At 69.7% G+C, this 422,348-nt stretch carries 394 protein-coding genes, 2 tRNA genes, 1 other RNA gene, 3 pseudogenes and 2 riboswitches (1 of these 402 cut by a window edge); of the genes and pseudogenes, 153 read left to right on the top strand and 247 right to left on the bottom strand.

Annotated elements, in window-relative coordinates; translation table 11 throughout:
• Nucleotides 1-403 precede the first annotated feature (403 nt).
• The 30 genes from BLU02_RS17270 to BLU02_RS17135 form a co-directional block, all read right to left on the bottom strand.
• Complete coding sequence (locus BLU02_RS17270; protein ID WP_157547079.1) at nt 404-814, bottom strand: helix-turn-helix domain-containing protein; 411 nt, start codon at nt 812-814, stop codon at nt 404-406.
• Entirely contained in the window at nt 811-1,266 is a 456-nt protein-coding gene (locus BLU02_RS17265) for a helix-turn-helix domain-containing protein (RefSeq protein WP_083371067.1), read from the bottom strand. Before BLU02_RS17265 ends, BLU02_RS17270 begins: the two co-directional genes overlap by 4 nt.
• Nucleotides 1,267-1,327: 61 nt before the next feature.
• Nucleotides 1,328-2,845, bottom strand: coding sequence for a DNA methyltransferase (locus tag BLU02_RS17260; protein WP_060921035.1), 1,518 nt, complete (start codon nt 2,843-2,845; stop codon nt 1,328-1,330).
• Complete coding sequence (locus BLU02_RS17520; protein WP_157546936.1) at nt 2,842-3,009, bottom strand: hypothetical protein; 168 nt, start codon at nt 3,007-3,009, stop codon at nt 2,842-2,844. The genes BLU02_RS17260 and BLU02_RS17520 overlap by 4 nt, the downstream gene beginning before the upstream one ends.
• The gene (locus BLU02_RS17700) at nt 3,006-3,569 is read right to left on the bottom strand and encodes an ASCH domain-containing protein (protein ID WP_060921036.1); all 564 of its coding nucleotides are present in this window, start codon (nt 3,567-3,569) and stop codon (nt 3,006-3,008) included. The genes BLU02_RS17520 and BLU02_RS17700 overlap by 4 nt, the downstream gene beginning before the upstream one ends.
• Entirely contained in the window at nt 3,566-4,009 is a 444-nt protein-coding gene (locus BLU02_RS17250) for a hypothetical protein (protein ID WP_060921037.1), read from the bottom strand. Before BLU02_RS17250 ends, BLU02_RS17700 begins: the two co-directional genes overlap by 4 nt.
• Nucleotides 4,006-4,458, bottom strand: coding sequence for a hypothetical protein (locus BLU02_RS17245; RefSeq protein WP_060921038.1), 453 nt, complete (start codon nt 4,456-4,458; stop codon nt 4,006-4,008). Before BLU02_RS17245 ends, BLU02_RS17250 begins: the two co-directional genes overlap by 4 nt.
• Complete coding sequence (locus tag BLU02_RS17240; protein WP_060921039.1) at nt 4,455-4,685, bottom strand: hypothetical protein; 231 nt, start codon at nt 4,683-4,685, stop codon at nt 4,455-4,457. Before BLU02_RS17240 ends, BLU02_RS17245 begins: the two co-directional genes overlap by 4 nt.
• A gap of 14 nt (nt 4,686-4,699) precedes the next feature.
• Nucleotides 4,700-5,944 (bottom strand): AAA family ATPase, encoded by a 1,245-nt coding sequence (locus BLU02_RS17235; RefSeq protein WP_060921040.1) that lies wholly within the window; start codon nt 5,942-5,944, stop codon nt 4,700-4,702.
• Complete coding sequence (locus BLU02_RS17230) at nt 5,944-6,324, bottom strand: hypothetical protein (protein ID WP_157546934.1); 381 nt, start codon at nt 6,322-6,324, stop codon at nt 5,944-5,946. Before BLU02_RS17230 ends, BLU02_RS17235 begins: the two co-directional genes overlap by 1 nt.
• Before the next feature lie 2 nt (nt 6,325-6,326).
• Nucleotides 6,327-6,545 (bottom strand): hypothetical protein, encoded by a 219-nt coding sequence (locus BLU02_RS17225; RefSeq protein ID WP_060921042.1) that lies wholly within the window; start codon nt 6,543-6,545, stop codon nt 6,327-6,329.
• Nucleotides 6,542-6,862 carry a hypothetical protein gene (locus BLU02_RS17220; protein ID WP_060921043.1) on the bottom strand — a complete coding sequence of 107 codons (321 nt, stop codon included), beginning with the start codon at nt 6,860-6,862 and terminating at the stop codon, nt 6,542-6,544. The genes BLU02_RS17225 and BLU02_RS17220 overlap by 4 nt, the downstream gene beginning before the upstream one ends.
• Complete coding sequence (locus BLU02_RS17215; RefSeq protein ID WP_060921044.1) at nt 6,859-7,620, bottom strand: helix-turn-helix domain-containing protein; 762 nt, start codon at nt 7,618-7,620, stop codon at nt 6,859-6,861. Before BLU02_RS17215 ends, BLU02_RS17220 begins: the two co-directional genes overlap by 4 nt.
• Nucleotides 7,617-8,024, bottom strand: coding sequence for a hypothetical protein (locus BLU02_RS17510; protein ID WP_060921045.1), 408 nt, complete (start codon nt 8,022-8,024; stop codon nt 7,617-7,619). The genes BLU02_RS17215 and BLU02_RS17510 overlap by 4 nt, the downstream gene beginning before the upstream one ends.
• Complete coding sequence (locus BLU02_RS17205) at nt 8,024-8,308, bottom strand: hypothetical protein (RefSeq protein ID WP_060921046.1); 285 nt, start codon at nt 8,306-8,308, stop codon at nt 8,024-8,026. Before BLU02_RS17205 ends, BLU02_RS17510 begins: the two co-directional genes overlap by 1 nt.
• A complete protein-coding gene (locus BLU02_RS17200) occupies nt 8,305-8,784 on the bottom strand; it encodes a hypothetical protein (RefSeq protein WP_060921047.1) in 480 nt (159 codons plus the stop codon). The genes BLU02_RS17205 and BLU02_RS17200 overlap by 4 nt, the downstream gene beginning before the upstream one ends.
• A complete protein-coding gene (locus BLU02_RS17195; RefSeq protein ID WP_060921048.1) occupies nt 8,781-9,062 on the bottom strand; it encodes a hypothetical protein in 282 nt (93 codons plus the stop codon). Before BLU02_RS17195 ends, BLU02_RS17200 begins: the two co-directional genes overlap by 4 nt.
• Before the next feature lie 8 nt (nt 9,063-9,070).
• Nucleotides 9,071-9,376, bottom strand: a complete 306-nt coding sequence (locus BLU02_RS17190) for a hypothetical protein (protein WP_060921049.1) — start codon at nt 9,374-9,376, stop codon at nt 9,071-9,073.
• On the bottom strand, nt 9,373-10,416 hold the full coding sequence (gene bet, locus BLU02_RS17185; RefSeq protein WP_060921050.1) for a phage recombination protein Bet: 1,044 nt from the start codon (nt 10,414-10,416) through the stop codon (nt 9,373-9,375). Before bet ends, BLU02_RS17190 begins: the two co-directional genes overlap by 4 nt.
• Nucleotides 10,413-11,303 carry a PD-(D/E)XK nuclease-like domain-containing protein gene (locus BLU02_RS17180; RefSeq protein WP_060921051.1) on the bottom strand — a complete coding sequence of 297 codons (891 nt, stop codon included), beginning with the start codon at nt 11,301-11,303 and terminating at the stop codon, nt 10,413-10,415. Before BLU02_RS17180 ends, bet begins: the two co-directional genes overlap by 4 nt.
• Entirely contained in the window at nt 11,303-11,530 is a 228-nt protein-coding gene (locus BLU02_RS17175; RefSeq protein WP_060921052.1) for a hypothetical protein, read from the bottom strand. Before BLU02_RS17175 ends, BLU02_RS17180 begins: the two co-directional genes overlap by 1 nt.
• Nucleotides 11,530-11,832 carry a hypothetical protein gene (locus BLU02_RS17170; RefSeq protein ID WP_060921053.1) on the bottom strand — a complete coding sequence of 101 codons (303 nt, stop codon included), beginning with the start codon at nt 11,830-11,832 and terminating at the stop codon, nt 11,530-11,532. Before BLU02_RS17170 ends, BLU02_RS17175 begins: the two co-directional genes overlap by 1 nt.
• Nucleotides 11,829-12,143 (bottom strand): hypothetical protein, encoded by a 315-nt coding sequence (locus BLU02_RS17165; protein ID WP_083370838.1) that lies wholly within the window; start codon nt 12,141-12,143, stop codon nt 11,829-11,831. Before BLU02_RS17165 ends, BLU02_RS17170 begins: the two co-directional genes overlap by 4 nt.
• Nucleotides 12,144-12,168: 25 nt before the next feature.
• A complete protein-coding gene (locus BLU02_RS17160; RefSeq protein WP_060921055.1) occupies nt 12,169-12,699 on the bottom strand; it encodes an HNH endonuclease signature motif containing protein in 531 nt (176 codons plus the stop codon).
• Nucleotides 12,696-13,277 carry a hypothetical protein gene (locus BLU02_RS17155; protein ID WP_060921056.1) on the bottom strand — a complete coding sequence of 194 codons (582 nt, stop codon included), beginning with the start codon at nt 13,275-13,277 and terminating at the stop codon, nt 12,696-12,698. Before BLU02_RS17155 ends, BLU02_RS17160 begins: the two co-directional genes overlap by 4 nt.
• Complete coding sequence (locus BLU02_RS17150) at nt 13,274-13,465, bottom strand: hypothetical protein (RefSeq protein WP_060921057.1); 192 nt, start codon at nt 13,463-13,465, stop codon at nt 13,274-13,276. Before BLU02_RS17150 ends, BLU02_RS17155 begins: the two co-directional genes overlap by 4 nt.
• Nucleotides 13,462-14,007, bottom strand: coding sequence for a hypothetical protein (locus BLU02_RS17145; RefSeq protein ID WP_157546932.1), 546 nt, complete (start codon nt 14,005-14,007; stop codon nt 13,462-13,464). Before BLU02_RS17145 ends, BLU02_RS17150 begins: the two co-directional genes overlap by 4 nt.
• A 32-nt stretch (nt 14,008-14,039) precedes the next feature.
• Nucleotides 14,040-14,198, bottom strand: coding sequence for a hypothetical protein (locus tag BLU02_RS17505; protein WP_157546930.1), 159 nt, complete (start codon nt 14,196-14,198; stop codon nt 14,040-14,042).
• Nucleotides 14,199-14,305: 107 nt separating this feature from the next.
• Nucleotides 14,306-14,545 (bottom strand): helix-turn-helix transcriptional regulator, encoded by a 240-nt coding sequence (locus BLU02_RS17140; RefSeq protein WP_060921059.1) that lies wholly within the window; start codon nt 14,543-14,545, stop codon nt 14,306-14,308.
• Nucleotides 14,542-14,811 carry a helix-turn-helix domain-containing protein gene (locus BLU02_RS17135; protein WP_060921060.1) on the bottom strand — a complete coding sequence of 90 codons (270 nt, stop codon included), beginning with the start codon at nt 14,809-14,811 and terminating at the stop codon, nt 14,542-14,544. Before BLU02_RS17135 ends, BLU02_RS17140 begins: the two co-directional genes overlap by 4 nt.
• A gap of 100 nt (nt 14,812-14,911) precedes the next feature.
• Between BLU02_RS17135 and BLU02_RS17130 the strand changes: the two genes are divergently transcribed.
• From BLU02_RS17130 to BLU02_RS17120, 3 genes are read left to right on the top strand one after another with little or no spacing between them, the layout of a single operon-like run.
• Entirely contained in the window at nt 14,912-15,346 is a 435-nt protein-coding gene (locus tag BLU02_RS17130) for a hypothetical protein (RefSeq protein ID WP_231919608.1), read from the top strand.
• Nucleotides 15,343-15,801: an ImmA/IrrE family metallo-endopeptidase gene (locus BLU02_RS17125; RefSeq protein ID WP_060921062.1), complete on the top strand. Its 459-nt coding sequence runs from the start codon at nt 15,343-15,345 to the stop codon at nt 15,799-15,801. Before BLU02_RS17130 ends, BLU02_RS17125 begins: the two co-directional genes overlap by 4 nt.
• Before the next feature lie 2 nt (nt 15,802-15,803).
• A complete protein-coding gene (locus tag BLU02_RS17120; protein WP_082749916.1) occupies nt 15,804-16,982 on the top strand; it encodes a site-specific integrase in 1,179 nt (392 codons plus the stop codon).
• 120 nt (nt 16,983-17,102) lie between these two features.
• Here BLU02_RS17120 and ssrA read toward each other — a convergent pair.
• Nucleotides 17,103-17,472: a transfer-messenger RNA gene (ssrA, locus tag BLU02_RS17115) on the bottom strand.
• Nucleotides 17,473-17,612: 140 nt separating this feature from the next.
• Between ssrA and BLU02_RS17110 the strand changes: the two genes are divergently transcribed.
• Nucleotides 17,613-18,275, top strand: a complete 663-nt coding sequence (locus BLU02_RS17110; protein WP_060921063.1) for an SIMPL domain-containing protein — start codon at nt 17,613-17,615, stop codon at nt 18,273-18,275.
• Nucleotides 18,276-18,285: 10 nt separating this feature from the next.
• On the opposite strand, the gene hflX is transcribed toward BLU02_RS17110, so the two are convergent.
• Nucleotides 18,286-19,797 (bottom strand): GTPase HflX, encoded by a 1,512-nt coding sequence (gene hflX, locus BLU02_RS17105; protein WP_060921064.1) that lies wholly within the window; start codon nt 19,795-19,797, stop codon nt 18,286-18,288.
• Nucleotides 19,798-19,863: 66 nt separating this feature from the next.
• Between hflX and BLU02_RS17100 the strand changes: the two genes are divergently transcribed.
• A complete protein-coding gene (locus BLU02_RS17100; protein ID WP_060921065.1) occupies nt 19,864-20,505 on the top strand; it encodes a class I SAM-dependent methyltransferase in 642 nt (213 codons plus the stop codon).
• A gap of 18 nt (nt 20,506-20,523) precedes the next feature.
• On the opposite strand, the gene dapF is transcribed toward BLU02_RS17100, so the two are convergent.
• From dapF to dapA, 13 genes are all read right to left on the bottom strand, one after another.
• The gene (gene dapF, locus BLU02_RS17095; RefSeq protein ID WP_060921066.1) at nt 20,524-21,396 is read right to left on the bottom strand and encodes a diaminopimelate epimerase; all 873 of its coding nucleotides are present in this window, start codon (nt 21,394-21,396) and stop codon (nt 20,524-20,526) included.
• Between the two features lie 9 nt (nt 21,397-21,405).
• The gene (locus BLU02_RS17090; RefSeq protein ID WP_060921067.1) at nt 21,406-21,954 is read right to left on the bottom strand and encodes a dihydrofolate reductase family protein; all 549 of its coding nucleotides are present in this window, start codon (nt 21,952-21,954) and stop codon (nt 21,406-21,408) included.
• Nucleotides 21,955-21,988: 34 nt separating this feature from the next.
• Nucleotides 21,989-22,900, bottom strand: coding sequence for a tRNA (adenosine(37)-N6)-dimethylallyltransferase MiaA (gene miaA / locus BLU02_RS17085; RefSeq protein ID WP_060921068.1), 912 nt, complete (start codon nt 22,898-22,900; stop codon nt 21,989-21,991).
• Entirely contained in the window at nt 22,897-24,441 is a 1,545-nt protein-coding gene (gene miaB, locus BLU02_RS17080) for a tRNA (N6-isopentenyl adenosine(37)-C2)-methylthiotransferase MiaB (protein WP_060921069.1), read from the bottom strand. The genes miaA and miaB overlap by 4 nt, the downstream gene beginning before the upstream one ends.
• Nucleotides 24,442-24,490: 49 nt before the next feature.
• Nucleotides 24,491-24,964, bottom strand: a complete 474-nt coding sequence (locus tag BLU02_RS17830) for a regulatory protein RecX (protein WP_231919607.1) — start codon at nt 24,962-24,964, stop codon at nt 24,491-24,493.
• Between the two features lie 389 nt (nt 24,965-25,353).
• Nucleotides 25,354-26,400 carry a recombinase RecA gene (gene recA / locus BLU02_RS17070; protein ID WP_060921071.1) on the bottom strand — a complete coding sequence of 349 codons (1,047 nt, stop codon included), beginning with the start codon at nt 26,398-26,400 and terminating at the stop codon, nt 25,354-25,356.
• Nucleotides 26,401-26,660: 260 nt separating this feature from the next.
• Nucleotides 26,661-26,885 (bottom strand): DUF3046 domain-containing protein, encoded by a 225-nt coding sequence (locus BLU02_RS17065; RefSeq protein WP_060921072.1) that lies wholly within the window; start codon nt 26,883-26,885, stop codon nt 26,661-26,663.
• An 18-nt stretch (nt 26,886-26,903) separates the two neighbouring features.
• Nucleotides 26,904-27,212 (bottom strand): helix-turn-helix domain-containing protein, encoded by a 309-nt coding sequence (locus tag BLU02_RS17060; protein ID WP_025103227.1) that lies wholly within the window; start codon nt 27,210-27,212, stop codon nt 26,904-26,906.
• 141 nt (nt 27,213-27,353) lie between these two features.
• Nucleotides 27,354-27,842, bottom strand: coding sequence for a CinA family protein (locus BLU02_RS17055; RefSeq protein WP_060921073.1), 489 nt, complete (start codon nt 27,840-27,842; stop codon nt 27,354-27,356).
• Nucleotides 27,839-28,414, bottom strand: coding sequence for a CDP-diacylglycerol--glycerol-3-phosphate 3-phosphatidyltransferase (gene pgsA / locus BLU02_RS17050; protein ID WP_060921074.1), 576 nt, complete (start codon nt 28,412-28,414; stop codon nt 27,839-27,841). The genes BLU02_RS17055 and pgsA overlap by 4 nt, the downstream gene beginning before the upstream one ends.
• The gene (locus tag BLU02_RS17045) at nt 28,414-31,128 is read right to left on the bottom strand and encodes an FtsK/SpoIIIE family DNA translocase (protein ID WP_060921075.1); all 2,715 of its coding nucleotides are present in this window, start codon (nt 31,126-31,128) and stop codon (nt 28,414-28,416) included. Before BLU02_RS17045 ends, pgsA begins: the two co-directional genes overlap by 1 nt.
• A 91-nt stretch (nt 31,129-31,219) precedes the next feature.
• On the bottom strand, nt 31,220-32,896 hold the full coding sequence (locus BLU02_RS17040; RefSeq protein ID WP_060921076.1) for a ribonuclease J: 1,677 nt from the start codon (nt 32,894-32,896) through the stop codon (nt 31,220-31,222).
• A 53-nt stretch (nt 32,897-32,949) separates the two neighbouring features.
• Nucleotides 32,950-33,927, bottom strand: a complete 978-nt coding sequence (gene dapA, locus BLU02_RS17035) for a 4-hydroxy-tetrahydrodipicolinate synthase (protein WP_025103222.1) — start codon at nt 33,925-33,927, stop codon at nt 32,950-32,952.
• Nucleotides 33,928-34,006: 79 nt separating this feature from the next.
• Between dapA and BLU02_RS17030 the strand changes: the two genes are divergently transcribed.
• A complete protein-coding gene (locus BLU02_RS17030; RefSeq protein WP_060921077.1) occupies nt 34,007-34,546 on the top strand; it encodes an NUDIX domain-containing protein in 540 nt (179 codons plus the stop codon).
• A gap of 9 nt (nt 34,547-34,555) precedes the next feature.
• Here the strand turns inward: BLU02_RS17030 and BLU02_RS17025 are convergent, their stop codons facing one another.
• The 3 genes from BLU02_RS17025 to BLU02_RS17015 are packed head-to-tail and all read right to left on the bottom strand — an operon-like array spanning nt 34,556 to nt 36,599.
• On the bottom strand, nt 34,556-35,317 hold the full coding sequence (locus BLU02_RS17025; protein WP_060921078.1) for an SDR family NAD(P)-dependent oxidoreductase: 762 nt from the start codon (nt 35,315-35,317) through the stop codon (nt 34,556-34,558).
• Nucleotides 35,317-35,793, bottom strand: coding sequence for a dihydrofolate reductase (locus BLU02_RS17020; RefSeq protein WP_060921079.1), 477 nt, complete (start codon nt 35,791-35,793; stop codon nt 35,317-35,319). Before BLU02_RS17020 ends, BLU02_RS17025 begins: the two co-directional genes overlap by 1 nt.
• Nucleotides 35,790-36,599: a thymidylate synthase gene (locus BLU02_RS17015; RefSeq protein ID WP_060921080.1), complete on the bottom strand. Its 810-nt coding sequence runs from the start codon at nt 36,597-36,599 to the stop codon at nt 35,790-35,792. The genes BLU02_RS17020 and BLU02_RS17015 overlap by 4 nt, the downstream gene beginning before the upstream one ends.
• A 113-nt stretch (nt 36,600-36,712) precedes the next feature.
• Between BLU02_RS17015 and BLU02_RS17010 the strand changes: the two genes are divergently transcribed.
• The 3 genes from BLU02_RS17010 (at nt 36,713) to BLU02_RS17000 (ending at nt 38,229) form a co-directional block, all read left to right on the top strand.
• A complete protein-coding gene (locus tag BLU02_RS17010) occupies nt 36,713-37,147 on the top strand; it encodes a TlpA family protein disulfide reductase (RefSeq protein WP_060921081.1) in 435 nt (144 codons plus the stop codon).
• Complete coding sequence (locus BLU02_RS17005; protein WP_060921082.1) at nt 37,147-37,719, top strand: DUF4395 domain-containing protein; 573 nt, start codon at nt 37,147-37,149, stop codon at nt 37,717-37,719. The genes BLU02_RS17010 and BLU02_RS17005 overlap by 1 nt, the downstream gene beginning before the upstream one ends.
• 84 nt (nt 37,720-37,803) lie before the next feature.
• Nucleotides 37,804-38,229: an OsmC family peroxiredoxin gene (locus tag BLU02_RS17000; protein WP_060921083.1), complete on the top strand. Its 426-nt coding sequence runs from the start codon at nt 37,804-37,806 to the stop codon at nt 38,227-38,229.
• A 12-nt stretch (nt 38,230-38,241) separates the two neighbouring features.
• On the opposite strand, the gene BLU02_RS16995 is transcribed toward BLU02_RS17000, so the two are convergent.
• The 5 genes from BLU02_RS16995 to BLU02_RS16975 form a co-directional block, all read right to left on the bottom strand.
• Nucleotides 38,242-38,676 carry a tetratricopeptide repeat protein gene (locus BLU02_RS16995; RefSeq protein WP_082749918.1) on the bottom strand — a complete coding sequence of 145 codons (435 nt, stop codon included), beginning with the start codon at nt 38,674-38,676 and terminating at the stop codon, nt 38,242-38,244.
• A complete protein-coding gene (gene dapB, locus BLU02_RS16990) occupies nt 38,676-39,416 on the bottom strand; it encodes a 4-hydroxy-tetrahydrodipicolinate reductase (RefSeq protein ID WP_060921085.1) in 741 nt (246 codons plus the stop codon). Before dapB ends, BLU02_RS16995 begins: the two co-directional genes overlap by 1 nt.
• Before the next feature lie 55 nt (nt 39,417-39,471).
• Nucleotides 39,472-40,074, bottom strand: a complete 603-nt coding sequence (locus BLU02_RS16985) for a histidine phosphatase family protein (RefSeq protein WP_025103212.1) — start codon at nt 40,072-40,074, stop codon at nt 39,472-39,474.
• A 73-nt stretch (nt 40,075-40,147) separates the two neighbouring features.
• A complete protein-coding gene (locus BLU02_RS16980) occupies nt 40,148-41,176 on the bottom strand; it encodes an aldo/keto reductase (RefSeq protein WP_060921086.1) in 1,029 nt (342 codons plus the stop codon).
• A 213-nt stretch (nt 41,177-41,389) separates the two neighbouring features.
• Nucleotides 41,390-43,663, bottom strand: coding sequence for a polyribonucleotide nucleotidyltransferase (locus tag BLU02_RS16975; protein WP_060921087.1), 2,274 nt, complete (start codon nt 43,661-43,663; stop codon nt 41,390-41,392).
• A gap of 359 nt (nt 43,664-44,022) precedes the next feature.
• Here BLU02_RS16975 and BLU02_RS16970 point away from each other — a divergent pair, with 359 nt between their 5' ends.
• The gene (locus BLU02_RS16970) at nt 44,023-45,333 is read left to right on the top strand and encodes a UDP-glucose dehydrogenase family protein (RefSeq protein ID WP_060921088.1); all 1,311 of its coding nucleotides are present in this window, start codon (nt 44,023-44,025) and stop codon (nt 45,331-45,333) included.
• Between the two features lie 11 nt (nt 45,334-45,344).
• On the opposite strand, the gene BLU02_RS16965 is transcribed toward BLU02_RS16970, so the two are convergent.
• Nucleotides 45,345-47,285, bottom strand: coding sequence for a GDSL-type esterase/lipase family protein (locus tag BLU02_RS16965; protein WP_083371095.1), 1,941 nt, complete (start codon nt 47,283-47,285; stop codon nt 45,345-45,347).
• 140 nt (nt 47,286-47,425) lie between these two features.
• Between BLU02_RS16965 and BLU02_RS16960 the strand changes: the two genes are divergently transcribed.
• A complete protein-coding gene (locus tag BLU02_RS16960) occupies nt 47,426-48,010 on the top strand; it encodes a DedA family protein (RefSeq protein WP_157547078.1) in 585 nt (194 codons plus the stop codon).
• A gap of 39 nt (nt 48,011-48,049) precedes the next feature.
• Nucleotides 48,050-48,229, top strand: a complete 180-nt coding sequence (locus BLU02_RS16955; protein WP_025103207.1) for a DUF5302 domain-containing protein — start codon at nt 48,050-48,052, stop codon at nt 48,227-48,229.
• Between the two features lie 109 nt (nt 48,230-48,338).
• Here BLU02_RS16955 and BLU02_RS16950 read toward each other — a convergent pair whose 3' ends face one another.
• Nucleotides 48,339-48,983, bottom strand: a complete 645-nt coding sequence (locus BLU02_RS16950; protein WP_025103206.1) for an FMN reductase — start codon at nt 48,981-48,983, stop codon at nt 48,339-48,341.
• A gap of 1 nt (nt 48,984) precedes the next feature.
• On the bottom strand, nt 48,985-50,211 hold the full coding sequence (locus BLU02_RS16945; protein ID WP_025103205.1) for an LLM class flavin-dependent oxidoreductase: 1,227 nt from the start codon (nt 50,209-50,211) through the stop codon (nt 48,985-48,987).
• A 111-nt stretch (nt 50,212-50,322) separates the two neighbouring features.
• On the opposite strand from BLU02_RS16945, the gene BLU02_RS16940 reads away from it, so the two are divergent.
• Together BLU02_RS16940 and BLU02_RS16935 are read left to right on the top strand one after the other, a co-directional pair.
• Nucleotides 50,323-51,453, top strand: coding sequence for an acyltransferase family protein (locus BLU02_RS16940; protein WP_060923353.1), 1,131 nt, complete (start codon nt 50,323-50,325; stop codon nt 51,451-51,453).
• Nucleotides 51,450-52,334, top strand: a complete 885-nt coding sequence (locus tag BLU02_RS16935) for a serine hydrolase domain-containing protein (RefSeq protein WP_060923352.1) — start codon at nt 51,450-51,452, stop codon at nt 52,332-52,334. The genes BLU02_RS16940 and BLU02_RS16935 overlap by 4 nt, the downstream gene beginning before the upstream one ends.
• 4 nt (nt 52,335-52,338) lie before the next feature.
• On the opposite strand, the gene efeB is transcribed toward BLU02_RS16935, so the two are convergent.
• The 3 genes from efeB to efeU all read right to left on the bottom strand — a co-directional run bounded on the left by efeB (nt 52,339) and on the right by efeU (nt 55,836).
• Complete coding sequence (efeB, locus tag BLU02_RS16930) at nt 52,339-53,601, bottom strand: iron uptake transporter deferrochelatase/peroxidase subunit (RefSeq protein ID WP_167627869.1); 1,263 nt, start codon at nt 53,599-53,601, stop codon at nt 52,339-52,341.
• Nucleotides 53,602-53,668: 67 nt separating this feature from the next.
• Entirely contained in the window at nt 53,669-54,901 is a 1,233-nt protein-coding gene (efeO, locus tag BLU02_RS16925; RefSeq protein WP_060923360.1) for an iron uptake system protein EfeO, read from the bottom strand.
• The gene (gene efeU / locus BLU02_RS16920) at nt 54,898-55,836 is read right to left on the bottom strand and encodes an iron uptake transporter permease EfeU (RefSeq protein ID WP_060923361.1); all 939 of its coding nucleotides are present in this window, start codon (nt 55,834-55,836) and stop codon (nt 54,898-54,900) included. The genes efeO and efeU overlap by 4 nt, the downstream gene beginning before the upstream one ends.
• Nucleotides 55,837-55,986: 150 nt before the next feature.
• Between efeU and BLU02_RS16915 the strand changes: the two genes are divergently transcribed.
• On the top strand, nt 55,987-56,991 hold the full coding sequence (locus BLU02_RS16915) for an isopenicillin N synthase family dioxygenase (protein WP_060923362.1): 1,005 nt from the start codon (nt 55,987-55,989) through the stop codon (nt 56,989-56,991).
• A gap of 105 nt (nt 56,992-57,096) precedes the next feature.
• Here BLU02_RS16915 and rpsO read toward each other — a convergent pair whose 3' ends face one another.
• Nucleotides 57,097-57,366 (bottom strand): 30S ribosomal protein S15, encoded by a 270-nt coding sequence (rpsO, locus tag BLU02_RS16910; RefSeq protein ID WP_017203073.1) that lies wholly within the window; start codon nt 57,364-57,366, stop codon nt 57,097-57,099.
• 185 nt (nt 57,367-57,551) lie between these two features.
• On the opposite strand from rpsO, the gene BLU02_RS16905 reads away from it, so the two are divergent.
• On the top strand, nt 57,552-58,847 hold the full coding sequence (locus tag BLU02_RS16905; protein WP_060923363.1) for an MFS transporter: 1,296 nt from the start codon (nt 57,552-57,554) through the stop codon (nt 58,845-58,847).
• A gap of 31 nt (nt 58,848-58,878) precedes the next feature.
• On the opposite strand, the gene BLU02_RS16900 is transcribed toward BLU02_RS16905, so the two are convergent.
• The 3 genes from BLU02_RS16900 to BLU02_RS16890 all read right to left on the bottom strand — a co-directional run bounded on the left by BLU02_RS16900 (nt 58,879) and on the right by BLU02_RS16890 (nt 61,485).
• Nucleotides 58,879-59,433 carry a YceI family protein gene (locus BLU02_RS16900; protein ID WP_025103197.1) on the bottom strand — a complete coding sequence of 185 codons (555 nt, stop codon included), beginning with the start codon at nt 59,431-59,433 and terminating at the stop codon, nt 58,879-58,881.
• Between the two features lie 177 nt (nt 59,434-59,610).
• Nucleotides 59,611-59,979 (bottom strand): FKBP-type peptidyl-prolyl cis-trans isomerase, encoded by a 369-nt coding sequence (locus BLU02_RS16895; RefSeq protein ID WP_025103196.1) that lies wholly within the window; start codon nt 59,977-59,979, stop codon nt 59,611-59,613.
• Nucleotides 59,980-60,192: 213 nt separating this feature from the next.
• On the bottom strand, nt 60,193-61,485 hold the full coding sequence (locus BLU02_RS16890; protein WP_083371065.1) for a PrsW family intramembrane metalloprotease: 1,293 nt from the start codon (nt 61,483-61,485) through the stop codon (nt 60,193-60,195).
• Between the two features lie 89 nt (nt 61,486-61,574).
• Here BLU02_RS16890 and BLU02_RS16885 point away from each other — a divergent pair, with 89 nt between their 5' ends.
• Nucleotides 61,575-62,444, top strand: coding sequence for a fumarylacetoacetate hydrolase family protein (locus tag BLU02_RS16885; RefSeq protein WP_060922642.1), 870 nt, complete (start codon nt 61,575-61,577; stop codon nt 62,442-62,444).
• 63 nt (nt 62,445-62,507) lie between these two features.
• Here the strand turns inward: BLU02_RS16885 and BLU02_RS16880 are convergent, their stop codons facing one another.
• Genes BLU02_RS16880 through BLU02_RS16865 form a run of 4 tightly spaced genes read right to left on the bottom strand, consistent with a single transcriptional unit; the run spans nt 62,508 to nt 66,697 of the window.
• Nucleotides 62,508-63,968, bottom strand: coding sequence for an aspartate ammonia-lyase (locus tag BLU02_RS16880; protein ID WP_025103193.1), 1,461 nt, complete (start codon nt 63,966-63,968; stop codon nt 62,508-62,510).
• A 51-nt stretch (nt 63,969-64,019) separates the two neighbouring features.
• Entirely contained in the window at nt 64,020-64,949 is a 930-nt protein-coding gene (locus BLU02_RS16875; protein ID WP_060922643.1) for a phosphodiesterase, read from the bottom strand.
• A gap of 51 nt (nt 64,950-65,000) precedes the next feature.
• Entirely contained in the window at nt 65,001-65,336 is a 336-nt protein-coding gene (locus BLU02_RS16870; protein WP_025103191.1) for a hypothetical protein, read from the bottom strand.
• Nucleotides 65,333-66,697 (bottom strand): inorganic phosphate transporter, encoded by a 1,365-nt coding sequence (locus BLU02_RS16865; protein WP_060922644.1) that lies wholly within the window; start codon nt 66,695-66,697, stop codon nt 65,333-65,335. The genes BLU02_RS16870 and BLU02_RS16865 overlap by 4 nt, the downstream gene beginning before the upstream one ends.
• A gap of 154 nt (nt 66,698-66,851) precedes the next feature.
• On the opposite strand from BLU02_RS16865, the gene BLU02_RS16860 reads away from it, so the two are divergent.
• Both BLU02_RS16860 and BLU02_RS16855 read left to right on the top strand, forming a co-directional pair.
• A complete protein-coding gene (locus BLU02_RS16860) occupies nt 66,852-68,945 on the top strand; it encodes a S9 family peptidase (RefSeq protein ID WP_060922645.1) in 2,094 nt (697 codons plus the stop codon).
• Nucleotides 68,946-69,122: 177 nt separating this feature from the next.
• Complete coding sequence (locus tag BLU02_RS16855) at nt 69,123-69,983, top strand: DUF559 domain-containing protein (protein ID WP_060922646.1); 861 nt, start codon at nt 69,123-69,125, stop codon at nt 69,981-69,983.
• Nucleotides 69,984-70,181: 198 nt separating this feature from the next.
• Here BLU02_RS16855 and BLU02_RS16850 read toward each other — a convergent pair whose 3' ends face one another.
• The 6 genes from BLU02_RS16850 to truB form a co-directional block, all read right to left on the bottom strand.
• On the bottom strand, nt 70,182-71,210 hold the full coding sequence (locus tag BLU02_RS16850) for a 6-phosphofructokinase (protein WP_025103187.1): 1,029 nt from the start codon (nt 71,208-71,210) through the stop codon (nt 70,182-70,184).
• A gap of 204 nt (nt 71,211-71,414) precedes the next feature.
• Entirely contained in the window at nt 71,415-73,559 is a 2,145-nt protein-coding gene (locus BLU02_RS16845; protein WP_060922647.1) for a DEAD/DEAH box helicase, read from the bottom strand.
• A 201-nt stretch (nt 73,560-73,760) separates the two neighbouring features.
• Nucleotides 73,761-74,711, bottom strand: a complete 951-nt coding sequence (locus BLU02_RS16840; RefSeq protein ID WP_060922648.1) for a bifunctional riboflavin kinase/FAD synthetase — start codon at nt 74,709-74,711, stop codon at nt 73,761-73,763.
• Nucleotides 74,708-75,145, bottom strand: coding sequence for a hypothetical protein (locus BLU02_RS16835; RefSeq protein WP_231919606.1), 438 nt, complete (start codon nt 75,143-75,145; stop codon nt 74,708-74,710). The genes BLU02_RS16840 and BLU02_RS16835 overlap by 4 nt, the downstream gene beginning before the upstream one ends.
• Before the next feature lie 55 nt (nt 75,146-75,200).
• A complete protein-coding gene (locus BLU02_RS16830) occupies nt 75,201-75,569 on the bottom strand; it encodes a hypothetical protein (protein ID WP_060922650.1) in 369 nt (122 codons plus the stop codon).
• Entirely contained in the window at nt 75,566-76,459 is an 894-nt protein-coding gene (truB, locus tag BLU02_RS16825) for a tRNA pseudouridine(55) synthase TruB (RefSeq protein WP_060922651.1), read from the bottom strand. The genes BLU02_RS16830 and truB overlap by 4 nt, the downstream gene beginning before the upstream one ends.
• 52 nt (nt 76,460-76,511) lie before the next feature.
• On the opposite strand from truB, the gene BLU02_RS16820 reads away from it, so the two are divergent.
• Complete coding sequence (locus BLU02_RS16820) at nt 76,512-77,408, top strand: iron-sulfur binding domain-containing protein (protein ID WP_231919605.1); 897 nt, start codon at nt 76,512-76,514, stop codon at nt 77,406-77,408.
• Nucleotides 77,409-77,415: 7 nt separating this feature from the next.
• Here the strand turns inward: BLU02_RS16820 and BLU02_RS16815 are convergent, their stop codons facing one another.
• The 7 genes from BLU02_RS16815 to BLU02_RS16785 all read right to left on the bottom strand — a co-directional run bounded on the left by BLU02_RS16815 (nt 77,416) and on the right by BLU02_RS16785 (nt 85,506).
• The gene (locus tag BLU02_RS16815; RefSeq protein ID WP_060922652.1) at nt 77,416-78,888 is read right to left on the bottom strand and encodes a helix-turn-helix domain-containing protein; all 1,473 of its coding nucleotides are present in this window, start codon (nt 78,886-78,888) and stop codon (nt 77,416-77,418) included.
• A gap of 75 nt (nt 78,889-78,963) precedes the next feature.
• Nucleotides 78,964-79,593 carry a hypothetical protein gene (locus BLU02_RS16810; protein ID WP_083371064.1) on the bottom strand — a complete coding sequence of 210 codons (630 nt, stop codon included), beginning with the start codon at nt 79,591-79,593 and terminating at the stop codon, nt 78,964-78,966.
• 38 nt (nt 79,594-79,631) lie between these two features.
• Complete coding sequence (rbfA, locus tag BLU02_RS16805; RefSeq protein WP_060923633.1) at nt 79,632-80,057, bottom strand: 30S ribosome-binding factor RbfA; 426 nt, start codon at nt 80,055-80,057, stop codon at nt 79,632-79,634.
• Between the two features lie 105 nt (nt 80,058-80,162).
• A complete protein-coding gene (gene infB / locus BLU02_RS16800; protein ID WP_083371063.1) occupies nt 80,163-82,898 on the bottom strand; it encodes a translation initiation factor IF-2 in 2,736 nt (911 codons plus the stop codon).
• Nucleotides 82,899-82,992: 94 nt separating this feature from the next.
• Complete coding sequence (locus tag BLU02_RS16795) at nt 82,993-83,247, bottom strand: YlxR family protein (protein ID WP_082750046.1); 255 nt, start codon at nt 83,245-83,247, stop codon at nt 82,993-82,995.
• A gap of 62 nt (nt 83,248-83,309) precedes the next feature.
• On the bottom strand, nt 83,310-84,293 hold the full coding sequence (gene nusA / locus BLU02_RS16790; RefSeq protein WP_025103177.1) for a transcription termination factor NusA: 984 nt from the start codon (nt 84,291-84,293) through the stop codon (nt 83,310-83,312).
• A 172-nt stretch (nt 84,294-84,465) separates the two neighbouring features.
• Complete coding sequence (locus tag BLU02_RS16785; protein WP_060922122.1) at nt 84,466-85,506, bottom strand: LOG family protein; 1,041 nt, start codon at nt 85,504-85,506, stop codon at nt 84,466-84,468.
• Nucleotides 85,507-85,640: 134 nt separating this feature from the next.
• Here BLU02_RS16785 and BLU02_RS16780 point away from each other — a divergent pair, with 134 nt between their 5' ends.
• Complete coding sequence (locus BLU02_RS16780) at nt 85,641-86,144, top strand: pyridoxamine 5'-phosphate oxidase family protein (RefSeq protein ID WP_060922121.1); 504 nt, start codon at nt 85,641-85,643, stop codon at nt 86,142-86,144.
• An 18-nt stretch (nt 86,145-86,162) separates the two neighbouring features.
• Here BLU02_RS16780 and BLU02_RS16775 read toward each other — a convergent pair whose 3' ends face one another.
• Both BLU02_RS16775 and BLU02_RS16770 read right to left on the bottom strand, forming a co-directional pair.
• Entirely contained in the window at nt 86,163-87,923 is a 1,761-nt protein-coding gene (locus tag BLU02_RS16775) for a proline--tRNA ligase (RefSeq protein ID WP_060922120.1), read from the bottom strand.
• 39 nt (nt 87,924-87,962) lie between these two features.
• Nucleotides 87,963-88,733, bottom strand: coding sequence for an isocitrate lyase/PEP mutase family protein (locus BLU02_RS16770; RefSeq protein WP_060922119.1), 771 nt, complete (start codon nt 88,731-88,733; stop codon nt 87,963-87,965).
• 78 nt (nt 88,734-88,811) lie between these two features.
• Between BLU02_RS16770 and BLU02_RS16765 the strand changes: the two genes are divergently transcribed.
• Together BLU02_RS16765 and BLU02_RS16760 are read left to right on the top strand one after the other, a co-directional pair.
• Nucleotides 88,812-90,227 (top strand): RNB domain-containing ribonuclease, encoded by a 1,416-nt coding sequence (locus tag BLU02_RS16765; RefSeq protein WP_060922118.1) that lies wholly within the window; start codon nt 88,812-88,814, stop codon nt 90,225-90,227.
• A gap of 98 nt (nt 90,228-90,325) precedes the next feature.
• Nucleotides 90,326-91,018, top strand: a complete 693-nt coding sequence (locus BLU02_RS16760; protein ID WP_060922117.1) for a nucleotidyltransferase domain-containing protein — start codon at nt 90,326-90,328, stop codon at nt 91,016-91,018.
• 90 nt (nt 91,019-91,108) lie between these two features.
• On the opposite strand, the gene BLU02_RS16755 is transcribed toward BLU02_RS16760, so the two are convergent.
• The 3 genes from BLU02_RS16755 to ispG are packed head-to-tail and all read right to left on the bottom strand — an operon-like array spanning nt 91,109 to nt 93,497.
• Complete coding sequence (locus BLU02_RS16755; protein WP_060922116.1) at nt 91,109-91,975, bottom strand: alanyl-tRNA editing protein; 867 nt, start codon at nt 91,973-91,975, stop codon at nt 91,109-91,111.
• A gap of 45 nt (nt 91,976-92,020) precedes the next feature.
• Nucleotides 92,021-92,353, bottom strand: a complete 333-nt coding sequence (locus BLU02_RS16750; protein ID WP_060922115.1) for a nuclear transport factor 2 family protein — start codon at nt 92,351-92,353, stop codon at nt 92,021-92,023.
• A 13-nt stretch (nt 92,354-92,366) separates the two neighbouring features.
• Entirely contained in the window at nt 92,367-93,497 is a 1,131-nt protein-coding gene (gene ispG, locus BLU02_RS16745) for a flavodoxin-dependent (E)-4-hydroxy-3-methylbut-2-enyl-diphosphate synthase (protein ID WP_025103167.1), read from the bottom strand.
• An 81-nt stretch (nt 93,498-93,578) separates the two neighbouring features.
• Here ispG and BLU02_RS16740 point away from each other — a divergent pair, with 81 nt between their 5' ends.
• Both BLU02_RS16740 and BLU02_RS16735 read left to right on the top strand, forming a co-directional pair.
• Complete coding sequence (locus tag BLU02_RS16740; RefSeq protein ID WP_060922114.1) at nt 93,579-94,205, top strand: pyroglutamyl-peptidase I; 627 nt, start codon at nt 93,579-93,581, stop codon at nt 94,203-94,205.
• Nucleotides 94,206-94,377: 172 nt separating this feature from the next.
• Nucleotides 94,378-96,261 (top strand): chorismate-binding protein, encoded by a 1,884-nt coding sequence (locus BLU02_RS16735; protein ID WP_060922113.1) that lies wholly within the window; start codon nt 94,378-94,380, stop codon nt 96,259-96,261.
• A gap of 18 nt (nt 96,262-96,279) precedes the next feature.
• On the opposite strand, the gene BLU02_RS16730 is transcribed toward BLU02_RS16735, so the two are convergent.
• Complete coding sequence (locus BLU02_RS16730; protein WP_105949623.1) at nt 96,280-97,593, bottom strand: M50 family metallopeptidase; 1,314 nt, start codon at nt 97,591-97,593, stop codon at nt 96,280-96,282.
• A 66-nt stretch (nt 97,594-97,659) separates the two neighbouring features.
• Here BLU02_RS16730 and BLU02_RS16725 point away from each other — a divergent pair, with 66 nt between their 5' ends.
• The 3 genes from BLU02_RS16725 (at nt 97,660) to BLU02_RS16715 (ending at nt 100,719) form a co-directional block, all read left to right on the top strand.
• Nucleotides 97,660-98,244, top strand: a complete 585-nt coding sequence (locus BLU02_RS16725) for a hypothetical protein (RefSeq protein ID WP_060922112.1) — start codon at nt 97,660-97,662, stop codon at nt 98,242-98,244.
• A gap of 92 nt (nt 98,245-98,336) precedes the next feature.
• Nucleotides 98,337-99,011 carry a YcnI family copper-binding membrane protein gene (locus tag BLU02_RS16720; RefSeq protein ID WP_060922111.1) on the top strand — a complete coding sequence of 225 codons (675 nt, stop codon included), beginning with the start codon at nt 98,337-98,339 and terminating at the stop codon, nt 99,009-99,011.
• 91 nt (nt 99,012-99,102) lie between these two features.
• On the top strand, nt 99,103-100,719 hold the full coding sequence (locus tag BLU02_RS16715) for a Mur ligase family protein (RefSeq protein ID WP_060922124.1): 1,617 nt from the start codon (nt 99,103-99,105) through the stop codon (nt 100,717-100,719).
• Between the two features lie 12 nt (nt 100,720-100,731).
• Here the strand turns inward: BLU02_RS16715 and dxr are convergent, their stop codons facing one another.
• On the bottom strand, nt 100,732-101,814 hold the full coding sequence (gene dxr / locus BLU02_RS16710) for a 1-deoxy-D-xylulose-5-phosphate reductoisomerase (RefSeq protein ID WP_060922110.1): 1,083 nt from the start codon (nt 101,812-101,814) through the stop codon (nt 100,732-100,734).
• A gap of 43 nt (nt 101,815-101,857) precedes the next feature.
• On the bottom strand, nt 101,858-102,820 hold the full coding sequence (locus BLU02_RS16705) for an FKBP-type peptidyl-prolyl cis-trans isomerase (RefSeq protein ID WP_060922109.1): 963 nt from the start codon (nt 102,818-102,820) through the stop codon (nt 101,858-101,860).
• A 124-nt stretch (nt 102,821-102,944) separates the two neighbouring features.
• Here BLU02_RS16705 and BLU02_RS16700 point away from each other — a divergent pair, with 124 nt between their 5' ends.
• Nucleotides 102,945-103,724: a lysophospholipid acyltransferase family protein gene (locus BLU02_RS16700; RefSeq protein WP_060922108.1), complete on the top strand. Its 780-nt coding sequence runs from the start codon at nt 102,945-102,947 to the stop codon at nt 103,722-103,724.
• A 9-nt stretch (nt 103,725-103,733) separates the two neighbouring features.
• On the opposite strand, the gene BLU02_RS16695 is transcribed toward BLU02_RS16700, so the two are convergent.
• Complete coding sequence (locus tag BLU02_RS16695) at nt 103,734-104,231, bottom strand: OsmC family protein (protein ID WP_060922123.1); 498 nt, start codon at nt 104,229-104,231, stop codon at nt 103,734-103,736.
• Nucleotides 104,232-104,312: 81 nt separating this feature from the next.
• Here BLU02_RS16695 and BLU02_RS16690 point away from each other — a divergent pair, with 81 nt between their 5' ends.
• Entirely contained in the window at nt 104,313-105,308 is a 996-nt protein-coding gene (locus BLU02_RS16690; protein ID WP_082750045.1) for an asparaginase, read from the top strand.
• A gap of 1,505 nt (nt 105,309-106,813) precedes the next feature.
• On the opposite strand, the pseudogene BLU02_RS17825 reads toward BLU02_RS16690, so the two are convergent.
• From BLU02_RS17825 to prmC, 16 genes and pseudogenes are all read right to left on the bottom strand, one after another.
• Nucleotides 106,814-107,968, bottom strand: a pseudogene (locus BLU02_RS17825) (FtsK/SpoIIIE domain-containing protein); the annotation flags it as partial.
• Between the two features lie 216 nt (nt 107,969-108,184).
• Complete coding sequence (locus tag BLU02_RS16680) at nt 108,185-108,982, bottom strand: PP2C family protein-serine/threonine phosphatase (RefSeq protein ID WP_060922105.1); 798 nt, start codon at nt 108,980-108,982, stop codon at nt 108,185-108,187.
• A 243-nt stretch (nt 108,983-109,225) separates the two neighbouring features.
• Nucleotides 109,226-110,035, bottom strand: coding sequence for a DUF4794 domain-containing protein (locus tag BLU02_RS16675; protein WP_083371062.1), 810 nt, complete (start codon nt 110,033-110,035; stop codon nt 109,226-109,228).
• Between the two features lie 139 nt (nt 110,036-110,174).
• Nucleotides 110,175-110,921, bottom strand: a complete 747-nt coding sequence (locus tag BLU02_RS16670; protein ID WP_060922503.1) for a YaaA family protein — start codon at nt 110,919-110,921, stop codon at nt 110,175-110,177.
• A 76-nt stretch (nt 110,922-110,997) separates the two neighbouring features.
• Nucleotides 110,998-111,258, bottom strand: coding sequence for a F0F1 ATP synthase subunit epsilon (locus BLU02_RS16665; protein WP_025103153.1), 261 nt, complete (start codon nt 111,256-111,258; stop codon nt 110,998-111,000).
• 2 nt (nt 111,259-111,260) lie between these two features.
• Nucleotides 111,261-112,715 (bottom strand): F0F1 ATP synthase subunit beta, encoded by a 1,455-nt coding sequence (atpD, locus tag BLU02_RS16660; RefSeq protein WP_025103152.1) that lies wholly within the window; start codon nt 112,713-112,715, stop codon nt 111,261-111,263.
• Nucleotides 112,716-112,741: 26 nt separating this feature from the next.
• A complete protein-coding gene (locus BLU02_RS16655; protein WP_025103151.1) occupies nt 112,742-113,638 on the bottom strand; it encodes a F0F1 ATP synthase subunit gamma in 897 nt (298 codons plus the stop codon).
• A gap of 19 nt (nt 113,639-113,657) precedes the next feature.
• Nucleotides 113,658-115,298, bottom strand: a complete 1,641-nt coding sequence (gene atpA / locus BLU02_RS16650) for a F0F1 ATP synthase subunit alpha (RefSeq protein ID WP_060922504.1) — start codon at nt 115,296-115,298, stop codon at nt 113,658-113,660.
• Between the two features lie 47 nt (nt 115,299-115,345).
• A complete protein-coding gene (locus BLU02_RS16645) occupies nt 115,346-116,137 on the bottom strand; it encodes a F0F1 ATP synthase subunit delta (RefSeq protein WP_060922505.1) in 792 nt (263 codons plus the stop codon).
• On the bottom strand, nt 116,137-116,715 hold the full coding sequence (locus tag BLU02_RS16640; protein WP_060922506.1) for a F0F1 ATP synthase subunit B: 579 nt from the start codon (nt 116,713-116,715) through the stop codon (nt 116,137-116,139). Before BLU02_RS16640 ends, BLU02_RS16645 begins: the two co-directional genes overlap by 1 nt.
• Before the next feature lie 27 nt (nt 116,716-116,742).
• Nucleotides 116,743-116,979: an ATP synthase F0 subunit C gene (atpE, locus tag BLU02_RS16635; RefSeq protein ID WP_025103147.1), complete on the bottom strand. Its 237-nt coding sequence runs from the start codon at nt 116,977-116,979 to the stop codon at nt 116,743-116,745.
• Between the two features lie 43 nt (nt 116,980-117,022).
• A complete protein-coding gene (gene atpB, locus BLU02_RS16630) occupies nt 117,023-117,811 on the bottom strand; it encodes a F0F1 ATP synthase subunit A (protein ID WP_036292497.1) in 789 nt (262 codons plus the stop codon).
• Nucleotides 117,812-117,955: 144 nt separating this feature from the next.
• Complete coding sequence (locus BLU02_RS16625; protein ID WP_060922507.1) at nt 117,956-118,474, bottom strand: Cg1360 family ATP-synthase-associated protein; 519 nt, start codon at nt 118,472-118,474, stop codon at nt 117,956-117,958.
• The gene (locus tag BLU02_RS16620) at nt 118,471-119,643 is read right to left on the bottom strand and encodes an MraY family glycosyltransferase (protein WP_060922508.1); all 1,173 of its coding nucleotides are present in this window, start codon (nt 119,641-119,643) and stop codon (nt 118,471-118,473) included. The genes BLU02_RS16625 and BLU02_RS16620 overlap by 4 nt, the downstream gene beginning before the upstream one ends.
• Nucleotides 119,640-120,335, bottom strand: coding sequence for an L-threonylcarbamoyladenylate synthase (locus BLU02_RS16615; RefSeq protein ID WP_060922509.1), 696 nt, complete (start codon nt 120,333-120,335; stop codon nt 119,640-119,642). Before BLU02_RS16615 ends, BLU02_RS16620 begins: the two co-directional genes overlap by 4 nt.
• A 52-nt stretch (nt 120,336-120,387) precedes the next feature.
• On the bottom strand, nt 120,388-121,248 hold the full coding sequence (gene prmC, locus BLU02_RS16610) for a peptide chain release factor N(5)-glutamine methyltransferase (RefSeq protein ID WP_060922510.1): 861 nt from the start codon (nt 121,246-121,248) through the stop codon (nt 120,388-120,390).
• Nucleotides 121,249-121,345: 97 nt separating this feature from the next.
• Between prmC and cysK the strand changes: the two genes are divergently transcribed.
• A complete protein-coding gene (gene cysK, locus BLU02_RS16605) occupies nt 121,346-122,284 on the top strand; it encodes a cysteine synthase A (RefSeq protein ID WP_060922511.1) in 939 nt (312 codons plus the stop codon).
• An 8-nt stretch (nt 122,285-122,292) separates the two neighbouring features.
• The gene (gene epsC, locus BLU02_RS16600) at nt 122,293-122,862 is read left to right on the top strand and encodes a serine O-acetyltransferase EpsC (protein WP_060922512.1); all 570 of its coding nucleotides are present in this window, start codon (nt 122,293-122,295) and stop codon (nt 122,860-122,862) included.
• Between the two features lie 28 nt (nt 122,863-122,890).
• Here epsC and BLU02_RS16595 read toward each other — a convergent pair whose 3' ends face one another.
• A complete protein-coding gene (locus tag BLU02_RS16595) occupies nt 122,891-124,438 on the bottom strand; it encodes a CitMHS family transporter (RefSeq protein ID WP_060922513.1) in 1,548 nt (515 codons plus the stop codon).
• Between the two features lie 149 nt (nt 124,439-124,587).
• On the opposite strand from BLU02_RS16595, the gene BLU02_RS16590 reads away from it, so the two are divergent.
• Nucleotides 124,588-126,234: a sensor histidine kinase gene (locus BLU02_RS16590; RefSeq protein ID WP_060922514.1), complete on the top strand. Its 1,647-nt coding sequence runs from the start codon at nt 124,588-124,590 to the stop codon at nt 126,232-126,234.
• Nucleotides 126,231-126,884 (top strand): response regulator, encoded by a 654-nt coding sequence (locus tag BLU02_RS16585; RefSeq protein ID WP_060922515.1) that lies wholly within the window; start codon nt 126,231-126,233, stop codon nt 126,882-126,884. Before BLU02_RS16590 ends, BLU02_RS16585 begins: the two co-directional genes overlap by 4 nt.
• Before the next feature lie 18 nt (nt 126,885-126,902).
• Here BLU02_RS16585 and prfA read toward each other — a convergent pair whose 3' ends face one another.
• The 5 genes from prfA to lysA form a co-directional block, all read right to left on the bottom strand.
• The gene (gene prfA, locus BLU02_RS16580) at nt 126,903-127,982 is read right to left on the bottom strand and encodes a peptide chain release factor 1 (protein WP_060922516.1); all 1,080 of its coding nucleotides are present in this window, start codon (nt 127,980-127,982) and stop codon (nt 126,903-126,905) included.
• Between the two features lie 8 nt (nt 127,983-127,990).
• Nucleotides 127,991-129,943 (bottom strand): transcription termination factor Rho, encoded by a 1,953-nt coding sequence (gene rho / locus BLU02_RS16575; protein ID WP_083371061.1) that lies wholly within the window; start codon nt 129,941-129,943, stop codon nt 127,991-127,993.
• A gap of 164 nt (nt 129,944-130,107) precedes the next feature.
• The gene (gene thrB / locus BLU02_RS16570) at nt 130,108-131,073 is read right to left on the bottom strand and encodes a homoserine kinase (protein WP_231919694.1); all 966 of its coding nucleotides are present in this window, start codon (nt 131,071-131,073) and stop codon (nt 130,108-130,110) included.
• Nucleotides 131,074-131,078: 5 nt separating this feature from the next.
• Nucleotides 131,079-132,383, bottom strand: a complete 1,305-nt coding sequence (locus BLU02_RS16565) for a homoserine dehydrogenase (protein WP_060922236.1) — start codon at nt 132,381-132,383, stop codon at nt 131,079-131,081.
• 21 nt (nt 132,384-132,404) lie between these two features.
• A complete protein-coding gene (gene lysA / locus BLU02_RS16560) occupies nt 132,405-133,823 on the bottom strand; it encodes a diaminopimelate decarboxylase (protein ID WP_231919604.1) in 1,419 nt (472 codons plus the stop codon).
• Between the two features lie 146 nt (nt 133,824-133,969).
• On the opposite strand from lysA, the gene BLU02_RS16555 reads away from it, so the two are divergent.
• The 4 genes from BLU02_RS16555 to BLU02_RS16540 are packed head-to-tail and all read left to right on the top strand — an operon-like array spanning nt 133,970 to nt 137,295.
• The gene (locus tag BLU02_RS16555) at nt 133,970-135,043 is read left to right on the top strand and encodes a YihY/virulence factor BrkB family protein (protein WP_174521429.1); all 1,074 of its coding nucleotides are present in this window, start codon (nt 133,970-133,972) and stop codon (nt 135,041-135,043) included.
• Nucleotides 135,044-135,094: 51 nt separating this feature from the next.
• On the top strand, nt 135,095-135,985 hold the full coding sequence (locus BLU02_RS16550; protein ID WP_060922234.1) for an alpha/beta fold hydrolase: 891 nt from the start codon (nt 135,095-135,097) through the stop codon (nt 135,983-135,985).
• Nucleotides 135,978-136,559, top strand: coding sequence for a TetR/AcrR family transcriptional regulator (locus BLU02_RS16545; RefSeq protein ID WP_060922233.1), 582 nt, complete (start codon nt 135,978-135,980; stop codon nt 136,557-136,559). Before BLU02_RS16550 ends, BLU02_RS16545 begins: the two co-directional genes overlap by 8 nt.
• Before the next feature lies 1 nt (nt 136,560).
• On the top strand, nt 136,561-137,295 hold the full coding sequence (locus tag BLU02_RS16540; RefSeq protein ID WP_060922232.1) for an alpha/beta fold hydrolase: 735 nt from the start codon (nt 136,561-136,563) through the stop codon (nt 137,293-137,295).
• A 12-nt stretch (nt 137,296-137,307) separates the two neighbouring features.
• Here the strand turns inward: BLU02_RS16540 and BLU02_RS16535 are convergent, their stop codons facing one another.
• Together BLU02_RS16535 and argS are read right to left on the bottom strand one after the other, a co-directional pair.
• Nucleotides 137,308-138,156 (bottom strand): LmeA family phospholipid-binding protein, encoded by an 849-nt coding sequence (locus BLU02_RS16535; protein WP_060922231.1) that lies wholly within the window; start codon nt 138,154-138,156, stop codon nt 137,308-137,310.
• 8 nt (nt 138,157-138,164) lie between these two features.
• Nucleotides 138,165-139,829 (bottom strand): arginine--tRNA ligase, encoded by a 1,665-nt coding sequence (gene argS, locus BLU02_RS16530; protein ID WP_060922230.1) that lies wholly within the window; start codon nt 139,827-139,829, stop codon nt 138,165-138,167.
• 93 nt (nt 139,830-139,922) lie between these two features.
• On the opposite strand from argS, the gene BLU02_RS16525 reads away from it, so the two are divergent.
• Together BLU02_RS16525 and BLU02_RS16520 are read left to right on the top strand one after the other, a co-directional pair.
• Entirely contained in the window at nt 139,923-140,732 is an 810-nt protein-coding gene (locus tag BLU02_RS16525) for an SGNH/GDSL hydrolase family protein (RefSeq protein ID WP_082750056.1), read from the top strand.
• 16 nt (nt 140,733-140,748) lie between these two features.
• A tRNA-Arg gene (locus tag BLU02_RS16520) sits at nt 140,749-140,821 on the top strand.
• 236 nt (nt 140,822-141,057) lie between these two features.
• Here the strand turns inward: BLU02_RS16520 and BLU02_RS16515 are convergent.
• From BLU02_RS16515 to BLU02_RS16505, 3 genes are all read right to left on the bottom strand, one after another.
• Nucleotides 141,058-142,905 carry a hypothetical protein gene (locus BLU02_RS16515; RefSeq protein ID WP_157547077.1) on the bottom strand — a complete coding sequence of 616 codons (1,848 nt, stop codon included), beginning with the start codon at nt 142,903-142,905 and terminating at the stop codon, nt 141,058-141,060.
• The gene (locus BLU02_RS16510; RefSeq protein ID WP_157547076.1) at nt 142,902-143,867 is read right to left on the bottom strand and encodes a site-specific integrase; all 966 of its coding nucleotides are present in this window, start codon (nt 143,865-143,867) and stop codon (nt 142,902-142,904) included. The genes BLU02_RS16515 and BLU02_RS16510 overlap by 4 nt, the downstream gene beginning before the upstream one ends.
• Before the next feature lie 415 nt (nt 143,868-144,282).
• Nucleotides 144,283-145,242 carry a hypothetical protein gene (locus BLU02_RS16505; RefSeq protein ID WP_157547075.1) on the bottom strand — a complete coding sequence of 320 codons (960 nt, stop codon included), beginning with the start codon at nt 145,240-145,242 and terminating at the stop codon, nt 144,283-144,285.
• A gap of 42 nt (nt 145,243-145,284) precedes the next feature.
• On the opposite strand from BLU02_RS16505, the gene BLU02_RS17945 reads away from it, so the two are divergent.
• Nucleotides 145,285-145,713: a helicase associated domain-containing protein gene (locus tag BLU02_RS17945; RefSeq protein WP_082750055.1), complete on the top strand. Its 429-nt coding sequence runs from the start codon at nt 145,285-145,287 to the stop codon at nt 145,711-145,713.
• Nucleotides 145,714-145,931: 218 nt separating this feature from the next.
• Here BLU02_RS17945 and BLU02_RS16495 read toward each other — a convergent pair whose 3' ends face one another.
• Complete coding sequence (locus BLU02_RS16495) at nt 145,932-147,449, bottom strand: hypothetical protein (protein ID WP_157547074.1); 1,518 nt, start codon at nt 147,447-147,449, stop codon at nt 145,932-145,934.
• A gap of 535 nt (nt 147,450-147,984) precedes the next feature.
• On the opposite strand from BLU02_RS16495, the gene trxB reads away from it, so the two are divergent.
• Genes trxB through BLU02_RS16470 form a run of 5 tightly spaced genes read left to right on the top strand, consistent with a single transcriptional unit; the run spans nt 147,985 to nt 151,805 of the window.
• Complete coding sequence (gene trxB, locus BLU02_RS16490; RefSeq protein WP_060922224.1) at nt 147,985-148,962, top strand: thioredoxin-disulfide reductase; 978 nt, start codon at nt 147,985-147,987, stop codon at nt 148,960-148,962.
• Nucleotides 148,959-149,285 carry a thioredoxin gene (gene trxA / locus BLU02_RS16485; RefSeq protein WP_060922223.1) on the top strand — a complete coding sequence of 109 codons (327 nt, stop codon included), beginning with the start codon at nt 148,959-148,961 and terminating at the stop codon, nt 149,283-149,285. Before trxB ends, trxA begins: the two co-directional genes overlap by 4 nt.
• On the top strand, nt 149,282-150,379 hold the full coding sequence (arsB, locus tag BLU02_RS16480; RefSeq protein ID WP_060922222.1) for an ACR3 family arsenite efflux transporter: 1,098 nt from the start codon (nt 149,282-149,284) through the stop codon (nt 150,377-150,379). Before trxA ends, arsB begins: the two co-directional genes overlap by 4 nt.
• Complete coding sequence (locus BLU02_RS16475; RefSeq protein WP_060922221.1) at nt 150,376-151,374, top strand: metalloregulator ArsR/SmtB family transcription factor; 999 nt, start codon at nt 150,376-150,378, stop codon at nt 151,372-151,374. The genes arsB and BLU02_RS16475 overlap by 4 nt, the downstream gene beginning before the upstream one ends.
• A 23-nt stretch (nt 151,375-151,397) precedes the next feature.
• A complete protein-coding gene (locus tag BLU02_RS16470) occupies nt 151,398-151,805 on the top strand; it encodes an arsenate reductase ArsC (RefSeq protein WP_060922220.1) in 408 nt (135 codons plus the stop codon).
• A 295-nt stretch (nt 151,806-152,100) separates the two neighbouring features.
• On the opposite strand, the gene BLU02_RS16465 is transcribed toward BLU02_RS16470, so the two are convergent.
• A complete protein-coding gene (locus BLU02_RS16465) occupies nt 152,101-153,564 on the bottom strand; it encodes a SulP family inorganic anion transporter (protein ID WP_082750054.1) in 1,464 nt (487 codons plus the stop codon).
• Nucleotides 153,565-153,791: 227 nt separating this feature from the next.
• On the opposite strand from BLU02_RS16465, the gene BLU02_RS16460 reads away from it, so the two are divergent.
• On the top strand, nt 153,792-154,163 hold the full coding sequence (locus BLU02_RS16460; protein WP_060922218.1) for a MerR family transcriptional regulator: 372 nt from the start codon (nt 153,792-153,794) through the stop codon (nt 154,161-154,163).
• A 251-nt stretch (nt 154,164-154,414) separates the two neighbouring features.
• Here the strand turns inward: BLU02_RS16460 and BLU02_RS16455 are convergent.
• Nucleotides 154,415-155,604, bottom strand: a protein-coding gene (locus BLU02_RS16455) for an IS3 family transposase (protein WP_157547066.1) whose coding sequence is annotated in 2 segments (ribosomal slippage) — nt 154,415-155,323 and nt 155,326-155,604 — 1,188 coding nt in all. Because the reading frame shifts where the segments join, the coding sequence is not laid out codon by codon here.
• A 929-nt stretch (nt 155,605-156,533) separates the two neighbouring features.
• Here BLU02_RS16455 and BLU02_RS16450 point away from each other — a divergent pair.
• From BLU02_RS16450 to BLU02_RS17500, 7 genes and pseudogenes are all read left to right on the top strand, one after another.
• Nucleotides 156,534-156,809: pseudogene (locus BLU02_RS16450) on the top strand (IS3 family transposase); the annotation flags it as partial.
• Nucleotides 156,810-157,113: 304 nt separating this feature from the next.
• A complete protein-coding gene (locus BLU02_RS16445; RefSeq protein WP_060921609.1) occupies nt 157,114-159,066 on the top strand; it encodes a type I restriction-modification system subunit M in 1,953 nt (650 codons plus the stop codon).
• Between the two features lie 33 nt (nt 159,067-159,099).
• A complete protein-coding gene (locus BLU02_RS16440; RefSeq protein ID WP_082749984.1) occupies nt 159,100-160,362 on the top strand; it encodes a restriction endonuclease subunit S in 1,263 nt (420 codons plus the stop codon).
• Nucleotides 160,363-160,418: 56 nt separating this feature from the next.
• Nucleotides 160,419-163,505, top strand: coding sequence for a type I restriction endonuclease subunit R (locus BLU02_RS16435; protein ID WP_060921611.1), 3,087 nt, complete (start codon nt 160,419-160,421; stop codon nt 163,503-163,505).
• A 273-nt stretch (nt 163,506-163,778) separates the two neighbouring features.
• Complete coding sequence (locus BLU02_RS16430) at nt 163,779-164,630, top strand: metallophosphoesterase family protein (RefSeq protein ID WP_231919603.1); 852 nt, start codon at nt 163,779-163,781, stop codon at nt 164,628-164,630.
• 195 nt (nt 164,631-164,825) lie between these two features.
• The gene (locus tag BLU02_RS16425) at nt 164,826-165,011 is read left to right on the top strand and encodes a hypothetical protein (RefSeq protein ID WP_060921612.1); all 186 of its coding nucleotides are present in this window, start codon (nt 164,826-164,828) and stop codon (nt 165,009-165,011) included.
• A 126-nt stretch (nt 165,012-165,137) separates the two neighbouring features.
• Nucleotides 165,138-165,626, top strand: coding sequence for a hypothetical protein (locus BLU02_RS17500; protein ID WP_157547072.1), 489 nt, complete (start codon nt 165,138-165,140; stop codon nt 165,624-165,626).
• 219 nt (nt 165,627-165,845) lie between these two features.
• On the opposite strand, the gene BLU02_RS16420 is transcribed toward BLU02_RS17500, so the two are convergent.
• Both BLU02_RS16420 and BLU02_RS17645 read right to left on the bottom strand, forming a co-directional pair.
• On the bottom strand, nt 165,846-169,388 hold the full coding sequence (locus BLU02_RS16420) for an SIR2 family protein (protein ID WP_060921613.1): 3,543 nt from the start codon (nt 169,386-169,388) through the stop codon (nt 165,846-165,848).
• Between the two features lie 25 nt (nt 169,389-169,413).
• On the bottom strand, nt 169,414-169,917 hold the full coding sequence (locus tag BLU02_RS17645; RefSeq protein ID WP_167627862.1) for a hypothetical protein: 504 nt from the start codon (nt 169,915-169,917) through the stop codon (nt 169,414-169,416).
• 310 nt (nt 169,918-170,227) lie between these two features.
• On the opposite strand from BLU02_RS17645, the gene BLU02_RS17695 reads away from it, so the two are divergent.
• The 6 genes from BLU02_RS17695 to BLU02_RS16395 all read left to right on the top strand — a co-directional run bounded on the left by BLU02_RS17695 (nt 170,228) and on the right by BLU02_RS16395 (nt 175,152).
• Nucleotides 170,228-170,407, top strand: coding sequence for a hypothetical protein (locus BLU02_RS17695; protein WP_174521420.1), 180 nt, complete (start codon nt 170,228-170,230; stop codon nt 170,405-170,407).
• Nucleotides 170,408-170,421: 14 nt separating this feature from the next.
• The gene (locus BLU02_RS16410; RefSeq protein ID WP_157547071.1) at nt 170,422-171,042 is read left to right on the top strand and encodes a DDE-type integrase/transposase/recombinase; all 621 of its coding nucleotides are present in this window, start codon (nt 170,422-170,424) and stop codon (nt 171,040-171,042) included.
• A gap of 770 nt (nt 171,043-171,812) precedes the next feature.
• Nucleotides 171,813-171,986 carry a hypothetical protein gene (locus BLU02_RS17640; protein WP_167627861.1) on the top strand — a complete coding sequence of 58 codons (174 nt, stop codon included), beginning with the start codon at nt 171,813-171,815 and terminating at the stop codon, nt 171,984-171,986.
• 61 nt (nt 171,987-172,047) lie between these two features.
• Nucleotides 172,048-173,334, top strand: a complete 1,287-nt coding sequence (nhaA, locus tag BLU02_RS16405) for a Na+/H+ antiporter NhaA (RefSeq protein WP_060921615.1) — start codon at nt 172,048-172,050, stop codon at nt 173,332-173,334.
• Between the two features lie 100 nt (nt 173,335-173,434).
• Nucleotides 173,435-174,583 (top strand): zinc-dependent alcohol dehydrogenase, encoded by a 1,149-nt coding sequence (locus BLU02_RS16400; protein ID WP_060921616.1) that lies wholly within the window; start codon nt 173,435-173,437, stop codon nt 174,581-174,583.
• Nucleotides 174,584-174,585: 2 nt separating this feature from the next.
• On the top strand, nt 174,586-175,152 hold the full coding sequence (locus BLU02_RS16395) for a hypothetical protein (RefSeq protein WP_060921617.1): 567 nt from the start codon (nt 174,586-174,588) through the stop codon (nt 175,150-175,152).
• A gap of 30 nt (nt 175,153-175,182) precedes the next feature.
• Here BLU02_RS16395 and BLU02_RS16390 read toward each other — a convergent pair whose 3' ends face one another.
• The 4 genes from BLU02_RS16390 to BLU02_RS16375 all read right to left on the bottom strand — a co-directional run bounded on the left by BLU02_RS16390 (nt 175,183) and on the right by BLU02_RS16375 (nt 180,150).
• Nucleotides 175,183-177,336 (bottom strand): heavy metal translocating P-type ATPase, encoded by a 2,154-nt coding sequence (locus BLU02_RS16390; protein WP_060921618.1) that lies wholly within the window; start codon nt 177,334-177,336, stop codon nt 175,183-175,185.
• A gap of 65 nt (nt 177,337-177,401) precedes the next feature.
• Nucleotides 177,402-177,662 (bottom strand): YHS domain-containing protein, encoded by a 261-nt coding sequence (locus BLU02_RS16385; protein ID WP_025103119.1) that lies wholly within the window; start codon nt 177,660-177,662, stop codon nt 177,402-177,404.
• Between the two features lie 23 nt (nt 177,663-177,685).
• Nucleotides 177,686-179,941, bottom strand: a complete 2,256-nt coding sequence (locus tag BLU02_RS16380; RefSeq protein WP_060921619.1) for a heavy metal translocating P-type ATPase — start codon at nt 179,939-179,941, stop codon at nt 177,686-177,688.
• Entirely contained in the window at nt 179,941-180,150 is a 210-nt protein-coding gene (locus BLU02_RS16375) for a heavy-metal-associated domain-containing protein (RefSeq protein ID WP_060921631.1), read from the bottom strand. Before BLU02_RS16375 ends, BLU02_RS16380 begins: the two co-directional genes overlap by 1 nt.
• 156 nt (nt 180,151-180,306) lie before the next feature.
• Between BLU02_RS16375 and BLU02_RS16370 the strand changes: the two genes are divergently transcribed.
• Complete coding sequence (locus BLU02_RS16370; protein WP_060921620.1) at nt 180,307-181,239, top strand: HAD family hydrolase; 933 nt, start codon at nt 180,307-180,309, stop codon at nt 181,237-181,239.
• Between the two features lie 19 nt (nt 181,240-181,258).
• Here BLU02_RS16370 and BLU02_RS16365 read toward each other — a convergent pair whose 3' ends face one another.
• From BLU02_RS16365 to BLU02_RS16345, 5 genes are all read right to left on the bottom strand, one after another.
• Complete coding sequence (locus BLU02_RS16365) at nt 181,259-182,143, bottom strand: formylglycine-generating enzyme family protein (RefSeq protein WP_370670651.1); 885 nt, start codon at nt 182,141-182,143, stop codon at nt 181,259-181,261.
• Between the two features lie 43 nt (nt 182,144-182,186).
• A complete protein-coding gene (locus BLU02_RS16360; protein WP_060921622.1) occupies nt 182,187-184,520 on the bottom strand; it encodes an arylsulfatase in 2,334 nt (777 codons plus the stop codon).
• Between the two features lie 80 nt (nt 184,521-184,600).
• Nucleotides 184,601-185,947, bottom strand: coding sequence for a hypothetical protein (locus tag BLU02_RS16355; RefSeq protein ID WP_060921623.1), 1,347 nt, complete (start codon nt 185,945-185,947; stop codon nt 184,601-184,603).
• Between the two features lie 28 nt (nt 185,948-185,975).
• A complete protein-coding gene (locus BLU02_RS16350; protein ID WP_060921624.1) occupies nt 185,976-186,326 on the bottom strand; it encodes an SHOCT domain-containing protein in 351 nt (116 codons plus the stop codon).
• A 1-nt stretch (nt 186,327) separates the two neighbouring features.
• Entirely contained in the window at nt 186,328-186,777 is a 450-nt protein-coding gene (locus BLU02_RS16345) for a DUF6325 family protein (RefSeq protein ID WP_231919602.1), read from the bottom strand.
• Between the two features lie 126 nt (nt 186,778-186,903).
• Here BLU02_RS16345 and BLU02_RS16340 point away from each other — a divergent pair, with 126 nt between their 5' ends.
• Nucleotides 186,904-187,332: a DUF6325 family protein gene (locus BLU02_RS16340; protein ID WP_157547070.1), complete on the top strand. Its 429-nt coding sequence runs from the start codon at nt 186,904-186,906 to the stop codon at nt 187,330-187,332.
• 13 nt (nt 187,333-187,345) lie between these two features.
• On the opposite strand, the gene BLU02_RS16335 is transcribed toward BLU02_RS16340, so the two are convergent.
• Together BLU02_RS16335 and BLU02_RS16330 are read right to left on the bottom strand one after the other, a co-directional pair.
• Nucleotides 187,346-189,853 carry a winged helix-turn-helix domain-containing protein gene (locus BLU02_RS16335; protein ID WP_231919601.1) on the bottom strand — a complete coding sequence of 836 codons (2,508 nt, stop codon included), beginning with the start codon at nt 189,851-189,853 and terminating at the stop codon, nt 187,346-187,348.
• Between the two features lie 118 nt (nt 189,854-189,971).
• On the bottom strand, nt 189,972-190,595 hold the full coding sequence (locus tag BLU02_RS16330) for a hypothetical protein (protein WP_060921626.1): 624 nt from the start codon (nt 190,593-190,595) through the stop codon (nt 189,972-189,974).
• Nucleotides 190,596-190,725: 130 nt separating this feature from the next.
• Here BLU02_RS16330 and BLU02_RS16325 point away from each other — a divergent pair, with 130 nt between their 5' ends.
• The 4 genes from BLU02_RS16325 to BLU02_RS16310 all read left to right on the top strand — a co-directional run bounded on the left by BLU02_RS16325 (nt 190,726) and on the right by BLU02_RS16310 (nt 196,789).
• Entirely contained in the window at nt 190,726-191,853 is a 1,128-nt protein-coding gene (locus tag BLU02_RS16325) for an AI-2E family transporter (RefSeq protein WP_082749987.1), read from the top strand.
• A gap of 120 nt (nt 191,854-191,973) precedes the next feature.
• Complete coding sequence (locus BLU02_RS16320) at nt 191,974-193,653, top strand: SulP family inorganic anion transporter (RefSeq protein ID WP_060921627.1); 1,680 nt, start codon at nt 191,974-191,976, stop codon at nt 193,651-193,653.
• The gene (locus tag BLU02_RS16315) at nt 193,654-194,325 is read left to right on the top strand and encodes a GAP family protein (protein WP_060921628.1); all 672 of its coding nucleotides are present in this window, start codon (nt 193,654-193,656) and stop codon (nt 194,323-194,325) included.
• Nucleotides 194,326-194,446: 121 nt separating this feature from the next.
• Nucleotides 194,447-196,789, top strand: coding sequence for an arylsulfatase (locus tag BLU02_RS16310; protein WP_060921629.1), 2,343 nt, complete (start codon nt 194,447-194,449; stop codon nt 196,787-196,789).
• 22 nt (nt 196,790-196,811) lie between these two features.
• On the opposite strand, the gene BLU02_RS16305 is transcribed toward BLU02_RS16310, so the two are convergent.
• The 4 genes from BLU02_RS16305 to BLU02_RS16290 form a co-directional block, all read right to left on the bottom strand.
• A complete protein-coding gene (locus tag BLU02_RS16305; protein ID WP_083371059.1) occupies nt 196,812-197,705 on the bottom strand; it encodes a helix-turn-helix domain-containing protein in 894 nt (297 codons plus the stop codon).
• Nucleotides 197,706-197,741: 36 nt separating this feature from the next.
• Nucleotides 197,742-199,490 (bottom strand): winged helix-turn-helix domain-containing protein, encoded by a 1,749-nt coding sequence (locus tag BLU02_RS16300; RefSeq protein ID WP_082750136.1) that lies wholly within the window; start codon nt 199,488-199,490, stop codon nt 197,742-197,744.
• The gene (locus BLU02_RS16295; RefSeq protein WP_060923045.1) at nt 199,487-200,467 is read right to left on the bottom strand and encodes an FUSC family protein; all 981 of its coding nucleotides are present in this window, start codon (nt 200,465-200,467) and stop codon (nt 199,487-199,489) included. The genes BLU02_RS16300 and BLU02_RS16295 overlap by 4 nt, the downstream gene beginning before the upstream one ends.
• A 126-nt stretch (nt 200,468-200,593) precedes the next feature.
• On the bottom strand, nt 200,594-202,243 hold the full coding sequence (locus BLU02_RS16290) for a SulP family inorganic anion transporter (RefSeq protein ID WP_060923044.1): 1,650 nt from the start codon (nt 202,241-202,243) through the stop codon (nt 200,594-200,596).
• A gap of 180 nt (nt 202,244-202,423) precedes the next feature.
• On the opposite strand from BLU02_RS16290, the gene BLU02_RS16285 reads away from it, so the two are divergent.
• The 3 genes from BLU02_RS16285 to BLU02_RS16275 are packed head-to-tail and all read left to right on the top strand — an operon-like array spanning nt 202,424 to nt 204,128.
• Nucleotides 202,424-202,810: an SHOCT domain-containing protein gene (locus BLU02_RS16285; protein ID WP_025103101.1), complete on the top strand. Its 387-nt coding sequence runs from the start codon at nt 202,424-202,426 to the stop codon at nt 202,808-202,810.
• Nucleotides 202,811-202,849: 39 nt separating this feature from the next.
• Entirely contained in the window at nt 202,850-203,683 is an 834-nt protein-coding gene (locus BLU02_RS16280) for a mechanosensitive ion channel family protein (protein ID WP_060923043.1), read from the top strand.
• Nucleotides 203,684-203,726: 43 nt separating this feature from the next.
• Nucleotides 203,727-204,128 (top strand): RidA family protein, encoded by a 402-nt coding sequence (locus BLU02_RS16275; protein WP_060923047.1) that lies wholly within the window; start codon nt 203,727-203,729, stop codon nt 204,126-204,128.
• Nucleotide 204,129: 1 nt separating this feature from the next.
• Here the strand turns inward: BLU02_RS16275 and BLU02_RS17940 are convergent, their stop codons facing one another.
• The 5 genes and pseudogenes from BLU02_RS17940 to BLU02_RS16255 form a co-directional block, all read right to left on the bottom strand.
• Entirely contained in the window at nt 204,130-204,552 is a 423-nt protein-coding gene (locus tag BLU02_RS17940) for a DinB/UmuC family translesion DNA polymerase (protein WP_370670662.1), read from the bottom strand.
• Between the two features lie 14 nt (nt 204,553-204,566).
• Nucleotides 204,567-205,178, bottom strand: a pseudogene (locus tag BLU02_RS17935) (DNA polymerase IV); the annotation flags it as partial.
• 66 nt (nt 205,179-205,244) lie between these two features.
• Complete coding sequence (locus BLU02_RS16265) at nt 205,245-206,096, bottom strand: CPBP family intramembrane glutamic endopeptidase (protein ID WP_060923042.1); 852 nt, start codon at nt 206,094-206,096, stop codon at nt 205,245-205,247.
• Nucleotides 206,093-206,818 (bottom strand): tRNA (guanosine(46)-N7)-methyltransferase TrmB, encoded by a 726-nt coding sequence (gene trmB, locus BLU02_RS16260; protein WP_060923041.1) that lies wholly within the window; start codon nt 206,816-206,818, stop codon nt 206,093-206,095. The genes BLU02_RS16265 and trmB overlap by 4 nt, the downstream gene beginning before the upstream one ends.
• A 41-nt stretch (nt 206,819-206,859) precedes the next feature.
• Entirely contained in the window at nt 206,860-207,699 is an 840-nt protein-coding gene (locus tag BLU02_RS16255) for a DUF3097 domain-containing protein (RefSeq protein ID WP_060923040.1), read from the bottom strand.
• Nucleotides 207,700-207,821: 122 nt separating this feature from the next.
• Here BLU02_RS16255 and BLU02_RS16250 point away from each other — a divergent pair, with 122 nt between their 5' ends.
• The 4 genes from BLU02_RS16250 (at nt 207,822) to BLU02_RS16235 (ending at nt 211,962) form a co-directional block, all read left to right on the top strand.
• Complete coding sequence (locus BLU02_RS16250) at nt 207,822-209,852, top strand: TPM domain-containing protein (RefSeq protein WP_083371058.1); 2,031 nt, start codon at nt 207,822-207,824, stop codon at nt 209,850-209,852.
• Between the two features lie 59 nt (nt 209,853-209,911).
• Nucleotides 209,912-210,655 carry a PspA/IM30 family protein gene (locus BLU02_RS16245; RefSeq protein WP_025103092.1) on the top strand — a complete coding sequence of 248 codons (744 nt, stop codon included), beginning with the start codon at nt 209,912-209,914 and terminating at the stop codon, nt 210,653-210,655.
• Between the two features lie 63 nt (nt 210,656-210,718).
• Nucleotides 210,719-211,522: an arginase family protein gene (locus tag BLU02_RS16240; RefSeq protein WP_060922978.1), complete on the top strand. Its 804-nt coding sequence runs from the start codon at nt 210,719-210,721 to the stop codon at nt 211,520-211,522.
• Nucleotides 211,519-211,962, top strand: coding sequence for a hypothetical protein (locus BLU02_RS16235; RefSeq protein WP_060922979.1), 444 nt, complete (start codon nt 211,519-211,521; stop codon nt 211,960-211,962). The genes BLU02_RS16240 and BLU02_RS16235 overlap by 4 nt, the downstream gene beginning before the upstream one ends.
• A gap of 1 nt (nt 211,963) precedes the next feature.
• On the opposite strand, the gene BLU02_RS16230 is transcribed toward BLU02_RS16235, so the two are convergent.
• From BLU02_RS16230 to BLU02_RS16220, 3 genes are read right to left on the bottom strand one after another with little or no spacing between them, the layout of a single operon-like run.
• Nucleotides 211,964-212,434, bottom strand: a complete 471-nt coding sequence (locus BLU02_RS16230) for an SIP domain-containing protein (protein WP_060922980.1) — start codon at nt 212,432-212,434, stop codon at nt 211,964-211,966.
• Between the two features lie 33 nt (nt 212,435-212,467).
• Nucleotides 212,468-213,202, bottom strand: coding sequence for a tyrosine-protein phosphatase (locus BLU02_RS16225; RefSeq protein ID WP_060922981.1), 735 nt, complete (start codon nt 213,200-213,202; stop codon nt 212,468-212,470).
• Complete coding sequence (locus BLU02_RS16220) at nt 213,199-213,675, bottom strand: carboxymuconolactone decarboxylase family protein (RefSeq protein WP_060922982.1); 477 nt, start codon at nt 213,673-213,675, stop codon at nt 213,199-213,201. Before BLU02_RS16220 ends, BLU02_RS16225 begins: the two co-directional genes overlap by 4 nt.
• Nucleotides 213,676-213,852: 177 nt before the next feature.
• Here BLU02_RS16220 and BLU02_RS16215 point away from each other — a divergent pair, with 177 nt between their 5' ends.
• The 6 genes from BLU02_RS16215 (at nt 213,853) to BLU02_RS16190 (ending at nt 219,786) form a co-directional block, all read left to right on the top strand.
• Nucleotides 213,853-214,770: an alpha/beta fold hydrolase gene (locus BLU02_RS16215; RefSeq protein ID WP_060922983.1), complete on the top strand. Its 918-nt coding sequence runs from the start codon at nt 213,853-213,855 to the stop codon at nt 214,768-214,770.
• A gap of 92 nt (nt 214,771-214,862) precedes the next feature.
• Nucleotides 214,863-216,380 (top strand): ABC transporter substrate-binding protein, encoded by a 1,518-nt coding sequence (locus BLU02_RS16210; RefSeq protein ID WP_060922984.1) that lies wholly within the window; start codon nt 214,863-214,865, stop codon nt 216,378-216,380.
• A gap of 16 nt (nt 216,381-216,396) precedes the next feature.
• Nucleotides 216,397-217,347, top strand: coding sequence for an ABC transporter permease (locus tag BLU02_RS16205; RefSeq protein WP_060922985.1), 951 nt, complete (start codon nt 216,397-216,399; stop codon nt 217,345-217,347).
• Nucleotides 217,344-218,213 (top strand): ABC transporter permease, encoded by an 870-nt coding sequence (locus BLU02_RS16200; RefSeq protein ID WP_060922986.1) that lies wholly within the window; start codon nt 217,344-217,346, stop codon nt 218,211-218,213. Before BLU02_RS16205 ends, BLU02_RS16200 begins: the two co-directional genes overlap by 4 nt.
• Nucleotides 218,210-219,001: an ATP-binding cassette domain-containing protein gene (locus BLU02_RS16195; RefSeq protein ID WP_060922987.1), complete on the top strand. Its 792-nt coding sequence runs from the start codon at nt 218,210-218,212 to the stop codon at nt 218,999-219,001. The genes BLU02_RS16200 and BLU02_RS16195 overlap by 4 nt, the downstream gene beginning before the upstream one ends.
• Nucleotides 218,998-219,786: an ABC transporter ATP-binding protein gene (locus BLU02_RS16190; protein WP_082750133.1), complete on the top strand. Its 789-nt coding sequence runs from the start codon at nt 218,998-219,000 to the stop codon at nt 219,784-219,786. Before BLU02_RS16195 ends, BLU02_RS16190 begins: the two co-directional genes overlap by 4 nt.
• An 87-nt stretch (nt 219,787-219,873) precedes the next feature.
• Here BLU02_RS16190 and BLU02_RS16185 read toward each other — a convergent pair whose 3' ends face one another.
• Genes BLU02_RS16185 through BLU02_RS16175 form a run of 3 tightly spaced genes read right to left on the bottom strand, consistent with a single transcriptional unit; the run spans nt 219,874 to nt 221,991 of the window.
• Nucleotides 219,874-220,488: a GNAT family N-acetyltransferase gene (locus BLU02_RS16185; protein ID WP_060922988.1), complete on the bottom strand. Its 615-nt coding sequence runs from the start codon at nt 220,486-220,488 to the stop codon at nt 219,874-219,876.
• A 4-nt stretch (nt 220,489-220,492) separates the two neighbouring features.
• On the bottom strand, nt 220,493-221,212 hold the full coding sequence (locus BLU02_RS16180; RefSeq protein WP_025103079.1) for a uracil-DNA glycosylase: 720 nt from the start codon (nt 221,210-221,212) through the stop codon (nt 220,493-220,495).
• Nucleotides 221,209-221,991, bottom strand: a complete 783-nt coding sequence (locus BLU02_RS16175) for an SDR family oxidoreductase (RefSeq protein ID WP_174521450.1) — start codon at nt 221,989-221,991, stop codon at nt 221,209-221,211. The genes BLU02_RS16180 and BLU02_RS16175 overlap by 4 nt, the downstream gene beginning before the upstream one ends.
• A gap of 160 nt (nt 221,992-222,151) precedes the next feature.
• Here BLU02_RS16175 and BLU02_RS16170 point away from each other — a divergent pair, with 160 nt between their 5' ends.
• Together BLU02_RS16170 and metX are read left to right on the top strand one after the other, a co-directional pair.
• Nucleotides 222,152-223,474 carry a bifunctional o-acetylhomoserine/o-acetylserine sulfhydrylase gene (locus BLU02_RS16170; RefSeq protein WP_025103077.1) on the top strand — a complete coding sequence of 441 codons (1,323 nt, stop codon included), beginning with the start codon at nt 222,152-222,154 and terminating at the stop codon, nt 223,472-223,474.
• A 104-nt stretch (nt 223,475-223,578) separates the two neighbouring features.
• On the top strand, nt 223,579-224,784 hold the full coding sequence (gene metX / locus BLU02_RS16165) for a homoserine O-acetyltransferase MetX (RefSeq protein ID WP_083371057.1): 1,206 nt from the start codon (nt 223,579-223,581) through the stop codon (nt 224,782-224,784).
• Between the two features lie 6 nt (nt 224,785-224,790).
• Here metX and BLU02_RS16160 read toward each other — a convergent pair whose 3' ends face one another.
• The 5 genes from BLU02_RS16160 to BLU02_RS16140 are packed head-to-tail and all read right to left on the bottom strand — an operon-like array spanning nt 224,791 to nt 229,044.
• Complete coding sequence (locus BLU02_RS16160; protein WP_060923548.1) at nt 224,791-225,396, bottom strand: NUDIX domain-containing protein; 606 nt, start codon at nt 225,394-225,396, stop codon at nt 224,791-224,793.
• 9 nt (nt 225,397-225,405) lie between these two features.
• On the bottom strand, nt 225,406-226,635 hold the full coding sequence (locus BLU02_RS16155) for an MFS transporter (protein ID WP_025103074.1): 1,230 nt from the start codon (nt 226,633-226,635) through the stop codon (nt 225,406-225,408).
• A gap of 9 nt (nt 226,636-226,644) precedes the next feature.
• Complete coding sequence (locus BLU02_RS16150; protein ID WP_060923549.1) at nt 226,645-226,977, bottom strand: thiamine-binding protein; 333 nt, start codon at nt 226,975-226,977, stop codon at nt 226,645-226,647.
• 4 nt (nt 226,978-226,981) lie between these two features.
• Nucleotides 226,982-228,220 carry a DUF2029 domain-containing protein gene (locus BLU02_RS16145; protein ID WP_060923550.1) on the bottom strand — a complete coding sequence of 413 codons (1,239 nt, stop codon included), beginning with the start codon at nt 228,218-228,220 and terminating at the stop codon, nt 226,982-226,984.
• Nucleotides 228,217-229,044: an NAD(P)H-hydrate dehydratase gene (locus tag BLU02_RS16140; RefSeq protein WP_083371056.1), complete on the bottom strand. Its 828-nt coding sequence runs from the start codon at nt 229,042-229,044 to the stop codon at nt 228,217-228,219. The genes BLU02_RS16145 and BLU02_RS16140 overlap by 4 nt, the downstream gene beginning before the upstream one ends.
• A gap of 56 nt (nt 229,045-229,100) precedes the next feature.
• Here BLU02_RS16140 and BLU02_RS16135 point away from each other — a divergent pair, with 56 nt between their 5' ends.
• Nucleotides 229,101-230,168, top strand: a complete 1,068-nt coding sequence (locus BLU02_RS16135) for an NADH:flavin oxidoreductase/NADH oxidase (RefSeq protein ID WP_083371055.1) — start codon at nt 229,101-229,103, stop codon at nt 230,166-230,168.
• A 59-nt stretch (nt 230,169-230,227) separates the two neighbouring features.
• Here BLU02_RS16135 and BLU02_RS16130 read toward each other — a convergent pair whose 3' ends face one another.
• The 3 genes from BLU02_RS16130 to guaB1 all read right to left on the bottom strand — a co-directional run bounded on the left by BLU02_RS16130 (nt 230,228) and on the right by guaB1 (nt 234,173).
• Entirely contained in the window at nt 230,228-231,289 is a 1,062-nt protein-coding gene (locus BLU02_RS16130; RefSeq protein ID WP_025103069.1) for a hemolysin family protein, read from the bottom strand.
• Nucleotides 231,286-232,605: a hemolysin family protein gene (locus tag BLU02_RS16125; RefSeq protein WP_060923227.1), complete on the bottom strand. Its 1,320-nt coding sequence runs from the start codon at nt 232,603-232,605 to the stop codon at nt 231,286-231,288. Before BLU02_RS16125 ends, BLU02_RS16130 begins: the two co-directional genes overlap by 4 nt.
• A 113-nt stretch (nt 232,606-232,718) precedes the next feature.
• Nucleotides 232,719-234,173, bottom strand: coding sequence for a GMP reductase (gene guaB1 / locus BLU02_RS16120; RefSeq protein WP_060923228.1), 1,455 nt, complete (start codon nt 234,171-234,173; stop codon nt 232,719-232,721).
• A gap of 161 nt (nt 234,174-234,334) precedes the next feature.
• On the opposite strand from guaB1, the gene BLU02_RS16115 reads away from it, so the two are divergent.
• Entirely contained in the window at nt 234,335-238,012 is a 3,678-nt protein-coding gene (locus tag BLU02_RS16115) for a multifunctional oxoglutarate decarboxylase/oxoglutarate dehydrogenase thiamine pyrophosphate-binding subunit/dihydrolipoyllysine-residue succinyltransferase subunit (protein WP_060923229.1), read from the top strand.
• A gap of 63 nt (nt 238,013-238,075) precedes the next feature.
• On the opposite strand, the gene BLU02_RS16110 is transcribed toward BLU02_RS16115, so the two are convergent.
• Genes BLU02_RS16110 through BLU02_RS16100 form a run of 3 tightly spaced genes read right to left on the bottom strand, consistent with a single transcriptional unit; the run spans nt 238,076 to nt 240,330 of the window.
• Nucleotides 238,076-239,377: a GNAT family N-acetyltransferase gene (locus BLU02_RS16110; protein ID WP_083371054.1), complete on the bottom strand. Its 1,302-nt coding sequence runs from the start codon at nt 239,375-239,377 to the stop codon at nt 238,076-238,078.
• A 48-nt stretch (nt 239,378-239,425) separates the two neighbouring features.
• Nucleotides 239,426-239,671, bottom strand: coding sequence for a zf-HC2 domain-containing protein (locus tag BLU02_RS16105; protein ID WP_025103064.1), 246 nt, complete (start codon nt 239,669-239,671; stop codon nt 239,426-239,428).
• Entirely contained in the window at nt 239,668-240,330 is a 663-nt protein-coding gene (locus tag BLU02_RS16100; protein WP_025103063.1) for a sigma-70 family RNA polymerase sigma factor, read from the bottom strand. The genes BLU02_RS16105 and BLU02_RS16100 overlap by 4 nt, the downstream gene beginning before the upstream one ends.
• A gap of 66 nt (nt 240,331-240,396) precedes the next feature.
• Between BLU02_RS16100 and aroA the strand changes: the two genes are divergently transcribed.
• From aroA to bcp, 3 genes are read left to right on the top strand one after another with little or no spacing between them, the layout of a single operon-like run.
• Nucleotides 240,397-241,713, top strand: coding sequence for a 3-phosphoshikimate 1-carboxyvinyltransferase (gene aroA, locus BLU02_RS16095; RefSeq protein ID WP_060923174.1), 1,317 nt, complete (start codon nt 240,397-240,399; stop codon nt 241,711-241,713).
• A gap of 3 nt (nt 241,714-241,716) precedes the next feature.
• On the top strand, nt 241,717-242,787 hold the full coding sequence (rsgA, locus tag BLU02_RS16090; protein WP_060923175.1) for a ribosome small subunit-dependent GTPase A: 1,071 nt from the start codon (nt 241,717-241,719) through the stop codon (nt 242,785-242,787).
• Nucleotides 242,788-242,796: 9 nt separating this feature from the next.
• On the top strand, nt 242,797-243,270 hold the full coding sequence (bcp, locus tag BLU02_RS16085; protein ID WP_060923176.1) for a thioredoxin-dependent thiol peroxidase: 474 nt from the start codon (nt 242,797-242,799) through the stop codon (nt 243,268-243,270).
• A gap of 15 nt (nt 243,271-243,285) precedes the next feature.
• Here bcp and BLU02_RS16080 read toward each other — a convergent pair whose 3' ends face one another.
• Nucleotides 243,286-243,672 carry a hypothetical protein gene (locus BLU02_RS16080; RefSeq protein WP_060923177.1) on the bottom strand — a complete coding sequence of 129 codons (387 nt, stop codon included), beginning with the start codon at nt 243,670-243,672 and terminating at the stop codon, nt 243,286-243,288.
• Nucleotides 243,673-243,902: 230 nt separating this feature from the next.
• Here BLU02_RS16080 and BLU02_RS16075 point away from each other — a divergent pair, with 230 nt between their 5' ends.
• Nucleotides 243,903-244,151: a WhiB family transcriptional regulator gene (locus BLU02_RS16075; protein ID WP_017203224.1), complete on the top strand. Its 249-nt coding sequence runs from the start codon at nt 243,903-243,905 to the stop codon at nt 244,149-244,151.
• 60 nt (nt 244,152-244,211) lie between these two features.
• Here the strand turns inward: BLU02_RS16075 and BLU02_RS16070 are convergent, their stop codons facing one another.
• Together BLU02_RS16070 and BLU02_RS16065 are read right to left on the bottom strand one after the other, a co-directional pair.
• On the bottom strand, nt 244,212-245,696 hold the full coding sequence (locus tag BLU02_RS16070) for a sensor histidine kinase (RefSeq protein ID WP_060923178.1): 1,485 nt from the start codon (nt 245,694-245,696) through the stop codon (nt 244,212-244,214).
• A gap of 24 nt (nt 245,697-245,720) precedes the next feature.
• Nucleotides 245,721-246,107, bottom strand: coding sequence for an Rv3235 family protein (locus BLU02_RS16065; protein WP_060923179.1), 387 nt, complete (start codon nt 246,105-246,107; stop codon nt 245,721-245,723).
• Between the two features lie 185 nt (nt 246,108-246,292).
• Between BLU02_RS16065 and BLU02_RS16060 the strand changes: the two genes are divergently transcribed.
• The gene (locus BLU02_RS16060; protein WP_060923180.1) at nt 246,293-246,904 is read left to right on the top strand and encodes a hypothetical protein; all 612 of its coding nucleotides are present in this window, start codon (nt 246,293-246,295) and stop codon (nt 246,902-246,904) included.
• 3 nt (nt 246,905-246,907) lie between these two features.
• Here the strand turns inward: BLU02_RS16060 and BLU02_RS16055 are convergent, their stop codons facing one another.
• Nucleotides 246,908-247,186 carry a helix-turn-helix domain-containing protein gene (locus tag BLU02_RS16055; protein WP_060923181.1) on the bottom strand — a complete coding sequence of 93 codons (279 nt, stop codon included), beginning with the start codon at nt 247,184-247,186 and terminating at the stop codon, nt 246,908-246,910.
• Nucleotides 247,187-247,284: 98 nt separating this feature from the next.
• Between BLU02_RS16055 and BLU02_RS16050 the strand changes: the two genes are divergently transcribed.
• Nucleotides 247,285-247,905 carry an SAF domain-containing protein gene (locus BLU02_RS16050; protein WP_060923182.1) on the top strand — a complete coding sequence of 207 codons (621 nt, stop codon included), beginning with the start codon at nt 247,285-247,287 and terminating at the stop codon, nt 247,903-247,905.
• Nucleotides 247,902-249,185, top strand: coding sequence for a CpaE/TadZ family protein (locus BLU02_RS16045; RefSeq protein ID WP_157547068.1), 1,284 nt, complete (start codon nt 247,902-247,904; stop codon nt 249,183-249,185). Before BLU02_RS16050 ends, BLU02_RS16045 begins: the two co-directional genes overlap by 4 nt.
• Here the strand turns inward: BLU02_RS16045 and BLU02_RS16040 are convergent.
• Both BLU02_RS16040 and secA read right to left on the bottom strand, forming a co-directional pair.
• The gene (locus BLU02_RS16040) at nt 249,076-250,302 is read right to left on the bottom strand and encodes a pyridoxal phosphate-dependent aminotransferase (protein ID WP_060923649.1); all 1,227 of its coding nucleotides are present in this window, start codon (nt 250,300-250,302) and stop codon (nt 249,076-249,078) included. The two genes, BLU02_RS16045 and BLU02_RS16040, sit on opposite strands and share 110 nt — an antisense overlap.
• Nucleotides 250,303-250,370: 68 nt before the next feature.
• Nucleotides 250,371-253,175: a preprotein translocase subunit SecA gene (secA, locus tag BLU02_RS16035; RefSeq protein WP_083371093.1), complete on the bottom strand. Its 2,805-nt coding sequence runs from the start codon at nt 253,173-253,175 to the stop codon at nt 250,371-250,373.
• A 189-nt stretch (nt 253,176-253,364) separates the two neighbouring features.
• Here secA and BLU02_RS16030 point away from each other — a divergent pair, with 189 nt between their 5' ends.
• On the top strand, nt 253,365-253,997 hold the full coding sequence (locus BLU02_RS16030; RefSeq protein WP_083371053.1) for a PadR family transcriptional regulator: 633 nt from the start codon (nt 253,365-253,367) through the stop codon (nt 253,995-253,997).
• Nucleotides 253,998-254,077: 80 nt separating this feature from the next.
• Nucleotides 254,078-255,403, top strand: coding sequence for a coiled-coil domain-containing protein (locus BLU02_RS16025; protein WP_060923275.1), 1,326 nt, complete (start codon nt 254,078-254,080; stop codon nt 255,401-255,403).
• A gap of 64 nt (nt 255,404-255,467) precedes the next feature.
• On the opposite strand, the gene hpf is transcribed toward BLU02_RS16025, so the two are convergent.
• From hpf to mtrA, 5 genes are all read right to left on the bottom strand, one after another.
• Nucleotides 255,468-256,124, bottom strand: coding sequence for a ribosome hibernation-promoting factor, HPF/YfiA family (hpf, locus tag BLU02_RS16020; RefSeq protein WP_025103048.1), 657 nt, complete (start codon nt 256,122-256,124; stop codon nt 255,468-255,470).
• 131 nt (nt 256,125-256,255) lie between these two features.
• Complete coding sequence (locus tag BLU02_RS16015; protein ID WP_060923276.1) at nt 256,256-256,903, bottom strand: ComF family protein; 648 nt, start codon at nt 256,901-256,903, stop codon at nt 256,256-256,258.
• 91 nt (nt 256,904-256,994) lie between these two features.
• Entirely contained in the window at nt 256,995-258,713 is a 1,719-nt protein-coding gene (locus tag BLU02_RS16010) for an LpqB family beta-propeller domain-containing protein (protein WP_060923277.1), read from the bottom strand.
• Complete coding sequence (gene mtrB, locus BLU02_RS16005; RefSeq protein ID WP_060923278.1) at nt 258,710-260,389, bottom strand: MtrAB system histidine kinase MtrB; 1,680 nt, start codon at nt 260,387-260,389, stop codon at nt 258,710-258,712. Before mtrB ends, BLU02_RS16010 begins: the two co-directional genes overlap by 4 nt.
• A 7-nt stretch (nt 260,390-260,396) precedes the next feature.
• Nucleotides 260,397-261,077 (bottom strand): MtrAB system response regulator MtrA, encoded by a 681-nt coding sequence (gene mtrA / locus BLU02_RS16000; protein WP_025103044.1) that lies wholly within the window; start codon nt 261,075-261,077, stop codon nt 260,397-260,399.
• 95 nt (nt 261,078-261,172) lie between these two features.
• Here mtrA and BLU02_RS15995 point away from each other — a divergent pair, with 95 nt between their 5' ends.
• The 5 genes from BLU02_RS15995 to BLU02_RS15975 all read left to right on the top strand — a co-directional run bounded on the left by BLU02_RS15995 (nt 261,173) and on the right by BLU02_RS15975 (nt 266,667).
• Nucleotides 261,173-262,519, top strand: a complete 1,347-nt coding sequence (locus BLU02_RS15995) for a glycerophosphoryl diester phosphodiesterase membrane domain-containing protein (RefSeq protein WP_083371092.1) — start codon at nt 261,173-261,175, stop codon at nt 262,517-262,519.
• Complete coding sequence (locus BLU02_RS15990; RefSeq protein WP_082749998.1) at nt 262,486-263,157, top strand: DUF4129 domain-containing protein; 672 nt, start codon at nt 262,486-262,488, stop codon at nt 263,155-263,157. Before BLU02_RS15995 ends, BLU02_RS15990 begins: the two co-directional genes overlap by 34 nt.
• Nucleotides 263,154-264,338 carry a DUF4350 domain-containing protein gene (locus BLU02_RS15985; protein ID WP_060921724.1) on the top strand — a complete coding sequence of 395 codons (1,185 nt, stop codon included), beginning with the start codon at nt 263,154-263,156 and terminating at the stop codon, nt 264,336-264,338. Before BLU02_RS15990 ends, BLU02_RS15985 begins: the two co-directional genes overlap by 4 nt.
• Before the next feature lie 97 nt (nt 264,339-264,435).
• On the top strand, nt 264,436-265,359 hold the full coding sequence (locus BLU02_RS15980; RefSeq protein WP_231919692.1) for an AAA family ATPase: 924 nt from the start codon (nt 264,436-264,438) through the stop codon (nt 265,357-265,359).
• Nucleotides 265,360-266,667, top strand: coding sequence for a DUF58 domain-containing protein (locus BLU02_RS15975; RefSeq protein ID WP_060921726.1), 1,308 nt, complete (start codon nt 265,360-265,362; stop codon nt 266,665-266,667). It abuts the gene before it with no gap.
• Between the two features lie 16 nt (nt 266,668-266,683).
• Here BLU02_RS15975 and BLU02_RS15970 read toward each other — a convergent pair whose 3' ends face one another.
• Nucleotides 266,684-267,676: a stage II sporulation protein M gene (locus tag BLU02_RS15970; protein WP_060921727.1), complete on the bottom strand. Its 993-nt coding sequence runs from the start codon at nt 267,674-267,676 to the stop codon at nt 266,684-266,686.
• 16 nt (nt 267,677-267,692) lie between these two features.
• Between BLU02_RS15970 and BLU02_RS15965 the strand changes: the two genes are divergently transcribed.
• Nucleotides 267,693-268,502, top strand: coding sequence for an RDD family protein (locus BLU02_RS15965; RefSeq protein ID WP_060921728.1), 810 nt, complete (start codon nt 267,693-267,695; stop codon nt 268,500-268,502).
• A gap of 29 nt (nt 268,503-268,531) precedes the next feature.
• Here BLU02_RS15965 and BLU02_RS15960 read toward each other — a convergent pair whose 3' ends face one another.
• The gene (locus BLU02_RS15960; protein WP_025103036.1) at nt 268,532-268,738 is read right to left on the bottom strand and encodes a DUF3499 family protein; all 207 of its coding nucleotides are present in this window, start codon (nt 268,736-268,738) and stop codon (nt 268,532-268,534) included.
• Nucleotides 268,739-268,816: 78 nt separating this feature from the next.
• Between BLU02_RS15960 and BLU02_RS15955 the strand changes: the two genes are divergently transcribed.
• Nucleotides 268,817-269,242, top strand: a complete 426-nt coding sequence (locus tag BLU02_RS15955) for a hypothetical protein (RefSeq protein ID WP_231919600.1) — start codon at nt 268,817-268,819, stop codon at nt 269,240-269,242.
• A 9-nt stretch (nt 269,243-269,251) separates the two neighbouring features.
• Here BLU02_RS15955 and BLU02_RS15950 read toward each other — a convergent pair whose 3' ends face one another.
• The 4 genes from BLU02_RS15950 to manA form a co-directional block, all read right to left on the bottom strand.
• The gene (locus tag BLU02_RS15950) at nt 269,252-270,634 is read right to left on the bottom strand and encodes a DUF5719 family protein (protein WP_060921729.1); all 1,383 of its coding nucleotides are present in this window, start codon (nt 270,632-270,634) and stop codon (nt 269,252-269,254) included.
• Nucleotides 270,631-273,663, bottom strand: coding sequence for a glycosyltransferase (locus tag BLU02_RS15945; protein WP_082750000.1), 3,033 nt, complete (start codon nt 273,661-273,663; stop codon nt 270,631-270,633). Before BLU02_RS15945 ends, BLU02_RS15950 begins: the two co-directional genes overlap by 4 nt.
• An 82-nt stretch (nt 273,664-273,745) precedes the next feature.
• Entirely contained in the window at nt 273,746-274,063 is a 318-nt protein-coding gene (locus tag BLU02_RS15940; RefSeq protein ID WP_060921730.1) for a WhiB family transcriptional regulator, read from the bottom strand.
• A 161-nt stretch (nt 274,064-274,224) separates the two neighbouring features.
• Nucleotides 274,225-275,352, bottom strand: coding sequence for a mannose-6-phosphate isomerase, class I (manA, locus tag BLU02_RS15935; protein WP_060921731.1), 1,128 nt, complete (start codon nt 275,350-275,352; stop codon nt 274,225-274,227).
• 68 nt (nt 275,353-275,420) lie between these two features.
• On the opposite strand from manA, the gene BLU02_RS15930 reads away from it, so the two are divergent.
• Both BLU02_RS15930 and BLU02_RS15925 read left to right on the top strand, forming a co-directional pair.
• A complete protein-coding gene (locus BLU02_RS15930; RefSeq protein ID WP_060921732.1) occupies nt 275,421-276,836 on the top strand; it encodes an O-antigen ligase family protein in 1,416 nt (471 codons plus the stop codon).
• On the top strand, nt 276,833-278,131 hold the full coding sequence (locus BLU02_RS15925; protein WP_231919599.1) for an O-antigen ligase family protein: 1,299 nt from the start codon (nt 276,833-276,835) through the stop codon (nt 278,129-278,131). The genes BLU02_RS15930 and BLU02_RS15925 overlap by 4 nt, the downstream gene beginning before the upstream one ends.
• A 10-nt stretch (nt 278,132-278,141) precedes the next feature.
• Here the strand turns inward: BLU02_RS15925 and galE are convergent, their stop codons facing one another.
• A complete protein-coding gene (gene galE, locus BLU02_RS15920) occupies nt 278,142-279,131 on the bottom strand; it encodes a UDP-glucose 4-epimerase GalE (protein WP_060921733.1) in 990 nt (329 codons plus the stop codon).
• Between the two features lie 146 nt (nt 279,132-279,277).
• Here galE and BLU02_RS15915 point away from each other — a divergent pair, with 146 nt between their 5' ends.
• The 3 genes from BLU02_RS15915 to BLU02_RS15905 are packed head-to-tail and all read left to right on the top strand — an operon-like array spanning nt 279,278 to nt 282,706.
• Nucleotides 279,278-281,188 carry a glycosyltransferase gene (locus tag BLU02_RS15915; protein WP_060921734.1) on the top strand — a complete coding sequence of 637 codons (1,911 nt, stop codon included), beginning with the start codon at nt 279,278-279,280 and terminating at the stop codon, nt 281,186-281,188.
• Complete coding sequence (locus tag BLU02_RS15910) at nt 281,185-282,147, top strand: glycosyltransferase (protein ID WP_060921735.1); 963 nt, start codon at nt 281,185-281,187, stop codon at nt 282,145-282,147. The genes BLU02_RS15915 and BLU02_RS15910 overlap by 4 nt, the downstream gene beginning before the upstream one ends.
• Before the next feature lies 1 nt (nt 282,148).
• Complete coding sequence (locus BLU02_RS15905; RefSeq protein WP_060921736.1) at nt 282,149-282,706, top strand: hypothetical protein; 558 nt, start codon at nt 282,149-282,151, stop codon at nt 282,704-282,706.
• A gap of 25 nt (nt 282,707-282,731) precedes the next feature.
• Here the strand turns inward: BLU02_RS15905 and BLU02_RS15900 are convergent, their stop codons facing one another.
• From BLU02_RS15900 to BLU02_RS15870, 7 genes are all read right to left on the bottom strand, one after another.
• Nucleotides 282,732-283,466, bottom strand: coding sequence for an ABC transporter ATP-binding protein (locus BLU02_RS15900; protein WP_060921737.1), 735 nt, complete (start codon nt 283,464-283,466; stop codon nt 282,732-282,734).
• On the bottom strand, nt 283,466-284,284 hold the full coding sequence (locus BLU02_RS15895; protein WP_060921738.1) for an ABC transporter permease: 819 nt from the start codon (nt 284,282-284,284) through the stop codon (nt 283,466-283,468). The genes BLU02_RS15900 and BLU02_RS15895 overlap by 1 nt, the downstream gene beginning before the upstream one ends.
• Before the next feature lie 10 nt (nt 284,285-284,294).
• Nucleotides 284,295-285,431, bottom strand: coding sequence for a UDP-galactopyranose mutase (gene glf / locus BLU02_RS15890; protein ID WP_060921751.1), 1,137 nt, complete (start codon nt 285,429-285,431; stop codon nt 284,295-284,297).
• Entirely contained in the window at nt 285,431-286,726 is a 1,296-nt protein-coding gene (locus BLU02_RS15885) for a nucleotide sugar dehydrogenase (protein WP_060921739.1), read from the bottom strand. Before BLU02_RS15885 ends, glf begins: the two co-directional genes overlap by 1 nt.
• 61 nt (nt 286,727-286,787) lie before the next feature.
• Nucleotides 286,788-288,836, bottom strand: a complete 2,049-nt coding sequence (locus tag BLU02_RS15880; protein ID WP_060921740.1) for an acyltransferase family protein — start codon at nt 288,834-288,836, stop codon at nt 286,788-286,790.
• Nucleotides 288,833-289,915 (bottom strand): non-hydrolyzing UDP-N-acetylglucosamine 2-epimerase, encoded by a 1,083-nt coding sequence (gene wecB, locus BLU02_RS15875; protein WP_060921741.1) that lies wholly within the window; start codon nt 289,913-289,915, stop codon nt 288,833-288,835. Before wecB ends, BLU02_RS15880 begins: the two co-directional genes overlap by 4 nt.
• Before the next feature lie 57 nt (nt 289,916-289,972).
• Nucleotides 289,973-291,151: a glycosyltransferase family protein gene (locus BLU02_RS15870; RefSeq protein ID WP_060921742.1), complete on the bottom strand. Its 1,179-nt coding sequence runs from the start codon at nt 291,149-291,151 to the stop codon at nt 289,973-289,975.
• A gap of 203 nt (nt 291,152-291,354) precedes the next feature.
• Here BLU02_RS15870 and BLU02_RS15865 point away from each other — a divergent pair, with 203 nt between their 5' ends.
• Genes BLU02_RS15865 through BLU02_RS15850 form a run of 4 tightly spaced genes read left to right on the top strand, consistent with a single transcriptional unit; the run spans nt 291,355 to nt 296,551 of the window.
• Nucleotides 291,355-293,163, top strand: coding sequence for an ABC transporter ATP-binding protein (locus BLU02_RS15865; RefSeq protein ID WP_060921743.1), 1,809 nt, complete (start codon nt 291,355-291,357; stop codon nt 293,161-293,163).
• Nucleotides 293,160-294,302: a glycosyltransferase gene (locus BLU02_RS15860; RefSeq protein ID WP_060921744.1), complete on the top strand. Its 1,143-nt coding sequence runs from the start codon at nt 293,160-293,162 to the stop codon at nt 294,300-294,302. Before BLU02_RS15865 ends, BLU02_RS15860 begins: the two co-directional genes overlap by 4 nt.
• A 12-nt stretch (nt 294,303-294,314) precedes the next feature.
• Complete coding sequence (locus BLU02_RS15855; RefSeq protein ID WP_083371052.1) at nt 294,315-295,424, top strand: glycosyltransferase family protein; 1,110 nt, start codon at nt 294,315-294,317, stop codon at nt 295,422-295,424.
• The gene (locus tag BLU02_RS15850) at nt 295,421-296,551 is read left to right on the top strand and encodes a glycosyltransferase family 4 protein (protein WP_060921746.1); all 1,131 of its coding nucleotides are present in this window, start codon (nt 295,421-295,423) and stop codon (nt 296,549-296,551) included. The genes BLU02_RS15855 and BLU02_RS15850 overlap by 4 nt, the downstream gene beginning before the upstream one ends.
• A gap of 52 nt (nt 296,552-296,603) precedes the next feature.
• On the opposite strand, the gene BLU02_RS15845 is transcribed toward BLU02_RS15850, so the two are convergent.
• The 4 genes from BLU02_RS15845 to BLU02_RS15830 are packed head-to-tail and all read right to left on the bottom strand — an operon-like array spanning nt 296,604 to nt 300,518.
• The gene (locus BLU02_RS15845) at nt 296,604-297,590 is read right to left on the bottom strand and encodes a Gfo/Idh/MocA family protein (protein ID WP_060921747.1); all 987 of its coding nucleotides are present in this window, start codon (nt 297,588-297,590) and stop codon (nt 296,604-296,606) included.
• Nucleotides 297,590-298,687 (bottom strand): DegT/DnrJ/EryC1/StrS family aminotransferase, encoded by a 1,098-nt coding sequence (locus BLU02_RS15840; RefSeq protein ID WP_060921748.1) that lies wholly within the window; start codon nt 298,685-298,687, stop codon nt 297,590-297,592. Before BLU02_RS15840 ends, BLU02_RS15845 begins: the two co-directional genes overlap by 1 nt.
• Nucleotides 298,684-299,295 carry an acyltransferase gene (locus tag BLU02_RS15835; protein ID WP_231919598.1) on the bottom strand — a complete coding sequence of 204 codons (612 nt, stop codon included), beginning with the start codon at nt 299,293-299,295 and terminating at the stop codon, nt 298,684-298,686. The genes BLU02_RS15840 and BLU02_RS15835 overlap by 4 nt, the downstream gene beginning before the upstream one ends.
• Nucleotides 299,296-299,339: 44 nt before the next feature.
• The gene (locus BLU02_RS15830; RefSeq protein ID WP_060923402.1) at nt 299,340-300,518 is read right to left on the bottom strand and encodes a glycosyltransferase family 4 protein; all 1,179 of its coding nucleotides are present in this window, start codon (nt 300,516-300,518) and stop codon (nt 299,340-299,342) included.
• 57 nt (nt 300,519-300,575) lie between these two features.
• Here BLU02_RS15830 and BLU02_RS15825 point away from each other — a divergent pair, with 57 nt between their 5' ends.
• Together BLU02_RS15825 and BLU02_RS15820 are read left to right on the top strand one after the other, a co-directional pair.
• Complete coding sequence (locus tag BLU02_RS15825) at nt 300,576-301,274, top strand: glycosyltransferase family 2 protein (protein ID WP_060923403.1); 699 nt, start codon at nt 300,576-300,578, stop codon at nt 301,272-301,274.
• 2 nt (nt 301,275-301,276) lie between these two features.
• Nucleotides 301,277-301,630: a DUF2304 domain-containing protein gene (locus tag BLU02_RS15820; RefSeq protein WP_060923404.1), complete on the top strand. Its 354-nt coding sequence runs from the start codon at nt 301,277-301,279 to the stop codon at nt 301,628-301,630.
• On the opposite strand, the gene BLU02_RS15815 is transcribed toward BLU02_RS15820, so the two are convergent.
• The 5 genes from BLU02_RS15815 to BLU02_RS15795 all read right to left on the bottom strand — a co-directional run bounded on the left by BLU02_RS15815 (nt 301,614) and on the right by BLU02_RS15795 (nt 309,255).
• Nucleotides 301,614-303,503, bottom strand: a complete 1,890-nt coding sequence (locus tag BLU02_RS15815; RefSeq protein ID WP_060923405.1) for a DUF6541 family protein — start codon at nt 303,501-303,503, stop codon at nt 301,614-301,616. The genes BLU02_RS15820 and BLU02_RS15815 overlap by 17 nt on opposite strands.
• Nucleotides 303,500-304,237, bottom strand: coding sequence for an ABC transporter ATP-binding protein (locus BLU02_RS15810; protein WP_060923406.1), 738 nt, complete (start codon nt 304,235-304,237; stop codon nt 303,500-303,502). The genes BLU02_RS15815 and BLU02_RS15810 overlap by 4 nt, the downstream gene beginning before the upstream one ends.
• The gene (locus tag BLU02_RS15805) at nt 304,234-305,139 is read right to left on the bottom strand and encodes an ABC transporter permease (protein WP_231919597.1); all 906 of its coding nucleotides are present in this window, start codon (nt 305,137-305,139) and stop codon (nt 304,234-304,236) included. The genes BLU02_RS15810 and BLU02_RS15805 overlap by 4 nt, the downstream gene beginning before the upstream one ends.
• A gap of 85 nt (nt 305,140-305,224) precedes the next feature.
• Nucleotides 305,225-308,080, bottom strand: a complete 2,856-nt coding sequence (locus BLU02_RS15800) for an LGFP repeat-containing protein (RefSeq protein ID WP_083371050.1) — start codon at nt 308,078-308,080, stop codon at nt 305,225-305,227.
• 101 nt (nt 308,081-308,181) lie between these two features.
• The gene (locus BLU02_RS15795) at nt 308,182-309,255 is read right to left on the bottom strand and encodes a glycosyltransferase (RefSeq protein ID WP_060922791.1); all 1,074 of its coding nucleotides are present in this window, start codon (nt 309,253-309,255) and stop codon (nt 308,182-308,184) included.
• Nucleotides 309,256-309,377: 122 nt separating this feature from the next.
• On the opposite strand from BLU02_RS15795, the gene BLU02_RS15790 reads away from it, so the two are divergent.
• Entirely contained in the window at nt 309,378-311,141 is a 1,764-nt protein-coding gene (locus BLU02_RS15790; RefSeq protein ID WP_060922790.1) for a DUF4012 domain-containing protein, read from the top strand.
• A gap of 142 nt (nt 311,142-311,283) precedes the next feature.
• Nucleotides 311,284-311,850: an LAVTG motif-containing sortase-dependent surface protein gene (locus BLU02_RS15785; RefSeq protein WP_060922789.1), complete on the top strand. Its 567-nt coding sequence runs from the start codon at nt 311,284-311,286 to the stop codon at nt 311,848-311,850.
• A 176-nt stretch (nt 311,851-312,026) separates the two neighbouring features.
• Here the strand turns inward: BLU02_RS15785 and BLU02_RS15780 are convergent, their stop codons facing one another.
• From BLU02_RS15780 to BLU02_RS15755, 6 genes are all read right to left on the bottom strand, one after another.
• Complete coding sequence (locus BLU02_RS15780) at nt 312,027-313,481, bottom strand: LCP family protein (RefSeq protein WP_060922788.1); 1,455 nt, start codon at nt 313,479-313,481, stop codon at nt 312,027-312,029.
• Complete coding sequence (gene purE / locus BLU02_RS15775) at nt 313,478-313,945, bottom strand: 5-(carboxyamino)imidazole ribonucleotide mutase (RefSeq protein ID WP_060922793.1); 468 nt, start codon at nt 313,943-313,945, stop codon at nt 313,478-313,480. Before purE ends, BLU02_RS15780 begins: the two co-directional genes overlap by 4 nt.
• Nucleotides 313,946-314,070: 125 nt before the next feature.
• On the bottom strand, nt 314,071-315,195 hold the full coding sequence (locus tag BLU02_RS15770) for a 5-(carboxyamino)imidazole ribonucleotide synthase (RefSeq protein WP_060922787.1): 1,125 nt from the start codon (nt 315,193-315,195) through the stop codon (nt 314,071-314,073).
• A 95-nt stretch (nt 315,196-315,290) separates the two neighbouring features.
• Entirely contained in the window at nt 315,291-315,803 is a 513-nt protein-coding gene (locus tag BLU02_RS15765) for a PH domain-containing protein (RefSeq protein ID WP_082750105.1), read from the bottom strand.
• A 94-nt stretch (nt 315,804-315,897) separates the two neighbouring features.
• Nucleotides 315,898-316,668 (bottom strand): biotin--[acetyl-CoA-carboxylase] ligase, encoded by a 771-nt coding sequence (locus BLU02_RS15760; protein WP_060922785.1) that lies wholly within the window; start codon nt 316,666-316,668, stop codon nt 315,898-315,900.
• Nucleotides 316,665-317,948: a CDP-glycerol glycerophosphotransferase family protein gene (locus BLU02_RS15755; RefSeq protein WP_060922784.1), complete on the bottom strand. Its 1,284-nt coding sequence runs from the start codon at nt 317,946-317,948 to the stop codon at nt 316,665-316,667. The genes BLU02_RS15760 and BLU02_RS15755 overlap by 4 nt, the downstream gene beginning before the upstream one ends.
• A gap of 147 nt (nt 317,949-318,095) precedes the next feature.
• Here BLU02_RS15755 and BLU02_RS15750 point away from each other — a divergent pair, with 147 nt between their 5' ends.
• Nucleotides 318,096-319,121, top strand: coding sequence for a glycosyltransferase (locus tag BLU02_RS15750; RefSeq protein ID WP_060922792.1), 1,026 nt, complete (start codon nt 318,096-318,098; stop codon nt 319,119-319,121).
• A 10-nt stretch (nt 319,122-319,131) separates the two neighbouring features.
• On the opposite strand, the gene BLU02_RS15745 is transcribed toward BLU02_RS15750, so the two are convergent.
• The 3 genes from BLU02_RS15745 to BLU02_RS15735 are packed head-to-tail and all read right to left on the bottom strand — an operon-like array spanning nt 319,132 to nt 323,424.
• A complete protein-coding gene (locus tag BLU02_RS15745) occupies nt 319,132-320,568 on the bottom strand; it encodes a CDP-glycerol glycerophosphotransferase family protein (RefSeq protein WP_060922783.1) in 1,437 nt (478 codons plus the stop codon).
• Nucleotides 320,565-321,818, bottom strand: coding sequence for a CDP-glycerol glycerophosphotransferase family protein (locus BLU02_RS15740; RefSeq protein ID WP_060922782.1), 1,254 nt, complete (start codon nt 321,816-321,818; stop codon nt 320,565-320,567). The genes BLU02_RS15745 and BLU02_RS15740 overlap by 4 nt, the downstream gene beginning before the upstream one ends.
• Nucleotides 321,819-321,864: 46 nt before the next feature.
• Complete coding sequence (locus BLU02_RS15735) at nt 321,865-323,424, bottom strand: trypsin-like peptidase domain-containing protein (protein WP_083371049.1); 1,560 nt, start codon at nt 323,422-323,424, stop codon at nt 321,865-321,867.
• Between the two features lie 95 nt (nt 323,425-323,519).
• On the opposite strand from BLU02_RS15735, the gene BLU02_RS15730 reads away from it, so the two are divergent.
• Complete coding sequence (locus BLU02_RS15730) at nt 323,520-324,722, top strand: aminotransferase class I/II-fold pyridoxal phosphate-dependent enzyme (protein WP_060922963.1); 1,203 nt, start codon at nt 323,520-323,522, stop codon at nt 324,720-324,722.
• 10 nt (nt 324,723-324,732) lie between these two features.
• Here the strand turns inward: BLU02_RS15730 and BLU02_RS15725 are convergent, their stop codons facing one another.
• Nucleotides 324,733-325,542 (bottom strand): carbon-nitrogen hydrolase family protein, encoded by an 810-nt coding sequence (locus tag BLU02_RS15725; protein ID WP_060922962.1) that lies wholly within the window; start codon nt 325,540-325,542, stop codon nt 324,733-324,735.
• A 78-nt stretch (nt 325,543-325,620) separates the two neighbouring features.
• Between BLU02_RS15725 and BLU02_RS15720 the strand changes: the two genes are divergently transcribed.
• Both BLU02_RS15720 and BLU02_RS15715 read left to right on the top strand, forming a co-directional pair.
• Nucleotides 325,621-325,694: transfer RNA gene (locus BLU02_RS15720), tRNA-Met, on the top strand.
• Nucleotides 325,695-325,781: 87 nt separating this feature from the next.
• Nucleotides 325,782-326,657: an aminoglycoside phosphotransferase family protein gene (locus BLU02_RS15715; RefSeq protein ID WP_060922961.1), complete on the top strand. Its 876-nt coding sequence runs from the start codon at nt 325,782-325,784 to the stop codon at nt 326,655-326,657.
• 15 nt (nt 326,658-326,672) lie between these two features.
• Here BLU02_RS15715 and BLU02_RS15710 read toward each other — a convergent pair whose 3' ends face one another.
• From BLU02_RS15710 to BLU02_RS15700, 3 genes are all read right to left on the bottom strand, one after another.
• A complete protein-coding gene (locus tag BLU02_RS15710; RefSeq protein ID WP_060922960.1) occupies nt 326,673-327,515 on the bottom strand; it encodes a universal stress protein in 843 nt (280 codons plus the stop codon).
• Nucleotides 327,516-327,835: 320 nt separating this feature from the next.
• A complete protein-coding gene (locus tag BLU02_RS15705) occupies nt 327,836-330,742 on the bottom strand; it encodes a UPF0182 family membrane protein (protein ID WP_060922959.1) in 2,907 nt (968 codons plus the stop codon).
• A gap of 74 nt (nt 330,743-330,816) precedes the next feature.
• Nucleotides 330,817-331,908, bottom strand: coding sequence for a YlbL family protein (locus BLU02_RS15700; protein ID WP_082750132.1), 1,092 nt, complete (start codon nt 331,906-331,908; stop codon nt 330,817-330,819).
• 118 nt (nt 331,909-332,026) lie between these two features.
• Between BLU02_RS15700 and BLU02_RS15695 the strand changes: the two genes are divergently transcribed.
• Nucleotides 332,027-333,436, top strand: coding sequence for a zinc-dependent metalloprotease (locus tag BLU02_RS15695; RefSeq protein WP_060922958.1), 1,410 nt, complete (start codon nt 332,027-332,029; stop codon nt 333,434-333,436).
• Nucleotides 333,437-334,262: 826 nt separating this feature from the next.
• On the opposite strand, the gene BLU02_RS15685 is transcribed toward BLU02_RS15695, so the two are convergent.
• Both BLU02_RS15685 and nudC read right to left on the bottom strand, forming a co-directional pair.
• Nucleotides 334,263-335,984: an ATP-dependent helicase gene (locus BLU02_RS15685; protein WP_060922956.1), complete on the bottom strand. Its 1,722-nt coding sequence runs from the start codon at nt 335,982-335,984 to the stop codon at nt 334,263-334,265.
• Nucleotides 335,981-336,862 carry an NAD(+) diphosphatase gene (gene nudC, locus BLU02_RS15680; RefSeq protein ID WP_060922955.1) on the bottom strand — a complete coding sequence of 294 codons (882 nt, stop codon included), beginning with the start codon at nt 336,860-336,862 and terminating at the stop codon, nt 335,981-335,983. The genes BLU02_RS15685 and nudC overlap by 4 nt, the downstream gene beginning before the upstream one ends.
• A 64-nt stretch (nt 336,863-336,926) precedes the next feature.
• On the opposite strand from nudC, the gene BLU02_RS15675 reads away from it, so the two are divergent.
• Nucleotides 336,927-338,276, top strand: a complete 1,350-nt coding sequence (locus BLU02_RS15675; protein ID WP_231919596.1) for a protein kinase family protein — start codon at nt 336,927-336,929, stop codon at nt 338,274-338,276.
• Here BLU02_RS15675 and BLU02_RS15670 read toward each other — a convergent pair.
• Nucleotides 338,222-341,704 (bottom strand): ATP-dependent helicase, encoded by a 3,483-nt coding sequence (locus BLU02_RS15670; protein WP_060923152.1) that lies wholly within the window; start codon nt 341,702-341,704, stop codon nt 338,222-338,224. The two genes, BLU02_RS15675 and BLU02_RS15670, sit on opposite strands and share 55 nt — an antisense overlap.
• Nucleotides 341,701-344,910, bottom strand: a complete 3,210-nt coding sequence (locus BLU02_RS15665; protein ID WP_060923153.1) for an ATP-dependent helicase — start codon at nt 344,908-344,910, stop codon at nt 341,701-341,703. The genes BLU02_RS15670 and BLU02_RS15665 overlap by 4 nt, the downstream gene beginning before the upstream one ends.
• Before the next feature lie 150 nt (nt 344,911-345,060).
• Between BLU02_RS15665 and BLU02_RS15660 the strand changes: the two genes are divergently transcribed.
• Together BLU02_RS15660 and BLU02_RS15655 are read left to right on the top strand one after the other, a co-directional pair.
• Nucleotides 345,061-345,285, top strand: coding sequence for a DUF3107 domain-containing protein (locus BLU02_RS15660; protein ID WP_060923154.1), 225 nt, complete (start codon nt 345,061-345,063; stop codon nt 345,283-345,285).
• A 7-nt stretch (nt 345,286-345,292) separates the two neighbouring features.
• On the top strand, nt 345,293-345,580 hold the full coding sequence (locus BLU02_RS15655; RefSeq protein ID WP_060923155.1) for a hypothetical protein: 288 nt from the start codon (nt 345,293-345,295) through the stop codon (nt 345,578-345,580).
• Nucleotide 345,581: 1 nt separating this feature from the next.
• Here the strand turns inward: BLU02_RS15655 and BLU02_RS15650 are convergent, their stop codons facing one another.
• Nucleotides 345,582-346,295: a ferritin-like fold-containing protein gene (locus tag BLU02_RS15650; protein ID WP_060923156.1), complete on the bottom strand. Its 714-nt coding sequence runs from the start codon at nt 346,293-346,295 to the stop codon at nt 345,582-345,584.
• Nucleotides 346,296-346,488: 193 nt separating this feature from the next.
• On the opposite strand from BLU02_RS15650, the gene BLU02_RS15645 reads away from it, so the two are divergent.
• Nucleotides 346,489-348,009, top strand: a complete 1,521-nt coding sequence (locus tag BLU02_RS15645) for a DEAD/DEAH box helicase (RefSeq protein ID WP_083371047.1) — start codon at nt 346,489-346,491, stop codon at nt 348,007-348,009.
• 9 nt (nt 348,010-348,018) lie between these two features.
• Here BLU02_RS15645 and BLU02_RS15640 read toward each other — a convergent pair whose 3' ends face one another.
• Together BLU02_RS15640 and BLU02_RS15635 are read right to left on the bottom strand one after the other, a co-directional pair.
• Nucleotides 348,019-348,924 carry a DUF817 domain-containing protein gene (locus BLU02_RS15640; RefSeq protein ID WP_060923608.1) on the bottom strand — a complete coding sequence of 302 codons (906 nt, stop codon included), beginning with the start codon at nt 348,922-348,924 and terminating at the stop codon, nt 348,019-348,021.
• Between the two features lie 62 nt (nt 348,925-348,986).
• A complete protein-coding gene (locus BLU02_RS15635; protein ID WP_060923607.1) occupies nt 348,987-349,850 on the bottom strand; it encodes a PHP domain-containing protein in 864 nt (287 codons plus the stop codon).
• 114 nt (nt 349,851-349,964) lie between these two features.
• Between BLU02_RS15635 and BLU02_RS15630 the strand changes: the two genes are divergently transcribed.
• Nucleotides 349,965-350,987, top strand: coding sequence for an endonuclease/exonuclease/phosphatase family protein (locus BLU02_RS15630; protein WP_060923606.1), 1,023 nt, complete (start codon nt 349,965-349,967; stop codon nt 350,985-350,987).
• A 36-nt stretch (nt 350,988-351,023) separates the two neighbouring features.
• Nucleotides 351,024-352,445: an aminopeptidase P family protein gene (locus BLU02_RS15625; RefSeq protein WP_083371046.1), complete on the top strand. Its 1,422-nt coding sequence runs from the start codon at nt 351,024-351,026 to the stop codon at nt 352,443-352,445.
• Nucleotides 352,446-352,705: 260 nt separating this feature from the next.
• Here the strand turns inward: BLU02_RS15625 and BLU02_RS15620 are convergent, their stop codons facing one another.
• Both BLU02_RS15620 and BLU02_RS15615 read right to left on the bottom strand, forming a co-directional pair.
• Nucleotides 352,706-353,383: an alpha/beta hydrolase family protein gene (locus tag BLU02_RS15620; RefSeq protein WP_144880857.1), complete on the bottom strand. Its 678-nt coding sequence runs from the start codon at nt 353,381-353,383 to the stop codon at nt 352,706-352,708.
• Nucleotides 353,380-354,072 carry a YflT domain-containing protein gene (locus BLU02_RS15615; RefSeq protein WP_060923131.1) on the bottom strand — a complete coding sequence of 231 codons (693 nt, stop codon included), beginning with the start codon at nt 354,070-354,072 and terminating at the stop codon, nt 353,380-353,382. Before BLU02_RS15615 ends, BLU02_RS15620 begins: the two co-directional genes overlap by 4 nt.
• A gap of 87 nt (nt 354,073-354,159) precedes the next feature.
• Here BLU02_RS15615 and BLU02_RS15610 point away from each other — a divergent pair, with 87 nt between their 5' ends.
• The 4 genes from BLU02_RS15610 to BLU02_RS15595 are packed head-to-tail and all read left to right on the top strand — an operon-like array spanning nt 354,160 to nt 357,584.
• Entirely contained in the window at nt 354,160-355,428 is a 1,269-nt protein-coding gene (locus BLU02_RS15610) for a magnesium transporter MgtE N-terminal domain-containing protein (RefSeq protein ID WP_060923132.1), read from the top strand.
• Nucleotides 355,428-355,949, top strand: a complete 522-nt coding sequence (locus BLU02_RS15605) for a DUF1003 domain-containing protein (RefSeq protein ID WP_060923133.1) — start codon at nt 355,428-355,430, stop codon at nt 355,947-355,949. Before BLU02_RS15610 ends, BLU02_RS15605 begins: the two co-directional genes overlap by 1 nt.
• Nucleotides 355,946-357,067 carry an Mrp/NBP35 family ATP-binding protein gene (locus BLU02_RS15600; RefSeq protein ID WP_060923134.1) on the top strand — a complete coding sequence of 374 codons (1,122 nt, stop codon included), beginning with the start codon at nt 355,946-355,948 and terminating at the stop codon, nt 357,065-357,067. The genes BLU02_RS15605 and BLU02_RS15600 overlap by 4 nt, the downstream gene beginning before the upstream one ends.
• 22 nt (nt 357,068-357,089) lie before the next feature.
• Complete coding sequence (locus BLU02_RS15595; protein WP_060923135.1) at nt 357,090-357,584, top strand: YcxB family protein; 495 nt, start codon at nt 357,090-357,092, stop codon at nt 357,582-357,584.
• A gap of 9 nt (nt 357,585-357,593) precedes the next feature.
• Here the strand turns inward: BLU02_RS15595 and BLU02_RS15590 are convergent, their stop codons facing one another.
• Complete coding sequence (locus BLU02_RS15590) at nt 357,594-357,968, bottom strand: twin-arginine translocase TatA/TatE family subunit (RefSeq protein ID WP_060923136.1); 375 nt, start codon at nt 357,966-357,968, stop codon at nt 357,594-357,596.
• A gap of 90 nt (nt 357,969-358,058) precedes the next feature.
• On the opposite strand from BLU02_RS15590, the gene BLU02_RS15585 reads away from it, so the two are divergent.
• The gene (locus tag BLU02_RS15585) at nt 358,059-358,697 is read left to right on the top strand and encodes an O-methyltransferase (RefSeq protein WP_060923137.1); all 639 of its coding nucleotides are present in this window, start codon (nt 358,059-358,061) and stop codon (nt 358,695-358,697) included.
• 81 nt (nt 358,698-358,778) lie between these two features.
• On the opposite strand, the gene BLU02_RS15580 is transcribed toward BLU02_RS15585, so the two are convergent.
• The 3 genes from BLU02_RS15580 to dapE all read right to left on the bottom strand — a co-directional run bounded on the left by BLU02_RS15580 (nt 358,779) and on the right by dapE (nt 361,318).
• A complete protein-coding gene (locus tag BLU02_RS15580) occupies nt 358,779-358,952 on the bottom strand; it encodes a DUF3117 domain-containing protein (protein ID WP_071328210.1) in 174 nt (57 codons plus the stop codon).
• A gap of 93 nt (nt 358,953-359,045) precedes the next feature.
• Nucleotides 359,046-360,263 (bottom strand): hypothetical protein, encoded by a 1,218-nt coding sequence (locus BLU02_RS15575; RefSeq protein WP_060923138.1) that lies wholly within the window; start codon nt 360,261-360,263, stop codon nt 359,046-359,048.
• Nucleotides 360,245-361,318, bottom strand: coding sequence for a succinyl-diaminopimelate desuccinylase (gene dapE, locus BLU02_RS15570; protein WP_060923139.1), 1,074 nt, complete (start codon nt 361,316-361,318; stop codon nt 360,245-360,247). The genes BLU02_RS15575 and dapE overlap by 19 nt, the downstream gene beginning before the upstream one ends.
• Before the next feature lie 66 nt (nt 361,319-361,384).
• Between dapE and dapD the strand changes: the two genes are divergently transcribed.
• Together dapD and BLU02_RS15560 are read left to right on the top strand one after the other, a co-directional pair.
• Nucleotides 361,385-362,338 (top strand): 2,3,4,5-tetrahydropyridine-2,6-dicarboxylate N-succinyltransferase, encoded by a 954-nt coding sequence (gene dapD / locus BLU02_RS15565; protein WP_060923140.1) that lies wholly within the window; start codon nt 361,385-361,387, stop codon nt 362,336-362,338.
• Between the two features lie 237 nt (nt 362,339-362,575).
• Nucleotides 362,576-363,943, top strand: coding sequence for a DEAD/DEAH box helicase (locus BLU02_RS15560; RefSeq protein WP_083371045.1), 1,368 nt, complete (start codon nt 362,576-362,578; stop codon nt 363,941-363,943).
• An 80-nt stretch (nt 363,944-364,023) separates the two neighbouring features.
• On the opposite strand, the gene BLU02_RS15555 is transcribed toward BLU02_RS15560, so the two are convergent.
• The 6 genes from BLU02_RS15555 to BLU02_RS15530 form a co-directional block, all read right to left on the bottom strand.
• A complete protein-coding gene (locus tag BLU02_RS15555) occupies nt 364,024-365,313 on the bottom strand; it encodes a citrate synthase (protein WP_060923631.1) in 1,290 nt (429 codons plus the stop codon).
• 190 nt (nt 365,314-365,503) lie between these two features.
• Nucleotides 365,504-366,616: a succinyldiaminopimelate transaminase gene (gene dapC, locus BLU02_RS15550; protein ID WP_060923630.1), complete on the bottom strand. Its 1,113-nt coding sequence runs from the start codon at nt 366,614-366,616 to the stop codon at nt 365,504-365,506.
• A gap of 9 nt (nt 366,617-366,625) precedes the next feature.
• Nucleotides 366,626-366,946, bottom strand: a complete 321-nt coding sequence (gene fdxA, locus BLU02_RS15545; protein WP_017203330.1) for a ferredoxin — start codon at nt 366,944-366,946, stop codon at nt 366,626-366,628.
• 9 nt (nt 366,947-366,955) lie between these two features.
• On the bottom strand, nt 366,956-367,366 hold the full coding sequence (locus BLU02_RS15540; RefSeq protein WP_060922743.1) for a hypothetical protein: 411 nt from the start codon (nt 367,364-367,366) through the stop codon (nt 366,956-366,958).
• A gap of 40 nt (nt 367,367-367,406) precedes the next feature.
• On the bottom strand, nt 367,407-367,721 hold the full coding sequence (locus tag BLU02_RS15535) for an AzlD domain-containing protein (protein ID WP_060922742.1): 315 nt from the start codon (nt 367,719-367,721) through the stop codon (nt 367,407-367,409).
• On the bottom strand, nt 367,718-368,428 hold the full coding sequence (locus BLU02_RS15530) for an AzlC family ABC transporter permease (RefSeq protein WP_060922747.1): 711 nt from the start codon (nt 368,426-368,428) through the stop codon (nt 367,718-367,720). The genes BLU02_RS15535 and BLU02_RS15530 overlap by 4 nt, the downstream gene beginning before the upstream one ends.
• 96 nt (nt 368,429-368,524) lie before the next feature.
• On the opposite strand from BLU02_RS15530, the gene BLU02_RS15525 reads away from it, so the two are divergent.
• Nucleotides 368,525-369,073, top strand: a complete 549-nt coding sequence (locus BLU02_RS15525; protein ID WP_060922741.1) for a helix-turn-helix domain-containing protein — start codon at nt 368,525-368,527, stop codon at nt 369,071-369,073.
• A gap of 3 nt (nt 369,074-369,076) precedes the next feature.
• On the opposite strand, the gene BLU02_RS15520 is transcribed toward BLU02_RS15525, so the two are convergent.
• The 4 genes from BLU02_RS15520 to typA form a co-directional block, all read right to left on the bottom strand.
• A complete protein-coding gene (locus tag BLU02_RS15520) occupies nt 369,077-370,702 on the bottom strand; it encodes an MFS transporter (protein WP_060922740.1) in 1,626 nt (541 codons plus the stop codon).
• Nucleotides 370,699-371,751 carry a glutaminase A gene (glsA, locus tag BLU02_RS15515; protein WP_144880850.1) on the bottom strand — a complete coding sequence of 351 codons (1,053 nt, stop codon included), beginning with the start codon at nt 371,749-371,751 and terminating at the stop codon, nt 370,699-370,701. The genes BLU02_RS15520 and glsA overlap by 4 nt, the downstream gene beginning before the upstream one ends.
• Nucleotides 371,752-371,856: 105 nt before the next feature.
• Nucleotides 371,857-372,741, bottom strand: a complete 885-nt coding sequence (locus tag BLU02_RS15510; RefSeq protein ID WP_060922739.1) for an aggregation-promoting factor C-terminal-like domain-containing protein — start codon at nt 372,739-372,741, stop codon at nt 371,857-371,859.
• A 186-nt stretch (nt 372,742-372,927) separates the two neighbouring features.
• Complete coding sequence (gene typA / locus BLU02_RS15505) at nt 372,928-374,841, bottom strand: translational GTPase TypA (protein WP_025102945.1); 1,914 nt, start codon at nt 374,839-374,841, stop codon at nt 372,928-372,930.
• Nucleotides 374,842-374,969: 128 nt separating this feature from the next.
• On the opposite strand from typA, the gene BLU02_RS15500 reads away from it, so the two are divergent.
• The gene (locus tag BLU02_RS15500) at nt 374,970-375,776 is read left to right on the top strand and encodes a CPBP family intramembrane glutamic endopeptidase (protein ID WP_082750097.1); all 807 of its coding nucleotides are present in this window, start codon (nt 374,970-374,972) and stop codon (nt 375,774-375,776) included.
• A 7-nt stretch (nt 375,777-375,783) separates the two neighbouring features.
• On the opposite strand, the gene BLU02_RS15495 is transcribed toward BLU02_RS15500, so the two are convergent.
• From BLU02_RS15495 to BLU02_RS15435, 13 genes are all read right to left on the bottom strand, one after another.
• On the bottom strand, nt 375,784-376,350 hold the full coding sequence (locus BLU02_RS15495; protein ID WP_060922744.1) for a PH domain-containing protein: 567 nt from the start codon (nt 376,348-376,350) through the stop codon (nt 375,784-375,786).
• A 1-nt stretch (nt 376,351) separates the two neighbouring features.
• On the bottom strand, nt 376,352-378,025 hold the full coding sequence (locus tag BLU02_RS15490; RefSeq protein WP_060922738.1) for a dipeptide ABC transporter ATP-binding protein: 1,674 nt from the start codon (nt 378,023-378,025) through the stop codon (nt 376,352-376,354).
• Nucleotides 378,022-378,966, bottom strand: a complete 945-nt coding sequence (locus BLU02_RS15485) for an ABC transporter permease (protein WP_060922737.1) — start codon at nt 378,964-378,966, stop codon at nt 378,022-378,024. The genes BLU02_RS15490 and BLU02_RS15485 overlap by 4 nt, the downstream gene beginning before the upstream one ends.
• Complete coding sequence (locus tag BLU02_RS15480) at nt 378,959-379,885, bottom strand: ABC transporter permease (protein WP_060922736.1); 927 nt, start codon at nt 379,883-379,885, stop codon at nt 378,959-378,961. The genes BLU02_RS15485 and BLU02_RS15480 overlap by 8 nt, the downstream gene beginning before the upstream one ends.
• Nucleotides 379,886-379,986: 101 nt before the next feature.
• Nucleotides 379,987-381,621 carry a peptide ABC transporter substrate-binding protein gene (locus BLU02_RS15475; protein WP_060922735.1) on the bottom strand — a complete coding sequence of 545 codons (1,635 nt, stop codon included), beginning with the start codon at nt 381,619-381,621 and terminating at the stop codon, nt 379,987-379,989.
• A gap of 215 nt (nt 381,622-381,836) precedes the next feature.
• Nucleotides 381,837-384,677 (bottom strand): aminomethyl-transferring glycine dehydrogenase, encoded by a 2,841-nt coding sequence (gene gcvP, locus BLU02_RS15470; protein WP_231919691.1) that lies wholly within the window; start codon nt 384,675-384,677, stop codon nt 381,837-381,839.
• A 61-nt stretch (nt 384,678-384,738) separates the two neighbouring features.
• Entirely contained in the window at nt 384,739-385,116 is a 378-nt protein-coding gene (gene gcvH / locus BLU02_RS15465) for a glycine cleavage system protein GcvH (protein WP_060923660.1), read from the bottom strand.
• Nucleotides 385,113-386,228 (bottom strand): glycine cleavage system aminomethyltransferase GcvT, encoded by a 1,116-nt coding sequence (gene gcvT / locus BLU02_RS15460; RefSeq protein WP_083371043.1) that lies wholly within the window; start codon nt 386,226-386,228, stop codon nt 385,113-385,115. Before gcvT ends, gcvH begins: the two co-directional genes overlap by 4 nt.
• 51 nt (nt 386,229-386,279) lie before the next feature.
• Nucleotides 386,280-386,376, bottom strand: a riboswitch (glycine riboswitch).
• Between the two features lies 1 nt (nt 386,377).
• Nucleotides 386,378-386,472, bottom strand: a riboswitch (glycine riboswitch).
• Nucleotides 386,473-386,521: 49 nt separating this feature from the next.
• Complete coding sequence (locus BLU02_RS15455; protein WP_060923230.1) at nt 386,522-387,379, bottom strand: ABC transporter ATP-binding protein; 858 nt, start codon at nt 387,377-387,379, stop codon at nt 386,522-386,524.
• Nucleotides 387,376-388,230: an ABC transporter ATP-binding protein gene (locus tag BLU02_RS15450; RefSeq protein WP_060923231.1), complete on the bottom strand. Its 855-nt coding sequence runs from the start codon at nt 388,228-388,230 to the stop codon at nt 387,376-387,378. Before BLU02_RS15450 ends, BLU02_RS15455 begins: the two co-directional genes overlap by 4 nt.
• Nucleotides 388,227-389,207: an ABC transporter permease gene (locus BLU02_RS15445; RefSeq protein ID WP_060923232.1), complete on the bottom strand. Its 981-nt coding sequence runs from the start codon at nt 389,205-389,207 to the stop codon at nt 388,227-388,229. Before BLU02_RS15445 ends, BLU02_RS15450 begins: the two co-directional genes overlap by 4 nt.
• Nucleotides 389,200-390,195 carry an ABC transporter permease gene (locus BLU02_RS15440; protein WP_060923233.1) on the bottom strand — a complete coding sequence of 332 codons (996 nt, stop codon included), beginning with the start codon at nt 390,193-390,195 and terminating at the stop codon, nt 389,200-389,202. The genes BLU02_RS15445 and BLU02_RS15440 overlap by 8 nt, the downstream gene beginning before the upstream one ends.
• 43 nt (nt 390,196-390,238) lie before the next feature.
• Nucleotides 390,239-391,936, bottom strand: a complete 1,698-nt coding sequence (locus BLU02_RS15435; RefSeq protein WP_060923234.1) for an ABC transporter substrate-binding protein — start codon at nt 391,934-391,936, stop codon at nt 390,239-390,241.
• 265 nt (nt 391,937-392,201) lie between these two features.
• On the opposite strand from BLU02_RS15435, the gene BLU02_RS15430 reads away from it, so the two are divergent.
• The 7 genes from BLU02_RS15430 to BLU02_RS15400 are packed head-to-tail and all read left to right on the top strand — an operon-like array spanning nt 392,202 to nt 399,532.
• On the top strand, nt 392,202-392,918 hold the full coding sequence (locus BLU02_RS15430; protein WP_060923235.1) for an NUDIX hydrolase: 717 nt from the start codon (nt 392,202-392,204) through the stop codon (nt 392,916-392,918).
• On the top strand, nt 392,915-394,252 hold the full coding sequence (nadA, locus tag BLU02_RS15425) for a quinolinate synthase NadA (protein WP_060923236.1): 1,338 nt from the start codon (nt 392,915-392,917) through the stop codon (nt 394,250-394,252). Before BLU02_RS15430 ends, nadA begins: the two co-directional genes overlap by 4 nt.
• Nucleotides 394,249-395,772, top strand: coding sequence for an L-aspartate oxidase (gene nadB / locus BLU02_RS15420; protein WP_083371042.1), 1,524 nt, complete (start codon nt 394,249-394,251; stop codon nt 395,770-395,772). The genes nadA and nadB overlap by 4 nt, the downstream gene beginning before the upstream one ends.
• Nucleotides 395,772-396,623, top strand: coding sequence for a carboxylating nicotinate-nucleotide diphosphorylase (gene nadC / locus BLU02_RS15415; protein ID WP_060923567.1), 852 nt, complete (start codon nt 395,772-395,774; stop codon nt 396,621-396,623). Before nadB ends, nadC begins: the two co-directional genes overlap by 1 nt.
• A gap of 5 nt (nt 396,624-396,628) precedes the next feature.
• Nucleotides 396,629-397,765, top strand: coding sequence for a cysteine desulfurase family protein (locus tag BLU02_RS15410; RefSeq protein WP_060923566.1), 1,137 nt, complete (start codon nt 396,629-396,631; stop codon nt 397,763-397,765).
• 23 nt (nt 397,766-397,788) lie between these two features.
• Nucleotides 397,789-398,736 carry a glycosyltransferase family 2 protein gene (locus BLU02_RS15405; RefSeq protein ID WP_060923565.1) on the top strand — a complete coding sequence of 316 codons (948 nt, stop codon included), beginning with the start codon at nt 397,789-397,791 and terminating at the stop codon, nt 398,734-398,736.
• A 22-nt stretch (nt 398,737-398,758) separates the two neighbouring features.
• The gene (locus BLU02_RS15400) at nt 398,759-399,532 is read left to right on the top strand and encodes an SDR family NAD(P)-dependent oxidoreductase (protein WP_060923051.1); all 774 of its coding nucleotides are present in this window, start codon (nt 398,759-398,761) and stop codon (nt 399,530-399,532) included.
• 12 nt (nt 399,533-399,544) lie between these two features.
• On the opposite strand, the gene BLU02_RS15395 is transcribed toward BLU02_RS15400, so the two are convergent.
• Nucleotides 399,545-401,620: an ABC transporter ATP-binding protein gene (locus tag BLU02_RS15395; RefSeq protein ID WP_060923052.1), complete on the bottom strand. Its 2,076-nt coding sequence runs from the start codon at nt 401,618-401,620 to the stop codon at nt 399,545-399,547.
• 165 nt (nt 401,621-401,785) lie between these two features.
• Between BLU02_RS15395 and BLU02_RS17930 the strand changes: the two genes are divergently transcribed.
• From BLU02_RS17930 to BLU02_RS15370, 5 genes are all read left to right on the top strand, one after another.
• Entirely contained in the window at nt 401,786-402,025 is a 240-nt protein-coding gene (locus BLU02_RS17930; protein ID WP_060923050.1) for a hypothetical protein, read from the top strand.
• Between the two features lie 133 nt (nt 402,026-402,158).
• Nucleotides 402,159-403,637, top strand: coding sequence for an MDR family MFS transporter (locus BLU02_RS15385; protein ID WP_045262787.1), 1,479 nt, complete (start codon nt 402,159-402,161; stop codon nt 403,635-403,637).
• Nucleotides 403,638-403,641: 4 nt separating this feature from the next.
• Nucleotides 403,642-405,054: a recombinase family protein gene (locus BLU02_RS15380; RefSeq protein ID WP_060923049.1), complete on the top strand. Its 1,413-nt coding sequence runs from the start codon at nt 403,642-403,644 to the stop codon at nt 405,052-405,054.
• Nucleotides 405,055-405,390: 336 nt separating this feature from the next.
• Nucleotides 405,391-407,811: an NB-ARC domain-containing protein gene (locus BLU02_RS15375; RefSeq protein ID WP_045262785.1), complete on the top strand. Its 2,421-nt coding sequence runs from the start codon at nt 405,391-405,393 to the stop codon at nt 407,809-407,811.
• 1,192 nt (nt 407,812-409,003) lie between these two features.
• On the top strand, nt 409,004-410,035 hold the full coding sequence (locus tag BLU02_RS15370) for a hypothetical protein (RefSeq protein WP_045262784.1): 1,032 nt from the start codon (nt 409,004-409,006) through the stop codon (nt 410,033-410,035).
• Between the two features lie 224 nt (nt 410,036-410,259).
• On the opposite strand, the gene BLU02_RS15365 is transcribed toward BLU02_RS15370, so the two are convergent.
• Nucleotides 410,260-410,823 carry a recombinase family protein gene (locus BLU02_RS15365; RefSeq protein WP_045262783.1) on the bottom strand — a complete coding sequence of 188 codons (564 nt, stop codon included), beginning with the start codon at nt 410,821-410,823 and terminating at the stop codon, nt 410,260-410,262.
• A gap of 467 nt (nt 410,824-411,290) precedes the next feature.
• Nucleotides 411,291-412,480, bottom strand: a protein-coding gene (locus BLU02_RS15360) for an IS3 family transposase (protein WP_157547066.1) whose coding sequence is annotated in 2 segments (ribosomal slippage) — nt 411,291-412,199 and nt 412,202-412,480 — 1,188 coding nt in all. Because the reading frame shifts where the segments join, the coding sequence is not laid out codon by codon here.
• Nucleotides 412,481-412,567: 87 nt separating this feature from the next.
• On the opposite strand from BLU02_RS15360, the gene BLU02_RS17485 reads away from it, so the two are divergent.
• The 3 genes from BLU02_RS17485 to BLU02_RS15350 are packed head-to-tail and all read left to right on the top strand — an operon-like array spanning nt 412,568 to nt 416,167.
• The gene (locus tag BLU02_RS17485) at nt 412,568-413,497 is read left to right on the top strand and encodes a serine/threonine protein kinase (RefSeq protein WP_157547065.1); all 930 of its coding nucleotides are present in this window, start codon (nt 412,568-412,570) and stop codon (nt 413,495-413,497) included.
• Nucleotides 413,490-414,095 (top strand): hypothetical protein, encoded by a 606-nt coding sequence (locus BLU02_RS15355; protein WP_052674578.1) that lies wholly within the window; start codon nt 413,490-413,492, stop codon nt 414,093-414,095. Before BLU02_RS17485 ends, BLU02_RS15355 begins: the two co-directional genes overlap by 8 nt.
• An 11-nt stretch (nt 414,096-414,106) precedes the next feature.
• A complete protein-coding gene (locus tag BLU02_RS15350) occupies nt 414,107-416,167 on the top strand; it encodes a hypothetical protein (RefSeq protein ID WP_156149086.1) in 2,061 nt (686 codons plus the stop codon).
• 12 nt (nt 416,168-416,179) lie between these two features.
• Here the strand turns inward: BLU02_RS15350 and BLU02_RS15345 are convergent, their stop codons facing one another.
• The gene (locus BLU02_RS15345; protein ID WP_231579208.1) at nt 416,180-416,449 is read right to left on the bottom strand and encodes a helix-turn-helix domain-containing protein; all 270 of its coding nucleotides are present in this window, start codon (nt 416,447-416,449) and stop codon (nt 416,180-416,182) included.
• A 162-nt stretch (nt 416,450-416,611) separates the two neighbouring features.
• Between BLU02_RS15345 and BLU02_RS15340 the strand changes: the two genes are divergently transcribed.
• The 4 genes from BLU02_RS15340 to BLU02_RS15325 are packed head-to-tail and all read left to right on the top strand — an operon-like array spanning nt 416,612 to nt 418,431.
• Nucleotides 416,612-417,043, top strand: coding sequence for a hypothetical protein (locus tag BLU02_RS15340; RefSeq protein ID WP_045262780.1), 432 nt, complete (start codon nt 416,612-416,614; stop codon nt 417,041-417,043).
• Nucleotides 417,040-417,855 carry a metallophosphoesterase family protein gene (locus BLU02_RS15335; protein WP_045262779.1) on the top strand — a complete coding sequence of 272 codons (816 nt, stop codon included), beginning with the start codon at nt 417,040-417,042 and terminating at the stop codon, nt 417,853-417,855. The genes BLU02_RS15340 and BLU02_RS15335 overlap by 4 nt, the downstream gene beginning before the upstream one ends.
• Nucleotides 417,848-418,054, top strand: coding sequence for an antitoxin VbhA family protein (locus tag BLU02_RS15330; RefSeq protein ID WP_045262778.1), 207 nt, complete (start codon nt 417,848-417,850; stop codon nt 418,052-418,054). Before BLU02_RS15335 ends, BLU02_RS15330 begins: the two co-directional genes overlap by 8 nt.
• Nucleotides 418,051-418,431, top strand: a complete 381-nt coding sequence (locus BLU02_RS15325; protein ID WP_045262777.1) for a hypothetical protein — start codon at nt 418,051-418,053, stop codon at nt 418,429-418,431. The genes BLU02_RS15330 and BLU02_RS15325 overlap by 4 nt, the downstream gene beginning before the upstream one ends.
• 7 nt (nt 418,432-418,438) lie before the next feature.
• On the opposite strand, the gene BLU02_RS15320 is transcribed toward BLU02_RS15325, so the two are convergent.
• Entirely contained in the window at nt 418,439-419,797 is a 1,359-nt protein-coding gene (locus tag BLU02_RS15320; protein WP_156149085.1) for a hypothetical protein, read from the bottom strand.
• Nucleotides 419,798-419,951: 154 nt separating this feature from the next.
• Here BLU02_RS15320 and BLU02_RS17480 point away from each other — a divergent pair, with 154 nt between their 5' ends.
• Nucleotides 419,952-420,890, top strand: coding sequence for a hypothetical protein (locus tag BLU02_RS17480; protein WP_045262776.1), 939 nt, complete (start codon nt 419,952-419,954; stop codon nt 420,888-420,890).
• A 16-nt stretch (nt 420,891-420,906) separates the two neighbouring features.
• On the opposite strand, the gene BLU02_RS15315 is transcribed toward BLU02_RS17480, so the two are convergent.
• Entirely contained in the window at nt 420,907-421,248 is a 342-nt protein-coding gene (locus BLU02_RS15315) for an ArsR/SmtB family transcription factor (RefSeq protein ID WP_200838702.1), read from the bottom strand.
• Nucleotides 421,249-421,371: 123 nt separating this feature from the next.
• Between BLU02_RS15315 and BLU02_RS15310 the strand changes: the two genes are divergently transcribed.
• Nucleotides 421,372-422,348 carry the 5' portion of a peptidoglycan DD-metalloendopeptidase family protein gene (locus BLU02_RS15310; protein WP_045262824.1) on the top strand. The gene runs 382 nt beyond the window's last position, so the window shows 977 of its 1,359 coding nt (coding positions 1-977); it begins with the start codon at nt 421,372-421,374; its stop codon lies off the right edge, out of view.

The following is a 422,348-nucleotide window of genomic DNA, read 5'->3' as shown; positions in this document are numbered from 1 at the left end:
CCGCGTCGACGGTGTTCCCGATGGGTGGCACCGGTCGGATCGGGCGGGAGACGACCTGCGCCGCGGCCCCGAGGTAGGTGATGAGTTCGTACCAGAGTTCGCGGGCGTCGGCTGCTGCGCCCTGTCCGATGATGCGGCCTCCGGAGCTGACCGTGTAGGCGTCGAGTGCGCGCATGTTGTCGAGGTAGCCGCCTCCGGTGATCTGGTCCTTGTCGAAGCGGGAGCCGCCGCCGACGGGATGTCGGGAAGGGTGGCGTCGACGATCGCGTCGATCAGGTCGGGGAGGATCGCGAGGTGCCACTCATGCTCGCGCACCCACTGGTCATGTGCGGCGTTGGGGTCGATGATCGTGAGCGGGTCCATCACTCGCCTCCTGCCTGTCGGCGTGCGGCCCTGTGAGCGTTCAGCATCGCTTCGGTGCATGTCGGGGTGCTCGGGCATCCGCGACCGCGGCATCCGGCCGTGTAGCCGTCAGGGGTGCCATGTGTGATGTCCGCGTCGGGGGCGAGTTCCACCCGCTCCGGCCTTGTGGTCGTGCGGGCTTGTACGGTCCGCGGGTGCGTGCCCGGTTCAGGGGAAGGTTGAGCCGGACCCGGGCCTGGTAGACCGCGGACCGGGTGGTGCCGAGCTCGTCGGCGATCTGCTGGTCCGTCATGCCCTGCCCGTGCAGCTCGACGATGCGACGCTGCCGGGCGGCACGCGGCGACTCCTCGTGTGCCCGGGCGACCTTCGGCGACAGGCGCGGGAGCTTCAGCTTCTCCCGACGGATCGTGCTGATCGTGCTGTTCGCGACACCCATGCGTTGGGCGATCACCGTGTCCGAGTAGCCCTCGGCGTGGAGGCGGGCGACCTCGGCGACGTCGACGATGATCCGGGCGGCGGGCCCTTGATGCCGAGCGCTTCCCGGGTGCGGGTGACCGACGCGATCGCGACCTTCAGCTCGGCCGCGATCTCCCGGACCGTCTTCCCCTCGCTGATGAGCCGGCGGACGTCGTCGCCGATCCGCTCCGTGAGGTTCGGCTCCGCAGCGCGCGCCTTCCTCTCGTCGCGTTCCTTCTCGGCGCGGGCGGCGGCGGCCTTCGCTTTCCGGTTCGCGGCCTTGTCGCGCTCCCGGATCGCCTCAAGCTCGGCGGTCTCCTCGGCGACGATGTCGGCGGGGTTCTCGCCGGCGTCGACGCGCTTCCGGAATCCCAGTCGCCCTGATACCGGATGTAGACGTCGGTGCAGGACACGGCCGCGCCGCAGGACACCGTGGAGCCGTGGCATCCGGCACGGTACCCGTCGACGGTGCCGTGCTCCACGGTCGCGAGGACCTCCATCGTGCGGCTCATGCCACACCCCCTTCCCAGTCGCCGAATAGCGACGTCTGCAGCGGCTTCCGCACCCTCGCGAGGATCAGCGGAAGGTGATCGGCTTCGAGCTCGATCAGCGTGCATTCCATGCCTTCGAGCAGGGCTGCCTCTCCGGTGGTGCCGGAGCCGGCGAACAGGTCGAGGACGTGGCCGCCGCGGCGTGTGACGAGGCGGACGAGCCAGCGCATCAGGTCGAGGGGCTTCACAGTCGCATGCGCGACGCCGTCGACCTCGGGCCGCTCGGTGCCCGGGGCCTTCGCGGCGTAGCGGAACGTCGGGAAGTAGCGCGACGCTCCCCCGCTGTCGCCGTACGAAACCATCTCAGTTCCCTCGGCGCGCGATTCCTTGCCTAGCGCTGCGCCGCGGTTGCCGTCGCGCGCTGCGCTCGAGGCGCGCTTCACCGCTCCGGTGCCACTGGTCAACGTGCCGGTCTGCGCGTCGAGCGCAGCGGCCTGCGACTCGTCGAGCAGCACGTTCGACGGGAACCGACCCGCTTTAGTTTCCCCCTCGTACGTCTCGGCGTCGGGATCGTCCGGGCGCCAGTTGCCGCCTTCCCTGTTGAGGGTCGCGCCCGGCTTCAGCTGCTTCACCTTGTACGCCTTTGCCTCGCTGCCAGCGGTGTGCACACGGTTTGCGTCGATGTTGATCGCTCCGGTGCCGTACGCAAGCACGTTCGCCGCGACCGTCCCGACCAGCGGCTTCCGCGCGACGATGATCGGCTCGAACGCCGGCTTGAGCGCAGTACCCCAGCCCTCCCACTGGCGCGCCACATCTGAGGTCGCGCGGGCGATTTCGCCTGAGTGGCCGAGACCGATTACTGTGCCGTCGCCGCGACGGTCCTGTGCCTGCCCGATGATCTCGCGCGCGGCCCACGCCTCCCCGGGTGCGCCCTTCCGTCCGTTCAGCCGCCATACCTCGTCGTCGAGCTCTGAGGCGCCGGGGATAAGATCCCGCAGGCGCCCCCAGTTCTCGACGGACGCGATGGCTGCTCGACCTCGAATGCGGGAAAGCCACCACCCGCCCATGTCGCTGGTGCCCATCGCTTCGTCGATCTGGCGACGGGTGACGCCCGCGGCTGCCGCGAGGTCAGCGAGCCGGGTAGTAACTGCGAGCACTTCGTCTTGGTCATTCCGCGACTTGTCGATCGCGTTTGCCACGTTCAGGGACTTGGGAAATCCGCTGCCGTACATCCAGGCGATCGAGTCGCGGATCTCGAACCCGGCATCCTCGATCGCGACGGCGATGCGGTGCCAGGTGCGGGTGCCGCCGAACGCGAGAAGATGCCCGCCGGGCTTGAGCACGCGGAAGCACTCACGCCACACGTCGACGTCGTACGCGATGCCGGACGAGTCCCACCCCTTGCCCATGAAGCCGAGCTCGTAGGGCGGGTCGGTGACGATCGAATCGAACGACGCATCCGCGAACGTCGGGAGGATGTCCTTGTTCGACCCGTGGAACAGGCGGAGGCCGGCGTCGTCGTAGTGGAGGGTCATGGTGTGGTCTCCTTGTCTGCTCGGATCGCGGCTGCGCAGTTCGGGCAGGTCACGGTGCGGAGGTCGTGGGCGAACTTGGGGGCGTCGGTGGTGCCGCAGTACGCGCGGCGGGGGTTGTCGGTGCGGGCGTGGAGGCGGTCGGCGACGGGGGTCGGGGCGCTCATGACGTCGCCGCCAGTCGCGCGACCGGCTCGAGGCCGCATCCGGGCTCGTGGCCGTAGAGTGCGCCGATCGTGCCGCCCGCGCCGCAGGTGCACCGATCGGTCTCCTCGTACAGCCAGTCCCCCGCGATGCCGAACGCGGTCCGGCGGAGGCCGAGCGCCCCGCGGTACGGGATCGGCTCGTCGAGCGCCCGCGGGTTCGCGAGCACGAGGTGATGCCCCGCGCGCTCCGCCCACTCGGAGCAGACGAACCAGTCGCCGTCGTGCTGCTGCTCGATGCATGACTCGACGGGGTGCGAGTCGACGAGGTCGACGACGCCGATGATCGCACCGGCGGGGTCGCGCCACGGCTGCGGCTCGTCGTAGACGCCGTCGTGTCGGTTCATGATGCCGGCGAGTACGTTCGACTGCCAGTCGTCGGCGTATGCCTTCGCGACGTGGATGAGGACGGGTCCGCGGTAGTCGCCCGCGATGTTCCGCGTCCGGTTCTCGACGGTCTTCCCGCCGTGGATAATCGCCCACGCCCACGGCTGACGAACCGTGAGGATCCGCGCGGCGCTCATGCTGCGCTCTCCTCGGTGGTGTCGTGGCATGAGCAGGTGCAGGGAACCTCGACGTCGGCGTCGTCGTCCCACGCCGTGTCCTGCCACCCGTGCGGGTGCTTCCCGGCGGCGCAGTCCGGCGACACCGGCGCCGAGTGGGACACGGTCGCGCCGAGCTCGACGGCGATCGTCTCGACCTGGACGTGTGCACGGTCCTTCTCCCGCTGGATCGCGACGTCGAGCGCCCCGAGCAGATCGAACGCAGGTGCCACCACTGGTCGCACAGCCTCGTTTGCGGCGCTCTCAGCGTTCCCGGCGGCCTCCACCAGCTCGGCGGCGAATGCGCGCGCCTGAGCGGGCGTGAGCCGCATTTTCCGCTTCCGCATCCGGGCGAGCACCTCGCACTCGTCGGTCCAGTCGGCGTCCGCGACGAACCGGACGTACTCCTCCTCGATCGTCATCGCTGCTCACCACCGAACGAGCAGTCGAACCACGGCTCCTGGAAGTACGCGAACCGCTTCTCGCAGACGAGGTTCACCTCGTCGCCGGCGTCCAGCGATCGGAACCGCTGATCGCCGGACCGGATGAACAGGTCGACACCGTCGACGCGGGCGATGAAGACCTGACTCATCGTGCCCTCGTCGCCGTTGAACGCTGATTCCACCTGCGTCAGTTCGCCGGTGATCCGGTACGTCTGGTAGTAGGAGACGTCGTACGGCGGGAGCATCGCCCCGAAGTAGAAGCCGCCGAGGATGAGGAGTGCGAACGGCGAGATGATCGTCGGGAGCATCCACAGCGACAGGTCGTCTCGCCAGAGCGCGAAACCCCCGACGACGGTCAGCGCCACCAGCACGACCATGAGGATCGGGATGATCCAGATCCACGGGTTGAAGAAGATCGACTCGATCATGATGCGTTGTCCTCCGTGTCGGTTGCGAGGGCGGCGCGGATGTCCGCCCGAAGCTGGTTCTGCCGCGCGAGGCGAGCCTTCGCGGTGTCGGTCTTGGCGCGTTCGCCCTTGTCGTGGTCCAGGAACGAAGCGCCCGCACGGAGCACCTCGATCTGGTTCGAGAGCCGCAGCTCTGCACGCAGGTCGTCGAGCGCGTCGACGATCCGTCGTCCCTTGTTGGTAGCCATCCCCATGTCCTTTCTCAGTACGGCAATCTCTCCCAGGGCCAGTTGTTGCCCCAGATGAGCTTTCGAGGGAAGTCCCGGCGGTCACGGTCCCCGCGCCACCGGACGAGGCTGAACGTCGGCGTCCGCCCCTCGATCTGCTTGTCCCGGCGGATGCCGAGACCGAACTCCGGCCAGCCCAGGAGCGTCGACGAGCCACGCGGACGCAGCCCCCGCTCCCCCGTGCCGTCCTTGTCGAGACCCGCGTGGACCTCGATGAGCATCGCGACGTCGCGCTCACGGATGGAGTCGAGCGCGTTCAGCACGGGCTTCGCCTCCTCCTCCTTGTTCAGCGACCCGCCCGTCATCCGGTACAGCGGCCCCATCAGCACGAGGTCCGGCTTCGACTCATCGATCCAGCGGTGGATCCGGCCGAGGTCGTTCGCGTTCGTGATGTCCATCGGCGGCACGCAGTGCAACGCGAGGTGGTCGCGGGGGTCACGCCGCCCGACCATCGCCGCGCGCTCCGTGAGCCCGCGCACCGCACGCCGCCACTGCCGCTCGCTGTTCTCGACGTCGATGACGAGGACGTTCAGCGGCGGGATGTCGCTGCCCTCGAACGGGTGCAGGCCGGCGGCGGACATCGTCGCGATCTGCCGGAGGAACGTCGACTTGCCGACGCCCTCACCCGCCGAGAGCATGAGCCTGTCCTGCCGCTCGAGCAGGCCCGGGATCGCCCAGTCGTACGCGTCGTCCTCCTCGGGAACGTCCAGCACCTCACGCAGCCACCGGACCGACATGCCACCGACGGCCATGTCGCGCAGCGTGCGGAGGTCCTGCGCCGCGCGTGCCATCGCGACCCCCGGCTCGACGCCGCCCTCCATGAGCCGGGCACCGATCAGCCGGAGCACCCGCTCCACGGACGCCTCCCTCACCTTCGACGCGTAGAACCGTGCCGCGTCGGCGGTGACCGTGCCCCACTCGGAGAGCTCCGGCAGCGAGATCCCGTGGACGCCCCACGCCGCGAGCTGGTCCCACACGGACAGGTAGTCGATGTGCGCCCCGGCGAGGTGCCACTCGACGACCCGGGTGAAGATCACACCTAGGCGGCCGTCGTGGAAGTCGCCCGCTGCGACCTCCCGCTCGAGCGCAGGGATGATGCGGGGGTGCGCGAGCATCCCACCGATCACGCCCTGCTCGAACAGGGCCAGGCCGTCGACGGCGGGTGCCGTGCCGGGAGCGTACGGGTCCTCCGGCGGGACCTCGTCGAGGAAGTCGCTCATCAATCCCTCTCCTGCCGCGCGAGTCCGCGCTGGTAAAGCGGGGTCTGCTCTGGGATCAGGCAGAGCAGACCATCGACGTACATCCACTCGGTCGCACCGCACCGGGTGCAGGTCTTGCCCACGGGGTGCCCGCGATCGGAATACGGGTCGAAGTCGTGCTCGAGGTGCTGTCCGCACTTCGTGCACTCAGCGCCTAGGCCTGTGGCCCCGTAGGTGCCGACGCGGTTCTTCCAGTCGTGGTTGCAGGAAGCGCGGGTGGCCCGCACCGTCTCGCGAAGCTTCGCAATCTCCGTGGGCTCGCTTTCAAACCGTGAAGGGTTGAACCCGAGGCGGAGGTCCCACTCGTAGACCGTGCGGGCGGCATCCTTGATCGCGTTCACTGTCACACCGCCCCGCACATGCAGGCGCCGTTGCGGGCGACCTCGGTGAAGCACTCGCCGCACACGGTCGGCGCGGCCGGGCAGGTGACGTGCTCCCACTCCGGGTCTGCACCCGCCGCGCCGACCTCCTCGTTCAGCCGGATCATCTGCCCGGGACGGATGCCGAGGTCGCAGGCGAAACACGGCCCGGGGTGCGTGGCCTCGGTGACGATGACGCTCATGACGTGATCTCTCTCTGCTCAGGGTGCAGTCGCTCGTACGCGGCGACCGCGGGATAGTCGGGCTCGATGTCGTTGCCGTACTCGTCCTGCTGTGGACCGAGCCCGGCGAGACGGATGCGCTCGACGGCGACGCGGACATGCGCCGGCGTGAGGTAGGCGGTCGACTCGCGCTGGTGGAGCTTCACGGCCTCCACGGCCGTCGCATAGTCGAGGTCGCTCACGAGCTCGTGCCACGCGATCACGGTCGAGTCGCCGATCTGCCGGTTGTCGATCACCTGGATCCGGATGAGGAGCTGGTTCGTCTCCTGGATGTTCATGCGAGCGCCCCCTGCTCACTCGCGAGAGCCGCGAGACGGGCACCGCGCTCGATGCCGTCGCGCAGACGATCGTCCGGAGTAGCGCGCCCGCTCTTCGACGCGTTCCACCGATGCGCCTTCCGCATCCAGTTCCGCCACGTCGCGAGCCAGTCGAGCTTCGACGCCTTCGCGCCCGACTCGGCCCGCCAGTAGTCCACGAACTCGCGTGTGTGAGCATCGACGTCCAGACCCGGAACCTCGGCCGCTGCCCAGGCCCTCATCTCCGCCGTCAGCACGAACGGATCCGGGATGCGGGCGGCGCGCTTGCGTGCCGCTACCTCACCGGGTTCTACCTCTCCGGGTTCTACCTCTATAAGAGGAGTGGCTTGCAGCTCCTTGCCGGTTGCAACCTCCTCCGTTGCCGGTTGCATCGCGTTCGTTGCCGGTTGCATCGAGCTACCGGCAAATGTTGCCGCCAGGTCCGGGGAGCCGTTCGGGTGGAGCGTGTACCCATCCGGGAGACGGTTCCCACGACCCCTCGTGCCGGTCGTCCGACGCAGCCGCTCGATCACGCCCAGCTTCTCGAGCTCGGCGAGCATGCTCCGCACGGTCCGCTCACTCAGCCCCGACTCCTGCGCGATCGTCGCCTGCGACGGGTGAATCCCACCCAGGCCCGACCGAGACGCCAGCGACGCGTACACCAGCACCGCATTCCGGGGAACCCGCTTCTCACGGATCATCCAGTTCGGCACGGCCGCGAAGCCCTCCGCCTTGCTCATAGCCCTGTCCCTTCTTCGACCTCGACGGCGAGCCCGCTGCGCGTCAGCAGCCACCACGTCCCGTCGTCCCTCTTGATCCGAATCCCCGCCGGCGGATTGATGCCCCGGCGGACGATGTACCCGTAGTCCTCGGCGATCGCACGGCGGGACTCGACCCACCCGTGACACCCGGTCGTCCCCGACCCGCAGAGGATCAGGCAGTTCGTGACGTCGGAGATCATGCGAGCCAGCTCGCCGTCCTTCCGACCCACCCCGCCCGCACCGCGCGGCATCCGGTGGTGCGCCGACCAGCCACGCCCGCGGTCCTCGAACCGGAGCGGGCGCCGGCAGCGGAAGCACCGCTCCCGCTCTCGTTTGAAGAACGCGTGTCGTACCGTCGCCGCGGTGAAGTCCCCGGCGCCCATCAGATCCGCTCCGTCCGGTACAGGTCCCACGACATCAGGTCGGCGTGACCGCACCCGCGGCACCGTGTCTCCCGGCCCATGTTCAGCGCGATCACCGTCTCCCAGCGGGCATAGCACCCGAGGCACATGACCGTCGTGTGCTCGCAGCACGCGAGCCCGATGAACCACGCGGCGTCCGCGTCGCACACCGTGCACTTCGCCTCGAAGTCGAGCGCCGCGAGCGTGTTCTCCTCGACCATCCCGCGCACCCACTCGTCGACGTCCGACGGTTCGTTCTCGTTCACGACAGCCCCCCGTGCCGGTAGGTGATCTCGATCTGCTTCCCGATGGACTGCAGCCGGCTCGTGTAGTCCGACAGGAGGTTCCCCACCCGGCGGGCCTTCTCGAACGCGACGACCGCCCGGTCGTACTCCTGCCGCTGCGCGACCGTCGCGATCCGCACACGCGACGCCTGCTCCCGCGCCGGGTAACCGGCTGTGTCGATCACGGCCTGCGCTCGCGCGTCCTGGTACTCGCCCGACTTCTGCCGCTTGATCTCCTCGGCCGTGGCGATGATCGCGACCATGCGCGCCGCCCACCGCGAAGCGTCGTTCAGCGCGTCGATCACCCAGTCGGGCGTCCGGATCGACGCCGAGTCGAGGGGGTGCGCGATCAGCCGCGCTTCCTCGGTGTACGCGTCGAGCGAGTCGGCGTCGATCAGGGTGCCGTCTTCCCAGACGAGGACGTCGCCCCGGCGGATGATGGCCTGCGGTTCGCTCATGATCCGAACGCCCCCACCGCGACGACGTCGACCCGCTCACCGATCACGGCCTCGTGCACGATCTCCGCGCCGCCCGCCGTCCGGGTGATGAGGTGCATCGCCGACGCCGACCGCGGACCCTCGACCCGGTGCACGACGACGTCCTGCCCGTCGAGGTGCACCGTGTCACCGGGCATCACGTTCCGCACGTCGATCCGACCGGGCACCGACTCGAGGCCCATGTCGGGCACCTGTCGCCAGTCGATCCCGAGGACCGCGCCGTGCTCGTTCCGCACCATCGGCCGGCTCACAACCCCAGCCCCTCTCGGATCTCGGCGCGCAACTGGTACTGCGCATCCCAAGACGGGACCGACGCCTCGGCACCGTCCATCAATGTCTGCGGCACGCTGAGGGCGATGAGGTTCGCGATCCGCCGCTGCTCGACGGCGCGCTCAGCGATCTCGTTCGCCTTCTGCTGCACTTCGACTAGCGCGAGGAGGCCGTGTGCGATCGCGTGCTGTGCGTGCACCCCGGCTTCCTGCAGGTCGTCCGTCTGCTCCGCCGCCTGACCGTTGTTGATCGCCGACTCCACGTGATCGATCCGCTCGCTCATGACTCCTGCTCCTCTCCGGCGGCCATGTCCGCCTCGATCTGTTCCTCACACGGGCCGCAGATGCCGCCCTCGTCGTCCGCCTGCGGAAGCCCGCAGTTCGAGCACGGCCACTCACCGACCACGTCGGCATCGACCACGCCCGGTTCCGTGCGCTCGTCTCCCGCGCTCTCCACGCCGTCGGCACCCTCCGGCGCCTCCGGCTCCACATCGGCCGCCACAGCGGCATCCGTGCGCGCCTCGGCCTCCGCAGCTCGCGCACGGCTGGCGATCGTCGAGATGCCCCGACCCTGACGGGGCTTGCTCTCCGGCACGACGACCGTCTGTCCGTCCATCTCCTCCTCCGTGTAGAGGCCAGAGAGATCCATCGGGAACGCCTTCCGCAACGCGAGCGCCTCGGCGACCTTCGCGAGCATCAGGTCAGGCATCTTCGCCCACGTCGCGCCGAGCACCTTCTTCCCGGTCTTGCGACCATCGCGCCACTCGTCGTTCTCGACCTTGTACGAATCCCACCGGGCGACCGCGGTGAGCGGCTGGTCGAAGTCCTCACGGAACACCGACACCCGGGCGGCGACCGGGTAACCCTCGCCCGTCCACACGTCCGACCAGACGAGCTCCTCGGTCCAGACGATCGACCCGTCCGCGTCACGGATGATGGACCCGTCGAGATCCCGCATCGGGGTGCGAGTCTTCGAACCGTCCGTCCACTGGGGCTGCGACTGGCCGCGATACATCCGCGAACGCTGAGCGACCAGCCGCATCCCATCGATCGAGACCTGAATCGTCCACTTCCCGCCACGCTCGATCGCGTAGATCTGCCGGGCGATCGGGTCGAGACCAGTGCGCTCGCACTGCTGCAGGAACGCGACCACCGTCGACGTCGGAGCGGGGACCGGCTTCGCGTCGCGCTTGCGGATCACCAGCCCCGCGAAGTCGAGCAGCGCCTTCTGATCCGGCGTCCACAGGTCGGTGTTCGCCGTCGTCGGGAGGACGATCGACGCCCCCGTCAGGACTGGCGTGTGCACATCGTTCGAGGTGTTCACAGCCACCCCTCCTCATCCGTCATCGCGGTCTGCCGCTCGTACCAAGCCGGCACGGGCAGGTCACGGATCTCTCCGCCGTCCTCGTCATCACCGGGCCACACGCCCTGCTCCGAGCACCACGCGAACACGTCCAGCGCCGCCCGGATCTTCGCCTCCCCACCGACCCGCCACGCCGGGTCCGCGAGCCGCACCACACGCACCTCGTGCGGGAGCTCCTTCTCGACGAAGATCAGGTTCATCGGCCCCGGGTCGTACCCGAGCACCCGGATCACCATCTGCCGGTACATCTCCGCCGACAGGTCGTAACCCAGGTCGACCACCGCGTTCGTGATCTTCCAGGCACTCACGTCCGGCGTCGTCTTCACGTCGGCGAGGACCCCCTCGCCGAGCGCGTCGAGCCGACTCCGCACCTGCACCCCGGTCGCCTCGTCCTCACCGAACAGCGACACCTCACGCCACGGCGCCGCCTCGAGCACACGCCGCGCCTTCACATTCGTCAGCACCGCGTCCGCCATCCGACGCACCGCCTGGAACTCCCGCGGCTTCAGCGGCACCTTCCCCTCGGCGCGGGCATCCTCGACCCACGCCTTCGCCTTCGCGCTCGACACCGACGCGTACTGCCCGGACAGCAGCCCCGCCGGGATCTCGACGATCGGCATCCCGACACCGAGGATCAGCTTGTGCGCCGCATGCCCAACGTCGAACTCCTTCTTCGGCGCCCGGTTCTCGGTCCGCGCGAGCCGGAAGTGCTTCGGCGACCGGAGCAGGACCTTCATCCCCGACGCCGACAGCGCCGGGTGCGCGTGGTACTCCTCCTCGTCCATGCTCGGCTCGAACCGCCCGGAGACGACCTCCGGGCGCTCGAGTACCGTCTCCGGGCCGCCCATCAGATGTGCCGCCCGTTCTCGTCGATGACGTTCCGGAACGTCGGCGGGCCGAGGATCTCGCGTTCCGTGGGCTTGCCCTCGTCGATCAGGCCGAGCAACGGCCGCGACATGTGCAGGCGATCACGCAACACCGGGAACAGGTCAAGGGCGGACGGCCGCAGCCGATCCTCCCGAGCCAGCCGCTCACGGACGACGGGCTGCGGTGCTGCGAAGTGACGAGCGCGCATCAGCTCTGCTCCTCACCGCGCGGACCGCGCACCCGCTCGATCCAGCGACGCAGCAGACCCAGACGTGCCTCGTCCGTCACCTCCGACAACTTCGGGTTCAGCCGCGGGATGCCACCGCTCGCGATGAACCGCTCGATCCGACGCGGCGACCGCGCCGTCCCGAGGTGCACGCCCTCGTCACCGTGCCGGCGGAACACCGGCGCCGTCACGAACGACCGCTCCTCGACGGGCGTACCGACCTTCTGCGCCTTCACGAACGGGATACCCGCCCGCTTCCGGTCCTTCCGGGCTCGCGTGCTCATGCCTCCACCTCCGGGATGTCGAGCGCGCCCTCAGCGGTCCGCGCCTTGTACGCCGTGTCGCGCAGCTTGGTCGCCGACGCCTCCGCCTTCTCCTCGAACAGCGGCTCGATGTGGTCGATCTGCACCACCGGGTACCGCTCGTCCGCGATCTCGTCGTGCATCACCTTCGGCACCGAGTACGTCACGATCGCCGTGACCGTGCCGCCCGCCTTCGCGAGCTCGATCAGCCGGTCCTCCGCACCGAACATGCCGTTGCGTTCCGCCTTCGGGACGCCGTTCTTGAACGACGTCGGCTTCATCTGACTGGTCATTTCCATCCCCTATCTCGTTGGTCTTTCACCACCAGAGCGCGGCGATACCGCGTCTGACGTTCTCGGCCTGCGTGACCGGCTCCAGATGGTCCGGGTTCACGCAGGAGTGGTTCCTGCACAGGTGGTCGAGCTGCAGCCCGTCCGGGATCGGACCGACGAGCAGCTCCCACGCCCAGCGGTGCGCACGCACCGGGCGACCGTCGAAGCTGAACAGCCCGTATCCCTCAGACGTCGCTCCGGTCCACTGCCAGCACAGGCCGACCTCGACCTGCACCCAGAAGCGATCCGCGGGCGTCATGTCTGCCGTCGCGCGCCGTCGTGCCGCGAACAGGGGGTCACCGTGGCGGCGCCACCGGTCCCAGTGCAGCGAGCACATGCCCCGGGCGCGTGAGTCTCGCCCGCATCCGTCGATGGAGCACGGCTTCGTCGGGTAACGGTGGTGCGGGTCCCCGTGCACTTTCACGCGCGTGTAGTGCATCTGGCAGTAGCCCTTCGCGCGATACGGCTTCTCACACCCGTCGATCGCGCAGGTCCGCACGGTGGTCACGACGCTCATCGCTCGATCACCGGCCACGCGACGTTGGAGTGCGCCGAAATCTGCTTCGCCCCGTAGGGCAGGTCGAGGCCGAGCGCGTACCCGCCGGCGGCGGCCATAGCGACCGCGTCCGCGACGTTGTCGTCCGGCACCCGGACGTCGGGGAGCATCGCCCGCACCGCCTCGGTGACCATCTGCTTCCGCTTCCTCGGGGTCGTGCCCCGCGGGATCGGCCCCACACCGCTGAGCGCCTGCCGCGTGTTCGGCGACACGACCACCACCGGACCCCGCGCGATGAGCTGCGAGACCAACAGCCACCGCAGGCCGGCACGCTCGTCGGCGAGTGCCGCATGCTTCGACCCCATCGACGGCCCCTCGACGACCGACAGGTCCAGCCGAGGCGGGACGAACGCGAGGATCTCCGTGAGCATCAGCCGCATCCGACGGAACGACGTCGCCGTCGACTCGACGTCAGGCTTCACCCCGAGGCCCCGCCACGTCTCCCACGTCGGACCCCACGCGTCGGCCGCGCCACCGAACTTCACCAGCGCGCACCCCGACGTCGTCAGCGACGGGTCGACACCGAGCACGACGGTCATGACGCCAGCCCCGACGCGAAGTAGAACCCGATGCCGCCGAGGCAGATCGCGATGAGCACGGCACCGGCCGTCACGTTCACGACGAACGACGCCCGCTGCTGCCGCACCTCGGACAGACGAACCGGGGGGTTCGCGTTCGGGATCCGCTCGGCGCGCACGGGCGCCGGGTCCACCTGCGGGGCGCTCACGCCTGCACCGCCGACCAGACACACCGCGCATCAGCGATGTCGGAGAAGTCCACGAACGCAGGACGCCCGTTGTCCTCGCCGATGACCACGAATCGCCCGCCTGTCGTCGGCATCGCCGGGACGTCCGGGAGCGAGATGTCGTTCAGCGTGAGCACCCAGATGTCGCCCGGCCGAGCGCCTGCCCAGGGCAAGGCAGGGTGGGCCTCCCAGAACGCGCACGCCGCCCAGAACGGATCGGACGCGTGCACCACGTCCTCGCGGCGGTAGAACCAGTTGTCGCCGGTCGTCTCGTCGACCACGCGCGCCCCGCCGTCGTCGCGGCCGTACACCACGAACTTGCGGTCCTCCGGCCAGCGCCACCGGCCAAGCTCTTCGTCCTTCCGTGCCGCGAAGAACTCCTCTGCGTCCGGCACCATCTCTGGGGTGAGGTACCCGTTGACGTGGTCGAACACCAACGTCCCGTCCTCACCGACCTTCACGGCCCGCCCGCTGCTCGCGAGCCATTCGGGCGCGCCAAATACTGCTGTACTCATGGGTCCCATCCCCTTTGTGTGAGTTGATTTCCGCGGCGGGACTAGCGCCGCCAGAACGCTTTCGTGAAGACGCCGGCAGCACCGAAGAAGCCGACGAGGAAGATCGATACGAGGAGCAGCAGCCCGTCCCGCTCACGGGAGACCACAAGCCACAGCGCGAACGCCACCGTCGCGAGCCACAGCAGCGCCATTCCGACCACGACCCGCGCAGATCCAGTCCGGACAGGTCGGGGCTGCTCCCCAGCAGAGCCCCGACCCGCCGATGACCCATCCCCAGGGGTCTGACCCGGGCCCCACGCCCGGGAGCTCATGACTGCTCCGTAGTGGTGTGCACGGAAGCCTCGACCCAGGCACGCACATCCGCTTCGGCGTAGACGATGACCTTGCCGTGCTCGCCCGTCGGTTTCCGGTACTTCGGCCCAAGCCCCCGCTTCCGCAGGTCGAGCAATCCCGAGACAGAGAGCCCTGGCACAAGCTCGCAAACCTGCACTGGCGAGAGGTACACATGCTCGACCTGCTTCGCCCGCAGCGCGGTGACGTTGCTCATACCGCTACCGCCAGATCATCCGCGTCGACCTCGACGACCTCGACGACCTCACCGAGCGCGAGCCCGAACGCCTGAGCGATCACGATGACGGTGCGGAGCGTCGGCTCCTCCCCCGACTTCAGCCGCTGCAGGGTAGCTCGGCTGATGCCGATCATGCGGGCGAAAGCGTCATCGCTCTTGATGCCGGAGTTCGTCTTCAGCCGGTCGAGAAGGCCCGGTCGGATCTGCGCGGTCTGAGTGACCTGCGGTTCGTTTGCCTGAGTCATGAGGCAACTATCTAACGCATGAGTCAATGTGTCAACTGGACTACTCAAATGACTTGCGCATGACGCATCCGTGCCTCATTATTGAGTCGTGAATATCGCCATGAAGTGGGTAGACGAAGTCCGCGGAGCCGACTCGATCAGAGAGGTCGCGAGGCGTTCAGGGATCAACCAGGCCACACTCAACCGCCAGATCAACCTCGACGTCCTCAGCTTCGAGTCGGTGCGCGACATCTCCCGGGCATACGATCGGGTGCTCCTGGCCGACCTGGTCGCAACCGGCCACATCGCCCAGAGCGACATCGGGACCGACGACATCGCGAACGCCCTCTACGCGGCATCGGACGCCCAGCTCGTTGCGGCCGTCGCGATGCGTCTTGGCGTCGACCTCTCGATCTTCGACAAGCCGATCACCGAGGCCTTCTCCACCGCCTCGAACATCACCCACCTGCGCCCCAATGTCACCGGCATCGACCAGGATGACGACGACCGCGCAGTCGCGCGCCCCACCGACCCCGAGCCCACGGACGAGCAATGACCCCCATCGATGCGAGACTCCTCGACTTCGCAGACGCGATCGGCGTGACCATCGAGTACCGAGAGCTGCGCCACGGCCGCGACGGCCAGTACCTACACGACCGCCGCACGATCACCCTTCGCCCAGGTATGCACTCGCGCCTCCACCGGAGCGTCCTCGCGCATGAGCTCGGTCATGCCGCATGGGGCGACGTGCCGTCGCGGTTCGGCCCCGTGAACGCGAAACAGGAGCGGCGCGCCGAAGAGTGGGCCGCTCTGCGGCTCATCGACCCCGACGAGTACCGATACCTCGAGGCAGTGAACGAGGGCCGCGCTGGCGGGATCGCACTCGACCTCGGCGTGATGAAGAGCATCGTCATCGCCTACCAGGGTTTGCTTCAGCGCATCGGGGACACGACCTACATCGACGCCCGCATGGGCACAGGTCAGTGGGCGCATCGAGTCGAGGTCGCCTGAACGTGGCCGGAACAATCGAGCCGTACGACACGAGCAACGGGCGGCGGTACATGGTGCGGTACCGGAAGCCGGACAAGACCCAGACGAAGAAGCGTGGGTTCCGCACGAAGAAGGAAGCGGAGCTGTTCCTGGCCCGAGTGACGACCGCGAAGGCCGAGGGTGACTACATCGATCCTGCGCGCGGCCGCATCACCGTGGGCGATCTCGCTCCCTCCTGGCTCCGGCGGAAGAAGTCGCTGAAGCCGTCGTCATTCAAGTCGATCGAGACGTCATGGCGCGTCCACGTCGCCCCGAAGTGGGGCGGGCGCGGCGTCACGACGATCGAGGCGACCGAGGTGGAGCACTGGATTCAGGACATGCTCGAGGGCGTCGCTGAGTCGGCCCGCGAGCGACGGACCAAGAAGGACACGCAGCCGCTGTCCGCGACCGTCATTCTGCGCGCGCTCGGCGTGCTCGGGGGCATCCTGGACGATGCCCAGCGTGACCGTCGCATAGCGAAGAACCCTGCCCGCGGCGTGACGAACCTCCCGCGAAAGGCGTCGAAGAAGGATCGGCGGTACCTCACTGACGCGCAGGTCGCGCAGCTCGCCAGCGCCGTGAAGGATCCGCAGCTCGCGGTGCTGGTCCTCGTGCTGGCGTACACCGGCATCAGGTGGGGCGAAGCGATCGGCCTCCGGGTGAAGCACGTGAACTTCCTCCGACACCGCCTCCACATCCGGGAGAACGCCGTCCAGGTGAACTCCGAGATCCACGTCGGCGAACCGAAATCCTGGGAGCGACGCACCGTGCCGTTCCCCGTGTTCCTCACCCGAGCCCTCGAGGCTCTCACGGCCGGCAAGGGCCCAGGCGACCTCGTGTTCGCGAGCGCATCGGGCTCGCACCTTCTCCGGCCGCGCACCTCGGCGACCTCCGGCTCCTGGTTCGTCGCAGCCCAGCGCACCGCCGACATCCCGCTGCTCACCTTGCATGATCTGCGGCACACCGCAGCCTCGCTCGCGATCAGTGCCGGCGCGAACGTGAAGGTCGTGCAGAAGATGCTCGGGCACAAGTCCGCCGCGATGACCCTCGACACGTACGCTGACCTGTTCGACGACGATCTCGATAGCGTCGCCGAGCTGATGCACACGCGCGGCGTTCAGACGGCGACGGCTGCTCTTGCGCGGATCGGGCTCACGGCCTGAACGAAACGTGCCCATTCCGTGCCCACGGGGCGGTTGTCCACAGGTGCCCGGAACGCGAAAAAGCCCCCGTGTTCCCATACGAGAGTAGGGAACACGGGGGCTTCTTCAGTGACAACGGCTTGGTGGAGCTGGGGGGAATCGAACCCCCGTCCAACGCTGAGTCTCCACGCCTTCTCCGGGCGCAGTCTGTGGAAGCGTTCTGCTCGGCTCCGACCTTTGTCACAGACACCTAAGTCGACGAGCCCAGCCTGGGAAGAGTCCCACGAGACGTCCAGACGCCGTCACGCAGCAAGATTCCTAGATGACGCCAGGATCCGTATCGGAATCACATACGGTCTGACGGACTATCGGGCTCGCTTAGGCAGCGAGGGCGAAGTCGTTGCGCTTGGTTTCGGCAACTATTGTTTTGCAGAGAGCGTTTACGAGATAACTCTGCATCCTCGGCCCGCTTCTCGTGGATTCACAGGCGCTGTCGAAACCGATCAGCCCCGTGGTCCTTCTCTCGAAGGAGCCGCTGTCACGCTGTGGAATTGTCAGCCTCGGACGACGAACGCCCGAGCATCACAGACTACAACGTCTGCGCCTCCGCCGCCATTCCCCGCCGCCGTGCCCGTCGCGTAGAGTCGCCCCATGAGCGATGTGACAGTCACCGTCCGCGGCGAACACGAAGCCCGCCTGGCGCCGGAACGGGCGACCGTCCGCGTCTCGGTGCGCGCCGAGGGTCCGGAGCGCGCGACCGTCGTCGATCACGTCATGCGCCTGGCCGAGCCGGTCCGCAGCAGCATCGTGGGACGCGTGGACGCCGGCTCCGCCCTCGACTGGAGCAGCACGCGGCTCTCCGTGCGCGCCGAGCGCCCCTGGAACGCCGACGGCAAACGTCTCGCCCCGGTCTACTACGCGAGCATCGACCTCACCGCGACCTTCGCCGAGGCGTCGGAACTGTCTGTCTGGATCTCCGACATCTCCGCCTGGGATGGCGTCGAGGTCGGCGGTGTCGACTGGCACCTCACCCCTGAGACCCGCGTTCGCGTGGAACGAGAGGTCGCCACGCAGGCCGTCCATGTGGCCGTGACGAGAGCCGAGGCCTACGCCGCCGCGCTCGGCCTCGCTGAGGTGACGCCCCTGGAGATCGCCGACACCGGCCTGCTGTCCTCGGCACCTGCACCCGGCGCTCCGCTGGGGAAAGCACGCGGCGCCGTCGCCTTCGCGGCCGACTCCGCGCCGGCCATGGAGTACGAGCCGCAGGACATCGTCCTCACGGCGACCGTCGAGGCGCGCTTCCTCGCTCGCTGAGCCTCTGCCGTCAGTCGCTGACGACGTAGGGCGCGAGGTCGGCCGCGAGACGCTCGGACACGTGCGCGTGCACCGCGGTCCCTGCCTCCTGGTGCTCGACGGACAGCAGCATCCCGGTCTCGTGGATCGCCGCGACGAGGTCACCGCGGTCGTACGGGATCACGGCGTGGAGCTCGACGGCCGGTTTCGGCAGCGCCTCCTCGATCGCCGCGCGGAGCTCGACGATGCCCTCGCCGGACCGTGACGAGACGAAGTGCGCCTGCGGCTCCAGGCCGCGCAGCACGAGCCGCTCGTCCTCGGGGATGAGGTCGGCCTTGTTGAAGACGACGATCTCGGGCATGTCTCGCACGCCGACATCGCCCATCACGTCGCGCACCGTCTGCAGCTGGCCGGCCGGGTCGGGGTGCGAGCCGTCGACCACATGCAGCACGACGTCCGCGTCACCGACCTCCTCCAGCGTGGAGCGGAAGGCTTCGACGAGCTGATGCGGCAGGTTCCGCACGAATCCGACCGTGTCGGTGAGCGTGTACACGCGGCCGTCTTCGGTCTCGGACCGACGGACGGTCGCATCGAGGGTCGCGAACAGCGCGTTCTCCACGAGCACGCCCGCGCTCGTCAGCGCGTTGAGCAGACTCGACTTCCCGGCGTTCGTGTATCCGGCGATGGCGACGGAGGGGATGGTGTTGCGCTTGCGTTCGGCCCGCTTCGCCTCGCGCGCGGGCGCGAAGTCGCGGATCTGCTTGCGCAGGAGCGCCATCTTCGTCCGGATGCGTCGGCGGTCGAGCTCGATCTTCGTCTCACCGGGACCGCGCGAGCCCATGCCCGCGCCTCCGGCGCCGACCTGTCCACCGGCCTGTCGGCTCATCGACTCACCCCAACCGCGCAGGCGCGGCAGCAGGTACTCGAGCTGCGCGAGCTCGACCTGAGCCTTGCCCTCTCGGCTCTTGGCGTGCTGGCTGAAGATGTCAAGGATCACGGTGGTCCGGTCGATGACCTTGACCTTCACGACGTCTTCGAGCGCACGTCGCTGGCTGGGGGCCAGCTCGGTGTCGGCGATGACGGTGTCGGCGCCGACGGCGGCGACGATGTCCTTCAGCTCCTGCGCTTTGCCGCGTCCGAGGTAGGTGGCGGCGTCCGGGTGCGGACGGCGCTGCAGCACGCCGTCGAGCACGACGGCGCCGGCGGTCTCCGCAAGGGCGGCGAGCTCCCGCAACGAGTTCTCCGCGTCCTCCTGGGCCCCTTGCGGGTACACGCCGACGAGCACGACGTTCTCGAGGCGCAGCTGACGGTACTCGACCTCGGTGACGTCTTCGAGCTCCGTCGACAGACCGCCCACACGCCGCAGCGCGTGCCGATCCTCGAGGTCCCACTGGTCGCCGTCTGCCGTCGAGTGCGCGGCCGTCGCTTCGTCCTGGAGCGCCTGCGCGGCGCCGAACATCCGCACCTCCGAGCGCTTCTCTGCGTTCGCCAGCACGCGGTCGACCGTCTGGTCGTCGGTGGAGGGTGTCTTCGTCTCCGTCATCCGTTCCTGTCTCTGGTTTCCTCGCGAGCCTTAACCTTAGCCCGCGCCGTCCGGTACGCTCACCGTATGGGGTCCGACCACTACTTCACTGCGGCCCCGGCTAGCCCCGAGAACCTGCGCAAGATCCGCGTATCCCTGGCAGGACGTGAGCTCGAAGTGACCACCGCGGGTGGTGTCTTCAGCCCGGATCGACTCGACGCCGGCACCGCAGTGCTTCTCGCCAACATGCCTCCCGTTCCTCCCGGAGGTCATCTTCTCGACCTCGGCAGCGGGTGGGGTCCCATCTCCCTGTCGATGGCGCTGGCCGCACCGCACGCGACCGTCTGGGCGGTCGATGTGAATGAGCGGGCTCTGGACCTCGTGCGTCGCAACGCCGCAGCCCTCGGCCTCACCAATGTCAACGCCGCACTGCCCGAAGATGTTCCCGCCGACGTGACCTTCCGCACGATCCGATCCAATCCCCCGATCCGGGTGGGGAAGAACGAGCTGCACGGTCTGCTGGAGAAGTGGATCCCGAGGCTCGACGAGCGCAGCGATGCGTGGCTCGTCGTCCAGCGGAACCTCGGCGCCGACTCCCTGCAGCGCTGGATCGCGGCGACCTTCCAGCCCGGTTACAGCGTCTTCCGGACGGCGACCGGCAAGGGCTACCGCATCCTCAAGGTGCGCAAGCACGGAACACCGCCGACGGAGCCCATCGACATCGTCTGAGAGGTCCGCCCCGCGGCCTCAGACCAGGTCGACCTCACCCTGATAGACGAGCTGCGCAGGCCCGGACAGTGCGACGTGCTCCCCGTCTTCGGCGGGGAACATGCGGACGCCGAGCGTGCCGCCGGGAACCTCGACCTGCCAGTTGTCGGGGGCCTGAGCGCCGGCCCAGTAGCGCACAGCGAGAGCCGTGGCGGCGACGCCCGTCCCGCAGCTCAGCGTCTCGCCGACGCCGCGCTCGAAGACGCGCATCCGCACGTGCCCGATGCCGTCGCGCACGAGGGGCTCGCCGGGCACCACGAACTCGACGTTGGCTCCCGCGGGCGGGGCCGGCTCCAGCTCGGGCGTGCGGGTGAGTTCCAGCAGTCCGAGCTCGGCGTCCGAGGCCAGCGCCACCACGACGTGCGGGTTCCCGACGTCGATACCCAGTCCCGGACGGGTGACGGTCAGCCCGTCCGCGCGCACCAGCGGGTCGTCTCCCGACAGCTTCCACGCGCCGAGGTCGACCTGATAGCCGCTCACGCTGCGTGTGACGTCACGGACGCCCGCTCTGGTGCCGATCGGAAGCGTGCTGCCGGGCTCGATCGCCGCGAGACCCGAGCGGACGAGGTAGTGGGCGAAGACGCGGATCCCGTTGCCGCACATCTCGGCCACGGAACCGTCCGCGTTGCGGTAGTCCATGAACCACTCGGCATCCGGCTCTTCCGCCAGGGCCGTTGCACCCTCCGGGATCGCGGATGAGCGCACGACGCGCAGCACGCCGTCCGCGCCGATGCCGAAGTGACGATCGCAGAGCACGGCGATCTGCTCCGCCGTCAACTCCAGCTGCCCTTCGGGGTCGGCGATGATGATGAAGTCGTTGCCGGTACCGTGCCCCTTGGTGAATGCGACCATGGGACCAGTCTAGGGAGCCGACGCCCCTGCGCCCGGCCGTGCGACGCGATAGCGCCCGCAGAGGAAGCTGCGGTTGCGGGCCACCTCGATCAGTTCCAGATCGAGTCGCCGCGGCAACAGCGGGGCGCCGCTCCCGAGGGTCACCGGTGCGTACTGCACCCAGAACTCGTCCAGCAGCCCCGCGTCGGCGAACTGCCCGGCGAGGTCTCCCCCGCCGACCACCCACAGATCCTTGCCACCCGCCGCGTCGAGCATCGCGCTGTGGACGTCGAGGATGTCGGCACTCGTCACGCGGACATCAGCCCCCTCCGGCACCGCGAGATCACGATGCGACAGCACCCACGTGGGCTGCGTGTACGTCCAGCGGCCCTCCTCATGGCGCATGACCCACTCGAACGTGGATGCCCCCATCACCAGCGCGCCGATGCTCTTCTCAAAGCCGGGGTACGCCATCGGACCGTCCATGTCGATGTCCTGGCTCAGCAGCCAGTCCAGGGAATGCTCGGCAGTGGCGATGAAGCCGTCCAGGCTGGACGCGGTGAAGTAGTGAGTGGCCATACGCGCATGCTCGCACGGGCCGCCGACATCGCGGTCAGTCCCCCAGCAGGTCGGCGACGGCCACGGGTGGCGTCACCCACTCCAGCTCCGGGTAGCGCTTGAACCACGACACCTGCCGTCGTGCGTAGCGCCGCGTGAGTGCCTGCGTCTCGGCGATCGCCTCCTCGGCGGTGGAGCGTCCGTCCAGCTGTGCGAGCGCCTGCGCGTATCCGATCGCCCGCGGGGCTGTCGTCCCACGCTCCAGACCGCGGTCCCGCAGCCCGGCGACCTCTGCCACCAGGCCGTGCTCCCACATCCGACGCACGCGCGCATCGAGACGGGCGACGAGTTCGGCCCGATCCACCTGCAGGCCGATCAGACGCGTGTGCGGGTGCCAGAGCGTCGGGGTCGCCGGGAGAGCGGCACCATGCGTCGCGCTCCCCTGCTCGATGATCTCGAGCGCGCGGATCACGCGTCTCCCGTTGCGCGGGTCCACTCGGGCCGCGGCTTCCGGATCGCGCGCACGCAACCGCTGAAGCAGGGACTCGACGCCCTCGCGATCGAGCTCCTGCTCGAGACGCTCGCGGATGGCGGGGTCTCGGGGCGGGAAGTGGAACTCGTAGACGACGCTCGACACGTAGAGTCCGGATCCACCGACGAGGATCGCGTCTCCTCCCGCCGCGTGGATCCGCTGCACGGCGTTACGCGCGAGCGGCTGATACCAGGCCACGGCGGCGTCCTGCGTCACCTCTCGCACGTCGAAGAGGTGGTGCGGAATGCCGCGACGTTCGGCGACCGACAGCTTTGCGGTACCGATGTCCATGCCGCGGTAGAGCTGCATGGCGTCGGCGTTGACGATCTCCGCCGGGTTGCCGCGACGCCGGAGCTCCCCAGCGAGATCGAGCGCCAGATCGCTCTTCCCCGTGCCGGTCGCACCGACGACGGCCCAGAGCCGAGGCGCGGTCACACTCCGACGCGGAGGGTCGGCAGGCCGAGGGAGACGGCGCGCGGAGCGCCGTCGCTCGGTGCCGGCACGGCGCACGACTCGGCCTGTCCCCGATCCCACGCATCGCCACCACGCGTCCGGCGGATGCGGAGCGGGGCACCCGTCGGATCGTCGGCGAGGAGGTGGAACGGCGCGGCGTGCGTCACCGTCACCGTGACGACATCACCCGGCCGCGGCAGCTCCGACCCGGGAGTGACCTCGAAGTGCACGAGCCGGTTGTCCTGCGCCCGCCCGGTCAGGCGACGCGTCTCCGTGTCCTTCTTGCCTTCGCCCGTGGACACGAGAACCTCGACCTCCCGGCCGACCTGCTTCTGGTTCTCCTCGAGCGAGATGCGCTCCTGGAGCGCGATCAGCCGGTCGTAGCGGGCCTGCACGACGTCCTTGGGTACCTGGTCGGGCATCGTGGCCGCCGGGGTGCCTTCGCGGATCGAGTACTGGAACGTGAAGGCTCCGGAGAAGCGCGACTGTTCGACGACGCGCATCGTGTCCTCGAAGTCCTCCTCGGTCTCGCCGGGGAAGCCGACGATGATGTCGGTCGTGATGGCCGCGTGCGGGATGCGCTCGCGGACGCGGTCCAGGATGCCCAGGAAGCGCTCGCTGCGGTAGGAGCGGCGCATCGCCTTGAGGATCCGGTCGCTCCCGGACTGCAGCGGCATGTGGAGCTGCGGCATGACGGCGGGCGTCTCCGCCATCGCGTCGATCACGTCGTCCGTGAAGGCGGCGGGATGCGGGCTCGTGAAACGGATGCGCTCGAGTCCCTCGATCTCGCCGGCGGCGCGGAGGAGCTTGCCGAACGCCTGACGATCCCCGAACTCCACCCCGTACGAGTTCACGTTCTGCCCGAGGAGCGTCACCTCGATGGCGCCGTCCTCCACCAGCAGGCGGATCTCGTTGAGGATGTCGCCCGGCCGACGGTCCTTCTCCTTGCCCCGGAGGCTCGGGACGATGCAGAAGGTGCAGGTGTTGTTGCAGCCGACGGAGATCGACACCCAGCCGCTGTGCGCCGAGTCGCGCTTGGTGGGAAGCGTCGACGGGAAGACCTCGAGGGACTCGAGGATCTCGAGTTCGGCATCGCCGTTGTGGCGCGCGCGCTCCAGGAGACCGGGCAAGGACCCCATGTTGTGTGTGCCGAACACCACGTCGACCCAGGGAGCCTTGTCGAGCACGGCCTGCTTGTCCATCTGCGCGAGGCAGCCACCGACGGCGATCTGCATCCCGGCCTTACGTCGCTTGACGGCGGCCAGATGCCCGAGAGTGCCGTAGAGCTTCCCGGCGGCGTTGTCCCGGACGGCGCAGGTGTTGATGATCACCACGTCGGCCTCGGCTCCGGCCTCGGCACGGATGTAGCCGGCGCTCTCCAGGGATCCGGACAGACGCTCGGAGTCGTGGACGTTCATCTGGCAGCCGAAGGTGCGCACTTCGTAGGATCGCTGGCGCCCGTCATCGTCGACGGCCGCCGACGACGCGCTGATGATCGTCGGTTCACTGCGGGGGATAGTCATGATGCTCCCATTGTACGAGCGTCACCGAGAGCCGATCGCGTGCGGACCGTCAGTCGGAATCCACGAACCGGACGCCGGAGACACCACCGCCGAACGAGGCTTCCCGCAGTGCCGTCTTCGCCGCGTTCATGGCGACCGATCCCCCGTACCCGCGGCGCGACAGCTGCCCGACCAACCGTCGGAGCGCCGCGTCGGGGTCGAGGCGTCCCATCGAACGCGCTTTGGTCCGGGCGAACTCCAGTGCCCGCTCCGCATCGTCGTCGGGCAGCTCGTCGAGCGCGGCGTCGATGACCTCACGAGGAATGCCCCGCTGCGCGAGCGCTCGAGACAACGCGACCCTCCCCTGGCCCTTGCGTTCGACGCCGGACGTGACGAGGAGCTCGGCGAGCACGGCGTCGTCCAGGTATCCGCGCCGTACGAAGTCGTCGATCACGTCTTCGATGGCGTCCGTCGCGAGCCCGTGTCCTCTCAACACCAGCCGGGCCTCGGAGACGGACAGCGACCGCGTGCGGAGCTTCCGCACCAACGACTCCTCCGCCGTCACTCGGACCTCCGCCGCCGAGGGGCCGTTCTCCGCGCCCTCTCCCCCTCCGGTCGATCGGGACGTATCGCCGACGGCGCGCAACGTGGTCGTCTTCCCGCCCCGGGAAGCGGCCCGCGCCGCGGCACCCCGGGCGGGGTGCCGCGCGCTGGGAGAACCGTCGTCGACCGACGGGGACCCTGCCGACGAGGGCTCGTGCCACGTCGAGCGCCAGAGTCGCGCCGCGTCCGCGGTCGGCCCCGACCCCGCAGGCGGTGCGGATGACGAGTCCTCCGCACCGCCATCGGCCGGACGCTCCGCACGCGCGGGTCCGCCGAAAAGAGGGATGATGGGGGCGATCCGCTCGGAATCGCCCCCACGCTGGTCACTCATCAGGCCGGGCGACGCTCGGCCAGCTCATCAGAACCCGGAGCCGCGGCCGGGCCGCCGATACCGAGCTTCTGCTTGATCTGACTCTCGATCGCCAAGGCGATGTCGGCGTTGTTGAGCAGGAACGTCCGCGCGTTCTCCTTGCCCTGGCCCAGCTGATCGCCGTCGTAGGTGTACCACGATCCCGACTTCTTGACGATGCCGTGCTCGACGCCGAAGTCGATCAGGCTGCCCTCGCGGGAGATGCCGACGCCGTAGAGGATGTCGAACTCCGCCTGCTTGAAGGGCGGGGCCATCTTGTTCTTGACGATCTTGACGCGGGTGCGGTTACCCACAGCGTCCGTGCCGTCCTTGAGCGTCTCGATGCGGCGGATGTCCATACGCACGGAGGCGTAGAACTTCAGCGCCTTACCACCGGCCGTGGTCTCCGGGGAGCCGAAGAACACGCCGATCTTCTCGCGCAGCTGGTTGATGAAGATCATCGTCGTGTTCGTCTGGTTCAGACCACCGGTGAGCTTCCGCAGCGCCTGCGACATGAGGCGGGCCTGGAGGCCCACGTGGGAGTCACCCATCTCGCCCTCGATCTCCGCACGCGGCACCAGGGCCGCCACCGAGTCGACGACGATGAGGTCGATGGCACCGGAGCGCACGAGCATGTCGGCGATCTCGAGAGCCTGCTCACCCGTGTCGGGCTGCGAGACGAGAAGGGCATCGATGTCGACGCCGAGCTTCGCGGCGTAGTCGGGGTCGAGCGCGTGCTCCGCGTCGATGAATGCCGCGATACCGCCGGCCCGCTGGGCGTTGGCGATGGCGTGCAGCGTCAGCGTCGTCTTACCCGAGGACTCCGGGCCGTAGATCTCGACGATGCGGCCACGCGGCAGACCTCCCACGCCGAGGGCGACGTCGAGGGCGATGGAACCGGTGGGGATGACGGCCACAGGGGCACGCTCATCGCTGCCCAGTCGCATGACCGAGCCCTTTCCGAACTGGCGGTCGATCTGGGCGAGGGCAGTCTCGAGGGACTTCTCGCGGTCGGCGGGTGATGGCATGGTGTGCTCCTTCTGCGCGTGTGCTGCCGCCTGTAGGCTGTCGCGGCTCTTCCGGCGGAAGGAACTCTCCGACAAGGCGTATGGCTTTTCAGCCTGGACCTCACGGTACGGCGGACCTCCGACATTGCGTCGAGGAGCCACGGATCGTGGGGATCAGAACCGTCTGACCACTTGTGCAGAAGACTACGCCCGGTTCGAACAGATTTTCGACAACACGCCGGTCCGGCGTGTCGGACTTCCGCACACCCGGGAAGCCGCCGTCATCGACCGCGCGGCTCCAGACGCCCCACGCCGTGGCGACGGGATTCCGGGACATCCATGTCGGCGCAGAGCGCGAGCCAGATGTCGCGCGGAGGTACGCCGGCTTCGAGAGCCTCGAGTGCCGTTCGTCCCCCCATGCCGGAGAGCACGAGGTCGTTCACCAAAGAAGAGGCTCGGGCATGGAACTCGGCGTCGACGGCGCGCAGGAACTCACTGCGTCGCATAAGGGTGCTCTCCGAGTGTCAGCGGAGCGAGAGCTCGGGCTCCACGGACGCGACCAGGTCGTCCGGAACGACGTCCGGGAAGACCTGGATGCCTTCGAGCACCGAGATGCGGTCCCCGACCTCGCGCATGATCGTGGAGATGGGGACGTCGAGTGCCTCTGCCACCGAGGCGAGGATCTCGCTCGATGCCTCCTTCTGTCCGCGCTCGACCTCACTGAGGTAACCGAGAGCGACGGATGCCTTGCTCGCGACCTGCCGGAGCGTCCGCCCCTTCTGCAGACGGAAGTCCCTCAGTACGTCGCCGATCTCCTGTCGTACAAGAATCATCGGAACCTCCTCCGCAGTTCGTGAATCGAGGTCTCCCTCGAAGAGACGGCCAGTCTAGTCCTCCTGGCTTGCACAGAATCTACCCTTGCACTCTGTGGTTTGAATGTGAGCACATCCATATCAACATGACGCGGGGGGTCGCTATTCCCGCAGCGCAGCGGCCAGCACATCGAGGACCGCCGCGACCGTCTGTGCTCGCACCGCGTCGCGGTCCCCCTCGAAGTGGAACGGTCGGGTCCGACTCACCGTCGGGGTGACCACGCCGATGTGGACGGTCCCCACGGGCTGCCCATCCGGGGAGTCCGGACCCGCGATCCCCGTGGTGGACACCCCGACATCGCCGGGGAGACCATCCACCGCGACGGCGTCGCGCACTCCGGCAGCCATCTGCCGCGCTACCTCCGGGTGCACCGGCCCGTATCGCTCCAGCAGGTCGGTGTCGACGCCGAGCAGCGTGTGCTTGACGGGCGTGGCGTAGGCGACGACGCCGCCGAGGAGCACCGCGGAGGCGCCGGGAACCGCGACGAGCGCCGCGCACACCGCACCGCCGGTGAGCGACTCCGCCACACCCAGGGTCCAGCCTCGCTCACGCAGAGCGTCCAGAGCCTCGGCCGGCGTCGTGCCGCTCATCGGCTCTGACGCGCGCCGCGCACCTGCGCGACGATGTAGTCGATCCCGCTGACGACGGTGAGCACGAGCACGATGACCATGAGGACGGTCGTCACGACCGTCCACGGGGCGAGCCCGATGAACACGTGCAGCGGCAGGAGAGCCCAGCCGAGGGCGACGCCCTGGAAGGCCGTCTTGATCTTGCCCATCCAGGCGGCTGCGACAACGTGCTCGCTCGCGACGACCAGACGATGGATGGTGATCCCCCACTCGCGGACGAGGATGATCACGACGATCCACCAGGAGACCTCGCCCAGGATCGCCAACCCGACGAATCCGGCGCCGGTGAGGAGCTTGTCCGCGATCGGGTCCCAGAGCTTGCCGAAGTCGCTGACGATGTCGTAGCGACGTGCGAGGTAGCCGTCGACCCAGTCGGTCGAGATGGCGACGATGAAGAGGACGGCAGCGATCCAGCGCACGGTGAGATCGGCGAGGCCGTACGTCCCGCCGACGAGCAGGAGGACGAAGAACACCACGGCGAGCGGGATGCGCGCCACTGTGATGGCGTTGGGGAGCTGCCGAGGGATCGCCATCAGTCGCGTCCCGTCAGGCCCCAGGCGTCTTCGTCGCCCTCCGCTTCGACGACCGGCAGGCCGTCGTACTGCGCCTCCAACGGATCCCGTTCGGCCTGCGGCACCGCCGCGGCGGCGGGCGCAGCCGGAGCCGCCGGAGCCGACGGAACGTCTTCGCCGCGGAGCTTCGCCATGACCTGCGGCAACTGCTCGGGGGTCGCGAGCACATCGCGCGCCTTCGAGCCCTCCGAGGGGCCGACGACTTCACGGGACTCGAGGAGATCCATCAGGCGTCCGGCCTTGGCGAAGCCGACCCGCAGCTTGCGCTGCAGCATCGACGTGGATCCGAACTGCGAGGAGACGATGAGCTCGGCCGCCGCGAGCAGGAGCTCGAGGTCGTCGCCGATGTCCTCGTCGACCTCCTTCTTCTTCGCCGGCTCCATCGCCTCCTGGACGTCGGCACGGTACTCGGGACGCGCCTGACGCGTGACGTGCTTGACGACCGCGTCGATCTCCTTCTCGTCGACCCACGCACCCTGCAGTCGGAACGGCTTCGACGAGCCCATGGGCGAGAAGAGCGCGTCACCCTGGCCGATGAGCTTGTCGGCGCCGGGGCTGTCGAGGATCACGCGGCTGTCGGTGACGCTCGTGACCGCGAACGCGAGACGGGACGGCACGTTCGCCTTGATGAGGCCCGTGACGACGTCGACGCTCGGGCGCTGCGTGGCGAGCACCAGGTGGATACCGGAGGCGCGAGCGAGCTGCGTGATGCGGACGATCGAGTCCTCGACGTCGCGCGGGGCGACCATCATGAGGTCCGCGAGCTCGTCGACGACGACGAGGAGGTACGGGTACGGCTTGAGAACCCGTTCGCTGCCCGGGGGCACCTCCACCTCCCCCGCACGCACGGCGCGGTTGAAGTCGTCGATGTGGCGGAAGCCGAACGACGCGAGGTCGTCGTACCGCATGTCCATCTCCTTCACGACCCATTGCAGCGCCTCGGCGGCTTTCTTCGGGTTCGTGATGATGGGAGTGATCAGGTGCGGGACACCGGCGTAGCTCGTCAGCTCGACACGCTTCGGGTCGATGAGGACCATGCGCACGTCGGACGGGCGCGCCCGCATGAGGAGGCTCGTGATCATCGAGTTCACGAAGCTGGACTTTCCGGACCCCGTCGAGCCCGCCACCAGGAGGTGCGGCATCTTCGCGAGGTTGGCGACGACGAAGTTGCCGCCGACGTCCTTGCCGACGCCGATCGTGAGCGGGTGCGTGCTCTTCTGCGCGGCCGCGGAACGCAGCACGTCGCCGAGAGCGACCGTCTCGCGGTCGGTGTTCGGGATCTCGATGCCGATCGCGCTCTTGCCGGGGATCGGCGAGAGGATGCGGACGTCGTTGGAGGCGACCGCGTAGGCGAAGTTGTTGCTGAGCTGGAGGATCTTCTCGACCTTGACGCCGTGGCCGACCTCGACCTCGTACTGCGTGACCGTCGGACCACGGGAGAACCCGGTGACCTTGGCGTCGACCTTGAACTGGTCGAGGACGCTCGTGATCTGCTCGACGATGCGGTCGTTCGCCTCGGACCGCGCGACCGAGGGCGGACCCTCGGACAGCACGCCCGGCGACGGAAGGATGTACGGGGCCACCGGCGCCTGCGGGCCGCGGTCGCCCGGGCCCTCCGTGCCGAAGCCGTCGAGTCCGGGGAGCTCCGGCATCTCGCCGGTGTCGGACTCATCGTCCAGCAGCGCGGTCGTCTGCTGCTCCGCCAGCGCGTCGGTCACCGAGCGCACGTCGCTGAGCACTTCGGTCGCCGCGTCGTACGGGTTCGCCACCGTCACGGCCTGGTCGTACGCCGGGGTGGCCTCGGTCGTGGACAACAGCGCGGTGATGTCGTCCGAGGCGAGAGTCCCCTCGTCGGGGTCTTCCTCGCGACCGGTCTTGTTGCGCCGCCACCAGGGCAGGACGTCCGGATCGTCGACCTTGTCTGCCTCGTCGACCGCGTCCGCAGCGTCCTTCGCCGGCTTCTGCGGGCGCTCGGCGTCGAACATCCACGCGTAGAGGTCTCCCAGGCGCGCACCGATGCGGTTCGGCGGGGTCTTCGTGAGGATGAGGATGCTCAGGGCGGCGAGCAGCCCGAGGATGATGTAGGCCGGGATGTCGGTCAGGTACGTCAGGGGCTGCCCCACGAGCCATCCGAGCAGACCACCCGACTCGCTCAGCGCGGGCATGCCCTGATTCGGGTGGGGGCGAGGGCCGGCGACGTGGAAGATGCCCGCCAGAGCGAGCACGAACATCCCGAAGCCGATGCCGATGCGTCCGTTGTCGTGCACGGACGACGGGTGCCGGAAGAGCCATCCCGCCAGGAAGAGCAGCAGCACCGGCATGATGAAGGCCACCCGACCGACGAAGAGCCCCACCGAGTAGGCGCTGATGTTCGCCGCGACCTCGTTGCCGATGAAGAACCACTCGTTGACGGCGCCGAGCGCCGCCAGGATCACCAGCAGGAACGGGAAGCCGTCTCTGCGGTCGTCCTTCTGCAGCGTCTCCGGCCCGAAGGCCCGGAAGAGTCCGCCGACGCCGTGCGCGAGCCCGTTCCAGGCGCGCGCGGCGACGGGCGGCTTGTCCGCCTCGTCGATGTACTTCTTCGGAGCGGGCTGCGCCTTCGGAGCCGCCTGCCGCTTGGGGCGCGACGGGGCGCTCGTCGAGGCGCGCTCGGTCTTGGTGCTGCTCCTGGCCATGCCTCCACGGTACGACCCGAGACCGACATCTCCGCGTCACCACGCGGAAATCGACGATCACGGCGCGCGAGGGCGCGCCGTGATCCGAGGGTCAGGCCTCGATGACGAGAGGGACGATCATCGGACGACGACGCAGCTTCTGGTTCACCCAGCGGCCGATCGTGCGACGCACCACCTGCGACAGCGCGTGCGTGTCGCGCACGCCGTTGCCGGACGCCTCCTTCAGGGCGGCGACGATCTTCGGAGCGACGTCGTCGAAGACCGCGTCGTCCTCGGCCACACCGCGGGCATGGATCTCCGGACCGGAGATGATGCGCCCGGTGGCGGCGTCCACCACGACGATGACCGAGATGAACCCCTCCTCACCGAGGATGCGGCGGTCCTTGAGGTCGGCGTCGGTGATCTCGCCGACGGTCGAGCCGTCGACGTAGACGAACCCGAGGTCGAGCTGCCCGGCCACCCGGGCGACTCCGTCCTTCAGGTCGATCACGGTGCCGTTGGAGGCGATGATCGTGTTCTGCTCGGGGATCCCGGTGTCCTGGGCGAGCTTGGCGTTGGCGATCAGGTGCCGGTACTCCCCGTGGACAGGGAGGACGTTCTTCGGCTTGAGGATGTTGTAGCAGTAGAGCAGCTCGCCGGCCGCGGCGTGCCCCGACACGTGCACGCGCGCGTTGGCCTTGTGCACGACGTTGGCGCCCAGCTTCGTGAGCCCGTCGATGACGCGGTAGACGGCATTCTCGTTGCCCGGGATGAGGCTCGACGCCAGGATCACGGTGTCGCCCTCGCTCACCTCGATGGCGTGGTCCATGTTGGCCATCCGGCTCAGCACGGCCATCGGCTCGCCCTGCGAACCGGTCGACATGTAGACGATCTGCTCGTCCGGGAGGTCGCGTGCCTTCTTGAAGTCGATCAGCACGCCCGCCGGCACCTTGAGGTAGCCGAGCTGCTCCGCGATCGTCATGTTGCGGACCATGCTGCGGCCGAGGAAAGCCACCCGACGTCCGTGCGCGTGCGCGGCGTGGATGACCTGCTGCACGCGGTGCACGTGGCTGGAGAAGCTCGCGACGATCACGCGCCGCGGAGCCTTGCCGATGACCTGGTCGAGGACCGGGCCGATGGAGCGCTCCGTGGGCGTGAAGCCGGGGACGTCGGCGTTGGTGGAGTCGACGAGGAAGAGATCGACGCCCTCCTCCCCCAGGCGCGAGAACGCGCGCAGATCGGTGATGCGGCCGTCCAGGGGCAACTGGTCCATCTTGAAGTCGCCGGTGGCCAGAGCCATGCCGGCGGGGGTGCGGATCGCGACCGCCAGCGCGTCCGGGATGGAGTGGTTCACCGCGACGAACTCGAGGTCGAACGGTCCGACCTTCTCCTGCTGACCTTCCTTCACGGTCAAGGTGAAGGCCTTGATGCGGTGCTCCTTCAGCTTCGCCTCGACGAGGGCGAGCGTGAGTCCGGAGCCGATCAGCGGGATGTCGCTCTTCAGCCGCAGCAGGTACGGAACGGCCCCGATGTGGTCTTCGTGCCCGTGCGTCAGCACCACGCCCACGATGTCATCGAGACGATCGCGGATCGGCTCGAAGTCGGGGAGGATCAGGTCGACACCCGGCTGGTGCTCCTCCGGGAAGAGCACCCCGCAGTCCACGATCAGGATCTTGCCCGCGTACTCGAACACGGTCATGTTGCGACCGATCTCCCCCAGGCCGCCGATCGGGATGACCCGGAGCGTCCCTTCGTCGAGAGCGGACGGTTCGGCCAGGGGAATGGACATGCTGTCTCCTCAGTCGGACACTCCACGCGTCCGTTCGTTCATGGTGACGCGGCTCAGCGCGTCGTGCCGTGCACCTTCGGCAGGGCGCCGCCCGCGGCCGCGTTGCGGTCGGGCCGGAAGTTCGAGAAGTCCGCCCCCGGCACGCCGCTGACGAGATCGAGCTCGTCCTCGATGAGGGCGGCCTCCCACTCCTCCGGGCCGACGAGGGGAAGGCGGACACGCGGGCTGGAGATGCGACCCAACCCGTGCAGGATGTACTTCGCGGCGACCGTGCCGGGGACGTGCGTCATGACGGCCCGGACCAGCGGCTCCAGTCGCTTGTGCTCGGCCGTCGCGGTGGCGAGGTCGCCCCGGTTCACCGCATCGATGATGGTCCGGTACGGAGCGGCGGCGACGTTCGCCGTCACGCCGATGAGGCCGGTCGCCCCGATCGACAGATGCGGCAGCACGTTCGCGTCGTCACCGGAGAAGTACATGAGGTCGGTCTGGTTGAGCACACGGCTCACCTCGGAGAAGTCGCCCTTGGCGTCCTTCACCGCGAGGATGTTCGGGTGCTTCGCGAGCCGGAGGATCGTCTCGTACTTGATCGGGACACCGGTCCGCCCGGGGATGTCGTACAGGATGACCGGCAGGTCGGTCGCATCGGCGACGAGCCGGAAGTGCGTGAGGATACCCGCCTGCGTCGGCTTGTTGTAGTACGGCGTGACGATCATGATGCCGTCGGCACCGGCCTTCTCGCTGGCCTTGTACAGCTCGATGGCGTGCGCGGTCTCGTTCGATCCGCCGCCGGTGATGATCTTCGCGCGGCCTGCGGAGACGGACTTGCCGACCTCGACGAGCTTGAGCTTCTCCGGGTCCGTCAGGGTCGAGGTCTCGCCGGTCGTTCCCGTCACGACGATGCCGTCCGCGCCTGCGGTGATCACGTCATCGATGTGCTTCTCGACGGCGGGCCAGTCGACTTCGCCGTCGGCCGTCATCGGAGTGACGAGCGCGACGAGAACCTGTCCGAAGGGGTTGCCCGAGTGCGTCATGCGTCCAGCGTATCGGGTCGGATGCCGCTGCCGCGGACGCGTCCGCGTGCTACTGCTCCGTCGGCCGTAAGCTCGCACGATGGGTTGGATCACGCACGCCTCGCGCACGACCTACGAGAACGCCTGGATCCGCGTGCGTGAGGACGACGTCACCGGGCCGGGCGGCCCGGGCGTCTACGGCGTGATGACGGTCAAGAACCCCGCGGTGTTCATCGTCGCGATGGACGCCGAGGACCGGGTGTGCCTGGTGACCGTCGAGCGCTACACGGTGGGACCGTCCGTCGAGGTCCCCGCCGGCGGTACCGACGGCGAGGACCCGCGTGCCGCCGCGGAACGGGAGCTCCGGGAGGAGTCCGGGTACCGTGCGCACCGGTGGGAGCACCTCGGCAGCACGCACGCGCTCGACGGCATCGCGGAGGCCACGGAGCACGTCTTCCTGGCGCGGGAGATCGAGCGCATCGACGACGCGGCCGACAGCCGCGCGGAAGAGGGCATCGACACCGTCGAGTGGGTCGCGTTCGGGGACGTCCTCCGGATGATCGCCGACGGTCGGATCACCGACGGGGAGACGATCGCCGCGATCGCTCTCGCAGGGATCCGCCTCGGTCGATTCCGCTGACCGGAAGCGTCAGACCCGGCCCCGACGCGCGACAGCCGCAGTGAGGGATCGGGGCAGCACCTTCGTCACGGCGACGACGGCCTTGTAACGCAGCGAGGGGATGGACACGGCCTTACCGCGCGCCGCGTCGCGGAGCCCCTCGCGCACGACGTCTCGGGCATCGAGCCACAGGAACGGCGGCACGCCCTCCTCGCCCACCGCGAGACCCATCCGCTCGTGGAAGGACGTGTGCGTGAAACCGGGGCAGAGCGCCGTGACGCTCACGCCGTCCGGACCGTAGGCCGCGTTCGCCCATCGGCTGAAATCGATGAGCCAGGCCTTGCAGGCGGAGTACGTCGACCGCGAGATGAAACCGGCCACCGAGGCGACGTTGATGATCCGACCGCCCCGCCCCCGCATGGTCTGCAGGGCCGCGTGCATCAGGCGCATGGAGGCCTCGACGTGCACACGCAGATGCCGCACCTCGTCCTCGATGTCGTTGTCGGCGAACTGCAGCGGCAGCCCGAACCCGGCGTTGTTCACGAGCAGGTCGATCGGGTCGTCCCGATCACGGAGCCGAGCCGCGACGAGCTCGACGCCGGCCTCCTCGGACAGATCGGCCGGGAGCACCTCGACGGCCACTCCCCACTCGCCGCGCAACTCCGCCGCGAGAGCCGAGAGCGGTTCCTCCGAGCGGGCCACGAGCACGAGGTCGGCGCGTCGACGTGCCAGCTGACGGGCGAACTCGGCGCCCAGCCCCGCGCTGGCTCCGGTGATCAGTGCGGTGGGCATCAGCGCTCGTACCTCAGGAAGCGATACCGGACGCCGGTGCGGGACGTCTGCCAGTCCCCCTCGTCCACCACGCGCCACCCGGTCTTCGGCGGAGCGAACGTGTCGCCGTCGACCGTGAGGTCGAGCTCCGTGACCTCGAGCCGGTCGGCGTCGGCGATCACCTGACGGAAGATCTCCGCACCGCCGATGATCCACACCTTCTCCTGGCCGCGCACGGCCTCGGACACCGTGGCCGCACGGCGGGCGCCCTCCGCCGTCCAGTCCTGCTGTCGGGTCACGACGATGTTGTCGCGACCGGGCAGGGGACGGAATCTCTTGGGCAGCGAGTCCCAGGTCTTGCGCCCCATGACGACCGGCGCGCCCTGGGTGGTCTCCTTGAAGTGCGCCAGGTCCTCCGGCACGTACCAGGGCATGCCGCCCTCGGCGCCGATCACGCCTCCGGCGGCCTCCGCCCAGATGAGCCCCACCCAGGTCATACCGCCACCGCCGCCCTGATCGGTGCGTGGTGCTGGTAATCCTCGACGACGAAGTCGTCGAACCGATAGTCGAAGATCGAGTCCGGCTTCCGCGCGAACCGCAGCGTCGGATACGGGTAGGCCTCTCGTGTGAGCTGCTCGCGCACCTGCTCGACGTGGTTGTCGTAGACGTGGCAGTCCCCGCCGGTCCACACGAAGTCGCCCGGCTCCAGCCCCACCTGCTGCGCGATCATCATCGTCAGCAGCGCGTAGGAGGCGATGTTGAAGGGGACGCCGAGGAACATGTCCGCGCTGCGCTGGTAGAGCTGGCAGGAGAGCTTTCCGTCGGCGACGTAGAACTGGAACAGTGCGTGGCACGGTGCGAGGGCCATGTCCGGGATGTCCGCGGGATTCCAGGCGGAGACGAGGAGGCGCCGCGAGTCGGGTGAGCGCCGGATCTGCTCGATGACCTCGGTCAGCTGATCGATGCTGCCGCCGTCGGGAGTCGGCCAGGACCGCCACTGGACGCCGTACACCGGGCCGAGGTCGCCCTCCTCGTCCGCCCACTCGTCCCAGATCGAGACGCCGTTCTCCTGCAGCCAGCGGACGTTGGAGTCGCCGCGCAGGAACCAGAGCAGCTCGTACGCGATGGACTTGAAGTGCACGCGCTTCGTGGTGATGAGGGGGAAGCCCTGCGCGAGATCGAAGCGGATCTGTCGCCCGAACACGCTCGTGGTCCCGGTCCCGGTGCGATCGCTCTTGTGCGTGCCCGTCTCGAGCACGTCGCGGAGCAGGTCTTCGTACGGAGTCGGGACAGCGGCGCTCATGGTTGTCAGGATACCCGCCCCGCTCCCGGCGGGGGCGGTGGTCGTCACGCGATCCGCACGTCACGTACCGAAACATCGCGACGCTCCCGCGGCCGCGGATCTAGCCTCGAGGGATGTCCCCCGCGCTCGCTCTCGCCGCTCTGGCCGCGCTGCTGGTGCTCGCCACCGTGGTCGGGCTCGTGCTCCGCGGGAGAGAGGGCCGCCGCCGCGACGGCGGCGACCTGCGGTTCGATCCCGCTGATGCGGAGGGCGCGGCGCTGGGGGCCACGGCGACGCTCGTGCAGTTCAGCACGGAGACATGCGCCCGCTGCCCCCAGGTGCGTCGTCTTCTCGGCTCCTATGCGTCCGCGGACGCCGGCCTCGCGCACATCGAGATCGATCTCACGCACCGCCCGGATCTCTCGGCGCGCTACCGTGTGCTGCAGACACCGACCACCTTCGTGCTCGACACCACCGGGCGCGTCAGGGCCCGGTTCGCGGGCATACCCGCTCGGGAGAGCCTGACCCACGCCGTCGCCGCCGTCTCAGACCCCGTCTGGAGCAGATGATGACCCCTCCCCCCGGAATCGATCCGCGCGGGCCCCGCTTCGCCGCCGGGATCACCGCGCTCCTGCTCGCCATCGCGACGTTCCTGGCCCTCATCGGGATCTCCACCGCGCGGACCCCCGATCGCTGGTTCGCGCTCACGGCGTCGTCGGAGTTCGCGTTCATCGGAGGAGGCGGCTGGGCGGTCTCCGCCGCGGGGCCCGTCGCGCGCGTGCTCGACCCTGGCTTCCTCCTGGCCACGCTGATCGCGCTCCTGTTCCTCTGGGGCGTCGTCTCTCCCACCACCGCGCCCTGGGGCGTCCTCTACCGCCGCCTCGTCCGTCCGCGCCTCGCGCCGCCCGCAGAGCTGGAGGATCCCCGTCCCCCGCGGTTCGCCCAGGGCGTGGGTCTCGTCGTCGTGGGACTCGGCCTCCTGCTCCACCTCGCCGGGGTGCCGTGGGCCCTTCCGATCGCCACCGCCGCGGCGTTCCTCGCCGCCTTCCTCAACGCCGTGTTCGGACTGTGCCTCGGATGCCAGCTCTACCTCCTGCTGCAGCGCGTCGGGCTCACCGGACGACCGCGCCGCGCCGCCTGACGCCGGTTCCCGAAGGCCCGGTCGCTCGGTAGGCTGGCGACCAAGCGACGCCGCTCCCCCGGTGGCGTCAGAACCGGAGGAACCATGCCCGTCACCAGTGAAGCCGCCGCCACCTGGACCGGATCGCTCACGGAGGGTTCCGGCACGGTCGCCTTCTCCTCCTCACATCTGGGGACGTTCCCGATCGACTGGAAGTCCCGCAGCGAGGGCAGCGACACGACCACGACGCCGGAGGAGCTCATCGCCGCGGCCCATGCCTCCTGCTTCAGCATGGCGCTCTCGCACGCACTCGCCGAGAACGGCACCGCACCGGAGCGCGTCGACACCAGCGCCTCGGTCACCTTCAAGCCGGGCGTCGGCATCACCGGCAGCCACCTCAACGTCAACGCGACGGTGCCGGGTCTGACCGCGGAGAAGTTCCAGGAGATCGCCGAGGGGGCGAAGACCGGATGCCCGGTGTCCCAGGCTCTCGCGGGGATCGAGATCACGCTCGAGGCGACGCTCGCCTGAGCCGCGTGGACGTCAGGCGCGGGAGAGGCTGATCGCCTGTCGGATGCTCGCCCTGGCGTCCTTGCGGCGTCCCGCCGCATCCTGCACGACGCCGAGGCGATAGCGCGCCCGCCAGTCGGTCGGCGCCGCCTCCGCCTCCGCCGTGTAGCGCGCGACGAGCGCATCGGCATCCTTGCGGGCGATGCGTCCGCTGGGCGTGAGCTCGGTCTCCACGGGCGGCATGCCGCCCTCAGCGTCGAGCAGGCGCCCCAGCCGGTCGGCGCCGAAGCCGAAGAGCATCTCGCGCACCAGCGCCCACCCGCCCACGGGTGCGAGCACGAGGAGCGTGATGCCCATCCCGATGGAGACCGGCGTCCCCACGGCGAGGAACATGACGGCGAGCCAGCCGGCCACGACGAGGTAGAGCAGGAGGGCCGCGGCCATCAGCCCGACCCCGATCCGGGACATCACGAGCGGATGCCGATGTCGAGCATGTTCTCCAGGCCCACCACGACGCCGGTGGCGGTGGCCGTATAGGGCACGGCCAGGCGGATCCCCGGCGCATACGCCAGGGCCGGGTCGGTGGTGTCATGCGTGAAGGTCAGCGACTCCCCCGGTCCGGAGAGGATCACCTCCTGCTTGGCGATCACCCCGGGACGGCGGAGCGAGTGGATGGGCACGCTGCCCACCTGCTGTCCCCGCGCGCGCTGGTCTGCATGCGGCGCACTCACCGGACCCTGGGTCGCACGCGCGGCGGCGATGAGCTCCGCCGTGCGGACGGCTGTCCCGCTGGGCGAGTCCACCTTCGTATCGCGGTGCGCCTCGACGATCTCCGCCGAGCCGAAGTAGGGCGCGGCGGCCGCCGCGAGGGCCGAGCCGAGAACGGAGCCGAGGGAGAAGTTCGGGATGAACACCGCTCCGGTGTCGGCGGCCTCGACGAGCGGACGGACGAGGGCGATCCGCTCCGCCGACCAGCCGGAGGTGGCGACGAGGACGTTCAGCCCGTGCTCCACGGCCGTGCGCACCACGTCGATGCTGACCTGCGGCGTGGAGGCGTCGATCACGAGGTCGGCGCCTGCGAGCTCCGAGAGGTCACTCGCCGACGTCAGGACGCGGCTCACCTCGAAGCCGTCCAGCTCAGCGATCACGGCGCCGATGATCGTTCCGAGCTTTCCGGTCCCGCCGACGAGGGCTACCTTCGTGGTCATACGTCCAGTCTATTTCCGGGCGTCGGCCGGGGGACGCGGCGCGCGGAGGCGTCGATCAGACCAGCAGCGCGTCCGGGATCCCCGTCCGCAGCTCCATCGGTAGATGGCCGGTGTCGTTGTGCGTGAGCAGGGTCCACGGCCGTCCCTGCTTCTGTGCGATCACCGTCAACCCGCAGTGCGACTGGTTCAGGGTCATCCAGCGCCAGTCCGGTGCGGCGAGGACCTCACGCACGAACCACGAGATCACGAAGTTGTGGGTGATGAGCACCTCGTGCACGTCGCCGGTCTTCCGCACGAGGAACTCGTTGACGGCATCCGACATCTGCGCGCGGCCCGCCTCGATCTCCGCCTCGGTCACGGAGCCGAAGAAGGGCTCGAACACCGCCGGCGTCTCCTCCGTCATCCCCGTCGGCACGCAGTCGAAGAGCAGAGCGGAGGGCTCCGGATCCACGGACGGGAGTCGGCCGGCGATCGCTCTCGCCGTCTCCGCGGCCCTCAGGAGCGGCGAGTGCCAGACGGCGTCGAGCGGGAGGCCGGACAGGCGGTCCGCGATGAGCTCCGCCTGCCGCTGACCGCGCGGGGAGAGCGGTCCGTCGGCGAGGCCGTGCTCGGCATCCTGATGTTCACCGTGTCTGACCAGATATATGTAGTGCGTCACAACTCGCTCGCTCGCCTCATCGCCAGCATCCGCCGGTCTTCCTCTTCCACCCTATGTCACGGGCGCCGCGAGCTCAGGCGCCCGCGCGGGTGAGGTCGGCGACCTGCACCCGGGACAGCGTGACCCCCGCGCCCTGCATCAGCTCGTCGACGTGGTCGGTCGCGAACGTGTTCACGATCGGCGCGGCGACCGTGCGCTGTGCGAGCAGCCATGCGATGGACACGGCCGCGACAGGCACGGCGAGCTCCGCCGCGACCTGATCCAGCGCACGCAGCACCTTGGTCCCGCGGCGGTTGAGGTGACCCCGCAGCTGCTCGCCGCGGACGCCGCGCGATGCGAGGGCCTTCGTCCGGTGACGGCCGGACAGGAATCCGTGCTCCAGAGCGTGGGACGGCGTCACGGCGAGGTTCTGCGCGCCGGCGACGAGCCGCAGGTCGCCCTCGAACGGCTGCCGGCGGACGAGGTTGTACGGCGTGTCGATCACCGTGATGCGCGGATATCCCGCCGACGCGAGGATCCGCGCCTCGACGAGCCTCTCCGGCGTGAAGCCGTACGCGCCGAGCGCCCCGATCTTCCCCGCCTCGACGAGCCACTCGACCGTGGCCAGGGTGTCCTCGAGGTTGGTCGTCGCATCCAGCGTGGCGTCCAGGTACAGCACGTCGATGCGCTCGACGCCGAGCCGGGTCAGCGACCCCTCGACGGCACGGACGAGGTTGACCGATCCCAGGCCGGGGTTGTCGGCGTGGGCTCCGATGCGCACGCTCAGGACGACGCGCTCGCGCTGGTCCCGCGACCGCAGCCACTGCCCGAGGATGTGCTCGCTCCGCCCGCCGGAGAACCCGTCCGCGGTATGGATGGCGTTGCCGCCGAACTCCACGTAGCGGTCGAGGATGCCGTGGCTCGTCTCGAGATCGACGTTCCATCCGAACTCCGCGGCGCCGAGCATGAGCGGGAACGTCTCGTACCCGGTCTCGCCGAGGGCGGCGCGGATGGACTCCCCCACGCCGGGCCCGACGATGGGGATGGGAGCGGAGGGGTGGTCCTCGTGCTCCTGCGGGGCGCGTTCAGCAGGTGTTCCTGCGCCTACGCTGAACAACCGCATACTCTCACCCCCGCCGTGATCGGCCGGAGCCGATCGACATCACTGCTTCGCTGGCACCCCCCGGTGCGTACTTCGAGGGTATGCGACGTGCGCGAACGTCCCGACCAATCCGGGGAACGGCGCGCAAACTTCCCATAACGTTTCGATCACGGCACAGACGACGGAACCCGGGCCTCTCCGACGGAGAGACCCGGGTTCCGTGTCATCCGTGTCTTACTCGGCGGCGTCCTCGGCCGGAGCCTCGTCCGCAGCGGGCGCATCGTCGAGCACGGGCTCGAGCGACAGCTTGCCGCGATCGTCGATCTTCGTGATCTTCACGAGGATCTTCTGGCCGACGGAGAGCACGTCCTCGACGTTCTCCACACGCTTGCCACCGGCGAGCTTGCGCACCTCGGTGACGTGCAGCAGACCGTCCTTGCCCGGCAGCAGCGAGATGAAGGCGCCGAAGGTGGCGATCTTCACGACGGTGCCGAGGAACTGCTCGCCGACCTCCGGGTTGGTCGGGTTGGCGATCGCGTTGACCTGGGCACGGGCGGCCTCGGCCGAGGGGCCGTCGGTCGCGCCGATGTAGACGGTGCCGTCCTCCTCGATGGAGATCTGCGCGCCGGTCTCGTCCTGGATCGCGTTGATCGTCTTGCCCTTCGGGCCGATCAGCTCGCCGATCTTGTCGACCGGGATCTGGACGCTGATGACGCGCGGCGCGGTGGGTGCCATCTCGTCGGGAGCGTCGATCGCGGCGTTCAGGACGTTGAGGATCGTCAGACGAGCGTCCTTGGCCTGGGTCAGCGCGCCCGCGAGCACCGACGACGGGATGCCGTCGAGCTTCGTGTCGAGCTGGATGGCGGTGACGAACTCGCTCGTGCCGGCGACCTTGAAGTCCATGTCGCCGAGCGCGTCCTCCGCACCCAGGATGTCGGTCAGCGCCGCGTACCGCGTCTCCCCGTTGACCTCGTCGGAGACGAGGCCCATCGCGATGCCGGCGACGGGGGCGCGCAGCGGCACACCCGCGTTGAGGAGCGAGAGGGTCGACGCGCAGACGGAGCCCATCGAGGTGGAGCCGTTGGAGCTCAGCGCCTCGGACACCTGACGGATCGCGTACGGGAACTCCTCGCGGCTCGGCAGAACCGGCACCAGTGCGCGCTCGGCGAGGAAGCCGTGCCCGATCTCGCGACGCTTCGGCGAACCCACGCGGCCGGTCTCACCGGTCGAGTAGGGCGGGAAGTTGTAGTGGTGCATGTAGCGCTTGCTGGTCGTGGGCGACAGCGAGTCGATCTGCTGCTCCATCTTGAGCATGTTCAGCGTGGTGACACCCATGATCTGGGTCTCGCCGCGCTGGAAGATCGCGGAGCCGTGCACGCGCGGGATGACCTGCACCTCGGCGTCGAGCGGACGGATGTCCGCCAGCCCGCGGCCGTCGATGCGGGTGCCCTCGGTGAGGATGCGACCACGGACGATCTTCTTCGTGACGGACTTGTACGCCGCGGAGAACTCCAGCGGGGCCGCGGCCGGGAGCGAACCCGCCTCGGTGGCCTCGATGAGCTCGGCCTTGACGCGGTCCTTGATCGCGTCGTCGGCGTTCTGGCGCTCGGTCTTGTCGGCGATCTGGTAGACGTCGCTCAGCTCGGCGAACGCGCGCTCGGACACGAAGTCGTAGACCTCGTCGCTGTACGCGGGGAAGACCGGGTAGACGCCCGGCTCCTTCGACGCGGTGGCGGCGAGCTCGGCCTGGGCCTTGACGAGCTGGGCGATGAACGGCTTCGAGGCCTCGAGGCCCTGGGCCACGATGGTCTCGTCGGGCTTGGTGGCACCGGCCTTGATCAGGTTCCAGCTGCCCTCGGTCGCCTCCGCCTCGACCATCATGATCGCGACGTCCTCGGAGCCGTCGGCCTTGGTGACCACGCGGCCGGCGACGATGAGGTCGAACACGGCCTCGGAGACCTGCTCGGCGGTCGGGAACGCGACCCACTGGTCCTCGTGCTGACCGTGACCGGGGATGAACGCGAGGCGCACACCGGCGACGGGACCCGAGAACGGCAGACCCGAGATCTGGGTGGACGCGGACGCGGCGTTGATCGCGAGGGCGTCGTAGAACTCGCCCGGCGCGATCGAGAGGACCGTGATGACGATCTGGACCTCGTTGCGCAGGCCGTCGACGAACGACGGGCGCAGCGGACGGTCGATCAGACGGCAGACCAGGATCGCCTCGGTCGAGGGACGACCCTCGCGACGGAAGAACGAGCCGGGGATCTTGCCGGCGGCGTAGGAGCGCTCCTCGACGTCGACCGTCAGCGGGAAGAAGTCGAAGCCCTCTCGCGGGTGCTTGCCCGCGCTCGTGGCCGACAGGAGCATGGTCTCGCCGTCCAGGTAGGCGGCGACGGCGCCCTGAGCCTGCTGCGCGAGGCGGCCGGTCTCGAAGCGGATGGTGCGGGTGCCGAAGCGGCCGTTGTCGAGAACGGCCTCGGTGGCGGTGATTTCAGGACCTTCCAAGAGGTCTCTCCTTCTTTGTTTAGACTCGCGAATCCGTGTGACGCGCGAGCGTGTTCAAAGGAGCGGAACGGAAGGGTTCGGGCGCGCGGGCATTCCCGCGAATCTCGCCTGCGCTGGCCACCAGTAGAAAGCCACCCGACGTGCGCCGAGGAACCCACCACAGGGGACCAGCTTCTCCGCCGATCGCTCCATGAGTCGATGTGAAATTGTCGGGTGACCGGAGTCACCCTCGACCACACTACCAGCGTGTCCGTCAAGACCCGAGGGTTCCGCGCTCGGCGCGGTCCCGACACCCGACCGTCACCCGGCGTTCACCGTGCGTGCGCCGGAGCGAGAGACGGCTCGGCTGTGCTGGGCGCATGCGGATGTCAGTGATCGGATGCGGGTATCTGGGAGCGGTGCACGCTGCGGCGATGGCCTCGCTCGGTCACGATGTCGTGGGGATCGACGTGGACGAGGGCAAGGTCGCCGACCTCACCGCGGGTGCCGCGCCCTTCTTCGAGCCTGGCCTCGCCGAGCTCCTCGAGGACGGGGTGCGGTCAGGGCGGTTGCGCTTCGCCGCTGATCCGGCGGCCGCTGCCGGGGCGGAGGTGCACTTCCTCGCGGTCGGTACCCCGCAGTCCGCCTCCGGGCCCGCGGCCGACCTCCGCTTCGTCGACGCGGCGATCGACGGGCTGCTCCCCCACCTGCGACCGGGGGCGGTTGTGGCCGGGAAGTCGACGGTCCCCGTGGGCACCGCAGCCCGTCTCGCCCGTCGGATCGCGGAGACCGGCGCGACGCTCGCCTGGAACCCCGAGTTCCTCCGGGAGGGCTGGGCCGTCCACGACACCCTCCGCCCCGACCGTCTGGTGGCCGGCGTCGAGGACACCCCGCAGGGCGCCGCCGCCGTCGACCTGCTCCGCCGCGTGTACGCCGCGGCGATCGACGCGGGCGCGCCCTTCCTCGTCACCGACCTGGCCACCGCGGAGCTCGTGAAGGGCGCCGCCAACGCGTTCCTCGCGACGAAGATCTCGTTCATCAACGCCATGGCCGAGATCGCCGAGGCGGCCGGAGCGGACGTCACCCTCCTCGCCGAAGCACTCGGACACGACCCGCGCATCGGCCGTCGCTACCTCGGCTCGGGAATCGGGTTCGGGGGCGGCTGCCTGCCCAAGGACATCCGCGCGTTCGCGGCGCGCGCCGAGGAGCTCGGACGCGGGGAGGCCGTCGGGTTCCTGCACGAGGTGGACGCCATCAACCTCCGCCGACGGGATCGGGCGGTGCGCCTCGTGGTGGATGCGCTCGGCGGCCTCGTCTTCGGGCGGAGGATCGCCGTCCTCGGTGCGGCCTTCAAGCCCTTCAGCGACGACGTCCGCGACTCTCCCGCCCTGGAGGTCGCCGTGCGGCTGCGGGGACTGGGGGCCGATGTCGTGGTGACGGATCCCGCGGCGATCGAGAACGCCCGCGAACGACATCCGCAGCTCGGGTACGCCTCGTCCAGGGACGAGGCCCTGCGGGACGCGGATGCGGTCGTCGTCGTCACGGAGTGGGACGAGTACCGCCGGGAGCTCCGTCCCCAGCACGCCGGCGGGCTCGTGCGGGGCCGCATCGTGATCGACGGGCGGAACTGTCTGGATGCCGACGCGTGGCGGGCTGCCGGCTGGACCTACCTCGGGATGGGACGACGCTGAGGCCCCGTCGGTCAGACCACGCTCGCGTCCTGCCGCACAGTGGAGCGTCCGAGGTAGACGTAGTCGTCGTGCTTGGCCCGACGCCCGTCCCCCGCCGCGCGGCCGTGGAGTCGTCGCCACACCCACGGGAGCGCGTACTGCCGCCACCAGGCCGCGCGTCCGATCGGCTCGTTCTCGTGCAACGCCGCATCCAGCGCTCCCAGCGCGTCGGCGTGCGGCACCCCGAGCACCTCCGCGACGCGATAGGCGAGCACCCGGTGGCCCCGACTGCCGAGATGCACGAGGTCCTCGCCCCAGTGCTGTCGCTCCCCCAGCGCCGGGAGCAGATCGGTGTCGATGAGGATCGCACCGGTCCGCGCCGCGACACCGGCGAGCGCCGTGGCGAAGGCGGAGAAGCGCCGCGTGTACAGCGCCGCCGCGCGACGGGCCGGCAGGAACGGCGTGACCAGGATCACGTCGGCACCGGTCGCGCGCAGCCGCCGCACCGCGGTCTCCAGACTCGCGGCGAGCGCGGGCACGTCGACGCGGTGCCTCACGAGATCGTTGGCACCCACCAGGACGGTGACCAGGTCGGGGCGGAGTTCGCGCGCCCGCTCCAGCTGCGGTCCGCACACGTCGGACACCCGCTTCGACCGGATCGCGAGGTTCGCGTAGTGGAGGCCTCCCCGCGCGGCGAGGAGCAGCGCGAGCCGGTCCGCCCACCCGCGGAGCGCCCCGTCGGGTCCGGGATCGCAGAGCCCCTCGGTCACCGAGTCGCCGAGGGCGACGATCCGTCGCCAGCGGCGCGAGGGGGCGGGCGGGGCCGGCTCCGGCCGGACGAGGCGGCGAGCGCGCAGCCGACGGTCCACGGCGTGCAGCGTCCGCGCCTCCTCGAAGTGATCCAGGAGCTGATCGCCGAGGTGCGCCCAGCTCCGGCCCTGCACCGCGCTCCAGCCCGCCTCCCCGAACGCCCGACGCCGGCGCTCGTCTCCGGCGAGATCGGTCACGCGACGGCGGAGGTCTGCGAGGTCTCCTGGTCGGTACAGCCATCCGTCGACGCCGGGTCGGACGAGATCGAGCGGGCCTCCTCTGCCTGTGGCGACCACGGGGACACCGCTCGCATGGGCCTCCTGGAGTGTCTGCCCGAAGGTCTCGCTCTCCCCCGGATGCACGAAGACGTCGAAGGAGGCCAGCGCCGCGGCGAGCGCCTCCCCGTCGAGCCGCCCGAGGAAGAGGGCGTCGGGAAGCTGCTCCTGCAACCGCTCCCGCCGGGGGCCGTCTCCGACGATGACGAGACGCGCGCCGGGGATGCCGTGCAGTGCGGCGAGATCCTCCACCTGCTTCTCGGGGGCGAGGCGTCCGACGTAGCCGATGACGATCTCGGCTCCCCACTCCGCCCGGAGCGCGTCGCTGCGCCGCGAGGGGTGGAAGAGCTCGGCGTCCACACCCCGCCCCCAGGACCGGATGCGGTCGATGCCGAGCCGACTCAGCTGCAGTGCCGACTCGGTGGACGGCGCGAGCGTGAGTGTCGCCCTCCGGTGCAGTCGGGCGATGTGGGCATGGGCGATCCCTGTCGTCACCGCGACGCGATACCTCTCCGTGTACGCGGCCACGTCGGTCTGGTATGCCGCGACCGTTCCGACACCCCCGCGTTCTGCAGCGAGCAGGCCCCGCCACCCGAGCGCGAACGGCGACGCGAGGTGGACGACGTCGGGACGGAAGCGGTGGAGCTCCGCGCCGATCCTCCGGGTGGTCGCCGCGCCCACGCGGACGTCCCGGTACCCCGGGAGCGGGACGCTGGGAATCGCCGTGACGGGCGCGCCGTGCAGCTCCGCCGGGATTCCGATCGCGGCCGGAGCGAGCACACAGGACTCATGCCCTCGGCGCTCCAGGTGACGGAGGATCTGCATCACGGATCCGGTCACACCGTTCATGTGCGGAAGGAAGGACTCGGTGACGATCGCGACTCTCACACCCTCAGGATGACGGCGATCCCCGTCCCCGCCGAGGGGAATCGGCGTCGGGCACCGGATGTTCACCGGATGCTGGATCACGGGTCACCGGCTATCCGCGCGTTGGTTCCCGTTCACCGCCCCGGGGCAGAGTGACGCCCGTGTCGACAGACCTGCTCGCTGACGTCCTCGCCAGCCCCTGGAGCCTGGCCGCGATGAGCCTGCTCGTGCTCGGTGACGCGTTCTTCGTCATCATCCCCGGGGAGATCGCCGTGACCGCCCTCGGCGCCGTGGCGGTGACCACCGGAACGCCCGCGCTCTGGATGGTGGTGCTCTGCGCTGCGGGGGCAGCGGTGCTCGGCGACGCCTGTTGCTATCTGATCGGTCGTGTCGTCGGCACCGAGCGCTGGGGCTGGATGCGAGGGCACCGCGTCCGGCAGGCCCTCGCCTGGGCACGCCATCGGCTGGACCACGGCACGGCCACGGTGCTGTTCACCGCGCGCTTCGTGCCGTTCGCCCGGCTCGCCGTCAACCTCGTGGCGGGCGCCTCCCGCATCCATCCCCCTCGCTACCTGGTACTCGTGACCCTGGCCGCGCTCGGGTGGGCGGGCTACCAGGCCGCCGTCGGAGCGATGGTCGCCGCAGTACTGCCCGGGGGCCCTCTCGTCGCCGTCCCGGTGTCGGTGGCACTCGCCGTCGCCCTGGGGCTCGGGCTCGACCGACTCACACGGAGGCGGGAGCGGTGACCCTCGCCGCCCGTCCGGCCGTGCTCTAGGCTCGGGAGCATGAGCACCGAAGAAGGCGCCGGCTCCTCCTCCGAGGACATGAAGCGCAAATTCAAGGAAGCGCTCGAGAAGAAGAACGCGCACCACCGGCAGGGCGAGGCTCACCTCGACGGCGATTCCGCCGTGCACGCGGCCCACGCCCCGCAGACGCGGCGCGAGTTCCGACGCAAGAGCGGTTGATCGCGAGGATGCGGGAGCCGGTCTCCTGCTCCCGCATCCCCCTCCGCAGACACGAACGTGCCCCGCGCCGGAAGGCACGGGGCACGTCGCTGTCAGGCCGCCGTTCGGGTCACTCTCCGGCGAGACCGCCGAGCATGTGACCGAAGGAGCGTCCCTCACCCAGGTAGGTGGCGGGGTCGTACGGGTCGACGACCGCGGCGGCATCCCGGCGCGCGACGGCCTCGGCGAGTTCCCTCGCCCCCTTCTCGACCCGCTTCGCCAGCGGCGCGACGTCGTCCCCCGCGCCGCCCCAGTCGCTCGACGCCGCGAAGACGCCCGTCGAGACGGCCTCGGCATGCAGGTAGGCGAACAGCGGTCGGATCGCGTAGTCGATCGCGAGCGAGTGCCGCGGTGTCCCCGCGTTCGCCCCGATCAGCACCGGCTTGCCGGTGAGCGCGTCCGGGTCGAGCACGTCGATGAACGACTTGAACAGCCCGGAGTAGCTCGTCGAGAAGATCGGGGTGACCGCGATCAGCGCGTCGGCCGAGACGACGGTGTTGATCGCCGTCTCGAGTGCGGGGGGCGCGAAGCCGGTGAGCATGTTGTTCGTGATGTCGTGCGCATGGTCGCGCAGCTCGATCACGTCGACGGTGGCCTCGATGTCGCGCTCCGCGAGCGCCTTCACGGTCTCCGCGGCCAGCCGGTCGGCGAGCATCCGGGTGGACGACGGGTTCGACAGCCCCGCCGAGACGACGGCGATGCGACGCGTGGTCATGTCAGGCCTCCTTCCGGCCGAGTCCGAAGGCGGCACCCGCGGGCGCCGGCGTGTCCTGGTAGGGCGAGTCCCCGGTGAGGTTGTCTCCGCGGTTCGCACCGGGGCGCGCCTGCCGCGTGGGCCCGTCGCCGTACGTCGCCTGCACGCGCGCGGCGTGGGTCGGCGCGTCGGGCACCGTGGACGGGCGGTCCTTCGCGAGCTCCTTGCGGAGCACCGGCACGACCTCGGAGCCGAGGATGTCGAGCTGCTCGAGGACCGTCTTCAACGGCAGACCCGCGTGGTCGATGAGGAACAGCTGGCGCTGGTAGTCGCCGTAGTGCTCGCGCATCGCCGCGTACCGGTCGATCACCTGCTGCGGCGATCCCACCGTCAGCGGGGTCATCTCGGTGAAGTCCTCCATGCTGGGGCCGTGACCGTAGACCGGGGCGTTGTCGAAGTACGGGCGGAACTGGTTCACCGCGTCCTGCGACTTCGCGGCCATGAACACCTGGCCGCCGAGACCGACGATCGCCTGCTCCCGCGTGCCGTGCCCGTAGTGCTCGAAGCGCTGACGGTACAGCTCGATGAGCCGCTGGTAGTGCTCCTTCGGCCAGAAGATGTTGTTCGCGAAGAAGCCGTCGCCGTAGTAGGCGGCCTGCTCCGCGATCTCCGGGGTGCGGATGGAGCCGTGCCACACGAACGGGGCGATGCCGTCGAGCGGACGGGGTGTCGAGGTGAAGCCCTGCAGCGGGGTGCGGAACTTGCCCTCCCAGTCGACGACGTCCTCACGCCACAGCTTGTGCAGCAGCGCGTAGTTCTCGATCGCGAGCGGAAGGCCCTGACGGATGTCCTGCCCGAACCACGGGTACACCGGGCCGGTGTTGCCGCGGCCCAGCATGAGGTCCATGCGGCCGTCCGAGACGTGCTGCAGCATCGCGTACTCCTCGGCGATGCGCACCGGGTCGTTCGTCGTGATCAGCGTGGTCGAGGTCGAGACGATGAGGCGTTCCGTCTGGGCGGCGAGCGCGGCGAGGAACGTCGTGGGGCTCGACGACCAGAACGGCGGGTTGTGGTGCTCGCCGATGGCGAAGACGTCGAGGCCCACCTCCTCGGCGTGCGTGGCGATGGCCAGCGTCGCCTTGATCCGCTCCTGCTCGCTGGGGGTGACTCCCGTGGTGGGGTCGCGGGTGATGTCGCTGACCGACATGATGCCGAACTGCATCGCCTGCGCGCCTGACTGCTCGCTCATGATTGCTCCGTGTTCTCCGAATCGGATGCTCGACATCCGGTTCTATTCATTTGCATGTAATTGGGTCAACGCGTGCAGGGCAACTTTATTCCCGGCCGGTAGCCTCGGAGAATGAGCACCACCGGAGTCGGGACGACGGGGCCCCACACGGGGCCGGTCGCCCGCAAACGCCGACGCGTGCCCTTCTGGGACAACGCGCGATACGCCTGCATCGTCCTCGTGGTCTTGGGTCACGCCATCCAGCGCCTCAGCTACGACTCGGACATCGCCTTCGCCTTCTATCTGGCGCTCTACGCGTTCCACATGCCGGCGTTCGCCATCATCTCGGGCTACTTCTCCAAGTCGGGCTCCCCCACCCGGACGCAGATGGCCCGCGTCATCACCGACATCATCCTGCCCTACGTCATCTTCGAGGCGCTCTGGACGCTCACGAAGTGGCTCGTGGAGGGAGAGACCACCCCGAATCCGACCCAGCCCAGCTGGACGCTCTGGTTCCTGCTCGCGCTCGGGATCTTCCGTCTCGTCCTCCCCTACCTCGCGTTGCTGCGTTGGCCGCTGCTGTGGACGATCGTGATCTCCATCGGCGCCGGCTACCTGCCGAACGTCGACAGCACGTTCTCGCTCTCCCGGACCCTGGGGCTGCTGCCGTTCTTCACCCTGGGCTGGTGGCTCCGGGAGCGGAACGTCGTCGACCGCCTCCGCCTCCTCGACGTCCGCCCGTGGTGGAGCCGCGTCCTCGCGCTCGTCGTCCTCGGCTCGGCCGGATGGGCGGCGTGGAACTGGCTGCCGCTGTGGCAGGCAGTCGACCTGCGGCACTGGCTGTTCTACGAAGACTCCTACGTCGACCTCGTCGGCGATCAGTGGTGGGCCGGCGGCATCCGCATCCTGCTCATGCTGCTGGCGGTCGTGCTGTGCGCCGCCTTCTTCGCCCTCATCCCGCGCGGCGCGTACTGGTGGACCACGTTCGGCCAGTACACGATGTACGTCTACCTCCTGCACTCCTTCGTGCTCTACCCGTTCCGCGAGAGCGGCGTGCTGCGCGACCTCGAGCCGACCTGGTTCTGGCTCCCTGCGGTCACGGCGCTGTCGGTGGTCCTCGCGCTGCTGCTCGCGACCAAGCCCGTGCGGCGGGTGTTCCGTCCGCTCGTGGAGCCGCGGCCGCGGTGGCTGTTCGCCGACCCCGAGCTCGCCTCGCGGGAAGGCCGCCGGAACGATCCGACCGGATCCCGGCGTCCGCGGTGACAGCCACCCACCCCGCATCCGAGGTCCGGGACCGGCTCGTCGCCATCGCCGACTCCCAGGGGTTCGCCGCGCACGGGCTTCACGTGCGCATCGGCGACGACACCGCGGGTCACCGCTGGACACCCGACGTCCGGGAGGACGTGCACTCGATCGCGAAGGGCGTCTGCGTGCTGGCCGCCGCGCTCGCCGCCGACGACGGACTGATCCGCCTGGACGACACCGTCGCCACCCTCCTTCCGGACCACGAACTCGGCGAGGGTGTCGCTCACATCACCCTGCGTCACCTGCTGTCGATGTCGAGCGGCATCGACCTGCCGTGGTCCGAGACGCTGATGACGGACTGGCCGGATCTGGCCCGGGAGTTCCTGCGACGGCCATCACGCGGCCGCGTGTTCCAGTACTCCAACGCGAGCACCTACACCGCCATGACCGCCCTCGCGACCCGGGTGGGCAATGTCGGCGACTACCTCTCGACCCGCCTGTTCGCCCCGCTCGGCATCGAGGACGTGGCGTGGTCCCGCTGCCCGAACGGCCGCATCGAGGCGGGGGGTGGCCTGCCGCTCCGCACCGAGGAGGTCGCGCGCCTGGGGCTGCTCATCCGCGATCGTGGCTCCTGGCAGGGACGTCGACTCGTCGCCCCGGAGTGGATCGACGCCATGCACGAGGACGGCGTCATCGCGGGCGTCAACCCGGGCTACGACCGCTACGCGCTCGCGGGCTGGCAGGGTCCGGGACGAGCGTGGCGGCTGCACGGGGCCCACGGCCAGCTGCTGCTCTTCCTCGACGACGCGGTGGTGACGGTGACCGCTCACGATCACGCCGGAGCGGATGCGTTCGCTGCGGACGCCGTCGCCGTCCTCGAAGACGTCGCCGCCGGCTGAGTGCTCAGGCGAACAGCTCCGCCCCCACGTACGAGCCCGGTCGCGCTCCCGGGGGGATGGCCCAGATGCCTGAGCCCACGTGACGGATGTACTCGTTGAGACGATCGGTCGACAGCCGGCGTTGCAGGCTGATGAACTGGGCGGGATCACGCTGGTAGGACAGGAAGAACAGCCCGGCGTCGAGTCGTCCGAGGGCGTTGTTGCCGTCGACGTAGTTGTAGCCGCGGCGCAGGATGCGGATGCCGTCGTTCTGCTCCGGATGCGCGAGCCGGACGTGACTGTTCGCATCGATCTTCGTGCCGCGGAAGTCAGGCGCCGTGAACTCGTCGCCTCCGGAGAGCGGCGCCCCGACCCCCTTGTCCCGTCCGATGATCGTGTCCTGCTCGGAGAGGCGCACCCGGTCCCAGGTCTCGATGAGCATGGCGATCTTCCGGGCGACCAGATACGAACCGCCGGCCATCCAGGACGGCTCGTCACCCTCGGCGACCCAGACGTGCTCGGCGAGCGCCGCGGTGTCGTCGGCGAGGATGTTGGCCGTGCCGTCCTTGAAGCCGAAGAGGTTCCGGGGCGTGGCCTGGCTTGCCGTCGTGCGCGAGGTCTTGCCGAATCCGAGCTGTGACCAGCGCAGGCGCGCCCGTCCGAACGCGATGCGGCTGAGGTTGCGGATCGCGTGCACGGCGACCTGGGGGTCGTCGGCACAGGCCTGGATGCACAGGTCGCCGTGCGACGCTGCGGGATCGAGGTCGTCCCCGAGGAAGGCGGGGAGGCGTTCGAGGCCGGGCGGGCGCCGCGCTGCGAGACCGTAGCGATCGCCGTCCTCGTTCTCGAACAGCCCCGGACCGAACCCGAACGTGAGGGTCAGGCCCGCGGCGGGGAGCCCCAGCGCCTCCCCCGTGTCATCCGGGGGCGCTTCGGCGGGGCCGTTCACCGCGCCGCTCGCACTCACCTCCAGCCCCTGCGTCATCCGCGCCGCGGCGTACGACCAGTCCTGCAACAGGGAGATGAGGTCGTCCCGGTCGGTGCGGGGCATCATGTCGAAGCTCGCGAAGTGCAGGTGGTCCTGCACCGGCGTCGTGACGCCGGCCTGGTGCGCGCCGAAGAACTCGTACCGCGACTCGGCGTCCTCGGCGGCGCGCGCACGCCCGAGCGCCATGCCTCCGGCCGTCCCGGCCCCCAGGCCGACGGCCAGCCCCGCGACGCCACCGCCGACGGCCAGCCCGAGCAGCCCTCGGCGGCTGAGACCACCGCCGGAGGGCTCCGACGGCAGGACCGCCGGCGCCTCCCGGGCGACGGATTCCGACTCGTTCACGTCCGTGCTCCTCCGTGTGCCGTCGTCAGTCGAGCACCGTGCCGGTGAGCTGCGAGAGCGGCTCGGCGAGCGCGTTGATGAGGTCGGTGAACTCCCGCTTGTCCGCTTCGGTCAGCTCGCCGTAGCCGACGAAACCCTTCGTGAGCGAGCCGTGCGCGGCGAGGGACTCCTCGAGGGCGGTGTATCCGGTCTCGATCTCGGAGACGAGGGCCTCGCCGTCGTCGCCCTGCGCCGCGGCGAAGTCCTGCACCAGTGAGAAGGCCATCTTGGATCCCTCGACGTTCGCGGCGAAGTCGAAGAGATCCGTGCCGGACCACCAGTCCTCCTCACCGGAGATCTTGCCGGTGGCCACCTCGTCGAGCAGTGCGATCGCGCCGTTCGAGATGCCGCCGATCCCCTGGTCGTCCAACGCGGCGGTGAAGTCGTCCGAGTGCACGTAGTCGTACAGCTCCTGCACGTCGGCCAGGAGCAGGTCGCCGTAATCGGCGCGCTCCGCGGGCGTGGACGGCGTCCAGTCCTGCCATGCCGGGGTCTCTCCGTCGGCGTTCAGCGCGTCCTTCGCCGGCACCCAGAGGTCTTTCTCGATGCGGTGGAACCCGGTCCAGTCCAGGCCCTCCGCCACCGCATCGACCTCTCGGTAGTCGATCCGCGGGTCGAGGTCTCCGAGCGCCTCGGCGACGGGCTCGATGCGCTCGTAGAACGCCCTCGTCTGGGGGAAGAGCGTGCGGGCGGTCTCGTCGTCGCCGGACTCATAGGCGGCCACGAGGTCTTCCACGGCCGGCACGAGCTGCCCGACCTGATCCTTCACGAACGCCCCGTAGAGATCGACGGCCTTCTGCTTCTGCTCGGCGTCGGGGCCGTCCACCGCCACGCGGTCTCCGGTCACCGTGAACGCCGCCCGACCGACACCGTCGCCGACCATGCCCGGCTTGCAGAGCGTGAAGTACTCGCCCGGCTGGGCGACCACCGTGAGGGTGCGGGACGCGGCCGGGGCGATGTTCTCGACTTCGCCGACGATCCGCAGTCCGTCCTCCGCCAGCAGGTAGAACTCGGAGACCTGGTCGGTGTCGTTCTTCACATCGAACGTCAGCGTCCCGCTCTTCGCGGTGGACGCGGAGACGGCGCAGTCCGTGGCGGTGGACGAGACGTCGAACGCCGCCGTCGCCTGGCTATCGCTCTTCGCGACGCAGCCGCTGAGGAGGAGGACGGCGGTACCCGCGGCGGCTGCCGCGGCGAGGACCCGGTGCGAGGTGATCATGCTGCTCCTTGCTGTGTGAGGGAGGACGTCGGGGTGGCGGCGGAGGCACCGCGCGTCGAAGGGCGTGCCGAGCGAAGGCCGCGGAGGTAGAGCCCGCCCACGACGAGGAGGTAGAGGCCCCAGGCGAGCACCTGCAGCCACGTCATGGCGGGCATGAAGCCGACCGTGGCCTGCAGGACGGAGGCCAGGGCGCCGCCGGGAGCGATCGCCGCCGACACGTCGAACGCCCAGCCGAACGGGAAGCCGGCCGCGCCCACGGCGACGGCGCCGGTGACCGGGTCGAGCGGAGCGGCGGCGGTGAACGGGCCGGGAAGCGCGCCGGCCTCCTGCAGATCCATCAGCGCGTAGGCGAGGACGCCTGCCGCGACGATCACGAGGAAGCCGCCCGTCCAGGCGAAGAAGCGCCGCAGGTCCAGGCGCAGCGCCCCGCGGGAGATGAGCCAGCCGAGCACGACGGCCACGCAGAGTCCCAGGAGCGCGCCGACGAGGGCCGAGGGGGCGTCGCCGAAGGACTGCACCATCGACCACAGCAGCAGCGTGGTCTCGATCCCCTCGCGGGCGACGGAGACGAAGCCGATCGCGATGAGCGCCCAGAGACCACCCACCGTCAGCGCGCGATCGATGCCGCCCTCCAGAGTCGCCTTCATGGTGCGGCCGGCGCGCTGCATCCAGAAGATCATCCACGTCACCATCGCCACCGCGACGAGGGACAACCCGCCGCCGATCAGCTCCTGGGCCTGGAACGTCAGTTCGTAGGCTCCGAAGGTCAGGATCGCGCCGATGCCCAGAGCGAGGGCGATCGCGAGACCGACCCCGGCCCACATCTTGGGCAGCGCGTCCCGCCGACCGAGACGGCGGAGGTAGGCGACGAGGATGCCGACGACGAGCGCGGCTTCGAGACCCTCGCGGAGTCCGATGAGGAAGGTGGCGAGCACGGGAGACACTCTCTGACTGACGACTGAGGTAAGGCATCCCTTACCACCGAGACTCTAGCACCGCGACCGGCGCCGCCCCGACACCACCGCCGGAGGTAATGGAGTGCAACAGAGCGTCCTCCGGCCACATCCCCGACATAGCCTCGGTCCATGGCTGAACTCTCGCTCCCCATCCTCGACCTGTCCCAGCTCGACGACGGCCCCGAGGCCGCGGCGCGCTTCCGCGACGACCTCCGCGCGGCCACTCACGACGTCGGCTTCTTCTACCTCGCCGGCACTGGGATCTCACCGGAACTCGAGGCGCGGCTGCACCAGGCGGCCCTCGACTTCTTCGCCCTGCCGGAGGAGGACAAGCTCGCGATCGAGAACGTCAACAGCCCGCACTTCCGCGGCTACACCCGGATCGGCGGGGAACGGACGCAGGGCAAGGTCGACTGGCGCGAGCAGATCGACATCGGCCCCGAGCGCGAGCCGGTGGACGACGGCCCCGCCTTCAACCGCCTCATCGGCCCCAACCTCTGGCCGGCCGCCCAGCCCGAGCTGAAGCAGGTCGTCACCGAGTGGCACGACGCCCTGACGGAGATCGCCCGCAAGCTCCTGCGCGCCTGGGCCCTCACTCTCGGGGCCGAGGAGACCTACTTCGACGAGACGTTCCGCGATCCGTCGACCCTGATCAAGATCGTGCGGTACCCGGGCACGAACGAGCCGGAACCGCAGCAGGGCGTCGGCGCGCACAAGGACTCCGGGGTGCTGACGCTGCTCTGGGTCGAGCCCGGCAAGGGCGGGCTCCAGGTCGAGCGTGACGGCGAGTGGGTGTCGGCTCCCCCGGTGCCCGGCGCCTTCGTCGTCAACATCGGCGAGCTGCTCGAGTACGCCACCGGCGGCTACCTCAAGGCGACGAACCATCGGGTGATCTCGCCGCGGGCGCCCGAGGAGCGCATCTCGATCCCGTTCTTCTTCAACCCCGCCCTCGACCAGCAGCTGCCGTTGCTCGAGCTCCCCGCCGACCTCGCCGCCGAGGCCACCGGAATCACCGAGGACCCGAGCAATCCGATCCACGCGACCTACGGCGAGAACGCCATGAAGTCGCGACTGCGCGCGCACCCCGACGTGGCGGCCATCCACCACCCCGATCTGGTCCGGACGCCCGCCTGACAGGCTCCGCGACGCGTCATCCCGGACATGACGAAGGCCGCCCCACACCGTGGGGCGGCCTTCTCAAGAATGTTCTGCGCGATTGAACGCTGGGTCCGTGGTGCCTTATCGGCGAAGACCAAGGCGTGCGATCAGCGAGCGGTACCGCTCGATGTCGACGCTCTGGAGGTAGCCGAGCAGACGACGGCGCTGACCCACGAGCAGGAACAGACCACGACGCGAGTGGTGGTCGTGCTTGTGCTCCTTCAGGTGCTCGGTGAGGTCCTTGATGCGCTGCGTCAGCATCGCGGCCTGCACCTCGGGGGATCCGGTGTCACCGGGGTGCGTCGCGTACTCTTCGATGATCGCCTTCTTGACGTCTGCTTCCAGTGCCATAGATTCGATCCCCTCTCTGCTTGTTGCGCGGCGCCCGACGCCTGATGCGTGAGCTCTCTTTATCCGCGGCCGATCGAACGGCAACCTGACGAGTCTACCAGCCCGAACGACCACGGCGGGACACGGGGTCCGGACCGGGGTCCACCGGTCAACTAGGCTCGGGATGTGCAGAAGAAGATCGCCCTGTGAGCTCCCGACGCGGCCATCTGATCGACCTCACCCCGCTGAAGGCGAGCCCGGCCTTCGCCCGGATGTGGATCGGCTCGACGCTCGCCGGCATCGGCGGTCAGCTCACCATCGTGACCGTGATGCTGCACGTGTTCGAACTGACCGAGAGCACGTTCGCCGTCTCGATGATCGCCGTCGCCGGCCTTCTCCCGATGATCCTCGCCGGTCTGTACGGCGGCATGCTCGCCGACGCGTTCGACCGCCGGCGGGTCGCGCTGATCGCGGCCACCGTGACGTTCGCCTCCACCGCGCTCCTCGCCGCGCTCACGTGGACGGGGACGGAGACGATCTGGTGGCTGTACGCGCTGAGCATCGTGAATTCGGCGGCGAACTCCGTCGGCATGGCCACCCGGACGGCGATCGTCCCCCGGCTCATCCCCCGCCGCATGCTCGCCGCCGCGTCCGCGCTCAACGGCGTCGCCTTCGGACTCACGGTCATGGCCGGCCCCGCGCTGGCCGGACTCCTCGTGGCCCTCACCGGGTACGGCTGGACGTACACGATCGACGTCGTGCTCATGCTGTCGATGTTCCTCGGACTGTGGACCCTCCCCGCCCTGCGCCCCGAAGGCGACACCGTGCGCCCCGGCTTCGCCTCACTCGTCGACGGCTGGCGCTTCCTCCGACGGGCGGGCAACATCCGGATGCAGTACGTCATGGACATCATCGCGATGACCTTCGGGCAGCCCCTCGTGCTCTTCCCGGCGCTGGGCACCGTGATCCTCGGCGGCGGGGCGTTCACGACCGGCATCCTCACGGCCGCGGTCGCCGTCGGCACCTTCTCCTCGAGCCTGTTCTCCGGCCGCGTGGTGCAGTACCGGTGGCACGGTCGTGGGATCGCCCGTGCCATCGAGGCCTACGGCGCCGCGATCGCCCTGTTCGGCGTCGTCCTCCTGATCGGCGCGTTCTCCGCGACGCCCGCCGGTGAGGACCGGCCGCACGTCCTGCTCATCGTCGCCGCCTGCGTGGCGCTCGCGCTCTCCGGCGCCTCGGACAACATCAGCTCGATCTATCGGAACACCATGATGCAGGCCGCGGTACCCGACGCCATGCGCGGACGCCTGCAGGGGCTCTTCGTCGTCGTGGTGACCGGCGGCCCCCGCGTCGGCGCCCTCTACGCCGGGACCCTCGCGACGCTGACGTCGCTGTGGTTCCCCCCGCTGCTCGGCGGCATCCTCGTGATCGTCCTCGTCGCCCTCCTCGCCCGTCGGCACCCGCGGTTCCGCGCCTACGACGCAGAGAACCCCGAGCCCTGACGGGCCCGGGGTTCGGAGAGGTCTGCGCGCGTCAGTCCTGCTGCAGCGCACCCTGGAGGTCGAGCGTGATCGTGACGTCCTTGCCGACGAGCACTCCGCCGGTCTCCAGCGCGGCGTTCCAGGTGAGGCCGAAGTCCTCGCGGTTGATGACGGTCTTGGCGGAGGCACCGGCCTTGTAGTTGCCCCACGGGTCGCTGCCGAAGCCGCCGAAGTCGAGCTCGAAGGTGACGGGCTTGGTGATGCCCCGGATGGTGAGGTCGCCGTCCACGAGGAAGTCGCCGCCCTCGACGCGCGCGCCGGTCGAGACGAAGTCCATGGTCGGGAAGTTCTCGGTGTCGAAGAAGTCGGCGGAGCGGAGGTGCTGGTCACGGCCCTCGTCCTTCGTGTCGACGGAGGTCACGTCGACCGAGGCCTCGACCTTGGCGTCGAGGGGGTTCTCCGGGGCCACGAGCGTCGCGCTCTTCACGCCGAAGGTGCCGCGCACCTTCGAGATCATCATGTGGCGGACGCTGAAGGTCACCTCGCTGTGGGACGGGTCCAGGACCCAGGTGCCGGGGCGGTAACCGGGGATGTCGATGCTGCTCATGGTTGCTCCTCAGGAGACGTCGGCCGCGGCGGCGGCGAAGGGATGGCACCGCGATCGTCCGCGGCACCCTTCCCACAACATACATTCACTCGCATGTATTCCCGTGACGAGCAGAAAGTCCGGAGACGTCGAAAGCGCCCCACACCACAGGGGGCGGGGCGCTTCCGAACGAGGATGTCAGCCGACGGCGACGAGATCGATGATGAAGATCAGCGTCTTGCCGGAGAGGAAGTGTCCTCCCCCGGCCGGGCCGTAGGCGAGGTGCGGCGGGATGATCAGCTCGCGGCGACCGCCGACCTTCATGCCGGGGATGCCGTCCTGCCAGCCCTGGATCAGGCCGCGAAGCGGGAACTGGATGGTCTCGCCGCGACCCCACGACGAGTCGAACTCCTCGCCGGACTCGAACTCCACGCCGGCGTAGTGGACGGTCACGGTGTCGCCGGGCTTGGCCTCGGCACCGTCACCCTCGATGATGTCGCGGATGACCAGTTCTGCGGGGGCAGGGCCGGTCGGGGCGTCGAACTCGGGCTTTGTGCGATCAGTCATGGCTCCATCCAACCCGACCGTCGCGCGCCCGGTCAACGCGACCGCACCTGCTCACAGCGAACACCTCGTCGAGCCGCCGTGGCTGCCCGTCACGGAGACCCTTGACACATCCCCGGGGCCGGGTGCACCCTGGTGGCAGATCAACTCAGCGCCCGGGAGACATGCAGGCATCGCCGCAGCACCGGGCGCTGAGTCTGTCTCCGGGCGTGCCGCTCAGTAGGCCAGTAGCGCGGCTCGTGCCGCCCTCGTCCGGATCAGCAGGGCACGCTCGTCCTCGACCGCGAGCGGGTCGCGACCGGTGATCGCCCGCTGGCGGACAGCCGCCAGCGCCGTCGCGTCCTTGATGAACTCACGCATCAGCGGCCGGCGGTCGCCGCGCAGCTGCGCCGCCCACGCCAGCCCGACCTTGCGCCCGGCGGGCGTGGCGAGCATCGTGACCTCCTCCGGCGTGAACCAGCCGGCGGCCGCGTACTCGGCCAGGCGCGCCCGCGTGAGCCGCGCCTCCTCTCGCCGCAGCGCGACGATCCCGAGGATGAAGCCGATGAACAGCGGCACCTGCAGGGTGAAGTAGAGCCCGAAGAAGTCGGCGAAGGTGGCCGAGCCGTTCCACAGGCCGTGCAGGAGGATCGCCCCGACCATGCCGAGCAGGCCCGCGCCGGCGGCCGCTCCCGCGGAAGCGTGCCGGCGAGCCACGAGGCCGATCGCGAACCCGGTCAGCGAGGTGAACATCGCGTGGGCGAACGGCGACAGCACCGCGCGCACGATGAAGGTGACGCCGAGCTGCTCTCCGCCGCCCTCGATCAGGCTGATGGCGAAGTACTGGATGTTCTCGGTGAACGCGAACCCCGCGCCGACAAGCGCCCCGTACACGACGCCGTCCACCGGACCGTCGAAGGAGCGCCGCGCGAGCAGGAAGATGAGGAAGACCCCGAGGCCCTTCCAGAACTCCTCGACGATGGGAGCCTGGACCACCGCGGAGAACTCCTCGGAGCGGATGTCGAACAGCATCGTGAGGCCGATGTCGACGAGGAGCGTGAGGCCGACCGCGGCCACGGCACCCCAGGCGATGGCGAACGCCACGAGACGCTTGGGCTCCGGCTCCCACCGGTCGATCATGCGCACCCCGAGGAAGACGATCGTGAGCGGGATCAACGCCAGGACGAGCCCGATGACCGATGCGGTCGGTCCGAGCGCCCAGCCGAAGTAGCCGATGAGCGCCAGGAGGAGGAACCCGAGGAAGCCGAACAGCCACAGCGAGATCGTCCGGCCCTTCTTGTTCGGCACCGGGAGAGCCGGCAGCGACTCCGCGGGCGACGGCGCGACGGGAGCCGGCGGCGTGTAGGGCGTCGGCTGCGCGAGGGCCGACGCATAGCCGGGCTGCTGTCCGAACGACGGCGGCAGATACGGCGACTGCGCGTACTGCGCGGCGGAGTACGCACTCGGCTGCGCGGACGGCGGCGTGTACCGGGCGGGCTGCTGGGGGTCGGACGGTCCTCCGAAGGTCATGCTCAAAGCTTATGGGGCACAAGCATCCGCGCCGGGCTCTGGGGGCTTCCTCCACCCGACCGGCCGCACGCACCCGGTAGCGTAGAACCATGCGGTTCGCTCACCTGCGCCGTCCAGACTCCTCCCAGGCGGTTCTCGCCGTGGTGGAGGACTCGGACGCCATCCTCGTCTCCGATCTCCTGTCCGACGCGCCTGCCACCCTGCAGCAGCTGATCGAGCGAGGAGACGCCGGACTCGACGAGCTCCGCGCCGCCCTGCGCGGCGGCACGGCCCCGCGCCACCCGCTGACCGGCTGGGGGTTCGCCTCCGCCGTGATCGCGCCGCCGGCCGTGCTCGCCGTCGGCCTCAACTACGCCGCGCACTCCAGCGAGCTCGGACTCAAGACCGACGCCGCACCGACCGTGTTCACGCTGTGGCCGAACTCGCTGACCGGTCACGACCAGACCACGTCCTGGCCCCGGAGTCTCAGCGAGGCCGTCGACTACGAGGCCGAGCTGGGCGTGCTCATCGGCACCCCCGCGAAGGACGTCCCGGAAGCCGATGCCCTGACGCACGTGTGGGGCTACACGGTGGTCAACGACATCACCGCGCGGAACATCCAGTTCTCCGAGGCGCAGTGGTCCCGCTGCAAGTCGTTCGACGGCTTCACCCCCACCGGGCCCTTCGCGGTGACCGCCGACGAGATCGCCGACCCGCAGGACCTCCACATCTGGACCGTCGTGGACGGACACACCGTGCAGGACGCCAGCACCGACCAGATGGTGCGCTCGGTGGCGAAGCTCATCGCCCACCTCTCCCAGTCGCTCACCCTGCTCCCCGGCACCCTGATCTCCACGGGCAGCCCCGGCGGTGCCGGCTACTCGCGCGACCCGCAGATCTTCCTCCGCGACCGCTCGACCGTCACGGTCGGCATCGACGGGATCGGCGAGCTCACGACGCACTGCCGCATCCTCGACTGACCCGGATACGCGAAGGGGACGGGAGCTTCGAGCTCCCGTCCCCTTCGCATATCCGGCCGACGCTCAGATCTGGATGAGGTCGTCCGGGGTGACGATCGGGATGGCCGCCGTGACCGCCTCCAGACCCGAGAGACGGGCGGGAGAGAGCTGCTTGGTGACCTCGTCGCGCGACATGAGTCCGGCCTCGACCACCAGGTCGGCGACGTTGCGGTTGGTCAGCAGGGCCGTCTTGGCCAGGGCGGCGGCCGCTGCGTAGCCGATGAAGGGCGTGAGCGCCGTGATGACGCCGACCGACGCGCCGACCATCGCGCCCAGACGGTCACGGTTGGCGGTGATGCCCTCGACACAGTTCACGCGCAGCGTCCACATGGCCTGACGCATCCAGGTGATCGACTGGAAGATCGAGTGCGCGATGACGGGCTCGAAGGCGTTGAGCTGGAGCTGACCGCCCTCGACGGCCATGGTCACGGTCATGTCGGCGCCGACGACCGCGAACGCCACCTGGTTCACGACCTCCGGGATCACCGGGTTGACCTTGCCCGGCATGATGCTGGAGCCGGCCTGCCGTGCGGGAAGGTTGATCTCGCCCAGGCCCGCCTGCGGACCCGACGACAGCAGGCGCAGGTCGTTGCAGATCTTCGAGAGCTTGATGGCGTTCCGCTTGAGCGACGAGGAGAACGACATGAAGGCGCCCGTGTCGCTCGTGGACTCGACGAGGTCGGTGGCCGTCTCGAGGTCGAGCCCGGTGATCTCGCGCAGGTGCTTCAGCACGGCGGGCGCGTAATCGGGGTGGGTCGTGATGCCGGTGCCGATCGCGGTCGCGCCCATGTTGATCTCGAACATGAGCGAGGCGTTCTCGGTGAGGCGGCTGTGGTCCTCGCCCAGGGTCGTGGCGAAGCCGTGGAACTCCTGGCCGAGCGTCATGGGCACGGCGTCCTGGAGCTGGGTGCGGCCGACCTTGAGGATGTCGTGGAACTCCCCCGCCTTGCCGAGGAAGGCCACGCGCAGGGCGTCCAGCTCGTCGAGCAGCGAGCGCAGCGTCAGCGAGAGGCCGATCTTGACCGCGGTCGGGTACACGTCGTTTGTGGACTGGCTGCGGTTCGTGTGGTCGATCGGAGAGAGGAAGGCGTAGTCGCCCTTCTCGCGTCCGGCCATCTCCAGCGCGATGTTGGTGATGACCTCGTTCGCGTTCATGTTCGTCGACGTGCCGGCGCCGCCCTGGATGACGCCGACCGTGAACTGGTCGTGGAACTCGCCGTCGATGACGCGCTGTGCCGCGCGGTCGATGAGGTCGGCCCGCTCGGCGTCGAGGACGCCGATCTCCTTGTTGGCCCTGGCGCTGGCCTGCTTCACCATCGCGAGGGCGATCACCAGTTCGGGATAGACCGAGATGGGGCGCTTCGTGATCGGGAAGTTCGCATCGGCGCGGGCGGTGTGGATCCCCCAGTACGCGTCGGCGGGAATCTCCATGCTCCCCAGCGAATCGGTCTCGGTGCGGGTATGGGCGGGCGCGGCAGAAGCCATGTCACATCCTCGTGGGTCGTGGCGAACGGAAAAGTGGGGGATGCGACCAGTCTACGCCGGTCCCTGCGGGGTTTTCCGGGAGAACACCTCCAGGCGCTCCTCCGGGGCCAGCGCCGCCATCCGCGCGATCCACTCCTCCGAGAAGTAGTCGTCGGTCGGCGCGTCGACCACGGGGACGACCGTGTGCGTGAGGGTCTCCGGCCGCACGTGCACGAGCTGGAACGCCTGGGCGGCGTCCATGCCGTTCACCTCCGCCGCCGGACGGGCGACGTTCATCGTGTAGCAGGTGGCGGATGCCACGCTCACCGGGACACCGGCGAACAGACCGTGTGCGGAGTAATGCAGGTGGCCGGCGAGGATGCCGCGCACGTCGGTGCCGCGGATGACGGCGGCGAGCTCGTCCTGATGACGGAGCTCGAGGATGTCGAATAGCGGCAGATGGCTGGGCAGCGGCGGGTGATGCATAGCCAGGATCGTGCCGTGCGGCGCGGGCTCCGCGAGGACGTCGGCCAGCCACGCGAGCTGCGCCGGGTCGAGGTCGCCGTGGTGCCATCCCGGGACGCTCGTGTCGAGGGCCACGAGCCGCAGCCCGTCGATATCCCAGACCCCGGTGACCGGCTCTTCGGTGGGCTCGCCGTCGAGGAGCGCTTCGCGCAGCGCCGGGCGCTCGTCGTGGTTGCCCGCGACCCAGACCACGGGAGCGCCGAGCTCGGCGGCGACCGGCTCGATCGCGGCCCGGAGCCGGCGGTACGCATCCGGCTCGCCGAGGTCGGCGAGGTCCCCGGTGATCACGATGGCGGCGGGAGCGGGATGCACGGCGCGGATCGCCTCGAGCGTCCGCGCGAACGTGCGCTCGACGTCGTACCGTCCCCCCAGCGCGGCACCGCCGGCCAGGAAGTGCGGGTCACTGACATGGATCAGGACATGGGACGCGGGGGCGTACCGGCCGAAGACCGGGGGCGTTCCGTTGAGTGCGGACATGCCCTCAGCCTACGGGCGGGCGCCGACGCTCCCCCTTGGCGCGCCGGACGCTCAGTGGCCGACGACGATGAGCAGGATGCCGGCGATGACCGCGGCCCCGCAGAGCACGAAGCAGCCGTAGGCGCCCACGAGGGCGAGGGTCTTCTGCCCTTCGGTGAGCGGGCTCTTCCTCGCTGCCTTCGCCGCCTGCTTTGCGGCCCGCTTGAGCTCCTTCTCGGAGATCACCGTGATGGCATCGGTGAACTCCGCGGGGCTGACGACGGGCGCTCGTCCGCTGCGCACGAGCAGACGCAGCCCCAGGGCGTAGAAGGTGACGATGGCAGCGGCGCCGATGAGCGCGGCAGCGAACACCTGCAGAAAGGCGATCCAGTCGATCGTGACGTTCATGCCGAGTCCCCGTTCTGCGACGCGTCGGACGAGGAGACGCTGCCGGTCTTCGCGGCCTTCGCGTCGGCCTTGGCCTTGGCCTTCTTCTTCGCCTTGTCCTTGGCTTCGGCCTTCGCCTTCTCCTTGGCCTCGGCGCGGGCCTTCGCCTCCGCCTTCGCCTGGGCGATGCGCTGCTGGCGACGCGTGGGCGGCGGTGTATCCGGGACCTCGACCGCGAGGTGGGACTCGGCGACGTCGCTCATGGCGTTGGCCGGGGTGACGGCGTTGCGCCGGGAACGCATGTACAGCCCGAGGATGATCACCACGGCGAGCACGGCATCGATGGCCACACCCCAGGGACCGAGCCAGACGACGAGCAGCGCCGCCAGGGCGCCGACCCCTCCGGCCGCGGGCAGGGTCAGCAGCCAGCCGACGCCGATGCGACCGGCCGTCCGCCAGCGGACCGTCGAGCCGCGGCGACCGAGACCCGATCCGATGACCGATCCCGAGGCCACCTGCGTGGTGGAGAGGGCGAAGCCGAGGGCGCTGGAGGCGAGGATCGTGGCCGCCGTCGAGCTCTCGGCCGCGAAGCCCTGAGCCGGCTTCACGTCGGTCAGGCCCTTGCCCAGCGTACGGATGATGCGCCAGCCGCCGAGATACGTGCCGAGGGCGATCGTGAACGCACAGGCGACGATGACCCAGAGCTCGGGCTCGTGGTGCGCACCGGACTGCCAGCCGATCGTGATCATCGCGAGGGTAATGACGCCCATCGTCTTCTGTGCGTCGTTGGTCCCGTGGGCGAGCGCGACGAGGGACGACGTGAAGATCTGACCCCAGCGGAAGCCGTCGCGCCCGTCGGGCTTGCCGTCGTAGCGCCGGGTGATCGAGTAGGCGATCTTCGTCGCGACGTACGCGATGATCCCGGCGGTGATCGGGGCGATGAGAGCGGGGAGGACGATCTTCGACAGCACGGCGCCGAAATCGATGCCGCCGAGGCCGGCGCCCACGAGCGTCGCACCGATCAGACCACCGAAGAGGGCGTGGGAGGAGCTGGACGGGAGGCCGAGCAGCCAGGTCAGCATGTTCCAGGTGATCGCGCCGATGAGTCCGGCGAAGATCAGCGAGAGGAACAACTCCGCCCCTGCGGCGATGATGGCATCCTCCTGGATGATGCCGCCGGAGATGGTCTTGGACACCTCCGTCGACAGGAAGGCGCCGACGAGGTTCAGCAGGGCGGCCAGGAGCACCGCGGTCTTGGGCTTGAGCGCTCCGGTCGCGATGGGCGTCGCCATCGCGTTCGCGGTGTCGTGAAACCCGTTCGTGAAATCGAAGAAGAGTGCCAGCGCGATGACGAGCACGACGATGAGGGCTGCGGTTTCCACCGTTCGCTTTCGGTCTTGAGGAAGAGGGAGATGTCGACGGGATCGACGTGACGAACGAAGAGTTCACCGTGGGTTTGACTTCCGTTTACCGGCCCCGGTAAATCCTGCCACCGTCCCCCGTGCCGGTCAACTCGACCTGGGATAGCGTGGGACGGTGACTGATGCCCCGATCGCCGCCCGCCGTTCCACCCTCCGCACACACCACGGCGACACGGTCGACGACCCGTACGAGTGGCTGCGAGCCAAGGACTCCCCCGAGGTCATCGCGCACCTGGAGGCGGAGAACGCGCACACCGAAGCCGAGACCGCACACCTTGCAGATCTGCGGGAGACGCTGTTCCAGGAGATCAAGGGCCGGGTCCAGGAGACCGACCTCTCCGTGCCGACGCGACGCGGAGACTGGTGGTATTACAGCCGCACCGAGGAAGGCGCGCAGTACGGCATCCACTGCCGCGCCGCCGCTCTCGAAGGCGACTGGACGCCCCCGCGGCTCGAGCCGGGGGTGCCGGTGCCCGGCGAGGTCGTCCTGCTGGACGGCAACGCCGAGGCGGAGGGGCACGAGTTCTTCTCGCTCGGCGCGTTCGACACCTCCGACGATGCGACGAAGCTGCTGTGGTCGACCGATTTCGAGGGCGACGAGCTCTACACCGTACGTGTGCGCGACCTGGAGACGGGCGTCACCCTCGACGACGAGATCCCGAACACCGGGGGCGCGTTCTTCACCCCGGACGGCACCGGGATCCTCTACACGACCCGCGACGACGCCTGGCGTCCGGACACTCTGTGGCTGCACCGGCTCGGGACCCCGGTGTCGGACGACATCACGCTGTTCCACGAGCCCGACGAGAAGTTCTGGCTCGGCGCCGGGATCACGCGCAGCCGTCGCTACCTCGTGATCGGCGTGGGGTCCAGCATCACGAGCGAGGAGTACCTCGTCGACCTCGCGGGCGACATCACCGCGGAGCCGCGCACGGTGTGGCCGCGGCGGGAGGGCGTGGAGTACTCGCTCGAGCACGCGGTCGTGGACGGCGAGGACCGCCTGCTCATCCTGCACAACGACGACGCCCTCGACTTCGAGCTCGTCTCCGTGGCGGCGGACGACCCGCAGGGCGAGCGCCGCGTCGTCGTCGCGCATCAGCCGGGACGACGACTGCTCGGGGTGGACGCGTTCCGCGACTTCGCCACGGTCGAGTACCGCAGCGAGGGCCTCGAACGGGTCGGGCTCCTCGACTACGCGACGGACGCCGTGGAGGAGCTGCGGTTCGACGAGCCCCTCTACTCGGCGGGCGTCAGCGGCAACCCCGAGTGGCACTCCCCCTTCCTGCGTCTCGGCTACACGTCGTTCGTCACCCCAGGCACGGTCTACGAGCTCGACCTCGCGACGCGGGAGCTCGTCCTCCGCAAGCAGGTGACGGTGCTCGGCGACTACGACCCCGCCGACTACGGGCAGCGGCGGGAATGGGCCACCGCGGAGGACGGCACGCGCGTGCCGATCTCCCTCGTCTGGAAGCGCTCCTTCGGAGAGCCCGGTGCGACCGCACGTCCCGTCCACCTCTACGGCTACGGCTCGTACGAGCACTCGATCGACCCCGGCTTCTCCGTCGCCCGGCTCTCGGAGCTGGACCGCGGGGTCGTCTTCGCCGTGGCGCACGTGCGCGGCGGCGGCGAGATGGGCCGGCAGTGGTACGAGGAGGGCAAGCTCCTGCACAAGCGGAACACCTTCACGGACTTCGTCGCCTGCGCCCGGCACCTCGTCGACGAGGGCACCACGACCCCGGCCCAGCTCGTCGCGGAGGGCGGCAGCGCGGGTGGTCTGCTGATGGGCGCGGTCGCCAACCTCGCCCCGGAGCTGTTCGCCGGGATCCTCGCGGCTGTGCCGTTCGTCGACGCGTTGACCACGATCCTCGACCCCTCGCTCCCCCTCACGGTGATCGAGTGGGACGAGTGGGGCGACCCGCTGCACGACCCGGAGGTGTACGCGTACATGAAGTCGTACACGCCGTACGAGAACGTGCGCGACGGCGTGGAGTACCCGCGGATCCTCGCGGTGACCTCGCTGAACGACACCCGCGTGCTCTACGTGGAGCCCGCCAAGTGGGTCGCCCGGCTGCGGGAGGCCGGCGCGGAGGACGTGCTGCTCAAGTGCGAGATGGTCGCCGGGCACGGCGGCGTGAGCGGACGGTACAACTCCTGGCGCGAGCGGGCGTTCGAGCTCGCCTGGCTCCTGGACACCCTCCACCTCGCCTGACGGCATCAGGCACTCGCGCGGCATCAGGCGCGAGTGGTTCTCGCTGCCTGAGCTCGCGAGGAGGCCTGCACTCGCGCATCCAACGACTGATCCTGCACAGGGCGAGGATTTCGCGAGCTGATTCCTCATCCCGAGAGCGGCGATGGAGAGTACGGCGCGAGCGCTCAGGGTGGAGGGGTGGGACGCACGAGGGTCGAGGGCTGGGTTCGAGAGCAGGGCGGATCGGCGCATTCGTCGCGGGTACGTGAGGCGGGTTTCACCGAGTACCAGATGCGTCGCGCGGTGCAGGAAGGCAAGCTCGAGCGTGTGCGCCGGTCGTGGCTCCTCCTCCCCGATGTCGATCCACGGCGCCGGGCGGCTGCTTCGGTCGGCGGGAGAGTCACCTGTGTGAGCGCTGCAGCTCTCGCCGGATGGTGGGATGTCGGGGCCACGGACGTACACGTCGCTCTCCCCCGTACCGCTTCTCGATTCGACCGCGGCGGCGTGGAGGTGCACTGCGCGCAGGGGCCTGTGCCCGTGAATCCGCGAGCGGCGGTCGACCCCGTCCTGGATGTCCTCTTCCAGGTCGCGCGATGTCGGCCGCCGGTCGAGGCCCGCGCGATCTGGGAGTCCGCCATCCGCCACGGAGCGGTGGAGCTGGATACGCTCGCGCGGGTGCGGTGGCGGTGCCACGCCGCTGACCGCCTCGCTCGAACCGTCCGCGGCCGGTCGGACTCCGGTCCCGAGACGGTCTTCGTCGAACGGATGCGCGCGATCGGCATCGACGTGCGACAGCAGGTGTGGGTGGACGGCCATCCGCTCGACGGTGTCATCGGCGAACGGCTCGCCATCCAGATCGACGGCTTCCGCCACCACAGCGCCGCGGGCGATCGGCGGCGAGACCTCGCAGCGGACGCGAGGCTCGCGCTCCGCGGCTACACCGTCCTGCGATTCGACTACCACCAGGTCATGGTCGACGACAGTCATGTCGAGGACACCGTCCTGGCCGCGCTCGCGCAGGGGCTCCATCGCGCAAGCCATCGGGCGACGGGTCGGTAGCAGACCCGAGCGCAAGCCCAGGCCCTCGCGCGAGAACAGGCATGGAAGACAGCACGATGCCTGAACCCGCGCGAGGGCCTGACACCGCGCGAGGCAGTGAGAACAGGCGAGCGGACGGGCACAGGCACTCGCGCGAGAACAGGCAAGAAAGACAGCAAGATGCCTGAAGCGGCGCGAGACCCTGAAGCCGGGCGGAAGTCAGCCGAAGAGGGCGGCGGCCTCGTCGTAGCGGTAGCGGGGCACGGTGTTCAGCTCACCGAGAGCATCGGCGAACGGGACGCGGACGATGTCGGTGCCCTGCATCGCGACCATCTGCCCCCAGGCGCCGTCGACGATCGCGTCCGCGGCGTGCAGGCCCAGCCGGGTCGCGAGGACGCGATCGAACGCCGACGGCGAGCCGCCGCGCTGGATGTGCCCGAGGATCGTGGCACGCGTCTCGATGCCCGTGATCCGCTCGATCTCGGGGGCGAGCAGGTCGCCGATGCCGCCGAGCCGCGGGCGGTTGAACGCATCCAAACCCTTGTCGCTGTAGGCCTCGTCCATACCGGCGAGCTTGAAGCCCTCGGAGACGACGACCAGCGGCGCGCGACCGCGATCGTGGGCGCTCGTGACCAGAGCGGTGATCTCGTCCAGCGACATCGGCACCTCGGGGATGCAGATGACGTGCGCGCCCGCGGCCATTCCGGCGTGGAGCGCGATCCAGCCGACGTGACGGCCCATGACCTCGGCGACCATGCAGCGTTGGTGGGAGTCTCCCGTGGTGCGGAGCCGGTCCATGGCGTCCGTGGCGATGTTCACGGCCGTATCGAAGCCGAACGAATAGTCCGTGGCACGGAGGTCGTTGTCGATCGTCTTCGGAACACCGAGCACCTTGATGCCGTCCTTCGCGAGGCGGTCCGCCGCGGCGAGGGTGCCTTCGCCGCCGATCGCGACGATGCCGTCGATCTTGTGCCCGTAGAGAGTCTTCGCGATGTTGTCGGCGCCTCCGCGCTCCCCCTCGTAGGGGTTGGTGCGGCTGGTGCCGAGGATGGTGCCGCCCACCTTGGACAGGCCCTTCACCTCATGCCGCGTCAGGGGCATGAAGTCGCCCTCGACGACGCCGCGCCATCCGTCGCGGATGCCGACGAACTCGAGGTCGTAGGTCGTGGTGCCCTTGAGCACGATGCCGCGGATGACCGCGTTGAGTCCGGGGCAGTCGCCGCCGCTCGTCAGGATGCCGATCTTCATGCTGCTGCCTTCGGAGGTCGAGGGATGGGGGTGCGGCGACAGTGCCTGCGATCGACACTAGCGCGCCGCCCCCTCACGTGGCCATTCGAGCGCGTCGAAAATCGGGGATCTTGACGGCTGCGGCGAGCGATCACGCCGAACTTCGCGTTCCGGCAGGATAAGGCCTCGGAATCGCCGTTAAGAACCCGTGTTCTTGACGGCGTCTCAGCGCCCGCCCAGAGCCTCGCGCAGAAGATGCGTGAGCGCCGCCAGCTGCACCGACTCGCTCCCCGTCTCCTCCGTCGCCTCGCCGTCCAGAGCGCGGGCCGCGAGGCCCTGCTTCTGGTCGATGAGCTCCGCGATCTTCGTGTCGATCGTGTGGGCGGCGATGATCCGCCACGCCGTGACCGGCTCGTCCTGCCCGATGCGGTGCACGCGGTCGATGGCCTGCGTCTGCTCGGCCGCCGTCCACGACAGCTCCGCGAGCACGACGTTCGACGCCGCCTGCAGGTTGAGCCCGACGCCGGCCGCCGTGAGCGAGCACACCGCGATGCCGACCTCGGGGTCGCCGTTGAAGTCGTCGATGGCCTGCTGCCGTGCCGTGTTCGTCTGGTCACCGCGAATGGATACCGCGCGGATGCCGGCCGAGGCGAAGTGCGCCTCCGCCTGGTCCATGACGTCGATGTGCTTCGCGAAGAACACGACCTTGCCGACCGACCGCTGCAGCTGTGCGGCGTAGTCGGCCGCGAGGAGGGCCTTCGCCTGACCGATGCGGCGCACCATGGTGAAGACGTTGTCTCCCCCGGTACCGGCGGCCTTCGACTCCTCGAGCTCGTTCTGCGCCACGAGCCGGACAATGTCGTCGTCGATCTCTCCGGGCGCGAGACCGCGGTCGCCGCGTGCCTCGATGATGCGGCGGTAGCGGGCGGCCAGACGCTCTCCCAGTTCGCGCTCGGCCTGGCGGATGCTGCGACCGAACTCGTCGTCGAGCTGCACCGGCAGATCGGCGACCAGCTTGTCGGGCAGGTCGGCGGCGACATCCTTCTTCTTGCGCCGCACGATGCCCATCGAGATCACCGCGTCGCGGGCCTCCGGGTAGAAGGCCTTGTCCGCCGGCGTGAGCCCCGTCGCGTCGAGCTTCTCCATGAGCTCCGGTCCGGGCTTCTCCCCGTTCGTCCAGCCGAGGAAACGCCAGATGGCGTCGAAGTCCTCGACGTCGTTGATGAGCGGGGTACCCGTGAGGGCGAGCATGAGCGGATCGTGCCCCGGGGTGCGCTCGCGCACCTGTGCCGCGAGCGACAGCACGTTCTGCGAACGCTGCGACGAGAGGTTCTTGATGAAGTGCGCCTCGTCGACGACCATGCCGCGCAGGCCGATCGACGCGAGCCAGGACATGTGACGGTCGAGGATCTCGTAGTTCACGATGAACACGTCGGCGAAGGCGTCGATGTCGTCGCCGTCGCCCTGGATGACCGTGGCACGACGCTGCGGCGTCCACCGCTCGACCTCGCGCGCCCAGTTCATCTTCACGACGTTGGGCACCACGACGAGCAGCGGATAGGCGCCGGCGACCGAGGCCGCGAGCACCGACTGCGCCGTCTTGCCGAGGCCCGGCTCGTCGGCGAGCAGGAAGCTGCGGTGCCCGGCGCGCACAGCCTCGAGGAAACGGGACTGGTGCACCATGACCTCGCGCCCCTTGGGCGAGATGTGGTCGAACTCCGGGGCCGGCGGAAGCTCCATCGAGGCCGCGGCACCGCCCGCGCCGGTCTCGAAGGCCTTGTACAGCGGCCCCATGAGCTCCCAGCCGTCGAGGCGGCGGCGGGGCGTGCTGGCCGGTCGCGGGGTCAGGTCGGGCGCAAGGAACGGGTTGGCGAGCTGACGGGCCTCCACCGAGGGCGGGGTGACCTGACGCTCCGCGATGGCCGCGGGCACCACGGGCGTCTGCACGGGCGCCGGGTCGGCGATGATGAGCTCCTCTGGCGGGAGCTCCGCGCCGGACTCGAGCAGCCAGTCGCGACGCATCCGCTTCGCGACGGGCGACGTGGCCTGGTCCGCTTCGAGCAGCTGGATGAGCGACGTGTCCCGTGCGGCCGTCTTCGCGAGGATCGTCGCGACGCCGTCGAGGCGCTTGAGCAGCTCGGCGCGGGCCGCGTCGGTGATCTCGGAATCGGCCTTCACGCGGGCACGCTCCTCGCGCACCAGGAAGGCGATCACCTGGAACTTCGTGCGGTTCGTGGGGCCCAGCTTGCCGCGCTGGGACTTCGCCTCGATCTCGCGCACCTTGCGCGCGAGGATCGGGATGAGCGGTGCCTCGTCGTCGCGACGGGACGTCTTCTTACGCCGCGGGGCGGCGGTTGCCGTGGTCGGCATGCTCCTCCTGAGCCTGAAGGGCTCCGGCGCCTCCGGGGAGCCGCGAGCCGTTCTCGTCGTCCGCGTGTGGCGTGAGCCAGGACCGTGCGGACTGTGGATCGGTGTTCCCTCCGGAGCACGCGATGAGTGCGGGACCGGCGGGAGCCTGATCCCATTCTATGTCATCGCGAGCACCGGCCGCGGAACCACGGCGCCGTCGTGTTACGCGGACACGTCCAGAATGGTCGCGGCCTGCGTGACATCGGCGGCCATCTGCTTCATCAGCTTCTCGATGCCCTCGAAGGCGACCATGCCGCGCAGCCGCTCGACGAACTCGACCGTCACGTCGTGACCGTAGAGATCGAGTCCGGTCTCCCCCAGCACATGCGCCTCGACCTGCCGCACGAGCACGTCATCGAAGGTGGGGTTCGTGCCCACCGAGATCGCCGACGGGTGCCGGATGCCCGTGTCGTGGTCGACGAGCCACCCCGCGTAGACGCCGTCCGCCGGCACGAACGCATCGACGATCGTGGAGAGGTTCGCGGTCGGGAAGCCGAGCTCTCGTCCGCGCTTCAGGCCGTGGACCACCACGCCGCGCACGTCGGGATATCGGCCGAGAGCGCGAGTCGCCTCCGCGACGTCACCGGCCATCAGGAGCTCGCGGATCCAGCTCGACGAGACGCGACGGCTGGACCCCGGGAGGTAGACGTCGTCGACGACCTCGACGGTGAAGCCGTACCGGGGGCCGAGCTCCCGCAATAGGTCGGGGGTGCCCGCGCCTCGGTGCCCGAAGCGGAAGTCGGCGCCCACGAGGATGGTGGACACGTGCAGCGCGCCGACGAGGATATCGGCGACGAAGTCCTCCGCACCGACGGCCGCGAGCGTCTCGTCGAAGGTCAGCACGAGCGTCGCGTCGAGCCCGAGCTCGCCCAGGAGCTCCAGCTTGCGGTCGACGGTCACGACGTTCTCGGGGCACCGGTCGGGGCGGATCACAGCGAGAGGGTTACGGTCGAACGTCACCGCGACGGCCCGGCTCCCCGACGCCGCGGCGGCCTCTTCCAGGCGACGGATGACGGCGCGGTGCCCCTCGTGCACGCCGTCGAACTTCCCGATGGCGACGGTGCTGGGACCGTAGTTCTCCGGCACCTCGTCCGGACTCCGGAACACGATCACGCGGCGACCTCGACCGGTCGCGCGGCGTCGACGGGCCGGTGCGTGCGCAGCCACCAGATGCCGAAGATCGGGAGGACCAGGGGGATGAAGAGGTAGCCGCGGCCGAACAGCGACCACACGGTCTCGTGCTGGAACAGGTCGGGCAGGACGAGGCTGAGCACGCCGACGACCAGCACACCGGTGAGCTCGAAGACGATCGCCACCCACGCGACGGTGTACCAGCCGCGACGACGCGCGAAGACGAGCGCGAGCGTCGCCAGGACGTACACGACCGCGGCGAGCGCCGAGAGGCTGTAGGCCAACGGGGCCTCGTCGAAGCGACGGACGATCTGCACGAAGCTGCGCCCGGTGGCCGCCAGCGCCATCACGGCGTAGACGATCACCAGGACACGACCGATGCCGGTCATCCGAGTGGAGGGGGCGGTGGAGCTCATAGCGCATTCCATCCTAGAGCCGGGCGAGCCGCCCTGCGTCCGCGCCGGCTGGCGCTCAGGCGACCTGGACGGTCCAGATCACCTGCATGCGCCACAGCATGATCGCGATCGCGAGGGCGGCCACACCGAGCACGACGGTGCTCCACCGGCTGCGTTCCATCAGCGCCCAGAGCACGGCGCCGATCGGAAGCAGGGCCGCCGAGACGAGGTACACCCAGAGCTCCAGCAGGTCGCCGGTGGGCGGGTTCCCCGCGAGCGGCGCGACGATGGCGACGACGATCTGCACGATCAGCAGCACCTCGACGAGAGCCAGCGCGCCGACGGAGAAGTCGCTGGGGCGACGGCCGGCGAACCCCGCGCCGAGGCAGAAGAGCCCGGCGGCGATGGCGATGACGATCTGCACGATCGTGAACCACAGGATCATCGGGAGGCCTCCGGCATGTTCATGGCGCTCTTCACATCGGCACCGCGCTTCTCGACGATCCCCACCAGGCCGCCGTCGTCTTCGATGGCGGCCGCGAGCGGGCCGTCCAGCCGCGCAGCGGCGCCCGCCACTCGCTTGCCGTGCCGCAGATCGCGTGCCTCCTCCGCCGAGACGCGGAGGACGGGGAGGACGCGGCCGGCGGCCTCCCCGGGGGTGAGCACGGGAGCGCCCTCGAGGGCGTCGATCGTCACGGCGTCGCGCACGTCGAACGGGCCGACGCGGGTGCGGCGGAGGGCGGTCAGGTGGCCGCCGACGCCGAGGGCGGCGCCCAGGTCGCGGGCCAGCGAGCGGATGTAGGTTCCGGACGAGCAGTCCACGACGACATCGAGGTCGATCGCGTGATCGTCGCGACGTCGCGCGATGACGTCGAACCGGGACACGACGACGTCTCGCGGCTGGAGGGCCACCTCCTCCCCCGCACGGACGCGGTCGTAGGCGCGGCGGCCGTCGACCTTGATCGCCGAGACCGCGCTCGGGACCTGGGAGATCGCGCCCGTCAGAGCGGCCACTCCGGCATCGATCGCCGCATCCGCGATCGCCGCGAGGGCGCTCTCATCCGCGCGGTGGAGGGTCTCGCCCTCCGCGTCATCCGTCGAGGTGACGGCACCGAGCCGGATGGTCGCCTCGTAGGTCTTGTCCGCGCCCACGATGTAGGTGAGGAGGCGGGTCGCGCCCTCGATGCCGATGACGAGCAGTCCGGTGGCCATCGGGTCGAGGGTACCGGCGTGACCGACCTTGCGGGTGCCGAAGGCCCGACGAGTGCGGGCGACGACGTCGTGACTGGTCAGCCCGCCGGGCTTGTCGACGAGGAGGATGCCGGGGGTCGCCATCCCTCCAGCCTACCGAGGCAGGGAGCGGTGCCCGCTCGCCTAGGCTGGAGGGATGGCCGCGCCCGCACCGTCTCCCGCGACGATGACGCCCCTGCTCGGCTGGTACGCCTCCGCGGCGCGCGACCTTCCCTGGCGCCGTCCGGACTTCCATGCCGCCTTCGGCGCCTGGGGCGTCCTGGTGAGCGAGTTCATGCTGCAGCAGACGCCCGTGACCCGCGTGATCCCGCACCTCGACGCGTGGCTAGCGCGCTGGCCGACACCCCTGGCGATGGCGGCCGCGTCCACTGCGGACGTCGTCCAGCAGTGGGCGAACCTCGGCTATCCGCGGCGTGCCCTGTGGCTGCACCGTGCGGCCGTCGAGGTGGTCGAGCGCCACGGCGGCGTCGTGCCGCGTGACGTCGACGCCCTCCTCGCCCTCTCCGGGATCGGCGACTACACCGCCCGTGCCGTGGCCGTGTTCGCGTACGGCGACCGTCATCCCGTCGTCGACACCAACACCCGGCGCGTGCTGGCCAGGGCGGTCGAGGGACGAGCGCAACCGGGGTCCCCGTCCCGCCGCGACCTTGCGCTCATGGCGGCGCTGCTGCCCGCGGACCCCGCAGAGGCCGCCGTCCTCAACGCCGCGGCTATGGAGCTCGGCGCGACGATCTGCACGTCCCGTGCGCCCCGATGCGAACGCTGCCCGCTGGCGGACGGGTGTGCGTGGCTCGCGGCCGGCCGACCCGACACCGGGGATGAGCGACGACGACAGGCCGCGTACGAGGGTTCGGACCGCCAGGCCCGCGGCGCCGTGCTCCGGCTCCTGCGCGCCGCCGCCCCCGCCGCAGTCCCGCTTACCGCCGTCCTCCCGGACTGGCCCGACGTGCGTCAGCGGGATCGTGCGATCGACTCCCTCATCGCCGACGGGCTCGCGGAAGCCGACGGGGAGGGCCTCTCCCTGCCGCGGTGAGCGCGCCTCAGAGGTACTGTTCGGTCCTGTGCGCGAGCACCGTCAGCTCGACGCGATTGCGGACGTCCAGCTTCGCGAACACGCGTCCCAGGTGCACCTCGACCGTCCGGACGGAGATCGACAGGCGCTCCGCGATCGCGCGGTTCCCCGTGCCTTCGACGGCGAGCATGGCCACCTCCAGTTCCCGCGGTGTCAGTCGCTGGGCCCAGGCGCTCCGGCACACGAAAAGATACGCGCCGCCCGTGACGTGCGGGTCGGTCTCCAGCCGCTGCAGACGCCGGCGGACGGCACGCCCCCACGCGCTCGCCCCGGCGGCCTCGAACAGCCTCTCGGCCTGCGCGAGGTGACTGCGGGCCGCGATCGGATCCCCGTGCAGCCCGGACCTGACCCCCAACAGCGTCTCGACACGGCCGCGGGCGAAGGGCGACCGAAGCCGTCGTGCCGCCTCTCGCAGGGTCTCCTGCTCCGTGCGCCAGGCACCGTCGCCGGACGCCGCGACGGCGTGACGCACGGCGTCGGCGAACTCCGTCTCCGGTGGGCGCACCGCCGGTGACGCCCGTCCGGCCTCGGGGACGAGCACGACCTCCTCCACCCCCGGCACCGCGAAGCGCGCCTGCGGCTCCCCGCGATCCCGCCACAGCCCGATCGCACCGGCGGCCGCCTCGAAGGAGCCGTTCAGGAACGCCTCGACAGCGCGGTCCACCAGTACGTCCATGTCTGCGGCCGGAGGCAGCACGGCGGTGAGAGCCCTGGCGATCGGACTGAAAGCGCCGAGGACCGCGAGATCGAGCCGCCGCGCCAGCACCACGCCGAGTCCCGCGAACGGGATCGCGACGGGGAGCTCGACCGCTGCCCGCCGCAGCAGCAGCCGGGCGCGACCGATGTCTCCCCGCCAGACAAGAAGCAGCACCTCGGTGACGATCCGGTAGGCCCGGCCCAGTGGGCTGTGCTCGAAACCGGGGATCATCGGATCGCGCTCCCCCACCCCGGGGAGATCCGCGGTCTGCAGCAGCCGCAGGCCCTCGTCGATGTCGCCGCCGCACGCGGCGTGCAGAGCCCCCGACACGGCGCCCAGCAGCCCGCCGGTTCCTGGCACGTCACCCGTGGCGACCTCCCCGGCGAGAAGGCCGCACAGCGACTCGACCGCGTCCCGCAGGACGCCGTCCCCGCCGACGCGCGAGGCCCCATCACGGACATCGGCGAGCCAGCGGCGACCCGCCCTGCGGTCGCCGCGCTCCGCGCACAGGATCGCCAGGAGCGCCGCGAACCGCGCCCAGGAGTCGCCGTCCCCCGTACGCAGCGGAGCGAGCCGCTGCGGATCGACGGCCGGCACCGCTCCGTACCGGAACGTGCGGGCGACGAGGAACGGTCCGAGCGCTCGCCCCCGACGGTGCTCGGCGGCACCGCAGACGAGGCTTCCCAACCATTCCTCGGCATCCGCCGCATGACCGCATGCGAGCGCCGCGCACCCGGCGAGCACTCGCGCCTCCTCGCCGATGTCGCCGGCCGCGTGCTTCGCGGCCTCGGCGGCGAGCAGCAGTACGCGTTCCTGGCGTCACTCTGCGGCAGCGGCGCGGGCACCTGCCGTCAGCACCGCTGCGGACCGTTGATCGCGGACGGCGCCCCCACGCGCGCGATGCCAGGCCGCAGCCACCCGATCTCGCCGCCGGACGGCGACCGCGGCCAGGCGCGCGTGCGTGTGCGCGACCTCAGCCGCAGAGGCGGCCGCGTGCACTCCCGTCTCCATCCGGGGGTCGGCGAACCGGACACGTCCCGCGTGGATCACCAGGTGCGGCGCGGCGCCGCTCGCCCGCACCTCCTCCACGCCGCGCCCGTCCACCGCGAGGACCGGATCGAGGTCATCCTCGAACGCCAGTGCCACGGTGAGCAACAGCAGCCGGTCCGGGGCCGACAGCATGCCGAGAGGGACGGCGTCGGCGACGGACGGCAGAGGCCACGGCAGCCGGCCGAGGCCTCGCCGCTGCTCCGGCGTGAGGCGGGCCGCCACCGCCATGACGGCCGCCGGGTCCGCCGGAAGCGCGGCGACGAGCCGCGCGGCCACGTGCGGGGCGCACGCGAGCTCCCGAGCCCGAAGCTCGTCCAGCAGCGCCTCGACGTCGCCGGGCGCGACGGACGACCCCGCAGGCGCGTTCCGAGACTCGATGTCGATCCCCCCCAGATCCACCGGTTGTCCCGCCGCGGACCTGAGGGTATCAGACGGGATCAGTCCTCGTCGTCGTCCGACCGGTAGGGGTCGGCTTCGCCGGCGTGGGTCGCGGACGAGGCCAGCTTGGCCACCTCCGCGTCGCGCTCCTGCGCCTCGCGCAGCAGAGCGGTGATGTGGTCGGCGTTCTCCGGGAGCGCGTCCGGGATGAACTCGAGCGTAGGGACGAGTCGAGTGCTGAGCTGTCGTCCGACCTCGCTGCGCAGCATGCCGGTCGCAGAGGTGAGCGCGGCACCGCTGGCGAGGCGCTCCTCTTCCGTGCCGAGCACCGTGTAGAACACGGACGCGTGCTGCAGATCGCCGCTCACGCGGACGTCGGTGATGGTCACGAAGCCCAGACGCGGGTCGCGCAGCCCCTTCTCCAAGCGCTCGGCGAGGATCACGCGGATACGATCCGCGAGTCGGGCCTGTCGTTCACCAGCCATTGTTCCTTCTCCCACCTCTGTGCATCGCGGCTCCCAGCGAACCGCGGAGGCGGCTGCCCCCTCCCCCGTCACGGGAGGAGGAGGCAGCCGCCGCAGTCGTGCGGATCAGCCGCGCGGCTTCTCCACCATCTCGGTCGTCTCGATCTCGTCGCCGACCTGGATGTCGTTGTACTTGCCGAGGCCGATACCGGCCTCGTAGTCCGTCCGCACCTCGGTGACGTCGTCCTTGAACCGGCGCAGCGACTCGATGGCCAGACCATCGGCGATGACGACGCCGTCGCGGATGACGCGGGCCTTCGCGTTCCGCGTGATCGTCCCGGACCGGACGATGACACCCGCGATGTTGCCGAACTTCGAGGAGCGGAACACCTCGCGGATCTCGGCGACACCCGACTGGACCTCTTCGTACTCCGGCTTGAGCATGCCCTTGAGCGAGCTCTCGATCTCCTCGATCGCGTTGTAGATGACGGAGTAGAAGCGGATGTCCACACCCTCACGCTGGGCGCGCTCGCGCGCCTTCGTGTCGGGGCGGACGTTGAAGCCCACGATGATCGCGTTGTCGATCGTCGCCAGGTTCACGTCGGACTCGGTGATCGCACCGACACCGCGGTGGATGATGCGCAGCTGCACCGAGTCGTCGACCTCGATCTTGAGGAGCGACTCCTCCAGCGCCTCGACGGCACCGGAGACGTCACCCTTGATGATGAGGTTGAGCGACTCGACCTTGCCCTCTTCGAGAGCACGGGTGAAGTCCTCGAGCGAGATGCGCTTGCGGGCCTTGGCCAGCTGGGCGTTGCGCTCGACGGCTTCGCGCTTCTCCGCGATCTGACGGGCCATGCGGTCTTCCTCGGTCACGATGAAGACGTCGCCGGCGCGCGGCACGGAGTTCAGACCCTGCACCTGGACCGGACGAGACGGTGCGGCCGCCTCGACGATCTCGCCGTTCTCGTCGATCATCGCGCGGACGCGGCCATAAGCGGTGCCCGCCACGATCGCATCGCCGACCCGGAGGGTTCCGGACTGGATCAGCACCGTCGCGACCGAACCGCGGCCCTTGTCGAGCTTCGCCTCGATGGCGACACCGCGAGCGGCCTTGTTCGGGTTGGCGGTCAGGTCGAGACCGGCGTCCGCCGTGAGCAGCACCGCGTCCAGGAGCTCCTGAATACCGGTGTTCGCCCTGGCCGACACGTCGACGAACATGACGTCGCCACCGTACTCCTCGGCCACCAGACCGTACTCGGTGAGCTGCTGACGCACCTTGGCCGGGTTGGCCTCAGGCTTGTCGACCTTGTTCACCGCGACCACGATCGGCACGTTCGCCGCCTGAGCGTGGTTCAGCGCCTCGACCGTCTGCGGCATGATGCCGTCGTCGGCCGCGACCACCAGGATCGCCAGGTCGGTGACCTGCGCACCACGGGCACGCATGGCGGTGAACGCCTCGTGACCGGGGGTGTCGATGAACGTGATCGCCCGCTCGATGCCCTCGTGCTCGGTCCAGACCTGGTAGGCACCGATGTGCTGGGTGATGCCGCCGGCCTCACCCTCGATGACGTTGGTCTGACGGATCGCGTCGAGAAGGCGGGTCTTACCGTGGTCCACGTGACCCATGACGGTGACCACCGGGGGACGGATCTCGAGGTCGTCCTCGCTCTCCTCCTCCAGCTCCTTCTCGAGGTCGAGACCGAAGCCCTCGAGGAGCTCCTTGTCCTCGTCCTCGGGCGAGACCATCTGGACCTTGTAGCCCAGCTCCTCACCGAGGACCTCGAACGTGGCCTCATCCAGCGACTCGGTGGCCGTGGCCATCTCGCCGAGGTTGAAGAGGATCGTGACGAGGGTGCCCGGCTGCACGGTGTAGCCGGTCAGGGACTCGATCTTGTCGGCGAAGTCCGCGATGGACGCGCCGCGACGCATGCGGATGATCTCCCCGTTGCCGCGGGTGACGTTGACGCCACCGACGACCGGGGCGCTCCGCATCTCGAACTCTTGCCGCTTCGCCCGCCGCGACTTGCGCTGCTTGCTCTTGCCGCCGCCCTTACCGAAGGCGCCTGCGGTACCACCGCCGGGACCGCGGCCACGGCCACCGCCGCCACCGGGACGGCCGGCGAAACCACCGCCGGGACGGGGACCTGCACCGGGACCGCCACCGCCGCCCGGACGACCGGGGCCGCCCGTACGCTGCTGGAACGGAGCACCGGGACGTCCACCCTGACCGCCGCGGGGTGCACCGGGTCGCGGCGAGCCGGGACGAGGGGCACCCGGGCGCGGAGCGCCGGGACGGGGCGCCTGCGGGCGCGGGATGTTCCCGGGGGTCGGCCGCTGGCCCATCCCCTGCGCCGAGGCGAAGGGGTTGTTGCCGGGACGAGGACCGGCGGGACGCTGGCCCATGCCCTGAGCGGACGAGAACGGGTTGTTGCCGGGGCGGGGCGCGCCGGGCTTCGGCGCGTTGCCGTCACCCGAGGACGGTGCGGCCGGAGCCGGAGCCGACGGCTTCGCGGGCGCCGACGGCGCCGGAGCCTTCTCCGCCGCGGGGGCGGGCGCCGGGCTCGGGGCGGGTGCGGCCGGAGCGGCAGGACCCGGCTTGGGGCCGGGCTTCGGACCGGGGGTGGGCGCCGAGGACTTCGGTGCCGGCTTCGCGGCGGGCTTCGCCGCAGCGGGCTCGGAGGCCGCCTTGAGGGACGGGTCGGCCTCGATCGCGGCACGCAGCTTGCGCGCCACCGGGGGCTCGACCGTCGAGGACGGGCTCTTCACGAACTCGCCGAGTTCCTTGAGCTTCGCAAGTGCGACCTTGCTGTCGACGCCGAGTTCGGCGGCGATCTCATGTACGCGTGGTTTACCAGCCACAATTCTCCTGTCTGGGTCGGTCTGCCCAGACAGGGCAGACCACTAGTCGCGGACGGGTCTCATTTCGAGCCGTTCACTTTGTTTCCATAGCTGTTCAGCCTTTGTTTCTTGGTGGGTGCTGTTCGAAGATCCGTGTATCCAGCTGAGTGGTCACACGCAGTGCTCTTCCGAAAGCTCGACGCCGCAGAGCGGCTTCCATGCACTCGGGTGTCGGATGCACCCACGCGCCACGCCCCGGCAGGACAGCACGCTCATCGGGGACGAGGGTGTCGTTCTGGGCAACCACCCTGAGCAGAGTGGAGCGGGGAGCACGCGTGCGGCAACCGACGCACGTTCGTACGGGTTCCATCTTACACCTGCGTTCCGTCCGTCCTCGCCGCCACCGGGCGTGGCGTCGAGGACGGACAGGGTTCAGTCGAGGACGCTGTCCGGCTGGATGTCGATCTTGGCGCCGGTGAGCTTGGCGGCCAGACGTGCGTTCTGACCCTCCTTGCCGATGGCGAGCGACAGCTGGTAGTCCGGCACGAGGGCACGGACGGCCTTGGTGCTCGCGTCGAGGACGAACGAGCTCGTGACCTTGGCGGGCGACAGCGCGTGCGCCACGAACGTGGGCAGGTCGGCGTCGTAGTCGACGATGTCGATCTTCTCCCCCGCCAGCTCCTCCGTGACGGCCCGCACACGGCGCCCCATCTCGCCGATGCACGCGCCCTTGGCGTTGATCGCCGGGTCGTTCGCCTTGACCGCGATCTTGGTCCGGTGGCCCGCCTCGCGGGCGAGCGCCACGATCTCGACGAGCCCCGCGGCGATCTCCGGCACCTCGAGCGCGAACAGCTTGCGGACGAGCCCGGGATGCGTGCGCGAGACCGTGATCTGCGGACCCTTGAGCCCCTTGGCGACGCTGGTGACGTAGACGCGCAGCCGGGACCCGTGCGTGTACTCCTCGCCGGGCACCTGCTCCTCGGGCGGGAGGATCGCCTCGACGGAGCCGAGGTCGACGTGGATCATGCGCGGGTTCGGCCCCTGCTGGATCACGCCGGCGACGATGTCGCCCTCCTTGCCCTTGAACTCCCCGAGGACGGCGTCGTCCGCGATGTCCCGGAGGCGCTGGCTGATGACCTGCTTGGCGGCGAATGCGGCGATGCGCCCGAAGTCGTCCGGCGTCGCCTCCTCTTCGCCGATGATCGCGCCCTCGTCGTCGCGGACGACCTGGAGGACGGCGACGTGGCCGGTCTTGCGGTCGAGGTGCACGCGGACACCCTCGGGCGTGGCACCGTCGGGCGAGACGTGCTTGGAGTATGCGGTCAGGATCGCCTGCTCGATGATCGAGACGAGCTCGTCGAACGGGATCGCCTTCTCCTTCTCGATCCCTCGCAGCAGACTCAGTTCGATGTCCATGACGGCCTCCCTATTCAGCTCTCGTCGCGCCCGAATGCACGCGCGACATCCGTACAACGATACCGTGTGCCGCACCCCCGGGCCATCCAGTCCTCGCGGAGACAGGCCATCGCGCGACAGCAGGCGCTCACCGCGAGAACAGCCTGATCCCGCGTGGGAGCCTGTCGCGGGGTCAGAGCTTCGGCGCGGACGGGAGCGCGTTGAGGGCGGCGATGAGCCGGAAGAGGTTGCCCACCTGACGCTGGTCCAGGTGCAAGGCGAGGCGCGGGAGGTCGAGCCGGTCGTCGTCGGCGACCTCCGGGGACCGGGGAGCCGTGCGCTCGATCCGCCCGGTCGACAGGAGTGCGGCGAAGGCGGTGTTGAGCTCCTCGATCTCGGCGTCCGTCGGCTCGGCCTTGAGCCGCAGCACGAGCGTGTCCCCCACCCACCGCAGCGAGTCGTAGTTGCGCCAGAACCCGGTGATCTCGGCGCGGGCCTCCTCGACCGAGTCGGTGATGACGACGCGATCGAAGTCCCCCGGGGAGATCACCCCCATCGGGGCGAGGTGCTCGTCGACGAAGCGCCGCATGCCCTGCCAGAATGATCCGCCCTTCTCATCGAGCAGCACGATCGGCGTCGGCTCGGCCTTCCCGGTCTGCTGCAGGGTGAGCAGCTCGAACATCTCGTCGAGCGTGCCGAACCCGCCGGGCAGGCAGATGAAGCCGCTCGACTCCTTGATGAGCATGAGCTTGCGGGTGAAGAAGTACTTCATCGCGACGACCTGATCGCTTCCCGCGACGAGGCTGTTCGCCTTCTCCTCGAAGGGGAGCCGGATGGAGACGCCGAGCGACAGCGCCGGACCCGCGCCCTCGGCCGCCGCCTGCATGATCCCGGGGCCGGCGCCCGTGACGACCATCCAGCCGTCGCTCGCGAGCGCCGCGGCGACATCCCGCGCCTGCAGGTACAGCGGGTCGTCGTGGAGGGTGCGCGCGGAGCCGAAGACGGTCACCTTCGGCACCCCGCGGAACGGAGCGAAGAGGCGGAAGGCATCGCGCATCTCGGCCAGCGCGGCGGAGGCGATCTTGAGGTCGAGGCGGTCGGTGTCGTCCTCACCGAGGAGCAGCGCCGTGCGGAGCATCCGCATCACGAGCCGACGGTCCGAGGACACCCCCGCTTCGTCCAGCACATGGTTGATCTCGTCGCTCAGAGCGGCCGGCAGCGGTTCCTCGGTCATGCCCCCAGCGTCCCACGCGGCACCCGGCCGGCGGGACGCAACGCCGAGGATCCGCACCCCCGCGCTCCGCAGCACGGGCAGGACACGGTGTCAACGCCCGTGCCCTCGGTCGGCGATGACGCCACGATGGCGACATGACAGAGATCACCGGACCCGAGGCCCTCGCCCGCATCAAAGAGCTCGTGGAGGACATCGATTTCACCATGCTCACCACCACCGACCCGGACGGGAACCTCGTCAGCCGGCCGATGTCGACCAGGCAGATGGACGACGCCGGTGCCATCTGGTTCTTCACGGCGGAGGACACGGAGAAGGTCGAGGAGGCGCGCCGTCACCACGATGTCGGTCTCGCCTACTGCGACGCCAAGGGCATGCGCTACGTGTCCGTCGCCGGCACCGCCGAGATCGTCCACGATCGCGCGAAGATGGAGGAGCTCTACTCCCCCTCCCTCGACATCTGGTTCGAGGACGGGCTGGACACCCCCGGCATCGCCCTGCTCACGGTGACCCCGGTGGTCGCCGAGTTCTGGGAACCGGCGAAGGGCAAGGTGGCGATGGCCGCCGGGGCGCTCAAGGCACTGGTGACCCGAGACACCCCGGACGACGACATCATGAACCACGGCCGCGTCACCTGCTGAGCGACCGGGGGCGCGGGGTCAGCGTGTGGCGGAGAGCCGCTCCACGGCCTCGGCGACCGAGACCGCCTCGCGCTCGCCCGTGCGACGGTCCCAGAATTCGACCTGGCCGTCGGCGGCACCGCGACCGACGATCACGATCTTCGGGACCCCGACGAGCTCGGCGTCGCCGAACTTGACCCCCGGCGACACCTTCGGACGGTCGTCGTACAGCACGTCGAGCCCAGCGGCCTCGAGCTGAACCGAGAGGTCTTCCGCGACGTCGAAGGCGACCTGGTCGCGACCGGCGGCGACGACCTGCACGTCGAACGGCGCGACCGAGGCCGGCCAGATCAGGCCCTTGTCGTCGTTGTTCAGCTCCGCGATGATCGCCAGGATCCGCGTGACGCCGATGCCGTACGACCCCATGGTGACCGTGACGAGCTTGCCGTTCTCGTTGAGGACCTTGAGGCCGAGCGCCTCCGCGTACTTCCGTCCGAGCTGGAAGACATGACCGATCTCCATGCCGCGGGCGAGCTCGACCGGACCGGAGCCGTCGGGCGCCGGGTCGCCGGCACGCACGTTCGCGATCTCCACGATGCCGTCCGCCTCGAAGTCGCGTCCGGCGACGACCGAGTGCGCGTGCTTCTGGTCGATGTTCGCACCGGTGATCCAGCTCGTGCCCTCGCTCACGCGGGGGTCGACGAGGTAGCGGATGCCGGTCGCGGACTCCTCGCCCAGCACGGCACCCGTGGGCGACCACGGACCGATGTAGCCCTTCACCAGGAGCGGGTTGTTCTCGAAGTCCTCGGCGGTGGCGGTCTCGACCTCGGCCGGCGCGAAGGCCACCTCTGCGCGCTTCTCGTCCACCTCGCGGTCGCCGGGGATGCCGACGATCACGAGCTCGCGGGTGCCGTCGAGGTGCTTCAGGGCGAGGACGACGTTCTTGAGCGTGTCGGCCGCGGTGTACTCGCCGTCGAGCTCGCGGTTGCAGTGCGCCACGAGCGTCTCGATGGTCGGCGTGTCCGGAGAGTCGAAGATCACGGGGGCGCCGTCGGCGTCGAACGGGACCGGAGCCGGGACGGGCGTGGTGAAGGCCTCGACGTTGGCCGCGTAGCCGCCGGCGCTGCGGACGAACGTGTCCTCGCCCACGGGGGTCGGGTGCAGGAACTCCTCGCTGCGCGAACCGCCCATGGCCCCCGCGTCGGCCTGCACGATCGCGTACTCGAGGCCCAGCCGCTGGAAGATGCGCTCGTACGCGTCCCGCTGCGCCTGGTAGCTCGTGTCCAGCCCCTCGTCGGAGGCGTCGAAGGAGTAGGCGTCCTTCATCGTGAACTCGCGACCGCGGAGGAGCCCGGCGCGCGGCCGGGCCTCGTCGCGGTACTTGTCCTGGATCTGGAAGATCGTCAGCGGCAGGTCCTTGTACGACGAGTACAGGTCCTTCACGAGCAGCGTGAACGCCTCCTCGTGCGTCGGCGCGAGCAGGTAGTCCCCGCCCTTGCGGTCCTGGAGGCGGAACAGCAGATCGCCGTACTCGTCCCAGCGCCCGGTGGCCTCGTACGCCTCCCGCGGCATCAGCGCGGGGAAGTGCACCTCCTGCGCACCCGCGGCGGCCATCTCCTCGCGGATGACGGTCTCGATCTTCGCCTTGACGCGCAGGCCGAGCGGCAGCCACGCGAAGATGCCCGCCGCCTGCGGTCGGATGTACCCGGCGCGGATCAGCAGCTTGTGACTGGCGACCTCGGCACCGGCAGGATCTTCGCGGAGCGTACGGAGGAAGAAGTTCGAAAGACGAGTGACCACGGCTCAAGTGTAGTGAGCCGCGGTCACCCTCCTCGTCGCTCAGTTGAGGGCCGGGAGTCCCTGCGGCACGACGCCGCCGCCGTAGAGGCTCTCAGCGAGATCCTGCAGGGCCGTGAGCGCCACTCGCTGCGGCAGCGGGCCGTAGGAGATGCGGGCCACGCCGAGCTTCTCGTACTCGGAGGCGGCGAGCGCGCCGGGGATGCCGATCACGCTGACCTTGCGCTCTCCGATGCCCTCGACGAGCTGTCGAGTGACGTTCGCGTCAAGGATGCCAGGGACGAACACCGCGGTGGCACCCGCATCGAGGAACGCACGCCCGCGCTGGATCGCGTCCGCGACGCTCTCCTCCACGGGGCGCGACCCGGCACGCACGAACGCGTCGGTGCGGGCGTTGAGGGCGAACGGCACGCCCTCGGACTCCGCAGCCTTCACGATGGCCTCGACGACGGCGACCGATTCGTCGAGCGGCTTGAGGCGGTCCTCGACGTTCGCGCCGACGACGCCGGCCGCGATCGCGAGCCGGGTGGTCTCCCCCGCGTCGCCGTAGCCGTCGTCCAGGTCGGCGGTGACGGGGACGGACACGGCCGCCGCGATCCGTCCGACCATGTCGATCATGACGTCGCGCGGGGTGTCGCCGTCGTCGTAGCCGAACGACGCCGCGATGCCGTGACCGGCGGTGGCGATCGCCTTCGTCTCCGGCAGCGCGGCGACGGCGCGTGCGGAGACGACATCCCACACGTTCACCACGCGGAGGATCTCCGGGGCGTCATAGAGTCCGACGAGGGTCTGGGCCTTGGCAGCAGTGGTCATGTCCCCACGCTAGCGGCCGGTGCGGGCACGCGGGCCGGCTGCAGCGGATCGTCCCGGTGCTCGACCTAGGCTGGCGGCATGCCCCAGCGCCGCCCGCATGTCGCCCCCTCCGCCGCCCAGACCGAGCTCGCCGCGGCGCTCTCCGCGCTGCGGGAGGCCCTGGACACGCCGACCGCGTTTCCCGCCGACGTGCTCGCGGAGGCGGAAGCAGCCTCGGCGACGACCCCGGAGCTCGATCTCACGGACATCCCGTTCGCGACCCTCGACCCGGCGGGCGCCCGTGACCTCGACCAGGCCTTCCACCTCGACCGGGACGGCGACGGCTACCGGGTGCGGTACGCCATCGCGGACGTGCCCGGGTTCGTCGTACCGGGAGGCGCCGTGCACGCGGAGGCGCGCCGGCGGGGACAGACGCTGTACGCCGCGGACGGCACGATCCCGCTGCATCCGCCGGTGCTGAGCGAGGACCGCGCCTCCCTGCTCCCCGATGTCGACCGTCCCGCTCTCGTGTGGACGTTCACGCTGGATGCCGCGGGCACCGTGACCGACTTCCGGTTGGAGCGCGCCCTCATCCGGTCCCGCGCGCAGCTCGACTACGCCTCCACGCAAGACGCCCTGGACCGGGGCGACGGCGGTCTCGCGGCCCTGCTGCCGGAGATCGGCGCCCTCCGTCTCGAGCAGGAGCGCCGCCGCGGGGGCGCCAGCCTCAACGTCCCGGACGAGGAGGTCGTGCGAACCGACGACGGCTCCTATGCGATCGAGCGCCGCAGCCCGCTGCCCGTCGAGGAGTGGAACGCGCAGCTCTCGCTCATGACCGGGATGGCGGCCGCGGCGCTCATGATCGACGCGGGCGTCGGTATCCTCCGCACGATGCCGGAACCCGACGAGGCGGCGTTCGCGGCCTTCCGCCACCAGACGGAGGCGCTCGGGCGCCCGTGGATCACGGGCACCTACGGCGAGTATCTGCGGGGGCTCGACCGCTCCGACCCGATGACCCTTCCCGTGCTGGAAGCCGCCGCGTCGCTGTTCCGCGGAGCCGGGTACCTCGTGTTCGACGGGGAGCCGCCCGCCGACGCCGTGCAGGCCGCGATCGGAGCCCCTTACGCGCACGCGACCGCGCCGCTCCGCCGGCTCGTCGACCGCTGGGTCCTCACCATCTGCCTCGCCGTCTCGACAGGGCAGCCCGTGCCGGAGTGGGTGCGTTCCTCGCTCGGAGACCTCCCCGCGCTCATGCAGGACTCCGGCCGACGGGCGTCGCAGCTGGACGCGGACACCGTGAACCGCGTCGAGGCCGCACTGCTCACTCCCCTGGTGGGACAGACGGTCGAGGCGACGGTCATCGAGCTCCGGGGCGAGCGGACTGCCGTCCAGATCGCGGAGCCTGCAGTGACGACGACCGCGCCGGTGACCCCCGACACGAGACCCGGGGACGTGGTCTCGCTGCACGTCGTGCGCGTGGACATCGCGACGGGCGAGATCGAGCTCGCTGTCTGACTCCGCCGGATCAGGCGAGGACGCCGGATCAGGCGCTTCCCGGTACGAGAGCCTGTGCCGCCGCGATCGCCTGCATCCCGGCCGGATACCCTGTCGAGATGGATCAGGCCGAGCGCATCGAGCGCTTCCTCGTGGAGCGGTATCCGCGCTCACGCATCGCGATCGTCGCCGGGAGCACCGCCCGCGGCGAGCGCACGCACACGAGCGACATCGACCTCCTGCTCATCGACGACGACCTGTTCGCCGACGACGCCCAGGTGAGCGAGGCCGCCACCTTCGAGTTCGAGGGCGAGACCTTCGAGGTGTTCGCCTACACGGCGGCAGGGTTCGAGACATGGGCGAACCGCGGCATTGCACAGCATCGGCCCGTCATCGTGCACATGCTCGTGGAGGGCGTGCCGGTGCGCTGCGGAACCGGGCTCGACGACCTGCGGGCCCGGTGGGGCGCCGTGCTCGCCGCCGGCCCCGTCCTGGAGGAGACGGAGTCGCGGATCCGGCGGTACATGATCACCGATCTCCTCGACGACCTGGGCGACGCGACGGATCCTCTCGAACAGCGCGTGGTCGCAGGCCTGCTGTTCGAGCGCATGGCGGAGCTGATGCTGCTGACTGACGGGCGGTGGATCGGATCCGGGAAATGGCTCCCCCGACGTCTGCGCGCGTGGAATCCCGAGCGCGCGGATCGGCTCAGCACTCCACTGCTCGCCGGAGACATCGCCGGGTTCGCGGCGCGAGTCGGCGAGGAACTGGAACTCGCAGGTGGTCGGGTGCAGGCGGGGTTCGTGCGCTGACCTCATCGCGGGAACAGGCAGTCACGCGACAACAGGCGACACCGGGCGCTGGCGCCTGTCCTCGCGCGAACGCCTGAGGCGGGCGAGGGCTCAGGAGGCGGGAGTCGCGGTCGTCGTCATCACGAGGAGCTGGGGGTCGGACAGCTCCAGAGCCACCGTGATGGCGGCGAACGCCGCGAGGGAACGGACATGTGTGCCGCCGCAAAGGATCACGGCCTCGCCCTGGGGGAGGTCGCAGTGCCAGCGCCGTCGGTCGACGATGGTCGGCCCGTCCACCTCGATACGGCTCGCGGCAGCCGCGGAGACCCACGCGGCGAGCTGCGCGTTGATGCGCTGCTCGCGGTCCGCCAGCGTGGCCGCGAACGTCTCCGTGTCGAAGCCCGCACGGCGCAGACTCTTACCCAGGCGGTACTCGTCGACCGCACCGTCCTCGTGGATGCGGCTGGACTGGTTCGCGCGTCCCTCGAAGTCCGGATTTCCCAACGCATCGTCCCCCGGGTCCTTGCGCCAGAGGTCGGCGACCGCGAGGTCCAGGGCGAGGGAGGCGAGGTGGCACGCGGTGTGACCGCGGCTGAGGCCGACGCGATGCTCCTCGTCGACCGAGAGCACCACGCGAGCCCCCTCTGCGAGCCACGCCGGCGCCGCGCCCTCCAGCCGGTGAGCGACCAGCCACGTCCACCCCTCGGTCCCGCGCTTGACAGGAATCTCGCTGCCCACTGCGAACTCGCCGTCGTCCGATACCGCAGCCATGAGCGCCTCGGTCACGCGGACGGATCCGCCCTCGCCGGAGATCGCGCCGGTGTCGCCTGGCTGATCGGGCCAGGTGTGATCGACGGGGTGGAACGGGGTGGCGTCGACGACGATCACCGTCCCGTCCGCGTCGTCCGCCACACGGGTCACGACGGCGTCTCCGCGGAGGGTGCCGTCCGGGAAGGTGACGATCGTGGGCGTGGTCATGGGTCTCCTCGGAAAGGGGCGGCGGAGCCGACGGGGCACCGGGTGTCAGTGGGACGGCGGGATCGTGAAGCTGACGAGCCGGTCGCCGTCGACGACGAAGATCCCCTCGGACTCGCCGTTGAAGACGCGACTGCGCCAGCCGAAGCGGATGCGCGTCGTGTCGCCGTCCGTGGCGGCCGAGAGCACGTTCATCCGCGCCCCGGCGCCGATCGCATCGCTGTCCGCCCAGCCGCGCACGCCGTCGGCACCGGTCTTCACGGTGCCCCAATCGTTCACGAAGCCGTCCGGCGTGAACGCGGCGACGAAGGCCTCGGTGTCTCCGGCGTTGATCGCGTCGATCATGGCCTGGACCGGTGCGGGCAGGAGGAAGTCGGGCATGGCGCTCCTCGGCTCAGGCGGTGACGACCTGGGCGGTGCCGAGCGGAGCGTCCGGTCCCATCTCGGCGGCGATGCGGTTCGCCTCCTCGATGAGGGTGGCGACGATGTCGGCCTCCGGGACGGTCTTGATGACCTCGCCCTTGACGAAGATCTGGCCCTTGCCGTTGCCGGATGCGACACCGAGGTCGGCCTCGCGTGCCTCACCCGGGCCGTTCACGACGCAGCCCATGACCGCGACGCGCAGCGGCACCGTCATCTCCTTGAGCCCCTCGGTGACGTCTTCCGCGAGCGTGTACACGTCGACCTGAGCCCGACCGCACGAGGGGCACGAGACGATCTCGAGCTTGCGCTCTCGGAGGTTGAGGGACTGGAGGATCTGGTGACCGACCTTGACCTCCTCGGCCGGCGGGGCGGACAGTGACACGCGGATGGTGTCGCCGATGCCCTCTCCCAGCAGGATGCCGAAGGCGGTCGCGCTCTTGATCGTGCCCTGGAAGGCCGGGCCTGCCTCGGTCACGCCGAGGTGCAACGGCCAGTCGCCCCGCTCGGCGAGCTGACGGTAGGCCTTGACCATGACGACCGGGTCGTTGTGCTTGACCGAGATCTTGAAGTCGTGGAAGTCGTGTTCCTCGAACAGCGACGCCTCCCAGACCGCGCTCTCGACGAGGGCCTCCGGCGTGGCCTTGCCGTACTTCTCGAGCAGGCGACGGTCGAGCGATCCGGCGTTCACGCCGATGCGGAGCGAGACGCCCGCGTCCTTGGCGGCCTTGGCGATCTCGCCGACCTGGTCGTCGAACTTGCGGATGTTCCCCGGGTTGACGCGCACGGCCGCGCACCCGGCGTCGATCGCCTGGAAGACGTACTTCGGCTGGAAATGGATGTCGGCGATGACCGGGATCTGGCTCTTCTTCGCGATGATGTGCAGCACATCGGCGTCGTCCTGCGAGGGAACGGCGACGCGCACGATCTCGCAGCCCGAGGCGGTGAGCTCCGCGATCTGCTGCAGCGTCCCGTTGATGTCGGTCGTCTTCGTCGTCGTCATCGACTGCACGCTGACGGGCGCATCGCCGCCGACGAGCACCTTGCCCACCTTGATCTGGCGGGACTTGCGACGCGGGGCGAGGACTTCGGGGACCTTCGGCATCCCAAGATTCACTGCTGGCACGATCCCAGCCTACGCCGCCAGGATGCAGAAGGGCTGGATGCGGACGCTTACGCTGAGGACATGGCGGTCATCCTCCTCACCGGCTTCGATCCGTTCGACGGCGCGGCCCGCAATCCCTCGACGGAGGCTGTGGAGACGGTCGCCACCGGATACGACGGCCCTCACGACCTGGTCGTCGCGACGCTGCCGGTGTCGTTCGCCCGATCGGCCGCGCTCCTGCGGGAGCGGATCGCCCAGCACTCCCCCGACGCGGTCGTGTGCACGGGTCTCGCCGGCGGAAGCGATCGGATCGCGGTCGAGCGGGTCGGGCTGAACCTGATCGACGCGCGGATCCCCGACAACGACGGCGCGCAGCCGGTGGACCAGCGCAGCGATCCGGACGGTCCGGCCGCCCGATTCGCCACCCTCCCCGTGAAGCGCCTCGTGCGCCTGCTCGCCGATGCGGGTCTCCCCGCACGCCTCTCGCTCTCCGCGGGCTCGTACGTGTGCAACCACGTGCTGTACACGGCGCTCTCCGCCGTTCCCGCGCCCGTGCCCGCCGGCTTCGTTCATCTGCCCTGGTCCCGCAGCACCGCGCCGGCCGGCGCTCCGCACCTGGACGACGAGGAGATCGCGCGCGGCGTGCGTCTGCTCGTGGATCACTGCCTCGACGACGAAGAAGCGGGAACCGGCGGCTCTCTCTGGTGACGTCACGCCGCCCGGCCGGCAGGGCGGGGTGTGGTAGTTTCGCCCCAATGATCGCGCACATCACCTGGTGGCCCGCCTCCTAGGCGGTGTGTTCGCGTTCCCTCGAATCCAGACCGCCTCCGGGGCGGTCTTTTCGTTGCGCCGAGCCGGAGCCCTCGCACAGGAGACATCGATGACCCTCTCTCGCCTCGACGAGCTCAGCGCCGATCCCACCGCGTCCTTCGTGCTGATCGCCCGGGACGGCACGGACACCGTGGAGCTGCTCACCGGCGACGTGACCGACGTCGAGCTGCTCGCCGACATCCCGCTGACCGTCGACGGAGAGCCGCGGGAGGTGTTCGCGCTCGTCCCGTATCGACAGGTCCGCGAGCGCGGCTTCGTGGCTCAGGACGACGGCGCCCCGCTGCGCTGCCTCGTCGTGGCGGAGCACCTCCACCTGCCGACCGCCGCCGTGCTCGCCGCGCTCCCCTCGTCCCCGGTCCCCCTGCGTGACGAGGGCTTCGACATCGCGGACGAGGAGTACGCCGCGATCGTGGAGACGGTGATCGCCGACGAGATCGGCCGCGGCGAGGGCGCGAACTTCGTCATCCGCCGCGACTTCACCGCGACCGTCGACACCGATGAGCGCACCGCGGCGCTCACCTGGTTCCGAGCGCTCCTCGCCCACGAGCGCGGCGCGTATTGGACGTTCGCGGTCGTCACCCCCGGTCATATCGCGGTCGGCGCGAGCCCCGAGGCGCACGTCGTGGCCCGCGGTGGCATCGTCACCATGAATCCCATCTCGGGCACGTTCCGGCATCCGGCGGGCGGCGCGACCAAGGAGACGCTCACCGGCTTCCTCACGTCGACCAAGGAGACCGAGGAGCTGTTCATGGTCGTCGACGAGGAGCTCAAGATGATGAGCGCCGTCTGCGCCGACGGCGGACGCATCACGGGTCCGCATCTGAAGGAGATGTCGCGGCTGACGCACACCGAGTACATGCTGCGCGGCCGGAGCGGGCTGGACCCGCGGGACATCCTCCGCGAGACGATGTTCGCCCCGACCGTCACCGGCTCCCCCATGCAGAACGCCTGCGCCGTGATCCGGCGGCACGAGCGCAAGCCCCGGGGCTACTACTCCGGGGTGGCCGCGCTGTTCACCCCCAACGCCGATGGCGGGCACGACCTCGACGCGCCCATCCTCATCCGCACCGTGTACCTGCAGGACGGCGCGCTGAGCGTGCCCGTCGGCGCGACCCTCGTCCGGCACTCGGACCCGCACGGCGAGGTCTCCGAGACCCACGGCAAGGCCGCGGGCGTGCTCGGCGCCATCGGCGCGATCGACCGGGATCGTGTGGCCGAGGCGCGGAGCGACGCCGACGCCCCCGGTGAGCCCCGGCGTCTCGCGGACGACCCGGACGTCGCCGCGCTGCTCTCCTCGCGCAACGCCCGCCTCGCCGAATTCTGGCTGAATCCACAGGGCGAGGACTTCACCGGTCCGTTCTCCGGCCGCTCCGCCCTCGTGGTCGACGCCGAGGACCGCTTCACGACGATGCTCGCGCATCAGCTGCGGCACCTCGGGCTCGACGTGACCATCGCCTCCTGGGACGACGTGGACGACGAGGCGGTCGAGACGGCCGATCTCGTCGTCGCCGGCCCCGGTCCGGGAGACCCCCGCGACGGCGCGAGCCCGCGCATCGCGCGGATGCGCGAGGTCGTGGCGGCCCGCCTGCAGGCGCATTCGCCGTTGCTCGCGGTCTGCCTGAGCCACCAGATCCTGGCGGACCGGATGGGGATCGCGTTGACGCCTCTCGACGCTCCGCACCAAGGGCTGCAGAAGGCCGTGCCGGTGTTCGGCGAGGACGCCTCGATCGGGTTCTACAACACCTTCACTGCGCGGGTCGACCCCGGAGTGACCACGGTGGGCACGGCCGAGGTCTCCGCCGATCCGGTGACCGGGGACGTCTACGCGCTTCGCGGCGACGGCTTCGCATCGGTGCAGGGCCACCTCGAATCGATCCTGTCCCGCGACGGCATCCGCACGCTGGAGCGTCTGGCCGCGCACGCCCTGGCCTGAGGCCGGGCTTCCGACCGCTCAGCCCAGGAGCTTGACCGGGTTGAACAGGTCGGCCACGAGCAGGAGCGCGCCCATCGCGATCAGCAGCGTCGCGACGACGACGGTCAGCGGCACGAGCTTGGTGGCGTCGACCGGCGCCGGCGGCGGCCGCCGGAAGAGCTTCGCCCACGCCCGCTTGACCCCCTCCCACAGCGCGACGACGATGTGCCCGCCGTCGAGCGGCAGCAGCGGGATGAGGTTGAAGACGAAGAGCGCGACGTTGAGCGAGCCGAGAAGGCCGAGCAGCACGGCGAACCGGTTGAGCACCGGAGCGTCCGTCGCGGCCACCTCGCCCGCGAGACGCCCGACGCCGACGACGCTCAGCGGTCCGTTCGGATCGCGTTCCCCTCCCGTCACGAGCGAGACCCCGACGTCCCACAGCCGCACCGGCAGCGTGACGATCAGCGAGCCGACCCGGGCGACGGTGTCCGCCGCCAGCTGGGGTCCGGCGGTCAGCGGCTGCTGTACGTAGCCCATCTGCGCGATCATCCCCGCGTAGCCGACCTCCTTCACGACGGGATCGCCGTCGTCGTCGAGCACCGGCTGCCCGCTCGCATCCGTGAGGGTGCGCTCCGCGGCGATGGGCGTGAGGGTCAGCGTCCGCTCGGAGCCGTCCCGGCGCACGACGAGGGCGAGGGGATCGCCCGGTGAGGCCTGGACGATGGCGGTGGCCTCGGCGAAGGTCGACACCGGCTTCCCGTCGATCGACACGAGGACGTCGCCGGGCTGCACATCGGCCGCAGCGGCCGGAGACTCCGGATCATCGGCCCCGCACTCGGTCGCCGTCGACGACGCGGGAACCACGCACTCGTTCACCGCCGCGACCGTCGTGGTGCCCTGCTGCACACCGATCCCGCTGACGAGGACGGTGAAGATGACCACGGCCAGCAGGAGATTCATGAGCGGCCCGCCGAGCATCACGATCACGCGCTTCCACACCGGCAGCTTGTAGAAGACCCGGTCCTCCGCGCCTTCCGCGATCGTCTCGTCGTTGGCTGAGCGCGCGTCCTGGATGAGCGTGCGGAACGCCCCGGATGCCGGCCCGCTGTCCTTCGATGACGGATACATGCCCGACATCGAGATGAAGCCGCCGAGGGGCAGCAGCTTGAAACCGTACTCCGTCTCGCCGATCCGCTTCGACCACAGGCGCGGCCCGAAGCCGATCATGTACTGGCCGACACGCACGCCGAAGAGCTTCGCGGGGACGAGGTGGCCGACCTCGTGCAGACCGATCGAGAGGCCGAGGCCGATCAGCATGAACACGATGCCGCCCAGATAGAGCAGGAATTCCACAGGCCAACGCTACTGCCCGCCGCCTAGGAATCCGCCCGGCTCGCGCAGCGTCGCTAGGCTGGCACGATGACGTCCCGGCAGCTGCGCTTCCTCCGCGCCGCCGCCGTGTCCGCGATCGCCACGCTCCTCGCGGCCGTCTCCCACACGCTCGCCGGCGGCGCCGCCCCGCACCCGCTGCTCATCGCCGCCGTCGCCGCGCTCTTCGTGCCCCTCTCCGCCGCCGTGGTCGGCGAGCGGTCGTCGCGCGCGCGGGTCGCGGTGGCCGTGATCCTGGCGCAGGGCGCGTTCCACCTGCTCTTCCAGCTTCTGGGCGCCCCCACCGCCGGAGACGCCCCCGGCCTCGGCGCCCACTCCCACCACCTCGACCTGAGCGCACTCGGCTCGCTGTCACCGGCCCCAGGGCCGGGAGCGCTGATGCTGTCGGCCCACCTCGTCGCCGCCCTGCTGACGACGGTGCTGCTGTGGCATGGCGAGAGCGTGCTGCGCACGATCGCCCGCTGGTTCCAGGCCGCCCTCCGACGCACGGCGACGCCCGCCTCCACGCCTCCGGCACCCCCGCGTCCGCTGCGCTCCGCTCTCCTCCCTCCGCTCGACGTCGCGACGACCGCCGTGGTCTCGCGACGCGGTCCTCCGCTGCTCGTCGGCGGCTGAGCCGTCCCTTGATCCGGCCGTCGCCGTTCGACGGCCCTTCCTTCCGGGCTGCGCTGTTCCGGCGCGCCCGCACACGAGCATCTGGAGACCCCATGTCGAACACCACCATCCGTCCCCGTCGTCCGCGCCGCACCCTTCTCGGAGCCACCGGCATCGTCGGCGGACTGGCCCTCGCCCTCGCCGTCCCCGCGATGGCCGGGGCGCACGTCAGCGTCAGCCCCGACGAGCTCGCCGCGGGCGACCACGGCGTGCTGACCTTCTCGTTCTCGCACGGCTGCGGCACCTCGCCCACCACGGCCCTGCGCATCACCATGCCGGACGGCCTCGCCTCGGTCGCCCCGACGCTCGACGGCGACTGGACCATCCAGGTCGAGCGCGGCGACGACGGTCTCGTGAGCGCCGTCACGTACACCGCCCTCACCCCTGTGCCGACCGACCTGCGCGGCGCCGTGAGCATGTCGGTGGGCCTGGACGAGGACACGCCCGAGACGCTCGCCTTCCCGGTGGTCCAGCAGTGCGTGGACGGCGCGACCGAGTGGACGCAGCTCGCCGAGAAGGGTGAGGACCCGCACGACCTCGACTCCCCCGCGCCTGTCGTGACGGTCACCGACGGCACCGCGGACGGTCACGGCACGAGCGCCGCGCCGCAGCCCGCGACGGCTGATGACGGCGACGACGCGCTGGGCATCGCCCTGGGTGCCGGCGGCCTGCTCGCTGGCGTCGCGGCGCTCGTGGTCGCGGTACTCGCCTTCCGTCGACGCGCCTGACCCGAGGTCCGCCGCGCCCGGCTCCGGCGCGCGGCGGACCGACCCGCCCGAGCCGACACCGCCGTCGTGAGAACATGGAGACGACATGTCGATGGAACAACAGCCGACCCTGCCCCCCGTGCTCCGCCCGGCGAACCCGCCCCGGCGCGAGCTGTCCGAACTCGCCTCCCTGTTCGCCCGCTCCGTGCGTGGCGACGTGGAGGGCGTCGCTCTCAGTGGCATCACCCTCGCCACGGCGGACCTGCGTCCCGGCGAGGCGTTCGTCGCGATCCGCGGCGTGAACCGCCACGGCGCGGAGTTCGCGAAGACCGCCGCCGAGAAGGGAGCGGTCGCGGTCATCACGGACCAGGCGGGTGCCGACATCGCCGCGGACGCCGGTCTCCCGATCCTCATCGTCGACGATCCCCGCGGCGTGCTCGGCGCGCTGAGCGCCTGGGTGTACGGCACGGGCGCGGAGGACCCGCTCCCCCTCCTGTTCGCGACCACCGGGACGAACGGCAAGACGAGCGTCTCGCATCTCCTCGAGGGCATCCTCGACCAGATGGGCGTCGTCACCGGGCTCTCCTCCACCGCCGAACGACACATCGCGGGTGAGGTCATCGTCTCGCGGCTCACCACCCCCGAGGCCTCCGAGATGCACGCCCTCCTCGCGCTCATGCGCGAGCGCGAGGTCGAGGCCGTCGCGGTCGAGGTCAGCGCCCAGGCCCTGTCCCGGCACCGCGTCGACGGCATCCGATTCGACGTCGCGGGGTTCACCAACCTCAGCCACGACCACCTCGACGACTACGCGGACATGGAGGAGTACTTCGAGGCGAAGCTGCCTCTCTTCCGCCCCGACCGTGCCGTGCGCGGCGTCGTCTGCCTCGACTCCTCCTCCGGCGCCCTCGTCGTCGCACGCTCCGAGATCCCCGTCGTCACCGTCGGGACACCCTCCATCGCGGCCGACGCCGATGCTGCGGCGCAGGCCGACTGGGTGGTCGTCATCGACGACGAGCGGACGACCGGCACGACGTTCACGATGACGGGACCGGCCGGCACGCTCACCACGACGGTGCCGGTGATCGGTCCGCACATGGCGGCGAACGCGGCGCTCGCGATCGTCATGCTGCTCGAAGGCGGCTATGCCTGGGATCGCATCGTCGAAGCCCTGCAGCGCGACGGCGGCATCCACGCCTATCTGCCAGGGCGCACGCAGCTCGTCTCGGGCGCGCGGGGGCCGGCCGTCTTCGTCGACTTCGGCCACTCGCCTGATGCTTTCGAGAAGACCCTGGCGGCCGTGCGACGGGTGACTCCCGGCAAGGTGCTCATGCTCTTCGGGGCCGACGGGGACCGCGACGCCAGCAAGCGCTTCGACATGGCCCGCACCGCGGTGGAAGGCAGCGACATCCTCGTCGTGACCGATCACCACCCGCGGTTCGAGGACCCGGCGTCGATCCGCGCGACGCTCGTCGAGGGCGCCCGTCGCGCCCGGCCTGGCGCCGAGATCCACGAGTACTCCCCGCCGGAGGCCGCGATCGTCGCCGCCGTCGGACTCGTCGGCGACGGCGATGCGATCCTCTGGGCCGGCCCCGGCCACCAGGACTACCGCGACATCCGCGGAGTGCGGACGCCGTACTCCGCCCGCGAGCTCTCCCGGCGTGCGTTGAAGGCGGCCGGCTGGCCGGTGCCCGAGCCGCGCTGGCCCGTGCCGTACCCGGACGCGGACTGAGCCCGCGCCGCGTCAGGTGGCGGCGATGAGCTGGTCGGCCTTCCGCCGCGCCCAGTCCTCGGCCGCCGCGAGCGATTCCACGGTCAGCGCGTCCGGAGCGTCGTGCGCGTCGACGACCCGCTGCACGGTGTCGACGATGCCGAGGAACGGCAGGCGCCCTTCGTGGAACGCGTCCACGGCCTGCTCGTTGGCGGCGTTGTAGACGGCGGGGAAGGTTCCTCCGGCACGCCCGACGGCCTTCGCGAGCGCCACCGCGGGGAAGGCGTCGTCATCGAGCGGCTCGAACGTCCACGACGTGGCGGTGGTCCAGTCCAGTGAGCGGCCCACACCACCCACCCGGTCTGGCCAGTCGAGGCCCAGCGAGATGGGCAGACGCATGTCCGGCGGAGAGGCCTGCGCGATGGTGGATCCGTCGATGAACTCCACCATGGAATGGACGATCGATTGCGGGTGCACGACGACGTCGATGTCGTCGTAGGGCACGTCGAACAGCAGGTGCGCCTCGATGACCTCGAGGCCCTTGTTGACCAGGGTGGCGGAGTTCGTCGTGACCGTGCGTCCCATGTTCCACGTCGGGTGCGCGAGCGCTTCCTGCGGCGTGACAGCGCTGAGCTCGTCGCGCGACTTCCCGCGGAAGGGCCCGCCCGAGGCCGTGACCACCAGCCGACGGATCTCGTCGTGTGTGCCGGAGCGCAGGGCCTGCGCGAGAGCGGAGTGCTCGGAGTCCACGGGCACGATCTGACCGGGGGCTGCGGCGGCCAGCACGAGATCGCCGCCGACGATCAGCGACTCCTTGTTCGCCAGGGCGAGCGTCCTCCCCTCCTCCAGCGCAGCCAGCGTCGATCCCAGACCGATCGAGCCGGTGATCGCGTTCAGCACCACATCGGCTTCGACGTCGCGGACCAACTGCTCCGCCTCCGCCGCGCCGAGAGCGGTGTGCTCCACCTGGAACTGCGCCGCCTGCTCGGCCACCATCGCCGCGTTCGACCCGGCGGCGAGACCGACGACCTCGAAGCGTCGAGGATTGGCACGGATCACATCCAGCGCCTGGGTGCCGATGGAACCGGTGGAGCCGAGGATGATGACGCGACGCATGACGCCAGCCTAGGACACGTGCCGGCGCCGTCCGGGACGGCGGCTACTGCTGCGGCTGGACCGGAGTCGTGGCGAGGATGTCGACGACGAACACGAGGCTCTCGTCCTGCAGCTCGTGCCCCTCGCTCGCGCCGTAGCCATCGGACGGCGGCATGACGACGAGAACCTGCGAACCGACCTTCTGACCCTCGAGCGCCTTCTGGAACCCGGCGACGACTCCCGTCGTCTGGAACTGCGCCGGGGCGGCGTCGCGGCTCCAGCTGGAGTCGAACTCCTCGCCGTCGGACCACTTCACGCCGAGGTACTGGACGACCACGAGGTCGCCGGACGCGACCGTCGCACCGTCGCCCTGCTTGAGGACGGAGACCTTCGTCTCGGTCGGCGCGTCGCCGTCCGGGATCGTGACGGTCGGCTTGCCGTCGTCGTCGAGCTCGACCTCGGGCATGCCGGCGGTCGGCTCGACGGGCTCACCGGTCGCGACCTCGGGGAGCCGGTCGACGGCCTCCGCGTAGACGACGATGTTGCTCTGCCCCTCACCGAGCGCGCTGCCGGGGATGGCGAGGACGACGCGGGATCCGACCGGCTCGCACTCCAGCGCGGCGACGAACAGCGACGACTGGTTCGGGTCGAGGAGCACGGGGAGCGTGCCGTCCTCGCCGCGCGCCGACGAGTCGACCACGTCGCCGCTGGCGGCATCGACGATCTGGTACTGGACGGAGACGAGGTCGTTCGCCGCGAGGTCGTCTCCCTCGCCCTCGGACACGACGGTCCGCTCGACGTTCGCGAACTCCGCATCGTCGGGAACCGTGATCTTGGCGTCGAGGCCTTCGCCGTCCACCTCGATGGCGTCCGAGGTGTCGCCGGCCTTCGCGTTCACGAGGCACTGGCTCGACCCGGAGGCATCCGGGGAGGACGTGCTCTGCGGATCGCCGTTCCCGGAGCAGCCCGCCAGCAGCAGGGTCGCCGCAGCGACGGTGGACAGGACGAGCAGCGGACGGGTGCGCACAGGAAGACCTCACGATCGCGGGCGGGAGCTTCCATCCTGCCTCATCGCCCTTTGCTCGCGCTGGGAAGCGGCGGCGCGAGTCTTCATTCCCACGTCGGCATGGATCCGGGAGTAGCCTGCTCTGATGAGCTCTGAGCAGTCCGTGGACCCCGAAACCCCCTCAGAGGACTCTCCGAAGCCCCGGCACGCCGGCTTCACCTACGCCCTGGGCCGCAGCCTCATCGCCCCGCTCGCCCGGCTCGTCTACCGGCCGCACATCGAAGGACGCGAGCACGTCCCCACCACCGGCCCGGTGATCTTCGCCAGCAACCACCTGTCGTTCATCGACTCCATCGCCATCCCGGTGGCGGCTCCGCGGCCCGTGCACTTCCTCGCCAAGTCGAGCTACTTCGAGGGCACCGGCGTGAAGGGCTGGGCGTCCAAGACGTTCTTCGAGGCGATCGGTGCGATCCCGGTCCGCCGCGGCGCCGGTCAGGCGGCTCTCGACGCCCTCGACCTGCAGCGTCAGCTCCTCGACGAGGGCCTCGCCGTCGCGCTGTACCCCGAGGGCACCCGTTCCACCGACGGCCGGCTGTACAAGGGCCGCACGGGCGTGGCGTTCCTCGCCCTGCAGACCGGCGCCCCCGTCGTTCCCGTGGGACTCATCGGCACAGACAAGGTGATGCCGGTCGGCGCCAAGATGCCCACGCTGTCCGAGCGGATCACCGTGCGCTTCGGGGAGCCCCTGGATCTGTCTCCGCACGGACCGGCGACGAGCGGCCGCGCGCGCCGACTCGCGACCGACGAGATCATGGCCGCGATCCACGCCCTCTCCGGTCAGGAGCTCGCGGGCACCTACAACGAGGCGCCGGCACAGAACACGATCGAGAAGATCAAGCAGGCGCTCCCGCACGAGCGCCGCTGAGCGGTCCGTTCAGCCGGCGGCCGTCACCGTCGCCTCGTGCCGGACGGGGAAGTTGACCGAGTTGGCGATGAAGCACCACTCGTTCGCCTGGGCGTGCGCCCGCTCGGCCGCCTCGATCATCGACGGCTCGGCGACGACGACCTCGGGTCGCAGCAGCACCTCGACGAAGGACCCGCCGCCGGCGCCGTTCTCCCGCATCACGCCGCTCGCGGTGTCGCGATAGGACACGACCACCACGCCGGCCGTCACGCACGCGTGCAGATAGGACAGCAGGTGGCACTCCGAGAGCGAGGCCAGCAGGAGGTCCTCCGGATTCCAGCGCGACGGATCGCCGCGGAAGGGCTTGTCGGACGACGCGAGCAGCTCGGGCTTCCCCTCGACCTCGATCGTGACGTCACGGCGGTAGTCGCGGTAACCGCTCGTGCCGGACCCGGTGTTGCCGGTCCAGGTGGAGGTGAGGGCGTAGCGGTGCTCGCCGAGGGGCCGGGGAGTCGTCTGCTCTGGCATGCGCCCAGTCTGCCAGGCGGCGCCGACACCCGGGCTCTGTGCTCGACGGAGGCGAGCCGCACCCGCCGGTAGAGTTGTCGGGTGCTGGAGACTCTCACCGTTCAGGATTCCGTCGAACTCGCCGTCGTGGAGCGGAGCGGCTTCATCGAGTCGCGTCATGCCGGGGCGGCTGTCGTGCTGTCGCCCGAGGGCGAGGTGGTCGCGCGGCATGGGAACGCGGAGGCGTTGATCCTCCCCCGCTCCAGCCTGAAGCCCCTGCAGGCGGTCGCCTGCCTCACGGCGGGCGCGGTGCTCGAGGGCGAGCAGCTGGCTCTGTCCACCGCCAGCCATTCCGGAACCGACCGGCACGCCGAGGTCGTGCGCAAGATGCTCACCGCCGGCGGCCTCAACGAGGACGACCTCGCGTGTCCTCCCTCGTGGCCGAGCGACTCCGCGACCCGCGACGAGATGGTGCGGGAACACGGCCAGGAGGCGCGCGTCCGGATGAACTGCTCCGGCAAGCACGCCGCCATGCTCCGCGCCTGCATCGCGACCGGCTGGCCGACCGGCGGCTACCTCGACCCGGCGCACCCGCTCCAGGCTCACATCCGCGACGTCATCGAGCGGCTGACCGGAGAGAAGATGGCCCACACCGCGATCGACGGCTGCGGCGCCCCGGTGTACGCCCTCACCCTCACGGCCCTGGCCCGTGCCATCCACCGCATCGGAACCGCTTCCGAGCGCTCCCCCTTCGCACTGCACCGCGTGGCCGGCTCCCTGGTGAAGGCGGTACGTGAGAACCCCTGGACCATCGACGGCCCCGGGCGCCCCGACACGATCGCGATCGAACGACTCGGCGTCTTCGCCAAGGGCGGCGCGGAGGGCGTCATGGTGATGGTGGCTCCGAACGGGACGACGGTCGCGCTCAAGATGCTGGACGGCGGCGCTCGCGCGTCGACCATCGTCGCCGCGACTCTGCTGGCGCGTGCCGGCGGCCTCAGCGAGGCCGACGTGACCGCGCTGGCCGATGCCCTGCCGCTCGCGGTGCTCGGTGGCGGCTCCCGCGTCGGCGTCATCCGGCCGGGCGCGGGTATCTGACCGCGCATCGACGGCACGGGACCCGTGTACCGCGGTCGGGTGGTCAGCGACGCCCCAGAGCATCGATGACCACACGCCGGGGTGCGCGGTCGCCGATCACGGACCACGCGCGTCCGGCGTCGGGTCGGGCGTACGGCGGGCGAGCGCGGATGCCGACGAGCTGACGCAGCTCGCTGGGCCGCTCCGCCCGGATGAGCACCTCCCCGTGCGACCGCACCCGCTGCCACAGCGCCCAGTGACGTTGCCAGCTCTCGGCATCGGCGACGAGCACGAGCGGCTTGCCGGTTCCTACCCGTCTCGGGACCCGCGGCCTGCACGTCCCACTCCGGGTGCGCCGAGGCCAGCGTCTCGACGACCGACGCCGCGCCCGGGGTGACAAGCGCCGTCACCTCCCCGGCCGGCGCCCAGGCCGGCACCCCCTCTCGAAGCGTGTGCACCGGCCGCACGGGCATGCGCTCGGTATCGACCCACGCGAACTGCATCTCCCGCTCCTCGAGCACTGCCCGCCCCGGCGGACGGTCGCGTCGGAAGGCCGCCAGCTCGCCACCGGCGGCGAGGTGCTCGACCCGGGTGGGCATCCGGAGCACCGCCCGTCGCGGAAGCGCATCGAACACGCGCGCCAGGGGGCCCACGGCCCGACTCGCCGCCAGCACCCAGGTGACGGCCACCTTCGACCGCACGAGGTGCTCCCAGCGCTGGACGAAGTCCTGACCGTCTTCGAGAGGCAGCGCCGCATGGAGAGCGTCGAGGTCGTCGGCGAGCACGACATCGGACGGAGCGGCGTCCCCCTCCGTCCACGCGAGGAGCTGATCGACGGCGCTCTCGAGGTCATCAGGGAACCACGTGCATTGCGAATACTGCGCGGCGATCACGCGCAGCGCTGCCGTCCTGCCGGTCCCCGGAGCGCCGAGCACGGCGATGCCGCGCTCGCGCCCCGGACGCAGGACCTCCAGCGGCTGTGCCTGGTGGTCGGGGTCGTCGGCGCGTCCGAGCACGATCAGGGGCCCCTCCTCGGTTCTCCTGTCGCCCGTCCTCGACCCGGCTCGCAGCGTCCCGAGCGGCAGGCACGTGGGGAGGGCCGGGTGCCACGGCGGTGCGGACCGGGTCGTTCCGGACCATCGCTCCTCGATGCGACGGATGTGCTCGTCATCCGCGAGCGCTGTGCGCACGGGGTGGGGCTCCTCGTCCTGGGGGCGTCGGAGCAGCGCCCGACCGCGCCCGTCCGCGCCTCCGGGCAGATCCGCCGCTCCCCCGGTCCCGATCACCGCTCGGCTGTCGGCGGCCTCCGCGACGCGGAGGCTGATCCGCAGCGGGCAGTTCGTCGCAAGAGAGTCGCGGATGACGCCGGCGGCACGCTGGGTGCCCAGGATCAGGTGCATGCCCAGCGCACGCCCCCGCGCCGCGACATCGGTGAAGACCGCCGCCAGCTCCGCGTGATCCTGCAGCAAGGCGGCGAACTCGTCGACGACGATGACCAGACGGGGCAGGTCGGTCTCGCGCACGTCCCGGGCGCCCATCGCGGCAAGGGCTGCCTCGCGACGCCGCATCTCGGCGGCGAGGCTGGCGACCCCGCGTCGCGCCTCCGTCTCGTCGAGGTCGGTGATGACACCGACCACCTGCGGCAGACCGCGCAACAGGTCGAAAGCCGTTCCTCCTTTGAAGTCCGCGAGGAGGAAGCTCACCCGGTCAGGGCCGTGTCCCGCGCAGACCGCGACGACCCAGCTGACGAGGAGCTCGCTCTTGCCCGTGCCCGTCATCCCCGTCACGATGGCATGCGGACCGTCCTCGACGATGTCGGCTCCCACGGGCGCGCCATCCCTCCCGGTGCCCAGCGCGACGTGGAGGCCCGGCCCCGCCGGCGGCTGCGGAAGGTCTCGCAGGGCTGTCGCGGTGACGGCGGGTCCCTCCCCGTCCCCCTCGCCGCACAGCTCCGCCGCGGCCGATGCCTGGGCGGACGAGAGGAACTCCACGGCGAGGTCGGCCTCGCCGTCCGCCGTCCGCAGCGTGGCCGCGCCCGGTTCCTCGATGTCGATCACCGTCGTGATGCCCTCCGGGACCTCGGCGCCGGACGGAACGGTCCAGATCACGGCATCCGCACCTGCCCCCGCCCCGCCGGCCGAACCGGAGGCGAGAGCGAGACGGAATCCGCCGCGTCGCGCCCGCTGCGCATGCGGAAGCGCTCGGAGCGCCCGGTCGCACCCCTCGTCGCCGACGAGGGACAGCACGCTCGGCGAGAAGCGCAGGCAGAGCTGGATCACGAGAGCGCGAGCTGCGGCCTGCACGAGCGGCTCCCGGCCGCGGAGACACACCCCGCGGCCGAGGGCGACGACCCACGGCGCATCCTCCAACACCGCGCAGCGGCGGCGGAAGGACTGAGCACGAGCGTCGTCACCGCCTTCGCAGCGCACCCCGCTCGCCCGGGAACCGCGTCCCACCACGAGCGAGGTGTCGTCGCCCGGTGGTCGGGCATCCCGGAACGGTCGCTCGCGGATGCAGGATGCCGCATCCGGATGACGGCGCTCCACCTGCGCCCGCTCCTGCGCGTGGCGACGATGCAACTCGGCCTCGATGTCGGCCCACGCGGTGCTCACCCTGAGCGCGTCGGCCTTCCGTTCCCGGCGGCGCCCCCGGGCCGTGTCGAGGAGAGAAGCGCCCAGCATCAAGGGACCGAGAGCCGCGAACCACAGCGCGTGCACCGCCCCCGTCGTCATCCAGAGCGCGAGGCCGGCCGCCACGGGGACGACCGCGGCGACGAGGGGAAGCGGGCGGCGGCGGAGCGGTGCCGATGCGGACGGCAGGAGCAGGGGCGAAGGGTCCATGCCCCCAGTGCATCCCGCCCCCGGCGCCGATGCGGCCTCTCCACAGGCTGCGCGGCGCTACTCCGCGGAGTCGTCGGATGGGGAGGAGGAGTCGTCGGGTTCGTCGACCTGCAGGACGATCACCGTGACGTTGTCGCGGCCCCCGTTGTCGAGTGCCGCGGCGAGCATCGCGTCGACGCTCTCGGCCGGGTCGGCGTGGGCCCGGAGGAAGTGCTGGATGCCATAGTCCGTGAGCTCTTTCGTGAGACCGTCGGAGCAGATGACGAACCGGTCTCCCGGGCGCACGTCGATGGTGATGTAGTCCGGCGCCGTGAGTTCGCTCGCGCCCACGGCACGGGTGATCACGTTGCTGTAGGGGTGTCCCTCGGCTTCTTCCGGGCTGAGCTTGCCGGCGGCGATGAGCTCCTGCACGACGGAGTGATCGGTCGTGACCTGCAGCAGCCGATCGTCGCGCAGGAGGTAGACGCGGGAATCGCCGATGTTCAGCGCCACCCAGTGCGGTTCGCCGTCGCGCTCTTCCAGGTACACACCGGTGAGCGTGGTACCCGTGCCCTCATCGGTGGTGTCGGGGTGCCCGGCGATGTCGTCCACGGCGAGAGCGAGCGCCTTCTCGATCGAAGACGGAGAGACCTCGTCGGCGTCCACCACCGCGCGCAGTCGGGTGACCGTGCTCTGACTGGCGATCTCGCCACCGGCGTGGCCACCCATGCCGTCCGCGACGATGAACAGCGGGTACTCGGCGAGCAGAGCGTCCTGATTCGTCTCCCGGCGTCGCCCCTGGTCGGTGACCCCGGCCCAGGACAGCAGTAACGGACGATGCGCAACCGTGACGGTGTGCGTCTTGGTCTCAGCCACGAACTGCCTCCGATGGACCTGCGGCGAATGGGGCGGGCGCAGGATACTCACACATCGTAGTGGAACTCGCTCTCCTGCTCCGCACCGGGGTCTCTGTGAACGGGGCGCGGGACGAAAGGAGGAGAGTGAACGGCCCTCCGGTGCGACGAGTCCATGTTTCCACGTTAGCGGCATGTCGGGGCGTGCCGGCACCACGGACGCGAAGAACCCCCGGTCCGGAGACCGGGGGCTCTTCCACCGTCGTCACGCAGGAGGCTGCGTGGGATCGTTCGGCGTGGTCGGCGGAGCCGGAGGCGCCGCAGGCGGAGCCGCCGGAGGCGCGGGAGGCGTGGTGGGCGGAGCCGCGGGCGGAGCCGGCGGAGTGGTGGGCGGCACCGGAGGGATCGGCGCTCCCGTCGCCGGAGCGGTCGGCGCGGCCGGCGGTGCGTAGCCCGGAGCGGCGGGCGGGGTGTACGGCTGCGTCGGAGGCGCGTACCCCTGCGGAGGGGTACCGTAGCCCTGCGGGGCACCGTACCCCTGGGGCGCGCCATAGCCCTGCTGCGGCGCGGCCGCGGCGGGCTGGACGGGGATGCCGTCCCAGACCCTGCGGTCGCCGAGGAATCCGTTGCCCGCCCACGGTGCCGGCTGGATGTTCGGGTTCCAGCGCGACTTGTCGAAGGCGTTGATGCCGAGCCAGACGACGGCGAGGAAGACGTAGAGGACGACCCAGACGGCGTCCTTCTGGAGCTTGAGACCCACGCGCCACGCGGCGATGGCCGAGAGCACCCCGAGGGCGAGCGAGAACAGGAAGCCGATGCCGATCCAGCTCAACAGCGCGGCACCCGCGATCCCGTAGAGGACGAGCCACGGGCTCAGGTCGCCGAGCTTGAAGAAGATCATGGAGTTGTAGACCGGCACCCAGGCGCGCCAGTTCCCCTGGACTCCGGCCTTCTGGAAGATCTTCATGTAGAAGAGCGACACCAGGACGTATCCGGCGACCGCGATCAGCAGAATGACGAAGAAGTAGGCGAAGAGCAGGCCGAGATAGCCCGCTCCGTAGTCGTCGTAACCCATGAGGCTCACATTCTCTGGTCAGGGGAGACGGCTTTCGTCCCCCACCACGAGACTCCCCGCCTCGCATTGGACATGGTAGCGGTGCGCCCAGGGGGCGGCAACGACCGCCGGAGGCGATTCGCCGGGCTCGGGGCGGGCGTCAGTCGGCGACGACCAGCTCGACCTCGCCGGGCACCGCACCGTCCCGGAGCACGACGTCATGCGCCTGGGCCCACCGCTGCAGGGCGCGAAGCGAACCCAGCCGCGGACGCTCCTCCGCCAGCGCCCGCACGAGCAGCCCCTTGCTCTTCTTGTTGAAGTGGTTCAGGGCTCTCCCCTGCTCCGTGACGACCCGCACGTACGCCGACGACACCGCGCTCGGAACCGGACCGAGCGCCGCGTAGGCCTCGCTGCGCAGATCGAGGACGAACGCCGGGGCGTCGGCCGCGATCGCCGCCGTCGTCGGATCGGCCCAGTGGCGGCGGAGCGGCGCCACTCCGGGCAGCGCCGTGCCGGCGGCGAGCCGATACGTCGGAATCCCGTCCAAGGCGGCGACGGGGCCGAACGGGGCGCTGTGGATCCACACATGGGCATCCAGCCAGCGCCGAGACGCGGTGGACAGCGACGCCGCGTCGAGGGCGTCGAACAGCACCCCGGTGTAGCGGTCCACCGCGGGCATCGTGGAGGAGGTCCGCAGGGCCCGGTTGTGCGCGACGTCTCCCCGCTGCCGCTCGCTGAGCTTGAGCACCCGCCGGGCGGCGTCCTCGTCGTCCGCGAGAGCGACGAGGGCGTCGATCACGGCATCCCGTTGGGGGGCGAGGCCGGGAAGAGCCAGCGCCGACACGTCCAGCGGCCCGCCGTCACCGCCCTCGCGCTTGGTCTCGGACGGCGGAAGCAGGATCTTCATAGCACCTCGGGGAAAAGAGACGCGTCCGCCTCGACACCCGGGCAGGGTGTCGAGGCGGACGCGATGTACAGGAGTGTCAGGAGATGAGTGCCGCGTTGCCGGCCACGATCGTCAGGACGTCGCCCTCCATGGAGAGGAATCCGTCCTGCGCGTTCGCCAGCACCTTGGCGCCATCCGTCTGGGTGATCCGGACCTGGCCCTCGGCGAGGATGGCCAGCACCGGCTCGTGACCGGACATGAAGCCGATCTCGCCCTCGACGGTCTTGGCGACCACGAGGCTCGCCTCTCCCGTCCAGACCTCCGCGTCGGCGGAGACGAGGCTGACGTGCAGCGCCATGGTCAGGCGTTCTCCTTCTGGATCTGCGCCCAGCGCTCCTCCACGTCGGAGATGCCACCGACGTTGAAGAAGGCCTGCTCGGCGACGTGGTCGAAGTCACCGCGGGTGATCGCATCGAACGACTCGATGGTCTCCTTCAGCGGCACGGTCGAGCCCTCGACGCCCGTGAACTTCTTCGCCATGTAGGTGTTCTGCGAGAGGAACTGCTGGATGCGACGTGCACGCGACACGACGATCTTGTCTTCCTCGGAGAGCTCGTCGACACCGAGGATGGCGATGATCTCCTGCAGCTCCTTGTTCTTCTGGAGGATCTGCTTGACCGTGGTGGCCACGCGGTAGTGGTCCTCGCCCAAGTAGCGGGGGTCCATGATGCGCGACGTCGAGGTCAGCGGGTCGATGGCCGGGTACAGACCCTTCGACGCGATCTCACGCGAGAGCTCGGTCGTCGCGTCGAGGTGCGCGAAGGTCGTGGCCGGAGCCGGGTCGGTGTAGTCGTCGGCCGGCACGTAGATCGCCTGCAGCGAGGTGATCGAGTGACCGCGCGTCGAGGTGATGCGCTCCTGGAGGAGGCCCATCTCGTCGGCGAGGTTCGGCTGGTACCCCACGGCGGAGGGCATGCGGCCCAGCAGCGTGGAGACCTCGGAACCGGCCTGCGTGAAGCGGAAGATGTTGTCGATGAAGAGCAGCACGTCCTGCTTCTGCACGTCACGGAAGTACTCCGCCATCGTCAGAGCCGACAGGGCGACGCGCAGACGCGTCCCCGGCGGCTCGTCCATCTGGCCGAAGACGAGGGCGGTCTTGTCGAAGACGCCCGCCTCCTCCATCTCGTGGATGAGGTCGTTGCCCTCACGGGTGCGCTCACCGACACCGGCGAACACCGACACACCACCGTGGTCCTGCGCGACGCGCTGGATCATCTCCTGGATGAGGACGGTCTTGCCGACGCCGGCACCACCGAAGAGACCGATCTTTCCACCCTGCACGTACGGGGTGAGGAGGTCGATCGACTTGATGCCCGTCTCGAACATCGTGGTCTTCGACTCGAGCTGGTCGAAGTTCGGGGCCTTGCGGTGGATGGGCCAGCGCTCCGTGACCTCGATGGTCTCACCGGGCTCGCCGTTGAGGACCTCGCCGATCACGTTGAAGACCTTGCCCTTGGTGATGTCACCGACGGGGACCGAGATGGCCTCACCGGTGTCACGCACCTCCTGACCGCGGACGATGCCGTCGGTCGGCTTCAGGGCGATGGCGCGGACCAGGTCGTCGCCGAGGTGCTGCGCGACCTCGAGCGTGATCTCGGTGGACTCCTCGCCGATCGTGATCGTCGTCTTCAGCGCGTTGTAGATGTCGGGGATCGAGTCGTGCGGGAACTCGATGTCGACAACCGGACCGTTGACGCGGGCGACGCGCCCGACGACCGCGGTCGCCGGCTGCTCAGCCGTGGCGGTGGTGGTCATTTCTTCGTCTCTTTCCTGAGGGTCTGTCAGCTCGATGCGAGAGCGTCGGCGCCACCGACGATCTCGGCGATCTGCTGGGTGATCTCGGCCTGACGCGCGTTGTTGCGCAGGCGGGTGTAGTCGGTGATGAGCTTGTCGGCGTTGTCGCTGGCCGACTTCATCGCCTTCTGCGTCGCGGCCTGCTTGGCGGCGGACGACTGCAGGAGGGCGTTGAAGACGCGGCTCTGGATGTACACCGGCAGGATCGCGTCGAGCACCGTCTCGGCGTCGGGCTCGAACTCGTACAGCGGGTAGACGGTGCTGCCCGCCTCCGAGTCGTCGGCCTCCGCGATCTCCAGCGGCAGCAGGCGCACGGACTCCGGCGACTGCGTCATCATGCTGACGAAGCGGTTGTACACGAGGTGGATCTCGTCGACGCCGCCGTCCTCTCCCCCACGGTTGAAGGCCTCGAGAAGCGTCTGCGAGATCTCCTCCGCCGTGTGGAACGAGGGGGTGTCGGTGTCGCCGGTCCACTCTGCAGCGGCCTCGATACGACGGAACTGGAAGTACCCGACGGCCTTGCGGCCCACGAGGTAGAACACCGGCTCCTTGCCCTGCTCGCGCAGGAGCTCCGCGACCTCGAGACCCTCACGGAGGATCTGCGAGTTGAAGGCTCCGGCGAGGCCGCGGTCCGACGAGAAGATCACGACCGCGGAGCGGCGGATCGTCTCGGGCTCGCGGGTGAGCGGGTGGTCGACGTTCGAGTGCGTCGCGACGGCGGACACGGCCCTCGTCACGGCCCGCGCGAAGGGGGTGGACGCCTTGACGCGTGCCATCGCCTTCTGGATGCGCGAAGCCGCGATGAGTTCCATCGCCTTCGTGATCTTCTTGGTCGTCTGAGCAGAAGAGATCTTCTGCTTGTAGACCCTGAGTTGAGCGCCCATGAATCAGTACCTCACGCGATTACGCGCGACGACCCTTGACGATCTTCTCCTGGTTGACGTCCTCGGCCTCGGCCGCAGCGTGCTCCTCGTGACCAGGGGCACCGATGGCGTGGCCCTTGCCGCCCCGGAACTCCAGGAGGAAGTTGTCGGTCTGCTTGTCGAGCTCGGCGACGGTGGCGTCGTCCAGCACGTTCGTCTCCCGAAGCGTGTCGAGCACCTTGGTGTTGCGACGCAGGTAGTCGAGCAGCTCGCGCTCGAAGCGGAGCACGTCCTCGACCTCGATCGAGTCGAGCTTGCCGTTGGTGCCGGCCCAGATCGAGACGACCTGCTCCTCCACCGGGTACGGCGAGTACTGCGGCTGCTTGAGCAGCTCGGTCAGACGGGCACCGCGCGAGAGCTGACGGCGCGACGCGGCGTCGAGGTCCGAGGCGAACATCGCGAACGCCTCGAGCGAGCGGTACTGCGCCAGCTCCAGCTTCAACGTTCCGGAGACCTTCTTGATCGACTTCACCTGGGCGTCACCACCGACACGCGACACCGAGATACCCACGTCGACCGCGGGACGCTGGTTGGCGTTGAAGAGGTCGGACTGGAGGAAGATCTGGCCGTCGGTGATCGAGATCACGTTGGTCGGGATGTACGCCGAGACGTCGTTCGCCTTGGTCTCGATGATCGGGAGACCCGTCATCGAGCCGGCACCGAGCTCGTCGGACAGCTTCGCGCACCGCTCGAGCAGACGCGAGTGCAGGTAGAAGACGTCACCAGGGTAGGCCTCGCGGCCCGGCGGGCGGCGGAGCAGCAGGGAGACGGCACGGTAGGCCTCGGCCTGCTTCGACAGGTCGTCGAAGATGATCAGGACGTGCTTGCCGCCGTACATCCAGTGCTGGCCGATGGCCGAACCGGTGTACGGAGCGAGGTACTTGAAGCCGGCGGGGTCGGACGCCGGAGCCGCCACGATGGTGGTGTACTCCAGAGCGCCGGCCTCCTCGAGCGCGCCCTTCACCGAAGCGATGGTCGAGCCCTTCTGACCGATGGCGACGTAGATGCAGCGGACCTGCTTGTTGACGTCGCCGGACTCCCAGTTGGCCTTCTGGTTGATGATCGTGTCGATCGCGATGGCCGTCTTGCCGGTCTGGCGGTCGCCGATGATGAGCTGGCGCTGGCCGCGGCCGACCGGGATCATCGCGTCGATGGCCTTGATGCCGGTCTGCATGGGCTCGTGGACCGACTTGCGCTGCATGACGCCCGGGGCCTGGAGCTCCAGCTCGCGGACACCCTCGGTCGCGATCGCGCCGAGGCCGTCGATCGGGTTGCCGAGCGGGTCGACGACGCGGCCGAGGTAGCCGTCACCGACCGGGACGGAGAGGACCTCACCCGTGCGGGTGACTTCCTGACCGGCCTCGATGCCGGTGAAGTCGCCGAGGACGACGACGCCGATCTCGTGCTCGTCGAGGTTCAGCGCGAGACCCTTGGTGCCGTCGGCGAAGGTCACGAGCTCGTTCGCCATGACGCCGGGAAGTCCCTCGACGTGAGCGATGCCGTCGGCGGCGTCGATGACGGTGCCGACCTCGGTCGCCGCGGCCCCGGTGGGCTCGTACGCGGCGGCGAAATCCTTCAGCGCGTCACGGATGACGTCGGGGCTGATCGATAGTTCTGCCATTGTCTTCCCTTTGTATCTGGGTGCGCGGTTCCCCGCGCGAAGTCGTGTTAGCCCGCGAGCTTCTGGCGAAGGTCGGCGAGTCGTGCGGAGATGCTGCCGTCGATGACGTCATCGGCGATCTGCACGCGCAGGCCTCCGACGACGGTGGGGTCGATGACGACGTTGAGGGACACCTGGCCGCCGTATCGCTGCGAGAGCGTCTGGCCGAGTCGCGTGCGCTGGGCGTCGCTGAGCTCGGTCGCGGTGTGCACCGTGGCCACGAGGCGGCCGCGCTGGCTCGAGACGATGCGCATCGCCCGGCTCAGCAGCTGCCGCACCCGGCGCTCGCGCGGCTGACGCACGAGGGACGTGACGATGAGGGCCGTCGGAGCGCTGGCGGAGGCGTCGGCGAGGAGACGCTCGACCAGGGTGGCCTTCGCGTCCTCTCCCCCGAGCCGGCTGCCGAGAGCGAGTTCGAGCTCCGGGTTCGCCGCGATCACGCGCGAGAAGCCGAAGAGCTCTCCCTCGATGTCCGCGCCGGGCTCGGCGCTGGTCGCCGCCCGGATCGCGAGCTCTTCGAGGCCGTCGATCAGCTCGGACGCGTTCGACCAGCGCTCGGCGACCGCGGTGCGCAGGATGCCCTGCGTCGCGGAGCCGTACTGCCCGAACACGGCGGACACGACGTTCTGCCGCGCCGTGGCCGGAGCCGAGGGGTCAGCCAGCGCGCCGCTCAGCTGAGACGATTCGCCCACGGCCCGCGCGGCCGCGAACAGCTCGCGCGCAGTCTCGAGGGTGATGTCCTTCGCTGCGGCAAGCGTCTGAGTGGATGCCGCGAGTGCCTGAGCGGTCGCGCTGCCCATTACGACTGCCCGCCCGGTACCTGAGCCTGTCGAAGGTCGGATGCTTCGAGATCGGCGAGGAAGCGGTCGACCACGGCGGCCGCGCGAGCGTCGTCGGAGAGCGTCTCGCCGACCACGCCGCCGGCGAGGTCGAGAGCGAGCGAGCCGACCTCGCTGCGCAGGGAGACGAGAGCCGTCTGGCGCTCGGCCTCGATCTGCGTGTGCGCGGTGGCGGTCAGACGCGCGGCCTCGCTGGCTGCGGTCTCCTTCGCCTCGGCGATGATCTTCTTGCCGTCCTCACGGGCGGCCTCACGGATCTCACCGGCCTCGGTGCGTGCCTCGGCGAGCTGCCGGGTGTACTCCTCGAGAGCCGCTTCCGCCTGCTTCTGCGCCTCATCGGCCTTGGCAATGTTGCCCTCGATGGCGGCGGACCGCTCGTCGAGCATCTTCGTCAGACGGGGAAGGGCGACCTTCCACACGACGGCGAGGATGATGAGGAACCAGAAGCCCGACCAGATGATGTCGTACCACGCGGGGATCAGCGGGTTGTTCGCCGCCTCACCCTCAGCCGCGAGGTTCGTGACAAGAGCGTTCAGCATCCTGTCTCCTTCAGAAGTCGGTGGGGATTACGGGAAGGGGATGAATCCGACGGCGATGCCGACGAACGCAAGCGCCTCGGTGAAGGCGATACCGATCCACATGAGGACCTGCAGGCGACCGGCCAGCTCGGGCTGACGGGCGACGCCCTCGATGGTCTTGCCGACCACGATGCCCACACCGATGGCCGGGCCGATGGCCGCGAGGCCGTAGCCGACCGCCGCGAGGTGGCCGTTGATTTCAGCGAGAACCGTAGTTGCGTCCACGGGTTTTTCCTTTCGTTGGGTGGGTGGGCTGTTGCCCGCCCGCTCAGTGCTCTTCTGCGACCGCGAGCTGGATGTAGACCGCGGTGAGGACGGTGAAGACGTAGGCCTGCAGGACGGCGACCAGGATCTCGAAGAGAGTGAAGGCGCCGCCGAAGGCGAGGGTTCCGATACCGAGGGCAGCCCAGCCGCCACCCGCGGTGAAGAAGAAGAACTGGGTCGCCGCGAAGCAGAGGACCAGGATCATGTGGCCGACGACGAGGTTCATCAGCAGTCGCAGGGTGAGGGTCACCGGGCGGATGATGAACGTCGAGATGAGCTCGATCGGCGTGACGATGAAGTAGACCGGCCACGGCACGCCCGACGGGAAGAGCGCGTTCTTGAAGAAGTTCTTCGGGCTCTTCTTGATACCGGCGTAGATGAACGTGACGTAGCTGACCACGGCGAGCGTGAGCGGCACCGCGATGATCGCCGTTCCCGGCATGTTCAGGAACGGGATGATGCCCGTGATGTTCATGAACAGCACCATGAAGAAGATCGTGGTGAGGATCGGCAGGAAGCGGTCGCCGTCCTTGCGGCCCAGCAGGTCGTGGGCGATGCCGCCGCGGACGAAGCCGAGGCCCATCTCGACGAGGCTCTGGAACCGGCCGGGCACGACCTTCATGCGGCGGGTGCCGAGCCAGAGGATCAGGACGACGGCGATCACCGAGAGCAACTGGATCAGGTGGATCCGGTTGACCGGGATGGGTCCGACGTGGAAGAGGATCTCCGGGAAGAACTCATCGATCGAAGGGCCGTGGAACTCGCCATCAGAGGACGCGAGTCGGGGGGTCAGGGTCGCAGCAAGATTAAACAGCGCGGGCTCCAGCTTCGGGGCACCGGTCAGAACCGGGGCGACGATGGTCGGTGTGCTACACAGCGCAAGCGCTCGCGGGCGAGCGGCGGGCACTCCTCAACACTATCAGAATCCAAGGGTGCCCTAAGACCGCGGGGCGGCGTCCGCCGGGCCGTCCGGAGCATCGTTCACCGCTCCCGGGGCGCGGTCCTCCGGTACTTCGGTGGGCAGCGTGGTGTCGCTGACGTTCGGCAGCCGCATCTGGGTGAGGACGACGACATCGATGATGAGGGACATCAGCACCCCGGCGACGATCGACAGGAAGAACACCATCGGCTCGATCCACGGCTGTCCGGCGAGCAGGATCATCACGACGACGAAGACCCCGAGCTTCAGCAGCCAGCCGCCGAGGACGATCGCGAAGAAGAGCTGCACGTAGAGCGGGTCGCCATACCACCGGTTGGCGATCAGGATGCTCAGCCCGGTGATGCCGAGGAACAGCGCGGCCAGGAGCACGCCGAGAAGGCCGCTCACGAGCCCCTCCCCCTGCGCGACCGCGAAGCCGATTCCGCCGGCGACGAGAGCCAGCACGACGGTTGCCACCGCCGACCAGACGAGCGTGCGACGCAGGATCGGGGTGCTGGAAACGGGGCTGGGACTCATCGGGGCTCCAGGGGGATCGGGTCGGGCGCAGCGCCCGCGGCGGTCTTGCGTCGGCGGGTGGGGCTCAGGGTGATGACGAGGCACGCGGCGATGCCGACGACCCCGAAGGCGACCCCGGGGAGGTACTGGCCGGGCCAGTCCTCACGGGCGCCGACGTACATCAGGAGGACGGCGAGGGAGATGACGGCCGTCCAGGCGTAGAAGATGAGGACCGCATCGCGGTCGCGGTGCCCGAGGTCGAGCATCCGGTGGTGCAGGTGCTTCCGGTCCGGGGAGAACGGCGAGCGGCCTGCGCTCATCCGACGCAGCACGGCGAGCCCGAAGTCGAGCAGCGGCAGGAGCACGACGAGCAGCGGAAGCAGGATGGGCAGGAAGGCGCCGATGAGCTGCGAGCGCCCGAGGCGCTCCGGATCCAGGGCGGACGGATCCATCTGCCCGGTGATCGCGATGGCCGAGGTCGCCATGAGCAGACCGATCACGAGCGCACCCGAGTCGCCCATGAAGAGCTTCGCCGGACTCCAGTTCAACGGCAGGAATCCGAGGCACGCGCCGATGAGGACCGCAGCGAGGAAGGTGGAGAGGTTGAAGTAGCTCGACGCGCCGGAGTCGCGCGTGAAGATGTACGAATAGGCGAAGAAGACCCCGTTGGAGATCAGGCAGACGCCGGCGACGAGGCCGTCCAGCCCGTCGATGAAGTTCACGGCGTTCATGACGATCACGATCGCGAACATCGTGATCGTGATGCTCAGCCAGCTCGACACCACGATGAGGTCGCCGAACGGCAGGGAGAGGATCTGCAGACCGCCGCCGACCGTGATGATGCCGGCGGCGAGGAACTGCGCGCCGAGCTTGATCATCCAGTCGATGTCCCAGAGATCGTCCATCACCCCGATCACGGCGATGAGGAGCGCGGCGGCGAGGATGGACCACGTGGTCTGCGGGGGCGTCCAGATGCTCTGGAAGAAGGGGTTGGCTGCCGAGACCGCGAAGGCGGCCACGATGCCGAGGAAGATCGCGACGCCGCCGAGGCGGGGTGTCGGCGTGGTGTGCACGTCGCGCTCGCGGATGCCGGGATACAGCTTGAAGCGCAGGCTCAACCGCCACACCGCCCACGTCAGCACGAAGGTGATCGCGGCGGTGACGATGATCGTGAAGAGGTACTGCTTCACGAATCCCCGTCCTGCGGCTCCGGCTCGAGCAGGTCGCCCAGGACCACGCGCAGCTGCTCCCTGGTCACGACGCCGTCCCGCAGTATCCGGACGACGCCCTCCTCGGTATCGGGGCCGCGGCGCACGAGAGAGGTCGCGTCGACGATCGTGGAGGCGACGCCGTTCCTGCTCATGCCGTCGTCCAGGTACACCGCGACGCTGTCGCCCAGCATCTTCTCCGCGTCGAGCGCGGAGATCGCCGCCGCCTTGCCGGTGAGGTTGGCGCTGGACACCGCGAGCGGTCCGGTCTCGGCCAACAGCTCGAGCACCACCCGGCCCTCGGGCATGCGGACGGCGACCGTGCCCTGGGTCTCCCCCAGATCCCACACCAGCGAGGGCTGCGCCGGCAGCACGATCGTGAGTCCCCCGGGCCAGAACGCGTCGACGAGACGCTGGACGGGCTCCGGAACAGCCTCCGCGAGGGCCGTCAGCGTCTCCTTCGTGCCGACGAGCACGGGCGGCGGCTGATTGCGGCCGCGACCCTTGGCATCCAGGAGACGCTGCACCGCGGGCGGCGAGAAGGCGTCGGCGGCGACGCCGTAGACGGTGTCGGTGGGGATGACGATGAGGTCGCCGCGGCCGATCGCCTGACGCGCATTGCGCATTCCGGCGAGCAGCTGCGCCTCGTCGCTGCAGTCGAAGATGGGGGACATGACGGTTCGATTCTACGCGGGGCGGGTTCGGGACGAGCTCGACGACTGCTGATCAGGGACGCACGGCGGTGGTGGCGCGATCGCGCAGCGTCAGATCGCGATGGGTGGCCGCGGCCCGCCAGCCGTCCGCCGCGAGCAGCTCCCGGATCGGAGCGCCCTGCAGTTCTCCGTGCTCGATCACGAGGGTTCCGCCGGATCTCAGCAGGCGCAGAGCCCTGGTGCTGAGCACCCGGACGACATCGAGCCCGTCCTCTCCGCCGTAGAGCGCGAGGGCGGGGTCGAACAGCCGGACCTCGGGGTCACGGGGGATCGCCTGTGCCGGCACGTAGGGCGGGTTCGAGATGACGACTGCTGCCGTACCGTCCAGTTCCGGGAACGCCTCCGCGAGGTCCGACAGCACGAGCGTGAGGTTCTCGACGCCCTCGACGTTGCGGCGGGCCCAGGCGTGCGCCTCCGGAGAGAGTTCTGCGGCGTAGACCCGCGCATGCGGCACCTCGGTCGCCATCGCGAGCGCGATCGCACCGCTCCCGGTGCCGAGATCGACGCCGATCGGGGAAGGATCGCCCGATCCCAGCAGAGCGTCGATCGCATACTGCACCACCGTCTCTGTCTCGGGACGCGGGACGAAGACGCCGGGACCGACCGCGAGCTCCAGGTGCCGGAACGGTGCCGTTCCCGTGAGATGCTGCAGCGGCTCCCTGCGCGCGCGGCGGGCGACGAGGGCGTCCAGCGCCGCCGCGTCGTCATCGTCGAGCCGGTCACCGCGGATCACCGCCGCCTGCACCTCTCCCCGGCGCTGTCCCCGGACGTGCCCGGCGAGCAGCTCCGCGTCGACGAGGGGGTCGGGCACGCCGGCGTCGGCGAGACGCTGCGCGGCGGCGCGCACGGCGGCGGCGAGGGAGAGGTCGGGCATGGCTCCAGCGTAGAGTGCGCAGCCGTCACAATGCCCCGTGCCCCATCGCGCTCGCCTAGGCTGGAGCGGCAGCGCACCCGCACAGGAAGGCTCCCCCATGTCCGGCATCCACCCCGACATCACCACCGCTTTCGGGAACACCCCGCTCGTCCGCCTCAACCGCGTGGCCGAGGGCCTCGGCGCCACCGTGCTCGCGAAGCTCGAGTACTACAACCCGGCGTCGAGCGTGAAGGACCGCATCGGCATCGCCATGATCAACGCGGCCGAGGCCGCCGGCGAGCTCTCCCCCGGCGGCACCATCGTGGAGTCGACGAGCGGCAACACCGGTATCGCCCTCGCCATGGTCGGCGCCGCCCGCGGCTACCGCGTCATCCTCACCATGCCCGCCTCGATGTCGAAGGAGCGCCGTGTGCTGCTCAAGGCCTTCGGCGCGGAGATCGTCCTCACCGACCCCACCAAGGGCATGAAGGGGGCCATCGAGGAGGTCAAGCGGATCGTCGACGAGACCCCCGGCGCCGTCTGGATCCGCCAGTTCGAGAACGCGGCGAACCCGCAGATCCACCGCGAGACCACGGCGCAGGAGATCCTCCGGGACACCGACGGCGCGGTCGACATCTTCATCGCCGGCGTCGGCACGGGCGGCACCGTCACCGGCACCGGGCAGGCGCTGAAGGCGGCGAAGCCCGAGGTCCAGGTCATCGCCGTGGAGCCCAAGGACTCCCCCGTCCTGACCGAGGGGCACCCCGGACCGCACAAGATCCAGGGCATCGGCCCGAACTTCGTGCCCGATGTGCTCGACCGCGACGTGCTCGACGAGATCATCACGGCGGAGTTCGAGGACTCCCTGCGCGTGGCCCGAGAGCTCGCCGCGAAGGAGGGACTGCTGGTCGGCATGTCCTCCGGCGCCGCCGTCTCGGCCGCGCTGACCGTCGCCGCGCGCCCGGAGAACGCCGGCAAGACCATCGTCGTGATCATCCCGGACACCGGCGAGCGGTACCTCTCCACCGCCCTGTTCGAGGATCTGCGCGAGGACTGAGGTCGTCGATGGGCATGATCGGGCGAATGCGCGAGGACATCGCCGCCGCGCGCCTTCGCGATCCGGCCGCGCGCAGCGCGATCGAGGTGGCTCTGCTCTACCCCGGCCTGCATGCTGTCTGGGCGCACCGCGTCTCCCACGCGCTGTGGCGGCGACGCTTCCGACTCCTCGCCCGTGCCGGGTCACAGGTGTCCCGCTGGCTGACCGGCGTCGAGATCCACCCGGGAGCCCGGATCGGCCGGCGCTTCTTCATCGACCACGGCATGGGCGTCGTGATCGGCGAGACCGCGGAGATCGGCGATGACGTGCTCATGTACCACGGTGTGACCCTCGGCGGTCGGACACGGGACGTCGGCAAGCGGCACCCCACCCTGCAGGACGGCGTCGCCGTGGGCGCGGGGGCGAAGATCCTCGGCCCCGTCACGGTCGGCGCCCGCTCGGTGGTGGGTGCCAACGCCGTGGTCACGAAGGACGCACCCGCCGACAGCGTGCTCGTGGGCGTGCCGGCGAAGCCGCGCCAGCGGAGCGCTGGTGAGGACACCAGAGCCCTGCTGACCGCCCCGGACTACTCCATCTGACGCGCCGCCCGGCGACCGGCGTTCTTCGTCACTGCGCGACGAAGAACGGGACGGCGCCGACCAGGATGCCGATCCCCAGCATCACGAGTGACACGATGACCGCGCGCCACAGCACCTTGCGGTGGTGGTCTCCGAGGTTCACCCCGGCGAGGGAGACGAGCAGCAGGATCGCGGGCACGAGCGGGCTCTGCAGGTGCACCGGCTGTCCGGTGATCGAGGCCCTGGCCATCTCGACCGGATCGATGCCGAAGTTCGCGGCGCTCTGCGCGAGCACCGGGAGGATCCCGAAGTAGAAGGCGTCGTTCGACATGAAGAACGTGAACGGGATCGACAGCACGCCCGTGATCGGAGCGAGGAAGGGGCCGAGCGCGGGCGGCAGCACGTTCGTGATCCAGGTCGCCATGGCGTCGACCATGCCGGTGCCGGAGAGGACTCCCACGAGGACGCCGGCCGCGATGACCATCGACACGACGCCGACGATGCTCGGGGCGTGCGCGACGATCTCGGCCGCCTGCTCCTTGATGCCGCGGAAGTTGACGACGAGGGCGATGCCCGCGCCGACCATGAACACGTAGGGCAACGGCAGGATGTCGATCACCAGGAGCACCATGACCGCGACGGTCAGGAGGAGGTTGAACCAGATCAGCCGCGGACGCAGGGTCGGCCGGGCCGGGTCCAGCATGGTGTCGGCCATCGCCGTGTCCGCGGGGTCGACGCTCCCGGCGGCGACCGGAGCGTGTCCGCCGGCGACGACGACGAGATTGCCGGTGCGCAGCGAGGCGCGCGCGCCCGGCTTGAGCTCGGCGCCGCGGAAGATCCGGGGCACCGAGGAGAGGACGCCGCCGTCGGCTCCGGTGAGCCTGCCGTCCGCGTCGATCCGTCCCAGGCGCCGCCGCTCCCCCAGGCCGAGGAGCCAGGCGAAGCCGAGCGTCACGACGATGCCTGCGCCCAGAGCGGGGAGCATCGGCACGAAGATCTCCGTCGGCTGCACACCGAGCGCGGTCGCGGCGCGCACGGTCGGGCCGCCCCACGGGACGATGTTGAGCGTGCCGTTCATGAGTCCGGCGACGCAGGTGAGGACGACGGGGCTCATGCCGAGGCGCAGGTAGATGGGCAGCATCGCGGAGGTCGTGATGATGAACGTCGTCGAGCCGTCGCCGTCGAGGGACACCGCGCCCGCGAGGATCGCCGTCCCGAGCACCACCTTTGCGGGGTCGTCACCGAGCACCCGCGTGATCAGCCGGATGAGAGGGTCGAAGAGTCCGACGTCGATCATGATGCCGAAGAACATGATCGCGAACATCAGCAGCGCCGCCGTGGGCGCCATGGTGCCGATCGAGTCGAGGATCATGTCGCCGAGCCCGAGCCCCGCTCCCGCGAAGAGCCCGAAGGCGGTCGGCACCAGGATCAGGGCCACCATCGGGGTGAGGCGCTTGGTCATGATCAGCGTCATGAACACGAGGACCATCGTGAAGCCGAGGATGACGAGCACGCCCTCCGGCGGCACGAAGGCCACGTCGTAGGTCGGTGCCTCCTCCTCGGCGGCAGCGATCAGCGCGGTCGATGCGTGGAACATGCGTGACTCCTTCGTCGTCGCTCCGTCATCGCTGACGGATCCTGACGAGGCTAGGGAATCCGCGGACGCGGAGCGCGGTATGCCGCATAACCGCGCCTTGTGCGCGTACCGTGACTTCTGCGCATATTGCGCGATGGGAGGAGGTGGCGATGGCCCCGCGGAGACGGGTCCGGTTCGCGACCCGCGCGCTGCTGCTCCACCTCGCGGCCGTCGCCCTGGTCGTGACGCTGTGCACGGGCGTGTACCTCGCCCTCGCGGTTCAGCAGTTGCGCGCCGAGGCGGAGTCGACCGCGCTCGGCATCGCGAGGACCCTGGCCGAGGATGCGCAGGTGCGGGCGGCGGTCGCCGCCGTCTCCGCCTCGGACGACGAGCCGGACGCGGAGGCGCTGCGCGACGGAGACCTGCAGCAGATCGCCACGGACGTCATGGCCCGCACCGGGGCCCTGTTCGTCGTCATCACGGATGATGAAGGCATCCGTCTTGCTCATCCCCTGCCGTCCCGGATCGGCGAGGTGGTGAGCACCCCCTTCGCCGCGGTGCTGGCGGGCCACGAGGTGGTCGACTGGCAGACCGGCACGCTCGGCGAGTCCGCCCGCGCGAAGGTGCCGGTGCGCGACGACTCCGGCACGCCGGTCGGCGAGATCAGCGTCGGGTTCGAGCGCGCGGGTGTGTTCGACGACCTGCCTCCCCTACTCGCCGCTCTCGGTCTCACCGCCGCCGGCGCGCTCGCCCTCGCCCTCCTGACCTTCCTCCTCCTGCGCCGCCGCTGGGAACGGTTGACCATCGGCGTGCAGCCCGAGGAGCTGGTCGCCCTCGTGCAGAATCAGACTGCGGTGCTCGACGGCGTCGGCGACGGCGTGCTCGCGGTCGATCAGGACGGTGTCGTGCGCGTGAGCAATGCGGCGGCGGACCGGCTCCTCGGGCTTCACGATCCGGTCGGCCACACCGTGGACGCGCTCCCGCTCCCGCCGGTCGTGCGGGATACCGCCACCGGGGCTCGCGACCGTGCGGAGGCCGTCGTCGGCGACCGGATGCTGTACCTCGAGTCGCGCGCGGTGCGACGCGACGGGCGCGCGCTCGGCGAGGTGCTGATCGTGCGCGACCGCACCGACCTCATCGCCCTGACCGAGCGGCTGGAAGCCGTCCGGACGATGACCTCCGCGCTGCGTGTCCAGCGCCACGAGTTCGCGAACCGCCTTCATGTGGCCGCGGGCCTCATCGACGCCGGTCGTGTCGACGACGCCAGGGCATTCCTCGACGAGCTGGTGAGCCGCGGTCCGGTGGCGTTCCCCGTCACCGGACTCGACCTCGTGCGCGACCCGTTCCTGCACGCCTTCCTCGGAGCCAAGGGCGTCGAGGCCGCCGAACGGGGCGTCGCCCTGCGGATCGGAGACGAGACTCAGCTGATCGGCACCGTCCGCCGGGCCGAGGACGTGGCGAGCGTGCTCGGCAACCTCGTCGACAACGCGGTCGTGGCCGCCGTCGCGGGCACGCGGGAGCCGCGGTGGGTGGACGTCTCCGTGCTGAGCGACGGTGACGCGCTCATCGTCACCGTGGCCGACTCCGGCGACGGTCTGCGCGAGCCCGACCCGCGGACGAGCACCGTCGAGGACGGAAGCGACGACCCGGTGCACGGGCACGGCATCGGTCTGCCGCTCGCGACGGAGATCGCTCGCCGCAGCGGAGGCGACCTCTGGATCATCGACCCCGGCGGTCCCGGCCACGGCGCGGTGTTCGCCGCCCGCCTCGGGGATGCCGTCGACCCCGCTCCGCGTGTCCCGAAGGAGGACCCATGACCGAACCGCTGCGCGCGCTCATCCTCGACGACGACTTCCGGGTGGCCGATCTGCACCGGACGATCGTGGACGACCACCCCGGGTACGCCGTGACCGGGACCGCGCGGTCCTGCGCCGAGGCACGCGACCTCGTGCGCTCGACACGCCCCGATGTCCTGCTCGCCGACGTCTATCTCCCCGACGGCGACGGCATCGGGCTCGTCCGCGAGGCCAGCGTCGACGCGATCCTCATCTCCGCCGCGGACGACGCCCCCACGGTACGACGGGCGCTGCGGACCGGCGCCGTCGGCTACCTCGTGAAGCCCTTCGAGCGCCGTGCCCTCACCGGGCTCCTCGACCGATACACCCGCTACCGCAATCTGCTCGCGGGCGATCGTGCGCTCACGCAGGAGGACGTGGACCGCGCGCTGGCGATCCTGCACGGGGGCGGCGAGCCAGTCTCCCTGTCGCGTTCGGCAACCGAGCAGCGCGTGCTCGAGGCGCTCGGGGCCGACGAGGCCTCCGCCGCGGAGGTCGCCGAACGGGTCGGCATCTCCCGCGCCACGGCGCGACGGCACCTCGCCGCTCTCGCCGCGCGGACCATCGTCGAGGTGCGGTTGCAGTACGGGTCGACCGGGCGTCCCGAGCACCGGTACGCCGCGCGCACCTGACGCCGTCGCGGCGGCCGCTCAGCCCTCGGAGCCGACGGCGGCGAGACGCGCCTCCTCGTCGGCGGCGATGGCGCTCTCGATGATGGGGTCGAGCGCACCGTCCATGACCTGATCGAGGTTGTACGCCTTGAACCCGGTGCGGTGATCCGCGATCCGGTTCTCGGGGAAGTTGTACGTGCGGATGCGCTCCGAACGGTCCATGCCGCGAATCTGCGACTTGCGTGCGTCGGAGGCCGCCGCATCGAGCTCCTCCTGCTGCTTGGCGAGCAGTCGGGCGCGCAGCACGCGCATCGCCGCCTCGCGGTTCTGCAGCTGCGACTTCTCGTTCTGCATCGACACGACGATCCCGGTGGGCACGTGCGTGATGCGGACAGCGGAGTCGGTGGTGTTCACCGACTGCCCGCCGGGTCCCGATGAGCGGAACACGTCGATCTTCAGATCGTTCTGATCGATCTGGATCTCCTCGGGCTCGTCCACCTCGGGGAACACGAGCACGCCGGTCGTCGAGGTGTGGATGCGCCCCTGCGACTCCGTCGCGGGAACCCGCTGCACGCGGTGCACGCCGCCCTCGTACTTCAGATGCGCCCAGACGCCCTGCGCGGGGTCGGACGACGAGCCCTTGATCGCGACCTGCACGTCCTTGTAGCCGCCGAGGTCGGACTCGTTGCGCTCGAGCAGCTCGGTCTTCCACCCCTTCGACGCGGCGTACTGCACGTACATGCGCAGCAGATCCGCGGCGAAGAGGGCCGACTCCGCGCCGCCCTCCCCCGCCTTGATCTCCATGATCACGTCGCGGGCGTCGTCCGGGTCGCGCGGGATGAGAAGGCGCCGCAGACGCTCCTGCGCCGCCTGCACGCCCTCTTCGAGGGCGGGGATCTCCGCGGCGAACGCTTCGTCCTCACGGGCCAGTTCCCGCGCCGCCTCGAGATCGTCGACGGCCCCCGTCCACGCCTCGTGCGCCGCGACGATGCGCGACAGTTCGGCGTACCGACGGTTGACGCGCTTGGCGCGCGCCGCGTCGGCGTGCACCGCCGGGTCGGAGAGCTCCTCCTGGACCCGGCGATGCTCGCCGATCAGAGTCTGGACGGACTCGAACACGTCGGACCTCAGCGGATGTTGTTGTCGTGCCCGTGGGCGCCCGAGGGCAGCGTCGGGATCGACTTCTGCATCTGCACGAGGAACTCCACGTTGGAGTGGGTCTCCTTGAGCTTGCCGAGCACGACCTCCAGGGCCTGCTGCGGGTCGAGGCCGGCGAGAGCGCGGCGCAGCTTCCAGGTGATCTTGACCTCGTCGGCCGAGAGCAGCATCTCCTCGCGGCGGGTGCTGGACGCGTTGACGTCCACCGCCGGGAAGATGCGCTTGTCGGCGAGCTGACGGGACAGCCGCAGCTCGCTGTTGCCGGTGCCCTTGAACTCCTCGAAGATGACCTCGTCCATCTTGGAGCCGGTCTCGACGAGCGCGGTGGCGAGGATCGTGAGGGATCCGCCGTTCTCGATGTTACGGGCGGCACCGAAGAAGCGCTTCGGCGGGTAGAGCGCGGACGCGTCGACGCCACCGGTGAGGACGCGGCCCGACGCCGGAGCGGCCAGGTTGTACGCGCGTCCGAGGCGGGTGATGGAGTCGAGGAGCACGACCACGTCGCGGCCCAGCTCGACGAGGCGCTTGGCCCGCTCGATCGCGAGCTCGGCGACCGTCGTGTGGTCTTCCGCGGGGCGGTCGAAGGTCGAGGCGATGACCTCGCCCTTCACGGTGCGCTCCATGTCGGTGACCTCTTCGGGGCGCTCGTCGACGAGCACGACCATGAGGTGGACCTCGGGGTTGTTCTGCGCGATCGCGTTGGCGATCTGCTGCAGGACGATCGTCTTGCCGGCCTTCGGCGGCGCGACGATGAGGCCGCGCTGGCCCTTGCCGATCGGCGCGACGAGGTCGATGATCCGCTGCGTGAGCTTCTCCGGAGCCGTCTCCAGGCGCAGACGCTCCTGCGGGTAGAGCGGGGTGAGCTTGCCGAACTCCACGCGGGTGGCCGCGTCGTCGACGGAGAGGCCGTTGATCGAGTCGACCTTGACCAGCGCGTTGTACTTCTGGCGGCCCTGCTGCTCGCCCTCGCGCGGCTGCTTGATGGAGCCGACGACGGCGTCGCCCTTGCGGAGGTTGTACTTCTTGACCTGGCCGAGCGAGACGTAGACGTCGCTGGGGCCGGCGAGGTAGCCGGTCGTGCGCACGAAGGCGTAGTTGTCGAGCACGTCGAGGATGCCGGCGATCGGGATGAGGACGTCGTCCTCGGTGATCTCCGTCTCGAACTCGTCGACCTGGCCGCCGCTGCGACGCTTGTTGCGCTGACGGTTGCGGCCGTTGCCGTTACCCGACTGGTCGTCGTCGGCCGGCGCGTTCTGTGCCTGCTCCTGGCCGCCGCCCTGACCACGGCCACGGTTGCGGTTGCGGTTGCGGTTGCGGCCCCGACCGCCCTGCTCCTCGCCGTTGTCCGCCTCGCCGGATGCATCCTTCGCCGGAGCGTCCGCCTCGGCCTCGTTCTTCGCGGCAGCGCTGTCGTTCTTCGACTCGCTCTTCGCCGCATCGTTCTTGGCGCGGCCGCCCTGAGCAGCGCCCGCCTCGGCGGTCTCCGCCGTGCTGTCGGCCGGTGCGGCCTCGGCCTTCTCGGTCTTCGCCTGCGGGGCCTCGGCGTCCGCCTTCTTCGTACGACGCCCGCGGGCGGACTTGGGGGCCTCGGCGGGCGCCTCGGTGGTCTCGGCAGCCGGTGCCGCTTCCGCCGGTGCGGCCTCGGCCGGAGCCTCGGCGTCCGCCTTCTTCGCCCGCGTGCGGCGCGGAGCCTTCGCCTTCGGGGCCGCCTCCGCCGCCTCGGCGGAGTCGCCGGCAGCCGCAGGGGCCTCCGCCGAACCGGACTCCTCCGCGGCCTTGGCCGCCTTGGCCGCAGCCGTGGCGGTGTTCGCCCGGCGCGGCGCGCGCTTCTTGGCCGGAGCCGACTCGGTCGCCTGCTCGGCGACGGGGGCGTCGGCGGTCGGAGCCGCCTGATCGTTCTGGGTCTCGGAGAGGTTCTCCACGAGTACTCCCTTATAGGTCATGGGAAATGAGCGTGAACGCGCACAACGGGTGCTGCGCACGATCGCACGGGCTGACGCTCGGCGTCAGCCAGCCTCGGCACTTGTGCCTCAGGGGTTCGCGTGCGGGTCTTGCAAGAGATGCAATGGGGCCAGATTCACGAATGCTACGTGGAGCCCTCCGCTCGATCCCCCACTGTACCACCACGGACGTCGACGGCGAGCAGGAGCGCCTCCCACGGGGTGTCGGTCACCCTGTTGGCCACCTCCACCGCATCCAGCCGACTGCCGGGACCGTCGGCGAGCACGAGCACGCTGGGCCCGGCACCGGAGACGACGGCCGCGAATCCCGCGGCGCGCAGCGCCTGCACGAGGCGCTGCGTCTCGGGCATGGCGCCGGCGCGGTAATCCTGGTGCAGCCGGTCCGCGGTCGCGTCCAGCAGCAGCTCCGGGCTCTGCATCAGCGCCGCGATGAGCAGCGCCGACCGGGACACGTTGAACACCGCGTCGGCCGTGGAGACGTGCGGCGGCTGCAGGGAACGGGCCTGCGAGGTGGACATCGTGTAGGCCGGGACGAGGACGAGCGGGGAGACGCCGCGGTGCACGAGGAGCTTCTTGTGCTGCGGGCCGCGCTCCCCCATCCACGCGATCGTGAGTCCGCCGAACAGTGCGGGCGCCACGTTGTCCGGGTGGCCCTCCAGCTCGGTCGCCAGACGCAGCAGATCGGTGTCGGAGATGTCGACGTCGCCGGCCAGCAGTCCCTTCGCCGCGAGCACGCCGGCGGCGACGGCCGCACCGGAGGAGCCGAGACCGCGGCCGTGCGGGACGGCGTTCTCCGCAACGATGCGCAGGCCGGGCATCGGCCGGCCGACGTCGGCGAACACGTAGGCGATCGTCCGGACGATGAGGTTGGACGCATCCTGCGGGATGTCCTCGGCGCCGGAGCCGGAGACCTCGATCTCGAGCTGCCCTGCGGGAAGCGCCGTCACCTCGAGACGGTCGTAGATGCTGAGCGCCAGGCCGAGCGTGTCGAAGCCGGGGCCCAGGTTGGCGCTCGTCGCCGGCACCGTCACCTCGACCGTGCGGCCCACGCGCGCACCGTGCTCCTCCGGGGCGGGAGCCGTGGCCGTCACCGTGGTCACTCGCCTTCCACCCGGAGGACGGACAGCACACGAGCGACGACGTCGCTGCCCGCGAGCACGTCCACCGTGTCGCTGAGGGCCTGCTCCGTCGCGCGGTGCGTGCCGATGATGAGGCGCGCGGTCGGCTCGTCCTCCCCCTCGACGGTCTGCACGACGGTCGCGACGGACACCCCGCCGTCGCTGAGGATCCCGGCGACGGTCGCCAGCACGCCGGGGGCGTCGGAGACCTCGAGGGTGATCTGGTACCGCGTCGTGACGTGGCCGATGGGCACGACGGGAAGGTTCGCCCGGGTCGACTCGCCCACGCCGACGCCGCCGGCGATATGCCGACGCGCGGCGGAGACCACGTCGCCGAGCACGGCCGAGGCCGTCTGGATGCCGCCCGCGCCGGCACCGTAGAACATGAGGGAGCCCGCCGCCTCGGCCTCGACGAAGACGGCGTTGTTGGCGCCGTGCACGGAGGCGAGAGGGTGGGCGACCGGCACGAGAGCCGGGTAGACCCGCACCGAGATGGACTCGGCGCCGTCGGCCTCGATGCGCTCGCAGACGGCGAGCAGCTTGATCACGAAGCCCGCCGCGCGGGCCTCCTCGATCATCGACGCCGTGATGGCGGTGATCCCCTCGCGGTGCACCGCATCCAGCGGCACCGCGGTGTGGAAGGCGAGGCTGGCGAGGATCGCGGCCTTCTGCGCGGCGTCGTAGCCTTCGACGTCCGCGGTGGGGTCGGCCTCCGCGTATCCGAGGCGCTGCGCGTCCGCGAGCACGTCGGCGAAGTCGGCGCCCTCGGTGTCCATCCGGTCGAGGATGTAGTTCGTGGTGCCGTTGACGATGCCCATGATCCGCACGACGCGGTCACCCGCGAGCGAGTCGCGCAGCGGACGGATGATCGGGATGGCACCCGCGGCCGCCGCCTCGTAGTACACCGAGGCGCCGACGCGATCGGCCGCCTCGAACAGCTCCGGCCCGTGGGTGGCCAACAGCGCCTTGTTGGCCGTGACCACGTCGGCTCCGGAGCCGATCGCCTGGAGGATGTTCGTGCGGGCGGGCTCGATGCCGCCGATGAGCTCGATCACGATGTCGGCGCCGAGGATGAGCGACTCGGCGTCGGTCGTGAAGAGCTCCTTCGGGAGGTCGACGTCGCGGGGCGCGTCGAGGTTGCGCACCGCGATGCCCGCCAGGTCCAGCGCGGCGCCCGCGCGGTCGGCCAGCTCGTCGCCGTGGCGGAGCAGGAGGGCCGCCACCTGGGAGCCGACGGCTCCGGCGCCCAGCAGCGCCACGCGAAGTCGTCTGTAGTCAGTCATGGATGCTCCTTCGGTGGTGGGTCATCGTGCTCCCTCAGGGGCGTGCGCCCCGTCGATGCCCGCGTCGCGGGCCAGCAGGTCGTGGACGGTCTCGCCGCGGACGATCACCCGCGAGCGCCCCTCGCGCACTGCGACGATCGGCGGCCGCGGGACGTGGTTGTAGTTGCTCGCGAGCGAGGCGCAGTAGGCGCCGGTCGCCGGGACGGCCAGCAGATCGCCCGGTGTCACGTCTCCGGGGAGGTACTCGTGGTCGACGACGATGTCGCCGGACTCGCAGTGTTTGCCGACCACTCGGCTCAGCTGAGGCTCGGCCGTCCCCGTCCGCGAGGCGAGGCGGGCGGAGTAGCTGGCGCCGTAGAGGGCCGTGCGGGCGTTGTCGCTCATCCCGCCGTCGACGCTGACGTAACGCCTGGTCGCTCCCGAGGCGACCGTGACGTCCTTCGTCGTCCCGACCTCGTAGAGGGTCACACCCGCCGTGCCGACGATCGCGCGCCCGGGCTCGAACGAGAGCGCGGGCACCGCGATGCCCCGCGCCGCGCAGCCCTCGGCGACCGCCGCCACGATGCCGTCGGCCAGCTCGTCGATCGGCGTGGGGTCGTCGACGCGGGTGTAGGCGATGCCGAAGCCGCCACCGAGGTTCAGCTGCGGCACCGGTCCGTCCTCGAGGAGGGCGGCGTGCAGTTCGAGCACGCGCGACGCGGATTCGCGGAAGCCGGCCACGCCGAAGATCTGGGAGCCGATGTGGCAGTGCAGGCCGGCGAACTCCAGCCCCGGGATCTCGCGGATGCGCGCCACGGCGACCTCGGCTTCGGCGAGCGGGAAGCCGAACTTCTGGTCCTCGTGGGCCGTGGCAAGGAAGTCGTGGGTCTCGGCGTGGACGCCGCTGATGACCCGGACCATGACGCGCTGCATGGTGTCCGTACGCGCCGTGATGGCGGCGAGGCGCTCGATCTCGATCGCGCTGTCGACGACGATCGTGCCGACGCCGAGAGCGACCGCGCGCTCCAGCTCGGCGACCGACTTGTTGTTGCCGTGGAACCCCAGCGAGGCCGGCGCGACCCCCGCGGCGAGGGCGACTTCGAGCTCACCGCCGGTGCACACGTCGACGCGGAGCCCCTCGTCGACGACCCAACGGGCGACCGTCGTGCACAGGAACGCCTTGCCGGCGTAGTACACCTGCGCGGTAGTGCCGTGCGCGGACGCGGCGCGGTCGAAAGCGTCGCGGAAGGCCCGGGCGCGGCGACGCACCTCGTCCTCGTCGAGCACGAGGAGCGGCGTGCCGTAGGTGCGGGCAAGCTCGGGCGCCGGCACTCCGGCGAGCACGAGGCTGCCGTCCTCGTCGCGCGTGGCCGACGATGGCCAGACACCCGGCGCGAGATCGTTCGGATCCTCGGGGACGACGAGCCAGTCCGGAGCGAGCGTGGCGGCAGAGTCGAGCACGGAACACCAATCGTGGGACGGATCTCGGGCGGAGGCGCACATCGAGTTGCCCCGATTCTAGGGCACCCTCTGTCCCGGCCTGGTCATGGTGACACGCCGCGTCAACCCCCTGGGGAGCGGTATCGCCCGGCTCATAGGGTGGGCACGTGGCAGACACCGACAACCGAGACTCCGAGAACCGCTCCGCAGCCCTGGCCCGCCCGGGGCTCGTCGCCCGCATCACGGGCCCGGTGATCGCCTGGGCCCTGGCTCGGCGACCGGTGAGGGCGGTGCTGCTGTACTCCGAACGACGCGGTCCGATGCTCGCCGACAGCGTGACCTATCGCGCCCTGTTCAGCGTGTTCGCGGGCGTGCTCCTCGGCTTCTCCCTCGCGGCCCTCTGGCTCTCCGGCAACCCGGAGGCCTGGCGCGCGATCATCGACGCCGTGCAGTCCGCGGTGCCCGGGCTCATCGGAGAAGGCGGCGTCATCGACACGAAGGACCTCCGGACTCCGGCGTCGTTCTCGATCGCCGGCATCATCTCCCTCGTCGCCCTGATCGGTGCCGCCCTCGGCGCCATCGGCTCGCTCCGCACGGCCATCCGGACCATCGCCGGCACGATCCAGGCGGACATCCTGTGGATCTGGGTCATCGTCCGCAACCTGCTCCTCGCCGCCGGCATCGGGATCGCGTTCGTGCTCGCCGCCGGTATCACGTTCATCGGTCAGCTCGGGGTGACCTGGATCGGCGACCTGCTCGGGGTGCCGTCGGATTCACCTCTGCTCGCCTGGACGGTCCGGATCCTGTCGCTTCTCGTGGTCTTCGTCCTCGATGCCGCCCTGATCGTCGGCGCCTTCCTCCTGCTCTCCGGCGTCCGGCCGGCCGCCCGTTCCCTGTGGAGCGGCGCCTTCCTCGGTGCCTTCGGCCTCATCGTGCTGCAGCAGCTCTCCGGACTGTTCGTGGGCGGAGCGACGAGCAATCCCCTGCTCGCCTCGTTCGCTTCCCTCCTCGCCCTCCTGATCTGGCTCCAGCTCTCCACGCAGGTCATCCTCGTCGCGTGCGCGTACATCGTCACGGCCGAAGAGGAGCGCGGCGACCGCCTGCACGAACGGTTCGGCGCGCGGACGTTCGTCCAGCGACGGCTGCAGCGCGCCGAGGTCGACGTCAAGATCGCCACGGCCGAGCTGCGCGACGCCCAGCGTGCGGCGGCCGAGGAGAACGGCACCGCCGCCACGGAGTGATGCCCTCGTTGTGACCGGAATCGATACGATGGTCACAACGAGAGGGGACGCATGTCCGCACCACGACGGCACACCGTGACCGTTCCCGGCGCGGCGGTTTCGATCCTGGAATGGTGCCCGTCCGGGGAGACACAGCCGCCCGTGCTGCTGCTGCACGGCGGCGGGGCCGACAGTGCGGAGCTCTCCTGGGGCGAGGTCGGGCCGGCGCTGGCGGCGGCCGGGCACCGCGTCTTCGCGCCGGACCACCCGGGCTTCGGACGCAGTTCACACCTCGATGCACCGCTGACGCAAGAGCGCCTGGTGCAGTATGTCGGCGACCTCGTCGATGCCCTCGGGCTGCACGCCTATGCCATCGGGGGCCTGTCGATGGGCGCGGGGATGGCGCTGGGCCATCTGCTCGATCGCCCGGACGGAGCGCACGCCGCCGCCCTCCTCGGCAGCTATGGTCTGATGCCGCGCCTGACGGACGGCGCCTTCGGACCCCTCTCCCACCTGTCGACGTTCCTGCTCCTGCGTTCGGGCCTGCTCGGTGCGATGACACGCGTCTACGCACGCGACCGCAAGGCGATGACGCGAGGCCTTCAGGATCTCGTGCGCTCCCCCGACGCCCGCACCCCTGCTCTCGTCGACGCGGTGCTCGCCGAGGCTGCGACCGGCTCCGGTCTCAAGACCTTCGGCGGCTGGCAGCGCGACCAGGTGCGGCCGCTGCGGCTCCGCACCGACTACCGTGATCGACTCGCCGAGATCCGCGTCCCCGTCCTCCTCGTGCACGGCGACCGCGACTCCGGCGTCCCGCTCCGACGGGTAGAGGCGGCCGCGGAGAGCCTGCCGGACGGGCAGCTCTTCGTGGCCCCCGGCGCCGGGCACTGGGTGCAACGGGACCGTCCCGACCTCGTGATCCCCGCCCTGCGCGAGTGGTTCGCACGAGGCTCCGATGCCTAGGCCGCTCGTCCCGGACCGCCGGGCACGCATCCTCGACGCGGCGGAGGGGATGGTCCTCGCGGAGGGGTTCGACACGATGAGCGTCGCGGCGATCGCCCGCGTGGCCGGTATCGGCAAAGGCGCCGTCTATCTGGAGTTCGCCGCGAAGCGCGACATCCTCGACGCCCTGCTCCAGCGCGGAACCGCTCGGATCACCGACGCCGTCGCCCGCACCGCAGGACCGCAGCCCTCGCTCAGCGCCCTCTACCGCGCCACGGCGGCCGCTCTGCTCGACGACGAGCTCATGACGGCAGCGTTCCTCGACGATGCGGGAGTGCTCGGCGCGCACGTCGCCACGCAACCGACCTCCCGGTACCGGACACGTCACGAGCGGGTCGTCACCGGGATCCGTGACCTCCAGCGTCAGGGCCGTATCGTGCCGGACGTGGAGCCCGAAGCCCTCGCCCTCGTGCTCTCCAGCGCCACCCTCGGACTGCTCTCCGCGGCCCGAACGCTGGGACCGCTCGACCGGGGCACGCTGAAGAGCGCCATCGACACGGTCGGCCGCATGGCCGCGAGCTTCGAGACGGAGTGACATGCATCACGAGACATCGGGTCCCCCGGGAACACCACCGCTTCTGCTCCTGCACGGCGGCGGCGTCGCCGGCTGGATGTGGGAGCCGCTGCGCACGCACCTCGATCCTGCGCGGCGGGTGATCGTCCCTGATCTTCCCGGTCACGGCCGCAGCGCGACCGAGGACTACGCGTCGCACGAGGAGACGGTGGCGGCGCTCGTCCCCCTGCTGGAGCGGGAGACGGGACCGGCCACGGTCGTCGGATTCTCCCTCGGCGCGCAGCTCGCCGTCCTGCTCGCGGCACGACGCCCGGACCTCGTCGCCGACGCCGTCGTCATCAGCGCCCAGGCGGAACCGCTGCGCGCCATCCGACCGACCCTCGCGCTGCTCCGCCTCACGGCCGGGCTCGCCAGGAACGAGCGCTTCGCCCGTCTGCAGGCGCGCGAGCTGTTCGTCCCGGACGCGCTGCTCCCCCGCTATCTGGAGACCTCCGCCGCCATCTCACGCACGACCCTGCTGCGCGCCGTCGAGGAGAACCTGCGTTTCACGCCGCCGCCCGCGTGGAGCACGCACCCCGGCTCGGCACTGGTCCTCGTCGGAGGCGACGAGAAGCCGCTCATGCGCCGTTCCGCCGCGCTGCTGAACCGTGTCCATCCCCGCAGCACCCTCGAGGTCCTTCGTGGTTACGGACACGGCATCCCCCTGCAGCGGCCGACGGAGCTCGCCGCACGGCTGCAGGAGCGCCTGCCCGATTGAAGCGGGGTCCGGTCAGCGGTCGCAGGACCCCTTCTCCTGGAGCGCCTCATCCGTGACGATCGCCCCGTCCACGTCGATGTCGATCACGGCCTGATCGTCGACGATCTCGACCCCCGTCAGCGTGAGACCGGCCGGGAGCTGGTCCGCGATGCACACCCGCCGCGGCTGCGTGATCCCGTCACCGAGGGAGCCGAGCGACGACCCGACGCTGTCGAGATCGATGTCGACGCCGCCGATGCTCGCCGCCACCGGGGTGAGTTCGAGGTCGCCCTCGACAGCCCCCGGAGTGAGGGTGACGGAGACCGGGACCGCGGTGCCGAGCACGTCGAACGAGCCTCCGAGGGTCGCGTTCGGTGCCGCGAACTCCACGGTGTCGACCGGGAGCTCCGAGTCGGCGAGCAGAGCGGTGAACTGCTCCTGGTCGATGCGGATGGTGCCGTCGGCGCCGTCGAGGTCGCCGCCCCGCAGCGGAACGCCGGTCGCCGTGACGTCAGCCGCACCGGTGATGCCCTGCAGTGTGACGGCGTCCGTCGACAGCCGCAGGGTGTCGAGACGACCGGCGAGCAGCTGTGGGAGGAGGACCCCCTCGGTCTCGACGTCCAGCTGCTGGTCGGCGGGCAGATCGAGCTGCTCGATGACGATCGAACGCACGACGCCGGGCAGCACCGCACGGGCGACGAGCTCCGCCGCGACCACGAGGGCCGCGACCACCACCACGACGATGAGGACGACCCATGGCCACCGGCGCCGCCGCGGCGCCGAGCCCTTCCGCTCGCGACCGTCCGCCGGGTCAGGGACCACGAGCGTCGGGTGCTCGTCCGAGGGCTTCGGGTACGGGAGGGTCGGGTTGTCGTCGCTCATGGCGCTCCCTACATGCGCTCGGGCGCGGAGACGCCGAGCAGGTCGAGCCCATTGCGGAAGACCTGGCCGGCGGCGTCGTTCAGCCACAGGCGCGTGCGGTGCACGTCCTCCACCGGGGCGTCGCTGAGCGGGATCACCCGGCAGTTGTCGTACCAGCGGTGGTACAGCCCGGCGAGCTCCTCCAGGTAGCGCGCGACGCGGTGTGGCTCGCGCACCTCGGCGGCGAACGCGACGATGCGCGGGAACTCCTGGAGCGCGCCCAGCAGCGCCGCCTCGGTCTCGTGCGTGAGGGTCTCCGGGGCGAAGACCGAGCGGTCGATGCCGGAGTCGGCGGCGTTGCGTGCGACGTTGTGGGTGCGGGCGTGTGCGTACTGCACGTAGAACACCGGGTTGTCGTTCGTGCGCTTCTGCAGCAGTTCCGGGTCGAGGTCGAGCGGCGAGTCGGCCGGCGAGCGCTCCAGCGAGTAGCGCAGCGCGTCCGTGCCGAGCCAGTCGAGCAGGTCGTCCATCTCGATGATGTTGCCGGCGCGCTTGCTGAGGCGGGCGCCGTTGATCGAGACCATCTGGCCGATCAGCACCTGGATGTTCTTCGCGGGGTCGTCGCCCGCCGCCCCCGCGACCGCCTTGAGACGGTGCACGTAGCCGTGGTGGTCGGCGCCGAGCAGGTAGATCTTGTCGCGGAAGCCGCGGTCGCCCTTGTTCAGGTAGTAGGCGGCGTCGGCGGCGAAGTAGGTGTACTCGCCGTTCGAGCGGCGGATGACGCGGTCCTTGTCGTCGCCGAAGTCGGTGGTGCGCACCCAGACGGCGCCGTCCTCGTCGAACACGTGGCCCTGCTCGCGCAGACGGTCGACAGCCTGGTCGATGAGGCTGGTGCCCGAGGCGTCCTTCGCGTGGAGGGTGCGCTCGGAGAACCACACGTCGAACGGCACGTTGAAGCGCTCGAGGGAGTTCTTGATCTCGGCGAGCTGGTACTCGTAGCCGAGCTCGCGGGCGACGGTGAGCTGGTCCTCCTCGGGGAGGTCGAGCAGGTCGGGACGGGCCTCGAGAACGCGACCGGCGAGCGTCGCGATGTACTCCCCCGGGTAGCCGCCCTCCGGCGTGGGCTCTCCCTTCGCCGCGGCCAGCACGGACGCGGCGAAACGGTCCATCTGCACGCCCGCGTCATTGATGTAGTACTCGCGCACCGCACGGGCGCCGCTCGCGAGGAGCAGGCGGACGATCGCGTCGCCGAGGGCCGCCCAGCGCGTGTGCGCGATGTGCAGCGGTCCGGTGGGGTTCGCCGAGACGAACTCCACGTTGACGCTCACGCCCTCCTGCGAGGAGTTCGTCCCGTAGGCGGGACCGGCGTCGACGATGACCTTCGCGAGCGCACCGGCGGCCGCCGCGTCGAGGCGGATGTTGAGGAAGCCGGGGCCCGCGACCTCCACGCTCGCGATGCCGTCCACATCGGCCAGTCCGTCGGCGATCTGCTGGGCGAGCTCGCGCGGGTTCGTGCCGAAGGGCTTGGCCAGGCGCATGGCGATGTTCGAGGCCCAGTCGCCGTGGTCGCGGTTGCGCGGGCGCTCCAGCACGATGTCGGCGGCGGAGAGGTCGAACGGCTCGCCCGGACGTCGTTCCTCGGCGATGGGGGCGAGGACGGCGAGGAGGGCGTGGGCGAGCGTTTCAGGATTCATAGATCCCCCAGTTTACGGGGGTGCGCCGGCCCGTTCCGTCGCCCCGTGTCCCGCGGAGTTTGCGATCCGTCCTCCGTGATCTACTCTCACACCATGAACGCCCCCGCCGCCCCTCGTCGACTGCGCATCGCGGGCGTCGCCGCCGCCCTCCTCGTCGCCGTCGCCGCGGGCGTGATCGGGGTCTGGCGACCGTGGGTCCCGGCGCCGTCGTCCCTCCCGGTCGGCGCCGCCGCCGGAGACGAGTCCGCCGCGGTCATCGCCCCCGCGCCGCTCGCGCTCCCCGACGAGCCGACCGTCCTCGTGTTCGGCGATTCCTGGACCTACGGTTCGGCCGCCTCCGACCCCACGCTCGGCTACGCGTACGTGCTCGCCGACCTCCTGCACGGCTCGACCATCGTCGACGGCGTCCGCGGCAGCGGCTACCTCAAGCCCGGGATCGACGGCCCCGACTTCGGCGACCGCATCGCGGCGCTGGACCCGACCCTCGATCCGGACCTCGTCATCATCCAGGGCTCCATCAACGACCGGGCGCAGGGCGCGGCCGGCTACCGCGAGGCCGTGACCGCCGCGTGGGACGCGCTGACGGCGCTGTATCCGGAGGCGGCGATCGTGGTCCTCGGTCCCGCGCCGCACGAGCTGCCGGTGGGCGCGCAGACCGCACGGATCGACCGGGATCTCGCAGCTCTCGCCTCGGCCCGCGGTTGGTGGTACATCTCCCCGATCGAGCGGGACTGGATCACCGAGGACAACTACCTCGCCGTCATCGACGTGGAAGTCGGACGCAAGCATCCGTCCACCGACGGCCACCGCTATCTCGCCGAAAGGCTCGCCGCGGCGCTCGACGAACTGCGCGCCGCGCCGGTCACGGAGGCCGGTGGGTCGGAGACCACCCCCGACGAGTGATATTGTCGATCGGTACGCCTCCGTAGCTCAGTGGATAGAGCGCCGGTTTCCGGTACCGTAGGTCGCAGGTTCGACTCCTGTCGGGGGCACGTAGGGTTGTACGCGGATCCTATGGAAACACGTACGCGGAACTCCCGAGCACGAGAAAAGCCGCCCGGTGTCGGGCGGCTTTTCTCATTGATGCTCGTCGACGGGTTCAGCCATGGCGAGTTGGACGCCCGCTGAACACAGAGAAGGCCCGAAGGCTGACGCCGGAACCGTTGACTCGGCATGCTGGCGCCGACCTTCGAGCCGGTGATCTGAGTGGATGTAGCGGATCCGCCCGCTATGTGCGGACGGGGTTTCGGTTCGCTCGACCGCGCTGGTGCGTGACGCGCTGCTGGGGAGTGCTGCGACGAGGCTTGCGCTTCTTGGAGCGGGGAGCTTCGATGCCCGCCTCGTAGTCAAGACCGTCTTCGACCTTCTGAGCGGCGAAGTCGATGATCTTGTCGAGATTCGCAGCCACGACAGTCATCGTGGCCAGGAAGTACTGCGCTGCGGAGCCGCGCAGACGACGACGGGAACCGTCCTCAAGCGCGTGGGTGCCGCCGTCCTTGAGGTAGGCGTTGAAGGACTCGACGCTGTTGCGGCCGTGGCCGTACATCTCACGCCAATCCTTGGAACCGTACTGGTACTCCTGGGCGAACTTGCCGCCCGCGTGTGCGGGGAACGTCGCGCTCGTCTTGTTGTCACAGACTTTCGCGGGACCTTCGACTGGTCGCCTGATGATGGTGAGCGGAACCGTGCCCGATGCGAGCATGGTGGGCTTGCGAGGGCAGGCAGCAGTTGGCGAGTTACCCGCTGCAGGACACATCCAGGGCGTGCGTCCCTTCGCGTCCGGCAGCTCCTTGCGGTTGAAGAGGTAAGGCGCGCGTGCCTCGACATCGCTGTGCCATTGTTCGAGCCGGCTCTTGGCGCGGGCTGCGCGCTCCGTCTTTGTGAGAGAACGATTCTTGTCATCTGCATCTTCGCCCGCCCTGTATCTCGAGCTCGCGTCGATGAGCTTCTGAGGCATGGACGCGCAGTACCAGTTGCCGTCGACCATGATGGCTCCGGCATAGCTGTCTTGATAGCCGAGGAAAGTCTTGTGATAGTCCATGACGAGCTTCGCGCCAGCCGAACGCAGGTAGTTCTGAAGATCGGCTTCTTTGGCGCCGGGGAGGTATGCGCGGTCGCCGATGACGTGGTCGAGCTGGAGACCGCGGTTCACGATGTTCTCGAACATCGCGCGAGCAGCCTTGCCCGGTCCGAATGCGGGGGCGTGGTGGCCGATGCCGACGACGATGTGCGGGATGTCCTCGGGACGCGTCGGGTCGTTGCTCGTGAGCACACCGAGCTCGAGTTCGTAGGCGTACTTCATCTTCGTGATGGAGGTCTTGCCATCATCGGAGTGGTCGTCGGTTCCGCGGGCCCAGAAGGCAGCGTCGGGTTCGATGGAGACTGTGCCTTCAGGGTCGAGGCTGGCAAGGCGACCGATGCCGATGCCTCGGGCGTGCACCCGGACGGCGGTGGCGTCGATGGTGACGGAGATCTTGTCGCTGCGCAGGCGCTTGGGCATCCACAGGTAGGTGGCGTGAAGGAGGCGGTTCATCAACTCGTCGGCGCGGTGCGCTCGTACGGAGAGCACCTCAGCCATCTCGGCACGGTCCGAGCGGACGCGATCCCACTCGTGCTTCTGCAGACGACGGTGTCTGTTGAAGATGGGGTGATAGTCGATCAGGCTCATGATGCGGTTGGTCGACCGCCGTGCGCGTTCATACCAACCGTCAGGGCTCACGCTCGCGTCGAGGGTGATGCCGAGAATCGCAGCTGTCTCAGGGGTCAACCGTTCGGTGATGATGTCGCGGAGCTTCTTCAGCTGAAGGGGCTGGTGTTCCCAAGCGAGCACCAGCCACAGAATGAGGATTCCCCGCATAGGCACGGCGGCTGGCCTGCCCCCTCGGCTGGGAGCGTGAACTTCGAGATCCCACTGAGCCAACAGCTCGGGGATGCCGACGCTGTCGATGAGCTTGGCGCATTGCTGCACCATGCCCGTCGCAACAGGCCCACGGGCCCGTGGGTTGAAGAGCATCCCCTCGAGATCAGCATTGTCATCGAGGAAGAGGTCGTTCTTCTTCGGCTTGTCCGTTCTCATCGGCCCGCACCCAGCATGCGAAGCGCCTCATAGGATGCGTCGACCGTCATAGGCCGGACGTAGCTCATGGCTCGACGGAGAGAGTCGGTGGACGTCATCCCGGACGCCGGGAGAAGAGCGGCAAGCGGTGTTCCGGCTTCGAGGTGCGCGACGAGCCACGTCATCCGCAGGCGTGCCGCGGTCGGCTTCACGTTCCCCGTCGACGCCTGCAGGACGTGTCGCATCGCGCCCTTGCGGTCGGTGGCGTTCGGTGCGACGAGAAGCGCGTCCGTTGCATTCGCGAGGACCTTCTCAAAGCATCCGCGCCAACGGTTCACGACGGGAACGACTCGTCCGTCGCGTGCGACCCGCACTGCCAGGACCCCCCTCAGGTCAAGCAGATCGCTGCCGCGGACGGCGAGGATCTCCCCGGAAGTCAGGCCGCATCCGACGCTGAGGGAGAAAATGGCCATGCAGGCGACACGCTGGTGCTCTGTGCGCTGGTATGAAGCCCAATGGTGGAAGGTCGCCAATTCGTCCTCGGAGTACGGGCGCTCCGGCTCCGATGCGGTCGATACTGCACGCTTTTCGACCGACGGCGCGATGCCGGCCAGCCGCCGGAGCATTTTGCGCTCTCGTTCGGCCATCACGCGCACGATCTCGCGTGCACGATCTTCGGTGTAAACGTCGATCACGTCGTCCGCCAGGGCTTCGTCGAGCTGCACCATTCCCGTCTGGACGACCCAGTCGCCGAAGTACGCCAGCGTCCTCTGGTGCTCATGGATCTGACGCCGACTCATCCCAGCGCACCGCTCAGCCGTGACCTTGTCGACGAACGGCTGGATGCGAGACCAGGTCGCGGATGCAAGCATGGGGTTGTACGTCGTGGGTGAAGTGGCCGTGCTGGCGTGTGGGAGGTCTGTCATGCCGACCGTGTGCGCGGCTTTTCCCATCAACCACGAGAAAGTGATGTCAAGACTCACGCTGCATCTATTCGTGACATCAAGACTCACGAATAGTGCGAGGATGGACCAGTGCCCACGAATAGTCGCGCTCCGCGGATGTACGCCCCGAACCCTGGCAAGTTCGGCCAACACGCAGCGAGGCGAAGCTGGACCCCGTTGCCACAGGAGCCGGCAGAGCGCGCCCGTAGCCGAGCCGCTCAGATTCAGGATGCCGCGGTCGGGCTCGTGCTCGCCGGGCTGAAGGCCGGCCGATACAAACGAGCCGACCTTCTCGAACGAACGGGTTGGGGCCGCGAGCGTCTGTCCCGCCTCATGAACGGGAACACTCCGGCCGGGTTGGATGACCTGATGCTTCTGCTCGATGCCGCCGGCGTGCCGTTCTCCACGGTCGCGTGGTCTTCGACAGAGGAGCAGCACAGAGAGCGGCAACGCCTCACCGACGTCCGTGACTATCTGGCGAAGGCGCAGCAGCAGGTGCAGGAAGAAATCGTTCGAATCGAGCGAGCGCGTCCAGCGACTTGACCCCGGCCACGTAGAGGAGATCCTGAACCGGAATACCGTCGCTCATCCGTCGCACGAGCCAGGTCGCCCGCATCCGCTGCGGCTTCGGACGAAGCTGGTCTCCCCGCGTGGTTCGGACGAAATCGCTGATCTTGTTCGGGTACCACCGCACGTTCGGCTGAAAGATGGGGCCATGCGTGATGTGCAATGCCGCATGGAGAGCGTCACGCCACTCCTCCTCGACGCGAACGACTCGCGCTCGGGTCCCAGGTACGTCGACCCATGACGCATCGGACGAGATGTCGGATGCCGAGACCGCGCAGAGCTCCGAGGCCGTCAATCCGGCTCCGATGCCGAGAGCCAGCAGAATCCTCGCCGGCTCTCGTCGCCTCTCCTGCTGGATTGCGGACCACACCCGGAGCTCGGCGATCTCTCGGTCCACGTATGGCGCGCTCGGCTCGGAACCGTAGAGCGGCGGCATCGCTCGCTCGGTGACTCCGAGGGCTTCCGCCACGCGCAGGAGGATCGCACGGCGACGGCCGAGTGATGCGTCGGACTTCATCGGGAGCTGTTGCACGGCCACCGCGATGACGTCTCGCCGGAAGAGGAACTCCCGCTCGAGGGGGAGCCCTGACACCACATGCGCCCACCGAACGTGCTGTTGGATTGCGGCGAGAAGGTTCTCCGGCCGATAGGACAGGCGTCGGCTCACGTCGTCGACGACGAGCGCGGCGAAGCGGCGCGCGTCCAGGTCCACTCCGTCGACCGTGTCGTCGAGTTCGAGTGGTTTCGGTGACGTCATGACTCCTCCGAGGCCTTCGCTGTGATCACGCCACGCTAGGCCGATTGCTCGCGCACACGTCGCATCAACTACGAGCAACGGCGCCAACACGGCGTGTCACTCCGGGGGAACGGGACCGCGCATGCCTAGCGCATGCACACACCACGCAAGACCTCCAGATCCAGAAGGGACCGCGGCCCCTGGTGGGCTGCCTACGAACGAGTCGCCGAGCACGCATACGCACTCGGGCGCCTCCCGCGCCTCAGCGACGGAGTCCCCGCCGACGTCGTCGGGTGGGCCGCCGGCCAGCGCCGTGCCACCATGCTCACCGCAGATCAGAAGGCCGCACTGAGGGCACTCCCGGGGTGGAGCGACAGGCCGCGCGCGGACGCGTGGGAGGAACGGGCAGAGGAACTCCGTCGCTTCATCGCAGCCGAGGGGCGGCTACCCCGTGTGAGAGGTACGCTTCCGGGCGAATCGGCGCTCGCCCACTGGGTCTCTCGCCAGCGCGTCGCTGAGGCCGACGGACGACTCTCGCCTGAACGGGTACGACTCCTGGCGTACGCGACCCGCAGCATCTGAACAGACCAGCTGACGCCGACTGCGTCCGTGAGAAACGAAGAACGGGCTGTCCGAGGTGGACAGCCCGTTCTTTATCTCTCAGCGCCTAGTTGAAGGCATCCGTTTGTTGCAGCGGGTCTGCGCCGACGGGACCGCAGCCGGGCAGAGCAGGACCCGTCGCTGAGGCCTGGGCTTGCAGGTGATTGCCCCCTCCCGGGGCGCGACCGTCCGGACCTGCATCAGAGGGGAAGGGGCGCAGTTCGGTCACGCGGCGTCTCCCGCGTGCCGTGGAAGTCCTCGATGATGCGTGCGTTCGTTCCGATGACCGTGAGCACGCTGAGAAACCCCTGCGCCGTCGCTCCCCGCACTCCTCCGCGGGTGTTCTTCCGCGCTTCCCGCAGAGAGGCGGCGTAGGACTCGAACGCTTGACGGCCCATGTTGTTCACCTTGCTCCACTGCTCGGAGTGGTAGGGGTAATGCTGCTCATTCCGCTCAGTCGAGGGGGCCGCCGGGACGTGCGGGTGGAGGCGGGCGAAGTCGGCTCGCGCATCGACCAGCGCCTTGAGCTCCTGGGACGCCTCGGAACGCTCCTTTGGGTCGGTCGTCGCCGAGAAAGCCTGTGCGAAGTTCTGACCTGCGGTCTGCAAGCGTGCTGGCAGCGCGGGCGCATACCAGGTGCCGTCGACGAGGACTCCCGTGTCGGACTTCCGCTGGGCTCCGAGCCTGGTCGCCGGATAGTCCGCGACGAGCTTCGCACCCAGGTCGGCGAGCGAGGTGCGAAACGGCGCTGGCCGGGCTGCCATATAGGCTCGGTCGACGACGACATGATCCAGTCCCGCGGGCCGGGCTGCGATGTCCTGAAGCATCTCGGCAGCGGCTGCCGCGAACCCTTCGTGCGGACGGTGCGGGTTGATGCCGATGACGATGTTCGGCACGGAGCGTGGCTGATCTGGGTCGTTGGGGATCAGCACGGCGAGCTCGTCCTCCCACCCGTACCGCGCCTGGCCATGCTCACCCGCTGTTGCACCGTACACCGCGAAGCCTGCATCGGGCTCGGCGGAAACTCGTCCCTCGGACTCGAGAGCCTCGAACCGACGACGGCTGATACCGCGGGCACCCGCCGCACGGAAGCAGCTGTCGACGACGACGCTCACCGCGGCATCCGAGTCAGCAAACCCGGCCGTCTTGTGCTGAGCTCCGAGGAGGCGGTTGGCGAACACCGCAAATCGTGCGCGACGCTCCTCGAGTTCAGCGCAGCGCTCGGCGCGGTCCTGCAGGAGACGCTCCCACTCGCGCTTCGTGAGTCGACGTCCGCGAGAGTAGGACGGATAGGCATCGATGGTGTCCGTCAGACGCCGAGTCACACGCTCAACCGCGCGCGTGACCTGCTCCGGAACGAGCGACGAGAAGCCGTCGGGGAGATCGAGCGCGCGACGCCTCCCGGGTGTCAAGTGTTCGCACAGCACAGATGTGGCGTTCGAGACCGTCAACTCCTTCTGCGCCAATCCGAGAGAGATCCACACCGCGAGCACCTGCCGGGAGGTCAGTGTCGCCGGTCGCGCCGACCTGCCGCCCCCCTTCGCCCACTCCTCGAGAAGCCTCACGACGCCCGAGGCGTCGATCAGCGCGAGTGCTTCCTCGAGCGTCGCCGTCGGAATCGGAGCCGTCGAACGGGCATAGTACGACGAGGTGCGCAGTGCGTTGCCGACGGGCATGTTCGAGTTGTTGGCGGTCATGTTGCTAGCTGAGTTGTTCATGACAGCCGTGTGCGCGGCGGACTCTCCACTTCTGCGAGCATGTGAGCCAGGGTGTCACGCACAATCAAATCGTGCACGGCGATGTCACGATGTGATGATCACCTCGGCTTCCACTGCACGGGTTTCGTGTCCGAACGGCGTTCGAGACTTCGCCACACATGTAAAGCCGACCATCCACTCCGGAGGCTTCTCTGGAGAGATCGGCGCACGCCAGCTCGCGCAGCCCGAGAAGCACGTGTTCATCGTCGAGCTCGAAACTTCATCGCCGCGCCCCGACCTTTCTGACCGTCGCCGGCTATAAGCAGGGCCTCATGTCGTCGCGCACCCGGCGGCGCGCCTGGGGGTCGGCAGCGGTGTCGGCGGCTTCGACCATTCGTGCTGCAGGTCGTGGCGAGGCCCGTCGGCGCAGCCTGACTCAAGCGCGGACAGGGCAACTTGTCGAATTGAAGTCTCCTTCTCGCGTGTCCAGGTGAAGACTCGGTGAACTGTCGCGCCCCTGATTGATCCTTGCTTTGAATGATGTCAATATAGACGCATGTCGAATCAAGAGGTTGAGTTGGTCATCATCGGGTCGGGCCCCGCGGGCTTCACCGCAGCGATCTACGCGGCCCGAGCGAACCTCGCCCCGGTGGTGATCGCCGGGACGGTGACGACCGGTGGCGCGCTGATGACGACGACCGAGGTGGAGAACTTTCCGGGGTTTGTCGACCCGGTCAACGGCCCGGAGCTGATGGAGTCGATGCGTCAGCAGGCGGAGCGGTTCGGCGCCTGCGTTCTCCTCGACGATGCGGTCCGCGCCGACCTCGATGGCCCGTTCAAGACCATCGAGACCGGCGCGGGTGAGACGTTTCGTGCGCGTGCGGTGATCCTCGCCATGGGTTCCGCGTATCGGAAGCTCGGCCTCCAGGATGAGGAGCGGCTCACCGGGCGCGGGGTGTCCTGGTGCGCCACCTGCGATGGGTTCTTTTTCCGCGAGCAGGAGATCGTCGTCGTCGGTGGCGGGGACTCGGCGATGGAGGAGGCGCTGTTCCTCACCCGTTTCGCATCGAAGGTGATGGTCGTGCACCGCCGCGGCGAGTTCCGGGCGTCGAAGATCATGGCGCAGCGCGTGCTTGACCATCCGAAGATCGAAGTCGCCTGGAACAGCGAGGTCGCACGCCTGAACGGTGCCGAGAAGCTGGAGTCTGTAACACTCCGAGACAGCGTCACCGGTGCCGAACGTGAGCTGCAGGCGACCGGGCTCTTCGTCGCCATCGGCCACGACCCCCGTTCTGAGCTCGTCACCGGAAAGGTCGACACCGACGCGGCTGGGTTCGTGCTGGTGGACCACCCATCGACTCGCACGAGCATCCCTGGTGTCTTCGCGGCCGGCGATCTCGTCGATCACACTTACCGGCAGGCGATCACCGCCGCCGGCACGGGTTGTGCCGCCGCTCAGGACGCGCAGCACTTCCTGTCGCACCTCCAGAACCAGCCATCCACTTTGACCGAGGCCGAGGAGGTCTTCGCATGAGCACGCTTACTGCTGTCACCGACGCGACATTCCGCGACGAGGTGCTGACTTCCGAGATCCCCGTCGTTGTCGACATCTGGGCCACCTGGTGCGGCCCGTGCCGTCAGGTCGCTCCGCTGCTCGAGCAGCTCGCTGTCGAGTACGACGGACGGGCGAAGATCGTCAAGGTCGATGCGGATCAGAATCCCGAAACCGTGTCCGCAGCGGGTGTCACCTCGATTCCGACCCTCGGGTTCTACCGCGACGGAACCCGCACGGACATCCTCATCGGCGCGCACCCGAAGCCCGTCATCGCCGAGAAGATCGAGGCGCTGATCTCATGACCACCGCAACCGCCGCTTCTGCTCCCGTCGCCGTCCGGCGCCTGTCTACGCTCGACAAGTGGCTGCCGCTGTGGATCGGGCTCGCCATGGTCGCCGGGCTCCTCCTCGGCCGGTTCGTTCCCGCACTGTCGGATCTCCTCACTCGTCTCGAGGTCGGCGGCATCTCCGTGCCCATCGGGCTGGGGCTGCTCGTGATGATGTACCCGGTGCTCGCAAAGGTCCGCTACGACAAGGTCGCCGCCGTCACCGGCGACAAGAAGCTCCTGATCTCCTCGCTGGTGCTGAACTGGATTGCAGGCCCGGCGGTCATGTTCGCGCTCGCGTGGATCTTCCTTCCCGATCTGCCTGAGTACCGCACCGGGTTGATCATCGTCGGCCTCGCCCGCTGCATTGCCATGGTCGTCATCTGGAACGACCTCGCCTGCGGAGACCGGGAGGCGACCGCTGTGCTCGTCGCGATCAACTCGGTCTTCCAGGTGATCGCCTTCTCGCTGCTGGGCTGGTTCTATCTCACCGTTCTGCCCGGCTGGCTGGGGTTGGACACTCAGGGGCTGGAGATCTCGGTCTGGCAGATCGCGCTGAACGTGCTGGTCTTCCTCGGCGTCCCGCTCGTCGCCGGCTTCGCCTCCCGGTGGGTCGGCGAGAAACGCCGTGGTCGCGCCTGGTACGAAGAAAAGTTCCTCCCCGTGATCGGCCCATGGGCCCTGTACGGGCTACTGTTCACCATCGTGCTGCTGTTCGCCCTCCAGGGCGAAGCCATCACGAAAAGGCCGCTCGACGTCGCACGGATCGCTCTGCCGCTTCTGGTGTACTTCGGGGTGATGTGGTTCGCCGGGCTGCTGCTCGGCAAGAGCCTGGGCCTGAACTACGCCCGCTCCACCTCGCTGGCGTTCACCGCGGCGGGGAACAACTTCGAGCTCGCCATCGCCGTCGCCATCGGCACCTTCGGCGCCGCGTCCGGTCAGGCCCTTGCCGGCGTCGTCGGCCCGCTCATCGAAGTCCCCGTCCTCGTCGGGCTCGTGTACGTATCCCTCTGGTCCGCGCGCGCCTGGTTCCACACCGATCCCTACATTGGCGAAAGGATCGCTTCGTGAACGTCACGCCCGCGGAAACTGCCGGGACCTGCAGCCCGGTCCCCACCCACGCCATCGGGCAGGAGGCGGCCGCGACGGTCGCCGCGACGCTGAAGGCACTGTCGGATCCGCTGCGCCTGCGCATGCTCTCCGCCATCGCCTCTGACCCCCGTGGCGAGTCCTGCGTCTGCGACCTCGCCGAGCTCGCCGACGTGTCGCAGCCCACGGTGTCGCACCATCTGAAGGTCCTCAAGGACGTCGACGTGCTCACCTCCGAACGGCGCGGCACCTGGGTCTGGTATCGGATCACCCCCCGCCGTCGAGGCGCGGTTACCGCCCTGCTCGACTCCTTCGCGCCGGCTACGGTGACTGAGGCGACAGGCGCGACTGAACTGGTGGAGGGAGAGACCCGCCCCGACTTCGATATCCGAATCACGCACCTCGCAGACGAACTGGCCGCAGAAGTTCCGGAGCTCGAGCCGGAGACCGTGCTCAGCATCGTCCGGGAGTCGTACACCTCGCTCGCTCGAACCGCGAAGGTCACGGGAGCACTCGTTCCGCTCACCGAACGCTTCGCCCGTCAGCGCCTCGCGGACCTCACCCGCGACCGCGACGCGTCCGTGCCACAGGTGCTGTTCGTGTGCGTCGCCAACGCCGGGCGATCCCAACTCGCCGCGGCTCTGGTCAACCAGATCGCCGGCGGCAAGGTGCTCGCACGCTCCGCCGGGTCCAGGCCCGCCGAGGTCATCCACCCCCACGTGCGCTCGATCCTCGCCGAGATCGAAGGCGATGTCGCAGGCGAACGGTTCCCGAAGCCCCTCACCGACGACGCCGTCCGTGCAGCCGACGTGGTGATCACGATGGGCTGCGGCGACGTCTGCCCAATCATCCCCGGCGTCCGTTACGACGACTGGGCAGTGGGAGACCCCGCACTCGCCTCCCGAGAAGGCGTCGAAGCTATCCGGGACGACATCGCCGCCCGCGTTCGCATTCTCGTCGACGACCTCACCCACTGACCCCACCACCCCCAGGAGCCACCATGACCAACGCCACCGCCAAGCCCTCCGTCCTCTTCGTCTGCGTCCACAACGCGGGACGCTCCCAGATGGCCGCCGGCTTTCTTCGCGATATCGCAGGCGACCGCATCGAGGTGCGCTCGGCCGGGTCGATGCCCGCCGAGCAGATCAACCCCACCGCCGTCGAGGCGATGGGCGAACTCGGGATCGACATCACCGCTGAGCAGCCCAAGGTCCTCACGACCGAGGCCGTGCAGGCCTCCGATGTCGTGATCACCATGGGCTGCGGCGACGCCTGCCCGTTCTTCCCCGGTAAGCGCTACGAGGACTGGAAGCTCGACGACCCGGCCGGGCAGGGCATCGACGCGGTCCGCCCGATCCGCGACGAGATCCGCACACGCATTGTGAAGCTCGTTGGCGAACTCGTCTGAGGATGATGCGGTGGCCGCCCGGGATAGGTGTTACCTCCGCTCGTGGGATTCCCACTCGTCCCCACGCTCATCCCGCGAGCAAGGTCTAGTAGCTGCTGCCGTATCCGATTGGTCTGCGCGACGGGCGCTGCGCGCAGTCGCAACCGCAGACGGGTGCTGACAGCTCTAAATTGACTGTAATCGCTAGTGGGGATCCGTCGCGTGGGTCCGTGACGGTGACGGTCTTCTCGACCAGTTCGCTTGCCATGGGTATCTCCTTCTTCTCCTGTGTCGGCGCGAGTGCTCGTGAAGCGGCCTAGTGGCTGTCGCCCAGCCCACCGGTGAGACGTCCGTGCAGCAAAGTGGTGGCGTCGTTCATCCCGTGCAGGGTGACGTGTTTTCCGTGGTGTTCGTACTTCGTGACGATGGCGTCGAGGGCAGCGACGGTGGATGCGTCCCAGATGTGGGAGCGGGACATGTCGATGACGATTCGTTCGGGGTCGTGGCTGTACTCGAACTGTGTGGTGAGGTCGTTGCTCGAGGCGAAGAACAGCTCTCCGTCGACCGTGTAGTACGCCGTTGCGGTGCCGCCATGCTCGGCGATGTGGCGGGTCACCGTGGTGAAATGCGCGACCCGGCGGGCGAACAGCACCATCGCGGTGATGACACCGAGGATGACGCCGACGGCGAGGTTGTGGGTGAGAACGGTTGCAATGACAGTGATGAGCATGACTGCGGTCTCGCTCTTGGGCATCCGCTTCAAGGTCGCCGGCCGGATGCTGTGCCAGTCGAAGGTGGCGAATGCGACGAGGAACATGACGGCAACCAGGGCGGCCATCGGGATCACCGCGACGACGTCGCCAAGCGCAAGGACAAGGACGAGGAGGAAGCTGCCGGCGAGGAAGGTGGAGATGCGAGTACGGGCGCCGGAGGCTTTGACGTTGATCATCGTTTGGCCGATCATCGCGCAACCGCCCATGCCACCGAACGCGCCTGACAGAATGTTCGCCGCGCCCTGGCCGAGCGCTTCACGAGTCTTCCGTGAGTGCGTGTCAGTGATGTCGTCGACCAGCTTGGCCGTCATGAGGGACTCGAGCAACCCGACGACCGCCATCGCCAGCGCGTACGGCGCGATGATCCCGAGGGTCTCGAACGTGAGCGGAACGTTCGGGATGAAGAGCTCGGGCAGGCTTCTGGGCAGCTCGCCCTGGTCGCCCACATTCGGCACACCCCAGCCGAAGACGACCACCGCCGCAGTCAGCAGGACGATTGCGACCAGTGGCGCCGGGATGACCTTCGTGATTCGCGGCATCAAGATCATGACCAGCAGGCCGGCCGCGACGAGCGGATAGACCAGCCACGGCACATCGAACAGCTGAGGCAGTTGCGCGATGAAGATCAGAATCGCCAATGCGTTCACGAAGCCGACCATCACCGACCGAGGGATGAACCGCATCAACTTCGCCACGCCGAGCACCGCGAGCACGATCTGCATGGCTCCGCCCAGCAGGACGGTGGCGATGAAGTAGTCCATCCCATATTCCCGGGCCACAGGCGCGATCACGAGCGCGATAGCCCCCGTGGCGGCGGTGATCATCGCCGGACGGCCACCCAGGAACGCGATGGCGACGGCCATCACGAACGAGGAGAACAGGCCGACGCGGGGGTCGACACCGGCGATGATCGAGAACGCAATCGCCTCTGGGATGAGCGCCAGGGCGACGACCAGGCCGGCCAGGACTTCCCGGGTCAGCAGACGCGGGCTGCGCAGAGCTTGCATGACCGTAGGCTCGATGCGGTAACGGGACGGAATGTCAGATGTGGGAGTGATGGCAGTCAAAGGAACCTTCCTTAGGATGCTCGAATCGCGAGCGTGAACGGGACGCGCGCCGGCGCGCGGGCGTCGATCAGTTCGACGCGGAAGAATAGGGGGCTGAGCGAGATCACGCTCACGCACAGACTCTAACGTAACGTGAGGTTTGCGCGCGAATCGGAAAGGCAGGGCTCGTGACCGGCGAAACAGCACTCCGCATCGGCGAAGTCGCCGAACAGACTTCCCTGTCGTTGCGGACGCTCCGGCACTACGAGGAGATTGGCCTGGTCGCACCCTCGGCACGTACCGAGGGCGGATTCCGGCTCTATAGCGAGCAAGACGTCGCCCGTCTGATGATTGTGCGACGCATGAAGCCGCTCGGGTACACGCTCGAAGAGATGCGAGCGCTACTCGACGTGGTCGACGCAATCCGCGGTGGTGCAGCCGACGCTGAGACGGTGCAGAAATTGGACAAAATCCGTGACGAAGCCCATGCACGGCGAAAGAAGCTCGCCACCCAGGTCGCGATGGCGGATGACTTCCTGGCACAACTCGAAGACATCTGACGGCGATGTAACAAGCACTGCCGCCGGAACTACAGGCGTGGTTCCGCCGCGAATATTTCCTTCTACCGGCGAGCCCGATGAGCTCATCCAGGAGTTCGTCGCTGAGGGTGGAAAGTCTGAGGGCTGATGGAAGAGTTGGTCCTGTCCTTGAAGCATCGCGCTTACCGAACGCGCAATCGCTAGGCGCTGGTGACCTTGCTTTGGTGACGGGGTCTGCCCCGAGTCTTGTTGACAGTCGGGGTTTGGGGTGATCAGGCCGCTTTCGCGTCCGTGTAGATCATCTCAAACTCGATGGGGGTGAGTTTGCCGAGGCCGCGCTGACGACGTCGACGGTTGTACTTCGTCTCGATCCAGATGACCATCGCGAGGCGGAGTTCCTCGCGGGTGTCCCAGCGTCTGGTGTTGAGGACGTTCTTCTGGAGCAGGCTGAAAAAGCTCTCCATGCTCGCGTTGTCTCCGGCCCCGTAAGACCGGCCCATGGACCCGACCAGGCCGTTGTTGCGCAACAGCCGCTGGGTGCGTTTCGCGCGGAACTGGCCGCCCCGGTCGGAGTGGCAGATCGTGCCGTGCGGGGACCGCAACGCGATCGCGTTGCGCATCGCCGCCCGTGCCAGGGACGACTTCATGCGGGTATCGATGGAGTAGCCGACGATCTTATTCGACCAGACGTCCTTGATCGCGCAGATGTAGAGCTTGCCTTCCCGGGTCGGGTGCTCCGAGATGTCCCACAGCCACACCTTGTTCGGCGCGTCGGCGACGAACTCGTGCCGCACCACACCATGCTCATCGACCACCGCGAGGAGATCATCGTGGGGTGCCGGGCCGGTGCTGCCGGGCTTGCTCCGCTTCTTGTGGTGCGACGCCTGGATCCCCGCGATCCGACACAGCCGGTGCACACGGTTCTCGCTGGCGACGATCCCGTGCTCGGTGTCGAGCTCGTCGGTGAGGAACCTGTACCCGAGGGTGATGTCACCGGCATGCAGGTCGTAGAGCACATCGATGAGGTGCGCATCGTCCCAGTCCCGCTGCGAGACCGGATCTTTGAGCCACTGGTAGTACCCCTGCCTGGATAGGCCGAGGACCCGCAACGCCACCGCGACCGGCGCCCTCACAGGAGCGCCGGCCGCAGCCATCTCGTGGACGAGCGGGAAGACTATTTTCCCGGCAGGTTCGCCTGCGACAGATAGGCCGCGGCCCGCCGCAGCACCTCGTTCTCCTGCTCCAGCAGCCGGATCCGCCGGTTCGCATCACGCAACTGCTTGCGCTCGTCCTCGGTCAGCCCGGACCGCTTGCCGTCCTCGATATCGGCCTGCTTCATCCAGTTGGCGAGGGAGCCTTCGGAGATACCGAAGTCCTTCGCGATCTGCGCCAACGGCGCCAAGCCCTTGCGGGCCACGGCCACGACATCGTCGCGGAACTCCTTGGGGTACGGCTTTGCCACAGGAACATCCTTCCAGCGAGGACGAATCCTCACAGATCAGATGTCAACCAAACTCGGGGCAGACCCACGCGCAGGCGAACTAGGCTCTGGATTCCTCGGACGAACCGAACGAGCGCAGCTCTCGCGAGCCGCGCAAGACGAACTCGTGCAAGGTTCTAGGCGTCAGCGCGACTTTCCTGCGGAGCGCCATGCATCTCGCCGCAGGCACTTTGATAGACGACCTTTCTGGTGCGCGGGTTTGGTAGAGCATCCCATCTCTGCTCGCATCAGATGCGCCCTTCTGGGACCGGCGCGAGTAGCGTGATGCTCGCGACATTGGCTGCGGGCTAGTGGTAGCAATCCCGCGCGCGCACGTACAAGCAAGCAACGGCATAGGGGCCACCTGTGAGTGATGCAGAGAGCGCGAGCGTCTGGGCAGAGATTATCGGCGACTGCTATACGGCCGAGGGATTGGCACTCGCTCTGGGGTGGGATGAGGCCAAAGTCGCGGAGGCTACGGAATCACTCCGCGTGCTCGCGTTGACGACGAGCGACGGCCGCCGGCTGTACCCACAGTTTCAGCTGCAGCATGGCCGGGTCCTCGAGGGTCTCGCAGACGTTCTCCGTGTCCTGAATACTGGTACACGCTCGACGTGGACCTGGGCACAGTGGCTGAACACCGCAACCCCCGGGCGTCGCTTTGGGCGCAACATCGATGTGCTCCGTGCGGGATGCATTGACTGTGTTCTTCGCGACGCGGAGCGGGTTGCGGCTTCGTGGCGGTTGTGACACAAATCGGAATCCATGTCCCACGGCGTTGGGGCCATTGAAGCGCCCTGGGGGTGCTGGAGGCTCCTGACCTTGGGAGCGAGGATGGAGTTATGCCGAAGGAACTGGCAAATGGACGTCGACAACGCGTCGTTACTCAGACAAGGAGAGGGCCAGGCTAGGGGGTCAAGTCCGTGCGGATGTGGGTGAAGCAGGCCAACATCGAAGACGGCGTCACTCCGGGCGTGAACTCAGCAGAAGCGCCGCGGGGGAAGGAACTTGGGCAGGAGACTCGAGAGTTGCGGCGGGCCAACGAGGTGTTGAAACGGGCAGCGTCTTTCTTCGGGCTGGAGCTCGACCGCCGCTCCCGGAGGAGTCGCGCGTCATCGAAGCGAATAAGGACGACCGGGTCGACGGCCGTCCGCTCGGGGTCGAGCTCATCTGCAGACTGCGACACGAAGCGAGTGAAGACCACCTCGACGCGATTGGGATGGCCCGCTGGCTCCGCGGTGCCCGACTCAATGACCTGAGGTGTCATGGCGACGCGGCATCTCAATTCACGTCGATTCGCTACGGCGAACGTTGCAGCCAACCACCCGATCTGCTGGTCGGAATCAAATAGCGCGAGTCTCCATCAGACCCAGGGCGCTTCATTCGGACAACCCCTGACCGAGTCCAGAGCGAACAGTCACCGACTTCTTCTGGGCAATGTCCCTCCGCCGAATAGGATCTCCCTGACGGCAACCGAGGAGTCTAGAAGTCTTGAGCAACAACCACGCCACGTTCATCTGGTCGATTGCGGACCTCCTCCGCGGGAGCTTCAAGGCCCATCAGTACGGCGACATCATCCTGCCGTTCACCGTGCTGCGGCGATTGGATGCCGTGCTTGCACCGACGAAGCAGGCCGTCTTCGCGGCGGTCGAGCAGGCGGCAGCGGACGGCATCCCCGTGCGCGCATCGTTACTGCGCAACACGGCTGGCCACGAGTACTCGTTCTGGAACGAGTCGAAGTTCGATCTGAAGACCGCGTTGGGTGACTCCGAGAACCTGGCGGCGAACCTCTCCGACTACGTCACCGGATTCTCGGAGAACGTCAAGGACATCTTCGACAAATACAAGATCTCGGACCGCATCGCCGAGCTCGACGAGCATGACCTGCTCTTCCATGTAGTGCAGCGCTTCGCAGCAGTCGATCTGTCGCCGGCGGCGGTGCCGAACGAAGAGATGGGGCACATCTTCGAGGAGTTGATCCGCAAGTTCGCGGAAGCCTCTAACGAGACCGCCGGTGAGCACTTCACTCCGCGCGACGTCATCGAGCTGATGGTCGACATCCTGCTCGCACCCGAATCCGACACACTCGCGAAGAAGAACGTTGTCCGCTCTGTCTACGACCCGACCGCTGGAACCGGCGGCATGCTGTCGGTCGCCGAGGATCACATCCGCAGCGCCAACCCGACCGCGACGCTGACGCTCGCCGGGCAGGAGATCAACCCCCAGTCGTACGCGATCTGCAAGGCCGACATGACGGTGAAGGGCCAATCGGTAGACGCAATCTTCTTCGGTGACACCCTCCTCAACGACGGCCACGCCGGCGCCACGTTCAGCTACGGCCTCTCCAATCCGCCGTTCGGTGTCGACTGGAAGAAGCAGCAGAAGGCCATCACCGAAGAGCACACCCAGCGCGGCTACGCGGGCCGATTCGGACCAGGCCTGCCGCGTGTCTCGGACGGATCCATGCTGTTCCTCATGCACCTCATCTCCAAGATGCGCTCAGCCGCAGATGGGGGTGGACGTGCCGCCATCGTTCTCAACGGCAGCCCGCTGTTCACGGGCGGGGCAGGGTCGGGAGAATCGAACATCCGCAAGTGGGTGCTCGAGCGCGATCTGCTCGAAGCGATCATCGCGCTGCCGACCGACATGTTCTACAACACCGGCATCGCCACCTACATCTGGGTGCTCTCGACCAAGAAGAGCGCCGAGCGCACGGGCCGGGTGCAACTCATCGACGGCACCAAGCTGTACCGCAAGATGCGCAAGGGCCTCGGCTCGAAGCGCAACGAGCTCGGCCCCGACGACATCGCCACGCTCGTGAAGCTCTACGAAGGCGAGCGAGATGAGCTGCGCTCGAAGACCTTCGCCAACGAAGACTTCTTCTACCGCACCATCACTGTCGAGCGCCCACTCCGGCTAAACTGGGCGCTCACACCAGACCGGCTCGCCGTGGCCCGTGAGGCGAAGACACTCGCCAAGCTCGACCTCGCTCCGCTCGGCAAGGTCATCGAGCGAACGCCAGACATCGAAGTGCCTACCTATGACCTTGCCTCATTCCGCAAGCACGTCACGACCCGCCTCGCGGATGCCGGCCTTACGCTCACCGCACCGCAGCTCAAGGCCCTCATCTCAGGGCTCTCGGAGCGCGATGAGAACGCGCCCATAGTGCTCGACGCGAAGAAGCGGCCTGAACCCGACCCCACCCTCCGCGATACCGAGAACGTGCCCTGGAACGAAGACATCCACACGTACTTCGCGCGTGAGGTGACACCCTTCGCGCCGGATGCCTGGATCGACGAAGCGAAGACGAAGGATGGATGCGAGATCCCCTTCACACGCCACTTTTATCAGTACGTACCCCCGCGCTCCCTGGCTGAGATTGACGCCGACCTCGAAGCCGTCCTGGGGCGCATCCGCTCGAGGCTCGAGGCGGTAAGAGCGTGACTGGACAAGCGCCTTACTCGGAGTACAGACCGAGTGGCGTCGAGTGGTTGGGCGAGCTTCCAGCCCACTGGGGGCCACGCCCAGATTCGTCGAGTGTCGGCAGTTGTGAACGGAGGCACCCCGCCTCCGGACGCTTTGAACTGGGGCGGCGAGATTCCCTGGGCGACGCCAGTGGACCTGAACACGGCCGACGGGAGCGTGCTTCACTCCACGCTTCGAACTATCACGGCACAGGGGCTGGCATCCGGCTCATCCCTTGTTCCGGTGGGATCGGTGATCTTGTCAACTCGCGCTCCCATCGGATATTCGGTCTTGTCCGGGTCGCCGGTAGCTTTCAATCAGGGATGCAAGGCACTCATTCCCACGCTCGCAGTTGACCCGCATTTCTTGCTGCTTGTGATGCAGGCCGCAAAGAGTGAACTTAGCCGCCGCGGTCAGGGGACGACGTTCTTGGAGTTGTCGTCGATGGCGCTTGGATCTGTCGAGATTCCACTTGTCCCCGTTTCAGAACAGCGCGAGATCGTAAGTTACCTGATTCGGGAGACGGCGGAGATCGACGCGTTCATCGCGGACCAAGAAGAGCTCATCGCGCTCCTCACCGAGCGACGCGCCGCGACCATCACTCACGCTGTGACCAAGGGCGTCGACCCCGACGCCCCCATGAACGACAGCGGAGTTGAGTGGCTCGGCGACGTTCCGCAGGACTGGGCAGTTGCTCCATTGAAGTGGCGGGCTCGGTTAGTCACAGGGGGAACACCAAAAGCCGCAAATGACTTCAGTGAAGTTTCGGGTCTCCCGTGGTTTCGCCCGGAGGATCTGGATGTTTCCGGCCGAAATTCGGTAGCGTCTCGATCTATCTCTACTGTGGGGGAAAAAGAGCTGCGATCTTTCCCTGCGAGCTCAACCCTCATTTGCACTATTGGAGCCACTCTCGGCAAAGCGGGAGCGATTGGGAGCGAGGGGTACAGCAACCAGCAGATAACCGCGGTAATTCCTCGGACTGACAACCCTCGATTCATCTATTACACTATGGTCGCGGCGCGTACCGAGATCGTTCGACTATCGGTGGGAAACACGCTGCCGATCATAAACAATGACCGGATGGGCGTCTTGCGGATCCCCATCCCGCCAAGCGATTACCAACATAGAATCGCGGATTACCTCGACCACGAGACAGCCGAGCTCGATGCGACCATCGCCGACGCGAGCGAAGCTATCGCGCTCTCGAAGGAACGGCGGGCGGCGCTCATCTCCGCGGCGGTCACCGGCAAGATCGACGCGCGCGGTCTCGTATAGCGCGCATCACGGCGACGTCTTCGACAATCCTCCCCGTGCACTGCCAGAGTGAAGGTGTGGCGATTCAGCATGAGGACGCATTCGAAACCGAGCTGTGTGAGCACTTGGCTGCTCACGGGTGGGAGTATTCAGCCAACGCCGACGGGTACGACCGTGGGCGGGCATTGTTCCCGGCGGATGTGTTCGCGTGGCTTGAAACGACGCAGCCGGAGCAGCTTGAAAAGTTGGTGAAACCAGGCGCATCCGAGACGTCGAGGGACTTGGGGCGTAAGCAGATCCTTGACCGTATCGCGGCGGCGCAGGGCAACGACACGATGAATGGCGGTGGCACGCTCAATGTGCTGAAGTCGTCGGTGGGTGTGTTGAACGCGAAGTTTTCGTTGTTCCAGGCGCGTCCGGCAACGTCACTGAATACGACAACCGTGGAGCGGTTCGCGGCCAATCGCCTCCGGGTGATGCGCCAGGTGACTTACTCTACGAAACACGCAAACCGGATCGACCTGGTTCTCTTCGTCAACGGCATCCCGGTATCGACTATCGAGCTGAAGACCGACCTCACGCAGAATCTCGCCGCGGGGCTGAAGCAGTACGCCCAGGACCGCAAGCCTGAGGGAGAGCCACTGCTCACCTTCGGCCGCGGCGCGCTCGTACATTTCGTCGTGACGAACGAAGAAGTGCACATGACGACGAAGCTGGACGGTCCGAACACGCGATTCTTGCCGTTCAACCGAGGGAAGAACAACGGAGCGGGCAACGCGGCACTGCCGGGTACGAGCCCGACCGCGTACTTCTGGGAAGAGATCCTCGAGCGGGGCACGTGGCTCGACCTCATCGGACGGTTCCTGCACTACCGGTTCACGGAGAAGACCGACCCCATCGACGGGAAGAAGACATACGACAAGGCGCTCCGCTTCCCGCGGTACCACCAGTGGCGTGCAGTGTCGAAGCTCGAGCGAGCCGTGCTCGCGGAGGGGCCCGGCCATAACTACCTGATTCAGCATTCGGCGGGGTCGGGCAAGACAGACTCAATCGCGTGGGCCGCGCATCGGATGGCGCAGTTGCATGACGCCGGCGGACACAAGGTGTTTGACGGGGTCATCGTCGTCTCCGACCGGCAGGTGCTGGATGGGCAGCTGCAGCGCGCGGTGGAGCAGCTCGAGACGACAGCAGGCGTGTTCGAACCCATCACACGGGGTGGTGACGCCTCCAAGTCGAAGCAGCTCGCTGAGGCCCTGCTGGCGGGTAAGCAGATCATCGGCGTGACCCTGCAGACCTTCCCCCACGCGCTCGACACCATCGAAAAGAACACCGGGCTCGCCGGTCGCAACTACGCGGTCATCGCCGATGAGGCGCATTCGTCGCAGAGCGGCGAGGCCGCCGCGTCCCTGAAGCAGGTCCTCACCGCCGGGGCGCTGGATTCAGGCGATGACACCGTCGACGCTGAAGACGTGCTCGCCGATGTCATGGCGCGAAAGGTCGGGATCGGAAGGATCTCGTTCCTCGCGTTCACGGCGACGCCGAAAGGAAAGACTGTCGAGCTGTTCGGTCGGGCAGACGAAGCCGGCGTGAAGCAGGCTTTCGATCTGTACTCGATGAAGCAGGCCATCGAGGAGGGGTTCATCCTCGATGTGCTGAAGAACTACCTGCCCTACGACCTCGCCTTCACACTCGCGCACAAGGACTCGGCGACCGGCGTGGATGTCGAGGTCGACACCGCGAAGGCCGGAAGTGAGGTCATGCGTTGGGTGCGGCTGCATCCGACGAACATCGCGCAGAAGGTTGCGGTCATCGTCGAACACTTCCGCACGAACGTGCGAAGCGAGCTCGGCGGGCGGGCGAAAGCGATGGTGGTCACCGGGTCGCGGAAAGAGGCGGTGCGCTACAAGCTCGCCATCGACGCATACCTGAAGGAGCACAAGCTCGATGGACAGCTCGGAGCGCTCGTCGCGTTCTCCGGCTCGGTGGTGGACGAGGCCTCAGGGCCAGACGAATTCACTGAAGCATCCCTCAACCCGGGTCTCAAGGGCCGGTCGCTGGAGGCGGCGTTCGGTGGCGACGAGTTCCAGGTGATGATTGTCGCGAACAAGTTCCAGACTGGGTTCGACCAGCCTCTGCTCGTCGGAATGTATGTCGACAAGAAGCTGTCTGGCATCACCGCGGTGCAGACACTTTCGCGGCTGAACCGTGTGATTCCGGGCAAGGAGAACACGTACGTCATCGACTTCGTCAACGACCCCGCCGAGATCCTTGCTGCCTTCCAGGTGTACTACGAAGAGGCCGAGCTGACCGAGCCGTCGGACCCGAACATCATCCACGACATGCTCGGCAAGCTGCGCAGCATGAACATCATCGACCCGCACGATGTCGATGCTGTCGTGAACGCCTGGCTCACCAAGACTCGCCATAACGCGCTGTACTCGCACATCAAGGCGTCGCGCGACGTGTTCTGGGACAGATGGAATGCCGCCGTCGATGCGTCCGATGACCTCGACAAGGCGCGTCTGGAGGAGTTCCGGGGGACGGTGTTCGCGTTCGTCCGCGCCTACGACTTCCTGTCGCAGATCATGGACTACGGTGACACCGACATCGAGAAGTGGGCGATCTTCCTGCGCGTCTACCGCCGGGTCATCGAACGCCACGATGCAGACCCCGCTGCGGTCAACACCGACGAGATCGTCCTCACGCACTACCGGCTGCGGCGACTCGATGCCCAGAACCTGGGTCTCACATCAGGGTCGGCGGGCGAGCTGTCAGGAATCACCGCGGCCGGCTCCGCACAACCGCGCGAAGCGAAGTACGGGTTGTTGCAAGACGTCATCGACAAGATCAACACCCTGTTCGCCGGCACCGACGTAGATGAAGTCAACGGGGTCAGCGCGGCCGAGACGATCCTCCGCCACGTCGTCGACAACCCGAAGATCCAAGCGGAAGCAATGGCGAACACCCCCATCGACTTCGAGACCTCGCCGACCATCGTCGCCGAACTCGAAGACGTGATGTACGCATCTGCCGCCGGCCACAGCAACGCGATGAAGGCGCTGCTGCAAAAGAGCGACTTCAGATCCATCGTCAATGTGCTTGTCGCGATGGGCCTGTACGAAAAGACCCGCGACGAGGCGGAACGCGCCGCAGCCGCCGGGTAGTGGCCGTCTCTAGGGCGGTCAGCCCGACTCAGCGCTCGCTACCTACACCTCCATCGCACCCCCGCGGTTCAATCGAACCCTTCAAGGTCGGCGAGCCCGGCGGAGGGAGGGTCGCATCAACCGCGAGCGGGTCGCAGTTGCGATTGTCGGCGATTGCTCGGCCGCACTGCCGCGTTCGCACTTGATGCGACCCTGACCCCTCGAGGGACCACGCCGAGCGGCATGGTTGACCATGTAGCAGCGGCCAACACCTCAGCGTGGAGGGGGGAACAGATGGACGGTTCGATGCGAGCGGTCGAGCACACGCCGATGATCGACCTCCCGGACGCGCGTGTAGCCGTCTGTGGAGACTGGCACGGGAACACTTGCTGGTTGCGGTCGCTTGCACCTGCCATCCGGAATATGTCACCGGACATCACGACCATCCTGCAGGTTGGTGACTGGTGGATGGATCTCGGATTCAGCGACCGGGTCTTCAAGGACGCTGGAATCGAGCGGGTGCTCGTCACGCTCGGCAATCACGAACCATGGCCACACATCAACCCGGTCTTAGACGCCTACCCTGGTGAGGCGGTTCGGGTCTCCGAGCGCACGTGGCTTCTGCCTCGGCCCTACCGGCTCCTCATCGGTGGACGACAGATTCTGTCCATGGGCGGGGCCACGTCGGTGGACAGAGCGTGGCGCAAAGCGGGCACGGAGTGGTGGCCAGACGAGGCAATCACGGAGAGGCATGTCGAATCCGCGTTGGCTGGCGGCCCAGCGGACGTCATGATCGCGCACGAAACCCCGGCGGCTACTCCTGTGCGCGCAGTGAGAGAGCTCCTGCGCACCAACCCGTTCGGTTTCCCCGCCGAGGCTCTTGTCGAGTCAGCAGCGTCCCGTGCTCGAATCACTCGAGTGTGGGACGCTGTCCGACCCGATCTTCTTCTCCATGGGCACATGCACGTCCCCGGCGGCGGAACAACGACCGACGGCCGCCGCGTGATCAGCCTCGGGCAGGACGAGCAGCGGGGACACCTGGCATTCCTTGACCTCGCGACGCTCACCATCGAAACGCCCAGCCTCCGCGAAATCCGAGACGCCAGCGCACGCGGAGACCACACTCGTCACCTGGGTTGGGGATGATCTGTCTCGCCCGCCGCGGACCGTCGTCGTGCGCATCGCACCGGCCACCAGATCCGTCGCATCCCAGCCGGGGGAGTGGGCGACTGCTGCTCAACATCGGTAGGACGGAGGGCAACGATGCCGGACTGGCTGCAATCCGAGCACTTCGAGCAATTCGGTTAGGACAATCACCTCGCATCGTCGGACGGAGCAACCGTGGAGTCTGAAGGACAGTCATCGCTTGCTGAGATCGCGACCGAGGCCCGTCGGCTGATGGAGGAGCTCGACGATGTGCCGTGGCCACAGATGAGCGCGCTCTTTTACTCGCACGCGTATGACGAACTCCGTCTCGTCCTGGAGCGAATTCTCGACGCGCTTGAACTAGAGCGGCCAGATGCTTGATGCGGCGCTCCTTCCTGAGGAGGTTCCAAGCCTTCGACCGCAGTCAAGTGGGCGCCCGATGCTCGGTACGACCAGACGGATCGACATTGACGAGCAGCCGATGCGCTCGAGAGAGAAGGAACGCGTATGTCAGAACGAGACCCGCGAGAACTCCTCGCGGCGCTGAGCTCCGCCCTCGAGCTGAAGACCAACGTGTCGGATCGCTCCACACCAGGGGTCTACATCATGCTGACCCGATCCGGCGCGGTGTACATCGCCGACATCCACGATCCAGACGCAACCCCGACGGTAACGCGATATGCCGGCGGTGCCGCCAACGCACTTCGTGACGGGCAACCTCTCCCCGGAGTCCACGGTTTCTCATTCAACGCCTGGACCGGGCTTGGTGCGCTGATCTGGTGGAAGGATCCGACCGAGTACACCGACCCGAGCCTCCCCTACGTGGGGACCACACGCTCAACATCACGCGTGCTACTGATCGCACGACTGAAGGATGCAACGACTGTAGGACAGGAGCGAGCTGTATCAATGCTCCACCAGCTGATTCGCGCGCTGCGTGACCCCGACCTTGACTATCCAGCACTCGTCGCGCGCCCATACATCGACGAGGAATGACGAGCCGGGTGAATCGGCCTGACTTCGGTTCCGTCCTCAACGAAGGGTGGAACACGATGAATCAGAGGTAATCTCCCGAGATGCGCGAGCGCGCGCTGCGGATGCTCGACGAGGCCATGCCCGAGCCCCCCCCAACCTCACGAGCACGGTCGTCACCTTCCCATGCAACAGCCGTTTGGGAGAAGGACCACGACGAACATTCGGCTGCAGTACCCGCAACTACGTCGTCCAACTCGCGGCTTGATGGATTCCCAAGCCAACGGCGACCTCAGCAAAGGCTCGCTGCACCTTTGGTGGGGTTAGTGAGCCAACGACGGCAAACAGGGAGCTGAGCTCGTGTTGAACAGACCAATCAGCAGTCGTCGTGAGCTGACCACGACGGGTGGCATCACGCACGAACTCCTCAGCGTGAGCGCGTAGTACCGGCTCGGGAATGTCCGAATACGCGCTGTCACGCGAAAGCGGGCCAGGAGCGGCCGCGCTAACGATGAGCGACTGAGGCGCAAGTTCGCCGAGGGCGAGTCCGAGGTCACCCCACGCTGTGCGTTCTTCTGGGGACTGACCCCCGCTGACGGAGTCGATACGCGACTGCCACTCGGTCTGGATCCATCCCCAAGCGGTCGGACGTCGGTCGAGCTCTAGGTCTGAGACCTCTGCCCGAAGTGCTTCAAGGAGGCGAAGAAGATCCGGCTGGTCCGTGGGCAACGAGAGTTGCTGGAGCAGTGCAGATCGGTCGATGGCCTGAGCTGAGGAGTAGATCGACGCGGCAGCTATCAGTCTCCAATACTGCTGACCGAAGTCACGCTGTGCAGCCCCGCCGTTCGCAGCGCGCCCGCGGACAAGTACCTCCCAGAATCCTGCGTCGAGAAGTGCGTCGTCGACTCGAGGGTTGTGGAGGAAGGCACTCCACATCAGCGTTGCACGGTCACCACCGGCCGTTGGGTCAAAGAGAGGGAACACCTTCGATGTGACGAAAGCGTCGTCGGCGGCGAAAAGGAAACGGAGATCAGTAGCGAGGATAGCTAGTGCAGGCCGATGGGCCGGCCCGAAGTCATTGAGGATCGAGTCGAGACTGGCTTTCTCGTCGTCGCTGAACCCGTCCCAACTGTCGCTCATTCGCCAGCGAAGGCTGATCCGATGCATCCAGTATTGGGCGTATGCTCCCGGCCATGTGTTTAGGGCCTCAGTAAGGGGGTCGGTCCACGAGCCGGTCTCATACTGTTCTGCTTCGTCGGTCCAGATCGAGTTGATGAGTTTGTCGGTCAGGGTGAGCAAGGGCTCTGGTCTACTGCCGGTTTCGCGGTTCACCAGCGAGAGGCAGAGGCGGGCGGTCGGTCGTACGAGGTCCCCGCGAGAATAGAGCGAGTCAGTTGTCGTCGCCGCGACATCCGCCTCAGTATCGTCTAGGCTCCCGTTTTCCCAGCCCTCGAGTACGGCGGCGAGGAGGTCCTGCTGATTCATGAACGGTGTAGGAACCAGCGCATCGACGAGCGGCTTACCTAGTTCGGGATGAGATCGGACCGCTGCCGTGATAACTGTGCACGTATCCGCGATGCTCGAGCCGTCGAAGTTGCGCTCACTGAAGTCGTGGTTCATCAGGGCGCGGATTGCGGCCCCGGCGCTTTCTCTTTGAGCCAGCTCAACGAAGGCGCTCGTGTCCATCGGTGGGTTACCGCCCCAGGTGCCGGACTCCATCCAGGAATCGAAATCGGCGTGGGGACGGACGCCGATCTCTGGGCGACCGGCCCGGATGTTGCTGAGTTCCGCCTCGAGCTCCTTCCAGCCGGAAACGTACCTCGAGGTCCATTCAAGTAGGTCGAACATCACGCGTTCTCGGAGACGAGCGTTGGTTTCTTCGTCCGTGTTGAACGCGGGCGGCCCTTCGAGCACAGCGGCCAGGAACTTACCTCTGGCGATTTCGTCGAGTTCGGCCGCGGTCGAGGCGACGAGCGTGAAGACTTCGTGCTTGAGATGGCGGTCGTAGACTCCACGTCCTTGCAGAAGCTCCTCGATCTTCTGGTTCGCGGTGCGGGCGTCATCTTCCCGCAACAGGTGAACGGCGAGTCGGCGAAGTAGAGCGTGTGGGCTGGAAAGCCACCTTGGTCGAATCGATGCATCTACGCGCTGTTGTATGGAGGCTGCATCGCGAAGAGTGTCTATGAGCTCGTCCTCGATGTCGCGGTGTTCGTCCTGGGCGTGCGGTTCGATGGCTGAGCGACGAAAGGACCAACTGTCGAAGTGGTTCGCATCGAACGCGTCAAGGATCTCGTAGGCATTGGAGAGGGCTTGCTCCAGTAGCTGAACTACCTGCGCAGCGACCGGGACGAGATCCGCCCGGACACGCTCCAGTAGGCGGCCCATGTCGGACTTGTCGCCAATCCACTCGATGCCGAACTTCAATCGCGTCGACTCGTCCGTGTCTTCCTCGGAGAACCATGACCGCTCTTCGGCCAGAGTAAGGCGTGCAGCGACGGCCTCGCGCACGAATGGGAGGAGCTCTGACGACGATAGGTCCTCGTGTCCGTACGTTTGAAACCAGAACTCGCGCGTTCGGTCGGCTGTGCTCATCGCGGCTGAGACGACGAGCGCCCACTGCCGCGCGAGACGCGAGTGCTCCTTCGGCATCCTGGCGCTGCGAACGCTAAGTTCGTATCGAAGGTATGGGTTGACGAGTGGTCCATGTCGGGCGAACACTCGCATTGCGAGATCGGCTCGGTCGGGTTCCATTGCGTAGTTTTCCGAGAACCATCCGGTGAGCACTCGCGCGCTGTCGGACATTTCAATGTCAGGGTCGAACAATTGTTGGAACGATGGTTGCGTCTCCGCCCAACGTAACCACTCGGGACCGGTAGCGGACTTTGCGAACGCGCGCACGCCGGACGGGACGGTGATGGCATACGCGAGGTAGTCGGCCTCGTCGGGGATCTTCGGTGGGCCGCCCCGAACGATAGAACGGACTCGTTCGTGATGATCTAGGTGGCCCATTCGCTGGAGAGTCGCCCATGCGTCCAGGGCTTCGGGCAGAGCCTTGTGGCCGTCAGCAGACGAATAACCAATCGCTTCGATCCGAAGATCGTTCCACCGCGGGTTCTCGGGCTTGTCGGTGAGCACGAATCGACGGGTATTCGGGGGGAGGCCTCGCGCCAGGTACGTAACAACCACGTCGTTGTGGCTGTAACCGATGAACAGAACAGTTCGGTTGGTGAAGAGATCCTGCACGAATCGTCTCGCCCAACCGTCGGTGAGGTAGGCGCGACCGAAGTCTGCGTCCGTCAGGACGAGGTCGTCAGTTGGGCGGGACACGGCCCCATGAAGGTGAACCACACCGCGAAAACTACGCGCGAGAGGCACCGCCGGAGCGTTGAAAGTCTCCCCCAGGACGAGGTTCTCTGCTGCTGCTGCTGCCGTGATGTGTTCGTCGTAGTTGGTCGTGACCACGGAGGCCGAGGTCGACGCGGCTAGGCAAGCAATCCCCCGGTGAGTATCGTTCGCGGAGGATGAGGGGCGCGCGATGATGTCGCGCGCGATGTCGCGCACATAGGGGAATTCATTCGACAGTCGGCCAAGGAATGCGTCGGCCGGTTCCTTGCCATCGAAGACGACGCCGACTCTCCCGGCTACTTGCCGAGCCAACTCATTGAAGTCCGGAAGATCGGACTCCCCGCCCATCGATGCGCCGGCGCCAACAAACAGCACCAGTTCGCCCGCCCGGGCTGCAGCGAGGAGCTCTTCAGGGAGCTCGACACCTGGGGTGATCTTCATGAAACCCTCGACACCTACCTCAGAGCTATTGAGTGGGTTCCGCCGGTGACGCCAAGACGCCGTCCCAGCAAGCACCTCCACCAAACTGGTACATCTCCCGAACGGCACAGTCACCATCGCCGGTGTTCGCCTCAAGGTACACGGCGAGGTCAGCCACCGCGGGGTTGTACCCGGCGTACACGCCCGGTGCGAGTGCGACGGCCTGAGGCGTCTTGATCCAGTTTGCCAGCCGGTAGTCGAGCTGCGCGGTGTCGACGACCAACGGGTAGCCGACAACAACGGGATCGCCAGACGCGTAGTAGAGCTGTTTCGTGCGAGTCGGATCGTCGGGGAAATCGTCCATTGAGTCGAGCACGCCATCGCCGTCGGTGTCCGGAGGCGGGGTGGGTCTCGGAGTCGGTGTGAGTGCCGATGTCGGTTCTACCGACGGCGACGACTCGGAGTTCGGTGCCGAGGATGAGCATCCTGTCGCGAGCAGCGCGCAAGCGACGACGGTGGCGGCCCAAGCGCCGCGTCCCCCCAGATTCATGCGGTCAGCCTAGTCGACCGATGCGGTGCTCATGGCGTCGCTTCGACTGATAACACTGGTGTGGAGTGAGTAGCCTGGCGCCAGAGACGCACACATCTATTAACTGACTCGCCCCAGCATGTCCGGAGAGCTGGGACTGCTGCACGAATAGGTGACCACTGATCTGGCTTGCCCGAGGGCCGGCCTGGAAGGATGTTGCTGTGCCCAAGCCCTACCCGTCCGTGTTCCGTGACGACGTCGTGCGCGTCGCTCAGAACCGTGAACCCGGCGTGACCATCGAGCAGATCGCGAAAGACTTCGGGTTCATCCGATGACGTTGCAGAAGTGGTTGCGTCGCGCCGACATCGACTCAGACGCCAAGCCCGGCCAGTCGCGGACCGAGGCTGCCGAGCTGCGGGAAGCGCGCAAGCGGATCCGGCTTCTCGAGCAGAAGAACGAGGTTCTCCGGCGAGCGGCGGCGTATCTGTCGCAGGCAAACCTGCCGGGATAAGGTTCTACCCGCTCGTGACAGAGCTCGCCGAAGCAGGGATCCCTGTGACGGTGACGTGCCGGGTTCTCAAGCTCTCCCGCCAGCCCTACTACCGCTGGCTGGCGACTCCCATCACCGCCAGCGAGGTCGCGGAGGCGTATCGCGCGAACGCGCTGTTCGACGCTCACCAGGACGACCCCGAGTTCGGACACCGGCTACTCGCCGGCGAGGCCCGCGACAACGGTGAGGCGATGTCGGACCGGACCGCGTGGCGGATCGCTTCCAGCAACGGCTGGTTCAGCGCATTCGGGAAACCCAAACGGGGCAAGAACCGCCGGCCCGGGCAGCCCGTTCACGGCGACCTGTGCGCCGTCGTCGACGAGCACGGCCGCACCCGGCACGTCTTCGCCGCCGATGCGCCGAACCAGCTGTGGCTCACGGACGTCACCGAGCACAAGACCGCCGAAGGCAAGCTCTACCTCTGCGCGATCAAGGACGTGTTCAGCGGCCGGATCGTCGGGTACTCAATCGACTCGCGGATGAAGTCCCGTTTGGCCGTCCAGGCGCTCGACAACGCCGTCGCCATGCGCGGCGACGTCGCCGGCTGCCTAGTCCACTCCAACTCCGCGCCCCATCCGCTGTGCGCATCATGGTGACGAGTTTGGCTCCGCCCGACCATGATGCTGGCCCGGCTCGGGGGCTTCCAGAGCTTGCGGCCCCGTAGCCGCGGTCGTTCGCTTCTTACCGCTCGACCTCTCCGGGGACGCGCCTCATCCCGCCGAGCAGGTCGCGGCGGGGCTCGCAGCGTCGTTGGTACTCGGAGTCACGTGCGGCAGCCTGCAGACGAGCTCGACTCCTAGCCGGCTACCGTCCACCGCGACTGCCTTCTTCACCGACGAACGCGACCACTTGCTGTACTGGCGGTTGAGCTCGAAGAGAGGCAGACCACTTCAGCGCGTCGGTGGCCCGACACAACTCACGGTTCTGCCCGCTCGCGCACCGGGTCGACTCAGCCGAGTTCACGTCGAGCACGAACCGTGCTGGATATTGGCCTGCATGGCCGACGTCCGCACGTACTCGACGCCATCACAGAGCTACGTCGCGACCCCGTGTACCCTCCCTGGTGACGCTGAGGTCGACGCGCAGTATTCCCACCATCCGCACCGCGGCGGCGGCCTTCTCCTCGCCTGTTCCGATTGTCCACATCTCTCGTTCTCGATAGCCTGACGTTGAACAGAGGATTACGACGCGGTCGGTGGAGGATCGGTGAGTAAGCGGACGGTCAGAACCCTTGAATTCACAGGGGAGAACGGGTTCCGCGTACAACCCACGTACAGCAAGAGGGATCGTCCAGACGGACGGTCCCTCTTCTCGTTCCCCCGGAGGTCGCTCAGCGGGCCCGCCGCCCGACCGGTAGCCTGGATCCGTGCCTTCCCTCCTCATCGCCGGTTCGACGCGCGCCCCGCGCCGTCTGTCGTCCGCGACGCCGATGACGGAGTGGATGCGCGTGGTGCTGCACCCCGGCACCAACGGGTGGACGAGCGTCTGGGGCACCCTCTCGCACGGCGAGATCGCCGGCTGCCCGCCGCCACGGGGATAGGCCGCGCCCGGACGGGTGCGGCGACATCGCGCCACCCATCCATCTGCCGTGAGGTATCCCTGTGTCTTCTTCGTCGTCCCCTGCCCGTTTCCGTCTCGCGCCGCATGAGCTCTGGCGCGGCATCCGCTCCACCGCCCGCAGCGACGTGCTCGGCGGCGGTCTCCTTCTGACCGCCACGCTCGCTGCCCTGATCCTCGCCAACTCCCCCGCCGCCCCCTGGTACGAGGCCATCAGGGACTTCCGCTTCGGGATCCCGGAGTGGCACCTCGAGCTCAGTGTCGGCGCCTGGGCCGCCGACGGTCTGCTCGCGGTGTTCTTCTTCGTCGTCGGACTGGAGCTGAAGGAGGAGTTCGTCGCCGGACGCCTCCGCGACCCGCGCCGTGCCGCGCTTCCGATCGCCGCCGCGGTGGGCGGCGTCATCGTCCCCGCCCTCTTCTTCGTCGCGATCAACGCCTCGTCGGGCGCCGAGGTCCTCCGCGGATGGGCGATCCCGACAGCCACGGACATCGCGTTCGCGATCGCGGTGCTCGCCGTCGTCGGCCGCTTCCTGCCGCCCGCCCTGCGGGTGTTCCTGCTCACGCTCGCGATCATCGACGACCTCATCGCCATCACGATCATCGCCACGTTCTACACCGAGACCATCAGCTTCCCCTGGCTGATCCTCGCGCTCTTGCCCCTCGCGGGCTTCGCACTCGCTGTGCAGAACGGCATCCGGTCCTGGTGGATCCTGCTTCCCCTCGCCCTGGCCGTCTGGGCGTTCGTGCATGCGTCCGGGGTGCACGCCACGGTCGCCGGCGTGCTGCTCGGCTTCATGGTCCCCGTGCGTCCGACGGCACGCGCGCGGGTGCGCACCGCGACGGACGCCGACGGCGCTCCGGTGTACGACGGTCTCGCCGCGCACTTCGCCGACCGCTGGGGCATCGTGGCGACCCTCGTCGCCGTGCCGGTGTTCGCGTTCTTCGCGGCCGGGGTCGAGATCGGCGGTGTGGAGGGTCTCGTCTCGGCCCTGACCGACCCGATCACGCTCGGGATCATCGTGGGCCTCGTGCTCGGGAAGCCCGTCGGCATCCTGCTCACGACCTTCCTGTTGAGTCGCGTACCGGCCCTGCGCCTCGATGAGTCGCTGCGCTGGCCGGATCTCGCGGGCATGTCCCTGCTCGCGGGCATCGGGTTCACGGTCTCGCTGCTGGTGGGCGAGCTCGCGTACGGCAGCAGCAGCGTCGCGGACGATCACGTGAAGATCGGCGTGCTCGTCGGCTCGCTCCTCGCCGCGGTCCTCGGTGGCCTCTGGCTTGCAGCCCGCAGCCGCCGGGCACGCGCGGAGATCGGGTCCCCGCCCAGGGCCTGACTTCGGCCCGCTACGCTCCCCGGCGCCATCCGTCAATGCCCTGAGTCATCCTCGAGGCGGCGCCTAGCGTCGGTCACTCCACGTAGCGAAGGAGCATCCGATGAAGGCGATGACCTACCGCGGACCGTACAAGATCCGCGTCGAGGAGAAACCTGATCCGACGATCCAACACCCCAACGACGCGATCGTCCGGGTCACGAGAGCCGCCGTGTGCGGGTCGGATCTCCACCTCTTCCACGGCATGATGCCCGATACCCGCATCGGGCACACCTTCGGTCACGAGATCGTCGGGGTGGTGGAGGAGGTCGGCGCCTCGGTGGAGAGCCTGCGGGCGGGAGACCGGGTGATGGTGCCGTTCAACATCTACTGCGGCTCGTGCTACTTCTGCCGCCGAGGCCTCTTCTCGAACTGCCACAACGTGAACCCCAACGCGACCGCGGTCGGGGGGATCTACGGCTACTCGCACACGACAGGCGGGTACGACGGCGGGCAGGCGGAGCGCGTGCGTGTGCCGTTCGCGGATGTCGGCCCGTCGGTGATCCCGGAGTGGCTCGCCTCCGAAGACGCGCTGCTGCTCACCGACGCGTTCTCCACCGGCTACTTCGGCGCGCAGCAGGCCGACATCGCCGAAGGGGACACGGTGGTCGTGTTCGGCGCCGGTCCCGTCGGCCTGGCCGCCGCCCGCTCGGCCTGGTTCCTCGGCGCAGGACGGGTCATCGTCGTCGACCACCTCGACTACCGGCTCGAGAAGGCGCGGGACTTCGCCTTCGCCGAGACGATGCACCTCCACGAAGCCGGTGACATCGTGCTCGCCCTGAAGAAGGCGACCGGCTACCTCGGCGCGGACGTGGTGATCGACGCGGTCGGCGCGGAGGCGGACGGCAGCGTCGTCCAGCATGTGACCGCCGCGAAGCTCAAGCTGCAGGGCGGTTCCCCCGTCGCGGTGAACTGGGCCATCGACAGCGCGCGCAAGGGCGGCACCGTGTCCATCCTCGGCGCGTACGGTCCTCTGGTGACCTCGGTGCGCCTCGGCGACATCATGAACAAGGGACTCACGGTGCGCGGCAACCAGGCTCCCGTGAAGAGGCAGTGGCCTCGACTGCTCGAACACATCCAGGCGGGGCACATCCGTCCCTCCGAGCTGCTGACGCATCGCTTCCCGCTGGAGCACATCGCGGAGGCCTACCACGTGTTCTCGTCCAAGCTCGACGACTGCATCAAGCCGCTCATCGTCGTCGGAGAGGAATGACCATGCCGTACGAAGGATCTCGACCCATCCCCGCACCGACCCCCGAGGAGCTGCGTGCCCGGATCCCGGGCTGGGGCGCCGACCTCGCCCCCGAGCACCGCCGCACCTGGCAGCAGCTGGAGGATGTCGGCGACACCGGCGCGCATTGGGACCTCCCCGAGCGTCAGGGCCCCGACCGCGGCCGCGAGCGCTCCATCGAGCACGGGATGCTGCCGCCCGTCTGGGGCACCGCCCAGCCGCTGCACGGCCTGTCCGGCGCCATCCGGCGCGTGGCCTACGACCGGTTCAGCGAGACGAAGAACACCCGCTGGCTGCTGCTCGTGCTGGGCGACCGGGTCGATGCGGTGACGGCGCACGCGCGCTCCCTGCTCACCCGGCGACCGGACGACCCCATCACGCAGACCGGTGTCCTCGCGGAACCGCAGCATCGTCCGCTCGCGTCGCGGTTCGGACGGGGACGGATCGATCTCCGGCACACGTGGCTCGACCCGATCATCGTCGTGGGACCCTGGGTGCTGACGGTGGTCCTGAGCGTCCGCGCTCTCCGCCGTCTCGGCCGTCGGCACTGAGCCGGGACCGAGACGGCGGCGTGGTGGCGCTCAGCGCTGCAGGATGCCCGCGGTGACGACCTCCGGACGGAGATCGAGCCGCCGGAGCAGCTGCGCGTTGAGCGCCACCACGATCGTCGACAGCGACATGAGCACCGCGCCGACCGACATCGGCAGCACGAAGCCGATCGGAGCGAGCACACCCGCGGCCAGCGGGACGGAAAGCAGGTTGTACCCTGCCGCCCACCAGAGGTTCTGCGTCATCTTGCGATACGAGGCGCGGGAGAGCTCGATCACCGACAACACGGAGCGCGGGTCGTCTCCGGCGAGGATCACCCCGGCGGAGGCGATGGCCACGTCCGTTCCGGCGCCGATCGCCAGGCCCACGTCGGCCTGAGCGAGCGCGGGGGCGTCGTTCACGCCGTCGCCCACCATCGCGACCCTGCGGCCCTCATGCTGCAGCTCCTGCACCTTCGCGGCCTTGTCCTCCGGCCGGACGCCCGCGAACACACGGTCGATGCCGAGGTCGGCCGCGACGGTGTGCGCGACGGCTTCCGCGTCGCCGGTGATCATCACGACCTGGACGCCGAGCGCGTGCAGCGCATCGACCGCATCCCGCGACTCCGGACGCACCTCGTCCGCGAGCTTGAGCGCCCCGATGACGCGGCCGTCCCGCAACACGTGCAGGATGATCGCGCCGTCCGCACGCCACCCTTCCGCGACGGGGAGCTCGTGGGCATCCTCCTCCGTGAGCAGGTGCGGGCCGCCGACGCGGATCACGGCGCCGTCCACCGTCGCGGTCACCCCCACCGCCGGCGAGGACGAGAAGTCGCGGCTCGCCGGCACGCGGAGCTCCTTGTCGCGAGCGGCCCGGACGATGGCCTTCGCCAGCGGATGCTCGCTGTCGGCCTCGGCGGCCGCGGCGAGCGCCAGCACCTCCTCCGCGGTCTCCGCACCGGCCACCGACACCTCGGAGACGACGGGCTCGCCCTTGGTCAGCGTGCCGGTCTTGTCGAACAGCACGGTGTCGACGGTGCGCATGCTCTCCAGGGCCAGCCGGTCCTTCACGAGCACGCCGCCACGGGCCGCGCGCTCGGTCGCGATCGACACGACGAGCGGGATGGCCAGGCCCAGCGCGTGCGGGCAGGCGATCACGAGCACGGTGATCGTGCGGATGACGGCGTCGTCCGGCAGGCCGACCGCGCTCCACACCACCGCGGTGATCGCGGCAGCACCGAGCGCGAACCAGAACAGCCAGCCGGCGGCCGTATCGGCCAGACGCTGTGCGCGGGACGAGGAGTTCTGCGCTTCCGTCACGAGCCGCTGGATGCCCGCGAGCGTCGTGTCGTCTCCGGTCGCGGTGATCTCCACGCGGAGGCCGGAGTCGGTGGCGACGGTCCCCGCGGTCACCGCGTCGCCGGTCGTCCGTGTGACGGTGCGGGACTCCCCCGTCACCATGGACTCGTCCATCGAGGCGCGGCCGTCGACGATCCGCCCGTCGGCAGGGATGCTCCCGCCGGGGCGCACCACCACGACATCGCCCACGCGGAGGTCCGACGGGGCCACCCGCACGACCTGATCGCCCTCGACGCGCTCGGCCTCGTCCGGCAGCAGCGCGGCCAGCGAGTCGAGGGCGGAGGTGGTCTGCGCCAGCGACCGCATCTCGATCCAGTGCCCGAGCAGCATGATCACGATGAGGAGAGCGAGCTCCCACCAGAAGTCGAGCTCATGATGCAGCAGCCCGAGACTCGCTCCCCACGACGCGACGAACGCCACGGTGATCGCGAGCCCGATGAGCAGCATCATGCCGGGCTGCCGGGCACGGATCTCGCTGACGGCGCCGGTGAGGAACGGCTTTCCTCCCCACACGTACATGACCGTGCCGAGGACCGGCGACACCCAGGCCAGACCCGGGATGTCGGGAAGCGGGTAGCCCACGATCATCGCGAACATGCCCGAGAGCAGCACGGTCGGCACGGCCAGGACGAGCATGATCCAGAACAGCCGCCGGAACTGGGCGACGTGGTCGCCGTGACCGCCGTGTCCCGCGTGGCCGCCGTGCCCGGCGTGCGCACTGTGTCCCGCGTGGTCCGTGTGGTCTCCGGGCGCGGCGTGCTCCGCGTGTCCGGTGTGATCCGCGTGCGTCCCGGTCCCCGCTCCCCCGGGGTGACCGTGCGCGGAATGGTCGTGATGCGAGGTGCTCATGTCTTCCCTCCAACGTCGATGATGCCGTGCGGGGCCGGATCTCGCGGCCCCGCACGGGTGGGGGCTCAGGCCGCCCTGGTGTACTTCGCGGGATCAGCGTCGAACGCCGGCCCGCAGCCCGCGCAGCAGAAGTAGTAGCGGGTGCCCTCGTGGTCGCGATACAGGCCCGCTGCCTCGGCGGTCGCGATCACCACGGGCGTTCCGGCCATCACCGGGCATTCGGCCATGCCCTCGGCCGGCACGGCGAGCAGGTCGGTGCGCCCTTCGGCGGAGACGCCGCTCTGGCGCGGGACGCTGCAGCAGGATCCTGCGGGGGAATCGGACATGTCGGTACTCCTCTGTCGTTCGTTCACGGGGTGTCCACCGCCCTGCTGCGGAAGGACCGCAGGCGGAGGCTGTTGCCGACGACGAAGACGCTGGAGAACGCCATCGCCGCACCGGCGAGCATGGGGTTGAGCAGACCGAGCGCCGCGAGCGGGATGGCTGCGACGTTGTAGGCGAACGCCCAGAACAGGTTGCCCTTGATCGTGCCGAGCGTGCGGCGGGACAGGCGGATCGCGTCGGCCGCGCTGCGGAGGTCGCCGCGGACGAGCGTGATGTCGCTGGCCTCGATCGCCGCGTCGGTCCCGGTCCCCATCGCCAGCCCGAGGTCCGCCTGGGCGAGGGCCGCGGCGTCGTTCACGCCGTCTCCCACCATCGCGACGACCTTTCCTTCGCCCTGGAGCCGGCGCACCACGTCGACCTTGTCCTGGGGCAGCACCTCGGCGATCACCTCGGTGATCCCCACCTCGCGGGCGATCTGCCCGGCCACCGCACGGTTGTCTCCCGTGAGCAGGACAGGCGTCAGTCCCAGCGCCCGGAGCTGCGCCACCGCCTCCGCGCTCGTGGACTTGACCGTGTCGGCGACGACGAGCACCCCGCGGGCACGACCGTCCCAGCCCACCGCGATCGCAGTCTTGCCCTGGGCCTCCGCCTCGGCCTTGACCGCAGCCAGCCCCGCGGACAGGTGCTGCGACCAGTCGGCGAGCAACGAGGCGCGTCCCACGACGACGGCGTGGCCGTCGACGATGCCCTGGACGCCCCTGCCCTCGACGTTCGCGAACTCCTCGACGCTCGGCAGGGCGCCGAGCTCCCGGGTGGCCGCGGCCGCCACTGCCTGCGCGATGGGGTGCTCGGAAGCGTCCTCGAGGGCACCGGCGAGCCGCAGCAGCTCCTCGCGCTGCACGCCGTCGTCGGTGTGCACCGCCGTCAGCGTCATGCGACCGGAGGTGACGGTGCCCGTCTTGTCGAGCACGACCGTGTCGACCTTCCGGGTCGACTCCAGCACCTCGGGCCCCTTGATGAGGATGCCCATCTGGGCACCGCGACCGGTGCCGACGAGGAGGGCGGTCGGCGTGGCCAGGCCCAGTGCGCAGGGGCACGCGATGATGAGCACCGCGACCGCGGCGGTGAAGGCGGCGGACGCCGGGAACCCGGCTGCCAGCCACACTCCCAGCGTGCCGAGGGCGATCACGATCACGATCGGCACGAAGATTCCGGAGATGCGGTCCGCGAGGCGCTGCACCTCGGCCTTCCCGGTCTGCGCCTCCTCCACGAGCCGCGCCATCTGGGCGAGCTGGGTGTCTGCGCCGATGCGGGTCGCACGCACCACCAGGCGTCCTCCGGCGTTCACCGTGGCGCCGGTGACGGCATCGCCGGGACCGACCTCCACGGGCACCGACTCGCCGGTCAGCATCGAGGCATCGACCGCGGACGTGCCGCTGACCACCACGCCGTCGGTGGCGATCTTCTCCCCCGGGCGCACGACGAACTCGTCCCCGACCCGGAGCTCGCTCGTCGGGATCCGGGTCTCGACGCCCTGCCGGAGTACCGCGACCTCCTTCGCTCCGAGCTCCAGCAGCGCCCGGAGCGCCGCACCGGCCTGCCGCTTGGAACGCTTCTCGAAGTAGCGCCCGGCGAGGATGAACGTGGTCACCCCCGCCCCGACCTCGAGGTAGATGTTCCCGGCACCGTCACTGGGTGCGACGGTGAACTCGAAGGGGTGCGTCATGCCGGGCATTCCGGCGGTACCGAAGAACAGCGCGTACAACGACCACAGCAGAGCGGCGATCGTGCCCATCGAGATGAGCGTGTCCATCGTGGCCGCACCGTGCCGGAGGTTGATCCACGCCGCCTTGTGGAACGGCCACGCCGCCCACACGATCACGGGACCCGCGAGCGCGAGCGACAGCCACTGCCAGTACGTGAACTGGAGCGCCGGGATCATCGCCATCGCGATGACCGGGACGGTGAGCACGACGGACGCGATCAGCCGGTGACGCAACGCCGTGAGCTCCGGATCCGGCTCCTCGCCGTCGGACTCCGCACCCGCGGGAGCGGGAGGCACGGGGACGACGGCGGTGTATCCGGTCTTCTCGACCTCGGCGATGAGCAGGGCGGTGTCGATGCCCGCGGGCACCGTGACGCTCGCCTTCTCGGTCGCGTAGTTCACGGTGGCGGTGACGCCGTCGAGACGATTGAGCTTCTTCTCGATCCGCATCGCGCACGACGCGCAGGTCATGCCGCCGATCTCCAGCTCCACGCTGGTCGCGGGCGGGGTGTCCATCAGGACCGGACCGCCTGGTAGCCCGCCTCGTCCACGGCGGCCAGCACGGCCGCGTCGTCGACGGGGGCGGAGCTGCGCACCACGAGCTTCCCGCTCTGTGCGCTCACATCGATACCCTCGATACCGGGGATGCGCGACACCTCGCCGCGGATCGCCATCTCGCAGTGGCCGCACGTCATTCCGGTGACCTGGTACTCGCTCGTGCTCATCATGCTTCCTTTCCTCGGGATACCCCCCTGGGGTACTCCTTCGGCACAACCCTATACCCTGCGAGGGTATTCCCGCACGCCCGGTCGCAGCGGGACTCGTCCGCTCCGGGTGAGGGACGCTCGGCATCCGACGCCACGCCTGGGAGGATCGTGGTCATGGACTCCTCACCTCTGTCTTCCTGGCGCGACACCGGCACGCGGCGCACGATCGAGGCGTTCGTCGCCGCCGTGACGGAGGGCCCCGACCCCGTCCCCGTCGACGAACGCATCGCCGTGTTCGACAACGACGGCACTCTCTGGTCGGAGAAGCCCATGCCCACCCAGCTGCACTACGTCGTCGAGCGCTGGCGCGAGGAGGCGACCCGTGACCCCTCCCTGGCCGACCGGCAGCCCTACCGCGCCGCGGTCACCGGTGACCTCGCCTGGCTCGGCACCGCGATCGACAAGCACTACGCCGGCGACGACTCCGACCTCGGCGTCATCATCCACGCGCTCCTGGGGCTGACCGACGGGGTGAGCGTGGAGGACTACGCCCGTTCGGTCACGGAGTTCTACCGCACCGCGCAGCACCCGCTCCTCGGTCGCTCTTACGCCGAATCGGTGTACCGCCCGATGGTCGAGCTGCTGCGGTATCTCGAGAGCCACGGCTTCACCTGCTACATCGTGTCGGGCGGCGAGCGCGACTTCATGCGACCGATGACCCAGGCGAACTACGGCATCCCTCCCGAGCGCGTGATCGGCTCGGCGCTCGGACTCGCCTACGACGAGAAGGATGCCAGCGTCCGCTACTCCTCCGCCCTCGCCTTCTTCGACGACGGGCCGGAGAAGCCGGTGCGGATCTGGAGTCGGATCGGCCGGCGCCCGCTCCTGGCGGCCGGCAACTCGAACGGCGACATGCCGATGCTCGACTTCGCGCACGGCGGCCCTCGGCCCGGACTCGCACTGCTGATCCATCACGACGACGCCGACCGCGACGACACGCCCTACGACACGGGAGCGGAGCAGGCCCTCCACGCAGCCGCCGACCGCGGGTACACCGTGGTGAGCGTCCGCGACGACTGGGCGTCCCTGTTCCCCGACCCCGTCTGAGTCGGGGAACTCCGGGCGGTCAGAGGGCGCAGCGGAAGCCGATGTGGGTCATGGCGGTGTCCTCCGCCTGCGCCGATCGCGCCGCGGGGCGGTAGCGGAGGCAGTACTCCGGAGCGCACAGGTGCGATCCCCCCTTGAGAACGCGGCGCGGGATGGGCGACCCGGGTTCGGAGGACAGCAGGCTCGCTCGATGCCCCGCCTCCACGCCCACGGCTCCCGGCGGCACGTGCCGGTGCGTCCAGTAGTCCGCCGTCCACTCCCACACGTTGCCGATCATGTCGTGCAGGCCGTAGCCGTTGACGGGGAACGAGGCCACCGGAGCGGTGCCGATCCACCCGTCGGCACCGTCGTTCCGGTACGGGAAGGCGCCCTGCCACGTGTCCGCCATGAGGGTGCCGCCCGGCTTTGTCTCCTCCCCCCAGGCGAAGCGGGCGCCGACGAGGCCACCGCGCGCCGCCCATTCCCACTCCGCCTCGGTGGGAAGGCGCCGGCCCGCCCACGAAGCGTAGGCGACGGCATCGGGGTACGCGACCTGCACGACCGGATGATCGAGGCGGTCGTCGATCGACGAGGCCGGTCCGAACGGCTGGCGCCACGACGCACCGGGCTCCCACCGCCACCACTGCCGCCAGTCGCGCAGGTCGACGGGGCCTCGGGTCGGCGTGAACACCATGGCGCCGGGGACGAGGTCGTCCGGATGCACGCCGGGGTAGTCGGCGGGGTCCATCGGCCGCTCGGCGATCGTGATGTAGCCGGTGTCCTCGACGAACGCGGCGTACTGGCGGTTCGTCACGGGGTGCTGATCGAGCGCGAACGCTTTCACACGCCGTTCGTGGACGGGGCCTTCCTCCGGGTAGAACTCGTCCGACCCCATGAGGAGCGTTCCGCCGGGGACCTCGATCATCGCCGTCATGCCCTCATGCTAGGCCGCCACCCCCTGCGTTCGGTCACTCGCGCGACAGCATCGCGGCCGCCTCAAGCTCCATATCGAGATACTGCTCCGTGCTCACGTCCACCGCCACGCCCAGGAGCTTGCCGCCGGTGAACGGGAACGGATTGCGGTACTGCGCGCTGACCGGGTCGGCGCTGTCCCACCCGACGCAGAGTCCGTCGCCGCAGAGCGTGAACTTCCCGACCTGCGCCCGCATCGGACCGGACGCCACCGCACGATCATCGACGTACAGCGTGGTCGTGCCTACGGACTCGCCGTGCTCCCCCGCTCCCTCGCGCACGAACTCCACACCAAGAGTGTGCGGGCCGGGAGTGAGCTCCTCCGAGGTGAACGACTGCTCCGGCGGGATGCCGAGGAAGTTGTACACGTAGACCAGTCTGTTGTCCTTGAGGAACAGCGAATGCCCGCCGAAGCGGGAACCGTGCGCGAAGATCACACCCTCGGCGCCCTCGTCGAGGACGGCATCGGCGATGATCTTGTAGGAGCGCCCTCGGACGTTCACCGCGACGCTCTCCGGCACCGCCGCGGTGCCGGGGAAGTACACATACCGTCCCCGCGGCGGCTCCGCCTGCGGACGCTCGACGTTCAGCAGGTCACGGGCCGAGCGGTCGTCGAGCGGAAGGGCGAAGTTCGCCTCCGCCTCTGTGAACCACGCAGCGATGAGCTCCTGCAGCTTCTCCGGGTGCGTCCCGGCGAGGTCGTTCGACTCGGAGCGGTCCTCGTCCACGTGGTACAGCTCCCACACGTCGTCGTCGAAGTGGCCCTTGCCGCTCAGCGGCGCGTGCACGGCCGCGGCTTTCCAGCCATCCTTCCAGATGCCCCTGGTGCCGAGCATCGAGTAGTACTGCACGCTCTTCTGCGTCGGTCCGTCCGGCGCCGCGTCGAAGGACGACTTCATCGAGACGCCGTCGAGCGGTCGCTGCGGCACCCCGCGGTACGTCTCCGGCATCGCGATGCCGATCACGTCGAGCACCGTCGCCACGACGTCCACCGAGTGGTGGTACTGGTGGCGCAGCTCGCCCTTCGCCGCGATCCCCTTCGGCCAGTGGACGACCATCGGGTCGCAGGTGCCCCCGGAGTACTGGGAGTAGCGCTTGAACATCTGGAACGGCGTGGAGAACGCGGCCGCCCACCCGGTCGGATAGTGGTTGTAGGTGTCGGCCGAGCCGAGCGTGTCGATCATCGCGAGGTTCTCGGCAAGATCGTCGGGGTACCCGTTGAAGAACTTGTTCTCGTTCACGGAGCCGTCCGGCGATCCCTCCCCCGAAGCGCCGTTGTCGGCGCAGTAGAAGATGATCGTGTTGTCCAGCTGGCCTGTCTCCTCCAGATAGTCCACGATCCGACCGACCTGCGCATCGGTGTACTCGGAGAAGCCGGCGAAGACCTCGGCCATCCGCGCGAACAGCCTCCGTTCGTCGTCGTTCAGCTCCGCCCACGGGCGCACGTAGTCGGCCGGGTTCGCCGCCTCGTCCGGCAACGGGTTGAACGGCGTCATCTGCGTGCCCTCCGGCAGCACGCCCTTCTCGATCATGCGGGCGAGCACCCACTCGCGATACGCGTCGTAACCGTCGTCGAACGCCCCCTTGTACTTGTCGATGTACTCCTGCGGCGCGTGGTGCGGGGCGTGGTTCGCGCCCGGGCAGAACCACATGTACCACGGCTTCGAGGGGTTCGAGGCCTGCTGGTTCCGGATCATCGCAAGTGCCTGGTCGGCGAGGTCCTTCGACAGGTGGTATCCCTCCTCCGGGCTGTACGGCTGCTCGATGAAGTGGTTGTCCTCCACGAGGTCGGGGTACCAGTTGTTGGTCTCACCCCCGAGGAAACCGTAGAAGCGGTCGAACCCGAGCTGCAGCGGCCACATCGAGCGGCTGCCCCCCGGCGCGATGTCCTCCTCCGGGACGTTGTGGTCTTTGCCGAGCCAGAACGTGCTGTACCCGTTCTCCTGCAGCACCTGCCCGATCGTGGCGCACTCCGCGGGGAGCCGCCCCGCGAAGCCGGGGAAGCCGTTCGTGCCCTCCATGATGACGCCGGCGCGGTTGACGTGGTGGTTGCGCCCCGTGAGCATGGTGGACCGCGTCGGGGAGCACAGCGACGTGGTGTGCCACTGCGTGTAGGTGAGACCCCCGGCGGCCAGACGATCCATCGTCGGCATCGCGATGCGGCCGCCGTACGGCGACCAGGAGGCGAGCCCGGTGTCGTCGTACAGCACCACGAGGACGTTCGGCGCGCCGTCCGGTGCCTTCCGCAGCTCGTACGGCGACCAGTCGGGACGGGAGTCGCGGACGTCCAGCGTGATCTCGCCCGAGAAGTCTGCGTTGAATTCCGACATCGTCTCTCCTTCGTTCAGGGCGCGTCCGCGCTCTCTTCGGCCCGAGTCTTCCGACCCCACGCGCATGCCGACAGCGGCCCTCACCCGCGCAGGGTGATCTCCGCGTCGTGCGCGTCCTCGACGACGGCGGCGTCCTGCTCCTCCGGCGCCGTGGCGGGGCCTGGCCGCCGCAGCAGCTCCACGAGGATCGTGAGCACGAGCACGCCGATCGCCACACCGAGGACGGCACCGAAGGTCACGGGACGCGTCGCCAGGAGGATGAGCACCCCGATCGCCATCCCGGCGATGAGGATCGCACCGCGATAGCGGTCGACCGCCCGCCCGAACCGCCCGGAGGAGATCCCCCGTGCCTCGGCTGCCTCGCGAAGCGCCCCGAACCCGCTCTCCGTGACGCCGCGCACCGTCCGGGCGCTGCGGCTCGATCCGGCGAGCCACGCCCAGAGTGCGATGAGGACCCCGACCAGAGCGAGCGCGACGATGGTGGAGCCGAGGAGCGCGGTGAGCTGATCGAAGAGGGACTCGGCCGCCGCGGCCGTCATGATCGACGGACTGACGGCGCTGACGAAGAACCCGCGTCCGATCCCCATCCCGGCGGCGAGGAGGAGGAAGACGACGGCGAACCCGGCGCTCGTCCAGAACAGCGCCCGCGGCCGGTTCACCGCGAGCAGCACTCCGAGGACGACGAGGCCGAGCACGACCCACGGCAGCCAGAAGCCCGCCGTCACCGCGATCTGATAGACCGTGCGGACCAGCACCAGCGCGTCGGTCTGCACCACCGGGATGGTGCGATCGACCACCGGGATGAGGTCGGCGACCCCGGCCCCGCGTTCGGCCAGAGCCTCCTTGACGCGTTCGACGACCGCCCCCACGTCCACCGAGAGCACCCCGTCGTCGCTGAGGTCCAGCGCGGTGCCTGGCTCGTCCTGCAGGATGGCGACGGCGCGCTCATGGGTGAAGCGCAGCGTCTCCGCCCAGATGTCGGCGAACTGCCGCGAGGACACGACCTCGTGCACGACGCCGTCGATCAGGGACGACAGGCCGGAGGCGGCCGGCGCTTCCAACAGCCCGAGGGCGGCGGTGGCGCGCGGCGGGAGGTCGAGGGCACGCAGGCCGTCGAAGAGCTCGCCGACCACCGCATCCAGGTCGACCTGCTCGTCGATGGCGGCCGTCACCTGATCGGCGACGAAGTCCTGTACGTCCGGATCCTCGGCCAGCGGGGCGAAGGTCGCGACGAACCGGTCCGCGTCGACGAGCTGCAGCCGCGCCCACGTCCCCATCGCCGCGATCGGCGCGAGGAGCACGGCGACCACGAGCGCGATCCCGGCGATGATGCTGCGGGCCGAGATCCGGCGTCGGGGGCGTCGGAGCGCCTCGTTCTCCTGCTCCAGCGCACGCAGCCGTGCCCGCAGGTCATCGATCTCGCTCATCGCGGCCTCGTCTCGATCGTCGCGACGCTCAGCTCAGCAGCTTCTGCTTCGCGGCGGCGAACTCCTCGTCCGTCAGCACCCCGGAGGCCTTCAGCGATCCGAGCTCCTGCAGCTTGGCGATCAGGTCGTCCGCCGCTGCGGGCGGCGCGGCCGGCGGGCTCGTCGGCGGCGCATACTGCGCCGCCGCGGTGCGGGCCGCATCGTCCATCTGGGCCTGTTGCTGGGCGGCCTCGTACTGCTGCTGCTCGTACTCGCTCTGTGCGCGGCGCTCCTGGTGCCGCATGGCGGCTCCCTGCACCGCGGTCGCCGTCCCGGCGACCACCGCGGTCCGCGCGGCGAGACCGATGAGCCCCGGCCGGCCGAATCTCCGCAAGGGCATGTCATTCACCTTCCTGTTCGAGGATGTCCATCACCGCGTTCACGACGGGTGCCGGAACGCGCTCGCTGCGCAGCACCTGGCCTCCCGCGGCGGCCACATCCTGGGGGAGGGTCCGCGCGAACAGGAGCTCCAGGACCACGACCGCCGCCGACCGTCCCGGCGGCACGACCTCCGCCAGGGCGCGCACGTCGTCCTCGCTCGCGAGCCCGGCGACGATCGGCTCGAGGCCGTCGAGGACGGCAGCCCCGTCGTCCTCCTCCACCTCGAGGATGTCGAGATCCCCGTCCGCCGTCCGTGTCACCAGCACGAGGTCCAGCACGCGCACCACGCCCTTCGACACCAGGTCGGTCAGTGCGCCGAACGTGGACGGATCCGGCCGATCACCGTCGAAGCCCACGAGATAGAACTCGACGGGCCCGAATCGGAACTCCTTAATGTCGCCACCCTTCATCCGCGGTCCAGAATGGCACCGCCGTCGTCGCCCGCGCGCCGGTCCTCACCCGCTTCGGGTGAGGATTCGGGCCTCCATCTCCGTGCGGCTGTCACGATCGGAGGACGCGACGAATCGAGGGTGGCCATGAGGAGCCGGGTGCTGGGAGACGTGGCGTTCATCGTGGTCGAGCTGCGCAGCGCACACCCGGGACCGCCCGTCCTGGAACCGCTGCTGCGTCAGGTCGAGGACGGCACGCTGCGCGTGCTCGACTTCCTCGTCGTGCGCCGCGATGCCGCCGAGGGGCACCGCATCACGGAGGTCGACGGGGACGACTTCTCGCTCGCCGGCCTGCCCCTGTACGCACCCGGCCTGATCTCCCTCGACGATGTCCGGCATTTCCTCCCGTGGGTGCCTCCCGGCGCCGTCGCCGCCGTCATCCTCGTCGAACAGCGCTGGGACGTCCGCTTCATCCGCGAGGTCGAGGACGCCGGGGACCGGATCCTGGCGACGCAGGCGATCCCCTCCGCGGTCGCGAACGCCGCCCTCGTCGCCACCCTCGGTGGGAGCCCCTGACGCCCGCGCCTGCTCACACGGTCGCGTGGACGGCCTCCCGCCGGGACGAGACCCCGAGCTTGCGGTAGATCGCGCGTTGATGCGTCTTCACGGTGTTCACCGAGACGCGCAGTTCCTGGGCGATCTCCGGCAGTGTGCGTGCGGTCTGCATCTGGTGGAAGACGTCGCGTTCCCGCTCCGACAGCCGATCGGTCACAGAGCCGACCGCGTCGACCGCGAGGCACCTCTCGATGAACCCCTCGAACTGCGTGCCGTGGTGCACGTGCGCCTGAAGCAGCCGGCGCACCGCGACCTCACGCGGACCGAAGAGCACGACGAGGTTCTCCGCTGACGCGACCGCGAGGGCGGCCTCGCACAGGTCATGCGCGTCCTCCTGGTGCCCCGTCGCCCTCCGGAGCGCGGCCGCGGTGATCAGCGTGGCGGCTTTGACGTACGACAGCTCGGACGCACCCCGCAGCGATCGCAGCATCTCCAGCGCCGCAGCGTGCTCCTCGGCGCGACGCAGGATCCCGGACAGGGCGACGCCCACGAGCGGCAGGTCGGTGCCGCCCGCATACTTCATCGCGATCCGCAGCGCCCGCTCCCTCCGCCCCACCGCCTCTTCGAGCAGGGCCACCGACGACTCCCGGAACGCCGGCCACGCCACCCCCTGCACGACGTCGATGGGGAGCTCCTGCACGCTGATGGCCGCTCGGCGGCAGATCCCGGGGTCTCCCGTGAGCGCGGCCGCATAGGCGCCCATCATGCGTGCATGCCCGGCCAGATCGCGGCCGGACGCGGCTTCCTCGCGTGCCGCGTCGAAGATCCGGACCGCCTCCTCCGCCTCGCCCGACCAGTACGCGACCCACCCCGCGGCGGCCACGGCGCTTCCTCGCGCGAAGGTGTTCCGCGGAGGAAGAGCCTCACGGGTGCTCTCGGCCTCGGCGAGCACGGCCGCGGCCTCCGTGAGTCGGCCGGACGTGGCGAGGCCGTAGGCGAGATGTCCGACGGCGCGGGACGTGAGCTCCCGATCACCGGCCTGCCTCGCCTCGCGCGCCGCCGCCGAGAAGTACTCGATCGCGAGGTCCGGCGATTCGCGATTGCGCAGCGCGGTCCACCCCAGCAGATGGTTGAGCGCCACCCGGCCGCCGTACATCCTGTCGTCCTCGGCATCCAGCAGCGCGCGGATCTCCGCACCGGACACCGCCACCTCGACGGACGACTCGGCGAGCAGCAGGCGGACGATGAGCAGGACGGCGGGGTCGGCCTGCCCCGGCGTGCGATCGAGGAGGGCCTCGGCCCGTCGACACAGCTCCCGGGCGACGCGATGGTCCCCGAGGACGTCGCTGGCTCCGGCCCGTACGAGCAGCAGGTGCGGATCGTCCGGGTTGTCGCGGAGGAGCGTCGTCGCCGTCCGCTCCACGTCGACGGCCGAGGAGCCGACCACGAGGCCCAGCCAGTGCCGGAGGAGGATGGCCCTGGCGCCCGCCGGATCCCCGGCGCGCCGCGCATGCGTCACGGCGGCGATCGGATCCGTGTGCTCCAGAGCACGAGCGGCACGGCGGTGCACCGTGGCGAACCGCGCCGCATCCGTCCGCGCGAGGTCGGCGCACCGACGCGCGAACGCGGGGTGCCAGCGGTAGGTCGGGCCCTCCGGGCCGTCGAACCGGTCGAGGAACAGTCCGAGCCGGACGCAGGTCTCCAGGAGGTCGGCGGCGTCGTCCCTCGCCGTCACCTGTACGGCGGTGTCGGGAGTGAGCTCCGCGCAGGCCGTCCCCTCGAGGACGAAGTCCGCGAGCGCGGGCGGCAGCGCGTCCAGGACATGCTCACGGATGTACGCGCCGAGGAAGGACGAGGCCGTCGACGCCGGGCTCGACGGCAGGGAGCCGCCGACGAGGACCAGCCGCACCGCGATGGGCCAGCCTCCGGTCTCGTCGCGCACCGCGGCCGCATCGAGCCCGCCGGGCGCCGATCGCGTCAGACTCCGGATCTCGTCCTCCGAGAACCGGAGGGTGTCCACGCCGACGAAGGCTCCCGGATGCATCAGGCGATGGCGGGACAGGGTGACCTCGATCAGGGTCGTCCCCACCAGGAGGAGCCGCAGCCCGTCCGGAGGCTGGTCGGCCAGCATCCCGAGGAGACCATCGCCCCAGGCTTCCCCGGCACGGTGGGCATCGTCGACGATGAGGTACACCGGGTGCTCGGCGTCCTGGAACGCCGCGCATATCTGCCGGTAGGCGCGCATCGGATCCTCGATGTCCCGCGGCGCGGCGAACACGCGCCCCGCACGCTCCGCCGCGAGCGCCAGCGCGTTCAGGACGCCGGCGGTCAGCAGTGCGGGGTCGTCGTCGGACGCGCTCAGCGCGAGCCAGGCGACGTCGTCGCGCGATGACGCCCAGGCAGCGACGGCGGTGGTCTTCCCATAGCCGCTGGGCGCGCTGAGGACCGTCACCCCGTCGGCATCGATGGCAGCCGCGATCGCCGCGGTCACACGTTCCCGCGGCACGACGCCGATGGGCGTGGCAGGCGGCCGGAAACGCATCGCCGGTCCCGGCCTCGTGGAACGTACGGGAGGCGACATGGCAACACGAAACCACGCGTCCGCGCGCCCTTCCAGAGCACCGGCGCGCAATCACCCGGATGAAAGTGCTCTCTCGGGGTCAGATCTTGATCGGGAAGGTGGCGAGCAGGACGACGCCGGTCACCGCGATGACGCCGCTGAGTGAGAAGAACACCGTGCGCCGCCACAGGGCGTGTTGATTCTGCGAGAGCGCGGCGAAGAACAGCACGAGCGCGAAGAGGACCGTCAGGAGGGAGTAGTCGTCGCCCCGCTGGTTGTTGCGCAGGGCGTCGGCGAAGCGCGCGTCGGCCTCGGCGGAGAGCTCCTCCGCCTCCCGTGCTCCGGGCGGGACGTACTCGTCCATCACGAACGGCCCCCGTTCGCTCCTGCCGTCCGCCACCCAGGCGTCGAAGGCGACGGCGAACTCGTCGGTGAACCGCTGTTCCACGAACTCGACGAGGTCGTCTCGCCCGTCCGCCTCGGCGAGCACCCACTCGGTGAAGAGGGTGAGGTCGTACTGACGTGCGGCCTGTGCGGTCGCCTGCGCCGATGCCGCCTGCACCCGCGCGGAGGACGCCTGGCTGAAGGCGATGGACATCTCGCCACCCCATTTCGACGCCTCGAACCCGCACCAGGCGGTGAGCACGGCCGTCACCGCCAACAGTGACACCGTGGCGATCTCGAGGAACCGATGGGGCCTGTGGGCCTCGCTCCGCGCGTCCATCCGCTCATTGTCCGGCCCCGAGGGAGCGGGCGGTCACGCGCTCACCCGGGTCGGGTGAGCCGTCCACTCATCGACAGCGGGACCGGGCGTGCCGCGGAACACGCGTGCGTTCGGCGGTTACGCTGGCGGCGTGACCTCGCTCCCGTCTGCTCCCGGCCCCGCCGGTCCCACACCGTCTCCGGCCCTGCGGACCCTGCTGATCCTGGCGGCGAGCGCGATCGTCCTCGCGGGGGTCTCGCTGGCGCGCGAGGTCTTCGGCCCCCTGGCCCTCGCGATCGTCATCGTGGTGATCTGCGAACCGATCCGCCGTCCCTTCCAGCGCCCCGGTCGCCCCGCCTGGATCGGGACGACCGCCGTGATCGTCCTCGCCTACGTGATCCTGCTGGCGATGGCGGCGCTGCTGTGGCTCGCCGGCACCCAGTTCGCCCGACTCGTCGGCGACCTCGCGTCCCAGGACGGCCTCGTGCGCGCCGCCGATCAGGTCGTCGCCTGGCTGCAGTCCCTCGGATTGGATCAGGAGGCGGCGGATGCGGCCGCCTCGATCCTCGACCCCGAGACCCTGCTCGGTGTGGCGGGGAGTCTGGGCAGCGCGGTGCTCGGCGTCGCCACCGCCCTGTTCTTCGTCTGCGCGTACATCATCTTCCTCGCCGCGGACGCTGCCCGGTATCGCACGGCTCCTGCCCTCTTCGGCGCCACGCACGGCCCCGCCCTGCAGCGCATCGCCCGGCTGCAGACGGGGGTCCGTCGCTACTACGTCGTGAACGCCGCGTTCGGTGCCGTCGTGGCGGTCGTCGACGGCCTCGCGCTGTGGTGGATGGGCGTCCCCGCCCCGGTCGTCTGGGCGATCCTCGCCTTCGTGACGAACTTCATCCCGAACATCGGGTTCGTGCTCGGTCTCATCCCGCCCGCGATCCTCGCCTTCGTCGTGGGCGGCTGGCCTCTGCTGCTCGGCGTCATCGCCGTGTACTGCGTGGTCAACGTCGTGCTCCAGGTGCTCGTCCAACCCAAGTTCGTCAGCGACGCCGTCGACCTGAGCCTCACGCTGAGCTTCTTCTCCGTCATCTTCTGGACCTTCGTGATCGGGCCGCTCGGCGCCATCCTGTCGATCCCGCTGACCCTGCTCGTGCGCGCCGTCGTGCTGGAGGGCGACCCGGGAGCGACCTGGGCGCGGTGGGTCAGCGGCGACCGCACGGCCGTCCCCGAGCCGACGCCGGAGTTGTCCGCGGCGCCGACCCGGCGTCGGTTCCGCCGACGCTGACGCCGCTTCGCCGGCACCGCACCGCGAAATCACCAGGGCGAGGTTGCCCGCCGCTCTGGTCGTCGCCGTCCGACGATGCCATCGTGAAGCCGGACACCACCGGTGACGAAGGGAGAGCGCATGCCGCGTCCGCTCGCAGGTCTGACCCGACGCACCCTCGCGACCGAGCTCACCGCGGGGGTCACCCTCCTGGCGATCGCCATCCCGCTCAACATCGGATACGCGCAGATCGCCGGGCTCCCCGCGACCGCCGGGCTGTACGCACTGATCGTCCCGACCGTCGTCTACGCGCTCGTGGTGTCGTCGCGCCAGCTGGTCGCCTCCCCCGATGCCGCCGCCGCGGCCCTCGTGGCCTCCTCCATCGGCGGTCTGGCCGTCGCCGGCAGCGCCGACTACGCCACCCTCGCCCTCGCCCAGGCGATCCTCTGCGGCGGGATGTTCCTGCTGCTCGCCGTCTTCAAGCTCGGCTTCCTGGCGAACTTCCTCTCCAAGCCGATCCTCGTCGGATTCGTCGGCGGACTGGCGCTGGACATCATGGTGAGCCAGATCGCGAAGATGCTCGGGGTGAAGATCGACTCCGGAGCCGAGTTCGTGGACAAGGTCGTCGCGCTGGTGACCGGCCTCCCCTCGCTCAACGGCTGGTCCGTGCTCCTCGCCGCCTGCTCCGTCGCGGTGCTGCTCCTCGGGCAGCGCTACCTCCGTGCCGTTCCCTGGGCGCTGGTCGTGCTCGTCGCCACGACCATCACGGTCGTCCTCACCGGCCTCGACGGGCGGGGAGTGGATGTGCTCGGCGAGGTCCCCGCCGGCCCTCCCGCGCTCACCTGGCCGATCATCGACTGGTCGCTGTGGCTCGCTCTCGTCCCCTCCGCGATCGCCCTGACCCTCGTGACCACGGCGGAGGGTCTGCTCGTGTCGCGCTCCTACGCCGAGAAGCATCGCTACCCGTTCCACGCCAACCGGGATCTGCTGGCGTTCGGCGTCGCGAACGTCGCCGCAGGCGCGCAGGGCAGCTTCGCCGTCGGGTCCTCGACCTCGCGCACCGCGGCGATGGATCAGGCGGGCTCGCGCACACAGCTCCCCGCCCTCGTGCTCGCCGTCGGGACGCTCCTGCTGCTGCTCTTCGGCACCGCGCTGCTCGCCGACATCCCCTCGCCGGCGATCGGGGCCATCGTCGGCGTCGCGATCATCCCGCTCCTCGGCATCCGCGACTTCGTGCGGTTGTGGCGCTTGGACCGGTTCGAGTTCGTCATCGGCGCGGTCTGCTTCCTCGTGACCTTGTTCGTCGGCTCGATCGCGGGGATCGTCGTAGCCTTCGTGCTGGCCCTCATCAACCTCGCCCAACGTGCCTCCCACCCCGCCATCGACGTGCTGGAGACCTCGGGCGACCCCGGCGAGTCCCTCCTGGAGGACGCTCCTACGGGCACGACCACGGCACCGGGGGTCATCGTCGTCCGGCTCGCGGCCCCGCTGTTCTTCGCGAACGGCGCCGTGTTCTCCGCTGCCGTCAAGGAGGCCGTCCGCGCCGCCGGCCCGGCCGCCGTCCAGCACGTCGTCATCGACATGGAAGCCGTCACAGACGTCGACGTCACGGGCGCTGAGGCCTTCCAGGCGCTGCGGGAGTGGCTGGACACGCAGTCGATCTCCCTCGCCTTCAGCCGCGTCCGTCCGAACACGCTCCGCCGCCTGCGGGCGCTGGACCTGCTCGACCGGGAGCCCGTGTACGCGACCAACCGCGCCGCGATCACCGACCTCGCGCCGACCGATGCCGCTTCGCCGGCTCCGAACAGGAAGGGCAGCTGAATGGGTACCGTCATCGGGGAGATCCTCCCCCTCGCCGTGGGCGTCGCGATCAGCCCCGTGCCGATCATCGCCGCGATCCTCATGCTCCTGTCCCCGAAGGCACGGGTCACGAGCGTCGGATTCCTGCTCGGCTGGATCGCCGGCATCGTCGTGGCGGTCGGCCTCTTCACCCTCCTGTCGGCGGTGCTCCCCGAGGAGGATCCGGACGCCTCCCGCCCGATCCGCGGCGTCATCCAGCTCGTCCTCGGACTCCTGCTGCTGGTGCTGGCGGTGGGTCAGTGGCGCAAGCGCCCGAAAGCGGGGCAACCGGCGGCCCTGCCGTCGTGGATGAAGGCGATCGACACGATGTCGTTCGGCACGGCGCTCGGACTGGGGTTCCTGCTGTCGGCGGTGAATCCGAAGAACCTCCTCCTGGCCGCCGGAGCCGGGGTCGACATCGGCGGCGCAGCGCTCGACGGCGGATCCACGATCCTCGTGATCGCCGTCTTCACCCTGATCGGGGCGTCGACCGTGCTCGTGCCCGTCGTCGGCTACCTCGTCGCCGCCGCACGGCTGCGCGCCCCGCTCGACGCCCTGCGCGGATGGCTCGCCGCCGAGAACGCGGTCATCATGGCCGTGCTGCTGCTCGTGATCGGCGTAGCCATGATCGGCAAGGGCATCGGCAGCTTCTGAGTGCGCCGCTGCCGCGCCACGGAGATCACCCGGATGAACGCATCGCGGGACCCGTGACCCCGGCCCTGACCCGGCAGTACTGTGCGGGGAAGGCGGTTCGGCAGAGATGAAGGAGATGGACATGGCCCGTGACTTCCAGGGCAGAATCGAACTCGACGTCCGCGATTCGGAGGCCGACTGGGAGGCGTTCCTCCCGGCGAAGCCCCGCGAGGGAGCACCCAACGTGCTGGTCGTCCTCTATGACGACACCGGCATGGCGGCCTGGTCCCCGTACGGCGGACGCATCAACATGCCGACCATGGACCGCCTGGCGCAGAACGGTCTGACGTACTCGCAGTGGCACACGACGGCGCTGTGCTCCCCCACCCGCTCGACGTTCCTCACCGGACGCAACCACCACCTCAACGGCTTCGCGACGATCTCGGAGTCATCGACCGGCTTCCCCGGCTACAACTCCCACATCCCCGACTCGAACACCACGATGGCGCACGTCCTCCGCGACGCCGGCTGGTCGACGTTCTGGGTGGGCAAGAACCACAACGTCCCGATCGACGAGTGGACGGCCGGCGCGTCCAAGAAGCACTGGCCGCTGGCGCAGGGGTACGACCGCTTCTACGGCTTCATCGGCGGGGAGACCAACAACTGGTATCCCTCCCTCGCCGAGGACAACCACTACATCGACCAGCCCTACCTCCCCGAGGACGGCTACCACCTGTCGAAGGACCTCGCCGACCAGGCGCTGTCCATGATCCGCGACGTGAAGCAGACCGAGCCGGACAAGCCCTGGTACCTGTGGTTCTGCCCCGGCGCGAACCACGCGCCGCACCACGCGCCGCAGGAGTACATCGACAAGTACAAAGGCGTGTTCGACGACGGCTACGAGGCCTACCGCGAGTGGGTCCTCGCCCGGATGATCGAGAAGGGCATCGTCCCGGAGGGCACCGAGCTCACCGCGCTCAACCCGATGCCGGAGGGCACCTTCTCCCAGACCGATGAGGTGCGTCCCTGGGACTCGCTGAACGACGAGGAGAAGGCGATGTTCTCGCGCATGGCGGAGGTCTACGCCGGCTTCAGCGAGTACACGGACGCCCAGGTCGGCCGCATCGTGGACTACCTGGAGGAGTCGGGGCAGCTCGACAACACCCTCATCATCTACTGCGCCGACAACGGCGCGTCCGGCGAGGGCAGCCCGAACGGCTCCGTCAACGAGGGCAAGATCTTCGGCGGGTACCCGGACGACGAGGCCGAGAACCTCCGCCTCGTCGACAAGCTCGGCTCCCCCGACACCTACAACCACTATCCGACCGGATGGGCGGCTGCCTTCTCGACGCCCTACAAGATGTTCAAGCGCTACACGTACCAGGGCGGCGTGTGCGACCCGCTGGTGATCCACTGGCCCGCCGGCATCAAGGCCCGCGGCGAGGTGCGTCATCAGTACCACCACTCCACCGACATCGTGCCGACGATCCTCGAGGCCTGCGGCGTCGAGTTCCCGGAGGTCTACAACGGCATCGAGCAGACGCCGCTCTCCGGCGTCTCGATGGCCTACTCGTTCGATGCGGCGCCGGAGGCGCCGACAGCGAAGGAGACGCAGTACTACGAGATGTTCGGACAGCGCGGCATCTGGCACGACGGCTGGAAGGCGGTCACGGTGCACGGTCCGGTCAGCGGCAAGGGTCACTTCGACGAGGACGAGTGGGAGCTGTACCACACGGACGTGGATCGCGCCGAGGCCGTCAACCTCGCCGCCGAGCATCCGGACAAGCTGGAGGAGCTCAAGGCCCTCTGGATGGAGGAGGCGAAGGCGAACGCGGTGCTCCCGCTGAACGATCTCCAGGTCATCGGCAATCCGAAGGACTTCGAGACGTTCGTCGCGATGGAGTTCCATCAGCCCGCGCCGCCGTCCGGCCGGTTCGTCCACTACCCGGGCACCAGCGAGGTGCCGGAGCGGTCGGCGGCGAACACCCACGGCGTCTCCTTCAAGATCGCCGCGGAGGTCGAGTTCACTCCGGAGACCGAGGGCGTCATCTTCGCGCACGGCTCCCGGTTCGGCGGACACGCCCTGGTGGTCAAGGACGGCCAGGTGCACTACGTCTACAACTTCCTCGGGATCCCGCCGGAGGACCGCATCTCGGGACCCGCCCCGACCTCCGGGAAGCACATCATCGGGGTCGAGTTCGTCAAGGAGGGCATGGGCGAGTACCGGGAGGGCGTCGGACCCGCGCGGCTCTACATCGACGAAGAGAAGGTCGACGAGAAGCAGATCCGCACGGTCCTCGGTCACTTCTCGCTCTGCGGCGAGGGCCTGACGATCGGGCGGGACAGCGCCGACCCGGTGTCGTCCCTGTACGGCTACGGGTTCGACTTCCGCGGCGGCCACATCGCACAGGTCGTGTTCGACATCGCCGACGACGCCTATCTCGACCTGGAGGCGCACCTGGCGGCGGCCATGGCCCGCGACTGACGACCGGCGGCCGCCCAGGCCCTCAGAGCAAACCGAGGGCCTGGGCGGCCGCTGTCACGCCATCGCGATCCGAGACCCCGAGCTTGCGGTAGATGTTGCGCACATGCGTCTTCACCGTGTTCGGGGAGATGTACTCCTGCTGGGCGATCTGGCGGAGCGTGGCATTGCGGCTCAAGGCGCTCAGCACGATGCGCTCACGCTGCGTCAGCTCCTCCTCCACGAGCACACCCGCGGCGGCGAGCCGCTCCCGCACCCGATCCGCGAAGTGCGTGCGGGCTCCGGCCGTCGCCCGGGCCGCGAGCAGCCGCGACACGATCGGACCCGCCTCGGCGACGCGGCGCACGTGGTCCTCCGGCTCCGCGAGGGCGAGCGCGGTAGCGAGCGCGAGCTGCGCCCGATCCGGCTCCCCGTCGTGCACGTCGAGCTCGGCCTCGACCAGCCACGCGTCGATCATCGACGCCGGGAGCATACAGGGGATGGCGCCCTCCAGCACCGGCGCCAGCGCGCCACGGGCGATACCGTCACGGCGGTCGCGCACGGCGGCGATGGCGCGGAGCACGAGCACGTCTCCCGTGTCCCCCAGCGCATCCTCCATGTCGGCGATGAACCGGTCGCGGAGCGTCGGCTCCCCCAAGCGGTCGAAGGCGTGCACCGCGAAGGGCCCCATCATGGCGTACCAGTGCGGGGGAAGCGGGAGGTCACTCCGCGGCGTCAAGGTGTCGAGAAGCCCCACGGCCGCGTCGCGGGGATCGGCGACCTGCTCGGCCGCCAACAGTGCGCGCATCCCCTGCAGGCCCCTGGCGATCGCGGTCTCCCCGCCGTCGTCGATCACCCGTGCGGCCGTCTGCAACGTCTGCACCTCCTCCAGGCTCTGCATGCCCTCGTAGGGGGCCCAGAAACGCCAGACGCGCGTCACTTCGAAGAAGGGGTTGTCCGGTTGGTCGAGCTCGTGTCAGCGGCGCTCCAGAGCGGCTCCCGCCTCGGTTGCGTCCCGGAGCCTCCCCCGGAACAGCACGCTGGTCGCGAGAACCGCCTCCGCCTGGAGCTCCGCCGCACGCGCTCCGATCGCCCTGGCGAGATCCCCGGCGAGGCGCGCCGTCGCCTCTGCCCGGTCGAGCCGTCCGCTGTAGAGTTCCGCCGTCGCAGCCTCCAGGAGCACGTAGGCATCGACCTGCTCTTCGCCGCTGAGATCGCGGAGGTCGGCACCGACGCCGTCCAGTGCCTCGGCGATCCCGCCCCGCCGGAGCGCGGTGTGCAGCTCGATCCCCTGCCGCCAGCGGCGGTCGGCGTCGGGCTCCCCCCGACCGACGGACGGGACGATCACCGCAGCCGAGGGGTCTCCGCACGACAGCTCCGCCGCTGCGATGAGCATCCGCACCGTCGGCACCACCCGCAGGATGGTCGGAAGCTCGGCCATCACCTCCCGCACCTCGTCCGCGCGGCCGTCCAGCACGAGCTGCATGCCGCAGCGCCGCAGGACTCCCGCCGTGCACGCCGTCTCCCCGCCGCGCACGGCATGCCGCAACGCGAGCAGCGGCTCATCGTGCGTCGCGAACCAGTCCGCCGCCCGGCGATGGAGCTGCTCCTCGCGGTCCGCTCCGCCCTGCCGAAGCCGGCCGAGGAGGAACTCCCGCAGCAGCGGCGGATAGTGGTAGCGGGGCGGTTCCGCGGTGTCAGGGCCGGCGAGCACGGTGAGACGGAGCAGCCGGTCGATCATGGCCGTGACCGCGCCGGCCCCTGAGAGCTCCGCGGCGAGCTCGGCGGTGAAGACCTCCGCGACCGCGGTCGCCTCCAGGAATGACCGCAGCTCGCCGTCGAGGTCTCCGAGCACCTCCTCCACGAAGTAGTCCGCGACCTCAGGCGCATCCCCCCGCAGCGGATGGGCGAGGACCGTCTGCGCCCCGGCGGCATCGAGCATCATGAGCTGCAGCCCCGTCGCCCACCCCTCGGTGCGGGAGAGCACGGAGCTGACCTCTCCCTGCGAGAGCCGGATGCCGCGGATGCGGAAGAACGCCCTGACCTCGGCCGGGTCGAACGCGAGCGCTCGGGCGTCGATCTCGAGGGCCACCCCTGCGATGCGTCGTCGCGCCAGCGGAATGGCCCTGGTCCCTCGGCCGGAGAGCACCACGTGCACGTTGCCCGGCGCGTTCTGCACGAACGTCGAGATCAGTTGCGCCGTCTCCTCGTCCTGCACGCGGTGCACGTCGTCGACGACGATGACGATGCGCCTCCTCGCTTCGGCGAGGGCTCTGGCGAGCGCCCGCGCGGCGGCCGCCGACCGCACGGACGGCACCTGTGCCAGCGCCTCCTGCAAGCCGCGATCATCGACCCTGCCCAGGGCCGCGCGGACGAGCGGCAGATCCGCCTCCCCGCGCTCCAGCGCCACCCATACGAGCTCGATGTCTGCGTGAGCGCGGAGATCCTCAGCCCATTGCGACAGCAGCCTGGTCTTCCCCGACCCTGCCGGGGCGCTCACGAGAGTGAGCGTCCACGGCCCGTCCATCGCGGCTGTCAGTCGTGAGAGCAGGCGCTCCCGACGAACCTCACCCTTCACTGCAGCAGGTGCCGCGCTCTCGCCCGTTCCCGCCGTCCACGCACTGTTCAGCACTCGAAACCCCCCGATTTCGATCTTGCTCCCCCTCGCGGGCAGTCTATTGCAAGGTGGGAGCGGTCCCGCAAGGGGAGCGCCCGTCGCGCTCATTCCGAGACGTTCGCGCGCGTCGGCCGCCGGATCGCCAGCAGCGCCGGGATCAGCGCGCCGAAGAACAGCGCCAGGGCCACGCCCAGAAGCGTCTCGAGCGTCCTCTCCAGGAAGCGCGCGGTCGGCGGCTCGGACGACGTCGACAGCAGCAACGTGAGCACGAGGAAGGTCGTGAACGCCGGCGCGACGTACCACCGGCTCTCCTGGACTGCACCGAGACAGCCCACCACGACACCGATTGCGAGCCCGATCGCCGCCCCGCTCGGAGACAGCAGGGCGAACCCCGCCGCGACCAGCGCTCCGACGAGCACCGACGCCGCCCGACCGACGCTGCGCAGGACGAGCTGGCCGCGCACCGGACGCATCACCAGCAGCACGGCGCCGGTCGCCCAGCCGACGTGCTCGACCCCGGTCGCGAAACCGATGGCGGCCGCCGTCGCGGCGGCGAGACCCAGCAGCGCCCCGTACATCAGCAAGGCTCGCCCCTTCGGCATCGATGCCGCGGCCCGCACGCCCCCCTCGTGTTCCGGCCAGAGGAGGGCGATGAGCCACGCGTACACCGAGCCGGCGACGATCGCGCCGGCCAGGAGGACTGTCGTCGTCGACAGCGGGAAGCTCAGACCGATCCCGACCATGGGCAGGACCAGGGTCAGCGCGAGCTGACCGGCGCGCTCCCGCGCGGCGAGCATGCTGGCGAGGACCGCCAGCACAGCCACGGCGAGCACGGCGAGGACCGGTACGAGCGCGAGCGTGGCACCGAGCAGGAGCCCCAGCGCGACCAGCGTCCCGAGCACGGGGATCGCCGAGCGCGCTCGTCGCCGTGCAGGAAGCCCGACGACGGCCGCCGGCAGGACCCCGATGCTCAGAGCCAGCGCGACAGCAGGATCGAACGGTGCGACCGCGATCGCGGGCACCGCGTAGAGCACGCCGAGACCGAACCGCGACCATCGCCACGTCACTCCGGCGCGTGCCGCCATGCCCGCCTCGCTCTCCGGTTCCGGCTGCGGTCGGGCCTCGTTTCCGCTGTCTCGATCGCCCCGTCGGTCTTCCGTGCCGTCAGCCTAGGCAGGCGGTGGCCGCACGTCACCGCTCATCGGCCGCGTTCACCCGGGTGAACGCGGCCGCTCCTCGCGGTCCGCCGCGGCCCGGAGCCCGGCATCGACCGCGGGGTGCACGCGTCCGGCCGCCGTCAGGGCGGAGTACCACGACGTCCGAGCCGCGACGGCCGCCGCCGCCTCCGGCACCGCCGCGAGGTGGAGCTCCACGCCGAGCTGCGCCAGCTCCCGATCGAGGGCTTCGAGGGCGTCGAGCACCGTGATGGACATCACCACCTGCTGCGGCAGTCCGAGCACGAGCGTCCGCACCGGCTCGGCCTGCGCGGCGACGGTCTGCACGATGAGCCGCTGATTGGCGAGCGCATTCGCCGTGTAGAGTCCCCGCTCGGGCTCCAGCCCGAGAGCGCTCCCCCGCCTCCCCACCACGCGGACACGGGGGATGTTAAGCTCTCGCAGCACGAGCACCAGCGTCACGACGACGCCGACAGCCACCGCGGGGAGGAGCCCCGCGGTGAGACCGATGGCCGCCACGGAGGTCGCGACCCAGAAGTCCATCCGACTGATGCGCGCCCAGCGCACGAGCTCGGGGATGTTGACGAGTCCGGCCACCGCCGTGAAGACCATCGCCGCGAGCGTCGCCTCGGGCAGCAGGCTGAGCACCGGAGCGAGGAACAACGCGACGAGGACGGCGAGCCCGACAGTGGTCAGTGTCGCCAGCTGGGAACGCGCTCCGGCACCCTGGTTGACGGCGCTCTGCGAGAACCCTCCCGCCGCGGGCATGGCCGCGAAGAAGGCACCGACCGTGTTCGCCGCGCCGGTCGCGAAGAGCTCCTGGTCGCTGTCGATCTGCGGCTCCGTCGCCTGGCGCAGGCTGCGTGCGACCGCGGCGGACTCGAGGAAGGCCATGACGGCGATCGCCAGCGCTCCCGGCACGAGCGCCGCGGCCTCGGACAGGTCCGGGATCCCCGGAACGGGAAGACCGCCGGCCACCGGGGCGATGAGGTCGACACCGAGATCATCGATCCCTCCGACCCCCACGAGCAGCATGCCGGCGGCCACGACGACGAGAGTGCCCGGGACCCGCGGAGCGAAGCGTTTGAGGAGCAGGAGTGTGGCGATGGACCCCGCCGAGAGGAGAAGCGTCGGGATGTTGACGCTGTCGAGCGCCTCGCCCACGGCGACCAGGGAGCGGATGAAGCCGTGGCCGGAGAAGTCGAAGGACTCCCCCAGGAGCTTCGGGAGCTGCCCGACGGCGACCGTCGCCCCCACCCCGATCTTCAGCCCGAGCACGGTCGCGCCGCTGATGTTCTCGACGAGGGATCCCAGCCGGCACGCCCGTGCCAACAGCAGAACCGCTCCCACCAGGAGGGTCAGCATCATGAGCGCGCCGATCGCGTCGTCTGCGCCCGCGGCGACGCCTGCCGAGACCAGCGTCGTCGCGGTGAGGGTCGCGATGGTCGATGTCGTCGAGACGCTCATCGCCCGGCTGCCACCGAGGAGGGCGTAGACGAGCATGGGGACGATGCACGTGTAGAGGCCGACCTGAACCGGGAGATTCGCAATCGTCGCGTACGCCATGGCCTGCGGAACCACGACCGCACCCGCGGAGAGGCCGGCAAGCACATCGCGTACGATCCAGCGGCGCTGGTAGCCGTCCAGAGTGCTCAGCAGCCACGGTGGTCTGTGCACTGTGCTCATGGGACTCCCTCCGCCGTCGAGGGAAGCGTACTGCCGACGCTCCGGGCGCGACCGGCCGGAGGCGTCTCACCGCGGCGAGTCACCCGGGTGAACTCCGGACGGAACCGGTGCGCGGGCGCTGCGCCCGCCGGTATGTTCCGAGCGTGCCCCGGAGACGGCGGCACCGAGAAAGGAGCAGTCATGGGATTTTGGGCATCGTTCTGGGACATCATCTGGTGGTTCCTGTGGATCTTCGCCTTCACCGCGTATCTCTTCGCCCTGTTCGCGATCATCGGGGACCTGTTCCGCGACCACAAGCTGAGCGGCTGGTGGAAGGCCGTGTGGATCTTCTTCCTGATCTTCGTGCCGTTCCTCACGGCGCTCGTGTACCTCATCGCCCGGGGCAACGGCATGGCCGAGCGCAGCAGCGCGGAAGCCCGTCGAGCGCAGGAGGCCGCGAACGCGTACATCCAGCAGGTGGCCGGCAGCAGTCCGAGCGAGGAGATCGCGAAGGCCAAGGCGCTTCTGGACGCCGGGACCATCACCCCGGACGAGTACTCCCTCATCAAGGCGAAGGCGCTGCAGTAGGCCGCGCACCGGCCCCCGCCGGCGTGAGGAGCCCACGGCATGGACCTGCAGGATCTCCTGCCCACCGACATCGACTGGTGGCAGCTGCTGCTGGCCCTGCTCGTCGCTCTCGCGACCTGGATCATCTCGCGGTTCGCACGCCGGGGCACGACAGCCCTGCTCCGGCGTGCTCCCGGCATCTCCACCGCTGTGGGGACCGCGACCGCGCAATTCGTCGGCTACGCGATCCTCCTGCTGGGCTTCGGCATCGCGCTCGCCCTGCTGGGCGCGAACGTGCAGCCCTTGCTCGCGATCGTCGTCATCCTCGGCATCGTCGCGATCCTGGTCCTCCGCGGCGTGGCCGACAACTTCGCGGCCGGTGTGCTGCTGCAGGCGCGGCAGACGGTCCGCATCGGGGACGAGATCGTCGTGGAGGCGCTGGACTCCGTGATCGCCGGGACGGTGACGGAACTCAACGCCCGCGCGGTGATCCTGCACACCGTCGACGGCCGCACCCTCCACATCCCCAACGCACGTCTGCTCTCCGATCCCGTCGTCAACGACTCCACCCGCGGAGCCCGACGCAGCGAGGTGGAGGTCAGGGTGCGACGAGACGGGACGACCGGGATCGACGGCGTGCTCGGGCCGCTCGTCGATGCGGCGAGGACGGCGGAGGGCGTGCATCGGCACGAAGGCGTGCGGGCGCTCGTGGTCAGCGTGAGCGGGGACCGGCTCATCGCGCGACTGCAGTTCTGGCACCACCCGCTGCACGGCGCCCTCGTGAGTGCCGCCGTCGTGGTCGCGGTCTTCGACGCCCTCGGCGGCCTCGGCACGACCGGCACCGTCACCAGCGTCCCGGCCCCGCCACCGCTCGTGCCGTCCGATGCCGTGTGAGACCCGGGTGCGCGATGTCGGTGCCCTCGGGCATGATCTGCGCATGGACATCACCTTCCTGCAGCCGGACGGCCTCGTCCGCAGCCCCGCATTCAGTCACGCCGCCGTCATCCCCCCGGGGGCGACCACCGTCTACATCGGAGGGCAGAACGGTGTCGACGCCTCCGGCGCCGTCGTCTCCCCCGACGTGGGGGCGCAGGCGCTTAGAGCTCTCGACAACGCCCGGGTCGCGCTGGAGTCGGCGGGGGTGACGCTCGACGACGTCGTGAGCTGGACCATCCTCATCCACCAGGATGCCGACCTGCGCGCGGCGTACGGTGCCGTGGCCGCCACCCTCGCCAGGGACGGCGCCCCGCCGCTGGTGACCGCCGCGCGGGTGGCGGGCCTCGGCGTGCCCGGAACCCTCATCGAGGTGAGCGCGATCGCCGCGACGGTCCGCGACTGAGTCAGATGCGACCGCGCACGGGGGTGCGTTCGACGCCGTCCGGTTCGTCGGGCATCGTCATCTCGGCACGGACGCCGAGCAGACGCACTTCCCGGGCGGGGTCGAGGGTCTCGCCGAGGGCGAGCGCCATCGCGACCACGTCCTCTCGATCAGCCGTGGGAGCCGGGAGCTTCCGGCCGAATGTCCTCGTCTCGAACGGGGCGTACCGCACCTTGAGATGCACCCGCATGACCGGGCGCCCCTCGGCGGCGCAGTCGTCGAACGCGTGTCCCGCGAGCTCCCGCAGCGCGTCCTCCACCGCCTCAGGCGTCGTGAGGTTCTGCTGATACGTGGTCTCCCGGCTGTGGCTCCGTGCCACCCACGGAGTGTCGTCGACGATCCGCGGCCCCAGCCCGGAGCCCAGCCCGAGATACCACCGCCCCATCTTGGGACCGAACTCCGCGACGAGGTCTCCTCGTCCGCCGCCGCGAGTTCGCGCACCGTGGCGATGCCGTGTGCCGCGAGCCGCTTCTGCACCTTCGGCCCCACGCCCCAGAGGTCACGGGTCGGCCGGTCGCCCATCACGGCGAACCAGTTGTCGGCCGTCAGCCGGAACACGCCTCGCGGCTTGCCGAACTCCGTCGCGATCTTCGCCCGCACCTTGTTGTCTCCGATACCCACCGAGCAGTGCAGACCCGTCGCCTCCTCCACCGCGCGCTGCGCGGCCCGCGCGACGCTTTCCGGGTCGTCGGTCACGACGCCGAGGAAGCACTCGTCCCACCCGATCACCTCCAGCACCACGTCGGGCAGCGTCCGCAGCGCCGCCATCACCTCGTCCGACGCCCGCTCGTACTCCGCGTGATCCACCGGCAGGAACACCGCGTCCTCCGGCGCCTTGCGCGCCGCGATCTTCAACGGCATCCCCGACCCGATGCCGAAGGCGCGCGCCTCGTACGACGCCGTCGAGACGACGGCCCGCTCGGTCGGGTCGCCGCGGCCCCCGACGATGACCGGCCGTCCGGCCAGATCCGGGCGGCGCCGCACCTCGACCGCGGCGATGAACTGATCCATGTCGACATGCAGCACCCACTCGGCCATGCATCGAGTGTGGCCGCTGACGCCGGGGAAGTCACCCCGTCAGACGAGGAAGATCGGCAGCAGCCCCGGGTTGTGGGCGTGGACGAGGACGGCGAAGACGACCGCGTCGAAGAGGAGGTGCACCGTGACGACGTAGGCCAGCGAGTGCGTCCGGAGGAAGATGAATCCCTGCAGGAGCGCGAACGGGATGGTCAGCAGCGGCCCCCATTCGCGGTACCCGAGTTCCCACAGGAAGGAGACGAAAACGACGGCCTGCAGCGCGTTCGCGAGCGCATCGGGGAAATGGCGCCGCAGCAGCGCGAAGACGGTGCAGATGAAGAACAGCTCATCCCAGATGCCGACCGCGCCGACGCCGACGAACAGCCGCGCGATGAGATCGGGCGTGTCCACCACGGGCCAGTTCTGATAGACGCCGCTGGTGATGAAGTAGAAGGGCAGGATCAGCCAGCCGAGCACCAGCACCGCGACGAGCCAGCCCCAGTGCAGCACTCCCCAGCGCTGCCCCGTCCGCCAGGGGAACCGGATCGCCCGGTCGCGGAAGGCGAACCGCGAGATCAGATACGGCACGAGCACCGCACCGCCGAGCGCGAGGGTGAAGCGCAGCATGGCCAGGTTGTCGAGCTCCGCCGCGAGCGGGATGACACTCACGATGAGCATGCCGAGCGCGATCAGCGAGAGGTCCCGCGTGAGCGATGGCCGCCGGGATCCGTCGGGCCCGGGGAGCGGCTCGCCGCGGCGCTCCACGAGCAGGGCGGCACCGACGCCCAGCGCCAGGAGCAGCCAGCCGAGCCAGGGCAGCGCCACGACGAAGAAGGCCGGGGCGGCCGCGCACACCAGCGCCGCCGGGACGAGGCGCACCCCCACGGGCGCGCTCGGAGGGGCCTGCGTCATGCACGATCCCGTCGGCGGTACACGAGATCGCGGATGTCGCGCCCCTTCGCGAGACCCTTCCGCTCGAACGCGGTCATGACCCGACCGTCGAACCGCTCGGCCCAGTCGCCCTCGAAGGCCCGCTCGAACAGGGGCTCGGCGTCCAGCACCTCCCGCATCTGGAGCGCGTAGTCCTCCCAGTCGGTCGCGAGCCGCAGGAGGCCGCCGTCGCGCAGCGCCCTGGCCGCCGTGTCACCGAATCCGGGCCGCACCAGACGACGTTTCGTGTGGCGCTTCTTGTGCCACGGATCGGGGAAGAAGATCCACACCTCGGCCGCCGCGGCCTCCGGCAGGTACGAGGAGAGCACCTCCGGCGCGTTGGCCTCCACGACGCGGAGGTTCTGTACACCCGCACGGTCGGCGTCGAGCATGGTCCGGGCGAGGCCCGCGCGGAAGACCTCGACGGCGAGGAAGTCGTCGCGCGGCCGGTTCGACGCGGCGGCGACGATGGCATGCCCCTGGCCGGAGCCGATCTCGACGAAGAGGTCCGCCTCCCGGCCGTACTCGGCGGCGACGTCGAACCGCGCCTCGGGGTGCACGGAGGTCCACGCCACCGCGCGCGGGACATCCAGCAGATAGCGCGGGGCGAGATCGGTGAAGGCGCGCTCCTGCGCCTCGGACATCCGGCCGCTCCGACGCACGAAGGACACCGGCTCGTCGCGGAAGGTACGCGGTTCGGGCATGGATCCAGGGTAGTCGCCGGCGCCGCCACCGCCGGACGCGGTCAGCCCGCGGGCTCGGTGACGAAGTCGATCAGCTCTTCCACCCGGCCCAGGAGCGCGGGCTCCAGGTCGCGGTAGGTCGTGACCTTCGACAGGATGTGCTGCCAGGCCTTGGCGGTGTCGGCCTGCGTCTCGTGCGGCCAGCCGAAGGCGCGGCAGATGCCCGTCTTCCAGTCGATGCCGCGCGGGATCTCGGGCCACGCCGCGATGCCGAGGGCCCGAGGGGTCACGCACTGCCAGACGTCGACGAACGGGTGGCCGACGATGCGGACGTGCCGGCCGTGCGGTCCGCGGGCCACCGCCTCGGCTATGCGGGACTCCTTCGACCCGGGGACGAGGTGGTCGACGAGGACGCCGTACCGCCGGCGTGCGCTCGGCGGCTCCGCCGCGAGGAGGTCGTCCAGCAGGTCCACGCCCTGGAGGTACTCGACGACGACGCCCTCGACGCGCAGGTCGGCACCCCACACCTTCTCGACGAGCTCGGCGTCGTGCCGTCCTTCGACGAGGATCCGGCTGGGCAGCGCCGTCCGCGCCCGCTGATCCGCCACCGCGAAGGAGCCGGAGGCGGTGCGGCGGGGTCCCTGCGCGGATGCCGCCGGCACCGTGAGGCGGACCGGTGCCCCGTCGATGAGGAAGCCGCCGCCGAGGGGGAACAGCCGCCGTCGCCCGACGCGGTCCTCGAGCTCCACCGCACCGCCCTGCACCTTGGTCACCGCACCGCAGAATCCGTCCGCCGCGACCTCGACCACGAGATCGACCTCCGCGGGCACCTGCGGCACCGGCTTCACGCCGCGCTCGCGCCAGCCCGTCGCCAGCACGTCCGATCCGTACCTGTCGTCCATGCCTTCCAGCGTATGTGTCTCCGCTGAGGGCGAACGCCGAGAGGCGCGCGAGTGCTGTCGCGTGTCGGACCCAGTGCATAGACTCGACACATGGGGCTCGGCTGCCGGTCGGAGGGAACACGATGACGAAACGGTGGCTGGCGCTGGGCGCTCTCGCCCTCGCGGTCGCGACGGGCGCGCTGTCCGCCTCGGCGGCGTCCGCGACCGATCCGCTCACGCTCGACTCCGGGTACGTCACCGACCAGGCCGACGTCCTCTCCCCCGTCGAGGAGGAACAGGTCGAGTCGCGCCTGCAGGAGCTCACCGACAACTCCTCCGCCGATCTCTTCGTCGTCCTCGTCGACGACTTCACCGACCCGAGCGACAGCGTCGCCTGGGCCGACCAGGTCGCGAACGACAACCGGCTCGGCCCTGATCAGTACCTCCTCGCGATCGCCGTCGAGGGGCGCAGCCTCTACATCTCCGCGGACTCCTCCGGGCCGTTGAGCGACGCGCAGCTCGCCGCCATCGAAGACGCCATCGCCCCGCTCGCCGGCGACGGCGACTGGGTCGGCGCGATCACGCTGGCCGCCGACGAGATCCAGGGGGACGGCGGTGCCGGAGCGCTCCGCGTCACGCTGATCGTCGTCGGGGTGATCGCGGCCGCCCTGCTCATCTGGCTCATCGTCGCTCTGGTCCGACGCGCACGCCGCAACGCAGCCATCCGCGAGCGGGGCGCCATGCCGGAGACCCCGGATCCCGCCGACCCGTTCTCCACGCTCACCGATGCCCAGGTCGAGCAGCAGGCCGGCGTCGCACTCGTCCGCGCCGACGACGCGATCACCTCGAGTCGGGAGGAGCTGGGATTCGCCGTGGCGCAGTACGGCGAGGGCGCGACCGCGGAGTTCTCCCGCGCCGTCGACGAGGCGAAGGCGAAGATCGCCGAGGCGTTCGATCTCCGGCAGAAGCTCGACGATGAGATCGAGGACTCCGTCCACGACCGGCGCGCCTGGCACATCCGTATCATCCGGCTGGCCGACGAGATCGACGAGATCCTCGACGACAACACCGAGGCCTTCGACGAGCTGCGCCAGCTCGAGCAGAACGCACCGCAGGAGCTGGAGCGGGTACGACGAGAGCGCGCCGATCTGACGCCGCTCCTCGCCTCGGCCGCTCCCGCCCTCGCCGCTCTCGCCGCGACCTACGACCGGGCCGCCCTGAGCACCATTGCGGACAATCCGGCACAGGCGCAGGAGCGCGCGTCCTTGGCCGATCGAGCGATCGATGCCGCGGCACAGGCACTGACGAGCGGACGCTCCGGTGAGGCGGCGTTCGCGATCCGCACGGCCGAGCAGGCGGTGGCGCAGGCGGCGCAGCTGATCCAGGCGATCACGGCGCTCGGCACCGAGCTGTCCGGCATCGAGGCGCAGGCGCAGGCGCTCGTCACCGAGCTCCAGGGCGATGTGGCTGCGGCGGCGCAACTGCCCGACCCGACCGGTGCCCTGGCGGGTGCGTCCCAGGCGGTGACCGCGCAGCTGCAGAGGGCGCAGGCCGACCTCGTCGCCACGCCACGCAACCCGCAGCGGGCCCTCGACGCCCTCACGGCGGCGAACGCGCAGATCGACGAGGCGATCGCGCACGGACACGAAGCCGTGGAGCGCGCCCGAAGGGCCCAGCAGCTCCTGGAGCAGACCCTCGCCCAGGCGGCCTCCGAGATCCGGGCTGCCCGGGAGTTCATCGAGACACGCCGCGGCACCGTGGGCTCCACCGCCCGCACGCGCCTGGCGGCCGCCGACGCCGCGTTGACCCAGGCCCTCACCCTGCGCACGTCGGATGTCGAGAACGCCCTGGCCGAGGCCCAGCGGGCGCTCGGTCTCGCGCGCGAGGCCGCATCCGCCGCACAGGCCGATCTGCGCGCGTACTCCCCCGGCGCCTACGCGGACGACGGCTGGGGCGGAGTCTTCGGCGGCTCCGGGTCCCGTTCCGGCGGCTCCGGCATCGGCGGGGACATCCTCGGCGGGATCATCGGCGGACTCCTCGCCGGCGGCGGGGGCGGCGGCTCGTCCCGGCGCAGCAGCGGCTGGCGCTCCTCGGGCGGCTTCCGCAGCTCCGGCTTCGGCGGAGGCGGGTCCCGCGGCGGCGGACGCGGACGCTCCGGAGGTCGACGCTTCTGATCCCCCGCACAGACACATACGCCAAGCTCTCGAAGACGCCCCTCTGAAAGGAACCACGCATGACCAAGCAGTCCATCTTCGGACGGATCTCCACCCTCGTCCGCGCGAACATCAATGCCCTCCTGGACTCTGCGGAGGACCCGCAGAAGATGCTCGACCAGCTCGTCCGCGACTACACCAACAGCATCGCCGACGCCGAGTCCGCCATCGCGGAGACCATCGGCAACCTGCGGCTGCTGGAGCGCGACCACGAGGAAGACGTGCAGGCGGCCAACGAATGGGGCAACAAGGCCCTCGCCGCCAGCCGCAAGGCCGACGAGATGCGCGGCGCGGGCAACACCGCCGACGCCGACAAGTTCGACAACCTCGCGAAGATCGCCCTGCAGCGCCAGATCAGCGCCGAGCGGGAGGCGACGAGCGCCGAACCGCAGATCGCGGCCCAGACGGAGATCGTCGACAAGCTCAAGAGCGGCCTGAACGGCATGAAGGACAAGCTCAACGAGCTGAAGAACAAGCGCAGCGAGCTCCTCGCCCGTGCCAAGGTCGCCGAGGCGCAGACCAAGGTGCAGGACGCGGTCAGCTCCATCAACGTGCTCGACCCCACCAGCGAGCTCGGCCGGTTCGAGGACAAGGTCCGCCGCCAGGAGGCTCTCGCCCAGGGCAAGGCGGAGCTGGCCGCGTCGAGCCTCGACGCCCAGTTCGAGAGCCTCGAGGATCTCGGCGAGCTGACCGAGGTCGAGGCGCGCCTCGCCGAGCTGAAGGCCGGCGGCACCGCGCCGCGCCAGGCGCTCGAAGGCAACTGACACCGACGCGGATGCCCGGGCGCACGCCCGGGCATCCGCGGTTCCGTCTCCGGGAGGTCTCCCATGGTGCGTTTCCTGGTCGTGCCGCAGTGGCAGGGTTCGCCCGCCGCGCGCGCGATGCTCCTCGTCGACGGCGCGTCGGCGATCGCAGGCGATCTCCCGCGTGCGGCGACGACGGTCCTCGACGTTCCGGTCGAAGCCGGCGAGGCGCTGGGCACGGGCGTCCGGCGGCTCAGCGCCCTCACACGTACGCGGGATCTCGTCGCCGGACATCTCGAAGCCGGAACCGTGCTGATCGGCGGCGACTGCAGCATCACCGTCGCCGCACTCGACACGCTCCCCGGCGGAACCGACGACCTCGCCGTGGTCTGGTGCGATGCGCACGGCGATCTGCACACGCCGGACACCTCGCCGTCCGGGGCCTTCTCCGGCATGGCGCTGCGTGCGGTCCTCGGTGAGGGAGAACCGCAGCTCGCTCTGTCCCCCGGCATCCCCCGCGATCGCGTCATCACCGTGGGTGTCCGGAACCTCGACGAGTCCGAGACCGACGAATGGGACCGCCTCCGGAATCTCGGGGTGGCCGATCTGGACGACCCCGCGGCGCTGGCCGACGCCGTGCAGGCCACGGGGGCGCAGCGGGTGTGGGTGCACATCGACGTCGACGTCCTCGACCCGGCGTCGTTCACCGGAGTCTCCGCCGCCGTGCCCTTCGGCGTGACCCCCGCGTCCCTGAGCACGGCGATCCGCGAGCTCCGGAGCCGCGTCCCCCTCGCCGGGGCGACCATCGCGGGCTTCGCCCCTCGCACGCCGGCCGACGCCGTCGACGACCTCGGCGCGATCCTGCGCCTCGTCGGAGCCGTCGCGTGAGCCCGGCACCCGACTGGGAGGCGGTCGCGGCGGAGCGCCTCGCCCGCGGACGCCGGGCGGACCGCCGCATCCCCTCCTTCCTGCTGCGCTCCCCGATCAGCCGCCTGGGCTACCTCTGGGGAACGGCCGTCGGCTGGATCTGGGGCGCGCTGTGGAGCACCGGTCCGATCGAACGGCGCGGCGGACTCTGGGTGTTCCGGGGCATGCCCCGATGGACCTTCCACCGCGGCGGCGTCTGCGTGGGCGGGTGCTTCCTCACCGGCGACGCGCGGCCCACCGACGCGGTGCTGCGCCACGAGGCCGTGCACAAGCAGCAGTGGCTGCGCTACGGCTTCCTGATGCCGGTGCTCTATCTGTTCGCGGGACGCAACCCGCTGCGGAACCGCTTCGAGATCGAAGCGGGGCTGGAAGACGGCAATTACGTGCGCCGCTCCCGCTGACTCAGCCCTCGACGGGAAGCAGTCCGAAGCGCTCCGGCACGCGGATCCGGTTCACGGCCACGCCGAGGCGGTCGGTGAGGTGCTCGACGATGTCGGCGGTGCCGAGGTAACCCCCGAGCAGCGTGACGTGCGTCTCGACCTCGTCGTCCACGAGCATCTCGTCGGCCCATGCGCAGGTGGCTCGGGCCAGGGCCTGTCCGGGCGCGCAGCCGCGACCGCTTCCCGGGGCTCCGGAGCGTGCGGAGCGGGCGAGCCAGGTGACCGTCATGCGACCGGGCGCGTGGATGACGCCGATGTCGGAGGCGTCGGGAACCTCGATGAAGATGCGACCGGACGCGCACAGCGGGAGGGTCGCGAGGAACGCCTCGAGGTCGAGCAGCGAGTGCTCGTCGGCGGTCACCAGGTGGTGTGCGCGACGGCGCGCCGCGCGGCGAGCCGCACGCGTGCCTCGGGTGTCGAGCGTGGTGTCCATGGTGATCCCATCGTACACCAAGCGAAGGCTTGCCTAACCTTCGACGACGCGTTCTTCCGTCACCGGCTCGACGAGGGCCTCGCGCAGCGCGGTGAGCTCCCTCTCGGTCATGCCGTTCGCGCGCAGGTAGCCGGCCGCCGACCCCCAGCGCTCGTCCACCTGGGCCAGCAGGCGACGCATCACCTCGGCGGGAGAGCGGGTCGCGAGATCCACCGCGTGCACCGCCTCGGGGTGCTGCGACCGCAGATACGCGGCGATGCGCCGCGACCGTTCGGCCGGCAACTGCGACTCGGTGAGGGCGTAGTCGGCGATGACGGCATCCCGATCGGCGCCGACCGCCGAGAGCGCCAACGCGACCGTCACACCCGTGCGGTCCTTGCCCACCGTGCAGTGCACCAGGGTCGGCTCCCCCGCGGCGATCACCCGGACAGCGGCGACCAGGCGCTCCCCACTCTCCTCCAGGAGATGCAGGTACAGGTCGTCGAGGCTCGTGTCGGATTCGAAGAAGGAGCGCACGGACCCGAGGAACAAAGGCAGATGAGTCGTCTCCGGGCCCTCGATCTCGCTCGGCTCCGCGGCGACCTCCTCCCCGTCGCGGAGGTCGACGATGTGGCGCACCGCAGACCTCAGGAGCGCGGCGCCGTTCGTCGTCGCGGTGGAGAGCTGACCGGAGCGCAGCAGGACGCCGGGGCGGATGCGCCCACCCTCCGCGGGGATCCCGCCGACGTCCCGGACGTTCGTGACGCCCTCGACGTCGAGGATCGTCACGCCCCCGCCTGGGAGCCGCGCGGGGGCACCGGATAGCGCCCGGCGATGACGATGCGGTTGAAGGCGTTGATCGACACGCATGCCCAGCTCAACGCGGCGTACTCCTTCTCGGTGAACACGCTCCCCACCAGGTCGTAGACCTCGTCGGAGATGCCGTCCTCCGCGATGAACGTGAAGGCTTCCGCCAGTTCGAGCGCGGCACGCTCCCGATCACTGAACACACCGCTCTCGCGCCACACCGAGATCTGGCTGATCGTGTCGACATCCAGTCCTGCGGCGACCGCCCGGTCCACGTGCACCCGCGTGCAATAGCTGCAGCCGTTCAGCTGCGAGCAGTGGATCATGACGATCTCCTCCAGGCGATCGTCGATCCCGTTCTCGGCGCAGATCGCGCCGACCGTCTTCGAGAAGGCGTCGAGGGCCTGGTAGGCCGCAGGCTCCGTCTTGGACAGGTGCACGCGCTGTTCGGTCATACCTCCATGATATTCGGCGCCGGGCGCGGGAGACGGTGCGCGACCGGCCTCACTGAAATGCAGACTGCGAACCTGCGAGCGCTGTTTCTCTGCATATCGCGCTGCCTTATCATCTTTCATCTTGTCACTTTGCTCCGACATTTCCTGTGAGGTCGAATCGGGGCGCAGAATAGCCGCGTGGCGATCGACACCAGCGAGTTCTCCTATCTTCCCGCGCAGGCCGACGCGCTCGGCGTGCCGCTTCCGACCGTGGAGCGCCTGACGCTCCCCCTCCCCGAGGGTCGCGTCGTGAGCGGGCTGCACTTCGGGTCCGAGCCGCCGCGCATCACTCTGCTGCACGGCGCCGGTCTGAACGCTCACACCTGGGACACGACGGCGCTGGCGCTGGGGCAGCCGCTCCTGGCGATCGACCTCGCCGGCCACGGCGACTCCTCCTGGCGCGACGACGCGGACTACTCCCCCCGCACCCTCGCCGCCGACGTCGTCGCCGCTCTGGACGCGTGGGTCTCCGCGCCGCAGATCCTGGTGGGACAGTCGCTCGGCGGTCTCACCGGCGCCGCCGTCGCCGCGGCGCGGCCCGACCTCGTGGCCGCTCTGATCGTCGTCGACATCACTCCCGGGATCGACGTGTCCGCCGGCCCCGCGGCGCTCCGGGAGTTCTACGCCGGGCCCACGGACTTCGCGACCCGCGACGAGCTCGTCGACAAGGCGATGGCCCTGGGGTTCGGCGGCACTCGCCCCGAGACCGAGCGCGGCGTCTTCCTCAACACCCGTGTCCGCGCGGACGGCCGCGTCGAGTGGAAGCACCACTTCGCCCACCTCGCCGCCACCGCTCTGGCCGCCCACGACCCCGGCACCGCGACGGCACCGTCGGTCCTGCATGAGACCGGCTGGGACGACCTGGCGGCGGTCACTGCGCCCGTCACGCTCGTCCGCGCCGAGCGCGGCTTCGTGAGCGCTGCCGACGCGGAGGAATTCCAGCGCCGCCTCCCGGAGGCGCGGGTCGTCGCGATGGACGCCACGCACAACGTGCAGGAGACGGCACCCCGAGACCTCGCCGCTCTCGTCGGCTCCGCGGCCGCCGCCGGAATATGACGTTCCGTTCCACGGCCGCCGCGCCGCATCCCGCCCGACCCTAGGCTCGTCCCACCGGCACACAGCACCTGCCGCACCGAGAGGAAACACCCATGTTCCGACGTCATCGACGCCTCGCGCTGATCTCCGCCCTCGCGGCCACCGCCGTGATCCTCAGCGCCTGCTCCGGCTCCGCCGACCCTGCACCGTCGGCGGGCGGCGAACCCGACCCCGACGCCACCCTGCACGTCGGTCTCGTGCTCGAGCCCACCAACCTCGACATCCGCCACACCAGCGGTGCCGCGCTGGAGCAGATCCTCATCGACAACATCTACGAGGGACTGGTCAGCCGCACGCAGGACAACGAGGTCGTGGAGCGGCTCGCCTCGGACTACGAGGTGTCGGACGATGGCCTCACCTACACCTTCACCCTCAACGACGGGATCACCTTCCACGACGGCTCGCCTCTGACGGCGGCCGACGTCGTCTCCTCCTACGAGACCGTCCGCACCGACGAGACCGTGCAGGGCAACGCGGAGTTCGCGTCCGTCTCCTCGATCTCCGCTCCGGACGACACGACCGTCGAGATCGTGCTGTCCGAGCCGAACCAGAACTTCCTCTTCGCCCTCACCGGTCCGGCCGGCCTCGTCTTCAAGAAGGGCGACACCACCGATCTGAAGACCGCGGAGAACGGCACGGGACCGTTCACCCTCACCCGCTGGAACAAGGGCAGCACGATCACCTTCGCCCGCAACGACGACTACTGGGGCGAGCCGGCCGGCGTCGCCGAGGTCGAGTTCCAGTACATCCCCGACTTCACGGCTGGCGTGAACGCGGCGCTCGCCGGCGACGTGGACGTCCTCACCGCCGTCGACCCGAACCTGGCTCCGCAGCTCGAGGACTCGGGTGACTTCAGCCTCACGACGGGCCGCACGACCGACAAGGCTACGCTCGCCTTCAACAACAAGAAGGCGCCGCTGGACGACGTCCGGGTGCGCGAGGCCCTGCGCCTGGCGATCGACCACGAGGCGCTCATCGAGGCCGTCGGCGCCGGCACGCCGTTGTACGGCCCCATCCCCGAGCTCGACCCCGGCTACGAGGACCTCTCCGACGTCATCTCCTACGACCCCGAGCGGGCCAAGGAGCTGCTCGCCGAGGCCGGCCAGGAGGACCTCGATCTCACGCTGACGATCCCGTCGTTCTACGGCACCACCGTCCCGAAGGTGCTCATCTCGGACTTCGACAAGGTGGGCGTGAACCTCGAGGTCGATTCCGTGGAGTTCCCGACCTGGCTCGAGGACGTGTACACCAACAAGGACTACGACCTCAGCTTCGTCCTGCACGTCGAGCCGCGGGACTTCGGCAACTTCGCCAACCCGGACTACTACTTCGGCTACGACAACGCCGAGGTGCAGGACCTCTACACGCAGGCGCTGGCCGAGGTCGATCCCGAGGCCTCCGCGAAGCTCCTCGCCGAGGCGGCCCGGATCGTGTCCGAGGACCACGCTGCGGACTGGCTCTACAACGGTCAGACCATCACCGCCGTGAATCCGGTGGTCAGCGGCTTCCCGGAGGACTCGATCAACTCGCGCATCAACCTCGCGGGTGTGACCGTCTCCGCCGCGAGCTGACGACGGTCGACGCTCCGTGCTGCGTTACGCGCTCGTCCGAGGAGCCCTGCTGATCGCAGGGCTCCTCGTGTCGAGCGCGCTCATCTTCCTCACCCTGCGCGTCTTCCCCGGCGACGTGGCCCAGCTCATCGCCGGCACCCAGGCCTCCCCCGCCGAGGTCGAGGCGCTGCGGGAGTCGCTGGGGCTGAACCAGCCTCTGCTCGCGCAGTACGCCGACTGGATCGGCGGCATCCTCCGCGGCGACCTGGGCACGTCGCTGCTGTCCGGCGCCTCCGTCGGCGAGGAGCTGCTGGTGAAGGCACAGGTCACGGTTCCGCTCGGGATCATGTCGCTGGTGATCGCCGTGCTCATCGCCGTGCCGTTCGGGATCCTCGCCGCCCTGCGTCGCGGCCACCGCGACGGCACGGCGCTCAGCGTGGGCGCGCAGGCTCTCGCGGCCGTCCCCGTCGTCTGGGCGGGCATGATGCTGATCGTCGTGTTCTCCGTGTGGCTCGGCTGGCTGCCGCCCCAGGGCTTCCCCCGCACCGGGTGGTCGACACCGGGCAGAGCGATCGAGGCGCTGCTGCTGCCCGCCCTCACGATCGGCATCGTCGAGGGCGCCATGCTCATGCGCTTCGTGCGCAGCGCGACCCTGCAGGCGGCCGGACAGGACTTCGTCCGCACCGCGGCCGCCAAGGGTCTGACGAAGACCCGCGCCCTCATCCAGCACGGCATCCCGGCGGTCGGGCTCTCCATCATCACGGTGCTCGGCCTCCAGGTCGCCGGGATCATCGTCGGCTCGGTCGTGATCGAGCAGCTGTTCACGCTTCCGGGCATCGGCCGCATGCTCGTGACCGACGTCGGCACCCGCGACCTCGTCAAGGTGCAGAGCGAGCTGCTCGTGCTGACCGGCTTCGTGCTGGTGGTCGGTTTCCTCGTGGATCTGCTACACCGGGCGATCGACCCTCGACAGCGGGAGGCCGCATGAGCGCTCGGTGGTTCCCTCGGCTCTGGCGGACCTCGACCGGCCGCTTCGGACTGATCGTCATCGCCATCGTCGCCCTGGCGGCCGTCGTGTCCCTCTTCTGGACGCCGTTCGACCCGCGGGCCTCGAACATCGGCGACCGCTGGCTGCCGCCGGGCTGGCCGCACCTGCTCGGTACGGACGACACCGGACGCGACATCCTGAGCCTGCTCATGGCGGGGGCGCGGACCACCGTGTTCGTGAGCGTGGGCGCCGGACTCGTGGCCACTGTGGTGGGGATCGCCCTCGCCGCCCTCGGCGCCCTGACCACCCGGCTGGCGCGGGAGACGGTCGCCGTGTTCGTCGACATCCTCATCGCCTTCCCCGTGCTGCTGATCGCGATGATGATCTCGTCGGTGTGGGGCGGATCGCTCTGGGTCGTGATCTGGGCGGTGGGGATCGGGTTCGGCGTGAACATCGCGCGGGTCACGCGGCCGGAGCTGCGTCGCGTGCAGCAGAGCGACTTCGTGCTCGCCGCGCGCGCGTCCGGCCTCACCCCCGCGCAGAGCCTCGTCCGTCACCTCCTCCCGAACGTGGCTCCGGTGTTCATCGTGCAGCTCTCGTGGTCGATGGCCGTCGCCGTCCTCGCGGAGGCCGGCCTGTCGTACCTCGGCTTCGGGGCCTCGGTCGTGGAACCGAGCTGGGGGCTGCTGCTCGCGGATCTCCAGCGCTACATCGGCGTGCACCCTCTCACCGTGATCTGGCCCGGGCTCACGATCACCCTGACCGTGCTCGCCCTCAACCTGCTCGGCGACGGGCTCCGCGAAGCCACGGACCCCACCCTGCGGCACCGTGCCGCCGAGACGCACACACCGGCGGTGGTCGCATGAGTCTGACGGTCGAGGATCTCGTCATCGAGATCGACGGACGCCGGGTGGTCGACGGCGTCTCGCTCCAGGTCCCCGACGGCACCCGGCTCGGGGTGATCGGCGAGTCCGGCTCCGGCAAGTCCCTCACGGCGCTCGCCGTGCTCGGGCTGCTGCCGGAGGGCGCGACGGCGCACGGGAGCATCCGGTGGGACGGCACTGAGCTGATCGGGATGCCGGACCGTGAGCTCGCCCGGCTGCGCGGTGACGACATCGGCATCGTGTTCCAGGAGCCCCGGACGGCGCTCAACCCGATCCGGACGGTCGGCCGCCAGATCGCGGAGTCCATCCGCATCCACGAAGGCCTGGGCAGGCGCGAGGCCCGCGAGCGGGCGATCGCGGAAGCCGCCCGCGTGCGACTCCCCGATCCGGAGACCATCGTCGACCGGTATCCGCACCAGCTCTCCGGCGGCCAGCGGCAGCGCGTCGCGATCGCCATGGCCCTCGCCTGCCGTCCGCGGCTCCTGATCGCGGACGAGCCCACGACGGCCCTCGACGTGACGATCCAGGCCGAGATCCTGTCGCTGCTGCTCGGGCTCGTCGCTGACGAGGGCATGTCGCTCCTGTTCATCACGCACGACCTCGCGGTGCTGTCCCAGGTGGCGACCGAGGGCGTGGTGCTGGAGCACGGTCGCGTCGTCGAGAGCGCACCGGTGTCGGGGCTGCTGACCGCGCCGACCTCTCCCGTCACGCAGGGGCTGCTGCGGGACGCGACCGCGACGCTGTGGCGGCCCGAGGGAGGAGCGGCATGAGCCTCATCGAAGCGCGCGGGCTGCGACGGGACTTCGTCGTGCCGAAGCGGACGGCGTTCGAGCGGAAGCGGCGGCAGACGGCGCTCCAGCCGACCGACCTCGACGTGCCCGAGGGCGCCTCCCTGGGGATCATCGGCGAGTCCGGCTCGGGGAAGTCGACACTCGTGCGACTCCTGCTGGGCCTGGACCGACCGACCGCGGGCACCGTGTCGGTCGACGGCCGGATCGTCGACGCCGGGGCCTCCGCGCGATCCCTGCACTGGTTGCGTCGGCAGACGGGTCTCGTCTTCCAGGATCCCTACGCCTCCCTCGACCCCCGGATGACCGCGGGGCAGATCGTGCGGGAGCCGTTGTGGGCCCTCGGCATCGACGGCGACCATCGGGCACGGGTGCGCGAGGTCATCGCCCGGGTCGGCCTGGACCCCGAGATGGGCGACCGCTATCCGCACGAGTTCTCCGGCGGGCAGCGGCAGCGGATCGCTCTCGCCCGTGCGCTCGTCCATCGTCCGCGGATCCTCGTGGGCGACGAGCCGCTGTCGGCGCTGGACGTCACGGTGCGCGCACAGATCCTCGAGCTGCTCGCGGAACTCCGCGTCGCGGACGAGCTCACGCTGCTGCTCGTGTCGCACGACATCGGCGTGGTGCAGAACCTCTGCGACACGGTCGTCGTCATGAAGGACGGCCGCATCGTCGAGCGCGGTCCGACGCGCGACGTGCTCCTGCACCCGACCGCGGACTACACCCGCGCCCTCCTCTCCGCGATCCCCGTCATCCCCGACGCCTGATCGCCGACCCACCCCTTTGCGGCCGCCCCGGCCCTTTGCGTGCGCTCGCAACGGGGTGGGAGGCACGCAAAGGGGTGGGGCGAGGGGTCAGCGCGGGAAGAGCGAGAGGCGACGGCGAGGGCGGGACGGGCGCAGCACGCGGCGCAGGTAGACGGTGCCGAGGTCGCGGCCGAACTTGTGGCCGACGCGCCCCATACGACCGGCCTCCACGAAGCCCAGCTTCTCGTGCAGCCGGATCGAAGCCTCCGCACCCTGGTCGCTGATGACGGCGACCATCTCCCGGAGCCCCCGCTGCTCGCACGCCGCGATCAGCGCCTGCAGAAGGGCCGACCCGAGACCCTTGCCGGCCGCGCCGGGACCGAGGTAGATCGAGTCCTCGACCGTGTACCGGTACGCGTTCTTGCCCGCCCACGGCTGCGCGAGCGCATACCCGAGGATGGCGCCGGAGGGCGACGCCGCCACGAGAAACGGCAGCCCGAGCCGCTCCAGCAGGGTGAACTTGTCCCGCCAATACGGGATGCTGCTGCGGCGCTCGTCCAGGGTGACGGCCGAATTGCTGACGAAGTGGTTGTAGATCTCCCGCACGTGCGGCAGATCGGCCGCGCGTGCCGGTCTGATGACGTAGGAGAACGTGTCCGGCGCGGTCGCCGGTCGCAGATGACGCGGGAGAACGCGGCGGCGGTCCCCCGGCTCGAACTGCATGCGCTCAGCTTAGAGAGCCGGACGCCTCGCCCTCCACCCTCCAATCCACCGGAGCACTGCCGAGTCCCTCCAGGAGCGCGTTCGCGCGGGAGAAGGGCCGGGAGCCGAAGAAGCCACGGCTCGCGGAGAGAGGGGACGGATGCGCCGAGGCGATCACGGGGGTGTCGCCGAGAAGGGGCTGGAGGTTCGCCGCGTCACGCCCCCAGAGGATCGCGACGAGCGGCTGCTCCCGGGCCACGAGGGTGCGGATCGCGAGCTCCGTCACCTGCTCCCACCCCCAACCGCGGTGGGAGGCGGCCGCTCCGGGGCGCACCGTCAGGACGCGGTTGAGCAGCAGCACGCCCTGATCGCTCCACGCGGTGAGGTCTCCGTGCGGTGCGGGCGGGAGGCCGAGGTCGGCCTCCCGCTCCTTGTAGATGTTCGTCAGGCTCCGCGGCAGCGGCCGCACATCGCGGTCCACGGCGAACGACAGCCCGATCGGGTGCCCGGGGGTCGGATAGGGGTCCTGGCCCGTGATGAGCACACGCACGTCGGCGAGTGGACGCTGGAAGGCGCGCAGCACGTTCGGCCCCGCGGGGAGATATCCGTGACCGGCCGCCTGCTCGGCGCGCAGCCGCTCCCCGAGCGCCGTGATGGTGTCCTGCACCGGGGCCAGCGCCTCCGCCCATCCCGCGTCGATCAGTCCCTCGTCGGCGAGCTCCGCGAGGGTGCGTCCTCCGCTCACTCGACGGGCCGGACCCGCAGCGGGCCTCGCGCGAGCAGGTGCTGCGCCGACTGGGCGACGGGCCGCATCGTGACGAGGTCGAGGTTCACGTGGGCGGGAGCGTCCAGAGCATAGGCGATCACGTCCGCCACGTCCTCGGCGCGAAGGGGCGCCTCGACCCCGGAGTACACGGCCTCCGCGGCGACGGCGTCGCCCCCGAGCCGGTTCAGCGTGAACTCCTCCGTGTGCACCATCCCCGGAGCGACCTCGGCCACGCGGAGCGGCTCGCCGTTCAGCTCCTGACGCAGCGCGCGGACGAGCATCGCCTCGGCCGCCTTCGCCGCGTTGTAGCCTGCGCCGCCCGGGTAGGCGGTCTGCGCGGCCGTCGAGGTCACGAACAGGAGGTCGGCGTGTCCGTCCACGTCCGCGGTGCGACGGAGCAGCGGCAGCAGTCCGGCGACGAGGCGCTGGGTCGCGAGGACGTTCGCGTCGTACATCCACTGCCAGTCGGCGAGCGCGGCGTCCTCGACGCGGTCGGTCCCCCGCGCGCCACCGGCGACCTGGACGAGGGCGTGCACGGGTCCGGTGCGCTCGAGCTCCCCGAGGAGCGCCGCCACCGCCGCGTCGTCGGTCAGGTCACAGGCGATCGTCGACGCCCCGGTCTCGGCGGACAGGGCGGCGAGCCGGTCCGCGCGGCGGGCGACGCCGACGACGTCCCACCCCCGAGACCGCAGCACCCGCACCGTCGCCTGACCGATCCCGGAACTCGCACCTGTCACCACTGCACGTCTGTTGGCCATGTCCTCCACCGTACGATGTCCGCGCGGGTTCCGCCCGTTCGCAGCCCCCTCGCCGTGTTACGTCACATTTCCCGGTCGTTGTTGACACGGCGCGATATTCCGTACTCTCGCTGCAAGGGCACCAGCCCATCCGACCTTCCGACCGTTCCAGGGGGAACACATGTCCGCACCCGAGACCTGGCGTTTCGAGACCAAGCAGATCCACTCGGGCGCCGCCCCCGACCCGGTCACCAAGGCCAGGGCGACGCCGATCTACCAGACCACGTCCTACGTGTTCGACAGTGCCGACCACGCCGCGAACCTCTTCGCGCTCGCCGAGTTCGGCAACATCTACACCCGCATCCAGAACCCGACCCAGGACGTCCTGGAGCAGCGCCTCGCCGCGCTCGAAGGGGGCACCGGCGCCCTCGTCCTCTCCAGCGGTCAGGCCGCCTCCACCTTCGCGATCCTCAACATCGCGCAGGCCGGCGACCACTTCGTCGCGTCGAGCTCGATCTACGGCGGCACGTACAACCTCTTCAAGTACACCCTCGCCAAGCTCGGCATCGAGGTCACCTTCGTCGAGAACCAGGACGACCCGGAGGAGTGGCGTCGCGCCGTCCGCCCGAACACGAAGCTGTTCTTCGCGGAGACCATCGGCAACCCGCAGATCAACGTTCTCGACATCCGCACGGTCGCCGACATCGCGCATGAGAACGGCGTCCCGCTGATCGTCGACAACACGATCGCGACCCCGTACCTCATCCGTCCGTTCGAGCACGGCGCCGACATCGTCGTCCACTCGATCACGAAGTTCCTCGGCGGCCACGGCACCACGATCGGCGGCGTCGTGATCGACGGCGGTTCGTTCGCGTGGTCGGAGAACGTCGAGAAGTTCCCCGGACTCACCGAGCCGGACCCGTCGTACCACGGCGCCAGCTACACGGCCGCGGTCGGCGACCCGCTCGCCTACATCATCAAGGCCCGGGTGCAGCTGCTCCGCGACCTCGGCTCGGCCATCGCCCCGCAGAGCGCGTGGAACCTCATCCAGGGTGTCGAGACGCTGTCGCTGCGCATCGAGCGCCACGTGCAGAACGCCCAGGAGATCGCCGAGTGGCTGGACAGCCGCGACGACGTGGCCGCGGTCAACTACTCCGGCCTGCCGTCCTCGCCCTGGTACGCCAAGGCGAACGAGTACGCCCCGAAGGGTGTCGGCGCCGTGCTGTCGTTCGAGCTCAAGGGCGGTGTCGAGGCCGGACGCGAGTTCGTCAACAGCCTCTCCCTGTTCAGCCACCTCGCCAACATCGGCGACGTGCGCTCGCTCGTCATCCACCCGGCTTCCACGACGCACGCCCAGCTCACGCCCGAGCAGCAGCTCACCGCGGGTGTGACCCCCGGCCTCGTCCGCCTGTCCGTGGGACTCGAGAACATCGAGGACCTCAAGGCCGATCTCGACCAGGCGCTCGCCGCCGCCCGCGCCGTCTCCGAGGCCGCGCGCGCCTGAGCCCCCTCTCCGCGAAGGCCCCGGACCGCACGGTCCGGGGCCTTCGTCGTTCCCGGTGTCGTAACCTGCGGGCCGGGACCGACCGGCCAGGCGAGAATGGAGACATGGACTGGCAGACGACCTCCGAGGACACGGTGCCGTCGGCACCGGTGACGGAGGCCGACGTCCGGCTGCTCCGTGCCCGGCCACCGGCCACCGGCGCCTGGCGCGACGGCGACCCCGTCGGCGGCCGCCGGTTCGCCGCGTTCGGCGCCTTCGATACGGAGAGCGGAGCCCAGCTCCCCGGCATCCGCCTCGCGTACGAGAGCTGGGGGGAGCTCAACGCCGCACGCGACAACGCCGTGCTCGTCCTGCATGCCCTCACCGGGGACAGCCACGTGCGCGGAGACGCCGGTGCCGGCCACCCGACCGCCGGCTGGTGGGAGGACGTCGTCGGCCCCGGTGCGCCGCTCGACACCGACGAGTGGTTCGTGATCGCGCCGAACATGCTCGGCGGCTGCCAGGGATCGACCGGCCCCGCGAGCATCGCGCCGGACGGCTACGAGTGGGCGTCGCGCTTCCCGTACCTGACGATCCGCGACCAGGTGGCGGCGCAGGTGCGCCTGGCCGACGCACTGGGCATCGACACCTGGGCAGCGGTGATCGGCGGCTCGATGGGTGGCATGCATGCCCTGGAATGGGCGGTTTCGCAGCCCGACCGGGTGCAGCGCCTCGCCGTGCTCTCCTCGCCCCCGGTCACCACGGCCGACCAGATCGCGCTCAACACCGTGCAGCTCGAGACCATCCGCATGGACCCGCGGTTCCAGGGCGGCGAGTACTACGACCTCGCGGACGGCGACGGCCCGCACCGCGGCCTGGCCCTCGCCCGCCGCATGGCGCTGCTGAACTACCGCAGCCCGATCGAGCTCAACCAGCGGTTCCAGCGCTCCTGGCAGTCGGACGTGTCGCCGCTCGGTCACGGCGGACGCTTCGCCGTCGAGTCCTACCTCGACTTCCACGGGAACAAGTTCACGCGCCGCTTCGACGCCAACAGCTACATCACCCTCGTCGAGGCCATGAACTCGCACGACGTCGGCCGCGGCCGCGGCGGCGTGGAGGAGGCCCTGAAGGCGGTGGCCGCGACGACCCTCGTCCTCGGCATCGACAGCGACCGCCTCTTCCCCGTCGACGGTCAGCAGCGGATCGCCCGGAGCATCCGGAACGTGCTCGACGGCGAGGCGGTGGTGCTCACGAGCGACTTCGGCCACGACGGGTTCCTCATCGAGACCGAGGCCGTCGGCACGCACCTGCGGCGCCTGCTCGACGCCTGAACCGCGTCAGGCCGGGTCGAACCGCCACGGCAGGGTGTGGGCGTGGAGGGTCCCCTGCGCCCAGCCGAACGCCCCGCCCCCGTCGCGCACCTCCGTCTGGAACAGCTCGACCGCTCCGCCGGACGCCAGCGCGGCCTCGACGTCGGTGAAGGCGGAGAGCCGGTGCAGCGTGACCCAGGTGGGCGGGAAGAGGCGCCATTCCCCCGTCGCGTGCCGCTCGAAGGCCGTGTCCGGTGACACCCAGGCGAGCTCGACGACCTCGTCGGCCGCCGGTGACGGCTCGGCATCCGGGGCGAGGGCGAGGAAGAACCAGGTGCGGATCCGCACGGGTGCCTCCGCGGGCGGGTGCCACTCCGACAGAGGCACCAGGTCGTCGACGACGAGTCCGACCTCCTCCGCGGTCTCCCGGGCGGCGGCCCGGCGTGCGTCGTCGATCTCCGCCGCGCCCGCCCGCCGATCCTCCGGCTCGACCTTCCCCCCGGGGAACACCCAGGCGTCCGCGAAGGAGCCCCGCGACGGACGGCGCAGCAGCAGCACCTCGAAGCCACCGGGGCTCGGGCGCAGCAGCACGACGGTTCCGGCGAGCGGGAGGTCGTCGTCGGGAGCGGTCACCCCGTCACTCTACGACGCGAGGACCGGCGTCTGCGCGACCCGCCGTGCCTCCACGCGGTACGACACCAGAGCGATGAGGAGTCCGGCCACCGCGAGCACCGCCCCGGTCCACGCCGGTGCCGTGAAGCCCCAGCCGATCGCGATCACGATGCCCCCGAGGAAGGCACCGAGGCTGTTGCCGATGTTCAGAGCGGAGTGGTTCATGGCCGCCGCGATGGACTGGTTGTCGCCGGCCACGTCCATCAACCGCGTCTGGATCGTCGGGCTGAGCACGGAGGAGACGAAACCGACGAGGACGACGACGAGGCTCAGGCTCACGATCCAGAACGAGAGCACCGCGAGGAGAGCGAACACGACGGCCATCGCGGCGAGGCCCAGCAGCAGCGTCCGGCGGAGGTCGATGTCCGCGAGATGACCGCCGACGAGGTTCCCGCCCGTCATGCCGAGCCCCATCAGCACGAGCACGATCGGCACGACCCAGTCCGGCGATCCGGCCACCTCCGTAACGAGCGGGGCGATGTAGCTGTAGACGGCGAAGAACCCGCCGAAGCCGATCGCCCCGACGCCGAGCGTGAACCAGACCTGACCGATGCGGAACACCCCGAGCTCCGCCCGCATCGTGCGTCCGGGGTTCCCCGGGTGCGCGGGCACGAACAGCGCGATGAAGACGGTGGCGAGCGCGAAGACGAGCGCGACGACCGCGAAGGCCGCGCGCCAGCCCCACTCCTGGCCGAGGAAGGTGCCCAGCGGCACGCCGACGACATTGGCGACCGTGAGCCCGGTGAGGATGAACGCGACGCCCTTGGCACGGTTGCCCGGCCCCATCACATCGGCGGCGACCAGCGCGCCGATGCCGAAGTAGGCGCCGTGCGGGAGCCCGGCGAGGAAGCGCGAGACCCCGACGAGCTCGAACGTCGGCAGCACCACGGTGAGCGCGTTGAAGACGGTCAGCGCGAGGGCGAGCACGATCATCACCCGATGCCGCGGATAGCGGGCGACGAAGCCGGCGATGGTCGGGGCGCCGATGACCACGCCGAGTGCGTACAGCGAGATCAACCAGCCGGCCTGGCTCAGCGCCTCCTCCTGGCTCGACGCCCAGACGGACGGGAGGAGGTCGGCGGCGATGTTCGGCAGCAGCCCCATGACGACGAACTCGGTCATGCCGATGCCGAAACTGCCGATGGCGAGGGAGAGGAGCGCCCACTTCGCCGCACCCCTCGAAGGTGTCGAGGGATTCACCGGTTCAGCTTACCGGTCGTCGGACTCCTCGATCGCCGCCTCCAGACGCTCGACCTTGGCGTCGAGCTCTCCCGTGTACCCGGGGCGGATGTCCGCCTTGAGGACGAGGGACACCCGCGATCCGTACGGCAGGACCGCCTCGGTCGCCCGCTTGACCACGTCCATCACGGTGTCCCAGTCGGGCCCCTCGATCTCGGTGAACATGCTCGTCGTGCGGTGCGGAAGCCCCGACGCGCGGACGACGCGCACCGCGGCGGCCACGGCGTCGTGCACGGACGCATCGGGGCGCTCGGCGCCGTCGGCGGGCGTGCCGCTGGGGGCGACGGAGAAGGCGATCAGCATGGGTTCACTCCTGGGTTCGGGGACGACGGACGGCGGGGACCCGCGCGAGCGCGACGGCGCTCACGGCGGCGAGGACGACGAGCAGGGCGTTGCGCATCGTGAGCAGCAGGACCGGGGCGGCTTCGGCACGCAGCAGCCCGTCATAGCTCAGCGGATACACGAGACACGTGAGGAGGCACAGCGCGAGCACGAGGGCGGCGGCGGTGCGCGCCCGGCGGCGGTCGAGCACGAGCCACAGGATCACCGGTGCGAGCAACCAGGTCTGGAACTGCGGCGAGCCGACCTTGTTCAGGGCGATGAGCACCGTCACCAGGAGCAGGGCCAGCGGCGGGAAGAGTCGCGCGAACGACGCGCCGCGGGCGGCCTTGACCCCACCGACGACGGTGACGACGGCGGCGGCGAGCACCAGGAGCGGGGTGAGGATCGTCGCGAGGGCCTCCGCGCCCGGCGCGACGATCTGGAAGGTGAGGATGTCGTAGCTGTACTCGATGCGGGCGGCCCCTGTCACGGCCATCCAGAGGAACGGGGTCGCGGCGACCGCCTCGATCTGGAGTCCCCGGCCGGTCTGCGCGGTGAGGAAGCCGAGGATCTCGGTGTCAGCGCCGAGCAGCAGGAGCACCACCACCACACCGGCCGTGACGCCCGCGGCGGCCAGGAGCATCCGCAGCCGCGCCCTCGCGGCCACGACCGCCGCGAGGAGCAGCGCACCGGGCCAGATCTTGATCCAGGCGCCGATGGTCAGCAGCGCCGCGGCGATGGTCGGGCGGGTCACCAGCCAGAGGCCGGCCACGACGGCGATCGGCACGGTGACGGCATCGATGCGGTACAGCGCGATGGGTCCGAGGAGCAGCAGCGCCGCGCACCAGAACCATGCGGCGGTGCGCCGCGCCCGCACGTGTCCGCGCCCGACGAGCACGGCGAAGGCGACGGCGTCGAGCACCGTGACCAGCAGCGCCCACCCGATGAGGTAGGCGCCCGAGACGCCGAGCAGCGGGAGGAACGGGGCGGCGAGCACGGCCGCGAGCATCATCGGCAGGAGCGCGAGCTGCGGATACACCCAGGACTCCGTGACGCCCACGATCTCCCCGCCGCTCCACGCCGCCGTCGCCCAGGGCTCGTAGACCAGCACGACGTCCCCCATGGGCTGGCTCGGGTAGACCCAGCCCAGCCCTGCGGTCAGGAGGTGGACGAGGAGGAAGGCGATCCACAGCGCGACCAGGCTCCCCCGGACCGTGGTCCTCACGACAGGAGGTCCGCGACCGCGCGGGGCAGCGCCTCCGCGACGTCGAGCGCCACGATCGGATGACCGCTCTCGCCCGCGGTCGCCGCAGCGGCGAGGCGGGCGGCGTGCCCGTGCAGCCAGACGGCCGCCGCGGCGGACTCGACGAGCGGGCTGTCCGGATTCGCGGCGATCACGGCGGCGACGATCCCCGCCAGCACGTCCCCCGTCCCGGCCGTCGCGAGCCAGCCGGTCCCCGCTTCGACGGCGATGAGCGTGCCGTCAGGTGCGGCGAGGACGGTGCGTGCGCCCTTGCGCAGCACCACGCCGTCGATCGCGGCGGACACGTCGCGGACGTCTACGAGGTCGTCGGACGCCTCGATGCGGACATGCTCGCGCAGCCGCGCGAACTCCCGGCCGTGCGGCGTGGCGACGAACGGGGCGCGGGCGCTCGGCGCCAGATCGAGCGCTCCGGCGTCGATGACCACGGGGACGTCGCCGCCGACGATATCCCGCAGCGCCTGCGCCTCCGCCACGCTCCGGTCGTCCGGATCGGTCCCGGAGCCGATCACCCAGGCGCCGATCCGCGTGCGTCCGGCATCCGGCCCGCCGACGGTCTCCGGGCGTCGGGCGAGCACCGCCGCCACCGCCGACGGCGCGCCGACGTAGCGGACGAATCCGGCACCGGTGCGCCAGGCGGCCTCGACGCCCAGCACCGCGGCGCCGGGGTAGGCGGCGGATCCGGTGCGGATGCCCACGACGCCCCGCGAGTACTTGTCATCCTCGGCGGTCGGCGCGCGGAAGAACCGCGCCGCGTCGCTGCGGGACCACTCGCGCACGTCGCTCATGACTCCACGTTAGCCCGACGGCCCTGTCCCGTCCTCGTCGGCGGTACCGTCGAACGGTGAGTCTTCTCTTCTCCCCGCTGACCATCCGGTCCACCACGTTCCGCAACCGCCTCTGGGTCTCCCCCATGTGCATGTACAGCGCCGTCGACGGCGTGGCGCAGGAGTGGCACCACACCCACCTCGCGCAGTTCGCCTCGGGCGGCGCCGGGCTCATCGTGGCCGAGGCCACGGCCGTCGTGCCGGAGGGGCGCATCTCCCCTCGCGACCTCGGGCTGTGGGACGACGCGCAGCGCGACGCCCTCGCCCCGATCGTCCGCGCGATCCACGACCGCGGGGCCGCCGCGGGCATCCAGCTCGCGCACGCCGGGCGGAAGGCCTCGACCTGGTGGCCCTGGGCCGACGAGCGCGGCTCGGTCCCCACCGCCGCGGGCGGATGGACGACAACCGCCCCGTCCGCGGTCGCCTACGAGGGGTTCGCCGCGCCGGTCGCGCTGGACGCGGACGGCATCGACCGCGTGGTCGACGGGTTCGCCGCGGCGACCCGTCGGGCGCTCGAGGCGGGCTTCGACGTCATCGAGATCCACGGAGCCCACGGCTACCTCCTGCACCAGTTCCTGTCGCCGCTGTCGAACCTCCGCGAGGACGAGTACGGCGGCTCGCTGGAGAACCGGGCCCGGCTGCTGCTGCGCGTCGTGGACGCGGTGCGCGAGGCGGCCGGCGACGACGTGCCGCTGTTCGTCCGCATCTCGGCGACGGATCACGCAGAGGGCGGGTTCACGCCCGAGGAGGCCGCGACGGTCGGCGGCTGGGCTACCGCGCGCGGCGCCGACCTCATCGACGTCTCCAGCGGCGGCCTCGTCGCGCACCAGCGCATCAGCGTCTCCCCCGGCTACCAGGTCCCGCTGGCCGAGACGGTCCGCCAGGGCGGGCGGATCCCGGTGTCGGCCGTGGGCCTCATCACCGCCGCCGCCCAGGCCGAGCAGGTGCTCGCCGACGGGGCGGCCGACGCGATCTTCGCCGGACGGGAGTGGCTGCGCGACCCGCACTTCGCGCTCCGGGCCGCGCACGAGCTGGGCGATACGGTCGCCTGGCCGCCGCAGTACGAACGCGCGCACTGGCGCTGACACCCACGACGAAGGCCGCCGGTCCCCGAGGGAGCCGGCGGCCTTCGCGTCTCCGGATGTCAGTGGCCGCGGACGCGACGGGTCGCGTCCTGCACCTCGCCGACGAGCTCCTCGAGGATGTCCTCCAGGAACAGCACGGCGGTGGTCTCCCCCCGGGCGTCGCGGACCTTGGCGAGGTGGCGACCGGCCCGGCGCATGACGGCGAGGGCGTCCTCCAGATCGGTGTCCTCCTGCACGGGCACCATGTGGTGGATGCGCTTGCCGGGGATCGGCTCGAGCACCTTGGCCTCGGCATCCGGGCCCTCCGAGGCCCGCAGGATGTCCTTGAGGTGGACGTAGCCGATCGGGACGTCCTCGTCGTCGACGATCACGTAGCGCGAGAACCCGTAGCGGGCCACCGCCTTCTCGATGTCGTCGGGCGTGGTCGTCTGCGGCAGCGTGACGAGGTCGCTCAGCGGAACGGCCACGTCGCGCGCCTTCTTGTCGGTGAACTCCACCGCGGCCGTCACCGTACCGGCGGTGTCCATGAGCACGCCCTCACGGCGCGACTGGTTGACGATGGTCGCCACCTCGTCGAGTGTGAACGTCGACGCCGCCTCGTTCTTCGGCTCCACCCGGAAGAGGCGCAGCACGCCGTTCGCCGCCGCGTTCAGCAGCCAGATCACCGGCATGAACACCTTCGACACCCACACCAGCGGCGTCGCCAGCAGCAGCACGGCCCGGTCCGGAATCGAGAACGCGAGGTTCTTCGGCACCATCTCGCCGAACACGACGTGCAGGAACGACACGATGAGCAGTGCGATCGTGAACGACACGACGTCCACCGCGCCGTCCGACCAGCCCAGCGCGTGCAGCGGCACGGCGAGCAGGTGGTGGATGGCGGGCTCGGAGACGTTCAGGATGAGCAGCGAGCAGATCGTGATGCCGAGCTGCGAGGTCGCGAGCATGAGCGTCGCGTGCTCCATGGCGTACAGCGCCGTCTTGGCCGGGCGCGAGCCACGCTCGGCCTTCGGCTCGATCTGCGAGCGCCGCGCGGAGATCACCGCGAACTCGGCGCCGACGAAGAACGCGTTCGCCGCCAGCAGGACGACGAGCCAGGCGAGGCCTCCCCAATCGCTCACAGGGACACCCCCTCGATGATGACGGCATCCGGTCTCGGGACGTAGCGCACCCGATCCACCCGGCGGCCGTCCATGCGGACGACCTGCAGCGTGCCGCTCTCCAGGGGCACCTCGTCCCCGACGACGGGCACCCGCTCGAGGACGCTCATGACGTAGCCGCCGACCGTGTCGTAGACATCACCCTCCGGCACCTCGACGCCCGCACGGCTGCGCAGCTCGTCCGGGCGCAGCTCGCCGGGGAAGGTCACCCCGTCGCGGTTGCGGATGATGCCGGCCCTCGTCCGGTCGTGCTCGTCGGACACCTCGCCGACGAGCTCCTCCACGAGGTCCTCCAGCGTCACGATGCCCGCCGTCCCGCCGTACTCGTCGACGACGACCGCGAGCTGGTAGCCGCGACCGCGGAGGTCGGAGATGAGCGCGTCGACATGGGCGGTCTCCGGCACGCGGAGCGGGTCGGTCGCGAGGGCCCCGACGGGCACCTCGGCGCGACGTTCCCGCGGCACCGAGATGGCGGCCTTGAGGTGCACGACGCCGGTGATGTCGTCGAGGTCCTCGTCGAACACCGGGAAGCGGCTGTGGCCGGTGCGCCGGGCGAGTTGGATCACGTCGTCCACGGAGTCGCCGGCGGCGATCGCGTGCATGCTCGGGCGCGCCGTCATGACGTCGGCCGCGGTGAGCCGCGAGAACGTGAGCGTGCGGTCCAGCAGCGTGGCGGTGTCGGCCTCCAGCACTCCGGCGCTCGCCGACCGTCGCACGAGCGACGACAGCTCCTCCGCGCTGCGCGCGCCGGAGAGCTCCTCCTTGGGCTCGATGCCCATGCTGCGCAGCACCCCGTTGGCGCTGCCGTTCAGCACGACCACCGCCGGCTTGAACACCGTCGTGAAGGCGATCTGGAAGGGCACGACGAGCTTCGCCGTGGCCAGGGGCAGCGCCAGCGCGAAGTTCTTCGGGACGAGCTCGCCGAGGATCATCGAGAGCACCGTCGCGACGAACATCGCCACCACGGTCGCGATGGGAGCGACGGCGGCTTCCGGGATGTTCCAGGCGACCAGCGTGGGACGCAGGAGGTTCGACAGCGCCGGCTCCATCGTGTATCCGGTCAGCAGCGTGGTCAGCGTGATGCCGAGTTGCGCGGAGGAGAGATGCGTCGAGGTGTGCCGCAGGGCGCTGATCGTCAGGGAGAGGCGGGACTCGCCTCGCGCCTGCCGCGCTTCCAGATCCGCGCGGTCGAGGTTCACGAGGGCGAACTCGCTCGCGACGAAGAGGCCGGTGCCGACCGTGAGCAGAAGCCCCACGCCCAACATGATGTAGTCCATCAGATCTTCCTCTCCGGGGAGAGAACGGGACGGTGGGGCGATGTTCGGCAACTGGGAGGGTCGTCCATAGTGCGCTCGATTCTACAGAAGCGGACTGTGGTCGCGGCAGGTGATCACCAGCTGACCGGCAGCGCCTTGCCCTCCTCGTAGCCGGCCGCCGACTGCAATCCGACGACGGCGCGCTCGTGGAACTCGGGCACGGTCGCGGCCCCGGCGTAGGTGAAGGACGACCGCACGCCCGATGTGATCATGTCGAGCAGGTCCTCGACTCCCGGGCGCAGCGGGTCGAGGTAGATCTTGGAGGAGGAGATGCCCTCGGCGAACAGCTCCTTGCGCGCCCGCTCGTAGGCGTCGAGCCGACCGAACCGCGCCTGCACGGCCTTGGTCGAGGCCATCCCCCACGACTCCTTGAACAGACGACCGTCCGTGTCGCGCTGGAGCTCGCCCGGGGCCTCGATCGTCCCGGCGAACCAGGAGCCGACCATGACGGAGGCGGCACCGGCCGCGAGCGCGAGGGCGACGTCGCGGGGGTAGCGCACCCCGCCGTCGGCCCAGACATGGGCTCCGGCCTCCGCGGCGGCCTGCGCGGTCTCCAGCACCGCGGAGAACTGGGGACGACCGACCGCCGTCATCATCCGTGTCGTGCACATCGCCCCCGGCCCGACGCCGACCTTGAGGATCGAGGCGCCCGCGTCGACGAGATCCCGCACGCCGTCCGCGGTGACGATGTTCCCCGCGACGATGGGGAGCCCGAGCCCGAGGGACGCGACCTCCTGCAGCGCCCGGAGCATGCCCTCCTGGTGGCCGTGCGCGGTGTCGACGACGAGCACGTCCACCCCGGCCGCCGCGAGCGCCTTCGCTTTCGCCCCGACGTCGCCGTTGATGCCGACCGCCGCGGCGACGGCGAGGCGCCCGTCGGCGTCCACGGCCGGCCGGTACAGCGTGGCGCGGAGGGCGCTGCGGGCGCTCAGCGTCCCGACGAGGTGGCCGTGGTGGATGACCGTGACCACTTCGACGTCCGCCTCGGTGATGACGTCGAAAGCGTGCCGTTCGGAGCCGATGTCGTCCGCGTCGATCGACGGCGTCCCCCGGTGCACGAGGTCGCCGAGCTGCGCGTCGGGCAGCGCGGTCGCGAGACGGGTGGCCGGGAGCACGCCGACGATGCGGTCGACGGGGATCGGTGCCGCACCGGAGGCGACGACGATCCCGTGGCCGGGGGCGGCGGGGAGCAGGCGGAGGGCGTCGGCGACGGTCGCCTCCGGGGGCAGCACGAGCGGCGTGTCCCAGAGCACCGGCTGCCCCTTCACGTCGCGGATCGCGGCGTCGAGCTCCTGGAGCGGGAGGTCCTGCGGCAGCACGCCCAGCGCCCCGCGGCGAGCGAGCACGGCGGCGATCCGCGGCCCGGTCACCGAGTTCATGTTCGCGGCGACGAGCGGCAGCGTCGCCGGGGTGCCGTCGTGCGGAGCGAGATCGACCTGGAGGCGACTGGTGACGGCCGAACGGCGCGGCACCAGGAAGACGTCCGAGTAGGTCAGATCGACGGTCGGCTGCGCACCTGAGAACTCCATGTCTCCACGGTACCCAGATCGGCGCGGCACGGGTCGGTCTCTTCGACGTCTCTGCGGTCGAAACAGGTTAGGCTTGGTGGTCGAGAGTGTGCGGGCCCGAGCGCATCCTGCGTCGTGCGTCCGCATCGGAGATCTTCAGCGATGAAAGAGGGCGATAGAGCGTGTCGAACCAGGTGACCGGCGTCGGTGGCGACGGGGGGTTCGGAGCCAATTCCTGGCTCGTCGAAGAGCTCTACGAGCAGTTCAAGGAGAACCGCGACTCGGTCGACAAGGAGTGGTGGCCCATTCTGGAGAAGTACCACTCCGAGACCACCGCAGCCGGAGGCGCTCCCGCCGCGACCGCGGCCCCGGCGCACCCCGTGACCGCTCCCATCCCCGTGATCGGTGCACAGCCCGTCGCCCGCACCACGGCGAAGCCGGCGGCCGCCGCGCCGATCCCCGCCCAGGCGCCGAAGCCGAAGCAGGAGTCCAAGGAGACGCAGCCGCCCTCCGAGGAGGACAAGGTCACCCCGCTGCGCGGTCTGCCGAAGACCCTCGCCGCGAACATGGACGAATCGCTCACCGTCCCCACCGCGACGAGCGTCCGCACGGTCCCGGCCAAGCTGATGATCGACAACCGCATCGTCATCAACAACCACATGGCCCGCACCCGCGGCGGCAAGGTCAGCTTCACCCACCTCATCGGCTGGGCCCTCATCCGCACCCTCGACGAGTTCCGCAGCCAGAACGTCTTCTACGCCGAGATCGATGGCAAGCCCTCCGTCGTGGCCCCGGCGCACGTCAACCTCGGCATCGCGATCGACCTGCCCAAGCCGGACGGCACCCGCGCTCTCATGGTCCCGAGCATCAAGCGTGCCGACACCATGACCTTCACCGAGTACCTCGCCGCCTATGAGGATCTCGTCACCCGCGCCCGCGCCAACAAGCTCACCGCCGCCGACTTCCAGGGCACGACGGTCTCGCTCACCAACCCGGGCGGCATCGGCACTGTGCACTCGGTCCCGCGTCTCATGAAGGGCCAGGGCTGCATCATCGGCGCCGGTGCTCTCGAGTACCCCGCGGAGTTCCAGGGCGCGAGCGACAAGACGCTCAACGAGCTGGCGATCGGCAAGACCATCACCCTCACGAGCACGTACGACCACCGCGTCATCCAGGGCGCCGGATCCGGCGAGTTCCTGAAGAAGGTGCACGAGCTGCTGATCGGCCAGCGCGGCTTCTACGACGACATCTTCGCGGCGCTGCGCATCCCGTACGCGCCGATCCGCTGGAACCCGGACATCGCGGTCGACCTCGCCGAGCGCGTGGACAAGCAGTCCCGCGTGCAGGAGCTCATCAACTCCTTCCGTGTGCGCGGCCACCTCATGGCCGACATCGACCCGCTCGAGTACCGTCAGCGTTCGCACCCGGACCTGGAGATCGAGAGCCACGGCCTGACGTTCTGGGACCTCGACCGCGAGTTCGTCACCGGCGGGTTCGGCGGGCGCCGCGTCGCCAAGCTCCGCGACATCCTCGGGGTGCTGCGCGACTCGTACTGCCGCACTCTCGGCATCGAGTACATGCACATCCAGGACCCGGAGCAGCGCCGCTGGTTCCAGGAGAAGGTCGAGGTCAAGTACCAGAAGCCCGGCCACGACGAGCAGCTGCGCGTGCTGCGCAAGCTCAACGAGGCCGAGGCCTTCGAGACCTTCCTGCAGACGAAGTTCGTCGGCCAGAAGCGCTTCTCGCTCGAGGGCGGCGAGTCGCTGATCCCGCTCCTCGACGAGATCCTCCAGGGCGCGGCCACGGCCGGGCTGGAGGGCGCCGCGATCGGCATGGCCCACCGCGGCCGCCTGAACGTGCTCACCAACATCGCCGGCAAGACGTACGGCCAGGTCTTCCGCGAGTTCGAAGGCACGCAGACGCCCGGCAACCAGCGCGGCTCGGGCGACGTGAAGTACCACCTGGGTACCGAGGGCACGTTCGTCGCCGACGACGGCTCCGCGCTGCCCGTGTACCTCGCCGCCAACCCCTCCCACCTGGAGACGGTCGACGGCGTGCTGGAGGGCATCGTCCGCGCCAAGCAGGACCGCAAGCCCATCGGCACCTTCGCCTGGCTGCCCATCCTCGTCCACGGCGACGCGGCCTTCGCCGGCCAGGGCGTCGTCGTCGAGACCCTGCAGATGTCGCAGCTGCGCGGCTACCGCACGGGCGGAACGATCCACGTGGTCGTCAACAACCAGGTCGGCTTCACCACGACGCCGAGCGACGCCCGCACCTCGGTCTACGCCACCGACGTCGCCAAGACGATCCAGGCGCCGGTCTTCCACGTGAACGGCGACGACCCCGAGGCCGTCATCCACGTCGCGCAGCTCGCGTTCGAGTACCGCGAGCGCTTCCATCGCGACGTCGTGATCGACCTCGTCTGCTACCGCCGACGCGGGCACAACGAGGGCGACGACCCCTCGATGACGCAGCCGCTGATGACCGACCTCATCCAGGCGAAGCGCTCCGTCCGCCGCCTCTACACGGAATCCCTCGTCGGTCGCGGCGACATCACCGAGGAGGAGTACGACGAGGCCAAGGCCGACTTCCAGAACCGTCTGGAGATCGCCTTCGCCGAGACGCACGCCGCCGAGACCGGCACGACCCCGATCGCCCCGGAGGAGGCCCCGCAGGTCGAGGACCAGGTCGGAGCCCCCGAGGTCACCGGTGTGCCGGCCGAGGTCATCCGCCTCATCGGCGACGCGTTCGTGAACAAGCCCGAGGGCTTCACGGTGCACCCGAAGATCCAGCAGCTGCTGGAGAAGCGCCTCGACATGAGCCGCAACGGGAACATCGACTGGGGCTTCGGCGAGCTGCTCGCCTTCGGCTCGCTCCTGGTCGAGGGCACCCCGGTGCGCCTCGCCGGCCAGGACTCGCGACGCGGGACCTTCGTGCAGCGGCACGCCGCGCTCCACGACCGTGCGAACGGCCAGGAGTGGCTGCCGCTGTCGAACCTGTCCGACGCGCAGGGCCGCTTCTTCGTCTACGACTCCCTGCTCAGCGAGTACGCCGCGCTCGGCTTCGAGTACGGCTACTCCGTGGAGGCTCCCGAGGCCCTGGTGCTGTGGGAGGCGCAGTTCGGCGACTTCGTCAACGGCGCCCAGTCGGTCATCGACGAGTACATCTCCGCCGCGGAGCAGAAGTGGGGTCAGCAGTCCAGCGTCACGCTCCTGCTCCCCCACGGCTACGAGGGCCAGGGACCGGACCACTCCTCCGCACGCATCGAGCGGTTCCTGCAGCTGTGCGCGCAGGACAACATGATCGTGGCGCGCCCGTCGACCCCGGCGTCGCACTTCCACCTGCTGCGCCGTCAGGCCTACGCCCGTCCGCGCAAGCCGCTGATCGTGTTCACGCCGAAGGCGATGCTGCGCCTGCGCGGCGCGACGAGCCCGGTGGAGGCGTTCACCGGGGGCCGCTTCGAGCCGGTCCTCGACGACGACCGGGGTCTCGACCGTTCCGCCGTGAAGCGCGTGCTCGTGCACAGCGGCAAGGTGCATTGGGACCTCCGCGCCGAGCTGGAGAAGAACCCGAACCCGGAGATCGCCCTGGTGCGTCTGGAGCAGCTCTACCCGACGCCCATCGACGCGCTGAAGAAGATCACCGACTCGTACCCGAACGCCGAGCTCGTGTGGGTGCAGGAGGAGCCGGAGAACCAGGGCGCCTGGCCGTTCCTCGCTCTGGCCTTCGCCGACGTCCCCGGCGACCGCTCCTTCCGCCCGGTCTCGCGTCCGGCGTCGGCCTCGCCGGCGACGGGCTCGTCCAAGGTGCACGCGACCGAGCAGGCCGCGCTCATCCGCGCGGCGGTCACCCTGGGCTGACCGCCTCTCTGACGACGAAGGGCGCCCCGGCTTCGGCCGGGGCGCCCTTCTCCGTTCCGCGGGTCAGTACCAGATGTCGAGGGACGGCGCCGGGAAGGCGACGAACGCACGGTCCAGTGCCTCGACGGCGTCGACCGGGCCCGTGATCCGGCCTGCTCCGTGCAGCGCGGCGACGCGGATGCTGCCGGCGTAGATCGACGAGAGCGCGGAGACGTCGAGGACGAGGTCCGCCTCGGCGCCCGGAGCGTCCTCGATGTCCGCGTGCCCCTGCGCGTCGACGCGGAGCCGCCAGGTGCCCGCGGCGAATCCCAGGGCGTCCTCGATGCGGAGCACGGTGTCCAGGGGCGCGGCGTAGGTCCGGGCCGTGAGCGCGGCGGGGACGTCCAGGACCCGAAGCCAGCCGTGGTCGTGCACCACCTGGGTGACGCCGCGCGGGTCCGCGACCAGCCACGGCAGGGCGTCGTCGAGCGGTCGGAGATCGGCGGTCACCTCGTCGACGAGGTCGTGCTGCAGCGCGAACCGCCACAGCGCAGCCGTCGCCTCCGCCGTCTCGGCGACGAGCAGGCGCACGTGCAACGCGAACCGGAACGTGCCACCGCGCTCGGTGAGGTGGAAGGCCATCACGCCGCGCACCTGACCGGACTCGTCGCGATAGCGGATGCCGCGCACCCGGTCCCGGTCGGTGTCGGTGCTCGCGAGCCCGCTGATGCCCGCCCAGCGGGCCGCCCACCCCGGCACCTGGCCGGACCGCGCGGTACGGGCGCGCTCGTGCGCCTCCGCCAGGGCCTCGGCGAGCTCCTCGCGCTCGAGGTACTCCACGCGGCCGGCCGGGACGGGGCCCGCCCAGCCGGCGCGGCGCACGTCCACGGTGAACCGCGCCACGGGGACGGCGGAGCCGAAGCCGTACCGCCCGTAGATGGTCGCCTCGGACACCGTGAGGCCCGCGACAGGGAGGCCGGCATCGACGGCGGCGCGCAGCTCGCCCTCCAGCAGGGCGCGCGCGATGCCACGGCGGCGATGCGTGCCGGCCACGGTGACCCCGCTGATCGCCCACATCCCGATCTCGCTGCCGGGGATCGTCAGCGGTGTCACCCAGGAGTCGATGGTCGCCACCGGGAAGCGGTCGGCCGGGGCATCGGGCTCGTAGACGCCGATGTTTCGCCGGCTCTTCAGGGTGCCGACACCTTCCTCGCGAGCCGCCTCCGAGGGGTCGGCACCGAGGAACCCGCGGGCCATCGCGCGCTGGAAGGCGGCCACGCGCGTGGCGTCCGTCGTATCCAAGACCCGATAGTCGAGGCCGTCCTCCGCGAGGCGGTCGACAGACGTCTGGTCAGCGGGGATCCCGCGTGCATCGATGAGGGCCATGCACACAGCCTACGGGCGGTCTCCGACGCTCCGCGCCCGGGGGGACGCTCAGTGCTGCGCGGCCTGGACCTCGCGGAGCCGGGCGAACACCTGGTCCCGCAGCTCCTCCGGAGCGGTCTCCTTGCAGGCGCGGGCGATGACCTCGGTGAGGGTCGTCGCCACCAGAGCCTCGTCCCGGCACGCCGGGCAGTTCTCCAGGTGCTCGCGGATCTCGGCGTGCTCTGTTTTACACACCTCGTTGCGGAGGTACTCCTCCAGATCCTGACGGGCCTTGTCGCAGCCGCAGTCGCTCATTTCTTGCTCCTCGGGTCAGCCGCGGCGATTCCCCGCTCCGCGGCGTAGTCGGCCAGCAGCTCCCGCAGCATCCGCCTGCCACGGTGCAGACGGCTCATCACGGTGCCGATGGGGGTCTTCATGATGTCGGCGATCTCCTGGTACGCGAAGCCCTCGACGTCGGCGAGGTACACCGCGAGCCGGAAGTCCTCCGGAACCGCCTGCAGCGCGTCCTTCACGACCGACGCCGGCATGCGGTCGATGGCCTCCGCCTCCGCCGACCGGCTGTGCGACGCCGTCGTCGACTCCGCGCCGCCGAGCTGCCAGTCCTCGAGCTCGTCGATGGTGCCCTGGAACGGCTCGCGCTGCCGTTTGCGGTAGATGTTGATGTACGTGTTGGTGAGGATGCGGTACAGCCACGCCTTGAGGTTCGTGCCCTGCGCGAAGGTCGACCACGAGCCGTAGGCCTTGACGAAGGTCTCCTGCACGAGATCGGCGGCGTCAGCGGGATTGCGCGTCATGCGCATCGCGGCGGCGTAGAGCTGGTCCATGAAGGGGAGCGCCTGCTCCTCGAACTCGCGCCGAGGGTCGCCGACGGTGGCTGCGGTTGCGGTGTCGTCCATCACCGGCCAGTCTAGGCGGCTGAGGTCGATCACCTCGCGTTCCAGCGTCGCAGGCATCCTCTTCCCTTCGCACGGGTGCCGCCTCTCACGAGGACGGCGTTGCGTTTACTAAGGTGAGAACCGATGAGCGCCAAAAGGTATTCCCCCACCCGTGTGCAGGGCGCCTACCCCGCGCCCACGATCGACGGCCCGGTGCACGCCGAGCTCACGATCCCCGGCTCCAAGTCCCTCACGAACCGCGAACTCCTCATCGCGGCGATCGCGGACGGCCCCGGCCGCCTGACCGCGCCGCTGCACTCCGACGATTCGCAGCGCATGGTGGAGGCCCTCCGCGCACTCGGCGTCGGCATCGAGGAGGTCGACGCCGGTCATGAGTTCGGTCCCGATCTCGTGATCACGCCCGGCAAGCTCCGCGGCGGCACGACGATCGACTGCGGCCAGGCCGGGACCGTCATGCGCTTCATCGCGCCGCTGGCCGGCCTCGCGGAGCAGGACGTCCACCTCACCGCGCACGAGACGGCCCTGCACCGGCCCATGGGCGGGCTCATCAGCGCCCTGCGCGACCTCGGCGTCGACATCGACGACGAGGGCACCTGGGCCCTCCCGTTCACCATCCGCGGCCACGGCCACATCCGCGGCGGTCGCGTGGAGATCGACGCGTCGGCCTCCAGCCAGTTCGTGTCCGGGCTGCTGCTCGCGGCCCCGCGCTTCGACGTCGGCCTGCACCTCGTGCACACCGGCGAGCGGCTGCCGAGCCTGCCGCACATCGACATGACCATCGAGGCGCTGAGCCGCCGCGGCATCCGCATCGAGCGTCCCGCCGTGGGCGAATGGCTGGTGGAGGCCGGAGTCCCCCGTGCCAAGGAGATCCCGATCGAGCCGGATCTCTCCAACGCCGCCCCGTTCCTCGCGGCGGCCCTCGTCGCCGGAGGCTCCGTCGCGATCACCGGCTGGCCGGCGCACTCGACCCAGCCCGGAGCGCTGCTCCCCGAGATCCTGCAGGCGGCGGGTGCGCACGTCAGCCGTCACGGCGGGGTGCTCACCGTGCGGGCAGGGTCCGGAATCCGCGGACTGGATCTCGATCTCTCCGCCGCCAGCGAGCTGACGCCGACCCTCGTCGGTCTCGCGGCCTTCGCCGACGGCCCCACGACCATCCGCGGCATCGGCCACATCCGCCTCCACGAGACCGACCGGATCGCGGCGCTCGTCGGGAACCTGCGCGCGCTCGGCGGGACCGCCGAGGAGCTCCCCGACGGCATCCGCATCGTTCCCGGCCCGCTCCGGGGCGGTACCTGGGCCGCGCACCACGATCACCGGATGGCGACGACCGGCGCGCTCATCGGCCTCCGCGTCCCCGACGTGATCATCGATGACATCGGTACCACCGCCAAGACCCTCCCGGAGTTCACCATGCTCTGGGAGCGGATGCTGCGAGGCTGACGGGTGAGCTGGCTGAACGACGCCGACGACCTCGAAGACGACTTCGAGGACTACGACGAGAGCAGCATCCGCACCCGGCCGAACCCGAAGGCCAACCGTCCCCGCACCAAGCGACGCCCCGCGCACGAGGACGCGCAGATCGGCCGCGTCCTGGGCGTCGACCGTGGCCGGTACTCCGTGCTCCTCGACGAGGACACCGCGCAGGAGCGTACGATCACCGCCGCCCGCGCGCGAGAGCTGCGGCGCACGCCGATCGTCACGGGCGACCGGGCCCGCGTCGTCGGCGACACCTCGGGCGACGAGGGCACGCTCGGCCGGATCGTGGGCATCGTCGAGCGCACCTCGCTCCTCCGCCGCAGCGCCGACGACACCGACGAGGTCGAGCGGGTGATCGTCGCGAACGCGGACCAGATGCTCGTCGTCGTGGCCGCCGCCGACCCGGAGCCGCGTGCCCGGCTCGTCGACCGCTATCTCGTCGCGGCCCTGGACGCCGGTATCCGCCCGCTCCTCGTCGTGACGAAGACCGATCTCGCCGACCCCGCCCCCTTCCTCGCGCACTTCGAGGGCCTCGACCTCCGTGTGTTCACGAGCGCACAGGACGAGATGCCGGTCGACGAGATCGGCGCCGCACTCATCGGCCACTCGACGGTGTTCGTCGGACACTCCGGTGTCGGCAAGTCGACGCTGGTGAACGCCCTGGTGCCCACCGCGGGCCGCGCCACCGGACACGTGAACCAGGTCACCGGCCGCGGGCGACACACCTCCTCCTCCACCGTCTCGCTGCGCTACGAGAGCGCCGACGGCTCCGGCTGGGTCATCGACACCCCCGGTGTCCGCTCCTTCGGCCTCGGGCACGTCGACCCCGCGAACATCCTCGCCGCCTTCACCGAGCTCGCCGTCATCGCGGAGGACTGCCCGCGCGGCTGCACCCACCTCCCCGACGCTCCCGACTGCGCCCTCATCGAGGCGGCGGACCGCGGCGAGCTGAGCGAGACCGGACGCGCTCGCCTCGACTCGCTGCAGCGCCTCCTGCAGACCTTCGCCGACAAGGCGGAGCAGCCCCCCGGACGATAAGCTGGGGCCGTGACCGAACGCCTGGAAACCGGAACCGCCGCCCCCGACTTCTCCCTGCTCGACCAGGACGGGAACACCGTCCGCCTGGCCGATCTGCGCGGCACGAAGACGGTGCTGTACTTCTACCCGGCCGCCATGACGCCGGGGTGCACGACGGAGGCCTGCGACTTCCGCGACAGCATCTCGTCGCTGCAGGGCGCCGGGTATCAGGTCGTCGGCGTCTCGCGGGACGAGCCGGCGAAGCTCGCCGCCTTCCGCGACCGCGACAGCCTCACGTTCCCGCTGCTCAGCGACCCCGACCACGCGGTGCACGAGGCGTACGGCGCCTGGGGCGAGAAGATGAACTACGGCAAGGTCGTCGAAGGCGTGATCCGCTCGACGTTCGTCCTCGACGAGGACGGCGTCGTCACGAGCGCGCAGTACAACGTGAAGGCCACGGGCCACGTCGCGCGGCTGCGCAAGCAGCTCGGCATCGACGCCTGACAGGGCGGCGCGGACTCACTCCGCTTCGCGTCGGGTCCCCTCCCGGCGCGCGCTCGCTATGAGGAGCGCGAAGCCCGCGACAGCCGGGATGCCGAGTCCGAGCACGAAGGCCCACGGGATGGGCGGCAGCGTGAGGGCGCCGAGCGCCAGGGCGATCGCGAGGACCTGGAACACCACCCCGCCCGATCGCGCCCAGGAGCGTCCGGCGCGAGTGCCGAACGCGAAGGCCGCGAGCGCGGCGGCGCCGATCAGCGTCAGGACGATGAGAGCGATGGCCGTCGGCAGCGACGCGGCGTCCCCGGCCCCGAGTCCGGCCATCTCGATCACGGCGAAGACGAGCAGGGCGACGGCTTCCACCGCCAGCACGGCGGCGGCGGCGCGGGCGATTCCCGGTGCGCGCACGGGTGTCCTCCCGGGGATCGAATGACGAGAAAACCCTTGATTTCAGGGTATTCATGTAACAGAATAGAGAAAGTCATGTGCTCCCACAGCGGCGTGGGGCGAACGTTCGCGTTCGCATCACAATCAGCGGGCATCCGCCCGTATCTCAACAGGGTAGCGGAACCCGAACCGTCGCCCGAATCGAGAGGTCGCATCGCGACATCTCATGAAATCCACACCGAGGAGCCCCCATGGACTGGCGTGACAAGGCCGCCTGCCTGACCGTCGACCCCGAACTGTTCTTCCCCGTCGGGAACACCGGCCCGGCCGTCGATCAGATCGAGAAGGCCAAGACCGTCTGCGCGACGTGCACGGTCACCGAGATCTGCCTGCAGTACGCCCTGGAGACCAGCCAGGACTCGGGCGTCTGGGGCGGCCTGTCCGAAGACGAGCGCCGCGCGCTCAAGCGTCGCGCCGCACGCGCCCGTCGCGCCTCCTGAGATTCGCGAAGCGGCCTGAGACATCGTCTCAGGCCGCTTCTGCATGTTCCGGGCAGAGCGTCAGCGCTCGAGCCAGCGCAGCGGGATGTCGATGACCACCTCGGTCCCCTCGCCCTCACTCCCCCGCCAGTCGATCGTGCCGCCGAGCTCGCCCTGGATCAGGGTGCGGATGATCTGGGTGCCCAGGCCCTGACCGATCCGGCCCTCCGGGAGCCCGTGGCCCGTGTCGCGGACCGTCACGCGGAGGTTGTCCTCGGTGCGCTTGGCGTCGATGGTCACGACACCCTCCTGCCCGGCGAGGCCGTGCTCCACCGCATTGGTCACGACCTCCGTCAGGGCCAGCGCCAACGGAGTGGCGTACTCGCTCGGGAGCACGCCGAAGTGTCCCGTCGACTGGGTGCGGGCGCGCGTGTTGGGAGCCGACGCCACTTCGGCGACGAGCTTGAGCACGCGATGGAAGACCTCGTCGAAGTCGACTTTCTGCGTCAGCCCCTGGGCGAGGGTATCGTGCACGACCGCGATCGCGTCCACACGGCGCATGGCCTGCGTGAGAGCATCCCGCGCCTCGTCGGAGTGCGTGCGTCGGGCCTGGATCCGGAGCAGAGAGGCCACGGTCTGCAGGTTGTTCTTGACGCGGTGGTGGATCTCCCGGATCGTCGCGTCCTTGGTGATGAGTTCCTGCTCCTGGTGGCGCAGCTCCGAGACGTCGCGGCAGAGCACGATGGCCCCGATGCGTGTGCCGTGATCCTTCAGGGGGATGGCGCGGAGCGAGACCGTCACGCCACGCGCCTCGATGTCCGTCCGCCAAGGCGCCCGACCGGTCACCACCACGGGCAGCGACTCGTCGACCTGCCGGGAGGGCGGCACGAGCCGGGTGGTCACCTCGGCAAGGGACTCCCCCTCCAACTCGTCGTCGAAGCCCATCCGATTGAACGCGGACAGGGCGTTGGGGCTGGCGAAGGTCGTGATGCCGTCCACGTCGATCCGGATCAGCCCGTCGGACGCCCGGGGAGCGCCACGGCGCGGTGACGTGGGGGCTGCCGGGTCCGGGAAGCTGCCGTCCGCGATCATGCGGAACAGGTCGTTGGCACACTCGTCGAAGGTGATCTGCTGACGCGACGGCGTGCGCACCTCCCCGAGGTTGGTGTGCCGTGTGACCACGCCGATCACGCGAGGAGCCTTGTCCTCACCCCGACGCTCGATGACGATCGGGACGGCGCGGACCCTGGTCGGTGTCTCCTCGAACCAGTCGGGTGAGGAGGAGTCCACGATCTCCGCCGACTCGAAGGCACCCTGCACCTGCGTGCGCCACTGCGGACGCACCCGCTCCCCGACGATGTCGCGGTAGAACAGCGTCGCCGCGCCGCTCGGTCGTGCGTGCGCGACGGCGACGAACGATCCGTCGTCCGTCTGGATCCACAGGACGATGTCGGCGGAGGCGAGGTCCGCGAGGAGCTGTCCGTCACCGGCGAGCCGGTGCAGCCACTCCACGTCGTCGTCGGTCAGAAGGCCCTGGGCCTGGGCGAGATCACTGAGGGTTGACACCTCACCAGCCTAGGCTCCCCCGCCTCAGAGGATGGCGAGCGACGTCGCGCGCCACCGGTGGTCGAGCCCTTCCAGCCGGAGGGCCACCGCGCGCGTGCGCCCCGGTCCCGCCACCACCACGACAGCCTCTACGATGCCGTCCCGCGGGTGGGTCACCCGCACAGTGCGGATGACGAAGGTGGGCCGCGACGGCGCGACACCACGAGCGCTGCGCGCACGGGCGGCGAGGTTGGCCCGGACGACCACGCTGCGGTAGGCCTCCTCGCTGAACCACCGGGCGAGCTGGTCCACCTCCCGCACCCCCGCCAAAACCTCGAGCGCGCCCTGGGTGAGGCTCCGCACGAGAAGTGCGGGGTCCGGAAGCTCATCGGCCGGGGTGGGCTGCGGTCCGAAGTACTCGGCCAGCATCATCTCGATCTCCCTTCGAAGGGGTCGGCGAGCCGTCAGTAGAACACGTTCCCGGTGCGGCACGGGCGCCACCGGCCCAGGTCTGTGGACAACCCGTAGACGACCGCAGCACGGGCCGGAAGGAGTGCGGTCTCGGCAGGGATGTGGATAACTCGGAGGAGGCGACGCCCGCCCCTACGCTCGGTCGGGTGCACTGGGAATCCCTCTTCGACGACTTGGAAGGACAGCTCGCCGCGGAGTGGGAGGCGGAACGCGCCGCCCGCGACGCCGAATCCGAGCGGCTCCGCATCGCCCGGCTCGATCTGCGCGCACGATTGCGTCATCTGTGCGACGAGCGCACCGACACGACGCTCCACCTCGCCGACGGCGCGCGTGTCCCCGTCGGGCTGCGGTCCTTGGGAGTGGACTGGCTCGCCGCCGTCTCCCGAGTGCCCCAGGGCGCGCGCGTGCCGAGCTCCATGCTGCTGATCCCGATGACGTCGGTCCTCGGGCTCACCGTCGACCATGGCTCGATGCTGAGCAGCCTCGTCGACGAGAGCCAGGGAGCGCCGACGCTCCGCGAGCGGATGTCGCTGGGTTTCGCTCTCCGCGACCTCGCGCGTCGTCGCCTCCCGGTGCACCTCCGTCTCCTCGTCGGGGACGACCTCCACGGGACCATCGATCGCGCCGCCGCCGATCACCTCGACCTCGCCGAGCACGACAGCGGCGCAGCTCGTCGGGCCGACGCCGTCCGAGGATTCAGGATGGTGCCGTACGCGGCGCTGGCGGCGATCCGGGTGCAGGGGACGGCGACGCTCTGACGCTCAGCGGTGCCGCGCCGCGGAGGAGCCCCACAGCTCGGGGAAGCTCGCGGCCTGCGACTGCCGCCACAGGGCCATCCGGCGCGCCTCCTCCGTCTGCGCGGCCAGGTACTCCTCGATGCTCGGCTCCTCGATGCGCCAGCGCGCGGGAGCGCCCAGGGGGGCACCGCGAAGATGACCGGCGTGGACGAGCGCGATGACCTCGTCCACGTCGATGCTCAGCAGCTCTGCCACCTGCGCTGGCGCGAGGAACCGGGGGGTGTGCGGGTGCGGGGGTGTCATGCCCTCATTCTGGGTGCCCACGGCGCGCGCCGTACGGGCAGGCGCGAGCCTGTGGATAACTCGACGGCCCAGAACCCCGCGTCTGTGACCATATCGCCATGGCCCCGCTCTCCCGCTCCCCTCGTCGCTTCCGCGGTGATGCCCGCTTCGCGGTGGGCATCGTGCTCGTCCTCGCATCGATCGCCGGCGTCTGGTTCGTCCTCACCTCGTCCGACCAGGCGGTCCCGGTGCTCCAGGCACGACGCACGATCGCTCGCGGGGAGGTCCTCCGTGCCGCCGATTTCGAGACGGTCGATGTGGCGCTCGGCGCGGTGTCCGACGAGTACCTCCGGCCGGATCAGCTCCCTGCGGGACAGGTCGCCGTCCGAACGCTGACGGAGGGCGAGCTGGTGCCAAGGACGGCGATGACCGCGGCCTCGGACAGTCGCACCACGACGGTCGTCGTCGAGAGCAGCGTGGGTCTCCCGGAGGACGTCGCGGCGGGAACCGAGGTGGAGATCTGGCAGGCACCGCTGCGCGAGGACGGACGCTCGTACGATGAACCCCGCATCCTCGTGGGGGACGTCGTCGTCCGCGCTGTCCTCGAGCCGGAGGGACTGCTGGCGGAGAATGCGGCGGAGCTGGAGATCGTGATCGATCGGAGCGACGTCGCTGCGGTCCTCGCCGCGGTCACCGGTGGCGCCGCGCTCTCCGTCGTCCCGGTCGGAGCCGGGTCGTGAGCGTCGTCCTCCTCGCCGTGACCCAGCCTCGAGCCGACGAGCTGGTCGCCGAACTCGAATGGGAGGGCGTCTCCGCCCTCAGCCTCCCATCCGCGTCCGCTTCCGCGATCATCGCCCGTCTGCAACCGGACGTGGAGGCTGTCGTCGCCCCCGCGACCAGGGCTGTGCTGACCCCCGAACTCCTTTCGGCGTGCGATCGCGCCGGCGTCCGCATCGTCACCCTCGGAGGCACGGACAGCCGGGCGGTCATGCGGATGGGCCTGGCCCCGCCCCTGCGCACGGATGCTCCGGGATGGGAGATCGCTGCAGCGCTCTCCACCGACGTGCGGCACCCTGTCACGGGCCCGCCGAGGGCGGCGTCCCGCCTCACGGCCATCCGGGGCTCGCACGGAGCGCCAGGACGCTCCACGATCGCCGTTCAGCTCGCCGTGGAACTCGCGCGGCGCGGGCGCCGGACGGCGCTGATCGACGCCGACACAGTGGCGCCCTCTCTGGCTCTGCTCCTCGGGATGGACGACGACGCCCCAGGGCTCGCGGCAGCCTGCCGTCGCGCCGAGGCCGGTGCGCTCGATCCGGCCGAACTGACCCGCCTGTCCGCCCGGCTCGCCGCAGGCGGCGCCGAGGTCGACGTGCTGGCGGGCCTCAACCGTCCGAGCCGCTGGCCCGAGCTCTCCGACGCGCGGATGCGGGCGACGCTGTCGGTCTGCCGGAGGTGGGCGGAAGAGACCGTGGTGGACGTCTCAGCCGCCGTCGACACGGACGAGGAGGCGATGTACGACGTGGTCGGCCCGCGGCGACACGCCGCGACCGTCGCGACGTTGAGCGAGGCGGACCGGGTCGTGGCTTTGGCCCTGGCGGACCCGCTGGGGGTCAGCCGCTTCCTGCGGGACCATGCAGAGCTGCGGCGTCTGGTCGGCCAGACGCCGGTGACGGTCGTCGTGAACCAGGTCCGTCCCGGGCCGCTCGGCCTCGACGCCCGAAGTCAGATCCGACGCACGCTGGAGCGGTTCGCCGGGCTCACCGATATCGCCTTCCTCCCGCTGGACCGCCGTGCCGTCGATGCGGCTCTCCTGCATGCCCGGCCGATCTCCGATGTCGCGCCGCGGTCGGCGCTGGTCGCCGCCGTGCGCCGGCTCGCGGCCGACCTCGACCGCTCCGTCTCCGGGGAGACTACTGCCGGTAGCTCGACAGGAAGTTCCCGAGGCGCTCGACGGCTTCGCTCAGCACTCGCGGCTCTGGCAGGGTCACGAGGCGCAGGTGATCCGGCGTCGGCCAGTTGAAGCCCGTCCCCTGCACGAGCAGGATGTGTTCGGACACCAGCAGATCGTAGACGAGCTTGGCGTCGTCGCGGATCTCGTGCACGTTCGGGTCCAGTCGGGGGAACGCGTAGAGGGCGCCCTGAGGCTTCACGCAGGACACACCGGGGATGGCCTCCAGCCCCTCCCAGGCGATGTCGCGCTGCTCGTGCAGCCGCCCGGTCGGGGCGATCAGGGCGTCGATCGACTGCACGCCGGACAGCGCCGCCTGGACGGCGTGCTGCGCCGGGACGTTCGGGCAGAGCCGGGTCGAGGCCAGCAGCGTGATGCCCTCGATGAAGCCCTTGGCGTGGTCCTGCGGACCCGTGACGACCATCCAACCGGACCGGTAGCCGGCCACGCGGTAGGTCTTGGAGAGCCCGTTGAACGTGAGGCAGAGCAGGTCGGGGGCCAGGGTCGCCGTCGGGATGTGCACCGCGTCGTCGAACAGGATGCGGTCGTAGATCTCGTCGGAGAGGATGAGGAGCTGGTGCTCGCGCGCGATCTGCACGAGGCCCTCCAGCACCTGCCGGGAGTAGACCACGCCGGTGGGGTTGTTCGGGTTGATGATCACGAGCGCCTTGGTCCGCGGCGTGATCTTCGACCGGATGTCCTCGAGGTCGGGCTGCCAGCCCGCGTCCTCGTCGCAGAGGTAATGGACGGGCGTGCCACCCGCGAGGCTGGTCATGGCCGTCCACAGCGGGTAGTCGGGCGCGGGGATGAGGACCTCGTCCCCCTCGTCCAGCAGCGCCTGCATGGTCATGGTGATGAGCTCGGAGACCCCGTTGCCGAGGTACACGTCATCGGGATCGAAACGGGGGAACCCGTCGATCTCCTCGTACCTGCTCACCACGGCACGCCGGGCGGAGATGATGCCCTTGCTGTCGCTGTACCCGTGGGCCGTGGGGAGCGCGGCGAGCATGTCGTGCACGATCTGATGCGGGGCGTCGAAGCCGAAGATCGCGGGATTGCCGGTGTTGAGCTTGAGGATCCGGTGGCCCTCTGCTTCCAATCGCGCCGCCTCGACGAGGGCGTTTCCGCGGATCTCGTACAGGACGTTCTTGAGCTTCGACGACTGGTCGAAGGTGCGCGATGGTGTCATCGATCAAGCCTACAGGGACGACAGGAGGGCCAATCCGCACGGACTGGCCCTCCTCGTCACCCGAAGGCCTACTTCTTCTTCTTGCTCTGCGCGCGCCGCTGCTCGCGGTTGCCCGCCGCCGGGGCGGCCGCCTCCGTGCGCTGCCCGAAGGCGCCGCGCGGGGCCTCCTCCGGTTCGGCCTGCTGCGGAGCCTGCGCCCGAGCCGCAGCCTGGCGCATCCGCTCGGTCGCGGCCTGCTGCACCTGCCCGCGGTCGTTGCGGACCTCGACCTCGCCGGCGTCGTTCGCCGCCGAGTACTCCAGGCGCTGCTCTCCCCCGTCGGTGGCGAGCCCCTTGGCCTCGACCTCCGCCGTCTCGGCGTCGCCGGCGCGACGGACCTCGACCTCGAGGTTGTAGAGGTAGCCGACCGACTCCTCCTTGATCTGGCCCATCATCGACTGGAACATCGCGTAGCCCTCGCGCTGGTACTCGATGAGCGGATCGCGCTGCGCCATCGCCCGGAGGCCGATGCCGTCCTTGAGGTAGTCCATCTCGTACAGGTGGTCGCGCCAGCGGCGGTCGAGCACCTGCAGGACGACGCGACGCTCGAGCTCGCGGGTCGCGGCCTCGCCCAGCGACTCCTCGCGCTTCTCGTAGGCGATCTTCGCATCCGAGAGCAGCTCGCGCGTCAGGCCCTCGGCGGTGATGCCGCCCTTGCGTCCTGCAGCCTCCGACACGACCTCGTCGATCGTGACGCTCACCGGGTACAGGGTCTTCAGCTCGGTCCAGAGGGCGTCGAAGTCCCAGCTCTCGTTGTGGCCCTCGCCGGTGTGGTCCTTCACGACGCCGCTGATCGCGTCCTCGATGAAGTGCTGCACCCGATCGGCGATGTCGTCGCCCTGGAGGATGTGGCGGCGGTCGGCATAGATCGCCTCGCGCTGACGGTTGAGGACGTCGTCGTACTTGAGGACGTTCTTGCGCATCTCGGCGTTGCGGGCCTCGACCTGCGACTGCGCGCTGCGGATCGCCCGGGACACGAGACCCGACTCGATCGGCACGTCGTCAGGGAAGTTCGTGCGGGCGAGGATCGCCTCGGCGGCGCCGGACTGGAACAGCCGCATGAGGTCGTCGGTGAGGCTCAGGTAGAAGCGGCTCTCGCCGGGGTCGCCCTGGCGACCGGACCGACCGCGCAGCTGGTTGTCGATGCGGCGCGACTCGTGGCGCTCGGTGCCGAGCACGTAGAGGCCACCGGCTTCGATGACCTTCTCGGCCTCCTCCTCGACCACCTTCTTCATGGTCTCGTAGGTCTCGTCCCACGCGACCTCGTACTCCTCCGGCGTCTCCACCGGGTCGAGTCCCTTCGCCTTGAGCTCCTGCACCGCGAGGAACTCGGCGTTTCCGCCGAGCATGATGTCGGTGCCTCGTCCGGCCATGTTCGTCGCGACCGTCACGGCGCCGAGGCGGCCGGCGCGGGCGACGATCTCCGCCTCACGGGCGTGGTTCTTCGCGTTCAGGACCTCGTGCTTGACGCCCTTCTTGGCGAGCAGGCGCGACAGGTACTCGCTCTTCTCGACGCTGGTGGTGCCGACGAGCACCGGCTGCCCGCTCGCGTGGCGCTCCGCGATGTCCTCGACGACCTGCGCGAACTTCGCGGCTTCGTTCTTGTACACCAGGTCCGGCTGGTCCTTGCGGATCATCGGCTTGTTGGTCGGGATCGGGATGACGCCGAGCTTGTACGTCGACATGAACTCGGCGGCCTCGGTCTCGGCGGTACCGGTCATGCCGGCGAGCTTGTCGTAGAGGCGGAAGTAGTTCTGCAGCGTGACGGTGGCGAGGGTCTGGTTCTCGGCCTTGACCGGCACCCCCTCCTTCGCCTCGATCGCCTGGTGGATGCCCTCGTTGTAGCGGCGTCCCACGAGGATGCGCCCGGTGTGCTCGTCGACGATCATGACCTCGTCGTTCATCACGACGTAGTCGGTGTCCTTCTTGAACAGCGCGAGCGCCTTGATCGAGTTGTTCAGGAACGAGATGAGCGGCGTGTTGGCGGACTCGTAGAGGTTGTCGATGCCGAGGTAGTCCTCGACCTTCTCGATGCCCGGCTCCAGGACGCCGACGGTGCGCTTCTTCTCGTCGACCTCGTAGTCCTCGCCGGCGACGAGCGTGCGAGCGATCTTGGCGAACTCCGCGAACCAGCGGTTCGCCTCGCCGGAGGACGGCCCGGAGATGATGAGCGGCGTGCGCGCCTCGTCGATGAGGATGGAGTCCACCTCGTCGACGATCGCGAAGAAGTGCTCGCGCTGGACGAGGTCCTCCTTGCGCCAGGCCATGTTGTCGCGGAGGTAGTCGAAGCCGAACTCGTTGTTCGTGCCGTAGGTGATGTCGGCCGCGTACTGCTCGCGGCGCACGGCGGGCGTCTGACCGGACACGATGATGCCCGTCGTCATGCCGAGGGCGCGGTAGACGCGGCCCATGAGCTCTGCCTGGTAGCTCGCGAGGAAGTCGTTCACGGTGATGACGTGCACGCCCTCGCCGGCGATCGCGTTCAGGTACGCGGGGAAGGTGGCGACGAGGGTCTTGCCCTCACCGGTCTTCATCTCGGCGATGTTCCCGAGGTGCAGGGCCGCGCCACCCATGATCTGCACGTCGTACGCGCGCATGCCGAGCGTCCGCTTGGCGGCCTCGCGCACCGCGGCGAAGGCCTCTGGCATGAGCTGGTCGAGCGTCTCGCCCTTCTCGTAGCGGGCACGCAGCTCGGCGGTCTCGTTGCGCAGCTCGTCGTCCGTGAGCTGGGAGATGTCCTCCTCGAGGGCGTTCACCGCCTTCACCACCTGGTTCAGACGGCGGATGATCCGCCCCTCACCTGCGCGCAGCAGCTTCTCAAGAGGATTCGCCACGGATGTCATCTCCCTGTCATTGGGTCATTCGCCGGCCGCCGTGAGGCGAGCGCCAGGCATACTTTGCCATGTTACCGGCCTGTGACCTCCACGTCGCCTGCATGGGTCCGCCGCGCCGCGTCCGGGAAGTTGCCCGGTATGCATATACTCGGCACTGCTTTCCATCCGCCAGCTTTCAGGAGACCGGTCATGTCCGTACGCCAGAGCCTGCTCGCCATCCTCGATCAGGGCCCCTGCTACGGCTACCAGCTGCGCCACGAGTTCGACCGCCGGACCGGATCGACCTGGCCGCTCAACGTCGGCCAGATCTACAACACCCTGGAGCGGCTCGAGCGCGACGGGCTGGTCCAGCGCGGGGAGGCCGACGAGCACGGCCACGTCTACTGGCGCATCACCGCAGCGGGCTCGGCCGAAGCGGCGCGCTGGCTCGCCGCTCCGGTGCTCCGCGCTCCGGCGACGCGCGAGGAGCTCGCCGTGAAGCTCGCGGTCGCCGCGACGTTGCCCGGAGTGGACGCCGCGACCATCCTCCGCCGCCAGCGGGACGCCTCGCAGCAGCGGCTGGAGGAGCTGCGCCGCACGCCCTCCCCCGGGCTCGCGGCGGGCAGCCCCGAGGATCTCGCGTGGTCGCTCGTCCTCGACTCGCTCGTCTGCGCCGCGGAGGCCGAACTCCGGTGGCTCGACCAGGCGGAGGCCCGACTCGCGCAACACCCCCATCCCGAGATGGCCCTGGAGCTGACCACCGAACGCCCCAAGCGAGGACGCCCCGCGAAGGCGGCGCCCTCGCCCGTCGCCGGCGGCGATCCCGTCGCCCTCCCCGCCTGAAGCACCAGCCCGCGGTGCCGGCCGTTCGCCTGGAGCGGATGCTCAGCCCGCGCACGCGCCCGGGAAACTAGGATCGGCACATGGCTGGATTTTGGGGCAGACGCAAACGCGAACAGGAAGAACTCGCCGCACAGGACGCGGACCTCGCCCGGCGTGCGGAACAGGCACTCGTCGCCGCCGACGAGCGCATCCGTACCACCTCCGACGAGCTCGTCTTCGCGGAGGCCGAGCTCGGGGAGTCCCTGACCGCCGACCTCAAGGCCGCGCTGCTGTCGGTGCGCACGCACCTGCGCGAGGCCTTCCAGCTCCACCAGCTCAACCACGACGAGATCCCGGACACCGACGAGGAGCTGCGCACGCGGAACGCGCGCATCCTGCAGCTCTGCGACTGGGCCCAGGACCTCCTCGACGAGAAGACCACCGTGCTCGCGGAGTCCGTCGCGAAGGTGCGGCGCGCGCCCGAGATCATCGCCCAGGTCCGCGCGGACGCCGAGGCGCTGAGCGCCCGCATCCCGCAGACGGACGAGACGGTGTCCCGGCTGTCCGCGCGCTACTCCGACTCCGCCATGCATCAGATCACCGCCAGTGCGGCCGAGGCGGAGCAGCTGATCCGTTTCGCCACCCACAGCGCCGACATCTCGGAGCGCCGCCGCGCCGCGAAGCAGAACGAGGAGGCGAACCTCGCGCTGGAGACGGCCACCGAGGCGACGCGTCGCGCCGCTGCCCTGCTCGACGCGGTGGAGGACTTCGAGATCGAGGCCCTGCGCGCCGAGTCGACCCTGGCCGAGGTCATCGCCGACTCCCGCAACGACCTCATCGCCGCCCGGACCGCTCCCTCCACGCCCGCCGTGGCGGAGGCCGTCGCCCGACTGCAGGCGGCCCTGGCCGCGCTCACCCCCTCGGGCCAGCCCAACGACCCGTTCGCCGAGCTCTCGCGTCTGCGCGAGGCCAACGCCGGTCTCGACGAGGCGATCGCCACGGCCCGGCATCGTGCCGAGAATCCGCTGCCGAGCATCGCGCAGGTCCAGCACGCGATCGACGACGCCGACCGCCAGCTGGGCGTCGCCCGCGGGCTCATCGCCGGGCATCGCGGATGGATCGGCGCCGATGCGCGTACCCGTCTCGCCGAGGCGGAACGACTCCGCGTCGATCTCCCGGCCCTGCTTCCGGCCGAAGAGACCCGCGAGGCGGCGCTCGCCCAGGCCCGCCGGGTCGCGCACCTCGCCGCGGAGGCCCTCCAGCTCGCGCAGCGGGACATCGACTCGTCCCGCCCGCAGGACCAGGACTGGGGCGGCGGCTGGGGCGGCGGTCCGCGCCGCGGCGGCGGGATGGGTGGCGGCGATCTCGCCTCCGGCATCCTCGGCGGGCTCGTCATCGGCAGCATCCTCGACGGCATCTTCGACTGACGCCGTCCGGTCCCCGCACGAGAACGGCCCGACCCCCGCGGGGGTCGGGCCGTTCTCGGTCGTATCAGGAGGCGAGCGCCTCGGCGGGCGGAGCCTGCGTGCTCAGAGCGATGACTCCGTAGTCCCAGCCCTTGCGGCGGTAGACCACGCTCGGGTGGTCGGTGCGCGCATCGACGAAGAGGAAGAAGTCGTGCCCGACGAGCTCCATCCGGTCGACGGCCTCCTCCACCGTCATCCACTCCGCCTCGAAGCTCTTCGTGCGGATGACGACAGGCGAGTAGTCCTCCTCCTCCTCGCTCTGCACCGGGATGCTGCCGGTCGCGACCGCGTGCAGCACCTCAGCGGAGGCGGGCTGCACGTCGATGCCCTCGAGCGAACCGCTGCCCTTCTCGAAGTGCGGGCCGCGCGGATGCTGTCGTCCGTCGACGCGCTTCTCCTTCGCGCGGCGCAGCTGCTCCGTCATCTTGTCGATCGCGAGGTCGAGCGCCACGAACTTGTCGCCGTCGACGGCCTCGGCACGGACCACCGGGCCCTTGCCGACCAGCGTCAGCTCGACCGTCTCGTCCGGGATGCGGCCGTTGCGGTAGACCCGGTGCGTGACCTTCACGTCCAGTCGTTGCGCCTTGGCGGCGAGTGTCTGGATCTTGGCGATCTTCTCTTCGACGACGGTGCGGAAGCGATCGGTGATGCCCACTCCGACGCCCACGATGCTCGTTTCCATTGCTGCCTCCTTGTCCCGGTCCACCCGGCCAAGGGCGGACCGTGGTCGCCTTGTGACACCCCACCGTAGTCCGACCCGCGCCGGATGTCACGGCCTGAGACCCTGTGTCTCCGGTGAGTCTCCGATGAACCTCATCCGGATTCGGTCGGCGACGGCGTGGCGGCGAGCGCGACGGCCCCGACGACGACGAATCCGACGGCGGTGAGGGCTCGCGTGGACTCGTCGAGCGTGGCCCCCGTCGTCACCACGTCGTCCACCAGGACCGCAGGCGCACCGTGCCCCTGTCGGCGCGCGCGCATCGCCCCGCGGACGTTGTCGGACCTCGCCGCAGCAGGCAGCTCCCGCTGATCCCGCACGCGACGGGTGACGGCGAGGACGCGTTGCGGCTCCACGCCCGCGCGCCGCACCAGGAGCTCGGGCACGCGGTAGCCGCGCCGGCGGAACGCGGCCCGCGAAGTGGGGACGGGGATCACCCACGCCCCCGGCACGAGGGCGGGCAGGAGCACAGCGGCGAGTGCGGCGCCCAGCGGCCGGGCCAGCACGGTCTGCCCCGCTCCCTTCAGCCGCCGGATGCAGGAAGCGGCCGGGCCGTCCAAGACGAGGGCGGCTCGGACCCGCAGCCCGTCCGGGGTACGCACCTCCCGCGGCACGGGAGCGAGCGCGCCCAGGCAGGAGTCGCACAGCACGGTACCGGGATGCTCGCACCCCGCGCAGCTCGCCGCGAGCAGCAACGCCCCGGTCTCCGCGGCGAGCGCGCCGATCCGTGTCGTGATCCCCATGCGGAGATCCTGCCGCCGGAAACGTGCTCGCGTGTCATCCCGTGGCAGCGGTGAGATCGATCGAGAGGGATCCCGTTCCGTGCAGGAAGGGTCATTCGCCGGCGCGTGTGGCGAGGACGGATACCTCTTCGGCGATCTCCCGCCACGCCGAACCGGCGTGCGCGAACAACTGCCCCGTGGTGTCCAGGATGCGCACGCCCGCAGGAGTCCTGGCACCGGCGATGGACGCGGCATCGCTGGGCGCGCTCTCCGCCGATGCCGGTCCGCCGACCGGCTGCACGATCAACCGGGGCGTCGTGGAGTCCGTGAGCACGGCAAGCCGATCGGGTCCCAGCCAGACGAGCCCGGTCGACGGCTCGGTGAGCTGGATGAGCTGTCGTACCTCACCGAGCTCTGTGGGCACCCCGGCGCCGTCCCGGACGATCGCCGCGACGACGACCCAGAGCTGGCCGCCGACGCGCACCACCGCCGCGACCCTGGCGCCGTCCGCGGCGACCCGGATGTCGGAGATGGCCGACGCGTTCGGCCACGCGCCGGCGACCTCGTGCCCGACGACGTCCGGGCCGACCGCGAGCAGTGCCTGTGGCGCTCCCGCGGGCACCGACCACACGTAGCCATAGGGATCGAGGGACGGCTGCACGAGACCCGGGCGCGCGTCCAGCTCGTTGCGGGCATCCTCGGTCGCCAGGTACACGTGGCCGTCGTTCAGCTGCAACGCGGCGGTCGCATCGTCCGCGGCCACGTCGATCGCCGAGATCGGCTGCGGAACGGCCTGGATCTGCGCACTGATCCCGGGGATCGACGCGATCTCGTCGCCGACGATGCGACCGAACCTGCCGTCCTTCAGCACGAGCGTCCCCGGCTCCGGCGTGGTGCCCACGACGTCGACGACCCCCGCATCGAGCGCTCGGCCGTCGACGCTGAAACGCACCTGGGTGACGTTCACCCCCGCGGCCTTCAGAGTGGCTTGCAGCTGTGTGCGCATCCGGGCCAGGGTGGTGTCGTCCAGGCTCGCCGCGGGGCGCGTCAACGCCACCTCCGCCGCCTGCCCCGTGATCAGCACCGCGTCCTGGGCCAGCTGGACGTCTGCGGGGAAAGCCGTCTGCACAGCCGGATCGAGCCACTCCGCCGGCGTGCCGCTGACGAGTGCCTGCGTGACGGTCGTCGCCGGACTCTGGCGCCGCGGGAACCATCGCATGTCCGGGACCAGCCGCGACCAGCGCGCATCGAACCATTGCAGCGAGTATCCCTCGAACACGTTCGGGAACCTGCTCTGGTCGATCACCACGCCGTCCGGTGCCTCGGTGATCCGCCACTCGCCGTCCTCGCCACGGGCGAGAGCGAACGGCACGCTCGAATCGCCGGGGGCGCCGCTGTACGCCCCGGAGTCGTCGACGCTCGCGACCAGCTCGAGCAGGACCTGGACCTCGGCCTCCTCGGCGTCTTCGACCTGGTCGTCGGCGAGGTCGGAGGTGAACGTGCGGGCTTCCGGCCCGGCGTCGATGGAAACCCCCGCCGAAGGCCGCCAGCTGCGCTGCAGCGGCGGGGCCAGGAACTCCCGGGCCGTCGCCCAGTTGTCTGAGGTGGTGATGCCGGCTTCGAGGAACCCCTCCACGATCTCTTCCGGCCCCGCCCCCGCCACGGGACCGGAGGCCACCGGGAGCACATCGACGTCGTCAGGCGACTCCCCCAGCTCCAGTCCGACGGCGACGTCTCCGCTCGTCGGCAGCCCGGCGCACGCGGGAAGCAGGAGCGCGACCAACGCCAGTGCGGCGCCAAGGACGAATCGACTCCTCATGCGCGTGCTCATGACTGATCCTTCCCGTCGAGCAGATCGGAGTACGCCTCGGCGATGGAGATCGGCTGCGTGGCATCGCCGAGTTCGGCGAGCGGCTCCTGCGGCTCCACCGGGATCGGGCTCGGACCGTCCAGCACTCCGTCGTGGCGCGGGATGGTGAGCACGAAGTGCGAGCCGACGCCGAGCTCCGACCAGACCGCCAGGGTCCCGCCGTGCAGTGTGGCGTCGCCGAGGGCGATCGACAGACCGAGCCCCGTGCCGCCGATGGTGCGCTGACGCGACGGATCGGCCCGCCAGAAACGATCGAACACCCGTTCCGCGTCCCCGGGGTCCATGCCGAGCCCGAAGTCGCGGACACCCGCCGCCACCGCGTGCTGGTTGCTGTCCACCGTGACGACGACCGGGCGTCCCTCTCCGTGCTCGATCGCGTTGCCGATGAGATTGCGCAGCACCCGCCGCACGCGGCGCGGGTCCATGTCCACCGGCGAGTAACCCCCCGGCGCCACCAGACGGACCTCCGTGCCGTGTCCTTCCGCGAGCGGCCGCATCTGCTCGATGACGTCCTCGGCGAGCTGCGCGAGACTCGTCGCCTCCAGCTCGAGCTGCACGGACCCCGCGTCGTAGCGGCTGATCTCCAGCAGGTCGGCCAGCAGCGTGTCGAACCGCTGCACCTGCGCGTGCAGGAGCTCGGCGGTGCGTGCGGTCGTGGGGTCGAACTCGTCGCGCTGGTCGTTGAGCATGTCTGCGGCGAGGCGGATCGTCGTCAGCGGGGTCCTCAGCTCGTGGGACACGTCGGACACGAAGCGCTGCTGGACCATGGACAGCTCGCCGAGCTCCTTGATCTGCGCCTCGATGCTGTCGGCCATCGCATTGAAGGAGCGGCCGAGGGTCGCGAGCTCGTCCTCACCGTGCACCTCCAGCCGCACCCCGAGATCGCCCGCCGCGAGCCGTGCGCTCGTCTCCGCTGCCTGGACGATCGGAGTGGACACCGTCCGCAGCACGATCCAGGAGATGGCCGCGACGATGGCCACCAGCCCGATCCCGGCGATCCACAGGGTGCGCTGCACGAAGACGAGGGTCTGGTCGGCGTCGGCGAGGTCGTAGGCGAAGTAGATCTCGAAGGATCCGGCCTGCGGCACCTGGAGCTGCTGCCCCACGACGATGCCCGGCACCACGCCGCCGTCCTCCGTGGGCAGGGCGACGGACTGCCAGGCCTGCCGGTCGTCGAACTCGCGAACCCTGGCCTGCAGCTCGGGGCTCAGCAGATCCGGCGTGAGCCCGGCGGTGAAGCCGTTGAGCCGGACCGCCCCCGAGCCGTCCTGGACCTTGAAGCCGGCGAGCAGGTCGGCACTCGACGTCCGGGAGAGGGTGTCGGGGATGCCGTTCCACAGATCGGTCAGAGCGGCGGGATCGTCGCCCACCTCCGCCACATCCAGGAGCGACTGCGCCTGGTCCACCGCTCGCCGTGCGTCCTCCAGCGCGACGTTCTTCCGGGACACGAAGAGGTCGTTCTGGATGACGAGCGCCATCGTCACGCACGTGATGAAGATCGCCAACGACGTGGCGACCAGGGTGATCGCGAGGGTGCGGAACCGGAGCGACCGTCGCCACAGCGCCGCCAGCACGTCCGGCCAACCGCGCCAGTCGCGGAGGACGGCGACGGCCGTGGTCGCTGTCGTCGCGGCCATGGGGTCCCTAGGTGACGCTGCCGGCGCGGTAGCCGACGCCGCGGACCGTCATGACGATCTTGGGGTTGTCCGGGTCGAGTTCCACCTTCGCCCGCAGGCGCTGCACGTGCACGTTCACGAGCCGGGTGTCGGCCTTGTAGTGGTAGCCCCAGACCTGCTCGAGGAGCATCTCCCGGGAGAACACCTGCTGCGGCTTGGAGGCGAGGGCCACGAGGAGCTGGAACTCCAGCGGTGTGAGGGCGATCGGCGTCGTCCCGCGGCGCACCTCGTGCGCGTCCACGTCGACGGTGAGGTCGCCGATCCGCAGCTGCTCGCTGGAGGCCTGCGGCGTCGGCCGCAGCCGGGTGCGGATGCGCGCCACGAGCTCCTTGGGATTGAACGGCTTGACCATGTAGTCGTCGGCCCCGACCTCGAGACCGCGCACCACGTCTGCCGTGTCGCTGCGTGCCGTCAGCATGATGATCGGCACCCCCGACTCGGCGCGGATCCGCGTGCAGATCTCGATGCCGTCCATACCGGGGAGCATCAGGTCGAGGAGCACCAGGTCGGGACGCTGCGCGCGCCACTCGTCGACGGCGCGCGCGCCGTCCGCGCAGAACACCGGCTCGAATCCCTCCGTGCGCAGCACGATGCCGATCATCTCGGCGAGCGCGGTGTCGTCGTCGACCACAAGGATGCGTGAGGTCATAACTGTTACCTTATGGCACCGAGTCCCGCCCTCCGCAGGTCTGCGCCTCAGCGCGAGGATATGACACGATGGGAGCGCACGACGGAGGGAGGCCCGTGAGCGGCCAGACGTGGACCCCAGCTCCCCGGAAGGGCATCATCCCCCTTCACCCGCTGACCTTCGGCATGCTGCTGGGCAAGGCCTTCGCGGCGCTGCGGCACAACCCGAAGGTCCTGTTCGGGTTCGCCGTCGTCATCCAGCTCATCGTGGTCATCGCCACGGCCGGGGTGATGGGCGTCGTCCTGTTCACGACGTTCTCCCGGTTGGAGACGGTCTCCCCCTCCTCCCCCGACTTCGAGGCCGTGTTCGCCGGCACGATCGCCATCAACCTCCTCGCCGGACTCCTCGTCGGGCTCGCGTCCATCGCGTTCACCGCGATCATGCAGGGCGTCGTGGCCGCCGAGGTCGGCTACGCCACGGTCGGCGTCAAGGCCACGCTGCGCATGCTGTGGCGCCGGATGGCCCCGGCGTTCTGGCGGCTCGCGGGTTTCGCTTCCCTCTCGGTGGTCGCCCTCTTCGGCGGCCTCGCGATCGTCGCGGGCGTCATCGGCGCGCTCATCGCCGGCGGCCTCGGCGGCACCCCGGAGATGATCGGCATCGTCGTGCTCGTCGTGGTCATCCTGGGCCTGGCCGCGATCCCGCTCACCGTGTGGCTGTCGACCAAGCTGCTGCTCGTCCCCTCGATCCTCGTGCTGGAGCGCGCCCGCTTCCGCGAGGCGTTCGTGCGTTCCTGGCGCCTGACCCGCGGCCGCTTCTGGGTCGCATTCGGCGTGACGTTCCTCATCAGCCTGATCATGGGCCTGGCGATGCAGGTGGTCAGCTTCCCGACCGCCATGCTCTCCTCGTTCCTCGGCACCGTCATCGCGCCGACCGGCGCCAGTGAGCCGAGCGCGGTGGTCGGGTACGTCTTCGCCCTCCTCGCCCCGCAGGTTCTCCTGCTGATCCTGCAGGCGATCGCCATCGTCGTGCAGAGCACCGGCGGCGTGCTCGTCTACCTCGACTGCCGGATGCGCTACGAGGGTCTGGACCAGGCCCTCCTCTCCCATGTCGAGCGCCGCGACCTCGGCGTCCCCGAGGAGCAGCTCGGCGATCCGTTCGCGGTCGATCCCTCGCGAGCAGTCTCCAGTGCTCCCCCGCCGCGCCAGGTGCCGGAGCACGTCATGATGACGCAGGCATACGGTGCCCCCGGATACGGCACCCCCGGATACGGCACCCCCGGGTACGGTCCCGCGGTTTACGGTCCCCCCGGGTACGCGCCGCCGCCCGCGCCCGGCGCGCAGACGGCGCCGGCCGCTCCCCCGGCTTTCGCTCCGCCGCCCCCGCCCGCACCGGCGCCTCCGGCCTCACCCCCCGCCGAGGCGGGAGGCGGATGGACGGCTCCGGGCAGCCCCCCGCAGCCATGATGCGGCGCTTCGACGACGTCTTCGTCCCGGACGGGGATGAGGCACGACGCTGGGCCGAGGAGGAGCTGTCCAACCCGCGGTACGCGGACGCCAAGCCGACCTGGTTCGATCTGCTCGCCCGCGATGTGATGCGATTCCTCACCGACCTCTTCAGCGGGGACAACGGGGCGAACGTCGGCCCGACCGCACTCGTCGTCGTCACGGTCCTCATCGCCGCGGCCCTGGTCACTGCGCTGATCGTCTGGGGACGACCCCGACGGTCGCGAGCGGTCCGCCGCCCCCAGGGAGAACTGCTCGGCGCCGCCGACGATCGCAGCGCCGCTCAGCTCCGCGCCGATGCCGAGCGCAGCGCACGCCAGCAGGACTGGGACACCGCCGTCGTGCTCCGGTATCGCGCGATCGCCCGCAACCTGCTCGAGCGCGACCTCATCGATCCGGCGCCCGGCGCGACCGCACAATCGCTCGCCCGCTCCGCGAGCGCGGTGTTCGCCGATGAGGCGGACGCCCTCCGGCACGCCGCCGCATGCTTCGACGATGTGCGCTATCTCCGGCACCCGGCCACCGAGGACGACTACCGGCACCTCGCGGCGACCGACGAGCGCCTCCGTGCCCGCCGCCCCGAGGAGGTGCCCGCGTGACGACGACCGCACCCGACCTCGCCGCCGGCGGCACCGCCGAGCGTCCGCGGCGTCGCACCGCCTCCGTCCTCGGATGGCTCCTCGTCGCGGCACTCGTGATCGCGGTCGCCCTCGCGGCCTCCCAGCTCGCGGCCAGCGGACCCGGCGCGCGCGGCACCCTCGATCCGGAGAGCCGCTCGGGAACCGGCGCTCTCGCCCTGGCCGAGATCCTGCGGGATCAGGGGGTCGAGGTGGAGGTCGTCCGCTCCCGGGCCGCAGCCGTCGCCGCTCTCGACGCGGACAGCACCCTCGTCCTGACCAACCCCTACACCCTCTCGGACGACGCGCTGGCGGATCTCCTCGCGCCGGCCGACCGTGTCGTCTTCCTCTCCACCGGGACGCACCTGCTGAGCGAGCTCGCCATCGGTGAGAACGCCTCCGGCCCGGCGTCGCCGCGATCAGCCGGGTGCGCCATGCCCGCCTTCGCCGAGGTCGGCGACATCCGCCCCGATCGGCTCTTCACCCCCGCCGACGGCGTCACCGGCTGCTTCGGCGAAGACGGCGCCGCGGCCGTCCTCGTCGACGAGAGGAACGGATACCGCGCGGTCGTCGAGGGAGTGAAGCTGTTCAGCAACGCGGCTCTCGCCGAAGACGGCAACGCCGCGCTCGCCCTCGCCCTGCTCGGGCAGACCGACCGGGTCGTCTGGTACGTGCCTTCCTTCGAAGACACCGATATCGAGACCTCCTCCCCCGACACCCTCGGCACGCTCACCCCCGAATGGGTCACGCCGGCGATCCTGCTGCTGCTCACCGCCGGCCTCGCCGTCGCAATCGCCCGAGGCCGGCGATTCGGTCCGCTCGTCGCCGAGACGCTCCCCGTCACCGTGCGTGCGTCGGAGACCATGCACGGACGCGCCCGCCTCACCGCCAGGGCCGCCGACGCCCCGCACGCCGCCGAAGCGCTCCGAGAAGGCACCCGAAGACGACTCGCGCGACGTCTCGGGCTGGCCGTGCATGCGGACGCCGACGAGATCGCCGACGCCGCCGCCGATCGCCTCCGGATCCCCCGCGGCACACTGCAGAGTCTTCTGGCGGGGCCGCCGCCCGGCGATGACGCTGCGCTCGTCGCCCTCGCCCGACGCCTGGACGAGCTGGAGAGAGCCGTGGAGACGAGCACACAGTCCCCGGGAAGCCGCTCATGAGCATCCGTCCACCCCGCATCCCTTTCACGACCGAAGCCGAGGAGACCCCGTGACCGACGAGAACAGTCCCGCCGACGACGCCGCGCTGCGGCAGGCCATGCACCGCGTCCGCACCGAGGTCGACAAAGCGGTGGTGGGCCAGGCCGGCACGGTCACCGGCCTGCTGGTGTCGCTCCTGGCCCGCGGCCACGTGCTGCTGGAAGGGGTGCCGGGGGTGGCGAAGACCCTGGTCGTGCGCTCGTTCGCACGCGCATTGGGCCTCGACACCAAGCGGGTGCAGTTCACGCCCGACCTGATGCCGGGTGACGTCACGGGGTCTCTCGTCTATGACGCCCGGACCGGGGAGTTCGACTTCCGCGCGGGACCGGTCTTCACCCACATCCTGCTGGCGGACGAGATCAACCGCACTCCGCCGAAGACCCAGGCGGCGCTCCTGGAGGCGATGGAGGAACGCCAGGTCTCGGCGGACGGCGTGAGCCGCGCGCTGCCCGATCCCTTCCTCGTCGCCGCGACGCAGAACCCGATCGAGCACGAGGGGACGTATTCGCTGCCGGAGGCCCAGCTCGACCGCTTCCTGATGAAGCTCGTGGTCGGCATGCCGGAACGCGATGCCGAGGTGGCCGTGCTCCGGCGCCATGCGCAAGGCTTCTCCCCGCGCGAACTCACGGGAGTGGAGGCGGTGATCGGCGCCGACGAGATCCGCGCCGCCCAGCGCGCCGCAGCCCGGGTGGACGTGACCGACGACGTCCTCGGCTATGTGGTCGATCTGGCCCGGGCGACCCGGCAGTCGCCATCCGTGGAGCTCGGCGCCAGCCCGCGCGCCTCGACCGGCCTCCTCGCCGCGGCGAAGGCCTGGGCGTGGCTGAACGCCTCCACCGCTGTGACACCCGACCACGTCCAGACGATGCTCGTCCCGGTGTGGCGGCATCGCCTGCAGCTCCGCCCCGACGCCCAGATGGAAGGCGTGTCCGCGGACGCCGTGCTGACGTCGGTGGTCCAGCAGACCCGGGTGCCGATCTAGGTGTTCGTCACGGGCCGTCTCGCCGTCGCCCTCGCCGTCGGCATCGTGCCGCTGGTCCTCGCCGGACTGGCGGGCTTCCCACCCTACGCCGTCCTGGGCGGGTGGATCGGTCTCTGCGTCCTCCTCGTCGCCGTCGATCTCGTCTTCGCAGGCGACCCGCGCGCGGCGACCGTCACCCGTCGTGTCCCGTCGCGCGCGCGCCTCGGCGAGTTGATCCCGGTCAGCGTGGCGGTGCAGAACCGGGGGACGCGGATGCTCGACGTCCTCCTCCGCGACGCCTGGCAGCCCACCGCGGGAGCGCCATCCGAGCGGCAGCACCTGCGCGTCCCGCCCGGCGAACGACGGCGGGTGGACATCCCCCTGCGTCCGCGGCGCCGGGGCGAGCTCGTCAGTGCCTTCGTCGCGCTCCGTTCCCGAGGGCCCCTGCGGCTCGCCGGCCGACAGGCGCAGCACCCCGTCCGCGGCGCGATCCGCGTGCTCCCCGCCTTCACCTCGCGCAAGCATCTGCCCTCCCGGTTGGCGCGCCTGCGCGAGCTCGACGGCAACACGAGCATCCAGGTCCGCGGCCAGGGCACCGAGTTCGACTCGCTGCGCGAGTACGTCCGCGGCGACGACGTGCGCTCCATCGACTGGCGGGCGACGGCGCGGGCGGGCACGACGATGCTCCGCACGTGGCGTCCCGAGCGGGACCGGCATGTGGTCCTCATCGTCGACACCGGGCGCACGGCTGCCGCCAGGGTCGGTGACGGCACGCGGCTCGATGCGGCGTTGGAGGCGGCGCTCCTGCTGTCGGCGCTCGCCGCACGGGCGGGGGATCACGTCCACCTCCTCATGCACGACAGGGTCACCCGGGCACGGGTGACCGGAGTGGACGGCGCCGCGCTCCTGCCCGCGCTCACCGATGCGATGGCTCCGGTGCACGCCCGCCTCGTCGACACGGACTGGCATGCGGCCTTCGCGGCGGTGCGCACGCTGACGACGCGGCCGTCCCTCGTCGTCGTGCTCACCGCTCAGGACGCGGCCGAGTCCGCCCGGGGCTTCCTCGGGGCCTTCCCGGACGCCTCGCGCGCGACGACGGTGCTCGTCGGGTCGGTGACCGATGACGGCATCGCCGCGCTGGCCCGCGCCCGAGGATCACGCGAGGACGTCTATCTCGCCGCCGCCGCCGAGCGCACGCTCCGGGACGCCGAGAACGTCGCGGACGCGATCCGTCGGGCCGGCGGCGAGGCCATCGCCGCGGACCCCGAAGACCTCCCGCCGCGGATCGCCGACCGCTACCTCGAGCTCAAGGCGGCGGGGCGGCTCTGACCGCGGACGCCGACCCTCACCCGGCGACGAGCCGCGGCGTGCCGGACTCGTACTCCACGAGATCACCGGTCTCGCCGCGACGAGAAGCGCGTCGGCCGATCACGAGCATGTAGATGAGGAAGACCGCGAGGGCCGCGGCACCGATGCCGATCTTGACCGGCCAGGGCAGGGCCCATCCGGTGACGAAACCCTCGACGAGTCCGGAGAGGAAGAGCGCGAACACGAGACCGAGGGCGACGGTGGCCAGCGCCCTGCCCTCCTCCGCGAGCGCCTCGCCGCGCGTGCGGTGGCCCGGGGCGACCCAGGCCCAGAACATGTGCAGACCGGCGGCCGCAGCGACGAAGATGCACGTCATCTCGAGCATGCCGTGCGGAAGGATGTACAGGATCATGAGGTCGGCCTTGTCGTGGACCGCCATGACCGCACCGGACGTGCCCAGCCCCATGGCGTTCTGCACGAGCATGTAGACGGGCCAGATGCCGGTCACCCCGAACAGCACGCACTGCATCGCGATCCAGGCGTTGTTCGTCCAGACCATGCCCATGAACACTGCTGCCGGGTTCTCGGTGTAGTACCCCGTGAAGCTCTCGTCGGCGTACTGCTGAAGGGCGTCGGGCGGCCCGAGAGTGGCGACGAGGGCGGGGTCGCTCGCGATCCAGGCCGCGGTGCCGACGGCGACGGCCACGAAGGCGAGAGCGATGACGAGGGTCGTCCACCGCAGCCGGTAGAGGGCTGCGGGCAGTTGGAGACGGAAGAACCGCGACGTCTGCGTGAGGATGCTGTCGGCAGCACCCGTGAGCCGGAGCCGCGCGCGCACGAGGATCGTGGAGAGGTAGGCGCCTTGCGGCGACTCCCCGACCGACGTCTTGAGCTCCGCGAGATCGGCCGAGGCGGCGCGGTACCGCACGATGAGCTCATCGACACCGGCGCCGTCCAGACGGGCGCGACTGAGGGTGTCCAACCGTTCCCATTCGGACCGGCGCACATCGGTGAGGGCATCGGCATCCACCTGATTTACTGTACTCATGTCCGCGCAGATCGACGTCTCCGATGAGGTGCTCTCCGGGGAGGCGGTCGCGATCGACGTCCAGCCCGTGGGGTTCCTCCTTCGGGCGGCCGGGGCCGTCATCGACATGTTGCTCGGCTATGCCGTCTTCGTCGGGTCGATCCTCCTGCGCATCTGGCTCCTCGACATCGGCGTGCTCGACCCGGCGACCGACCGCATCGCCCTCGTGGCTTCCCTCGTCATCAGCTTCGTGATCCTGCCGATCACGATGGAGGTGGCGCTGAAGGGACGGAGCCTCGGAAAACTCGCCGTCGGCGGCAGGATCGTGCGGATGGACGGCGGAGCCGCCGGATTCCGCCACGCGTTCATCCGCGCGCTGCTCGGCGTCCTCGAGATCTACCTCACCTTCGGCGGCCTCGCCGTGCTCGTCGGCGCCTTCACGGCTCGATCCCAGCGGCTGGGCGACCTCGTCGCCGGCACGTACAGCCAGCGGGTGCGCACTCCGAAGCTGGTCACGCTCGCACCGGTGCTGCCTCCGCAGCTGACGGCGTGGGCACAGGTGGCCGATGTGGCGCGCCTTCCGGACCGACTCGCCCGGCGCATCTCGCAGTTCCTCGTGAGCGCTCCCCGCATGCTCCCGGCTGCGCGGGAGCGGGTAGCCCGCGATCTGCTCACCGAGGCCGCGCCCTTCATCTCCCCCCTACCGGCTGCGCCACCCGAGCTCGTCCTGGTCGGTGTCACCGTTCTCCGGCGCGAGCGCGAACGCCGCGCGCTCGCCACCGCGGACCGGCGCGCGGAGCGCCTGACCGGTCGCCGTCTCAGCGTCTGACGGCCTCGCCGGTCAGGGGCGGTCCGCGCTCATGCGCGCAGCGCCTCGTGGCGGACGACGAGCCATCCCGCGGGGACCGAGAGCCGGTCGGCGTGCGGCGCGCAGAGGTCGTGCGCCTGCGGATCGTTCGCCGCGCCGAGCGGGCCGAGTGCGGCCATCTGGTCGCCGTAGTCATACGTGAGGGTGGCCACGGCCTCGCGCGCGCAGCCGACCTTCGAGCACAGTCGTCCGTCCATCCCCGTCAGCGTACGACTCCATCCGACCGCGGCGGCGGTGCCGCGCCGGAAGCGGCCGCTGCGCCTAGACTTTTCGACATGCCCCGTCGCCGTTCCGTCCCCGCCTCCGCCGCTCGCCGCGGTGCCAGGCACGGCCGACACGGCCGCCTCGGGCGCAGCGAGGTCGTCAAGCCTCCGCTCGCCCCTTTGGATGGGCGCATCGATCGCTTCGATCTCACCGTCGGCACCGCGGTCGAGTTCCTCCGCGGGACGTGGCCGGAGCTCCAGGACGTCCGGTTCGAGATCGGTGCGCTGCCGTCGTACGACGCCGACGGCGAGGTGCCGCGCTGGCATCTCGACCGTGAGCAGCGGAGGATCGTCCTCTTCCGCATCCCCGTCGAACGCCTTCTTCCGCCCGGTCACGACGACGCCGCGCATCGACGGATGGCGATCGAGAGCGCTGTCTTCCGCGCGGCGGCCGAGTACGTGGGCCGGGAGCCGTGGGATCTCGGCCACGACCACTGATCCGGCTCGTCAGGGGTAGACGGTGATCGACGTCTCGACGCCAGGGGACGGCGGGACCGGGAGCACGGCAACGGCGCCCGGCGCGGTCATCGCGACGGCGGCATGCACCTCACCCGATGGCCGGAGCAGGTAGGTCGTCTCCGCCGCGACATCGAGCCCTCGGGTCTCCCCCGCCGGGATGACGATCTCCTGCGGCGACCCCCCGTCGACGGACGAGAGCGCGACGGTGGTGTCCTCGTCGGACGTGTTGGCCAGCTGGAGTCGCGGAGACGGACCGGACGGCACCGCGAACGCGACCTCCGCATCGATCTCGGGGGCGGGGGTGACCCACGCGAAGTCGGAATCCGCTCCGAAGCCGTCCTGCTGACGGACTCCCGCGATGACCGGGGCGTCGGCCTCGATCTCCACGGTGTACGTCCCGGGCTCGAGGCCGCTGAGCGAGACCTGGGCCGGCTCGTCCGCGGTCAGCGGCACCGTGAACTCGTCCAGACCGGCACCGCCGCCCTCGGCGGTCACGCGGACCTGGGCGACCGCGTCCGCGCCGGGAGCAAGCAGTCGCAGCACCGTCATGTCTCCCTGGTCCCCCGTCGCGGCGAACGCCTGCACGCCTGGGAGCACGACGCGCTGCTGGGGCCCGGGCACCGCTTCCTGCTGGTCGGCCCCCACCGGGTCGAGCACCTGCATCAGCGCGGACTGCAGGACGGCGCGGACCGGGGCCCCGACCGCGCTCACCTTGACGACGGGGATGTCGTTGCCTGCGGCGATGGAGGTCAGCGGCAGCGCCGTCTGCGTGCGCGGAGGGACGATGACGGTACGACCGCCACGCGCCGATCCGTATACCGCGAGGGTCACGGTCGCGGGGACGTCGGACGCGTTGGCGAGGAGAACTACATCCTCTGCTCCGGTGCCCACCGACCCTCCGACGAGCCACGACTCCAGCCGCGGGATCCCGCAGGGCGATGCTGCGAAGCCGGCGAGGTCGTCCGCGGCGAGGGTGGACGACTCGGCTCCCGCGATGAGCGGCGCCGTGCGTCCCTCCACGGCGCCGGTGAGCACGGGCACCTCCTGTCCGTCCACCAGATCCGGGACGGCGAGCCCCGCCTGCGACGGGACACCGCTCGTGCCCCCTGCCGTGAGTTCAGGAGTCGCCGCCCGGCGCATCTCCGACGGGGCGGCCGTGTTGCGACCGAGAGCGCGGAAATCGCCCGCGCACACCAGGACGCTGTCCCCCGGGAGCGGAGTCACCTGCTGCTGTGCCGGCTCGTGCGTCACTGTCGGCCAGGGGGCGTGCACGGCGGTCGCGACGCCCAGCACACAGGCCGCGGCGACCACGACTCCGGTGACGACGCGCGCACTGGTCGCGGCGACGCGGAACGCACGGTTGCCGGTCATCGGTGGTCCTCCTCGGTGCCGGTGCTTCCTCGGCTCTCGGCGGACGCACGGTCCTCGGTCGGAGCGCCGTCCGGCACGTCGTCATGGTCTTCGTCGGTCGGGTGCGCGTCGGCGATCGGGGCGAGCGCCTCGTCGGCCAGCGCGGGCTCGTCCTGCGGATCCTCGACGGTGCCGACCGGCGGCACGTCAGCCGCGTCTGGCACGGTGTCCTCCGCATGCCGCGGGAGCACCAGCGGCTCCTCCGGCGCCCTGCCGACGATCCGCGACTGCGCCCTCGCCGCCCGACGCGACGCGCGCGTCGGGATGGACAGGAGCAGCGCGGCGAGCAGGACCAGGAGCTGCACCGTCACGACGAGCCGGGCGGTGCCCTCCTGGGTCGCGCTCAGCGATGCCGACGCCGCCGGCTCGCCCTCGAGGCGCCAGAGGACTCCTCGATCCGTCGACCCGGCCTGCACGAGGCCGGCCCGTTGGTCGATCGCGGCTACGGACGCCGTGCGCAGTGTGCGTGCGCGATCCCCCTCGCCCGGCGCCTCCGCGAGGAGGACGTAGCTGATCCCCTGCGCGAGCAGTTCCGCCGGCGCGTCGAAGTCGCGGGCGGAGATGAGGTCGACGGCGAGAGTCGCGATGTCGGTCCCCTGCGGTTCGACCGCCGTCGAGAGCATCGTGGTCTGCGAGCCCAGGGTCTCGCTGGGACCGCGCACCACGACGACAGCGAGACCGCCGTCGTTCTGGGGCGTGAGGATGAGAGTGGAGATCGGCCGGTCCCCTGCCGCCTGGGCTCGCACATAGGCGGGAAGGGTGGACTCGGGGCCGTTCGTCAGTGCGGAGCGGTCGGTGTGGAAGGCGGTGAGAGCAGGGACAGCGCACGCCACGAGGGCGAGGGCGGCCACCCCTGTGGCGGCGACGCGCAGGCGCGGCAGCGTGATCGCCGTGTCGAGCGTGATCGTCGCGGCACCCACGACGCCGATCCAGGCGAGGCTCAGACCGGTGCCGGGCCAGATCGGCACCGGGGTGCCCCCCGCGGCGGCGACGCTGATCCCGACGGCGAGAAAGGCGGTTGCCAGTCCGCTGAGCGCGACGACCAGCAGGGTGATGCCCGCCCGCCATCGAGGGGAGACGGCGGATCCCAGCGCGAGCAGCGCGAGCGGTGCGCAGAGCAGCGCCGCCCAGGTTCCGGGGACGACGCTCGCCCAGCCCGCCAGATCGTTCGTCGGGAAGCCCCCGGCGATCGCCAGGCGTCCGGCGGCGTCGGCCGACGCCTGCGGCCCCAGCCACGTCAGGCCGGGATCGGCGAGCAGACCGAGCGCGCTGCCGTGGGCGAGCTGCCAGAAGATCAGGGGAGCGAACAGCACCGCGGTGGGCAGGGGAAGCCAGAGCAGGCGGCCCGCACCTCGGAACTGCGCCGTGCCGAGCACGATCCCCAGAGCCACGACCCACAGCAGCGCGAGGGCCGGAGCCAGGACCGGTGCACAGGCGACGACCGCCGCCAGGAGCAGGGACGCACTGCCGGCCGCGCCCCAGGATCGGTGGGCGACCACCGCCGAGTGGAACAGCCACGGGAGCAGCAGGTGGACGAGCACGGCAGAAGGCCGCCCGTCCACGAGCGCGGTGAGGAAAGTCGGCGCGAGCGCCCACGCGATGCCGGCGAAGATGCGCAGTCCGGCCCGATCGGTGACCCGGGTCGCGGCGAACCATCCGCCGAGGACTGCGAGCGGCAGCGCGAGGATCCACAGCAGCACCATCGCGAAGGACGGCGCGCCAGGCCACAGCGACCCCAGGACGGCGATGATCGCAGCGAACGGGTCCGCCGGTCCGACGAGATCGACGCCGATCCCGCGCAGACCCCATGCCGCGTCCTGCCACAACGCGCCGACGGTCTCACGCAAGGGAAGGAGGCCACCGCCTCCCAGCGCCGGCCAGGCCAGGAGACTCGTGAAGGAGGCGATGCTCACCACCAGCGCGGCCAGCACCGCCCAGGCTCCGCCCCCGGAGAAGAAGCGGAGCTCGCTGACGGCACCATGCTCGCTGCCGTGCCCGTCGTCGAGCCGGCGACGCAGTTGTGCGGGGGTGACGCGCAGCGGGGCGATGCTCGCCCAGGTGGAGGATCGGAACGAACGGATCCGGGCGCGCGATCGGGCGACGGCGCCGAAACGGACCATCGCGAGGAGAGCAGCCCCCCACTCCGGGAACACGGCCTCCGGCCGCTTGCCGATGAGATGGGTGAGGGAACGCCACAGCGCGAGCGGCAGGAACGTCAGCCAGTGCAGCGGCACGGCGGCGGCAGGCGCATAGGCGAGGCGGCGATGCAGCTGGGCGAGGCGGGTGACGAAGGCACGGCGCGCCCGTCCCGCCGGGAGCGCCGCAGGGCCGTCCGGAGCGGCGGAGACCCTCGCAGCCGGAGCGAGGACGACACGGCCGCCTCCGAGTCGCGCCCGCACGCCGAGGTCGAGGCCTTCGTCCGCACCCCCGAGGGCAGGATCGGGGCGAAGCGCCTCGCGCACCTCTCCGCGAATGAGCAGGCCCCGGATGTCGGCGCCGAGGGCGTCATCCATCCGGTCGTGCTGGCCCTGGTCCAACTCCCCCGCCGCCAGCTCGACCGAGCGGCCGAACGTGGTCATGCTCACGCCCAAGGAGACGATCTCGCGCTCATTGTCGGTGGCGACGAGTTTCGGCGCGATGATCGCGGCGGACGGCGACCGCTCCAGCATGCCGGTGAGACGCTCCAGCGCACGCGGGTGCGGGGCGGTGTCCTGCGCGAGGATCCAGATCGCCGATCCGTCGAGGACGCGCGGGCGCGCCAGATCGAGGGCCTCGGCGAACGAGGTCGACGCGCGCGCCTCGATGATGCCCTCGACGGTGGCGGCGACGGCTTCGCTCTCCCGTGCGGTGGTGGCGTCGCCGCAGATGATCAGTGTGACGGCCGCGGGCGGGAGCGTCTGCGAGCGCACGGCGTCGAGCGTGCGGAGGAGCTGGGCGCGGGCGGAGGGGCCGGGGCGCGCGACGATGAGGGCATGAACTCGGGCTGGCATGACGTGGTCAGCCTATGCGGGGCGTCACGCCGGGATGCGCACCGCTCCCGGCGCGCCCGGGAAGCCGCGCCGCGAAGTCGGGTCAGCTGGCGCGACGCTTGAGCTTGCGCCGCTCGCGCTCGGAGAGACCGCCCCAGATGCCGAAGCGCTCGTCGTTGGCCAGCGCGTACTCGAGGCACTCGCCACGGACGTCGCACGCCGTGCAGATGCGCTTGGCGTCCCGCGTCGAGCCGCCCTTCTCCGGGAAGAACGCCTCGGGGTCGGTCTGCGAGCAGAGCGCATCGCTCTGCCAGGCGAGGGCGTTGTCGTCGTCCTGGTCGGACCGGCGGACCCCGGGGACACCGAGGTTGACTGGATCGACGAACCAGTTCTCCGGCACATCGGAACGGTAACCCGTCATCTCGACCTCCAACCCTTCAGAAACCGCCCCCCTGGCGGGCCGTGCTCACCTAATTACACCCGTGTCATTCGCTCGGGTCAAGTCGCGGATCGTAAAACCTCAAGCGATTCTTGAAGGTTCTTGGACGTTCCTCGGCGTGTCGCGGCCCCGGGGACGACGTCTCAGCGGCCGGGGGTCGCGACGAAGGCCTCACCCGCACCGGAGAGCGTGAGGGAGCGCTCGTCGGCGTCGGCGAACGCCGCCGTGCCGACCGGGACGGCGGTCTCCGCGCCGGACTCCGCGGTCACGTGGACGGAGCCGGCCGTGGCCAGCACCATGGTCGGGCCGGAGACGTCCAGGGTGACCGCCGCGCCATCGATCCGGACCCGTCGGAGGGCGAAGTCGGGCACGGGAACCGGGTACGTCGTCACGGCTTCGTCGCCCGTCTGCCGCAGCACCGGGACCTCGCCGGGGGTGGTGTCCAGCACGGCGAGCAGCTCGGGGACATCGATGCGCTTGGGGGTCAGACCACCGCGGAGCACGTTGTCGCTCGCCGCCATGATCTCCACGCCGAGGCCGGAAAGGTATGCGTGCAGCAGTCCGGCCCGCAGGAAGACGCCTTCGCCGCGGCGCAGTACCACGTGGTTCATGAGCAGGGCGACGACGACCCCCGGGTCGCCCGGCGAGGTCTCGGCGATCGCGGCCACGGCCCGCAGAGCCGGCTCCTCCTCCCCCGCCTCCCTGGCGGCGGCGCCGACGACGGCGGAGATGATCTCGTCGACGTGGCCCTGCGCCTGCCCTCCGAGCAGCCAGCCGATCGCGTCCCCGAGCGGGTCGCCCTCGCCCGAGAGCCGCTCCCGCAGGGCCCGCACGCCGGGGACGTCGTCGAGGGAGTCGAGAATTCGCAGGGTGTCCGCGACCGGACGCAGGCCGCTGAGCGACTCGAAGCGGTCGCTCAGGGCGACGATGAGCTCCGGCTTGTGGTTGGCGTCGCGGTAGTTCCGCCGCGGGTCGTCCAGCGGCAGCGCGCTCTCCCGCGCCCAGCCCTCCTCCGCCTGCTCCCTGGTCGGGTGCACCTGGATCGACAAGGGCCGCGCGGCGGCGAGGAGCTTCAGCAGGTACGGCAGCGAGCCCCCGGTCACCTCGTCCAGCGTCCCGCCGTCCGCGAGGTCGGCGGGATCGCCGGGGTGATCGCCGAACCACACCTCGGCCTCCGGCGCGCCCGTCGGGGTGCGGCCTTCGAGCTCGGCGAGGAGGGAGGACGATCCCCAGGCGTAGTCGCGGGGCACGTTGGTGAGGCTGCGCAGCATGCCCCCAGCGTAGAGCCCGGCGCCACGGACAGGTCGGATCCGGGCCCGTCGAGGTAGCCTGAGTCGCGATGGCCCAGTACACCAAGCACCCGGTGGCAGCCCCGCCCACCGCGCCAGAGCGCGAGTCCACGGGGCATCTCCTGCTGCGCGGATACGTCATCGCCGTCCTGTTCGTGGCCTTCGCGCATTCGGCGGTGTACAACCTCGTCGGCGAGATCGGCGCCGCGATCGTGCTCGCGCTCTTCAGCGCGGCCACCCTCGCGATCGGCGTCCCGATGCTCGCCAGGAAGCGCCCGCAGTCGTTCCGCTGGCGTCGGCTGCCGTGGGCGGCCATCGGCTACACGGCACTCGCCCTCCTCTCGGTCGCCTGGTCGCAGTGGCGCGTCCCCACCGTCGCCACGGGTGTGCTCCTGGCGGCGGTCACGGTGAACGGTCTGTTCATCGCACACGTGCTGACCTGGCACGAGATCGTGCGCGCCCTGTCGTCCGCCTTCAAATGGATCCTCGGCCTCTCCCTCGCCCTCGAGCTGTGGGTGTCGCTGGTCCTCCATGGTCCCCTGCTGCCGAACTTCGCGGACATCCCCGACGGGAAGATCGACCCCCAGTGGTACTGGGTCCGCGACAACCTCTTCGACGGCGGACGCATCCAGGGCATCCTGGGCAACGCGAACCTGCTCGGCATCGTGTCACTGTTCGCGCTGATCACCTTCGGCGTGCTCTTCGCCGCTCGAGCCCGCTGGCGGACCACGCTCGCGCTGTGGATGCTCCTCGCGGCATACTTCCTCGCCCGAACCGCGTCGGCGACCGCGCTCGTGTGCGCCGCCGCGGCCGCCGTGGTCCTCGTCGTCGCCCTGCTGATGCGTCGAGCGGGCTCGCCGACCGCACGCACCCGGATCTACGTCGTCGCGATCGGCTCCACGGTCCTCGGCGGTCTCGCCGTGTGGCTGCTGCGCGAGCCCCTGCTCGGCCTCCTCGGCCGCAGCGCCGACCTCACCGGCCGCTCCGACAAGATCTGGGCGGCGGTGCTCGAACGGGTCGGCGAGCACCCCGTCATCGGCAACGGCTTCTCCAGCCCGTGGGTGCCCACGGACCCGGCTTTCGACGGCTGGATCGTCGACCATGGGATCACCGTGTTCCACGCCCACAACATGTGGCTGGACGTGCTGCTGCAGCTCGGCATCGTCGGCCTCGTGCTGATGGCCGTGGCCTACGCCAGCCTCCTGTGGCGCTCCTGGTTCTTCGCCGTCGACCGCCCCCGGTGGGACCTCGACGCGCGGCGCCCCTACTCCCCGCTCACGCTGCTGCCCAGCCTGTTCACCATCGTGCTGCTGGTGCAGGGGCTCACCGAGTCGACACCCATCATGCTGTGGGGGTGGCTGCTCCTGGTGATGCTGTCGTTCAAGCTCAAGTCGGTGCCGCTGGTGGGCGTCGGCGAGCGGGATCTCGTCTTCGAACGCGGCGCGACGCCGCGGCGGGTGCCGTGACGGCGGCGCACCCGTTCGCCCGGCTCCTCGGTTCGGCGGAGATGGCGCGGGCGTTCACGCTGGCGGCACTGACCGCCGTGTTCGGCTCGTTCGCGATCGGACGGATGACGTCGGCCGTCACCCTCGCCACCATCATCACGGCCCTGTGCCTGCTCGGCGCCGCGATCCTCTGGGTGCGGAGAGAGGAGCTGTCCCCGCTGCGCATCGCGCCGTCCTCGCTGCTGGCCTTCCTCGCCTGGGCGCTCGTGAGCCTGGTGTGGACGACCGACCGCTCCGACACGATCCTGGGCTGGCTCTCGCTCTTCGGCTACGCATTCCTCGCGATCACCATCGGACACATCCGCGACACGCTGCAGACCGTCCGCGCGCTGGGCGACACCCTCCGCGTCCTGCTCGGCATCTCCCTCGGCGTGGAGATCCTCTCGGGCGTGCTCCTCGACCTCCCGTTCGCCTTCCTGGACATCCAGGGCAATCTCGCCTCCGGCGGCCCGGTCCAGGGGCTGTTCGGCAGCCGGAACATGCTCGGCTTCATCGCCGTGCTCGCCCTGATCACCTTCGTGATCGAGTGGCGCACCCAATCCGTGGATCCGCCTCTCGCGGTGGTCTCCGTCGCCCTCGCCGGCGGGCTGGCCTTCCTGTCGTCCTCGCCGACGGTGCTCGTGCTGGCCGTCGCCGTCGGAATCGTCACGGTCGCGCTCACGATCGTCCGCCATACCGCCCCGGCCCGTCGGAACCTCGTGCAATGGACGTTGGGCGTCCTGGTCGCCCTCGCACTCACCGTCGCGTTCGCCCTGCGTCACCAGATCATCGCGCTGCTGGACGCCGGATCCGACTTCTCCATGCGGGCCGAGCTGTGGAACATGATCCTCGACTTCGTGGCCGTCAAGCCCATCACCGGATGGGGGTGGTTCGGCGACTGGGCCCGAGGAGAGTATCCGTTCACGTTCATCAACTTCCAGCTCGACGACCGGCATCAGAGCGCACTGAACGCCTTCTTCGACGTGCTGCTGCAGCTCGGCGCGGCAGGGTTGGTGCTGTTCCTCCTGCTCGGCGGCATCGCGCTGATCCGCTCCTGGCTGGTCGCGAGCGTCCGCCGCTCCGTCGTCTACGCCTGGACGCCGATCACGCTCGTGACGCTCGCGGTGGACTCGATGTTCGAGAGCTTCACCCTCGTCGGCGCCGGGTGGTTCATGCTCGCCCTGTGCGCCCTGCGCGCCGGGCAGTCCCGCTCGTGGCGCGAGAACATCGACGCCGCGCATACCGGCGCCATCCCCACACTGCGCCCGCAGGAGTGACGGCGTGCCGTCAGCGGACGGTGGGGAGCTTCTGCGCCCAGGCGAGGGCGTCGCGGACGCCGTCGTCGACGGAGCGCTCCGCACGCCACCCCAGCACCTCGCGCGCCCGCTCCACGATCGCGAAGGCGCCGGCCTGGTCCCCGGGCCGGCGATCGGTCTCGACGACGGGCAGCGGGTCCCCGGTCACCCTCTCGAAGGCCCGTACCAGCTCGCGGACCGTGACACCGTCGCCGGTGCCCAGGTTGATCACCTGATACGGCTGCTCCGGCGTCGCGACATCGTCGAACCGGGTCACCGCCGCGACGTGCGCGAGCGCGAGGTCCCAGACGTGGATGTAGTCCCGCAGGCCCGATCCGTCGCGGGTCGCCCAGTCGGTGCCGGTGATCGTGAACGGCTCCCCCGCCGCCCGCGCCTGCATGATCTTGCCGAGCGCGTGCGACGGAGTCGGGTTCTGCAGTCCGGTCCGCAGCTGCGGGTCGGCGCCGATCGGGTTGAAGTAGCGGAGCGCGATGGCGCGGAAGTCGCCGGCCGCTGCGGCGTCGGCGAGGATCTGCTCGACCATCGCCTTGGTGGTCGCATAGGGGCTCGAGGGGGCGAGCCGCCCGCTCTCGTCGACCCCGTCCCCCGTCTCCCCCGCGTAGATCGAGGCGGAGGAGCTGAACACGATGCGCCCGATCCCGGCGTCCCGGAGGCGGCGGAGGAGCGTGATCGTCTTGCCGACGTTGCTGTCGTAGTAGCCGAGCGGATCGGCGACGGACTCGGGCACGACGATCCGGGCGGCGCAGTGCACGACGGCATCGATGTCGGGGTGGTCCGTCAGCAGCCGGTCGAGGACGGCGGCGTCGGCGATGTCGCCGACGTAGAGGTTGCGTCCCTCGCCGAAAGCCGCCAGCCCGGTGGACAGATCGTCGAGCACCACGACCTGGATCCCGGCCTCGATGCACGCCGTCGCCACGGTCGATCCGATGTAGCCGGCCCCGCCGGTGATCAGTACCTTCATCGCGGTCAGTCTAGCCAGCCACGCCGAGCGCAGGGGATCGGCTCTCCGCAGATCCGAAGGCGACCACCGGTATGCTACTCACTGCTCGTCGAGTCCCGCGCTGCCCTCCGGCAGCGGCCGCGGCATCAACAACGGAGAACCTCCCTGTGGCCCACGTCCTTCAGAACGTCGTCTTCCCGCTCGATCGCGACCCCGATCTGCTCCCGCTGTACGCGGATCCGGAAACGTGGTCGGTGATCGAGGAGGAACCGGTCCGGGTCTCCAGCCGCGCGCATCTCGGCAACATCCTGGGACGGCACCGCGCCCGGATCGTCGCCGGTCGGCGCGTCTCCCTCGGCACCTACTTCAACGCGTTCCCCGCGTCGTACTGGCAGCACTGGACGAGCGTCCGCGAGGTGCAGCTCACCGTACGGACCACGGGGCCGGCGACCATCCTCGTCTACCGCTCCAACGGCGGCGGTGTGCGCCAGCGCGTGGCCACCCGTGAGGTGACCGGCGAGGCCACGACGTCGTTCGACCTCGACCTCACCCAGTACAGCGACGGCGGGTGGATCTGGTTCGACATCGTGGCCGACGAGAAGCCCGCCGTGCTCGAGGGCGCGGAGTGGACCACCGAGCAGGCTCCCACCCGCACCGGGAAGGCCTCTCTCGGCATCACGACATACAACAAGCCCGACTACTGCGTCGAGACCCTGAGGGCACTCGCCTCCTCTCCTGATGCGCTGGAGTTCGTCGACCGCATCTTCCTCGTCGACCAGGGCACGCAGCTCGTCGCTGACCAGGACGGTTACGCCGAGGTCGCCGAGCGTCTGGGCGAGACCCTGCAGGTCATCCGCCAGGGCAACCTCGGCGGATCGGGCGGCTTCGCCCGTGCGATGCACGAGTCCCTGCAGCGCCCCGAGAGCGACTTCGTGCAGCTGCTGGACGACGACGTCCGCATCGAGCCGGAGTCGCTGCGGCGCTCCATCATCTTCGGTCAGTTCGCCACCACGCCCGTGCTCGTCGGCGGACACATGTTCGACCTCCTCGACCGCCCCAAGCTGCACGGCTGGGCGGAGGTCGTCGACGAGGGCCCCTTCATGTGGCGCAACCTCTACCAGGAGAAGATGCCGCACGACTTCGGTGTCGCCAACCTGCGCCAGTCGCCGCTGCTGCACATGCGGATGGACGCCGACTACAACGGGTGGTGGATGTGCCTCATCCCCCTCGACGCGGTCCGCAAGGTGGGACTCTCCCTCCCTGCGTTCATCAAGTGGGACGACGCGGAGTTCTGCCTCCGCGCCGGCGAGGCGGGCTTCCCGACCGTATCGATGCCCGGTGTGGCGCTCTGGCACGTCTCCTGGGTGAACAAGGACGACTCGATCGACTGGCAGGCCTACTTCCACGCCCGCAACCGGATCGTCGCCGGGCTCCTGCATTCCGGAGCACCGCGAGGCGGCCGCCTCATCGTGCACAGCCGCCGCGTGGATCTGAAGCACCTCATGATGATGCAGTACTACCCGGTGGCGCTGCGCAACCGGGCTCTGCGCGACGTGCTCTCTGGACCCGGCCACATGCGCCGCAACCTGGCCACGGCGATGCCGGCCGCGCGCGCCCTTGCCGCCGAGTACCCGGAGACGGTGATCCATCGCGACCCTGCCCGGGTGCTGCATTCCCGCCACGGCCGCCAGGTCTACAAGCGGCTGCCGAAGAACGAGTTCGACAGCCCGACCGGCTTGCGACTGCGGATCTTCACGCTGAAGACACTGCTCTCGCACTGGGTGCACCGGCCCGACCCGGCGAACGTCGCTCAGCCGGAGGTGGAGTTCGGGAAGGGCGACGCGCACTGGTGGCGCCTCCCGCTGTATGACAGCGCTCTCGTGAGCGCCGCCGACGGCTCAGGGAAGAACATCTACACGCGCGACCGCGCCAAGTACCGCCGCATGCTGCGCGAGTCCGTGCGTCTGCACGCCGAGCTGCGACGACGGTGGCCGGAGCTCCAGCGCCAGTACCGCGCCGCTCTGCCGGACCTGGTCTCCGCCGAATCCTGGCAGCAGGTCTTCGAGGAGAAGGCATGACCACCGACGCCCCTGCCTTCGATCCCTCCTCCGCCGCGATCGTCATCGTCACGTACAACCGCTCGCATCTGCTGACCGGCCTGCTCACCAGCATCACCGCGATGGACCCGAAGCCGGGCCACGTGATCGTGATCGACAACGCCTCCTCGGACGATACGACCGACGTCGTCGAGTCCTTCCGCGACGACATCGGCACCGACCTCGTCTATCGCCGTCTCGACGTCAACACCGGCGGCTCCGGCGGTTTCAGCGAGGGCATGCGCACGGCGTACGATCTCGGCGCCCAGTGGATCTGGATGATGGACGACGACGTCGAGGTGCTCCCGGACGGTCTCGCCCGGATGGGCGCCTGGGCGCCGCGATTCAAGAGCATCCAGGGACGGCGCTACGACTACGACGGCAGCGAGTTCTACTGGCAGTACCGCATCGCGGAGCGCATGGGCATCCCGATCCCGTTCGCCCCGGCAGGCTTCGACTCCTCCGGCTACAAAGAGATGAACAGCGGCTGCTTCGAGGGGATGTTCATCCACCGCTCGATCGTGCAGCAGATCGGCCTCCCCGACCCGCGCTTCTTCATCTACTGGGACGACCAGATGTACGGGTGGCTGGCCTCTCGCCTGACCACGGCGGTCATCGTCGATGAGTTCGTGCTCCGCCGCACGCGCGAGATCCGGCAGTGGGACATGGGCATCCGCCACATGAACGCCTCGAGCAATGCCTACCGCTACTACATCATGCGCAACCGTGCCTTCATCAAGCAGTACTACCGCGTGCACGGCGTCTACAACCCCGTGCTGTTCGGCCTCGGGACGACCGCGACGTTCTTCAAGGAGCTGATCCGGCTGGTCTTCGTCGAGCGCACCGTCCGCGGCACGAGCAACCTGTTCCGCGGGCTCAGGGACGGTGGCCGCATCGGTCGCGATCGCACCTGGGAGCCGATGAGCCCTCTGGAGGCCTGACATGGACGAGCCCCAGCCCGAGGTGCGGTGGGCCCCGCTTCCCCCGGCGCCCCAGCGCACCGGTCGGGTGTGGCTGATCGTCGGGCTGAGCGTCGCCGCACTGGCCGTCGTCGCGCTGGTCCTGTTCTTCGCCGTCTTCCGCGGTGGGATGCCGGGCCCAGAGGGGTCCGGGACACCGCCTGTCGGCTCATCGGAGACTCCCCCGGACGGGGCGACGCCGATGACGTCCGCACCGCCGGTCGATGACCCGACGCTCGAGGTCTTCCGGGACAAGGTGTCCGGTTGGTTGAGCGCCGTCGAGCCCGGCCTCGACATCGTCACGGGTGCGAGCACCGAGGACGCCATCCCGGTCGTCGACTCGCTGATCGACGACGCACAGCGCCTGGGCGACGCCCTGCCGCCGTCGTCCATCCAGGACTCCTGGCGCTCCGGCGTGGAGACCTACGCGCAGCAGCTCACGGCGCTGCGCTCGGCGGTCGAGGACGGCTCCGGTGTGTCAGCGGCCATCGACAGCGCGCGCGCTGCCGCGGCAGACCTGCGCGATCTCGTCGGCCTCTGACACCCCGCCGGGTCGGCGCGTCGTCTCAGACGGAGTAGTCCGCGTTGTAGCGGTCCAGGACATCCGTGATCGGGGCGTCCAGAGCGAGCGTGCCCCGGTCCAGATAAAGCCCTCTGGTGCAGAACCGGCGCAGGTCGCGCTCGTTGTGACTGACGAAGAACAGCGTGCGGCCGTCCGAGAGCAGTTCGTCGATGCGCTTGTAGCACTTCTCCCTGAAGGCCTTGTCGCCGACCGCGAGGACCTCGTCGACGAGCAGGATGGGCTCGTCGAGCTGGGAGACGACGGAGAACGCCAGACGCACCTTCATTCCGTTGGAGAGGTGCTTGTACGGCGTCTCCTCGAACCCGGCGAGCTCGGCGAACGCGATGATGTCGTCGTATCGGCGGGCGACCTCGTCCTTCGACATGCCGTGCAGTCCTGCCGTCAGCCGGACGTTCTCCCTGACCGTCAGATCGCCGACGAAACCACCGGTGATCTCGATGAGCGGGGCGACCCCGCCGTTGACGCTGACAGAGCCCTCATCGGGCAGCAGCACGCCAGCCACGAGGCGGAGCAGCGTCGACTTGCCCTGACCGTTCCGCCCGACCACGCCGATCGACTCGCCCGGTTGCACGGTGAACGAGACGTCGCGGAGCGCCCAGAACTCTCCGGGACGCGAGCGACGGGACGCTCCGGCGAACAGGTCCTTGAAGCTGCGCTGTCCGCGACGGTTGCGGCGGAAGCGCACACCGAGGCCCTGCACGTCGATCGCGGCGTCCATCACAGCTCCTTCAACACGGGGCGCTCGAGACGCCGGAACGCCCAGACGCCGAGCGCGAGGATGAGCAGGCACATCACGGCGCTGACCGTGAGCGTGAACGGGTTCCACTGGTCCGGGAAGAACGGCATGCGATACAGCATGAAGATCCCGGCGAGCGGATTGAAGGCGCCGAGCGTCTGGAAGACACCGGGCAGGTCCGTGACGTTGTAGATGATCGGGGTGGCGTAGAACATCGCCCGGAGGATGAGCGCCGTGGTGCGCTCGAGGTCCGTGTAGAGCACGCACAGCGGCGCGACCAGCAGGCCGAGGCCGACGAGCAGCACCGTCTGCATGAGGATCGCCACCGGCACCCAGAGCACGCCCCAGCCGATCTGCACCACCTGGTCGGGATGGCTCTCGAACAGGAGGTTGACCACGATGAACAGCACCAGCACCGGCAGTGAGAACAGGAACTCCATGCCCTTGCTGAGCACGATGCGGTTCACCCAGATGGAGCGCGGGATGGATGTCGAGCGGACGAGACGGGCGTCCTTCTTGAACGCCCGCGTGAAGTCCGACACGGAGCTGTTGAACCACACCCACGGCAGCAGCGCGCTGATGAGGAAGATGATGTACGGCTGCTCCCCCACGTCGCGACGGAACACCTGGGTGAACACGAACCAGTAAATCGCGCTCATCACCAGCGGGTCGAGAACAGACCACACGTAGCCGAGGAAGCTCGTCGCGTACCGGACCTTGAGGTCACGGGCCGACAGCAGCCACAGCGAATGCAGATAGCGCCGGGGCGTCCCGGGCGCCCCGACAGCAGCGTGACTCACGATTCCGAGTCTAGGAGAGAGTGTTGTTCCAGAGCGACAGCGCCGACCCGATGGCCATGTGCATGTCGAGGTACTGGTACGTGCCTAGGCGACCGCCGAAGTGGACGTCCTTCTCCCCCTTCGCGAGCTCGCGGTAGGCCAACAGGCCCTCGCGGTCGGCCGGGGTGTTCACCGGGTAGTAGGGCTCGTCGGTGCGCTCGGCGAAGCGGGAGAACTCCCGCATGATGACGGTCTTGTCGGACTCGTAGACGTCCTTGCGCTCCGGGTGGAAGTGCTTGAACTCGTGGATGCGCGTGTACGGCACGTCCATGTCCGGGTAGTTCATGACGCTCGTGCCCTGGAAGTCGCGGACGTCGAGCACCTCCTGCTCGAAGTCGAGCGTACGCCAGCTCAGCGCGCCCTCGGCATAGTCGAAGTAGCGGTCGACGGGGCCGGTGTAGACCACCGGGACCTGCCCGACGGTGGCCCTCTTGTTCAGCGCCTGGGACTCGTCGAAGTAGTCGACGTCCAGCTTCACCTCGATGTTGGGGTGGTCGGCCATGCGCTCGAGCCACGCGGTGTAGCCGTCGGTGGGCAGCCCCTCCCACGTGTCGTTGAAGTAGCGGTTGTCGTACGTGTAGCGCACCGGGAGCCGGCTGATGATGTCGCCGGAGAGCTTCTGCGGGTCGGTCTGCCACTGCTTCGCGGTGTAGTCGCGGAAGAACGCCTCGAACAGCGGGCGCCCGACAAGCGCGATGCCCTTCTCCTCGAAGTTCGTCGCGGACTTCGCATCGAACTCGCCCGCCTGCTCCTTGACGAGCGCACGGGCCTGATCCGGCGTGTACGCGGCCTGGAAGAACTGGTTGATCGTCCCGAGGTTCACCGGCATCGGGAACACGACGCCCTTGTGGGTCGTGTAGACACGGTGCACGTAGTTCGTGAACGAGGTGAAGCGGTTGACGTACTCCCACACCGTCGCGTTCGACGTGTGGAACAGGTGCGCGCCGTAGCGATGCACCTCGATCCCGGTCTCGGGTTCCGCCTCGCTGTAGGCGTTGCCGCCGATGTGCGAGCGGCGGTCGATGACTGTCACCTTGCGGCCCGCTTCCGCGGCGCGCTCGGCGATGGTGAGGCCGAAGAAACCCGACCCGACGACGAGGAGATCCATCAGGCTGCCGTCCCCACCACGAGGCGCGGCGTCCCGGACCACAGCGCGGCGTCCGTGGCCGCGCGACCGTCCACGAGGAGCTTCACTCCCGGCAGCTGGGCCGGGCTGAGCTCACGATAGTCGGCGTGGTCCGTCTGGAGGATGGCGAGATCGACCGGTCCGCCGAGGTCGTACGGCTCGAACCCGAGTCGACGCAGTTCCTCGTCGGTGTACAGCGGGTCGTGCACGACGACCTCGGCTCCGCGGGCGCGCAGCGCCTCGACGGTCGGGAACACACCGGAGAAGGCCGTCTCCTTGACGCCGCCGCGATAGGCGGCCCCGAGCACGACCGCCCGCAGACCACTCAGGTCGCCGAGGATGCCTTCCGCCTGCGCCACCAGGCGCTCCGGCATGGAGGCGTTGAGCTGGCGCGCCACCCGCACGATGTCGGCGTCGGGGTCGGTGGAGAGATACAGACGGGGGTAGACCGGGATGCAGTGTCCGCCGACGGCGATGCCCGGGCGGTGGATGTGGCTGTACGGCTGCGAGTTGCAGGCATCGATGACCTTGTAGACATCGATCCCGTGTGCAGCGGCGAACAGGCCGAACTGGTTGGCCAGGCCGATGTTCACGTCGCGATACGTGGTCTCGGCGAGCTTCGCCATCTCGGAGGCCTCGGTCGTGCCGAGGTCCCACACACCGTTCGGGCGAGGGAGATCGGGACGCTCGTCGAACTGCAGGACGGACTCGTAGAACTCGCGGGCGCGACGGTTCCCCTCGTCGGACAAGGCGCCGATGAGCTTCGGGTACTTGCGCAGGTCGGCGAAGACCCGCCCGGTGAGCACGCGCTCCGGCGAGTACGCGAGGAAGAAGTCCGTGCCCTCCGTCAGCCCGGAGCCCTCCTCGAGCATGGGCTTCCACCGGTTCCGGGTCGTCCCCACGGGCAGCGTCGTCTCGTACGACACCAGGGTGCCGGGCGTGAGGTGCTCGGCGAGCGATCGCGTCGCCGAGTCCATGTACTGGAAGTCCGGCTCCCACGTCTCGTCGTTCACGAACACGGGCGCGACGAGGACGACGGCGTCGGCTCCCGGGATCGCCTCGGCGTAATCGGTCGTGGCGCGCAGACGGCCGGAGGGGACGAGCTCCTGCAGCTTCTCCGCCAGGTGGGCCTCACCGGGGAACGGCTCCTGCCCGGCGTTGATGATGTCGACCGCCTTCTGGTTGACATCGACGCCGATCACATCGTGACCGGAGGAGGCGAACTGGACGGCGAGGGGAAGCCCGATCTTTCCGAGGGCCACGACGGCGATACGCATGACGCCTAGTCTACGGGGGCACCGGCTGGACGGGCGCCAGGAGCGGCGCACCGACCCGCCTTCAGCCCCGGGCGCCGAGTGCGGCGAGGAACGGCTCCTCGAGCGCAGGGGCGAGGTACGACACGAAGGCCGTGGTCAGATGGTTCACATCGCGGTAGACGAGCAGGTCGTCGATGATCACGGGGCACACGCTGTCGTCGCACACATAGTCGGTGAGGTCGACGTACACGCCGCCGGCCGCGCTGACGGAACGCTTCTCCGCGGCGGTGAACGCAGCGTCGAGGACCTCGTCGCGCGCGCCGTCGCACCGGGTGGTGTCCAGGACGTCCGCGGAGATGCACGTGGCGGGCGGCGACTCGAATCGCGGGGTGTCTGCGATGACGAGCACTTCGGAACCGGCGGCGCGGAGGCGTTCGACGGTCGTGCGCATGCCTGCCTCCCACTCCTGCGTGCGTGCCTGGGCGTCGGAGGCGTCGGCGAGATCGTAGTGCGCGTAGCTGGAGATCACGACCAGCGCCGGAGGGGCCTCCTCCAAGTGCTCCAGGACTGCCTCACGCCAGCGGTCGCAGGAGGTGTACGGCACGTCCTTGTCCAGCACCGTGGTGGAGACGGCGGGACACGAGGACTTCGTGTACGACGAGAGCGCGATGCCCCCGTGCTCCTCGGCGATCTCGGAGACCGCGGGGAACCACTGGGCTGCGTGGGAGTCGCCGAAGACCGCGACGGACGTCTCGCCGTCCCCGTAGGTGCAGTCCTGCACCTCCTCCTGGGACACGCTGTGATGGCAACCGTCGGCATAGAGGACGGGCAGATCCGCCGCCACGTCGGCGAGCGACGGCGTCATGTTCCGGGGCACGAAACCGGTGCCCCGGGGCGGATCCGTCGGGAAATCCGGAGCCGCGGCCACGGCCTCACCGGTGCCGACGTCGCGTGCGGCGGCCCAGTGCGCCGCTCCCGTCAGGCCTGCGGCGAGCACGAGGGTGAGGGCGAGCGTACCGAGCAGCGTGAACCGCGGGCGTCGGCGGGTGAGCCAGCCGGGTGCCCGGAGCGGCGTCTCGACGAAGCGGAAGAGCAGCCACGCGAGAGGCACTGCCAGCACGATGCCGAGGCCGATCTTCACCAGCAGGCGCAAGGGGTGTTCCTCCCCCACCGCGGACTGCGTGACGATCAGCAGCGGCCAGTGCACGAGGTACAGCGAGTACGAGATGAGACCGATGAACTGCATCGGCCTCAGAGAGAGCACCCACGTGGGGCCCCACGCCGGAGAACGGGCGCCGAAGAGGATGACGAGGGCCGTGCCGACGGTCGGCACGATCGCCGCCGTGCCGGGAAAGACTGTGGCGTCGTCGTACAGCACGGCGCTGGCCAGGACCAGGGCGATGCCGGCCCATCCGCCGACGGCGCCGAGCCAGGCCGGCACACGGAACGCGCCGTGCAGGAGGATGGCACCGACCAGTGCGCCGATCAGCAGCTCCCACGCTCGCGTGGGGAGCAGGAAGAAGGCGGCCGGTTGGTTGACGGGGGTGAGCACGATACCGGCGACGAGACTCGCGACGCCGAGCGCGGCGATCGCGGCGACGACCATCCCCGTACGCCGGCGCAACAAGACGAACAGCGCGAGCAGGATCAGCGGCCAGAAGAGGTAGAACTGCTCCTCCACTCCCAGCGACCAGTAGTGCTGATACGGCGAGGGCGAGTGGTCGGCGAGGTAGTCGGTGTTCTGGATCGCGAACCACACGTTCGGCACGTAGAGGATCGTGGCGAGGGCGTCGCGGAGCACGCGCTCCAGTGCGAGCGGCGGCACGAAGGCGATCGCGGCGATCGCGGTCAGCAGCGCCACGGTGAGCGAGGCCGGCAGGATCCGCCGGATACGACGGGCATAGAAGTCCGCGAAGCGGATGCGCCCGTGTCGTTCCAACGATTCCAGCAGGTGACTGGAGATGAGGAAGCCGGAGATGACGAAGAACACGTCGACGCCGACATACCCCCCGGTGACGACCGGGATGCCCGCATGGTAGACGAGCACCAGCCCGACCGCGATCGCCCGCAGCCCCTGCACATCGGTGCGGAAGCTGCGGCGCTCGCGCAGCACGGGGGCGGGGGCGGTCACGCGCCGTCGGTGGTCCCCGCGGCGCGGAGCAGCTCGGACACCACCCGCTCCGCCGCATGTCCGTCGCCGTACGGCGCCTCGTCGGTGTCGGCGGGACGAGGACGGGTGACCCCGGCGGCGATCTCCTCGGCGGTGTTGGCGAGGACGTTCCAGCCGAGCTGCACCGTCTCCACCCACTCCGTCTCGGTACGCACCGTCGTGCACGGGACGCCCAGCAGGAACGCCTCCTTCTGCAGCCCCCCGGAGTCGGTGACGACGCCCGCGCTGGACAGCGCGGCGGCGATGAGGTCGGGATAGGCGAGCGGCGCGTGCGCGATGAGCGTTCCCTGGGTGAGCTCGATGCCGTGCGCGGCGGCCTTGGCGACCACGCGCGGGTGCGCGAGGAGCACGACCGGCTTGTCGAGGCCCGCCAGGGAGGTGGCGACCTCGGCGAGACGGGACGGGTCGTCGGTGTTCTCGGCGCGGTGGATCGTGGCGACGTAGTACCCGCCGGCGGTGAGGCCCAGCTCTTCGAGCAGCGCGGACGGGCGTCCGGAGACCTCGTCTCGCACCTCGAAGAGGACATCGGTCATCACGTCACCGACGAGAACGGTGCGCTCGGCCAGCCCCTCGTCGGCGAGGTGGTCGACGGCCACCTGGGTCGGCGCGAGGAGGATGTCGGCGGCGTGGTCGGTCATCACACGGTTGTGCTCTTCAGGCATGCGGCGGTTGAAGCTGCGCAGACCCGCCTCGAGATGCGCGACCGGGATGTGCATCTTCACGGCACTGAGGGCGGCGGCCACGGTGGAGTTGGTGTCACCGTAGACCAGCACCCAGTCCGGGCGGTGCTCATCGAAGACGGCGTCGAGCGCCGCGAGCATCGCGCCGGTCTGCACGCCATGGGACCCGCTGCCGACGCCCAGGTGGACGTCCGGGGCGCCGATCCCGAGGTCTTCGAAGAACACATCGGACAGCATCGGGTCGTAGTGCTGACCGGTGTGCACGATGACGTGCTCGACACCGGCCGCCTTCGCGGCCTTGTGGATGGGGGCGAGCTTGACGAACTGCGGGCGGGCCCCGACGACGCTGACGATCTTCACGGGACACAAGTCTAAACGCCCCCGCTCCCCCGCCCGCACCGGGGCCCCGGGCATGACCTAGAGTGCGCCGAGGAAGCTGCGTCCTTCGGCCGCGGCGTTCAGCCGCTCTGCGGCGGCATGCGAACCGCGCTTCATCTGCTCGACGTCCGCCGCGGTGAGACCCTGCAGCGCGGAGGCGAGGTCGTCGCCCTCGTACCCGCTGGTCACCACCACCCCGTTCTGCCACTCGCGGACGATGGGCGCCATCGTCCGCCCGTCCGCGACGACGATCGCGAGGCGGCCCTGGATGGACTCGAAGAACTTGTTCGGCAGCGCGAACTCGAGGTTCTTCTCCCGAGGCCGATAGAAGATGATCTCCATATCGTATTCGTTGACTCGCTCGGCGATCTCCCGCATCGGGGCCGGCGGCACGATGTGGAGGTGGTCCCTGGCCGGGTGCGCGGCGATCTGATCGCGCAACCAGCCGTGCATGAAGGCGTTGGGCATGATCATGAACGTCATCGAGAAGCGTGGCGGGAGCGTGCGCATCGCGTCGAGGATCTCGGTGAACCCTCGGTGCATGCTGGGCATGCCGTGGAAGAGCATGCGGATCTCGCCCTCGTCCACCGGCGACGGCTCCTGCGCGACGAAAGGCGGCGCGTTCTGCACCACCGCCGGTGCGGGGAAGCCGAACTCCTCGGCGTAGAGCTCTCCGATGGGCGCGCACACGACGGTCCGGCTGGTGAACGCCGCATCTCCGATGTGCCGGCGCACCCAGCGGTAGTGCCCGGCCGTGAGCCGCCCGCCGATCGTGTCGCGGCGACGGTCGGTCCGCCGGTACTCGTGCAGATCCAGATGCAGTCTTCCGGCGAGAGCCTCGGGGGTGAAATCGCGGCGGTCGTCAACCCAAGGGGTGAACTCGTACTCGTTGAAGACGATGAGTCCGTAGCGCCCGCTCCGCACACGCGCGCGGAGCTCCTCGGGGATGCGGCTGGTCACCGTCGCACGGAATCGCGCCGGCGCCGTCAACAGGAACTGCGCGACAAGGGTTCCCCATCGCGTGGTGGTCCAGCGCGGAGCGGGTCCGAGCACGTGGTGTTCGACGACCTGGGGCGACGGATGCCCGCCGAGGCCGAGCGTCTCGACCTCCCATCCGTCCGAGATCAGCCAATCGACCTGACGGCGCACTCGCGGATCGGTCTCGATGTCGGAGTAGGACAACAGCAGCGCGCGGCCCTGACGCGGATCGGCCGTCACCGGGTCGCTCCCGCGGCACCTTCGGCGCGCACGCGGCTCACAGTCGAAACGAAAGGCATACGGCTATTCTGACAGAGGCCTGGAAGAGGCCGTGAACCCCGGAGCAGGAGATGCGCCGGGACGGAGGCGCCGCCATTCGGGTGCGGCGCCGTTCGCCGCCGGCCACACGATCACCCGGCGGGATCAGCATTGGAGGACGCCGGGTGAAGAGCCTGTGGCACACACTGGTCGCGCTTTTCGAAGTGCTGCCGCGAGGGGCGAAGCCCTTCTACACCTGGTACTCGATCTTCACCGCGGCATTGGCGATCCTCGACACCCTCGCGCTCGGGCTGATCGTCCTGTCCGTGACGCCGCTGGCCAGCGGCAAACCCATCGTCCTGCCACTGATCGGCGAGATCCCGGAAGCCGCGACCGTGTGGGTGGTCGTCGTCGTCTGCGCCCTCTTCATCCTCAAGGGCGTGCTCGCCGTGATCCTGCACTGGTTCGCCACCCGGCGCTTCGCACGGTACGAACTGGAGGTCGGTAACCGTCTGTTCCGCGCCTTCACGCGGCGCAGCTGGCAGGACCGGTCCTCCCTCAGCACCGCGGAGATCACGCGGATCGTCGACGGCTCGATGGCCAACACCAACCTCGGATTCATCCTCCCCCTCTCCCAGGTCCCCGGCAACGCGCTGACGTTCGTCTCCGTCCTCGGCGTTCTGGTCCTGTCGCAGCCGCTCACCGCGTTGATCGCTGTGGTTTACCTGTCGCTGATCTCCCTGGTGATGCTCAAGGTCGTCACCGCCCGCACCCGCCTCGCCGGCCAGCACAACCGGAAGTACGGCTATCGGGTGGCAACGGTCATGACCGAGATGATGGAGGCGCTCAAGGAGGTCACCCTCCGCGGAAAGCTCGATGAGGTGGGCGCCGAGGTCACTCGCCTCCGTCGCCGCGCGACGACCGCGCGCGCCAACATCTCCTTCCTCGGGATCGTGCCGAAGTACTCGTTCGAGGCGGCGCTGATCGGCGGCTTCCTGCTGATCGGCGGCACCAGCTTCCTGCTCGGAGGCATCGACGCGGCAGTGGTCTCCATCTCCCTCTTCGCTGCGACGGGATTCCGCATGATCCCCGCCATGAACGGAATCCAGACGAGTTTCAACGCGGCATCCGCCAATGAGGTCTACGCCAAGGACGTGATCCGCGAGCTGTCGCGCGTCGCCGACGAAGAGGCGCAGCCCACGCCGGCGGCGCGGTCCGTCGCGCGCGTCGAGGTCCCGCTGCCGGACGACCCGCGCGAGCTCCGGCTGCGCGACGTGACCTTCCGGTACCCCGGCTCCGAGCGCGCCGTCCTGCAGGACGTCTCGCTGACCGTGCCGTTCGGATCCCGCTTCGCGGTCGTCGGGCCGTCCGGAGCCGGGAAGTCGACACTCATCGACATAACGCTCGGATTGAGTCGGCCCACCGGCGGGCTGATCTCGATCGACGACGTGCCGCTCGATGACGTCCTGACGCAGTGGCGCTCTCGCGTCGGCTACGTCCCTCAGAAGGTCGCCCTCTTCGACGCCTCCATCGCCCAGAACGTCGCCCTCACGTGGACGGACGATTTCGACGAGGATCAGGTGCGGAAGGTGCTCGAACAGGCGCAGCTCGACGAGCTGCTCTCCCGCCCAGGCGGCATCCACGCCCGTATCGGCGAGCGTGGGCTCGCGATCTCGGGCGGACAGCAGCAGCGCCTGGGAATCGCACGGGCGCTCTACGCCGATCCGCTCGTCCTCGTTCTGGACGAGGCCACGAGCGCGCTCGACACGGCAACGGAGGGGAGGGTCATGGAAGCCATGCGTGCCCTCCAGGGAGAGGTGACCTTCATGACGATCGCCCACCGCCTGGCCACGATCCGTGATTACGACCAGGTGCTGTACCTCGAGAACGGCGTCGTCGGCGGCGTCGGGACCTTCGACGAGGTGGTCGCGTCGGTGGCCGACTTCGAGGTGCAGGCTCGGCTCGCCGGGCTCGCGGGCGGAGGGAACGCATGACCGCCGGCCGCCCCCGCGTCCTCGTCCTGTCGCTGTCGAAGGTGGCGTCGGATGCACGTGTACTGAAGCAGATCGCGCGTCTGTCCGAGACCGCCGACGTCGTGTCCTGCGGCTACGGCCCCGCCCCCGCCTCCAGCGTCGCCCACGTCGAGCTGGCCGAGGCCGAACCGCGGTGGGCGGTGCTGCTGCGTGCTCTGCTCATCCGTGCCCACCTCTACCGCAGCGCCTACTGGACCACGCCGGCGGTCCACCGCGCGCGACGGCTCCTCCGTCGGCAGTCGTTCGACGCCGTGCTCGCCAACGACCTCGACACCGTCGGCCTCGCACTCGCCCTGACCGCCCCGGAGCGGATCCACCTGGATCTCCACGAGTACTGGCTCGGGCTTCACGACAACAGCGCCGCCTGGCGGAAGCTGCGTCAGCCCTACTACCGGTGGCAGCTGCAGCGGTGGGCGGCTCAGATCCCGTCCGCCACCACCGTGAGCCGCACGATCGCCGATCGCTATCGCGACGAGTTCGGCATCGACGGCGGCGTGGTCCTCAACGCCACCAGGCTGCACGACCTCGCGCCGACGCCGGTGTCCCGTCCGCTGCGCCTCGTCCATTCCGGCGGGAGCCAGCCGAGTCGCCGGATCGAGAACATGATGAGGGCGGTGGCCCAGTCGACCTCCGGTGCGACGCTGGATCTCTACCTGGTCGGGCAGGGTACCGATTATTACCGGAGCCTCACGGCCCTCGCCGACGAGCTGGGCGACAGGATCCGGATCCTCCCTCCCGTGCCGTCCGCGGAGCTCATCGAGACGCTCAACGACTACGACGTCGGCATCCATGTGCTGCCACCGACGAACACCAACAACGAGCTCGCACTGCCGAACAAGTTCTTCGACTACGTGCAGGCACGGCTCGCGCTGGTCATCGGCCCGACGCCGTCGATGGTCGAGATCCTCCGACACCACGACCTGGGGATCGTGACCGCAGACTTCGAACCGGCGTCCTTGACCGCCGCGCTCGATGCACTCACCCCCGAGCAGGTCGAGGGTTTCAAGGCTCGGTCGCACGCGTCCGCAGCCGAGCTCTCCGCCGAGCCGCAGAACGACATCTGGCACCGGGCGATCCAGGCGATCGTCCCGCAGGACTGAAGGATCGAGACAGTGACCGCACGCCCCGCGATGATCTTCCATGTGCCGTTCCGGCTGAACCCGGACGCGGTGAGCGCCAGTGGCATCCGTCCGGTGCGCTTGCGCCGCGCGTTCGAGGAGATCGGGTACGACGTCCATGAGGTCTCGGGCACACACGCCGAGCGCCGCGATCGGATGCGGGAACTGCGCACCGCGATCCGCGACGGCCGACGTTTCGATTTCGTCTACTCCGAGGCCGCGACCACGCCCACCGGCCTCGGCGAACCGGTGACCCCCGCGACCAGCCTGACGCGCGACATCGCCTTCCTCCGTGCGTGCCGCCGCGCGGGCATCCCGGTCGGACTGTTCTACCGGGACATCTACTGGCAGTTCGAGGAGTACGCGAAGCGCGTCGGTCAGCCGTATGCGTCCGTCCTGCGCTGGCGGTACCGGGCTGACCTGCGCGGTTACCGCTCGGCGGTCGATCGTATCTACCTGCCCTCGATGCGCATGGCCGAGTACCTGCCGATCGCCAACCGCCCCCAGGCGGCCTCCCTCCCGCCGGCTTCGGAGGCCATCGACAGCGTCGCCCCCGCCGCCGGGCTCGGACTGTTCTACGTCGGCGGGACGAACGACTATTACCGGATGGAGCAGACCGTCCGCGGCGTCGAGGCGAGCGCAGAGGCCACCTTGACGATCTGCACGCGGGAGACGGAGTGGGCGGCCAACAAGCATCGGTACTCGGACGTCCTGGGACCGCGAACCCGCGTGGTGCACCGCTCGGGCGCCGAGCTGGAGCCGCTGTACGCGGACGCGCACATCGGCTCGCTGCTGATGGAGCCGATCGAGTACCGCGAGTTCGCCGCCCCGCTGAAGCTGTACGAGTACCTCGGACACGGGAAGCCCATCGTCGCGACCGCCGGAACCCTGGCAGGTGAGTTCGTCGAGGAGAACGGCATCGGGTGGGCGATCCCGTACACCGCCGACGCGCTCACCGCTCTCCTCGACGAGTTGTCCGCGTCGCCCGACGCACTCCGCGCCGCCACAGCGCGCGCGCAGGAGGTGCGACACCAGCACACCTGGGCGGCGCGTGCACGCACCGTCGCTGCCGACCTCGCCGGCGTCGAGGCCCCCGTCTCGTGAGCGGCACGGACCTCGGTCGCCGCCGGCGCGTCCTCGTCGTCACCCCCTGGTTCCCCACTCCCGGCGCCGAGGGCGTGGGAATCTTCAACCTTCGCGACGTGGAACTGCTGCGCCGGGAGCAGGATGTCACGGTGCTGCACCTGTGCCCGCCGGCCCAGGCCGGATCGCCGGTCGATGAGGCCGAGAGCATGCGGATCGTGCGCGTGCCCTTCTCCTTCGCGCAGCCGGCGACGTTCCCCGGTGCGGTGCGCGCGCTGAAGGCCTTGCTGCACACCCACGACGTGCTGCACACGATGGCGTTGCCCGCCTTGATCCCCGCTCGCTTCGTCCGCGTCAGGCAGCCGTGGGTCCATACCGAGCACTATTCCGCGCTCGTCACACCACCCGCGTCCGTGCGCAGCGCGGTATCTCTCCGCCTGCTGAAGACGCTCTTCGCTCGACCCACCGAGACCGTCGCCGTCAGCGCCGCGCTCGGGCGGGTGATCGACCAGCACCGTCGTCGCCCGTCGACCATCATCGGGAACGAGGTCATGACCCCGGTCGATGCCGTGACCGACCGGGCGATCCCCGCCCGGATGCGACTGGTCGCCGTGGGCGGACTCGTCGCCCGGAAGGGACCGGACATCGCCGTCAGAGCCCTGGCGCTGCTGAGGGCACGCGGGATCGACGCCGAGCTGGTGTGGGTGGGAAGCGGCCCTCTCGAGGCTGACGTGCGCGCGATAGCTGCGGAGGAGGGGGTCGGAGGCCATGTTCGCCTCGCGGGTCAGCTCTCGCCCGCCGAGCTGTCCTCGGAACTGCTCGCCGCAGACATCTTCGTCCTGCCGGTCGAGACCGAGACGTTCGGCGTGGCCATCGCGGAGGGCCTGGCCCACGGGTTGCCGGTCGTGGCCACGGGAACCGGCGGGCACGAGGAGTTCCTCCCGCGCGAAGCCTCTCGCCTGGTGCGCCCCCGCACTCCCCAAGCCGTCGCCGACGCGATCCTCGACCTCCGTGATGATCCCGAGCGGTGGAGCCGGACGCGGATCGCTGCGGACGCGGCGCGGCGATTCTCTCCCGAGGCACGGCGGGACGCCTACCGCGAGGTCTACGCGCGCGCGCTCGCCGAGAGGCCGGCAGCGCAGCGGTGAGAGGTCCGTCCGGGGCCGGCCTGCCACCCGCGCTTGCCGACCCCGCCGGACGTCAGAGGGTGCGGGACTCGGCGGTCCGCGATGACTCGAGGGCCGCCTCGACCACGGCCAGCGTCCGTAGTCCCTGCTCCATGGTGACGACGTCGGTCTGCTGCCCGAGCACGGCATCGCGGAAGGCCTCATGCTCGACGCGCAGCGGCTCGCGCTTGGCGAACGCGTAGCGCGTGACGTCTCCTTCGGAGACCCCGCGGAAGGAGGACACGGACTCCCATTCGAGGGGGATCGTGCCGTTGGCGTAGAAGGTGAGGTCGCCGGTGGAGGTGTCGGCGACGAACGCGCCCTTCTCCCCCGTGACGACCGTGACGCGCTCCTTCATCGGGCTCAGCCAGTTGACGATGTTGTTCACGATCACGCCGTTGGCCGTGCGACCCGTGATGGTGATCATGTCCTCGTGCTCGCGACCGCTCTTGAAGGCGGTCTGGGCGAACACACGCTCGTAGTCGCTCTGCACGACCCAGGCGGTGAGGTCGACGTCGTGGGAGGCGAGGTCCTTCGCCACCCCGACGTCCGCGATCCGGGAGGGGAAGGGGCCCTGTCGGCGCGTGACTACCTGGTACACGGCGCCGAGCTCGCCCGCCTCGATCCGGCGGCGCAGCTCCTGCACCGCCGGGTTGAAGCGCTCGATGTGGCCGACCGCTCCGACCAGGCCGGCGGCGGCGAAGGCATCGACCATGCGCTGGCCGGCGTCCACCGTGTGCGCGATCGGCTTCTCGACGAGGGTGTGCACGCCAGCGGCCGCGAGCTTGAGCGCCGCGTCCTCGTGGAATCGCGTGGGAACGGCGACCACGGCGATGTCGATGCCGGCGTCGATGAGCGCGTCGATGTCCGGCAGGATCTCCAGGTCACCGGCCACACCGTGCGGGTCGCCGCCCGGGTCAGCGATGGCGGCGAGCTCGACACCGTCCAGCTCGCGCAGCACGCGGGCGTGGTGACGGCCCATCATCCCCACGCCGAGGAGACCTGCGCGCAGGTCTGCCATCAGGCACCGGCCTTCGCGACGGCGTTCACGGCGGCGACGATGCGCTCGAGGTCGTCCTGGCTGAGCGACGGGTGCACCGGCAGTGAAGCGACCTCACGCGCGGCGCGCTCCGTCTCGGGCAGGTCGAGGCCGGGCGCGAAGTGCGTCAGGGACGGGAGGCGGTGGTTCGGGATCGGGTAGTACACGCCGGCGCCGACGTTGTGCTCGTTCTTCAGCGCCGCGACGAAGCCGTCACGATCCTCGGGGACGCGGATCGTGTACTGGTGGTACACGTGCACGGCGCCCTCGGCGACCGGCGGGACGACGACGCCCTGCAGGTTCGCGTCGAGGAAGGCAGCATTCTGCTGCCGGGTCTTCGTCCAGCCGTCCACCTTGGTCAGCTGCACACGACCGATCGCGGCGTGGATGTCGGTCATCCGGGCGTTGAAGCCCACGATCTCGTTCTCGTACTGCCGCTCCATGCCCTGGTTGCGCAGCAGCTTGACCTGACGGGCGATCTCGTCGGTCGCCGTGGTCACCATGCCGCCCTCGCCACTGGTCATGTTCTTCGTCGGGTAGAGGCTGAACATGGCGAACTCGCCGAACGAGCCGACCGGACGACCGTCGAGCGACGCGCCGTGCGCCTGCGCCGCGTCCTCGTACAGGGCGACGCCGCGCTCGGCGGCCAGGGCCTCGAGCTCGCGCATGCGAGCCGGGTGCCCGTAGAGGTGCACGGGGAGGATGCCCTTGGTCTTCGGCGTGATCGCGGCGGCGACCGCCTCGGGGTCCAAGGAGAAGGTGTCCGGCTCGATGTCGACGAAGACCGGGGTCCCCCCGGTGAGTGCGACCGAGTTGCCGGTCGCGGCGAACGTGAAGGACGGCACGATGACCTCGTCGCCCGGGCCGACGCCGGCGGCGAGCAGACCGAGGTGCAGGCCCGCAGTGCCCGAGTTGACCGCCACGGACGGGCGGCCGGGCACGAAGTGCGCCGAGAACTCCTGCTCGAAGGCGGCGACCTCCGGGCCCTGCGCGACCATACCGCTGCGGAGGACGCGATCGACGGCCTCGCGCTCTTCGTCGCCGATGAGGGGCTTGGCGGGGGGAATGAACTCGCTCACACGGTCTCCTTGGTCAGTGTTCCGTCGGTCTCGATGAAGCGCGCCCCGGTCGCGGGGCACACCCAGGTGTTCTCGTCCTCGCCGCGGGTGAGCGGGACGCCCGCCTCGCCGACCCAGCCGATGCGCCGGGCAGGGACGCCGGCGACGAGGGCGTGCGCCGGGACGTCCTTGACGACCACGGCGCCGGCCGCGACCGTCGCCCAGGCGCCGATCGTCACCGGAGCGACGCAGGTCGCGCGGGCGCCGATCGACGCGCCGCGCTCGATGGTGACCCCGACCGGCTCCCAGTCGTGAGCGCTCTTCAGGCTGCCGTCGGCGTTGATCGCGCGGGGGTAGGTGTCGTTCGTGAGCACGACGGCGGGGCCGATGAAGACACCGTCGCCGAGCTTGGCGGGTTCGTAGACGAGGGCGTAGTTCTGCACCTTGCAGTTGTCCCCCATCTCCACGCCGGTACCGATGTACGCGCCGCGGCCGACGATGCAGTTCTCGCCGAGGCGGGCCTGTTCGCGGACCTGGGCGAGGTGCCAGATGGAGGATCCGTCGCCGATGACGGCGTCGGCGGACACATCGGCGGAATCGACGATCCGCACGCGGGAGGTTTCAGTCACGGGGCTCCTTGCACGCTGCGCGATGAGGCAGCACTGACGAGATTCTACTTGGCGTTGCTCCGCGAACCTCGACGCGCGCCGCGAACGACCTCCGCGGCGCGGGCGCCGACGGTGGCGAGCGAGGCGTTGTCAGCCGCCCATGCGGCCCGATCCGCCCTGGTGCGCTCGGTCCCGCCCGATGCCCACTCGGAGAGCAGCCGCCGCATGGCCGCGGCCACCTCCTCCGGGTCGAAAGCGACGGCTTCGCCGAGACCCCCCGCACGCACGACCTCGCCGCCGGTCTCCGCGCCCGTGAAGAGCACGGGGGTCCCGACCGCGGCCGCGGCATACGTCTTGGTCGGTCGGGCGAAGTCATAGCCGATGCCGGGGACGATGCTCACCAGCGCCCCGACGGCTCCGCGGATCCACGAGGCCGAGGTCGCGGGGCCGACGAGTCCCCCGAAGTGCACCCGGCCCGGCGCGAGCCGTGCAGCGAGTTCCTTCAGCTCTGCCTCCACGGCGCCCTGTCCGAAGAACCGGAGCTCGACGTCCTCGTCCGGGAGCAGAGCGAGCGCACGGATGAAGACGTCGGGCTGCTGCCACTCCGACATCGTGCCGGTGTAGACGAAGTAGGGCCGCTCCGCTTCGTGCGGGACGACGTCGGGACGGAAGACCGCGGTGTCGATCCCGTTGCCCACCGTCACGACACGCTCCGGTCGCCCACCGATCGCGGCGAGCCGATCGGCGACCTCCGTGGAGACCGCCAGGGATCGTGCCGCGCGGCGCAGGACGAAGCGCTCGACGAACCGCATGACCGCCACCACCGGGCCGGGGGCGTCCATCGAGGCGACCGCATCGGTCCACACGTCGCCCGGGTAGTAGACCAGCGGGCGTCGGGTGAGGAAGGCGGCGATCGCGGCCGCGAACCCGGTGGTCGGCGGTGCCTCCGCGACGATCACGTCGGTGCGTCGGACCAGCAGCCGGAAGAAGAGGGGGACGTCGAAGGACAGGTACGGGACATACCCGCGGATGGCTCCGCTGCGGTCTCTGAGCACCGGCGCGCGACGCACGACCACGCCAGGGGCATCGGCGATCACCGTGTCCCGCGGCGGCTTCGTGCTCAGCACGGTGACATCCGTGTCGGCGGCCAGTGCATGGGCGAGCGCCTCCATCCGGAAGCTGGCGGCGGTCACCTCCGGCGTGTACAGCCGTGTCGCGATGACGGCGCGTCGTCTCCTCGACATCCTGCCCCTGCTGTTCGGTGGACCGGCGCCCGAATCGACACCTGACACAATAGAACCATGTCCTCGAGCGTCCCCGCGCCTTCCCCCGCCGATCCTCGCGCCTGGGTCGTGATCCCCCTCTACAACGAAGCCAGCGTCATCGGCGGCGTGATCGAGGGCCTCAAGCCCCACTTCACCCACATCGTCTGCGTCGACGACGGATCCAGCGACGGCTCGGCGGCGGAAGCCGCCGCCGCGGGGGCGCATCTCGTGCAGCATCCGGTCAATCTCGGTCAGGGGGCAGCCCTGCAGACGGGGATCGACTTCGCTCTGGCACACCCCGAGTGCGATTACATCGTGACCTTCGACGCGGACGGCCAGCACCGAGTGGAGGACGCACTCGGCATGCTCCAGCTCGCCAGGGACGAGGATGTCGCCATCGTGTTCGGCTCCCGCTTCCTCGACGACCGGACCAACCCGGGATGGATGAAGAAGGTCATCCTGAAGACCGCCGTGTGGGTCACGAACCTCACCACGAGCCTGAAGCTCACGGACGCCCACAACGGCCTCCGCGTCATCCGCCGTGACGCTGCGGAGCACATCGATCTGCGGCAGGACCGGATGGCCCACGCGACGGAGATCGTCCTCGAACTCGGCCGTACCGATCTGCCGTGGAAGGAATACCCCGTGGAACTGCTCTACACCGACTACTCGAAGGCGAAGGGCCAGAGCGTGCTCAACTCCGTGAACATCCTCGTCGACCTGGTGGTGCGCTGACCATGTGGATCCAGTTCCTGCTCATCGCGGCGATCATCGTCCTCGCCGTCTTCATGATGCGTCGTACCGGCGCCGACAGCCACCTGGCGATCCGGCGGCTTCTCATGGGCCTGTTCGTCGTCGTCGCCGTCCTGTCCGTGCTCTTCCCCCAGTGGCTGAGCTGGCTGGCCGGCCTCGTGGGCGTGGGCCGAGGCACCGACCTCGTCCTCTACGGCTTGATCGTCATGTTCCTCGCGTTCGTGTACTCGCAGTACCGGCGCAACATCGCCCTGCAGCGTCAGCTCACGCTCCTCGCGCGGAAGATCGCACTCCTGGAAGCCGCCGAGATCGAGAAGGACGCTAGTCGCAACCCGTGATCTCGTAGAGGACTGCGTCCCCCACCCGATCCACCTCGGTGAGGATCGGCGAATCGTCGAGGTCGTGGAGACCGTCGTACGTCGTGTAGTGGTTCTGATACAGGACGGTGTCGCCGAAGTCCATCGCGTGGGTGACGCCCAGCCGCTCGGCGGCATCGCACACCTCAGGACCGCCGTCCACGAAGTACCGCGCCAGCACCGAGGCGTCCCGGCCGTACCGGCCCGTCACGTGCGGGAAGACCACGTCTTCTCCGGTGTATGCGAACAGCAGCCCGGCTCCCGTCAGCGGGTCGCCGATCACCAGGCTGCCCTCCGGGAGTTCTTCCGCGGCGCGCTCGAACAGCTGCGCCTCGTCGGGTGAGAGCCCCTGCGACTGCGCATCGAAACGGAAGCTCACATCGCGCATGTATCCCAGGTCGTTGCGTATCGCCAGCAGGTGCGTGGCGGCGGCCAGGGCGACGACCGCCAGGATCGCGAGCGCCAGAGCCCGTCGGCGCGCACGCCAGAGGCCGGCGAGCCAGTCCCCCACGACGGTCGCGCCGATCGCCGCGAAAGGGATCCCCCACATCGCGAGCAGCGCGGCCACGCGCGTGGTGTCGTCATACCAGAGGCCGACGACGGCGCTGCGCAGCCACAGGACGGGGAGCCAGGATGCGACGAGGTACAGTCCGACGCTGACGGCATAGGACCACAGGACCCACCACATCCGCTCTTTCGCGAGCCGCCAGATGCCGAGCGCGGCGAGAGGCCCGAGCAGCAGTCCGGTGCTGCGGTTCACCGGGTTGAGGAAAGCGACTTCGCCGAGCGCCTGCGAGATCGTGAGCCGGGGCAGCCACTCGTGGGTCGTCACGTTCGCCTCGAGCCAGACCACGGTCAATGCGATCAAGCCGATCACCACAGCGACGCCGAGCAGCACGCGCGTCCGCCGCACACCGGAGACCGCGAGCCGCCATGCTCTCCAGAGCAGGTACGGCACCAGAAGAGCCACGGCCCCCAGCAGAGCGGACGGGTGCGCGAATCCGGTGCTGCCCACGATCGCCAGGACGATGAGGATGCGGAGGGTGCGGCGCGTCCAGCCGGCAGCGGGTGCGAAGGCAAGCAGCACGGCGGCGAGGAGAACCGGGATCAGGGCCGTGCCGAGCAGGTTGGGATACAGCACTCCCCAGTTGAGGAATCCCAGGGGGAAGACGCTGATCCCGAATCCCAGAAGCGGCGCCCACAGCGCTGCGCGGGCGTGCTGGGGAAAGGCGACAGCCGTGAGGGTGGCGAGAGCGACCGGCCACACGAGCGCGACGACGGCGAGCGTCGTGACGTTCGTGGCCGCGACCACGCTGCCGGCGGCCGGGAGGACGAGGCTCACCAGCGCATGCCAGAGGGTCGGGTAGAACGAGGTCTCCAGGTTCGGCGTCGCCATCGTCATGTGCAGCGGGGACGCGTCACCCGTGGCTGCGATGAACTCGACGGCGTTCAGATGGAAGAGGCCGTCGTAGAGCTGGGACGGGTGGTCCGGTCGACCGATCCCGGCCAGCAGGATGACCATCCACCCCAGGAACGCGACGCCGATCGCGATCCACGTTCCCCGGCTGCGGGTCCGGACGTCGCCCGGTTCCGCCCGGTCGAAGAACCGCAGAACCGCCGCGACGATCCACACCGGCGCGGTGACGAGACCGACCGGAAGCAGACCCCACGACACCCCCAGCACCGGAGCGACCAGCGAGGCGGCCGCGACGATGCCGAGCGAGACACCGATGGCGAGGCCGAGCCTCACGACGCTGCTCACCCCGCGGACGCAGAGGGCCACCGGAAGGCCAGGGACGACGAGCAGGGCGAGGGCGACGAGCAGGGCCGGCGCCTGCTCGATCCAGGCGGTCACGCCCCCACCAGCGCGATCGCGCCCTCGATGTCGCCGTCGTACGCGACCTCACCCTTGTTGATGACGATTCCGCGCGTGCACAATTCGCGCACCATCTCCATGTCATGGCTGACGACGACGAGGGTCTTCCCCGCAGCGATGAGTTCTTCGAACTTCAGCCGGCACTTCTCCCGGAACGGGGCGTCCCCCACCGACAGGATCTCGTCCACCAGCAGGACGTCGAGTTCGACGTGGATGGCGACGGAGAAGGCGAGGCGCATGAACATCCCGGAGGAGTAGTGCTTGACCTCTTGGTCGATGAACTGCTCGATCTCACTGAAGGCGACGATCTCGTCGTAGCGTTCCTCGATCTCCCGCCGGCGCATGCCGAGGATCGCGGCGTTGAGGAAGACGTTCTCCCGACCGGAGAGTTCCGGATGGAATCCGGCCCCGACCTCGATGAGACCGGCGACGCGACCGCGGGTGAGCACCTGACCGGAGTCGGGCTCCATGACGCCGGAGATGAGCTTGAGCAGGGTGGACTTGCCGGACCCGTTGAAGCCGAGGATCGCGACCGATTCCCCTTCGCCGATGACGAGATCAAGGCCCTTGAGCGCCTCGAACTCGCTCGAGAGCTTGCGCCGCTTGATCCAGGACACGACGGTGTCCTTGAGGGAGAACGCGTGGTTGAGCGTGAAGCGCTTGCGCACGCCGTCGATGATGATGCTGGGCTTGGTGACCGTCTGTGCGCTCATAGATCCTGCGCGAACCTTCCCTCGAGACGCCGGAAGACGAGTTGTCCGACGAGCAGTGTGCCGATCGCGATGAGGAACGTCCACAGCGTGTTCCAGGCCAGCCCCGGCGGGAGTTCGAAGGCCGTCGACGTGACCGGACGCCAGAAGGCGTAGTGGAAGAGCTCCACGCCCTGGGTGATGGGATTCAGCATGTAGACCTCGACCAGCCACTGCGGCCATCCCAGTTTGTCGACCACGGCATCCTGCACCTGTGTCCAGGCATACAGCACGGGCGAGGCCCACGTCGCCAGGAGCAGCAGGAGCTCGACGATGTTCTCGGCGTCGCGGAAGCGGACGTTGATCGCGCCGAAGAACAGCCCGAGGCCGAGCGCGAACACCATCACGATGACCATGCCGGCGAAGATCGCGAGGACGGAGAGGAGGGAGATGTGCGTGATCCATCCGAGGAGGAGACACACGATCAGCAGAAGGCCGACCTGCGGGAGGAAGTGCACGAAGGCGACGATGACGGCGGATACCGCGAAGAGCTGCCGCGGGAGGAACACCTTGCGGACCAGCGGTGCGTTGCCCACGATCGACGTGGTGGCGTTCTTGAACGCTTCGGAGAAGAGGTTGATGATGACGATCCCCGAGAAGAGGTAGATCGCGTAGTTCGGGATGCCGCGGTCCAGGTTCATGAACAGCCCCAGGACCACCCAGAACACCAGGAACTGGGCGGCGGGACGCACGTAGGACCACGTCCACCCCAGCACCGAGTTGCGGTAGCGCGTGGTGACGCCGGTGCGCACGAGCAGGTTCAGCAGGTAGCGCCAGCGCACGACGTCGATCAGACCCCGGCTGGTGCCGGGGACGTCGAATTCGGAACGCGGGACGGCGGCGAAAAGATCTCGGGTTTCAGTCACGGGCCCACTCATTCGGTCGCGGTGACGGAGCGCACCGCAGGCTTGAGTATCTTATGACACGGACGCTGAGAGGAACGGCGGCGCGCTACTTCACCGTGACCTTGCCGGTCCGGGTGTCGTAGGAGATCTCGCCCTTCTGGAAGAGCTGCGTGGTGATGGTGCCGGACACCGTCGCCGACGCCTTGGGGTATCCCAGAGCGCTCTCTGCGCCGCCCAGCCGGGTCCATTCGGTCAGGATCGGCCCGACCGGGACGAGCACCGAGCCCGTGGCCGAGGACCACCCCACGACGCCCTTCTGGAACGACATCGCGCACCCGCCACCGGCGAGCGTGCAGTCCACGGTCGACGTCGGCCACCCCCACGCCGCCCCCTGCGGACCGCCGGCAGCCTCGTAGTTGCGCAGGAACACGCCGGAACCGATACCGAACGTCCCCGCCGGGGAATCGAACACCTTCCCCTTCGTGAACGCCTGCACCGTGCCGCCACCGTTCGCGCTCACGACCGTCGCCTTGCCGGACGGGTAACCCAGACGCGCCGCGCCCCCGTACCGCGTCCACTCCGCGCCGACCTTCGCACTCACCATGACCGAGCCCGTGGCCGAAGACCACCCCACGACGCCCTTCTGGAACGACATCGCGCACCCGCCACCGGCGAGCGTGCAGTCCACGGTCGACGTCGGCCACCCCCACGCCGCCCCCTGCGGACCGCCGGCAGCCTCGTAGTTGCGCAGGAACACGCCGGAACCGATACCGAACGTCCCCGCCGGGGAATCGAACACCTTCCCCTTCGTGAACGCCTGCACCGTGCCGCCACCGTTCGCGCTCACGACCGTCGCCTTGCCGGACGGGTAACCCAGACGCGCCGCGCCCCCGTACCGCGTCCACTCCGCGCCGACCTTCGCACTCACCATGACCGAGCCCGTGGCCGAAGACCACCCCACGACGCCCTTCTGGAACGACATCGCGCACCCGCCACCGGCGAGCGTGCAGTCCACGGTCGACGTCGGCCACCCCCACGCCGCCCCCTGCGGACCGCCGGCAGCCTCGTAGTTGCGCAGGAACACGCCGGAACCGATACCGAACGTCCCCGCCGGGGAATCGAACACCTTCCCCTTCGTGAACGCCTGCACCGTGCCGCCACCGTTCGCGCTCACGACCGTCGCCTTGCCGGACGGGTAACCCAGACGCGCCGCGCCCCCGTACCGCGTCCACTCCGCGCCGACCTTCGCACTCACCATGACCGAGCCCGTGGCCGAAGACCACCCCACGACGCCCTTCTGGAACGACATCGCGCACCCACCGGCCGTCGTCGAGCAGTTCTGTGCCGAGATCGGCCAGCCCCACTCGCCGGCTTCCCCCTGGGCAGCGAGATAGTCGGTGAGCATCCCACCGGTCTTCATGCCGAAGGTGCCGGCGGACGAGGACCAGATCTTGCCCTTGGTGTACTCCTGCACCTGCCCGCCGCCGTTCGCGGTGACGGCCAGCACGGCGGTCTTCGGATACCCGTAGACGCTCTTAACTCCGCCGGCTGCTCGCCAGAACGTCAGGAAGGAGCCGCTGACCTCGACGAGACGCGTCGCCGGCGAGTAGGCGATCACGCCGTTCTGGAACGTCTGCTCGAATCCGGCATCCGGCCCGGCGACAGCGGCCTTGGTCGGGTAGCCGAAGCGGCTCGACTCGGCACCCAGAGTCTCGTAGAGGGCGGCGAAAGCGGTGGGCACGAGCATGGAAGCGGTCGCCGCCGAGTAGTACACGGTGCCCTTCTGGAACACCATCTTGCAACCGCCGTCCGCCAGCTGGCACACCGCATTCCCGGTAGGCCAACCCCACGAGCCCTTCTCGCCGCCGGCGGCGAGGTAGTTCGTGCGGAAGGGTCCACTGCTCATCGGGTACGCGTGCGAAGAGGAGGCCGGCTTCCAGATCGTGCCCTTGGCGAACTGCTGCACGTAGCCGCCCCCGTTGGCCGACACGTACACGGCGTTGCCGGTGGGCTGCCCGTACCGCCCGGTCGCTCCGCCCTGGGCGTTCCAGGCCGTCAGGATCGCTCCGGAGACGGTGTACTTCGTGGCGCCGAACCAGTCGGTGAAGTAGTTGTAGAAGTTCCGGTTGCCGTAGGCGGAGCAGCTGTCACCCGTGCCGTAGCCGGCGCGGAGTGCTGCCGCGTTCGGCTGGTACGGCGTGTAGTAGTACAGCGCCGCCGTCGCCGCGTTGGCGATGTAGACGGGCGAGGAACCGCACGACTTGTTCGGGTTGTAGAGGATGTTCCAGGTCTTGCCGGGGGCATACCACTGGAACCACTTCCCCTCCATGTAGATCTGCATCTGACGCGCAGCGCCGTAGATCTGGTGGAAGAATCCCACGAAGTTCGGATCGCACGGTGCCGTGTCCGGGCACCCCTGGCCGAGCGCGATGTTGTAACGCCATGCGCTGGGCCAGGTGTGCGTCACGAGGCCCTGTTCCTTCTGGAGCATGACGATGAGGACCCGCGGGTTGATGTCGCAGGCCTTGGCGACGCGGTAGATGATGCGAGCTGCCGACTCGTTCTTCGCACCGGTGTATCCATCGCAGTACGCATCGGCAGGGCGGGTGACCGACGTGATCTTGAAGTCCTTCAGGCAGACGTATCCGCTCTGGCACTTCGAGACCTTGCTGTTGAAGAAGCTCTGGATCTGCGCCTCGGTCATGGTGCCGCTGTCGGTGAAGACGGCGTCACTGATGATGTTGCCGGGTGTGAACCCGACCAGCGATGATTTCACAATCCCGGCGGCCGCGGGGTCGCCGACGACCCTGCTCACGGAACCGCCGACGGCGGACGTCACAGCGGCGGAGGCGGCGGTGGCGGGGACCACCGTGCCGATCACCAGGGCGGAGGCAGCGAGGAAACAGGTGAGAAGGCGGGTGACCTTCGTGGTGTTTCGAGAGCGTGGGGCACGTCGAGACATGTGACCAGTGTGACGGAAGTTGCGGGATGATGCCACTGTTGCCACGGAAACGCGATCAGCTCCCGGCGTGTCGCGTGGATGCGAAGCTGGCGTTCAGGTGATCAGAGGTCTGCGTGCAGACTCCACACCCGCTCCGCGGCACTCGCCCAGGAGAAGGCCCGCGACCGGTCGGCGGCGAGCACGCGCAGGCGCTCCCTTCCGGCGCCCGCCGCGTCCTCAATCGCCTCCGGCAGCGCCTCCTCGGCGACCACCGCTCCCCCGTCGGCGAGGACGTCGTGATGACACCCGGACTCAACGGCCACGACGGGGACGCCCAGCGACATCGCTTCCACAGCGCGCCAGGGCCATCCGGTGACGGCGTCGGTGGAGACGAAGACGCGAGCCCCGGCGACGACGGCGGCGCGGTCCGACACCTCGAGGGTCCCTCGGACGTGCGCACGGCGCTCGGGCAGTCCGGCGGCGGCGGCGATCTCGGCGATACGCGGTTCCGTGCCTTCCGCCGCTCCGATCACCACGGCGTCGAGACCGGCCGCGACCGCCCCGCGGAAACCGGCGGCCAGGGTGTCCTGCGGGCCGGACAGGACGAGGTACTCCGACGGCAGGCCGAGTGCGTCGCGTCGCGACGTGGCGTCCGCCGGGAGGACGAGACCCTGGGGTGGAGCGCCGGCGATGACGCGGATGCGGTCGCCGAGCTTCACGAGGCCGGACAGCCGCTGCGCCATCGAATGCGAGGGGACGACCACGGCATCCGCATGTTTCACGGCACGTCGGAGCATCCCGCGCTGCCAGGCGACGGCGCCCCTGGACAGTTGGGACGGCGCCTCCCAGGCCCGCAGATCCCACAGCGTGACGGTCGTCTGGTCGTTGTCGTGCACGCGGTCATGACGCACCAGCGGAGCGAGCAGCGTGGGTGCGTGGATGAGGCCGCCGCCGACGCCAGGGGCGATACCGAGCTGCCAGGACGCGGCGAGCTCACGGCGGCCGACCGCGAGGGTGCGCACCTCTCCGATGCCGCGCAGGTCGACGTCCGCCCCCGACGGCACGATCGCGTCGACCGTGCAGTTCGGTGGGGCCGTCTGGACGAGACCGGCGGCGAGATCTCGCGACGCCGCCGCCTGATCGGGGTCGACGACGTGCACGAGCTGATCCAGAACAACACGCAGTCGAGCACCCATGCGATCAGGCTAACCGCGGGATGCCGACGACCCCGGGAGCGCATCACCTGTCCACACCGCTACTCAGCGTTCCCACAGCATCGGGAGCGCGGCGGGCAGCCTCGCCGTGCTTGAATGCCAGGGTGAGCGATGGTCGCCTTCCCGTCCGCCGCCGATGGGTCGGGTGGACCGTCGGCCTCGTCCTCGTGTTCCTCGTCCTCGCACTGGGCTGGGTCACGGTGCGCGGCATCGGCGCGGTCGACAACCTCCAGCAGATATCGAAAGCGACCAGTCAGCTCAAGCAGTCCATCGCCGAGGGCGATCTCGATGGGGCAGCCCCGGTCGCCGCCCGCATCTCCCGCAACGCGGAGTCGGCCCGATCGCTGACGGGAGACCCGATCTGGCAGGCGTTCGCTGTGCTGCCCTGGATCGGCCCGAACTTCCGCGCGGTGAGCGAGGTCGCCGAGATCGCCGACGACGTCTCCAGGGACGCCCTCGGTCCGCTGCTCGACGTCGCCGACGACGTCGACCTCACGAGCCTCGGCTTCGCAGGCGGGGCGATCGACCTCGCTCCCTTCGCGGTCGTCGAGAAGCCGCTCGGCACCGCGAGCGCGGCGTTGACCGTGGCGGAGGAGCGGGCCCGCCGCATCGACGCCGACGCCACCCTTCTGCCGCTCGCTGACGCGGTGCGGGAGATGCGCGGCGCCGTCACCCAGGCCGCCACGGCGGTCGGTGCGCTGCACGGCGCCTCCGTCCTGCTGCCGACCATGCTCGGCGGCGATGGCCCCCGCACCTACGTCCTCGCGATGCAGAACAACGCAGAGCTGCGGTCATCGGGCGGCATCATCGGCTCGATCGCGCTCCTGCGCGCGGAGAACGGCAAGGTCACGCTGCAGCGGCAGGCGTCGACGCGCGACTTCCCCCCGCTGGACACGGCGCTGCCGGTCAGCGACAGCACCGTCGCGCTCTTCGAGGACCGCCCCGGCCGCTATCTGCAGAACATCACCAGCATCCCCGACTTCCGTGAAGCGGGACAGACCATCGCCGCCCGGTGGGAGGGGCGCTACGGGGGGAAGGTCGACGGGGTGATCGCGGTGGACGCCGTGGTCGCCGCACACCTCATGCGAGCCACCGGGGATCTCTCCTTCGGACCCTTCACGGCGACTGCGGACACCGTGACCGATCTGCTCCTCTCGGAGATCTACGCGGCGATCCCCGATCCCGCGGCTCAGGACGCGATCTTCGCCCAGGCCGCCGGCGGGCTGTTCTCGGCCGCTCTGTCCCACGCGGAGCCGCAGGCCCTCGTCCGCGCTCTCGCCGACGCCGCCGGCGAAGGCCGCATCCGGATCTGGAGCGCGCACGAGTCGGAGGAGTCGCTCCTCGCCGCCAGCGCGCTCGGCGGCGCCATGCCGCAGGACGACGAGGACGCCGCGGTGGTCGGCGTCCTGATCAACGACGGGACCGGCGGGAAGATGGACTACTACACCCGCGCCTCGATCGCGACGGCGGTGGGGACCTGCGCGGGGGTGCCGACGACCCAGGTGCGCGTCACCTGGTCGAACACGGCCCCCGCCGACGCCGCCACTTCTCTGCCTCCGTACGTCACCGGCGACGGCATCTACGGCGTGCCGGCCGGCAGCGTGCGCACCCTGATCGCCGTCTACGGTCCGGACCGTGCCCTGCCGTCGCATATCGACCGGGACGGCAAGGAGGAGGGCGTGCAGACGACGACCATCGGCGATCGCTCCGTCGTGCAGCACGAGGTGCTCCTCGCCCCCGGCGCCTCCACCACGATCACCGTGGAGTTCCAGGGCGAGGGCGCCGGAGCGCGCCTCACCGAGGTGCAGCACACCCCGTTGATCGTCGCCCCGAAGCTGACCCGCGACACCCTGCAGTGCGGCTCGTGACAATCGCCGACGGATGAGGTACTGTCATCTCACTGGGGAATAACCGGGGTCCGTGAACCTGCCGTGGGGGCAGAGGACTCCGCGCAGTCGGACGCAGGGGTGTGTCCGGAGGCGATTCCGCGTGAAATTCTGGGGAGAAATCATGCTGAAGAAACTGGCTGCCATCAGCCTTACCGCTGGCGCGCTCATCTTGGCCGCGCCGACCGTCGCCTCTGCGGCACCGAGCGACTCCTACCCCTCGCCTCCGGGTGCGAAGGTGGGCGACGCGATCATCGACACCTGTGAGGTCTCGACCGTCGCCTTCGGCGCCGGGTACTTCGAGCCCTCGGAGACCGTCGGAGTGTCCGTCTCGGGGCAGAACGCCGGCGCCGCCGCCATCTCGGGCAACACCGCCGCATCCGACGGCAGCCTGAGGGTCACGTTCCGCCCGCCCTCCGACGGGCAGGGGGCCTACGCCCTCGACTTCGCCGGTTCCCGGGCCTACACCGCGACGGTGACGGTGTCTCACGGGAACGCCGCCGCTTCCAGCTGCGACCACGATCCCGGCACCGCCGCGCCCGCCGGGACCGAGCTCCCGCTCACCGGCGGCACGGAGCTCGCCCTCACCGGTGGATCGGTGTCGCCGTGGATCATCGGCGGCGGAGCAGTCGCTCTGGTCGCCGGTGGTGCTCTCGTCGCCGTCGGAGCCGCGCGTCGCAAGCGCGCCTGAGTCGCGCGCCGCATGCGCGCCTGAGCCAGGTCGCCGCCTTGCGCGGTGGCCGGCTGGACGACGGTGATCCCTCACCCTCCGATCACCGTCGTCTGGCGAATCCGGTCATGCACCGGACGGCCCACGGGCGATGTTCCCGGGAACATCGCCCGTGGGCTGCGTCGTTCCCCGCTGTCTCAGGGAGCCGGAACCGGGGTCTCCGTCGGCGGGTGCAGCTTCTGCTGCATGAGCTCGTGGATGAAGTCGTAGTTCGGGTCGAACTCGTCGACGCCGTTCTCGGGTGTCAGCTCGACGGTCTGGACCGGCTGCTCCTTGGCCTTCAGCATGAGGTCGAAGAACTCCGGCAGCTTGCCCTGCGGAAGATCGGTGCTGATGAGTGCCGTGCCCGCAGCGGCCACCTCGTTGAATCGGGTGAGGACGGTCTGCGGAGTGAACTGGGCGAGGATCGCCTCCTGCAGTTCGCGCTGCCGCTTCATGCGGTCCCAGTCGCTGGTCGTGTACCGCGAGCGGGCGTACCACTGAGCCGTGTCGCCGTCCATGTGCTGCTGCCCGGGCTCGATCCAGCCGATCGCCCATTCGTTCACGTCCGTGCCGGACCAGCCCTCCGGCGGGCCGCCCTTGGGCAGGCGCTCCGTGACGGTGATGTCGACGCCGCCGAGGGCATCCACGAGGTCGGCGAAGCCGTGCATGTCGACGAAGACGTAGTACGGGATCTCGATGCCGAGCACGCCCTCCGCCGCATCCTTGGTCGCCTCGATACCCGGCGCCGAGCCCGTGGCCTCCGCGTCCGGATAAAGCCCGGTCCCCTTGTCCTCCCGGCAAACCTCCGCGGCGTTGCGGACATGGTTCATCCACCCGTTCCAGCCGCAGGTGGACGACCCGTGGCCCTGGAAGCCCTCGGGATAGAGCTCTTGCATCGGGCTGCCGTCGCTGAACGGCGCATGCGGGAGCTCACGCGGGATTCCGGTGATGGTCACTGCTCCGGTCTCGGCGTTGACCGAGACGACGGAGATGCTGTCGAAACGCATCGAGTCACGGCCGTCTCCGCTGTCCGCGCCGAGCAGCAGGATGTTGTAGTAGCCGTCGCTGGGCGGGAGGCTCGGGCCGCTCTGCCCGAAGATCGCCCCGACACTGCCGCGCACAGAGCCCACCGCGGTGGCCGCGTAGCCCATGACGCCTCCGACGAGCCCCAGCAGGACGAGCGCGACGACCGGCACGAGGAACCGCGACGGCGCGGGGACCCTGACCAGGCGGACGAGGCGGAGCGTGTCGAACGTGAGGACGATCCAGAGGACCACGACTCCCACGAGCAGCACCTGCACGAGTGTGAGCAGCGCCGCCGATACGAACCCGCCACCGATCGTGAGCCAGAGGAAGACGGGGCGGGCGAACAGCACGAGCCCGACGGCGACGACGGCCAGGAACCACGTCGTCAGGGTGACGCCGAGCCCGAATCTTCCCAGCCGTCGATTACCCGCCAGGACCTGCGCGGACCCCGGCAGCAGGAAGTTGAGACCGACGAGCCACCAGGCGCGTTTCGACATGAGCCCGGCATCGGCCGTATCCGGGTGTCGCAGCGGCCGCGTCTCGATGAGCGGACGTCGCGTCGCGCGCGGGGGCGCAAGGGTCACAGCGAGCCCTTCAGCCGATCGTTCTTCTCCTCGACCTGGGCCTCGAGGTCGGCGGCGTACGCCTCGACACGGTCGGCCAGCTCGTCGTCCGCGGCACCGAGGATCCGGGCCGCGAGCAGACCCGCGTTGCGTGCGCCGCCGATCGACACCGTCGCGACCGGGATACCCGCGGGCATCTGCACGATCGACAGCAGCGAGTCCATACCGTCCAGGTATGCGAGCGGCACCGGGACCCCGACGACGGGAAGTGCCGTCATCGACGCGAGCATGCCCGGAAGGTGGGCGGCACCACCGGCGCCCGCGATGATGACACGCAGGCCGCGAGCCCGGGCTTCCCGCGCATAGGACATGAGCTTGTCCGGCGTGCGGTGGGCCGAGACGACCTCGACCTCGTGCGGGATCCCGAAATCGGTGAGCGCCTGGGACGCGTCGCTCATGACGCGCCAGTCGGAGTCGGATCCCATGACGACGCCGACCAGAGGGACGGCGGAGGAGTGCAGTGGCTCGGTCACCAGATCAGGCTACGGTCTCGCGCTGGGAGAACACCCGAGCGGCACACGTCTTTTCCCGTGCGCCGCCGCGGGAATACTCAGACGAAAGCGGCCGCGGCGGCCCTGGCCACGTACACCGCGTCGTCGAGATCGTCCCCGGCGACGTTGACGTGGCCCACCTTACGACCGGGGCGCGGTGCCTTGCCGTACGTGTGGATCTTGGCGTCCGGGTGCGCGGCCATCGCCGCCTCGAAACGGTCCCCCAGCGTGCCCTCTGCGGGCCCTCCGAGGATGTTCACCATGACCGCCCAGGACGCACGAGGTCGAGTGTCCCCCAGCGGCAGGTCCGCCACGGCACGCAGGTGCTGCTCGAACTGCCCGGTGACGGCGCCGTCCTGGCTCCAGTGTCCGCTGTTGTGCGGACGCATCGCGAGCTCGTTCACGAGGATGCGCTCGTCGTCCGTCTCGAAGAGCTCGACCGCGAGCATCCCGGTCACGCCGAGACCCTCCGCGATGCGACGACCGATGTCCTCGGCGACCTCGGCGAGACGCTCGGTCGCCGCGGGCGCCGGGGCGATCACCTCGGCGCAGACGCCATCGCGTTGCACGGTCTCGACGACCGGATACGGGATCATCTCTCCTCCGGGTCGGCGCGCGACCTGCTGGGCGAGCTCACGGACGAAGGGGACGAGCTCCTCGGCGAGCAGGGCGTCGGAGCCCTCGAGCGCATCGAGCCAGTCCTGCGCCTCGGCACCGGAGCGCACGACCCGCACGCCCTTGCCGTCGTACCCGCCCCGCGGCGTCTTGACCACCGCGGCACCGTCGTGCTCGTCGAGGAAGCGCTGCAGGTCATCGGCGGAACGGACCGGCGCCCACTCCGGCTGCGGCACGCCGAGCTCCGCCAAGCGGGCGCGCATGACGAGCTTGTCCTGGGCGAACTGGAGGGCATCCGGTCCGGGATGCACCGCGATCCCCTCGGCGACGAGGGCGCGGAGCACTTCCTGCGGCACATGCTCGTGGTCGAAGGTGAGGACGTCGACGTCGGCGGCGAAGGCGCGCACGGTGTCGAGGTCCCGGTAGTCGCCGACCGCTGTGGCGGCCAGGCCCGCGGCCATGCCCTCCTCCTCGGCGAGCACCCGCAGTTCGAGACCGAGCTCGACCGCCGGAGCGATCATCATCCGTGCCAGCTGTCCTCCGCCGATCACGCCCACACGCAGCGCCATGTGCCGCCTCCATTCGTCATGCCCATTCTTCCGCACGCTCACCGGTCCGGGGAACGGCGAAGCGAACGGGCCGCGAGGCGGCCGTGAGTTCGCGCTCAGGCGATCTCGTCGCCGCTCGCCTGCGCGTCGCGATGGGCGAGGATCTGCCCGACCTCGATCTGATCTGCGAGGGTCTCGTGCACGAGGGTGACGTTCGGGACGTTCACGAGACGGAGAGGTGCGTCCACGCCGTTCGAGAGCGTGATGGTCCCGCAGCCCCACATCCGCTGCAGCGGACCCCGGCGGACACCGATCGTATAGCCGCGGGCATGCGACATCTCGCGGCGGTTGCGCGCGCCCAAGCCCTGGACTGCGATGACACGTCGGGTCGTGATCGTCGTCGTCCGCGAGTACCAGACGATGAAGGGGATCACGACGGCGACGAGGACGACGACTCCGGCGGCGGCGAGCAGCATCCAGTCCTCGAACCCGGCCGGAAGGTTGCCGTAGAAGTAGGCGGTGGCCCCGAAGGCGGCGATGAGCACGAGCGCCGACCAGAAGAGCCGGCGAGCGTGGCCGCGGAAGCGCGCGATGAGCAGCTCCTCGGCGGGAGTGCCGGGCGGCGGCATCAGCGGGCGTCCGCCGAGCGTCACGGGCTGGGTCACACCCCCATTGTGCCCGCGATCGCCGACAACACCGTCCGCGGGACGGCGTGTCCCCGCGTCACGCGGGCCGGACGTGCACGACGTCACCCGCGGAGACCGCGTGCACCGTCCCCTCCGCCGCGACGAGCAGACGCCCCTCGTCGTCGATGCCGACGGCCACGCCCTCGAGCAGGGACCCGGCGGGGAGCGAGACGCGCACGGCTTGTCCGACCGTCGCGCACCGCGCGGTCACCGCCGCATGCAGACCGCTCGCGGTCGCGTCGTCCGCCGCGGCGAGCGCGCGGAGGTGGCCGTCGAGCGCCGACACGTAGGAACGGAGCAGCTCGTCCTCGTCGACGACGACCCCCTGTACCGCGAAGGAGGTGGCCGTGGGAACCGGAAGCTGGGTCGCGGTCATGGCGGTGTTGACGCCCGCCCCGACGATCACGGCCGTCGGCGTCGCCTCGGCGAGGATGCCGCAGATCTTCCGGCCGTCGACGAGGACGTCGTTCGGCCACTTGAGGACGACGGTGGCCTCAGGAAGCTGTGCGGCGACGGCCTCGGCCATGGCCGCCCCGGCGGCGAGCGGGATCCAGCCTCGCGCTGCCGGCTCGGCAGGCAGATCGCGGAGGAGGACGCTCACCGCGAGCGCCGAACCCGCCGGGGCGATCCACCGGCGATCCAGCCGCCCCCGTCCGGCCGTCTGGTGCCGGGTCAGGAGGACCGAGAGGTGCGGCCAGGCGTCGGCGTCGTCCGCGTTTCCCCGGAGGTCGGCGTTCGTCGAGCCGGTCGCGTCGACGACCTCGAGACGTGGTAGGAGCGCAGCGGAGCGCGGGAAGTCGCTGCTCATGCGTCCTCGTCGTCGGCCTCGTCGTCGTCATCGTCCGCATCACCGCGGACGGCACCGATCTCCCGGTCGCGCCACCGCTCCCACTCCCCCATGAGCCGGTCGACGGCGGCGTGGAACTTCTGCGTCGCCACGCCGGGGGTCGTGTCACCGAAGTAGTGGCGCACCCACATCTGCAGGCGCGCGACGGCCGCTTCGTCCTCCCGTACGCGCTCGACCTCGGCGACGATGTCGTCCGCCGCCTCCGCGGACAGCCATTCGCAGTCGGAGAGGTAGCCGGTGGTGTCGACGGCGGCCTCTTCGTCGACCGGGCGCGTGATCATGAGCGGCTTTCCCGCCGCGAGGCGGTCGTACACCATGGCCGAGATGTCCACGACGGCGACGTCGGCGGCGGCGAGCTGCCAGCCGAGCTCGGGGCCGTCGTCGTACACGTGCTGCGCGGTCGGGTCGGCGGCGTTCGCGGCGGCGATGGCCGCGACGATGCGGCGATGCGCCGCCCCGTAGGCCTCGTCGACGACACCGCTGCGCGGGTGCGGGCGGTAGATGACCCGGTGCTCGCCCGTCGCGAGCAGTCGCGCCACCAGGCGCTCGCCGTGCGAGGCGATGGAGCCGTAATGCGCGCTGGGACGATCGCCTTCCCACGTCGGGGCGTAGAGGACGACGAGACGGTCGTCCGGCGTATACGGGAGCGAGCCGGAGTAGTGGTCCGCCTGGGGGCGTCCGATCTCGATGGTCCGGCTCTCCACGTCGTAGTCCCACAGCGTCCGCGACAGCCGATCCCTGGCCGCCTGACCGGCGACGAAGGCGTAGTCATAGGCCTTGTACTGATTCGTGGTCATGTACATCTTGTCGGACTCGCCGTGGTTGATGAACACATGCCAGCGACGGCCGTACCGGAACATCTGGAAGTTACGGGTGTTCTGATTCACGTAGAGGACCACCCGGATGTCCTGTGTGGCGAGGAATCGCTCGAGGTCGCGCACCTTCGGCACGAACGCGACGGGCGGGCCGTCCTCCTCCAGCAGCTTCTCCGCGCCGGTCGCCTGGCGCGCGAGGACCACCACGGGCCACCGCTCGGCGAGCGCGGCCAGCGGGCGGTACCACTGCCGCATCTGGTACATGTTGACCGCGCCGTCGGCGAAGTACACGGCGACCCGGAAGTGATCTGCCGGGTATGGCGCCTGATCCGCCAGCCGGCGGCGGACACGCTGCACCGCGGAGCGCGAAGCGAGCGCCCGCCGCAGGAGACGGTAGGCCTTCTTCGCGTCAGACAGTGCACCCATCCCTCCAGGATAGTTCGTCCGCTCGCGGCCCCCGCTGAGCCGCGACGACCGCGCTCTGCCTGGGAGAGCGGGGCAGGAGCGGCGTGACATGATCGACGTGTGCCAGCCAACGGATCCCCCGCCCCCGTCACCGGGGTGTCCTTCGTGATGCCGGTGCTCAACGAACGCGCCTACCTGGAGCACGCGGTCGCGTCGGTGCTCGCTCAGGAGGTCGGGGTTCCGGCCGAGCTCGTCCTCGCGCTGGGACCGTCGTCGGACGGCACCACGGCCCTCGCCCGCCGACTGGCCGCTGCCGACGACCGGATACGCCTCGTGGACAACCCCGCCGCGCACATCCCGGTCGGACTCAACGCCGCGATCCGGGCCAGCCGCTACCCCACCGTCATCCGGGTCGATGCGCACTCCGAGCTCGCCCCCGGCTACGCGGCCCGTGCCCTGCAGACGCTGCAGCGCACGGGGGCGGCCAACGTCGGCGGCGTGATGCACGCCGAGGGTCGGACTCCCTTCCAGAAGGCCGTCGCCCGGTTGTACAACTCCCCCGTCGGCCTGGGCGGCGGCGCGTATCACGGCGGCCGCGTCGAGGGCGAGGCGGAATCCGCCTACCTCGGCGTGATGCGGCGGGAGGTCCTCGATGAGGTCGGCTTGTTCGACGAGACGATCCGCCGCGGCGAGGACTGGGAGCTGAACCTGCGCATCCGTCAGGCCGGCCACCGGGTGTGGTTCGATCCCGAGCTGTCGGTGACCTACTGGCCGCGGGAGAGCTGGCTGCGACTGGCCAGACAGTTCCGCGCGACCGGTGCCTGGCGAGGGGAGCTGGTGCGCCGCTTCGGCCGCCGCAACGGTCTGCGCTACTTCGCCCCGCCGGTGCTCCTGCTGTTCGTCGTGCTCGCCGTCGTCCTCGGCATCCTGCAGCTCACCGGCGCGGTGTCCGGCACCGCCTCGCTCATCGCCTCTGGCCTGGTCTACGTCCCGCTCGCGCTCTACGTCCTGCTCGTGGTCGGCGTGGCTCTCTCGCCGGGCGGGGGTGGCCTGCGGCAACGCCTGTGGACGCTCCTCGTGCTGCCCACGATGCACCTCTCGTGGGGCCTCGGCTTCCTCGGCGGCGTGCTGCGCGGAGCCGGCGACACGGTGGACGCATCGCGGCTCGGCACGCGGAACACTCCCCTGCCCTGAACGCGGACGGCTACGGGGTGACGAATCCGAGGTCGAGGATCCGGTCGACCACCCGCTGCGCGGCCCGGCCGTCGTCGAGCGCGTTGAACTGCCGCTGCCACGCGGCATAGCGTTCCGCGTACCGTTCCCGGTGCCCCTGGTCGTCCAGCGCGGCCACGAGCTCGTCCTGCGTACGGACCAGCGGGCCCGGCGCGCGTTCCGCGAGATCGAAGTAGAACCCGCGGAGCTGACCGCGATAGTGGTCGAGGTCGGGCACGAGGAAGTACATCGGCTTGCCGGTCACCGAGAAGTCGAACATGACGGAGGAGTAGTCCGTGACGAGGGCGTCGGCGGCGAGCAGGAGCTGCGACGTCTCGGGGTATCCCGTCACGTCGATCACCCGCGCGCCGGCACGGTCCCTGCCCTCCCCCAGCGTGCGCGAGTGACCGCGCACGAGCACGACGGCGTTGGTCTGCCGCGCCAGGAGTTCCGGATCGACGAAGTCGACCATCTCCGCACGGTCGTCACGCCACGTCGGGGCGTAGAGCAGCACGCGTTCGTCGGCGCCGATGCCGAGCGCCGCGCGCACGGCGACCGGATCCCCGGTGCGCAGCGCATCGTTGCGGGGGTAGCCGTCGACCCAGATCGGCCGCCCGAAGAACGCGTAGGCCTTGCGGAGGATGCGCGCGGAGTAGGTGTTCTGCGCCAGCAGCACGTCCCACCGCCGGGACTCCTTGACCACCGCCGCCATCCGCCGGGGGTCGAACCCCGGGCGGTGCAGCGCCAGACGCTTGAGGGGCGTGCCGTGCCAGGTCTGCAGCACCTTCTGTCCGGGCTTGCGCGCGAAGCGACGGCGCAGCCAGTCGTTCACGATGAGCAGTCGAGCAGCACCGCGGGCGCGCCACCATTCCGGGCTGCCCTCGATGACCGCTATCGCGCCGTCCGGCACCTCGACCGAGAGATCGGCGACGCTCCAGTACCGGCGCACCTGCGGAGCACGCCGCGCCAGCTCCCGATCGATGGCGCGGGGGTTGCACCCGACGCTTCGGCCGTAGAAGCTCTCGAAGAACACGGCGTTCTCCGTCCCGCCGGTCTGCGCCACATAGCGCTCCTCGAGCGTCGAGCGCCCTTCTGCCGTGTCATACACGGGATCGACGGGTGCCGCGATGCGGACGACCGCACCATCGACGGCGATCCGCACTCCCGGGAGCACGACCGGCGCGAGACGCAGCTCCGACAGATCGGCGCCGCCGATGCGCAGCTCGTACTCGCCTGATGGCAGGGGCAGCTCCGGGCCACCCCACCGGGATGCGCGGAGCGCGAACGTCGCCTTCCAGGTCTTCCCCCCGCCGGTGACGCGGGCCTCCACCCGCGCCCGCGGTCCGGCGAGCTCGGCACTCTCCGGACGCTGCCCGGTCCCTGCGATGACCAGCGCCTGTGCCGTGTCATCGATGCGGGCCGTCGTCATGCTGCTCCCTTCGGCGCGGGGATCCCCCGCGCGCGGATCGTCCGGTATACCCGACGAGTGTTCTGACCATCACGGAACGCGTGCATCTCCGCGCTGAGCGTAGCGGAACGTCGGGCAACCTCGTCGAACGCGGCGGGGTCGCCGAGAAGCGACGCCAGCCGGACGAGCGCCGCCTCCCATCCCGTCGCGACGCCTGAAGCGGCGACCTCCTCGAAGCGCCCGTAGAAGCCGCGGGTGCGGGCGTACTCCCTCACATCGGGTGCGAGGAAGACGACCGGCATGTCGAGGAGTCCCACGTCGTAGGCGAGCGAGGAGTAGTCGGTGATGAGGACGTCGACCGCGGCCAGCACCGGAGTGACGTCGCTGACGACCGTGCTGGGCAGCGCGCGCACTCGCGCCGTCGGCAGCGGCGGCGTGTAGCTGCCGTCACCGAGCGGATGCGAACGCACGAGGAGGACGGCGTCGTGCTCCTCCAGCACCCGGATGATCTGCATCCATTCCTCGGCCGTCGGCACGGAGGGGTCGGGGGCGCCGTCCCGCCACGTCGGCGCGTAGAGGACCAGTCGTCGGGCGTCGCCGATCGCGCCCACGGCCTCCACGAGCAGGGCCCGTGCATGCGCGCGGCGTTCCTGGGGCGTGCCGAGGGAGAGCACATCGACGCGCGGCTCCCCCGTGACCACGACCCGGTCGTCGCTCAGCCCGAACGCGGACTCGAGGCGCGCCCTGGCCCGGTGCGAGGCGGCGGGGAGCACGCGGATCCGCCGCGCGGCGCCGCGGTACAGCAGCCCGACGAGGCGCCGGAGGATCGGGGCGCCGGGGACGGCGGGCACCTGCGTGGTGGCCGGCGAGTCGAGGCCGATGCGCTTGAGCGGGATGCCGTGCCAGAGCTGCACGACGAAGGCGCCACCGCTGCCGTAGCGGTTCACGTCGCCGAGGCCGTGCGTCACGATCAGCACGCCGGCGCGCGCGGTCGCCCACCATCCGCGGAGCCCGCCCCGCGGGACGGTCCGCAGGCCGAGGGCCTCGGCGTCGGCCGCTTCGCGCGCCGATCCGGTCAGCCAGAGGGTGTCATGCCCCTCCCCTGCCGCATACCGCTGCAAAGCCAGAGCACCATCGCCGACGCCGGCGCCGCATCCGAAGACCCAGCGCCGACCGCGCGGCACGACGAGGGTGCCGAGACGACCGAGGGCGTACAGCGGGATCCGGAGCAGCTTGGCCGCGTTGCCGGTGCCGAAAGAGAAGGACGCCACCCGGCGAGCCTATCGCGCGGGTGGCGTCCTTCTCTGACCGTCGGGATCAGCCGGCGAGCGTGCCGAGCGTCACCTCGATCTCACTCTGCTTGCCGTTGCGGACGTAGGTCACGTCGGCCTTGCTGTCGGCCGCCGCCGCGCGCACCTGCGCGGTCAGGTCGGTCGCGCTCGTGATGGGCACCCCGTTGAAGCTCGTCACGACGTCGCCGGCCTGGAGGCCGGCAGCCGCGGCCGCACCCCCGTCGGTGACCTCGGCGATGTACGCACCGGCCTCGGTCGCGCCCTCGACACCGGAGGCGTCGCGGACCGACGCGCCCAGCAGGCCGTGGGTGGCCGCGCCGTCGGCGATGATCTCGTCCGCGACGCGCTCGGCGATGTTGGACGGGATGGCGAAGCCGATGCCGATCGAGCCCGACTCCTCGGAGCTGCCCGAGCTCGCGATCGCGACGTTGATGCCGATCAGCTCGCCCTTGCTGTTGACGAGGGCCCCACCCGAGTTGCCGTGGTTGATCGCCGCGTCCGTCTGGATCACCGCGATCGAGATCGACTCGGTGGCCTGCTGCCCGCTGTTGCCGGGGAGATCGAACTGGAACGGCCCCTCGCCCTGGCCGTCCTCCGGCGCCTGCTCCTGCGGGGCATCCTCGGACGAGGAGTCCGGCAGAGCGGAGGAGGCGATCTGGATGCTGCGGTTCAGTGCGCTCACGATGCCGGTGGTGACCGAGTTCGCCAGTCCCAGCGGGGCGCCGAGAGCTACGGCGGTGTCGCCGACGTTCAGCTTCGACGAGTCTGCGAACTTGATCGGGGTCAGGCCCTCGGCGTCGGTGAGCTTGATCACCGCGAGATCGTAGATGGGGTCGGTGCCGACCACGGTCGCCTCGTAGATGCGGCCATCGGAGGTCGTGACCCGGATCGTCGGGTCCGCCGCCGCCCCGCCGAGCGTGACGACGTGCGTGTTGGTGAGGACGTAGCCGTCCTTGCTGATGATGACGCCCGAGCCGCTGCCGGCCTCCTGGGAGCCGGCGACTTCGATGGTCACGACAGAGGGAAGAGCCTCGGTCGCGACCGCGGTGGTCTCGTTGACCGAGCCGGGGTTGTTCACCGTGACGGTCTGCGGTCCCTGCGCCGACCCGGAGGACGGCGAGTCCTGCAACCCGGTGAGCAGCGCGCCGCCACCGAAGCCGGCGACGCCACCGACGAGGGCGGCCGCGACGATGAACGCCGCGACGCGGGTGCCGCCGCGCGACTTCTCCTTCGTGGCGGCGGGGGTCGGCTCAGCCGGCGGCACCGTGCCGTCGAGCGGGCGGGTGTCCTGCGCCGGGACGCCGAATGCGGCGCCGGGGACGCCGGCCGCGGTCGGTCCGGGCGCGGCCAGCCCGTGCGGCACGGGGGCCACGGTCGGGGCGCCGGCGGCGTGCGACGCGAACGTCGGCGGCATGTGATGTCCCTGCGGGGCGGCCGGTGCGGAAGCAGCCGGGGCCACGGGGGTACCGTCGGCGGCCTGCGACGACGCACCGGACGCGGTCTCCGGGGTCTGGGGGTTCTGTGCGGCCGACACGGCGTCGTCCGACGCCGGTGCCGGGCGGTCCTGCGGGTTGTCCTGGTTCATGGTGTGCTCCTTCAACGCTCCTCCAGGATGCCCCGCATCCCTGTGCGTTCCTTATGCCGAGCTTGAGTTTCAGCTATGGCCTTAGCCTGTTCTTCATGAGTGTCATCCCCGGCGCATGGCGTCGCACGGCGGCCGGTGCCGGTCTGCTCGACGCGGACGGTTCCGTCGCGCCCACCATCTTCGCAGAGATGTCCGCCGCGGCGGCCCGAACCGGCTCGATCAATCTGGGCCAGGGCTTCCCCGACGAGGACGGCCCGGAGGCGGTGCTCACCGCCGCCTGCGACGCGATCGCCGGCGGCCTCAACCAGTACCCGCCGGGACGCGGGTTCCCCGATCTGCTTCTGGCCATCGCGGAGCATCAGCAGCGCTTCTACGGTCTGACGGTCGACCCGGACTCCGAGGTCATCGTGACGGCCGGCGCCACCGAGGCCCTCACCGCGACCCTGCTCGCCCTCATCGACGGGCCGGACGACGAGGTCGTCGTCTTCGAGCCCTACTACGACTCGTACGCCGCGGCGGTGGCGCTCGCGGGTGCTCGCCTGCGGACGGTGCCGCTGCGCGCGCCCGATTTCCAGCCCGACCTGGATCAGCTCGCGGAGGCCGTCACGGACCGGACCAGGATCATCCTCGTCAACGACCCGCACAACCCGACCGGAGCCGTCTTCGACGAGGAGGTGCGCCGCGAGGTGGTGCGTTTGGCGGCGCGGCACGACGCGGTGATCGTCACGGACGAGGTCTACGAGCACCTCACCTTCCACACCCCGCACGTCCCGATCGCCACCGTGCCCGGTGCCGCGGAGCGGACCCTCACGATCTCATCGGCGGGGAAGACCTTCTCGACCACGGGGTGGAAGATCGGCTGGGTCCACGGTCCCGCCGCGCTCATCACGGCCGTCCTGACCGTCAAGCAGTACCTCACCTACGTCAACGGCGCCCCGTTCCAGCCCGCCGTCGCCGTCGGGCTCCGCCTCGACGACGCGTTCTTCACGGACGCGGCCGCCGTGCTCGCCCGCAAGCACGGGATCCTCGGCGACGGGCTCCGCGCAGCCGGCTTCACGGTCCACGCACCGCAGGGCGGCTACTTCACGGTGGCCGATGCGACGGCCCTCGGCGGCGCCGATGCGGCGGCCTTCTGCCGTGCCCTTCCGGACCGTGCCGGCGTCGTGGCGATCCCGCTGACCGCCTTCGTGTCCCCCGCGCGGCGCCCGGCGTATGCGGGGCTCGTGCGTTTCGCTGCATGCAAGCGCATCGATGTCCTCGAGGAGGCGGCGGCGCGCCTCGCCGGCCTGAACACGTGAGCGGGTCCGGTCAGCGCGGCACCACAGCGTAGCGACGGGCCCGCAGCGAGGGATTGGTCGCACGGACGCGGGCGATCGCCGCGCCGTCGACCACCCCGAGGGCCACTCCCGGCTCCGGCCCGATGCCCGCGCGGACGACCCCCTGCGGGTCGACGATGCGTGAGTGCCCCACGCCGATCGGCGCCGGGTGGTCCGCGGCGATCACGAACACCGTGTTCTCGATGGCGCGCGCCGCGAGCAGAGTGGTCCAGTGCTGCTCCTTGAGCGGTCCGCGCACCCACTCCGCCGGCACCACGAGCGCATCGGCGCCGGCGACCGCGAGAAGCCGCGACACCTCGGGGAACCGCAGGTCGTAGCAGGTCATCAGTCCGAAGCACAGTCCGCCGACCTCGAACACCGCGGGCTCGCCGATGTCTCCCGGCTCCACCCAGTCCGACTCGGTCTGCCCGAAAGCGTCGTAGAGGTGCTGCTTGCGGTAGACCGCGAGGATGCCGTCGCCGCGCACGGCGACGACCGTGTTGCGCACGCGCCCCTCGTCCGAGGCCTTCTCCGTGACGCCCGCGACGATGACGACGGCGAGCTCCGCGGCCAGACCGATCAGTCCGGTCACGAACTCGCCGTCGAGATCCTCCGCATTGGCCGCGAGGCGTTCGTCCATCGGATCGACGAAGTAGCTCGAGTACTCAGGGAACACGATCAGCTTCGCCCCGCGACGCGCGGCCTCCGTCGCCAGCACCGCGATCCGTTCCCTGTTGTGCTCGCGCGAATCGGTGGGGGCGAACTGGCACACGGCGACGGGTACGGCGGTGTTCTCAGACATGACGCCATCCTCTCGCACCCGCCGGCGCCGCGCTCGATTCGACGCCTCCCCGGATCCGTGATAAGTTATCTCTTGTGCCGCGGGGTGGAGCAGTTCGGTAGCTCGCCGGGCTCATAACCCGGAGGTCGCAGGTTCAAATCCTGTCCCCGCAACAAAGGAAAGGCCCTCCGGCCGGGAGTGATCCCAGGCCGGAGGGCCTTTCGCATGAGGCGGGAGCCGACCTCTGCGAGTATCGAGGGGTGAACCGACCGGTCGACATCGATGAGCGGCTCGTCGCCGACCTCGTCGCGGAGCAGTTCCCCCGCTGGGCGCACCTGCCCGTCCGCGCCGTGGCGCGTCAGGGATGGGACAACATGACGTTCCGTTTCGGTCACGAGTTGTCGGTGCGACTTCCTCGCGCCGAGGCCTACGCCGCGGCCGTGCAGAAGGAGAGCAGAGCGCTCGAGTTCCTCGACGGAAGGCTTCCCGTCGCCGTTCCCTCCGTCGTGGCGCTGGGGGAACCCGGCCGGGGCTACCCGTTTCCGTGGTCGATCCGCCGGTGGCTCGACGGCGACACCGTCGAGCGCGCCGGGGGGCTCGATCGCGTTCGCCTCGCCGCCGATCTCGGGACAGTTCTCCGCACCGTGAGGTCCCTGCCCGTGGACGCGGGTTCGGCGGCCGGGCGGCACTCGTTCTTCCGCGGTTCGCATCCGAGCGTCTACAGCGATGAGGTCCACGCCGCGCTCCAGCGGCTGGACGGCACCGTGGACGCGGGACTCTGCCGGAGCGTCTGGCTCGATGCGACGAGCAGCGCGTGGGAGTCCTCGCCGGTCTGGTTCCACGGCGACGTCGCCGTGGGCAACCTGCTCGTCAGCGACGGCCGCTTGTCGGCGATGATCGACTTCGGCACCTGCGGCGTCGGCGATCCCGCCTGCGACCTCGTCATGGCATGGACGTACTTCGACGGGGACGCGCGCGACGCGTTCCGCGACGCCGTCGACCTGGACGCCGCGACCTGGCGACGGGCTCGCGGCTGGGCACTCTGGAAGGCCCTGGTGACTCTCTCCGACGGGTCAGGGCCGGGCGGCGACGACAGCCGACGCGTGCTCCACGAGGTGCTGACCAGCCCGCTCTAGGCCTGCGGCCCCCGGTCAGCGCACGACGGCGGTGGGCGCCACGAGCGCCGCGAGCACCTCGTGGCTGATGGAGCCCAGCAGGAAGCGGGCGACCGCCCCCCGTCCGTGCGAGCCGACGACGGCGAGGCTCGCGGTGGCGGCGGCGCGGTTGATGACCTCGGACGGGTATCCGCGTTCGACCCGGGGCTCGATCTCGAGATCCGGATAGGTCGAGCGCAATCCGCCGAGAGCGACGGCGAGGGTCTCCTCGGACAGCTCCTGCATGGAGGAGAGGTACTGCTCGGGATACGACCTCGCTCCGCGCGGGAGGGGGACGGGAGTCCATACCGTCACCGCGACGAGGGGCTCGCCGAGACGGTCGGCCTCGGCAGCGGCGAAAGCGACGGCAGCCTCCGAGATCGGGGACCCGTCCACCCCGACGACGACACCGCGACGGTCGCTCGTCTCGATGTCGGGGATCACCACGACGGGGCAGGAGGAGTCGGCGACGATGCGCAGCCCATGGGCGCCGCGCCGAGGGCTGTCCGCGTCATCCGGACGGAAGTCGCTTCCGATCACGAGGAGGTTCGCGCCCGCGGTGGTCGACACGAGCTGACGGACAGGGTCGCCGCGGAGCACGACGAGGTCGACGTCCAGGCCCTGATCCTTCAGCGTCTCCGCGTGCTCCTCCAGCAGACTCCGCGCCGCCGCGATCGCGGCGTCCACCACAGGGCCCTCCCCGACGGCGCCGACCGCTCCCCCGACGACGCTCGCGAGGAGCAGAGAGGCCTTCCGCGACCGCGCGCGGTGCGCCGCCCACTCCAGTGCCCGTCGTCCCGCCGACGTGTCCACCACTCCCACAACGATGCGCTCAGCCACGACACCCTCCCTGTTTCCCTCCACCCTCCCATGCCATCCCCTCCGCGCGCGACGGTCCGTCCCGGACAAAACCCTCCGCTTACTCAGGCACTCGCGCCAGATCAGGCTTCCTGCCCAGAGGTCGCCTGACCTCGCGCGCCCGCCCGCTAGCGCGAGACCGCCTGTCCTGGCGCGCCGCACGCGGACGCAGGCACTCGCGCGGAATCAGGCTCACGTGCAGGGTGTCGCCTGAAGCGGCGCGAGTGCCTGATGCGGCGGACCGGCTTCCGGGAATGCGAAAGGGCACCCCGTGGGGGTGCCCTTTCGTGTGCGTGGGAGGATCACTCTCCCGCGGCGGCCTCCAGCTCCAGGAGCTTCTCGACGGCCGCGGTGAGGCGCTTGTCCGCCTCGCCGAACTTCTCCAGGTCGCCCTCGGCGAGAGCCGCCTGGCGGTCGAGCAGCGCCTGCTGCGCCTTCGCCAGAGCATCGGCCTGCTCATCCGTCGGCGTCGGCGTGGTTGGCGTCTCCCCGGTGTCGGGATCGGTCGTGCCCGGATCGGTGGGTTCGACCTCGTCGTCACCACCGGTCGCGCCGGAGTCGCCGCCGAACAGCGTGTCCAGCGCCTCCGTGAGCGTGTTCTCGAAGGCCACCCGGTCACCGAAGGCGACGAGCACCTTCTGCAGACGCGGCAGCTGCGTCCCCTCGGACGACTGCACGTACACCGGCTGGACGTAGAGCAGACCGCCACCGACGGGCAGGGTCAGCAGGTTGCCGTAGATGACCTCGGACTCCCCCTGCTGGAGCAGGTTGAGCTGCGGGACCACGGCCGTGTCGGAGTTGTAGGTGTTCTGCACCTGACCGGGGCCGGGCACCGTGGTGTCGGTGTCGATCTCGAGCATGCGCAACTGCCCGTACCCCTCGGCCTTCACGCCCTTCTCGGCGCCGGCATCCGAGTCGACGGCGAGGTAGCCCATCAGCACGTCACGACTGCCGCCCGCGCCCTGGGAGGCGGGGATGAACGTGGAGAACATCGAGAACCGCGGTTCGTCCTGACCCGGCATCTGCATGGTCAGGTAGTACGGCGGCTGCAGCATCGCGTCGCTGCGCGGGTCGTTCGGCGTCTGCCAGCGGTTGTCCTGCTGGGCGAACGAGCCGGCCTTGTCGACGTGGTAGATGCCGAGGATGTCGCGCTGCACCTTGAACAGATCGGTCGGGTACCGGACGTGGCTCATGAGCTCGCCGGACATCTCGCTGATCGGCTTGAGGGTGGACGGGTAGACCTTCTGCCAGGTCTTCAGGACCGGGTCCTCCTCGTCCCAGGCGTACAGCGTGACCGAGCCGTCGTAGGCGTCGACCGTGGCCTTGACCGAGTTGCGGATGTAGTTGATGTCGTCGATCGCGAGCGACGGCGTCGGCACGTTCGAGTCGGCGATCGCGTCGGACAGGCTCACGCTCGTCGAGTACGGGTAGGTCGAGCTCGTCGTGTAGCCGTCCACGATCCAGACGATGCGGCCGTCCACGACGCTCGGATACGGGTCGCTGTCGAGCTCGAGGTACGGCGCGACCTTCTGCACGCGCGTCGTCGGGTCGCGGTCGTAGAGGATCTGCGAGTCCTCGTTGACGAGGTTCGAGAACAGGATCTGCTCCGACTGGAACTTGAGCGCGTAGAGCAGCTTGGTGAAGCTGTCGCCGATCTTCGGCCCGCCGTTCCCGGAGAACGTCGTCTTCGTCTCGCTCGAGCCGTCCTTGCCCCGCGGGTAGTCGATCTCGACCGGGTCGGCCCCCTCCGGGGCGCCGACGATGGAGTACTCCGGGGAGTTCTCGCCGAAGTAGACCCGCGGCTCGAAGTCACCCTGCTCGGACAGGAAGCCCGAGGTGGGGATGCCGCGCTCGAGGAAGACGGGCTCGCCGTCGGTCGTGCGCTGGTTGCCCGCCGCGGCGACGAGGCCGTAGCCGTGCGTGTAGACCGCGACCCGGTTGTTCCAGTTGTCGCCGTCGCCGAGACCCGACATGTCGAGGTCGCGGACGGAGACGACCGTGTCCTGCTTCACCCCGTCGATCTCGTAGCGGTCGACGTCCATGTTGGTCTGGAACTGGTAGTAGCCGCGATACTGCTCGAGCTGGCGGACCGTCGGCGGGATGACCTTCGGGTCCATGATGCGGATCGATGCGGTGGTCTCGGCGTCGGCGCGGAGCTGCCCCGCCTCGGCGTCGGTCTCGGCCTCGAAAGCCGTGGTCTCCAGGTCGGCGACGCCGTAGGCCTCCTTCGTGCCGTCGATGTTCCGCTGGTAGTACTCGGCCTGATAGGCGTTCTGGTTCGGCTTCACCTGGAAGGTGGTGACCACCCAGGGGTAGCCGATGCCGATGACGAGCGAGGCCACGATCAGCAGCGCGGTCGCCGCGAGCGGGAAGCGCCAGCGGCCGATGACGGCCGTGACGAAGAAGAGGATGGCCACGACGGCGGCGATGATCGCGAGGATGCCGAGGCCGGGGATGGTCGCGTTGGCGCCCGTGTAGGCGGCACCGGTGATCCGGTCGTCCGGCTCGACGAGGGTCTTGTAGCGGTCCAGCCACAGGCTCGCCGCCTGCACGAGCAGGTACAGGCCCGCGATGACCGCGAGCTGGATGCGGGCCGGCTTCGAGATGCGCAGCTCGCCCTGGCCGATGCGCACGGAGCCGTAGAGGTAGGACACCAGCGCAGTGACGAGAAGGCTCAGCAGCAGGACCGCCGAGACGAACGCGAGGAGGATCGAGTAGAACGGCATCGCGAACATGTAGAACCCGGTGTCGACCTTGAACTGCGGGTCGACCTCACCGGTCGCGACGCCGTTGGCCCAGAGCCACACGGTCTTCCAGTTGCCGGCCGCCGCGAACCCCGCGAAGAGGCCGAAGAAGATGGGCATGCCCCACATCGCGAGGCGGCGCAGCGGCTCGATGACCTCCTGGTAGCGGTCGAGCTGCGAGCTCAGCCGGACGTAGACGGGACGCAGCCGGTAGGCGAGCTGGATGACGACGAACAGCGGAACCGCCATGCCGAGGAAGCCGATGACGAACATCACCGCCGTCGCGATCCACTGCGTGGTGAGCACGCCGGTGAACCCGACCTGGTCGAACCAGAGGAATTCGGTGTAGAGCGACGCGAAGACGAAGAACGCCGCGATGAGCGCGGCGATGATCACCAGGGAGATTCCGAGGATGCGTCGGGAGGTTCGAGGCGTGGCCGGGGGCTGGGCTGGGGTCGAGGTCACCCCTCCATCCTAGGCACCGCTCGCTGTGGGCGGGCTGTCACACCGGTCACGGCGGGGTCACGACCCGCGCCGGCTCAGGTGGCCGGGACGTCGCAGGTCGGCAGGGCGTCGACATCGCCGTCCTCGGCGATGACCTCCAGCGCCGCGAGCGATTCGTCGAGGGTCGCAGTGCGGATGACCTGCAGGCCGTCCGGCACGTGCCCCACGACCTCGTCGCAGTTCGCCTCCGGGGCGAGGAAGTAGTCCGCGCCGGCGTCGCGGGCGCCGTAGAGCTTCTGGCGGATGCCGCCGATCGGGCCGACGGTCCCCTCGGCATCGATCGTCCCGGTGCCCGCGACCTCCTTGCCGCCGTTCAGCTCGCCCGGTGTCAGGGTGTCGATGATCCCGAGGGCGAACATCATCCCCGCGCTGGGGCCGCCGACGTTGTCGAGCTGGATCGTGACGTCGACCTCGAAGTCGTAGTCGGTGCGCAGGGTGATGCCGATGAGCCACGACGTCGTGCCTTCCTGGGTCTGCTCCTCCGGCGTGATCTCGACCGTCTGCTCGTCGCCGTCACGGCGCACCGTGAGTGCCACCGGATCGCCGCCCGCCTCCTGGATGGCTTCGCGGAGCGCAGTCGCCGAGGTGACGGGCGTGCCGTCGATCGCGGTGATCACGTCATCCGCCTGCAGCAGGCCGTCGGCTGGCGACCCTTCGACGGCGTCCACCACCACGACCTCGGCTCCGGTGTCGTAGCCGAGCTCGTTCAGCGCGGCGGCCGTGGCCTCGTGCTGCGAGTCGACCATGAGCATCGCGTTCCGCTCGTCCCGCTGCTCGGTGGTCACGCCTTCGGGGAACACCGCGTCCAGCGGCACGACGGCCCGCGACGCGTCCATCCACGCGAGGGCGAGCTCGAACCAGCTCGGCGTCCGTTCCCGGTTGCCGACAACCTGGACGGTCGTCAGGTCGAGCGTCCCGCCCGTCTCGTACGTCTCGGTCCCGTCGACGCTGATGAGCGGGACCTGCTCGCCGTCGGCGTTCTTCGCCGTGCCGAGGGTGTCGTACACGGGGCCGGGACGCTGGATCACATACGGCGACGGCAGGAAGGTGAGGACGGCGAGCGCGGCGAGCGCGACCACCAGTGCCCAGACACCGAGTCCGAGCTTCCCTGCGCGCGGTCGTTCCACAGCAATCCTCCGTCGTTCGCGAGCGGCGTACAGCGATCTGCCCGCTTCGGGGTCGCGCACTGAAACCTGTGACTAGCGTAGATGCCACGGCTTCAGACGTGCTGAGAGGGCGAGCGACATGGCAGACAACGAACCGAACCCGGAGGACTTCCAGGAGTTCCTGCGACGGATGCTCTCGAACCAGGGCGGCGGAGACATCGACCCCGAGGCGCTGCGCGACGCGTTCCAGGGAATGGACGGCTTCACCTTCGACCCGGCGATGATGCAGACGATCATGGCGCAGCTTCAGGGCGCCTTCGGCGGCGACCCGTGGGAGAACTCCCTGCGGCAGGCCCTGCACATCGCGAACCGCGAGGGCCAGGGCATCGGAGACGGCTCGCGGTCCTCCCTCGCCGACTCGTTCGCTCTCGCCGGCCTCTGGCTGGGCGAGGCGACCACCATCTCCGAGCTCGCGGACCCGCCGGTGGCGATGACCCGCGGCGAATGGGTCGAGAAGACGCTCCCGGTGTGGAAGGAGATCGCGGACCCCGTGTCCACCAGCATCGCCGACGCGCTGACGGCTGCCCTCGACACCCAGGTGCCGGAGGAGATGCGCGGCGTGGTGCAGGGTGCGGGACGCCTGATGCGAGGCCTCGGCGGCTCGGTGTTCGCCGCCCAGTTCGGGCAGGTGCTCGGCAACCTCTCCCTCGAGGTCGTGTCCGGCGGCGATGTCGGCATCCCCGTGCTGCCGGCGGGCACGGCCGCCGTGATCCCGCAGAACCTCACCGCTTTCGGGGAGGGGCTCGAGATCCCCGAGGATCAGATCGCCCTCTACGTGGCGACGCGCGAGCTCGCCTACGCCCGCCTGTACCGGCACGCCAAGTGGCTGCACCTGCATGTGATGGCGCAGATCACCGACTTCGCCCGGGGCGTCACGGTCGACGTCGACGCTCTGGAGGATGTGGCGAGCCGCCTCGACCCCTCGAACCCCGAGGAGCTGCGCGCGGCGATCGAGGGCGGTGCCCTGCTGCCCACGCAGACCGAGGCGCAGCGCGAAGCCCTCGCCCGGCTGGAGAACCTGATCGCGACGATCGACGGGTGGGTCGACGTCGTCACCGCGGACGCCACCTCCCGGCTGCCGGACGGCGGCAGGATCGCCGAGGCGGCGCGGCGTCGGCGCGCGGTCGGCGGTCCCGCCGAGGATGCCCTGGGCGCGCTGGTCGGGCTCAAGATCCGACCACGGCGCATCCGTGAAGCCTCGGCCATGTGGCGTGCGGTCACCGACGCGGTCGGTGTCGCGGCCCGGGACTCCCTGTGGGACTACCCGGACCTCATGCCCACCGCAGAGGACATCGACGACCCGACAGCGCTGATCGCCCGCCTGCAGGCCGCTGAGCGCGGCGAGCAGCCGGAGGCCGACGAGTTCGACGAGGCCCTTGCCCGCCTGCTGGACGGCGACGACTTCTCAGGACAGACGCCCGCCGAAGGCGACGACGCGGCGCCCGACGGCGACGCCGGCGACGATCCGGAAGGCGGGCGTCCGGTCTGAGTCCGTCTCAGCCGAGCCGGGGAGCACGATCACTCCTTCTCCCCGACCTCGGGCGGGACGCCGACTTCTCCACCGATCCCTCGAATCGACCTGCGCTCCCTCGGTGATCCGCAGAATCGAGAGGTGCCGCTCACCCCGACGACCCTGACCCGTCTCGACCCCGCGCTGCCGCTGCTCTGGCGAGACGGAACGACCCTCCAGGTGGGCGACGACCCCGCCATCCGCATCCCCGCGTCCGCGCCGTGGGTCGAACGGCTCCTCAGCCGCATGCGTCGAGGATTCCGACGCAGCGCCTTCGACGTCGTCGCCCATCGCGCGGGCGCACCGCGGGAGGACGCCCGCCGACTGCTGGCCGTCCTCGAACCGGCCTTGCAGGACGAGCCCGTCCGCCCGCGCGCCGCCCGGGTCTCCGCGCTCGGGCTCACCGACACCCGCGCCGAGGGGCGGCTGTGCGAGACGCTGGCCGACGAGGGGGTCCCGCTCGCATCGGACGAGGCACCGGCCTCGGCCACGGTCGCCGTCCTCCTCGTCCCCGGCGCGGCCGCGGCCGTGCAGTTCGCGCCGTTCCTCCGGACCGACCGTTCGCATCTGCCGATCGCCATCGAGCCGGCGCGCATCACGGTGGGACCGCTCGTCTCGCCCGGGCTCACCCCGTGTCTGAGCTGCCGGGATGCCGAGGACACGGCGCGCGACCCTGCGTGGCCGCTGATCCATGCTCAGCTCGTGGGCCGCGACCCCGGGCGCATCACGCTCGCCAGGGTGGCGTCGGCCGGCGCCGTCGCGGCGCACCTCCTGGCCGCGGCCGATCCGGCGCGCATCGCCAGGATCAGCGCGGACGGCGCGATCGTGTGGCGTTCGGTGCGGTTTCGCGCAGAATGCCTGTGCCGCGACCCGTCGTCCCCATCTCCGCCAGGAACCGGGACGGCGCCCGTTCGCCGCGCCCTGCCGACCGCGCCCACGAGAGCTCCAGCGTGCGCGCAGCCCGCGTGATCCCGACATACGCGAGGCGTCGCTCCTCATCGACGGCCTCGAACGTCGTCGCGTACGAGATGGGGAGAGACCCCTCCGCCCACCCGGCGAGATAGACGTGCGGCCACTCGAGGCCCTTCGCCGCATGCAGGGTCGAGAGGGTCACCGTCCGCATGGTCGGCTCGTGCTGATCCTTGGCACGGGCCATGAGCTCGTCGCTGAACGACCGGAGCGTCGTCTCCGGACTCGCTTCCTCGGCAAGGCGCAGGATGGCGCGACGCGCTTCCCAGCCGTCGCGCTGCGCTCCCCCGGCCGTCGGCGGCTCCTCGGTCAGCCCCAGCTCCCGAAGCACGCGCCGTACCCCGGGCAGGAATCCGTGCTCGGTCGGCGCGACGGCGGCAGCTCGGAGCGCGAGGATCGCCTGACGCACCTCCGGCATGGCGAAGAACCGCGTGCCGCCGAGCACCGAGGTGGCGATCCCCTCGGCGGCGAGCGCCTGCTGCAGCACCGCGGACTGCGCGTGGGCCCGGTACAGCACGGCGATCTCGGCCGGCGAGGCGCCGTCGGCGATGCGGGCGGCGACGCCGGCCGCGATGCCTGCGGCCTCCTCGGCCTCCGAGTCGTAGGCCGTGATCGTCGGCGGCTCGGCGGTGAACTGCTCCCGGGCAGGGATCAGCTCCAGCGCCCCGGGGCGACCGCGCATCAGCGCGTTGGCCGCCGTCAGGATGGGAGCCTGCGACCGATAGTTGGTCTCCAGTCGTACGACGGTCGCGTCCGGATGCCGCCGTTCGAACTCGAGCAGGAACCGCTGGTCGGCTCCGGCGAAGGAGTAGATCGTCTGGCTGGCATCACCGACGACACAGATGTCGTGACGATCCCCCAGCCACAGCTCCAGAAGCCGGTTCTGCAGCGGCGACACGTCTTGGAACTCGTCGACCGTGAAGTGCCGGTACTGCTCGTGGACGGCGGCTGCGACGCGCGGCTCGGTCTCCAGCATCCCCGCGCACGCGAGCAGCACGTCCTCGAAGTCCAGTTGGTGACGCTCGTCCTTGAGCGCCTCGTAGCCGCGCATCAACTCCACGAGCTGCGTGGGGTCGACCCCGCTGACCGGGCGTCCGAGCTCGGCGTACCGGTCGATCGAGATCATCGACACCTTCCGCCACTCGATCTCCGACGCGATGTCACGCAGGGTCGCCGTTCGAGGACGCAGGCGGATGGCGTCGGCGGCCTGGCCGAGCATGCGCACCTTGTTGTCGATGATCGACGGCGCGGGAGCCCCCGCCAACGTGGGCCAGAAGAAGTTGAGCTGCGCGAGAGCGGCGGCATGGAAGGTGCGAGCGGCGACACCCTCGATCCCCAGGGCACGGAGGCGACCGCGGAGCTCGCCGGCGGCCTTCGCGGTGAAGGTCACCGCCATCACGCGCGACGGAGAATAGGCACCGGTGTCCACCCCGTGCGCGATGCGGTGGGTGATGACCCTGGTCTTGCCCGTACCGGCCCCCGCGAGCACCGCCACCGGTCCTCGCAGCACCGATGCGGCCGCTCGCTGCCGCTCGTCGAGGGCATCGAGTGCGCTCACGGGCGATCCTCGAACCAGTCGACGATGAGAGCGCGCGCGATCGACGCGGGCCCCGGCAGCCCGACGGGGCCGTCCCCGGCGAGCGCGGAACCGATCTCCGCCCGTGTGAACCAGCGCACGTCGATGATCTCCTCACCGTCGGCCCTGGCCGCCGATTCGTCCTCCACGACGGCACGGAAGCCGACCATGAGCGACCGCGGGAACGGCCACGGCTGCGAGGAGACATAGCGGAGGGCCGACAGCCGCACGCCGGACTCCTCCTCGATCTCCCGGTGCACGGTGGCTTCGAGGGACTCGCCCGCCTCGGTGAAACCCGCGAAGCAGGAGTACATGCGTCCGCCCCAGTTGGCGTTGGCGCCGAGCAGCAGCCGCTCGCCGTCCGCGCTCTCGACGGCGACGATCACGGCAGGATCGGTCCGCGGGAAGTGCTCGCGCCCGCACACCAGGCACCGCCGAGACCAGCCCGCGTTGCGCAGCTCCGTCCCTCCGCCGCAGGTGGGGCAGAACGGGGCGTCGCGGAGCCAGCCGGCCAGGGCGACGGCAGCGACCAGGACCTCGGACTCCGCCGCGTCCAGGCGCCCGCCGAGGTCGCGGAGCCCGAGCCAGATCTCGTCGGGCGCGGTGTCGAGGGCTTCGGTCTCCGGCGGCAGCGCGGCGAGCAGGAGCGCCGTGCCGTCGGCATCCCGGCCGAGCAGCGCCCATGTCCCGTCCGCGACCTCGTCCGCGGAGACGCGCAGCAGCGCGGAGGCCGCCACACGCACACGTCCCTCCCGGACGACGACGACGCGCGAGCCCGCGTCGTCGCGCAGACGCTCGAGCACGCCCTCCTCCTCGCGGAGTTCGGCGGCGCGGTCGAAGAACGGGCGCGGAATGCTCATCGACTCCCCCTTTCACGGGCGTGGCGGAGGCGGGACCGCCCCTGAGCCGACCTACCCTGGGGGCATGGGACGCTCTCCATTCACTCTAGCCGCGGCGGTGACGGCCGCACTTCCCGGCGCGGAGGTCACGGGCACCCGGGCGCTCACCGCGGACGGCGACGGGCGCTTCGACTCCGCCGTCGCCTCCCTCGCCGACGGCCGGGAACTCGCGATCCGCGTGGCGGACGACGACGACGCGGCGCGGGAGCTGGCGGCAGAGGCCCTGGCGCTGCGCGCCCTCACCGACGGCGCGCGTGCCATGCTGCCGTTCCGCGCCCCCGGCTACATCGGCGAGACCAGGGTGGGCGAAGGGCGCGCGCTCGTGACCGAGCTGCTCCCCGGCTTCCAGATCGAGGCGTCGATGGTGCCGGCCGGACGCGGCGCGGCGGAATCCATGGGAGCCGCGATCGCCGCCGTGCACGGGCTGCCGACGTCGGTCGTCCGCGGCGCCGGACTCGTGATGCGCAGCGCCGAGGAGAGCCGCGCCGAACTGGAGCGGCTCGTCGACACCGCGGCCGCCACCGGACGCGTCCCCGCCCGCCTCACGGTGAGGTGGCGGGATGCCGTCGCCGACGACGACCTCTGGCGCTTCGAGTCGACGGTCGTCCTCGGCGGCGCGCAGGCGACGTCCTTCCTCTTCGACGACCACCCCGAGCGCGGCCCCGAGGTCACCGGCGTGATCGGCTGGCACGGTCTCGCGGTCGGCGATCCGGCACTCGATCTCTCCTGGCTGTCCGCGGCTCCCGACGCGGCGGCCGACGTGCACGGCGCCTACGCCCGCACCATGGACCGCACTCCCGACGCCGGGCTCGAGGTTCGCGCGCGCCTGCTCGCCGAACTGGAGTTCGCGCGCTGGCTCGTCCACGGCGACGCCTTGCGGCGCGAGGACATCGTGGAGGATGCCGCGGCTCTGCTCGAGGCTCTGGCCGACGGCCTGCGCCATGACGACCTCGGCGTGCCCGGCGATCGTCGCTCGGACGTCGACTCCGCGATGGACGCGCTCGACCGCGTGCCGGTGGCGGCCGCTCCGGAGGTGGACACCTCGATGCAGACCGACGCCTACAACCCCGAAGAGCTCTGGGCGGCGGAGGCGGACGACGCGGACCACGACGCGCCAGCCGACGTGTCGGCCGACCTGGATGTGCCTGGGGGTGCACCGTCGCAACCCGACGCGGAGCACCGCGCCGCGGTGGCGAGCATCGAGACCGAGGACCTCTCCGGCGTCGCACACGCGTTCGCCGAGACGCGAGGGGGCGGACGAAGCGAGTCCTCCGCCTTCGCCTCGTCCCCGGCCGCGGACGACGACGACTCCGAAGAGGCTCAGCGCGCGGCGCGGGCGGCGCTCCAGCGCTGGAAGAGCTCCTCCTCGGAGTAGACGCGATCCCCGCGGATGACGAGGTCATCGGCCACGTAGTACAGCGCCACGTCGATCTCCTCCAGCGGGACGCCGAAGCGCCGATGGTACGCGAGCCGATAGAGGGCGAGCTGCAGCATCCGCTCCTCGCGTTCCTGTGGCGTCCGTGGCGCCCGCCCGGTCTTCCAGTCCACGATCTCGATCCGTCCGCCGCGGTCGGCGCGTCGGTACACCGCGTCGAGCTTGCAGATGACGATGTGCGCGTCCGCGCCTGAGTGCAGCCCCGGAAGGCCGGCTCCCAGCGCGAAGTCGATCTCGATCTCCACGGCGAGCGGCTGCAACGGTCCCCACTCGCTCCGCTCGAATGTCTCCTGCAGCGCAGCGAGGTCGGCGGCGTCCGCCGCAGCCCCGGATGCGGAAGCGCCCGGGGTGCTGTCGCCCTCGGGCTCGTCCTCGTCGATCTCCCAGAGCGCCTCGTCGACCCGGGTTCCCACACCGACGAGTTCGGAGCGCTGCTCGACCCACGCGTGGAACAGGGTCCCCAGACGGGTCTGACGGTACGGACGCTCCGGCATCGGACGCACGAGCGAGGACAGGGTGCCGGTGTAGTCGGTGACGTAGTCCTTGAACCGCGACGCGGGAACCCGGGTCGGGGCTTGCGCGTCCGTTCCGCGTTGGCGGGCCGCGCGCTCGTCCAGCAGCCGACGCAGTTCCTCCGTCGGCACGACGGCGTCGTCCTGGAGGGCCTCTTCGACGACTGCGGCCGCGGCACCGACCACCCCGCGCCGTCCTCCGAGCGGATCGAGCGGCCAGTGCAGCGTGGCCCCGGGGCCGTCGTACGGGTTCTCGTCCGGATCGACCGGCGGGATCTCGTCGAGCCCGAGGACGTCGATGGCCTCCAGCAGGTACGGACTCGGGGTGCGTGGTGCCTTCTGACCCGCCCAGTGCGCCCCGCTGAGCAGCAGGTCGCTCTTCGCTCGGGTGATCGCCACGTAGGCGAGACGGCGCTCCTCCTGCCGCTGGTACTCCCGGTAGGCGTCCTTGAACCGCTTGAGCGCGCCGCCGTGCGGGTTCGCCTTCGTCGCGCCGCCCGACAGCGACGCCTGGGCGAGCTTCTGCCGCTTGCCGGGGTCGGTCTCGCCCTCCATCGCCTCCTCCGGATCCCAGACGAAGCGCGGAAGCGCGTCGCGGTCTCCGCGCAGCGCGAAGGGCACCACGCCGAACCCGAACCACCCGGAGGTGTCGGACACCCGCCCCGGCAGCTCGTCGACGACGAGGCGCACGACGGCGACGGCATCCCACTCCAGGCCCTTCGATCCGTGGATCGTGAGCAGCTGCACGACGCCGGCCTCCGGCGGCTCCGGACGGGGCATGAGCTCGTCGGTGCTCTCCGCCTTGTCGAGCCAGGCCAGCAGGCTGCCGATGGTGCCGCGTTCGTCGGCGGCGAGGAACGCCCGCACCTCGTCGGCGAACGCCCGCAACTGTGTGGCTGCGACCCGCGCAGGTCCTCGGGTCTCGTTGGCGGCGAGCTCGATGTCCAACCGCAGCTCCAGCTCGATGAGTCGGATGAGCTCCGGGATGGGCTGGGACGATGCGCGACGCAGGCGTTCCAGCATCTCCCCCGCGGACCGGATCCGGGCGCGCCCCTCCGGGGTGATGCCCTCCAGCAGGCGATAGTCGTCGCGCACCGCGCGCACGATGTCGACCGCGTCCACGATGGAGACGGCCTCGTCGGCGCCACGGGACGAGCGCAGCCGCGCCCGCACCTCCTCGGGGAGGGGCATGAGGGCGGTGTCGCGCTCCGCGATCGCCCGTCCCAGCTCGTAGAGCGCGGCCATGTCCGCCACCCCGACCCCGAAGCGGGGGCCGGTGAGGAGCCGGATCAGCGCCGAGCCGGCCGTCGGATCGTGCACCACCCGCAGCGTCGAGACCACGTCCACGACCTCGGGCGTGGCGAGCAGTCCGCCCAGTCCGAGGATGCGGTGCGGAATCCCCCGCGCGGCGAGCGCGCCGGCGAAGGTCTGCATGTGGCGCTTGGACCGGAACAGGATCGCGCCGGTGTGCGGGGAAGTCGAGGTCTCGTCATGGGCGGCGCGGCGCTCGGCGAACCAGGCCGCGACCTCGGCGGCCTCGTCGTCGACGGTGAACGGGTAGCGCACGGCGACCGTGCCCTCCCCCGCGCCCGGCCGCGGCTCCAGCGGCGGGACGTCGAGTCCGGGGCGTTGCAGCGGCTCGAGGACGCGGTTGGCGATGTCGAGGATGCTCCGATCGTTGCGCCAGCTCGTCATGAGGCTGTAGGTGCGCACGTCGCCCGTGCTCGAGAAGGACCGGGGGAACGCGTAGAGGTTGTCGGCGCTGGCCCCCCGCCAGCCGTAGATCGACTGATGCGGATCGCCGACGGCCATCACGGCCGTGTCGCGGAACAACTCGGCGAGGAAGCGGGTCTGGATCACGGAGGTGTCCTGATACTCGTCCAACAGCACGACCCGGTGCTGCTCGCGGAGCTCGGCGCGGACGTCCGGAGCCGACTCGACGATGTCGAACGCGCCGGAAACCTGGTCGGCGAAGTCGAGCACTCCGCGCCGGTCCTTCTCGGCGATGTAGTCCCGGACGAGACGGGTCAGGGTCGACAGACTCCGGAGGTTGACCGCCGCCTTCTCGACGTCGGCGTGGGAGCGGTAGGGCTCGAACGCCGCGGCCTGCGCCGCGGCGAGGCGCTCCGCCTCCGCGAGGTCGACCCGGTGATCGAGGGCCTCGCCGGCGAGCCGCTGCACGGCGTCGATGACCGTTCCCAGGGCGTAGTCGACCTCCTCCAGCTCCGGCAGGTCGCTGCGGAGCACGACCTCGCGCGCCAGCATCCAGGACGCCGCCTGGCTGAGCATCGCCACATCGGGGTCCCGGCCGATGCGCGCGGCGTGCTCGCGGACGATGCCGTCCGCGAAGGCGTTGTAGGTCGATACGCGAGGACGGATGAGGAGGTCCTCGGCCGTGCGGACCGCACCGGACTGCCCGCCCGTGCCGTAGTGCCGCGCGAGGTCATCGAGGACGTGGGCGCGCACGAGTTCACGCTGCCGCCCCGGCGCGGCCTCCGCCACGCGGCGCAGCGCCTCTCCGGCGACGATCTCCGGGAGATGCGGGAGCAGACCCCGCCGACCGTATTCGTCGACGACCGCGAGGCGGGCGCCGATGCGCTCCGCCAGCTCCCCCGCCGCCTTGCGGGTGAACGTGAGTCCGAGGACTTCGTCCCGGCGGACGAGCCCGTTCGCGACGAGCCAGACCACCCGGGCCGACATGGTCTCCGTCTTGCCGCTGCCGGCTCCGGCGACGACGAGGGCGGGCTCGAGGGGAGCCTCGATCACCTGCTGCTGGGCGGGCGTCGGGGTCGGGAGTCCGAGCGCGGCGGCGATGTCGGTCGCCGAGAGCACGGCGTCCGGGGTTCCTGCGGTCACGCGCTCACCGCCGGCACGGTGTGGATCCGGCAGGGATGCACCCGGCGCTGCGTGTCCGCGCAGTGCGCCTCGACCTGAGCCGTGAAGCTCGCCGCCGACATGCCGCGGGCGACCTCGGCGACCCGGTTCAGGAACTGCGACCGCGCCTCGGCGTCCAGCGCGTGCTGGTGCGCGACGCGGTAGTCGCTCTTGGCCAGCGTCTTCGAGACGATGACGAGACGTGCGCCCCCGAGCGAGCCCGGCGCGGCCCCCGGCACGAGGCCCTCCTGCACCGCGATCTGATAGGCCGCGAGCTGGGCATGATCGACCACGCCGCCGTCCGACTCCGGATCGGTCTTCCCGGTCTTGAGGTCGACGACCACCGTGGTCCCCTCCGGCCCGCCGGACATCGACTGCCAGCCGCGTCCTCGGGCCGGGCCGTGCTCGCCCGCCCCGGGCGGGTACGCCTCGACCCGGTCGATGTAGCCGTGCACGATGGCACGATGACCGCGGTCCTCTCCCACCGGGTGCACGGTCGGCTCGGCGGTCTCGCCGGACACGTCGACGGCGAACCGGAACTCCACCTCGCTGCCGAGGATGCGACCGCCGTCTCGCCTCACCTCGCCGAGGTAGCTGTGCAACCGGTCGATGAACAGGTCGGCGCGACGACGCTCCTTGCGACCGATCCACGCCGTCTCGAAGTCGAGCTCCGGCCAGTGCTCCTCGACGATCTCGCGCATGCGCTCGAGGTCGCCGTCCGGTACGCGCTCCATCGCCTCGTGGACGATCGTGCCGATACCGGCCGTCGGCGGCATGACCGTATCGCCTCCGAGGGCCGAGACGACCCAGTTGAGCCCGCACTCCTCGTACGACTCCACGGCCGAGGGCGACACCCGTGCTCCGTTCGCGGCGAGATCGCGCAGCGGCGCGGCCGTCGACGGCGCCGTGACCCCGTACCAGTCGTGCGGATGCGCTCCCGGCACCCCCTCCCTCGCCAGGACGGCGAGCTGGGCGGCGGCCTCGCGCTGCGCCGGTTCGGAGTGGGCCGTGGTGAGCACCCGGCGGTACCGCGCGACCAGCCCACGCAAAGTGAGGGGGTGCTCTGCGGAGGGATGGCGCTCGGACGGCTGCGGCGCGGGAAGGAAGCCGAAGAAGGCGCTGGGCGTCAGATCGTCGTCGTCGACGGCGGTGATGAGCAGCCGGTGGCGGGCGCGCGAGATCGCCCGTACGAACAGCCGCAGCTCGTCGTGGAGCGCGGCGCGACGCCGGTCGAGGACGTCCGGCACCTCGGCCGGCAGGCCGGAGCGAGCCGCGGTCAGCGCGTCCGCCAGCCGCCAGGTCTGCAGGAGCCCGCCGCGCAGTCGCACGTTGGGCCAGACGCCGTCCTGGACCCCGGCGACGACCACGGCGTCGAACTCCGTCCCGAGCGCGGTGGCCGGCGTGAGCAGCGTGACCGTGCCCGGCCGCTCGGGCGACGACAGCGTGTCTTCCGGCACCTCGCTGTCGAGGATGTCGCGCACGAAGACCTCGGGGCGCTCGTTCGGGGTGCGCTCGACGAAGCGCTTGGCCGCGTCGAAGAGGGCCACGAGGGCGTCGAGCGACCGTGCCGTCTCGGCGCCGGTGGGCAGCAGCGAGATCTCCCGCCACGCGACGTGCAGCCGCCGCCCGTCGACGGCCCTGGCCTGCTCCCAGATGCGCCACAGGAGGTCATGGATCGTCTCTCCCCCCGCCGCGGCACAGGCGACGCCCGCTACGGTCTCGGCGAAGCGCTCGGCAGTCCGTGACTCCGGTGCATCGATGAGGGTGAGGGTGGCCGGTGCCGACATCGCCGCGCGCAGGAGCTCGCGCGCCGGAGTCGACCCGCCCTGGCCGAGTTCGAGGTGACGGAGCCGCGCGCGCAGCCGACGGAGCGCGATCGCGTCCATGCCGCCGAAGGGTGTGCGCAGCGCCTCCTCCCAGGCCTGCACCGTGCGCTCTTCGTCCGGGGTCAACGCGAGCCGCACGATGCCGACGATGTCGCGCACGATCCCCTCGCTGCCGAGCGGGCGCTGCACCCCCGCGGCCCTCGTCGGGATCTCGCGCGCGGCGAGCTCGGTCTCGAGGGCTGTGACCTGACGGGTGTCATGGGCGATGACCGCCATCCGCTCCCAGGGGATTCCGGCCCGGAGATGCCAGTCGCGCATGACCCCGGCGATCCGGTCGAACTCCTCGTAGGGGGACGGGGCGAGGAACGTCGACACCTCGGCCTCGTCGTCCTCCGCCGCCGGTGCCGGCGCCCGCCGGTGCTCGACCCGTCCGGACACCCCGATCGCCTGCGTCACCGTGCGCGTCAGCGCGGTCAGCAGGGGGCGCTGGCGGTGCGCGCCGTCGAGCACGTGCACGGCGCCGAGCGCGCCGGTGAGCTGCGCGAACAGCTCGGGACTGGCCCCGCGAAAGGCACCGGAGGAGATGTCGGGGTCGCCGAAGGCCTGCACGGCGATGCCGCGGTCGAGGAGCGCGCGCACCACGCCGATCCCGCCGCGCGTCAGCTCCTGGGCGTCGTCGATGAGCACCACGCGCAGTGGTGCCAGCGCTCCGAACGTCGCGGCGTCCGCCGTACGGAGGATCCCCGCCGCCTCACCCAGGAGGTCGGCGGCGTCGCGGTGGGCGGACCGCAAGGCGTCGAGCACGGTGCGGTACTCCTCCACGAAGTCGGCGGCCGCTGTCCAGACCGCATCGCCGGTGGCACGCAGTTCCGCCGGGTTCGCCCCCAGCTCCGTGCACTCCGCGAGGAAGGCGCGGAGTTCGGAGCGGAAGCCCTTCGAGGCGCGGACCGGCTCGCTGAGCGCCGGGGGCCAGGAGATCCGGCCGTCTTCGACGTCGCCCGCCAGCAGCTCGGCGATGATGCGATCCTGGTCGGCGCCGGTGAGCAGCGCCGGCGGCTCGGCCCCTTCGCGGACCATCGCCCCGCGGACCAGCTGGAACGCGAACGACCCGAGCGAGCGGGCCAGTGGCCCCGGCGTCGCCTGGCCGATGCGCACGCCGATGCGGTCGCGCAGCGCGGTGGCCGCCTGCCGGCTCGGGGTGAGCGCCAGCACCTCCTCCGGCCGCAGTCCCTCGACCTCGAGGAGCTGCACGACCCGGTCGACGAGCGTGCGCGTCTTACCCGTGCCGGGGGCGCCGATCACGACGCCGGACGCGGTCGGCGGCGCCGTGATCACGGCTCGCTGGGCGGCATCCGACAACATCCCTCCACGCTATCGGGAGGCGCGGACATCGACGTCGAAGGCGACGCTCGTCGCGGGTTGTGCGCTCAGGGCGAAACGGCCGCCGTCGCCGGTCTCCGCCGCCGGCTGCGCGATAGAGTTGGCGAGTCCGACGACCTGCAAGGAGCATCCGTGGAAATCCGCATCGGCATCATCAACACCGGCCGCGAGCTGAGCTTCGACACCGCTGCCACGGCGGACGAGGTCCGCTCCCAGGTCTCCGCGGCACTCGAGCAGAGCGCCTCGCACCTGAGCTTCGCCGACGTGAAGGGCAACTCCTACATCGTGCCGACCGCGAACCTCGCCTACATCGAGCTGGGCACCGAGGAGTCGCGTCGCGTGGGCTTCGTCGCCTGACCCGCGCATGTACATCCTCCTCGCCCTCGTCGGCGCCTGCGTGCTCGGGATCGCCGCGCACTTCCTGATCGGCGGTCGCGAGCTGCGCGGCGTCGCCCTCGCCCCGGCGATCGCGACGGCCGTCTCGGCGATCGTCTACACGAGCCTGCAATGGGCCGGCGTGGGCGAGGACAGCCCCTGGCTGTGGCTCGCGAGCATCCTCGGCGCGGCGGTGGTCGCGGCCCTGGCGACCGCGGCCCTCACCGCAGGGCGTCGACGCGGCGACGCGCAGAGGCGAGCCGCGCTCGGGATCTGACCTAGGACGCGAGGCCCATCGCATCCATGCGGCGGGCGTGCGCTCCCATGAGCTCGGTGTACACCGGCTCGATGCGGGCCTCCTCCACGGCGAGGAGCTCCGGCCGCAGCGCCGCACGGCAGACGAGGATCGTGTCCCCCACGAGGCGTCGTGCCCACATGGACAGCAGCGAGCGCCACTCCTCGTCGCTCTCGATCGTCTCCTGGATGATCGCGACGATCTCGTGGCGCGCGTCGTCCTCGCGCAGGATCTCGGCGACCCGCCGCCCCGTCTCGCCGTAGCTCGAGGCGAGCGCGAGGTAGAAGTCGTCGAGCATGCCTGCCGTGATGTAGACCGCGAGCAGGGTCTCGCGCGGGCGCGCCCCGATGGTCTTGCGCCGGAACGCGTCCAGGTGCTCGCGGAACGGGAGCATGAGCTGCGTCGGGTCCTGGCCACGTGCCGCGATGATGTCGACGATGCCCCGGTGCTTGGTGAGCGCGGCACCGGCGGCCCGCGACAGCGACTCCTTCTCGGCCAGCTCGGGAGTCGCGCGGATGAGCCGCGTCAGCGTCTCGAAGTAGCCGAGCTGGAGGTAGGCCGCCTGGCCGAGGAACCGGTCGAGCTCAGGCGCCAGCTCCGCGAAGTCGACGCGCGTCGCATCGCTCTGCTCGCCCCGGCTGCGCAGCGCCAAGGTGCGTCGCGGCGCGGCGTCGCGCTGCCAGAACCACTTAACCACGAGGTGTTCCTCCCGAGTCGGCCACGTCGTTCACAATACTCGGGCGACGGCGTCCTCCCTGTCCGGAGCCGCCCCTCCGGTAGGCTGGGCGTGTCCCCGCCGTCGGAGCGGGGCCCCGCGCCTGTGGCACACGAGACGGCGTGGCTCCGTTTACGAGGCGATCGCGAGGTCGCCGGACAGGCATCTGAACACAGTGACAAGTTTCGCCGAACTCGGCATCGACCAGGACATCGTCGACGCACTGGCAGCGAAGGGCATCGTCGATGCCTTCCCGATCCAGGAGCAGACCATCCCCCTCGGCCTCCCCGGCCAGGACATCATCGGGCAGGCCAAGACCGGTACGGGCAAGACCTTCGGCTTCGGCATCCCGGTCGTGCAGCGACTCGGGAAGGACCCGGAGCCGGGCGTCAAGGCCCTCATCGTCGTCCCCACCCGTGAGCTCGCGGTGCAGGTCTACGAGGACATCGACCTCCTCACGAGCAACCGCTCCACGAGCGTCGTCGCCATCTACGGCGGCAAGGCCTATGAGGGGCAGATCGACCAGCTCAAGGCCGGCGCGCAGATCGTCGTCGGGACGCCGGGTCGTCTCATCGACCTCGCCGGCCAGCGCCTGCTCGATCTCTCGAACGCGACCGAGGTCGTGCTCGACGAGGCCGACAAGATGCTCGACCTCGGCTTCCTGGCCGACATCGAGAAGATCTTCCAGAAGGTGCCGGCGGTGCGGCACACCCAGCTCTTCTCCGCGACCATGCCCGGTCCGATCGTCGCGCTCGCGCGGCGGTTCATGACCAACCCCATCCACATCCGCGCCAACGACCCGGACGAGGGTCTGACGCAGGCGAACATCAAGCACCTCGTCTACCGCGCACACTCGCTCGACAAGGACGAGGTCATCGCCCGCATCCTGCAGGCCGAGGGGCGCGGCAAGACCGTGATCTTCACGCGGACGAAACGTGCGGCGCAGCGCCTCGTCGACGAGCTCACCGACCGCGGCTTCAACGTGGGCGGCGTGCACGGCGACATGGGCCAGGATCAGCGCGAGCGCTCCATGGCCGCGTTCAAGGCCGGCAAGAAGGACGTTCTCGTGGCGACCGATGTCGCCGCGCGCGGCATCGACGTTGATGACGTCACGCACGTCATCAACCACACGATCCCCGACGAGGAGAAGACGTACCTGCACCGCGCGGGACGCACCGGCCGCGCGGGGAAGACCGGCATCGCCGTCACCTTCGTCGACTGGGAGGACCTGCACAAGTGGGCCCTCATCAACCGTGCCCTCGAGTTCGGCCAGCCCGAGCCCATCGAGACCTACTCCTCGAGCCCGCACCTCTACACCGACCTCGACATCCCCGAGGGGACGAAGGGCCGGCTCGTGAGCGCGCCGAAGAAGGAGGCGGTCAAGACCGAGCGCTCCCGTCGCCCGGAGCGCGCTGCCGACGCCGCCGCTGAAGGGACCGGGGAGGGCGGCACGCGCCGCCGTCGCCGCCGCCGCACGGGTTCCACGCCCGTCGGCTCGACCTTCGCCGAAGGGGCGAGCGAGGGAGGATCCGCCGAGGGCTCGACCGCGCAGGCCGCCGACCGCGGCGCCGAGGGCGCCGGCACGCACGACGGCGCCGGCAAGGAGCACCACGATGGCAAGCCCGCTCCGGCGCGTCGTCGCCGCCGTCGTCGCGGCGGCTCCGGCACCGGAGCGGCACCCGTCACGGGCGCCTGATCCGCATCATCATCGTCCGAGGGGCGCCGCACGGTCTTCCGTGCGGCGCCCTTCGTTCTCCAGGAGTGCAGCCGGGACCTGCGGCGGGTAGACCCAGGCGACGAGTACGACCGAGATGATCATCAGCAGGAACCACGAACTGAGTTTGCTCAGGGACACGGGCTGCCACACATCCGCCTGGTCGGGATACGCCCAGGCACCCGCCCAGGTGCCGATGTTCTCGGCCAGATAGATGAACACCGCCACTCCGGCGAAGACGGCCAGGAGCGGCAGCCGGATGGTGCGGCGCCATACGCGGGCATGCATGATCGTGGGCAGCCACAGCACGATGACCCCTGCCAAGAGCACCCAGCGCGCATCCCACCACCAGTGGTGGGTGAAGAAGTTGACGTAGATCGCGGCGGCCAGCACAGCCGTCAACCACCGGCGGGGGTAGCGGGTGAACCCGAGGTCGAACAGCCGATACACGCGCACCATGTAGGAACCGACGGCCGCGTACATGAAACCGCTGAACAGCGGGACACCGCCGATACGGAGGATGCCGTCCGCCGCGTACGCCCAGGAGCCGACGTCGGTCTTGAACAGCTCCATCGCGGTGCCGGTGATGTGGAAGAGCACGATCACCCAGAGTTCACGTCCGCTCTCGAGGCGGAACACGAGCATCGCCACCTGGATCAGGACGGCCGCGATCGTCAGCGCATCGTTGCGGGCCAGTGCCGCGTCGTCGGGATACCAGAGGCGGGCCGCGACGATCACCACCAGCAGGGCCGCTCCGAACACGCACGCCCATGCCTGTTTCAGCACGAACACGACGAACTCGGCGAGCCCGGCGCGGAAGCCCGTGGTCGGCACCGCGCGGAGGAGTCGGCGAGCGGTCGCGTCGACGCGGCGCTCCAGGGAGGTGGGACGTTGCATGCCTCGGACCGTATCCGTCCGTCTCGACAGAACGCCGGGAGACCGCCGACAGAACGCCGGGGTCAGGGACGCCGCGGACCGGAGCCGGAGGCGCGATCCATGATCCGGGCGACCATGTCCTCCGCCGTGGTGTTCTCTCCCGGAACGTTCGGTTTTCCGGTGCCGTGGTAATCGCTGGACCCGGTGACGATGAGGTCGTGCCGGGCTGCCAGCTCGCGCAGCAGCTTCTTGCCGGCGGTCGTGTTCTCCCGGTGATCCACCTCGAACCCGGCCAACCCCGCGTCGATCAGACGCTCGATGTACGGCACCGGCATCATCCGGTCCCGGCCGGCCGTGACCGGATGGGCGATGATCGCCACACCTCCCGCCTGAGTGATCAGTCGCACGGCCGTCAGCGGGTCCGGAGCGTAGTGCGGCTCGTAGTAGCCCTCCCGCGGGTGGAGGATGCCGTCGAAGGCCTCGCCCCGATCACGCACGATGCCGCGCGCCACCAGCGCGTCGGCGATGTGCGGGCGGCCGACGGTCGCGTCGAGCGTGGTCTGGGCCAGGACGTCGTCCCAATGCAGGTCATAGTCGCGGCCGATGTTTCGGACGATGCGCTCCGCTCTTCCGATGCGGTCGTTCCGGATCCGGTCGGTCTCGGCCCGCAGCGCCGCGTCGTCCGGATCGAAGAGATAGCCGAGCACGTGCACGCTGCGCCACTCGTGCTTGGCGGAGAGCTCCATCCCGGGAAGGAAGGTCATACCGAGGGCGACGGCGGCGTCCCCGGCCTCCGTCCAGCCGGTGGTGCGGTCGTGGTCCGTGAGCGCGGCGGTCCGCACGCCGTGTCGATGCGCCTGTCTCATGACCTCGCCCGGCGCCTCGGTGCCATCGGAGTGATTGGAGTGCAGGTGCAGATCGGCGGGACCGGCGGGCGGAACGGGCATCCTCCGAGCGTACCGAGCGCCGACGCGCGTGGCGCGGATTCCCGGACCCCGATCGCGGCGTCGGGCCAGCCGCGAGGCAGGGACTTCACAGGCGACGCTTCTAGGCTGAAGGGGATGTTTCGACTCCTGGGGATCCTGCTCACCGTGCTCTTCGCGATCGCGGCGGCGGTCGTGGTGTGGCCGCAGTTCTTCAACCTCGAGCAGACGTACCCGTTCGCGCAGCTCGTGGCCGCCCGCGGCCTCGTGCTCGGCGGGTTCCTGGTCATCGCGGTGCTGGCGCTGCTGCTCCTGCTCGCCCGGCCGCTGCGCGGCTTCGCGGCGTCCGTCCTGATCGTCGCCCTGCTCGGCGCCGCCGCGACCGGGGCGATCGGAGCGACGCGGGGGTTCGGCGTGGCCGCCATTCCCGAGCGGACCGACACGAGCCTGCGGGTGCTCACCTGGAACACCGCGGGTGAGGCCGTCTCCGCCGAGCAGATCGCCCAGGAGATCCTGGAGCAGGAGGCCGACGTGGTGGCACTGCCCGAGACCACCGAGGAGGTCGGCGAGCGGATCGCGCTCATGCTCCGCGAGCAGGGGCATCCGATGTGGGTGCATCACGTGCAGTTCCGCCCGGACGTGGAGGACGGCCCGCAATCGTGGCAGACGACGGTCCTCGTGGCCCCCGAGCTCGGCGAGTACTCCGTCATCGAGTCGTCGAAGGACGGGAGCAACAACACCGGATCCGTGCCCAGCGCCGTGCTGATGCCGATCGACGGCGACGGTCCGACGATCGTCGCCGTGCACGCGGTCGCGCCGCGCATGGAGGAGATGCAGCAGTGGCAGAGTGATCTGCAGTGGATCGCCGACCAGTGCCCCGCGGGTGACTTCATCCTCGCCGGCGACTTCAACGCCACCGTGGATCACATGGCCTCCCTCGGCATCGACGGCGGCGACATGGGGTACTGCCGCGACGCCGCCTCCCGGACCGGGAACGGGATGTCCGGAACCTGGCCGAGCTCGTTCCCTGCCCTCGCCGGCGCCCCCATCGACCACGTGATGGCCTCCCCCAACTGGCGACCCACGGGTTCCGCCGTCCTCGAGGATGCCGGCGGGAGCGATCATCGCGCCCTCATCGTGCAGCTCGAGCCGACCGGCTGATCCGCGCCTGGCGCGTCCAGGTGAGAGACTGGACGGATGAGCACCGGAGAAAACGACACGATCGCTGACGAGACCGTCGAAGCCCCCGTCGAGAACAGCTCGACCAACCGCAAGCAGCCGTTCCCGCAGGGGTTCCTCGACACCATCTCCACCGGGTGGGCCGAGCGTCCGGATACCCTGCCCGCGCCGCGCGCCCAGGCCGCGTACGCCGAGCGCCGCCGGGCCGCCGTCTCGGCCGCTTTCCCCGGCAAGCGGCTCGTGATCCCCGCCGGCTCGCTCAAGCAGCGCAGCAACGACACCGACTACGTCTTCCGCGCGCACTCCGCCTTCGCGCACCTCACCGGCTGGGGGTCCGACGCGGAGCCCGACTCGGTGCTCGTCTTCGAGCCGACGCACGACGGGCACGACGTCACGCTGTACTTCCGCGAGCGCGCCGACCGCACGACGACGGAGTTCTATGCCGACGCCACCGTGGGCGAGTTCTGGATCGGTCCGCGTCCGTCGCTGGCCGGCGTCGCCGCCGACCTGCAGGTGGCCACGGCCCACCTGCACGAGTTCGCCCCGGTCGACGGCGAGCTCGTCCTCGAGGAGGATGAGTCCCTCACCCGTTTCGTCTCGGAGCTGCGACTCATCAAGGACGACTTCGAGATCGCCGAGATGCGGCGGGCCGTGGAGATCACCGCACGGGGCTTCGACGACATCATCCGCGAGCTCCCGGCCGCCGTCGCGCACGCCCGGGGCGAGCGCGTCGTCGAGGGAGTCTTCCACCGGCGCGCCCGCGAGGACGGCAACGGCGAGGGATACGACACGATCGCCGCGTCCGGGCCGCACGCCTGCTACCTGCACTGGACGCGCAACGACGGCACCGTCATCCCCGGAGACCTCATCCTCGTCGACGCCGGCGTGGAGGCCGACAGCCTGTACACCGCCGACATCACCCGTACCCTGCCGGTGTCCGGGACGTTCACAGAGGTGCAGCGCCGCGTCTACGAGACGGTGCGCGAGGCGGCCGACGCCGCCCTCGCCGCGGCCAAGGTCGGCGTCCGCTTCCGCGACGTCCACGCGGCGGCCATGTCCGTGATCGCCGCCCGCACCGCGGAATGGGGCCTGCTCCCCGTCACCGCCGAGGAGGCCCTCGACGCGGAGGCGGGCGGCCAGCACCGGCGCTACATGGTGCACGGCACGTCGCATCACCTCGGCATCGACGTGCACGACTGCGCTCAGGCGCGCCGCGAGATGTACTACGACGGCATCCTCACGCCGGGCATGGTCTTCACGATCGAACCGGGACTGTACTTCCAGATCGACGACCTCACGGTACCCGCCGAGCTGCGCGGCATCGGCGTCCGCATCGAGGACGACATCCTGATGACCGAGGACGGCCCGGTCAACCTCTCCGCGGACATCCCCCGCACGGCCGATGAGGTCGAGGCCTGGATGGCCCGTCTGCAGCGCTGAGCTCTGACCGGAGCCGCTGAGCCGAGGCTGGGGAGGACGGAGGGCCGCCGCTCTCCCCAGACCGGCGGCCCGTTCCCCCTCTGCGGAGACGAAGGTCGACCAGGGGCCCTCCCCCGAGGATCCCTGGAGCCGCCCCCGGCATGGTGCCCGTGCCGGCGCCGCGTCTCCCCCCGAAGACCTGCGGCCGCCTCCCACGGAAGAGATGCGGGAGCCGGCCGTTCATTACGCGGTTCCCCCGGTTCTCCCGATCCGGAGGAGGATCAGCCCCGTCGTGCTGCGACGAAGGCGTCGACCACGGGCGCGATGTCCGCGCCGACCTCGGCCGGCGGGCGCCGGTTCCCCTTGACCTCGAAGGAGTGCCCGCCGCCCTCGACCCAGTGCACCCTGGCGTCCTGGCAGCCGGCGACGGCGTCGTCGAGCTGGGCGATCGGCTGGATGAACGGGTCCGCCGTGCCCTCGATGAAGAGTTGCGGGACGGTGATCGACGGCAGATGGGCGACCCGGGGCTTGTCCGGGCGGCCGGGCGGATGGAGCGGGTAGCCGAGGTAGACGAGGCCCTCCACGACGAGTCCCTCCGCCGCGGCCAGGGACGCCATGCGCCCGCCATAGGACTTCCCGGTGGCCCACACGGCGGCTCGTGGCGCTCGTACGCGGGCGTCGGCGACCACGGCGTCCCACGTCGCGACGGCGTGCGCGGCCGGACCGGGCATGCGGCGTCCCTGCTCGGCGTACGGGAAGCTGAAACGCAGCGTCGCGTACCCGAGCGCCACGAGTGCGCGGTCGTACCCGACGAGGAAGGGGTGGTCCTTCCCGGCTCCGGCCCCGTGGGCGATCAGGACGACGTCGTCACGGATGCCCGGTGTCCAGTCGGCGGACACCGTCGTCGTACCGGTCGGCAGTGCGACCTCGATGCGGACCGGCGTGGGCTCCGCGGTCACCGCACCGATCCGGGGGTGCCGGTCTCCGGGTCGGCGGGTCGCGGCGGAAGTCCCGGCTCGGGCGCGGGCTCGGGAGCCGGTGCAGGCTGAGGCTGAGGCGCCGGGGCAGGATCAGCCTCAGGCTCGGGTGCAGGCTCAGGCGAGGGCTGGGGAGGACCGGGCGGGATCCGCTCGCCGTACTTCGGCGGCTCGTCCAGGTTCACCGGCGGACGCACCGGGGCGACACGCTGCGCACCGAGGACCTGGCGAGCCTTCGCCAGCGAACCGGGCTGCACGGTCACCTCGTAGTGATCCGCGGCGAACTGCGTCACGCTCGCGAAGTCCCGACGGCGACGCACGATCGCGTAGGTGATGAGGCTCAGCAGCATGCCCACTGCGACGCCGATGAGGACGAAGCCGACGAACAGCTGGATCGGCACCTCAGGATTGCCGAGGACGAGGATCGCCGAGAGGAACAGGCCGATGAGGATGCCGTTGATCGCTCCCGACCGTGCCGCCGCGGCATAGCCGAGCCGTCCGGTCACCCGCTCGACCGTCCGCACGCTCTGACCGACGATCGCGATGTCGCGCGCGGGGACCTCTCCGGCGATCAGTTTCGACACCGCCTTCTGCGCGCTCTCGTAGTCGCGCATGGAGGCGACGATCTCACCGGTGTCCGTGCCGCTCGCGGGGCGATTCAGCATGCTCATCCGGCTATTCTTCCACGTCGTGCCCCGCGTCCGGCCGAGCGACCGCCGCGACCGCCGTCCCGGCACGGCGCGGGCTACGCTGGTCGAGTGAGCACACAACGGGTTTTCGCCGCGCGCCTGGCAGGGTGTGCCGTCTTCGATCCCGTCGGCGACCGGCTCGGCAAGGTCCGGGACGTCGTCGTCGTGTATCGAAGTACCGCGGCCCCGCGCGTGATCGGACTGGTCGTGGAGATCCCCGGCCGCCGCCACGTGTTCCTCTCGATCGGCCGGGTCACGTCGATCCGGTCCGGTCAGGTCATCACCACCGGCCTCATCAACGTCCGTCGCTTCTCGCCGCGCGCCGGCGAGGTACGCGTCCTCGCCGAGATGCTCGGCCGACGCGTGAGCCTCACGGACGGAAGCGGCACCGCCGTCATCGAGGACGTCGCGATCGAGCCCAACCGCCTCGGCGAGTGGGCGATCAGCCAGCTCTTCCTGCGCCGGCCGAAGACCGGTGCGTCGCCGTTCGCCAAGGGCCCGACGACGTTCGCCGCCTGGAGCGAGGTCACCGAGGAGCACGCACCGGGCGAATCGCAGTCCGCCGAGCAGCTCGTCGCCTCCTACTCCGAGCTGCACGCCGCCGACCTCGCCAACACGCTCCTCGACCTCCCCCAGCAGCGGATGATCGAGGTCGCGGAGGAGCTCTCCGACGACCGCCTCGCCGACGCCCTCGAGGAGATGCCCGAGGACGAGCAGGTGCACATCCTCGACCGCCTCGGCGAGGAGCGGGCAGCCGACATCCTCGATCAGATGGAGCCGGACGACGCCGCCGATCTCCTCGCCCAGCTCCCGCCCACCCAGCTGGAGCAGTTGCTCCAGCGGATGGAGCCGGAGAGAGCCGAGGACGTACGGATGCTGCTGCGCTACGGTCCCGACACGGCGGGCGGTCTGATGACCCCGGAGCCGATCATCCTCTCCGCTGACGCCACGGTCGCCGAGGCACTGGCGCTCATCCGCCGCCACGAGCTGCATCCGGCTCTCGCCGCGGCCGTCTTCGTCACGCTCCCGCCGTTCGAGACGCCGACCGGCCGGCTGCTCGGCCTCGTGCACTTCCAGCGGATGCTGCGCTATCCGCCGCACGAGCGGCTCGGCGCCATCCTCGACGACAGCCTCGAGCCGGTGCCCGTCACCGCCTCCGCCGCCGAGGTCGCCCGCATGCTCGCCAGCTACGACCTCGTCTCGCTGCCCGTGATCGACGCAGCCCACCGCCTCGTCGGCGCGATCAGCATCGACGACGTGCTCGACTACCTGCTGCCGGACGACTGGCGCACCCACGACAGCGACGATGTGACACCGCCCGTGACGGAGGCGCGCTGATGGCGCGCAAGGAGCGGGCCGCCCGCCTCGACGCGCCAGGACGGACGAGCACCCGCCCCCGGTCGACCTCGCGCGACCGCTTCGGTCGCTTCACGGAGTGGGTCGCCCGCGCCATGGGCACCCCGGCGTTCCTCGTCATCCTCAGCCTCTTCTGCATCCTCTGGATCGGCTGGAACACGCTGATGCCCCGCGAGGTGCGCTTCGACGACGCCGCGCTGGGCTTCACCGCGCTCACCCTCATGCTGTCGCTGCAGGCCTCATACGCCGCGCCGCTGATCCTCCTCGCGCAGAACCGCCAGGACGACCGCGACCGCGTGCAGATCGAGCAGGACCGGCAGCGCGCCGAGCGCAACCTCGCCGACACCGAGTACCTCGCCCGCGAGATCGTCGCGCTGCGGATGTCGCTGGAGGAGCGCAACGCGCAGGTGGTCACCCGCGACGTGCTGCGGCAGGAGCTCCGTGCCCTGCTGGCCGAGCTGGGCGACGCCGAGGAGAAGCCCGCGGGCGGCACCGTCTCATGACCGCGGCCGAGAGCGTCAGGGCCGCGGTGGCGGCGGTGACCGATCCGGAGCTGCGGCAGCCGATCGGCGACCTCGACATGGTGCGCGACATCTCGGTCGAGGACGGGGTCGCGCATGTGGGCATCGTGCTGACGATCGTCGGGTGCCCCGCCGCCGACCGCATCGAGCGCGACGTGCGCGGTGCCGCGGCCGCGGTCCCCGGGGTCACGGACGTCGAGGTCGAGGTGGGCGTGATGACCCCGGCCGAGCGCAAGGCCCTCACCGAACGGCTCCGGGCGGGACGCCCCGCCCGGCACATGCCCTTCGGCCCCGACTCCCTCACCCGCGTGATCCTCGTCTCCAGCGGCAAGGGCGGCGTCGGCAAGTCGACGGTCACCGCGAACCTCGCGGTCGCTCTCGCCGACCGGGGCCTCGCCGTCGGCCTGGTGGATGCGGACGTGCACGGCTTCTCGATCCCCGGGCTGCTGGGTATCCCCGCCGGCACGCAGCCGACGCGCATCGACGACCTGATGCTGCCGCCGGTGGCACACGGGGTGAAGACCATCTCGATCGGGATGTTCCTGCGCGACGGGGAGTCCGTCGTGGCCTGGCGCGGACCGATGCTGCACCGCACGGTCTCGCAGTTCCTCACCGACGTCTTCTTCGGCGACCTCGACGTCCTGCTCATCGACATGCCACCGGGCACCGGTGACATCGCGATCTCGATCGGGCAGCTCCTCCCCCACGCCGAAGTGCTCGTGGTCACCACTCCCCAAGCGGCGGCCTCCGACGTGGCCATCCGCAGCGGACTCGTCGCCCGTCAGACCGGTCAGCGCGTGATCGGCGTGATCGAGAACATGTCCGCGTACTCCCTCCCCGACGGCACGGTCATCGACCTGTTCGGCGCGGGTGGCGGAGCGGCGGTCGCGGAGGCCCTGTCCGAGCCCGACGCGCCGGTCCCCCTGCTCGCCTCCATCCCGCTCAGCCCGGCGCTCCGTCAAGGCGGGGACGTGGGCGTCCCGGTCGTCACCTCCGCGCCCGACGACGCCGCCGCCCAGGCGATCCGCACGATGGCCGCCGGCCTCGCCCGACGGGGCCGTGGCCTCGCCGGACGCTCGCTGCCGATGTCGATCGCCTGAGGCCGAAGGGGAGGATGGACGGATGCCGCACCGATCTGTGACCGTGGATGAGAGCCTGCTGCGGCGGATGGCGCGTGACGCCACCGTCTACTCCCTGACCAGGCCCGTCGCGATCGTGATGTGGGTCGCACTGGCAGCCGGACTGGTCCTCTCCGTCTTCACGCTCAACGACCTCCTCTCCCGCGGAGCGGAGGTCAGCACGATCGTCGCCTGGCTGCCCGCCGTGACGGTGGCACTGGGTGCCTACGCGGTGATCCTGACCACCTCGAGCGCCCGCAAGGCCGTCCGTGCCGCGATGCCGGTCGAGAGCGTGGTCTGGGTCGCGCTGGACGAGGACAGGCTGCAGCTGGGAAGCGATCGCCGCCGCTCCGAGATCCCGTACCGCACGTTCCAGAGCCTCCGTGTCGGCAGGGACGCCGTGATCTTCAAGGTGCGCGATGCCTCGGTCGCCACCGCGATCCCGCGCTCGCTGTTCAGCGACGAGGAGCTGACGATGCTGCGGACCCGGATCTCCTGAACCGACGACTCAGGTCGCCTCGGTGTCGAACGGCGGGCGGTTCTCGGCGCTGAAGGTCGGCGGCGCGGTGCGCGGGGCCACCGGCTCCGCGATCGTCGCCGTCGCCTGCGCGGGGGTCGCGGGCTCCGGCTCCTCCAGGAGCGCGTCGCGGATGATGCGCCGGGGGTCGTACTGCCGCGGGTCCAGCTTGCGCCAGTCCACGTCGTCGAGTTCCGGACCCATCTCCTCGCGGACGCGGGACTTCGTGTCGCGGATGTACTCGCCGGCCTTGCGCACGATGCTCGCGAAGGCCTCCGCGGCACGCGGCAGACGCTCGGGGCCGATGATCAGCACTGCGATCAGGCCGATGAGCAGCAGCTTCTCGAAGGTCAGGCCGAACGTCATGTGACCAGGCTACCGCCGCGCCTGCGGGCTCTGCGCGCAGTGAGCGAATACCCTGGACACATCAGCCATGCACGCAGGGAGAGGCAGGTCATGAGCGAGCACGACGCCAACGCGCGCTTCCTTCGCGAGTCCATCGTCGAGCCGGAGACCATCGCCCGCGCTCGCACCCACGCCGTGGAGCTCGGGGCGGCCCCCATCAGCGCCGTCGTCGGTTCGCAGATCGCAGTGCTCGCCGCCGCGGGCACCGCCCGCTCCATCGTCGAGATCGGAACCGGCGCCGGCGTCTCCGGACTCTGGCTGCTGCGCGGGGCCCCGAACGCGGTGCTGACCTCGATCGACAACGAGCCCGAGCACCTCGCCGCCGCCCGTCAGGCGTTCGCGGACGCGAAGGTGCCCGCCACCCGCGCGCGGTTCATCGCCGGACGCGCGATCGACGTGCTCCCCCGCATGAACGAGGCGTCGTACGACATCGTCCTCGTCGACGCCGACCCCGAGAACGTCATCGAGTACGTCTCGCACGGACTCCGTCTCGCTCGTACCGGTGGCCTGGTGCTCGTGCCCCGCATCCTCGCCGGGGGCCGCGTGGCCGACCCGGTCCAGCGCGACGACATCACCTCCGCCTATCGATCGCTCGTCCAGGAGACGCAGGAATCGTCGGCGGTGCTGGCCACGGTCTCGCCCGCGGGCGAGGGCCTGCTGCAGCTGATCCGCCTCGACGACCGCGCCTGAGCGGGACCCCCACACGACAAGAGGGCGAGGGATCCGCGATCCCTCGCCCTCTGCGGTCGCGCTTCAGCGGACCGGGTTCGATCAGGCCGGGGCCACGACGGCACCGAGCACGTCGTGAAGCTCCTTGGCCTCGGCGTCGTTCACGGAGACGACCAGGCGGCCTCCTCCTTCGAGCGGAACACGCACGATGATGAGTCGTCCCTCTTTCACGGCCTCCATGGGTCCGTCTCCGGTCCTCGGCTTCATCGCTGCCATCGTGGCTCCCTTTCCTCCGGTGGTATGGGACGAGTTTATCGGGTGCGACCGCGCCGTGGACGTCACGGGGACACAATCCACTCCCCCGCGTCGTCAGGGCACCTGCCAGAACGTACTGCCGAGGGCATACACGTGGTAGATCCACACCCACTGGCCGACCAGGCACAGTGCCAGCACCCCCAGGCGCCAGGTTCGTGACCGGGGCACCGCGACCGCACCCCACGCCGGGCTGAGCGGCAGCAGCAGGCGGAAGGTGCTCGACTGCGGGAAGAACACTGCGAGCAGATAGAGCAGGTAGCTCGCGCTCCAGAGACGGAGGTCCGGGCCGAGCGCGCGCACCTGCGGGGACAGCATCAGCGCCGCGCCCGCCGCGACGACGAGGACGACGAGGGCGACCGGTCCCCAGGCCGGTGGCAGACCCCACAGCTCGAACCAGAAGTGCGACGCCTGCACCCACCCCTCGAAGGGCACGAAGCCCTCGACTCCCCCGGCGATCCAGTGTCGTCGCCAGGCGAGTTCGGTGGCGAGGTAGGCGCCGGGGTCACCGGTCACGACACCGGCGATCAGCTGCCAGGCGAACCCGGTGGCCGTCGCGAGCGCGCCGAGGGCGACGATGTGCACGATCTCCCTGGCGCCCAGCGGATCGGTGCGGCGATGCCGCCAGCGGAGGATGCCGTGCAGACCGAGGTACAGGGCGAAGGCGAGCACGCCGGGGCGGGTGAACCCCAGCACCGGGATGAGCACGTACAGCCAGGTGTAGTTCCGCCGGATCGTCGCATCCAGCGCGAGGAAGAGCAGCAGCAGGAAGAGCGTCTCCGCGTAGCCGACCTGAAACAGCGCGGCCAGCGGCCCGGACGCGAAGAAGACGACGGCCCACAGCGCCGCTGCGTTCCCGATGCGGTCGCGGAGCAGACGATGCAGGGCGAGACAGGCAAGGTAGCCGGCTCCGAGCGAGAGCACGAGAGCGCCCGCGCCCCAGGAGCCGAGCACGAAGCCCAACGCCTTGGCGGCGTACGCGAACACGGGCATGAAGGCCCACGCGTTCTCGGCCACCTGCCCGTCATCGGTCAGCGGGAGGTCGGCGGGATAGCCGTGCACCGCCACCTGCCAGTACCACTGCGCATCCCACCCGAGGACGAAGTCCACGAGCCCGGCGTCGCCGCCGAAGCGCGAGAACACCGTGGACAGGGCGGCCGCGGCGATGAGGAATCCGGTCGTCACGACCCGTGCGAGGACGTAGACGATGCCGATGCGCAGAGCCAGCGGTATCCGCGCCCAGCGCCGTGCGAGCGTCAGTGCGACGTCAGCCATGCGCGCAGACCCCGCTCGACGGCGTCGATCTGGGCGAGCGGCACACGCTCCTCGTCGTGATGGGCGAGATGCGGGTCGCCCGGCCCGTAGTTCACGGCCGGGATGCCGAGGGCCGAGAACCGCGCCACGTCGGTCCAGCCGTACTTCGGCTGCGGCTCCGCGCCGACAGCCGCGACGAACCGGCGCGCGATGTCCGCGTCCAGGCCGGGGCGGGCACCTTCGGCGGCATCCGTGATCTCGACGTCGAATCCGGCGAGCACCGCTCGGACGTGAGCCTCGGCGTCGGCCGCGGACTTGCTCGGCGCGAAGCGGTAGTTGACCTCGACCTCGCAGGCGTCCGGGATGACGTTGCCCGCGACTCCTCCCGCGATGCGGACCGCACTGAGGCCCTCCCGATAGAGAAGTCCCTCGACCATCACCTCGCGCGCTCGGTACTCGGACAGCCGGGTGAGGATGGGCGCCGCGCGATGGATCGCGTTCTCGCCGATCCAGGCTCTGGCGCTGTGCGCGCGGACGCCCGTGGTCCGCACGATCGCCCGCAGCGTGCCGTTGCATCCCCCCTCGACCTGGCCGTTCGAGGGCTCCCCGAGGATGGCGAAATCGGCCTGGAACAGGTCGGGACGCGCTGCGGCGAGAAGCCCGAGGCCGTTCAGGGAGGCCGCGACCTCCTCGTTGTCGTACCACATCCAGGTCACGTCGATCGCGGGGTCGGTGAGCTCGGCGGCCAGCTTGAGCTGCACCGCGACCCCCGCTTTCATGTCGACGGTGCCGCGACCCCACAGATACGGCACGCCGTCGATCTCGATGTCGCGCGTGGGCAGGTTGTCGTTGAGGGGCACGGTGTCGATGTGCCCGGCGATCGCGACGCGCTGCGCCCGACCGAGATCCGTGCGGGCGACGACCGTGTTGCCGTGCCGGATGACCTCCAGGTGCGGCAGACCGGACACGGCCTCCTCGATCAGGTCGGCCAGTGTCTTCTCGTCGCCGGAGACACTCGGGACGTCGCAGATCGCGCGGGTGATGTCGGCGGAGGACGCGGTCAGATCGAGCACCATGCCCCCAGCCTACTGATGCCCGTCATGCGGGACGGGACACCGTCGTCGGCGCGATACCGTGGAGGCATGAGCGACGCACGATCTGTCTGGGGACTCGGCCTGACGACCACCGCGAGCGACGGCACGGTCCTCGACGCGTGGTACCCGGAGGTCCGCTCGTCCGCGCCGTCCGACGCCGAGGTCGCCGCCGCGCGCACAGCACTCGACGCACAGACCGGACCGGACGAGCGCCGCGACGTCACCCTCGCGGTGGTCGAGCTCACGATCGACCTGGACGCGGCCCCGACCTCCACCGCGGACGCCTATCTGCGCCTGCACGCGCTGTCGCACCTGCTCGTGCAGCCGAACGCCCTCAACCTCGACGGCATCTTCGGTCACCTGCCGAACGTCGCCTGGACCAATGCCGGCCCGCTGCTCCCCGCCGACGCCGCGCGCCTGCGTCCGCAGCTCCAGCGCGCCGGGATCCAGATCCAGGGCCTGGACAAGTTCCCTCGTCTCACCGACTACGTGCAGCCCGCCGGGGTGCGCATCGCCGACGCCTCGCGCGTGCGACTCGGCGCTCACCTCGCCCCCGGCACCACGGTCATGCACGAGGGCTTCGTCAACTTCAATGCGGGCACCCTCGGCGCCTCGATGGTCGAGGGTCGCATCTCGCAGGGCGTGGTGGTCGGCGACGGCAGCGACATCGGCGGCGGCGCCTCGATCATGGGCACGCTCTCCGGCGGCGGGTCGCATCGCGTGTCGATCGGCGCCCGCACACTTCTCGGCGCGAACGCCGGCATCGGCATCTCCCTCGGCGACGACTGCGTCGTGGAGGCCGGGCTCTACGTCACCGCCGGGACGAAGATCGTGCTCGCCGACGGTCCTGCGACGGCCGATGGCGGCCGCAAGACCGTCAAGGGCGCCGACCTCTCGGGTCAGGATGGCCTGCTCTTCCGTCGTAACTCGCTCACGGGTGCCGTCGAGGCGGTCCGCCGCGCCGGCGTCGGCGTCACGCTCAACGAGGCGCTCCACGCCTGACAGCCCGCCTGCAGCCTTCGACCGGTCTCCGCTGGTAGACTGGCTCCGTTGCCCGCGCCGCCGGCCGGTCAGCATCGTCGTCGTCTAGGGGTCTCCGAGGACCGAAGCGAGCGCCCGCGCTCCCCTCTCCAGCCCGAACTGGCCATTCGCACGGCGAACGGACGCGCACTCGCTGCGTCTTCGCCCACCTCACCCCACTATCCCGCGCCGTTCTCGTGCGCTGACGGAGTTCTCTGCATGCCTTCCTTCCTCGATCTCGGCGTCCCCGCCGAGCTCGCCACCGTTCTCGCCGCCTCCGGAAAGACCGAGGCGTTCGCGATCCAGCGTGACACCCTGCCCGACTCGCTCGCCGGCCGTGACCTCCTCGGTCGCGGACGGACGGGCAGTGGCAAGACCATCGCCTTCGCGCTCCCGCTCGTCGCCCGCCTGGCGGCCTCCGGCCACAAGCGCCGGTCCGGCCTGCCCCGCGGCCTCGTGCTCGCCCCCACCCGCGAGCTCGCCGCCCAGATCGCGGCGACCGTCGCCCCGCTCGCGGAGGCCGTCGGCCTCCGGGTCACCACCGTGTTCGGCGGCGTCAGCCAGCGTCCGCAGGAGCAGGCGCTGCAGGGCGGCGTCGATATCGTCGTCGCCTGCCCCGGCCGCCTGGAAGACCTCATGAAGCAGCAGGTCGTGCGCCTCAGCGCGATCGAGGTCACCGTGCTCGACGAGGCCGACCACATGGCCGACCTCGGCTTCCTCCCCGGCGTCACCCGCATCCTCTCGGCGACCCCCGCCGACGGTCAGCGCCTGCTCTTCAGCGCCACGCTGGACCGCGGCATCGACACCCTCGCCCGCCGGTTCCTCACGAACGCCGTCAGCCACGAGGTCGACGAGGCGAGCGTGCCCGTCGGCGAGATGACCCACCGGGTGCTCGTCGTCGACTCCCCCGAGAACAAGACCGTGCTGGTGCGCGACCTCGCCTCGGGCACCGGCCGTCGCATCCTCTTCACGCGCACCAAGCACCAGGCGAAGAAGCTCGCCAAGCAGCTCACCGCCGCCGGGATCCCGGCCGTGGATCTGCACGGCAACCTGTCCCAGAACGCCAGGGAGCGCAACCTCGGCGCCTTCTCCACCGACCCGGCGGACGGGGGCGTCCGCGTGCTCGTCGCGACCGATGTCGCCGCTCGCGGTGTGCACGTCGACAACGTCGACCTCGTCGTCCACGTCGACCCGCCCGTCGAGCACAAGGCCTACCTGCACCGCTCGGGCCGCACGGCGCGGGCCGGGGCGGCGGGCACGGTCGTCACCGTGGTCCTGCCCGAGCAGCGCCGCGACGTGAAGGATCTCCTGCGCAAGGCCGCCATCACGGCACCGCTGGAGAACCTCACCGCCGACGCCGTGACCGAGCTCGTCCCCGAGCGGGCGCCGCACGTGCGCCCCGCTCCCCCGCAGCCGCAGCAGCAGCGCTCTGCGAAGCAGCGGCCCGCGGGCGGCGAGAAGAGCACCGCGACCACCCCGCCCTCCCGCCGTCGTCGCCGTCCGCGCTCTGCAGGCCAGGGCGCGCCGGGTGCGCAGCGCCAGGGCGGCCAGGGCCGCCAGGGCGCGCGCGGCGGCCAGGGACGCTGATCCCGGCTCGCGCCTGACGACGACGAAGGCCCCCTCGCACTCCGGTGCGAGGGGGCCTTCGGCGTCTGCGGCGCCCGCGCTCAGCGCGTCGGGAAGGCGCGCTCCGGCGACCCGGTGTAGAGCTGCTGCGGACGGCCGATCTTCGTCTGCGGGTCGAGCTGGAGCTCGCGCCACTGGGCGAGCCAGCCGGGCAGGCGACCGATCGCGAACAGGACGGTGAACATGCGGGTGGGGAAGCCCATCGCCTTATAGATCACGCCCGTGTAGAAGTCGACGTTCGGATACAGGCGCCGCTCACGGAAGTAGTCGTCCGCGAGGGCGATCTCCTCGAGCTCCTTCGCGAGGTCCAGGAGCGGGTCGGTGACGCCGAGCGAGTTCAGCACCTCGTCCGCGGCCTCCTTGACGAGCTTGGCGCGCGGGTCGTAGTTCTTGTAGACCCGGTGCCCGAAGCCCATGAGCTTCACGCCCTCTTCCTTGTTCTTCACCCGCTCGACGAACCGGGAGACGCTCTGGCCCGAGTCGCGGATCTGGCCGAGCATGGTCAGCACGGCCTCGTTCGCGCCGCCGTGCAGCGGGCCGGAGAGAGCCTGGATGCCGGCCGAGACGGAGGCGAACTGGTTGGCTCCCGTGGAGCCGACGAGGCGGACCGTGGAGGTCGAGGCGTTCTGCTCGTGGTCCTCGTGCAGGATGAGCAGCAGTTCGAGGGCCTTCACCATGGTCGGGTTGATCTCGTACGGCTCGGAGTTCACGCCGAAGTTCAGCTTGAGGAAGTTCTCCACGAAGCCGAGCGAGTTGTCCGGGTAGAGGAACGCCTGGCCGACGCTCTTCTTGTGCGCGTAGGCGGCGATGACCGGCAGCTTGGCGAGCATGCGGATGGTGTTCAGCTCGACGTGCTCGGGGTTGTGCGGGTCGGTCTGCCCCTCGTAGTACGTCGACAGGGCGGCGACGGCGGAGGAGAGCACCGACATGGGGTGCGCGGTGTGCGGCAGCGCGGAGAAGAAGCGCTTGAGGTCTTCGTGCAGCAGCGTGTGCCGACGGATCTTCTCGTCGAACTCGGCCAGCTCTCCGGCGGACGGGAGCTCCCCGTAGATGAGCAGCCACGCGACCTCGAGGTAGCTGGTGCTGCCGGCGAGCTGCTCGATCGGGTAGCCGCGGTAGCGCAGGATGCCCTTGTCGCCGTCGATGAAGGTGATGTCCGACTTCGTGGAGGCGGTGTTGACGAAGCCGTAGTCGAGCCCGGTGTAGCCGGTCTGACGGGTCAGCGTCGAGAAGTCGATGCTGTCGTGGCCCGCGGTACCGCGCACCAGGGGGAATTCGGCGGTGGTATCGCCGATCGTCAGCTTCGCCGTCTGGTCTGCCGCAGCGCTCACGCGGACCTCCTCCTTCTGTCTGATCGCCCCGGCATCGCGGGCGTCAGCAAGTTCTTGATCAAGCCGGAACTGGCGATATCTCTGGCGCCGAGCGCCGGGCCGGGTGCCGACCGAATCGCCTTTACAGCCTAGTCGTCACGCAGGCCTACTGTGACAACCGCCAAAGGGATGGCTGCAACAGGGAGGGATCCTACAGATCCGCGCCGCGCAGGCGTCGCGCCGCTTCCGCGACGCGGTCGGTCGGCGCCGTCAGCGACAGCCGCACGTGCGCAGGCGACGAGGCGCCGTAGAAGTGCCCGGGGCCCGCGAGGATCCCGAGGTCGGCGAGACGCGCCATCGACTCCCAGGCGTCGCGCCCCTCGGTCGCCCAGAGGTACAGCCCGGCCTGCGAGCCGTCGATGCGGAAGCCGGCAGCCTCGACGGCGGGCAGCAGCAGCGCCCGCCGCTCACGGTAGAGCTCCTTCTGTGCCGCGACGTGTGCGTCGTCGCCGAGAGCGACGATCATCGCCTGCTGCACCGGCGCGGGCGGCATGAGGCCCAGGTGCTTGCGCGCGGCGAGGAGCTCACCGACCACGCGGGCGCAGCCGGCGACGAAGGCCGCCCGATACCCCGCGAGGTTGGACTGCTTGCTCAGCGAGTACACGCTGAGCAGATTCGCCCGCGTGCCGCCGGTCACCCGGGGATCGAGCACCGACGGGATGGCCTCGTCCGCCCAGGGGCCGTCCCAGCCGAGCTCGGCGTAGCACTCGTCGCTGGCCAGCACGGCACCCAGTTCCCGCGCCCGCTGCACCGCCGCGGCGAGCTCGTCGACCGTCCAGGTGCGGCCGTCGGGGTTGCCCGGGGTGTTGATCCAGATGAGCTTGGCGCCTTCCGGCCACTCCGCCGGGTCGTCGACCGCGAGCGGCGTCGCCCCGGCCACCCGCGCGCCGACGTCGTACGTCGGGTAGGCGACGCGAGGATGCACCACGATGTCGCCGGCGCCGAGCCCCAGCAGCGTCGGCAACAGCGCTACGAGCTCCTTGGAGCCGATCGTCGGCAGCACGTTGTCGACGCGGAGGTCCGGGACTCCGCGTCGGCGGGCGTACCAGTCGACGATCGCCTCCCGGAGCGCGGGGGTGCCGACGGTCTGCGGGTAGGCGTGGGCGTCGGTCGCCGCGGCGAGGGCCCGACGGACGATCTCCGGCGTGGGATCGACCGGCGAGCCGACGGAGAGATCGACGAGCCCGCCAGGGTGCCGGGCGGCGCGCTCGCGATACGGGACCACGGCGTCCCACGGGTAGTCGGCGAGGTCGCGGACGCTCACGGAGCGGGCCTACTCGCCCTGCGGCGGGAGCGCGGCGATGATCGGGTGGTCGAACGGGTAGACGCCGACCTTGGCGGCGCCTCCGGGCGAGCCGATCTCGTCGAAGAACTCGACGTTGGCCTTGTAGTAGTCCTGCCACTCGTCTGGGAGGTCGTCCTCGTAGTAGATCGCCTCGACGGGGCACACCGGCTCGCACGCTCCGCAGTCCACGCACTCATCCGGGTGGATGTAGAGCGACCGTTCGCCCTCGTAGATGCAGTCAACGGGGCACTCGTCGATGCAGGCGCGATCCTTGACATCGACGCACGGGAGGGCGATCACATACGTCACCCCCTCAGTCTACGACCCGTGGACCTCGGGTTCCTCCGAGGACGGCGTGGCGGGGCGGACCGGCTGCCGGGAGAACGACGGCCACGCGATGACGAGCAGCACGATGCCGGCGGCGAGATAGGTCCAGATGCGCCCGGCGAGGGTGTCCTGCACGACGACGGAGCCACCGGGACCGACGCCCGAGATGAGCACGATCATGCCCAGCATCCCGAGTCCGGCGGCGACGGCGGCGCCCCGGTCATGGGTGAGCGCCCGCACGGCGATGAGGATCGCGGCGCAGGCGATGGCGGCGACGATCAGGCCGATCGGGATCGGCCCCCACATGACGCTGTGCGCGATGGTCCCGGCCACGCCGTAGACCCCACCCACCAGGGCAGCAGCCACCCAGGACAGCACCCTCGACAACCACTTCCCGCGCACCCCCCGATCCTACCCGGGCGCTGTCCGGCGAAACGACGTGTCAGGCGGCGAGACCCCCCAGCCGCAGCAGCGCGGCGACGAGGGCGGCGGCTGCCACCACCACGAGGAACGACTGCCGCAGCCAGAGGAGTCCCGCCGCGACGAGCAGGGCGGGGACACGCGCGTCGACGGTGATGGCCTGCCCGTCGCCGAGCGACTGCACCGCGACGAGGGCGGCGAGCAGCGCGACGGTGAGGAGATCGGAGATACGGGCGGGGCGCGGGGCTTCGAGCACCTTCGGCGGCACGAGGTAGCCCACGGCCTTCAGTGCGAGGCAGATCAGGGCGGCGAGGAGGATGGCGCTCCAGAGACTCATGCGCCGACCTCCCCGTCGCCGAGCTCTGCGGCTCGCGGTGTCTCCAGCCAGTTGAACCACCCGACGACGATCGCGACGAGCGCGGCGACCAGCACGGGGAGTCCCGGCAGGAGGAACGGGGTCAGGGCGGCCGCGATCACGGCCGCCGCGATCCCGACGGCGACCGCCTGCCGCCGGCGCAGTCGCGGCCACAGCAGGGCGAGGAACGCTGCGGCCGCCGCGGCATCCAGGCCCCACGCCTTCGGGTCGCCGAGCACGTCGCCGACCAGCGCGCCGATGAGAGTGGTGAGGTTCCAGCCTAGGAAGATGCCGACCCCGGTGACCCAGAAGCCCACCCGGCGCAGGCGCGGATCGTCCTGCGCGATCGCCACCGCAGTGGACTCGTCGATGGTGAAGTGCGCGGCGACGGCCCGTCGCGCCGGTCCCCCGCCGACGACCGGCGACATGCGCATGCCGTAGGCGACGTTGCGCACGCCGAGGAGGGCGGCCGACGCGATCGCCGACGGCAGCGCGGCCAAGCCGCCGGCGGCGAAGACGCCCACGAAGGCGAACTGGGATCCGCCGGTGAACATGAGGAGGCTGAGCACGCACGCCTGCCACACGTCGAGGCCCGCGGCCACGGCGAGCGCACCGAAGGAGATGCCATAGGCACTCGTGGCGAGCACGACGCCGAGGGACTCGCGCCACACCTCACGTTCAGCGGTCATCGACAGCCATCCGTTCGCTTCACTGAACACACGATCATCATTCTGAACATGGCGCTCGGCATAGTCAAGCGAACGATCGTTTGCCATGATGAACGCATGGAGGATCTCCGCACCCGCATCGCCCGCACGCTCCGCCGCGAGCGCGAGACGGCGAACCTATCCGTCTCGGAGCTCGCCCGCCGGGCCGGCATCTCCAAGGCCACGGTCTCCCAGCTCGAGAGCGGCGCAGGCAATCCGAGCGTGGAGACGCTGTGGGCGCTGGGCGTCGCGCTCGGTGTCCCGTTCGCGGTGCTCGTCGACCAGCAGGCCAACGCCCCCACCCTCATCCGCGCCGACGACCTCGCGGGGGTGCCCTCCTCTGCCGCCGCCTACAGCGCCACGCTCCTCTCGGCGAGCCCTCCTGGCGCCCGGCGCGACGTGTACCTCATCCAGGCGGAGCCCGGCGACCCCCGCCGCTCGGACCCCCACCATGCGGGCACGATCGAGCACGTGATCCTCATCGCCGGGCAGGCGCGGGTCGGCCCGCCCGAGGATGCCGTGGTGCTGAACCCGGGCGACTACCTGACGTATGCCGGCGACGCGGCGCACGTGTTCGAGGCCATCGCGCCCGGGACGAGCGCCGTGCTCATCTCCGAGCTCCGCTGAGGATCACTCCCCCGGCCCGGCCGGCGAGGGATCCGGGATCTCGTGCGGACGGTAGTTCGGCAGGCGCGACGCCGGCAGGATCGCGAGCGCGCTCACCGCGGCGAGGATCAGCAGGCCGAGCTTGAGCGTGCGCAGGCGCGACTCCTCGTTCACGGCGACCGCGGCGTCGACCTGTTCCGGCGTCGCGTCCGTGGTGTCCAGGACCGCACGCAGCTCGTCGTTGCTGACGAAGTTCACCTCGTTCAGGTCGACCTGCGACACCAGCGACGGCGGCAGTTCCGGATGCTCCACGACCGCGCGTCCGACGTTGAGCGCGAGCAGCGAGACCAGCAGCGCCCCGGCGAGTGCCGTCCCGACCGCGGAGGCGAGGTTCTGCGTGGTGCCGCGCAACGATCCCACGTCGCCGGCGAGCTCCGGCGGCGCCGCGGTCACGAGCACGTTGAACACCAGCGTGACGAGGGCTCCCTGGCCGATGCCGAACACGATGAGTCCGGCGATGGTCGGCACCGTCTCCCAGTTGTTGGTCACGACGACCGAGAGCCAGACCAGCGCCGCCGTGGTGAGGATGAACCCGAAGACGCCGATCGTGCGCGGCGGGTAGCGCGTGTAGAACCGGACGACGAGCGTCGCCGTCACGAACACCGTGAGGTTGAACGGCATCATCGCGAGGGCGGTGTCGAACGGCGTCCGCCCCTGGACGATCTGGATGTACAGCGGCACCGTGAAGTTCACGCAGGCCTCCAGCGCCACGACGATGAACATGGCGTACACCGCGGCGCGCTCCCGGGACGACCCCAGCACGCTCAGGTCGATGAGCGGCACCTTCCCCTCGGCCATCCGCCGCCGGGTCCACAGGAAGAACCCCTGGCCCAGGATGATCCCCGACACGATGAAGATCGGTGCCGGCGAGAGCCCGAGGATGGAGAACGGGGCGGACGGCGCCGCCGCGAGCGCTCCCCAGGTGTTGAGGTTGTTGAACCCGAGGGTGAGCAGCACGATCGCCGCTCCGATGAGGAGGGCCGCGACGAGATCGATGCGGATCGCCGCATCGCCGCGGTCGCCGCGCAGCGTGAAGCTCAGGGCGAAGACCGCGACGGCGATCGCCAGCACGATGACGAAGAGCGGACGCCACCCGACGAGCGTCCCGAGCGTCCCTCCGATGAGGAAGGCGCTGACACCGGAGATCGCGCGCGCCGAGCCGATCGCACCGATCGCCGTGGCCTGCTGCGCGCCCCGGTAGTTCTCGGCGATCAGGGCCACGATCGAGGGGACGATGATCGCGGCGGCCGCTCCCGCCACGGCCTGCCCGGCGATGGCCCACCAGACGGTCGGGGCGAGGAGCATCATCACGGCCGACCCCGCGAAGAGCGCGACGACGACGCGGAAGATCAGCACCCAGCCGACGCGCTGCCCGAGCTTGGCCCCGGTCATCACGAGCGCCGCGACGGCGAGGCCGTACATCACGATCGTCGTGCTCGCGACGGTCGGCGGGACGCCGAAGTCGCTCACCATGCCGCCGAGCGAGATCGGCAGCGCCGCGACGTTGAAGGACATGAGCACCTGTGCGAGGAACAGGCTGACCATCGGCAGCCAGGACGTCTTCGCGGGGGCGGGGGCCGTGCGGGTCATGAGCGCTCTCCTTCCAAGGCTGACGAGACACGCGCATCGTCGGAATGCGCGGGCGCGGGCGCGGAGGCGAAGAGGTTCAGCCCCAGCGACCGCGACAGGTGGCCGATCGCCATCTGCGACCGGATCGAGTTGCCCGCCTCGTCCAGCCGGGGCGAGAAGCCGGCGACGGCGCCCTTGCCGGGAGAGACCGCGACGAGGCCGCCCGAGACGCCCGACTTGGCCGGAAGCCCGATCTCGAACAGCCAGTCCCCGGACCGCTCGTACAGCCCGCTCGCCGCGACGACGGCGAGCGTGTCACGGCAGACGTCCGCGGAGACCACCCGCTCCCCCGTCACGGGATTGACCCCGCCGTCGGCGAGCGTGGCCCCCATGACGGCGAGGTCGTGCGCGGTCACGCTGAGCGCGCACTGACGGGTGTAGACGTCGACGATCTCGTCCGGATCGCCGGCCAGTCGTCCGTAGCTGCGCAGCAGCCATCCGAGTGCGCGGTTGCGCTCGTTCGACCCGGCCTCGGAGGCGTAGACCTCGCCGTCCAGGCTCAGCGGTCGTCCGGCGAACGCGGACAGCCCCTCGCGGACGCGCTCCCACTGCTCCACCGCCGTGGCGCCAGGCATCAGCGCCGTGGTCGCGATCGCCCCGGCGTTGACCATCGGGTTGCGCGGATGCCCGTCGTTGAGCTCCAGCGCCACGACCGAGTTGAAGGCGAGGCCGGTGTTGTTCACGCCCACGATCTCGCGGACCCGCTCGTGGCCGTGCTCCTGGATCGCCAGCGCGTAGACGAACATCTTGGAGATCGACTGGATGGAGAAAGCGTGCAGGGCGTCTCCGGCGTCGTGGATGCCGCCGCCCACCTCGATCACCGCGAGCCCGAACAGCTCCGGATCGACCGCGGCGAGGACGGGGATGTAGTCCGCCACCTCTCCGGACACCTCGTCCGCGTACCGGGCGTGCGCCTCCCGCACGAGCTCGTCCACCCGCTCCCATCCGGGAAGCGTGCCCGTGGAGACCTCCTGCGGGACGTCGAGCCAGACGGTGGGGTCGAGCACCATTCCTCCTCGGAAATCGCGACGCCCCCAGCCGTCTCCCTGTCACGGTAGCGTCCGTGTCGGGTGACGGCTAGGGGCAATCGTTCGCGAGGGGGCCCGCTCTGCGGCTCAGTACCAGTTCATGGCCTGGGAGTGTCCCCAGGCGCTGCACGGGGTGCCGTAGGCGTCGGCGATGTACTGCAGGCCCCAGGCGATCTGGGTGGCGGCGTTCGTCTGCCAGTCGGCACCCGCCGAGGCCATCTTGCTGCCGGGCAGCGCCTGCGGGATGCCGGTCGCTCCCCCGTCGTTGTTGTACGCCTGGTAGTTCCAGCCGGACTCCTTGTTCCACAGCGAGTTCAGGCAGGAGAACTGGTCGCCACCCCAGCCGTAGCGGTCGGCCATCATCTGCTGTGCGGTGGCCCGAGCCCCGTCCGGCGTGTTCGCGGAGGCGAGCGCGGCCGCTGCGGCCGCCGCCTTCTCCTCGGCGGCGCGCGCAGCGTCCTCTGCCGCCTTCTTCTCCTGCGCGGCGGTGTAGGCCTGCTGGAGCTCTGCCGTCGCGGTCACGACCTTGTCGGTCTCCGCCTCGGCCTGCTCGGTCGTCACGGTGATGAGGACCAGCGGGAGGGTGGATCGGTCGGCGAGGGTCTCCAGGTCGTCCTCGAGAGCGGTGGTGTCCACGGACGCCGCCGCGCCCACGTCGAGGCCCGACTCGGCGACCTCCGTTGACAGGCTCTTCGCCGCGGCGACCGCATCGGTCGCGTTCGAGACCGTCATGACGGCCTGATCGGCGATACGGGTGAGGGGCTCGGTGCCGAGGTCGTGGCTCGTGACGGCGGAGGTGGCGTCGGAGCGCTCCGCTCCGGCCGCCGGGGCGGAGGCGAGGCCCACGCTGAGGGTGATGCCGACGAGCGCGGCTGTGGCGGCGCCGAGGGCGATGAGGGGTGTACGGGTGACGGTGGCGCGAGCGGCTGCCGCGTCGGAGGCGCGCCGAAGCGCACGGGTCTTCTGAAGCAAGGCTTTGACTTTCGGGTCGTCGTACGCCCATATCGGGGACTCATCGGGAGATCGCCCCGGGCGCAAGTCAACGAGTCTGCGTCATCAACCTGAACGAAAACTAGCCCTCACCTGGGATTTTCATGAGAGAGGGCCCCACGCGGCCAGGCGGCGGCGTGGGGCCCTCTCGAAAGGAGTGCGGCGCGATCAGGCGTTCGCGTCCTGACGCTTGAGACGCGAGGCCTCGCGACCGCGGACGGTCTGGTCGAGGATCACCTTGCGGATGCGGACCTTCTCCGGAGTCACCTCGACGCATTCGTCGTCGCGCGCGAACTCCAGGCTCTCCTCCAGCGTGAGGATGCGCGGCGGCGTCATCGACTCGAAGTTGTCGGCCGTGGAGGAGCGCATGTTGGTGAGCTTCTTCTCCTTGGTGATGTTGACGTCCATGTCGTCGGCGCGCGAGTTCTCGCCGATGACCATGCCCTCGTAGACCTCTTCGGTCGGCTGCACGAAGAACGACATGCGCTCCTGGAGCGCGATCATCGCGAAGGGGGTGACGACACCCGAGCGGTCGGCCACGATCGAGCCGTTCTGGCGCGTGGTGATCTGCCCCGCCCACGGCTCGTAGCCGTGCGAGATCGCGTTGGCGATACCCGTGCCGCGGGTGGTCGTGAGGAACTCGCTGCGGAAGCCGATGAGACCACGCGAGGGCACGACGAACTCCATGCGCACCCAGCCGGTGCCGTGGTTGGTCATGTTCTCCATGCGGCCCTTGCGGTTCGCGAGGAGCTGGGTGATCGCGCCGAGGTGCTCCTCCGGCGTGTCGATGGTCAGGTGCTCGAACGGCTCGTAGACCTTGCCGTCGATCTTCTTGGTGACCACCTGCGGCTTGCCGACCGTGAGCTCGAAGCCCTCGCGGCGCATGTTCTCGACGAGGATGGCGAGGGCCAGCTCGCCGCGGCCCTGCACCTCCCAGGCGTCGGGACGCCCGATGTCGACGACCTTGAGCGATACGTTGCCGATGAGCTCGCGGTCGAGGCGGTCCTTCACCATGCGTGCGGTGAGCTTGTGCCCCTTGACCTTGCCCATGAGCGGCGAGGTGTTGGTGCCGATCGTCATGGAGATCGCGGGGTCGTCGACCGTGATGGCCGGCAGCGGACGGATGTCCTCGGGGTCGGCGATGGTCTCGCCGATCGTGATGTCCTCGAAGCCGGCGATGGCGACGATGTCGCCGGGGCCGGCGGATTCGGCCGGGTAGCGCTCCAGGGCGCGGGTCTTCAGCAGCTCGGTGATCCGGGCGTTGCTGGTCGAGCCGTCGGAGCGGACCCAGGCGACCGTCTGGCCCTTCTTGAGCGTGCCGTTGAAGACGCGCAGCAGGGCGAGGCGACCGAGGAAGGGGCTGGAGTCCAGGTTCGTGACCCAGGCCTGCAGCGGGGCCTCGTCGTCGTAGGCCGGCGCCGGGACGTGCTCGAGGATGGCCTCGAACAGCGGCTCGAGGTCGTCGTTGTCAGGCAGCGAGCCGTCGGCGGGACGGTTCTGCGACGCGGCGCCGGCGCGGCCGGAGGCGTAGACCACGGGCACGTCGAGCAGCGCGTCGACGTCGAGATCGGGCACGTCGTCGACGAGGTCGGAGGCCAGACCCAGCAGGAGGTCGTGCGCCTCCTCCTCGACCTCGGCGATCCGGGCGTCCGGACGGTCGGTCTTGTTGACCAGGAGGATGACGGGGAGCTTGGCCTCGAGCGCCTTGCGCAGCACGAAGCGGGTCTGCGGCAGCGGGCCCTCGCTCGCGTCCACGAGCAGCACGACGCCGTCGACCATCGACAGGCCGCGCTCGACCTCGCCGCCGAAGTCGGCGTGGCCGGGGGTGTCGATCACGTTGATCGTGATCTCCTTGCCGCCGGCGTGCTTGCCCTTGTAGGTGATCGCCGTGTTCTTGGCGAGGATCGTGATGCCCTTCTCGCGCTCCAGATCGTTGGAGTCCATCGCGCGCTCCTCCACGTGCGAGTGTTCGCCGAAGGAGCCCGTCTGGCGGAGCATCGCGTCGACGAGCGTGGTCTTGCCGTGGTCGACGTGGGCGACGATTGCGACGTTGCGGAGGTCAGAGCGGAGGGCGTGCGCCATACAAGGGTCCTCAAAGAGTGTGGGGTTGCGCCGGGAAGCCGACGTTCCAGGATAACGTACGCGCGGATCGGGTTCCTGAACGCACGTCGTACCATCGTCCCGTGAGCCTCCCCGACCCGACTCCCCCGGTGCCGCAGACGCCGTCGACCGCGCCCATCCGGCGCGACGAGCCGCGTGAGGGTCGAGCGCGCCTGTGGTGGGAGATCGCCATCGTGCTCGCCCTGGGTCTGGGCCAGTCCGCGATCTACGCGATCGTGCAGCTCGCCTATCGGCTCACCGACGACACGCCCCTCGCGGATCAGACCGCCACCCTCAACCCCTCCCGCAGCGACCGGGAGGTGTTCGACCTCATCTATCAGGTGCTGTCCATCGGCTTCGCCCTGGTACCGGTGCTCCTCGTCTGCTTCCTGCTGTGGCAGCGCCCTCGCCCGCACCTGGAGCGCCTCGGCCTCGACGGTACCCGCGTGGCCGGCGACGTCGGCCGGGGCGTGCTCCTCGTCCTCGCGATCGGCGTGCCGGGGCTCGCGCTCTACCTCGGCGGCCGGGCGCTCGGACTGTTCGTGGCCGTGAACCCCGCGGGTCTGGACGCGCACTGGTGGACCGTGCCGATCCTCCTGCTCGCCGCCGCACGCGCGTCGCTCCAGGAGGAGTTCGTCGTGCTCGGATACCTGTTCGCCCGCCTGCGGGAGCTCGGGTGGTCGCCGTGGACGATCATCGTCTCAACGTCGGTGCTCCGTGCGACGTACCACCTCTATCAGGGGCCCGGTGCCTTCATCGGCAACCTCGCGATGGGACTGCTCTTCGGGTGGCTCTACCACCGCACCGGTCGGCTGCTGCCGTTCCTGGTGGCGCACTTCCTCATCGACGCGGCGGCGTTCGTCGGCTATCCCTGGGCCGCGGCGACCTGGCCCGCCCTGTTCGGTCTTCCCGGCTGAGGCGCGCTCAGCCGAGGTTGACGACGACGAGCGCCGCGACGGCCCACAGCACGATGACGGCGAGGGCGATGAGGGCCGGGCCGTCCCAACTGCGTCGGATCGGCGCATCCGCCGTCGCAGGCGCCGCGCTCCACAGATCGCGGATGCTCGTGAGCACCCGCAGAGCAGACGGCACCTTCACCTCAGCGTCCTCCTCGCGGGACGGACGGGGCGGACGCGCCTTCGCCGGTCCGCCCCAGCAGCTCAGGCTGCGGCCGTCGTCCAGCGTGAACTCGAGCTGCCAGCGCATGTCGATGTCCTGCACATGTGCCCAGCCGAAGGTCGTGCGACGCAGCAGGTTCTGCACCACGGCCCCGTCCTGATCCACGCGGACGAAGGAGACGAAAGCGGTCTCGTACACGATCCACAGACCGAGCAGCAGCCAGGGCGCCACGAGCAGCGCCTGCACGATGCTGCCGTTGACGACGGTGTCCCCGAGCAGGAACAGCACCAGCAGGATGCTGAGGACGAAGACGACGGTGCCCGAGGGCGCGCGGTAGGTCCGTGCGCCCTCGGGGTGTCCGGGAGATGCCACCTCAGCGGCCGCCGAGCGGGATCGAGGCACCGGGGATCGCCTGCAGCAGACGATCCGTGTACTCCTCCTGCGGGTTCGCGAAGATCTCGTCGACCGTCCCCTGCTCGACGACCTTGCCCTTCTCCATGACGCAGACCAGGTCGCTGGAGACCCGGACGACCGCGAGGTCGTGCGTGATGAAGAGATAGGTGAGGTCGAGCTCGGACTGCAGGTCGGCGAGGAGCTTCAGGATCTGGTCCTGCACGAGCACGTCGAGCGCCGACACCGCCTCATCGAGGACGATGATGTCGGGCTTGAGCGCCAGCGCACGCGCGATCGCGACACGCTGACGCTGTCCGCCGGAGAGCTCGTTCGGATAGCGCGTGGCCAGCGCCTGCGGCAGGGCGACCTGCTCCAGGAGCTCTTCCACGCGAGCCCGATGCGAGGCCCGGTCGCCGACGCCGTGGATCTGCAGCGGCTCCGCGATGGTGTTGCCGATGTTCCGCAGCGGATCCAAGGATCCGTAGGGATCCTGGAACACCGGCTGCATGCGCCGGCGGAGTCCGAACGACTGCGCGTTCGACAGATGGGACACGTCCTGCCCGTCGATCTCGATCGTCCCGCTCGTCGGCTCCTCCAGCTTGAGGACCATCTTCGCGACCGTGGACTTCCCCGAACCTGACTCGCCGACGAGCGCCAGCGTCTTTCCGCGCGGGATCTCGAACGACACGTCGTCCACCGCCCGGAACGCCTCGCTGCGGAAGTTGCCCTGCCGGATCTTGTAGTCCTTGGTCAGGCCGGTCACGCGGACCGTCGGCGGGATGTCAGCCAGGTCGTCGAGCGTCTCGATGCCCCGGTCTTCCACGACCGCCTGGATCCGCTGCGAGGCGACGCTGGGCGCCGCGGCGACCAGTCGCTTCGTGTACGGGTGCTGCGGGTTCTCCAGGATCTGCCGGCTGGGGCCCGCCTCGACGATGTTGCCGCCGTTCATGACGATGATCTTCTCGGCGCGTTCGGCCGCGAGTCCCAGGTCGTGCGTGATCAGCAGCACCGAGGTGCCCTTGTCGCGCGTAAGCGACGCCATGTGGTCGAGGATGACCCGCTGCACCGTCACGTCGAGAGCCGAGGTCGGCTCGTCGGCGATGAGGAGCTTCGGATCGGCCGCGAGGCCGATCCCGATCAGCGCCCGCTGGCGCATTCCGCCGGAGAACTGGTGCGGATACTGGTGCAGGCGACGCTCGGCATCCGCCAGCCCGGCCTGCTGCAGTACCTCGATCGTCCGCGCCTTCGCCGCGGCGCGCCCCTGGGCGACGCCGTTCGCGCGGACGGCCTCCTTCACCTGGAAGCCGATGCTCCACACGGGGTTCAGGCTCGACATCGGGTCCTGCGGGACGAAGCCGATGTCTCGACCGCGCACCGCCTCCATGTCGCGCCGGCTCAGCCCGGTCAGCGGGCGTCCCTCCAGCGTGATGGACCCGCCCGTGATCGTTCCCGTGCCCGGGAGCAGGTCGACGATGGCGGTCGCCGTGGTCGACTTGCCCGAGCCGGACTCGCCGACGATGGCGACCGTCTCACCGGGCATCACATCGAACGTGATCCCGTGCAGGACCTCGCGCATCCCGCCCTGGGTGCGGAACGCGACGGTGAGGTCGCGCACGCTCAGCAGCGGCATCTGTGGGGTGGTGCGGTCGCTCATCGGCGAGCCCTCGCCTTCGGGTCGAGGGCGTCTCGGATGAGCTCGCCCAGGGTGACGAACGCGAGCACCGCGAGGGTGAGCGCGAGCGCCGGATAGATGAGGGACATCGGAGCGACGCGGAGCGAAGCCTGTGCCCTGGCGATGTCATTACCCCACGACATGACCTCGCTGCCGAGCCCGACCCCGAGGAACGACAATGTCGACTCCGCGACGATCGCCGCCGCCAGGCCGAGCGTCGACACGACCAGCAAAGGTGCGATCGCGTTCGGAACGACATGGCTAAGGAGCACTCGGAACTTCGATTGCCCCAGTGCCCGAGAGGCCATGACGAAGTCCGCCTGCCGCACGCGGAGGATCTCCGCCCTGACGACTCGCGCCGTCGAGGCCCACGCGAACCCGCCGATGGCGAGAGCCAGCGTCCAGACCGAGCGCGCGTCCTTCAGCACCGTCATCACGACCACGGCGGCGAGGATGTAGGGGATCGCGAAGAAGATGTCGCCGACGCGGGACAGGACCGAGTCCAGCCAGCCGCCGTAGAAACCTGCCAGGGCTCCCATGATGAGTCCGAGGATCGAGGAGATCACGGTGGCGATGAGGCCCACCGCCAGCGAAGTCTGCGATCCCCACACGATCCGCGCGTAGATGTCGCACCCTTGGAATGTGAATCCGAGCGGGTGGCCTTCCGTCGGGCCTCCGTTGCTGTTGGAGAGCTGGCAGTCGCTGTTCGGCGGGGTCGACGTGAACAGCGTCGGCCAGAGGGCCATGAGAAGGAACACCAACGCCAAAACCACCGAGAACCAGAAGAGCGGACGGCGGCGCACGTCGCGCCACGCATCGCGCCAGAGATTGCTCGGCTTGTCGGAAATTCGGACGGCATCGACGTTGATGGACTCCGTCTCGACAGGGGCTACGAAGTGTTTCTGGGTCGTGGGATCAGACATATCGAATCCTTGGGTCGAGCAGACCATAGAGCAGGTCGATGAGCAGGTTCACCAAGACGTACAGGATGACGAAGACCGTGACGAACGAGACGACCGTCGGGCCCTCCCCCCGTCGGATCGCTTCGAAGAGGGTGTTGCCGACACCCGGCACGTTGAAGATGCCCTCCGTGACGGTGGCCCCCACGAGAAGGACGCCGAAGTTGGTGGCCGAGTTGGTGATGACGGGAATGAGGGAGTTTCGCAGCACGTGGACGGGGAGCACGCGATTCCGCGAGAGCCCCTTGCCGTACGCAGTACGCACCCAGTCCTGATTAAGGGTGTCGATGACGGAGCTCCGCATCAGCCGCATACTCACGGCGTAGAGGCTGAACCCGAGCACGAGGGCAGGGAGCCAGAGTCCGCCCCAGTCGTTGTCCGCTCCGACCGTGGGCTTGAACCACCCGAGTCGGATGGCGAGGAAGTACTGTGCCAAGAAGGCGACCACGAAGATCGGGATGGCGATCGCGACGAGCGCCACCATGAGGGAGACGTTGTCGAAGAGCTTGCCCTTCCGCAGAGCGGAGATCGTGCCGATGACGATGGCGAGTACGAACTCGATGCCGATGGCCATGACGGCCAGGCGTCCCGTCACGGGCAAGGTCGCCGCCAGGACCGCAGACACCGGGCGACCGGAGTACGTGGTCCCGAGGTCACCCTGGAGCACCCCGGTGATGTAGTACCAGTACTGGACGAGGAACGGGTCGTTCAGGTGGTACTGCTCACGGAGCTGCTCGATGACAGCCGGGTTCGGGGTCTTGTCGCCGAAGAGGGCGAGAATGGGGTCGCCGGGCATGGCGAACACCAGGAAATAGATGAGCAGGGTGGCTCCGAAGAAGACCGGGATCACCTGCAGAAGACGTCTCAGAATGTAACCGAGCATCCGCTTGTCCCTTCTCTGAGGGGCAAAGAAAGCGAGCCGAACACAGCCTGTGAGGCGGTGACGAAGATCGCCACCGCCTCACAGGTGAAGTGCCGTCAGACTTACTCGCCGGCCTTCGTGATCTCGTAGTAGAGCGGAACCGAGTTCCAGCCGAACGTCACGTTGTCGACGTTCTCGCTGTAACCACCGGTCACGTTCGAGTACCAGAGCGGGATCGCCGGAAGATCCTTGAACAGGACTTCCTGAGCCTTGGTGAAGTCCTCGAGCTGAGCGTCCGGGTCAGGGTTGCTGATACCGGCCTTGATGAGCTCATCGAACTCCGGGCTCGTGTAGTCGCCGTCGTTAGAGCTGGCGCCGGTCGCGTAGAGCGGGCCGAGGAAGTTGTACAGACCCGGATAGTCCGCCTGCCAGCCGGAGCGCGCCGCCGTGGTGATGGTGCGGTCGTTCACCTTGGTGCGCAGGTCCTGGAAGGTCGGGTACGGGTCGCCGGACGCCTCGATACCGAGCGTGTTCTTGATGCTGTTGCTGACCGCATCGACCCACGCGTCGTGTCCGCCGTCGGCGTTGTAGGCGATCTTGAAGTCACCCTCCCACGGCGAGATGGCGTCGGCCTCTGCCCAGAGTTCCTTCGCCTTCTCCGGGTCGTAGTCCAGAACCTCGTTGCCGGGGACGTCCTCCGACCAGCCTGCGATCACCGGCGACGTGAAGTCGGCAGCCGGGGTGCGCGTTCCCGAGAAGATCGTCTCGGTGATCTCTTCCCGGTTGATGGCCATCGAGATCGCCTGACGACGCAGCTTGCCCTCTTCGCCGCTGAAGTGCGGGAGGAACTGGCCGATCGTGAAGGACTGGAAGACGGCGGAAGGCTGGTTCACCGCGCGGTCGCCGAGCTCGTCGGTGAACACCGGAAGCGAGTTGGTCGGGATCGCATCGATCACGTCGACCTCGTTTCCGAGGAGGTCAGCGTACGCGGACTCCTGGGTCGCGTAGAACTTGATGGTCAGGCCGCCGTTCTTCGCCTGGCGTCCACCCTCGTAGTCGTCGTTGCGGACCAGGTCGATCTGCACGTCGTGCTGCCAGGCGTCGTCACCGTCGATCATGTACGGGCCGTTGCCGATGGGGTTCTGTCCGAAGGCGTCCATGTCCTCGAACGCGACATCGGGCAGCGGGTAGTACGCCGAGTACCCCAGGCGCAGAGCGAAGTCCGAGGCGGGCTTGTTCAGCGCGATGGTGAACGTGTAGTCGTCGACCTGCTCGAGACCGGTGAGCTCGGTGTCCTCCTCGTAGCTGAAGCCCTCGATGTCCTCGAAGAAGTAGCCGGACAGGTGGGCGTTCGATGCCTTCGCACCCTCGTTCCACGCCTTGATGAAGTTGTCGGCCGTGACCTCCTCACCGTTGGTGAAGGTCTGCCCCTTCTTCAGCTTGATCGTGAGGTGCTGAGGGTCGTCGGTGACAATCTCCTCGGCCATGTCGTTGACCGGCTTGCCCTCGGCGTCGTAGTAGACGAGTCCGGCGAAAATCTCGTCGAGGATCTTGCCGCCGCCGACCTCGTTGGTGTTGGTCGGGATGAGCGGGTTCTCCGGCTCGGAGCCGTTCGTGGTGATGATGGCGTCGGCATCCGCGTTCGCGTCGCTTCCTCCGTCACTCGTGTTGCCGCCGCCGCTGGCGCAGCCTGCCAGGGTCAGGGCGCCGATCACGAACAGTGCGCTGCCCGCGAGGGCGATCTTGTTGCGCTTCACTTTTGTCCTCCTGTGGACGTGGGAATTCTGCGCGGCTCATCATCGAGCGCGCAGGGATACCTGAGCGTAACCCGGGGGTCGCGAGTCCAGGACGTTCGGCTAACGAACTGTTACTGAGTGGTGACCATCTGTCACATGACGGAAACATGGCGTAACGCGAACGGCGCCGCGCCGCCGGGAGGCGGGCGCGACGCCGTTCGTCGTGCGGGTCCGTGTCAGGCGAAGGCCTCGATCGGCGGGCAGGCGCAGACGAGGTTGCGGTCGCCGTACGCCTGGTCGATCCGGCGGACCGGCGGCCAGTACTTCGCCGCCACCAGCGAGCGCACCGGGTAAGCGGCCTCCTCGCGGGTGTAGGCGTGCGCCCACTCCCCCGCGATGAGCGAGACGGCGGTGTGCGGGGCGTGCACGAGCGGGTTGTCATCCGCGGGCCAGCGCCCCGCGGCGACGGCGTCCGCCTCGGCCTTGATCATGATCATGGCCTCGATGAACCGCTCGATCTCGTCGAGGTCCTCCGACTCGGTGGGCTCCACCATGAGGGTGCCCGCGACCGGGAACGACATGGTCGGCGCGTGGAACCCGTAGTCGATCAGGCGCTTGGCGACGTCGTCGACGGAGATGCCGGTGGCCTCCTTGAGCGGACGCAGGTCGAGGATGCACTCGTGCGCGACCCGTCCGTTCTCCCCCGTGTAGAGCACCGGGAAGTGCCCGCCGAGGCGCTCGGCGATGTAGTTCGCCGAGAGGACCGCCGCGGCGGTCGCGCGCCGGAGGCCCTCGGCGCCCATCATGCGCACGTACGCCCACGAGATCGGGAGGATGCCCGCAGAGCCGTACGGGGCCGCGGAGATCACCGCGCCCTCGAACGTGTGGCCGCCGAAATGCTCGGCGCGCTGCGCGAGCGGGTGCGACGGCAGGTACGGCGCGAGGTGCGCCTTCGCCGCGACCGGACCGATGCCAGGGCCGCCGCCGCCGTGCGGGATGGCGAAGGTCTTGTGCAGGTTGAGGTGCGAGACGTCGCCGCCGAGGTCGCCGAATCGCGCGTAGCCGAGGAGCGCGTTGAGGTTCGCGCCGTCGACGTACACCTGACCGCCGGCCGCGTGCACCGCCCCGGTGATCTCCACGACCTGCTCCTCGTACACGCCGTGCGTGGACGGGTACGTGATCATCAGCGCCGCCAGGTCGTCGGCGTGCTGGGCGATCTTCGCGCGGAGGTCGTCCAGGTCGACGTTGCCGAGCGCGTCGCTCGCCACCACGACGACCTTCATGCCGGCGAGCACAGCGGAGGCCGCGTTCGTGCCGTGGGCGGAGGACGGGATGAGGCACACGATGCGGTGGTCGTCGCCGTTCGCGCGGTGGTAGCCGCGGATCGCGAGGAGGCCCGCCAGCTCCCCCTGCGAGCCGGCGTTCGGCTGCAGCGACACCGCGTCGTACCCGGTGATCTCGGCGAGCCAGCCCTCGAGCTGATCGATGAGCTCCAGGTAGCCGCGGACGTCGGCCTCCGGGGCGAACGGGTGGATTCCCGCGAACTCCGGCCACGTGATGGCGGCCATCTCCGTGGCGGCGTTGAGCTTCATCGTGCACGAGCCGAGCGGGATCATGCCGCGGTCGAGGGCGTAGTCCCGGTCGGACAGGCTCTTCAGATACCGCATCATGGCGGTCTCGCTGCGGTGGCTGTGGAACACCGGGTGCGTGAGGTACTCGTCTTCGCGGCGGAGGGCGTCCGGCAGCGCGTCCGCGTCGCCGAGGCCGAAGCCGAAGGCGCGCTCCTGCTTCCCGCCGAAGACCTGCGCGACCTGGTGCAGCTCGGCCACCGTGGTCGTCTCGTCGACCGCGATGCCGATCGTGTCGGCGTCGGCGACCCGCAGGAGGATGCCGTAGCCGCCTCGCGCCTGGTCGGCGTACTCCGCCGCCCGGCCCGGGACGCGCACGGTCAGCGTGTCGAAGAAGTGCTCATGGACGACCTCGGCGCCGGCCTCGACGAGCCAGTCGCGCAGCAGGGCCGCCTTGGCGGCGACGTCGCGGGCGATCTCGCGAAGCCCGTCCGGGCCGTGATAGACCGCGTACATCGACGCCATCACGGCGAGGAGCACCTGGGCGGTGCAGATGTTCGACGTCGCCTTCTCGCGGCGGATGTGCTGCTCCCGGGTCTGCAGCGAGAGACGGTAGGCCGGCTTGCCTTCGGCGTCGACGGAGACGCCGACGAGGCGTCCGGGCAGCTGCCGCTCCAGGCCTGCGCGCACGGCCATGTAGCCGGCGTGCGGGCCGCCGAAGCCCATCGGCACGCCGAAGCGCTGCGTCGTGCCCACGGCCACGTCGGCCCCGAGGGTGCCGGGCGCGGTGAGGAGCGTCAGCGCGAGCAGGTCGGCGGCCGCGACGGCGAGCGCGCCGGCGACGTGCGCGGCGTCGAACACCGCGGACGGATCCCATACGCGGCCCGAAGCCCCCGGATACTGCACGAAAACGCCGAAGAGCTCGGCGGGGAGCTCCTCCCCCGCCGCGAAGTCGACCGTGACGAGCTCGATGCCGAGCGCCTCGGCCCGGGACGCGAGCATGGCCTTCGTCTGCGGCAGCGCATCCGCGTCCACCGCGAAGACGTTCGAGGAGGTCTTCGCGGCCCGGCGCGCGAGCAGCATCGCCTCCACGACCGCGGTGGACTCGTCGAGCATCGACGCGTTCGCGGTGGTGAGGCCGGTGAGCTCGGACACCATCGTCTGGAAGTTGATCAGCGCTTCGAGGCGCCCCTGCGAGATCTCGGGCTGGTACGGCGTGTAGGCCGTGTACCAGGACGGGTTCTCGAGGACGTTGCGCTGGATGACCTGCGGCGTGACGGTGCCGTAGTATCCGAGGCCGATCATCGAGCGGTTCACCGTGTTCCGCGCGGCGAGGGCACGCAGCTCGGCCAGCGCCTCCGTCTCCGACGCGGCGACCGGGATGCGGGAGTCGGCGACCGCGTCCTCCGGTCCCGTGTAGATCGAGGCGGGGACGGCCTGACGCATGAGTTCCTCGACCGGGCTCAGCGTCCCGCTGTCGACGGAACCGAGACCCAGCGCGTCGAGCATCGTGCGCTGGGCGGCCTCGGTCGGTCCGATGTGACGATCGGCGAATGCAACCACTTCCGGATCAGCCCTCCGTGAGTGCGACGTAGGCGTCGCGGTCCAGCAGTCCGTCCAGCGCGCCGGCGGCGACGGACACCTTGAGCAGCCAGCCGCCCTCGAACGGCTCGGCGTTGACGAGCGAGGGGTCGTCGACGACGGCGTCGTTGATCTCGACGACCGTGCCGGCGACCGGGGCGTAGAGCTCCCCGACCGACTTGGTGGACTCGATCTCGCCGACGACGGAGCCGGCGGTCAGCTCGGTGCCGACGGCGGGGAGCTCGACGAAGACGACATCCCCCAGCTTCTCGGCGGCGTAGTCGGTGATGCCGATCGTCACGGTGTCGCCGTCACCGGCGATCCATTCGTGCTCGTCGGTGTAGCGGAGTGCGCTGAGGTCGGTCATTTTGTCCTCCGGTAGAAAGGCAGGGCGGTCACGGTCGCGGGGATACGGGTCCCCCGCACATCAAGGAATACTGCGGTTCCCTCTTCCGCGGAAGAAGGGTCGACGTACGCCATCGCGATGGGATGGCCGAGCGTCGGGCTCAGGGCGCCGCTGGTGATCTCGCCGATCGGAGAGCCGTCGGCGTCGACGACCGCATAGCCGGCGCGGCCGGCGCGTCGCCCCTCCGCCGTCAGGCCGACGAGGATGCGGGCGTCGTCGGCCGGCGCCGGTGCGTCCTTGCCGACGAAACGCTCCTTCGCGGCGACCACGACCCGGCCGAGGCCGGCCTGGGCGGGTGCGGTGTCGAGGCTGAGCTCATGCCCGTAGAGCGGCATGCCCGCCTCCAGGCGGAGGGTGTCGCGCGCGGCGAGGCCGGCGGGGACGAGCCCGTGCGGCGCGCCGGCGTCGAGGACGGCGTCCCACAGTGCGGTCGCGTGGGCGGCCGGGACGAGGAGCTCGAAGCCGTCCTCCCCGGTGTAGCCGGTGCGGGCGAGGAGCAGCGGCTCCCCGGCGAACGACGCGGTCGCCCACGCGTAGTACTTCTGCTCTGCCCAGGGGACGCTGACGTCGGCGATGCCCGCCGTCGCGGCGAGGATCTCCTCGGCCCGCGGGCCCTGCACGGCGATCAGCGCGTAGTCGTCCGAGACGTCGGCGACCTCCACGGGGCCCGCGTCCGCGTCCGCGACCCGCGCGGTGAGTGCCTGACGCACCGCGTCGCGGTTGCCCGCGTTGGAGATGATGAGGAAGTCGTCGTCGGCCAGGCGGTAGACGATCACATCGTCGACGATGCCGCCCTCGGGCGTCAGCAGCAGGGAGTACTTCGCCTTGCCGACCGCGAGAGCCGACAGCCGCCCGGCGAGGGCGTAGTCGAGGAAGGCCGCCGCGCCGGTGCCGCGGACCGTGAACTCGGCCATGTGCGAGATGTCGAAGACGCCCGCCGCCTGCCGCACCGCGTGGTGCTCGGCGAGGTCGGACGTGTAGCGCACCGGCATCTGCCAGCCGCCGAAATCGGTGAAGGAGGCGCCGAGCGCCTCATGGCGCTCGCGCAACGGGGTGTAGCGGGGGTCGGACATGGAGTTCTCCCGGGCTGGGTCGGGCGGGACGACGACGTCGTCCCTGGGAACTCCCCCTCTGTCATGGGCCTGAGAGCTTCGCCCGCGCGAGCGCAGGGCTTTCACCGTCGGCGGATCCCCCGGTGCTCGGGATCGCTTTTCAGAGCGGCCGGACCTCCGCGGTACGCGTACCTGAGAGATTGGCGGGGAGGCTTGCTCCTTCGGTGCCCGGCTGCGTGCGCCGGGGCTCTCCCGCGTCGGTCGTTCGGCCTGTCTTCGATTGTGGGTTCAGTCTAGCGGTCTCCCCCGCCCGCTCAGGAGCCCAGCGCGAGCTCCGCTCTGACCTCGTCACGGAGCCTGCCGAGGTTCTCCGGTTCGGGGGCCGCCGCCAGAAGCGTCCTCGTGTACTCGTGCTGCGGGTTCAGGATCACCTCGTCGGCCGTTCCCCGCTCCACGACGTCGCCCTGGAAGAGGACCATGATGTCGTCGGAGAAGTGCCGCGCGGTCGCGAGGTCGTGCGTGATGTAGAGGACGCCGAGGTTCTCCTCGCGCTGCAGCTCGGCGAGCAGGTTGAGCACGCCGAGCCGGATCGACACGTCGAGCATCGACACCGGCTCGTCGGCCACGATGAACCGGGCGCCGGGGGCCAGGGCCCGCGCGATCGCCACACGCTGCCGCTGTCCGCCGGAGAGCTCGTGCGGGCGCCGTTCCGCGAAGCTCTCGCCCGGAGTGAGCCGCACGCGCTCCAGCAGCTCGATCGCCCGCGCCCGCACCTCGCGGCTGTCGAGCTTGGGGTGGTGCAACCGGATCGGACGCTCCAGGTGGTGCACGATCGTGTGGAACGGGTTGAGTGAGGCGAACGGGTCCTGGAAGACCATCTGCACGTCCGACCGGTAGCGCTCGAGGCTCGACCCCCGCGTGCCGGACTCCTCACCGTCGAGGAGGATGCTTCCCGAGGTCGGCGTCTCCAGCTTCATCAGCATCCGGGCGATGGTCGACTTGCCCGACCCGGACTCGCCGACGAGCGCCGTGGTCCGCCCGGCCTCCAGCGTGAACGACACGTCCTTCACCGCGTGCAGCACGCTGGTGCGGAACCCCGAGCGCAGGTGGAAGTCCTTCACGAGGTTCCTCGCCTCGAGGGTGCCGCCGCGCCTCGTCCCGTCCACGCTCATCGGATGACCTCCTGGTTCACGCTGCCGCTGCGGACGAAGTCGCCCCGCTCGCCCGTGAGGGACGGGAAGCTCGACAGCAGCCGCTGGGTGTACTCGTGCTGCGGGTTGCGGTAGATCTCGGCCGCGGTGCCCTGCTCGACGATCCGGCCCTGCAGCATGACCGCGATGCGGTCGCTGATCTCGATCAGCATGGGCAGATCGTGCGTGATGAAGATGACGGCGAAGCCGAGCTTCTCGCGCAGGCGCATGATCTCCCGGATGATGCCGCGCTGCACGACCACGTCGAGCGCCGTGGTGGGCTCGTCCATGATCATGACCTGCGGGTCGAGCGCGAGCGCCATCGCGATCATCATGCGCTGGCGCATGCCGCCGGAGAGCTCGTGCGGGAAGCTCGTCAGCCGGCCGGGGTCGACGCCGACGAGCGTGAGCAGCTCCTCCGCGCGCTCCTGCTTGGCCTTCTTCGACATTCCGGGGCGGTGGGTGTCGAAGATGTCGAAGATCTGCGCGCGGACCGAGATGACGGGGTTGAGGGAGTTCATCGCCCCCTGGAAGACCATCGAGATCTTGTCCCAGCGGAAAGCGCGCAGCCCGTCCCCGTCGAGTCCGACGACGTCGATGTCGTGGCCGTCGCGGTCGTGGAACACGATCTCGCCGTCGGTCATCAGCGCCGGCGCCTTGAGCAGCCGGTTCATCCCGTACGCGAGGGTCGTCTTGCCGCAGCCCGACTCCCCCGCGAGTCCGAGGATCTCGCCGCGGTGGAGCGTCAGCGAAACGTCGCGGACGGCTTTGACGGGCGGGTCGACCTCGTACTCGATCGAGACGTTCCTGGCGGTGAGCACGGCGTCGCTCATGCGGTGACCCCCTTCTCCTTCGCGGCCTTGCGCAGACGACGGGCCGCATCGGGCGCGTTGCGCAGCTTCGGGTTGATGACCTCGTCGATGGCGAAGTTGATCAGCGCGAGTCCCGCGCCGAGGATCGCGATCATGATGCCCGGCGGCACGAACCACCACCAGGCACCGCGACCGAGGGCCTGACCGGACTGGGCGTCGTTGAGGATCGAGCCCCAGGTGATCGAGGAGTTCGGACCGAGACCGAGATACGACAGCCCCGCCTCGCCGAGGATGGCGAAGATGATCGCGAAGAGGAACTGCGCGGTCAGCAGCGGGAGCAGGTTCGGCATGATCTCGACGAGGATCACCCGGAGGGACTTCTCCCCCGCCACCTTCGACGCGTACACGTAATCGCGGGTGCGGAGCGAGCGGGTCTGCAGCCGCAGCACGTACGCCGCTCCGGCCCAGGAGGTGATGCCCAGGACGAAGGCCACGAGCTGCCAGCTGCGCTGCGGCACGAACGACGCGATCACCATGACCAGCGGCAGTCCGGGGATCACGATCATGACGTTCGTCAGGAGAGCGAGGACGTCCTCCCGCCAGCCGCCGAGGTACCCGGCCAGGACACCGAAGAGGAGCGAGAGCACGATGGCGATGCCGCCGGCCGTGACGCCGATGAGCAGCGACCCCTGCGCCCCGACGGCGAGCTGAGCGAGCACGTCGTTGCCGAGCTTGGTCGTGCCCAGCCAGTGCTCCGCCGAGGGCGCGGCGAGGGCGGGGTTGTCGGTGCTGCGCGGGTTCTGCGTGAAGAACGGCGCGATGATCGCGAAGAGCACGATGGCGAGCACGAGGACGGACCCGACGATGAACTTCGGCGACGTGCTGGGCAGGATCCGGCGGCGCCGGCGCTCCTGACGCTGCGTGGCCAGGGCGACGGTGCCCTCGGGGGCGACGGTGGGAGGCTCCTCCACGAGGAGCGGGTTCTTCGTGTCAGACATTCTGGCGAGCCCTCGGGTCGATGAAGCCATAGACGAGGTCCATGAAGAAGTTGGCGACGAGCACCGTGAGGGTGATCACGAGGAACAGTCCCTGCATCAGCGCGTAGTCGTTGTTGGTGACGGCCTGGAACATGAGCTTGCCGACGCCCGGGTAGGTGAAAACCTGCTCCATGACGATGGAGCCGGCCACGACGAACCCGAGGGTGATCGAGAAGCCCGCGATCGACGGGATGGCCGCGTTGCGGGCCGCGTACGTCGTCATGATGCGCCGCGGCCGCAGTCCCTTGGCCTCAGCGGTGAGGACGTAGTCCTCGGCGAGCGTGGAGACCATCATGTTGCGCATGCCGAACATCCAGCCCCCCACGGAGCTGATCACGATCGTGATCGCGGGAAGGAGCGAGTGCGCCACGGCGTCGGTGAAGAACGCCCACGTCGGTTCCGGGCCCTCCGGGAAGTCGAAGACGTCGTAGCCGCCGAACATCGGGAACCAGCCGAGCCCGACCGCGAAGACGGCGATCAGGACGAGCGCGAGCCAGAAGTACGGGATGGACTGCAGCACGGTGGTTGCCGGGATCAGGTGGTCGACCCAGGTACCGCGCTTCCACCCGGCCCAGGCGCCGAGCACGACGCCGAGCAGGAAGGAGATGACCGTCGCGGTGCCGACGAGCACCAGCGTCCAGGGCAGGGCGCCGGCGATCAGCTCGGCCACCGGGGTGGGGAACTTGGTCACCGACACCCCGAGATCGCCTCGGAGCATGCGTCCCCAGTAGGCGAGGTACTGCTCCCAGAGGGACGCATCGTCGCCGCCGAGCAGGAGCTTGATGTTGCGGATGGTGGTCTCGGAGACCTCTCCGCCGGCCCGCTGCATCTTGGCGATCATGATGTCGGCGGGATCCCCCGGCATGAGCCGGGGAAGCAGGAAGTTGATGGAGATCGCAGCCCACAGCGTGAACGCGTAGAACCCGATCCTTCGTGCATAGAACTTCATGTCACTCGTCCTGACTTCCTGCTTCCCCTGCTCCTCTCGTCACTCAGCCGGCGGGCTTGATCTGCGTCAGCACGTATCCGGCAGCGATGGCGCCCCAGGACGGCGGGAACGCGTAGAGGTTCTCCTCGGTCGGCCAGCCGGTGTAGTCCTTCGTGTTGTAGAAGGTCTGCGTGGCGTTGATCACGAGCGGGATGTAGGGCACGTCGTTGACGATCGCGTCCTGGATGGTGGCGTAGAGCTCCTTGCGCTCGGCCTCGTCCTCGGTGCTGATGGCCTGCTGGATGGCCGCATCGACGGTGGGGTTGTTGTAGCGGCTGAAGTTCCAGCGCCCCGGGGGGATCTCGGTGCCGACCGGGCTGGTGGACTGCACCTCGGTGCCGCCGAACCAGTCGCGGTAGATCTGGAACGGGTCGGCGATGGTCGTGCCGACCACGCCGCCGACGATCAGCTGGAACTCGCCGGACTGGCGGGCGTCGACGAACTCCTGCCACTGCACGGTCGACGCGGTGATCTTGATGCCCGCGGCCTCGGCCTGCTCGGCGATGAGCTTCGCGGCGTCGTTGTAGTCCGTCCAGCCGTCGACCGAGATCAGGCTGAGCTCGACGGGAGCGCCGTCCTTCTCGTAGATGCCCGACGAGCCCTTGGTGTAGCCGGCGGCCTCGAGGATGGACGCGGCCTCCTCGACATTGGCCTCCTGCGGGCTGACCTCGTACGCGTCGTCCGTGAGCCACTTCTCATCGCGCGGGAGCAGCGTGTAGGCGGGCGAGACGTCGGCGGTGAGACCGACGAACGCCTTGTCCTTGATGGTGGCCCGGTCGACGGCGACGTTCAGCGCCTGCCGGACGGCCACGTCCGTCTGCGGACCCGTGCAGCCGAGCTCGGCGTTCGAGCACGTGTAGAGCACCGTCGGGTCCTGCGGAGTGTTGATCCACTCGATCTTGCCGTTGGCGGTCGCGTCATCCGGGTTCGGGATGAACATGCCGGTCCAGTCGAGCTCGCCCGCCGTCACGAGATCCTGCGCGGTCTGGTTGTTGTCGACCGCGATGTACTGGACCTTCTTGATGGCCAGCTCGTCGGCACCGCGGTAGTTCTCGTTGGCGACCAGCGTGTAGGACTCGCTCGTGGTCTTGTCCACGACGTACGGGCCCGACCCGACCGGCTCCTCGTTCGTGAAGTTCGCGAAGTCGTCGACGTCCTTCCAGATGTGCTCGGGGAGGATGTAGCTCGAGCCCATCCGCTGGAACTCCGTGGTGTACTGCGCGATGCCGTAGGTGAGCACGACCGTGGTGTCGTCGGTGGCCTCCGCGGAGACCAGCTGATTGCCCTCGGGGTTGTTCGCCTCGTACAGGAAGGTGAAGGCCACGTCCGCGGCCGTGAGCGGCTCGCCGTCGCTCCACTTCAAGTCGGGCTTGATCTTCACCGTGATCTGCGTGCCGTCCTCGTTGTACTCGAAGGACTCGCCGATGAGGCCGATGGGCTCCTCGTCCTTGGTCTTGTTGTAGAAGAACAGGGGCTCGTAGATCGGGCCGAGTGCGCCATGGAGCACGTTCGGGGCGAAGGGGTTGTAGTTCGTGGTGATCGGCGTCGTGCTGCCGGCCCAGACGCGGAGGGCGCGGTCGCTGGACGCGTCGCCGCCTCCGTCATCGCTACCGCCGCCGCCGCAGGCCGTCAGGCCCAGGACGAGGACCGAGGCCCCCGCGACCGCCGTGAGCGCGATCTTGCGCTTTCCGTTACGGATCATTCTTCATTTCCTCTCGGTGCTGCACTGCAGGAGGGATTCTCCGGTTGGAGCCGAACCCCGGGCGGGGTTCACGGGAACCCCGGGAGGCGGCCGGTGGCCACTCTCGAAGGGGTTTGTTAGGACAGTAACCTAACAAACCCACCCCGGGGGGACAAGCCTTCCCGCGGGGAGGAGATAACGTTTCGGACTCGACGCGTTCGTTCGTCATCTGCGCGCACTAAAGGTCCCGATGACACTAAGATCGAATCCGGAGGTTAAGGTGCCAATGACTCGAAGTGCGGACATCCGCGTCGCCGTCTCGACGGTGATCCTCACGCTGCGCCGCGGTGACGATGGTCCGCCCGTGCTCGCGCTCCCCCTCGTCCGCCGCACCCGCGAGCCGTTCGCGGAGCGGTGGGCACTCCCCGGCGGGTGGCTCACCCCCGAGGAGTCGCCGGTCGATGCCGCGGCCCGCACGCTCGCCGAGACGACCGGCCTCGCCCCCACCTACCTGGAGCAGCTCTACGCCTTCGGCGCCGTCGACCGCTCCCCCACGCGGGTCGTCTCGATCGTGTACTGGGCCCTGCTCCGCCAGGACGATGTCGAGGCCCAGATCACCGCGCACCGGGCCTCGGGCCGCGCGCCGGAGAACGTGGAATGGTTCGCTGCCGACGACCTGCCGGCGCTCGCCTTCGATCATCGCGAGATCATCGAGTACGCGCTCTGGCGCCTGCGGAACAAGGTCGGATACAGCCGTGTGGCCCAGGGCTTCCTGCCCGCCGAGTTCACGCTCGCCGAGCTCCGGGAAGCCTACGAGTCGATCCTGGGGCGCGCGCTCGACCCCGCGAACTTCCGGCGGCAGGTCGAGTCCGCCGGCAACCTGACCCGCACCGACCGCTTCCGGACGGGCAGTCATCGCCCGGCCCGCCTGTACCGCGACGACACCGATCTCGAGCTGGCCGACCGCGGTCCGCTCCGCCCCGAGGAAACGAGAACCCGATGAGCATCACCTTCGTCCCGACGCCCGCAGTCCCCCCTGCGGACCCGTCCGTCGACCACGCGATCCAGGCCATCGTCGGCGGGGTCTCCACCGACGCCACCTGCACGACCGACCTCGCCGTCGGCCCCTGGGATTTCGACACACGCCCCGGCTACGGACCCGGCTCCTCCATGGGTGATGTCATCCCCACCGGGGCTCCCCGGCAGGGAGAGCTCCCCGGGGCATACCGCGAGGCCGGCGAGGCGGAGCTCCACCGACGCATCGAGGCGGCGAAGGCCACGCTCGGAGACAGGGTGGTGATCCTCGGGCACTTCTATCAGCGCGAGGAGGTGGTGGCCCATGCGGACGAGGTGGGCGACTCGTTCCAGCTCGCCACCGCCGCCACGATGCGGCCGGATGCGGAGGCGATCGTCTTCTGCGGTGTGCACTTCATGGCCGAGACCGCCGACCTCCTCTCCCAGCCCGACCAGGCGGTGATCCTGCCGAACCTCGCCGCGGGGTGCTCGATGGCGGATATGGCCGACATCGACCAGGTCGAGGAGTGCTGGGAGCAGCTCGCCGACGTGCTGGGCGACCTCGACACCCCGGACGCCGACGGCCGCGTGCCGGTGATCCCCGTCACCTACATGAACTCCTCAGCGGCGATCAAGGGCTTCGTCGGGCGACACGGCGGCATCGTGTGCACCTCGTCCAACGCCGCCACGGTACTGGAGTGGGCGTTCGCCCGCGGCCGCCGGGTGCTCTTCTTCCCCGATCAGCATCTGGGACGCAACACCGCGAAGGCCATGGGGGTGCCCCTCGACCGGATGCCGATGTGGAACCCGCGGCGAGCGCTGGGCGGCTCCACCGCGGAGGAGCTCGTCGACGCGCAGGTGATCCTCTGGCACGGGTTCTGCTCCGTGCACCGGCGCTTCACCGTGGCACAGATCGACCAGGCTCGGGCCGAGCACCCGGGAGTCCGCGTGATCGTGCACCCGGAGTGCCCGATGGAGGTCGTCGACGCGGCCGACGAGGCGGGCTCCACCGAGTACATCCGCCGCGCCATCGCCGAGGCGACGGAGCCGACGACCTTCGCCGTCGGTACCGAGATCAACCTCGTGCGCCGCCTGGCCGCGCAGTACCCGCAGCACCGGATCTTCTGCCTCGACCCGGTCGTCTGCCCGTGCTCGACCATGTACCGCATCCACCCGGGCTACCTCGCGTGGGTCCTGGAGGAGCTGGTCGCCGGCCGCACACCGAACCGCATCACGGTCTCCCCCGATGTCGCCGACCCGGCTCGCCTCGCGCTCGAGCGGATGCTGGCCGCCAAGCCGCCGGTGGCCGCCGGGGCACGATGAACGTCGTCGTCGTCGGCTCCGGCATCGCCGGCCTCACCGCCGCGCTGCACGCTCACGAGGCCGGGCACACGGTGACAGTCGTGACGAAGGGCGACCTCGGGGGCGGATGCACGCCTCTCGCGCAGGGCGGTGTGGCCGGCAGCTACGGGCCGGGAGATGGACCGGCCACGCACGCCGCCGACACGATCAGCGCCGGAGGGGGTCTGTGCGATCCGGCCGCGGTCGACGCGCTCGTGGCGGACGGCGCGGCCCGGAGCGCCGAGCTCCTCGCCCGCGGCGTCGCCTTCGACCGGACTCCGGGCGGCGCTCTCGCCCGCGGGCGCGAGGCGGCGCATACTCATGCCCGCATCCTGCACGCCGGAGGCGACGCCACCGGCGCCGCGATCTCCGCGGCGCTATGCGCCGCCGTTCGCCGTGCGTCCATCGCCGTCTGCGAGGGGACGATGCTCCTCGACCTCGTCGTCGAGGAGCAACGGGTCCGTGGGATCACGGTCTTCCGCGACGGGGACACGGCCGAGATCCGGGCCGACGCCGTGATCCTCGCGACGGGCGGGGCGGGGCAGCTCTACGCGCACACGACCAACCCGGCGGAGGCGACCGGCGATGGCATCGCGGCGGCCCTGCGCGCTGGCGCCGCCGTCGCCGACCTGGAGTTCGTGCAGTTCCACCCGACCGCGCTTCCCGGCACCCCGGTCTTCCTGCTCTCCGAAGCCATCCGCGGCGAGGGTGCCGTGCTCCGCGACTACGAAGGGCGACGGTTCGTGTTCGACAGCCACCCGGACGGGGAGCTCGCGCCGAGGGATGTCGTCGCGCGAGCCATCGCCCGACAGGCCGCCCGGCAGGGGGCGCCCGTGCACCTCGACGCGACGGCGCTGGGGGCGGACGCGCTCGCCCGCCGCTTTCCCACCATCGACCGGGTGACACGTGCTCGCGGTTTCGACTGGTCCAGGGAGCCGCTGCCGGTGACGCCCGCCGCCCACTACCTCATGGGCGGCGTCGTCACCGATCGCCACGGACGGACCACGATCCCGGGGCTCTACGCCGTCGGTGAGACCGCCCGCACGGGGGTGCACGGTGCCAACCGGCTCGCCTCCAACTCGCTCCTCGAAGGCGCCGTGTTCGGTGCCAGGGCCGCCGCCGCCCTGGACGGATCGTGGGCCACTGCCGTCGACATCACCCCGCGTCCGTCGCCGACCGACTCGGCAGACGCGGATGTCGCACCGGAGCCTCTCCCCCCGTTCGACCGCGCCGGGCTGCAGCGGTTGCTGTGGGACGAGGTCGGCCTGCACCGGACCGGATCGGGCCTGCAGCGCGCGCTCCGGATCGTGCGCGGATGGGCCGTCGAGACGCCTCCCCCCTCCGACGCCCGCGCGCACGAGGACCGGAACCTGCTGCAGGTCGCCGACGCCACCATCCGTGCTGCCCTTGCCCGCCCCGTCTCGGTCGGCGCCCACCACCGCGACGACCCCGTCCCCGCCGAGCCGAGGGCGGAACACGCACCGATCCTGGAGACCGCCTGATGATCACCCGCGCCACCCTGCACCGCGTCGTCGGAGCCGCACTCGAGGAGGACGCCCCGTGGGGCGACCTCACCAGCATCACCCTGCTCCCCGCGGAGACGACGGCCACGGCCGACCTCGTCGCCCGCGAGGACGGGATCTTCAGCGGCGGTGAGGTCTTCGCCACCGCGTTCCTCCTCACCGATCCCGATGTCGTCGTCGACCTGCACGTGGGCGACGGCGATGCCTTCACCGCCTCCGACGTGCTGGCCACCGTGACAGGGCCGGCCCGCACGCTCCTCACCGCCGAGCGTGTCGCCCTGAACTTCGTGCAGCGGATGTCGGGCATCGCGACCCTCACCGCCGCCTATGTCCGCGAAGTGGAGGGGACGCGGGCGCGCATCGCAGACACCCGCAAGACGACGCCAGGACTGCGGGCGTTCGAGCGGCACGCCGTGGTGTCAGGCGGCGGCCGGAACCACCGGTACTCCCTCTCCGACGCGGTCATGGCGAAGGACAACCACCTCGCGGTGCTCCAGCGGTCCGGGCTCGACCTCGCGACGGCTCTTCGCGAGGCACTCTCGCGGCTGCCGCACACCGCCCACGTGGTCGTCGAGGTCGACCGTCTCGACCAGATCCCGGCGGTGCTCGACGGCGGTGCGCACACCGTGCTGCTGGACAACTTCTCCCTCGACGATCTGCGCGCCGGCGTGGCCCTCATCGGCGAGCGCGCCACCGTGGAGGCCTCGGGCGGCGTCGACCTGACCACCGTCCGCGCCATCGCCGACACCGGGGTGGACGTGATCTCGGTCGGAGCCCTCACGCACTCCGCGCGGGCGCTGGACCTCGGACTCGACCTCCGGATCGGTTGAGTCTCGTGCTGTACCTCGATCACGCCGCGACCTCGCCGGTACGCCCCGAGGTACGGGCGGCCATGGAACCCTTCCTCACCGAGGTGTTCGGCAACCCCGCCAGCCACCACACCGCGGGCGAGACGGCAGCGCGCGCGCTGGAGGATGCCCGCGCCAGGGTCGCCCGCGTCTTCGGGGTGCGGGCGGGCGACGTCGTCTTCACCGGCGGCGGCACGGAGGCGAACAACCTCGCCGTGAAGGGGATCACGCTGGCAGCGCTCGCCTCCGGGCGGCGGCGCGTCGTGGTGTCCCCCATCGAGCACGAGTCGATCCGGGAGTCGGCGGCGTACCTCGCGCGCTTCCACGGGGTGACGGTGGCGATGCCCGCGGTGGACGGGACCGGGCGGATCGGGCCGGACGCCCTCGACACGGTGCTCACCGACGACACGGCCATCGTGTCCGTCGGGCACGCGAACAACGAGATCGGCACCGTCCAGGACATCGCCGCGCTCCGCGAGGTCGTCCGCGCCCGCCGCGTGCCCCTCCATGTCGACGCCGTGCAGTCGGCCGGCTGGCTGCCCCTGCATGATCTGGATGCCGAAGCCGTGTCGGTCGCCGGGCACAAGCTCGGCGCTCCCAAAGGGACCGGGGCGCTCGTCGTCCGCGGACGCCTCCCTCTGGAACCGCTCCTGCACGGCGGCGCTCAGGAGCGTGGACGGCGGTCCGGCACCGTCGACGTCGCGGGAGCGGTGGGCCTGGCGACGGCGTTGGAGCTCGCCGAGCGGGAGCGCGAAGACACGGCGACCAGGGTGGCGGCCACGACGACGCGTTTCATCGTCGAGGTGCAGCGACGTGTGCCCGTGGCCGCGCTGACGGGGCATTCCACGCAGCGTCTGCCCGCGACGGCGAGCTTCACGATCTCCGGCGTGAGCGGCGAGGCGGTGCTGCTGGAGCTGGAGCGCCGCGGGGTGATCTCGTCCAGCGGCTCCGCCTGCGCGGCCGGCAGCGACGAGCCCTCCCCCGTGCTGCTCGCGTGCGGCATCGCCCCCGAGGTCGCTCAGACGGCCGTGCGGTTCACCTTCGGGCGCACGGCCCTCCCGGCGGATGCTCCCGAGCGCCTCGCCGCACTGCTCGCGGAGGCGGTCGCCGCCGTCCGCGGCTGACGGACGGCTCTAGACTCGGCGGAGTGACCGCCCCCACCCCGATCGTGACGCTGATCGTGCCAGGACGCGACATCGCCGCGTTCGCCCCCGCCGCCCTCGACTCCCTCCGCGCGCAGACGGACGAGCGGTGGCGTGCCCTCCTCATCGACGACGGCTCCACCGACGACACGGGAGCGATCTTCGCCGACGCCGCCGCGAGGGACGCCCGCTTCACCGTGATCCGGCATGAGACTTCCGTCGGGCTCGGCGCCGCGCGCAATGTCGGCCTCGCGCGGGTCGACACGCCCTTCACCGGTTTCCTCGACGCGGATGACGAGCTGATGCCGGACGCGCTGGCGACGCTCGTGGGCACGCTCGAGCGCACGGGGAGCGACTTCGCCGCCGGCGCCTACGTGCGGCTGCGTCCCCAGGGGCGAGGATACGTGCCCGGCCGCGTGCAGCCGTGGGTGGCCGCGGCGACCTCTCCGGCCCGCCTCGGCACCACTCTGGCGGAGCACCCGCAGGCCGTGTCGAACATCGTCGCGTGGTCCAAGGTGAGCCGCACGGAGATGTGGTCCGACCTGCGGTTCCCCGAAGGGGTGGCCTACGAGGACCAGGTCGTCGCGCAGACGATGTACACCAGGGCACGCGCCTTCGACGTGCTGCCCGACGTCGTGGTGCGCTGGCGCGTCCGAGCGGACGGCACCTCGATCACCCAGAGCAAGGCGCAGCTCCCCGTACTCCGCGACTACCTCGCTGCGCTCCGCGGCGGGATCCGCGTCCTGCAGGAGGCGGGCGCGCATGCCGCCGTGACCGCACGGCTCGACCTCATCCTCGCGATGGACGTCGCTCCGCTCCGGAAGATCGCGGACACCCACCCCGATCCCGCCTATGCGGCGGACGTCTCCGCGTTCCTGGCCGAGCTGCGTGCCCTTCCCGAGTTCGCCGACGCCCGCCCCGACCCCACCCTCGCCGACGCCCTCGCGTGGTGAGCCCCGCCGAAAGGACCCCCGCATGACCGACTACCTCTCCTCGCTCTTCGCACTCGACGGCCGCACCGCGGTCGTGACCGGCGGCAGCTCGGGCATCGGTCGCGGCATCGCGACGGCGCTCGCCCGGGCCGGCGCGGCCACGGTGATCGTCGCCCGCGGCGCTGAGCGCATCGCCGAGACCGTCGAGGAGCTGACCGCGCAGGGGTGCCGGGCCGCGGGCGTGGTCGGCGATCTGAGCACGCGCGAGGGCATCCATGCGGTCGCGGAGGCCGCAGCCATCCCCTTCGGCGAGCCGGACATCCTCGTCAACTCCGCCGGCATCAACATCCGTCCGCCCTACGCCGAGATCACCGAGGCGGACTGGGACGCCACGATGACCGTCAACGCGCTCGCCCCGTTCCTCCTCGGTCAGCGCTGGGCGCAGGGCATGGCGGCGCGCGGCTACGGGCGACTGATCCACATCAGCTCGCAGCAGGCGCACCGGGCATTCGTGGGCAGCGGGGTCTACGGCGCCTCCAAGGGCGCGGTCGAGTCGCTCATGCGCTCGGAGGCCGAGGCCTGGGGCGGTACCGGGGTGACGAGCAACACCCTCGTCCCCGGATTCGTCCTCACGCCCCTGAACGCCCGCCTGCAGGAGGACTCCGCCACGATCGCGGCCCTCGCGGCCCGGACGATGATCGGACGCAACGGCCTCCCGGAGGACTTCGCGGCGGCCGCGGTCTTCCTCGCGGGCCCGGGCTCGGCCTACGTCACCGGCCAGTCGCTGTTCATCGACGGCGGGCTCTCCGTCCACTGAGCCTCGCGGTCGTCACCCGTCGGTCGGGCGCGGCCGCGCATCGGCACTCGATGCCGTCGGCAGCGGGACGCCCGTCGTCAGCGCCACGACGGCATCGGCTGCGGCGGAGTCCTCCGGCTCACGGTCGGCACGGCGCGCGGCGAGACCAGCGTCGACGCCTTCTCCGACGCCCCCGCGGATCGCGGCCTCCTCCTCGGCCTCCGCTTCCATCTCGGCGTCCAGCACGCGCGACGCGGCCACCTGCTGCGCCGCCAGCTCGGCGTAGAGGCCGCCCTGCGCGAGGAGCTCGGCGTGGGTGCCGGACTCCACGATGCGCCCGGCCTCCAGCACATGGATGACGTCCGCTCCCATGACCGTCGACAGGCGGTGCGCGATCGACAGGGTGGTGCGCCCCTTCGCCGCCTCGTCGAGGGCCTCCTGCACCACGCGCTCGGACACGGTGTCCAGGGCGGAGGTCGCCTCGTCGAGCAGGAGCACCGGCGGGTCCTTCAGCAGCACGCGCGCGATGGCGATGCGCTGCTTCTCGCCACCGGAGAGCCGGTACCCGCGCTCCCCCACGACCGTGTCGTAGCCCTTCTCGAAGCCCGCGATGATGTGGTGGATGTTGGCCGCGGTGCAGGCGGCGACCAGCTCCTCGTCCGTCGCATCGGGCTTCGCGTAGCGGAGGTTCTCCCGGATCGTCGCGTGGAACAGGTAGGTCTCCTGGGAGACGATGCCCACATCGTCGATGATCGACTCCTGCGTGAGGGTGCGCACGTCCGCCCCCGCGAACAGCACCGCGCCGCCCTTGGCCTCGTACAGTCGAGGCGCGAGGTAGAGGATCGTGGTCTTGCCCGCGCCGGAGGGGCCGACGAAGGCGACGTGCTGCCCGGGCTCGGCCACGAAGGAGACCCCGTGCAGCGTGGGACGCGAATCGGCCGCGGCATCCGGATACCGGAACACGACGTCCTGGAACTCGATGCGTCCGCGCGGACCCGGCGCCTGCGCCACGGCGATCGCATCGGGGGCGTCGGTGATCTCGGGCACGAGGTCGAGGTACTCGAAGATGCGGGCGAACAGCGCGGACGAGGTCTGCAGGTCGAGCGAGACCCGCATGAGCCCCATGAGCGGCATGAGCAGCCGCGCCTGGACCGTCGTGAAGGCCACGATCGTCCCCGCGGTGATCGCTCCCGTCCCGCCCGCGATGAGGTATCCGGAGACGAGGTAGATGACGGCGGGGACGCTCGCCATGATGACCTGGACGACTGCGAAGAAGCCCTGACCGCTCATGGCCCGGCGCACCTGGAGGCGCACCTGGTTGCGGTTCTCCTGCTGGTAGCGCTCGGACTCGGTGCGCTGGCGGTTGAACGCCTTGGACAGCAGCATGCCCGAGACGCTCAGGGTCTCCTGGGTGATCGAGGTCAGCTCGGACAGCGACTCCTGGGTCTCCCCCGCGATGCGTGCCCGCACCTGTCCCACGCGCCGCTGCACGAGCACGAGGAACGGCATGAGCACGACGGCGATGAGGGTGAGGCGCCAGTCGATGAGGATCATCGCGACGAGCGAGGCGATCACCGTGACGGCGTTGCCGAGGATGCTGGTGACCGTGTTCGTCAGCACGCCGGAGACGCCGCCGACGTCGTTCTGCAGCCGGGACTGGATCACGCCGGTCTTCGTGCGGGTGAAGAAGCCGAGCTCCATGGCCTGCAGGTGCTCGAACAGCCGCACCCGGAGATCGCCCGTGACGCTGTTGCCGACCGTCGCCGTGAGCCAGGTCTGTGCGACTCCGAGGACCGCCGAGAAGAGGAAGAGGCCGACCATCGCGCCGACGAGCACGCCGAGCAGCGAGAGGTGGGGGCCGCCGCCGTCGACGGGGAACAGTGCGTCGTCGAAGATGCGCTGCACGAGGAGCGGCGGGATGACCGCGATGCCCGCGCCGAGCACCACGAGGACACCGGTGAAGAGGATGCGCCACCGGTAGGCGCTGAACAGGGCGACGACCCGGGTGCCGAGTCCGTCGATCTTCGGAGCCTCCGCATTGAGCCGACGCTGGGCGTCCTCGTCCACGCCGCGGAAACCGCCCCGCGGACCACCGCCCATCCCGCCCATGCTCATGGCGCCAGCGTAGTCACCCCCGAGGACACGGGCTCCGTTCCCGCGGCGTTCAGCGATATCCCAGATTTCGGAATGAAATGTCCGCCCCACCCGTTACGCTGAATGACTCTCGCGAACTCTCGCACCTTCCTCTTCTCTCCGATGCCCTGGAGGCCGCCCATGTCTGCCGTCGATACCGGCTCCATCACGACGCCCCCCGCATCGAGCGGGGGCATCCCCCGCGAGGACATGCGGGTCATCTGGCTGCTGCTCGTCGCCGCCTTCGTCGCCATCCTCAACGAGACGACGATGGGCATCGCGATCCCGCACCTGAACACCGATCTCGGCATCCCGCCCGAGCTCGGGCAGTGGCTGACGAGCGCGTTCATGCTGACGAACGCACCAGCGTTACTAGGCTGAATTCCGCGGCAGAACGCCCCCACCGCTCCCCTCTTGTCCTCCTGAAGATGCGACAATCGGCTCGTTGATGGCCGGTAGCGTCGATCTTCAGGACAACTCCCTCACCGCAAGAAACTCTCTCTTAGGATCCATCTTGACCCTCCAAGACTCCTCCCCTCAGACCGGGTCCGTCCCAGCTCAGAGCGTCGCGAAGCCCGGCCCCGTCATCGCGCTGCTCGTCGTCAGTGCGTTCGTCGTAATTCTCAACGAGACGACCATGGGCGTCGCGCTGACCGACATCATGAAGGACCTCGGGATCACCGCTGGTGTGGGTCAGTGGCTCACCACAGGCTTTCTCTTAACTATGGCCGTGGTAATCCCGCTGACCGGATTCCTGCTCAGCAGATTCACCATCCGTCAGGTCTACTTCTCCGCGATGGGGCTGTTTGCGCTCGGCACCCTTGTCGCGGCGCTGGCGCCCGGCTTCGAGGTCCTTCTCGCTGGTCGCGTCGTGCAGGCTCTCGGCACTGGCGTGATGATGCCGCTGCTCTTCACGACCGTGCTCACCATCGTCCCTGCGAGTCACCGCGGACGCATGATGGGTGTCATCACCATCGTCATCGCTGTCGCGCCGGCCGTCGGCCCGACCGTGTCCGGCCTGATCTTGCAGGCACTGACCTGGCACGCGATCTTCTGGATCATGTTCCCTATCGCGCTACTCGCCATCGGTCTTGGTCTGATTTGGGTGCGCAATGTCACGGAGACAAACCCTCACGCTCGCTTCGACGTGCTGTCGGTGGTTCTCTCGGCGCTTGGCTTCGGTGGCCTCATCTATGGTCTCAGCAGCATCGGCGAAGCCGCCTCGGGTCACGCTCCGATTCCCGTGTGGATCCCGATTGTCGTCGGTGCTGTTTCTCTGACGGTGTTCGTGCTTCGCCAGCTCCAGCTCCAGAAAGTCAATGGTGCGCTGCTTGACCTTCGGGTCTTCCAGAGCAAGTCGTTCAGCCTTGCCGTCGGGCTCGTTGTCATCGTGATGAGCGCACTGTTCGGTTCGCTCATTCTGCTCCCCATCTACCTGCAGCAGGTGCTCGGGCTCGACACTCTCGGGGTGGGGCTCATGCTCCTACCGGGCGGCGTGCTGATGGGTGCCATCGCTCCCGTCGTCGGGAACCTCTTCGACAAGTTCGGGCCGACCCCTCTGGTCATCCCCGGCATGGTCATCGCGGCAGGCGCCCTCTGGGGTATGGCCACGTTCGACCAGAGCACGAGCATCGCCTGGATCATCGCGGTGCACCTGGCGCTGAACCTCGGACTCGGCTTCGTGTTCACTCCGCTGATGACCTCGGCTCTCGGATCACTTCCCTCTCACCTGTACCCGCACGGCTCCGCGGTGGTGGGGACAGTTCAGCAGGTCGCTGGCGCCGCGGGGACTGCGCTCTTCGTCACGCTCATGTCCGTCACGCTCGCATCTTCGCTGAGCGCGGGCGCTGACCAGGTGACGGCGACGGCTAACGGCGTCCACACCGCATTCTTCGTTGGTGCCATCGTCGCCTCGGGTGCAGTCCTGCTGGCGCTCTTCGTTCGCAAGCCCGCGGAGCCCGCGCAGGGCGAAGGCATCCCTGCGGTTCACTGAGCCCATGGCTTCCACCCGCGCGCTCGGCTACGTCCGGCTCTCTCGCGACACTGAGGCATCGACGTCGCCTGAGCGCCAGCGAAAGGACATCCACCGGCAGATCGACGCGCGCGGGTGGGAGCTCGTAGACGTCATCGAGGACATAGACCAGTCCGCCACTCGGAAGAGACTGGACCGGCCAGGTATCCATGAGATGCGTCGGCGCATCAGCGCGGGCGAGGCGGACGTCGTCGTGGTGTCCCGGCTGGACCGCATGGCGCGATCCGTCTCTGACATCTCCCAGCTCCTCGACGAGGGATTCGTCATCGTCTCTGCCACGGAGAACTTCGATGCTTCGACCGCAACGGGTAGAGCCATGGTTCAGATGGCGCAGGTCTTCGCGGAGTTGGAAGCAACCGCCATCGGCGAGCGAGTTCGCTCCATGCGTCGGCATCTGCCGACGGTGGGCCGTTGGCCGGGAGGTCCCCCTCCCTACGGCTTCACCACCGCACCTCACCCCGATACTGCGGGTCGAACGCTTGTGCATCACCCGGAAGAGTCGAAGGTCATTCGACGGGTCGTGGATGAGGTCATGGAGGGAAAGGGCATCTCAGAGGTGACGCGTGGCCTCAACGCCGACCGCATTCCGTCGCGCCGCGGATCTCACTGGTCACCACCGTCGCTCTCCCGCATCCTCCGTCGGGGGTCTCTTCGCGGACACGCCACGCTGGGTGGGGACGCTGTTCGAGATGACCGCGGGCTACCTGTCGTCGTCTGGCCACCCCTCGTTACGGATGACGAATGGCACGCGCTGTCGCGCGCGTTGAGCGTGAACACGAAAGAGCCACGCTTCCCCGAGGGAGGCCGGGTGCCGCTTCTGCAACGGCTGGCGATCTGCTCGTCTTGCGGCATGCCGTTGACTCCAAGACACTTTGGTCACCCGACACGCTCCCCTCTGTACATGTGCCAGTCCCGCAACCGCGGCCGCGAATGTGAGAAGCCCCAGACGGTGACCGCCAACCCGCTGGAAGCGGAGGCTGAACGGCAGTTCCTCGACACGTGGGGTGACGTAGAGGTCATCGAGACCATCAGCGAAGAGGTGGTCCCCGAAGGGTTGGACAACGTGCTGGATGCCATCGCTCAGACTCTTGAGTCGATGGGCCGCCCCGGAGCCGACGTGATGGGGTTGGCCGCCCGAATGGTCACGCTGGGAGAAGAGCGGGACCGCCTGACCGCACTCCCAACAATCTCGGCGGTGCAGCGTCGCACCGGCGAAACGTACGGTGAGGTCTGGGCGCGCGGGTCCGTAGCCGAGCGCCGAAAGATCATGTTGGGCGCTGGCGCGTTCGTGACTGTGTACCCCGCGGCGGCTCGAGGACACTTTGACCCAGAGCGCGTGGTGGTGTCGGACGAGCTCGCCGGACAGCTGGACGATTGACTTCAACGCAATCTCACTGAGCCGCGCAACGGGCCATCTCTGCCGCCTGCAGCGACGGGGTAACTGCGGGATTCTGGCATTCAGTACGGAGCATGTTCGTCAGGGCGCGTGCTCGCCCGTCAACATCCCTCTAAGTCGTCGACGCACCAGCAAGTCGGGTCCAGTGATAACCCCTCGCACCCGATGCCGCTGTCCACATCGATCCTGCTCATCATGAGCCGCTTACTTTGAATGGTTCCGCCTGCGTGCGCCCCATCGCCTGGTACGAAACAGCGTCATACGCACCGATATGATGGCGCCTAAACATAGTGGGGGGTCATCTTGAACGAGCTTCGCATGAGCCGTGCGCGCCTTTACGTACTTGTCGATGCATTCGAAGCTGATCTTCGCGCAAGCATCGAACGCTACCTTCTTGACCACCTCGATGAGTCGGAAGTCTACACAGCCGCAGAGCTCACTCAGATCGAGACACGGCGCGAGGCAGATACCGACAGTAGTTCGAACGCATCCGTGCATTTCTTGGATCTGCAAACAGCCGTCGACGTACTCGCTCGTCACAAGGATCTGTTGCCGCATGAGCTGATGACGGAGTTCCGCGACAACTTGCCCCTTCTGCCGCGTCTCACTCCAATCCGGCATCGCGTGATGCATGGGCGTCCCCTGGCCGACACTGATCCGACTACCTCGGTTGACCTTCTATCCGGTCTGCGCTCTCGGCACTGGCCAAACACGAAGAGCGTGTTGAAGCGACTCGAAGATGACCCCGCGTGGGAGCCCCTCTTCGAGAAGCGATCCGCTCCCAACGAACGCACCCTTCATAATCTTCCTGAGGTCGACTATGACGAGACAAGCTTCATCGGTCGCAAGGACTTGCGAGTCAAGCTCATCGAGACCCTGAGACGTCGGCGAAACCCCGTAACGACTCTCATTGGTGAGGGCGGAATCGGCAAGACGGCTCTCGCGCTTGAGGTGGCCTACGAACTGCTTGACAGTGATGAGAATCCCTATGAAGCGATTCTTTGGGTTTCGCTCAAGACCGAGAAGTTGACCGCATACGGCGTCGAAGAACTGAGAAGCGCCATTCGTGGTGTTGACAGTACGATCCGCGAACTGGGTCGAGGGCTGGATTCAGACTTCGGCGGCTCGCTGCAGGAGTTGTCCGATGCGCTGGATGGCATCGAGACGCTTGTGATAATCGACAACCTGGAGTCCGCGCACGGGGAAGAGATCGTCCAGATGTACGATGCTCTGCCGCAGTCAGTGACGTATCTCTTCACCAGCAGGTGGGGCATTGGGCAGCTCGAGCGAACAGTCCCCGTACCGCCATTGAACGAAGCAGAATCCGAACTTTTGTTGCGAAAGTTCGCGGCTGCCCGCAACCAGAAGTCACTCGCGTCCCTGAGTCCCGTAGCCGCGAAGAATACGGTGAAGGCACTGCGGTACAGTCCTCTCGCGATCCGATGGTTTGTACTGGCGAGCGAGGCCGGACGTATCCCGCTCGAGACCTTGCGTGACCAGAGCACGTTGCTTGAATTCTGCGTCAAGAACGTGGTGGACACGCTGACGACCGACTCGCGAGCCGTGCTCGACATCCTCAGAACGTTGGACCGCGGGATCTCGTTCGACGAGTTCGCAGTCCTTACCGAGATGTCCGTCGATTCTCTGCGCCGCGCAACGCAAGAGCTGACTCGTGGATCGCTTGTATTGGTTGAAGCCGACGCCGCGGGCGCCATCGCCGGTCGTCTCGCCCTTACCGCAACCGCACGCATGTTCCTGCAGAAGCCATCTGTCAACACGGACTTCCTGTCTACCGTGCGAAAGCGAGAACGAGAGTATCGCGCCGCCCTCGATGATGGCGCCAAGAGCCGGCGCTACCCACAGATCACCGCGCGAGATTCAAACGACAATCCCGCAGTCTTCTTGCTGCAGTCCGCGGAGAATCTGGCCAAGACCGGAAACTTCTCGAAGGCTGAGGTGCAGGTGCAACGAGCACTCAGCTTCAATCCGGAGTTCCCCGAGGTCTACCGCGTGTGGGCGAGGATGCTGGCGCAGCAGACTCAGTACGAAGCCGCCGTTTCACAGCTCCAGTCCGCGCTTTCGTACGCGCAGGACGACTCATCACGGGCGCGAGCGCATTATGAGATGGCTGATGTGCTCGCGCGGAACATTCGTGATACCCCGGGGGCACTCCCCCACGCCGAGGAGGCATCCCGTCTCGAGCCCTGTTCCGACACTCATTTCCTACACGGCCGAATCCTGTACTGGAACGGAGCGTACGCTGCGGGACAAGAGGAACTCGAGATGGCCCTCGAAGGGGCAAGCAATCGCCAGGCCCTGGGCGTTACGACGGCCCTCGTCGACAGTTGGGGCCGCTGGGCAGACAATCATCTTCGCGAGCATGAAGCGGAGCCTGCTCTCTCGAAGGCATTGACGGGCTTCCACCAGGGACGGGCCCTCCTCGACAAGCATCCGCGCGATAGCCGCCTCTGCAACGTGACTGCAGAGTGCGTCCTCCATGCCATTCGCTCGCTGCATCGTGTCTCAGATTCTGCACTGATGCGGCACTCCGCCGCGCTGAGGCAGACGGGAGTCTTCGTTGTTCGCCATCGCGGCCTCATCGACTCCAACAAGCGGCGGCTGCTACGCGATGCATTCGACCGAGCAGTTTTTCGGGACGTGCTCGGTAGCGAGACTCAACGGAGTCTTGAACACGCCAGAGGCGACCTTGTCGCAAATAGCCAGCCCACAAAAAGGTAGTCGACTGTAGAGTCCCGTCCTCCGCACCAGTACCGCGCGACTATCTGGGCCGCGGAAACGGTGGTGCGCATCCTGGGGTGGGAATGAACCCCGCCGCTCCGACGCGGCGGGGTTCGAGCCGGTTCCCCACCGGCCTAGGGAGCCCGCACTCCCATACCTCTTCTTCATGCGCGGTCCGTCACCGTACGTGTGACTGACGAAGTGACGAAGTGACGGTTTCTTGAGTTTCGGGCATTCCTCTCTACAGGAGAGATCTCTTCCTAGAGAGGTAACCCTAGGAAGCCCGCGAATCGTCACTTCGTCACTTCGTCACTTCGTCACTTCGTCACCCAGAGAATGATCCGTCGAATCTGAGCAGCTTGGGGGTCACCCGGCGAAGTACTTGGTACCGCAACGCAGACACCGTCTGCACCGCACTCATGAGAGTAGGTACCCGTGACCGATTCAGTTCCTCCCGCCGACCGCGCACCCGGCGCTGCCCTCTGTGGATGTGGCTACAGTCGACGAGGGGCGAGGCTGACCCTTCTGGCCATCTACCCAGAAACGTTCCGTGACGCGCCCCAGCGTCCTTCAGGCACGCAGACTCGCAGTGAGTCGGAGACAGTCAGCGCACCACTCTACGAGCGCCCAAATTCGCCCGGTGTCTACGACCTGTACACGCCCGCCGACGAAGGCGCGTACTGGGCAGCTCGCCTGGCACTGTCCACCGACGGCGCGTGGAAGGTAGACGATCCAGCTCTCGTCGCGTCTTCAAAGACAGGCGCCAACGGAGACGGCCACGCTGATGACGCGAGCACCAGCTTCAAGGATTGTGTGCGGGATCTGGTGCGTGAATCGCGCGACAGTGACGATCTCCTCATCGCTCTCGACATCCTCCTGGGTGAGGACTGCCACTTGCGGCCAGCGATCTATCCCTCTGTGCCGGCCTGCTGCAGTGCACGTGGGGTTACCGGCGGGACGACTTCGGGCAAGCATGACTGAGGTCAACTTTGCCGCCCTGCCTTCTCGGACACCTCTACACCCCCGGCGCACTTCGCGCCGCGGTGATCCCTACGAGCTATGGCACGGTCGAGCCCTCGGTCGCTGGGCCTCCACTGACGACGAGCCGGCGCCTTCCTGGCTTCGGATGCGGAAGGAGGACGCACGCGAACGTGTACTCGCTTCCCGAAATCGTGAGCGGGTACTCCGCGTTATGGCGGTTCTGGATCAGTGGCGAACCGCGACCATCGAACAGGTCGAGGCCCTCGCTGATGTTGAAGGGCTGACCCGCGGTCGCACGAGCCTCGTAAGCGCGCTCTGGAACGCGGGCCTGGTCGACCTCGGTCGATGGGGTCACGCTTGGGGCAGCGTTCCGCCGCGGGAGCAGCTTCTCCTCCGCCCTGCCGGTGACTCTGCGGCGGTGCAAGATCTGACGTCAGTGCTCGGTTGGGCTGAGTGGTTCTCTGTCACCGCTGGTCTCGGTGTGGACGCTTCTCGTCAGTATGCGCGGCACAACGTACTCGCCACGGAGTTCGGCCTGCGGATGGCGGAGCACGGGCACGTAGGTATGGTGCTCGGCGAGAAGCTCTCCTCCTGGGAACTGCTCGTACGTCCCGTACCGGGCGCGCCCGATCTCCCGCGCGGCGGACAATCAGCCGCCGACCTCACCCTCATTCGCCCCGACGGGTTGAGGGTGCTGGTGGAGATCACGGCTACCACCACGGGTATGGACGCGAAGGTCCGACGCCTCGCGAAGCTGCTCCACCAGCGACCGATGGCATGGTCCGGTCTGACGGCGGTCTTCGTCATCGTTCCTCGCCGCGACAAGCCCAACACCACTCTCGCCGACCTCAAGGTCGTGACCCGCGCCGTCGAGCGTGCCGTACGGTCGTTTCCCGGAATGGCTGGCGACCCCACCGCGGCGAGGATCGGCGTCGTCACCTGGCAAGCGCTGTTCCCGCAGAACGGCACAGTTCGACAGGACCTTGTAACGCTGCCGGTGATGACGCCGACCGGAGCCTCCGGCGCGCGCTGGCAGCTGATGCGACTGCTGGATGAGGCGGCCTTCCCATTCAAGCCCAAGGACCCCGAGGGTATTCGAGCCGTGCTGCAGAACACCTCCACCCTCAGAGGCATTCCTGCATCGCTGCGCCCATCGGGCACTCAACTCCCCACAGGAGGAGGAAAGGTGAAGCTGCGCAAGCGTCACGACCCCTCCCTCGCCAAGCTCATGCTTGCTGGCTGAGCTTTCAATCGACAACGAGATGGAGACAACATGACCAAGTACCGTAACGCCTTCTGGGACCGTCTCGAGGCTCGAAGCAATCGAGCGCACGCCGGAGGAGGAGTTCTACCAGATGGACCGCCTCAAGGCGGGGCTCTGCCCTCGAATGACCGAAACCTACCGCTGGCTCCCGCCACCGCGTGAGCCAGAAAGGCCCCGCGCGTCCGGACGGGGCCTTTCCACACTCAAACTTGCCGAGTCACGCGGATGACGGTCGTCTTGGACGTGCCGAGCGCGCGAGCGATGGAGTTGTACGACTCACCGCTGGCACGGAGCCGCTTGGCGAGCGACTGCTGGTCCGGGGTGAGGGAACTTGGACGCCCCAGGTGCTGGCCCCGAGCACGTGCCGCGGCGATCCCCTCCTTTGAACGCTCCGCGGTCACCGAGCGCTCGAGGCTGGCTACGCCGGCCATGATGGTCAGCACGAGCTTCCCGGTCGGACCCGAGGTGGTGATCCCGTCGGAGATGGAGCGAAGCGTGATTCCTCGCTCGTCTAGCATTTCGACCGTCCGTAGCACGCTGGCGGCGGAACGCCCGAGACGGTCGAGTCGAAAGATGAGGAGCTCGTCGCCGGGTCGTGCAGCATCGACGAGACGTGTGAACCCTGGACGCTCCATCGGATCGACTGTCCCGGAGCAGGTGTCTTCGTAGAGACGGTCGTAACCTGCGCTGTCGAGGACGGAGCGCTGGGAGTCGTGGCGTTGACCAGCTGTTGAGATTCGGGCGTAGGCGAAGGTGAGGGAACTCATACCGAGATCATGCGCGGTGCCGGTCAGAAAGTCATGCCATCTGTACCGTCCGCGATGGGCGCGGGATTCCCGCGGGCAGTCCGGTCCAGAACTCCGGTCCACTCCGTGATCTTCGACGACCGAGTTTCGTACCACGACGCCCCGTCCACGCCTACCAGATCTCCGCCAGGCTCATTCCACACAGCGGGACGCAACGAATTGGCGCACCACACAATAGCGGCGCCGCGAGCGGTCACGGATCGTGGCGGAACATGACCACCTGCCGTCGGAACATGCGCGGGAATGGGTTATGGATATGCTGACGCTACAGACAGGCGGGGGGGCGAGTGTCAAGTCAGATTGCGGTGCTCGGAGCCGGCGACGTCGATTTCCGGTTCCTTGAGGTTCGGTTCTCGGGCCCGGCCGGCGCTCGCGACGCGTTCGAAGGGTCTGCCCCGAGTCTTGTTGACAGTCGGGGTTTGGGGTGATCAGGCCGCTTTCGCGTCCGTGTAGATCATCTCAAACTCGATGGGGGTGAGTTTGCCGAGGCCGCGCTGACGACGTCGACGGTTGTACTTCGTCTCGATCCAGATGACCATCGCGAGGCGGAGTTCCTCGCGGGTGTCCCAGCGTCTGGTGTTGAGGACGTTCTTCTGGAGCAGGCTGAAAAAGCTCTCCATGCTCGCGTTGTCTCCGGCCCCGTAAGACCGGCCCATGGACCCGACCAGGCCGTTGTTGCGCAACAGCCGCTGGGTGCGTTTCGCGCGGAACTGGCCGCCCCGGTCGGAGTGGCAGATCGTGCCGTGCGGGGACCGCAACGCGATCGCGTTGCGCATCGCCGCCCGTGCCAGGGACGACTTCATGCGGGTATCGATGGAGTAGCCGACGATCTTATTCGACCAGACGTCCTTGATCGCGCAGATGTAGAGCTTGCCTTCCCGGGTCGGGTGCTCCGAGATGTCCCACAGCCACACCTTGTTCGGCGCGTCGGCGACGAACTCGTGCCGCACCACACCATGCTCATCGACCACCGCGAGGAGATCATCGTGGGGTGCCGGGCCGGTGCTGCCGGGCTTGCTCCGCTTCTTGTGGTGCGACGCCTGGATCCCCGCGATCCGACACAGCCGGTGCACACGGTTCTCGCTGGCGACGATCCCGTGCTCGGTGTCGAGCTCGTCGGTGAGGAACCTGTACCCGAGGGTGATGTCACCGGCATGCAGGTCGTAGAGCACATCGATGAGGTGCGCATCGTCCCAGTCCCGCTGCGAGACCGGATCTTTGAGCCACTGGTAGTACCCCTGCCTGGATAGGCCGAGGACCCGCAACGCCACCGCGACCGGCGCCCTCACAGGAGCGCCGGCCGCAGCCATCTCGTGGACGAGCGGGAAGACTATTTTCCCGGCAGGTTCGCCTGCGACAGATAGGCCGCGGCCCGCCGCAGCACCTCGTTCTCCTGCTCCAGCAGCCGGATCCGCCGGTTCGCATCACGCAACTGCTTGCGCTCGTCCTCGGTCAGCCCGGACCGCTTGCCGTCCTCGATATCGGCCTGCTTCATCCAGTTGGCGAGGGAGCCTTCGGAGATACCGAAGTCCTTCGCGATCTGCGCCAACGGCGCCAAGCCCTTGCGGGCCACGGCCACGACATCGTCGCGGAACTCCTTGGGGTACGGCTTTGCCACAGGAACATCCTTCCAGCGAGGACGAATCCTCACAGATCAGATGTCAACCAAACTCGGGGCAGACCCGAACGACTCGTTGCGGACATCGTGGGCATCGTTCATCCCGACGTTCAAGAGATCCAGGCGAATCCGGGCGACTGGGGCATCGACGCCTTCGTAGGGGACTTGGGCGAGGCTGGTGAAGTTCACGTCTGGCAGTCGAAGTACTTCATCAACGGTTTCGGACCATCGCAGCAGAGTGAAGTGCGGGAGTCGTACAAGTCCGCGCAAAAGGCAGCACACGAGCATGGCTACAGGATTGCGTCGTGGACTCTGTGCGTCCCGTGCGAACTCGACGGTCCAATGCTCAAGTGGTGGAACGGGTGGAAGAAGCGCACGGCGAAAGCGGATGACCTAACCATCGAACTGGAGTCGGGCGGGCGCCTCCGGCGGCGACTCCAGGCCACTGCTGGTGAGGACGTGCGCCGGTTCTACTTCTCTCCTGTCTTTGCGGTGCCCGAACGCTCCGAGGACGAAGTGGAACGCGGGCTCGAGGAACTTGTCGATGAGTCGAAGTATGACGGCGCCCTCTTCGTGCGCCAGTTGGATGAAGCCGGGCTACCTGAAACCCGCTCAGCGAGGGAAGCGTTCTTCAACGCTGAAATCCTCGAACGCGAGGTCACAGACAAGGGTCTTTCGACCGAAGTCTCCGCCCTATCGACGTGGCGAGTTGCCGTGTCGTCGACGTGGTCGGTCGCATTCAACACTGCATGTCAGACGTCGCCCGAGCGACGGTTTCCTCGGCTGTACGGAGAAGCGCTTGCCGGGATCGAAGCCAGTCATGTGCGCGAAGCGGCGAGCCTGCGCGCACATGTGATTCACGGCGTTGGCCTGCTTCATCAGGCTGTGGACAACGGACGCGCTGGATGGGTTCGGGATTGGCGAGAAGTCGCGCAGGACCACCGATCTCGCACCTCCCTGTCGAAGCCAGCGACCGGGCGCGAAGTCGATGATGAGACGGAGAACACTGATGACTAGTTCGACCGCGTTCATGGATAACGCCGCATCCACGCTCAGGGCTGAATCCGTCCCGGCCTTCCGCATGGCGCAGCTCCTTCTCGTCCTCGATGGCGTTCAGCCTCCACTGAATCGAGTCGACCTCGAGCGCCTTTCCATCATCGAATTTCTCTCGGCCAATCCGTTCCTTGTGGTGGGCGACGACTCGCCGGAAGCAAACGAACTTCGCCTTCAAGGGTTTGGGCGCCACTCCATCACATACGCCTCCCCTAGTCAGCGGTTTGTCTCCCGTCGCGAGCGAGTAGCGTCTGATGTCGCTCAGTTGGTCTCCCTTGGACTTGTTCGACTTTTCGTCGCTGACAGGCAACGAGTTTTCTCCCTCACTGAGCTTGGCGAACAGTCAGCCGAGCGACTCTGCTCGGTCTATGCGGATGCGTATCGGCTTAGCGTGGCCACTGTGGGCCCCTTGGTGATGCGGCTCTCGGCTCAAAGGATGCGCCAACGCCTCGAGACCTGGCTCCGGGTCGACCCGATGCTTTTCGACCTCATCGACGCCCCCACATACCACGAGTTCGAGGCGGAGACTTCCGGCCTCGCATCACGCGACATGCTCTTCTAGGACCACTACCAATGACTGCCACTCGCCCTGCATTCAACGTCCGCGGCCTCCGTCTGGTCGGGCCAAACCACTCATATCGAGTCAACTTCACCGACCGGAATGATGCCGACGTGATCCGTCAGCTTTCGATAATCGCCGGCGAGATCAGCACTGGAAAGACTTCGGTGCTCGAGTTCATCGACTGGTGTCTCGGTGCGAAGGAGCACCCTGAACACGACGAGATCATGGCGAACGTACGCTCGGCTCAGCTCGCCATCGACGTGGCAGACGCGCGATCTACCGGAGACACCGCGAGTCGATACGTTATCGAGCGAGCTCTCGGGTCGAAGAAGACTGCCGCTTACCTCTACACCGGCGATTTGGACAGCATGTCTGGAACCCCTGTGAGGTCGTTCACTTCAGACCCCGCGGATACCGACTCTCTGTCGCACTACCTACTCCAGTTGTGCGGCCTCGCCGGTTTGCGCTTGGACGAAGCACCAACGCAGACGGATTCGAAGACAAGCGTGCTGAGCTTCCGGGATCTACAGCCCCTGTGGTTCCTATCGAACCGACGGCTTGACAACGGTGACCTCACTTACCATAACCAAACCGCGCGCTCCATCAAGCTGAATCAGGTCGTTAACTTCTTCTTCGGAGTATCCGATAACCAGCAGTCCTCGTTGTCGCGTGCGGTAGAAGAGCTCGGAGCTGAGGAACGCGAACTGTCGCGCGCCGTCCAGACCCTTCGCACCTTCATGACGGACGCGGGCTTCACGACGCTCGAGGAAATCACTGCCGAGTCGGACCGACTAGGGATACGGGTCGCTGAGCTCAACGCCAAGAGGCGGAGCATCGACGCCGACATCTCCGCCCGCGGCGACTTCACGACCGAGCTTCGCGCGGCGTTCGCGCGGAGCACGAATCACGCTCGGAGAATCCAGACTGAGCTGCGTGACCGAGAGACTCTGACGCTGCGGCTCGAACCGCTCCGCGCTCAGTATGCGGACGAGATCCGCCGACTCGACCTTGTTGCCGAGTCTGTCAGCCTCTTTGACTCGCTGACCGTCGTTACATGTCCCGCGTGTCAAAGCCACTTGAAAACTTCACCGACCGTCGCCGGTGAGCGATGCTCGCTGTGCCACTCGGACTTGACCTCGGATGACACCCCGCAAGATGAAGCTCCCGACCTTTCGACCGAACGACGCAACCTCGTCCGCCGGCTGAATCAGCTACTCGCATTCTCGCAGGAGGTGAGGGCAGAAGGTGACGAGCTTCGTCGCAAGCTGAGTGCGGCAAATGATGAGGTCCAGGAGGCTCAGTCTGCTCTAGACAGCGTCTCGCGCCAAGTCGTGTCCCCGTTCCTCGCACAACGTGACGAGATACAGAAAACGCTCGGCGATGCTCGGGTAGACCTCAAGACCATGCTTCGGGCACGCCAGATGCTGCTCCAGCTACAGCAGAAGGAAGTGGAGCTGTTGAAGACTTCAGCAGCTCTCAAGGAAGCACGGTCGAGGAAGGCTGAGTACCTAAAGCGAGCCACCCCGCGGGATACGATTCTGGCTAGGATCGGTGACCGGATTCATGAGATCCTTCGAGACTTCGACTATCCGAAGATCGATCTCGTTCGGGTTGACAGGAACCTCATCCCCTATGTGCGTGACCGACGCTATGACCGAGTCGGCTCATCTGGGGCGATGACGCTCATCGCCCTTGCGTGGGAGCTCGCGCTCTTCGAGCTCGCGTTCGAGCAGGGAATGGGACATCCCGGCTTTCTCATTATCGACAGCCCGCAGAAGAATCTGGTCCCAGGGTCAGTCGTCACCACCGCGCCTGAGACGCCCAGTAGCTCCGACAGGGAGGGCGAAGAGCTCGGACGCCTTATCACGACGCGAAGCAGACACATCGTCGAGAACATCTACATGCATGTCTCGGACTGGGTTTTGAAGCACCCCGGCGCTCAGATCATTCTTGTCGACAACCAGCCGCCGTCGGTCGCTTCTCAACACACCGTCGTGCGATACTCGCAGAATCCTGACTACCCGCCGTATGGCCTTATCGAGAACGAAGACGGACGCGACCAAGACCGGTAGGGTCTGGCTTCCTCAGCGAGCCGTCACGTCCGGGTGGTTCGCCGGTACCAACTCCTGAAGCGACACCTCGAAGATCTGCGCCAAGGCTAGGAGCGTTCGCAACGTGGGGTTTGAGGGTGCACCGGACTGCGCTTCGCCACGCTCGTAGCGCTGATACGTGAATCGAGCTAGACCCGCACGATAGGCGACCGCTTCTTGCGACAAGCCTTTCGCGTCGCGCAGACGACGGATCTGAAGACCAAGCTCTGCGGCGAACTTCTGCCACTCGTCGTCAGCACTCACGTCCGTCCTCATCACTCTCCAACGATCCGATGAAGGCGCTGACCCATGGATATGTCTATGTGGCAGAATCGGTCACCACGACGCATCAACCGACGGCCGACGCCTCGCGTTTGACGATCTGCATGTGCGGCGCTGTGCATAGACCCCGGGGCGGCTCGATGCATGCCCTTCAGCCCCGAGTCTGGAGTGAATGTGACAGATCTGACACCAACCTGGTGGATCGCCACCGATGTCGAGGCGCCCCGCGAGTGGCAGGACGCATTCGAAGCGCTCACCGAGGAGAAGCGCGCAGACCATCTCGGTCTTGCCGCGGGCATCTTCGTCGCCACTGTGCGGCGAAGAACCGGCGGCGGACCCACGTTCAAGGAGCTGTTCGCTGCTCTCTTCAACGACAAGCCTCTGCACCCTGAGTGGCCCGCTGGCCTGAACTATGTCACTCGCACCGCGATTCTTCACGCGTTTCGCCTCCACGTAGCGATTCAGTGGAAACGGGGCGGATGGATCAGCTGGGACAAAGATGTTGAGCGCAGTCTCCGGGTTGGCCCGACATTCCGCGAGCGCGCTCGTGCCCACCAGGCTGCGAGGACTCAGTGAGAGCACTTGAACGCGCGTCGACCATCGATCTCCCGGATCAGCGCGTGGCGGTGTGCGGGGACTGGCACGGCAACGTCGGCTGGGTCAGGACGCTCTCTCGTATCCTGCCGGCGCTGGCACCGGACGTGACGACGATCCTGCAGCTCGGTGACTGGTGGATCGATCCCGATGCCGTCGATGAGGCACTCGCTGACACGAACATCGACCGCATCTATGTGACGCTCGGCAACCACGAACCGTGGTCGGACGTCACGCCGCTCCTCGACGAGCAGCCTAGTTCAGCCGTCCGAGTCTCGAAGCTCACCTGGCTCCTGGCAAGGCCCGCCAGGCTCACCATTGGCGGACGGTCGGTGCTGTCGCTCGGCGGTGCAGCCTCCGTCGACAGGCTTTGGCGACGAGAAGGCGCCGGATGGTGGCCCGATGAGCGCATCGATGACTCTCATGTGGCCGCGGCCATCGCTGGTGGTCCCGCTGATCTGATGCTGACGCACGAGTCCCCTGCCCGCACGCCCGTTCGCGCCGTACAAGAGGTGCTGCGGTCCAACCCGATGGGATTCCCTGACGAAACGCTCGCAGAGTCCGCACAGTCACGCGAGCGGGTTGCCAAAGTCTGGGACGCCATCCGACCAGGACTGCTGATGCATGGTCATATGCATGTTGCTGGCGGCGGCGCGACCGACGACGGGCGCCGCGTGGCGAGCTTCGGACGAGACACGATGCAGGGCAGCCTCGCGTTCCTCGACCTGCGGACGCTGCGCCTAGAGGTCCCCACGGTCCAGCAGATGAGAGAGGCGGCATTCCCCGTTGGGTAACGATGACCACGTCCGTACGCGAGAGGAGCGGCTGAACGGAGTCCTCGAAGCGTTCCACTCCTGCCGCCTCGACGGCCTCGCTCCGACACGTGATGCGATCCGCGACGCCTGGAACTACATCGAGGGCCGCCGCACCCTCGACGAGATCATCGAAGACGTTCGTCGCCGCCACACCCGGAAACCCGAGAAGGAGCCGTGACCGAGGAGGAACCGAACCCCTGGGCTGAGATCGTCGGTCCGTGCTACACGGTGACCAGCATGGCCCGCACCCTCGGACGGACGGAGGCTGAGGTCATGGAGGCTGGGAACGATCTCAGCCTCCTCATGTTGCGCACCGAAGACGGCGTCTACCTCTTCCCCGTCTTTCAACTGCACGACGGCGAGGTGGTTCCAGGTCTGCGGGAGGTTCTTCTCACCCTCCAGACCGGCGTAAGCGACTCCTGGACATGGGCGCAGTGGTTGAACGTCTCGTTGCCCGAAGCGGATCCGCCCCGCAACATCACGCGGCTTATCGAGGGGCGCCTTGATGAAGCGCTACGGGACGCGCGACACGACGCTTGGTCATGGAGTAACTGATCCGAGATCATCCTTGCGGGAGCACCAAGCTCGTGGTGCTGGTGACGAGATGTCCGGCAGGAGAAGATTGCTCCCGCATGCCGGCTCGCTCGCTAACGTGCGCCGCACCCGGTAAGGCCTCGGGCGGAAGCGGGTAGAGCGCCCCGGGGTTGTGGAAGACAGTGGTGCCATCAATCCAGCGTTCCTCATATCCCTCACCCACCTGCTGACTGAATGGCACAACCTCGCCCGAGTTGTCTTCCGCGTAACGAGAACCGCGATGGAACGCCAACAGCGATGACTCCCCCATCCCCGCCGCGATGCCCATGCGATTGAACTTGCTGAGTGTCCCTGCTGCATTGAAGATCACGGCACTGATCCGCTCCGAATCAGGCAACTTAAAGAAACCGGACTCAAGCTCCTTCGTGCCCCATTTAAGTGTTCCGACGGGGACCTCGACCTGGCGGACGACTCCATCCCGCTCCACATCTTCGATGCGCACACCGTAGAGGTATTCGTACAGCGCGGGCTGGCTCCACGTCATCGACAGGTCCTGATGGAAGTCTTGCACAGCAATCACGAAGGGTATCTTCCGCGCTCCGGTTCGCTCCCAGTAGCGCTTTCTGAGCTTTGCAACAAGCGGGCCGGAGAAGCGAGTCGGCAGGTAGTTGTGCGCATAGTCAAAAAGCTCGTCAGCCGTCTCCGGCGGAACGGGCACGTTGTGCACTGGCGGCGGGTTCGCGGTCGTTGCCTCGACGTAGAAATCTCCGAACACACCTCGTGCAAGGAAGTCTGGCGCGGGCTTGGGCTGTTCGACTCGTAGACCCGCCTCACGCATCAGCGCCCATACATATAGTTCCCACACCCTGGCATCGAAGGCAGTGGTCTGAAACTGCTCGACGAAGGTTCCATCTTGGTTCTCGTACCAACGCATGGCGACCTCTATGAGGCGACGCGCAGCGACGGCACTCGTCTGATCTCGTAGGTACTTGAATCGAACGTGCAAGCGATCCTCGTTCGAAGCCACTCTGAAGAAGTTCTCGGAAGGCCTCTCATCGCCTTGAGTGCGTGAGTTGTCGTAGTCCGCGTGAACATTCGCCATAGCTTCCGCAGTCGCATTCACCGCGGCACGTACATCTGCGTGTGGGCCTAGCAACCTGACTCCCCGATAGCGTCCAGAGAGGTCGGGAGCGAGCACGCAACTGTGGAGCTCGCGGTCGGTCGAGTCAACTAATAATACGCCGAGCACCTTAGCGGGTCGGATCTCCAGCCACGCAACTTCCTTGGTCGGCGCAAGTGGGCCCGCCCCCCGGGCCCAGACCACGAAAGCGTTGAATCGCTGTTCGCTGATCTCCGAGATCTCGACAGGTGTGTCGTTCGTATTCACCGTCTGCCTCCTCCGCCACCTGCGACCAGAGTAGCGATGCACCCTGCTCGCCAGCCCGAAGTTGCACTGCCCCGCCTCAAGGCGTCGCCGGCAACGCGAACCATAGCCCGGCTGAAGCGGGCCGCGCCGGCCGCAGTCTCGATACGCTCGCTCCATGTATTCGTTCCGCGTACCGCTGCATGTAGGAAACAGCAATCCGGACACCGCCGAGAGTCGACTCTCGCTATCAGAGTCGAACAGCGAGAGCATCTGGCTCCAGTCGAATGGGCCGCTCGCGGACGCCGAGAGAGCGGCGTTTTGCGGATCCGGCTACCCGACCGCTGAAATAGCGGAGCAACGGGCCAATGAACTTCTTCCGGCGCTGCGGCTCACTTCTTTACGCACAGGAATCTACTTCGACTTCTTGTCCCGCGAGGCATCCGCTGGGATGTCTGAGACCGCGCTGCGCGACCTCAATGAGGCTCTCCCGACAGGAGTTCGCGCTGCCCGCTTTCGCCCGGGGGTCACGGTGCACCTGACATCGGAGGACATCGTCGTGCCTCGACTGAGCGCAACAGTTCGCGCTCATACGCCCGCGCAGACCGTGGGCGCGACGTTCCAGCGCGCGATGCGCTCCGCGACCGCCTCACCGCACGGTTCTCTGGCATTCGACCTATATGTTGCCAGTTGGCGAATGCCCACGGATGACGCCCGTCTTCTCATGCTCACGTCCGCCGCCGAAGCCATGGTCGTCCGCAAGAAGGTCTCTAGTGAGGAACGAATCGCTCTTCGCCGACTTGCCGCCGTAGTCCGAGCCGATCAGACGCTGTCACCTATCAGTAAGAAGTCGTTGGAGAATCGGATCGGATCGTTGCACAAGGAGAGCATCAGCTCTGCGAGCGCCCGACTCGCAGACCATTTGAACCCGCGCACCTTCTTGGATCGAACGGCGCGTGATTTCTTCAGCTATGCGTACGACGTCCGAAGTCGTCTCGTGCATGGCGACGTCCCTCCTTCAAGCTCGGAGGTCGCGCTCGTGCTAGGCGCTCTCGGCGAGTTCGTACGAGAGCTCATAGAACTGGAGCTGTCGTCTCTCGAGACGGCACGTCCCTAACCAGAGAGCGAGCCGGCTACTTGTCCTGTGGACTGGTCTCGACACCGGTCGGGAGGTACGCCACGTGGCCAAGCACGCCATCAAGCAGAGCCATGACGTGGTCGTCGTACAAGTCGTAGCGGACGTTGCGCCCGTCGCGATTTCCTGACACGAGGCCGAGCTCGCGCATCAGCCGTAGGTGGTTCGACACGGCTGTCTGACCAGCTCCCACAGCTTCGCAGAGCTGGGTGACGGTCAGCGACGATTGTCGCAGCGCGGTGAGGATCCGCAGCCGCACCGGAGAGGAGAGGCCGTGCATGACTTCCGCCAGCCGAACGGCTGCGCTCGACGGCAACATCGTCGCCGCATCGAAGTGCATGTCTCGCGTCACCATAGTGAGTCTACGACGACGACACTCTCTCCGAATTGACGATACATCACGAATTCGTGATGTAACTTGAAGGCGATATCCCAGCGATGAGGAGCCAAACGCGTGAGTCCGATACGCCCGACAGCCGCTGATCTCGCTTCCGCGTCGGCTGCTGATGACTGCGGCTGTGCCCCGAAACCCGCCGAGAGGGATCGACTGTGGAAGCGCCCAATCAATCGCCGCGGCGTCTTCGAGCTCGGCGCCTTGAGCGTGGTGGCGCTCGCAGCGTTCGGGGTCGGATCCGGCGTTTCCATCGCACATGCCGCAACGTACCCGTCGTGGGACGACGTTCAGCGCGCCAAGGGCAACGAGGCAGCGAAGGGTGTCGAAGTTCAACGCATCCAAGGCCTCATTCAGTCGCTGACGCAGAAGGTCGCTGACACCGAGGCCGCAGCACTGCTCGCATCCGACGAGTTCTACGCAGCGCAGCAGCAGTACTTCGAGGCGATCCGGGTCGCAGACGACCTGCAGGCGCAAGCCGACGAACAGACCCTCATCGCTGAGGAGGCGTCGAGGAAAGCCGGACAGCTGGCGGCGCAGCTCTATCGCAACGGTGGCGACGACACCACGCTGCAGCTGTTCTTCGCAGGCTCTGCAGCCGAATCGGATGAGCTGCTGTCGCGATTGGGAACGCTCGACAAGTTCATGCAGTACAACCGCGCGGTCTACGACGAAGCAATCTCGTCGAAGAACGCGGCACAGTCGCTCACAGATCAGGCGGTCGTCGCTCGAGACGAGCGCGACCGACTGCAGCAGGTCGCGGAGCAGAAGATGACAGCAGCGCAGGAAGCCGCAGACGCCGCACAGGCTGCGCTCGACGAGCAGACCACCTACCTCGAGACGCTGAAGGCACAGCTCGCGGCGCTTCAGGACACGACCGCGCAAACGGTTGCCGCTTACCAGGCCGGCGTCGCAGCGCGTGCCGCGGAGGAGAAGGCTCGTCGGGAGAGAGAAGCCGCCGAAGCCGCGGCGAACAGCGGCGGCAACGGGGGCGGAGGGGGCCAGGCCGGTAGCGGAGGGTGGGTTCGACCGCACGGTGGCGCACGCAG

Origin of the sequence: Microbacterium paraoxydans (assembly GCF_900105335.1) — a bacterium.
Taxonomy (GTDB): domain Bacteria; phylum Actinomycetota; class Actinomycetes; order Actinomycetales; family Microbacteriaceae; genus Microbacterium; species Microbacterium paraoxydans.
Note: the sequence above shows the minus strand (reverse complement) of the source record. Positions and strands in the feature narration are given on the sequence as shown.

What these genes read in the sequence shown, in the direction of transcription:
- BLU02_RS17065 (WP_060921072.1), bottom strand. Translation starts at nt 26,885, where the DNA reads ATGCGACGCAGTGAGTTCCTGCGCGCCGTCGACGCCGAGTTCCATGCC.
- BLU02_RS15695 (WP_060922958.1), top strand. Translation starts at nt 332,027, where the DNA reads ATGGCAGACAACGAACCGAACCCGGAGGACTTCCAGGAGTTCCTGCGA.
- BLU02_RS16365 (WP_370670651.1), bottom strand. Translation starts at nt 182,143, where the DNA reads ATGATCGAGGTCCCCGGCGGAACGCTCCTCATGGGGTCGGACGAGTTC.
- nusA (WP_025103177.1), bottom strand. Translation starts at nt 84,293, where the DNA reads ATGGACATCGAACTGAGTCTGCTGCGAGGGATCGAGAAGGAGAAGGCG.
- BLU02_RS15755 (WP_060922784.1), bottom strand. Translation starts at nt 317,948, where the DNA reads ATGGGTGCACTGTCTGACGCGAAGAAGGCCTACCGTCTCCTGCGGCGG.
- BLU02_RS15745 (WP_060922783.1), bottom strand. Translation starts at nt 320,568, where the DNA reads ATGACGACGGCCCGCATCGATGACACGGCACAGGCGCTGGTCATCGCA.
- dapB (WP_060921085.1), bottom strand. Translation starts at nt 39,416, where the DNA reads ATGACCACGAAGGTAGCCCTCGTCGGCGGGACCGGAAAGCTCGGAACG.
- BLU02_RS16675 (WP_083371062.1), bottom strand. Translation starts at nt 110,035, where the DNA reads ATGGGTTACGACGACTACGGAGCGGGCTATCTCGGCCTGCTCTTCGCC.
- BLU02_RS16895 (WP_025103196.1), bottom strand. Translation starts at nt 59,979, where the DNA reads ATGACTGATCGCACAAAGCCCGAGTTCGACGCCCCGACCGGCCCTGCC.
- BLU02_RS16040 (WP_060923649.1), bottom strand. Translation starts at nt 250,302, where the DNA reads ATGACACCATCGCGCACCTTCGACCAGTCGTCGAAGCTCAAGAACGTC.
- BLU02_RS15575 (WP_060923138.1), bottom strand. Translation starts at nt 360,263, where the DNA reads ATGGCTGACGTCGCACTGACGCTCGCACGGCGCTGGGCGCGGATACCG.
- BLU02_RS17165 (WP_083370838.1), bottom strand. Translation starts at nt 12,143, where the DNA reads ATGACCAGTCAGATGAAGCCGACGTCGTTCAAGAACGGCGTCCCGAAG.
- nadB (WP_083371042.1), top strand. Translation starts at nt 394,249, where the DNA reads ATGAACGTCGTCGTCGTCGGCTCCGGCATCGCCGGCCTCACCGCCGCG.
- cysK (WP_060922511.1), top strand. Translation starts at nt 121,346, where the DNA reads ATGTCCGGCATCCACCCCGACATCACCACCGCTTTCGGGAACACCCCG.
- BLU02_RS15340 (WP_045262780.1), top strand. Translation starts at nt 416,612, where the DNA reads ATGCCCTTCAGCCCCGAGTCTGGAGTGAATGTGACAGATCTGACACCA.
- BLU02_RS16300 (WP_082750136.1), bottom strand. Translation starts at nt 199,490, where the DNA reads ATGAGCGCGACGGGCGCTCCCCTTGCGGGACCGCTCCCACCTTGCAAT.
- BLU02_RS16835 (WP_231919606.1), bottom strand. Translation starts at nt 75,145, where the DNA reads ATGAGCTCCACCGCCCCCTCCACTCGGATGACCGGCATCGGTCGTGTC.
- BLU02_RS16340 (WP_157547070.1), top strand. Translation starts at nt 186,904, where the DNA reads ATGAGGAGCCGGGTGCTGGGAGACGTGGCGTTCATCGTGGTCGAGCTG.
- BLU02_RS16345 (WP_231919602.1), bottom strand. Translation starts at nt 186,777, where the DNA reads ATGAAGGGTGGCGACATTAAGGAGTTCCGATTCGGGCCCGTCGAGTTC.
- BLU02_RS16780 (WP_060922121.1), top strand. Translation starts at nt 85,641, where the DNA reads ATGACAGAGATCACCGGACCCGAGGCCCTCGCCCGCATCAAAGAGCTC.
- BLU02_RS16150 (WP_060923549.1), bottom strand. Translation starts at nt 226,977, where the DNA reads ATGCTGATCGCCTTCTCCGTCGCCCCCAGCGGCACGCCCGCCGACGGC.
- BLU02_RS15375 (WP_045262785.1), top strand. Translation starts at nt 405,391, where the DNA reads ATGAGCCGTGCGCGCCTTTACGTACTTGTCGATGCATTCGAAGCTGAT.
- BLU02_RS15560 (WP_083371045.1), top strand. Translation starts at nt 362,576, where the DNA reads ATGCCTTCCTTCCTCGATCTCGGCGTCCCCGCCGAGCTCGCCACCGTT.
- BLU02_RS16870 (WP_025103191.1), bottom strand. Translation starts at nt 65,336, where the DNA reads ATGAACGTCACGATCGACTGGATCGCCTTTCTGCAGGTGTTCGCTGCC.
- metX (WP_083371057.1), top strand. Translation starts at nt 223,579, where the DNA reads ATGGACTGGCAGACGACCTCCGAGGACACGGTGCCGTCGGCACCGGTG.
- BLU02_RS15635 (WP_060923607.1), bottom strand. Translation starts at nt 349,850, where the DNA reads ATGCCCGTTCCGCCCGCCGGTCCCGCCGATCTGCACCTGCACTCCAAT.
- BLU02_RS17200 (WP_060921047.1), bottom strand. Translation starts at nt 8,784, where the DNA reads ATGAGCGAACCGCAGGCCATCATCCGCCGGGGCGACGTCCTCGTCTGG.
- BLU02_RS16850 (WP_025103187.1), bottom strand. Translation starts at nt 71,210, where the DNA reads ATGAAGATCGGCATCCTGACGAGCGGCGGCGACTGCCCCGGACTCAAC.
- BLU02_RS16900 (WP_025103197.1), bottom strand. Translation starts at nt 59,433, where the DNA reads ATGAGCAGCATCGACATCCCCGGTTACCGCCCCGGCACCTGGGTCCTG.
- BLU02_RS17940 (WP_370670662.1), bottom strand. Translation starts at nt 204,552, where the DNA reads ATGGGGCGGTGGTATCTCGGGCTGGGCTCCGGGCTGGGGCCGCGGATC.
- BLU02_RS16625 (WP_060922507.1), bottom strand. Translation starts at nt 118,474, where the DNA reads ATGAGTCCCAGCCCCGTTTCCAGCACCCCGATCCTGCGTCGCACGCTC.
- BLU02_RS16375 (WP_060921631.1), bottom strand. Translation starts at nt 180,150, where the DNA reads ATGAGCACGAGCGAGTACCAGGTCACCGGAATGACGTGCGGCCACTGC.
- rpsO (WP_017203073.1), bottom strand. Translation starts at nt 57,366, where the DNA reads ATGGCACTGGAAGCAGACGTCAAGAAGGCGATCATCGAAGAGTACGCG.
- BLU02_RS16075 (WP_017203224.1), top strand. Translation starts at nt 243,903, where the DNA reads ATGGACTGGCGTGACAAGGCCGCCTGCCTGACCGTCGACCCCGAACTG.
- BLU02_RS16050 (WP_060923182.1), top strand. Translation starts at nt 247,285, where the DNA reads ATGGCCCCGCTCTCCCGCTCCCCTCGTCGCTTCCGCGGTGATGCCCGC.
- BLU02_RS15810 (WP_060923406.1), bottom strand. Translation starts at nt 304,237, where the DNA reads ATGAGCGCACAGACGGTCACCAAGCCCAGCATCATCATCGACGGCGTG.
- BLU02_RS16170 (WP_025103077.1), top strand. Translation starts at nt 222,152, where the DNA reads ATGTCCGCACCCGAGACCTGGCGTTTCGAGACCAAGCAGATCCACTCG.
- rbfA (WP_060923633.1), bottom strand. Translation starts at nt 80,057, where the DNA reads ATGGCTGGTGAACGACAGGCCCGACTCGCGGATCGTATCCGCGTGATC.
- BLU02_RS15615 (WP_060923131.1), bottom strand. Translation starts at nt 354,072, where the DNA reads ATGAGCATGCTGAATCGCCCCGCGAGCGGCACGGACACCGGTGAGATC.
- BLU02_RS16740 (WP_060922114.1), top strand. Translation starts at nt 93,579, where the DNA reads ATGGCGGTCATCCTCCTCACCGGCTTCGATCCGTTCGACGGCGCGGCC.
- BLU02_RS17195 (WP_060921048.1), bottom strand. Translation starts at nt 9,062, where the DNA reads ATGGTGCGGAACGAGCACGGCGCGGTCCTCGGGATCGACTGGCGACAG.
- BLU02_RS16390 (WP_060921618.1), bottom strand. Translation starts at nt 177,336, where the DNA reads ATGAGCACCTCGCATCACGACCATTCCGCGCACGGTCACCCCGGGGGA.
- BLU02_RS15455 (WP_060923230.1), bottom strand. Translation starts at nt 387,379, where the DNA reads ATGAGCGTGGACGGGACGAGGCGCGGCGGCACCCTCGAGGCGAGGAAC.
- BLU02_RS15520 (WP_060922740.1), bottom strand. Translation starts at nt 370,702, where the DNA reads ATGACCCGCACGGCCCCCGCCCCCGCGAAGACGTCCTGGCTGCCGATG.
- BLU02_RS17040 (WP_060921076.1), bottom strand. Translation starts at nt 32,896, where the DNA reads ATGTCCATTCCCCTGGCCGAACCGTCCGCTCTCGACGAAGGGACGCTC.
- BLU02_RS16670 (WP_060922503.1), bottom strand. Translation starts at nt 110,921, where the DNA reads ATGAAGATCCTGCTTCCGCCGTCCGAGACCAAGCGCGAGGGCGGTGAC.
- BLU02_RS16310 (WP_060921629.1), top strand. Translation starts at nt 194,447, where the DNA reads ATGGCCCGTGACTTCCAGGGCAGAATCGAACTCGACGTCCGCGATTCG.
- BLU02_RS17140 (WP_060921059.1), bottom strand. Translation starts at nt 14,545, where the DNA reads ATGAGCAACGTCACCGCGCTGCGGGCGAAGCAGGTCGAGCATGTGTAC.
- BLU02_RS16140 (WP_083371056.1), bottom strand. Translation starts at nt 229,044, where the DNA reads ATGAGCGACGTGCGCGAGTGGTCCCGCAGCGACGCGGCGCGGTTCTTC.
- BLU02_RS16995 (WP_082749918.1), bottom strand. Translation starts at nt 38,676, where the DNA reads ATGTCCCGGATCGGGGTCGGGCTGATGGCCGCGGCCCTCCTGCTCTAC.
- BLU02_RS17010 (WP_060921081.1), top strand. Translation starts at nt 36,713, where the DNA reads ATGTCCCCCGCGCTCGCTCTCGCCGCTCTGGCCGCGCTGCTGGTGCTC.
- BLU02_RS16665 (WP_025103153.1), bottom strand. Translation starts at nt 111,258, where the DNA reads ATGGCGCTGCACGTCAGCCTCGTCTCCGCCGACGCGGAGGTCTGGACG.
- BLU02_RS16275 (WP_060923047.1), top strand. Translation starts at nt 203,727, where the DNA reads ATGGACATCACCTTCCTGCAGCCGGACGGCCTCGTCCGCAGCCCCGCA.
- prmC (WP_060922510.1), bottom strand. Translation starts at nt 121,248, where the DNA reads ATGCCCGACCTCTCCCTCGCCGCCGCCGTGCGCGCCGCCGCGCAGCGT.
- BLU02_RS15450 (WP_060923231.1), bottom strand. Translation starts at nt 388,230, where the DNA reads ATGAGCGACGCCGTGCTCACCGCCAGGAACGTCTCGATCGAGTACGAG.
- manA (WP_060921731.1), bottom strand. Translation starts at nt 275,352, where the DNA reads ATGCTGCGCAGCCTCACCAACGTGCCCCGCGACTACGCCTGGGGATCG.
- BLU02_RS16590 (WP_060922514.1), top strand. Translation starts at nt 124,588, where the DNA reads ATGGCCCCGCGGAGACGGGTCCGGTTCGCGACCCGCGCGCTGCTGCTC.
- trxA (WP_060922223.1), top strand. Translation starts at nt 148,959, where the DNA reads ATGAGCACGCTTACTGCTGTCACCGACGCGACATTCCGCGACGAGGTG.
- BLU02_RS15380 (WP_060923049.1), top strand. Translation starts at nt 403,642, where the DNA reads ATGGCTTCCACCCGCGCGCTCGGCTACGTCCGGCTCTCTCGCGACACT.
- BLU02_RS16885 (WP_060922642.1), top strand. Translation starts at nt 61,575, where the DNA reads ATGCGGTTCGCTCACCTGCGCCGTCCAGACTCCTCCCAGGCGGTTCTC.
- BLU02_RS17045 (WP_060921075.1), bottom strand. Translation starts at nt 31,128, where the DNA reads ATGGCCAGGAGCAGCACCAAGACCGAGCGCGCCTCGACGAGCGCCCCG.
- glsA (WP_144880850.1), bottom strand. Translation starts at nt 371,751, where the DNA reads ATGGTGCTCGACCCCACCGTCTGGCTCGACGTCCCGCAGGAGGTCTCC.
- BLU02_RS16220 (WP_060922982.1), bottom strand. Translation starts at nt 213,675, where the DNA reads ATGACCGAACAGCGCGTGCACCTGTCCAAGACGGAGCCTGCGGCCTAC.
- BLU02_RS16230 (WP_060922980.1), bottom strand. Translation starts at nt 212,434, where the DNA reads ATGGACACCACGCTCGACACCCGAGGCACGCGTGCGGCTCGCCGCGCG.
- BLU02_RS16385 (WP_025103119.1), bottom strand. Translation starts at nt 177,662, where the DNA reads ATGTCCGATTCCCCCGCAGGATCCTGCTGCAGCGTCCCGCGCCAGAGC.
- BLU02_RS15395 (WP_060923052.1), bottom strand. Translation starts at nt 401,620, where the DNA reads ATGGGCGGGATGGGCGGTGGTCCGCGGGGCGGTTTCCGCGGCGTGGAC.
- BLU02_RS17220 (WP_060921043.1), bottom strand. Translation starts at nt 6,862, where the DNA reads ATGAACATCCAGGAGACGAACCAGCTCCTCATCCGGATCCAGGTGATC.
- BLU02_RS16645 (WP_060922505.1), bottom strand. Translation starts at nt 116,137, where the DNA reads ATGGGCAGCGCGACCGCTCAGGCACTCGCGGCATCCACTCAGACGCTT.
- nadA (WP_060923236.1), top strand. Translation starts at nt 392,915, where the DNA reads ATGAGCATCACCTTCGTCCCGACGCCCGCAGTCCCCCCTGCGGACCCG.
- BLU02_RS16200 (WP_060922986.1), top strand. Translation starts at nt 217,344, where the DNA reads ATGAGCGCTCGGTGGTTCCCTCGGCTCTGGCGGACCTCGACCGGCCGC.
- BLU02_RS16760 (WP_060922117.1), top strand. Translation starts at nt 90,326, where the DNA reads ATGGATCAGGCCGAGCGCATCGAGCGCTTCCTCGTGGAGCGGTATCCG.
- BLU02_RS17160 (WP_060921055.1), bottom strand. Translation starts at nt 12,699, where the DNA reads ATGAGCGTCGTGACCACCGTGCGGACCTGCGCGATCGACGGGTGTGAG.
- efeO (WP_060923360.1), bottom strand. Translation starts at nt 54,901, where the DNA reads ATGATCACCTCGCACCGGGTCCTCGCCGCGGCAGCCGCCGCGGGTACC.
- BLU02_RS15885 (WP_060921739.1), bottom strand. Translation starts at nt 286,726, where the DNA reads ATGCGTATCGCCGTCGTGGCCCTCGGAAAGATCGGGCTTCCCCTCGCC.
- BLU02_RS16210 (WP_060922984.1), top strand. Translation starts at nt 214,863, where the DNA reads ATGTTCCGACGTCATCGACGCCTCGCGCTGATCTCCGCCCTCGCGGCC.
- BLU02_RS15350 (WP_156149086.1), top strand. Translation starts at nt 414,107, where the DNA reads ATGACTGCCACTCGCCCTGCATTCAACGTCCGCGGCCTCCGTCTGGTC.
- BLU02_RS16495 (WP_157547074.1), bottom strand. Translation starts at nt 147,449, where the DNA reads ATGAACAACTCAGCTAGCAACATGACCGCCAACAACTCGAACATGCCC.
- BLU02_RS16400 (WP_060921616.1), top strand. Translation starts at nt 173,435, where the DNA reads ATGAAGGCGATGACCTACCGCGGACCGTACAAGATCCGCGTCGAGGAG.
- BLU02_RS16595 (WP_060922513.1), bottom strand. Translation starts at nt 124,438, where the DNA reads ATGTTCCACGCATCGACCGCGCTGATCGCTGCCGCCGAGGAGGAGGCA.
- BLU02_RS16380 (WP_060921619.1), bottom strand. Translation starts at nt 179,941, where the DNA reads ATGGACACCCCGCCCGCGACCAGCGTGGAGCTGGAGATCGGCGGCATG.
- typA (WP_025102945.1), bottom strand. Translation starts at nt 374,841, where the DNA reads ATGGCGCACGCCCTCCGCTCTGACCTCCGCAACGTCGCAATCGTCGCC.
- BLU02_RS17945 (WP_082750055.1), top strand. Translation starts at nt 145,285, where the DNA reads ATGCACACACCACGCAAGACCTCCAGATCCAGAAGGGACCGCGGCCCC.
- BLU02_RS17700 (WP_060921036.1), bottom strand. Translation starts at nt 3,569, where the DNA reads ATGAGCGCCGCGCGGATCCTCACGGTTCGTCAGCCGTGGGCGTGGGCG.
- BLU02_RS16820 (WP_231919605.1), top strand. Translation starts at nt 76,512, where the DNA reads ATGGCCGCGCCCGCACCGTCTCCCGCGACGATGACGCCCCTGCTCGGC.
- BLU02_RS16105 (WP_025103064.1), bottom strand. Translation starts at nt 239,671, where the DNA reads ATGAGCGACTGCGGCTGCGACAAGGCCCGTCAGGATCTGGAGGAGTAC.
- BLU02_RS16770 (WP_060922119.1), bottom strand. Translation starts at nt 88,733, where the DNA reads ATGACCACTGCTGCCAAGGCCCAGACCCTCGTCGGACTCTATGACGCC.
- BLU02_RS15770 (WP_060922787.1), bottom strand. Translation starts at nt 315,195, where the DNA reads ATGGCGCTGCGTGTGGGCGTGATCGGCGGAGGACAGCTGGCACGGATG.
- ispG (WP_025103167.1), bottom strand. Translation starts at nt 93,497, where the DNA reads ATGCCGAAGGTCCCCGAAGTCCTCGCCCCGCGTCGCAAGTCCCGCCAG.
- BLU02_RS16845 (WP_060922647.1), bottom strand. Translation starts at nt 73,559, where the DNA reads ATGCCGACCACGGCAACCGCCGCCCCGCGGCGTAAGAAGACGTCCCGT.
- BLU02_RS16250 (WP_083371058.1), top strand. Translation starts at nt 207,822, where the DNA reads ATGACGAAACGGTGGCTGGCGCTGGGCGCTCTCGCCCTCGCGGTCGCG.
- BLU02_RS15845 (WP_060921747.1), bottom strand. Translation starts at nt 297,590, where the DNA reads ATGGCAGACCTGCGCGCAGGTCTCCTCGGCGTGGGGATGATGGGCCGT.
- BLU02_RS15580 (WP_071328210.1), bottom strand. Translation starts at nt 358,952, where the DNA reads ATGGCAGCGATGAAGCCGAGGACCGGAGACGGACCCATGGAGGCCGTG.
- BLU02_RS16470 (WP_060922220.1), top strand. Translation starts at nt 151,398, where the DNA reads ATGACCAACGCCACCGCCAAGCCCTCCGTCCTCTTCGTCTGCGTCCAC.
- BLU02_RS17215 (WP_060921044.1), bottom strand. Translation starts at nt 7,620, where the DNA reads ATGAGCAAGGCGGAGGGCTTCGCGGCCGTGCCGAACTGGATGATCCGT.
- hpf (WP_025103048.1), bottom strand. Translation starts at nt 256,124, where the DNA reads ATGGAAACGAGCATCGTGGGCGTCGGAGTGGGCATCACCGATCGCTTC.
- BLU02_RS15590 (WP_060923136.1), bottom strand. Translation starts at nt 357,968, where the DNA reads ATGACGTTCGGCCTGACCTTCGAGAAGCTGCTGCTCATCGGCCTGATC.
- BLU02_RS15315 (WP_200838702.1), bottom strand. Translation starts at nt 421,248, where the DNA reads ATGCACTTCGATGCGGCGACGATGTTGCCGTCGAGCGCAGCCGTTCGG.
- BLU02_RS17695 (WP_174521420.1), top strand. Translation starts at nt 170,228, where the DNA reads ATGACGTTGCAGAAGTGGTTGCGTCGCGCCGACATCGACTCAGACGCC.
- nudC (WP_060922955.1), bottom strand. Translation starts at nt 336,862, where the DNA reads ATGAGCATTCCGCGCCCGTTCTTCGACCGCGCCGCCGAACTCCGCGAG.
- BLU02_RS17020 (WP_060921079.1), bottom strand. Translation starts at nt 35,793, where the DNA reads ATGACCTGGGTGGGGCTCATCTGGGCGGAGGCCGCCGGAGGCGTGATC.
- BLU02_RS16980 (WP_060921086.1), bottom strand. Translation starts at nt 41,176, where the DNA reads ATGCGGTTGTTCAGCGTAGGCGCAGGAACACCTGCTGAACGCGCCCCG.
- BLU02_RS16945 (WP_025103205.1), bottom strand. Translation starts at nt 50,211, where the DNA reads ATGAGCGAGCAGTCAGGCGCGCAGGCGATGCAGTTCGGCATCATGTCG.
- BLU02_RS16175 (WP_174521450.1), bottom strand. Translation starts at nt 221,991, where the DNA reads ATGGCCAACAGACGTGCAGTGGTGACAGGTGCGAGTTCCGGGATCGGT.
- BLU02_RS15910 (WP_060921735.1), top strand. Translation starts at nt 281,185, where the DNA reads ATGACCACCGACGCCCCTGCCTTCGATCCCTCCTCCGCCGCGATCGTC.
- BLU02_RS17025 (WP_060921078.1), bottom strand. Translation starts at nt 35,317, where the DNA reads ATGCCCACCGCACTGATCACCGGAGCCAGCGCGGGGCTGGGCGCCGAG.
- BLU02_RS15785 (WP_060922789.1), top strand. Translation starts at nt 311,284, where the DNA reads ATGCTGAAGAAACTGGCTGCCATCAGCCTTACCGCTGGCGCGCTCATC.
- BLU02_RS15440 (WP_060923233.1), bottom strand. Translation starts at nt 390,195, where the DNA reads ATGAAGTTCTATGCACGAAGGATCGGGTTCTACGCGTTCACGCTGTGG.
- gcvP (WP_231919691.1), bottom strand. Translation starts at nt 384,677, where the DNA reads ATGCTCGACGCGCTGGGTCTCGGTTCCGTCGACAGCGGGACGCTGAGC.
- BLU02_RS15800 (WP_083371050.1), bottom strand. Translation starts at nt 308,080, where the DNA reads ATGTCTCGACGTGCCCCACGCTCTCGAAACACCACGAAGGTCACCCGC.
- BLU02_RS16915 (WP_060923362.1), top strand. Translation starts at nt 55,987, where the DNA reads ATGGCTGAACTCTCGCTCCCCATCCTCGACCTGTCCCAGCTCGACGAC.
- BLU02_RS16335 (WP_231919601.1), bottom strand. Translation starts at nt 189,853, where the DNA reads ATGCGTTTCCGGCCGCCTGCCACGCCCATCGGCGTCGTGCCGCGGGAA.
- BLU02_RS15795 (WP_060922791.1), bottom strand. Translation starts at nt 309,255, where the DNA reads ATGGGTGCTCGACTGCGTGTTGTTCTGGATCAGCTCGTGCACGTCGTC.
- BLU02_RS16765 (WP_060922118.1), top strand. Translation starts at nt 88,812, where the DNA reads ATGCCCCAGCGCCGCCCGCATGTCGCCCCCTCCGCCGCCCAGACCGAG.
- BLU02_RS15825 (WP_060923403.1), top strand. Translation starts at nt 300,576, where the DNA reads ATGTCCTCGAGCGTCCCCGCGCCTTCCCCCGCCGATCCTCGCGCCTGG.
- BLU02_RS15445 (WP_060923232.1), bottom strand. Translation starts at nt 389,207, where the DNA reads ATGTCTGACACGAAGAACCCGCTCCTCGTGGAGGAGCCTCCCACCGTC.
- gcvT (WP_083371043.1), bottom strand. Translation starts at nt 386,228, where the DNA reads ATGTCCGACCCCCGCTACACCCCGTTGCGCGAGCGCCATGAGGCGCTC.
- BLU02_RS16265 (WP_060923042.1), bottom strand. Translation starts at nt 206,096, where the DNA reads ATGACGCAGGCCCCTCCGAGCGCGCCCGTGGGGGTGCGCCTCGTCCCG.
- BLU02_RS16615 (WP_060922509.1), bottom strand. Translation starts at nt 120,335, where the DNA reads ATGTCCCCCATCTTCGACTGCAGCGACGAGGCGCAGCTGCTCGCCGGA.
- BLU02_RS17645 (WP_167627862.1), bottom strand. Translation starts at nt 169,917, where the DNA reads ATGAATCTGGGGGGACGCGGCGCTTGGGCCGCCACCGTCGTCGCTTGC.
- BLU02_RS15725 (WP_060922962.1), bottom strand. Translation starts at nt 325,542, where the DNA reads ATGTCTGAGAACACCGCCGTACCCGTCGCCGTGTGCCAGTTCGCCCCC.
- BLU02_RS16280 (WP_060923043.1), top strand. Translation starts at nt 202,850, where the DNA reads ATGGACCTGCAGGATCTCCTGCCCACCGACATCGACTGGTGGCAGCTG.
- BLU02_RS16755 (WP_060922116.1), bottom strand. Translation starts at nt 91,975, where the DNA reads ATGACCACGCCCACGATCGTCACCTTCCCGGACGGCACCCTCCGCGGA.
- BLU02_RS17175 (WP_060921052.1), bottom strand. Translation starts at nt 11,530, where the DNA reads ATGCGCGCTCGTCACTTCGCAGCACCGCAGCCCGTCGTCCGTGAGCGG.
- BLU02_RS15485 (WP_060922737.1), bottom strand. Translation starts at nt 378,966, where the DNA reads ATGTCTGATCCCACGACCCAGAAACACTTCGTAGCCCCTGTCGAGACG.
- BLU02_RS15600 (WP_060923134.1), top strand. Translation starts at nt 355,946, where the DNA reads ATGACCGCGGCCGAGAGCGTCAGGGCCGCGGTGGCGGCGGTGACCGAT.
- BLU02_RS16545 (WP_060922233.1), top strand. Translation starts at nt 135,978, where the DNA reads ATGCCTAGGCCGCTCGTCCCGGACCGCCGGGCACGCATCCTCGACGCG.
- BLU02_RS16715 (WP_060922124.1), top strand. Translation starts at nt 99,103, where the DNA reads ATGGAACAACAGCCGACCCTGCCCCCCGTGCTCCGCCCGGCGAACCCG.
- BLU02_RS16330 (WP_060921626.1), bottom strand. Translation starts at nt 190,595, where the DNA reads ATGGACGCGCGGAGCGAGGCCCACAGGCCCCATCGGTTCCTCGAGATC.
- BLU02_RS16950 (WP_025103206.1), bottom strand. Translation starts at nt 48,983, where the DNA reads ATGACCACGCGTCGCATCGCCGTCGTCTCGGCGGGGCTGTCGAACCCG.
- BLU02_RS16795 (WP_082750046.1), bottom strand. Translation starts at nt 83,247, where the DNA reads ATGGAACCCGTACGAACGTGCGTCGGTTGCCGCACGCGTGCTCCCCGC.
- BLU02_RS17225 (WP_060921042.1), bottom strand. Translation starts at nt 6,545, where the DNA reads ATGAGCGTCATCGTCACCGAGGCCACGCACCCCGGGCCGTGTTTCGCC.
- BLU02_RS15675 (WP_231919596.1), top strand. Translation starts at nt 336,927, where the DNA reads ATGGGACGCTCTCCATTCACTCTAGCCGCGGCGGTGACGGCCGCACTT.
- BLU02_RS17015 (WP_060921080.1), bottom strand. Translation starts at nt 36,599, where the DNA reads ATGAGCGCCGCTGTCCCGACTCCGTACGAAGACCTGCTCCGCGACGTG.
- BLU02_RS17090 (WP_060921067.1), bottom strand. Translation starts at nt 21,954, where the DNA reads ATGGCCACTCACTACTTCACCGCGTCCAGCCTGGACGGCTTCATCGCC.
- aroA (WP_060923174.1), top strand. Translation starts at nt 240,397, where the DNA reads ATGAGCGCCAAAAGGTATTCCCCCACCCGTGTGCAGGGCGCCTACCCC.
- BLU02_RS16785 (WP_060922122.1), bottom strand. Translation starts at nt 85,506, where the DNA reads ATGACCGAGGAACCGCTGCCGGCCGCTCTGAGCGACGAGATCAACCAT.
- BLU02_RS16240 (WP_060922978.1), top strand. Translation starts at nt 210,719, where the DNA reads ATGGTGCGTTTCCTGGTCGTGCCGCAGTGGCAGGGTTCGCCCGCCGCG.
- BLU02_RS15630 (WP_060923606.1), top strand. Translation starts at nt 349,965, where the DNA reads ATGTTTCGACTCCTGGGGATCCTGCTCACCGTGCTCTTCGCGATCGCG.
- BLU02_RS15980 (WP_231919692.1), top strand. Translation starts at nt 264,436, where the DNA reads ATGCACCGCGTCCGCACCGAGGTCGACAAAGCGGTGGTGGGCCAGGCC.
- BLU02_RS16695 (WP_060922123.1), bottom strand. Translation starts at nt 104,231, where the DNA reads ATGCCAGAGCAGACGACTCCCCGGCCCCTCGGCGAGCACCGCTACGCC.
- BLU02_RS16350 (WP_060921624.1), bottom strand. Translation starts at nt 186,326, where the DNA reads ATGCCCTTGCGGAGATTCGGCCGGCCGGGGCTCATCGGTCTCGCCGCG.
- BLU02_RS16315 (WP_060921628.1), top strand. Translation starts at nt 193,654, where the DNA reads ATGGGTACCGTCATCGGGGAGATCCTCCCCCTCGCCGTGGGCGTCGCG.
- BLU02_RS15430 (WP_060923235.1), top strand. Translation starts at nt 392,202, where the DNA reads ATGACTCGAAGTGCGGACATCCGCGTCGCCGTCTCGACGGTGATCCTC.
- argS (WP_060922230.1), bottom strand. Translation starts at nt 139,829, where the DNA reads ATGAATCCTGAAACGCTCGCCCACGCCCTCCTCGCCGTCCTCGCCCCC.
- BLU02_RS16370 (WP_060921620.1), top strand. Translation starts at nt 180,307, where the DNA reads ATGGACTCCTCACCTCTGTCTTCCTGGCGCGACACCGGCACGCGGCGC.
- BLU02_RS15955 (WP_231919600.1), top strand. Translation starts at nt 268,817, where the DNA reads ATGCCCCGTCGCCGTTCCGTCCCCGCCTCCGCCGCTCGCCGCGGTGCC.
- BLU02_RS16515 (WP_157547077.1), bottom strand. Translation starts at nt 142,905, where the DNA reads ATGAGAACGGACAAGCCGAAGAAGAACGACCTCTTCCTCGATGACAAT.
- dapE (WP_060923139.1), bottom strand. Translation starts at nt 361,318, where the DNA reads ATGGTGCTCGATCTGACCGCGTCCTCCGCCGACATCACCCGCGCGATC.
- BLU02_RS17260 (WP_060921035.1), bottom strand. Translation starts at nt 2,845, where the DNA reads ATGACCCTCCACTACGACGACGCCGGCCTCCGCCTGTTCCACGGGTCG.
- BLU02_RS15625 (WP_083371046.1), top strand. Translation starts at nt 351,024, where the DNA reads ATGAGCACCGGAGAAAACGACACGATCGCTGACGAGACCGTCGAAGCC.
- BLU02_RS17155 (WP_060921056.1), bottom strand. Translation starts at nt 13,277, where the DNA reads ATGACCGTCGTGCTCGGTGTCGACCCGTCGCTGACGACGTCGGGGTGC.
- BLU02_RS16525 (WP_082750056.1), top strand. Translation starts at nt 139,923, where the DNA reads ATGAACGCCCCCGCCGCCCCTCGTCGACTGCGCATCGCGGGCGTCGCC.
- glf (WP_060921751.1), bottom strand. Translation starts at nt 285,431, where the DNA reads ATGGATCTCCTCGTCGTCGGGTCGGGTTTCTTCGGCCTCACCATCGCC.
- trmB (WP_060923041.1), bottom strand. Translation starts at nt 206,818, where the DNA reads ATGCCCGAACCGCGTACCTTCCGCGACGAGCCGGTGTCCTTCGTGCGT.
- BLU02_RS15435 (WP_060923234.1), bottom strand. Translation starts at nt 391,936, where the DNA reads ATGATCCGTAACGGAAAGCGCAAGATCGCGCTCACGGCGGTCGCGGGG.
- BLU02_RS15905 (WP_060921736.1), top strand. Translation starts at nt 282,149, where the DNA reads ATGGACGAGCCCCAGCCCGAGGTGCGGTGGGCCCCGCTTCCCCCGGCG.
- BLU02_RS15750 (WP_060922792.1), top strand. Translation starts at nt 318,096, where the DNA reads ATGCCGGTGCTCAACGAACGCGCCTACCTGGAGCACGCGGTCGCGTCG.
- BLU02_RS16640 (WP_060922506.1), bottom strand. Translation starts at nt 116,715, where the DNA reads ATGCTGAACGCTCTTGTCACGAACCTCGCGGCTGAGGGTGAGGCGGCG.
- BLU02_RS17170 (WP_060921053.1), bottom strand. Translation starts at nt 11,832, where the DNA reads ATGAGCACGCGAGCCCGGAAGGACCGGAAGCGGGCGGGTATCCCGTTC.
- BLU02_RS17145 (WP_157546932.1), bottom strand. Translation starts at nt 14,007, where the DNA reads ATGGGACCCATGAGTACAGCAGTATTTGGCGCGCCCGAATGGCTCGCG.
- BLU02_RS16565 (WP_060922236.1), bottom strand. Translation starts at nt 132,383, where the DNA reads ATGACTGACTACAGACGACTTCGCGTGGCGCTGCTGGGCGCCGGAGCC.
- BLU02_RS16110 (WP_083371054.1), bottom strand. Translation starts at nt 239,377, where the DNA reads ATGGCCCTCATCGATGCACGCGGGATCCCCGCTGACCAGACGTCTGTC.
- BLU02_RS16735 (WP_060922113.1), top strand. Translation starts at nt 94,378, where the DNA reads ATGACCCTCTCTCGCCTCGACGAGCTCAGCGCCGATCCCACCGCGTCC.
- BLU02_RS15960 (WP_025103036.1), bottom strand. Translation starts at nt 268,738, where the DNA reads ATGGACGGACGACTGTGCTCGAAGGTCGGCTGCGCGCGCGAGGCCGTG.
- BLU02_RS17005 (WP_060921082.1), top strand. Translation starts at nt 37,147, where the DNA reads ATGACCCCTCCCCCCGGAATCGATCCGCGCGGGCCCCGCTTCGCCGCC.
- BLU02_RS15950 (WP_060921729.1), bottom strand. Translation starts at nt 270,634, where the DNA reads ATGACCGGCAACCGTGCGTTCCGCGTCGCCGCGACCAGTGCGCGCGTC.
- BLU02_RS15655 (WP_060923155.1), top strand. Translation starts at nt 345,293, where the DNA reads ATGTACATCCTCCTCGCCCTCGTCGGCGCCTGCGTGCTCGGGATCGCC.
- BLU02_RS15370 (WP_045262784.1), top strand. Translation starts at nt 409,004, where the DNA reads ATGGCGGTTCTGGATCAGTGGCGAACCGCGACCATCGAACAGGTCGAG.
- dxr (WP_060922110.1), bottom strand. Translation starts at nt 101,814, where the DNA reads ATGCGTCGCGTCATCATCCTCGGCTCCACCGGTTCCATCGGCACCCAG.
- BLU02_RS15535 (WP_060922742.1), bottom strand. Translation starts at nt 367,721, where the DNA reads ATGAGTCTCTGGAGCGCCATCCTCCTCGCCGCCCTGATCTGCCTCGCA.
- BLU02_RS16420 (WP_060921613.1), bottom strand. Translation starts at nt 169,388, where the DNA reads ATGAAGATCACCCCAGGTGTCGAGCTCCCTGAAGAGCTCCTCGCTGCA.
- galE (WP_060921733.1), bottom strand. Translation starts at nt 279,131, where the DNA reads ATGAAGGTACTGATCACCGGCGGGGCCGGCTACATCGGATCGACCGTG.
- BLU02_RS15940 (WP_060921730.1), bottom strand. Translation starts at nt 274,063, where the DNA reads ATGACGGGTTACCGTTCCGATGTGCCGGAGAACTGGTTCGTCGATCCA.
- BLU02_RS16430 (WP_231919603.1), top strand. Translation starts at nt 163,779, where the DNA reads ATGGACGGTTCGATGCGAGCGGTCGAGCACACGCCGATGATCGACCTC.
- BLU02_RS15355 (WP_052674578.1), top strand. Translation starts at nt 413,490, where the DNA reads ATGACTAGTTCGACCGCGTTCATGGATAACGCCGCATCCACGCTCAGG.
- BLU02_RS16700 (WP_060922108.1), top strand. Translation starts at nt 102,945, where the DNA reads ATGAGCTCTGAGCAGTCCGTGGACCCCGAAACCCCCTCAGAGGACTCT.
- epsC (WP_060922512.1), top strand. Translation starts at nt 122,293, where the DNA reads ATGGGCATGATCGGGCGAATGCGCGAGGACATCGCCGCCGCGCGCCTT.
- BLU02_RS17510 (WP_060921045.1), bottom strand. Translation starts at nt 8,024, where the DNA reads ATGGGCGCCGGGGACTTCACCGCGGCGACGGTACGACACGCGTTCTTC.
- BLU02_RS15530 (WP_060922747.1), bottom strand. Translation starts at nt 368,428, where the DNA reads ATGACCGCTGAACGTGAGGTGTGGCGCGAGTCCCTCGGCGTCGTGCTC.
- BLU02_RS15490 (WP_060922738.1), bottom strand. Translation starts at nt 378,025, where the DNA reads ATGAGCGACCGCACCACCCCACAGATGCCGCTGCTGAGCGTGCGCGAC.
- guaB1 (WP_060923228.1), bottom strand. Translation starts at nt 234,173, where the DNA reads ATGGAGTTCTCAGGTGCGCAGCCGACCGTCGATCTGACCTACTCGGAC.
- BLU02_RS16535 (WP_060922231.1), bottom strand. Translation starts at nt 138,156, where the DNA reads ATGAGCGACGACAACCCGACCCTCCCGTACCCGAAGCCCTCGGACGAG.
- BLU02_RS17250 (WP_060921037.1), bottom strand. Translation starts at nt 4,009, where the DNA reads ATGACGATCGAGGAGGAGTACGTCCGGTTCGTCGCGGACGCCGACTGG.
- BLU02_RS15830 (WP_060923402.1), bottom strand. Translation starts at nt 300,518, where the DNA reads ATGTCGAGGAGACGACGCGCCGTCATCGCGACACGGCTGTACACGCCG.
- BLU02_RS16970 (WP_060921088.1), top strand. Translation starts at nt 44,023, where the DNA reads ATGCGGATGTCAGTGATCGGATGCGGGTATCTGGGAGCGGTGCACGCT.
- BLU02_RS15585 (WP_060923137.1), top strand. Translation starts at nt 358,059, where the DNA reads ATGAGCGAGCACGACGCCAACGCGCGCTTCCTTCGCGAGTCCATCGTC.
- BLU02_RS16585 (WP_060922515.1), top strand. Translation starts at nt 126,231, where the DNA reads ATGACCGAACCGCTGCGCGCGCTCATCCTCGACGACGACTTCCGGGTG.
- BLU02_RS17265 (WP_083371067.1), bottom strand. Translation starts at nt 1,266, where the DNA reads ATGCCACGGCTCCACGGTGTCCTGCGGCGCGGCCGTGTCCTGCACCGA.
- BLU02_RS17180 (WP_060921051.1), bottom strand. Translation starts at nt 11,303, where the DNA reads ATGGGCGGCCCGGAGACGGTACTCGAGCGCCCGGAGGTCGTCTCCGGG.
- BLU02_RS17100 (WP_060921065.1), top strand. Translation starts at nt 19,864, where the DNA reads ATGGGGTCCGACCACTACTTCACTGCGGCCCCGGCTAGCCCCGAGAAC.
- BLU02_RS17110 (WP_060921063.1), top strand. Translation starts at nt 17,613, where the DNA reads ATGAGCGATGTGACAGTCACCGTCCGCGGCGAACACGAAGCCCGCCTG.
- BLU02_RS16940 (WP_060923353.1), top strand. Translation starts at nt 50,323, where the DNA reads ATGAGCACCACCGGAGTCGGGACGACGGGGCCCCACACGGGGCCGGTC.
- BLU02_RS17130 (WP_231919608.1), top strand. Translation starts at nt 14,912, where the DNA reads ATGAAGTGGGTAGACGAAGTCCGCGGAGCCGACTCGATCAGAGAGGTC.
- BLU02_RS16395 (WP_060921617.1), top strand. Translation starts at nt 174,586, where the DNA reads ATGCCGTACGAAGGATCTCGACCCATCCCCGCACCGACCCCCGAGGAG.
- mtrB (WP_060923278.1), bottom strand. Translation starts at nt 260,389, where the DNA reads ATGGCCGCGACGACAGCGACCACGGCCGTCGCCGTCCTCCGCGACTGG.
- BLU02_RS16015 (WP_060923276.1), bottom strand. Translation starts at nt 256,903, where the DNA reads ATGGGGATCACGACACGGATCGGCGCGCTCGCCGCGGAGACCGGGGCG.
- pgsA (WP_060921074.1), bottom strand. Translation starts at nt 28,414, where the DNA reads ATGGCGATCCCTCGGCAGCTCCCCAACGCCATCACAGTGGCGCGCATC.
- BLU02_RS17190 (WP_060921049.1), bottom strand. Translation starts at nt 9,376, where the DNA reads ATGAGCGAGCGGATCGATCACGTGGAGTCGGCGATCAACAACGGTCAG.
- BLU02_RS16955 (WP_025103207.1), top strand. Translation starts at nt 48,050, where the DNA reads ATGAGCACCGAAGAAGGCGCCGGCTCCTCCTCCGAGGACATGAAGCGC.
- BLU02_RS15665 (WP_060923153.1), bottom strand. Translation starts at nt 344,910, where the DNA reads ATGTTGTCGGATGCCGCCCAGCGAGCCGTGATCACGGCGCCGCCGACC.
- BLU02_RS15765 (WP_082750105.1), bottom strand. Translation starts at nt 315,803, where the DNA reads ATGCCGCCGCCCGGCACTCCCGCCGAGGAGCTGCTCATCGCGCGCTTC.
- BLU02_RS15730 (WP_060922963.1), top strand. Translation starts at nt 323,520, where the DNA reads ATGAGTGTCATCCCCGGCGCATGGCGTCGCACGGCGGCCGGTGCCGGT.
- BLU02_RS16880 (WP_025103193.1), bottom strand. Translation starts at nt 63,968, where the DNA reads ATGGCTTCTGCCGCGCCCGCCCATACCCGCACCGAGACCGATTCGCTG.
- BLU02_RS17030 (WP_060921077.1), top strand. Translation starts at nt 34,007, where the DNA reads ATGGGTTGGATCACGCACGCCTCGCGCACGACCTACGAGAACGCCTGG.
- BLU02_RS16030 (WP_083371053.1), top strand. Translation starts at nt 253,365, where the DNA reads ATGTCCGTACGCCAGAGCCTGCTCGCCATCCTCGATCAGGGCCCCTGC.
- BLU02_RS16550 (WP_060922234.1), top strand. Translation starts at nt 135,095, where the DNA reads ATGTCCGCACCACGACGGCACACCGTGACCGTTCCCGGCGCGGCGGTT.
- BLU02_RS15900 (WP_060921737.1), bottom strand. Translation starts at nt 283,466, where the DNA reads ATGGACGCCGCGATCGACGTGCAGGGCCTCGGTGTGCGCTTCCGCCGC.
- BLU02_RS16290 (WP_060923044.1), bottom strand. Translation starts at nt 202,243, where the DNA reads ATGAGCACAGTGCACAGACCACCGTGGCTGCTGAGCACTCTGGACGGC.
- BLU02_RS16875 (WP_060922643.1), bottom strand. Translation starts at nt 64,949, where the DNA reads ATGTCCGCACTCAACGGAACGCCCCCGGTCTTCGGCCGGTACGCCCCC.
- BLU02_RS16025 (WP_060923275.1), top strand. Translation starts at nt 254,078, where the DNA reads ATGGCTGGATTTTGGGGCAGACGCAAACGCGAACAGGAAGAACTCGCC.
- BLU02_RS16255 (WP_060923040.1), bottom strand. Translation starts at nt 207,699, where the DNA reads ATGGACGACAGGTACGGATCGGACGTGCTGGCGACGGGCTGGCGCGAG.
- BLU02_RS17125 (WP_060921062.1), top strand. Translation starts at nt 15,343, where the DNA reads ATGACCCCCATCGATGCGAGACTCCTCGACTTCGCAGACGCGATCGGC.
- BLU02_RS16725 (WP_060922112.1), top strand. Translation starts at nt 97,660, where the DNA reads ATGACGTCCCGGCAGCTGCGCTTCCTCCGCGCCGCCGCCGTGTCCGCG.
- BLU02_RS15945 (WP_082750000.1), bottom strand. Translation starts at nt 273,663, where the DNA reads ATGCCAGCCCGAGTTCATGCCCTCATCGTCGCGCGCCCCGGCCCCTCC.
- trxB (WP_060922224.1), top strand. Translation starts at nt 147,985, where the DNA reads ATGTCGAATCAAGAGGTTGAGTTGGTCATCATCGGGTCGGGCCCCGCG.
- BLU02_RS16465 (WP_082750054.1), bottom strand. Translation starts at nt 153,564, where the DNA reads ATGCAAGCTCTGCGCAGCCCGCGTCTGCTGACCCGGGAAGTCCTGGCC.
- BLU02_RS16355 (WP_060921623.1), bottom strand. Translation starts at nt 185,947, where the DNA reads ATGAGCGAGATCGATGACCTGCGGGCACGGCTGCGTGCGCTGGAGCAG.
- BLU02_RS16195 (WP_060922987.1), top strand. Translation starts at nt 218,210, where the DNA reads ATGAGTCTGACGGTCGAGGATCTCGTCATCGAGATCGACGGACGCCGG.
- BLU02_RS16295 (WP_060923045.1), bottom strand. Translation starts at nt 200,467, where the DNA reads ATGGCGGCACGCGCCGGAGTGACGTGGCGATGGTCGCGGTTCGGTCTC.
- BLU02_RS15365 (WP_045262783.1), bottom strand. Translation starts at nt 410,823, where the DNA reads ATGAGTTCCCTCACCTTCGCCTACGCCCGAATCTCAACAGCTGGTCAA.
- miaB (WP_060921069.1), bottom strand. Translation starts at nt 24,441, where the DNA reads ATGACTATCCCCCGCAGTGAACCGACGATCATCAGCGCGTCGTCGGCG.
- atpA (WP_060922504.1), bottom strand. Translation starts at nt 115,298, where the DNA reads ATGGCAGAACTATCGATCAGCCCCGACGTCATCCGTGACGCGCTGAAG.
- BLU02_RS16100 (WP_025103063.1), bottom strand. Translation starts at nt 240,330, where the DNA reads ATGCCTGCGACGCTGGAACGCGAGGTGATCGACCTCAGCCGCCTAGAC.
- BLU02_RS16720 (WP_060922111.1), top strand. Translation starts at nt 98,337, where the DNA reads ATGTCGAACACCACCATCCGTCCCCGTCGTCCGCGCCGCACCCTTCTC.
- BLU02_RS17135 (WP_060921060.1), bottom strand. Translation starts at nt 14,811, where the DNA reads ATGACTCAGGCAAACGAACCGCAGGTCACTCAGACCGCGCAGATCCGA.
- BLU02_RS15860 (WP_060921744.1), top strand. Translation starts at nt 293,160, where the DNA reads ATGACCGCCGGCCGCCCCCGCGTCCTCGTCCTGTCGCTGTCGAAGGTG.
- BLU02_RS17055 (WP_060921073.1), bottom strand. Translation starts at nt 27,842, where the DNA reads ATGAGCGGCACGACGCCGGCCGAGGCTCTGGACGCTCTGCGTGAGCGA.
- BLU02_RS15990 (WP_082749998.1), top strand. Translation starts at nt 262,486, where the DNA reads ATGGACGGCTCCGGGCAGCCCCCCGCAGCCATGATGCGGCGCTTCGAC.
- BLU02_RS15400 (WP_060923051.1), top strand. Translation starts at nt 398,759, where the DNA reads ATGACCGACTACCTCTCCTCGCTCTTCGCACTCGACGGCCGCACCGCG.
- BLU02_RS17245 (WP_060921038.1), bottom strand. Translation starts at nt 4,458, where the DNA reads ATGATCGAGTCGATCTTCTTCAACCCGTGGATCTGGATCATCCCGATC.
- BLU02_RS15480 (WP_060922736.1), bottom strand. Translation starts at nt 379,885, where the DNA reads ATGCTCGGTTACATTCTGAGACGTCTTCTGCAGGTGATCCCGGTCTTC.
- dapA (WP_025103222.1), bottom strand. Translation starts at nt 33,927, where the DNA reads ATGACGCACTCGGGCAACCCCTTCGGACAGGTTCTCGTCGCGCTCGTC.
- recA (WP_060921071.1), bottom strand. Translation starts at nt 26,400, where the DNA reads ATGCCATCACCCGCCGACCGCGAGAAGTCCCTCGAGACTGCCCTCGCC.
- BLU02_RS16655 (WP_025103151.1), bottom strand. Translation starts at nt 113,638, where the DNA reads ATGGGCGCTCAACTCAGGGTCTACAAGCAGAAGATCTCTTCTGCTCAG.
- mtrA (WP_025103044.1), bottom strand. Translation starts at nt 261,077, where the DNA reads ATGACCTCACGCATCCTTGTGGTCGACGACGACACCGCGCTCGCCGAG.
- BLU02_RS17240 (WP_060921039.1), bottom strand. Translation starts at nt 4,685, where the DNA reads ATGGCTACCAACAAGGGACGACGGATCGTCGACGCGCTCGACGACCTG.
- BLU02_RS16245 (WP_025103092.1), top strand. Translation starts at nt 209,912, where the DNA reads ATGACCAAGCAGTCCATCTTCGGACGGATCTCCACCCTCGTCCGCGCG.
- BLU02_RS16185 (WP_060922988.1), bottom strand. Translation starts at nt 220,488, where the DNA reads ATGCAGTTCGAGCCGGGGGACCGCCGCCGCGTTCTCCCGCGTCATCTG.
- BLU02_RS17500 (WP_157547072.1), top strand. Translation starts at nt 165,138, where the DNA reads ATGTCAGAACGAGACCCGCGAGAACTCCTCGCGGCGCTGAGCTCCGCC.
- BLU02_RS16830 (WP_060922650.1), bottom strand. Translation starts at nt 75,569, where the DNA reads ATGATCCTGTGGTTCACGATCGTGCAGATCGTCATCGCCATCGCCGCC.
- BLU02_RS15595 (WP_060923135.1), top strand. Translation starts at nt 357,090, where the DNA reads ATGCCGCACCGATCTGTGACCGTGGATGAGAGCCTGCTGCGGCGGATG.
- purE (WP_060922793.1), bottom strand. Translation starts at nt 313,945, where the DNA reads ATGGGATCCGACTCCGACTGGCGCGTCATGAGCGACGCGTCCCAGGCG.
- BLU02_RS15965 (WP_060921728.1), top strand. Translation starts at nt 267,693, where the DNA reads ATGTCCGCGCAGATCGACGTCTCCGATGAGGTGCTCTCCGGGGAGGCG.
- BLU02_RS17520 (WP_157546936.1), bottom strand. Translation starts at nt 3,009, where the DNA reads ATGAGCGCCCCGACCCCCGTCGCCGACCGCCTCCACGCCCGCACCGAC.
- dapD (WP_060923140.1), top strand. Translation starts at nt 361,385, where the DNA reads ATGAGCGACGCACGATCTGTCTGGGGACTCGGCCTGACGACCACCGCG.
- BLU02_RS15760 (WP_060922785.1), bottom strand. Translation starts at nt 316,668, where the DNA reads ATGAGCAGCGACTTCCCGCGCTCCGCTGCGCTCCTACCACGTCTCGAG.
- BLU02_RS16055 (WP_060923181.1), bottom strand. Translation starts at nt 247,186, where the DNA reads ATGACACCCCCGCACCCGCACACCCCCCGGTTCCTCGCGCCAGCGCAG.
- BLU02_RS16750 (WP_060922115.1), bottom strand. Translation starts at nt 92,353, where the DNA reads ATGCCCGACTTCCTCCTGCCCGCACCGGTCCAGGCCATGATCGACGCG.
- BLU02_RS15735 (WP_083371049.1), bottom strand. Translation starts at nt 323,424, where the DNA reads ATGAACCAGGACAACCCGCAGGACCGCCCGGCACCGGCGTCGGACGAC.
- BLU02_RS16360 (WP_060921622.1), bottom strand. Translation starts at nt 184,520, where the DNA reads ATGTCGGAATTCAACGCAGACTTCTCGGGCGAGATCACGCTGGACGTC.
- atpD (WP_025103152.1), bottom strand. Translation starts at nt 112,715, where the DNA reads ATGACCACCACCGCCACGGCTGAGCAGCCGGCGACCGCGGTCGTCGGG.
- BLU02_RS15640 (WP_060923608.1), bottom strand. Translation starts at nt 348,924, where the DNA reads ATGCAACGTCCCACCTCCCTGGAGCGCCGCGTCGACGCGACCGCTCGC.
- BLU02_RS15820 (WP_060923404.1), top strand. Translation starts at nt 301,277, where the DNA reads ATGTGGATCCAGTTCCTGCTCATCGCGGCGATCATCGTCCTCGCCGTC.
- BLU02_RS16890 (WP_083371065.1), bottom strand. Translation starts at nt 61,485, where the DNA reads ATGACCTTCGGAGGACCGTCCGACCCCCAGCAGCCCGCCCGGTACACG.
- truB (WP_060922651.1), bottom strand. Translation starts at nt 76,459, where the DNA reads ATGGCGACCCCCGGCATCCTCCTCGTCGACAAGCCCGGCGGGCTGACC.
- BLU02_RS16010 (WP_060923277.1), bottom strand. Translation starts at nt 258,713, where the DNA reads ATGAGCACGCGCATGAGGAGTCGATTCGTCCTTGGCGCCGCACTGGCG.
- BLU02_RS17000 (WP_060921083.1), top strand. Translation starts at nt 37,804, where the DNA reads ATGCCCGTCACCAGTGAAGCCGCCGCCACCTGGACCGGATCGCTCACG.
- BLU02_RS17480 (WP_045262776.1), top strand. Translation starts at nt 419,952, where the DNA reads ATGTATTCGTTCCGCGTACCGCTGCATGTAGGAAACAGCAATCCGGAC.
- BLU02_RS15525 (WP_060922741.1), top strand. Translation starts at nt 368,525, where the DNA reads ATGGAGGATCTCCGCACCCGCATCGCCCGCACGCTCCGCCGCGAGCGC.
- hflX (WP_060921064.1), bottom strand. Translation starts at nt 19,797, where the DNA reads ATGACGGAGACGAAGACACCCTCCACCGACGACCAGACGGTCGACCGC.
- arsB (WP_060922222.1), top strand. Translation starts at nt 149,282, where the DNA reads ATGACCACCGCAACCGCCGCTTCTGCTCCCGTCGCCGTCCGGCGCCTG.
- BLU02_RS16285 (WP_025103101.1), top strand. Translation starts at nt 202,424, where the DNA reads ATGGGATTTTGGGCATCGTTCTGGGACATCATCTGGTGGTTCCTGTGG.
- BLU02_RS17930 (WP_060923050.1), top strand. Translation starts at nt 401,786, where the DNA reads ATGTCTGCCGTCGATACCGGCTCCATCACGACGCCCCCCGCATCGAGC.
- BLU02_RS15605 (WP_060923133.1), top strand. Translation starts at nt 355,428, where the DNA reads ATGGCGCGCAAGGAGCGGGCCGCCCGCCTCGACGCGCCAGGACGGACG.
- nadC (WP_060923567.1), top strand. Translation starts at nt 395,772, where the DNA reads ATGATCACCCGCGCCACCCTGCACCGCGTCGTCGGAGCCGCACTCGAG.
- BLU02_RS17060 (WP_025103227.1), bottom strand. Translation starts at nt 27,212, where the DNA reads ATGATTCTTGTACGACAGGAGATCGGCGACGTACTGAGGGACTTCCGT.
- BLU02_RS15930 (WP_060921732.1), top strand. Translation starts at nt 275,421, where the DNA reads ATGGCCCAGTACACCAAGCACCCGGTGGCAGCCCCGCCCACCGCGCCA.
- BLU02_RS16320 (WP_060921627.1), top strand. Translation starts at nt 191,974, where the DNA reads ATGCCGCGTCCGCTCGCAGGTCTGACCCGACGCACCCTCGCGACCGAG.
- BLU02_RS16065 (WP_060923179.1), bottom strand. Translation starts at nt 246,107, where the DNA reads ATGATGCTGGCCGAGTACTTCGGACCGCAGCCCACCCCGGCCGATGAG.
- dapF (WP_060921066.1), bottom strand. Translation starts at nt 21,396, where the DNA reads ATGGTCGCATTCACCAAGGGGCACGGTACCGGCAACGACTTCATCATC.
- gcvH (WP_060923660.1), bottom strand. Translation starts at nt 385,116, where the DNA reads ATGACCGACCTCAGCGCACTCCGCTACACCGACGAGCACGAATGGATC.
- BLU02_RS16190 (WP_082750133.1), top strand. Translation starts at nt 218,998, where the DNA reads ATGAGCCTCATCGAAGCGCGCGGGCTGCGACGGGACTTCGTCGTGCCG.
- BLU02_RS17235 (WP_060921040.1), bottom strand. Translation starts at nt 5,944, where the DNA reads ATGAGCGACTTCCTCGACGAGGTCCCGCCGGAGGACCCGTACGCTCCC.
- BLU02_RS16540 (WP_060922232.1), top strand. Translation starts at nt 136,561, where the DNA reads ATGCATCACGAGACATCGGGTCCCCCGGGAACACCACCGCTTCTGCTC.
- BLU02_RS16125 (WP_060923227.1), bottom strand. Translation starts at nt 232,605, where the DNA reads ATGGACTACATCATGTTGGGCGTGGGGCTTCTGCTCACGGTCGGCACC.